The following is a 341,629-nucleotide window of genomic DNA, read 5'->3' on the forward strand; positions in this document are numbered from 1 at the left end:
AACGGTATGTACTCGACGATGATGATCCCCCGGGGTGAAATTAACGAAGATGTCATCCGTGTCTATAAGTCGGGGCAGTGCCTGGCTTTTGCTCAGGCTATGGCCGAACTGACAGACATGCCTGTGGTCTGGGCCTTCTCCAGCACCCAAGGGAATCACTCCCCTGAATGGGCTGCAGAGTGGGATGGTCGGACGGTTGCTGAATGGCGAGCGCACCACCAGTCTAAAACCGGAACACCTGGAAACTGGGCACTCGGTTTCATCCACGCCATGGTGGAAGCGCCCAACGGCTATCTGGTCGACATCAGCAGCTGTGGAACTCCTCAAAAGTGGCACGATTACTGGAACGACTATGGACTAGGTCCGATCGCTTTCCTGAAGGCATCCGCCGAGGACATGGAAAACTTACAGTACGAAAGCACGAAGGCAGTTGCCCCGCAGGTTATAGAGTTGGCCCATGGGTACGCCGAGATCAGGGAACGGAACGCTAAGCGAGCTGCCCAAGATGCTCGATAGTTAACTTACACTCAGCTCCTGACTAGGCGACAACGACCGACCTTTATTCCTTCGAAAGGATTGAAGGTCGGTCGCCGCTTTATTAACCTTTTTCTACAACTCCACATGGATTGTTTCATAATTATATAAAACCCCCTCTTTGCTTTATCAGAAAAAGAGGATTTCTCTGTAAAACGATAATTTCTTGAATATATTCTCCCTACGATATTCAGGAGAAACAAGGCTTTTTCCTCTATTCCCTATTCATTCTAAATATTAGCCCCACATAAGACCACCCATCTAAACACACAAGATATTTTTTATGAGTTTCACTAGTTAATCCTTATACATATATCACTTTTTTCGACTAGAAAGTATTTTCTTGTCTCCCTTCATTCTGTGGTATGCTACTGGTGGAAAGTTTTTAAGAAAGGACGCCTGCTATGTTGTACAAATCGCTTCGTAAATTTCTCTTTCGTATGAATGCAGAACAAGCTCATACACTAACCATTAATGGTTTGCAAATCATGCAAAACACACCGAGTGTCAGCAAATTTTTGCAAAAAAAATATACCGTGATAGATAATCGGCTAAAAAGTACAGTCTGTGGTCTTACCTTTCCTAATCCTGTGGGACTTGCAGCTGGATTTGATAAACACGCCAATGTCTACCCAGGACTTGCTGCTTTTGGATTTGGCTTTGTGGAAGTAGGTACCTTGACTCCACGTCCCCAAGTAGGTAATCCAAAACCTCGTCTTTTTCGCTTGGTGGAAGACGAAGCAGTCATTAACCGCATGGGTTTTAACAATCACGGATTGGAAGAGGCTAAAAACTCTTTCCAAACACTAAAAAGACCAAACATTCCTATTGGGATTAACTTAGGAAAAAACAAAGATACTCCCAACGAACAAGCAAGTAGTGATTACCGTCAAGGATTGATGAGTCTCTATGATTATGCGGATTACTTCGTCCTAAATGTAAGTTCTCCAAATACAGAAGGATTACGGGATCTACAGCATGTGGATGCCCTGCAAAAATTACTCACCTCTGTTTTGTCTACTCGTGATGAGTTATTAAAAGAGACAAGCTCCTATCGTCCCGTTCTCTTGAAAATAGCACCAGATCTGACACTTGAGCAAATGAATGATATCGTCCATACCGCAATCAAATCAGGAATTGATGGCATTATTGCTACAAACACCACTATTTCCCGGGAAAACTTACATCCTTCTCCTTATATGCAAGAAACTGGCGGTCTAAGTGGACGACCACTTTCCCAAAAATCAACGGACTTTATTCGCCATATTTATCAAATCACAGCAGGAAACATACCCATTATTGGAGTTGGTGGTATATTTACTGGAACGGATGCATATGAAAAGATATGTGCTGGCGCGAATCTAATTCAAGTGTATACAGGGATGATCTATGAAGGTCCAACGATTGCTCATCAAATAAATACGGAATTAGTCTCCATCTTAGAAAAAAAGGGAGTCCATTCTCTAAATGAAATAGTCGGCTCGAAAGCAGTTGACAACTAACTTGTAAATTCGATATTGTATGGAACATAGCTATATCTCGGTAAGCGTTGATGGAGTGATGTACGTCTGATTCGAAGTGTTTAGAGAGTAGGATTCTTGGCTGGAAAATCCTATCACTTCCCAGACGGAGCCCGCCTCCAGAGCTACTCGTGAAAAGCGAGTCGGTGTGAACCGATACAATCTTGTTGAGTGGATTTTATATGTTCTTATATAAAATCAATGAAGGTGGTACCACGAGCCCATTCGTCCTTCTATGGATGAGTGGGTTTTTTATTTGATAGATGTTTTACTTCCCAACCTAGTTGCATGTGCAGGGTAAGAGAAAATCTATCCCATATTTGCTAGAAAGGAGGAATCCTTCTGAAAAGGATTGTGGTAAAGGTAGGCTCCAGTAGTTTAGTAGACGAATCTGGCGCACTAAGTCCAACGAAAGTAGATTCGCTAGTACAACAACTCGCAGCTCTCCAACAAGCGAAATACCAACTGATTCTTGTTACATCTGGTGCAGTTGCTGCTGGAGTTGGAGCTTTGGGTTGGAATCGTACAACTTTGACCATGCCTGAAAAACAAGCAGCGGCGGCAGTAGGTCAATCTATCTTAATCCAACACTACCAAGCTAGTTTTGCAAATCAAGGCATCCCTGTAGCCCAATTGTTACTCACTCGATCTGATATTGAAGATCGAAAACGGTTTATTCATATTCGCAACACCATAGAACCCCTTTTGCATCATGGAATTATCCCTATTGTCAATGAAAATGACACAGTAGCTGTCGATGAGATTCGCTTTGGAGATAATGATACGCTTGGTGCACTAGTTTCCTTAGTTGCAGCAGCCAATCTCTATGTGATGCTATCCGACATCGACGGCCTGTACACTGCAAATCCCAGAACAAACAGAGAAGCAAAACTACTCCAAGAAATTAAACTTATTACACCAGAGCTTTGGGAAATAGCAGGTGGAAATGGTACTTCTGTTGGTACAGGTGGAATGAAAACCAAGTTACAAGCAGCTCAGATCGCAACCCAATCTGGTGTTGATGTGCGAATTGCAAATAGCAGTCATCCAGATATCTTGCAACACATCATCACTGGTAAATCAATTGGAACACACTTCATTGCTGATACTCCGTTGAAAAAGAAAAAACCATGGATTGCCTATGGGACAAGAGCGGAAGGAAGTGTAATCGTGGATACTGGTGCATATGTAGCATTGACACAAGGAAACTCAAGCTTATTATTGGCAGGAATTATTTCTACAACAGGTGAATTTTTGGAAGGCTCCGTCGTGAAGATCCAGCACAAGGAAACGACCATCGGCAAAGGCATTATCCATCTTTCCAAACGTGATATTGACAAACTTTTATACAAAAGGCACGAAGGAGAACCTCTCCCCTTATTACCAGAAGTGATTCACCGTGATCAACTCGTTTTATTACCTAACTAAAGGAGTGTATCCACTTGCTCGAACAGCTAACTAGACAAGCAAAAATAGCATCCCGACAACTCGTCCATCTATCTAGTGATGACAAAAACAAAGCCATTCGCCATATTGGCAGTGTATTATGGCAACAGAGAAAAGAAATATTGAGTGCAAATGAAAAGGATTTGGAAGCGAGTAGGAAACAAGGTTTAACAGAGTCAAAATTAGACCGATTACGTTTAGATGAAGCACGTATTCAGGGCATGATAACGGGTTTAGAACAGATAGCAGAACTACAAGACCCAGTAGGGGAAACCATCCAAACTGTCACCCGTCCCAATGGATTACAAATAGAACAAGTACGTGTTCCTTTTGGTGTCATTGGTATCATTTATGAGTCACGTCCCAATGTAACAGTTGATGCTGCTGGTCTAACCTTAAAGACTGGCAACGCCGTCATCTTACGGGGTGGGAAAGAAGCAATAAATACCAATATCGCACTGGTAAAAGCTCTTCGTGATGGACTAAGTCAAGCAAACGTACCAGAGGATGCGATCCAAATTATCCAACAAACCGAGAGGCAGACGATCGAACATCTCATACGAAGTAAAAATGATGTAGACTTGATCATTCCTCGTGGTGGTGCTGGATTGATCCAATATGTTTTGGAACATTCCCTTGTTCCTGTGATTGAAACAGGTGTAGGCAACTGCCATGTATATGTGGACGAAGATGCCGACCTCCAGATGGCACTGGATATCGCAATAAATGCAAAAGTACAACGTCCATCCGTATGTAATGCTATCGAATCCCTACTCGTACATGAAAAAATAGCGTCGAACTTTTTAGCTGCCCTTATCCCTGTTTTAAAAGAAAATGGTGTGACGATCCGTGGTTGTGAACAAACAAAAGCTCTTTTTCCAGACGATGAAATTGAAACAGCAAGTCACGAAGATTTTGATACCGAATTTCTCGATCTTATCCTCGCAATAAAAGTAGTGAAAGATACTGCAGCAGCCATCGAACATATTGACCGCTATGGAACCAAACACTCAGAAGCAATCATTACCACCAACGAATCTACTGCAAAACAATTTCTCACAGAAGTAGATGCTGCAGCTGTTTATCACAATGCTTCTACTCGATTTACGGATGGATTTGAATTTGGCTTCGGTGCAGAGATCGGCATCTCCACCCAAAAGCTGCATGCAAGAGGACCAATGGGATTAATAGAAATGACCAGCTACAAATATTTGATTCATGGAGATGGACAGATAAGAGAATAAGACGTATCCAGCTGGATACGTCTTTTTTATGTGATCGTGCATTTTATCCTTCGGCCCCACTTGGACAAGCGGGACCTTTGTTCTCAGGGACGTTGGATGAGGAAGGATTACTTCTTCATCCTAGCGAACTTCTCCCGAAGCTCCTGCAGCTTCTTCTCCTTGTAGAAAGAACCTGCATAGAACGAGATGACACTCTGCTTCTTGCTCGGGTCCTTACTGTCCGTCGCCTTCCGCTGAAGGGCAAGCTCCTGCGAATTCAGATTGTTGGGGTCAGCCGCGATCAGCGCAGCGACGACCTGCTCAGCCAGCTTCTGCTTGTCCGCCATGAGAACCTCCGTGTAGTTGGAAAGTAGCGGTTGCCACTTATGATTATATTAACATAAAATACTTTTCTAAATAATATGTCTTCCTGATAAAAGCTGTATTTCCTCAATGGGAGCAGCGATATTACTTTTCTTCTTTGGAATGAACAATTCGAACAATAAATAAAATCTACTCTCTGATCACCCTCATAGGGTTACCTGCTACAAAACTGTGAGCAGCTACATCTTTCGATACGATGGAACCTGCACCCACTACTGCACCATCTCCGATAGAAACACCAGGTAGGATCGTCGTATTCGCCCCGATCATCACGTTATCTCCAATGCAAACTTCTCCAATGCGATATTCATCTATTAAATACTCATGCGTTAAAATGGTAGTATTGTATCCGATTATTGTATTTTTCCCTATCTTTATTTTCTCTGGATAAAGCAAATCAAACATGACAAAAAAAGCAATCGCTGTTTGCGACCCGACTGAAACCCCTAGCAGCCTTCGATAAAGGCTATTTTTCAACCGAAAAAAGGGAAGATAACGGGCAACCCAACATACAAGGGTATTCCGTAATACCTTCCAAAAAGAAATAGTGCGATACATTTGCCACAGAGAATTACTACCAGTGACAGGGAATCGTTTTGTTTTTCTAGTTATTGGACTTCACCTCAGTAGCAACCGTCTGGGAATTTATATGTTTTGAGGTTGTATCTTCCGCTTTTTTCGTTCTTCGCCAAATGACAACCCCAACAGCTACCAATACCGTAACCATACTTATCAATTGGGCGATTCGAATATCTCCACCAGTCAATTGACCTGCGGGGAACAAAAGCCCCATCGGAGTCCATAGCAACTGGAGAAAGGATGATAACCAGTCTGGTCCGTTAAATGCAAGACTATCCGTACGCAACCCTTCAATAAAGAAACGACCTAACGAATACCAGATCAAATAGCTAAATAATATCTCTCCGCGTTTTGGAATTACCACGTAACGAAGGAGTAATAACAGACCGAATCCTACTAGATTCCAGAGCGATTCATATAGAAAAGTGGGATGATACGTAACTCCACCAATGGTCATTTGGCTAATGAGCCAGTCAGGCAGATGGAGACTATGTAAGAACGCTGTGTTTACTGGTCCTCCGTGTGCTTCTTGATTGATAAAGTTACCCCAACGGCCTATCGCTTGTGCCAATAAAATACTAGGTGCAACAATATCTGCTAACTGCAAAAATGAGAGCTTGTGCTTGCGAATATAGAAATAACCTACTAAAAATGCTGCTATCAACCCACCATGAATAGCTAGTCCGCCTTGCCAAACTGCCAAAATATCTTCTGGATGAGTAGCATAGTATTCCCACTCAAAAAGGACATAGTAAAGCCTTGCGCCAATAATTGCAGATGGCAAAACCCAAATCATCATATCCAAAAGCTTATCTGTGTCAATACCTTGTCGTTTTCCCTCCAAAACCGCAAGGTACAAACCAAGCAAAGCTGCTGTACCCATTATAATCCCATACCAATGGACTTGGAGTGGTCCAAAGGAAAATGCTACAGGATCTATCACCAACATACGATCCATCCTTTCAACACATAACTCACTGTGATTATTGTACAGGAATTGGGCTGTAAATGAAAATCAGAGAAAGAAATACCAAGTATTCCGATATCATACATAAAAAAGATATTATTTATCAATATAGACAAATCCTATGCTGCAACAATAGGTTACAATGTAAAAGGAGGGTGATTATCATGTTAAACATAGAAAATTATTCAAAAATAAATGATAATGAAAAAAAAGGTTATGACTGTTTGGAGTGTGGTCATAAAACTTCTGTCTTAGCAACTGATGGAATCGGAACCTGCCAAACACCTGGTTGCCTATACGAAAATCCAATTCAATTCGTCTACTATCCAAACTGGCAAGAACCAAAAATTAGTCGCGCAGGCAGAATCATTTTATTCATGTAAACCCTATTCTTTCTCCTCAAGGGAATTTTCCAAACGAGTAACAAACTGTTCTGCTGCATGGTACCCCAATATTTTGGAACGAAAATTCATTGCAGCTACTTCGATCAGTACAGCAACATTTCGTCCTGGTCTTACTGGTATAGTCAATTTTGGAAGCTCGGTATCCATGATACGGATCGTTTCCTCTGTCAATCCCAAACGATCATAAGGATAATTTTCACGCCATGTCTCCAAACGAACAACCAATGAGATATTCTTCTTATTGCGCACCGCACCAGCCCCAAATAAAATCATCACATCCATAATTCCTAAGCCGCGAATTTCTAATAAATGTTTGATAATGTTTGGAGCAGTTCCTGATAGTTCTCCTTCTGTTACTTGTGTTATTTGCACAGCATCATCAGCTACTAACATATGACCTCTTTTAATTAGTTCCAAAGCAGCTTCGCTCTTACCAATTCCACTCTCACCTGTGATTAAAACACCAATCCCATAGACATCAACTAACACACCATGTAAAGTTGATACAGGTGCAAGACGATGCTCCAAATAATCCGTAACCTTCCCGGCAAACTTGGTTGTTGCAGTCAATGTCCGAAGCAATGGAACCCCTACTTCATTTGCGGCATTAACTAGATCATTTGGCGCGAAAAGTCCGCGTGTGATGCAAATCGCAGGTACTTCTGGATGACAAATCTTTCTCATTCTCTCTTCACGCACATCTGGTGATAAGCTATCGATAAAGGAGAGTTCTGTTTTCCCCAAAAGCTGTAATCTATCCACTGGATAGTAGGTAAAAAAACCGGCTAATTCCAAGCCTGGCCGATATAGATCACTAGTTTGGATCACTTTGTCTAGAGGTAAATCTTTGTTTATTTGTTCTAAATTAAATTCTGCTTGCAATTCATCGATCTTTACGCCTATACTCATCCAATCCTCGCTCCATTCAGCTACATCATCAGATATACATTTTGATTCATATATGAGAATATGTTATATGACGATAAACTAGAGTGTAATAGGTATCTTATCACATATTGGACAAATATATCGACTGACATGCCGAAACAAGGCTAACTTTGGGGTTTTTAGACCCAGTTTACATCTGAAAAAAACAAAGTAACACGTGTCTATTGTGTTACACAGAAGGAATTATTATATAAAATCACAAAACCTATTTAGATAAAGTATATTATTCGTGGTTTTTCTACATCAAAAGGAGTGTTCCCCTTGATTCGGAAATTCGCTTGGGTCATTATTATTATCGGTTTATTTCTCATCTTATTTAATGGTTTTCAATGGTGGGATCAATTGAGGAGATCTGTTTATGATCCAATTGCCTCCAAAAAAGTAGCATCGAACTGGGATGATCGCAAAGCCCAAGCTGCTTTAACAGAAGGTGTTCCTACTAAAAATGCCAATTTAAAAGTAAGTGGGCAGATGGGTGAACTGGTAATCCCTCGAATGGGAGCTATACTTCCTATCGTTCATGGAACAGACGATAATTCCCTAAAAAAAGGCATCGGTCACTATATCGGCTACGGTACTGTTAACCCAGGAGAAACTGGGCATGTAGTGTTATCCGGGCACCGAGATACTGTACTACGAGGCGCAGGTAAACTAAAACTCGGAGACCGTTTATATGTGAAATTCGAAGGAAATATATACACCTACCAGATTCGGAAAACATGGGTTACAAAAGCCGATGACCGCACTGTTATTGTCCCGATCGCAAAACCCGTCCTGACACTAACAACTTGTTATCCGTTTGATTTCATTGGAAGCGCACCAGATCGGTACATTATTCGAGCAGAATTAATCGAAGTGAAGAAAGATAATGGAGAAGTTTAATTTTATTCCTATAACAAACAAAAAATAAAGTTAGTCTACCTATTGTGCCATATCATGAAGGCCACCGTACATGCCCATCAAGCTAAGAAAGCAAGATAAATATCCCCATAACAAAAACAACAACTTCTTATTTTTTGTGTTTAGTCGTTTGCCAACTGCTTAGCTTGATGGCTATGGAGGTCACCTTACCAGGGCATGACCTACCTGTACGTTTATTACTGTATTATCTTTTAAATTGACTTTGAATTTGACAAACCATCTCAGACAAGATCTATTGTACACATGAATCTACGAAATGGATGTGAAAATGCTGTACAGTTCTTTAAAAGCAAAATGAATCCTGTCAGCAATTTATATGAAAAAAATTAATATTATTGCTATCATAGTATTCATTGGTATGCTTCTGACAACATGTAGTATTCCTGGTCTGTATGGTAGATGGTCTTTGGAGTCCTATCAATCCGGTTGTCCTCAAGAGATTATCATAAGTAAAGAACGGTATAACTCAGGTATAACAATGGCAGAACGTATGAATGCGACTCTGACCACCTTTGATGCAAACCGACAAGTGATAGATTCTCCTACATATAGTATGGAACACTTAGATGGGGATTTATACGGTTTTAACCCAGGTTCTTATAGCAGTATCACTGGATTCGTTCCAAAGTATATGAAAGTAAACTTGACATTTGAAGGTCGTAAACTCCTATTCAAAAAAGTGGATGATAAAAAAGAATGTAAATATAAGTTGGAAGCTGATTATCAGCTTATCGGAAAAGAGTTATTTGGGGATTTATATTAAGCGAAAAGAAACAGCTGACTCTATTTTATCCATTCATTTTCCTATACCATTCTAAAGCTTGTCGTTCTATTACCTTTACCAGTGGATCTTTATGTTTCCCATAAGACTTGCTATCAAAAGGAAAAGAACGGGATAACCTCTCTTTAAAATCCCCATACATTTTTGCTATATCTCCATGCGTACGCAAATAATCTCGAAATGCGAGATGACGCACTATATCTGGACTACCTATTTCAAATATATGGACGTGGTGTGTTCGATTGTCTCCACCTTTTTGAAAATAACGGCGCTTATCTATCCCGTTTTCTCCTTTTGGTTTATACCCTATAGCGATCATCTGAGCATGATACGTAATAATTAGATTGATATCATGAACTTCAATCATCATATCAATAATAGGTTTTGCCTGTAGTCCTTTTACAGCAGTACTGCCAATATGGTGAATCTTTTGAATCTGTGAACCAAAAACATTTTGAAGCTGAACAGCTTCTTCTTCAAACTTCGTAATCCATTGATCGTTGTATGGTTGTACCTCAACTTTCCTCACTCTTTTACTCCCTTATCTATTAGCTAGGTTCCACATGAATATGAACATCATATATGTCATATGTTTCAATCAATTCATTTTCTACTTCTGTTGATATATCATGAGCATCATGAATAGCTAAATTGCCATTTACACAAAGTACGATATCAACAACCGCGTTATTTCCATAGTTTCTAGCCTTTATTTCCTTGACATCTGTTACACCATCTACGTTTAAAATGGTTGCTTTATACTCTTCTATAAGTGTTTCATCATAACCATCCATCAGATGATGGCTTGTTTCTCGGAAAATACTCCAAGCTGTTTTACAAATCAATGCACCTACTCCAATTGCTGTAACTGTATCTAACCATGGTAAGTGAAATTGAGAACATACAATTCCAATAACTGTTCCTACACTCACATACGCATCCGATAAATTATCTTTTGCCGCTGCCATCACAGCTTGACTTTTTGTCTTATCTGCCAAACTTTTGTTATAGCGATAGACAACATACATTACTACAGCACAAAATATCCCCACCCATGCTGCTAATAAACTAGGCGCTGTTTCTTTCCCGTCTATTATAGAACTTACACCTGTATACAATACTTGAACTCCAACTGACATCATGATGAAAGATGCCATCAAAGAAGAAACTGTTTCTGCTTTCCAATGTCCATATGGATGGTCGTCATCTGCCGGTTTTTGTGATAAGCGAAGTCCAATTAATACTGCTACCGACGCGATAATATCTGTTGCATTATTTAGACCGTCTGCTCGAAGAGCTTCGGAATTTGCCAAATAGCCAACACTCCATTTAAAGGCAGATAAAAAAAGATAAGCGATAATACTGATAATTGCGCCCTTTTCACTTTTTTTCAAATCATCGTAGCGCTTTTGCTCCATCTTACCATCTCCCTCTCTCACCCAAATGCTATCCCATTCTAACAGCCAACTCTTGTGTGAGTCTAGAGAAACGTTTTTTTCTAGATCATAAAAAATGAAAAAGAGTAAAAAGTGTTGGTCAAGGAAAAGAAAAGGTACCTTCCCCAAATGAAAAAGATACAACATCAAGAAAAGGAAAACTTAGTAATCTATGAGGTGAAATTTTTAGTATCTGATTATTGAACGAATTGATTCAAAAGATAGATAGATATCCTCTCTGCTTTGACAACTCTACACGGCTAAAGCCGTGGGATTCTTGGGTAATCCTCGGTACTCCAAGGAAGTCTACCAAGCTTAAACCGTGAGTCCCACGGCAAGTAATCTTCTACCTTCTTGCAAAATGTTCTTGGCAGCATTGCTATCTCGGTCATGGTGCTCGTTGCAATTGGGGCATGTCCATGCACGCAACTGTAGCTGTTTCACTTCTTTGTTTTGATGACCACAATACGAACAAAGCTGGCTGGAGGGAAAGGATTTTCCTACTTTCACCAATTTTCTTCCATATTCTTTCGCTTTGTATTCCAACATCGAAACAAACTCCGACCAAGAAGCATCGGTGATTGATTTCGCCAGCTTCTGATTTTTCACCATGTTCTTCACCTGCAAACTTTCGATATGGATGACTTGGTTTTCGCACACCAGTTTCGTCGATAGTTTATGCAAAAAATCGTGGCGGGCATGGGTGATTTTTTCATGGAGGCGTGCAACTTGGATACGGGCTTTGTGCCAGTTGGAGCCGTCTTTTTTTCTTCGTGCCATCGTTTGTTGCAGTTTTGCTAGCTTTCGTTCGTATTGGCGAAAAAATCGGTTCGGCTTCGTTTTCGTTCCATCATCGAAAATGGCAAAATCTTTTAGCCCTAAATCGATGCCAATGGCTTCTTTTCTGGCGGGCATGGATCGCAAGTAGCATCCCTCACAAAGAATGGATATGCTGTATTTTCCCGATGAGGTACGACGAATGGTGACGGACAGGATACGACCACTTATTGCTCGCGATGGGACAAACTTTACCCAGCCTAATTTGGGCAATTTGATTTTGTTTCTATCTATTTCAATGGTCGGTCTGCTATTTTTGGAGTAGCTGCACTGACTGGTATACGCTTGTACCTGATTTTTCCTGCTTTTGAAACGCGGAGCATCGTTTTGCTTTTGAAAAAAGCGCTGAAATGCATCCGCCAGATGTTTCCGTGTGTTTTGCAGGGAAGTGGAATCCACTTCTTTCAGCCACACAAACTCCCGCTTTTTCTCGGTCAGGGCGCGGGAGCAGGTGGAATAGGTCAGCCCTTTCCCCGTTTCTTGATACATGTTGTTCCATTCACCAAGAAAATGATTGAAGACAAAACGGCTACAGCCGATGGATTTGTGAATCAGCATTGCCTGTGCTTTGGTTGGTCGAAGACGGTAGGAAAAGGCTTTATGCATGAAATCACCTCCTTGTTGGAATTTTGCGAATATTATAGATCGTATGTTTGCTACTTGTCAAGTATATCCAAAAATTATCCTACCAGCTTGCTTTCATCCCACGATTTAAACCGTGGGTTTTCTCGCTCGCAATGATATAATCTAAAATTCATTCCTTTGACAAAGGAGTAGAAAGCATGTTTCAAATCGGGGCTTTCTCCAAACTATCAAATGTCTCTATTAAAACATTGCGTTACTATGATCAACGGGATATTTTAAAACCTAGTTTTACAGACGAAGCATCCGGTTATCGATTTTACACTGCTTCCCAACTGCTTACTATTCGTAGAATACAAGCATGGAAAGAACAAGGATTTACATTGGAACAGATTAAGTTTTTGTTGCAAGAAGATATCACAGCAGAAAAAGTAGTAGCATCTCTAAAAAACAAACAACAAGAACTGCAAACAGCCCTTCTAGAAATGCAACAGCAACTAACAGAAGTAAGCACACGGATTGATCGTGTGGAGCAATTAGAAAAGGAAACCATTCATTCCGAGCCTCTTATCAAACAAGCTGATTCGCACTTGGTGGCATCTATTCGAGAGGTTGTACCTCGAAACCACTTATGTTTACTGCTTGATGAGTTAAAACAATACGTTCATCTGCATGGAGAAGATGCAAACAACCAGCTTATCATTCAATGGCATAACGATATTTCTATTGAAACAGAGAATGTAGATTTAGAAGTGATGATACCTGTTTCCAAAAACATACCTGCCTCTAATAGAGTAAAAGTATATTACTTACCCATGGAAAAAAAAGTAATTTCCTTAAAACATGAGTGCAACCCTTATCAAACTCATTGTGAGGCATGGACAAGATTGAAAACATATCTAAAAGATCATCATATTCAAATCGATCCTCATCAACCAATCCGTGAACATTATCTTTCAGGAGATAAAGAAGTATATGGATCAAAACGCAAGGCAGAATTATCTATTCCTATCCGATAAAATCTTTCTCATTTTAGGGAGAGAGATTTTTTATTTTCCTCCTTGACTCTCCCGTTAGGAGGAGAGTGTAAAGTAAACCTATCAGAATAACAAGGAGTGAAAAACTTGAAACGACTAGAAGGTAAAACTGCATTGGTAACAGGGGCAAGCAGAGGAATCGGAAGTGGAATTGCACTACGTTTAGCAAGTGAGGGTGCCTTGGTTGCCGTACACTATGGATCAAAAAAAGCTACTGCTGAACAGGTAGTACAACAAATCAAAGAAAATGGTGGAAAATCTTTCTCTATTGGTGCAGATTTACGTACTTTAGCTGGTGTAAACAAATTAACTGAGACTTTTGCAGAGGAAATAAAACAGCGAACGGGCAGTCGAAAATTTGATATTCTGGTCAATAACGCAGGTATTGGAACTTCTCAAACTTTAGAAGAAACAACAGAAGAAGCTTTTGATGAGATCTTTGCTATAAATGTGAAAGCACCGTTTTTCCTTGTCCAACAGCTGCTCTCCACCCTGCGTGATGGCGGACGTATTATTAATATTTCATCTGGTGTAACTCGGATTCCTTTTCCTCATATCATGTCGTATAACATGACCAAAGGAGCACTTAACACTTTTACCATGCATTTGGCACATCTACTTGGACCACGAAACATTACAGTTAATGCTGTTTTACCAGGTATCATTGATACGGATGTGAATGCATCTTGGTTACATACACCAGAAGGACAAGCAACAGCCAAAAGTATAGCGGCTTTAGGACGGGCTGGAGACATATCTGACATTGCCGATGTTGTTGCTTTCCTTGCCTCTAATGATTCCCGGTTTGTTACTGGGGATACTATCGACGCAACAGGCGGCGGGCATTAATAAAGATAATATAGAATTCTTTTATCGTTTCATTATTTTTATGTTGAAATGATAGGTAAAGTGCCAGTGCCCCTCTCCCGCGAATCGCAAGAGAGAGGCACTTCATTCCTAAAGCATCACTCAGCCACGATTGAGACGAATGTAATCACGCTCCAGAAGTTCAACCAGATTAGGCCACAGCTTCCAGTTACTCTTGCTAAGCTCCTCCATACCTCGGTTCGTCTGTGAGACGAAAACGAGGCAGCGAGTTTCTTCGTGCTGCTTTGGACCAAATCCCGAAATCACCTTGGAAATGGTAAGAGAAGAATCACCATCACCGCACCAAACCCAGTTCACATCGCCCATGTCACCTTCGAACGATGCGAACTGAATAGAACCAGTGACCTGATCAGGACGAATCCCAGTCTCCTCCCAAAGCTCAGCTTCGCCATTTGCATCCAGAGGAGTCTTCGCCTGTGCATGCTCACCATCCAAGACACCGCCAGGGATGGTAAGCAGATTGTCTCGTCCTCTGATCTCAAGGACCCAGTATCGGGTATCAGGACCACCAGCACCGAAATGAAGATGATCCTGCCAGTTGTCCACCATCCCCCGCTTTACTCCAACCAGCCGTGGCTCATTGGTGAACTGGGCGACAGGAAGCCCATACTGTCCACGGTACTTCTTCAGCAAGTAACAGGCACTCTGAAGCTGACCTGTAATCTTGCCATCGCGAACCACGATACGCTTCCGCGAGACCTCTGTATCGAAGGTCACTGGAGTAACTACGCCGTTCGTGCCCTTGAAACGGTTCTCCAGTTCGATTAGCGTAAGCTTCTGAGAGTAGGTGATCGGATACTCGATGAGCCTCTTTCCCCCATCAATGACAACCTTCTTTCCCTTAGGGAGCGGAACAATCCGCTGATTACGCTTAGGCTTGATAACGATGTCGGACATCAAAGCTCCTTAGAAGTGTGGGAAATCTTACAATTATGATAACATCGATCATTTCGTCTTTCTATCCATTTTTCCATTATCAACCCCAAAAACTAGTTAACAAGAAAAAAGGAGTATATGAAAATTCATATACTCACAATCAGTTTAACAAATAACATCGAAACATATTATTTTTTTAAGATATAAACCAACCGAGCTAAGATGATGATCAGTTGGAACAAAGAAAATATACTCAACCAAATTAAAACACTAGGCATCATCAGATAAATTCCTTGCCAAATCACAACACGCCCTCCACCAATAAAAGCTAGAAGCTGTGGGAAAAGTAGCAATAACACAAGTGGGATTAACCGTAAACACATGTAGGTGTATGTTCTCCATTTCGCACGTCCATTACGTTTCTCATCCCAATACCCTAGTTGAAGAAGAGCTCGAACTCCTAATACAATCGTGACAACAATTACGATCACCATCATGATTTCTATCCATTGATTGCTAAAGAATGACTCCTCCAGCGGTTGGTCTGTCAAGATATTCGCGATTCCACGTGTAAAAGATGTATAGTCAACAAAGGAATTTAAACCACTGTTAAAGAGTACAACAATACCATAGCCCTCGTCTGGTAACAAAACTTCTTCTGCTTTATATGTCCATAATATCCCACCGTGCTGAATTTGTTTCTTTCCCTGTTCTGTCTCTGTAATATTCCAACCCATCCCATATTTCACATTTGGATCAACAGAAGTATGTGTTTGTTCCATCCCTTTTGTACTTAATATTTGTTTATTCTTATACTTTCCATCGTTTCCTTGCATTACTAACCATCTCGCCATATCATTTGCTGTGGAAACCATTCCGGCTGGTCCATTTACAAACCAATCAGGTTCTTCTATTTTGACGGGATGGCCGAATAAATGGTAATGTCCTGTTGAGAAATTGGTTATCTTTTTCAATAGGCTAGTGAAAGCAACATTTGTCGTACTTTTCATTTCTAGTGGTTGAAAAATGTGTTGTTGTAAATAATCTGCAAACTTCTCTTTGCTAACTATTTCTACTAAATAAGCCAAAATGACATAGTTTGGGTTATGGTAGTTATATTTCTCTCCTGGGTTCGTTGCTAAGGTAACGTTGTTTAAATTATGGATCGCTTCTTTGAATGATTTTGGCTGTGGATCTTGGGTCATATCATCATTTACCATATCTGTTAATCCACTTGTGTGTTGAAGTAAGTGCCGAACGGTAATTTTAGTCCCTCTTGGATCAGCTAGTTTGAAGTTAGGAATATAAGAAGCAATTGGATTATCTAACTTTATTTTTCCTGCTTCTACTAATTGCATCACTGCAATCGCTGTGAAAGCTTTACTTAAGGAAGCAACAGCAAATGGAGTATCAGATGTGACAGGTTTTTTATCGCTTGTATGACCATATCCTTTGGTATAAATAACTTTATCGTGATGAGTAATGGCTACAGATAAGCCAGGTATTTTATTTTTATTCATACTATTCTGAATAAATTGGTCGATCTCCTTCAGAGAAGTTGTTGCTTGTGCATCTGCTTTATTCACCTGAAAGATCGATAAAAAACAGCAACTCATGACAAGCATCCAGACAACTATTCTTTTTTTATTTTTCACATTTCGTCCCTCCAGTTATTGTATATCTGATTTTTCTATTTTTCGAATGCTCATATAAGCTAATACGATTCCAAGTACTACCCACCCAATGCTGATCCATACTATTTCCGATAACGAACCACCATAATAAAAATCACTGCTGACGACCGTAATCAAAAAGGGAGGAATAATCGTAGCTGGAACCGATTTCCGCAACATACCAATATAATAAGAAACCAAACAGATTCCCACAGTAGCCATTGCAAATAACAGCGTACGAATAACTTCTTCCATGAGTAGGGAATTTGTCCACGAATCAGCAATGGTATGAAGGTTTTCGACAACAAAGACCGTCCCAATTACACCACTGCTTACAATGGTGGAAACAAATACAAACGTGCTGATAAAAATTAACTTCGCAATCATCAGCCTTCTGCGTGAGTGAGGATAAGTAAATAAAATGCTAATGGTTTTACTTCGATACTCTTCTAACACGATTTTAGAAATAAAAACTGCCGCAATAATAGCAAATGTGGTACTCACAAAATAATGGATATCTGCAAAAGCGTTCTCATAATGATCATATCCATCTGGATGCCCACTCTTGTTGTACACACACCAGTAAATCAAAATCGGTATAGCAAGGATGGAAGAAATAATCAAAGCTTTCAGCTGTGCTTTTCTATATTCCAACTTGATGAGTTTAAGCATGTGTATCCCCTCTGTGGATGGTTTCCAGAAAAAATTCCTCTAAAGATAATTCCTTTTTTATCAACGCTTCCAGTCCGATATCATTTTCAATAAGTGTTCTGGATACATCTACAGGAGTAACATCAGACTGATAAATCCGAATTGTTCTTCCATCCATTACTTTGAAATTGGTAATCATCATCTTGTTCTCTAACACAAATACAGCTTTCTTACTATTTGTCACTACCACTTCTATATAATCACTTGGTTGTGATCGAACTTGGGTCATAGAAACTTCTTTTATCAACTTTCCATTTTGTATCACACCAATCGTATCAGCCAGGTACTCGATTTCCTGTAAGATGTGACTAGAAATAAATAAGGTTATCCCATATTCTCGATTTAGCATACGAAACAACTCGCGTTGCTCTTGTATACCAATTGGATCTAAACCATTCACTGGTTCATCGAGAATTAATAATTCTGGCTTTGTACAAATAGCTCTCGCCAGTCCTAAACGTTGTTTCATCCCTATAGAAAAATGCTTTACCAATTTTCCTTTTGTGTCTGTCAAACCAGTTAATTCAAGTGCATCTCTTATCGCTTTTTTATCATGAAAACCCATGTATTCACAATGAATCTCTAAGTTTGCAAGTGCTGTGAGATTTTCATATAAAATGGGATATTCGATCAAACTACCAATTCGTTTCCGAATATCATAAGAGGTTGGTGTTAGAAGCTGTCCAAAAAGCTCTATCTTTCCACTAGTCGGCTGAATCAAATTGGCAATCATTCGCATGGTTGTCGTTTTCCCTGCACCATTTGGACCTAAGAAACCATATATTTCTCCTTGGTTCACATTCATATTAAGATCAGAAATAATCTCATGTCCATTTGTTACTTTGCTCACTTGCCTCATTTGGATGATTTTAGTCATATATACCACTCCTTTCCTGATCATTTAAAGCTGGACAAAGTCGCTTGATGTGTGTTTTGAACTAGATAATGCAACTAGGCTCTAGTTAACAAGTTTCACTGAAATAAATATAACAAGAACTATTTTCGTTTTCCCTTCGCAAACCTTAAGAAAATCTTTCGAAAAAATGAGGTTGTTTCATAAATCACTCTTAATTCTGGACAAAAGTCGCTTATGAGGAATACCAGCAAACGTGTTATTACCAGCAAAATAGATCCATTTTCTGAAAATCATTTATGTATGTACCGATAAAAGAGTGATCCTTTATTCCGTATAACAGCAATAACGAGTCGCGGCTAAGGATAAATTCCTTAGCCGCTTTTTTGCACGAAAAGACTTCAGTTTCGCTATTTTAGGTGAAACGAGTCGCCGGTAATCTTATCACCGGCGCTTGTTGACGACCACAGTAGTGTTCGAGATGTGAGGCGCCTGAACACCCACAACTCCACCCACGTTGACGTTGACCACGGAACCGCTGGAGTTTCGTCCGCTCCCCTTCACATACTCCATGTGAAGACGCTTGTCTTCCTTGAGAATTCGGATTTGATTAATACCCTTCGAGCCAGTCAGGGTCCAGGTGTTCCTGCCCTTCCGTCGGAGTTCCATTGTCCCAAACGGGAGCGCCGAGCCCCGAGCCATCTTGGTGAGCAGCTCATGACTCAGTTCCCTCCGTCCATGATACTTGATGGTGGCGGCGATGATCTCGCGGAAGTTGTCGCCGTAGATCTTCACCTCCTTGGAGGTGACAATCTTTCGGAAGTTGTCTCCGAGAACCTCGACGTCTTCGGTGGTGGTGATGTTCTCGAGGTTGTCATCCTCAATCAGCATTTTCGTACGCCTTTCATTCTCGAGGAAAAAGCCCTTTGCCTTCTCTACTCTATTGAATCTATTATACATATAAAATTATCCATATCCAAAACAGTATTCGGAACAATAATAAAAAAGACTGGAAGGTACATATGTACTACCTCCAGTTCTTTTTGTATAGATGGTCTAAAATCGATGCTCGCTCCCTCTACCTCATTTTGTTAGGTTGCAGCACATTCAGATTCAGATGCTACATTTTGATAAGGTATCCGAACAAATCGGAAGAGAGCAATCAAATAAAGTTTATAGATGTCTTATAAGAACTGTCTTTGAAATGAGTGTGGGGTATCTGTTGTCATAACCAGATACCCCAACTGCTTGCGCTTCTTGCGAGGATCAACCCAACAAAAAACGCAAGCGAGAGTGAATACTAAATCTTCACGCCCGCCTTCTTCAAAGCGTCGCGAAGAATCTTACCGTGGTCAAAGGCAAGGGTCTGGTTCAGTGCTTCGGAGACCAGAACCCACTCGGCCTTACGAGCGTCGTCGCCAGCCTTCGGCTTTGGCATGCCATTAAGCACCACCACGTAGGCGTCGCTGACGACATGCCCCCTTGGGTCACGCCCACGTTCACCGTAGGTACCGACAAACGTAATGGGAACCTCCACCGTCAGGCTCACCTCTTCGAGTGTCTCACGCTTCGCTGCTTCCTCGGAGTTCTCGCCCTCATCAAGGTATCCGCCGGGCAAAGCCAACTTCCCCTTAAACGGATCATCACCTCGCTCGATGAGCAACACATGCCAAGTACTGTCAACTTCGGTCAACATAATCATGTCGGCCGTGTCTGCCTTACGCATTTCTTCTCCTTTGCCTCAATCACGAATGGACAATATTCATTATATCATTGCGAGCGAGAAAATCCACGGTAGGGGTAATGGGATAAAAGCAAGCTGGTAGGATAATTTTTGGATACACTTGACAAGTAGCAAACGTATGACCTGTGGTATTCGCAAAATTCCAACGAAGGCGTGATTCCATGCATAAAGCCTTTTCCTACCGTCTTCGACCGATCAAAGCACAGGCAATGCTGATTCACAAATCCATCGGCTGTAGCCGTTTTGTGTTCAATCATTTTCTTGGTGAATGGAACAACATGTATCAAGAAACGGGGAAAGGGCTGACCTATTCCACCTGCTCCCGTGTCCTAACCGAAAAAAAGCGGGAGTTCGTGTGGTTGAAAGAAGTGGATTCCACTTCCCTGCAAAACACACGGAAACATCTGGCGGATGCATTTCAGCGCTTTTTTCAAAAGCAAAACGATGCTCCGCGTTTCAAAAGCAGGAAAAATCAGGTACAAGCGTATACCAGTCAGTGCAGCTACTCCAAAAATAGCAGACCGACCATTGAAATAGATAGAAACAAAATCAAATTGCCCAAATTAGGCTGGGTAAAGTTTGTCCCATCAGGTCGTATTCTGTCCACCACGATCCGTCGTACCTCATCGGGGAAATACAGCATATCTATTCTTTGTGAGGGATGCTACTTGCGATCCATCCCCGCAAGAAAAGAAGCCATCGGCATCGTTTTAAGGACTGAAATATTTTTCCATTTTCGATGATGGAACGAAAACGAAACCGGACTGTTTTTTTCGCCAATACGAACGAAAGCTAGCCAAACTGCAACAAACGATGGCACGAAGAAAAAGGCTGCTCCAATGGAACAAAGCCCGAATCATGCAATATAATTAAGAGTTAATATTTGCACGGTCAAACTTGATTGTAAAAATAGTTTTGTCAAACGGCTTACTCGTCAGTGAGATTTTACCTTTTATTTTCTCTACCAGTCGTTTCGTTATCGTTAACCCTAGTCCGCTCCCTTGGTACAACTGATTTCGACTATCCTCTAACGTATACAATCGTTCGAAAACAAGCTTTTGATCTCTTTCACTTATCCCTTTTCCTTGATCCCAAATATCAATCCATACATGCTGTTCATCATATCGCAAACGAATACCGATTACTTGTCCATCTGCTCCATATCGAATCGCATTGGATAATAAATTATTTAAGATTCGATTCAGTGCTGTCTCATTGCTATTGGCATACAATGTCACCTCAGGTATTTCCACATCCACTTTTAACCCTTTGTCTGTTATCTGTTCATAAAAAAAGAGAATATTATTTTTACAGACTTCATTGAGATTGATGTTGGTTATTGGTAAATCTAAGTCACCGGACTCCAGTTTGGCCAAATCAAAAAATTTATTCATCAAACTCAGTATGTGTTGTGCTTTTTCATAGATATTAGCGATTAAGTTATTTCGTTCATTCTCTGATAGCTTTTGATCTAACATGAAACTTTCGGAAAGACCAAGGATCACGGTGAGCGGAGTTTTTAGATCGTGGGACATATTGGTGTGCATTCTACGAATCGATTGCTCCAACTGCGTATAGGTGAGGACAGTTTTATTTTTTTGAGCCAATAAACGGTTTAAAACGATCAAGAGTTTTTTTATCTCTGGATCGTTTGTGAATACTTGAATATTTTCGGCTGTCGCTTCCTCTAAGATCGTGTTTAATTTTTCATGAATATATAGAAGATCTCGGTGTTGTTTTCGTCTGGAAAATAGGAGATATAAATTGCTGCAACCTAGTAATAAAGCAATCCCAACCCATAAGAAAATCATCAAAAATCCCCCATCCGATACCCTATTCCCCAAACTGTTTTGATGTATTTTGGCGAGGAGGCCTCTTCTTCTATCTTTTCTCTAAGTCTGCTTATATGTACTTGAATCGCATTTTCATCAGCAAAAAAATCTTCGTTCCAAATGCTGCGGTAGATTTGTTCTTTTGAGAATGCCCTTTTTGGCTCTGTCATAAATAATTTTAGTATCTGAAATTCTTTTGAGGTGAGTTGTATTTCTTTTTTCTTTTTAAATACTCGCAGCGTCTCTAAATCAAGTGTAAGTTCATGAATTTTTATCTGTTTTGTTTCTTCTTTTGTGGTTGTTTTATAGGTGTACTGAGTAGCACGTCGCAGAGATGCTTTTATCCGAGCAGAAAGTTCGACTAAAGAGAACGGTTTTGCGAGGTAATCATCCGCCCCAAAACCAAGTCCCAACGCTTTATCGATATCACTATCTTTTGCAGACAAGATCAAAACCGGAACAAAACTTTTCTCCCTTATCTTCTTTAATAATTCTATCCCATCTATACCTGGCAGCATCAAGTCCAGAAGGATGATATCGTATTTTTCCGAGCTAATGAATTTACTTGCTATTATCCCATCTGTAATATGCTGTACCTGCATACCATCTTTGCGCAAATGATTTACTACCATTTCCGCGATTGCAGGATCATCTTCTACCAAAAGTATTTTTTCATTCAACGGTATCACCTTTCTTTCGTTGTTCCAAACATTATCATAAACTTGTCTTCCATTGATTCTTTCTATCCACAAAAAATCGATGCGTGCTTGGAATCGTACCCAAGCACGCAACAATTGGAGTAAGATGATTACACCTACTTGATGCGAAAACCAGCACGCTTCAAGAAAAGCGGGGCATATTCTTTTGCCAGTTCCACGTTCAAAAAAGGCTGTCGGACACCTCGATCACTCTCCATATCCAACACGTCTTTCTTCGTCACGATCAACATAGCACAGGATCCATATGCTTTTTTGTGAATTTCGAAAGAATGAATCCCTTGAATATCATAAAACCTCTTATCTGGGGTTTGAACAAGCGTATGGCGCCAGCCCCATGACCATCCCTTAGGCTGCTTCTCTCGCCACGCTTTAACCGTTTTTCCATGCCACTGTTCATCCCATTCTTCTGGGCGACCAGCGCTTTCTGCTGAGAAGAGTGCAACCATCGGCCACTTCATAAGTTCATGAATAGCTAGAGCAAGTGCAGCGCACTGTCCATTGCCGTATGCGTAGATCACATCCTTATGATCTATCTCGCCAAGTGGAATTTCTATCGACACGATCTTTCGATCCCGAATGACTTCCACACGAGCCAACTTATCAGACATAGCTTTTGCCTTTTCTCTTGATTCCAACTGTATCGGCTTACATTGTATCATATTATAATTTCCACTTATTGAAATGGAACTATTCCGTTTCCTAATTGATTGCATCCTTCGAATCGCCTCTTCAGCCAACACATGAATGAAAAAATTTTAAATCCATATAAAAACCCTCTTTTCATACGAAAAGAGGGAAGGAAATCTATTTTCTGGTGATAAAACGTACAATGGTAGCTTCCAAGGTTAAGATAAGACCTCCATATAGTGCCGGCACAAAACCATCAATGTCAAAACCATCCACAACTAAACTAAGGAGACCAAACAGAGACACGTTCACGATAAGACCAAATAAGCCGAGTGTAATCAAAGATAACAACCATTTAATCGGCCAAATAAGAATATTGATAACCGCTAGTAAAAGAGCAACCAACAGCGCTGTTGTCCAATCGTCCACATGTACGCCTGGTAAATAATTTGCAATGAGATAGACAGTCACCGCATTTAAGATAATCCCTATTATCCAACGCATCGTCATTTCTCCTCTCTATACAAAAAGTATATCGATGATTTTTATTTCCCTCAAGTTTGGAATATCAAGATGCAAAGAACTTCGCCTTTCTCTGTTATTCTCTCTGCTCTTTTTCCTCCTATAACAACCTTTTTCCTTTAAATAAAGATGCTTCCCTCCATCCGTTGTAAAGATCCTATATTTCAAACACAAAAAAGGACCACACGAGAAAATAGTGCAGTCCTAGAATATATAGCTAACTACCAACTGGTACAGCTTGCTTCAATCTTTGTTGATCTCTTTTTAAAATAGGAGCAAGGTATTCTCCTGTGTAAGAACCTTTTTTCTTTGCCACTTGTTCTGGTGTACCAGTAGCAACGATCATTCCTCCACCTTTTCCACCTTCTGGTCCTAAGTCAACAATATAGTCCGCTGTTTTGATTACATCTAAATTGTGCTCAATGACCAGTACCGTATCTCCATTGTCCGCTAAACGCTGGAGTACAGTTAGGAGTCGAGCTATATCATGGACATGAAGGCCTGTGGTTGGTTCATCTAAAACATAACAGGTTCTACCGGTACTGCGTTTATGAAGTTCAGATGCCAATTTCACCCGTTGAGCTTCTCCGCCAGACAGGGTAGTCGCAGGCTGTCCTAACTGAACATACCCTAATCCTACATCTAACAGTGTTTGCAACTTGCGTTTGATTTTCGGGATATTAGCAAAAAATTCTACTCCATCTTCTATCGTCATGCTGAGCACATCTGCTACGCTCTTGCCTTTGTACTTGATCTCGAGTGTGTCACGATTGTACCGCTGTCCTTTGCATTCTTCACACGGGACATACACATCTGGCAAGAAATGCATCTCAATCTTGATGATGCCATCCCCGCGGCATGCCTCACAACGTCCACCTTTGACATTGAAACTAAAACGCCCTTTGAGGTAGCCACGTACTTTTGCCTCCGTAGTAGAAGCAAATACATCACGAATATCATCAAATACACCTGTATATGTAGCTGGGTTGCTGCGAGGTGTTCGCCCAATCGGGGATTGGTCAATGCTGATCACTTTGTCCAAATGATCGATGCCTTCGATTTTTTTATGTTTCCCTGGGACTGCCTTCGCTCGGTTTAGTTGTTTGGATAATGATTTTAATAAGATCTCATTGATCAACGTACTTTTTCCAGAACCAGAAACTCCTGTGATACAAGTAAGAAGTCCGATAGGGAAAGAAGCAGATACATCCTGCAAATTATTTTCGGATGCTCCTACAATTTTTAACCACTTCTCACCAGGTTCCCTTCTTTTCTCTGGCAAAGCGATGTATTTTCGTCCGCTCAAATAGTCACCTGTAAGAGATGCTTCGTCTTCGATGATTTCTTTTGGAGTACCTGCCGAAATAACTTGTCCCCCATGTACACCAGCACCAGGACCTATATCCAAGATATAATCCGCAGCCATCATCGTATCTTCATCATGTTCTACTACGATCAGTGTGTTTCCAAGATTCCGCATGTGCTCCAATGTGGTGATCAAACGGCTATTATCGCGTTGGTGCAGCCCTATACTCGGTTCATCTAAAATATAAAGAACGCCCATCAAACTAGAACCGATCTGCGTTGCCAAACGAATACGTTGTGCTTCGCCACCAGACAAAGTTCCCGCAGAGCGGCTTAAAGTAAGATAGTCCAAGCCAACATTGGATAAAAAACCTAATCTGCTTTCAATCTCTTTTAATACAAGTCTCGCAATCTGTCTTTCTTTTTCAGATAATTCAAGGGATTGGAAGAATGAAAGTGCCTCGGCAATAGTAAGTCTTGTGACATAATCAATATTTTGCTCTCCCACACGAACATAGAGCATCTCTTCTTTCACACGTGCACCTTTACAAGTTGGACAAACTTTGGTGCTCATATAACTCTCCAGCTGCTCGCGAACCATATCGGAGGCAGTCTCGCGGTGACGACGTGCTAAGTTATTTATCACGCCTTCAAAGGTAGTATGCGTATCCCGAGAAAAACCCATATCGTTGGTGTATTGAAACCGAAAGCGTTCTTTAGAACCATAAAGGATTAACTGCTGCTGATCTTCTGGTAATTTTTCAAAAGCTTTGTTTTTGTTAATGCCAAAATGCTTACACACAGCATCGAGTAATTGATTGTAGTAGTTACTCGTAGAACTAGACCATGGTTCAATAACACCTTTGTTAATAGATAGTTTAGGATTAGGAATGACTAAGGAAGGATCCATCTCCATCCGATTTCCCAATCCATCACATGTTGGACATGCTCCAAAAGGACTATTAAAAGAGAACATTCGAGGAGTAAGTTCTGGAATGCTATAGCCACATTCTGGACATGCGAGATTTTGACTAAAAAGCATTTCCTCTCCATCAATCACATCAACCAATACTTCTCCCTCAGATAGACGCAATGCCATCTCAACAGAGTCTGTCAATCGAGAAGTTATTCCTTCTTTGATCACGATACGATCGACGATTACTTCAATCGTATGTTTTTTATTTTTTTCCAGCTTTTCTACTTCGCTTATCTCTTGAATCTCACCATCGATTCGAACCCGTACAAAACCTTGTTTTTGGATGTCTGCTAAAATCTTTTCATGCTCGCCTTTCTTGCCTTTGATAATAGGAGCGAGAATTTGTATCCGTGTTTTCTCTGGCAAAGCTAAGATGTGATCTACCATTTGAGGTGTGGTCTGTGATGTAATTTCAATTCCATGTTGGGGACAAAAAGCATGTCCTATTCTCGCAAAGAGCAGACGGACATAATCATAGATTTCCGTTACCGTTCCTACGGTTGATCGAGGATTACGGCTTGTCGTCTTTTGGTCGATCGAGATCGCTGGTGACAAACCTTCGATGCTATCTACATCAGGTTTATCCATCTGCCCAAGAAATTGACGCGCATAGGCAGAGAGAGATTCTACATATCTCCTCTGCCCTTCCGCATAAATCGTATCAAATGCAAGAGATGACTTACCAGATCCGCTTAATCCAGTAATCACCACCAACTTATCCCGAGGGATCGTAACATCTATATCTTTTAAATTGTGAACTCGTGCTCCACGAATTTCAATATTTTCAATCGCCAACCGTTAAACCCCGCTTTCTGCTTGTAACTCCAAGAGTATATCTCGCAACTCCGCAGCACGCTCAAATTGCAAATCTTTGGCTGCTTGTTTCATTTCTTTTTCCATTTTCTCTAACAACAAACGACGCTCTTTTTTGGTCATCTTCTTCCGTTCTGTCTCATACGCAGCCTTCTCTTCTGCTACTTTTGTTGTTGCCTCAATCACTTGGCGAACCTTCTTCTGAATCGTCATAGGGGTAATTCCATGCTTTTCATTGTGGGCTATTTGAATCGTACGTCTTCTTTCTGTCTCGTCTATCGCTTTTTGCATGGAATTTGTTATCTTATCTGCATACATGATAACTTCCCCATTGGAATTACGTGCTGCTCGTCCAATGGTTTGAATCAAAGATCGTTCTGCACGTAAAAAACCTTCCTTATCCGCATCGAGAATAGCTACCAAAGAAACTTCTGGAAGGTCAAGTCCTTCCCGTAAAAGGTTAATCCCAACAAGTACGTCAAATTCACCCAAACGAAGATCGCGTAAAATTTCCATCCGTTCAATCGTTTTAATATCTGCATGCAAATAACGAACACGAATACCGATCTCCTTAAAGTAATCGGTCAAATCCTCAGCCATTTTCTTTGTCAATGTCGTAACTAACACACGTTCATCTCGTTCAACACGCTTGTTGATCTCTCCAATCAAGTGGTCAATCTGACCCTTAATCGGTTGAATATGAATTTGCGGATCTAACAACCCTGTTGGTCGAATGATCTGTTCTACCATTTCAGGTGTTTTCTCCAGTTCATAAGGACCCGGTGTAGCAGATACAAACAAAATCTGATTAATTTTCTCTTCAAATTCTTCAAATTTAAGCGGGCGATTATCTCTGGCAGAAGGCAGACGAAAACCATGTTCCACTAACATGTTTTTTCTTGCCTGATCTCCATTAAACATGGCACCAATCTGCGGAATCGAAACATGCGATTCATCGACTACCATCAGAAAATCATCTGGAAAATAATCAATCAAAGTATAAGGAGGCTGCCCCGGCTCCATCCCAATTAAATGACGAGAGTAATTTTCAATTCCTGAACAGAATCCAATCTCTCGCATCATTTCCATGTCATAACGAGTGCGCTGCTCGAGACGTTGAGCCTCTAGTAGTTTCCCTTCTTCTTTAAAAACAGCTAATTGTTCTTGTAGCTCTGCTTCGATCGTCTGGAGTGCTTTTTCCATCACAGCGCCACGGGTAACATAGTGAGATGCCGGAAAAATAGCAACATGTTCGCGCTCGCCGATGATCTCTCCTGTTACAACATCTATCTCGCGGATGCGTTCGATCTCATCACCAAAAAACTCCACTCGAACTGCTTGTTCACTTCGTGAAATGGGAAATATCTCGATAACATCTCCACGCACACGAAATGTACCACGTGTGAAATTGATATCATTTCGTTGATATTGAATATCTACCAATTTGCGTAATATCTCATTTCTTTCTTTTTCCATACCTACACGCAGGGATAAAACAAGGTCTCGATACTCAATCGGAGAGCCAAGCCCATAAATACAAGAGACACTAGCAACAATAATCACATCTTTTCGTTCGATCAATGCACTTGTCGCTGAGTGTCGCAGTTTATCTATTTCATCATTGATAGATGAATCTTTTTCGATAAAAGTATCAGATTGTGGGATATATGCTTCTGGTTGATAGTAATCATAGTAACTAACAAAATACTCAACCGCATTGTTTGGAAAGAATTCTTTTAGCTCCCCACATAACTGTGCTGCCAGAGTTTTGTTATGCGCTATCACCAAGGTTGGCTTGTTTACTTTTGCGATCGTAGATGCAATCGTAAATGTTTTCCCTGTTCCTGTAGCCCCTAGCAATGTCTGGTGCTTTTTCCCTTCAAAGATACCTTTTGTTAACGCTTCGATCGCCTTTGGCTGATCTCCGTTTGGTTCAAACTCAGAAACCATATGAAATAACTGTTCCATTTCTTATCACCGTCCATCTTGCCTGAATGATCTATATAAAATAACGACTGTTCTCTCTTATTAACATCCAACATTATACCACACTTTTGTTCTCCGTATAAAACATTCGTTCTTCTCTTTGTGAAGTATTCTAGATTCCAAAAAACTAAATACTCCGCAGTAGAATAAAAATAAGAGTCCATATAAAATGAATGAAACAGACAAAATGAATTGATATCAACACACACTGGAGGAGAAAACATGGATTATCGTGTTCAATTTGACTTCGAAGTAGAGTTTACCAATGGCGGCGGAATCCAAGGACAAGATTTTCGTTTAGATATTGAGGGAAAAGATATTCCCGATCATGTTTTAGCAGATTATATCGTTCAAGATATGCGCTTATTGATGGTTGGAAAGGTCAACATCTTAAATAAAGTTATCATTCAAGAAAAACATAAGAGGAATCCAATAAACGATATGTCCACAGGCACAAAGCTTATTGACCTTAGTCATACGATTTTTGACGGTTTAATAACCCATAAAGGACTTCCTGCACCATTAATTTGTGATTATCTCAGCAGGGAAGAATCTCAAAAATCATATGCAGAAGACACAACCTTCCAAATCGGAAAAATCGAAATGATCACTAATACAGGAACCTATTTAGACTGCCCCTTTCACCGATACGAAGATGGAAAAGATTTATCAGAAATACAACTTGAAAAATTAGTAGATCTCCAAGGAATTGTGATTCGAGCTGATTACCGGGATGCAAAAGCAATTCATGCTGATTACTTTCGCAATAAAGAGCTAAGAGGGAGAGCAATTCTTGTACATACGGGATGGGATGAACATTGGAACACAGAAGAGTACATTCAGCATCACCCCTACCTGACTGAAGATGCTGCTCAGTATCTGGCTGATTGTGGGGTGAAATTGGTTGGAATTGACTCCATGAATATAGATGATACAAGCGAAAAAAACACACGTCCCGTACATTCCATTTTGCTGCATTCAGAAATCTTGATCGTAGAACATCTCTGCAATCTCCAGATGCTTCCTGATGAAGGTTTTACTTTTTCTGCAGTACCTCCAAAATGGAGAGGAGTAGGTACTTTTCCAGTCCGAGCAATGGCAAAAATCGTTTAACAAAGACAACAGTCTGCTCTCTATTGGCTAGAGAGCAGACTGTTGAACTTAAAAAGTTTATACCATCGAACGTTTCATTACCCGCAAGGTAAATACCGTTCTCTAATTATTATACTTTTGATGTAAATCAAATAGCGGCTGATATGAAAGACGGATTGTTCTCCACTCATATCCGCCGAAGTAGGACTAGTAGAGATTATGTCACATCAACTATCAAAAAAAGTTTTCATGGTATAGGTACCATTGTGGTATCTATTTGTGATCTCATCGATCCGTTTGTGAACATTCCCTTCGTACTTGCCACCATGATAGCAGAAGACAGTTTCGATTGGGAAAGTTTTAAATTTCTGTAATGAGTCAATCGCAGTCTCCAAATCGGGAGTAACCCCCGGATCAGGAACCGGTCCTTTCAGCTCACCATTAACCACTGCCATTGCATCCCCAGCAATCAGGGTTTTACTACGTTTGTGGTAGAGGCTCACGTGTCCAGGTGTGTGCCCAGGAGTATGAATGACGATTAAACCGCCAGCGATAGGGAGATGATCACCATCTTTTATTACATGTGTGACGTTTGCTGATGGTTTTGCCAAATAAAAGGATTCAAGAAGGTTACGGCGGTTCTCTGGCAGCATTTGGATGAATGTTTCGGGCCATTTGATAAGCTGCTTGTGACCATTAATATAAGGTTTGTCTATTTCATGTGCGTAAACATTGACCGAATGTTTTTCTATAAACTCTGGTAGACTGCCTATGTGATCAACATCTTGGTGGGTGAGAATGATATCTGAAAGTCTTGATGCTGGCAGTCCTAATTTTTCAAATTGTTCTAGGATTTCTTCGTATTGACCAGGCATGCCAGTGTCAACAAGGACATACGAATTGGAGTTTTCATTGTAGAGTACAGTTAGATGATACATCCATTTCTTTTCAAATGGTAAGTTAAGCATGTGAATTGTTTTTGTCACTTTTTGATCAGAGCTATTTACTTTGATCCACCTCCTCCTTTGTGATTTGTCTATTTGACGTAGTAAGTCCAACTCTAATTTCTCATTCGTCTCCTTTTATTTCATCTAATGCATTCATAGTCATCTTTTTTACCTTTTGGACTAAGTCATCCGCTTCTGCTGATGTTAAGCCGGCTGAAATCGTTTGAGTCCAATACATCAGTTTGGTTTTAATAAAATTGCGCATCTCTAATCCTTTAGTAGTTAGAGTGACCAAATACGCTCTGCTGTCATTTGGATCTCGGGTTCTTTTTACATAATCAAGCTTTTCAAGTCGTGCAATTGCACGGGCTGTAGCAGCCTTGTTAATAAATAGATTAGTGGACAATTGCTCTTGTGAAATACCATCTTTTTCATACAGATTAACCAAAAAGATGTATTCAGATGAATTAATATCATAATCTTTTAACTCTCTGTTCAAATAAATTTGAAATTGACGATGTAACACGGAAATCCATCTAGCAATGCTTTCTGTTTCCATAAGTATCCTTCCTACTAACCTTTTGGAATACTAGTCAACCACATAAAGAATATATCAAAATCAGGTTGATTAGTCAACTAAATATAAATTTCCTATGATCAATTATATACCTCATCATTAAGTTTTGATGCAATAGTTCATCATTATTCGAATGAAGATAGTAATGGTCAACAACCCCGACCTACGTTGAAACTAGGATATGGGGGTCTTATCTGTCAAGTCATGCGAGATTTGATAAAATTTCTGACTCAGTGGGACGATAAATCTGGGCAGGCACAGATCCAATCCAACATCATTCATGCTGATATTGGCCTTGAAATCAGGTACTGCTGTATGGAAACCAGAACACAAGAGTTTTCAAATTATTATTGACAATACATTTTCATGTTCGATATATTTAATATATGAATACATGATCATATATCTAATATTAAGGGATGATTTTCATGAGTTCTTCTGAGTTGCCATGCAAAGAATGCTGCGATGTAACCATTATTCACGATGAGATAGTATCAGATGTACAAGCAAAACAATTACCTTTGGAAAAAGGAAACGAGCTCGCTTTGCTATTTCAAGCTCTCAGTGATCCAACAAGACTTCGCATCATCCATACACTGATTCAAGCAGAAGTATGTGTATGTGATTTAGCAGCCATTTTAGAGATGAGCCAATCTTCTATCTCCCATCAACTACGAAACCTTAGAGCACTCCGGTTAGTAAAGCATCGAAAAGTGGGGAGAATGGTTTATTACAGTATTGATGATGAACATGTATTAAGTTTGATGGAAATAGGATTACAACACATATCCCATTCTTAAAAGTATCAGGGAAAAGAGGTGAACACCTGTATGCATGCACACCATCATCACCACAGCCACAGTCACTCCCATGATCATGGAAGAAACAGCAATAAAAAAGGGCTAACAATCGCTTTAATCATTACAGCAGGTATCATGATACTCGAATTTATTGGTGGATTATTTACCAACAGCCTAGCGCTATTATCAGATTCTGGACATATGCTCAGCGATGTCAGTGCGCTTGCTCTTAGTCTGCTGGCAATGTGGTTTGCCATTCGTCCACCATCCCCTCGAAAAACATATGGATATTATCGTTTCGAAATTTTAGCTGCTTTGTTTAATGGAGTTGCTTTGTTTGTGATTGCAGGTTTCATTAGTTGGGAAGCTTACTTGCGTATCCTAGATCCTCCAAAAGTAGCAAGTGGCTCCATGATACTGATTTCAATCATTGGATTATTTGCTAACTTATTAAGTGCATGGATTTTGATGCGCAATAGCGATGTAAAAGAAAATATAAACGTTCGCAGTGCCTATCTTCATGTGATTGGGGATGCACTTGGATCAGTTGGTGCTATCATCGCTGGTATTCTCATGCAAGTGTTTGCTTGGTATACGGCAGATCCTATCATAAGTATCGTAGTAGCTGTCCTGATTCTCAAAAGTGCATGGGGAGTCGTCTCCCATTCCATTCATATCTTGATGGAAGGAACACCTATAACCATTGATAAGAAAAAAGTAGAGGAAATATTATTGCAGATCCCAGATGTACAAAATGTCCATGATTTACATATTTGGACGATCACTTCAGGTTTTGACACTTTGTCCTGTCACTTGCTCATCAAGGAAAAAGCAAATAGTCAATCTGTTTTACAACAGTCTATAAGAAAGATAAAAGAACAGTTCCATATCCAACATACTACGATCCAAATTGAGACGGTTGATTTTCAACATGATAATTGCACGAATTGTAAAGATGTTTTAGTCAAATAGGGAGAGATTAATGGAATGAATAAAACAAAACAGTTTCTACAAATAGGAATTTTAGGATTCATTTTGACACTTGGGCTAGTAGGATGTCAGGCACAAGATACCAAAACAGTTCATCCACAATCTCACTTTGATAATCAAGGAGATTTGCATGAAACGACTAAAAATACAAATTCACTTCCGACTTTTGTGAAAAATTTAGATTCTCAAATTGGAGAGATTTATAAATTGGCTGCACAAAATCAACAACTTCTTCAATCGATTCCTTGTTATTGTGGATGTGGCGAAAGTGTCGATCATCGCAGTAGTAAAGATTGTTTTGTGAAAGAAATGAAGCAAAATGGGCAAGTAACATGGGATTCACACGGTACGAAATGTGGAACTTGTTTAGAAATAGCTGCCGAATCCGTTTCTTTACAAAAACAAGGGAAAACTGTTAAAGAAATCCGAGAATATATCGATAATAAATACAAAGATGACTTTGCGAAACCAACACCTACCCCAAAGCCAATGTAAGTCATAACTGTAATATAGTAAGATGAAATTGTGTCAGGCTTAAATCACGTTTATCCTGAAAAGGAGAATCATGACCGGCCCACGGACAGAATCCGAAACTCGCGTCTCTCGTATGGTTGGTAGAAATGTCTACTTCCTTCGAGAATATCGTGGATTTTCTCGAGTTCAGCTTGTAAAAAAAACAGGCTACAGTCAACTTGGCTTTATCGAGAAGGGGAAAAAGAATGGTCATGGAAGTCTACCTTCTGTTTCCGCAGATCAACTAGTAACTTTCGCAAAGGAACTGGAAACAACACCTCAATGGTTGCTGACAGAGCATAAAAATCCGATTCATTTCCTTCCATGCGACATGGGAGTCTTCGATTTTACAACACTTTGTCCAGATACAAAAAACTTTTATGCTAGTGTAGTCGGCAAGAAAGTTCGACAATGGAGGGAAGAGAGACGGTGGACATTGGATAGACTCGTTGACGAAATGAGAGCAAGAGGAGCACGGATTGACAAAAGTGGTCTTGCACAATTCGAGAGACACTACAAAAACCATGGTGTTTCCGTAGATCATTTCATGATCTACGTTGAAATTATGGAAACAACTCCTCACAAACTGCTCCTGAGACAAAGCTAGACAACTGAATAGGGATAAACGGACCTCTAAGATTAGGTTATAGCCATTCTCTTAGAGGTCCTAATTTATGGATTAAACAATCCCGCCAACTACTTCGTTGAGGTGGAGGATTCTTGGGTAAACCCATCTAAAAACGCATTCTCCTGATGATTATCAAGAGAATGCTCAGTTCACTTTTCCTATAAAGGCTCAGCCCCCACAATCCCCAAATGCTTAGGGTCTTTCTCATAAATTGCTCGTTGGAGAAAGTGGCTGTCGTGCTGTTCATCCAACACTTCTAATTTACAAAATGACGAAAGGGAAACTGCATGTTCTAGATCTTCTGCTGTTTGAATCCGCACACCATTTAATCGATGGATAATGTCTCCTGTCTTGATTCCTAAATTTGCCGCAGGAGTTTGCGGGAGTACAGCTAAAACTTTCAAACCCTTTTCATCTGAGACAAAAAGTGGTGCTTTCCGTCTCTCCATAAATCGGCTCCAGAGGTACATGATCTCATGTCCAAACAAAGCGAAGATTGCTCCCATCCATACCCAGTGACTATACATAGTCGCAAGCCATAATAGGAGAGATAAGACACCTGCATAAACAAGCGTAAGTGTTGAGATGAGCCTCTTCTTTTGTTTTAGCGGTTTGGAACAATTTTTACTGGCAAAGCTAATCACGATAGGCAACGGAAGCCATCCAGCCGAAGTACATACAACCAAAGATATGGGCCAAGATTTGGCTAAAAGGTAGCCAGGAACGCTTTTTCCAGATATATGAGGAAGTCTTACTGGCGTACTAGATACAGATCCTTCCAAACGGATGAGAATCCATTCCAGATAGTGAGCAAATGCAACGATATAGAGCCAGTTTAAAACAGAAAAATGCTCTACAACGTGATACCACTTCACTAACCCAATCGGTAAGACGGTAATATGCATGTAAGGTAAGAGCAAATGCAACAAAGCCAAAAAACCAACTGAATAAGAAATGCACGCAAATCTACGCCGAAAGATAGCAAAACTGATGGTACAAATCCATACTAAGAGCAGCTCTTCCTTCGTAACGGTATACAAAGAGAAAGACAGAGCAAAGGATAGGAAAAAACCTGCCAATAAGCCATAAAAACATGTTCGCAGGATCGTTGGAATCGGTGATTCTAAAATGTTTCCAAAATGCTTCCGCTCTAAGAGGTTCGTATAGATCGTAAAGATGATTGGTAGTAGCAATGCGACAATCCACAGTGGTTCTGTCCAAAGAGATATCCAAGTTTTAATAAACTCCAGATGCAAGTGAAACCCCCTCCAGTGCAAACATCACTAAGTGGGAGTTTCGACATAAGTACCAATTATTCCTTTAAGTTCATTGTTTATTCACTAATATGTTCCAAAAATTGGATAGCAGTTTGCAATTGCTTATCATTTTTAGGATCGCGGAGCACATTTTGATAAGCCGTCGCTAAAGCGTTAGCAGTCTTTGGATCTAACTGACCATTCACAGGAATGTTATTGGACTTTTGGAAGTTCTTTAATGCAGACTCTGTCTGTACATCAAAATAACCATCCGTTCTCCCAGGTTTTAGACCTAGTGCGTCTAGTATCAACTGCATGTTTTTCACATCTGTCCCATTGCTATCTTGTTTCCATGTTTTCTTTCCTTCTGGCAAATTCGCCTGTGTAAAGGTAAATGGCTGTACTTCAATGTTTGGTGATAGTCCCTTTGTTCCTCCATGTTGATCAATCCAAGTACCATTAGGAGTTAACCATTTTGCAATCGTTAATTTGATATTACTACCATCTGAAAATTCAACACTGGATTGAACACTACCTTTGCCATATGTTTTTTGACCAATAACGGTGTAGCCTCCTGATTGTTGGAAAGCCGCTGCCATTATTTCTGCTGCACTTGCACTGCTATTATCTACAAGCAAGGTAATAGGATAAGATTTTACTTTGGTTGCTTTGGCTCGATATACGGATTTATTGCCTGCTTTGTCTTGTGTAGAAACAATCAGTTTTCCTTCCGGTAATAACTGTTCACACATTTTTACAACCACAGAGAGAAGACCTCCTGGGTTACCGCGCAGATCAATAACAAGACCTTTCATATTCTGTTTTTCCAACTGCGCAATGGACGTGAAAAATTCTTTGTCTGTGGTTTGGGAAAATTGAGAGATTCCAATATAACCAATATGGTTATCCATCATTTTATTACTCACTGTTTTTTGCGGAATTTCTTTTCTCACAGCTGTAACAGCAAAAGGTGCTCCGCCATTGCGAACTACTTCCAAAGTGACTTTTGAACCTTTTGGCCCTCTTATTTTGGCGACTGCTTCATTCAAGGTAAGCCCTACAATACTTTTTCCATCTACTTTTCTGATTTGGTCATTCACTTGTAAACCTGCATGTTCTGCTGGAGAATCTTTAACGATCGATTCAATCGTTACTTGTCCCTCTTTTAGAACAACGCCTGCTCCTATCCCAGAAAAAGAAGAATTCATAATAGAGGAGAGAAATTGTTTTGCTTCTTGGGGATTCATGTATTCCGAATGCGGGTCACCAAGTGCTGCTATCATCCCACGGAGAGCTCCATCCATAAGTGCTTGATCCGTAATGTTCCGAACATAATTTTGACGAATAGTATCAAATGTTTTCTTTAATTTCTCTTCATAGTTCTTGTAAGCTTGGGATTCACTTGTAACTTGACTTGGTGCTTTTTCTGTCTCATCATTCATAAAGAACAAAGCAGTTAGCAAACTGCCTAGAGCCATTCCGGCAATTACCATCAGTGCAACTGTTCTACTGCGAAAAGTCATATCTTTCGTCCTTTCTTTTCAGCACCATTATGATCTATTTTAGGTAAACCTAAAACGGAAACATGCAAGATAACCCGTCCATTTTGGTTCTACTCTAACATATTCCTATCGTTTGAGAAATAGAAGGAGGACATCTTTCACGCTATCAAGCGCAATAGATGTCCTGTGCTTCTTCTTCTATACAAAAAGCCTATTAACCGCCAAAGTATCCCATAGGATCTTTTGCAGGCGGTTTTGCTCCATGACCAATACGCACTTCAAAATGAAGGTGAGGTCCAGTAGAGTGACCATTGTTCCCAATAGCAGAGATCACGTCTCCCTTGCTTACTTCTTGTCCTACTTTTACTTTTACTTGATTTGGATAACTATGCGCATACCTAGTGTAGAAAGGCAGTCCATTATATTCACCATGATAGATAGTAATTAACCATCCATATCCCGAAGAGGCCCTGCTTTCCACTACCACACCGTCGGCTGCAGCCTTATATGGAATTCCTACTTTACCCTGTGTTCCAAAATCGATCCCCTCATGTTGTCTCCCCCAACGGAATTTAAATCCAGAGGTAATAGGATAAGCAAGAGGTTTTTGGAGCGGCCCAGTATATGCAAATTTTAATTTCCCACTGTTAATTAAGTCTTTATTGATTTCAATTAACTCTGACTCATTTGCTTCTTCAATGCTTTTTAGTTCTGCTAATTTATCCTTATCTTTCTTAATGATTCCCATCATCTTATTAAAAGCTACTTTCGATTTATCCACTTCTTTTTGTTGGACTGCAATGAGTTTATTTAAGCTATCGATTTTTTTCTGAACAAGTGCCGTAGCAGCTTTTCGTTGAGCCAATAAAGAGTAATCTTGCTGTGCCATCAAGCGTACATATTCGAATCGAAGCAAAAACTCATTAAAAGAACCTGCTTGCAACAAGAGAGACATATATCCCATTTCGCCATTTTCATACAATTCACGGAGTCGTGTGTTGAATTTCTTTTGATAGATAACTTCGTACTCTTCTGCTTTTTTCTTTTCTACAGATACTGTTTCGACTTGTTCTTGGATACCATCAATCTTCTTCTGGCTATCTTGCATTTGTTTACTATATTTTTGTAATGTCGTATTACCTTCAGCAATCGAGTCCAATACTTTATTCTTTTGCTCCCGAATCTCCAATAACTCTTCTCGTTTTGTTTTAGCATCTACTTCCGTGCCACCGATAATTGTACTTGCACTAACTAAGAGTGCAATCGTAGCAGAGAGTATGCGTTTTGTATTTTTCAACTCCACGTCCTCCCAGAATGTAGCCAATTACGTTATGTATGGCATTGGATTAACTGCTTTCCCATTGAGATGCACTTCAAAATGAAGGTGTGAACCAGTTGAACGTCCGTTATTTCCGATGTCAGCGATCCACTGACCTTTTCTTACACGATCCCCTACAGAAACGCGGACGGTACTCCGGTACATATGTCCATATAATGTAGATAAACCATCAGAATGTTTGATAACAATGTAATATCCATAACCCTCTGGATCAGATTTAGCTAGAATGACAACACCAGAATCAGCAGCAACAATTTTTTTGCCTTTATCATCATCCATATCAATACCTTTGTGTTGTCGACCCCAACGATAACCATACCCTGAAGTGATCGTTCCTGCTGCTGGTTTCATTAATCTACCAGTACCATAATTTCCAGTATATTGTTGAGATGCTATTCTTTCCAATCTCTCTTGTTCTTTGATAGCAGCTTCTGTCACTTGTTCATCGTGTTTAATGTTTGCAAGTTCCTTGTCAAGCGCCTTTGTTTTCTTTTCAATTTCCTCTACTTTTGCTTTTGATTGGGCAAACAAAGGCTGTAATTTAGCGCGTAATTGTTCTGTTGATTTTTTTGATTTTTGTATTGCTTCCGCTGTTGCATTAAGCTCTTGTAACAAAACACTATCCGTCTTCACAATAAGGCGAATACCTTCTATTCGAGCCAAAAACTCAGAAAATGATTTTGCTGACACTAATTGACTCATATATCCCATCTCACCAGTTTTGTAGAGATGGACAACCCGTTTATTTAGCTGCGCTTTTTGTTGTTGCAGTAATTTCTCATTCTCTATGATATCTTTGTTGTTTTGCTCCAATTGAGCATCATACTCTGCCATTTTTTTCTCAATCGGAGCAATTTCTTTCTTTAACTTGTTTAGCTCAATTTGCGCTTTACCAAGTTCAGTATGCTTCGTTTTCTCGTTTTTTTGCAATTCTTTTAATTTTTCTTGTTGTTTTGATTTTGTGGTTTCTGCGCCAGCATCTGCTACCCCTATACTCCATGCTAGCACTATAGCAAGGCCTGCAGTGAATACTCGCTTCATAAAACCCCTCCCAAGTTCGTTGATGAATCGATCTATATTTTGAGGAACTTTCGAACAGAGAGTACACTACCAAAAATCCCAATAATGGCACCTAAAATAAATGTACTGACAGCTAGGTAAGATCCTAATGAGGTAACTGGCATCATTTGAATCACCGTGTATGCTGCACCGGAATTAATGGTATTGTAAAACGCTTGGTACAAGATGAGTAAGATACCAATTGGAAGTATAGCTCCTGTTATCCCGATAAAAGCCCCTTCAATGAAGAACGGCCAACGAATAAACCAGTTACTAGCACCTACCAAGCGCATTACTTCAATCTCTTTTCTTCTAGCAATAATGGTCAATTTAATTGTATTGGAGATCAAAAATGCAGCTAAGACAGATAGAGCTAAACCAAAAATAAGAATAACATTTCGTACCACACCTGAAAAACCGAGGAGAGTTTGTGTTACTCCACCACCAGAGTCAGCAGCAACAATTCCTGAAATTTTCTTCGCTTCTGCTTCTAACTGTTTTACCTTCTTTGGGTCCTTTGGTTCCAAACGAATAATATCTGGTAATGGGTTTTGATCGCCTGACTTCAGACCCTCAATAAAGTTAGCATCGCCCCAACTTTTCTTCATCTCTTCCAGACCTTTGTCTTTTGGAACGAGATCAGCTGTTTTTACCAATGGATTTTGTTTTAATTTATTGAGTATTTCTACTTGCTTTGCAGCAGGTGTTCCATCTTGAAGGGAAGCACGCACAGCAAGCTGCTTGTCCAACTCTTTCGTCAGATAGTTAATATTAAACGCAAAAATAAGGAACACTCCAAAGATCAAGAGTGTCACTGCTACCGTACCCATTGCCGCAAAGCTCATCCATGAGTTCTTCATGATTCCGCGATACGCTTCGCGAAAATGGCGACCTGTGGTTTCAATCTTCATAACCGTATTCGCCCTCCAATTCGTCTCGCACAATCACGCCTTGTTCGATTGCAATAACACGTTGGCGCATCGTATTTACGATTTCTTTGTTGTGTGTAGCCATAACGACAGTGGTTCCCCGAGCATTAATCTCTTCGAGGAGATACATAATATCCCAAGAGTTTTCTGGATCTAAGTTACCAGTAGGCTCGTCCGCAATAATGAATGTCGGATTGTTTACGATTGCCCTAGCAATGGATACCCTCTGCTGCTCTCCACCAGACAACTGAGATGGCAGAGCCTTCATCCGATCACCTAACCCCACTAACTCTAGAACTTCTTGCACGCGAGGTCTCATTTCGCGTTTTGGTGTTTCTACTGCTTCCATAGCAAAGGCCACGTTCTCATAAGCCGATAAGTGCGGCAACAACTTATAGTCTTGAAACACAACGCCAATCCGCCGGCGTACATAAGGAATTTTCCAATCTCGGACACGTTTTACGTTTACTCCATTGATTAAAACTACACCATGAGTTGGCTTTTCTTCTCGGTACATCAGCTTGATAAAAGAACTTTTACCAGCACCACTGGGCCCTACTATATAGACAAATTCACCTTGGTCTACTTTCACATCAATCCCACGAAGAGCTTCAATTCCATTGGGATAGACTTTCCATACATCATGCATTTCTATCATAAAATCACCTTCCGTTTTTGCACAGCGTTTGTCGTTAGCGATTTTTCCTATCACAAGGGATAGGTAGTCAGGTATTTCTCGAAAGCTTTCCAAGTTTCCTCTTTTAATAGAGATATTGAGATCGTCATAAAGAATATTATGCTAATGAATCATAAATTGGCAATCCAAAAATAGGAAATACCAAGTTACTCTTCCTATCCATGTTTGTTTTCAGGTCTAAATTTCCTTTTCCGCTAAAAACCTGTTTCCTATTATAGCATCATTCTTAACGTTTCCTAGACTAATATTTTTCAAAATGATGATATATTCAAACTTGACAGCAAAAAATCTCCAGTATAGACAATCCCTACTGGAGACTCATTATAACATGATCTGCTCTTTTTCTATGTTGGCAAGAAAAACCAAATAGTTAGAATGCGATGAGTTCTTGCGTAGCCTGGACAGTCTTTAACCATTTTTTTATGTTATCTACATACTCGGCCCGCTGTTTGATCTGTTTTTCTACTTGGATCTTAGCTGTTCCGCCTTCACTCTTTCTTGCTTCCACTACTTGCTCTTCTGCTAAAAATTCATAAAGGTCCTCTTGTACAATCGGAGAAAACTGTTGATATTCTTCCAAAGACAACTCTAGTAAGTATTTTTGCTGCGAAATCGCATAAAGAACTGTTTTACCAGTTATTTCATGAGCTTCGCGAAAAGGAATACCTTTTGCAGCGAGATAATCCGCTAAGTCCGTTGCATTGGAATAACTCTGTTGTATATTTTTCAACATATTTTCTTTTTTCACCGTCATTGTTTCGATCACATCACGCATTAAAACAAGACAGTTTTCCGACGTCTCCACTGCATCAAACAAAGCCTCTTTGTCCTCTTGCATATCTTTGTTAAAACTCAATGGCAATGCTTTTAACATCGTAAGCAATCCTACTAAACTGCCAAATACCCTACCACTTTTTCCTCTCACCAGCTCAGGAATATCTGGGTTTTTCTTTTGCGGCATCATGCTGCTGCCTGTGCAGTAAGCATCATCTAGCTCCACATATTGAAACTCTTCGCTCGACCAGAGAATGAGCTCCTCAGCTAAACGAGAAAGATGTACCATAATCAAAGAGAGAGCAGAGATTAACTCAACGATATAATCGCGGTCACTCACTGCATCCATGCTATTTTCATAGATATTAGCAAAGTGCAGACGTTTCTGAACATACTGCCGATCGATTGGGAACGTAGTACCTGCAATCGCCCCAGCACCAAGCGGACACGTATCTGTTCGTTTATAACTATCTACGAGACGACCCATATCTCTTTCCAACATACTTGCATATGCTAGCAAGTGATGAGCAAACCGCACAGGTTGAGCACGTTGCAAGTGAGTATATCCAGGGAGAAGCGTGTCCACATTATTTTCTGCTTGTTTGATAATCGCTTCTGATAGAGCTACAACAGATTCTACTAGCTCAGCTGTCTTTCTTCGCGTGTAGAGGTGAACATCTAAAGCACTCTGATCATTTCTGCTTCTGCCAGTATGTAATTTTCCTCCAACTGGTCCAACCAGATCAATCAACATTTTCTCGATATTCATATGAATATCTTCATGTTCTACTGTATAGATTAATTCACCAGATTTTGCTTTCTCCAACAGCATTATCAATCCATCGCGGATCGTCTTTGTTTCTTCCTCTGTCAAAATTTCTTGTGCCCCTAGCATCTCGACATGAACAATACTCCCTACAATATCTTCGATTACTAGTTTTTGGTCAAAAGAGATGGATGCTTGGAATTCAAGCGCTAGTTGATCCGTCGACTTGGTAAAGCGCCCGCCCCAAAGTTTCATCTGCTTTCACCTCATCTTCATGTATAGTTGCATAAATATGCGTAGGTAATCCCCATAATTTGATAAAACCAACTGCTGCTTGATGATCAAATGTATCATCTGTAGAATATGTTGCTAATTGTTCATTATATAAGGAGTGCTCTGATTCTCTACCTGTAACAACAACCGTTCCTTTGTATAATTTCACCCGAACATTTCCTGTTACAAATTTTTGTGTTTCATCAACAAACGCGTCCAAAGCTAATTTTAACGGAGAGAACCAAAGACCATCATATGCTAATTCTGCCCATTTCTGTTCGATTGCAGGTTTGAAACGTGCGACATCTCGTGTTAAAGTCAGATGCTCTAATTCTCTATGCGCAGTGATCAAAGTGATAGCTGCTGGACATTCATATACTTCACGGGACTTGATTCCCACCAGACGATTTTCTACATGATCAATTCTTCCTACTCCATGCGAACCTGCTATCTGATTTAGGTTGGTAATTAATTGGTGCAAAGGAAGCTCGATTCCATCTAAAGCAGTTGGAATTCCTTTTTCAAATGTGATCACTACTTCTGTTGCTTCATCTGGTGTTGCATCTATGGGATTGGTTAGCTCATAAGCACCTTCTGGTGGAGCTGTCCACGGATTTTCTAATACACCACATTCACAACTGCGGCCCCATAAATTTTGGTCCACACTGTAAGGGTTATCTAGATCAATCGGGATTGGAATATGGTGTTCCTGTGCATATTTGATCTCTTCATCACGAGACATTGCCCACTCTCGAACAGGTGCGATCACTTTGAGGTTTGGATTCAATGCTTGCACAGATAGATCAAACCGCACTTGGTCATTACCTTTTCCTGTACAGCCATGAGCTACCGCCACTGCTCCTTCTGCTTCTGCAACTTGAACGAGAATTTGAGAAATAAGAGGACGGGATAATGCCGACACAAGCGGATACTTGCCCTCATACATCGCATTTGCTTTTAATGCTGAAGCGAGGAAGTGATTGGCATAATATTCTTTCGCATCGACCACGATTGATTTTACCGCACCAACTTTCAAAGCTTTCTCTTTTACAAAATCTAAATCTTTTCCTTCTCCAACATCAAGTGCCACTGCAATCACATCATAGCCATAATTTTCGGTTAACCAACGAATTGCAACAGAAGTATCTAAACCGCCTGAATAGGCGAGGACAATTTTATCTTTACTCACTATCATCCGCTCCTTTGTTAAATAAAAATTCATCTCAATGAGTTATTATACATGATTGCGTATAAAAAAGAACAGAAAAAAATTTTTCCTGCATGTGAATCCCTGATATAAAATAAGAGAGATAGTGCATTTCAGCTCTCCCTATAGAGAAAAAGGAGACAAGATGGCTAAGCGTGCAACTTCTGCTACGGAAGCAACTGTATGCTTCTGGGAAGAGAAGGTCCAGCAGGTACTAAAGCCCAAGCTGAATTCTAACCAGCTTAAGCAGTTCAAGCAGCAAATCTCGAAAATAGTAGACGAAGGCATCCGTAACTTTGGGTTCTGTCGCTTGGACTGGACCCACGAGTCAACTGGTGCGATCAACTGTGTCCTCTATGAAATGGGAGTAAATCAAACTCCAAAGCATCCAGTGCTTACAGAGTCTACTCTTAACCTCGTCCGGATAGAGGGTGTACAGAAGCCCGTTTGGCAGCAGTAAGTTGCTACCCCGCAGGTTCAGATGACAAAAGTCTTCTGAACCTGCACCACTTTAGCCTAATGTTTGATAAGATAGATTTGTTAACAATTCCGCTTTGATCTTCCAAAGGACAGAAATATGACAAAGTCGTCCACTTCCGATAATTCCGTTGACGCTACTATTGCTTACTGGGTAGAAAAGCTTAAACTGAACAGTGACCAGGCTTACCAGTTCAAGCAGTCCATCGAGAATTACATTCATAATGAGTTGAACAGTGGTCGCACCTGTGTTCTTCATCTTCGGACAGGAATTATTCGTAATTTCTTCCTCGAAGCTGACCTCACGGTACAAGGTCTTTCTTGGATTGAAACGCATACTACCTCATCTTCCGTAGATGAAAAGTGTGTCGGTTCGCCTGCTTATGCGACCGTTTGGCAAAAGCGGCGGTAATTGTTAAAAACCAGACTCAGGGACTACTGTCTCTGGGTCTGGTCTGGTTTTATCGATACAAATGAGGCGGCGGTAGCCGCTCCTCTGGATTGAGGAGTGCTACCGCCGTTTGGCTCAGTTGTTCTCGTCGCCCTCGCAGGCCGAAGTGGGTACGCCACCCGTGGTGCCGCCGGAGTTCTCACCGGAGTAGTCCTCGCCCGAGGTCTCCTCCTGAGGGATCTCCTCCTCCAAGTCGAAGTCGTCGTGCTTCGGCTTGGCGGGCTTCGCCGGCTTGGCGGGCTTCGCCGGCTTGGCGGGCTTCACCGGTTCGGCGGGCTTCGCCGGGGCCGGAGCAGGCTTCGCCGGGGCCGGAGCGGGCTTCGCCGGGGCCGGAGCCGGAGCGGGCTTGGCGCCACCACCTGAGGGGCCACCGTACTTGGCAGCGTAACCGACCGGGTCCATCTCGATGTTCGAGTTGCTCATCGCGGAGTTGGTCGGGCAGTCCTTCGGCTTGTCCTCGTCCTTGTTGACGCCACAGGCGCCGACGCCGATGAGCGACACGACAGCTGCAGAGGCAATGAGCGCGCGCTTGCTACGCATGGTGTGTCCTTCCTGAACACGTTAACTGATCCTTATTTCTAGTCTATAATCTTTTTATAATTCATACAAGCATTTTTATTTTGTAGATAAAAATATTCCTATTGCTTTTTTGGAGATACTAAGAATAACTCTTTTCCAATATGAACGAAACTTATCTCTAAATATTCCTAAGTTGCCCTTTTCCTTGTATAAAACGTATATTTATCGACAATTAACAAATAACAATACCTTTTACATTCACCTATAGTTGTACTCACAAATTGTTCCGTCTAAAATGGATACTAAGTTTATATAGAAGGAGTATCTCTTGACCATGATTCGAATATTAGCATATAGCAAATCAGGAGAATTACACGAAGATCTTCCATTAAATGAGATAAAACAAAAAAGATCCGAATTAGCATGGTATTGGGTCGACTTCAACAAACCGACGAAAAAAGAAGCAGAAGAACTTTATCAAATGGGTTTTCATGAATTAGCTATCCAAGATTGCCTGCATTTGCAACAACGCACAAAATTAGATGACTATGAAGACTATCATTTTTTTGTACTAAATGCGATTGATCAAAAAAATTTAAGACCAAAAGAAATAGATATCTTTCAACATCAGCAATATGTCGTAACGTTTCACTATAAAGAACAACCTGAAATTGATGCTGTATGGGACTGTATGAAGAAAGACTCCAACGCGCAATCGCTTGGATCTCGTTATATCTGTTATAAGATCATGGATAAAGTAGCCGATTCTTTCTTTCCTTTGGCTGAAAAGCTAGAAGATCGTATAACAGCAATTGGTGTCCGACCAGAAGTCACCGGGCGCATGCAGAAACAGATGAATGAACTATTTCACATTCGTCGCAGTCTGCTTCGCCTCCGTCATGTTATCTGGCCATTTCGAGATCTGGTTTTCCGGATTACCCAGTCCGAACACCTCTCTGGAAAAGGGGAAGAACGTCGGTACTACATGGATGTCTATGACTATTTATTAAAACTTAGTACAATGATTGATTCTAGCCGCGACATGACTTCCGATATCCGGGATAATCATATCTCCCTCAACTCCAACCGGATGAATTCGATTATGATGACCTTAACGGTTATCACGACGATCTTTATGCCGCTGACTTTCATTGCCGGAATATATGGAATGAATTTTGAATATATGCCGGAATTAAAATGGCATTATGGGTATTTTTTTGTGCTAGGATGTATGTTTGCTATCAGCATAGGGATGTTTCTCTGGTTTAAACACAAAGGATGGTTTTTTAAAGAATGAAGAGAATCTTATTTACATTGGGCACATTCGCACTCTTAACTGGCTGCTCTTTGTCAGTAGAACCCAAACTTTCGTCAATCCAACCAGCATCAACAAAACAAATAACCATAAACACAACTTCCACACTGCCAACCGAAGCTCAAGAAATAAAGCTTTACCAGGACAGTAAACCAAAAGAGTGGGGAGAGAAGGTAACGGGTGTGATTCAAAAACTCCCTACAGAGGAAAAAGTGATCGCACTGACCTTTGATGCATGTGGGGGTGAACATGGTAGTGGATACGATGAAGCTATTATTCAATATTTGACAAAACAACAAATCCCAGCAACTTTATTTATTAATTCGAGATGGATTGATGCAAATCCGACCATATTTCAAAAACTAGCGAACAATCCTTTGTTTGAAATAGAAAACCATGGCACCGAACACCGTCCCCTGTCTGTTAATGGACGCAGTATATATGGAATAAGTGGCACAAAAAATATTGCTGATGCGTATGCAGAAGTGTATGGAAATCACCAGAAAATAAAACAACTTACCGGAAAAGCACCAAAATTTTTCCGCTCTGGAACAGCTTACTATGATGACGTAGCAGTTAAAATAGCAGAGGATCTTGGGGAAATACCAGTTAACTTTGATATTATCGGGGATGCTGGTGCAACCTATAATGCTTTTCAGGTGGATCAATCGATGCAAAAGGCGAAGGCTGGTTCGATTATTATTTTGCATATGAATCAACCAAATAGTGGTACAGCAGAAGGAATTCAAAAGGCTATACCTCGATTGATAGAAAAAGGCTATCGGTTTGTGAAGTTGGAGACGTATTTGGACAATCCATAACAAACAAAAACCTCCTATTTTGGAGGTTTTATTATCTATTTCAATTTTTTTATTATGTGCGCTGGGTGTGTATTCTTTTCTTTTTGTGAATGACACACCCTGTTCATGGGCTTCTAGATAAAACCAGAAGCCCATGAACAATGACATTGACTACGACATACGCCGCTTCTCCGGCGGCTCAGGTAGCGGGGGGACCCACCGCGTATTGTCGTGATCAGTTACGAGGGCTACAAGGTGCGCATTTTCACTGGGAGAAACCTTCTTACCCTCAATCTCGATACTGTCAATACCGAAAGGATCATCGTACGGCTTGATACGGTTGGAAGTATAACCAACACGTACAGTTACAACTCCGATGTCTTTCACGTTGAGTGAACCAGTATGCTTTGTCACCTTTGGATCAGGCATTTCTCCTCCTAAGTCGGAAAACAGATCTTACGTTTTTATTATCCCACATTGACAAATTTATAGAAACTATTTTTAAAATAATTTATTATCTTTCTACAATCAAAAATGGCTTTAACATGCTCTTGATAAAGAACAAAAAACGACTTCTTATAAAAAGAAGTCGTTTTCATGCTGCTTACTTAACTGCCAGCGGCAAGAAATAAGATAAATCTTGGGTAATATCTTAGCCATCCCCGCAGAAGGTTCTCCCCCTTAGAAAGAAAACAAATAGTAGTTTTCGACACCTACTGTCTTTACCCTTAAATCCACTCTCTTTTCGATAAACAATCAATTAATGCCTTATATAAACATTAGATTTCTATTTTTGGTGAGGGTACTCTCTTGTTACGAAGAGTACCCTCAAACTGATGAAAACTTACTTCATCAGCCGAGCGTAGGCCGCCTTGCGACCATTGAACCAACTCACACGCTCCAAAACATGCTCATGCGACAGACCAGGCACTGCCAGAAAGTCATGAAATTGATGCAACTGCGTGAGCGCATATTCCAGATTCCCAACGTCCCAAGGAGGCAGACCATCACGGCGACGGCGAAGATACTCCTCCACATTCGGAATCAGTTCAGCGGCTTCCGCCTTGCAGTCAGCCATCTTCTTGTCCAGACGCTGGCGAGTCTCGTCAACCGACATATCTCTATCTTTCTGTAGTAGAGGAATTACGAAAGGATGATTTATCCTTATACCTATCATACAATACCTTCTTAAAAACTCAATCTACTCCATTGACAAACATAAACTCTTACATATACTTTTATGTAAAAAAACGACTTCTTATAAAAAGAAGTCGTTTTCATACTGCTTACTTAACTGCCAGCGGCAAAAAATAAGATAAATCTTGGGTAATATCTTGTCCAACCCTTCCTAAAATCGCAGAAGGTTGTCCACCGATGAGAAACGAGCCAAAAAGTAGTTTTCCTGTATAAGGACCACCTGCTGTCTCCACCGTTAACGTTGGTAAATCCACTCGTTCTTGGTAAACCATCGGTTGATCCCAGTAATGCTTTGCTTGATCCGAAGTTTCCATTTCACCATCAGCTCGAAATAAGGAGACTGCTCCACCTTCTCGACCGAAGTAGGGCTTTCTTACATAAGGTAACTTCTTATGAAATTGGTTTTCCAAATAAGTAGGAAGGCAGTATGCTTCCACTATTTCCCGTTCTTCTGGTGTAAAAAATATTTCTGATTCATATAAGTTCCAGATAAGTGCTTGCAGTGCTTTTGTTTGCGTGATAAAAGCTGTTGGTGGATTGATAAAGGCAATTCTTTTTTTAGCTGCTAGTTCTAATAGCTTAGCACCAATCGGAAAGCCTTTGCTTGTCCGATCCTTTGCAATAATTTCAAGCGCATGGAGACGATATAAAACATCGATTGGTTGAAAATCACCATTTGGCATTCTCGCGGTCAATCGTTCTTTCGATGGGTCATAAGCCAATTCTGAAAGAGGAGAATAAAACCCTGGTAAATTTGATTTTTGTAATAAATATTTTGTTGTTCCACGATCTTCATCATCGTTTGAATCACAACAAAATGCAATATGTTCGGTAGCAAATCCATTTGCTCGATAATTTTCAAGCAGATCATGGAACATGTGTTTAAAGTCCAAATCTGTTCCTTCGTTCATATTCTCTACTTGATAATACTTGCAAACTTCTCCATTGACAAAGAAAGCTTCCACAATACTTGTTGGTGTATCACTATTAAACTCAAGCATTTTCAACCCTTGTGGAGTATAAGCAAAATCAAATCTACCGATAGCAGTTACCGCTTTATAGTTGGTAGTTAGCTGAATTGCTGACCATGTTTCGGCAGGAAATCCGAGTTCACTCCAGAGTTCTTTGGAACCCAGTCGTACTACTTCAGCTACCCGATCAAATAAAGTTCCTAATAGTTTGGTAGCGTGCCTAATCTCTGCAAATATAGATCGATCAACAGATGCAAATGATGCAAGGGCGTATTCCTTACCTTCCCAATGATCCCATGAAAAAATATTTCTTATTGGTTCATAAATGCGTTTGTGATGTTGATGATATTCACCCGCCACTACTGGATGAGGTGTCGCTATCATAAACGATATATGCCTCCCGCTTGCCATCAATTACAACATAGGAATCTGGGTCAATGAGTTCGGATGTGTCATCATCACAATATTGATCATTATCATTATCATAGCAAAGAGTATAATCATCCAAATCATTCTTATCACCACAACCGGCTAAAAGAAGCATACTTGAAGCGAATAAAGTTACGACGTATTTGCTTTTCATCCATTTCCTCCCATTGTATGAGTCATATTTTGTTTCTTTTGCTTACGTGTCCAACCAGCAAGCAATACTAACACTACTAATATTATATTGACTACATACTGAATCCAAGGAAATTCTGCAATAAACTTATGAATTATTGGTTCTTCCGCAATCATTCCTCCCGCTGTCCAAGCAAGTACTGCAGAACCGATATATAAAATCATTGGATATTTATCTACCAATTTGATAAAGAGTGTACTTCCCCATACTACAAGTGGAACACTGATCAAAAGTCCAATTACTACCAATAAAACACTACCATGTGCAGCTCCACCTACTGCTAATACATTATCCAGACTCATAATCGTATCTGCTAATATCACGGTGCGAAGTGCAGACCAAAAATTGTTACCTGCTTTCACGTCTTCATGATTATCGTTATCTGCTAGTAAATTATAAGAGATCCAAAGAAGTACTAGACCTCCTACTAAAAGCAACCCAGGTATCTTTAATAGATAAACAATGGTTACCGTTGCAATCACTCGAAGCGTAATTGCACCCACTGTCCCCCATACAATTACTTTTTTCCTTTGATCTACTGGTAACTTTCGAGCTGCTAAACCAATTACAATCGCGTTATCACCAGCAAGTACGAGGTCAATAACCAGAATGGTTAGTAGACTTGACAAAAACTGTAGTGAAAATATCTCCATTTCCATTTTTACCCTTCCTTTCTTGAGCATAATAAAGACCTTTACTGCTAGCATCAACAAAAAAATTGCTAGAAGTAAAGGTCTCGCAAACAACATTTTCGTTGCCAACAAAGCCGGAGATTGCTCCCGTAATGACGACTTTATTGTGTCAGCTACTCCCCTTTATCTTATAAAGGCGATATTTTTATCATCTCCATCATACTTGACCCTAGGAAAAACTGTCAAGCGCATTCAAAATTTTACCAACCTATTGTTATTTTAAATTTATTTTGCATTTTGCAATATCTTGATGATTTCCTTGTTTTTACTCTCATTTGCTAACTGTAAAGCTGTTTTCCCTTGGCTATTTTTCTTTTTACGATCTACTTTTTTAGTAGATAAGAGAGCTAAAACAGCAGACTTTTTCTGTTTGGAAACTGCCTCCATCAATGGTGTTGTTCCATACTCATCCACACTATTTACATCAGCACCACGTGCGATTAATAATTCGATTGTATACAGATTTCCTCTTCTGACAGCAGTTTGAATAGCAGATTCCTTGTACTTATTTTTTATATTAGGGTTTGCTCCCTTGTCTAATAATGCTTTGATAGCAGGATATTGACTTGAATCGATCGCTTCTATTAATAATGCATCTTGTTCGCTAGTGGCAAAGTTAGGATTCAGACCATTTGCAAGCAACACTTGAAACTGATCTGTTTTGCGTAATGAACGATATGCTAGGCTCTCTTTATCTGAATTAATTACGTCTACTTTTAATCCTTTAGAGACCAAAAATTTGACTGTTTCATTTATATTTGCTCTTATTTCTTGAAACATTACAGTTTCACCTTTGAAATTGGTTGCTTTTATATTTGCTCCTCTTTGGATTAAAGCTTCTATCATCTCAATATTTCCTGTTTCCACTGCTTTCCATAGTACTGTTTCTCCATCTTTATTCGTATAATTCACCTTCGCCCCTAACGTTAAAAGCGTTTCAACCATAGAGATATCTTCTTTCTCGACTGCTATTTCTAATAAAGAGGTTCCGTTCTCATCCGTTTTATTTACGTTCGCCTTATAACTAGCTAATAGATTGACAATGTCTATGTTTCCATGCTCTACCGCAATTTGCAGAGGAGCATAGTCATCTTCATTAACCCCATTTGGATTTGCACCTTTTTGGAGCATAGCTTCGATAACGGCGTAATTATCGTCACGAATTGCATCGATCACAGCTTCCATATCTTTTGGATCAACTTCATTTTTTGTTTCGGTACGATTATCATCTCCTGTTATCTGACCAATTCCATATAAAACGGCAGCGATCACTCCTGCAAACAAGAAAAGAACAATAATAATATCTCTCGCTTTCATCCCTAACCCTCTTTCCTATAGTCTGCTTTCATTATTACTTGTTTGGAGCATAAAAAAAACCACCATTTAATAGGCGGCTTAAAACATTCTTTTGGAACGTCGATTTGGAAATCGAGGTGTATTATTATCTTCTGTATTTGCTGTATTATCTGCATCTTTACGCAGTGATGGGTAAGCAGCTTTATTTCCTGCTGTCCGTCGAATAGGATTACGCGTATTATTTACAGTAGTACTGGATGTATTAGTAGTAGAGTTCAGCGGAGTTCTTCTCGAAAATGAGGAACGTTTGTTTAACGCACTATTTTCTGTTAGGGATGTGTTTCGGGATGTAAGAAGATTGGATTTAAATTGTTGTCTATTCATTTGTCGTTCAGAGACATCTGAATCTTGTACAACAGGAAGGCTGAGATCCTCCTCTTCTTGCAAATAATCCTTTGTATCTTCTCCCTCTTTTTGAACTACTTCTACATATTCTTGCTTCTCCAGTTCAAGCACATCTTCTCGAGGTTGACGACGAGGTAGATGCTGAGACGCTTGTTTCCGTTGTTGGCGCGCTAAAGTAGAGCGCCTCACTTTCTCGACGGAAATCCGGTTCGAGCTATCTACTTCCCCATCTGGAAAATATGTACTCAACTCATCTACTTCTTTGCTACGCTTACTACTTATTAGTGCAGATAAAACAATAATAGCAACAACTACAAGTACTACGCCAATCCAAAAGATTGGACTCATCACTAAACTCATCATGTTGTATCCTCCATTCCCCGGGAAATGTTACTCTCCCCGAAAAGTTGGTTTCCTCTTCTCTAGAAATGCGTCCATCCCTTCCAACCGATCCGCTGTTTGAAAGGTAAGTCCAAAGTAAGTAGCCTCCAGTTGTAATGCTTTATCCAAAGGTATCTCTAAACCATTATGAATGGATTTTTTCACATATTGAAGTGCAATTGGTGCCAGTTTTGCTAATTTTTTTGCAAACGCTTTTGCTTCTGGTAATAATTGATCGTTTGGAAGTACTTTTTGAATAAGCCCTAATCTCCATGCTTCTTCACTTGAAAACAATTCTCCAGAGAAAAGATAGTATTTTGCATTTTTCTCACCAATGGCGCGGGATAATCGCTGGGTTCCACCATACCCTGGTATAGTTCCAAGATTTATCTCTGGCTGACCAAACTTCGCCGACTCAGCTGCAAAGATAACATCACCAGCAAGTGCTAATTCACAACCTCCACCAAGAGCAAAACCATTCACTGCCATTATAACAGGGATCGGCATATTCTCAAGCCTATCAAATACCGTCTGCCCAAGTAAAGCCTGTTTTTCAGCATCGATTGCATTTTCTATCAATCTTAGCTCTGATATATCAGCTCCAGCTGCAAATGCCTTCTGACCAGCCCCTGTCACAATAAGAACTTTTATTTCTTCAAGGGACTCCACATGATGCAATGCTTCTGTTAACTCTGTCAACATTTGTTGGTTTAATGCATTTAATACTTTTGTACGTGATAGAGTGAGTATGCCAATAGATTGTTCTACTTCCAGGGTAATACAGTTCCAACTTGTCATTTGCACCGCCCCTATTGAGAATATTCCCCATTTTATCATAAGAAAGCGAGCCCTCCAAATGATAGAGAGTTCGCTTTCTTGTTAGTGCTTGTTTTCCACTTGTTTTTTGAGGAAAGCTTCCATAAATACATGAATGCTTCCATCCATTACTGCTTGAACATTGCCATTTTCAACCGAAGTACGATGATCTTTTACGAGACTGTAAGGGTGAAAAACATAAGAACGAATCTGATTACCCCAGCCGATCTCTGTCTGTTCCCCTTTGATCTCATTTAATTTCTTCTCTTGTTCTTCCAATTTTTGTTCATAAAGACGCGCTTTTAAAACCTTCATTGCCTTATCTCGGTTTTTGATCTGAGATCGCTCTGATTGACAAGTAACCACCACGCCAGTTGGTATATGTGTTATACGTACAGCAGAGTCGGTTGTGTTGATATGCTGTCCGCCAGCACCGCTCGCGCGATACGTGTCTACTTTGATATCTTCAGTCCGGATTTCGACTTCGACATCATCATCTAGCTCTGGAACCACATTTACAGATGCAAAAGAAGTATGCCTGCGTCCAGATGCATCAAAAGGGGAGATACGAACTAAGCGATGGACACCCTTTTCTGTTCGAAGATACCCATAAGCATTTACTCCTTTTACGAGTAAGGTAACGCTTTTTAATCCGGCTTCATCCCCAGGCAGATAGTCAATCATCTCAATCTTAAATCCATTCTTTTCTGCCCAACGTGTATACATCCGGAGCAACATCTCTGCCCAATCTTGGGATTCTGTTCCACCAGCTCCAGGATGAAGCTCCAAAATAGCTGAATTCCGATCATATGGCCCGCTTAAAAGTTGTTGTAGTTCAAATGCATTTACTTGCTGTTGAAATGTTTTTAAGCTTGCTTGACACTCACTTAACAGGGATGGATCTTCTTCCTCTTGGAGCAGCTCCAATAATATTTGTAAATCATCTTTTTGTGTGGTGAGTGCTTGAACCTGATCGATAATTTCTTTTACCTCACGAAGCTCTGCGATTTTTTGCTGAGCCTGCTGCTGGTCATTCCAAAACGATTCATCAGCCATTTCAGCTTCCAGAGTTGTAAGTTTCGCCTGTCTATCCTCTAAGTCAAAGAGACCCCCTAAGATCAGCGAAACGTTTTGCTGTAATTTGAAACTCTTGTTTTAATGCTTGTAAATCCAAGTCAGTCAACCCCTCGTGTTATTTCTTATAATGACAGTTTTTGTATTTCTTCCCACTTCCACATGGACATGGATCGTTTCTGCCTACTTTGTCAGAACGACGAAGAGGTACTACTTTTGGTCTTTCTTCTCCCGTGTCTCCACCTGAAATCGGAGTTACATTAGTCGCAACATCTTCTCGTGTCAGTGTTTCTTCCTCTTGTACAACTGCTTTCATTACATATTTCACAACTTCTTCTTGAATTTCTTGGACCATAGCCTCAAACATCGCAAATCCTTCAAACTGATAAGAACGCAGTGGGTTGTCTTGTCCATATGCACGTAAGTGAATCCCTTGACGAAGCTGTTCCATTGCATCGATATGATCCATCCATTTGCGGTCAACGGTACGCAGAACAACCACTTTGGAGAATTCATTCATTCGCTCTTCCCCAAGCTCTACTCTACGTTCTTCATAATATGTTTTTGCTGCTTCATAAAGATATTCTTTTAATTGATCTGGGTCCATCTCTTCTAGGTCATCTTCATCAATCCGGCCTTCAGGTATGACATTGCCCTCCATATAATCTTGAATAGCTTCTAACTCCCATTCTTCTTCATCACTACCAGAAGTATGGACTTCCACAATTCGCTCTATCTCTGCTTTTATCATCGGAAGAACAACATCATCCATCTTTTCGCTAGTCAGCACTTGACGTCTTTGTTTATAGATGATTTCCCTTTGCTGATTGAGAACATCATCATATTGCAAGACCCATCGTCTAGCATCGAAGTTATTATTCTCCACTTGTTTTTGTGCATTCGCAATCGATCTCGTAAATATATTTCCTTCCAATGGCTCCCCATCACCCATAGCACGACTGATCATCGATTTCATTCGATCAGGAACAAATCGCCGCATCAAATCATCTTCAAAGGAAAGATAGAACTGGGTAGAACCAGGATCACCCTGACGTCCTGCACGTCCACGTAACTGATTATCGATCCGTCTGCTCTCATGGCGTTCGGTACCAATCACATGTAGCCCGCCAAGGTCTGCAACTTTTTCACCCAGCATAATATCTGTACCACGACCAGCCATGTTGGTAGCAATGGTCACCGCACCATACTGACCTGCTGCTGAGATAATTTCTGCTTCTTTCTCGTGGTTTTTCGCATTTAAAACTTGGTGTGGAATACCTTTTCGTTTTAGTAAAAGCGATAATTTTTCTGAGTTCTCAATAGATACAGTACCTACTAGTACAGGTCTTCCTACCGAGTGAAGTTGTTCAATCTGTTCGATAACAGCTTGAAACTTTTCTTTTACCGTTTTGTACAAAACGTCAGACATGTCTTGACGGATCATCGGTTGATTAGTTGGTACGATCACCACATCCATGTTATAAATACGGCGGAACTCTTCTTCCTCTGTCTTAGCAGTACCTGTCATACCAGATAGCTTTTCATAAAGACGGAAATAATTTTGCAAGGTAACCGTAGCAAGTGTCATGCTTTCATGCTGCACTTGGATATTTTCTTTTGCTTCAATTGCTTGATGCAACCCGTCACTATAGCGGCGACCATGCATCAAACGTCCTGTAAATTCATCAACAATGACTACACCGTGTTCGGCATCAACTACATAATCTTGATCTCGATGCATCGTTACATGCGCTTTTAAAGCTTGCAGGACATGGTGGTTCAAAGTGATATTTTTCATGTCATACAGGTTATCTATTTTAAGGGCATTCTCTACTTTCTTTACCCCTTCATCCGTTAAAGCAATTTGTTTTGTTTTCACGTCAAGCGAGTAGTCTTCTTCTGCTTTCAAACGACTCACTACACGATCAGCTGTATAATAAAGATCTGTCGCTTTATTCGCCTGTCCACTAATGATAAGGGGAGTTCTGGCTTCATCGATCAAAATACTATCCACTTCGTCGACAATAGCAAAATGAAGCTCTTTTTGAGTCAGCTGTTCTTGATAAGCTACCATGTTATCTCGCAAATAATCAAAGCCAAACTCATTGTTGGTACCATATGTGATATCAGCCTGATATGCTGCCCTTTTTTCTTCAGGGGACATAAATGGAACATTCAACCCAACGGTAAGTCCTAGAAACTCAAAAATTTGTCCCATCCACTCTTTATCTCGTCGAGCAAGATAATCGTTGACAGTAACAATATGAACACCCTTGCCGGTCAGTGCATTCAGATAGGCTGGTAAAGTGGAAACAAGGGTTTTCCCTTCCCCTGTGCGCATCTCGGCAATATCCCCATTGTGAAGCACCATGCCCCCAACCAACTGAACTCGGAAGTGCCGCATACCAAGAACCCTCTTGGATGCTTCACGAGTTACGGCAAATGCTTCTGGCAGGAGATCATCTAACGATTCTCCTTTACTGAGACGTTCTTTAAATTCTGCTGTCTTTCCACGAAGTTCATCATCAGATAAGCTGGCAATAGAATCTTCCATGCCATCGATCTGATCCGCAATTTGAAAATACTTTTTTACTTGACGCTCATTTGGGTCAAGTAAGCGTTTTAGCGTTTTTAACATCCAAATTTCCTCCTGCACAATCTATCTATAACCAATCGCTTTTCCTGTAAGTAAACATACTATCTACTAGTGTAACAAAAAAAAGTTAATTTTTCACTTCATCCCGTTAACATTCCGTTTCAACGGTAAAAGACCTAGTTTCGAGTCATGAAACTAGGTTTAATTCGACAATCTTATCATACTACGAGCTCGTAGACTGCTCTAATCTCATACTGATATACTTATATACGGTACAGCAAAGCTGCCAAACAATAGGAGGCCCTGTAGAGACCATTCAAATTTGTTATTCTGACTGTGTAAAGGCTGGTCAAAAGGGAAAAAACATCGAGAAAAAGAATGGAAATCGCCGTCATATCCTGGATCTAGGATATGACTATAATGATACCAACAAGGTTCTTTACAGTCCGACTAGCAGTCCAATCGGCGAAATCATCGATTCCCTCGAAACCGAAGAAGATTCCACATGGACAAGTCCTTGCGGGTTGTTTCAAGTAATTTACGAAGCAAAGTAACCACCTGGTAAGTAGAGTTGGTTAAAGCGGGGTAACCATTACTTAAAATGATTACCCCGCCGTATTTGTCCAATCTATCGATCATCATGAAGTTAATTCCTAACAAACATGTAAATTCCCATCGTTCAAAACCGGGTTCAATTAATTTATTTTTTCGTTACTAATTCTTTTAATATCCCAAAAAACTTCTTTGCCAACTTCTGGCGATCGCCTTCTCGATCAATAAATTCCCTACCATTTGCTTTGATTTCTGTTAAGCGATCAGGAGTATATTGGCTCATCTGCATGATTGCCTCTGCTAAACCTTTTGGGTTCTCTGCACCACTGAAAACACCTACTCGATTTTGCTCCACAATTTGCCGGACTTCGCCATCTACCGTGGTAATGATTGGTTTTCCTAGGAAAGTATAATCAAAGAGTTTATTTGGTCTTGCTCCTCTAAATACTTCATTGTCCGCTAATGAGATAATCCCAAAATCAGCAGCATTGGTATAATCAAATATCTCTGCTTTTGGCACCGGATCTAGCAGATGAACATTTTTCAAACCGAGCTCTGCTACCCGTTTTTGTAACCGTTCTTTATCAGGACCATCGCCAATAAGTACGATTGAGTATCCTTTTTCTGGTAGATACTGTCCCGCTTGAACAACATACTCCAGAGCATTTGCTGGTCCATGGGCCCCTGTATAAATTGCCACAAAGTCATCTTGTGGAACTCCAAGTTTCTCACGATATTCTGCTCTTTTTTGTTCATCTGGCTGCCAAGAACCGACTACTACACCATTAGGGATGAGATCTATTTTTTCAAGAGGTATCCCTTTTTCAGAAATATACTGGCGTTGGTGCTCCGTCAAAACAATGATTTGATCTGATTTTTTATAGAGTTGGCTTTCCATCCATGTCAACGCATTCAGTACTGCTCCCTTTTTCACACCGCCCATTTTCACAAGTGAATCAGGCCACAGATCTCTCACTTCAAACACAAAAGGAATACGTTTGATTCGTGCTACCAGCAATCCTGCATACGCAAGAAAGAGATGTGGAGAGGAAGCGATAAAAACATCTGGTTTCCGACGAAAAAGGGTAGCAAAGAAAAAGACAAATGCAAAACTGATCATATTGATGATCCGGCGAAAATCATTGACTTTGTGCGGAAAAGACCAAAGCCATGCTAACTTCAAGCCATCTACTTGTTCGATTTGAGCCTTCTCTTCAGCAGTAATAAAAGTTCGGCGTGGATGTACAAATTTGGATAGAAATAAGGTAACTTCTGCATCTTCTTCTTTTGCCCATTCTCTTGCCAATTCAAAATGGCGTGTAATGCCTGCAATATTTGGTGGTACAGCATAGTGATTTGCTAACCAAATTTTAAACCGTTTCATGTTATAAACCCCGTTTGATAATCTCTACCAGTTTTTCTGCTGTACGTCCATCTCCGAATACACTAGGAATGTTGGAGAAATCCACTTTAAACTCAGATACTGCTTGCAAAATGAGGTCTGTGTTTGCACCGACTAATTTATTTGCACCATAGGAAACAGTTTCCGTCCACTCTGTCTCATCTCGCATGGTGATACAAGGGACTTGTGCAAAAAATGCTTCTTTCTGAACTCCGCCAGAATCCGTTAAGATCAGTTTCGCTTGGAACTCCAATTGGATCATATCCAAATAACCGACAGGATTGATGACATGTACATTATCATTGGTGATACTAAGTCCACTTTCTTTCAGCTTGCTGACTGTTCGTGGATGAAGTGGTAAAATAGCTGGAATTGGCAGTTGATTAATAGCGTTTACAATTGCTTTTAGTCGATTTGGATCATCTGTATTCTCTGCACGATGAAGCGTAATGAGTACATAAGACTTTGCTTGGACTGGCAAATCACGAAGAACATGAGCTTTACCTTCTGCCAGTTGTGTGTTGTAGTTAAAAGCATCCAACATCACATCACCAACCACATGCACACCATCCGTAATACCTTCTTTAGCGAGATGGTTTACAGCAGTTCCTGTTGGGCAAAAAAGCCATTTCGAAATATGGTCTGTCATTACCCGGTTTACTTCTTCTGGCATTCTGCGGTTAAAACTTCTGAGTCCTGCTTCTACGTGTGCAACAGGTATATGTAATTTAGCAGCGGCTAGTGCTCCCGCAATAGTGGAGTTGGTGTCACCATATACCAAAAGTGCATCTGGCTTTTCAGCAAGCAATACTTCTTCCACTTTTCTTAACATTTCTCCTGTCTGTGCCCCGTGTGACAGGGAACCTACATGCAGATGATATTCTGGAATAGGTATCTCTAACTCTTCAAAGAAAACATCAGACATGGATTTATCGTAATGTTGACCAGTATGTACTAAAATCTCTTTTCCTTCGGCACGTAAAGCACGAGACACAGGAGCTGCTTTGATAAATTGTGGACGAGCTCCAACAACTGTTACTACTTTCATCTGAGAAAACCTCCCTTAAATGCAAAAACAACTGACACTATGATAACACAAGAGAATGCTTGAAAAATTGTATAAATCAAAAACTCCCCACTTTAGCGTGGGGAGTTTGCTAATTTCTTATTTTTTTTCAACGTTGGAAGCTTGTGGCCCACGGGAACCATCTACAATATCAAATTCTACCGTTTGACCTTCTTCAAGGGATTTAAATCCTTCTGATTGAATTGCAGAGTAGTGAACGAATACATCGTCACCATCTTCGCGTTCGATGAAACCATAACCTTTTTCTGCGTTAAACCATTTTACTTTGCCTTGCATGAAACAAACATTCCCTTCTCTTCTCAAAACTGTTATCTTAGCACAAGAACTATTCTTATGTAATTTCAATATAACATTTGGAAAAAATTAATGTCAAGCAACCAACATTTGCCTAGATTTTTTTAGATGTTTGTAGTTGTTATGCACAAGTTATCCATATATTCCACAAATACAGAGAAAAAATTGGCAAATTTATAACTATCTTTCCCAAATGAAATCGTATTATTCGATAGTTCTTCTTAAGATATTACTATAATTTTATAAAAAATGGATGGTTCTAATTTCTATTCAGAAATAGATACCATCCATTTGTTTTATGAATTAACTGCTTCTTTGAGTTGCTTTCCTGGTTTAAAAGAAGGAACACGGCTAGCTTCGATTTGAATTTCTTCACCTGTTTGTGGATTACGTCCAGTTCTAGCAGCACGCTCACGAACCTCAAAGTTTCCAAAACCAATGAGCGTAACTTTATCTCCATCTTGAAGAGCACCTGAAATACAACTCAAAACTGCATCTACAACTTGTCCAGCATCCTTTTTGGTTTTTCCAGTAGACTCTGCTACTTTTTCAACTAATTCTGTTTTATTCATGTTTCTTTTCCCCCTAAAGTAGGTAAATTCAGACAGCCTCCCATATATTTAGGGACTTCTTGGGATAACAGCCTAACGCTATTTTATAACCAAGCAAGCTCCGTCTGTCAAACGGTCCAAAGAATAACCGCTATCTCTGGTGTTGCCCAGGATTAGCTTTTCCATACCTGACCCCATATGCAATTACCTTGCAAAGGTAGTCGAGTAGATCGTTTTCGCCCCTGCACTGCGGAGAGTTTTTGCACACTCACGAATCGTACTACCGGTCGTGTACACATCATCCACAAGCAGAATAGTGTGAGGCCTAAGATCTAGTTGCTGTGCCTCCTCAGAGATTTGAAAAGAATTCTGTAATGAACGAATCCTATCTGCTCTGCCAAGACTAGCCTGTGGTGGGGAGGGCTTATTTCGTTCTAATAGATTTAAGGTGGGTATGCCTATGCTTTTTCCAATTTGTTCTGCTAGTAACTGAGATTGATTAAAACCCCGTTCTGTTAAACGTTTATGGTGAAGAGGTACACTAGTGATCACAGAGAATGGAATTCCCCTATAATGGACTTCTACCACATCCCTCATCATAGCTCCAATATATTTTGCATAGCGCTCATCACCAAGATATTTAAATCTGGATATTACCTTTTTGGCTTTGCTTGTATAGGCAACTGCACTGACATTCTGAACCCTATCTTCTATTGCCACCATCAAACAATCACAGCATATACCTGAATCATCTGCCAGTGATCGAAAGCAAACATGACATGTTGGATTTTGAATAGGAGATAGAAGACCTAAACAATCTTCACATATGTTCGACCATGAACTAGAAAGAAATGTTTGTACCTTCGATTGATTACAGAACCAGCAATTGGGATGAATTGGAAAAAGAAAAGACCACCACCTCATACCGTATTACGCCCTCTCATTCAAATATCCTTCTTTTTTTGCTAACTCATTTAAGTAAATGTGTTCTTTTTTTGTCTGAACGATCGTATTTGTGTTCTCTTCGCCGACAAACCATACTTCACAACATGGAAAATAAGCATGAATACCAACGAGTTGGCTCATCTCTACCAGTCTTTTCCTTTCGATTGATGAATGTTCCGCAAATAAGACACAAAGATGTAAATTTGCTATTCGAATGGATTTAAGCAAATAATGAGGAATGATTAAAAAAGTAAATTTTTGTTCAGAAAATAAAATTCTTAACTCTTCTGCATTTTCATTTTCTTCTCCTATCATTCTGGATTTATCTTTTATCACCGGCATTACTTTCTCTATCCAATCCATCACCATTTTACCATCCTTTTTGGATGGTACTACGATCCATGCTTGTCCATTTAAGCTTTGTATTTCCTCTATGAATAATCGAAGAGGCTCAATCGGTTTGTTGAGCTGCAAACCTCTTCTCAATCCTCGATAATGGATGAATTTTGGAATTGGCAATGGATATTGATGCAACCTTACAGGGTGCACTACTAGGGATGTCTGTTGATTTCTTGGAAAAGGTAAACCAATTTGTACCTGCTGCCCCTCTTTTGCTAGTGCACCATTCGAAAAAAAGGGAGGTACTTCTACTCCATCTAATAACAGGACATCGAATTGTTGATGATACGAAAGCAGATCCCATTTCGTTCCCACTACAAAACTCTGATCCAAACATTGCTTCACTAAGTTTGGCATTAGGAGTTTCATCTGATTAAGGTTTTGTTCGACTTCTTTTTCTGGTAAACACCAAAAGATATGTTTTTGCTCACTGAGAAGTTGTTGAAACAAAGCCGCAAGGATGGAAATCTTTCCTGCACCAGCGACCATAACTACATATATCGATCGTGATTGACCATGTAGTAACTTCTGTATGTCTACGAGTGTTTTTTGCTGAGCAGGCCGCAATGGATAGCTGGGTTCAGAATGAAAATCAATAGATTGCGACATCGGTTGAAAAGAGTAGATAAAACTACAACTCTTTGCTCTTCCCCGATGCAAACATTTGGTGCAATAAACACATGATCGCTCTTTGCAGATTGCACAGCTGCTTTTTTCCAAATAGAGAGATCCTGCTCCACATCGGTTGCATTTTTTTCGAATGGCCCAAAAAGAAGTCTGGATCGAGGGCTCTTTTGTTACATACCCTTGCTCCTCTAATACCTCTAAAGCTGTCTGCAATTGCTTCTCATCTATTTTCTCCAAGCTTTTCATGATTTCACTCCACAAAAGACGTCTGCCAGTAAACCTTCTATACAAGAACAAAGGGTCACTCTTCATGATTTGCCCTCCAAAAAAAAATCAGCCACTCCAAGGTGACTGATAAACAAGTAATCCTCTATTAGGCTGTTTCTTTGTCTTCATCAATATCTCTTAAATCAAGCACAACCACTTTTTCTTTCTGTTGCTCAGCTTTAAGCCACTGTGTTAACTCTTCTTCGGAAGAGAGTTTGTGAGAAAAAACATCTAGATGGTCATACTTTTGTTTCAATCGCTCGATGATGGAAATCGTATCATCTGACGAGCCCATATCGAGGCAAGTAATTCTCCCTTTTTTCAATCCACCAGCTCGCAGGTGGTTTGCCATGTGATACGAACGGATCAGCCATTCAATCGACTGTTGGCTGTTGTTCGTGATGATCACAAGGTGGGATGCTTTATGGTGATATAACCCTTTTCCAAAAGTGAGCAACCTCCTGTATAGGAACACGAAAGCGACGACGAGAACTGCCCCAATCAGTAGGTACCAGTAACCCATACGCCCATCCTCCTTAAAAAAATGCAATTAAGTTTTGGTTACTTCTCAGATCAGAGTTTTACATGTAGTGTATGCCGGATTTCCATGAAAGGTCTAATGGTTCTTTCGAAAATGTAATACTATTTTCATTTTACCACTTTTACACGATAAAGGAAACGGTTAAGTTGAATGCATCAAGTAACGCTTTTTGTCGTGTTGCCTTTGAATAGTTTTTAATAGCCTAATCCATTTTTTGTATTACAAATTCTAATTTCTTTTTTGCATGCCTCTTTTTGAGTGTAATCAAAAAAGACGGATTTAGTCTAGCAAACTGTCGGGAACATTTCTTTGCTTGGGAGCAGATCGTCTGTTTGAAAATTATTTATTTCTGAGTTGAGCTATTGCTAGTGAATAGAAAGCACTATGAGTGTTCTCTCATCTCTTTCATCCTTTTGGACTCATCAGCATGTACAACGCATACATGGAGAGATAAGAGATGGCGGGCGCTCGCAGCTGAATGCCACGAGCGCCCAGTGTATCTCCTCTTTTTCTGTAGTAGTTTCTGTCAGTTGTCGCTTCGCTCGGTGGCGTCGATGTTGACGCCGCCCGAAGCTTCTGCCAGCTTTGCGAGACCCTCGACGAGTCTGGGACCGACCTGCACAGCGTTGAGCTTCGTGCCGTTCAGATCGGTTACGTCGGGGATCTGCGCCGCTCCATCCGTGACCATCACGATCTCCGGGAAACGGAACTTACCTTCACGAACGAGGTCGTTGACCCGTTCGCTTGCGGTACGCAGCGGCTCGATGAATCTCGTCCAGCTACCCTGGTAGTTCTCAGGGTCCGTCACCACTTGCAGGAGCTCGCGTGCGGCTTCCGGTGTGTCGGCGTGGTACTCCTGTTCACGGAGCTCGCCATCGAAGAACCGGAGGTAAACCTCCGCTTCTCCCTTGATCACGCGCTCGAGCGCGTTGATCGCGACACCGACAGCTCGGCTGACAGGGTCACCTTCCATCGATCCTGTGCCGTCAACCAGCATGTACAAGAGCTGCTTCTTGTCGTGCCGGGTGACCGGATCGCGAACATCCAAGTCACCCGTGAACGCCTTGTACATCAGCAGAGAGTCCGGAAGACCCCATGACTGCTGGCTGATGCGAGGGAGCTCACTCATTTCCTTGATGGATCGGACCCTGATGTCCTCGCCATTCGGGTCAGGAGTGAGTTCCCCTTGCGGGGACTGGAACGCGTCCGTCTCGTCGAGCTGACGGGCGATCTCCAGCATCTTCTTCAGGTCGATCCCCTGCGAAGCAGCGATCTCCATCGCCATCTGGGTCTGATTGTCCTCTCCATCCTCATCGCCGCCGGCGAGACGAAGGAGAAGCGCCATACCCTGGGCATCGATCGGAGGCAGCTCCATGAGACCGATCAAGTACACCACGATGTCGAGGTAGTAGCGCTCGTAGACCTCGATGTAGTGCTTCGCGGCCTTGTACAGCTTCAGCGCGCGAACCGCCTTCATCATGTTGCTGCGACCGGGTACCCGGTCGAGCGGGAAACGCTCGATGAAATCGGCGATCTCCCGCTCCCGCTCCTTCAAGAAGATGGAGGTCTTCGCACCACTGGCGAAAGCCAGGGTGTCCAGCACGAAGTCGATGTCGTGCTGGTCGAGGCCCTTCATGCCGATGTAGCGCCCGGCACGACGGATCTTGGACTCGGACGGCTCCAAGAGCCACTTCGGCGGAGTCATCACTCGCATGATTGATTACCTGTTCCAGCCGTTGTTGGAGTTCTTGAACTGACGGATACGATTGTCCGCGAAGCTCTCGAGGGAACTCATGCCCTGGAGGGCACCCTTAGCACGGGTCGACAGCCAACCGTTCGAAGACTGCGTGTAGTTACGCAGCTCGTCCAGCAGTTCGACGACCTCCTGCTTGACCTTCTCTGCGTCGTCCCTGCTCCTGGCCTTCTTGACCCGGTTCTGCAGGTCGTTGCGACGCCTCTCGATCTGGGGGATACGCACCTGCGCTTTCTTCAGCTCTTCCACCTGACGCAACGGGGCGATCTTCTCCTCGATCTCGTAGTTGAGATCCGCCACCTTGGCGTTGAGATCGCGGTAGGTTGCGATCAGCTCCAGATCGGCATCCGAACTGGGCTTGTTCGAATCCAGCCGAATCTCGATGTTCTGGAGGTCCTTCTGGCATCCCTCCAGCTCCGCGATCGTGGTCGCGGCATCGATCATGACCTCGACCATCCCGACCTCGATCTGGAGGCCGCTGATGATCTCGGCGACCATCAGCTCGGCCTTCTTCTCCTCGATCATCTTGCAAATCGCCTCGAAGAATTCCTGACAGCCGGGCAGGTACTTCATCACCCGGATGTCCTCGGGAACAGCCACGTTACGACCGTTGATGACGGCAGCAGCCTTCACCAGCTGCAGCGTCTTCTTGGCGGTACGCGGGCTGATGGTGACCTTCTCCGTGCGGAGCTCGGCGCAGACGTGTCCGAGGATCTGCTTGACCATCGATCCGACCTTGACAGTCTCGGTCTTCTCCTGCATCTCCGCGATCTCCGCCCACGTGATGCTGGGCTTGTCGTCGGGCTCCTCCATGCTGAACAGCTGGACGAAGTCGGCCTCGGTGTAGCTCGGCCACTTCACTTCCCACTGGAGCGGGAAACGCTCGATGAGCGCCGCCACGGAACGGTTCGCCGAGGCGATCTCCGTCGGCGACATATTCGTCGCCGCCGCGAGCACCTTGTTGACGAGCTTGACTCGCTGGTCGCCGTTGCGCAGCTCCTTCGCGGTCAGCACGTCCTTGAGGAACATCAGCACCCTTTCGGGCGCGTCAAACATCTCCTCGAAGACGGCAACTTCGTGCACCATGAAACTCCGCTCGGTGGCGAAGTCCATGACGCGTTCGGCATCGAACTTCTTGAAGTCGATCCCGCCGAACAGCTCCTCTGGGGTCGTACCCTGACCGAGGGACTTGACGAACGGGTCGATGTCCTTGATCGTCGCGAAGACGGAGTTCAGGAACTCGCTCTTGCCGTGTCCGCCGGGACCCGAGAAGACGAAGTTCTCACCGGCGGCCAGCGCCAGCGAGACAACCTCACGCATCTCCTCGGCGTACATGAAACCCGCCGTGGCTGCCGCGACCCAACGAAGGGTCAGGGTGTGCGCATTGGTCTTCGTCGTCGCAGCGGTCGTGGACTCAGCGCCGGTGGTGACAGTCATGACTGTGAACCTCTTCTGTGAGTGGTATAGACAGGCCTACTACAGATGAAAAGATACCTGTTATACCTTTCCGGTATGTGCAAATATTATAACATATTATAGGCAAGGGAGGAGTGTTTTTACCCGCCTCATAAGCCTGACAGTTTTTGAAAAAAGATCTTTACAAACGCTCATTCGCATGGTGATATGCACCATGAACAGCGATAACCAAGCTGCTTAAGGGATTAATGGAACATCTAAACCGTGGGGCTCACGGGGTTAGCTTGGTAATGAAGTGGTCACGAGACTACTGTCCCAAGAATCCCCCCTATTCATCGTGGGGAGTGGTCAAAACATATTATTTTTAAACATTTTTATAGACAATTCTACTTTTCTTTACATTGTAAAAATACTATTCCAACGCCACAAAAAAACACCTCACTCTGTTATGAGCGAGGTGTTTAATATTGAAATCAAGCTTCTGAACGTAAAATCTCAGCTTTATCTGTCTTTTCCCAAGGGAGTTCAATATCCGTACGGCCAAAGTGTCCATAAGCAGCTGTCTGTTTGTAGATAGGACGACGTAAATCAAGCGAACGAATAATCCCTGCTGGACGCAAATCGAAATGTTTTTCTACTAATTCCACAAGACGATCCTCTGAGACAGTTCCTGTTCCAAACGTGTCCACACGCACAGACACAGGACGCGCCACACCAATCGCATAAGCTAGTTGGACTTCGCATTTTTCTGCAAGACCAGCTGCTACGATATTTTTCGCTACATAACGTGCAGCATAAGCAGCAGAACGATCCACTTTTGTTGGATCTTTTCCAGAGAATGCTCCTCCACCGTGACGCGCATAGCCACCATAGGTATCTACGATAATTTTTCGACCAGTCAGTCCAGCGTCACCAAGAGGTCCGCCAATAACAAAACGTCCAGTTGGGTTGATGAAATATTTGGTTTGGTCATCGAGCATATCTTTTGGTACGATAGGTTCAATCACATGACGATGAATATCTTCTTTGATTTGCCCAATTGTTGCATCTTCTGCATGTTGCGTGGAACATACAATGGTATCGATTCGGACAGGCTTGTTACCATCGTATTCAACCGTTACTTGGATCTTTCCATCTGGACGAAGGTAACCTAGGGTTCCGTCAATCCTAACTTCGTGCAAACGACGAGCTAATTTATGTGCTAGTGAGATCGGCAGCGGCATTAATTCAGGTGTCTCATTCACTGCGAAACCGAACATTAAACCTTGGTCACCAGCACCGATCGCTTCTATCTGCTCTTCACTCATCGTTCCTTCTTTTGCTTCAAGCGCTTCGTCCACACCTTGAGCGATGTCAGCAGACTGTTCGTCAATAGAAGTTAATACGGCACAAGTTTCAGCATCAAAGCCATATTTTGCGCGATCGTACCCAATCTCCTTAATAGTAGAACGAACTAGCTTTGGAATATCAACATAGCAATTGGTACTTATTTCTCCAGCAACTAAGATTAAACCAGTAGTGACAGATGTCTCACAAGCCACACGAGCATTTGGATCTTTGGATAGAATAGCATCTAAAATAGCATCTGATACTTGGTCACAGATCTTATCTGGATGTCCAGCTGTAACAGATTCAGATGAAAATAGAGTACGACTCATTTGTTATCCCCCTTTTCTTTTTACAGAAAAAATATTTTCCGTCCTTTTCGGCACAATAATCATAGATTAACGTATCAATTAGAGAAAAACAATAACGAATCGAAAAGATATTTATCCATATCCATAAATGCCAAAAAAAGTCGTCAACATTGTGTTTTTTTACCTTTATTCTTGAAAAGAACCATCATTACATTGTAGTATGTTCTATAGTGCATAATTATTATCTTTTATAAGGAAGGAAATGGACAGATGATGGAACGCGTGGACCAAAGCCGGAAAAAACGGGTTAACCATAAAAAACGAAAAAAATGGGTTCTACGAGTATCCCTGTTCTCTTTAGTGGCCATTTTGATCGTAGGAATTTATTTTGTTGGCACCTTATGGGGGGCTCTTACGCAAGGGCACGATACCGACCAAGAAAAATCCAAATTCCGTAACCAAGAAGTTGATATAAATAAAGATCCTTTTACTGTATTGTTTATTGGTACAGACCAATTTGATTCAAAAGCGGAAAAAGAAACATATCGTACGGACGTGTTGATGGTAGCTGCTGTTAATCCTCAGAAGAAGACAATCAAGCTGGTGAATATACCACGGGATACGTATGCAACGATTGCGAATACAGATGGGTTTAAAACCAAAATTAATTCTGCTGCGTTTTGGGGAAAGAAAAAAGGAAAGAATCCGATTCAAAATACACGTGAAACGGTAGAAACACTCTTGTATGGTGTCCCTATAGACTACTATGTGAAAATCAATTTCAAAGGGTTTATTGATATTGTAAACGCTGTAGGTGGGATTGATGTAAATGTACCGATGACATTCCGGATAAGTACCTTTGACCGTGTGGTACAATTCAACAAAGGACCTATGCATCTAAGCGGAGAAGAAGCTCTCCCCTATGTAAGAATGAGAAAAGAAGACCCTATGGGAGACCATGGTCGTAACAAACGCCAACAAGAAGTAGTTAATAAGGTGTTGGATAAGATTGTTAGTTTTAATTCCGTCAGTAACTTTACACAAATAACAAGTGCGGTTGGAAATAACTTAAGTTACAGTATTGATCCTAGTGAATTTTTAAGCTTGGCTCAAATTTACAAAAATACGCCAAAACAAAATCTCGAGACATTGACTGCAAAAGTGGAAGATAAAAAAGTAGATGGTGTTTGGTATAGTTTCATGCAGGAAGAAGAGCGAAAACGTATTAGTAAGTTATTGAAAGAAACTCTCGGACTTCCTACAACAGACAATGGTGAAGTTGACCCAGATACAAATAATAATGGTTCAAGTGATAGCTCGGATAACTCAAGTAACTATTAAATCTGACAAGAAGAACGGTCTCGTACCGTTCTTCTTTTGGTGGTGTATAAGCATGAGCAAAACAATCGGCATATGTGGGAAAACAGAGATTGTCATTCAAAAATCTCGTTTTATTTGCCAAGCTAAGCGAGTCGAAACCGAGGAAGAGGCAACCCAATTTCTGGTGGATGTCAGGAAAGAACACTGGAATGCAACACATAACTGCTATGCATATGTCATCACAAGCCAAATCCAAAAATCATCGGATGACGGAGAACCGGCAGGAACGGCTGGACGGCCTATACTGGAGATGATCCATACAAAAGAACTTACACATACGGCTATTATCATTACGCGCTACTATGGCGGGATAAAACTAGGTACTGGTGGATTAGTTCGGGCTTATAGCCAAGGTGCATCAGCTGCAATTGAAGCAGCAGGTACAGCAGAAAGACTGTTGTATCAACAACTTGTACTGTCTTTTGACTATACTTTTTTAGGGCGCATCGAGCATGAGCTTCGCTCCACTCCCCTTATTCTTGATCAACCAAAATATGGAGAAAACATAACTTGGTCTATCTGGATTCCACTAACAGAAGTAGAGCAGTATACTTCGGCACTCGCGGATTGGACAGGTGGGCAAATTCATATTTTGCAAGGAAATAAAGAAGAAAAAATAATAAAATAAACTCCTTACAGTAATGTGTAAGGAGTTTATTTTATTAGGAAGGTAATAACAATCCCCAGTACACTGCCCATACTGTAAAAAGAGTGCCTGCTACCAGTAGAAGTACAATGCGAACGTAATCTAGTTTTTGTAAAGAACCATGAAATCCTCTGAAAGCCAAGACGAATGTCAAGAAGGTTGTGAGAAGACTAAAGCCTTGAATGATTAACCAAATAATTGGTCTTTCATATAGAACAGGACCTAATACCTTACCTCCATTTGACCAAATCATAACGAAGTAACTTGCGAAACCAATTGTAGCCAGCAGTCCTGACGCTATGGTCCATCCAGCGTATCTTTTTAACGCTGAATCCATTTTTCGATTCCGAATGGAGCTGATCATCGCGGCAACATAACAAACCAAAAGAGTACCAATAATACCTAACACAACTCCCAAAGAATCATACCATTGTACATCTTTTATCAGGTTTTGATATACATGTACATCTTGACTCGGAACTTGTCCGATTACTTGAGAGTTAGGTGGATTTCCCTTCACTACTTCATCCAACCAGTTTAGTACCTCTGTTTCATAACCGGCTGCAAAAGCTGGGAATCTCTCAAATCCAGTCTGATCGGTTTGATGTGCAGCGTGTTCAGCATTTGCAACAAATAGAATGGAACCCTTTTTGTTTCCATTAGACTTCCAGATTTGCTGCAATCGATTAGCACCCTCAGCAGCAGGAGTCAATCGATCTTTTGCTCCCCAAACAGCCAGAACTGGTTGTTTTACTTTTTGTAAATAGGAAACAGCATCGTGATCGGCTTCAGGAAGCAGATTGCTTTGATAGACAAATCGTGACCCTTTGACTGTGATCGCATCCGTGACATTTTTAGAAGTAATCCTGTTTTGAAATAAACGATTTTGAATATGGTAAGTTTGCTGTTGTATCGGTGTAACGACAGGAGTACCCAATAAGACAACAAAAGCAATATCTTTTGATTGAGAGGCAGCAATTGGTGCAACCCAAGCTCCTTCACTAAAACCCCAAATACCTACCTTACGAGGATCAACTCCAGACTGAGCTTGTAAAGTATGTACCGCTGCTAGAGCATCATTCGCTAATACTGGCATGGTTCGACTTTTTGATTTCTCTCTTTTATCGTAGATAAAAGTTGCAAAACCAGCTTTCACAAACATCTGGGCATCTTGTCTTAGTTTTTCACGATCTTTCTGTCCTGAACCATGTACGAGCACAATACCTGGATGTTTTCCTTTTCCATTTGGCATCAATACTGTACCCTGCATTTTTGTGTTATTACTTGTGAAAGAAACATCCTTTTCTTGCCACTTATCAGGAGACGCTGCATTTGCATATGAATAAAATATGATGAAAAATAAACTTAGCAAAACAGATAAAATGGATATTTTCATAGCTTTAGATAGCAATTTCCTATTACCTAAATGTAGACTCATCTTTTTTTAATTCCTCTCTCGTTTTTCCTTTATTTTACCGAGAGAGGCATCAGATCAAAACGACCGCTAGAATGATTTACCTTTGGGACTATGGTCCTAATAATACCTAATACTTTTGGTGCTACTTGAACTTCGAATTATGTATTGTACTTTCTGTTACCTTTACTCCGTTTACTGGAAATAACTCCAAATTGTTTACGCCCCCAAGAGATAACTTGGGGGCGTATTGCTTATTCTATTCGATTTTATGTATCTCTATTTATCTTTACTGATCAAGTACACGGAGCAGAAACTCGATCATCGTCTCCATCCCAAATGGGATAGCGATCTCATTGAACTCTGCGTTCCGACTATGCAGACTTGTGATCGGACGATCAGGAAATCCTACTCCCTGACGAACAATCAGCATTCGACTATACAGCTTTGCATAAGCAAAGTCCTCTCCACCATTGGACAGTGGTGCTTCTTCGCACATTTCGCCACCATAGCGATCTGTAACGACTGTCGAGAACAGATCCACCAAGTGCTCATCGCAATAACTAGCGGGGTATCCTTCCTCGATTGTCACGCGCACTTGGTAACTAGGGTAGTGTGTAAGGAACTTGGACGGAAGCTCACGAACGAGCATGTGAAGAACATCACGAACAGCAGGATCGTGACACCTGATACTACCATTAAAAATAGCATGATCAGAAATCACATTCACTGCGGTATGATGATCTGGATTTTCCACATCCACTTCTCCACAGAGCGACTTGGTGATCACTGCGCAAAACTTGGATGCAGTAAGACCAAGTGACTCTACCCATGTATACAGATCAGGGTAGATGTCCTTCCAATAGGGACGAAGTCCACCATTGAAAATCTGATGGAACATCAACTGAAGCTCAGCTGAGATAGGAAGCGGATTCCTTGCCTTGTCCGGGTGACCAGAATGCCCGCTCTTTCCAATAACACGTACACGGAAGGTGTCAAAGCTAGCTGTGATCGGTCCCTTTCTTACAGCAAACTTACCTGCAGGAAGATCGGGATACACATGATACATCACAGCTGCATCATAACGATCACCAAGATCGTTGACCATGTAGGCCATCATATCCTTACAGCCGCCTGGCGGCAGTTCCTCTGCCGGCTGGAACATCACTGTCACGGTTCCATGGAACTTATCTCTATTCTGATGGAACCAGAGCATGATCACAAATGCCTGTGCTGTGTGAATGTGGTGACCACAACCGTGAAAAGCGTTGCGGAATTCCTCATCCACATCGACATCTTCCCTAGGGCGAATAGGCAGAGCATCCATGTCTCCGCGGAACAAAACGGAAACTCCAGGCTTATCCTTACCTTCCTTTTCTCCAACTATCTGGACCCTTAGGCCATATGTACGGCCATTCTCTACAGGAATTCGAGTAAACGGAATTCCGCGTTCCTCGAGAAGTCCCTCTAGAAATGGAAGCGTCCACTTCTTCTCGTCAAACGACTTACAAGGATGACGATACATCTCGTGACTAATGTATTCTGCCAAAGCTATATCACTCGGCGAAATATAGGAAATCATTTTTTCTCCTGAGAGGTAGAAATGAAACAGAACAAACAATATTATAATCTTATTTTTCCCTATTTTCAAATAAATGAGAGACAGAAAATTGGGTAGTTTTTTCAACCACCCTATTTCTTCGACTAAAATGCTGGTACTACTGAACCCTTATATTTATCCTGAATAAATTTTTTCACGTCAGGAGAGTTTAACACTTTTGCTAGTTTTTGAACCCGTTCATCTTTTTCTTTGCCTTTTTTCGTTGCAAGTACATTTACATAAGGAGATTTAGAATCCTCAATAAAGACAGCATCTTTTGTAGGGTTTAATTTTGCTTGCAAGGCATAGTTTGTATTGATGATAGCAAGATCAACTTGATCCAAAACTCTTGGTAACATCGCAGCTTCTAGTGGCTTGATCTCAATCTTTTTAGGGTTGGAAACAATATTTTTCGCTGTTTTTTCTCCTTCCCGATTGTCTAGTTTTATCACACCATTTGCATCAAGCAACAATAAGGAACGGGTAATTTCTGATGTTGCATTCGGAACTGCGACTGTTGCCCCATTTTTGATTTGGGATTTGTCTTTGATTTTTTGGGAATACGCACCCATTGGTTCAATGTGAACTCCCGTTACTTTTACCAAATGGAATCCATTTTCTTTGTTGGTTGTTTCCATCCAAGGGATGTGTTGAAAGAAGTTAGCATCGATTTGTCCTTCTTCAACAGAACGATTGGGAAGTACATAATCTTGAAATACTTGTACTTGAAGGTCAACTCCCTGTTTTAGCAAAAGCGGCTTTACATAATTTAAAATTTCAGCGTGAGGCACTTGTGTAGCTCCTACTTTTAAAACCTGTGATCCTGTTTCTTTGCTAATATCATTATTTCCACATGCCGATAATACAAATGCGAATAGTAAAGATAAACCAAGCAATAAACCTTTTTTCATCCAATATTCACCTCTTATGATTGTAAGTTACGTTTATCTAAGCGACGGGCAATAAAATCCCCGATCCATTGAACACCTTGCACGAGTACAACAAGTAGTATTCCACAAACAAACATCATCTTTTCATCAAACATTTGGAACCCGTAACGAAGTGCCAAGTCACCAAGTCCACCGCCGCCAACCATACCCGCCATCGCAGAGTAGCTGATCAAACTGACACAGGATACGGTTAACCCAGAGACGATAGCAGGCATCGCTTCTGGTAAATAAACCCGCCATACAATCGTTAATGGACTTGCCCCCATCGCTTCGGCTGCTTCTACTACCCCACGATCAATCTCACGAATAGCAGTCTCCACCATCCGGGCAAAAAATGGTGCAGCACCTGCAATCAAGGGAATGGTAGCAGCTGTTGTGCCAAGCGATGTACCTAAAATCCATTTGGTAACGGGAAAGAGAAATAAAATAAGGACAATAAATGGTACTGCACGGAAAATATTAATGATAAAACCAAGAATTTTTTGCAACCAAGTGACTTCCCAAAATTGTCCACGATCCGTGATAACTAATAAGATACCTAATGGTACTCCAATGAGTGCAGAAAAAAATGTAGCAATAGCCACCATCAATAATGTTTCTTGTGTTCCCTGTAAAATCAAGGCCCAATCCAAACTAGGAGACAATGCGGTTCCCTCCTTCGCTGCTTGTTAATCCCAAAAATGACTTGGTAACAGGATGCCCTGGATGAGCAAAAACTTCAGCAACATCGCCAGTCTCTACAATCTGGCCAGCCTCCAGTACCGCAACTTGTGAGCAAACTTTTTTCACCACAGACATTTCGTGCGTGATAAAGACAAAGGTAATACCAGTTTCTCGATTAATCTCTTGGATTAGATGAAGGATGGAATCCGTTGTCGCTGGGTCCAGTGCAGATGTCGCTTCATCACAAAGTACAATCTCAGGATGATTTGCAAGCGCTCTGGCAATCCCAACTCTTTGTTTTTGACCGCCACTGAGTTGAGAAGGATAGGAATTTCGCTTCTCTGTCAAGCCAACACGTTCCAACAACTCTTCTACACGCATTTTGATTTCTGCATTCTTTTTTCCTACGATTTGCAGTGGAAAAGCAATGTTCTCATACACGGTTCGAGAGGTAAGCAGGTTAAAATGCTGAAAAATCATCCCGATTTTACTTCGAAGTTTCCGAAGCTCAATCTTACTCAGATGAGCTAAGTCCTTTCCTTTGATGAAAACTTCGCCTTCTGTTGGTTGTTCCAAACCATTTATCATTCGAAGCAGTGTACTTTTTCCTGCTCCGCTATGACCGATAATCCCAAGCATTTCTCCTGTCTGTACAGTGACAGACACACGATCTAAGGCTGTTACTTCAGCAAATCGTTTGGAGACGTTTTGCAACTGGATTAAACTCAATTTCAAAGCACCTCCTAAAATAATAAAAACCCTTTCTGCACACTGATGCAAAAAGGGATATATTTTCATATCGCCTTCTCTCATCTGTCAGAACCAAAAAATTCTGTAGGAATTGGCACCTTTCCTCATTTGGATGGTTGCCGAGGTATCGTAGGGCCTGTCCCTCCACCTCTCTGGATAAGAGAACTACATATCAAGTTAATGATATTATACTTTATAAAAATATAAATATCAACATGGAAATTCATATATGAAATTATTTATTTCTTCGGTAGTCATTTGGTCGTTTTTGACAATCACCTAATAACGTATAGTAAAAATATACATTTCGAATACTCTCCTACGATGCAAAAAACCATAACCAATAAAACTTCAGTATACTCCCTTTTATCTCGATTTTAGAGATGTTGCAATAAAACAATAAATATACTGGCATCATAAATCTCACACCAATCAATTAAATGTACGATATATCAAGTTTAATGGAGAATGTGATTACTGTACAAAAATTGCTGAAGTTCCTGATTAGTACTTTTCTATCAATCTCTCCGAAAGAATACTCCCACTTCAAGCATGAGCTAAGTGGGTGGTGAATGCCGTTCGGCGTTAGCCAAAAAAAATGTTCAGAATTTTCCTTCTCCTTTGATTGTATTATCGATTAATTGCCGTAGGGACTACTGTATGAGCTTGGTTCATTTCCTTGGATACCGACCCAAGATATTCCCCGCCTCTTGCGTTAGCATAGGTGGAGGGAGGGTTCAATTCTGCATATGAGTGAAACAGTTGAAGTAAAACCGAGTTCATTTATTGGGATTCTATAAAGTAAATATTCAAAAATATAGTGTAAGTATCATATGCCAAAGTGAAGTAGAGATGAAAAATCTATCAAGCATGCCGATACGGCAAGGATTGGATATATCTATATATACAACAGCTTGTCCTCCACTATTTTTTGTAAAGGACAAGCTGTTTGCTTATGCGCGAAGGGAACTATGCCAGTTCTTCAAATCAACTCCATAAGCCCAATGTTCTGTCAATGTCTTTATTACCATTCCCATCATTTGTCCATTAAAACCAAATTTCATAGGCTGGACAGCAAGAACTTCATGCGCTGCATCCATGGCAACCTCTGACAGCTTTTTCTGGGAATCCATCCGCTCTTCGATCAAATTAGCCCACTGCGCAGCAAAATCAACAATAATCGTACCTAGCATGGCTCTTTCCTAGCTGCTTCCTTGAGATCATGCCACTTCTTCGGATCGAGCAGAAGCATTACAAGCTCCCTTTATCTTTGACAGAACTTTATTATTTTATGGATAATCCATATTTATTTCAACTGTATCGGTGCTAAAGAGTTATGCCTCAGTCAATTAAACGATCTATTGAATATATACTCAATCAAAATTGGACTTATTCGACGAGTGGCTCCGTGACCACCATGAATTGGTCGTTCCAGCAAATCACCACGTGATCTAAACCGAAGTAAACCTCACCCATAGACAAGCTCTTTCCAGAACCGGCGGAAGCCGATCATGCACTGCTTCTTTCCCTGCTGCTGGCACAGCTTCCCGAACCGGATCTGGACCGGAGCCTCTATGCTGCATCTTGGCCATTGTAACCTTCTTCCTTTATGGTAGCATCAACTGTAACTTTACGATAACACTATGCCAAAAAACTTGTGGATTTTGAAATAATCAATCGTTAGTTTGTAACAATGCTAAAGGATATTACCCCAACATTACAGTTCATTTACATTTCCCTCCAATTCCTTTAAAACGGCTTCTTTTTGATTATAATAAAGACATCAAATCAAAACGGAGGTGTCTTTGATGCAATACACAGTGGTAGGTAAGTTTTTCTGGTTAGGAGTTATGAACGCAGTGTTGTTTAGTATTCCGATGTGGGGTCTTATCTACTTGGCGCTAAAAAGCATATTTTAGACCCTGTGTAAAAAATCGAGACACATAAGAAGAGCACCCATATAACGGTGCTCTTCTTATTCTTTGCCGGAGAGAAAAATTAATTTCAGATCACATCCACCGAGGTACTGAATTCCAATAAGCATCCAAAATGGTACTCTCCAAAATTCTTTCGTTTTTTATTTTTATATGAATGATAGGCATCCATATGCCTAATTTAATCTTCCCCCTGTCTCTGGAAATATATTTCCAAAGACAGGAGTTCAAATAAGAGCAGCGATCAGACGTGAGTCATTAGCTCTTGAGAAGCCCTGCTATCTTGTCCTCCGTGATCAGAAGATAGCCCGCATTTCCCAGGTCGCCAGCGAGCACCCTTTCACGGATATGATTTAACCCCTGCGCTTCAGCATCCGCTTTCGACATATTCTTCAGCTTGTCAAGAGCCTTCTCGAAATCCTTTTCCGTGTACACCTGCTTATCCTGACTCATGCTCGATCCTCTCTATTTAAGATGATAGCAATTTACTATCATACTATTTAAAATTCTACTAATAAAAGCAGTCGAATTCAAGAAAAACAAAATAAGATAAAAATTATAGTACATATTACTCTTTTCTATCCAAAAAAAAGCGGAGCCATTCAGCTCCACTTATTTATCTTGCTCCATCACCAGTAAATACTACTTTAATGGTACGGAAAAAGATCTTGGTATCTAATTTAAAAGACTGTTTTTGAATGTAGTACATGTCCAAATCTAATTTCTCAGCTGGGGTCATTTCATAGCCACCGTTTACTTGTGCCCAACCTGTAAGACCAGGTTTTACCAATAGACGATTTTTAAAACCAGGGATTTCTTTGTCAAATTGCTCAGTGAATACAGGACGTTCTGGACGAGGACCGATAAGGCTCATCTGTCCACTCAAAACATTAAACAGTTGAGGCAACTCGTCAATCCGCGTTTTGCGAATAAAACTTCCTACTTGAGTGACACGTGCATCATTCTTTGAAGCCCACTGCGGACCGTTCTTCTCAGCATCATTACGCATTGATCTTAATTTCCATACATTAAATAGTTTACCGTTTTTCCCAACTCGTTCTTGTTTATAGAAGATCGAACCAGGTGACTCAAGTTTAATCGCAATCGCAGTGACGAGAAGCACTGGCAATGTGACAACCAATAGCAAAAGGGAAAACATAAGTTCAAAGGATCGTTTCATTATAGGGTAAACGACCCCTTTGGCACTCATATTTCCAAATAACATTTGGGATTGGTTATTCACCATTACTTTGGAACGCATCTCTTCACCACTCCTACTTTATATATATGTCCAATTTCATCTCTTTTCATTACGAAAGTAACACGAATGTTACAGGAATGTTTCATGACTTGTAACTTAGTATAAGTCAGATGTAATAAAAGCACAAGAGGTTATTTGTTACAATATTTTTGTGGAATGTTGTCCAAGGTAATAGTGATATGTTTTCTGCAATCCATCTGCCAATGAGATGATGGGAGCCCAGTTTAATCCGGTCTTTGCTTTCTCTACCGTAAAATAACTATGCTTGATATCCCCAAGTCTTTCCGATTCATAAATAGTCTCTAATGAATAGCCACTTATTTGTTGCAGCTTCTCAACTAGCTGATTTAGCGTTGTATGTATACCTGTTCCAATATTAAACACTTCATTATCCCCTGCTTCTAAAGCGGCAACATTTGCCTTGGCTACATCTTCCACATATATATAATCTCTTGTTTGTTCTCCATCACCAAAAATGAGAAATGCATTCTGGTCAATTGCCTTATCAATAAAAATAGAGATAACTCCGCCCTCACCTTTTGGATCTTGGCGAATTCCGTATACATTTGCATAGCGCAAAATCGTGTATTTCAATCCATATAACTCTTCATACACACGTAAATATTGCTCTGGTGTATACTTGGAGATGCCATACCCAGAGAGAGGTCCAACCGGGTGTTTTTCATCTATTGGAACATATTGTGGATCACCGTAAACAGCAGCAGAAGAAGCGTAAATAAATTTCTTTACTCCATGAAGCCGTGCCGCCTCTAGCAAGTTAATCGTACCTAAAATATTCATATGAGCATCATAAACTGGTTCCAAAACAGAAGTTTGCACAACAGTTTGAGCGGCCTGGTGAATGACAATATCTGGTTTCTCTTGTTCAAATACATCTCGGATCTTGGCATTTTCCATATCTATACGATAAAATGCTGCCTCTGGATGTAGATTAGTCTCTTTTCCAGTAGACATGTTATCAACAATTACCACTTGATGACCCTTAGCAAATAATTGATCTACTATATGAGAACCAATAAATCCAGCTCCACCTGTAACGAGTACCTTCATCTCTATCACTCCTCTCTTATAAAAATGGGAACAAGTCATTTGTCTTGTTCCCTTCACTTGTATTACCCTTGGTTTTCCAATTTTTCTCTGTCTGGTACTTCACGCAAGGTACGCGCAGGAACACCAACATATACTTTTGCTGCTTCTGTATCTTTGTTAACCAATGCACCTGCGGCAATAAAGCTCTCTTCCTCAATGGTGATTCCTGGCAATAAGATAGAGGCTCCTCCAACTCGCGCACCTTTTTTAATTAGTGGACCACGAACCAATTTAAATCGTTCTTTGGTACGACCCATAAAATTGTCATTTGTTGTGGTTACAGTAGGTGCTATAAATACTCGTTCTTCAATGGTTGTATAAGCAGTGATATATGCGTTGGTTTGAATCTTGGTGTAAGAACCGATCTCTACCTGATTCTCCACTGCAACACCACGCCCTACGACAACATTGTTTCCAATCGTAACTTTTTCTCGAATGGATGCTTGATCCCCGACCATTACTTCTTTGCCAAGGGTACTTCCTCGATACAATACCGTATTAGCTCCAAGTGTTGTCCCCTCACCGATCTGTAGTGCTGGTAAGCTAGCCTCCACCTTTACAGTTGAAGCCTTAGCTGGTCTAGGCCAACGCCCTACTACGCAATTGTCGGAAATAAAAACATGAGAGCCGATAACCGTATCTGCATGAATGGTAACATTGTTTCCAATTGTGACATTGTCCCCAATAACAGCACCTTCTTCGATAACTGAGAAGTAACCGATCGTGACATTTTGCCCCAATTTTACTGTGTCATGAATGTAATGTTTCATCGGACACCTACTTTTACAGTTTTTCGTAATACGCTTTGATGCTCTTTATATCTTTCATTGCATTTCTCGTATCAAAAATAACAGAAGACATATCCCCTATTTGTTGATAGTCAAACGCAGAATGATCCGTTGTAATCAATACCAAATCTGCTTCTTTCAGTTTTTCTTCTGTTAAAGCAACCGTTTCATAATTTTTATTGTCTAAACGGAAAGAAGAAATATGTGGATCTACCAACTCAAAGTTTGCTTCATAGCTTTCTAACAACTTAATAATTTCCATCACAGGTGATTCACGATAGTCATCGATATCTTTCTTGTAAGCAACACCGAGTACCAACACTTTTGCACCGCTGAGTGATTTTTGGTAACGATTTAAAATCTTCATTGTGCGGTCTACAACAAAGTTTGGCATTTCGTTATTAATCTCACCAGCCACTTCGATCAGGCGGGTATGGTAGTTATATTCACGAGCTTTCCAAGTGAGATAAAAAGGATCGATCGGAATACAGTGACCCCCTAAACCTGGACCAGGATAAAACGCCATAAAACCATAAGGTTTTGTTTTTGCTGCTTCGATAACTTCCCACAAATCAATTCCCATCTTGTTACAAAGAATTGCCATTTCGTTCGCAAGCCCGATGTTAATATTACGGAAAGTATTTTCTAAGATCTTCTCCATCTCCGCAATTTTAGGGCTGGAAACTTCGTGAACATCTCCTTCCAAAACGCTGCGGTACATGGCAGCAGCTACTTTGGTACAGGTTGGAGATACTCCGCCTACTACTTTTGGAGTGTTTTTCGTGTTAAATGTTTTGTTACCTGGATCTACACGCTCAGGTGAATAAGCTAAGTAAAAATCTTCTCCTACTTTTAATCCAGTACCTTCAAGAATAGGTTGCAAAACTTCTTCTGTTGTTCCTGGATAGGTGGTACTTTCTAGAACAACAAGCATATTTGGATGAAGAAACTTGGCAATTTCCTTACCTGATGCTTCCACATAAGTGGTATCAGGTTGTTGATATTTATCAAGTGGTGTAGGCACACAAATGGCAACTGCATCTACTTCGGCAATTTTGGAGTAATCGACCGTAGCGCTCAGTTGACCAGATTGAATAATCTGTTTCAACTCTTCATCTACGACATCCCCAATATAGTTAATTCCATCATTAACCATATCTACTCGTTTTTGTTGAACATCAAAACCAATTACTTTATATCCAGCTTTTGCTTTTTCGACAGCGAGGGGAAGACCCACATAACCGAGTCCTACAACCCCAATCACTGCATTTTTTGACTCAATTTTCTCGAGCAAACTACCCACGAGCGATCATTCCTTTACTCAAAATAATTACGTACAACCGCAACAATGTGATCGATGGTTTCTTCTGACAACTCTGGATAAAGAGGGAGTGCAAATATTTTCTGGGAAATAGTTTCAGCGTTTGGCATATCTCCCTTTTTGTACCCTAAATCTTTATAGACTTCTTGTAAGTGAAGTGGTAATGGATAATAAATACCGGATGCAATGCCATTCTCTTTCAAATGAGCCATCAAGCCCTCACGGTCTTCTGTTTGCACATTGTACAAATGATAAATATGTTTCCGGTCCTCTGCATGAAAAGGAGTTACTACTGGGAGTTCCGCAAGCTTTTTATTGTAATAAGCTGCTTTTTCTGCGCGAGCATTATTCCAATCGTCCAAATGACGCAATTTAATTCGGAGAGCTGCAGCTTGAATTTCATCCAAGCGACTATTATAACCAATCATGCTGTGATAATATTTCGGGCTACTTCCATGTACACGTAAAATACGCAGTTTTGCTGCCAGTTCATCATCATTGGTAACGATCATTCCGCCATCCCCATACCCACCAAGGTTTTTGGTCGGGAAGAAGGAAAATGTCGCTGCATGTCCCCAAGAACCGATTCTTTTTCCTTTGTACTCAGAACCAATAGCTTGAGCTGCATCTTCCAACACAAAGATATCATGCTGATCTGCAAGTTCCATAATTTCATCCATCTGAGCTGGTTGCCCAAAAATATGAACAGGGATAATTGCTTTGGTTTTTGGTGTAATAGCCTTTTTCAGTTGTTCTACATCGAGGTTATATGTTTTTGGATCAATGTCTACAAATACTGGTGTGGCTTTTAACTGTGAAACAACTTCAGCAGATGCAAAGAAGGTAAAAGGTGTAGTAATTACTTCATCTCCTGCTTTCACACCAGCAGCATCCAATGCCAATTGAAGTGCATCTGTACCATTACCAACTCCAATTGCATGTTTTACACCACAATACTCAGCTATTTCAGCTTCTAATGCTTTTGTTTCTGGTCCTAAAATGTAATGTCCACTTTCTAACACACGATCTATTGCATCACGTACTTCGTTTCGAATACCTTTATATTGTTGGGTTAGATCAAGTAAAGGAATTTTATTCATTTATCTAGTAGCTCCTTCATGGGATTTTAGTAAATCATCCATACGCACAGGTTTCCCTGTTTCTGCCGATTGTTGACAAGCTATAACAAATGCCAATGCTTCTCTACCTTCTTTTCCAGAGACAACAGGAATGTAATCTTGAGCGATAGCATTCGTCATATCTTGGATAATACATTCATGTCCTGGAATCCCAAATGGATCTTGCGCAATTTGCTCAATTGTTTGTTGTTTTTCTTCTTCTGTAAGCCCAGCGAAATCCCAAGTTTTTATCCAGTTTGCATTAGGGCCGCTAATCGTGGCAGTTCCCGTTTCTCCAAAAATAGAGAGGGACTCTTCTAGGTTTTTGGGATAAATGGTGACAGCTGCTTCTAACACTCCCAATGCTCCACTTTTAAAGCGAATAACAGATAAAGATGTGTCCTCAGCTTCAATATCTCGAATACGTGTTGCATTGTAAGAACTTACTTCTTCAATATCCCCCATCATCCAAAGCATGAGGTCCATATTATGAATTGCTTGATTCATCAATACTCCGCCATCCATCGCTTTGGTTCCACGCCATGGAGCCTGATCATAGTAAGCCTGATTTCGGTTCCATCGTACCGTAGCATTAGCATGTCCAATTTTCCCAAAGGAGCCTTTATCTAACTGCTTTCTAAGCTCAATAATTGCGGGTCGGAATCGATTCGGATGGATAACTGCCATTTTTACATTGTTTTTTTCGCATGCTTCTATCATTGCATTTGCGTCTTCGAGTGTAAGTGCCATTGGCTTTTCCACTACAACATGTTTTTTTGCTTCTGCAACTTGAATAGTTAGTACTTTATGTAGTCCACTTGGGGTACAAATGGAAACAACATCTACTAGGTCAGCTTGTAACATATCTTGTAAATCCAAAAAACCTTGGACGCCGTCTGTAACAAATTCCTGTAAACGTTCTTCATTGGTATCGCACACAGCAGTCAATACCGCTCCATCCACGTTCGCAATCGCTTGCACGTGTTTTTTAGCAATGTGACCGCAACCTACTATTCCATAGCGGATCAATTTATTTCCCTCTTTCCAAGCAGCATTAATATTACAACAACATTACAACCAATGTAACATAAATGAAATGTTTTTGGTATAGTTGCAAAAAAAAGACACACTTATTTTTGTGATTTCCTATGTATTACGAATTTGTATTAGTATCTCCGTCCATGATGGCAAACATGATTTCTCCATCAGCGACTACCTTATCGCCTACGCGGGCAACTGCATTTCCTTTACCCATTTTCCCACGAAGGCGAGTCATTTCAACTTCTAAGTGAAGAACATCACCAGGTTTTACTTGGCCACGAAAACGCACTCGGTCAATGCCTGCAAAAAAGGCTATTTTCCCTTTATACTCTTCTAGTACCAGAATAGAGCAAGCTCCCACTTGAGCCAATGCTTCCACAATTAAAACACCTGGCATTACAGGGTACTCAGGAAAATGACCTTGAAAAAAGGACTCGTTCATCGTAACATTTTTGATTCCAACAGCTTTTTTCGCTGGAATTACCTCTATGATTTTATCAATCAATAAAAAAGGGTAGCGATGAGGTATTACCTCTTGAATCTTGTTAATATCCCATTCCATTAAAATACCACTCCTATCTTTCTCCAATCACACTCCGCTACAGTTTAGCACACGTAACCAAGCATGACGAGCTAGGGCCATTATGGAGAATCATTTTTATTTGCCGATCGAATTAGTACAAAGTAAATGAGTGTTGTTAAGTAGGACAGACCAATGACAAACCAAAGGAATGTTTGTGCACCAGTAACAGAGAAAAGCAATGCAAACAGAGCCACATAAAAAAGAACGGTGGTCAATTTGCCCATTACATTGGCAGGGATTGTTTTCTTCCCTTTTAAGTGGAATAAAGTGGAATAGAGAATCATGGAAATATCACGCAAAAAGACAGCGAATGCTGCCCATAAACTAATTTTATGTGTAATCAGAAGTGACAAAAATACTGCGATAATCATTAATTTATCCGCTAAGGGATCAAGAAGACTTCCTATTTCTGTTATCAAATTATAACGCCTAGCTAAGTATCCATCCACCACATCCGTTATCCCTGCAAGTAAAATGATCGCTACAGACCAATACAATTTACTTGGTGCATCAGAAAAATACACGATTAGATAGGTAGGGACTAAGAAAAAGCGAAAAATAGTAAGGATATTTGGCACGTTTATCATCTAAGACCCTCCAGCCTACCACAAAGAATCCCGTCTTTGTGGCAATTCACACAGACGGGTTTTTTTAGCTATAAATTAAATTATAAACATGAATCCACATACTTATATCGAATATATCGCCCACCGGCTGACCGCCAACTACCGCGTGACCAATAATCAAACTAACAAATAAAACAATAACCAAGAGTGCAGGTAATCCAACAATCCAAATCGTTCGCTTTAGCCATCTATTATTAGAACGATCTTCTAATTCATCATTTTCTTCATCGTCCACTTCATCTTCAAATTTGTTATATGGCCGATGACTGTGCTCCTGCTGAGAAATAGTGTGGAGTTCTTCTTCTAGCTTTTGCGGATTTAACGCATTCAATTCCTGTTCGATAGCTTTTAATTGTTCTGCATCAAATTCATATGTTTTAAAATCGATTGGGGTAAGTGTATCCTCTATGTTTGCTAGTGGGTCTTTTTTCTTGTCTTTCTGGTTTTCTTTTTCATCATGAGAGGAGATGTGTGACTCCTGTTCTTTTTCTACTTCTAACAATGTAGCAGATATTTCCGAGTGAACACTATTTTTTTCAGAAGTGTTTTCCTTGTTATCCTTTTTTTCGTTACTATCTTTATCGGTTAGTTCTTTTTCTTTCTCTTGCTGTTCTTTCTCTTGCTGTTCTCTCTCTTGCTGTTCCTTACTCCACTTTAGTTCCCCTACTGGTAAACGAGTTTCCTCTTGCTCTTCTTTTACTTCCGTTTTCTTTATATCCTTTTTATCTTCTGATTGACTCATCTGATATACCTCTCCAATTTACAAATAAGCTTGTCCATGATATTTACCTAACAAAAATATAACAAAGCATCCCTTCATTCGTCTACTAACACCCGTGAATATTGTATTATATATTCTACTTACAATGTCTTCCAAAAACTTTTCCAACCTCTGCTCCGTTGGATGCTTATAGTGGGTTGTCAAATATTTTACCATATAATTAGAAGGTCGGAGAGAAGATGATTATGTAAATTTTGAATACAACCGACCTTCTTAATTGTGAATATATTATTTATATAGATATGCGGGCAACTTCTTTGTTTCCAGCTTTTCTTTTATACTTTATTTTGGTTGCTTCTCCACCACGTAAGTGTCTTATTGATTTATGATATTCTAAAATTTCTTTCACTTCATTTGCTAAATCGGCATTTATCTCTGGCAATCTCTCTGTTAAATCTTTATGAACAGTACTTTTGGAAACTCCAAATTCTTTTGCTATAACCCTAACTGTACTCTTGGTCTCTACAAAATATTGACCAATTTTTATGGTTCGCTCTTTTATATAGTCGTGCAACTCCCCTCTCCTCCTTTCTGCTTGTTTGATACATTATATGAAGCGTACAACCGGTTATGCTGGTACAAGCAGGAAAGAAAAGCTCAAGCTTTCACGTAACGTCTGAACTTGGCGGTAGGACATGAAAAAACGCCCTTTGCTGCAAGGGCGTTTTCCTATTTTACGTAATCATTTGGGTTTAAAGCTTGATTATTTTTTCGAACTTCAAAATGTAAATGGATACCTTCATTTTTTTCAAATTGATTTTGTCCAGCTTCTGCAATCACATCACCTTTCACCACTGCTTGGTTTAGGCTCACTCTTACATTGGAGAGACTTTGGTAGACAGTTGTCAATCCATTTTCGTGTTTTATTTCCACTACTTGACCCAAAACTGGATTCTTTTCCACACGAACAACTTTTCCAGAAGCACTAGCGACTACATCAAATGGCTTTCCATTTTTTCTTGCAAAATCAATACCTGTATGAGGCCAGTACGTATCCGCGTATTTTACTAATGCACTCTCTTTTGCTGCATCAGTAGCATTTGCATCGTAGAAATCCATTACTTTGGCAACTGTGGGATCACTGGTTATGGGTAGAGAAATCTGTTTTAAATTATCAGTTGGTACTTCTTCTACAGGTAAAACCGTATCCACATCAGGATTGGACGTACGTGTTACATCTTGTTGTTTCGTAGATTGATACCACCATGCCATCCCTAAAACACACACTGCAACTGTCATATAAATTGCAGGAAAAAACCATTTTTTATCTAGTAGTTGATTTGATTTGTTTGATTTTTGGTTTTTGTTATCATCCAGAAAAGAAACTTTGTTTTTTGGTTCTTCTGGTTTCATAATCTGATCACCTCTTAGTGACCAGTGTCGACGCTTCTCGTTCGCTTTATACCTGAATTGGTAAATTTTGTACAACATTTGGTATTTTTTTTAGAGCGATATTGCTTCGTTTTGGAAAAAAGTCTATGATGAATTTACATAGTGTCTCCAACCGGATGGAGCACTGTCTCCATCCAGAAAGCAGGTCCTAAATGGCTGTCAAGATTGCCAAGCCCAAGCCTTCGGCTTCGGCTTCTGTGGTCAACGGCAAGGTTCAGATCACCGCCAGCGTTTACGGGAAGAGTAACACCCAGAGCTTCCCGGCGAAGAGTGACCGCTACCCTGTCCCGGTCGGTGACTACTACGTGTACGTCACTGTCGAGGTCAGCGGCAGTAAGGCCACGGTCACGAAGACTGAGTTCTGAGCCTCGATGACCTCGTCTTTCTGAGGTGGAGCCCTGCTGTAGGTTTTTCTCAACTACAGCAGGGCCAACGATCAACAATTCAATAAAAAATAGATGCATGAAAAACAAAAACTAGTTTCCGATATGGGAACTAGTTTTTTTATGTACCCGATGGTATGGAAAAATTTATATATACTTCTCTACTATCCTAGAGGGAACCATAATGGCAAACATACACAGGAGTAGACACATGAAACCCTTTCAACCGGACTTGGTTTACTTTGAACCAGCAGCTTTGGATTACCCCCTTGGAAAAGAGCTGTACGAAAAATACAAACACACAAGTATCCCTGTGGAGATGACTACCTCACACAATCGAATTACGAGTTTACCTGGAGATACCGAACTTGAAAAATATCGAATTGCAAAGCGTACGCTAGTTGTTGGAATTCGCAAAACACTCACTTTTGATACTTCTAAACCATCTGCTGAATATGCGATCCCACTAGCCACTGGCTGCATGGGACACTGTCACTACTGCTACTTGCAAACAACGATGGGCGCACGTCCTTATGTACGTGCTTATGTCAATTTAGATGATATTTTTCAAGCAACCGACAAATATATCGCAGAAAGATCTCCTGAGGTAACGAGATTTGAAGCAGCTTGTACTTCCGATCCAGTAGGGATTGAACATATCACTGGGTCACTGAAAAAAGCCATTGAATTTATGGGAGAACGAGAGCTGGGCAGACTGCGTTTTGTAACCAAATATGCCAATGTCGACAGCTTACTTGATGCCAAACATAATGGACATACGAGATTTCGTTTTAGTGTAAATGCCGATTACGTTGTCAAAAACTTTGAACCAGCGACATCTCCCTTAGCAGATCGGATCGAAGCTGCTGGTAAAGTAGCTAGAGCTGGATATCCATTGGGTTTTATCATTGCACCTATCATGATTTTTGACGGTTGGGAAGATCAATATGCAGATCTCATTCATAAACTCCATGACACCTTACCTCATGTTGATGACCTTACGTTTGAGCTGATCACCCATCGATTTACCAAAACAGCAAAAAACATTATCGAGAAACGCTATCCAAAAACAAAGTTAGAAATGAACGAAGAAGAACGGAAGAAAAAGTGGGGGCGTTATGGTCGGACCAAATATGTTTATCAAGATGTACATATGGAGGCCATTCGCGTACATATGAAGACATTAGTGGAACAGTACTTTCCACAAGCTGAGATCAGTTATTTAACTTAGAAAATATAAGTGGGGGACTGCCACAGCTCTTTGCCATGACAGTCCCTTTTCCAACAAGAGATAGAACCTTAAGCTATTCGAAGATCGTCCCGGCTCTTCATCTGCTCATTTTCTACTAGCTTCTCTACAGTCCGCATTACATCTTCTGCTACATAGAGGATAGTATCTTTTTGTTCATCTGGGAGACGGTGAACTACACCATCCCTAGCATAAGCAGGCATCGGTGTCTGCGGGATCTCGTTGCCATCCTTATCGTGGAGGATCTTCTCTGTTGTATTCAGTTCCTTAACCATGAGGCCTTCTTTTCTAGTTATCTCGGATAAATTCTTTCTGATTATAGAAGAAATATAAATCTATTTCAACTAATTCTTTATATTTTTAATTTGCACTTTCTGGTAATAGTGAGCAATTATCTCCTCTGCTGTTTTCCCCTGTTTTGCCAACAAATTAGCTCCCCATTGACTCATACCCACCCCATGGCCAAACCCATATGTAGTAAACGTAATTCGACTGCCTCTTTGCTTCCAAGAAAAATCAGAGGATGCCAATCCTAGAGCTTCTCTTACTTGTCTACCTGTGAAAACACGATCCCCTATTTTGATTTGTAAAATACGTTTTCCAATAGTTTTATTAATAATTTTTATACTCCCTGATTTGGATAAAGCAGTTGCAGACAATTTTTGACCTGTATACTTTTCCAGCTTGTTTACGATCGAGACGATTGATAACGTCTTTGTCTTGATAAATTTAGGGGATTGTTTATCCCATGCGGAAGAAACACTGCGTAAATAGGGATAAGGTTGTTTAAAATAATCCTCGGAATTTTCTGTATAGCCATTGCTAGTAGAGAAAAAAGCAGCATAGATTGGCTTATTCTGATATGTGATGATTTTTCCATTTGTCGATCTTACCGCTGTATTTACTTTGGCTAAATTTTGTTGGTATTGTATTCCCCACTTCTTTTTCAGCATCTCGTCTGTGGCATAGACTTGATCTTTTACTGTCCCTGTTACGGTGGCTTGATTGTTTTTTACACGACTATAAATATAGGTACGAGCAGCCATTGCTTGAGCCCGAAGGGATTCCAATTCAAAGTCAGCAGGCATTTCTGCAGCCACTACTCCTCGAACATACGCTTCCAAAGGGACAGTAATAGTTGTCTGCTGGTTTGAAAACGCGACTCTTACTTTTATATTGGATTGTTCTGTAGCATCTTTTTTATTACGTGAAGACAATGCATCTACGAACACGCCTGAATTCTGAAAGTCTACTAACACTACTGGGATTAACACAATGCAAAGGGGAAGCACCAAAAAAAGAGTGCAAAGCAGTCCAAGCTTTCTACAATTCTGTGACAAACAAAAACCTCCTAATAAAGGAATCGTTCTCTCATTCTATTAGGAGCATTAGTAGATTAGAACTATTAGCTGATTAGAGACAACATATAGAAAAACCGCCTATATCGTGATAATATAAGGCGGTTTTGTACCAACTAATAAATTATAAGATAGATAGCATGAATCTGGTTTATGCGAAAGAATGCTGCGTCGCAGAAACTTCTTCATCTGACGTAATTCGTTCGATTTTTGCCCCAAGAGCTTGTAGTTTTCCAACGATATTTACATAGCCGCGATCCACATGATGCAAACCAGAAACTTCTGTTACACCATCAGCAACTAACCCAGCTAAAATCAATGCTGCTCCAGCTCTAAGATCAGTAGACGTTACTTGTGCACCTGATAATGGATGACCACCTTCGATAACAGCTGTTCTGCCATCAATCTTAATATGTGCACTCATTCGTTTTAGCTCTTCTACATGCATAAATCGATTCTCAAAAACAGTTTCAGACATTAAGCTAGTACCATTTGCGGTTAACTGTAGTGCCATAACCTGTGATTGCAAGTCAGTTGGAAATCCAGGATAAGGGAGTGTTTTGACATCGATTGGTTTTAGTTCTCCTTCTGCACGAACTAAAATACCATCTTCACTCACCATAACTTGAACACCCATTTCCCGGAGTTTCGCAATAAGTGGGGTAAGGTGATCAGCTATCGCCCCTTCTACAAACACTTCACCTCGAGTGATTGCCGCAGCAGCCATGTAAGTCCCGGCTTCAATTCTGTCTGTAATGACGGTGTACTCTGTACCATGTAAGAAATCTACTCCATCAATGCGAATCTCATCCGTACCAGCTCCACGCACATTGGCCCCCATTGCATTAAGGAAATTAGCCAAGTCCACTATTTCTGGCTCACATGCTGCATTCTCAATCACAGTACGACCCGTCGCCAAACTAGCTGCCATCATAATATTTTGCGTAGCACCTACACTTGGGAAATCGAGATAGATACTTGCACCGTGTAAACGATCAGCTACACGACCTTCAATATGCCCGGCTTCAATCTCAAACTGAACACCCATTGCCTCTAAACCTTTCAGATGCTGGTCAATTGGACGGCTACCAATCGCACACCCACCTGGTAATGGAATTCGTGCATGTTTTTTTCTTGCCAAAAGTGGACCCATGATCAAGAACGAAGCTCTCATTTTTCGCACTAAATCATAAGGAGCTTGTGTCGTTTGGAAAGTTTGGGCATCAATGTGAACACGATCCTCACCTAGTTCTGCTTTAATCCCTAAACTAACTAACATCTCCGTAATCGTCTTCACATCGTCTAACATTGGTACTTCCAAAATCGTAATACTGCCTCTTGCTGGTAAAATAGATGCAGCTATTAATGGAAGTACCGCATTTTTAGCCCCATGTAACTTCACCTTTCCCTGCAAACGGTTTCCACCTTGTACAATAATTTTTTCCACATGTATTCCCCCCAGATGATCTAATATTCTACGGTAATGATTGGAGAACCAATCGTGACTACCAGCTTCCCAGAACGCATATCGCGATGAGTAGCTACTTGGAGGTTCATCGTCCCTCCTCGAGTTTGGATGCTTTCAGAAAACATTGGTGAGTATGCTGATATACTCACAGTTTGATCCGTTTCCATTCCTTCTATTTCTTTGGCATGTAATTGTTTTACTATGTTATGTGCTATCTTTAATGTATCAGTAGAATGTTCTATATTTCCTTGTATCGAATAATGCAAATGTGTAGGAATTTCTTGTTGGTAAAGGAATTTTTGGATTCGTTCCGCCGATTTTGGCCAATCACCTTTTGGTCGTCCATGACCTGTTACTTGTATCGCTACATATGGTTCTGAAACTTTCGCATTTGGCTGGTCGATGATCATATAGAAGGAGACCTCTAAGTTTCCCCATTTGCCTGATGCGTCGTAGCGGATACCATCTTGATCCATTTTCTTTTCCATTTTGGCAAGCGAAAGCTCATTCACCCATTGTCGCATTTTTTGTTCTGCTTGTGAAGGCGTAAACAGGTTCCTTGTTCTCCCACTATGATGAACGACATATGTTGTTGGGTTTATTTCCATGTCGTTTACAACAGTAAGGAGTCTTTGTGGTACAACTGATTCTACTTGACTGCTGCCCATTAGAAATATACTACTCAGGAGCAAAATTCCGATCCAACGCAACATAGAAAACTCTCCCTATAACCATTTTTATCCATTTTGTACGTGTCAGAGAGAGTTTATACAAATGTTGTTGTCAAAAAAGGTATTGGCTAATCATTCGCGACCAATCGAGATAATTGATAAAAAAAAGCGCTAACTGATGACCAATGATGATCGATAATATCATCATGACAATAAATGCAAACCAAGGCTCTTTTATTTTTAAAATCTCTTCGATCCGAACACGGAGTAGCACCCACCATGTAAAGGCAATCAATGTAAGAGAGAAAATGATGTTTGTGAGTGAGGAAACACCAAGTTCTGTTGCTTGCTCCATGATATGCACCCCTTATGTTCACGGTTAATACACAACATGTCTATCGTACAGTAAACAGATGAACACCGCAAAACATTTTTTGAGAGTATTCGAGAAATAGGTTAGAAATGCTAGTTATTACCATTTTACTATCAAAAAGGAGACGATGATGTTAACACCATTCCAAAAATCCAAAATAAGGAACGTTTTCCCATTCCTAAGCGTATTAGAAAAAAAAGAATGGGCAAGAGCTGAGCCTGTCATACAAGTATCTCCACCTAAAACCTGCTTTTTTACACAAAGAGACAGCAACATATATAGTATGTTTTTGCTAGGGGGTACAGCTCAGATTACGTTCATAGCAGACAATGGAAATGAAACAGTATTCCATACACTTTCGGAAGGTGAAGTTTGTGGATTACTAACATTAAGCGGACTAAGTGGAAGGGATTATCCAGGATCTATTGTTTCAGTGACAGAAGTAGAAGCATTATTCGTACGAAAACAAAGCTTTCTAAATTGGATACTTCATCACGAATCCATCCGTCATACCTTTTTTAGTGGGATATTAAATGGAATGATGAATATGAGTGATCAACTACAAAAACGTCAATTGGAGTCCATCGATATACGTTTGGTGAAAACCCTACTTCAAAGAAGCACCATCCAAGAGCCTACCATCTACCTGACTCATCACGAATTAGCTAGTGAAATAGGGACAGCTCGCGAAGTGATCAGTCGCACTTTGCAGAAGTATCGAAAAAAAGAATGGATTGAAACCGGTAGAGGTTGGGTGAGAATCAAAAAAAGAAACTCTCTAAAAAACTGTTTGGTGACTAAGTCACAGAACAATCTTGTCAAACCTCCTATTATGTAATTACAAAATAATTTTGACGTAGGAGGAACAATTCATGACAATCAAACGAAACATAGGAGAAATAGCACCCTCGTTTCAGAAGCAGGATCAATATGGAAAAACCATTCATTTGAAAAACTACCTCGGCAAAAAAGTACTAATAGCTTTCTTTCGTAATGCTGCATGTGCTCTATGTAACTTGCAAGTACGTCAACTCATCAACCGTTATCCCTTTTGGAATGAAAAAGGATTGGAGATTATAGCTTTTTTTGAATCTCCCATAGAAAACGTACAGGCACATGTTGGCACACAACAATCCCCTTTTGCCTTAGTCGCTGATCCAAAAGCTGAAATATATGATTTGTATGGAGTAGAAACTTCAGAAGAAAAAGTACAAGGATTACTCGCTGACAAACAAACAATGAGTAGTTTAACTGCAAAAGTAGAAGCAGCTGGATTGCAACTTACCCATGAAGAAGGTTCCAATTTCCATCGTATACCTGCTGAGTTTTTAATTAATGAGAAGGGCATCATCAAAGTCGCCCATTATAATCAATCCGTCCATGATCATTTGCCTTTGAAAATAATCGATCAATTTGTAGAAAGGAATTAATAAACTCTATATGAGTAAATATAGATACAGAAAATTTCAAATGAAGATATACACGTCTTTTGTCGCTCTTTACAACAGACTCAAAAGACGTGTATAGCAAGCGGATTTGAAAAAAATGTTAGTAAATTTGCTCAACTAAAGTGACAAATAGAAAATTTCTCTCACTACTTAGTTGAAAAAAAGGAAAATTAGATATATAATAAATTTAATTATAATACGTGTCGGCCTCATTGGAGTCGAAAGTATGCGAGAGCATAGTTAGCCGACCTAAGGTCGGCACGGGACTAAACACACTCCCATTCTTGGTATTGGGACGGTAGGCTTGTAATTCGAGTCGCGAATCGAATTACAATTTGTCTACCGCCACCTTTATCGGGATGGTGTCTACCCAAGTGTTGTCCAACTTTTTCAGTTTTCTAAGGCATGCTGCTCGGCCGGCAGTCTTCCCTTACGGAGATTGAGAGAGATTGGTGCAGTGTTCGCTGAATGCTGCGCCCGTGCGAATAATGAACGACCATATAAAAAATCCTCTCCCACAAAACGGCGAGAGGATTTTGTTTTTCTGGATCCCCAATGGGCTTCACTTTTTGTAAAATTAGTTAAACCTGCATCTTTATAAACTGCTCTAATTCCTTCGTACTTGGATAGGAGATCTGTGTACCTCGTTTTGTAACACTTAACGTTGCAAAGGCTGTAGCTTTTTTTATCGCATGAAGAACATCGCCATTTTGTACAAAAAAATGAGCAAAGCACCCAATAAATGCGTCACCAGCGCCCGTTGTATCGATAGCCGCCACTTTATGTGAAGAAACAGTCTGGGATGCCTCTCTCGTTACCCACATCACTCCTTGGCTGCCCATTGTTACTATCACGTTTTTTAAACCTCTTTTAATCAGAGATAATGCAGACTCTTGGATTTGTTCTGCATTATCCACAGGCCTACCTGTTAGTATCTCTAGTTCGGATTCATTCGGAATAAAAAAATCACATTTGCATACATAGTCAAAATCTAAGTCTTTTGTCGCAGGTGCTGGGTTTAAAATAACAGGAATGCCATGTTCATTACCAAAATCAATCGCATGATAAATAGTTTGGAGTGGAATTTCCATCTGCAGCACAATAAGTGAACAAATTTTCAGTTTCTCTGCTGCTTGATCAATATCCTCAGGCAGAAGATACTGATTTGCTCCTTTAATAATCAAGATACGGTTTCTTGACTCTGGATCCACAAAAATCGGGGCAACACCACTTGATGTTCTAGGAACTTTAGTTGTAAACTCTGTATCAATTCCATAGCTTTCCAGATTTTGAATGGTATTATCTGCAAAGAGGTCATCACCAACCTTCGTTATCATCATAACTTTTGATCCCATTTTGGCAGCTGCTACAGCTTGGTTTGCCCCCTTGCCTCCACAACCTATCTCGAAATCTGGTGCCTCAAGCGTTTCTCCTTCTTTTGGCATGTGATCAATGTATGAAATGAGATCCACCATGTTAGAACCAATTACCGCTATATCCATATTTATTCCTCCCTACTTCTTTCCGGTTACAACTGTAAATGATCTTTCTTCCCCTGAACGGAGCTTGATTAGTGTTCCTGCTCTTTTCGCAGCGAGAAACCCTTCGGGGCGACATGTGGCTGGCAGTACAAACGCTCCTACTTGCTGATCACTATTATGCAATAACCACCGAGTCGCATAATTCAATTCTGCAGTTGGAAATTTAGTAAAGAAAGTAACTCCATCTGGTGAAACCATTTCAAACTCAGCTTCCTCCTGATAACGATCTAACTCATCTGCAAAAAATACGATTTCAGGATCATACAAATCTGACTGATTTAATACAGCGATTGTTTCCTCTCCACTAAATAACTTCTTATTATAATCTATCCATTTCTCAGTCGGCTTCACATGATTTGGAATCGACTCTCTAAGCATGAAAATACTCTCTGGAAAGTTTTGCTTCATTACCCCATTTTCCAGATAAGCATAGTTTGTATGGCACATATATTGAAGTGGCATCTCCATGCCAGAAAGATTTTTCACCGTCATATTCAATTGAATAAAGGATTGACTGCTAAACATTTCAACACTTGGACAAGCGAGATAATGATGTCCGAATCCCTTTATATACTCTGTCTCGCCGCAAACTCTTATGCCCTCATTGGTTATTTCAAGCCAAGCCCTGTCCATCTTGGCACATGGCATTTCTCCGTGCAACCCATGTTTATCCTCAGGTCCTGGGCATCCACCCGAGATCAATCCTGAATGAAAAGCAAAACATCCATAGGTATCTATGATTTCATCTGCCCTTTTCGGCTCTGAAAACATGTTCTTCATTTTAAGATCTACACCATCAAATTCCAAATCCCAAATCATTTGGCCCATATAAGGAAGAACAACCATTTTGCCGCGTGAGTTTATGAGCTCCAGCGCTTCTATCCCTGATGAATACCGGAATACGCTTACTGCAAATGCATTGTTTCGAAAGATGACTTTGCTGTTTTCCTTAAAAAATTCCCGTTGCAGTTCTATTATCCCTGTCATATTTGTCATCCCCTTCGCTGTTTCAAACAATCAGGCAGCCGATGCTGGCTGCCCTTACCCAAGTCAATTTCTTATTAAACTGATTCTTCTTCAACATTCTCCAATGTTTTCTGTTTCTTCATTTCTCCAAAGAAATAGAAACCAACGTAGATAAAACATGCCATCGGTACAAGAAAAGCGGTTTGCATGGAACCTAATAAATCAGATATATATCCTTGTACTGCTGGTACAACAGCTCCTCCGACAATAGACATAACGAGAACTGCTCCAGCAATCTCTGTATATCTCTTCTCTTTTACAACTCCAAGTGTTTGCGTATAGATCGTCGGCCAACATGGTCCAAACAACATGCTTACCACAACAGCTGCATACACAGCTGTCATATTTGGCACCAATACTACATAAGCAAGCAGGACGGAGCCAATAATAGAATAGCTGAACAATACCTTAGATGGTGAAAAACGAGTCATCAGGAAATTGGCGATAAACTTTCCTACAAAAAAGGCAATAAAGCTATATACCATGAACGTTGAAGCTGTACGTTCGTTGATTTCAGGATTAAGGTTGAGTGCAAGCCGAATCGTAAATGACCAGACTGTTACCTGCATTCCTACATATAAAAATTGAGCCATGATCCCTTTGCGAAAACGCCCATTTCCACCTAAATATTTCAGGGTCTGTATAATACCAGGTGATTCTTTTGAATTTTTTGTACTTTGCACCACTGGTTTACAAGCAGGGTATTTTGTAAGAATGAACAGCACCAGAATACCGATAAGGACGAAAATAATATATTTATATGGCTCAAGTGTATGTTGTAACATTTTCAGACCAAATGCATGTGCCTCTACTGGAGACATTTTTGCCATCTGCGCCTCAAGACTTGCCCCCTCTTGAAACACAAGATATTTCCCTAGCAAAATCCCTGCAATGGCACCAATCGGATAAAACGTTTGGCTGATGTTCAATCGAAGAGTAGCATACTTACGTGGTCCAATCATGGAACTGTACGTATTTGCAGCAGTCTCGAGAAAACCCAATCCAATAGCAATGGAGAAAATCGCGAACAAAAACATGGTATAGGTAGCCATATGGGAAGCTGGATAAAATAACGAGCAACCTGCAATATAGAAAAGTAATCCCGTAATAATTGCAAACTTATAATTCGTTTTCTTAATTACTATAGAAGCTGGTATGGCGATGAGAAAATATCCACCGTAAAATGCACTCTGTACTAAAGCGCTTGCAAAATCACTTAGTTCAAAAACGTGCTTAAACTGGGCGATCAAAATATCATTCAAACTTGCTGCCACCGCCCATAGCGGGAACAATAGAGACAATAAAATAAATTGAAAAACAGGGGTGCGATTCAAATATCCGTCTGGCAATTGAATGATGTTGTTGCTTTGCATTTGTAACATCCCCTTGTTGTGTGTTTTCATTTTTTAAAATGATTAGTACTGACCCTCAGCAGCTTGACCATTCATAATCTTTACCCCAGAGCTTGCACCGATGCGATTTGCACCTGCTTCTAACATGGATTTCAAATCATTCCAATCACGAATTCCACCTGATGCCTTTACACCTAATTTGTTCCCAACAACTTTGCGCATTAGTAACACATCCTTCACTGTTGCACCACCTGATCCAAATCCTGTTGACGTTTTTACAAAATCCGCACTAGCGCGCATAGAAATCTCGCAGGCTCGTACCTTCTCTTCCTCTGTGAGTAGAGATGTTTCGATAATCACCTTTACAAGCGCCTTACCGCGGGCGGCTTCTACAACTGAGCGAATATCAGCTTCTACCACTTCATCTTCGCCAGACTTTAGTAATCCAATATTCATTACCATATCTACTTCTTCTGCACCATTCTTGATTGCATCTTCTGTTTCAAAACGTTTGACAGCAGTAGTTGAGGCCCCAAGTGGAAAGCCAATAACGGTACAAACTTTCACATTACTCCCTTTCAGCTCTTCTGCTGCAACTTTTACCCAAACCGGATTTACACATACAGAAGCAAATCCGTATTCTCTTGCCTCTGCACATAGTTTTATAATCTCTTCCTGTGTTGCCTCTGGTTTTAACAGGGTGTGATCAATCATTTTTGCTGTGTCCATTTGGATATTCCTTCTTTCTTAAGGAAATGCATGGAATGAAAGCGCTATTATTTTTTTAAAAAACGGGCACTTTGATAGATATCGCCCATTAGTTCTCTTTTAACAAATAACATTCCATGTTCATCATTTAAAAAGTCTTCTTTCCTAATCGGCAAGATCCCCTGATGATTAGCTCAGGAGATAATAAATACTCCCGTTTCTGAAGCGATTCTTTAAAACAAATTCGATCATACAAAAGCTGAAACGCGACCTCTCCAATCGCATTCATTGGTCTTGAAACAACACTAAGTTTTGGTTTTAAAAATGTTGCAATATCAATATCATCAAAACCTATAAATGATACCTCTGTGCCAAGCTCCCAATTCAAGTCATTCAATGCTTTCATACAACCAATTGACATCAAGTTATTCGAAGAAAATATTGCAGTAGGCTTATCCTCAAGGGAATAAAGTTCATGGGTTACCTGGTAACCACTTTGTTCGCCGAAGTCTCCTTGAATCACATAGCGCTCATCAAAAAGAATATTATAATTCTCCAGCGCCTTCTTATAACCCAAAAATCTCTCATGTCCAGGCGTCGTATTTTGCGGACCACAAATAATCGCAATTTTCTCATGCCCCTGAAGTATCAAGTGCTGAACTGCTTGATAGGATCCCTTCACGTTATCGACTAAAACTGTATCTACTTCGAATCTTTTGATGTTGCGGTCAACCGCTACAATAGGAATCTTTTGATCATGAAGCAGCTTCAGATGATCACCATTCTCATTTGCTGTGGTGATAATGACACCATCCACGCCTCGCTCAATAAAATTCTTCACAATCTTTTCTTCTATTATTGGTGACTCATTTGTACTGCTTAACATCGTGAAGTAGTGTTTCTCACGAGCTCTTTGCTCAATTCCAGCCATCACAAGCGGAAAGAAGGGATTTTTAATGTCAGGAACAATTACACCGATCGTATTGGTTTCTTTCCGCTTTATTGTTCTAGCTGCTGCATTACGGATATATCCTAGTTCATCAATAGCCTTTTGTATTCTCTCCTCTGTTGCTCTATGAACACCTCCTTGGTTATTAATCACCCGAGAAACAGTTGCAATGGATACATTGGCTAGCTTAGCCACATCCTGAATATTAGGTTTAGAAGGCATTTTCAAAACTCCCAAAATGTAAACGTTTAGATTTTCCATTAAAAAAATAGATAAAATAAACATCCATTCAAATTAACTTTTTATTCTTTCATGTAAACGTTTAGATTTTTGTCCTTGCATGTACAATAACATCAAAAAAATAAAAAAGCAAGATATTTTGTATGCGCTTTCAAAGATACTTTTTAACTCTTACATTCATTTTTTTAGTGTCATCCAATAAATGCTTAACTTGTCCTTTTATCCATACTCCATATACCGATCACTTTTCTATTATCTACCTCATGCACCTAAGGAAGAGGCACAAGTCTCTCTAATCTCCTAGTCTCGAATTGATGGGTATAGCGTCCTTTGTGTTTTTTCAACAACTGACGTGTAAAACATACAACAAGCTACTTTGTCCATCATTCAAATTATTTATGCAACAACCTCAAATAAATAATTTCGTTTTATATTTGTTCCACAAATTTAGTTGATTATCCTGACTTTGGATATTCGAAATCGATAAACCTCTCCCATCCCAACATGAAGAGAGGTTTCCCGTTTAAAAGAGCCAATATGCTAATCCAAACCCAAAAATGAATAAGAGTAATAAAATAATAACAACGCCAATCAATAACCCAGCTACCCAAATCCCCAGTCCTGGAATCGAGATTTTCTGTGTGCGGTATGTTCTCTTTAACCCTACATATAACAAGTGCCCGAATAAATATGCTAAAATTGGCAAAATAAAAAGGGAAAATTTTAAGAAAATCATTTCCTTTCCTACCTCTATCCTGTCTTATATAGAAGACTCATAAGGATAATCCTCTATCCTCTATTTTACATGGAAAGAAGTGCTAAGATAATAACTTATTTTTTTATTCTTATAAAAAGGAAAATGATACCCTCCATTGGAAAATATAAAAGAATGTTTTTCAACACTCTTTTCATTTTATAGGGGAATGTACTATTTCTATTGGTTTCCTAATATATTAAAAATGCAGTATGTATGTCTATAAAGACCCTGTTCAAGTAAATACTGTTCTTGTTCACGAATTTTTTCAAGTTCAAATGCAAAAACATGGAATTCAACAAAAATACCCTTGATTAGATAACTGAAGGATTAGCTTAAGTAGGGTTAGCTGTTGAGTGACTACAAAGGGATATTGCAGTGATATAAGTACCGATGTTCTTGTGGAAGAATCTCTTATACAAGATTAAAAACCTTTCGAGAAGGTGGAAGGTGTAAATTTTGTGATGGCGAAAAGAGAAGAGAAACGATGGAAAAATTGCAGCAAGCTTTTCCAGACTGATATTGGCATGTAAAGAGTGATCATCCGATTACTCTCTTTTTAACCATTCGATCTACACTACAAAAAATAACTCACCAGTTATTATATGACATCGGCCAGGATGGGCGAGTGTTAGCAAGAATCGTTTGTTGTAAGTTGCGAAGGTAATGGGCGGATTGTACATTTTATTTGGATTGGTATGCTCAAATGACAAAAAGGTCGGGGCTTCTGGCCCAGGGAATTCCTATGCTAGCAGCCCATTTGTCACACGATCAAGTCGAGCGAGATGTTGTTTCCTCAGGGACTGCACCCACCGCTTCTTTCACCTGTTCTTTCGGCAGTTACACTCTTCCATCCTAGCGAATCTTCGGGTTAACGTATCACCCCTACTCATCATACCCACGATTCAGTAGTTCAACTACTGGACCGTTTCGGGTGTTCTGATCAGTCGATCGTGGATCGTGTGTTTTCGAAGATAAGGATTTCTTCCTTCCAGACGATCTCCCACTGGCCGTTGCTCCAACGAGTGTGTAGCCAGTACTTGCGCTGCTGAAAGGTATTGTTCTGGAGAGGGATCTTCTTCCCTGAACCAGCGTGATAGTGTGATGGTATCCATCCTCCTCCCACGACATCTTAGAAATAGAAGTGTACGGTTGTTCGTATCCCTCGGCATTCCATTGGTCGAAGACCTGCTTCAACGGCTCGTCGGAACCGATCATCCACGACGACTTGATATTGTTGACATGGAGGAAGTCTATCTCTCTGAAGACTGGGTCAAACCACCTGAGATTGTAGTGTGTCGTATCCATGTACTTGCCATGCATACAGTGGAAATTGACTTCATTGACTCTCCACTTGTAGTCGCAAAGGGTACGGGTGTATGTTGACTCATCAGGAAGGGTTACGAGGGAGATACCCTTAAGGAAGCTAACCGCGATCTGCAACTTCGGGCAGATCCCCACGAAGTAGTAGCAGGTGTCCTTAGTCTTACGCAAGCGTCGAGTTTTATAGACGGTCTGCACCGGTTGGGTGAGGGACCACTCGATCAAGCGAAGATCCGGCACCATATGTACCGAAAAAGGGAATGGTTTGTGGATGGTAGCGAACATGGCTCTCCTAGGATTGTCTAACAAAATGTACTTTTATTTTAGTCGTTTTTCATGTTATGGCAATTTAAACTCCCTCTCTTTGTTTATTCGCTATTTTGAGGAAAACTTGAAATTAACTTCGAAAATTAATTTTTTGGAAACGCAACTGCTTTCATGTAAGCAAATCTGTTATCAAATAATTTAAAAATTAGATAATTTAGCTAAATAAACGTATAATAGTAAAAACATGTGCTGTGGCTGAGCTTAACCTAAATCTCTATTTACACATGAGGATAGTTTGATACTTGTCTCGATATATCATCCGTAATTTCACCTTCTACATTACAGATTAGCGATGGTTTATAACCCTTTAAAAAAGAAGTCAATGGTATTAATTCTTGATTCATTAAATGCACCTCTTCCTCTCCTAACCCTTCCTCATGCTGCTTAAAGATGTAATGCATCGTATCTATTATTTCTTTAGTGTCCAATTCTAAGGTTCTGGCTAGATCCCAGACTCGATGTCATTTATTGTGTGACTGGATAAATTATGGAGATCCTTCTTTACCAGAAACCATATCTAAACCTTGCTCTTCCATGATTTGAACAATCTTTTTCGATTTGCTGCATTCTGCCTCCCAAACACTAAAATCTATGACTTGCCAAGGGAATCTCTTGTATCTCTCGAGATTTTCCTGATAATTGCGTAAATATGGATAAAACTTTCAGTTCGCTTATCTACATCTGTAAGATAGAGTCGGCTAAATCATAAGACAACGACTAATCTATTTGAATTAATTCAGACATAACAATTGCCTCCTGTAGATTAGTGAGAAATCAAAAATATTTTCTATCAAGTATCACAGATTTAACCCCTAAATCTCCTGAACTTTATTATCAGTTAGGACTCGCTCTTGGTTTTCTCGAAAAGGCTGCTCGTTTTTTTAGAGATCGTGAAACAGATGATTCTTTAACATAGTCCAGGTTAAGTGTAGAATATTACAGTATCGAATTTGTCTGTAATTATGATGATTTAATAGAAGTAGTTCACGATTTCATTCTTCTAACACTCGATTATTTCTTTCAGCTAATAATTCCCAAATCACAATCGAATTCTTATGTTACAATAGTAGTAATCCAAATATGTTTGGGGGTATACAAAATTTATACAGATTTCATACCTATCAAGCGTTTTTCGGGAGAATTACTGATCTCTCAGGTGAAATATCCTTATCGATATACATTGACTAATAAAGAATTTATTTTTCAAAAACCAAACATGACCTACCATGTGCTGCTGGCAGATGTAATTGGGATGATTCCTTACACCTCCCCATCCACAGAGCCACTTGATTCAACCATGAATTATTATAAAATACGTACGAAAGTAATCCATGTTCTCAATCGCAGCGGGACATATGAAAAAGAAGATGCTGATTTGATATTGCCACTACATCCGCGGATGGTTCGGGCACTCGTGAACACAGAAGATTTTTTAAAAATATAATTTAGATAAAAAACAAACAACTCAGTAGTTTTTATTCTAAGTTGTTTGTTTTTTTACGATATCCTATTATAATTTCTGGTATGGGTTGAGGATCATTCCTCGATCCACACCCATGTCATTTTCTTACTGTCACAACAATTTTTTGATAGAGGTTGTTGCATAAATACAGTTTAAACATGTAATGAAGTCGCTTGATGATTGCGTTTTCCGCGTCTGCAGCCCCTAACCGACAAAGGACGCTCCATCCGCGGGCATCTTCGCTTTTATTTCGCTTTTATATGGAATCATGCAACAAGCTCTGATATATAAAAAAACGGACTTTGATGAAGCACCATCAAAGTCCGTTTTTTTCTTTATACTAGTTCCAACCAAACTACATGAACCAACTTCCTATGCCCTGTAACAGAATCTGCGGCATGATTCCAAATAAAAATGTACCAATCAGGGTTAATGCGATCACAAAACCCGCAGACCATGATACTCTTTCCTTCTCTGCCTTCTCATCTTCCTGCCAATACATCTGACGAATAAGCCGAAAGTAATAATAGTAGGATATCACTGTTGTGAGTAACATTATTCCAGCTACCCAAAACAAACTATTGCCAAATGCACCTACCAAAATAGTAAGTTTACCAATAAATCCGGCTGTAAATGGTATACCAGCTAAGGATAATAAAAATACGGAGAGGCAAAATGCAAGCAAGGGGGATCGCTTATGTAATCCACTCAGCACTCTTCTGTCTGGGCTTTTATCCTGTGCTACTACTTGTAGTATAGCAAATGTACCTGTGCTAGCTAGTAAATACGCTACAAAGTAATAATACAAGCTAGAATATGCGACGGATTCGCCACCCAATAAAATAGTAATGATGGCTATGATCATATAACCAGCATGACCGATACTCGAATATGCCAGCATTCTTTTCAAATGGAATTGTTTTAAGGCGATAACATTTCCAACTATCATCGATAAAATCGAAAGGACCAATAAAGCTGGAATAACCACACCATGTAGAACAGACTGTATCCCTTGTGTTCCAAATAAACTTCCTAAGAAACGAAGCATAAAGGCAAACCCAGCAATCTTCGAAACTACAGCCAGAAAGGTAGTTATCGTAGTTGGTGCACCTTGGTATATATCTGGAGCCCACATATGAAAAGGTACCGCAGCGATTTTAAAGCCAATACCTACCAATATGAGAAAAAACCCCAAATACAATAACATCTCATTGTTATTGGTAAAGGCAACTGCCAAATTTCCGGACATCTCTGTTAAAGAAGTGGTGCCTGTAAGACCATAGAAAAAAGACATTCCATATAAAAGAAAAGCAGAGGATGCTCCACCATACACAACATACTTCCATGCAGCTTCACTAGAGGCAAGCCTTTCTTGATGCATTCCTACCAGTACATACGCGGAGAGGCTAAGAAGTTCTAAACTAACAAACAGCATAACAAGCTCAGCTGCACTAACTAATGTCATCGCCCCAAGTAGAGCTGACAGAAGAAGCAGATAATATTCCCCTTTTGCAGCAAGCTTTTCAGAAAATGAGAGAATCACAACGAGCAGAGTACCTACAATCAACAATAATTTTATCGATCGAATCAGAGGATCGCTCACGTAACTATCTGAAAATAGACTGATAACTTCCTTTCCCTGGAGAATTACAAACAAGCCAGAGGCAGTCACCGTAAGACCAGCTATCAACCCTAAAATAAAACGCGAACTGTTTTCTCGTAACAAAATTTCTCCGATTAAAATGAGTGCAATCCCTACTAACAAAATCCACTCAGGAGAAAGGTCCATCGCCATTTGCTTCATCCTTATCCCCTCCAATCTGAAACAATGGTTTCTAATGTATGATTTAAGGTACTGCTGATGAGATCCGGGTAGACACCAATACCGACAATGGTTACGACCAAGAAAAACATCGGCAACCATTCTTTCCATGCAATATCTTGATGAGAAATAGATTTCTTTTGTTCTCCAAAACTGACAGAAAGGAGAGCACGTAAAGTATAAACTGCTGCTAAGATTAATCCCAGAGTGCCAACTGAAGCGTAGATAGGATGTCTTTCAAACAATCCCAGCAAGGAGAAAAATTCACTTACAAACCCGGATAACCCTGGTAAACCGAGCAAACCAAGGCTTGCCACCATTAAGATCCCTGAGTAGATTGGCATCGATTTAGCCAATCCTCCAAGGTTTTCTAATTGGGTAGATTTTGTTCGTTCATAAAGTGCCCCAACCAAGAAGAAGAATAGTGCAGATAATAAACCGTGGGAAATCGACTGAAGTACAGCACCTTGTAAGCCTACTTGATTGGCGGCTGCTATTCCCAATAGAATGATCCCCATATGACTTATACTGGAATATGCTAGTACGCTTTTCAACTCCTGCTGTGCAAATGCTAAGATCGCACCATACAACAAATTGATCAACCCAAACACCGCAAGTAGCGTAGAAATATACTCCATATAATCCGGAAACAGACTTACACCAAAACGGAGCATTCCATAGGCTCCCATTTTCAATAGGATTCCGGCATGAATCATCACTACAGAAGGAGGTGCTTGCACATGAACAAGAAGCATCCAGCGATGAAAAGGGAAAATAGGCAACTTGATCGCAAATGCGACGAGCAATAGAGTAAGCAAAGTCCACGTAAATGGATTAAAACTACTAATAGGTATCACTTTCATCAATGAATCATAATCAACTGATCCAAAATAAACATAGATTCCCACAATACCTATCAGCAAAAAAGCAGAACCTAGCCCATTGTAAATGAGAAACTGATAAGCAGCTCGCTCTTTTTTGGAATAACCCCAAATGCCAATTAAGAAAAACATGGTGATTAAGGTTAGTTCGAAGAAAAAGAAAAATAAAACGAGGTTTGTTGCGAGAAAAACCCCAATTGTCCCTACTTCCAACAATAAAAATAGAGAATAATACTGTTTGGTACGTTCCTTGATATAGATCGAAGCGATTGACCCAATAAAACTGACCAATGTTGTCAACATTAACAATGGCAGAGAAAGACCATCTAATCCAATGCTATATGAAATGGGTTCAAATGAACCGAATGTAAACCAAGAAACTTTTTCTACAAACTGCATTTCCTGTCCTGTTTGAAACGGAAAATAAAGATAAATAGTCAAAATAAGGGTAACAAAGGTAGTCAGATTGGCAATGACACGATGAGCTGAAAACTTCCTTTTTGGAAAGAACTGGAGTACCAAAACACCAACTAACGGTACACAAAGTAAAATGGATAAAATCCCCATCAGCCAATTAACCTCCCTGCTGTGATGGATAGAAGAAGAATGAGAGTACCGAAGATACTGATAAGGAGATATCTTTGTACTTGACCATTTTGAAGAAAGGAACCAATCTCTCCCAACTGTCTAGGTAACAATTTGATAAACTGTGCAACGCCTCCGAGAATAAATCTATCCCATCCCATCAATATCCAGCCTAATCCTTTTAAAGTCCACACAAAAACCGCTTGGTAGCATTCATCGACATAAAATTTGCGATAAGATAGTCGGTAACCAAATCCGCTATATTTTGCAATTTTAGCAGCAGACACCCATCTTCTTTGGTAAATCGCATAAGCCAAAAATACACCTAACAATGCGATCAGAGTCACTGCAACAGGAATCCACCATAGTGTCGAACTCTCTGTTACACCAATCCATTCTCCTAATATATGACTTGGAAATTGGACGAAGCCTGCAAATATAGAAAAGAACGCTAAAATCCAAATCGGTACTTGAAAATGCCAAGATAAAGATTTTGTCTTCTCTCCCGGTTCTTTTCCAGTAAAAACAAGAAAATACACCCGGAACATATAAAAAGCAGTACAAAAAGCGGCTAAAAGTGCTGCAACAAACAATGTATATCTCCCACTGTGATACACAGCTAAAAAGATCTCATCTTTGGAGAAAAAACCGGAAAAGGGCGGAATACCAGCGATACTTAAGCTACCGATTAAAAACATTACTGCCAGCCATTTTTGTTGTTTCCACAAACCACCCATTTTTCTGATGTCTTGTTCATGGCGAAATGCTACAATCACAGCTCCTGCTACTAGGAAAAGCAATGCTTTAAAAAATGCGTGAGTCAAAAGATGAAAAAAACCTGCTCCATAACCAAGTGAACCAAGCCCTAGCATCATATAGCCAAGTTGACTGATTGTCGAATAGGCTAGCACTCGTTTGATATTAGTTTGAGTCAATGCAATAACTGCTGCAAATAGTGCCGTAAAAGCCCCAATGTAAGCAACAACTGTCAGAGCTGTAGGAGATGCTTCAAATAACCAATACGTTTCTGCAATCAAAAATACACCAGCCGCTACCATTGTTGCCGCATGAATCAAAGCACTTACAGGCGTTGGGCCTTCCATTGCATCTGGTAACCAGGTATGCAATGGAAATTGCCCTGATTTCCCTACTGCACCCACAAATATCAAGATTGCAATGAGCGTGAGCATTCCTGCGGAAAGTTGATTCGTATCCACTGCTTGCTTCACAACAGCAAAATCAAAACTTCCCACTTGCCAATAAAGTAAACAAATCGCGATAAATAAACCAACATCACCAATACGTGTCACGATAAACGCTTTCTTTGCCGCTTGTTTTGCTGACTCTCTGTCAAAGTAGAAACCAACTAATAGAAAAGAGCAAACACCGACGAGCTCCCAAAAGAAATAAAGTTCTAAAAAATTAGGGGAGATGACTAACCCTAGCATGGAAAAAGTAAACAAGGACAGGTAAGCAAAAAAGGTATTGCTCCTCCCATCATCTTTCATATATCCCATGGAATAGAGTTGAACCAAACAACTAACCAAAGAAACAATAAACAGCATGGCTATCTGAATCGGTGTAAAACTAGCACCAACTGTTATGACATTGGATCCAATATGTAACCAATCTACTTTCCAATCTGTTATAGCCCTATTCCATACAAAACTTTGCAATAGTAAAAAAACTGCATAGAGAAAAGCTAGAAAAGTGGAAATTACTCCAATCCAAGAGACCCATAATTTTTTACCTTTTGTACGCAAAGTTAACTGTATCAAAAAGGCAAGGAGTGGGAGCAATGGAATTGTCCATGCAAAATTTATCATTTTGATCACCATCCTTATCCTTTCAGTGAGTTATATTGATCTGCTTCTGCCGTTTCTTTTTTCCGGTACAAAGCGATTAAGATTGCTAAGCCTACAGCGGCTTCAGCGGCTGCGACAGTAATCGTGAAAAACGTAAATATTTGTCCTTCTATATTTGGAAAGAAACCCAACCGAGAAAAAGCAACCAAATTCAAGTTAACAGCATTAAGCATTAATTCCACACTAAATAGGAGCATAACAGCATTACGCTTGGTCAGCACACCATACAACCCAATACAAAATAAAATAGCTGCAAGTGCTAGATAAGAAGTTAGGTACATTTATTTCTGCTCCTTTCGTGCCAATACAATCGCGCCAATGAGAGCAACCAGTAACAAAATAGATGCAAGTTCAAATGGAATGGCATAGTCCTTAAACAATGTAGTCCCAATACTTTGCACACTAGGGCTGTAAACTTTTACTGTTGGGGCAAAGATCGGATTTTGATAAATAATTAGCATGATAACAAGGAAAAATCCCGTGACAACAATGAGACTTAACCATTGATGAAGTTGAAATGACTTGCTTGCTCCACTTTCTTCTGGTTTCGTAAGCATAATTCCAAATATCATCAAAATGGAGATCCCACCTGCATAAACCAACACTTGTACTACGGCAAGGAACTCAGCCTGCAACAAGAGGTAGATGCCAGCAAGGCTGAAAAATGTAAATGCAAGCGACAATGCCATATGCATAACTCGTATCGCATTTAAGAAAAACACAGCCCCTCCAATCGCAAAAACCGAAAAGAGCGAAAAAGCAAAGAACTCTGCGTTCATGAGGGAGTCCCTCCTGTAGGCTTTTTAACCGGAATCGGGTTGAGTGTATTTTCAGAGCGGATATTTTCATCATTGGCAAACAACCACTCGCTATTTTTAAATAATTCATCACGAGAATACGTAGACAGCTCAAAGTTATTGGTCATTACAACAGCTTCTGTCGGACAAACCTCTGTACATAAATCGCATAAAATGCAAATTTCAAAGTTGATATTATATGTCTCAATTACTTTTCCTTTTTGGTTTGGATCAGGGTTTTTCTTTCCTGTAAGCGAAATGCAGTCCGTGGGACATACTCGAACACACTGATTACAAACAATGCATTTATCTGGATCAAAATATTGAATACCTCGGAAGCGATCTGGCATTTCTAAAGGCTCTTGTGGATAATTATAAGTTACTTTTGGTTTCACCATATTTTTTAGCGTAACATTTAACCCTTTGATTAGCCCAAGCATTTTTAGAACCTCCCTTTTTTAATAATAGTGAGTCAAAAATGGCACTTCTTTTAACAACGTGGTGAGAATGATATTAGCAAGTGCAACAGGAAGTAACACTTTCCATGCAAATTGCATGAGTTGATCAACGCGAATCCTTGGCATTGTAGCACGTACCCAGTATAAGAAAAACACTACGACACTAAATTTTATGATAAACCAAACGATTCCTGGTAAAAAAGTAAAACCGAAAGGCGCATTCCATCCACCAAGAAACAAAACAGTAGTAAGGGAAGACATGGCAAAAATGTATACATATTCGGCCAACATGAAAAACGCAAATCGAAATCCACTATATTCTACATGGTAACCTGCAACCAACTCTGATTCTGCTTCTGGCAAATCAAATGGAGTTCGATTTAACTCGGATACAGATGAAATAATAAATACGACAAATCCAATAATCTGAGGAAAAATAAACCATGTTTTCTGTTGAGCTTCTACTATATCGTTCAGATTGAGTGAACCGACTGTCAGTACAATCCCTACCACCGACATTACAAGCGGAATTTCATAACTTATCATCTGGGCAGCTGAGCGCATACCTCCAAGTAGTGCATATTTATTATTAGATGCCCATCCGCCTATCAAAATGCCAATCGTTGTTATACTAGAAATAGCCATGTAATAGAGAAGGCCGACTCCAATGTCCGTGAACTGAATTTGAGAGCTAAAAGGCATCACGGCTAGAACGACAAAAGCTGGAACAAAGGCAATGATAGGGGATAATTTAAATAGAGTTTTATCTGCGTTTTTTGGGATCGTATCTTCTTTGATAAGTAGCTTTACGATATCAGCAACTGTTTGCAACAATCCCCAAGGCCCTACTTGGTTTGGGCCTATCCTGCCTTGGATCCAACCGATCACCTTGCGCTCTGCCAAAATAGCATACGTAACAAACCCAAGAACGATCAGCAACAATATAACTGGCCCCAAATACAAAAGGAGCGTATTCATCAACCATCTACCTCCCCTAATACGATATCGATACCACCAAGGATAGCAACCAAGTTAGAGAGATTCTCATCCTTGAGTAAAGTCGGGAGAATTTGTAGATTATAAAAAGATGGTCGTCTGAATTTGATTCGCCAAGGTTTGTCTTTCCCTTTGCTTACAATATGACAACCAAGTTCTCCACGAGGGGACTCGATCCCAACATACACCTCTCCCTCCGGTACACGAAGTACGCGTGGGACTTTCCCCATAATTTTTCCTTCTGATGGGAAATTTGCTACTGCTTGTGCAACAATTTTTAATGATTCATCAATTTCTTTCATTCTACAAAGATATTTTTGATAAAGATCTCCCACTTCTCCTACTGGAACATCAAACGTGAACTGCTCATAGATCGAATAAGGAGCGTCCTTTCGCAAATCCCAATTTAAACCAGTCACACGTAAGTTAGCCCCCGATAAGGCAAAGTTAATAGCTGTTTCTTGATCGTAGACTCCAATTCCCTTGGTACGTTGGATAAAGATCTCATTACCAGTCACCAACTGGTGATATTCTTTCATTTGCTTTTGCATATACGAGACGAAATGATCTACTTTGCCAATCCAATCTTTTGGTGCATCCCATTTTACTCCACCGACACGCATGTAGTTATATGTCAATCTCGCCCCACATAGCTCATTAAACAAATCTAAGATCTGCTCTCTGTCACGAAAAGCGTACAGAAATGGACTCATTGCACCGATATCGAGTAAATATGTACCCATCCAAACTAAGTGACTAGCTACCCGATTGAGTTCCATCACGATCACACGCAAAAATTCTGCTCGCTCTGGAATTTCTAATCCCATTAACTTCTCTGTTGCATGCACGACCGCATAATTGTTAGTCATTGCAGACAGATAATCCATCCGGTCTGTATAGGGGATGATTTGTGTATAAGTTAAATCCTCTGCTAATTTTTCTGTCCCTCGATGCAGGTAGCCGATTACTGGCTCTGTTTCCACAATCCGTTCTCCATCCACTTTCACTAACAAGCGGAGTACTCCATGTGTACTAGGATGTTGCGGTCCCACATTTAAGAGCATCTCTTCTGTACGTATCATGCTAAACCCCCTCATCAAACGCTTCATAATCTTTGCGAAGCGGATGACCTACCCAATCATCTGGCAGTAGAATTCGTTTCAGCTCAGGATGATCAGTAAATTGAATCCCCATTAAGTCATACATTTCCCGTTCGTTCCAGTTAGCCGCTGCAAAAAGACTCGATGCACTAGGAAGTACAGCATGTTCCCGATCTAGTTTTACCTTTACTGCAATTCGTTCTTTACGATTTAAATCATGCAGGTGATAAACTACCTCCAGATGTGTTTCATAGTCGATCGCTGATGCATTTTGCAAATAGGTAAAATGCAAGGACTCTTCATTTCTCAAAAAGGTCAAAATCTCTAACCACTTTTCCCGGGAAATAAGGATAGTAGGAAGATGATCGTTTGGTTGATTGATATACCCTTCTACAATTGCTGACTCACCAAAATTCCGCCGTAATAAAGCGACTAATTCATCTACGACAGGCTGCTTGGGAGAAGGAGGTAATGGTTTTTGTTCTACTTTTTTTGCTGCTGGTTTTGGACGAACAGGCGGTTTTTTTTGTTCTTCACTCATTGGCTCGTCACCCGCTTTCCTGTTTTGGCTTCGTAGCGGATTTTCTCTTGTAACTTGTGAATCCCATAAATCAATGCTGCTGGATTTGGTGGACATCCTGGAATATAAACATCAACGGGCACAATTTGATCAACCCCTTTAACGACGGAATATGATTTCACATAAGGTCCGCCAGCAGTAGCACACGATCCCATCGCTATAACCCATTTTGGTTCCGGCATTTGATCATAGAGTCGACGAAGCAATGGAGCCATCTTTTTTGTCACTGTACCTGCAACAATCATTAAGTCAGATTGCCTAGGTGATGCCCGGAAAATGACACCAAATCGATCCAAATCATAATGTGAGCCGCCTGTTCCCATCATCTCTATCGCACAGCATGCTAGTCCAAAGGTTAAGGGCCACATGGAATTACTTCTTGCCCATGCTTTTACCTGATCCAAACTCGTGGTAAGGACATTTCGTTCCATTGATTGACGTGTCAAAGGATCTATTGATTCAAAATTCACTTCCACTCTAACACCTTCTTTTTCCATGCATAGATAAGTCCTAAAATTAAAAACCCAAGAAACAAGCCCATTTCCAATAAAATCCCTAATCCTATTTCAGAGCGCAATACATCATACGATGCTGCCCATGGGAAGAGATAGATAGCTTCTACATCAAAAATAACAAATAATAGTGCGTATAAATAATAGCGCACATGAAATTGAACCCAACTTCCACCTATTGGATTTACGCCACTTTCATAAGTAGTAGCTTTTTCTTCACTAGGCTTTGACGCTCGTAAAAAACGCCCCAATGTTAAAGCTGCAATCGGTAGTAATACAGCAACTAGAAAAAAGATACCAATGATGAGAAAAGATTTGCTTATTGGCATGTATGAAACTCCTTTGCATCCATCTTCTTTCAAAATAAAACGCTTTCAGATTTTTAGACAAAAAAAGAAACCACTCTCTTGTGAATCTCAGTTAAAAAAAGCTACAACTGCAGAAAGGAAACCAAATAAGATGGCACTTGTACATTCCTATTCCAAATAGCGAATCATCTTGCACGCAATTTAAAGCGAAATTTTATAAAAACAACCAATCTTTTGAACTGATTATAGCAAAAAAAGAAGAGTTGTGTCTAATTATGCACAAAGCATAGAATTCTTTTTCACATATATATGGTGAAAAATGATCATTTTGTTTATATTTGGTTTATCGTCTATCCTTCCACCGCCAATCTACAGCATTTCTCTCTTTATTAATGAAGTAGATATGTTTAATTCGAATGATTCTCTACTTCTAGCAAAAAGCAAAATATGTATTTTTTATGTCTGAAATTAAGTCTATATTTAGAATATAAATACATCCCTAAAGGATAACTTTGGTTTTATATATAATTCCTGAGGAGGAGGTGTTTTTCTTGAGTAAAACTAGTTCCATTATCTTATCTCTTGCGCTTCTGTTGAGTAGTTTTTCTATCTTCCTCGCAAATCCAGATGTCAGTTTGGCTGCACCACATTTTCAAATACCTTTTCCTTGTGGGCAAACTTGGGTGGGGGAGACGCGTACCAATCACAATCCAAAGTTATCGATCGACTTTAGACGCACCAATGCATCTGGCGATACAATCGTAGCATCATCATCTGGAAAAATTAAAAAAATAGGAAACCTTGGTAACAAGAGCTATGGCAAATATGTCTATATCGACCATGGAAATGGTTGGGAAACAAGGTATGCACACCTGAGTAAAATCACAGTAAAAAAAGGTCAAATCGTGAACGCAGGGCAGAAAATTGGAAATGTCGGCAGTACAGGAAAATCTACTGGACCTCACCTGCATTTTGAACAAAAATATAACGGAGTCGTAAAACCTATTTATTTTGGATTTATCAAAGCATCCTATTATCGCGCTAAAATATATAAAAGCTTAAATGGTTGTTCAACGATACATTACACAGGATTCATTAAAACCAATTCAGGAAAGTTACCTGTCTACGAAAAACCAACTGCCTCTTCCAAAGTCGTTCAATCATTAGCAAATAAATCGAAAGTAACCATCTATTGTCAAGTGAAAGGTAAAGCAGTAAAAGGTCCATATGGTACCAGTAAATGGTGGAACCAAATTGGAAAAGGGAAATACGTCCCGGATTCGTTTGTATATACAGGTTCTGATGACCAAATCGCCCCAACTTGCAAGTAAAACTTACTGAATAAACTAAACAAACAGTTTATTGGTATTCCAGCTGTAGAACAGTCAGATCAATAAGTCGATTGTTTCGTTACTAGTAACACTTTTTATTCAATGAACCCCCTTCATGGAAATAGAAGGGGGTTCTCTATATACTTTGGATCATTACTTTCTATTCAGCTGAATATCATATTAGATATCCAGCTGAACACCTAGATTTGTATTTCCCTATTTCTTGATTTTATTTCCCACTCGGCCTCTCCTTCACTACATATCCGTTATTCTTCCATTCTTTCTTTTTCTTTTCTGCAATGGCTTCTGCAGTTTCCTTTTTAGTATAATGGCAGGAAGAATAATTATCAGGAAATGCGATAACTTTATCACCCATATCCTGAATGACAAGCCATCCTTCAAAGGGGTGGAGACCACATCGCTGGATTCCAATTTTTACGTTCTTTCGAGGCATCAGGTACTTCTTTCATCTAGGTGATTAACAATTTTAGTTATTATAGCAGAAATAATTATATAAATTAAAACAAATAAACCTCTTTACAATATCTTAATGAAGTATGGAAATTACAATTCCACCTGCTAGAGCCCAATCATTATAGGATACATATCCAGTGTTTTACACTTGATTTTGCAAATCATTCATATACTTTTCGTGGTCAATAAATTTAAACAGAAGTTTGATTCATCTTGGCCTGGTAAGATTCTTTATTTTCGGCATTTCGAATTGAATTGCCCGGCAAATCTATTAGCAACTCTTTTTTGATTAGAAAACCATATTACAAAGATCAAAAAAATTTCAAACAGTACCTTGCAATGTACAATAGCGCATGTTATTATCCTATCAGCAAGTACAATGCATTGCACAGTACCTTAAGATAATTGGATGTGATCAGATGAATGTACAATTTAAAAAAGGTGTACTGACTTTATGTGTGCTAGTGCTAACACTAAAAAAAGATAGATATGGTTATGAATTAGTTCATACGATATCGGAAAAATTTCTTATTGCAGAAGGAACTATCTACCCTCTTCTCAGGAGACTGACCAAGGAAGGATACTTTACTACTTACTTAGTAGAATCAACCGAAGGTCCCCCAAGAAAATACTATCAGCTGACAGAAGTGGGTCAAAAGTATGCAGATGAGTTGATCGAAGAATGGAAAGAATTTTCAGCTGCAGTAAATCTGTTGATTGAGGAAGGGATTTTAAATGAACAAAAATGAGTTTTTTTCGCAACTGAAAATACATCTACAAAAACTACCCAAGGATGAACAGGAAGCAGCTATTGCAGATTATGAAGAACACTTTGAGCATGGATTATTTAAAGGTCGGACAGAAGAAGAGATTGCACACAGCCTCGGAAATCCGAAGAAAATTGCTCGGGAGTTAGTAACAGAATATCACTTAGAGCATGCAGAGCAAAACAGCTCTTACACGAGTATCACTCGAGCGGTATTAACTTCATTAGGTTTAGGATTTCTTAATTTGGTATTTGTTCTTGCACCCTTTATCGCAATCGTAGTCGTAATTATATCCTTGTATGCTGTGTCACTCGCATTTGTTCTTTCTCCTTTATCCATTATCGTTACATTATTTAGTGGTGACAGTTGGCAATCTGTCTTGTTACTTGGTTTTATCACCTTGATCCTCTTAGGAATTGGATTAGTTCTTGGAGCATGGAACACTTATTTTTCAAAAAAATTCATCAATTGGTTTGCCCGTTATTTAAAGTCCAATCAACGAATCATCAGAGGTGAAAGAAAATGAAGAAAGTCATCATTACAGGAATCATTATTTTTATTGTTGGATTAGTCGGTGCATCTTTTATGGTATATAACCGTATGGGATTAGAGGAAGAAACGCCTTTTAAACATGAAAAAATGCAGAATGGATCAGCAATTCATAATGTGAAGGTAGTAAGTAACTCGGTCGATATGGAAATTTACCCGAGCACAAACAACCAAATTAAAGCTTCTTTTAAAGGAACAAAACAAGAAAATGTAACAACAGACCTCCAATTAACCACGAATGGCGATACAGTCGAAATACAAGCAATACGAAATGAAACAAGCTATCGCAACTGGATTCATTTTGATATAGGTGCTATCAAACAACCAACAAAAGTCGCCGTGTACTTACCTAAGAAACAATACAACTCACTTATGCTCCAAACGAATAACGCAGACATCCAGTTAAGCGATTATTCTGGAAAAACAGCCACTGCAAACACAAAAAGTGGCGACATTAAGCTACAAAATACAGATGCTTCCCTATCCGTTCAAACAGGTCATGGAGATATTCATTTGACTGGAGCAATTAATTTGAAAGCAAACAATACGATAACAACAAGTTCAGGAGATATTCATATGGAATTCAGCAACATTCAAGACCCAACTAAGCCATTAGGAGAGAGTCAGCTTAGTCTGAAATCTACTCAAGGTGATATATCCTTAAGTGGGTACCAAGGAAAAAAACTAGAGGCGAATACCACAAATGGAGATGTCACACTTCAAAATATAAATACGAATTTCTCTGTTAGTTCTAGTAATGGTGATATTCACATGCAATCCATAAACAACTTTCACGGTCAAAATCAAGTCAATACAAGCAATGGAGATATCAATGTCGCCGTTGGCCATGATCCCAAAACGCTAAATGTAAATTTCGAGGGAAGCAATGTTCAATCTGATTTTCCCATACAGGGGAATGCCACCTCAACCAATAACGAAGATAATCGTGAACTAAAAGGAACGATTGGGACAGATTCACCTAATCCACCTACGTTAATGATGAAGACAAGCTTCGGGGATGTATCCTTTAGCAGATAATTATTTAAAAGGGGATATGAAATGGATATACCAAAAGAAGCACAGCAAGCATATACATTTTGGATACTAGCTATTGTAGCAGGGATGGCGGAAACAATATTTTTCGTAATTGATTCGTTACTAAAAAATGCCACCTCTATTCAAGGGTTAGTTATGGGAATTCTTATCCGTGGAATCATTTACACGATCTTTATCTTCGTTACCATTCAGATGAGAAAACGAAAAAACTGGGCACGAATCACCTTAGCAATTGGTTTAGGGATCGTGGGCACATTAACACTAATAATCGACCCTATTTCTTGGCTGATGGAAGGTCATGCAATCAGCGAAGCATTTGTAGGTCTAAATGTCTGGTCTATATTATTCACCTTAAGTCGAATCATTCATATCATCTGTGTTTTTGCTGCACTATTTTGGATGTTCCGGCCAAATGCAAACCAATATTTTCGGGCTGCTAAATACACCTCTGTAAATAATTAACCAAAGATTGTTCCATATTTGATAAATTTGGTGAATCGCTATAGGAACTCACAAGTGCTTTATTATCGAGCATTCGTGGGTTCTTCTTTATACATTTTTGTTATTCTTTGTGCTTGACCTTCACGTATACGTGATACGACATAATAACAACTACGAGGTGATTTAATGTTCAGCACAGGAGAACTAGCCAAAAAAGCAAACATTAGCAGACGAGCGCTTCATTACTATGATGAAATAGGTCTGTTAAAACCAACAAAAACAGATGATAAACATTACCGTTATTATGATCAACATGCGCTTGTACAACTTCAAGAAATACTACTATTAAAATCAATTGGTTTTACCTTAGATCAAATCAAACAATTTCAATATCGATCTAAACGCATCACGTATAAGGAAAACATCGTGCATTCTATTCAAGAACAAATCGATCAAGTACAAAACGAAAAGGAAAGATTAGAACGAAAACTTTATTACTTGCGAACAACTCTTCATACCATTCAATTAAAAGGAGGACAGGTTGATCCAAAAGATATATTTGATCTCATTCAATTACTAGAAGATCGAAAGATGGAAAATGGTGTAGTGTCAGCTACTTTTCATGATGATTATTTCACGGAAGAGGAAAAGACTATTTTGAAACAATTACCTGTTGTAGGCAGCGATAACCCAACTGTTACTGTAATGATAGAGCTAGCTGAGCAAATCCGTAAAAATTTACATTTATCTCCTCAATCTACTCACATGCAACAAATTGCCAAACAACTTCATGAAATTAATCTACAGCTATTTCAAAACGATACATCATTGGCAGAAAAGTATTGGGAGCGGATTAAACCAGATAAAGGACAATCACCATATGTTTATGGTTTAGATCAAACATTAATGGACTATATAGATGAAATGTATACTTACTTCATTCAACAACAGGAGCGTGCACAAGATGAAAGATAATCAATCTATCCTTTACCCAACATGGAGTTGGATCGTTGGAATCATTAGTTTAACTATTTTCTTACTATCAGCTAGTTGGCTGTTATGGGCTGGAAATTCTGCTATACGGTATACTGCAGATCACACAGGGACGATCTCCATTTGGGTAATCTGGATACCATCATTTGTGGGGATACTCCTTACTCGACTTATTCCTTTGCATTTAAATAAATACAACCCCCTCAATAAGCTAGATGAAGGAGTAATTAGTTTACAAACTTGGATCTTTGTACTGGGCGCTGTGTTATTCCCTGCTATTCTTTTACTTGTAAAAGGAACAGGGGAAGAATTTCAACTTTGGTATATGATATTAAAACTAGGCTTTTTATTAGTAATTCCTTGGATGTTTATCTTCATTTTCAAATGGCGTGATGCAAGTTACGTAAAGACAAAATCACCATCTACTTCATATAGATGCGATTGGATTGCACCATTGATTATTACATGCATATGGATATACTTGCGCTACTTCTCCATATTGTCTCCGCCACATGTACCAAGTAAAATTACAGATTCAACGATACTGCTCATTACGCTATTAGTTGGTTTCCTTATCAATAGTTTGCTAGAAGAGATTTTTTATCGGGTGTGGCTACAAACTCGTTTAGAGAGGTTGATCGGTCCATGGTCAGCTATCCTTCTTACATCCATTCTTTGGGCCATTTGGCATGTTTCTATACAGAGCATCGGCCAATGGGATCTTGATCTGGCAACTGTTATTTCCAATCAAGGTGTAACAGGTTTATTTTTAGGATACTTTTGGGCTAAATATCGAAATGTTTGGGTATTAATTATCATTCATGGTGTTATGAATGCTTCTCCACAGCATCTATTGGAACTTTTCAATATGTAAAGATAAACACTAGTATTGAGTTCTCAAATATCAATAAAATACTCTAAACAGTTGGGGGATTGTGCTTTCTTCTTAATCATAGAAAAACCGTTGATATTACATTAAAAATCAACGGTTTTTCTCTACTTTATCATATACTATAATAGTAAAAATTCTGGATTTGGTTTGATATTCAATTACTTTTTCATTTGCTGTTATAGATTGATAGCAAATGAGTTAAAAATTATAGTACTCACAAAAGTTATTTATTTCTTTGATACGTAAGACCAACTACACCTGAATCAAATACTCTTGAATCAACTAATCTTAAATCCATTTTATGGGGAATATCTTTAAATAATGGCTTTTCACTCCCTAAAATAACCGGATTCACCGTTAAACGATATTCATCAATCAAATCCAGTTGCATCAAAGATTGAGCCAAGACAGGACTGCCTATAATAATCATATCTTTCCCTGACTGTTGTTTAAGTTTCATAATCTCTTCCGCAATATTTTCTTTTACTAGACGGGAATTTTTCCAATCCACCTTTTCTAATGTCTTGGAAAAAGCTATTTTTGTTGTATTTTCTAACCATTTAGAATGGTTGATTTCATGCTCGGAACTCCCTGGATTATCAGGCACCGATGTCCAATATTGCTGCATCCCCAAAAAGGTAGTGCGTCCCCATAAAACGGTATCTACGTTACTCAAAACTTCCTCCGCATATTTCTCTAATTCATGATTATAAGAAATCCAACTGATATCCCATGGGCTTGATCCTTCTACACAACCATCCAGCGAAGTATGCATATATAAAACGACTTTTCTCATCATTTGTCACTCCAATCATTTATGTTTATATTCCTATTTTAGGATCTTACATATCTTTTAACCATATATGGCAGAGCTCCAGTTACGAAGGATCTATAACGGTTGTAATTTGCCAAGTGACTCCAAATTTATCTTTTACTTGACCATATAACGGACTCCAAAACGTTTCTTCTAAAGCCATGAGAACTTGACCTTCTTCTTGCAGTTTGGTAAACACTTCTCTTGTTTTATCAATGTCATTAGTAGCCAATGAAATAGTGACTTGGTCTCCTATGGGCAGTGTTTGACCTGTAAATGTATCAGAAATCATTAGATCCGTATCTCCCACTTTTAAATGAGCATTGATTATACGCTGTTTCATCTCATCTGGTATTGGGAAATCTGAATTTGCTGGCATATCTCCAAATGTTTGGATTTGCATGACTTGCGCATCTATTGCTTCTTGGTAAAATTCCACTGCCTCTCTCCCATCACCGTCTGTTAGAATATAAGGATGAATTCCTAGTATCATCGTACATATCCCCTTTTTATTTGTATTTGGTGACTACAAAACTACCTTTTTCTCTGAGAGTTCTTGTAGTGTTCTTTTCATGTTTTCATTCTAGCAACTATCTTTTACTAAGATTTCTTATCGATTGCGGAAATGTCTTTTAAGAGAAACTACTTAAAACAAATGAAGTTCTTCTTCTCGGGTAAATAGATTCACAGAAAAAACGCCATCCTTTCTTTTTTCCATTCCTATAGAAAGAATAGCGTGTTTTTTGTTTTGAGGAACCATTTTGTTTTTAGCTTTATGCGCTTGTACGGCGACCCCTAGATTTTCAATGACTCTAAACTCCAAATTGTTTTAAGTGATAGTCTAAGTGCTTGTAAATTCCTTTTCCCCATTGTTCAGAAGTAAGTTTGCCGAAAAAAGGATGTGGATGAGTGGTACACTTTTCTGGCCCATTATTTTGGAATGCTATAATTTTTTGTTTCAGTTTTTCTCTTTCTGTTTCAAATTCTTTTTCATCTGCAACCAAAATGGTCGGAATAGTGGACATATTGCGGGATAATGGCTTGTTATTATAAAAAATTGGTTTCACAAACTTTCCAATTAATATCCCTAACCAACCTCTTGGAGGAAAAGAATTTCCCATGGCAATGTCTTGGAACAATGAGCAGTGAGCTAGCATTTGGGCAACATCCATTTTTCCCCATTGCGGTTGTGAAGTTGGGCTCAATTTGTCGATACGATTTAAAATTTCCTCTGTATCTAAATGATTAAAAATATTTTTCATTAGTGCAAATCCCCTTGCTTCCATTTCTTAATTCCTAAAGAAAAAATAGCGCTTTTTTTCGATTTCGGAGATTTTTTCTTAACTTGATGACATGAGAACGAAGGGAGAATTGTTAAGCGATTAGGGAAATAGTACCCAATAATCGTTGTCTGCTGTTCGGATATTTCATCCCAATCACAATCGTGGTCAAAAAGGTATTTTTAGTACTTGGAGTACCTCTTGGCGAACGCATATCAAATTTTAGTTTAATTAGAATAAGAGAGAATAGCGACTCCTGTATCCGTTGTCTGTGTGTTTATCAATTTAAAGGATTTTTGATCTATTCCTTCTTTAAAGAGTCGCTCTCCTTTCCCAACCACAACAGGATTAACGATAAAATGGTATTCATCAATGAGATCATGTTGCATCAGGCTCCGAATGAGCTCACCGCTTCCATAGATTAAGAGATTTTGGCTGGACTCTTGTTTTAGCCTTTTTATTTCTTCTATTACGTTACCTTTGATAAAATTTGCATTCCATTCTGCATCTTCTAAAGTTGTAGTAGGAACAAACTTTGGAACACTATTCATTCTATCAGCAAAACCATCTTCATCTTTCATTGCAGGCCAAGCAGCAGCCATTCCTTGATACGTTTTTCTTCCTAACAAAAGTGCTTCACTTGCAAACAGAAGATCATGTTGAAATTTCCCTACTTCGTGATTAAAATATGGTGCAGTCCAAGCGGGTTCTTCCATTACTCCATCCAATGACAAGTATAAAGATACGATGACTTTTTTCATAATAGTATTCCCCTTTAGTGTATTTATAAATTAAATAATTATCATATATATTAAAATTCAAATACAGATGGTTGTGCACAAAATAATTTATACATTTAAATCTAAATTTTCTCCAATTTCCCTAATCATTTTATTCTTTTAAGAAAAGTTAGCACGATCTTACTTTAATTCATTTTTTGCTTTTAAAAATGGTTTGTAGTTTTCCATGTACGCCACAAGAAGATATACATTTAGCAGAACAACGACTAGCGCAGGTAGGATCGTTTTCATATCTAGAAACAGATGAAATAATATGATGTTTACTGAAATAGGCGTATATAGTACTAATGCTAAAGGAACAAAACGGTTTATGATTAATAATATACCTGCGACAAATCCTAACACACTAACAATGCCTGGAATATATTGAGCATTATTGATCCCTGTTATAAATTGATTAGCAACAGGATTCGAATATTGAACTGGAGGTGCAAATTGAATGAAAATATTTAGTACACCAATAGTACCAAATGCTACTAAAAGAATACCAAGACCAATGCGTGCAATCAGAGGCAGTTTTTTTGTCATATCATTCACTCCTATTTATTTGTGTTTTTTTCTTTGTTACGGTAATCCAATCTACTGAATCGAAAAATCTCGAATCAATCAATTTTAGACTCCTTGATGAATCCCTAGTATCATCGTACATATCCCCTTTTTATTTGTATTTGTGATCTACAATACTACCTTTTTCTCTGAAAGTTCTTGTAGTATTCTTTTCATGTTTTCATTCTAGCATCTATCTTTTACCTAGATTTCTTATCGATTGCGGTAATGTCTTTTAAAAAAATTCGCATTAATAATGGGAGAGAAACTAAAATAGGCGGATCATCAAGCAAAGGAGGACGGAGGGTAACTTGTTGAAAAGGAACCGAAAAGCAGTCTTTCACAATGATAGGTTGATGGGAGCGAAAGCGGAGTGTCTTTTCTGGCAGCAAAACATCACTTGACTCCATTTCCCATGAAACTGATGTTGCCATCAAATAGTACATCCCAGGGTTCACATTTTTAAAACAAAATGATCCTTCAGAAGAAAGTAAAGTTCCATATAAAGGAAGACCTTCTGGAACTGGTTTTGCAAATAATCCAATGAAGATCACTCCTTCAATAGGCACTTCCGATTCCACGATACCTTCTATTCTATTATCTATTGAATTTGGCAACTTACTAAGAGACCATTGATTCATCTGTTTTAAGGAAGGAAAGTCCTCATTAACCATCTGAGTTGACTTTCTAAATGCAGAAGGGGTCATTCCAACACGTTTTGTAAATTGGGTAGTAAACGTCCCCAAGCTTTGTTGACCAATATTTAATCCTATATCACGTACAGGAAAGTTGGTATCCAATAACATCTTTTTTGCCTGTTGCATTCGAAGCGAAGAAATATAATAAAATGGAGAAACCCCTATTTTTTCTTTGAAAATCCGAGTAAAGTGATAAGGACTATAGCCTGCATAATTAGCAATTTCAGATAGAGACAGAGGTCGATCTAAATGATATTGGATATAAGAAACAACACCTTCTAATTCCTTTTCATATCGATATAACTTCATCACGTTTACTCCTGACTAAATTTTTTCAGTTTACATTAAAAATTCATATTAAAAATCATAGCATCTAACTTGTAATCTTGATGGAACAATATAAAACATATGCCACGAATTATATAATATTATACTATATGTAAATTATTTGTATAGAAATTAAAATCAACGAAATGAAATTTTCTCCTTTTTTTGTTTTATTTTACCAATTATTAATAGTAATAGTGCAGGCACCAGAGCAAAGAAAAAATCAAGAAAAGGTTTATATCTGTCTAAACTAAATAAGTAGCTGGTATCCGTTGCAACTAATTTCGCTAACAATACAAGTAATATTCCGAGCGGAAGAATAAAGGAACGCGAGTTTTTTATTTTAAACAACTGAACCAGACCAACATGTGAACAATAAAAACATATGACCATTCGACAATAAAGATCAAAAAAAGATAACATATTAATGGCAATTTGTATTTTTTGGAAAAAATCACCCAATTGCACTCTCATTCCTAATTTCCATCCTGGATAGAGTATAGTGGAAGTAATATTTACTCCTAGCACAAGAATAGTCATTGCTGTAAATGAAATGACAAACAATCCACCCATAATAGTCCCAATCACCCAAGATTTCTTTACTTTTTCCTGCGGGTAAACAAAAGGAACAATCATAAGAAAAAAAACAATTCCACAAAAGGTAAACTTATAAAGGTTATAGAGCCACGCATAATTTTTTGAAATCCACCTTCAAAAAAAACTGGTTCTAAATTTCGGATATCTGCAACAGAAATAAATGAAATTGTAAGAATAATTATAGCTAGAAGGATAAAAATATATAGTAACTCAAAACTCCTTGCTATCGTTTCAAAGCCTAAACTCACTCCCATAACAATAACCACTGCGAATAATATATATATAGCGATAGAAGGAGTTCGCGGTAATATTTGAGATGTTACAAAATCCCCAGTATACCTCATAGAAAGAGCAGCGTAGTAAAATGAGTAGAGAACAAACAAAAAGATTACTATTTTCCCTGCCCATTTCCCTAATATTTGCTCACTATATTCTACAAAGGTTTTCTGAGGATAGATTCTACTTAATGGATAGTAAACAAAAAGAATAATACACAGCCCTACCAATAAACTTATAAGACCCACTATCCATCCATTTTGCTTGGCATCTACAGCTTGAATCAGAGGTATGATTGCAATTTCATCACCAACTATAAATACAAATAATAAAACGATTAGTTGGAAAGCAGAGATCTGTGCTCTATCGTTCATATTACTCACCTTCTTTCCTTTATTCTAGCGAACCATATACCATATCCTTAAGGGGTTTAAAAAAATAGATGACTCCATCTGAAATTATCGGTAAATCCACATGAAGTGCTAGAGAAATACTCAGCACTATATCAATCGAGATTAAGCAAATGTATAAAATAATCTCTTTTTTTTGTCCTTCTTTCCAAATACTTGGTAATTGCCATAAAACAGTAGCAAGAAATAAGATAGCTATAATGGCAATATTCATTCCTTTTACTCCTTAATCTTTTTTAGATTAGAATTATTAATTATACCAGTAAAAGTAACATTGACCTTACTTTGTATGTTTGAGGGAATGTTTCCAAAAAGTTGCTGATTCCACTTTTCCTTATTTTCCATCCAATAATCTGGATCATCTCGATAAACTGCTCGGCCGAATTCCAGTACATCTGTTTTGTATTTTTTCTGAGCAGCGAAAATAACAGACTTGATTATTCTTGTAATTTCTTTCTGAGCAAGTACATTCAATGTTCTTATCGTCTGTGGATTATCTATCTGTAAGTTTTCACATTGAACTTCATTTATATTTATCTCTGTCTGTACCTTAATCTGAATAAGAGGATGAGAATTTTGCCTCTTACTCTTCACAGATGTTTTCGTATGTAATACTTCTAACATAATCCTTTTTTGAGAATGACCAGGACAAAAAATTCTTATATATGTTTTTTCTATCTTATTTAAAATAAAATTTAGTCCTATGCTCTCTTTTTCACTAAGCCAACCTACCAGCTTATCCCGGTGAAAAACACCAATGTTACTTATTTTTAAAAATGTTTCGGGTGCTATTTTTTTCACATTTTCTTCTACTTCTCCTTTTTCTTTTGACTCGATCAATTCAATTGCCGTTAACTTAGCTTCTTCTCCTTCATTGGATAAATTGGAAATCAGATCATCCATCATGCTTCCCATAACGGCACCTTTTGTTTTTATTTGAGTTTTGATAGAAGCATAAATCAAATCTGCCGGATTCTGTGTAAACGGTGTCATCACTTCTAAAATATTCTCTGCAGTATTTCCTCTTGCAATACATATATAGAAAATTGGTTCTGTCCCTCTACTTCGAGAAAAATAATCCAATATATCTTTTAATCCTTCTCGAGCTAGATTTTCTCCTATAACAAGAACCTTCATTTGTGAGGTATAGTTTTCTCTATCACTCAAGGTGGTTCGTTTTTGCATTGCTTCCGATATAGATTTTCCTTTTGTTTTATAGGTAACAACGGGAGACTGATTTCCTCCACCTTTTTGGGAAGCAATCGTAGCCGGATTTACAACCTGTGTGGTTACTACATATTGATCCTTTATCTTATCAATTCCCAAGGAAGTAATTAATGCTAAATCGTCGAGTTCTCTAGAATCCCAACAAGCCGTACAGATCATACATAAACAAACAAAGACTAAAAAAAAGATATTTTTTGTCACTCTTTAAACTCCTTGTTCGTAGGTGTGAGCGGTAGACGAATAAAAGCATCTTTTTGTCCTGCCTTAATGAATGGAGAAAATGGAGTCATGTATGGAACTCCAAAGGAACGCAAACTACACAAATGAAGTACAAGAGCAATGACTCCAATCATGACACCAATGAGACCAAAAATTCCAGATAACAGCATAAATATAACTCGTAAAATACGAATGGCTATCTCCATATTACTTGAAGGAATTATAAAACTAGATATCGCTGTTCCAGAAATCACGATCACGACAGCAGCAGTTACTATTCCTGCTTCCACAGCTGCTTGACCAATAACAACTGCTCCTACAATCGATACTGCCTGTCCCACTACTCTAGGCATTCTTATGCCAGCTTCTCTTAGTATTTCAAACATCAAAAGCATAAGTAGCGCCTCACCAAGAGTAGGTAAAGGGACCCCTTCATGCTGACGGGCTAAATTGAGCAACAATGGATATGGAATCAGTTCTGAGTGAAAAGTAGTTATCGCGACATAAATCGCAGGACCAAATAAAGCTAATAAAAGTCCGATATATCGCATGAAACGAATTATTGATCCTATATCAAAACGCTGATAATAGTCTTCGGGAGACTGCATAAATTGAGAGAAAATTGCTGGAACTAAAAGAACAAAAGGAGTACCGTCCACTAAAATTGCTACTCGCCCTTCTAACAATCCTGCAGCAATTACATCTGGACGCTCTGAGTTATACATAGTGGGAAATGGGGTAAACTTCTTATCTTGTATAGATTCTTCTATCATCCCCCCTTCCAAAACACCTGACAAATCAATTTTTTTTATACGGTTTCGAATTTCTTGAATGAGATTCTCTTCTACCAATCCTCGAATATATATAATTGCTAAACTTATATTTGTTACTTTCCCTGCCGATTGATTTTCTACTTGAAGTCTCGAATCCTTTATTTTCTTCCTTATCAAAACGATATTGGTTGCAATCGATTCAGAAAAAACTTCCTTAGGTCCCCGTACTACAGTTTGGGTAGTTGGTTCACTCACAGCACGTTCTTTCGACTCATTTAATCCAAACGCTAAACCCACTGCGCTCTGATCGATTAATAAAATAGCGTACCCAGATAATAGATGCTCAAATAACTCGTTAAGATTCCCTATATCCTGGATATCTCCTGCCGTAAGTATTGATTCTTTTAAGAGTTGAAGAGGATTATTCTCAAGACTAATTAATTCTTCAAGTTCTGTTCCTTTGATCTCTAGCATCAATGGGTCTAGGATATTTTGTTGAATTGATTTTTTATCTGCCAATCCATCTATATAAACAATAGCTGCTCTTAGTGATCTATTTTTGCCAAAACGAATCTGGCGAATTATGACATCACTACTAACTCCTATTCTTTCTTTTAATTGTTCTAAATTGTTATCTAAAAATAAAGGTTTATTATCATCCTCATCTTGATTCGTAGGTTGGTCCATTTTCCCTTTATTCATTCGCTCAAAGATACTCATTGTACTCACCTTTATTCATAACTCGTGTTTGATTTGTAGTGTTTGTTAATTCTACATTTTTTAACAGGATTCTAGGTAATAAAAAAAAGCACTTCCTATAAGTTAAGGAAGTGCTTTCCAATTTACTCTATTTCCATTTTGCCACATCTAAGCGATTTACTGCGCGTCTCAATGCTAACTCAGCACGTGCTAAATCTCCATCGTGTTCGGAGATACGCCCTTTTGCTCGGCTAGCCGCAGCTTCCGCACGAGCTACATCAATATCACTAGATAATTCTGCTGTTTCCGCAAGGATTGTCACACCACTAGGACGGACTTCCAAAAAACCACCACTGATTGCAATGCGCTCTTCTTTTCCTTCATCTTTTACCCTTAGAACCGTAACGGATAGAGGACTCACAAGTGGAGCATGATGAGGAAGAATACCAATATCCCCATTTGCTGCACGAGTGATAACCATTTCTACTTCTTTGGAGTATACTTTACGCTCTGGAGTTACTATATCCAAATGCATTTTACTCATGTGATATCACTCCCTCTAGACTGTTACGCCAAGGGATTTTGCTTTTTCAATGGCTTCATCAATATTACCAACCATATAAAAAGCATCTTCAGGAAGATGGTCATGCTTACCTTCCAAGATTTCTTTAAAGCCACGTACAGTTTCTTTAACTGGAACATATACTCCAGGCTGTCCGGTAAACTGCTCCGCAACGTGCATGTTTTGAGAAAGGAATTTTTCAATTTTACGAGCACGAGCTACCAATTGTTTATCGTCTTCAGATAATTCATCAAATCCAAGAATCGCAATGATGTCTTGTAGTTCATTATAACGTTGTAAAATCTGCTGCACACCACGTGCAACATTATAATGCTCTTCTCCAACAATCGCTGGACTTAAAATACGAGAAGAAGATGCAAGAGGATCAACCGCTGGGAAAATACCTTTTTGAGTCAGGCGACGTTCCAAGTTGGTGGTTGCATCCAGGTGAGCAAACGCAGTTGCTGGTGCTGGGTCCGTGTAATCATCCGCAGGAACATAAATAGCTTGGATGGAAGTTACAGAACCAGATTTGGTTGAGGTAATACGCTCTTGCAGCTGACCCATTTCCGTAGCTAGGGTTGGTTGGTAACCTACCGCGGATGGCAGACGACCGAGAAGTGCGGATACCTCAGAACCTGCTTGGGTAAAACGGAAGATGTTATCCACGAAGAACAACACGTCTTGTCCTTCTGTATCGCGGAAGTACTCAGCCATAGTAAGACCAGTTAGTGCAACACGCATACGTGCACCTGGCGGCTCATTCATCTGACCAAATACCATCGCGGTTTTGCTGATAACGCCAGAATCTTTCATTTCATGGTAGAGGTCATTACCTTCACGTGTACGTTCCCCGACACCAGAGAATACAGATAGACCACCATGTTCTTGAGCAATATTGTTAATCAATTCCTGAATCAAGACGGTTTTTCCAACACCTGCACCACCAAATAATCCGATCTTACCACCTTTGGAATAAGGTGCAAGCAAGTCTACTACTTTGATTCCGGTTTCTAGCATTTCTTGTTCGGTTGATTGCTCTTCAAAACTTGGAGCAGAACGGTGAATTGGTAGTTTTTCAGTAGCTTCAACAGGACCTGCTTCATCAATAGGCTCACCCAATACGTTAAAAATCCGACCAAGTGATGGGCGTCCTACTGGCACAGAAATTGGAGCACCTGTATCTTCTACATCCATTCCACGTACCAAACCATCTGTAGATGACATAGCGATAGTTCGTACGTTGTTGTCTCCAAGGTGAAGAGCCGTTTCAAGAGTTAGCGAAGTTCCATCGCTTTTCTTAACAACTAGTGCATTATTAATCTCAGGTAGTTGTCCACGTCCAAACTCAACGTCAACGATAGGACCCATTACCTGTAAAATACGTCCAAGACTCATCTTATTTCCCTCCTTAACAAAAAACTATAAAGCTGCTGCTCCACCAACGATCTCTGCGATCTCTTGGGTAATCGCTGCTTGTCGTGCACGGTTAAATTCAAGTGTTAACTTACCAATGATCTCATTTGCATTTTCCGTAGCATTTTCCATTGCGTTCATCTGCGCTGCATGTTCACTTGCTTTTCCTTCTAGAAGCGCATTATAGATCAATGTTTCTGCATATCGAGGCAATAACTCCGCAAGTACTCCTTCTTCCGATGGCTCATATTCATAAGCAGTACTGCTTGTTTTTGTTTCATCTTGTACTAACTCATCACCCGCAAGTGGCAGTAAACGTTTTTCCACAGGACGCTGGACAACAGGATTCACAAACTCGTTATACAGCAAATATAGCTCATCGAAACTGCCATCAGCATAGTTGCTAACCGCTTCTTTTGCGATATTTACCACTTCTGCATACTGAGGAATTGCTGAAATACCTGTTGTTTGTCCAATGATGGGAACCTCACGCTTTTGAAGGACTTCCAATCCTTTTCGACCAATAACAAATACTACATATTCATCTTTGGATTTATGGCGTTGTCCTAACTTTTCCATGAGTAAACGAATTAGATTACTATTGTATCCACCTACAAGTCCACGGTCAGAGGTAACAATCAAATAACCGGTCTTCGATACAGGACGTGATTCTAACATCGGGTGTTTCACACCTGATGAACCTTGTGAGAGGTTTATGATAACGTCTTTTAATTTATCTGCGTAAGGACGAGATGATTCCGCTTGTTCTTGTGCTTTACGCAGGTAGGAAGCAGCTACCATTTTCATTGCTTTGGTAATCTGCTTGGTCTTCTCAAAAGAATTTATCTTAATTTTAATATCACGCATTGTTGCCATCGTTGATTCACCGCCTTTCCTTTCAGGCTAGTTCAGTCTTTATGCTGTTACAGAAAAACCTTTTTTAAAGCTAGCAATCGCAGCTTTTAATTTTTCATCGTTTTCATCTTCCATTTTTTTGTGCTCACGGATACTAGCCAAAATATCTTCATGACTTGCATCTAAGAAAGAATGGAATTCTTTTTCAAAACGACGGATATCTGCAACAGGAATATCATCCAAATGGCCTTTGGTAACCAAGTAAATGGAGATAACTTGCTTTTCTACAGGCATTGGTTCATTTTCATCTTGTTTGAGAATCTCCATTACGCGCTCACCACGAGATAATTTAGCGCTTGTGAGTGGATCTAGGTCGGAACCAAATTGTGCAAAAGCAGCTAGTTCATTGTACTGAGAAAGGTCTAATTTCAAACTCCCTGCTACTTTGCTCATTGCTTTGATTTGCGCAGAACCACCTACACGAGATACAGAGAAACCTACGTTTACAGCTGGACGAACTCCAGAGTAGAACAGGCTTGTTTCCAAGAAGATCTGACCATCGGTGATTGAAATCACGTTGGTTGGAATATAAGCAGAAATGTCCCCTGCTTGAGTCTCGATGAATGGTAACGCTGTAAGAGAACCGCCTCCACGTTCATCGGATAATTTAGCTGCACGTTCTAGTAACCGTGAGTGCAGGTAGAATACATCCCCTGGAAATGCTTCACGACCTGGAGGACGACGAAGAAGCAGAGATAATTCACGATAAGCTGCTGCTTGTTTGGAAAGATCATCATATACACAGAGTACGTGACCACCGTTGTACATGAAAAATTCACCCATCGAACATCCAGCATATGGAGCCAAGTATAACAATGGAGCTGGGTCTGATGCGCTAGCAGCTACGATAATCGTATATTCTAAAGCTCCATGGCGACGTAGTTTTTCTACTACTTGTGCAATGGTAGACTGTTTTTGACCGATCGCAACATACACACAAACAACATTTTTGCCTTTTTGGTTGATGATGGTGTCAATCGCAATAGTGGTTTTACCTGTTTGACGGTCACCAATAATCAATTCACGCTGTCCACGGCCAATTGGAACCATGGAGTCAATCGCTTTGATACCTGTTTGCATTGGTTCATGAACTGATTTCCGATCAATAACACCAGGAGCTGGAGATTCAACTGCGCGAAATTCGGTTGTGTTGATTGGACCTTTTCCATCCAAAGGTTGACCAAGAGGGTTAACTACACGACCAAGAAGTGCCTCTCCGACTGGTACTTCCATCAGACGACCAGTACGTTTTACTTGGTCTCCTTCACGGATATCGCTATAAGGACCAAGAATAATAACCCCAACGTGATTTTCTTCTAAGTTTAAAACCATTCCCATAATGCCGCCGTTAAACTCTAAGAGTTCACCAGCCATCGCATTTTGGAGACCATGAACACGGGCAATACCGTCTCCTACTTGGATAACGGTACCCACATCGCTAACTTCAAGGTCCGCTTGATAATTTTCGATCCGTTCCTTAATCAGCGAACTGATCTCTTCTGCACGAATGCTCATACCGATTTTCACCCCTATGCTCTAAGCATTTAGACGTTCTTGAAAGCGGAGGAGCTTGGTTTTGAGGCTGCCATCGTAAAGACGATCGCCTACTTGCACAACCACTCCACCTAATATATTTGAATCTACTTGTTCTTGAATAACTAGTTTTTTACCAATCATTTCAGCAAACGTCTGAACTAACTCTGCTTTCTCATTGTTTTGCATTGGAGAAGCAGTGGTAACAATCGCTTCAGCCATACCAGAAGCTTCTAAAGCTAATCTACGGTATTCAGAGGCAATACCAGTTAATTCATTTTCCCGTCCTTCATCTACCAATAAAAACAAAAAGTTTTTTGTAATGGTTTGGATAGATGGAAAGTTTTGCGTAATAATAGCCTTTTTTGATTCAGCTAATGTAGCAGGATGTGACAACCAATTTGCAATATCTTTGTTCGCTAGCGATTCTGATACAAGCTGTAAATCTGCTCCTACTTGTGGAAGCAAACTATGTCCTTGGGCGACTTCAAACAAAGCTTTTCCATATCGTTTCGCTACCAATGTTACATTCATTGTATTCTGCCTACCTGTTCAAGATAGCGGTGTACCAATTTCGATTGGTTCGCTTGGTCCAATTCTTGACCGAGCAGCTTTGTAGCGAGCTGAACACTGAGCTCTCCTACTTCTAAGCGAAGAGCAGCAAGTGCTTTCTCTTTTTCACGGTTAATCTCATTCGTCGCCTCTTCCATTAACCGTCCAGCTCTTTCATTGGCCAAACGAATGATTTCTTCAGCTTCACGTTCTTTTTGGACTTTCGCGCGTTCTACGATTTCCTTTGCTTCTTCGCGAGCCTGTTGCAAAGCAGCTTTTTGGTCTTCTACAAATTTTTCTGCTTCTAAACGATGCTGTTCAGCTGATTTGATCTGATCGTCGATGTGATCTTGTCTCGTACGCATTGTAGCTAACAACGGACGAAGTGCAAACCGGGAAACCAATAACATCAGAATAAGAAAGATTACCAACTGAGCTAACATTGTACCCAAATTTAAGCTTAACAAAGGAGGTCACTCCTTTCGGTTTTATTAGAAAAACTTAGTTTGCCGCTCATACCTTAACAGTAAAACCATAGCTTTTCTTCTATTTTCATCGATAAGAATCTGTTCGTTTCTTAAGGAGAAATAATAGCGGGAGAATACGTGCCCCCGCCCCATTTGCCTAGATCCCGCAAAATTATTTGTGGGTGGATTCACACATGAACCGATTTAGATAACTCCAAACAGAAGAAGGATACCAAGTGCAACACCGATAATTGGTAGAGCCTCGATCAAACCGAATAAGATCATTGTTTGACCAAATAGTTTACTTTGGCTTTCTGGTTGACGTGCGATACCTTCGATATATTTAGCGAAAAGGTTACTGTTACCAATAGCTGCTCCGAGTGCTGCGAAAGCGATCATAATTGCACCTGCAAGAATATTCAAATCCATTTATATGTTCCTCCTAAAAAGTTTAATGATCTGATGACATTTTTTGTGCGATATACACATTGGCTAGAACGGTAAAAATATATGCTTGAATTGCTCCGACGAAGACCGAGAATCCCATCCAAGCCAACATGGGAAGTCCAGTTAAGTAAATCGGGCCTTTTGTTAGCATGATAACGATTAAAACTTCTCCAGCAAAAATGTTTGCCCATAAACGCATAGCATGTGTCGCTGGTTTCGAAAACTCTTCAATCACATGGAGAACTCCAAGTGGGCTTAAGAAGTGTTTGAAATAACCTTTTACACTTTTACGTAATCCCATGTAGTTAGCAAACAATGCAACCGCAACTGCCATGGAAATCGTTACGTTCAGGTCAGCAGTAGGAGATTTTAACCAAGAGATTTCATGAGACTGTTTTAAAAGTTCTTCTGTTATACCTAGTGAAGGAATCGCATGATGTGCTTCTGCGGATACCATCATAATGACCCCGAGTTGGTTTGCGATCAAGATAAACAAAAAGAGTGAAAAGGTGAAACCAAGATATTTCTCTGCTGTACGGTCATCATAACTCATGCGAGCTATCCCACGGCTAAAATCGATAACCATCTCCACTAAATTTTGTAGTTTACCTGGTCTCATTTTACGTCCACGAGTAGCGAGTATAGTAACAATGAGTACGATAGCAGCAGATAAAAGTGAACCGAATATGACAGCTAAATCAAATGTTAAACCGAGAAAAGTTACCTTAGGTGTTAATTCCATTCTGTGTAGTCACCCCCTTTGTGCTTTAGGAGTAGTAAAGTAGGAGAAGATAGATAGGATATAGCATAGTGGTAGCCCTACAAGTACACCTCTGACATCCAGTGTATCTGGAAATCTAGCAGCTATTATCATAGCAAAAACTACCACCAAGAAACGATTGACCATTCCTGTTCCTCTAACTCTATTGCCTGTTTGCACACTTTCTACAACTAACTTCAGTTTCCAAAATAAATAGAGATAGTTGTACAGACTAACAGATGTCCCCAAGAGGAGTCCGCAAAAAAAAGCACGGTATGGGGTTAGAAAAACCATGATCAGAAACACGATGAGGAGTCCAGTAGTGAGGACCATCACGCGACGGCGAGTGGTTAATTTTGATTTCATGAGGGAAGTCATTCCTTTAAAAAAGCTTTTAACGTGAAGGCAGCACTGACAAAACCGATCAAAAGACCTACAACTAGGCCCATAAGAAGCCATAAAGGCTTGGTATGCCAAGTATCGTCTGCCAGTTTCCCTAACCAAGCGCCACCAACAGCGAGGATAATCACTTCCGTACCCATAGAACCAACCATCGCTACCAGACGTAACGTACTTTTATCTCGATTCACACGGAAAACCCCCTAGATAAAGGTATTTAATGGGGTATTGGTGAAAAAATTGTTGGTTCAAGGGTATCAGTCTCAATAAGTCGTTTCCCCTGCTAATACTACCGGATGCCTTCTTTCATTGTCAACGCTTTCGTACGCCAGAATGTGAATAATTCGTCACACATTCGCAATATGATTGAATAAACCGTGTAAAATCAATGTAAATTTAGTGAAAAAAATTACTTAGTCCCATACAGCCTATCCCCTGCATCTCCCAAACCTGGTACAATATAGCTTTTATGGTTTAATTTTTCATCCACTGCTGCTACAAAAATGTCTACATCTGGATGATCTTCCTGTAACCTCGCAATTCCTTCTGGTGCTGCAATCAAACACATAAATTTCATACTAGTCGCACCGATTTTTTTCAACTCGTTGATCGCTACAGATGCAGAACTGCCTGTTGCCAGCATAGGATCGATGACAATTAAATCACGTTCTCCAATATCAGACGGCATTTTCGCATAGTATTGAACAGCCTCTAGCGTTGCCGGATCACGATACAGACCAATATGACCTACTTTTGCCGCTGGAATCAGTTTTAATACCCCATCTACCATCCCTAATCCTGCACGCAAGATAGGCACCAATCCTATTTTCTTTCCTTCAATCATTTTACACGTCGTAGTGGTCACAGGTGTCTCGATTTCCACTTCTTTTAGTGGTAAGTCCCGTGTAATCTCATAAGCCATCAGCGTAGCTACTTCATCTACCAACTCTCGAAATTCCTTGGTCCCTGTATTTTTATCCCGAATATACGTCAATTTGTGCTGAATCAATGGGTGATCAAAAACGTATACATTGCTCATTTTCTCATTCCTCTTTTCTTGTATCCATTATCGACGATGTACTTTTTTCCATACCTAAAAAAAGCCCCTTAATGAATATAGGACTTTTGAAAGAAAATTACTAGCTTCGACTAACTTCCTATCTATTAAAAAATATTAGAATGTTGCGTCTCATTTATTCCAAATATAACACTTTTAGATTAATATGAATTTAAATGGAGGAACACTCTCCTGATGCACGATTCTATAAAAGAAATATTCCAACTACAGATAAGGGATACAGTGGTTCAGAATTCGCGAACATACCAGATGCTGCAAACAGCTGGATGGGCTGGTGCAGGACAGCTCTCGAAAACAGTAACAGGTTTTATCAACATGTTGCTTGTCGCTCATCTGGGCATCCAAACTATTCTGATTGTTACATGTACCTTTATGGTAACACTCATCTTCTTGGCAATCGATCAGCAACTTCGTGCTGTAACCACGCCCCTGATTAGTCAGTGCACAAGCGAGAAGAAAGAGAATCTACCAAAAAGCTTGGTTGTCTTGAAAGCGCAATGCAAACAGACAGATAAACAGACAGTGCTCGTACAGACGATCACAGTTCAAGCATTGTTGTTTTCTATGGTTTTTGGATTTCTAGTAAGTGGACTTGCACTTGTCTTCCCAAGCGAAATCCTTCAGCTAACGGGAGCGAGTGATTCAGTAGCACTTGAAGGTGCTCTTTACTGCCAACTGATGATTGGATCAATCTGGCTGCTCTCCCTCTCCGGCACAATGGAAGGAACATTGCAGGGAATCGGTCATGCCAATTGGTCTTCTCAAGCCGGGATCATCCGAAATGGATCGCACCTGTTGCTCAGTTATGGAGGAATCTATTTTCTAGACACTGGAGTAGTGGGTGTTGCGTGGGCATCGATCCTTGGAGAGATCGTAGGGCTCATTTATATGACCTATTTTCTTCGGAAAACGGCATTTCAAAAAAATCTCACCTCCCTTCGCCCTAATTGGGCTGTTCAAAAAGATGTCATTCGTAACGCGATTCCTCTGATGGCTGACATGGTGTTCTATCAAATGAATGCAGCGTTGCTGTGGTACATTTTGCGAAGTTACGGAGATATAGTCTTTGCTTCGCAGCGAATTGCGGCGGAAATTATGTCGGTTCCTTCTGCAATTTTTTGGGGATTTTATGTGTCCGTAAGTCGATTTGTCCCCCACGTCTACGGTGACAGCGAGTACAACAGAGTCAAGCAGTACACTACGAGTATGCTGAAAGCAGGCATTCTTACTGCTTGTGTCACCCTCAGCGGAGTTTTTCTCTTCGGAAAACAGATTGCAAGGCTTTTTACTGATGATCAGCGAATGATCACAACCACACACCAATGGATCTTCGTCTATGTATTGGTTGGTGTAGCGGGGGTCATTTACAATGTGGCCGCTCGTGCACTAAAAGGAATCCAAGAAAATAAAATCATCATGTTGAGTAGTTTCATCAGTAATCTCATCTGGTGTATTTCCATGATCCTTGCCTGGAAATATATGTCTCTGTGGGCAGTTGCCGCAACATATATCCTGTACCAATCGCTGGAAGCAGCTATTGTGGGATGGTACTTTTACTCAGACAGGTGGATTGCTCATTCTAAACAACCCATATAGAAAAAGTTTCATTTCCAAAAACGCCCCTCTTGTTCTACGAGAGGGGCGCAGTCATTTGTCATTAAAAAATGGATTAAAAAACTACAACAATGAAAATTCCCTCTTGTTGCGTCAAGAAAGTTCTGTTATATTCCCAATTGTAAACCAATAAAAAAAATAGGTTTACAATTGGGGTGTGAGACTTGGAAAAATATGAGGCATTATTACAAAAGAACCAACAATACCTATGGAATCCTTTTACACAAATGAAGGAATATTTGCGAGAAAAACCATTGATCATAGAGCGAGGAAAGGGCGTAAAACTTATTGATGTTCAAGGCAAAGAGTATTATGACGGGAATTCGTCATTATGGCTGAACGTATTTGGACACAACCGCAAAGAATTAAATAATGCACTCTTAGAGCAATTGAGCCAGATCGCCCATTCGACTTTACTAGGCATGGCCAATGTACCAGCAATTTTATTAGCTGAACGTCTAGTACAGATAACTCCTCATCGTGTACAAAAAGTATTTTTTTCAGATAGTGGAGCAGAAGCTGTAGAAATTGCTTTGAAAATGGCCTTTCTCTACTGGAAACACAGAGGAAAACCAGAGAAACAAGTTTTTCTCAGTATGATTAATGGATATCACGGAGATACCGTCGGCGCCGTGAGTGTTGGTGGAATTTCTGCTTTTCATCATGCGTTTGATCGGTTATTATTTCAAACTGAAAAAGTTCCTTATCCATATCCTTATCGGTTTCCTGGCACCGAACAGCAATGCATAGAAACATGTTTAGCTGAACTTCGGAAAAAGTTAGAAGAGAAGGCTGACCAAATTACGGGGTTAATTGTAGAGCCAATGGTCCAAGGAGCAAGCGGCATTATCACAGCCCCAAAAGGATTTTTGACAGAAGTAGAAAAGCTTTGCCGTAAGTACGATATTTTGTTAATGGTGGATGAAGTGGCTACTGGGTTTGGAAGAACAGGGAAAATGTTCGCTTGTGAACATGAAGCGATAGAACCTGACATTTTGACTGTAGGAAAGAAACTAACAGGAGGTTATTTACCTGTAGCAGCTACTCTAACCTCTGATGAAATCTATCATGCTTTCTATGCAGATTATAGAGAGCAAAAAACGTTTTATCATGGGCATTCCTATACAGGCAACCAATTAGGATGTGCGGTTGCATTAGCAAACTTAAATCTATATGAACAGGAAAATATTATCGAACATATACAAAATACAAGTGAACAGGTTGCACAATGGTTAAAAGAATTTTATCAACTCTCTCATGTCGGAGAAGTACGCCAGTTAGGTTTGATGATTGGCATCGAATTAGTGAAAGAAAAAGAAAGCAAAAAGCCATATCTTTTGCAGGAAATAATCGGACAACGAGTATGCAATCGAGCAAAAGAACTAGGTTTAATCATACGTCCCTTAGATTCTGTGATAACTTTTCTTCCTCCCCTTATCGCTACGAAAAAAGAACTTCGCGAAATGCTATATATTCTCTATCAAGCAATTCAAGAGGTAACAGAAGGTGAGTAAAGGCATTTTTATTACTGCCACCGGAACGGAGATTGGTAAAACGGTTATCACAGCTGGGCTAGCCTTGGCTCTTAAAGAATATGGTTATCACGTAGGAGTAATGAAGCCTGTTCAAAGCGGTCACCTGCTTCATGAAAAAGAAAGTGATGGAATGCGTCTAAAACATTGGACGCAAGTAGATGACCCAATTGAACAGATTGTAACGTATAGCTTTCCTGAGCCTGTCGCACCACAATTAGCAGCAGAAATCCACCAAGTACATATTGACGAGTATTTCATTTTAGATCAATGGAAACAGTTAGTGACTAAATATGATGTGGTACTAATAGAGGGAGCAGGCGGTCTGATGACACCCTTAAGCCAACGATACTGTATAGCTGACTTAGCATGTGATATTGGTTTTCCCCTCATGGTTGTATCTCCACCGCTATTGGGAACAATAAACCATTCTGCCTTAACTGCTTTCGTTGCTCACCAGTCCGGATTATCTCTAGCAGGCTTTATTTTAAATGGATTAAAACAAACAGAAATAGACCCAAGTGTTCCACACAATGCTCGGTTTATTGAACAGATAACACGTTCTCCTGTACTAGGAACTGTACCTTGGTTAGGAGATTGCTTTACACCTGAGACATTACAACAAGCCATTCAAACACATGTAGACATTCCAAAACTTATTTCCCGTCTAGGCTGGGGGGCTTAAAAATGATGATAAAAACTAACACCAAAAACTGGGAAACATATGCCGACAAAGCGTTAAAAGGTGATGTATTAACGACTGCGGAAGCCATGTCTGTATTAGAAGCGGATGATAATGAACTCCTGTCATTGCTGCAAGCTGCTTTTCGAGTTCGACATCATTACTTTGGAAAAAAAGTAAAACTGAATATGATTATCAATGCAAAAAGCGGTTACTGTCCAGAAGATTGTGGTTACTGCTCACAGTCTATCATCTCAAAAGCACCTATTGAGAAATATACCATGTTAAAAAAAGAGATAATTGTTGCCGGAGCTAGAGAGGCTTTGAATCGGAAAGCGGGAACATATTGTATCGTGGCAAGTGGTTATGGTCCTACAGCCTCTGAACTAGAAGAAGTAGTCGAAGCGGTAAAAGAGATTAAAAAAGAACTAAAAATGAAGATCTGTGCTTGTTTAGGGATCTTACGTGATGACCAAGCTATCAGATTAAAAGAAGCTGGTGTAGATCGATACAACCACAATTTAAATACAAGTGCGGATCACTTTGCCAATATTACCACTACTCATACTTATGATCAGCGCATACAAACAGTAGAAATGGCTAAAGAAGCCGGGATTTCTCCATGTTCTGGATGTATTGTAGGAATGGGTGAAACGAAGAAACAAGTTATCCAAATCGCCACTGCATTGCGTGAGCTAAATGCAGATTCAATTCCAGTTAATTTTTTAAATCCAATCAAAGGTACACCATTAGAACATAAAAAAGAGCTAAACCCTCGTTATTGCCTAAAAGTTCTAGCTTTAATGCGATTTTTGAATCCTAATAAAGAAATTCGTGTTTCTGGTGGAAGAGAAGTAAACCTAGGTCAATTGCAGCCTCTATCCCTATATCCCGCTAATGCTATATTTGTAGGGGATTACTTGACAACAGAAGGTCAAGAAGCAAATCTAGACCATCAAATGATTGAAGATCTTGGGTTTGAAATCGAGCTTTGTGCATTATGAGAAATTGGCAACTGGGATTAAGAAACGAATTAAATCAGCTAGCGGATAAGAACCTAATACGGGAGTTAAAATCCACTGCTCATGGAACCAACCCTGTCTGTGTACGAGAAGGAAAAACATTGCTAAACTTCTCTTCCAACAATTACTTGGGATTGGCAGGACATCCTCTGCTGATCCAAGCTATGCAAAATACTGTAGAAGCAGGTTCGCCTTCATCACGGCTATTAGTAGGTAATGAAGCTAAGACACAACATCTAGAAGAAGAACTAGCACAATGGCAGGAGACAGAATCCGCTCTTGTATTTAGTAATGGGTATATGGCTAATCTCGGAGTATTATCTAGTTTTTTAGACAGAAAAGATGCTGTTTTTAGTGATCAACTCAATCATGCTAGTATTGTCGATGGTATTCGATTGAGCGGTGCAACATCCTTTCGATATCGGCATGGCAATATGAATCATCTAGAAAATCTATTAAAGAAAGCAGCGAAAAAAGGTTTTAGGAGAAAACTGATTGTTACAGATGCTGTTTTTAGTATGGATGGTGACATCGCTCCACTACGTGATCTTGTATCATTGAAAGAAAAATATGATACAGCTTTATTTGTCGATGAAGCACACAGTGTTGGAACGATAGGACCACAAGGGAAAGGTTTAGCACATCATCTTGGAATCTCCGATCAGATAGAGATACACATGGGTACTTTTAGCAAAGCGTTTGGTGTGTATGGGGCATATGTAGCTGGCAAAAAAGATTGGATTCATTACCTAATCAACCATTCTCGAAGTTTTATTTATACCACTGCCCTACCGCCAAGCATCATATCAGCCATTCTTCAATCATTAAAGTTGATCCAACAAAGTGATAGGTCTCGTCATCTATTGAAACGCAAAAGTATGAAATTCCGTGATGAGCTTAGCAAATATGGATTCAATATCGCAAATTCTTCTACCCAGATCGTTCCTGTTGTCATCGGAGATAGTTCAAAATCGTTAGCCTTTAGTCAAAAACTTATTGCAAACGGAATACTGTCTGTAGCCATTCGTCCACCCACTGTACCAGCAGGCAGTGCTAGACTTCGCTTCTCTCTGATGGCTGATCATCGAGATGATGATATACAAAATGTCATAGAGTCCATTACGGAAATTGGATACGAATGTGGTGTAATTCTATGATGAAAAAGCGTCATTCTTTTTTGTGGATTTCAGGGTGGTCTGTATCCTCGGATATTTGGAAACCTTTTATGAGTCAGTGGCCTAATGCACATCATTACAGCCTCTCCTTTGAAAATTGTGAAACAGTAGAACAAATCAATAAGCATGCGATCCAAACTTTTCAACAAGTGGAACATAAACCAGTAAACATCATAGGATGGTCACTGGGAGCAATGATAGCTCTTCAACTGGCTGTTCGATTTGCTAAAGATATAAACCACCTGTTTTTAATTGCTGGTGTCTCGTCATTCATGCGAACAAAACAAAATAAAACGGGATGGAACGAATTAGTGATCAAACGAATGAAAAAACAGCTAGAGAACGATGTTCAACAAGTCATTCGAATATTTGATCAAAAAATGTTCACTGACCATGAAAAACTCAATGGCGATAAAAAAAAATGGGACAAGTTCATCCGAAAAAGTGTTCCTTCTGTATGGTCACTCCAAGCTGGTTTGGATTTTTTAGAGAAATTTTCTATTGATGAATACATCAAATTCATTCATACCCCTGTTTCATTGCTATCAGGAGAAGAGGATAAGATTTGCGCTCTTGAATCAACAAGAGTTTTAGCCGATCAGCTTCACTCCTGTACTCATTCTAGATGGGATGAAACGGGACATGCTTGTTTTTGGACAAATCAAGAGAAATTTCATCAGTGGATCAAGGAGGGAGTGAATCATGAAGATCAATAAATCCTTAGTTGCACGTAGATTTGATCGATCATCCTCCACTTATGATCAACATGCTGTCATTCAAAAGCAAATGGCACAGCGACTACTCCAGACTTTGAATAGATTTGAGCAACCGATAAAACGCATTTGTGAAATAGGTTGTGGCACGGGATACTTGACAAATCTACTTATTCAAAGGTATTCAAAGGTAGAATTAACAGCTATTGACATAGCACCAAAAATGATAGAAACAGCCAGAAGAAAAATCCCAAATCCAAATATCCATTGGTACATAAGTGACGCAGAAGATGTTGATTCTTACTTAACAGGTAAATACGACTTAATTATTTCAAATGCAACGATCCAATGGCTATCGAATCCAAAAGAGACAGTAGGATATTGGGAAGAAGCACTCCGGCCAAATGGTTTACTCATGGCATCAACATTTGGAATTGATACCTTTCAAGAGTTGACTGCTGTTTTTCAAAAACAAGAAAAGCAGCATAGTCTGCAACCTGACCAACACCATTTAAGCATGCATCCTTCTTCCTATTGGAAACAGCTTTTAGAGTTTTCTGGGCTTACCTCTGTAGATGTACAAGAAAACTGGAAAAAAGTTTTTTATCCTAGTTGTCGATCTTTCTTACAAGGAATCAAGTCGACTGGAGCGAACTATTCAACATCGCACTCTCCTTATTTAACAAATTATCAGCTGTTAAAAAATGTTATGGAAGAATACGATCGTTTGTATCGAGAAGGAACAGGAGTATACGCTACTTATCATGTCATACAATTACAGGCTCAAAAAACGGCTACATAGACAGATGAAAAACGAAAAAAGTACTCGTTTACCCTTTTTTTGATCCGTAGAACATATTAAAATAAAGTATGATTAACAAAATAATCCGAATTTTGTTATTACCATAAAGGAGCTGAATCTATTGAAAAAAGGCTTAGGAGCTTTATTTGCTTTCATCTTGATGTTTGCTATTCCAGCTAATGTGACTCATGCTGCTACAACATATTGGTCTGGTTATGCACACTTTAGCACCAGTTTCACCACGGAAACCTTTTATTTACCTAGTAAAGACCTAATACTCGATTTACAAAAATATGCAAGTCCAAATGATGGTTCCTTCCGAATTGAAATACGTAAAAAAAGTACAAACAAAGTTGTAGACACCTGTGTGGGTGATGCCTATGCAGACAAAAAAGGCTATGATGCAACCTGCTATTTTTATCAAAAAAGAGCTTCTGGTAACTATTATTTGAAATTCGTCAATCTAACCGAAGGTACCACTATCCATATTCCAAGCTATACACTGCATGATTAGATAATTGAATTACGAAAGAAAGACGGCATTCTATAAAAGGAGTGCCGTCTTTGTGTTTATTATTACTCAAGTTGAGCAAATTTACATACATTTTATTCTAGATTCGAACACTGTGGCTTAGCGAGCTTTGTGACTGTGTCGAAGATACAAATCTCTCTAATATGATTTGTATCTATTTTTGCTCAAGTAGAGTTATTGTTCACTAAGTTATTCAAGATCGTAATGACTGTAATTGCTGTCATTCCCCTTTTTATAATAATTTTATTTATAATCAATAAACATATATACATGCACTTCTACTTATGAAATACTGAAAAAACAAACAAAACTATCAAAAGTATCGAAATGGAGGGTATTTAAGTTAATTTGGATCATAATGATTATAAGCTTATTTCATCTGTTGAAAAAAGAACCTGGAATTGGAAACATATCGTTCAAAATGTGATAGCTGCTGAGTTAGTCATCGGAATATTTATTGTATTTTGGTATCTTGTAACCTATTATCACTATCGATCGATTATGGACTGGTATCAAGCCCCTAATATCTATATTGAGATCACAGTTGAGAAGATGATGCAGCCCGGACTAATTGGACGAGCATTGCTAATCATTTTAGCAGGAATTATTATTCTAGTACTTTTGTATTTTACATATCTCGGGATTATTCGGGTTGCAAGAAGGATGTTTCGTCTACAATCGAATAAATCAAAGAATGCAAAAACACAGCGGATTATCCTTATCGTTATAATTGTATTAATCGTCGGAGTCGTCATCGTTTCAATGAATCAACTAGCTAATATTTTTGGAGAAACACAGAGTAAACTAGCTTTAAAAGAAGCAGAATATCATACTATGCTTTATAAAAACGGCAAACTTGAAGGGGTTATCTTGGACACCTTTCGTGATTTTTATATTGTTGGTCCAATCCAAAATAACACGGTCATCCCAATATATGAACTAGTTCCGATGAAAATAGAATCCAATCCTTCTTCTTTACAGATAGTCGATGGAGTGGTTCAAAACGTATCAGAAGAACCGGCTACTCTTCAAGTGAGGCTCTTATATACTGGCAAAATCCATGTGGAAGATAACTATGGTCAATAATCTTTGCTACTCTCAATCCAAGAAGTAATTCAAATGTTCTAACATCATTTAATTCAAACCAATATCGTAGAATTATATCATCTGCCCACTCTATCAGAGCTACCTATTACCTTGCTGCTTGCTGTTGTTTTTGGATTGATCTCATTTAGCTTCATCAAGCTTAATAGATTGTATTTTAAAATATCTACTGAAAAATATCGCAAATCAACCCTAAAAAGAAGTTAATTCTGAATTTTGCAATCCCATCCAGAAAACACTAAAAGAAACAAGATCCGAAACGAATTACTCTTTAATTTACTAATCCAGATGGTGACTAAAACTATACCATTAATAAAGAAGATAAAAAGAGTCAAGGATCATTTCTCCATGTCCTTGACTTCTTCATATCAATAATTATTTTCCATACTTACGCGTATAGAGGATATTGACTGGTCAACTTCGCAACGCGTGAACGTGCTTCTTCAACGGTTGAAACTTCTTCACGATTTTTCAAAGTGAAAGCAATAATAGATGCGATTTCTGTCATTGCTTCTTCATCCATACCACGGCTGGTAACAGCAGGCGTTCCAATGCGGATACCACTTGTGACAAATGGGCTTTCTGGATCAAATGGAATGGCATTTTTGTTGGTTGTAATTCCTACTTGGTCGAGGAGATGTTCTGCTTCTTTACCAGTGAGTCCAAGATTACGCACATCGATGAGCAATAAATGATTGTCTGTCCCTCCGGAAATTAAATCTAAGCCTTGCTTTACCAACTCATCTCCGAGTTGTTTTGCGTTTTTCACCACTTGTGCACCATACGTTTGGAAAGAATCACTTAGTGCTTCTCCAAGTGCTACTGCTTTCGCAGCGATCACATGCATCAACGGTCCGCCTTGAATACCTGGGAAAATTGCTTTATCAATTGCTTTTGCATATTTTTCTTTGCAAAGAATCATCCCGCCACGAGGCCCACGAAGGGTTTTATGTGTGGTAGTAGTTACAAAATCAGCAAAAGGAACAGGATTTTGATGTTGACCTGTAGCGACAAGCCCAGCAATATGCGCCATATCGACCATAAATAATGCACCTGCTTCATCCGCAATCTCTTTCATTTTGGCGAAGTCAAATTCACGTGGATATGCACTAGCACCTGCTACCAATAATTTTGGTTTGTGTTCCAAAGCGAGCTCGCGAACTTCTTCATAATTGATGGTGTGTGTCTCTGCATCTACTCCATACGCCACAAAATTATACAGGATACCAGAGAAGTTAACTGGGCTACCATGGGTCAAGTGTCCGCCATGCGCAAGATTCATGCCAAGTACCGTATCTCCTGGTTCCAAAAATGCATGGTAAACTGCCATATTTGCTTGTGCACCAGAGTGTGGTTGGACATTGACATGTTCAGCACCAAATAATTGTTTCGCACGATCACGAGCTAAATTTTCTACAATATCTACATGCTCACAGCCACCATAATATCTCTTTCCTGGATAACCTTCTGCATATTTATTGGTAAGTACGGAACCTTGTGCTTCCATTACTGCTGGACTTACGAAGTTTTCAGAGGCGATTAGTTCAATATTGTTTTGTTGTCTTTTGAGTTCTAGTTCAATTGCATCAAAAACTTGGGAATCTTGATCTTTTAACATGGGTTATCCCCCTAATTCCGAATATTTATCCCTAATATCATAACAAATGTTAATCTTTTTTGCTACTATTTCCGATTGATATGGAAAACAATATTATACCGTTCATCTAGTATCTCATTTTACTAATACTTATAGCGATGCCGACGTCATTCATATGGTACAAAGGACATCCTTATACGTTGTTAAAATATCAACTGATACAATTTCATATTTACTCTGTTATACTGAAGCTAACCATTTCTCCCTACAGATAGGCTACGAATATGAGCTTCGTCCATATCCACATCGCCGGCTCAAAACTTACTTTCCGAGATGTGATTCCATGTGTGCTTAATCCTAATGTACGCCTTCGACTGGTGAGCAAAAAGGACTTCGCGCCGTTGTTTCGGATTATTGGCTCTGATCCAGAAGGTTGGAGAGAGTTTTCTGGAGGACTCACTGTAAAAAATGCAAGAGATCTAGAAGATCTCCTTTCTTTCTACCGAGAGGAGGACAAGATTCTTCCTTATGTAGTCGAGACTAGCGATGATAACAAGCGATACACCATCGTCGGCCTGACATCTTTCGATTTCTGGTATAAGAAGGATTTCGAGCAGAGAAGCGAAATCTACACAAGCTACCTGCTGGCCAAACGTTCTCGAGGAACAGGCATGCTACAAGTCATCACCCATACTCTCCTGAAGACACTGCTTGATATGGGGTTGACACCTGCCCGTTCTGTAGGTACTCACAATACTCCGTCTTGGAAAGCCTGTGAGCATACAGGTCGATTGGATCGGAAGCTGACAGAAGGCGGACAGACGCGTGGGATCTTTGTCGTTACGAAGACGGAATGGACGATAGTCGAAAAGAAGTTGCAGGATCTTTACGCACAGAAGCATGCTCGTTGAGACTAGACGGTAGGTAAGAAATGAGACCGGGCTCATCTTATGAGGAGTCCGGTCCCTACTTTAAACGATGTTGCGAAACAAATCATGTTTCCACCACATAAACGGCACGACTCCCGCCGATTAGCTTGGGTCTTGTCATCGCCATAGTAACGTGTGCTTTTCCGATAAAAGGGCTTTGGGCTCTAACAGGTACAGCCACTGGTTTGAGATGCATTCCGATCAGGGTACTGCCTATATCAATGCCTGCATCAGCCACAACTGATTCTACTAGTATAGGATCTTGCAGATGCCGATATGCATAGGAAGCCATTGCCCCTCCAGCATGACGGACAGGCACAGCAGCTACTTCTGTCAATTGGAAATAATCTGCGGTTTGCCGGGTAACGACTAGAGATCGATTTAAGTGCTCACAACATTGAAATGCGACCATAAAAGCATGTTTACGTTGAAAATCACAGATGGTTTCAAAAATAGCTTCTGCTACTTGTTCACTGCCATTGGTCCCGATGTGCTCTCCTAAAACTTCACTTGTACTAACCCCTAATACGAGTAACTTCTTCTCATGAAGAGGAAAGGAAGCATGCAAATCCACTAACACAGCTGCAGTTTCCTTACGTATATATTCCATTTAACGTAATTCCTCAAGTTTTGCGATCTTTTCAATACGTCTTTCATGTCGATTTCCTTGAAAAGTAGCTTCCAGCCATGCATCAATGATCGATAAAGCTAAATCTCTTCCAACCACACGCTCCCCCAAACAGAGGATATTAGCATTATTATGTTCACGGCTCATTCTTGCAGAAAACTCATCGGAAACCACCGCTGCACGGATTCCTCTGATTTTATTGGCTGCTATAGACATGCCAATGCCTGTCCCACAGACGAGTATCCCAAGGTCTACTTCTTTATTTACTACTTTTTCTCCCACTGGAGATGCATAGTCAGGATAATCAACAGACTCTTCGATGAAAGCCCCACAATCTTCATATGCTATTCCTTTGGACTCGAAGTAAGCAACTATTTCTTTTTTTAAATGAATACCACCATGATCTGAACCAACTGCTATTTTCATTTTCAAACTACTCCTTTGACCACTTTTCCATCAAGGTTTCCAAATGTTGATAAATTTCTTCTGCACAACGACGGTACACTTCTACAGAAGAACCATATGGATCCATGATATCAAATGCATCATCTGTTATATATTCCGTCAGTGTATAAACTTTTTTGTTTAAGGTGGGCGACTCCAATAAAACTGCATTTTTATGCTGTTTGGTCATGGTGAGAATTACATCTGCCCACTCCAATAATTCCTCACTTAACCGCTGAGCGCAATGATCGGTTTGGATTCCTTCTGTGGAGAGAACCTCTTTGGCTTGTGGACTTATGTTGTCTCCAGGTACAGCATAAATTCCCGCTGAACGGACTTGTAGCGGGAATTGTTTTTGCTTTGCCATATGGGTAAGGATTGCTTCTGCCATTGGGCTTCGACACGTATTACCCGTACAAACAAATAAAACGCGTTTCAACTCATTTCCCACCTTTCCTCATTCCTCTTCAATGGGTAATATGCTAAAAATGCCCACAATTCATGTATAACACATTTGCAAAGTGTTTGACAAATTCTCACCAAATGAATTGTATACCAAGAGAAATTAGCACAATCCCACCAAGTACTTCTCCATATTTCCCGATCCAATTCCCCATTAAACGACCAAAGGATAGACCTATCCAAGACATGAGACCTCCAGCTAATCCACAAAGAATAACCGTAATAATGGGGTCAGTGGCAAAAAAACCAAGGCTAAGTCCTGCTGATAAAGAGTCCAAACTTACACTAAAAGCGATTAAAATAAGTCCAAATACTGTTCTATCACTAAAAGGCAATGCATTCTCTTTGTCTTGTATACTAGACCAAAACATCTGCAAACCTAAAAGACAAAGCAGAGCACCACCTACAATTACAGCAATGTGATGAAAATATATACTTAAAAATTGTCCAATCCAAATACCAACTAAAGGCATAAAAACATGAAAGATTGCGATAAAACTGCTGATTAACACTGTACGATTACGGGAAGGTTTACGCATACCGAGACCCAAGCCAAGTGAAAAAGCGTCCATTCCTAAAGCAATTGCTATAATGCTGAGTGTGATCAACTGCCCCCATGCAAATGTGTTGATATCCATGGAGAACCCCCTTGTCCTTGGTTCATAAGACAAGGTTATGCAGATAAAAAGCAAATAGAAGCTGATTTGCAAACAATAGACGTTGTGTTTTTCTACTAGATCGAACCCTAGTAAATAGCATGGTTGTAAACAAAGATCTCTCCATCTACCCTTCAGCTTAAAATATAGTTATGGGATTTATTATTAAAATGATTTCCATTCCTATAAATATTGGAAATATGAGTAATGTAACTACTCTTGATATACGAAATATGCTATTATTTCGAATAAATACCCTAATATTTTTTGATTATCCAAGATATATTGGTAATTAGTAATTTTTAATTCATTTTCCAATTTTCATGTATGAGTTATTAGGAAAGGATGATCGAATTTGGAATTTCACGATAAAGTCGTCATGATTACCGGAGCAGCAGGTACAATTGGGAGAGTATTGAGCAAACGTTTTCAAGAAGAAGGAGCTACTCTAGTTCTCATTGATAATAATAAAGAAAGATTAGATGAATTAGAATCCAGTTATTTATCAAAAAAAACAGAAGCTCTATTTTTTCATGCTGACTGTTCAAATGAAGAAGAAGTAAAACAATATGTTGACAAAACGGTCGAATTATTTGGTGGTATTGATGCCTTTGTCCATTGTGTTGGAATTACAGGCGATATTATACCAGCAACAGATTTATCTACTGTACATATGTTCGATATTTACCAATCAAATGTTGTAACAGCATTTTTAAGTTATAAATATGTTTTTCCGGTAATGAAAAGACAACGTAATGGATCTATTTTATTCATCTCTGCTGTTTTTGGGGTTCGTGGGTTACCTCATTTCGCTGCATACTCAACAGCTAGTCATGCTCTACTCGGTTTTATGAAATCAGTTGCACTGGAATCGGCACTCACAGGCGTTCGGGTAAATGCTGTTATCCCAGCTCCTACCAATTCCCCTGTGATGGAAGAAGTAGAGAGGGCGCTCTTTCCTAGTGATCCGAAAATTGGCAGAGCACAAATTTTAGGATTCCTTCCATATGGCAGATACGTAGAACCAGAAGAAATTGCAGAAGCAGTATTATACATGTCTTCCTCAAAAACGAAATATATTAACGGCACTTCACATATTATCGATGGTGGAATGTTAGCAAAATAGTACATATAAGACTAACAGTTATTTTAAAGGTGACTTTCCTATAGGACAAATCAACCTAATGGGTGCCCCATTTCATACAAGTAAAATCGTTAAATTTCCAACGTCGTTTGTTCCTGTCGTCCAATTCAATGGATGACTATTTTATCTTTTCCTTATCTAATATTGTTGATTAGATATCCTTTCTAAAAAAATTAGTATGCTTACAACTCAGATGAATTTGAGCTTATACCATTTAAAATTCTTCTAACCTATAAGCAAAAAAATTACTTACAATATAATTAGAAATAAGCCAAATTCGTCTATTTAAATGTTTAAATTCTATTCCATTAAATTTAAAGAGATAGAAGATTTACCATTATCCAACTTGAGAATAAAATACTTTTAAGGGATGATTAGAATTGGAATTTTAAGATAAGGTTGTTATGATCACAGGAGCTGCAGGAGCTATTGGAAAACGTTATGCAAAAGGTTTCATGAAGAAGGAGCACTTTTGGTTCTTGTTGATTGTAATAAAAAACAACTAGATAAATTGAAATCGGATTATTTACCACATGATTCTGAGGCTTTATATTTCCATGCTGACTGTGCCAATGAAGAGGAAGTTCAAAAGTATGTAGAAAAAACGATAGACTTTTTTGGAGGGGTCGATGTATTTGTTCATTGCGCAGGTATAGTTGGATCTATAAAAGAAGCTGACAATTGGTCAGCAGGAGAAATAATGGTTGCATTCCAAACAAACATTATGTCTGTATTTTTAAATTCCAAAGATGTGTTACCTATTATGAAAAAACAACAGAACGGATCAATATTACTCCTTGCCTCTGTCTATGCTCTTCGTGGAGTACCTTATCATTCTCTATATGCTATGACCTCTCATGCAATATTGGGGTTTATGAAAACAGCAGCCTTAGAACGTGCACATTCTGGGGTAAGAATAAATGCAATAGCCCCAGCACCAACCACTTCTCCTTTTATGGAAGAAGTAGAAAAAGCCCTTTTCCCAAGTAACCCACAATTGGGAAGGGAACAGATCCATAGCTATCTACCATTTGAAAGATATGCGGAACCAGAGGAAATAGCAGAAAGCGTCTTATTCGTGTCCTCCCATCGAGCAAAATATATCCATGGTACTTCCCATATTATAGATGATGGTTTTTTAGCCAAGTAAAAGCACGTAATCAGAAAACTTTTAATTTATCCGCATTTCATAATATAATTGTATGTAAATATACGTATTAGGTATAATCCTATAGCGAGCGAGCATCATCAAAAGTCAAAGTAATGACAATCACGGGTACATATATTTCTTATTCTTACTTCTGACACTACAAAACAGGTAAAGAAGGGAAGTTCAAACATGGAATTCCAAGATAAGGTTGTTATGATTACTGGTGCTGCGGGAGTACTTGGAACAGCATTAAGTAAGCGATTTCAAAAAGAAGGGGCACTTCTAGTCCTCATTGATAAGGATAAAGAAAAGTTGGATCAGTTAGCAAAACAATTGCCAAATGGATCAGATTCCATTTTTATTCCTGCAGATTGTAGAGATGATGAACAAGTAAAACTTTATGTTGATAAAACAGTAGACTTGCTAGGCACTATCGATGTCCTAATTAATTGTGTAGGTATTTATGGTCCCATTACCCAAGCTTCTGATATTTCATCTCATTATATGATGGATGTATATGAAACAAATGTCGTCACTTCTTTTTTGAACTACAAATATGCAGTACCTGTCATGCAAAAACGACGTAGCGGTTGTATCCTTTTTGTCTCAGCTGTTTTTGGGTTGCGAGGGCTACCATTCTTTTCTGCATATTCTACAGTATCCCATGCACTCCTTGGCTTTATGAAATCAGCTGCATTGGATTGTGTGACTTCAGGAGTCAGAGTAAACGCTGTTGTTCCTGCACCTATGAAATCAACGATGATGGAAGAAGTGGAGGAAATCCTCTATCCAGATAACCCCATAAGAGGTCGGGAACAGATCTTAGGGTTACTTCCGATGGGACGTTACTTAGAGGCAGATGAAGTAACAGAAAGTGTCTTATTTTTAGCTTCCGACAGGGCGAGATATATCACTGGAACATCGCATATTATTGACGGCGGGATGACTGCAAAATAAGCAAAAACAGAACATCTTCAAGAAATATTTTTTACATATATAACTATTCCAGTCAGGCATCCGAAACTTCACTTATCACCCACGTTCACGATAAAAAGTGGGTGACTCCTGTTTGATCGATATAAAATACAGTCAATGATAACGGAGGACTTATCATAAACTGTTCTAATTTCTGAAAACCCAAAGACTGATACAAGTTTATGGCTGGTGTATTAGCAGAAGCTGTTTGTACTTTACATCCTTTTACCTGATTTTTATATTTATCTAATAAATACTGAATCATTGTTCTTCCAATTCCTCTGCGAAAATAACTGGGATGAACGACAACTCGATGAATATCTAACACCTCTTTCATAACTCGAAAACTAATCACACCAACAAGTATCTCACTCTCATAATATCCCAAAAAATCTTCTTTAGAGCTTTGTAAACTATCCACTGTATCTTTTAATGGCGGTATTTCGTCCAACCCTACTATTTGCGCCTCTACTTGATATGCTGGAATTTGTACTTGTAAGACTTGATTAGCTATGTGTCGATCAGTAATATCCAGATGCTTTATCATACCATTCACCTTCTAGCGGATTTTTTTTCCTTCTGCTGCTTTATTCAGTCGATTCATGACTGATAAGTATAAGCCATGCTCTGGAAATGTTTCCGATAGAATAAAGTCCACTTCCATCTCGTCAAATTTGCGCAAAGCATCATATAAACCATGAGCTACCGATGACGGCTTCATCCTACTGCCACAAGCGATAGTAGTAATTCCTTTGTACATGCCTTTATTTTCTGATGTTGTCAATACACCTACACGATATCCTTTTGCAACTTTTTCCCGGGAAATAAGTTGGATTTTCTCCACCATACCATCACCAGTAACAAGCCACATCTCCCCTTTAGGTGCATAATGCCGATATTTCATTCCTGGAGAACGAGGTTTCTCCGTAAGTCCAGCATCCATCAAAACTCCCCCCACAACTGCTTCTAATTGTTCTAACGTGACTCCACCGGGGCGCAATAAAAGTGGAATCTCGCCAGTTACATCAACAACAGTCGATTCTACTCCAACTGAACTACTTCCCCCATCTAGAATCATATCCACTCGACCAAACAAATCTTCAGCTACATGATTAGCAGTGGTGGGGCTTGGGCGACCAGAACGATTTGCACTTGGAGCAGCAACTGGAACATCTGCGAGTTCCAATAAAGCTAAAGCCAATGGATGCTCAGGGATCCGAATCCCAACTGTGGACAACCCTGCTGTTACATTTGAAGCAAAACCACCTTGATGATTCATTACGTATGTGATGGGACCAGGAGAAAAATGCTTGATTAACTGCTCTGCAAGAGGCGGTATTTCGCTAATCCACTTCTTGATTTGATCAATCTTGGATAAATGGACGATCAAAGGATTATCACTTGGTCTGCCTTTGGCTTGAAAGATGTTCCCAACAGCTGTTTTATTGGTCGCATCAGCACCTAATCCATAAACTGTTTCGGTAGGAAATACAACTAAGCCGCCTGTTTGAAGAAGATGGGCGGCTTTTCTCATTTCTGAATGCTGAAGATAAAAGTCAAAATCTTTATCTTGTGGAAATTTGATTACAGTTGTCACTTTTGATACCCCTTGTTTACTTAGTATCTAAAAGGTATCGAATTGTAGATAGAAATGCAAATCATGAGTTTAGTTGATAACTGAGTAATATCCCATTTGGAGCTACTTGCTGATAGTGGGAGGATTCTTTTACACTTGCAGGCACCTCATCAAGTTTCACAAAACCTAAATCTAGCATCCATTCCGATGTTGGTGGAACAACGAGACAGAGCTGTTCTTTACCTTGTTTCTGGCAATATATCAACAAGTGGTCCAGTAACCCACCCAATTGTTCTATAGATGGTGCCCCATTTGTAAATCGCATCGAATGCAAATATGCAATTTTCTCATGCAGCTCCACAGCCAACATCCCTATTGGCTTTTGTTCTATCATGGAATCTAAAATAAAATAATCTTCAATCCTGTCAGTTTGTTCTCCAGAAACACCTAGATTACAAGTGTTAATCCACTTTCGATCCTCTTCTACTGCCCTACGTAAAAAGAACATCTCAAAAACTCCCTTTGCTCATAGTCTTGTTTCTAAATCTATGAAAAGAGGAAGTATTTAGACCTAATTTTCTAGAACCAACTGCATTAATCAAACCAAGCACAATCTTCCGTTATACAACCAATTGAATCACCTTTTTCAAATGAAAAAAGGAATCCCAAAATCCCAACCATACCCCCTGAGAATAATAGAAGAAATAAAACAGTAAACCAGCTTAAAAAATTACGTCTCCTACGAATTTGCAAAATACCAAAAAAGAGAAGTATCAAAAATAGTATGACACCTGAAAAAAATAAACCCGATATAGAGTGAAACAAATGAATGCCAATCTCCAATCCTTGCCAAATGGGTAAATAGAAAAACAATATCGCTACTAGACATACCGCCAAGAAGCTTGCTGTTAAAAAACGTTTCAATTTCTCCCTCCCCTTTTCTCCTTACATCTAAAAACAATCTTATACAAAATCAATTTGAGAGTGAATTCAATATCTTCAAATAAAGTTTGCATAACTATATCAGATAGAGTAATATAATAATAAATTACTCTATCTGATATAATAAAAACAAAATAAACATTGTCATTAACGGGGTTATACTACTATATGAAAAATAGTAATAAGTATATCATCTACTCTATTTGAAGGAGCAATGCAATTGCTAACTTTACAACGAGAGGTGAAACAACATGTCGCAATTAAAAAATTTTCCATGTAAACAATTCATAAAAAGTATCTTACGTCAGGAAAAAGGACTTGTATGGACGGGATTTGTGGGTATTATGATATCCTTTGCATGTGGGATTTATTTTTTTATCCATGGAAGTAACGATATACCTCCTGAGGGAAAGTTTTCGAATCTGATTTCATTTGATCTAGCTATTGCTGTTTATGTTCTGACGACAGCCGCGCTCTTGACTGTTTTACAGTTATCTACTTCCTTTCGAAAAAAAATACTTGTATATCCTCTGGTTGTTACCTCTTTGGTAGCTTATATTAGTGAAACTGTTCAAAATTTACGCGGGATTAACGCTCGCTTCACCCAGACTGATCTTCCATTCTCTTTTTTAAATGATTTGATTACGACAGTTGCTGCGATGTTAACTTTGTTGTTTATGATTTTTACAGTGATTATTTTCGGAACAAAAGACAAAAAAAATCAATTACTCTTACTTTCTGTTAAATACAGTTGCTTTGCAGTCTTTTTAGGGGGAATTTTATCTGGGCTATGGATGAGCATGGAGCAAGGAAGATGGATTGGAGATGAAGGAAATATTATGATCATACACTTTACCGGTTTTCATAGCCTTCAAACTATTCCGATCATCGGCTGGCTACTTGATCATTCCAGCGTACGTCACCTTAAAGCAAAAAAAATCATACATGTTACAGGAATCACTTGGATTATGATGATCCTTTTGTTATTTATCCAGACTGCCATCGGAAAATCAATTTATGATATTAGTATTTACCTAGTATTTATTGTTCTATTCCTTCTTATTTGGATGATTAGCTTTTTATGGAGCTTCAAACAGACTGTTTCCACAACAAATGAATCATGACCACCCATTTGACGGGTGGTTTTTTCAGTCATATAAAGGCTTGTTACCGTCTAGCGTCTAAAGGCGCTAGTTCAGTATTGCCTTTGCCTCCTTTGCTGTCCCTAAAGGGATATTTGTCTAAGCTACTCTTAAAGGGGTCTTCATCTTCCTTTACACTTAACTTATTGAGTGCTATATCATGCTTCTCCTGTTCTTGAATGTACTTTTTATGGTTGCTTCATTTAAGTCAATTGTACTTAAATAGGTAACATTCTAACTAAAAATGACGATTTCCGGATTTATATTTTAAATTTGCACGGTTATCAAACATCATCAATGCGATCTTCCCCTTTAAATACCCAGTGAAACTCGACACACTCATTTGGGTGGAATACTTAAAAGAAGATGCATATGATCTGTCATCATATGTCCTTCTACTATTTCTATCCCCTTTAAATGCACATAATTGTTTAATGATCTCCCGTAAACTCTTACGATATGTATATCATTTTCGTCTATACTTGGGAGAAAACACTGGGATACTCACACAACCAATTTGTGTCAGAGAAGTGGTTTGCTTTGTTTGCCATTCCCCCTCTTTCTTTCGTTATAATATAGCCTGAACAACTACATTCTAACTATGGAAGAGAATTTTGGTATAACAAGTTGTCATCCACCTGCATAGATGGGCATGGCCTCCCCTCTGCAAATGTCACAATACTTCGATACATTTCCAGAGAGGAATTGAGATTTTAATGTCATCCCAAACCTTCATCCTTTTAATATCCTTAAAATTATATATCCTGTGCCGCTTGTTGCAAAAGTTTCCCTAATAAATCATAATCAAATTCTTTATCCTTGCGAATTTTTATCGCTTTTCGTTCAGGTTTTGCACCCTTTTCAAAAAATCCAGTTGGAGCTTCTAAATTTACAGCATGAAAGATCGTCATATTTACCCAGTTTTTTGCTGGAAAGAAAACACATATTTGTTCTCCATTTAAGGTATAAAATGCTTGTTTATATTTGATTTGCTCTTCCATTTCTGGGATTGCTTTATGAATCACTTGTCGAATTTGATTGCAAACCTCTACTTGCCATGCTTCCTCTATGTCATGGATATATTCTGTCACTGCCTGATTCAGTTGAATTCCTCCATTTTAAATTTATCTTTTTTGATATCTCAAATGTACAACACCAGTAGAGAAGGATGTAGAACTCATTAATTTTAATGGCAATATTTTAGCAGAATCTGAAAAAATCGTTTTTCCTGCTCCTAATATTACAGGATGTATAAACAAATGAAGGTTCGTCAATCAACCCAAGTTCCAAAAAAGATTTGGCTAGACTTGAACCGCCAGATACATGTATATTTTTACCATCCTGTTGTTTCAACTTGTTGATCTCATTGGTTGGATCATCTGTAGCCAATCTTGAATTTTGCCATTCTACTTTATTTAAATTTTTGGAAAATAAAATTTTGTTCAGATTATTCATTGCACTTGCCAAATCGCTGGCCTCATTGGAAAATGCTGCTTCTTGCTCCAAATAAGTGTTCCGACCAAGTATCATGGTGTCAACTGAGCTGGTCAATTGACCGATTACTGCCATTTGTTCTGGTGTTACATTTGGAAACATCCAATCAAGTTCTCCATTTGGTCCCGCTACAATCCAATGAAATATTCATTCCTAAAATTACTTTTCTCAATTACATTGCCTCCATTTATAATTTTCATGTGTTCTTCTGTTTAGGAGACCCAAAATAGGATAGCAATTTGACTCTCAACCTAAACATCTCAAGAGGCTTCAACTCGTAATCGGTTGGCAAGAGCCGAAACCCATCCAAATGCAACAATTCCAGAGCAACCCATGATCACTCCAACCCAACTACTAAACACCATACCCAAAATAATCAGCAATGGAGCGATGATAGCCGTCGCAATACAATAAGCTCTCCATCTATGCTCACCTAAGGAAGAAAATCTACTTGCGAAAACAATGGTTGCTGCAATCAAACAGAGAAAAGCCAGAAAGAAAGCGACAGAATGTAATGCTGCATGTACACTCATGGATTTTGGCATACCTTCGGGAGCACCAGAAGGAAAACCAAGACCGGGATCTGGTGGAAATAGACCTGCCATCATCATTCCAACTCCATAAATTCCGATGAGCAATGCACCCCATGTTCCCCCTTTGCTTCCTTTTAATAAGCCTCTTACTCCAATAGCCGCGAACACTGCAAGCAATCCCGTAACAATGAAATTAGTACTCTGAATCCATCCCAAATCACCTAATTCTAAGCTGCTGATAGCATGTCGTCTGATATCAAACCCTGTGCGTGTAAACACTTGAGCTATGACTATTAGGTAGAACAGTGGAGCAGAAATGACTCCACCGATCAAAAATAACCTTCTTATATTCGTTTTCTTATTCATCCTATTCCATCCCTTCTGTTCCTAAAGTTAATATTTTATTTGTGCAGAACTACAAATCTTAGATAGAACATTTGAGTTAGGAAGGAGTTACAAAGTAGTAATTTGCCATGTGACTCCGAATTGGTCTTTTACTTGACCGTATAACGAGCTCCAAAACGTTGCTTCCAATTCACAGATGACTTGACCTTCTACTTTCAGTTTATTAAACACTTCTCTTGTTTTCTCTACATTATTGGTAGCTATGGAAATAGTAACTTGATCTCCTATGAGAAGAGGTTGACCTGTAAACGTATCAGAAATCATAAGGTCAGTGTCTCCTACTTTTAAATGAGCATTGATAACACGATTTTTCATCTCATCTGGTGTAGGAAAATCTGGATTTGCTGGCACATCTCCAAATGTTTGCACTTGAAGCACTTGTGCATCCACTGCTTTTTGATAAAATTCAACTGCCTCTTTTCCACGACCATCTGTCACAATATAAGGATGAATCCTTAGTATCATTGTACGTATCCCCTTTTTTCCTTTGCTATTTTTCTTTAGTAGTTTTGTAGTTTCGCTTTGATATTTTCATTCTAACTTATTTCATTTCTTAAGGTTTCTTATCAATTGCGGTATTATTTCTTCCCTTTCTTCTTTAATTTTTATTTACCGAAATAATAAAACCTATCAAAAATCTATATTTAATATAGCAATATAACTTTTATAATGCAAGTATATCTGAATAGTTAGATTTTTGTTGCTCTTATTATGCAAATTTGATATATTTTTTTTATGAAACGTAATGACATTAAATCCCATTGTCCCATTAATTTCTCTTTAGAATCATTTGGGGATCCTTGGTCCTTACTGATTGTTCGAGACATTGTTTACTACGGAAAAAAAACATATGCAGAATTTCTATCTTCTGAAGAAAAAATTTCATCGAATATACTTGCCAATCGCCTTCTACAACTCCAACAAAAAGGGATACTCGTAAAAAAAACACATCCATTCTTGAAAAGAAAAGAAGTTTATGAGTTAACCGAAAAAGGACTGGATCTCATCCCTATCATCCTTACCCTAGCTGGATGGGGAGCAAAGCATGATCCTGAAACCATTACACCACAGACAGATGCATCAGAAATTTGGTTTAGTGCCTTGCGTACAGATCGGGAAAAGGTGTATAAACTGATTCATGAAACAGTGAAGAATGGAGGATCGATTTTTTCTGGTTCTAACAGTGTTATAAGTCAACTAAATTCTCATGACAAAATCTAGCCACTGCTAACAACATCGAACTGATTTTGAGTATTCTCTTATTATCCAAAAACAGAAAAAGTACTGGTACATAAAAATGATCATCCTAAAGGGATATCGCCCAACATTTTGTAAAAATTCTACGCTAAGAAAAAGCCAATTTCCTCTTCGCCAGAATGAAAGGAAAATTGACTTTTTCTTGTGTTATATATCTTTATTTTTATTATTTGATGTGCACGACTCAACGGATCAGTGGTTCAGGATATCTAATTCATGGATAGATCAGCTAAGATTGTTATCCTTCACAACCAATTAACTTCTTGTAATAATTGGTAAAATAATAGCAGAAGGATGTTCTTTATTATGCAGGATTGTTTGCTGAGCAACGATAAGATTCTTCTCTTGATCCTCCCCAAAATCATGACCTGTATTCGGGTTTCGATCCCAACGAATGAGGTTACTACTTGTGATATCCAAGCGAAACCAACTAACCAAACAAGATATGCAATTAATTTCCAGATTGAACCCGCATTTCTCATCGGTTCCATCTGGTTGTATGGAATAATGCAACAAGCTCTCATAATCTAGAATAGCTTTTTTACTTTATCTAACAGTAGAAAACGTACTTCCAAATGATTCGCTTTTGTTTCTTTTTGTTGTTTACTTGGGTCTGCATATACTTTACGCTGTGGTTCTATTTTTGTTGATAAGACAGCACCTTTATCTTCTTTCGGAAATGCTTCTGACTTCCCCATATCAACAAAACAAAGGGGAGGAAACAAGACACACCACCAATTACCACCTTGTCCCGAACCAATCGTTACGAGTAAAGCTTCATAATTTCCAGCAGCATATACTTGATTGCCATATAGCTTTGTTGGAAAAGGAACTTTTCCAAATTGCACATGAACAGAATAAGAATAGCCATATTTTCTAATTGTTTCTTTGGCTAATTGTTGAAATTCAGGAAGATGCTTTTGAATCATTTTCCGAGCTTCGATAATGGATTTTGGCTTATGTACCCATGTGCCCATTTCATTTACGATTTCATTTCGAACTTGACGTTTCAACCACTGATCTTGTACCGAATCGCTATTAGCGAGAATACGAAGTCTCACAGCTTCATCTGGAATACTTGGAATACTCATTCCTTCAGTATGTTGACTAGATACCATCCAAATAGATAAGAAAAATGTTATGAGTGCAACCAACCTTTTCATGTCTTTCCCTCCTCCCTATTCAGTATGGACAAGTGAAAGAAAGTTTAGTCGTGTTATGATTCGGAAAATTTTGTTATACTTTCGTTATCTGCCTATCAAGGAGGAAAATTGCTATGAAATATTCTTTACTGCTTGCTATCTTTGTTGCAAGCACAACACTTGTTGGTTGCTCGGATGCAGCTAAATCGAAAGAAGCAGTTGCACAAATGATGGATTCTAAAGGAATGAACGTTGGGACGATACAACTAACTGAAAGCCAAGACGGAGTACATATGAAAATGAATGTGAAAAATTTACCAGTTGGTGCTCATGCTTTTCATATCCACACTGTTGGAAAATGTACTGCCCCAGATTTTAAATCAGCAGGTCCACATTTCAACCCAACTGATAAAGAACATGGACATCTTAACCCAAAAGGGAGTCATGCAGGTGACTTAGGAAATATCACAGTAAAATCGGATGGAACGTTCACTTTAACGAAAACTATTGCTGGTGTAACACTGGAAAAAGGACAGAAAAACTCCCTTTTCCAAACAGGTGGTACAGCGTTTGTTATCCATGAGAAACCAGATGATGAGAAATCAAATCCAGCTGGTAACGCAGGAAGTAGAATAGTATGTGGTGTTGTAAAATAACTAAAAACAAAACCAAACGACTCCCTCTGATTGTTTATAATCAGGGAGTTATTTGGTTTGATCTCTTCTATCAAACATGGTACTCTTGCCCAAAAAACAGCTGTGAGGAAAGATTATGATACATATTCTCATCGTAGAAGATGATTTGCATATTCGTAAAATGATTGCTTTCTACTTAAAAAAGAAAGGCTTTGAAGTAGTGGAGTCTGATAATGGCAATCACGCTCTAACCATCGTCAACTCCCAATCGATAGATCTAGTGGTATTAGATATTATGCTGCCGGAGAAAGATGGTTGGGAAATATGCAGGGAAATTCGAAAACATCGAGATACACCAATTTTGATGGTCACCGCTAAACGGGAAACAGATCAAAGGATCAAAGGCTTGGAAATCGGAGCAGATGACTATATCACCAAACCCTTTGATCCATTAGAATTAGCAGCACGAGTAAAAGCATTGCTTCGCCGTGCCCGTATGACATCAAGCAACTTGGTGCAATTTGGCGATACTACTATTGATGCGAATAGTTATACCGTAAGTATAGAAAACGAAACAATAAAACTACCTCCAAAAGAATTTGAACTCCTTTTCCAACTTGCTAGTTACCCAGCACAAATTTTTACAAGAACGCAATTAATCGAGCGAATTTGGGGACTCGATTTTGCTGGTGACGAACGAACAGTCGATGTCCATATTAAGCGTCTGCGAAAACGATTTGATACTCAGACAAATGCCTTTCAAATCACAACTGTCCGAGGTATTGGCTATAGATTGGACGTGTCAAAATGATTCGCACCTTATATTTTCGTTTGGTTATCACGTTTATTGGCATAGTGCTTATCAGTCTTATTATCTCTTTATTCATTAATACTCTCCTGTACCGCGAAGAAGTAGAAACACAAATTCAGCAAGCCCTAATCCAGCAGGGGAAAGAAATTATCACACTGTATCAACAAAATCCTAGTACGAATATGGATTCATATTTAAAAAGCATTTCACGGCTCAATTACAACTTTTGGTTATTTACGGAAAAGGGAAAAGAAAAGTTTTTTGGTTCTAAATCAAAAGTAGATAAACCGTTTACAAAAAACACCATCAATCACGTAATAAAAGGAGGAACTCACCTTGAAAAAAACAAAGTCCGATCTTCTCAAATGGTAGGACTTCCCTTTCAAATCAACGGCCAACATTATGCACTTTTTTTAACCTTTCGGGGTGCTCCCTTTCTGGAAAAATTAGATGAAATTATTAATACTGTGCTCACTATGTCATTTATCATTGGGAGTATATTGATCTTAATCGCATCTCGTTATTTAGTCAGACCTTTGCAGGTAATGACATCGGCAACCAAAAAATTATCCCAAGGAAACTTTGATATCCATTTGAACGTAAAACGAAAGGATGAGCTAGGCATTTTAGCAGATAGTTTTAACTTGATGGCAAAAGAATTAAGTGAGTTAGAACAAATGCGCAAAGACTTTGTATCCAATGTATCCCATGAAATCCAATCGCCACTTACTTCCATTCGCGGATACTCCGAGATGTTAAAGGACAAAGCTATATCATCTGAAGAGCGAAATACATTTCTAGATATCATTCAGCAAGAGACAGAACGTCTATCTCGTTTAAGTGAAAACTTATTAAAATTGGCTTCTCTTGAATCTAACCATCATCCCTTTCATCCAGAATCTTATCGATTAGATGAGCAAATTCGAAAATTGGTTGCCTTTTTAGAACCACAATGGTCCAAAAAACGACTAAAGATGAACGTAAGACTAGAAAAAATAAATATTGTTGCTGATCAAGATCAACTAAATCAAGTATGGTTAAACCTCTTGAGTAACAGTATTAAATTCACACCTGAAGAAGGAAGTATACAGGTAAAGCTCACTGAGCAAGACCAAAAAGTGATCGTGGATATTACCGATACAGGTATCGGAATCTCAAAAGAAGCACAACAACATATCTTTGACCGTTTTTATACGGGAGACCCTGCACGAAATCGAATAAAATCTGGAAATGGTCTGGGCTTATCGATTGCTAAAAAGATAGTGGAATTACACGATGGGCAGATAAGAGTAGCTAGTGAAGTAGAAAAAACAACGACATTTACTGTGGCCATACCAAAAAAGTAGGTACTACAAATTTGTATTTGTATAAAAAAACATTGCATTATAAAAGGTTGTTTTTACCATTCACTATTTTGTCGAAAATATAGCGCTTTGTTCATACTGTGTTCATGTTGGGCGATTACCTTTATAGCAGCAAAATAAAGGAGGAGCCCTCGCGTGACAAAATGGAGTTTGAAAAACAGCATTGTGATCATCCTGCTCGCCATTATTGTGATTGTATCAGGCGTGCTGGTTACAGGAAATCTGAAACTAGAAACGATTCCAGATGTAAGTGCTCCTGTACTTACGGTACAAGCGAATCAGCCAGGGGCTAGTGCCGAAGATATAGAGAAAAAGTTAACAAAACCATTGGAAGATACTATCAAGCAACAGAATGATTATGAAACTCTTACAAGCACATCAAGTGATAATATAACAAGTATTCAAATCTTGTATCCTTTTGGAACAGATCTGGATAAAAAAGAACAAGAGCTAAATAATAATTTCTCCAAACTTAAATTACCAGAGAAAGCAGAGTTCCAAATCAAGCGTATCAATCTAGATGATTTGCCGATTTATTCTGCCTCTCTTTCCACAAAATACGAAGCGGATTTACAAAAAGAACTAGAGGATAAGATCATCCCTGAGTTAGAAAAAACAAAAGGCATCAATGAAGTAACAGTAAAAGGAACCAAAACTTCGACTGTCGAAATCTCAGTAAATCTTAAGGAAGCTCAAGCAAAAGGGTTAAATCTCAGTACGATTCAACAATCCATCCAAAACCAAGAGTATGCTTTACCTGCTGGTTCTGCAGAAACAAAAGACAATACGATTGCTGTTCGATTAGTTGGAGACATTCAAAAAGTAGCAGATTTAAAAAATATTCCTATTATCAATTCGGCAATAGGAGCAAATCCACAATTAGCTGCATCCATATCTCCTGTCAAACTTGGTGATATTGCCGAAATTAAAACCATCTCCGAACAAACAGAAATCAGCAAAGTGAATGGAGAAAGTGCCTTTCAAATCGAAGTTACAAAAGACCAAGATGCAAACACAACAGATGTCTCTAAATCAACACGAGATGTACTAGAAAAGTACCAGCAAAATGTCGCCTTTAAAATCCATCCGATTGCGGATCAAGGCGAAGAAACAGAAAAATCGATCAACAGTTTGATTAAAGAAGCACTATATGGAGCTATCTTTGTTGTACTGATTATCGCGCTCTTTTTACGCAATATCCGAGCAACCATCATTGCTCTTGTCTCCATCCCGATCTCCATCCTAGTTACGCTAACTCTTATGGAACCAATGGGATATACATTGAACATCATGACCCTTGGCGGAATGGCAGTAGCCGTTGGGCGGATTGTCGATGACAGCATCGTTGTAATTGAAAATATTTTCCGTTGGAAGCAACAAAAAGGTGATACCTTATCACATAAGCAAATTATCATACACGCAACCAAAGAAGTTGGAACTGCTGTCGCATCTTCGACTTTTGTTACAATAGCAGTCTTTCTTCCACTCGTTTTTGTCACGGGCATGATCGGAGAAATTTTCCGTCCATTCGCCTTGACAGTAGCTATTTCGATCCTAGTATCTTTGTTGGTTGCGATTACCTTGATTCCACTACTTGGAGCTTCGTTCTTTAAAAAAGTTCCCCATCATTCAGAGGATACTAGACTTTCTCGTCTCTATGGAAAATTGCTAAATGGGGCGCTTCGCCAAAAAATGTTGGTTATCATTGCCTCTCTTTTCCTATTGGTCGGTTCTCTTGCGATGATTCCGCGTTTAGGATTTTCATTCTTACCAGCAGGAGATGCTGATATCATTACAACTGAGGTGACCTTGCCTGCCGGCACTACCCTTGAAGCCACAGAAGAACTCTCGAAGAAGCTAGAAAACAAATTAAAAGAAATGAATCTTTTTGACAAAAGACAAGTTACCATTGGAATATCCAATATGCTGCAAATCGTAGAAACAAATCAACAAAAGATAAGCTTCTCTCTCGAACTGAAAGAAGACATATCCAGCGATGATGCTCTGTCAAAAGTAGAAAAAGAGATGACGAAAATCAGTCATGATCAGTATCCAAAAGCAAAAGTAAAAGTATCCGAACAAGAAGTACAGGCTGGTCCTGGATCAGGTAACGATGTCAACATTAAATTGTATGGAGAAAATCTAAAAAATCTAGCAACAGCAGCGAATCAAGTAGAAGATCTACTAAATCAAAACAAGGACTTAAAAAACATCTCCAATAACAGCCAAGAGACACTTAAAGCATGGGATATCACCTTAAATCAAAAAGGAAAAGAATTAGGTGTAACTCCTGGGCAAATGATGCAAACAGTCCATGAACATCTCCAACCTTTAGAGGTAGGAACCTATGAATTAGACGGATTAGATCAAAGCCTTGTGCTTGAATATAACGATAAAGTTTCAACTGAAGCGAAATTAAAGGCAATTAAAATCCAAACAGCTAAGGGTGAAAAAACATTAGCTGAGATCGCAACTGTAAAATCAAATAATGTCCCCGCATCCATTCTTCATGAAAATGGAGAGACTTACACCACAGTCAGTGCTCTCGTCAAAGGGGATAATACATTAGAAGTAACAGATGAAATCAAGCAAGATATTGATGCATTGTCGCTTCCAAGCGGAATCACTGTACAAATAGGTGGAGGAAATGAAGATATTACGGAAGGGCTTACTAGTTTAGGTATTTCCATCGTCATTGCCATCGGATTGGTATTTGTCATCTTGAGTCTCACCTATGGCGGCTTACTCACACCATTAGTCATCTTATCCTCTCTCTTATTCGTTCCGATCGGAGCGATTGCAGGATTATTGATTACCGGACAAGCGGTATCGATGAGTGTGATGATAGGACTACTGATGTTAGTTGGAATTGTGGTTACCAATGCAATTGTGCTGTTGGACCGAGTAGAGACTAAACGGAAATCAGGTTTGGAATTAAACCAAGCCCTCCTCGATGCTGCAAAAACACGTCTGCGTCCAATCTTAATGACAGCACTGGCTACCATTTTTGCACTGGTACCGTTAGCCTTATCTACTGATTCTAGTTTACTTATTTCACAAGGTTTAGCGATCACTGTCATCGGTGGATTGACAACTTCAACACTTCTTACCCTGTTCTTCGTACCAGTACTTTATTCACTTGTAGGAAAGTATCGAAAGATCGAGCCTGTTGATTCAGTAACAGATCGGAAGGAAGAGAAGGAGGATGATCCGAAGAAAAAAGAAAGAGAATTGGTAGAAGTCTAACCAAAATAAACAAACACCTTCCTCGATACAAAAGCTGAGGAGGGTGTTTTTATAAACTCTCGTATTATTATTTGTATTTTTGGAACCCTTCAATCTCCATACTTTCGGAAAGATTCTTTTTATTTCGTTAAACAAACCCATAATCATTAAGGTGAATAAACTTAAATGAATCTATTCATATAAAGATATGAATTTACATCGATTTACTTATAAGGTAATTTGGTATATAATAAAATATTATGTTATTCATTATTTTTCTATTAGCATGGCATTATATTATGAAAGACATGGTGATACGATGAAACGTTTAGGAATTGTTCTTTCTCTTTTCGCACTTGTTCTTATATTTACCACAGCATGTACTAAATCCAATACTAATACCGAAACAAAAAACACCTCCAAACAAACTCAGACAGAACAAACATTCCAGCAAGAGGAAGAAGTGACCCCCCTACAGCTTTTAAAAGAAACACAAAAGAAAATATCCGCCATTTCAGGGTACAAATTTTCGCGAATTACGATTGAAAAAAATAATACTACCACCAATAACAACACCGAAACCGGTGAAGAACAACTGAACCCTCAAGTTGCCCACTTTACTAATTCAAAAAATAATGAATATTATTATGATAAACAAAGCATATATATGAAAAAAGATGGTCAATGGGTAAAAGGCGCTAACAAAGATGGAAAAGTATTGGTAAGTGTTTTATTTACAAACAATGTAGCATTTTTCCTAGAAAATCTCGGTACAAAAGAAGAGTTACCAGGAATTACAGTTACCAAAAAAGACTATGTATATGTTCTTACAATTGATTATTTAATCTTTAAAGACCCTAAAATGACAGAATCTGAATTTATCGCATCAAAAAAACAAATCAAAACACGAAAAACGGAGTTAACGGTTGATGCAAATACATTTGAACCAAAAAAATACACTTTTCATTATGAGTCATTAGATGGCAAAAGAATCAGATCTGTTGATTTGGATTTAGTCCCTTACAGTGCTCCCATAACGATACCAATCGAAGTTATATCACAAGCAAAAACTCCTGTCTCTCAATAAATGAATAGGAGACAAGGAAAAAGTGAAAAACACCTTTTTCAATGATTGAGGAAGGTGTTTGTTTTATAAATAAAAGTCTCGCTAAACATTTTGCAAAATCATAAACTGAGCGTCTTCCCGACTTTTCGTCTCCGTTTTCGGCAGGAACAAAGCTCCTATATAGAATTTCAAAAATTCTCAATTATAGTCTCTTCATAACTAACTCCAGATTCAAAAAGCTTTCCATTTATAGATAATTCCGTTCAACGTTTGTCTTCTATCGACTTCGGGATGTCCTCTTCCATTTTTGAGTTTTAGGAGATGTCCTTGATTTTTTCCCATGACGATCTTCATGCGTGTCTACTCATATCTTTTAGTGTAACCAAAGTACTATTTTTCGAAATACTTTTGTAATTCATAAATATTTATATTTATGAATTACAAAATATCTTTCTAGCTAAGTTTGTTTTTTAGATATGTAATGCTTTCCTTTTTATGTTCTTCATTGTCATACTCATAACTTATGAGTTTGTCATTTGAATAGTCATCTAATACCGATCCATGACTATCATTTTTGTTGTATTTCTTTTTTGCATTATCTGAATAAATCCGGGCAGTTTGACCAGTATAGAAAAATATGTCTCCACCTGATTCTTGTAGTGCTGTTTGCATCATTCCTCCAATTTCTCGGGAGGCCAATACTTCATTCATGATTTCCTGTGTTTCAAAATGTGCTTCAATTATATACTGGATTTTACCCAATTCCCCTTCCATTACAGAAGATACAGAAGTTACATCAGTACAAATGAAACCAGGCAAGTTGTAGAATAAAGGTAGAAGCTCTTCTAGATATAGTTTTCTGAATTTCTCTTCTTCGATGTTTCTAAAAAAAGTGATCGTCTTATACATAGCATTCATTTCCTTTCCATGGGACTGATGTCCCTCGTTATGGGTTGATAAGAAAGATTCTTGTTGTCTTACCTACTCTAATTTCAACAAAACCTATTCTTGCCTTCAAGCTAACCAATCTTTAAGCTTCTTAACTAGGAATCAATGAATTTATTTGCTATCTACGTATGTAAGTATGTTGTTAGTAGAGGTTTCGATTGTTTTATGAATACAATTTATTAACTTATTATAACGAAAGAATTCATATAATTCAATTAAACAATATACTATATTCATAAATTCTTCCATAAAAAGTTTATTTTCTAGCTATGTTTGATTCTACTTTGAAAACTCCACACGGCTAAAATCGTCCTTGGTACTCCAAGGAAGTTTACCAAGCTTAAACCGTGAGACCCACGGCAAGTAATCTTCTACCTTCTTGCAAAAAATGTTCTTGGCTGCGTTGATATCTCGGTCATGGTGTTCCCTGAAATTGGGCATGTCCATACTCGCAGCTGTAGCTGTTTCACTTCTTTGTTTGGATGACCACAACCCGAACAAAGCTGACTGGAGGGAAAGGATTTTCCTACTTTCACCAATTTCCTTCCATACTCTTTCGCTTTGTATTCCAACATCGAAACAAACTCGACCCAGAAACATCTGTGATCGATTTTGCTAGGTTATGATTTTTGACCATGTTTTTTTACTTGTAAGTCTTCGGTATGTATGACTTAGTTTTCGCATACCTGTCAACCTAAGCCGTGTGGTTACTCACGCCCTACAAACTAAGAAACTTTTTTCGGAGTGTGTTGGGTAGGTCAAGTTCCTCACGGAACCACCTCTACCTGTTTTGGGATAAGAACAAGGGATATGGAAATAAGAAACATGTCTTATTCTTCTTATTCCAGAATTATTTCAAAGGATTGTTCCTGTAAGGAAAGAGCGGACATTTTCCGAAGCAAGCAAAAACCACATTGTGCTAAGACGAAACAACGGTGTTTATGAAGGGATTGACTAACCTACTACATGGAGAGCAGACCCGTCCCCTTGTTGCATATTAATCTTTTAGAGTCAATTGATTTTTATGATACAAATCTTCAACATACGCTCTTGTTTTTTCAAACGCTTCAACAGGATCATCAACTACTTCTGCAATGTATGCTTCATCCGGTAACTGATCATCTACACCAGGGATTTTAACGCGATCGCCATAGCTGTTAATCGCTCCGTGTTCACGCAGGTGATCGATAAGACGAAACAGCGGTTCCCAATACTGCTGGTGCACAAAAATTGCTTTCACTCGATGTTTGCGCAAATGATTGGTTTGAATCTTTGATAACGTCTCAAACACTTCCCAAACTGTTCCAAACCCGCCCGGCCAAAACAAAATAACATGAGAATAGTTGATGAGCACACTCTCTCGAATGGAAAAATTGTTCAATCGCAATCGCTGATTGGAATGGACGGAGTATGTATCCTTTAGATTAAAAAAATTATCTACTCCAAACTGGCAATCAATCCCAATAACATGGGCATTTTCTTCTCTTGCACCTTGTGCTGCAGCCTGCATAATCCCTGGTCCACCGCCCGTACATAGAGGAATATAGCAACCTCCAAGCTCCTTCTCCTGTTCATTTGCAGAATAGTGCCCCCACAAACGACCAAACTCTAAGGCAGAATCCCAATATTTTGCACTTCTTTCGATAATCTTTTGATGACGATCCATTCGCAGTTTTGTTTTATGCAGACGATCTTGTAGCAGCTTTTTGGAAAACGGATCATTTTCCTCCACTATCGCTGACTTCACTTCATCTATATGCGTACCTAGTATACCTAATTTTTCCTCAGCAAGATCACTGCAAGAAATCGTTCCAGAACCCATTGCTGTCACTACTCCGTATTTTGCTTCGTAGTTAAATAGCAATTCTGCTGCATAAATATCTGCTACACTTTCTTGCGCATGAAGGTTTCGATCGTTAGGCACAAAGCAGACTTTGTTCCCTACAACGCGAAAAGAAGCAATACAAGTATCCTCTGTATAATTGCTCCATTCTAAAATAAACCCATTTTCATTCACTTGATACGTGTGCAGCATTCCATTTTGATTCATATTGCTGGTAGACAGATTATAACTCTTCGTTTTAGAAGGTTGACGAGGATCAAATGTGATCGGCTCCTCAAATGCGATTTTCACTTTATTTTTGTCCGTTTTTTCAATCCACCAACCTGTACCAGAGCCTGCCCACCGATTGGTACTTGGATCAAAAAAAAGTGTTCCATATAACTCTATTTCATTCATCCCAAACAACCCTCCATATGACTGTTGAACTATTACGAGATAAAGTTCACCTTTTATTCTCCGGTTTTTTATCCCACTTTTATGCATTTTCATTTTAGTTCAACCATATTAGAGGTTGTTTAGGGGGAAAATTAGCAAGACCTCATGAAAGATAAAAAGCTAATGATTTTTCAGCTAATCTAGTAAATAGCATTAAAAAATCATCAGGATTCCGTGTATCATCATACTTTTGCAATGCTTCATAGTAGGTAACTCGTTCCTCAACAGGTAAAATCACAGGAGGATAGCCCTGTTTCATTAACTCGAAGTTGATAATCAATCTAGCTATTCATCCATTTCCATCAATGAATGGGTGAATACGTACAAAATCACAATGCAGGTAAGCAGCTTTTGTGAGAGGATGAAGGACATTCCACTCTCCTTGATATTTTTGTATGAGTTGTTCCATTTGTATTGGAACTTCCCATGGCTGTGGTGGTATATGGTCGCCAACAATAACGGGTACACTACGGTAACGCCTTGCATCTGTCGGGCGAATACGCCCAAGTACGATGGCATGAATATGTTTGATATTCGTCTCACTTAATTTTACTTCTGTTTGTGCAAGTTGTTCCAGATACAGGATAGCTTCTTTATGATCTTATTGCTTCTAGGTGATCTTTGAGTGGTTTTCCACTAACTGTCATCCCGCTTTCTAATACTACTCTTGTCTCCATCTACGAAAAACTATTTCCCTCTATCGCATTTGAATGATAAGTCCAATCTACGATAAACTTTTCCCGGATGCTACTTTCACCGGATGGATTTGATTTTTTTGTCGTAACGCTTGTAACTGATCCCTCATCAAGTCGACTTTGGTAAACATGTTTTTAACCCCTTTTGCTCCCTGATTTCCGTGACTATGAAGGTAATTCACATCTGTCTTTCTATTTCTTACACTTAATCAAACTCCATCAAACCCACTACATAACGGTCCCGATCATTCATATCTTGACGAACCTCTACCCAACTGCAAGCTGGTATCTGTTTCACTAGATCAGCAACCTCTTTCCCTTGCTCTTCTCCAATTTCAAATGCAATCAACCTTTTCAAAACAGGTGGCAGACTTGCGATTTGTTTCGTTATTTCCCGATAAGGAGTCAGGCCATCTTTGCCTCCATCCAATGCTAGATGGGGCTCATATTTTTTAACCTCATCATCCAAATGAAGAACGGCCTCAGATGGTATATAGGGAGGATTGGAAACAATAACTTGTACAGCTTGCTGTCGTACTGGCTCCAAATAAGATCCTTGATGAAAGGAAATTTTATCTGCGACTTTATGGGAAGCTGCATTTTGTTTGGCAATAGCGAGCGCATCTGCAGATAGGTCAATGGTGGAGATCGACCAATCACTTCGTTCCAATTGGAAGGTAATCGGAATACAACCACTCCCAGTGCCCACATCCACTAATTTAATAGGTTTTTTCTCAAACAAATCGTCTGCTAAATGAATAACTTGTTCAATCAAGAGCTCTGTCTCTGGACGCGGGATTAGAACATCTGGTGTAACCCGAAAAGAGCGACCATAAAACTCTGCCTTACCAAAAATATGTTGCAATGGCTCATGAGCAGCTCTTCGATTTACCCATTTTTCATATTTGCCTATTTGCTCCTCCGTCAATCGCTCGTCCCACATCAGAAAGAAAGAGGTTCGATCAACTGCGAGTAGCTCTCGCAGCATCCACTCCGCTTCAAATAATGTGTCTTCAATTCCATTTTGTTTTAAAAAAGAGGAAGCCTGTTGAAAGGCTTCCCGGATGGTTTTATTGTGCATGTTTTAATTGCTCCGTTTGCTCATGTAAAATCAAAGCATCAATGACTTCTTCCAGATCACCATCTAAAATCATGTCTAGTTTGTGGAGAGTAAGTCCGATCCGATGGTCAGTCACGCGACTTTGCGGGAAGTTGTAGGTACGAATCCGTTCACTACGATCTCCTGTACCGACGGCAGATTTTCTTGCATCTGCATATTTGGCCATCTCTTCTTGTTGCTTCATATCATAAAGACGAGCACGCAATACACGCATCGCTTTATCTTTGTTGCTGATCTGAGATTTTTCGTCTTGGCAAGATACTACAATACCTGTTGGCATATGCGTAATACGAACTGCAGATTTGGTTGTATTTACACTCTGTCCACCAGGTCCACTTGAACAAAATGTATCAATACGCAAATCTTTTTCATGAATTTCGATCTCTACATCTTCTGCTTCTGGAAGAACGGCAACAGTTGCCGTTGAGGTGTGAATACGACCGCCAGATTCTGTTGAGGGGACACGTTGCACTCGATGTGCGCCGCTTTCGTATTTTAAACGACTATATGCTCCCTGCCCTTGGATGGAAAACACGACTTCCTTCATCCCACCTAAACCAGTGGAATTAGCTTCTAAAACCTCAATCTTCCAGCCATGGCGCTCTGCATAACGCCCATACATCCTATATAAAGAAGCTGCAAAAAGAGCAGCCTCATCTCCACCCGCTGCACCACGAACTTCCACAATTACGTTTTTGTCATCGTTTGGATCTTTCGGCAACAATAAAATTTTAATTTCTTCTTCTAATTGCTCTTTTCGCTCGGATAATTCATCTAGTTCTGCTTTCACCAGTTCTCGCATTTCATCATCAAGCTTTTCTTCTAACATAGACTTCGCTTCTTGCAGCCCTTCGATTACTTGTTTATACTCCAAGTAGGCGTTATTTTGATCTTCTAAGCTACGCTGTTCTTTGGAATAGGTACGCAATTTATCTGGGTTATTTATCACATCTGGATCACATAATAATGTACTCAGTTCTTCATATCGTTGATGAATGGACTGGAGTCGATCTAGCATATTTCTCACTCCCATTTTTTAACCATAAGTCAATTGATTGTAACATATCTATAACAGAGAAGAAAGGATGTACAAATCTACCTTTGAAGGAGACATCTTCGTGTTTGAAATCATATTGCAACTTGCTCCATTTTTGCTTCTTTTCCTTTTCCTTCAGTTTGGAGTGAAGCACAGAACAAATCATCCGATCCTTTATGAGTGGATCATAAGGATAATTTATACAATTATTATCATAGGTTACGCATTTGTAGCTATTTACAATTTCCCAGCTTTTTTGGTAATAGATCAATTTGGAGAGAAAGAAACCCTCCAATCTGTTGCACTGGCGATTGTATCGATTGCTGCGCTACTGATCTTCATCCCACCAATACGGAGGTTGATCAGCCGCTCGATCTCGATAGATCCTGATAACTCTGTACATACTGTATCCCTCAGTCTCACTTTTTTAGTGTTTCATGTCTATATTTTAACGGCTTTCTCCCTAGAAGAGCTGATCGAAGAAGCAAGTCAAGGTACAACGATCTCTACTCTATGGACACAAGACATATTACTTGCATTAATTGCGCTTGCTGGTGTTGGGTGGTTACAAAAAAGGAACACCAAAGAAACATTCGCACGACTTGGTCTAGTTCGCCCTACCGCTCGCCTATTCATTACAGGTATCGCTATTGCGATGGGATTTGTAGTGATAAATGTGATATTGGAGCAATTAGCATCCATTATTGGGATTGGGATTGATCCCAATGTGGATAAGGTAACAGATCAAGAATTAGGCCCCTTGTTTAGCACGATCCCGGGCATTTTAACATTGGGTTTAGCAGCCGCATTGGGTGAAGAGCTGATTTTCCGAGGAGCGATCCTCCCACGGTTTGGGCTCATTTACACGAGTATTCTATTTACCCTTGTACATGCCAACTATGGACTAAGTGTTGCGACGCTAATCGTATTTGTCCTTGCGATTTCTTTAGGAATCCTTCGTCAACGATATAGTACTACTTTAACGATGATCACTCACGCAAGTTATAACATCATATTAGGTCTATTGGCTTTGATCGGTTCTCAATTCACTTAAAAAGTTGCTCTGCCAAGAGCAACTTTTTTATCAATATTATTTATAAAAAACGCTGGCGTACTTCTGGTGTTGGAATCATACAACTTTCTTGTTGACCAAACCACCGATAACGATTTTTTGCAAACCAGCGATAAAGGCTATCACGTATAAATTTCGGGACAATCTGGAACACCGATAATAATTTCCACATCCCTGTCAACTTTTTAAAGATTTGCAAGATTGCTGTTGATTCAGTATAGACTTTTCCATCTTGAAGTAACACAATAGAGTCAAGTGTGACTTTTTGTTCATGGGCTTGTAATAGTAATTGAGCTTCTTCGGATTGGAGAGAAGCAAATCGAAACTGAGCTTTTGGATCTCTCTTAATGATAAACTGAACCCAGTAGTTACATACATTGCAAACACCATCAAATAAAACATATGTACCAGAAGTATCTATTTTGGTATCGGTTGACATGACTGTCATCCCCTTTGTTTTTCTACATTAGTTGTTTTCCCGCTTTATCATGTTTTAAACCTTATCGATTACCTATACTTGTCATCTCATTTTACTACTTACCTTAGCTCTTTTGTGTTATTTTTATAGTACTCTATTTTTTAAGAAAAGGGAGAGAGAACTCCTTGTCACGAAAAATACTCGTTTTTACGACAAGCTCGATACTGTCTATTGTTCTACTTGTTCACTTTGGATTTACCTTTATCTATTTGTCACCTGCAAACCCATTGAAAAGCAAACAGTGGGAAACCATCTTTCATTACATGAACCCTTTATTCACACAAAATTGGAAACTATTCGCTCCAAATCCAGCGAATCAACAACTGAACCTCGATATGCGAGTGCAGTATGTGGATAATGCGGGAGCCACTCGACAAACAAATTGGAAAAGCATTACGTTGCCAGTCATAAAAGAATTACAATCCAATCATTTCAGTACAAATGCAAGAATATCTGAATTCCAAAGCTCCTTGATCAGTAACTATGTATGGGGTGATAAAGAAGAAAAAGAACAATCCTTTCAATCTATGCAGAGATATGTGAATTACATCTTAGATAATAAGAAGTTTGAAGTGCCTGGAAAAATCATTAAGATACAGCTTCGCGCTGTCGTCAATCGTTTTCCAAATTACGCAAATAAGGACAAGCCTGATTCCGCGGGTAAAATTAGTTATTACATAACCAATTGGTGGAATCCTTCCAGTGGGCAAGCAGGAGGTGAGAAAGCATGATCAATAGACTTGTAAACTTTTTAACTACACAACAATCTTTGATCGGATTAAGTCTTGTTCGGATTATGTTTGGTATTGCTATGCTATATGAGTTGGCATTGAATATTCCCACTCGTTTTCTACTTTGGGGTCCAGATGGCATTGTATCTTATGAAGCTTATAAAAGTATAACAGAGTCCAATAACATACATACTTTGTTCGACTTTGGTCCTGATTTATGGGTGGTGAACTTAGTCGTTTTCGGTGGGATTGTCGTTTCGATCCTCTACACTATCGGTTTTCAAACAAGAATCATGGGGATTATCATGGCAATACTCATGTTTTCCATCTATACCAGAGATTACAGCATCACTCATGGTGGAGACAATATTCTTCGGATTCTTTTCATCTATCTCATCTTTGCAAATGTCGGCGCTTACTTTTCTGTAGATGCTTGGTTGAAGAAAAGACGTAAACGCAAATGGTTTGCTAAAATTCGTGATAATCAAGGCATACGAGATTTTGTTGCTATCATTCACAACTTTGCCTTGCTAACTTGTGTCATTCAATTGGTATTCATGTATTTTTCATCTGGTAGTTATAAAATCATGGGGGCACTCTGGCAAAATGGTACAGCACTCTACTATGCCAGCCGTGTACAAGAGTTTTATACACCTGGACTGAATGAATTATTATGGAAATACGAACCGCTTCTTATTCTTGCAACATATGCATCCACCCTCTTCCAAGTAGCATTTCCATTTCTTCTTTTCAGCCGATATACGAAGTATTTTGCTGTTTTTTCTGCTTGTTTGCTCCATATTGGGATTGCAGTTTCGATGGGGCTTGTAGACTTCTCTTGGGTGATGATCGGTTGTGAGTGTATGCTGCTGTTTGACAAAGATTATCGCCAGTTAGCATCATGGTGGAAAAGAATCTTTAGCAAAAAGGAAAAGAAGTTGGATGTACCAGACCAAAAAACGGTTGTTACAACATAAAAGAAACCACCAGCTCCAATTGTTAGGCATATCAACAATTGGAGCTGGTGGTTTTCTCTTTCATTAAATATAAATAGTTTATCTGAACGGATACTCAGCATATTTTATATCATGCGCTTACAGATAGCCATTTCGACTCATCTGTACGAGACACTATCAGAAAAGGGCGCTCCTTCCAGGACCTGTCGGATGAGGCTTAGGTGTCGTCGGCCTAGGCTAAGAAGGATGTGTGCTCTTCATCATTTTCTCCTGATGTAAGGAATGATATCAATTTCTATTCTTCCCTTTAAAAACATCGAATTACTAAGTATCCAATTAATTGGGAACGGAGTAGTAAAATTACATTATTATGTAGGACCATCTGGCTATTGGCCAACTCCATATATCTAAGAAAAAAGTAGTTATTTTACGCATTCTGCAATAGGATAACGAACAATGCTGTTTTATTATTGTTTTTAGGATTTTCTCGCTCGATAAACACAAGACAAAGAGTAATGAATCTACTAAAATGAAAATACAGTCATAAATGAGAAACAGAAAAGGAACAGGATGTCCAGTTTCAGTGTAAAGGCTACGATCAAGTCTCTTCTCGAAAAGGGAATGGAAGTAGACCTTCGTGAACTCTCACCAGATGGGGAACTCGTTAACTCAGAGGAACTTGCCCAGCGAATGAACGAAGTCGCAAACTTTTGCGTTCCATCACAACTGGAAGAGATGCCTGATTCTGTCGTAGCGATCCCCGCATACATTTCACACCCCGATATGAATGCGGTTCTAGAAACGAACGGTCTCTATTTTTATGACATGCAAGACGTAGGCGACAGGCAAATCGTCTGGGTAGAAGACTGGAAGGCGGTCATCGCCCAGCGATTTGGGAAGCGGTTTTACGTTGTATCCGAAGAGGCATATCACTTGCCGTCGGAAACAAAGGTACAGCGTGCCTACAAAGACTACAAGAGTCGCAGGGGGCATCTTCCCAAGCCGCAGATGAGAAGTGAAGTTGCCAAGTTGGAGGCTTGGGGATTTCGCTGGTACGACGAGGGTGTTTGCGGGGAAGCAAAAGGGATTCTTCCTAAGGGATGGAGTCAGGGAAAGTATGTTCCGAGGAACAAGTATACGACCTCGGTTACATTTTACCATCCTGATGGTCGAAAAGTCGTTTTGTCTTATGGGCGAGACGATAAGTACCGTGGTCCTAAGGAACTCCAACTCTACTGTTTCCTCGAAGAGATGAGTGAAGAGTCTCCTGAATCATAACAGGTGAATTTTCTGTACTCATTTGTGATTCCCGTTATTCGTCTCAAAAAGTGGAATAACGGGATCCATCCTTTTTTATAAATATCATCCTTTTTCATCTATATTTTCCTGTCCTCATTCATCACATCAAAAAGAGAAATCAATGTTTTCTCTTTTTCGGTTAGCGAATACTCCACTTTTTGCGGCATAACATTGTACTGTTTCCGATTTCCCGTTATTTTGCAGTTCTTTCAATTGTTGACTTAAATGTTTTATGGACAACAACGATATATAATTGATGTGCACAATGAAATAAGCAAAAAGCATTTTTTTTAAGATCGATTTCTTTCATTCCTTTGGGTTTAAGAATAAAAAGTCTAAAGATGAAGAGGGAATCATTGATGAACAAAAAAATATCGGCAGCAGAACAATTTGCAAAAAATGCTGAACAATATCGCGATGAAGCTGTCTTTGCAAAGGGAAAAGATTTGGATTGGATGCGGGAGGCAGTCCAATTACCTCGAATACAGACTCTTTTGGATATTGGATCAGGCGCTGGTCACACAGCAATTGCTTTTTCCGATCTCGCAGAACAATGCATAGGTATTGATGTTACTCCGCAAATGGTGGATGTTGCCAATCAATTTTCCGCTGGGCAAGGCATAAGTAATGTACAGTTTCAAGTAGGAGATGTTGAAAATCTACCATTTGCAGATGAGTCATTTTGTGTAGTTACATGCCGCCTCGCTGCACACCATTTTCCTGATGTCGAGCAAGCCATGAAAGAAATCAAGCGAGTATTAAAGCCAGAAGGTGTGTTTTTGCTAGTGGATCATTATGCTCCTGAAGAAAAAGCATTGGATGAATTTATTAATTTGATCGATCAGACACGTGATCCATCTCATATAAGAGAATATTCTTTAACAGAATGGCATGCCTTCTTTACCAAAAATGAATTAAGTTATGAGGAAATAAAAAAATGGGATTTGACGATCCCATTTGATAATTGGGTCTCCCGATCAAATACGCCAGAAGAAAGGAAAAATCAACTTCAACAGTACTTTCAAACAGCTTCTCCCGTTGCCAAGGATACTTTTCACATAAAGTATAAAGAGGATGGGGTTGTTGAATCGTTTTGTTTGAAATCCATTTTAGTTTGCGGAAGGAGGAAAAAGGAAAAACGCTAGGGACTATCAGTCCTTAACGTTTCTATTGATATCATTTATAATATTGTTAGAATTCACATCCTTGCAAGATTCTGCACCCTCATCGGAAAGGAATATCATGTTTGAAGGTTTCGGTCGGAAGCCCGAGTATCTGTTCGAGGATGAAGATGGTACACGCATCTGTTTCCTTTATGAAAGCCGTCCTGGTAGCAGTAAACTGTTCATGGGTAAAGGAAACCACCTGACTGACGAGATTCCGGTAGAAGTGGACACATGCCGTTGTCCCTGTGCAAAAATCTGGGTGACGGTGAAGCTGAAGAGTGGAAATACAGAGCTTTTCATCGACAGTGAGATCATCGAGGAATCAGATCCCTTTGACTTCATGCCTGGAGTCATCCACGAGGATCCTGAGCCGGAGGTAGTGCTTGTTGCTACATGGAATGGGCGACGGCTGACGGTACTCGATCCGAAACGAATTCAGAAAACATCCGATGGAGTGCGAATCACCTAAGATAAAGGAATGTGAACCCCCCTGCACTTCGGTGCGGGGGCTGTATTGTTTTGCTCGACTTGAGGAATACAACTTAGCTCATACAAAAAAATTCAATACTATTTAGTTAAAATCCGTCATGAATTGATGGATCGGTCAAATCCTTTGTTTTGCAGCGCAGTTCACAACGCTGGAAGAAATGATTTCATGTTTGAATATTTTGAACCTTTTCTTGTGGTAAAGATCTGATTCAAGTGCTATCCTATTTGGTACGACATGTTCTAAAAGGAAAGTCTTAAATTCAACATTCGATATATGCGTTTATGTGTTAGCGTATTTGCTCATCTAGAAGTTACTAATCAATGTGGAAGGGGTTGTACATATTCTGCAACAGAACCATCTGGATGTTTGACAAACATAATCCAGTTACCAGATGTTTGTTTGGGTTCCGTTAATAAAACAGCTCCATTTTGTTGGAGAAAATATTTTGCCTCTTCCAAAGAATCGACTATTAAAGTAGCTATAGCAATTTCCAGTTCTTTTCTGACTTTTTCATCGCCTGCCAATAATGAGTACATGAGAAATCATTGCTAATTCAAGTTCTGGATTGTCTTAAGAGACGCGAGCTTTACAGGTCTCTTGATATAGGGCTTCATAAAATTTAATGGTATTATCCATCTCCTCCTTGTCAACATACACACGTATCATGGTGTCTAGTATTCTCATCACAAACATCCTTTCGATTTATGGTTTTAGTTAGTATGCTAGATCAATAAGGATAATCAATTCCGTTTTTATCCATTCGATTTCCCACACGCTGGAAGCTTCCCAACTAAAATCGGAGGTTTTTGATCTGGCGCATAGAAGCATTTTCACTCCAATAGAGTTATGAAATATTTGCTTTTTTCTCTTGTTGATACAACATCCAACTCACGATCAACATGTATACTACTGTAGTGATATGAATCCATGATGGTGTTTTATCTGCTGCATTTTGCAATACTAAAATTGCATCTACTACAGGCATACCTGTTGCAGATAATAAAAATACCATGGATGCTTTTCTCATCCGAAGTACCATTAAAGCTAGTAAAAATACTCCAATGAATAAATCACGGTCCGCTTTAATCCAAACAATGGATTTGTCCGCAGCATCTTGCAACGGCAGACCAAAACCTTGTATTGCTGCTTCTGGTTGAAGAAACCCGTTTACTCCTATATACAACATCAATAGGGTAACAACACCTACAAGCCAAAATGTCACAGACTTTGGTCCCCAATACGTATTATTCATGGTTTTGTAGCTCCTTTTCTATATTATTTAATTGACTTCATACTAAACCAGTCATAGAATTCTGTTAAGAACGCACTTTTAAGTAATGCACTAACTTAAAAGTAAGGGGTTGATGAACACAATGATTCATACTCGTGAATGTCCGATCGAAACAGTGATCAATGTGCTAGGTGGCAAATGGAAACCAATGATCTACTGGCACCTGATCGAATCTACCAAACGATTTAGTGATTTGGAAAGGCTCATTCCAGCTGTCTCCCAAAAAATGCTCACACAACACTTACGTGATTTGGAAAAAGAAGGTTTAATTGTACGAACCATACACCCTGTTGTCCCTCCAAAAGTGGAATACGCTCTTAGTGATTATGGAAAAACACTCATACCTGTCTTAGAAGTGATGTGCGCTTGGGGAGAAAATCATAACGAACGAAAATCGGAAGAATCAGCCTCTTAAAACTAAAATATGGCCCCCATCTGAGTTGAGTGATGCCTCCTAGGTAGATAATGCTTTTACTTTGTTTGGTGAGGTTGCGAAAAGAAAACTACGAAGTTTGATACAGGACTAGAACAGTAATAGCAAAATCACTGTTCCTTTTTTATTTTCAGAGAAGCTTATTCCAGTTGCCTGTTTGACTGCTCCTATCTTATTTTATAGTAGTTACAGGAAGATAAATTTAAATATTATGTAATTATTAAATAGTGCTATCATCCAACTCTAGATATATTTATTAATTGACCAATTCTTATATTTTAATATAAAATAAACATGTTAGAGTTCTTCCGATCTATCATGGAGGAAAAACATGGCTCTGTCGCGTAGGCGGCCTCGTAACAACCGAGTTCGTCCAGTTCGCTCTTCTCCCAATGGGCCCATCACCCATTACGTGGACTCCTCAGGGACGCAGTTCGATGTGTCTGTCATCCAGGAGCTCCTCAACAACGGAGGCGTCTCGGTCGATAACTCTGGTGGCGGTGACTCCGGCGGGGGCGGCTACTCCGGTGGCGGTGACTTCTAGCCACAACTGTAGTGACTTCTAGTGACGATTGAGTCAAAAAGGCTGGGTGCTCTTGCAGCACCCAGCCCCAACTTTATTATTGCTTCATCTCGAGTTTGACTTCTATCCAACCTCGTACACTATTCACCAACCAAATCGAACTAGCTCGATCAATATCTTCCTTATAAACGATTTGCTCTTCCACTTCCCCTGTTTCTAACAGTTTTGCCCGCATCGTTCCTGCCAGTAACCCCGAATCAATAGGTGGTGTCACTCGTTTCCCATCTATCTCCAATACTACATTTCCGATCGTAAACTCGGTGATTTCCCCTCGTTCATTCCACAACAAAGTATCAAAATATCCCTTTGTTCGGTGCTGCTCATATATCTTTCTCTCCGTTGTCTTGTGATAGAGAAATATATTTTTGCTATCAATAGGGTTCAGGGCTAATGCTGCTAAAACAGGTTGTGTGATTTCTTTTGTTTCTTGGGCATCTATTTTGATTCTTCCATCAGAGGATAAGCGCAGACGCACTTTGTAAACCCCAGATGGGAACTTATTTGCTAATTGTTGTAGTTGCAGCTTTATCTCATCCTGTGGAAAAAGATAATCGAAGTAGTCTGCGCTCTCTTTCATCCTAGTCAGATGTTTTTCTAGTAATGTATAAGCTCCCTCTTCCAAACGAATGCTCTCCAGCAGTTGATGGGCATAAGGTTTCATTTCTAAAATTTTCGCTTTTGTTATCACCTCTTCATACTCTCCACTGCTAGTCGAATCCCATGTTATGCCGCCGCCAACTCCATATGTAGCTCTGCCTAGTTTCTTATCTACTATTACCGTACGAATCGCAACATTGAATACTGCTTCCCCACCTGGTTTTAAGTAACCGATCGTACCGCAGTATGCTTCCCTTGGAGATTGTTCGAGAGAGCTGATTAAGTCCATTGTTTTTTGTTTTGGTGCACCTGTGATAGATCCACAAGGAAATAGAGCAGTGAAAACTTCCGTTAAGGTGGTAGTTGGACGGGTGGTCGCCTGTATGGTAGAGGTCATCTGCCAAACAGTAGGATAACGTTCGATCTCAAATACAGAAGGAACTTGAACCGAACCGGGAATTGCAATTTTCCCCAGATCATTGCGCAATAAATCGACTATCATCAAATTCTCTGCGCGATCTTTGACCGAATGCTTCAACTGCTGTGCACGAAGCATGTCTTCGTGTAAGGTCTTTCCACGCTTTGCAGTTCCTTTCATCGGTCGGGTGATCAATGTATCTTGTTCCCAATGGAAAAAAAGCTCTGGAGAAACCGATAAGATCTGAAACTGACCAATATCTAGAAAAGCATTATATCCAGACTGAAGGCTAGTCAAATGCTGATAATAAGCTCCTGCATCACCTTTAAAATCAGCATGTAGCCGAATGGTGTGATTTACTTGGTAGGTATCTCCTTTTGCGATTGCATGATGAATCGCTTGTATGGCTTCTTCGTATGTCTCTTTTAAACAATCCGATTTCCATTTGGATACAGCATAATCCTCTTTGGGAATCTCATTTTGATCTTTTTCTATATCAGGAGCTTGAAACACAGCAAACCATGCTAGTGGTAAATGATTATTTGGATTCACTTTTAGTTTCGCATCAAAAGCAGGACTAGCCTCATAAGAAACGAAACCTGCTACATAATACCCTTGATTCCATAGCGCTTCTACTTTCTTTATTAAACCTTGTACTTGATTTAAACTTTCGGCGACTAGTATTCGATCAGGTTTATTTACTTTTAGGTGGGTGTCTTTAAAATCGATGACAATCATGCTGGCGAACTCCCTGTTTGTTTTTCACTAGTATTTACACAAAAAAAAGACAAGCAGTTTTTGCTTGCCCGAAATTAATCGATTTTGTATTTCTTTTTGAAACGGTCTACACGTCCACCTGCGTTTACCATTCTTTGTTTACCAGTATAGAATGGATGACACTTGGAGCAAACGTCAACTTTTAGCTCTTCAGCTGTTGAACCAGTTTCAAAAGTAGTTCCACATGACATACATGTTACTGTCGCTGTTTTGTAATTTGGGTGTATCGCTGCTTTCATCTATTGTCACCTCTTTCGTTCCATCCGTATAAATCCACTGGAGTATTATAGCATGTTAAACTTGCACCTGCAAGAACTCGCCAACTAGGGAGCAAATCCTTCCATTATTTTCATGATAAGATAACTAAACAACTCCATGTAGAAATTCCCAAAAATCGGAAACGGATACTTTTATATTTATTTCTAAATTGTTTCAATGGCGATAAAACACCTTAACAAGGTTACGTTACATTTCATAATATTTTTCTATTCTTATCTTGAAAAGAATTAAAGGTGAAAATTACAATGAAGATATAGTATATAAAAGTGATAGTAAGGAGAATCAATCATTCAAACATCTCAAAAAGGTCCATTTCCAATGAAAATAACAGCAAAAAAAAACTTCCGGTCCTTCCTTAATGTAACCAACTATTTGGAGATCGCTGTATATGTTTTTATCGCTGGCAGTTTTTTGGTTTGTTTAATAGATCATCTCGGTTAACTATCTGTTACATCCCGAGTTTCTTTCAACTCAACTCTATACTATTATCAAATCCCCTCAGTAGACGATTCAAACCGTCTTATCAAACCTGAGGGGATTTATCTTATAAAAAAATATCAAGTTCCCTACCTACTTCATTCATCAAAACTCTTTCTAACATGTGGAAAGAAGAGTTTTTTTCTCTACACAATTCCAGGAATCTCTACTCTAGCCATCTCTACGCGTGCAGTTCCTTCATAAAGTGTTTCCAAAGTAGCGTCTGCAGTAGCAATGTATAAATCGCGGCCATCAGCCCCACCAAGTGTACAGGAAACTACTAAATGCCCTTCTGTAGCAGTTTTCACAATATCCGTAACAGTACCATCTGGAGCAACGCGGCGAACTTCGCTTCGATATGGCATTGTTGCCCATATTCCGCCTTCTGCATCCAAGACAATACCATCTAGAACATCTAATTCATTTTCATATTGGACAACTACTCTTCTATTTGATAATCTTCCGTCTTCCTTTACGTCAAAGGCATTCAAACGCAGTCCAAACAGTTCTGATACAATCAATGTCTTTCCATCTGCTGTGAGCTGCACTCCATTCGGGAAGATTAGATCTTCTTCATCTGTTTCCACAGTTCCATCTGGATGAACAATAATCAGATGGGATGCTACAGGAGGACCCCCTTTAAATAAATCATAACCAAACTGAGTTATGTATGCTCTTCCTTCTGGGCTAACCCACATATCATTTGCTTCATATGCTTTATCTTTAAAACTAGCTATAATCTCTGTATTTCCATTTGGAAGAATGCGACGTAATGTACAATCATCCATTCCTACTACTAATGGATTGTTATTGCGTGGGAAACCAAGACCAGAAGGTTTTACATCAAGAGAGGAAGCAACTTCTAGTTTATCACCATCTGAACTCATCCGATAAACTTTTTTAGCAGCGAAGTCAGAAAACCAAACTTCATTTTCATACCAACGAAAACCTTCTAAATAGCCAAAGCCTTCACGGATAATTTCTGCATTTGTTATCTTTGCCATGTCGACTCTCCTTCTGTACTTTTTAAATGATTATATTAATTATAATATTTATCTCCTTTATTATATAGATGGCATCGAAATATTTTTTATTAATTGAAGTAGAATCAGAAGGTTTTTTTTCGATACTTTCAATTGACATAAAATTGAAGCAGCTATACGATAAATCCAAGTCTACAATGACTGATTCCATCTCACACAGAAAGGCCCACTATGGCCATCGACATGTTCAAGGGACAGACTGTCAACCTCAGCAAGCCGAAGAACGTGCCCGACGGCGACATCACGATCCACACCGTCTGGGATCGGAAGAAGCCCGAACGACGTGGTCTGTTCCGCTCTCAGAAGCAGGAGTTGGACGTCGATCTGGCTGTGCTCTACGAGCTGAAGGACGGCACCGTGGGTGTCGTGCAGGCACTGGGTGAACTCTTCGGCAGCCTCGATGCGTTTCCGTGGATCATGCTCAACCGAGACGACCGAACCGGTGCGACCACTGGTGAGACTCTCCGTACACACTACAGTATCGCTGTGGAGAAGTTCAAGCGACTAGGTGTCCTGGTCTATGTCTACGATGGTGCTTCCACGCTCTCCGAAGCGGAGAACGCAGTCACCACCATCCGTGTACCGGGTCTGAACCCGTATGTGATCCGGCACGAGGGGGACGCGCACAGCAGCAAGTCCTGTGCCGTCGCGCTCTTCACGAATAACGGCACCGGCTTCAACGTGCGAATGGATGTGCAGCCGATCAACGGCGATCAGCGACAGGTCGATGCGTACTGGGGTTGGGGTATCAATTGGAGCTATGGCTCCAAGTAACCCATGAGTGATGGGTGAGATGGTCCTCCCTGTGGCACAAGCTACAGGGAGGATCTGTTTATATCGCATATTTAGAAAAATATTAATGTAAAGAGTTTCATAATTGTTTATTTTGGTGATAAATCATTCAAAATGAAAATAATGAAAAGACTTATACCCGTACTGTACCTACTTATGGTCCTATTTGTATTTCTCATATAATTACGATTGATTTCTTATACTCTACAGTTTCATCAATAACATAAGACATCTTTTCCATAGCGTAAGTTCTTGTAGAAAGAAAGTAAAAAGTAAATTGATCCATCAACTCATCAAATATTCTATTTCTTTTCCATATTTGACACCTACATACGAACGACTAATACCAAATATAATTTTATTAATTCTGCTGATAGTGTGTAACATTCATTCTATTAACGATCCCTCATCATAAAGAAAAAAGACCATACTCTGCATATAACTGCTTCGATGGTCTCTTTTTACTATTTTAGCGAAGAACTCGAAGGGGATTTATCACTTCCCCGTTTCTATGTACCTCAAAGTGAAGATGATATCCAGTCGCATTCCCTGTTTGCCCCATGTACCCTAATCGTTGACCTGTTCCAACATGTTCTCCTGTACTGACTAAAATCCGGCTAAGGTGTGCGTAGAGTGTGACCCAGCCGCCACCGTGATCCACCAGAACCATGTTTCCATATCCTCCATGATAACCAGCTTTGATAACTTTTCCGCTTAAGGAAGCATCAATCACTTGTTTTGCTTTTTTAGAACTCCAAATATCAAGTCCTTTGTGCATCCTGCCATGACGCCAACCGAAATTGCTTGTGATCATCCCAGATACTGGCCACTGGAACTGAAATCCTCCAACAGATACTTTATCACGCTTGCTCACAACCACTACTCTATGTTTGTTTTTTAGTTTAGGCTCTTTTTTGACAACCTTCTCTTTCTTGACAATCAATACCTTTTGCCCTGCTTCCAGCGGTTGAAGTAAATTCACCTTCGGATTTAATTTGAAAAACAATTGCAAGGACATCTTATGCTTTTTACAAAGCTGATAAACCATTTCATTGCCTTTTGAGACATATTGCTTAACTGCTAATGGGATCTTTAATTTTGTACCTGCGGTTAACTTATTTGGATTTGCAATGTTGTTTAGTTGAGCCAGCTCTTGGTAATGAACTCCATAACGAAGTCCAATTGCATACAACGTATCCCCTTTGCTCACTTCATAAGTGAGCTTATTTCCTATGGAGATGGTCAGTTGCTTTCCTGATTGATAAAGAGTCTCCTTCGCATCAAGTGCAGCTATCTTCCCTTCCGACTTATTTTTCGTGAGTAATTGTGCCACAATCGGATGGGAATCCGTGCTTCCAGCCCAAGCCACAGCTGTAGCAGCCGAAGCTGTACATACACCGATACTTGAGGCTAGGAGCGTCTTCTTACCAGACATCACAACACCTCATATCCATGATATTGGGTACCCATGACTCAATTTATGCGCTATACCCACAACATATGAAAATTTTTAGTAGAAATATCTATATTCGATATTAAAAATGCTAAAAAAAGACGGCGTTGGCCCTTTCCTTCTCGGATTTTCAACATAATTAGGCTCTTGTCCAAACAACCAAATATGCATCTGCATAACTAGTTAAAGAGTATTTGCTGATGGTTAAGCCTTTAGGCGAAACCAGAGGCTAAGTTGCTCTTATGAGATAAGGTCCATTCTTATCTAACATCAAAGGGGGAGTATTATTAATGAGTTACTTGGATGATTACTTGAACGATTTTGACAATGAGTTTGACGATGATGATTTTGATGACTATGAAGATGAACAAGATTTTTATGCGTATGACTACCCATTTCACCCAGACTTAGCCCAACGAGATCGAGATCGACGTGACCGAGACCGACATGATCGAGACCACGACGATCGCAGAAGAAGGCGTGTACGTTGTTGTGTCTATCGCCACCGCCGCTCAGGAAGAATAAGAAAAGTATGTCAAAGCCGAGATCGTCGCTGTGCCAATCGTCTTGGTCGTGAATGGACGCTAATTGATTCTTTTTCAGCAAGAAATTGTAATCGCTGTTTATAAATAACAAAACCCCTTGTTCTATTTTCCTTATCGGCAGAAGAACAGGGGTAATGTTATTCATTAATGGGCTTTTTTTCGTTCGGCAGGACGGGATTCTAGTGAGGCTAGAAATTCTTGATTGTTTTTGCTATTTTTTAGCTTACGTAGAAAAACGTCAGTAACATCGTGGTTATCACTTAATCCATTTCGAATAGACCATAATTTATCTAGCTCGTCTTTCGATAAGAGTAGTTCTTCACGTCTTGTTCCAGATTTGCGAATATCGATAGCAGGATATATTCTACGTTCCGCCAGTTTTCGATCTAGATGAAGCTCTAAGTTACCAGTTCCTTTAAATTCCTCGTAGATAACATCATCCATTCGTGAGCCTGTATCCACTAATGCGGTAGCGAGAATGGTTAGGCTGCCGCCTTCTTCAATATTACGTGCGGCACCAAAGAATCGTTTTGGACGGTGGAATGCAGCAGGGTCAATACCACCAGATAATGTTCTACCACTTGGAGGAATCACCAAATTGTAGGCACGTGCTAAACGAGTAATACTGTCTAATAAAATGACAACATCCCGTTTATGCTCAACCAATCGTTGTGCGCGCTCTAACACCAATTCAGCAACTTTAATATGATTTTCTGGCAATTCATCAAAAGTAGAGCTTACCACTTCACCTTTAACAGAGCGTTGCATATCCGTTACTTCCTCAGGACGCTCATCGATCAGTAACACAAACAATTCAATATCAGGTCGATTCTCCGAAATGCTGTTGGCAATCTCTTTTAGCAGCATCGTTTTACCAGCCTTTGGCTGTGCAACAATCAAACCACGTTGTCCTAATCCTACGGGTGCTATTAAGTCCATGATTCGAGTGGATGTTTTGTGTGGTGCAGTTTCTAGTAGTAATCGCTCTTGTGGATAGAGTGGGGTTAGTCCAGCAAAGTGAAGTCTTTCACCGGCTGTTTCGGGATCGGCACCATTTACAGCTTCTACATGTAACAATCCATAGTAACGCTCGTTTTCCTTTGGAGGTCTTACTTTACCAGATACTAAATCACCTGCACGCAAATCAAATCGTCTAATCTGTGATGCAGAGATGTAAATATCTTCAGAGGAAGGTAAGAAATTAATCGGCCGAAGGAAACCATAACCTTCTGATAAAATATCTAACACACCTTCCATGAAGAAAAATCCATCTTTTTCTGCATGTGCTTTGAGAATAGAGAAAATGAGTTCTTTCTTTTTCATTTGGCCATAGTAAGGTATTTGATAATGTTTGGCCAATTTGTAGAGCTCTGTGAGCTTACGGTTTTCCAGTTCACTTATCGTGTAATCCAATTATTTTCACCACTTTTTCGCAGCTTAAGTCCCTAAGACCAAATTCGGTTTCTTTTCTAATCGATGAGTTCCATCAATAAATCTTACTGTACCAGTTTTTGCGCGCATAACCAAGGATTGTGTAGTGGCAATATTTCCTTTATAGCGAACACCTTTTAGTAGTTCACCATCTGTTACACCTGTAGCGGCAAAAATTGCATCGTCACCTTTTACCAAATCATCCATGCGTAAAATACGAGAGGGATCTTCGATTCCCATCTGCAAACAGCGCTGTCTTTGGGCTTCATCTTCAGGTAATAACCTGCCTTGGAAATCACCACCGAGACATTTGAGTGCAACTGCAGCTAAAACACCCTCCGGTGCTCCACCAGAACCAAATAAAATATCAACACCAGTATCTGGAAATCCTGTATTAATAGCTGCTGCAACATCACCGTCTGAAATTAATTTGATTCTAGCTCCTGCTTTACGGATATCTTCGATCAATTTAGCATGACGAGGGCGATTTAATAATGCAGCCACCAGATCTTCTACATCTTTGCCATTGGCTCTTGCTACTGCTTTTAGATTATCTTCTACAGGAGCATCCAGATCTACAAGACCGACAGATTTTGGACCTACTGCGATCTTATCCATATACATATCCGGGGCATGCAGGAGACATCCTTCATCTGCAATGGCGATAATTGCTAGTGCATTCCATGCACCACTTGCCACGATGTTCGTTCCTTCCAATGGATCAACAGCCACATCCACTTTTGGAGCAAGTCCAGTTCCAAGTGTTTCCCCAATATACAACATGGGAGCTTCGTCCATTTCTCCTTCACCAATCACAACTGTTCCATGCATATGAATGGTATCAAACACTTTTCTCATGGCAGAAGTAGCTGCATCATCTGCTTCCATCTTCTTACCAAAGCCCATCCATCTACCAGAAGCAATGGCAGCTGCCTCTGTTACACGTACAAGCTCAATCGATAAACTACGTTCCAATTGCTCCAACTCCTTCTCTTCTCTGTAAGGTAACATATGCTGAGTCAATTTGGAATGATTGACTTCATAAATTCTTGGAAAACCTCACTTTTTTCTGTCAGCTTTGCAAAAAGAATCGGCTTGGCACCTTTTTGTACCAAGCCATTTGAATTTATTTGCGGTTATTCCAGTCTGCTTCAAACTTAGCAATACCTTGTGCTGTCAGTGGGTGTTCTACTAATGTTTTCACCACACTGTAAGGCATAGTAGCAATATGAGCACCTGCAAGAGCTGCTTGTGTCACATGCATAGGATGACGAATACTAGCTGCGATGATTTCAGTAGGGAGACTATGTGTGCGGAACAGTGATGCAACTTGCTCAATCAAATAGATTCCTTCTTCTCCTATGTCATCCAAACGACCGACAAACGGGCTCACATATGTAGCACCTGCACGAGCTGCAATAAGGGCTTGGTTAACAGAAAAAATAAGCGTTACGTTTGTTTTTATCCCTTTTTGAGAAAAGTGATGAACAGCTTGTAATCCATCCCAAGTCATTGGAACTTTAATGGTGATCTGTGGAGCGATCTCAGCTAACTTCTCTCCTTCTTCAATCATACCTTCTGCATTTGGGCTCATCACCTCAGCACTAATAGAACCGTCCACCATAGTGGTCAGCTCTTTTAAAACGTCTTCAAATACACGACCTGATTTTGCAATAAGTGATGGATTGGTGGTCACACCCGCAACAATACCAAGTGGTACCACTTTTTTTACATCATCTACATGTGCAGTATCCAAGAAAATTTTCATGGTTAATATGTCCTTTCTCTGCCTGATTTACGCTTTGTTGGAGCTTCCAAAAAGACGCATTTTTCCTCGAACAACTTCTTTAATTGCATCGCGAGCTGGTCCAAGATATTTACGTGGATCGATGAGATCAGCTTTAGAGGTCAACAACTCACGTACTACCTGAGCACTTGCTACCTGATTTTCGGTATTGACATTAATTTTTGCAGCACCAAAAGAAATCGCTTTTTGAATCGATTCATCAGGCACACCAGAACCACCGTGTAATACGATAGGTGCTTCGATTGCTTTGCTTACTTCATCAATGATATCATAATGAATTTTTGGTTCTCCTTTGTACATACCATGAGCGGTACCAACAGCAATAGCCATTGCATCTACCCGAGTTTCTTGCCAGAAACGAATAGCTTCCGCAGCATTTGCAATCGATGCGTCTTCCTCTGCAACATCGAGGTCATCTTCTACCCCACCGATGGTTCCGAGCTCACCTTCCACGGAAATACCAACAGCATGTGCCGCAGCAACAACCTGTTTCGTTAGACGAATATTTTCTTCAAGTGGATAATGAGAACCATCGAACATGACGGAAGAAAAACCTTCACGAATACATTGCATAACGACTTCAAAACTACTTCCATGGTCGAGATGAAGAGCTACTGGTACTCCTGATTCTTCCGCTGCTATACGAGCCAAAGCAACTACATTTTTAATACCCATATATCGAATCGCACCTTCACTTGCGCCAAAAATAAATGGAGATTGCTCTTCTTTCGCCGCTTGTGCGATTGCTTGGACGAATTCCAAGTTATTCATGTTAAACTGACCAACTGCAAATTTTTCTCGTTTTGCTCTAGGCAGAAACTCATTCATGGAGACAAGTGGCATTCTCATTACCCCTTTATTATATGTAATCACCAAAAAGCCAACCCCCATCGGTTGGCAAGGATTTAACCTATTTTATTATAATTTGTAGCCTCAGGTCAAAGTTTAAGCATTGTTCTCGCTTCACCACTGGTAGAAATTGGTCGATCTAACTCTTCTGCTATTCTCACCACACGTTGAATTAACGCTTTATTTGTAGCCAATTCTCCTTTTCGGTAGTAAATATTATCTTCTAAACCTACTCGAACATGACCACCCAATAAAATTCCAAAAGTTGCCATTCTCAATTGATTTGCTCCAATGCCGGCTACACTCCAAGAAGCAGAAACCGGTAGTTGCCGAATAAGGAAAAGCAAATGATCCGCTGTCGCTGGAATTGCCCCAGGAACACCCAAAACAAAATCAAAATGCAGATGTCCGGTTATATAACCTTTTTTCACCAAATACATGGCATTGGCGATCATTCCTGCATCAAAAATTTCAAACTCTGGACACACTCCATATTTTTGCATTTCCGTTGCAAATCGGATCAATTGCTTAGGTGTGTTTAAAAACACATCTTTACCAAAATTAACAGTTCCCGTTGTCAACGTCGCCATTTCAGGAGAAAGCGAAATAGGTTGAAGGCGTTCTTCATCACTCATCCCTACAGCTCCACCTGTAGAAACTTGAATGATGATATCACAACGTTGTTTAATTAAATGAATAGTCTCAGCGTATATTTCTTTATCTTGAGAAGGCATTCCATCTTTATCACGTACATGTAGGTGTACGATGGATGCGCCAGCATCGTACACCTGTTTGGCTTGATCTGCGATCTCTTCTGGTGTTATAGGTAGATAAGGTGTATCAGCTCTCATCACTTCGGCTCCAACGATTGCCGCTGTTATGATTAACTTATCCATATTACTTACTTCCCTGCCGAGGTATCACACAAGTACCAGAAGCATTAGCTACAACTACGGGGGGTGCTAAAACGTGGGCTTTTGAGGGCTGAGATAGGTCCCGGCTCGCCTCAATCACTTTTATTGCTTGAAAGGAAAATTTGCGCGATCGATTTCCCTTTCGCTCTAAAGTTGCTGACACTTCTAAGAAATCACCTGCGTAAACGGGAGCTAGAAACACAACCTCATCATACGCAACAAATAGACCTTCGTCCCCATCCTGTCGAATGAGAACCTCTGTAGCAGCATCTCCGAATAATCCGAGAATTTGAGCCCCAGAGACAAGACCTCCACCGTAATGAGCATCGTGCTGACTAATACGAACACGAATGATCGCTTTGATAGCTTTCGTCCCCCTTAGGAAACAAGTTGGCGTATTACTTCTGATCGTAACTCCTCAATATCAAAAGGTTTTGTAAAATGAGCAAGTGCACCCAACTTTGTCGCCTCGTCCAACATATCCAGTTCTCCATAAGCAGTCATCATGATCACTTTTGAGCGACAAGAGACAAGTTGCAATCTTCGCAATAATTCCAGTCCGTCCATACCTGGCATCTTCATATCTAGTAAAATGAGATCAGGGTCCTCCAAAGAGATGATATCCAAAGCTTGATTTCCATTAGCTGCTTGAAAGACTACTAAATTGTCTTTTGAAAAAACTTCCTTAATTAAAATACGTATACCAAATTGATCATCCACTACAAGTATCTTTTTAGGACTCATCTTTGTCCGTCCCTCCTTCAACACAACTATACCGATTCCCATCTACTCATCATTTTTTATTTTTCCTTATAACTATATATTTTTCCTTCTTTTTTGTGAAAAGTGATATTTTGTATGAATTGGTCACACTTTGAATAATACCTAATAAAGTAATATAATCATTTAAAAAGTATCAGTTTGCATATCTTTTTGAAAGAAGGAATGAAAAAGTTTCGTTTATTAAAATAAAATGATGGCAACATATCCAACTTGTGTAAAATAAAAGTGATAAAGTAGAGAGATTGAGGTGATAAGATGCGTGTTCTAGTAGTCGGAGCAGGTGCAGTTGGCGGTTACTTTGGAGGTCGGTTGGCACAGAAAGGTGCAGATGTTACTTTTTTAGTAAGAGAACGCAGGCAAAAGCAGTTACAATCAAATGGTTTAATCATACATAGTGTCAAAGGTGATACCCAACTGCCAGTTAAGACAATCGTAGCTGGAGATACCAGTGGTCCATATGATCTAGTTATCTTAACCACAAAAGCATATCATCTGAATGAAGTACTTCCTACTATTACTCCTTATATAGGAGAAAATAGTACTGTCTTACCTCTGCTCAATGGCATCGCACATTTTGACATGTTAAAAGAATACTACGGAGAAGAACGAATTCTTGGTGGACTTTGTTTTATTGAATCTACGCTCAACCCCAAAGGTGAAATCGAACACTATAGTACCCATCACCGTGTAATATATGGTGAATTTAACGGTTTAAAAAGTGAACGGATCGAACAGATAGAAAATTTATTTTCCGATGCGAATCTTGATGCAGTTGCTAGCGAAAACATCAAAAACGATATCTGGAAAAAATACATCTTTATCAGCGCCATGGCAGGTATGACGTGTCTAATGAGAAGCAGTATCGGTCCTATTCTACAATCTCCTAGTGGACCAGAACTATATGAGCGACTCTTGCATGAGATTTGTTCCATTGGCAAATACCAAGAAAAAACAATGGATGAAGATGTTTGGGAGCAAACCATGGATCGTGTAAACTCACTTTCTCATGGCATGAAATCTTCTATGCTTCGCGACATGGAAAAGGGGCTGCCAATCGAAACAGAGCACTTTCATGGGACACTGCTGCGATTAGCACCAAAAGACTTAGATACTCCACTTTTGCAAACGATTTACAGTACGTTATCCATCTACCAAGCAGCTCAAAAATCATAAACTATCTCATGTAACAAAAAATGAATTTATTCTGTTATAATCAAAATCAGAGGGAAGTACCTTCTGCTTTCCTAAAGAGATAGGATCATAAATGGCCAAGAAGTACGAGACTGTAGAGAGCTTTGTTAAGGCCGTCAAGGCTATTGACTTCGGTAACAGCAACGCGTTTGATCAGTTGCAGGCTCTCCTCTCCGATACCAGCATTGAGGTTCGGAGGTGGGTCGATCATACCGAAAAGGGCTCGCTTATGGGGAAGATCGAAAGCGCCCTTCGCGAGGGACACATTACCTCTGCCAAGGAGTACCAGAAAAATCTGATGGCCTGAATTAGCCTCTAACACAGGAGACAGATAACATCTGTCTCCTGTGCTGATTTTGAAGAACATCACATCAATATGATCCCCACTACAGATATCACACCAATAAACAAACCTAAAACGATAAATATAATAGGCATTATATTGCCTTTTTCATCTAAATGCATAAAAGTATACAACTGTAAAAAAACTTGAATTACCGCAGCACCAAGTATGATCCAAAAAGTTGTTGTAAAGGTGAAGTGAGGGTATGCTACTAAATAAAACGAAAGTGCGGTAAACAAAACCATCCACATAAAAGACCAGAGAAAACGCGATGTAGATCGTGTTTTTTTGACATTTACTTGGGATTGCTTATTTAACGATGGTTCCACTTTCTATCCCCTCCCTAAATAAATTGGAAGCGCTTACCTTTATTATAATCGAATTCCCAATCTTAAAAAAGATGGATATTATTTTTCTTTTTGTTGTATAATACTTTTTGGCATTACCACGCTAAAGAGAGGAAACGACATGTCTCCTGAGGAACTGGATGAACTGGTAGAGAGGGTAAAACAGAAGACAAAGGTCGTACTCAAGGTCAGGTCTGATCCAATGCGTCCAGCCAATCTCCCTATCGAAGATGATACGTCATCAGAAGAGAGCCAGTAACTAGTTCGTCATGGCTCGTAGCATCTCTTATAGGCAGTCCATTCTCCAGAATGGGCTGCCACCTAACATTGACAACAATAATGCAGAATTTATAATAAGTACGTATAATGACTTGAATAATTCCACCAACATACCCCGTAAATAGGGGTTATTTTAATTGGTGGATCAGAATTTCATAAAGAAATGAACAGGAGTACCATAATGGCATCTGAAACAAAAGAAATATCTACTACAGAGAATGCTCCAGTCCATTGGTGGCTGCAAGAACAGAAAGGTTATGCGATCTTCCTAGCTATTTTTATCACTATTATCTCCCTGTGTATGAGTGGATTGGTACGAGGTTCCTTTCCGTTTGGTGATATTACCCGCAGTGTGAACGATCTTGGTAATCAATTTGTGCCAATACATACTTATTACTGGGATATGCTTCATGGTAAAGCGGAAGGTGATTTATTTTTTAACTGGCGAAGTGCTTTTGGAACCGGTTTCTATGCCGATTTTGTTACTTACTTAAGCAGTCCATTTGAGTTATTGATCTATTTCTTCCCTCGTGCCCATGTAAACCTTGCGGTGTATGTGATTACGGTTTTGAAACTGGCTACAGCAGGAGCTGTGATGGCTCTCTACTTATCAACTTGGAAACGCGGCTCATGGCTATTTGCTGGTTTACTTGGAGCATCTTATGCCCTCTGCGGTTGGGCAATCGATGACAGCGCTTTTGTGACGATGTGGTTGGATGGTTTGATCGCATTTCCCCTTATTTGTTTGGTTGGACATTGGGTACTGCATGGAAAACGCATCTACCTTGGGACTCTTCTCGTCGCACTCGCTTGGATTTCTAACTTTTATACTGCTTATATGGCAACACTTGGCGCTGCCATTGTGATCTTGATTCGCATGGTTACAATGAACTCGACTGCAAAAAAAAGAGGAGTGGCAATACTACGTGGGATAGGGATGGTAGGGCTTGGAGTAGGAATAGCAATGCCGTTTATTTATCCTATCTTAAAAGCAACCAGTATCGCTCAGCCTACATTGACAAAGCCATTCGTTGCGGTTCCTTGGACCCATCTTTTCTCTCGATTGTTCCCGATCACGGAAGGAATCGGACTTAGCCCTAGTATCTTTGTTGGCACACCAGCATCATTGCTCGCATTTTCTCTCTTGTTTCAAAAATCAGTTGCTCTTCGCATCCGTATCATCTGGATAACCATAACAACACTGGTACTGCTCTCTTTCCAGTGGAACCCGACTCAATTGTTATGGCATGCCTTTGCACCTCCAAATGGCAGTTCTTTTCGTGAGGCTTTTGTCTTCTGTGGGATGCTTACCATGCTTGCTTGGCTTAGCATTGCTGATCTGAAGAAAATAAAACCATTGCCTTTTATCGGTGCAGCCATTATGTATGGTTTACTGATGGTGATCACTCGAAATAGCCCACTAGTGACCGATATCACTTTTCCTATCATCGGAGGAGTCTCCATCCTAACAGTTGGTGCATTGATTCTCATCTACTTCATCAGTCAAAAACAAAAATTCATCTGGGCAGGTGGATTTGCTGGACTCCTGATCATTGCTGCTTTTGTTGGAGAATCAATTGTTTCCTCTGTCATGATCGATCAAATACGGTATGCCCGTTTTACCTCTAGCCTAGAATGGGGAAAATGGCATGACCAAGTGAGGTCTGAGATTGTAAAAAATGATAAATGGCCATCTTATCGTACGGAAACAGGAACCAATTTTATTACCAAAAATGATCCTTGGTTATTAGGTGGTCAAGGCGCAGTATATTACAGCAGCTTAACGATGGAAAACACTACAAAAATGCTTACCGATTTAGGTTTTGGTTGGGATCGGTGGGGCAGAGGGCTATTAAGTCTTGATAATGAAGTGACCGACGCGATCTTTTCCATAGGTACGAGAATTTCTGCTATACCCAATAAAAATGGGTCTATGATTGTGCAAACCAAGAAACAAATCGTTCCACCACTTGTCACCGTGCGTCCAAGCATCAAAAAATCGAACAAAAAAACAAATGTCTTTTCCAATCAGGAACAATTATTAGGGAGCAAGGTCTATGATATTCCAACACCAAAAATAAGCACTGCTCAAGGAACTACACCATTGGAAATATCAAATACAGCCTACAATATACCACTACAAGCACGTAAAAAAATAGGAACCTACTATCTGCAAACAAAATGTAAACCTGGATCAACTGTCTATCTATACACACCGTATTTATATGGAACTGCAAATTTAGCAGGTCAACGAAAACATAAAATATTAGGCTCTCATAAAGCTTACTTAGCTCCCATAATGAAACTAGGAAAAACACCGGCTTCTGGTAATGTTTCTGTTCGGATTCTAACGGATAAAGTTGGAGATTTCTCGAAGCAACCTATCGCTTGTTTAGATCCAGTAAAACTAAAACGAGCAATCACAAACCTACAAAAAACTGGAGCTACTAACGTTGAAACAACTGGGCATACTCTAACAGCAGTATTGTCAAAAGGAAGTACTGGTACAGCTATTCTTTCTATCCCCCATGCACCTGGGTGGGTTTGCTCAACGAATAAACAAAAGGCTTCTGTACCCGATCATTTTATGGGATTGATCAGTATTCCATTGAAAAAGGATATAAAATTCGTCTCTTGTCAATATCAGCCACCTGGGTTTTTGGTAGGTATAGTTCTTGGAGTGTTTTCTGTTTGTATGCTTCTTTTATTAGGAAGATGGTATAACCATCGTTCTCAATAGAAAAACAATGAAATCAAAAGCCGACTACTTCACTCAGTCGTCGGTTTTTGATTTCAAATTTGTTCGCATATGTTGACAAACTTACCTTTTGTAATATACTAATAATATATAAACTTCATATGGTATCCTTCGGGGCAGGGTGAAAATCCCGACCGGCGGTGATGGTTCATCAGAACCTCAGTCCGTGACCCGAGTTGGCACATGCCAAAGCGGTGGATTCGGTGTGATTCCGAAGCCGACAGTATAGTCTGGATGGGAGAAGGATAAGGAGACTAAGCAAGAAAAAAGAAATCTTTTATCTTGCTTCTGTTTCGGTGTGCTTTTTTATAAAGGAAAAAGCCTATTTATCATGACTACAAACCCCCGAAAGCTAAGACTTTTGGGGGTTTTTTATGTCCCGAAAGACCAGCTAAGAAGAAAAAAGGAGATGTTTATGGTGAGTTATTCTTCCTCACAAACACGCAAGCTGGTCCTATTATCTGTTTTGACTGCAATTGCACTACTCATGCAGTATTTGAATTTTCCACTGCCACTATTTCCATCGTTTCTAAAGATTGATTTTAGTGAAATACCAGCTTTGATTGGCGCGTTTCTCTTTGGCCCGATCTCTGGTGTCGTCATCGAACTACTCAAAAATGTGTTGCACTTTCTCTTATCAGGCAGTGAAACGGGAGCTATTCCACTTGGACAAATAGCAAACTTTATAGCAGGTAGTTTATTTGTAGTTACATCTGTATGGATCAGCCGAAAAATAAATGGCATAAAAGGCATGATTATCGGTACAGCGATCGCAACAATTCTCATGACTGTCTTACTAACAATTGCAAACTATTATGTGATCTTCCCACTCTACAGTTATTTGATCAATTGGACTGTTACAGGGGAAGCCAAAGATGCACTCATCTTTTATGGGGTAGCTCCGTTTAACTTATTAAAAGGAGTTTTACTAGGATTATTGTTTATTCCCCTTTATCAAAAATTATTCCCCATTCTTTCGATGCAGGTAAAGCGATAACTTGAAATGATTTATGACCTAATCGCTAGTACATTCATGTGAATCGTGCTAGAAGATGAGATAGGAAAAGGGTATGATAGTAAGCAGAATTGCTAGGTAACCCATCTTACGTACGGAGTTCAAAATGGACTTTTTTGAAGACCAACAAATCCCACCAGCGACACTGATTCGACTTCGATTGGATGAACCAAGCTTTGTCGTTTACAAGGCTGTTTATCCTCGTGTTGAAAAGATAAGTGGACAGTTGATGTCCATTGTATCGTCACTCGTGGAAACATGTCAGCATAAGCTGGAACAGGAAACAGCGTCCCTTCGTCACGAGGTAATGCAACTGGTGTCGAAGGCGAATGCCAGGCTTCAGTACACCAAGTATCTTCGTAAGCAAGCCCATGCTCTGTTGGAAGGATATTATCCTTCAGAGGTGATCCCGACCATCAAGATTATGGTGAGGGGAATTTTCAAACAAATTGAATATGAGTTCACAGAAGCAGAAAACATACTAGCTGCTGCAAAACAGCTACTCGATGAGTTTATTTAGCAATTTCCAGACAGCAGATCTTCTGCTGTCTGGGCTAATAAGAGACACGTAATGCGGTTGGAATAAAGCACTTTGCAATTATCAAATTAGTCGGAAAAAGGAACATGATTTATCATGATCCTTTTTTAATCTAGATAACTGATAAAAAACGGAAATTTAAAAAATATTATTTTCATTCCCTATAAGTTTTTTGTATAATATATATATCTACCACCTGAACTATTTTAGGGAGCCAGCCATGGCACGTACCTCCCAGCCCACCAAGCCCACCCTCCGCGTCATCATCAACAAGATGGAGTCGGTTCAGGTGATGGGCCCGACCGGCAAGCTCACGATGAAGTACCGTCTCGTCGTGGAGGAGTCCAAGCCGATCGGAGACACCGATCTGGTGCTCTCGGCTCTCACGGAGGCACTGAAGCTCTTCCGTGACGAGGAATCGAAGCACATCCAGCTGATCCACGGCAAGCCGACCAACAAGGAGATCGTCAAGCAGGCGATCTCCTCCCTGGAGAAGGCCAAGCGCGACGCGCAGGACATCATCGATCAGGCGTGGGAGGAGTACCTCAAGGCGGCCTGAGGTGGAACCTCCGGTTTTGGTAAGTCAGTCGACTCATGGAGTTGACTCCTGCTAAAACCGGAGCACCGAAAATAAATTATTTTTCCATATAGAAAACCAAGACCAATTGGTCTTGGTTTTTCAAATGAAAAAAAGTCGTCCAATACACAAACAAGCAAGTGTGGATAACAACTTGCTCACTCTTGTAAATGGCTTAAATTCATTTTCAGTCTCGTATTCTTCACAAAAGTGGTCATACCGAATATTTATTTGATCTAACTATTTATTATATGAAGAGCAGTGTATGTCGGTCCCAGGAGGGAGCTCTATGCAATAGCATGGCTCACAATCCTGGGTAGAAGAAGGAACTCAGGAGTTGAATCAGAAGTTCACCACCTAACCACCAACGGCCGACCCGTGGAGGCATCCACCGTCTCGCCGAGACGATCCTCTCGTATGGCTGCCTCGAGCTCCGTCTCCAGCCTTTGCCAAGAAGCCCGATTTGTTGCGTTGTCAGCGGCACGTGAAAGGGATTCCATCCGACGTTCGAAGTACTCTTCCAACGTGATGTAGGCCATTTGTACCTTCCCTAGGTGTATTACTATTACTACTAGTTATTTTAATCTAAAATCTTTGCTATGTAAATTTACTTAGGATAGATAAATAATTACAATGGAAAGAAACCTGTTATCAATAAATAAAATCTAAAATGGCAGAATAGAATACGTACTTTGTCTCTTAGGAAATTTTGCCATAGAGCTTCTCAAACATTCCCCTACATAAAGTCCACTTGCAGCTGCCTGTGACAAAGAATGTGTTACCCCTGAACAATCACCGATCGCATATAATCCAGAGATTTCCGTTTGCATAACCCTATCTGTTTTCACAATAGGTGCATAAAATTTCGCATCCACTCCATAGAGCAAGGTATCCGGGTGAATGGGTTCCTTGATGAACAGCTCTAATCTTGTAAAAAACTTTTGAAGTATATCCACATATTCTAGCGGAATCTCATCCGTAAGATTTCCATGATCAGCATATAACGTTGGTTGCACTTGGTTTCCTTCCATCTGCTGCAGAGAAGTTGGGGTATCTTGAAGCAAATCTCCCCACCGCTGTACTACAATTCGATCACTGTCTTGATTGATTCCTTTTATGACAGTATATGCATAATTATCTGCTGCTTGGTGTGTAGGGAAATATTTCGGGACAAACAATGTAAAATTCAAATTGGATGTTCCAATGTCTCCTTGTTCCCGATAATTTTGACCATCTGGCATTACCAATCCATCTTGGTACTTTCGAACAATCCTCCCATGAGGATTCATACAATACGTAGTTGCTATTTCATTCCCGTCTTGGTAAACGAGCTTCGTCTCAAACGTATCTTGTAAAATAGATCGAAATTGTTCTGCTTTCATTTCTACACGAATGCCTAAATCAAGGCGAGTTTGGCTTGCTTTTAAGCCTAAGGAATCCCATATTTCCTTTAACCAGTCTGCTCCTGATCTTCCAGTAGCAATTACTGCTTTTCTTGATTGTATGGCTTCTCGATCGGTTTGAATGGTAAACCTATCATGATGTCGTTCGATTGCCGTGATGTCCGTATGAAATCTCATTTCTATCTTTTTGTGTAGGTAATCATAGATTTTTTGCAAGATCTCGATCGATAAAACAGTACCAAGATGTCTTACCTCCGTTGAAATCATTTTTAACCCAGCCTCTTCTGCTCGATGAGAAAGAGTAGGGTTAATAGTAGAGTATTTGGTTACTCTATCCCCGCCAAACCGGCACAAAATATCATCTACTTCTTGCATAAGTTGTTGAAATGTTTCTTCTCCCACTTTGTTTTCCAGTTCTCCACCAAAACCATTGGTGTAGTTAAATTTCCCCTCTGATCTGCCCAATCCCCCAAAACCATAATAAGTATCACAAGCGTCACAATCACATGTATCTGCTTTTTCTAGTGGACAGAAACGCTCTTGTAGTGCTTTTCCTTTATCCAATAATAATATTTTCTGTCCACTAGATGCCAATTTATATGCTAAAAAAATACCGCTTATCCCAGCACCAATAATGGTAATATCATACAATTTTTCCACCCACCTATACGTGCAGTAACTTCCTATTTTGGAGGTATAAGAAATGTCTCATCAGAAGTTTAATTTCATACAAGTACCAGTTAATCCTATCAACTTCAAAATGGATACCTCCACCAAGCAGTTCATTCATTTTTTTGTTTAGATAAAGTTAAGATGATTACATCATAGTCATCTTTCATTACTCGATTTTTACAGTAAAGAAGAGACATAAAATAAATGGACATTAGATTTAAATATTTACAATATTTTGTCCCTATTGCTAAGGTGAATATACAAATGGTTCCTGACGCAAGGCAAAACTGGAAGAGAGAAAACCATGAGCGATGAGTACGTGATCCAAAAAGAGGCACACAAGCTGTTTACTCAGGGACTGGAGTACCTGAAGACCAACCGGCTGAACCCTGACTTCCCCAAGGAAGGGAAGATCATCGAGGACGACCAGCTGAAGATTGCCCAGTACCGTGTGCTGATCATCCCAGCTGAGAAGACGAACTCACAGATGAACTTCGCGACGTTGCAGAACCTCGCCTACTCCAACAGGCTGCAGGACCAGCACATGCACCCTGTCGTGCATGAAATACTGGAAAAGGTCAAAGACCCAAGCTGGACGGGTGGCTTCTTCAAGTCCAGCAGTCTGGGCAAGGATGTCCAGAGAAGGGCAGTCTTCTACTTCCGGTCACTCCTGCCTCGTCGGTAATCTCACTCCAACTGCTGAGGCAGGGGGAATGGTGAGAGTTGCTGGATGTCTATGACATACCGACAGCTCGCTGTCCATTATGTTTCATGTAAATGCATTTGTAACTTTTATATTTCTAAAAATAACTTCCCCATTTAACCAGTCTCCATCTCTTTAACCATAACTCTCCTTCTTATTCTCAGTATTCTTCTTCTATGATTTAACCATCTCATCATCTTATTTTGTAAATCATTTTCTTTTTAAATAGATGCACGAAAAAACCACCTATCACATAGACAGATGGCTACTTTCTTCCTTACTTGCTCTGAATCATCTCTTTTGCACCAAGCTTGCATTTTAATGCTGCTGCTACAAAATCACGGAATAATGGCTGTGGACGATTTGGACGTGATATGAATTCTGGATGAAACTGTGATGCTACAAACCATGGATGGTTTTTGAATTCCACGATCTCCACAAGACGTCCGTCTGGTGAAGTACCTGAGAAGATATAACCAGCTTGTTCCATTTGTTCACGGAACTGGTTGTTAAATTCATAACGGTGGCGGTGACGCTCGTAAATAAGATCCTCGTCATAAGCAGCAGCAGCTAATGTATGAGGGATTACTTTACATGGGTACAGACCAAGACGCATCGTTCCGCCCAGATCTTCGATATCCTTTTGTTCTGGCAAGAGATCAATAATCGGATACGCTGTTTCTGGATCAATCTCTGAGCTATGTGCACCTGTGAGATTTAATACATTACGCGCACCTTCAATACACATAAGCTGCATACCTAAACAAATACCGAGGAAAGGAATTTGTTTTTCTCTTGCATAGCGTGTTGCAATGATTTTTCCATCGATTCCACGATCACCAAAACCACCTGGAACCAAAATACCATCCACATCTCCAAGTAACTCAGCTACATTTTCGTTCGTAACATCTTCTGAATTTACCCACTTGATGGATATATCGCTATTGCTTTCAAAACCTGCATGACGAAGTGCTTCGGCAACACTTAAATAAGCGTCAGGCAGTGAAACATATTTTCCTACAATAGCAATTTTTGTTTCATGTTTCAGGTTTTTCACCTTCTGGACGAGCGCTTTCCAATCTGTCATATCAGCAGGCCCAGCTTCTAAACCCAAATAGCGAATTACAATCTCATCTAACTTTTCTTCCTGTAACATTAATGGAACTTCATACAGAGTATCTGCATCCAATGCTTCCACTACTGCTTCACGATCTATATCACAAAACAAGGCGATTTTCTGCTTCATCTCTTCAGATAGAGAATGCTCAGAACGGCAAACAATCACATTTGGCTGAATGCCGATGCTACGCAATTCTTTCACACTATGTTGTGTAGGTTTTGTTTTTAACTCCCCGCTGGCACGTAGCATAGGAACCAAAGTACAGTGGATATACATGACATGTTCGCGGCCAACATCACTTTTGATTTGACGAATTGCTTCTAGAAAAGGAAGGCTTTCAATATCGCCAACCGTTCCTCCAATTTCTGTAATCAATACATCTGCTCCAGATTCTTTAGCAGCACGAAAAGCGCGTTCTTTAATTGCATTCGTTATGTGTGGAATCACTTGAACAGTAGCACCTAAGTAGTCACCACGACGTTCCTTATTAATTACGCTTGAATATATTTTTCCAGTTGTCACATTACTATTTTTACTCAAATTAATATCAATAAAACGCTCATAATGGCCTAAATCAAGATCTGTTTCAGCCCCATCATCGGTAACAAATACTTCTCCGTGTTGATATGGACTCATCGTTCCGGGGTCTACATTTAAATATGGATCAAACTTCTGAATAGTAACGTTTAAGCCGCGATTTTTAAGTAAACGTCCTAATGAAGATGCTGTTATACCTTTTCCCAAGGAAGAAGCTACTCCACCAGTTACAAAAATATACTTGGTCATGTTTTTTATCCTCCCATTTATCTATGATTCCCAATAAAATAGAAAAAACGCCCTCCAAATAGAGAGGCGTTTCGTATTTCCACAGTTTATCGTTCTTGTGGAGCCCAACAAGTATTTTATAGAAGGAAATATACTTTGTCAATAAATCATTTATGTCTATGTTCTAATAATCTTCGTCTTCATCCTCTTCTTCATCCGCGTCTTCCCCAGCAAATTCATTCGAATCATCATCCTCATGGTCATCATCGTCATCAAAGTCATTGCTGCTCTCTAGTTCATCAATTTCATCAGTAAAATCATCATCTGAACCAAACAGATCATCATCGTCCAAGTCAGCATCATAATCGTCTTTCACATTTGCCACAATAGCTGAATCCGTTGATGTTTCGATTGGATACCAATGTTTTAATCCCCATAAACTTCTACCTACACAAACAAAACGTCCATCAATATTGATTTCTGTATAAAGTTGAGCAATGTATCGCTCTACATCATCTTTGGTAAATCCTTTTTGTTTTGCGATCGTATTCAAGATGTCACGATATAACATTGGTTCACCAGATGATTTGAGTTGATCATATGCTAAGTCGACCATTGCCGTCTCACGAATTTTTTCCGTCACTTTCGCTTTTGCCATTTCCCCGCTCATCCCCTCTAAATAAAGCTCGTACCACCTATTGTAACCAAATTAAGAACCAAGTCAAACCAGTTGCAGCAAAAAAAGAACTTCATACAAAGAATGTATAAAAAGAATGATGCGAATTATTGACATACTTTTCGGGTTATTATATATTTTAGCTAAGAAGATGTGAGAGTTATTCATGTCCGAAGTTCTTCCTGTTTGGCAACCAGTCAACAGGCAGAGACTCCGTGTCTGTACGACACGGAGGGGTTCTCACCAAGCTTTTCCTTTAAAGCTTGTATCCCCCAACCCCCATACGTTCCCAGCGCGCTTAAGGTATCGAACCTCTGAGGGCGTGGAACACCCTTGGAGATAGATAGCGTGCTGAGTTAAACCTCACGGAATCGTTCTCAATCAGGGGTGACCTGGTAGATTTCGTGGGGGGGGGGCCGACCCGAAAGGGGTGAGCAGATTAGGACCGGATCCCTTTCACAAAGGATCTGCTGCCTAACGGTGAGAACGCGTCGACATTTGCACTCCAAACCAGGAGACAATTGCCGACGAGCCGTATATAATGAATGACCATATAAATGTTTCATAAAATCCCAATTACCCTTTTAGAGGTGATTGGGATTTTCGTTTTCCGATGATAGTTAGAATGATTATTTTTTGCTATAGTAAATGTTGTATGTAATCCACATACTCCCCTACAGATAGGACAAATACATGCATTCTCGGAAAAGATCTGATCAACTTCACTACGTCATTACTTATCGAAACCGAACTACTGGAAACACATCCAAGCGATGTGTCAACAAATCTCCTAAAGCTCTAGAAGAGAGAAAAAAGGATTCGAGAAGGGGTACATTGGCAGAAGAAATTGTAGAAGTCAATGAAACAGTGGAAGATGGTCAGACATGCCCCAATTGTAAGAAGGTGATCAAGTCTGAGATCATCTTCAAGCGAAAAGCAGGACGTCCACCAACGTCTAAGTAGGAGGCAATGGCTATGAGACAACGCAATTTGTGTTTCTCATAGCCAGTTAAAACCTTCTTTTAAGCTATCATGAATACGAAATATCAACCTGATTCGAAATAAGCTGCTCCATCCCGATAAAAGATTTAGAAGGTCCATATTCCATGAGATCATTTTGAATTTCCTTCAGCTCTAAAAGGGAATTTGTTTGAATTTTGAGTAAAAAATTATATTCTCCACTAATACGATATAAATCTGTAATCCACTTTGACTTTCTGCACAGTTCTATAAAACGCTGACATTTTTCCGTTTTTAACATTACAAAAGTCGTCATCCCTCTATCTAATTTATCCAAATCAAATGTTGCTCGATATCCTGTAATAATCCCTTTTTCCTCTAATTTTGTAATTCGTTCTTTCACAGAGGGAGAAGACATGGAAATAAGTTGGCTAATTTTTGCTAACGGCATTCGTGCATCTTGCTGAAGCAGCTTCATGATCTTCTGATCTGTTTTGTCTATAAGATCTTTTCCCATCTGCCTTTCTCCTCTTCCTTTTTTTATTAGGTTTAACACTTCAAAAAACTAATTTATGTTTGGTATTTTATCATGTTCTCCATTGATTTGTTATTTATTGCGATAACCGTATTTTTTTATAATAAAACCATTCTTTCATGGGGAGTGGTGGCAAATGAGCAGTAAAGGAATTGCCCATATCGCTATTCAAGCTGTAGATTATAGGAAAACAATTGATTTTTATACAAAAGTATTCGATTTTAAGGTAGGACATTTTTGGAGTTTACCAGAATTCCAGATTCACGAGGCATCTATGTTAGTTTCTCCCGATGGGAGAACGTGTATAGAAGTTTTTGATAATGAGGCGGTAATAGCTGCACAAGGAAAGAAAGCCGAATCTCCAGAACAGGTAGCTTTTGGAGCACTATTGCATTTTGCATTTTACGTGGAAGATGTTGACTTGACTTTCCAAAAAGCTCTTGAGTATGGAGCAACTAAATGTATCGAACCTGCTACCTTGCAACTAGGTGACCCTGTTATTACGGTAAGAAATGCTTTGATTTATAGTCCCAATGGAGAGGTTATTGAATTGATCGAAGAAGTAAATTTTGACCTTTCCTCCCAAGGATAATCAAAATGATAAAAGCCAACCGCATCCATCATTCGGTTGGCTTTCCTTTACAGCAATTGTCGGATGAAAGACGACGTTGCTCAAAGCCCCCCAAAAAAAGGGGTTGCAAGAGCAACAAATATTTTATATATCAGAACGCATGATCGGTGATCATCCTACTGGTAGTAGGTTTGTTCTTTGAAAATGTAATGGTATAGGGTTTCGGTGGAAAATGGATACGTCTTCCACCGAGTAAAACCATTAGAGGCAAGAGGCAGAGAAGAACTAGAACGCTGGTAACAGGCGTTCCGCCCATGGGGGTACATTTCTAACTGCATGGGATGGGCTGATGAGACAGCCCTGAACTTAAGAGTTGCACAAAACAGAGATGGATTGCGTGCGTTAACTACCTAAGAATCCCACGACTTCTAGTCGTGTAGAGTCTCAATACGCTACATATTACGTCGGTACTGACCCCCAACTTCATACAGGGCAGCTGTAATCTGTCCAAGGCTTGCTACTTTTACTGTTTCCATCAACTCTGCAAAAATATTGCCGTTTTCTTGTGCTACTTTCTTTAACCTTTGTAATGCGTCGGCCGCTTGATCTCTATGCTTCGCTTGAAACGCAAGAACATGTTTGATCTGAGATTGTTTTTCTTCGTCTGTTGCTCTAGATAATTCCATCTGTTGCTCATCTTGTGTTTGATTGTTTGGATTCTCAAATGTATTTACTCCGATGATAGGAAGTTCTCCTGTATGTTTTTTCATCTCATAGAGCATAGATTCTTCTTGAATTTTGCTGCGTTGGTATTGTGTTTCCATCGCCCCCAATACTCCTCCACGGTCACTAATTCGCTCAAATTCTTTTAATACGGCTTCTTCTACCAAATCCGTAAGTTCTTCTATGATAAAAGAGCCTTGCAGGGGATTTTCGTTTTTTGCTGTCCCAAGCTCTTTGGTTATAATCAATTGAATCGCCATTGCTCTGCGAACGGATTCCTCTGTAGGAGTTGTGATTGCTTCGTCATATGCATTCGTATGCAGGGAGTTACATTGATCGTATAAGGCTAATAATGCTTGCAGACTAGTACGAATATCATTGAAATCTATCTCCTGCGCATGTAGTGATCTTCCAGAAGTTTGGATGTGATACTTTAGTTTTTGGCTTCTCTCATTTGCTCCATAGAGACGTTTCATTGCAATCGCCCATATACGACGGGCTACTCTTCCGATCACTGCATACTCCGCATCCAAACCATTGCTAAAGAAAAAAGAGAGATTTGGAGCGAAATCATCCACTTTCATACCTCTACTCAAATAATACTCTACATAGGTGAAAGCATTAGACAACGTAAAAGCTAATTGAGTAATAGGGTTTGCTCCTGCTTCTGCGATATGGTAACCACTAATGCTTACAGAGTAATAATTACGAATACGCTTTTGAATAAAATATTGTTGCATATCGCCCATCATTCGCAAGGCAAATTCAGTAGAGAAAATACAAGTATTTTGTCCCTGATCTTCTTTTAAGATGTCTGCTTGCACCGTTCCCCGAACAGACTGAAGGGTAGTAGAGAAGATATTGTCCGCTTCTGTTTGGCTAGGCTCACGGTGGTGCTCATTGATAAATTGAACGACTTGTTGATCAATGGCTGCATTTAAATACATCGCTAAAATAATTGGTGCTGGACCATTTATGGTCATGGACACACTTGTATGGGGAGCACACAGATCAAATCCAGCAAATAATTGTTTCATGTTATCAATCGTACATATACTAACACCAGACTCGCCTACTTTTCCATAAATATCGGGTCGCTCATGAGGATCTTCACCATAGAGCGTCACACTATCAAACGCAGTAGACAGACGCTTTGCCTCATCATTTTGGGATAAGTAATGAAAACGACGATTGGTTCTAGCTGGTGTCCCTTCCCCTGCGAATTGCCGTTTTGGGTCTTCATCTTGGCGTTTTAATGGGAAAACCCCTGCTGTAAATGGAAAATAACCTGGTACATTTTCTTTATACAACCATCGCAAGCGTTCCCCTAAATCTTGATAAGTTGGTAATGCTATCTTTGGAATCTTGCTTCCCGATAAGGTTTCTGTATACAAAGGAGTCACAACCTGTTTACTTCTGATACGAGAAACTAACTTGTCTTTTTGATATATTTGTTTCATCGAGTCCCAATTAGCAAGCAATTTTTGATTTGCAACAGACAGCTGATTTTGTAATTCCTCTTTTTTCTCCGCTAACACTTCCAAGTCAGGAAGTAGTGATTGAACGCCTTCTAATTGATAGATTTTCGTAGCTATTTGTGCTTGCTCGTTACCTTCTTGGTGATACTGGCGTATTGAATTTGCGATTTCTCTTAAATAGTGGGATCGTTCAGGTGGGATGATGGAAGGCTTCTTATCTGCTTCTTTTGTTACGACAACATTGGAAGAAAAACTGTTTTTTTGCAACCGATTGATCTGATTCAGAAGTGCCAAATAGAATCGATTTACCCCGTGATCATGAAAGTGACTTGCCATCGTAGCAAAAACTGGCATTTCTTCTATTGGTAAATGAAACTGCTCACGGTTTCGCTGCACTTGTTTTTTTACATCTCGAACTGCATCCTCTGAACCTTTGCGATCACTTTTATTAATCGCAATCAGGTCTGCAAAATCAAGCATTTCAATCTTTTCTAATTGCGAAGGTGAACCATATTCGGCGGTCATCACATAGATAGAGATATCACTGATTGATACGATATCAGCGTTCCCTTGCCCTATTCCACTCGTTTCTACCAAAATGAGATCAAATAAAGCATGCTGCAAAACTTCAATTGCACTTTCAATTGCATCACTCAGTTCGGAACGGGCTCGCCGGGTAGCTAAACTCCTCACAAAAACATTTGGGTGATAAATCGAATTCATCCGAATCCGATCTCCGAGCAGTGCACCACCTGTTTTCTGTTTAGAGGGATCAATCGATAAAATGCCGATTTTCTTTTGGGGGAAATCAGCTAAAAAACGACGAACAAGCTCATCTGTTAAAGAACTTTTTCCTGCGCCGCCAGTCCCTGTGATCCCGATGACAGGCGCTTGTTTAGACGCTCTTGGTAAAGTTCCCCCCTGTTCAACATATGTTATTGCCTGGGAAATAGCATGATCGTTTCGCAAATGATGATCTGTCCAATCATTGCCCCTGACAATCGGAAAATCTGTTTGTTCGATCATCTGGTTGATCATGCCTTGCAAACCGAATTTTCGTCCATCTTGCGGGGAAAATATTTTTGTAACTCCATATGATTCTAGGTAGGCGATCTCAGAGGGGATGATCACACCACCTCCACCGCCAAAAACGCGAATATGTGCTGCATTATGTTCTCGAAGCAAATCCATTAGATAGCAAAAAAAAGATACATGACCTCCTTGATAAGAAGATAGTGCGATTCCTTGGACATCTTCTTGAATCGCTGTGGTAACGATCTCATTCACGGAGCGATTATGCCCCAAATGGATGACTTCTACACCTGATGCCTGTAGAAGCCGACGAAATAGATTGATAGATGCATCATGACCATCAAATAGACTTGCAGCAGTAACAAAACGGATTGCATGCTTGGGAAATCGTCTGACTTGTTCCATTTGCCCAGCCACTTCCTTTTCATTTCTTTGCAAATATCTTTTTCGCCAGTTCTATTGCTATCTCTTGTGATGTCTTCTGTCCTTTTGATGATAACAGCAATTGCTTAGTGGATTCTTCATTCCATAATGCTTGGCATTTCTGTTCAAAAATAGCTTGTAATTCATCTTTCACTTCTTGCAATCGTTGCACAGAACGTTGTTTTTCCCAGCTCCCAGTCTGTTTTAAAAATTGATGATGTTTTTGAAAAGATTTCCATATATCGCTTGTTCCTTGATGATGCTGCGCACTTGCCGCTATCACAGGCGGGAGCCAATCTTCTTTACCGCCTGTTAATTCCAGCATGTCTTCTATTTCCGCAAGAAGCCTTGTAGCACCTGTTAGATCTGCTTTATTAACAACATATATATCTGCTATCTCCATTACTCCAGCTTTGGTTACTTGAATCATATCACCAGCTCCAGGATGCAAAACCACACAAACCGTATCTGCTAAGTGCATGATCGATAATTCGGATTGTCCTACTCCAACTGTTTCGATCAAGATGATATCAAATCCAGCAGCATCTAAAACTCGCAACGCATTTCTCGTATGTTTGGAGATTCCACCAACATTCCCGCGATTTGCCATGCTTCTGAGGAAGACTCCCTCATCCGTCGCATGTCGATTCATGCGAACTCGATCTCCTAAGATGGCACCGCCAGAGAAGGGGCTTGTAGGATCAACAGCCAACACACCCACTGTAAGTCCTTGTTCAAGTAAGTAAGAGAGGAGAGAAGAAATCAGTGTACTCTTTCCTGCTCCAGGAGGACCGGTAATGCCAATCACATGAGCTCTTCCTACATAAGGGAGGATCTCTGGAAGCAATGATCGTCCATCTTCATCTTGATTTTCTAGTTTGGTAATGATCTGTGCTATTGTTCGTTTATCTTTTTGGCGCAAAAGCGTTACCCAGTTCTTCAACTTGTTCCACTCCTATTGCTTCGTCCAATCATTTCATCAAATATTTTGCGATAACAATGCGTTGAATTTCATTGGTTCCTTCATAAATTTGTGTTATCTTAGCATCTCGCATCATGCGTTCAACGGGGTAATCACGTGTGTAGCCATATCCGCCAAATATTTGAACTGCTTCTGTTGTCACTTGCATTGCGGTATCCCCAGCAAATAGCTTTGCCATTGCAGATGCTTTCCCATAAGCTTGACCGTTGCTTTCTAACCACGCTGCTTGATAAGTTAATAATCTTGCAGCTTCTATTTGTGTTGCCATATCGGCTAATTTAAATTGAATCGCTTGCTGATCAAACAGGGCCTTGCCAAATTGCCTTCTCTCTCTGGCATAAGCCAATGCTGCATCAAGTGCTCCCTGAGCAATACCTACTGCTTGCGCTGCAATACCATTTCTCCCTCCATCGAGTGTTTTCATAGCAATAGTAAAGCCCTCTCCTTCCTCTCCAAGCCTTTGATTTACAGGAATTCGGCAATCTTCCATTATGATTTCTACAGTAGGAGATGAGCGGATACCCATTTTTTTCTCTTTCTTCCCAAAAGAAAAACCAGTTGTCCCTTTCTCCACGATAAAGGCGCTAATTCCTTTATGCTTTTGAGAAGGATCTGTAGCAGCAAAGACAATATAAACTTCCGCTTCCCCTCCATTGGTAATAAAAATCTTATTGCCATTTAACACATAATGATCACCATCTCTTTTGGCTGTAGTCTTCATGTTTGCAGCATCCGAACCTGAAGCTGGTTCCGTTAAACCATATGCACCTAGTTTTTTTCCTTCTGCAAGCGGACGAAGAAAACGTTCTTTTTGCTCAGCAGATCCATAGGCATAAAGCGGCCAACTAGCTAAAGATATATGAGCGGATAAAGTAACCCCCATCGAGGCGCATACACGGGAGAGTTCCTCTACGGCAATCACATAACTCAAAAAATCTGTTCCAGCTCCTCCAATATCCTCGCTCCATGGAATACCTGTCAGACCTAATTCACCCATCTGATCAAAAAGTTCGCGGTCAAATCGTTCTTCTTCATCCCGCAGGCTAGCTGTTGGTTGTATCTGTTCCTCAGCAAACTCCCGAACCATTTTTCTCATCATCTCATGCTCTTCGTCCCATTTAAAATTCACTTTGGTTGCTCCCTTCCTATGTCAATGTGCCCGCCACGACCAACCGTTGAATTTCATTTGTCCCTTCATAAATTTGCGTCACTTTTGCATCGCGAAATAAACGTTCCATTGGATAATCACGAAGATAGCCATTCTCACCAAAAATTTGGATTGCTTCTGTTGTCACTTTCATCGCCACATCAGATGCAAACATCTTTGCCATAGAAGCTTCTTGCCTGCATGCTTTTCCTTCTTGTTTGTATGATGCTGCTCGGTAAACCAACAGTCTTGCAGCTTCCACCATTGTTGCCATATCTGCTAGCTTCATTTGGACTGCCTGCATATTGGCCAATGGTTTTCCAAATTGTTGACGGTGTTTCACATATTGAACACTATGCTCCAGCGCACTTTTCGCAATTCCAAGGGCTTGTGCACCTATGCCAATCCTACCTCCAGCAAGGTGAGCAAGAGCAATTTCATATCCTTGGTCTTCTTTACCGAGTAACTGACTAACTGGGATTTTTGCTTGGTCAAAGATTAATTCTCCGGTACTAGAGCCATTTAAACCCATCTTCTTTTCTTTTTTGCCAAATGTAAATCCTGGTGTATCTTTCTCTACAATAAATGCACTAATTCCTCGTGTACCCATACTCGGATCAGTCACTGCAAATACGATATAAACTTCTGCAACTTCTGAATTAGTAATAAATACTTTGTTCCCCGTTAACACATATCTATCTTTTTCCCTCACGGCTCTCGTTTGAATCTTACTTACATCTGAACCAGCCTGTGGTTCTGTCAAAGCAAATGCACCGATTTTTCTTCCCCTGCACAGATCATTCACATATTTTATTTTCTGTTTCTCATTCCCATAATTCAAAATAGGCATCGTTGCGACGGAAGTATGGACAGCAAGAATAACCCCAACCGTAGCACTGACTCGAGAAATCTCCTCCAAAGCAATGATATAGGAAATAAAATCTGCACCAACGCCACCCAAATTAGTTGGAATAGGGATGCCCATAAATCCCAACTTTGACATTTCCTCCATCAGTTCCAATGGAAATGTCTCTGTCTCTTCCATATTGGAAATATGCGGCTGAATATGTTTTTCGGCAAACTGACGAACCAGCTTTTGCATCATTTTTTGTTTCGTCGTCCATGTTAACTCCATCTGTTCCCACTCCTGTAATCATAAAATCCACGATTACTTTTTCTTCCTAACCAACCAGCTGATACGTATTTTTTTAACAATGGACAAGGACGATACTTACTATCAGCAAATCCCTCATAGAGGGTTTCCATGATGGAAAGGCATGTATCTAACCCAATAAAATCAGCTAATTCCAATGGACCCATCGGATGGTTCATTCCTAATTTCATCACATCATCAATCGCCTCTGCATTAGCTACACCTTCATAAACAGCATAAATCGCTTCATTTATCATCGGCATTAAGATACGGTTGGAGATAAATCCAGGAAAATCATTGACTTCTACTGATTTTTTTCCTAATTTTTTCGAAACTTCTAATACAGTTTGGTATGTTTCGTCGCTGGTACCTAATCCACGAATCACTTCTACTAACTTCATCACAGGTACAGGGTTCATAAAGTGCATACCGATCACTCGATCCGCTCGATTGGTTACAGCTGCCAATGCTGTTATCGGGAGAGAAGAGGTGTTACTCGCTAAAATAGTTGCAGAAGGAGCTAATGCATCCAGTCGTGCAAATAGCTCCTCTTTTATCTGTTTGCTTTCTACCACCGCTTCGATCACCAGATCAACATCACACACTGCTTCTAATGTTGTTGTCGTTATCAGATTGGCAAGCTTTGTTGATTTCTCTTGTTCTGTTATTCTGCCTTTACTGATTAGTTTGTTCCAATTGTGCTCGATTTTTGCTACGCCTCGATCCAGCATATCTTTTGACTGATCCATTAAATATACAGAATATCCCGCACTTAGCGATACTTCTGCGATCCCATTACCCATTTGTCCAGCACCGATCACAGCTATTTGCTTGATATCCGCCAACTTTCCCACCTCCTATTTTCTATCTTATATCTTCCCATTAGACTTCCAGCAAGACGGCGTCACCTTGCCCTGCGCCACTACAAATAGCAGCTACGCCGACTCCTCCACCACGACGTCGGAGTTCATAAGCAAGTGCAAGTAGAATACGAGCACCACTGGCACCGATTGGATGACCAAATGCGACCGCGCCGCCATTTACATTTACTTTTGCTTCATCCCAGCCAATTATTTTACCGGTAGCAAGGATCACAGCGGCAAATGCTTCGTTTACTTCGAAAAGATCGATATCAGAGACATCTAACTGCTGCTCCTTTAATAACTTTTGAATCGCATAAGCTGGTGTGATTGGAAATTTTTCTGGTTCCATCGCGACAGATGCATGCCCGATAATGGTTGCAAGCGGAGAAATACCTAACTCCTTTGCTTTGCTTTGAGAACTGAGTATCATTGCAGCAGCACCATCATTCACACCAGGAGCATTTCCAGCAGTAATGGTTCCATCAACTGCAAATGCAGGTCTCAAAGCAGCTAACTTATCGATAGTACTGTCAGTCCGCACCGATTCATCTCTATCTACTAAAATGGATGACTTCCGATTCTTCACGTTAACAGAAGCAATTTCTTCTTTAATAATCCCTGCTTCCATAGCTTTAGCAGCCAATTGATGACTACGTACAGCCCATTTATCCTGCTCTTCTCTGCTTATTTTGTATTCTTCTGCAATTGCATTACCATGGATGATCATATGAACATCTTGAAAGGCACACCAAAGACCATCATGTATCATCAGGTCAACAGCTTCTCCATGACCCAACCGCATTCCAAAACGGGCATTTGGCAAAATATAAGGAGCATTACTCATGCTCTCCATTCCACCTGCAACAATCAGCTGACTTCCTCCTGATCGAATAATTTGTTCAGCTAACGTCACACTTCGAATACCAGAAGCACATACTTTGTTGATCGTCTCTGTTGGGACATGCCAAGGTATACCTGCAAGATGGGCTGCTTGCCGAGATGGGATCTGACCAGCTCCACCTTGGAGAACCATTCCCATCAATACCTCTTCCATCTGATCGGCAGAAATACCCGCTCGAATCAGTGCTTCTTTGATTGCTATAGCACCTAATTGGGCTGCAGAAACAGTATGTAACGCACCACCCAATTTCCCTACGGGTGTCCTTGCTCCTTCTAGAATGACTACTTCTCTCATCACTCTCACCTCCAAGGACATAAAAAGAAATAAGTTATTATTCGCAAATGAAAACGCTCTCACTAATAAGAATACCTTATCAGATTGACTTTTACAAATGGACGGAAAGGTGTGAAAAACGGAATAAATACAATTCTAATTTATTTTTATTATATGTATTTTTGGTTTCTGCTAGCCCCTAAAGTGATAGCTAATCATAATTTCTTTTATGTCTTAAGGATGTTTTTAATATGGAGAAATTTCACATGCATTTTTTCAATACAAAACAAACAAATAAGTGTGTTATTCATCTAAAATGACAGTAACAACTGAATATAGAGGAAGGAAAGAATAAATAAATTGGAAAAATTCATTTTGCATCCACTTGGATTTATTACTGCTATTCTTATCATCACTTTATTATGGGGAAGTCCTGCACCGCTGATCAAACTAAGCTATGGTTGGTTAGCAATCGACCAGCATGATTTTAGCAAAGAACTATTGTTTGCTGGCTATCGGTTCCTGTTATCTGCTATCATTTTGTATTTTATTCTTCGACTCACAAGCAAAAAAAAGATTTTTCAAAAGACAGCATTTCGTTCTTTGAGTAAAGTAGGTTTTGTGCAAAACTTTTTGCAATATGTTTTCTTCTATATCGGAGTTAATTTAGCATCTAGCATGGTAACGGTAATCCTCACAGGTACTGCCTCCTTGTTTCAAATCTTGATCGCTCATTTCATCGACCAAGATGATCGTTTAACACTGCGAAAGACCGCAGGTATCCTTATTGGTTTCTTAGGGATATTTGTGGTGAGTCTGCATTCTGTAACGACTGGTGTAAGCTTTGGCATTGGTGAAATACTTTTGCTCATTTCCAATCTTGCAGCTGCAGCTGGTAACTTAATGGCGCGGGGGCAATCAGCGAAGTTTGATATAGGTATCATTACTTTTTATCAATTATTTATCGGCTCTATCTGTCTGATTAGTGTGGGTGTATGGAAAGCAGGATTATTTCCATTTTCATTTGATATTCAATCGGGGATAACGTTTGTCTATTTAGCTTTAGTTGCCTTGATTGGCACTTTTGGTTGGAATACCTTACTTCGTTATCATCCAGTTAGCAAAGCATCCATTTTTCTCTTTCTTATACCGGTCTTTGGAGTATTTTATTCTGCTATCTTTTTAGCAGAAAAATTAACTCTGTTTACTTTCCTAGGACTAGTGCTCGTCTGCATTGGGATCGTGGTAGTAAACGTGAACATAAAGCTGAGAAAGAAACAAATCGCACCTGAAATTTGAATCCAGCATGTTTATGCCTTTCAACAATATGGAGCCGCCTATCCTTGAATGGACAGCGGCTCACACACTTGAATAAGGACTACCAATTACGCTGTTTGCGAAGTGTTGTTATGTGTGCCACATGGTGCTCACTATGCCACGCATACAGAGCTGTTGTCACATCAAGGGACAAAGGCCCAAGCTCAGGATGAATAAATGTCTTCTTCCACTCTTTCTCAGAAAAAGAGCGAAGTAACATCGTCCAGCGGTGGTGCAATCCATCAATAATTGAGAGAGAAGAAAAAATAGGAGAGTATTTTGCATCCTCGAGCTCCGCCCAATTTTGCTCACTATACGTTTTTATCGTTGGAGAATCTTCTGTTAAGGCAAGTCGAAAACGAGTATAGCTATTGAGGTGGCTATCTGCTATATGGTGTACCACTTGACGTACTGTCCATCCACTCTCTCGATACGGGGTGTTCAGTTGTTCGTCATCCAATCCCTCGACTGCATGACGTAAAAGCTCTGGTAGCTGTTCGATTGTTTGAATATATTGTTGAAGCAGTTCATTCGTAAAAGTCGCAGGTTTTTGAAACTTACCTATCGGATAACGAGAATCCCTCATGTTTGCACCTCCAAGATTTGCTAAGTTAAGGATAATCCATAACTACTATTTTTGCTATGTCTATATATTTGAGCTATATCAAGGTCCATTTAAGTCTAAACAAAACAGCCCTTTTAAAAGAGCAGTTTTTCCTATTTTTGTACTATTTTAACTAGCAGATTCTGTTTCCGTGAAATCTATCGACTGTACTAATAACTCTGCGATATCATAAGTCTGCACTTGCTCCTCTACTTCTTTTGCTTTTGTACCATCGGATAACATCGTCAGACAATAAGGACAAGCACTACTGATAATCGTCGGAGATACTTCCAGTGCCTGCTCGGTTCGTGCTAGATTTACCCGTTTCCCTTCTGTCTCCTCTAGCCACATCATCCCGCCACCTGCACCACAGCACATCGCATTTTCGCGATTTCGTTTCATTTCTACTAACTCAACCCCTGGTATTTGTTGCAAAATATAACGTGGAGCTTCGTATTCCTCATTGTATCTGCCTAAATAACATGAATCATGATAAGTAATACGCTCTTTTAATGGTTTACTAGGAACAAGTTTCTTTTCTTTCACTAGGTCAGCGAGTAGCTGGGTATGGTGTACCACTTCTCCTTCCCATCCCAGATCTGCATACTCATTTTTAAAAAGGTTAAATGCATGTGGATCGATAGTGATGATTTTCTTTACTTTATGTTTGGTAAACTGAGCGATATTTGCTTCTGCTTGCTGTTGAAATAAAAACTCATTTCCCAAGCGACGAGGAGTATCCCCTGAATTCTTTTCTTTGTTACCTAGTATCGCAAAGGAAATACCAGCGTACGCGAGTAATTGAACTACTGCTTCTGTCACTCTTTTCGTCCTCGTATCATAAGAACCCATCGACCCAACAAAAAAGAGATAGTCGAAACTGGGGTTTTCTTTCACAGTAGGCACTGTTACTTTGCTCTCTTCCCGCCAATTCGCTCGTTCTTTCTTACTAAGTCCCCAAGGATTTCCTTGTCGTTCGATATTGTTTAGGGTTCTGGATGCCTCTGGACGAATATTCCCCTCTGTCAATACCAAATATCTGCGCATATCGATAATCTTATCTACGTGTTCATTCATCACTGGACAAGCGTCCTCACAGTTCCGACAAGTGGTACAAGCCCATAGTTCTTGTGTAGTGATTACATCTCCAACAAGGGCTTGCTCTTGTGCTTGGCTCGTAGCGGCTGCCTCTGTTGCAAAAGCAAAGGAAGGCATCCACGGAGAGGTAGATGTGATCGCTGCTCCTTTAGCAGTCAGGTGATTGCGCATGTTTACGATCAAGTCCATCGGAGAAAGCATCTTTCCTGTACCCGATGCGGGACAAACAGAGGTACAACGCCCACACTCTACACATGCATATAAGTCGATTAGTTGCTTCTGCTCAAAATCTTCTATTTTTCCTGCACCATATGTCTCTAGTGTTTCATCTTCAAAATTGATAGAAGACAGCCGCGGCTGTTTTCGGCGTAACACCACATTGAGCGGGGCAACGAATAGGTGAAAATGCTTAGATTGTGGAACATAGAGTAAAAAACTAAATAAGATAATGGCATGCATCCACCATCCAATATAAAACAGTGTTTCACCAACCTCTGGTGACATCCATCCCATAAAAAAGAATGCAAGGAGCGAAGAAAGTGGAGTAGACCAAGTGAGATCTTCTTGCAGCCAGATCTTCTCAAAAGAAGAAGACCAGATGATAGAAAAGAGGAGGGAAGTTAAAAACAAAATCACCAAACCAGAACGAAAACTTCTTTTTAGGCGGGGTAACTTCTCGATATACCTTCTATAGTAAGCATATCCTGTTGCGAAAAATACGAAGAGAATTGTTATTTCTTGCAATACTAAAAATCCTGCGTAAAAAGGGACGGGCAAATGATTGCCAGGAAATAAACCTTTGATAAACAAATCGATCGCACCAAATTGAATCAGAATAAATCCATAAAACATCACCACATGCATCCAGCCGCTTTTTTTATCCTTTAACAATTTTTTTTGACCAAATATATAACCCCATGTCCCAGCAAGATTCCATCCCCACTCGGTTTTCTTTCCTAAACGAATATAACGATAGCGAGTATAAATAATTCTCCCAAATAAGGCAAGAGAAGCTGCTGTTAACAACAAAAACAACGAAATATGAATCACATAAAGGGTATGCATGTGAGTTGCTCCTTTTCTTAGGATAGGTATCAAAAAGGGTTGGCATCAAACCAACCCTTTGCGCCTAGCAAGCTCTTGCGAAAAATACGAAGCTACTTCTGGGGCTAGTGTTCCCGGGCCAAACCCAGCATCAAAGCCCAGTTCCAACGCCAATTCATGATGGATGCGAGGTCCACCACAAATCAAGATAAACCGATCTCTCATCCCTTCTGCTTCCAACAACTCTACTAACTCAGTTAGATTGGTAACATGCACTTCTTTTTGGGTTACAATTTGTGAGACGAGTAGTACATCAGCTCGATAAGCGATTGCTTTTTCAATTAGATCCTCGTTATCAACTTGACTGCCTAAGTTGTAAGCATCAATTTCTGGATATCTTTCTAATCCGTACTCCCCATGGTAACCTTTCATATTCATGATCGCATCAATACCCACTGTATGTGCATCTGTTCCTGTACATGCACCTAATACAATAATTTTTCGTTTAATATGTTTACGAATATATTGATTGATCTCCTCAAATCCCATTATAGGAGCTTCTACTTTTGGAACATGAATTTTGCTAAAATCAACTGAATGTGTACAGTTCGCATATAAAATAAAGTAAGTATATCCTTCACCTAGATCTTTCATATGGTAAACTTGAGACTCAATCAATCCCATTTTCCCAACCAATTGCTTCGCTGCTTCTCTCGCTTCTTCTCCATAAGGAACAGGCAGTGAAAAGCTCAATTGCATAGCTCCATCATCTAAGGTGTCTCCATATGGACGAATCCTCGACCAATCAATGGTCATCCTTCCTCACCTCTTATCGATAACTGGAGACGCTCTCGAAGACCACATTCAAATGGATTCCAATAATCAACCGAGCGTTTGATCACACCAGACAACCCTTTGCCTCCTGCCCTTGATCGCTTCACATCTGCAAAAATGCCTTCTTCTAGTGCGGTGAATAGCGATTTCTTTTTCACTTCTCGCAAAAGGTAAACAGCTTTTGTCAAGACCGTGTGCGCTCTACGTTGGATTCGTCCATCTGGCCGGAATAAAATTTCGTCTTGCAGATGACGTGCATTTCGAAAAATGTACTGTGCGTTTTCAATCGATAATTGGCGATCATGCATGTGGGGAGTATGCATTGCTTCAGTCATCATTCCTAATAATTGAATTCCCTGTCCTGTAACAATACTAACCAAATTAAATAAAGCATCTTGAATATGACCGAGGAAAATATTTCCCGTCATATGCTTGGTAGGAGGCATATATTTGAGCGGGGCATTTGGGAAGATCTCTCTTGCCATTTGAGCTTGTGCAATCTCTAGCAGCAGGCCATCTTCTAATTCTGGATTCATCTCAAAAGCATGACCTAGACCCATCTGTGTTTCAGGAAGACCTGACAACAAAGCAAATTGCTCATTGATAAATTGAGAAGCCAATACGGTATGAGCAGACTCGACTGCATCTGCTGTTGTCAAGTAGTTATCTTCCCCTGTGTTGATGATAATCCCAGCATAACTATTGATCATCCTTGAGAATGCTTGGTCGATCAACGTACGCTGCATATTGATATCCCGAAATAAGATGCCATACAAAGCGTCGTTTAACATCACATCAAGCCGTTCCATTGCTCCCATCGCTGCGATCTCCGGCATACATAAGCCCGAACAATAATTGCAAAGCCGGATGTATCTCCCTACTTCTTCCCCTACTTCGTCCAGAGCAGCTCGCATGATTCGAAAGTTTTCTTGCGTTGCATAGGTACCACCGTATCCTTCGCGAGTAGCTCCATATGGGACAAAATCGAACAAACTTTGCCCTGTACTGCGGATAACAGCGATAATATCGGCTCCTAGACGAGCAGCCGATCGAGCCTGAGTAACATCTTCATAAATATCTCCTGTAGCTACGATCAAGTAAAGGTAAGGCTTTCTCCCTTCGCTAAGTTTTTTGATATAATGATCTCTGAGCTTTCGATGGGAAAAAATCTTATCCAACATTGCATCTTGCAAACGTTCCCCTGTTCGATAAACTGCTTCTTCTGAAGTGACAGGCAGATCAACCAGAGAAAGCTCCTTTTTTGCAACTAACTCCGCAACCTCTTGAGGAGTCTTGCCTGTCTGAACGATTGCATTACACAGCCAAAATGCCACACCACGGTGCAAAACACCAGCATCTAAGAGCCCGTCCACGACGATATTGGGCAATGGGATATCATCATGGACACCATCAACTCCAAACAAGCGAAGTACCGTTCTCTCAATGGAAACCGTGGATCGAGCGGAAATAAAATGATCCACTTCTTCTGCGATTTCTTTCGCAATAACCCTCGCCTCTTCAACCGAACGGTGGTCTAGATTTAATTTCCCAGACATATTACACTCCCCTATCTGGAACTCCTATTTCTTAAATTCCCAAACGGGGATATTTCTTGCTGCTTGTTTGATCCCACTGATTAATTTATCCCCATCCAATCGTTTACCCACAGGTGTAGTCGGATTGACCGCAACACCTTTTACTTGTATGGATTGAAGAAATTCTATGCTACCACCTTTACGCAAAAAGGTTCTCAACACAAAATCAGAGACAAAAAGATGTGTCATATCGGAAAGTATCAAAATAGGGTACCACTGGTGATCCATAAAAAAACGGAGCATTTTATCTGTGAGGGCTCCAGGTAGACCAAGTACTTCCCAACTCCGTAGCTCTTCGAAAGAAGAGAAGAGGGATGGAAAAGGAAAACGACCAGACTTCCCATTTCGTATCCCCCATATATGATTTTCTCGCTTTGCTTGACAGAACATTTCTACATAATAAGATTCGATACAAACGGGAAGATCTGCTTGCTGGAGCCAGTGATTTGCCTTTCGGATAATCTCATGTTCATCTCTACCCGCTGTTCCACCTATGACCAAAATCATTGCCTCTATTAAGGTGGGACGAGCAAATGATTTTCGATCATATGCGCCATCCACAAGTGCAAATAACTGCTTATTTTGAAACAATTGCAGCACTCGCTCCAAATCATGTAGTGTACCTACTCCAGCAAGCTTTGCCTCTATATCTGCTGTCGTATGGGCAACAACTAATTCTCCCATGAGTGTATAGGAACCCAAACCTTCTACATAATCCCAACACTCTTCTTCCCACTGGATCAAACTACGAGAGGTAGCAAGCCAGCTGCCTGCTGGTATCGTAACAGCCGGCTTAGGTAATCCACTCCAGGCATCCCGGTCTTCTCCATCAATCCCGAGACTGACAAAACCAAGCTGTCTTTTTGCCTTTTCGTGTTTGGAAATCTGATTGATCAGCGTCGTCTTCCCTACATTTTTCGCGATACCGACAACTGCTAACGAACCTATCTCATCCAACACTATAGGGATCATGGTTGTGTGACACGACGCTCCTCTCGAATCAGTTTTTTTGGCTCTAGATTTGGTCTTGCATTTCCGATTAGACCCGCTACTCCCTCTGGAGCAGGTGCAGCTTGGCAATAAGAGCAGTTTTGTGCATCGTGTTCTCGATACTGATCAGGCTCTGGATAGCTGGTAATGACACCTTCAAAATTACGCAAAATCGTTTTTTGCGAGCTTTGTGAGATCAGATAATTGGGTCCAACTGGGATCTTCCCACCACCACTTGGAGCATCTACGACAAAGGTAGGAATCGCATATCCTGATGTATGTCCCCGAAGGTACTCGATGATCTCAATCCCTTTACTGACAGGTGCTCGAAAATGTCCGATTCCCTCTGAGAGATCGCATTGATAAATATAATACGGACGAACCCTTGCCTTCACTAACTCATGCATAAGTGATTTCATAATATGAGGACAATCGTTGATACCTGCCAAGATTACCGACTGGTTACCAACTGGAACACCTGCATCTGCAAGCATCAGGCAAGCACGTTTTGCTTCGGGAGTCAGTTCTTTTGGATGATTAAAATGGGTATTGAGCCAAATAGGATGATATTTTTTTAAAATCGTGCAAAGATTTTCTGTGATTCGTTGAGGAAAAACAACTGGGGCACGTGTCCCAATCCGAATAATCTCCACATGTGGTATATTTCTTAGTTCTCGTAGCAAGTACTCTAGGATGCGATCATTGATTAAGAGACCATCTCCACCAGACAGTAAGACATCTCTGACTTGTGGCGTGTTGCGGATATAATCCAAACAAGCTTCCATCTGTTTTTTTGGTACACCCATCCCGATTTGCCCGGAAAATCTACGACGGGTACAGTAACGGCAATACATGGAACATTGATTAGTCACCAAAAAAAGTACACGATCTGGATAACGATGTGTTAATCCTTTGACGGGCGAATCCGTATCTTCCAATAGTGGATCAGCAAGATCGTAAGGAGTGCGGTCAAGCTCAGAGGAGATAGGAACCGATTGCATCCGAATAGGGTCAGTTGCATCATCTGGATCCATGAGTAGCGCATAATAAGGGGTTATATTTAGTGGAATGGTTTGTTTGGAAATCCCTACACCGGTAACCTCGGTCTCTTCTAGGTGGATAACTTCTTTTAATTCATCCACTGTTCGAATCGTATTAGTCAATTGCCAGAGCCAATCATTCCATTGTTCTTCTGTTACATCCTCCCATAATGATACATGCCGCCAATCCCGCATAACGCCCACTCCTCTCTTAATGACTACTCATGTAGAGAAGCTTCGTGTTGGAGTCGTGATCGAACATCAAGAACCATAACGACGAGTAAAAAGTTCCATTAAGCTAGGTGAGTTCCTTAATAATTCTAGTGTATGATTCGCATGACCTGGTGCATAACCGTTGCCGATCATTAATTTTACATCTTTTCCGATCCCTTCCGCCCCAAGTGCCGCAGACGTAAATTGAACAGCCATACTAAAGAAATAAACGATCCCTTCATCTCTTGTTGCTACGATTGAAGAAAGCTCTGTTCCGGGAACATTGACACAATTAAATGTTATATCTGCCAGCTCACTATCAGTAAGATCAGATACAGCCTCTAATACTGCAACAGGATTTGTCGCATCTACACAACAAACATGATGAGCTAAAGATAATGCCTCTACTTCTTTACACATGTTTTTACTGTGTTCCATAGCAATCACAATTCCCGATTGATCGACTTTTCGACGTGCTTCTGCAAGTGTCAACAACCCTGATTTCCCCCCTGCTCCAAGCACGACGACAACATGATGCGGTTCGATGAATCTAGCAGCTTGCGCAGGTGCGCCGCACACATCCAACACAGCAAGTGCAACCCGCTGATTCATATCCTTTGGCAAAACGGCAAATGGACTACTAGAAAACAAAATTGCATGCCCATCAATCTCTATCTGTCCCGTAACCATATCAATTGATTTTATTTTGGTGAGTGAAAGTGGGGTGAGAGTCAACGAAACAAGCGAAGCGATCATTTGACCGGAACGAATCGATGGATCGGCAAATTGTTCCCCCACTTCCTTTACTCGTCCGATGAACATACCTCCAGAACCGGTTACGGGATTATGCATTTTTCCACGGTCCAAAATAATATTTTTTATTTTAGATGTGAGTAAATCTAAGGAACCATTTGCTTCTTGTTTTAATTGGGTAAAAGAGGCGGAATCAATGTGTAGGGCTTCGATATCTACTAAGAGTTCCGTTGGATGGATGGGTAAACTAGGGTCAAGAGACCATGCGGGCTGAGGAAAAACTCCAGCAGGAGATAAGGTACGATGAAGGCCATAATAATGGGATAACAATACCAATCACCTCCATTATTTGGTGATAACGATATGAAACCATATGTGATGTACTTAGATGGTAAAAACCATTACTTCACTAAATATATTCTATATAGTAAATATTTTTCCTCTTATTTCAAATTTGATCTTCTATATGAAAACCGTGATTGAATACCATTAAAAATGAAAACTAAACTATCATACCTAACCGATTTTTTAGTTTCTTATCATCTGCTCAATATATGGAACAGGAGAGCTTGTTCCTACATGGATGCCACATGATCTCATTGACGAATACCACTTTATTGTTAATCCTATTGTGGTACGAAAAGAAAAACGACTCTTCCAAGAGGAGCTAGATAAAATAGCTCCCAAGGATTGATTTTATGTCCGGTTAAACATGAAAAGACTTGAGTCACCTAAGTGGCATCTCAAGTCATTTTCTATTCACTGTTTCATACCCACTTTACAATATCATCAAAAGATTTCCTGCTTTTAGGTGGAGCTTCGGCAGCCCGATAGCCAAAAGCTGCTAATACAGAAATTCCAAAACTACCGTTTTCTAACAGTCCTTCCTTCTCTAATAATTCATTCATTTTATCTATATTAAAGCCTTCAATCGGACAAGAATCTATACCAATTTGGGCAGCAGCCGTCATCATATTGCCAAGTGCTATATAGGTTTGTTTAGACGCCCAGTCGAAAAGGAAGCGATCATCGTCGAGTAATTTAAAATCTTCCCTTTGAAATTCTTCCACTCTTTCAAGAAACTTTGGCATATATCCTTCTGGGAGATAGCTAAAATGTTCTTTGATGTAGTCAGAGTCATACTTTGTGTCTTGTTTTGTTCTTGCGAGTAATAGGACAAAATGGCTGGCGTCTGGAAGCTTTCCGTAGGCTCCCCATGCAATATTTTTGATTTTCTCACGGAGTTCAGAACTTTCAACAACGACAAATTTCCAAGGTTCAAGTCCAAGCGAACTTGGTGATAATCTTCCAGTTTCTAAAATAAAGCGGAAGTCATCATCTGATATTTTTTTGTTTGGATCAAATGACTTTGTAGCATGTCTAAAATGAAATGCATCTAGAATTTGTTGTTTCCATGTTTCTTTATTACTCATTTTCAATTCTTCCTTTAGTATATATAATTCATAATATTTAATTTATTTATGGTCTAAACCGACTATACAACTAGCTCCCATGAAATTAATCTGATAAAATTTGGACACCAAATTGCTGGAAGCGCGCGATGGCTTTTTCTGGGAATAGAAGTGTTTCAGGCAAGTGGATCCCTCCATCAGCAGGTGGATCTCCATCTAAACCAAGAATACGTTCCATGATAACTAGCACTCCAAGTGCTGTTAAATGTGCTTGACCATTTGGGTCTGATATTATTGTTCGTTGTTTTATTTGTTCGCCTGATTGAAGAGTTCCTTCCAGATCGATATATACATCATGAGATGCCTTGTTTTCAGCTATGGTACCCATTGATTCACCTTGAACTAAATCAAAGCGAATATTTGAGGCTTGTGTAATCGAAGCAATACTTGGAAGATCAAGCGAAGCCATTGGCTTTCCTTGCATGACGTGTTCATTATCCTTGTGAATGAATCTTGTATGCTTTTCGGCATCGACCCACTTCCACTTCCCTTCTTCACGTATGTAACCTCGATTCATCCATGATTCAGCATTGCTAAGTTCATTTACAACCATTGGACCGATTGGATCGCGCACATCGTAAAGAGCAGTTAATTCGACTTTGTCGATATGGTTAAATTGTTCCGCTACCTTTTGTAGTATGGTTAATATAGTCCCTGCTTGCCAATGACCAAGTAATACAATGGGGCGTTTTGGTTGGGATTGAAGACCTGCAAAAAGAATGGGTGCAACTTGATCAGTTATTTTAGAGATTCCAATATGCGCTATATGATGGTTCATAGCTGCATGAATGAGTGTATCTGCTGGGTCTGCTACTGCCGAAACAATGAGATCAAATTGTTTCCAGTCAAATTGGTTTATTAATTTTGTATCTTCTAAATCTAAATAAATAGTTCCAGCATGTTCTAACTCTTGTACGAGTGCCATCCCCTTCTCAGGATTCCTCCCCGCAAGGATAATCTCAACATCTCTACTTATTGCTCTGATGTGTTTTGCAATGGTGCTTCCTACTAGACCATATCCTCCAGCAATTAATATTCTTGATTTCATTTCGTTTTTCTCCTTAAAATGTGATGATTAAATCGATTGTTTAGCGTAGTTCAATCCATATTGATAAGCTTGATCTAGTAGTGTTTCTATATGTTTGGGGTCCTCTTTTAAAGTTTCATAGAGATATTCGATTTGAGAATTTTGGATACCAACATAGTTGGCTAAACCAACATTGAGTTGGTGAGCGATCATTTTGTCATAATCACGCTTCGCCAGATCTTTAGGAGATGCAGCAGCCAAGATTAACCACAATATATGTTGGTGTGAAAGACGACTTGAACCATAGGCAACACCATAATTCCATACTCGCTCAATATATCCTTTTAACATAGCTGGCATACTGTACCACCAGAGTGGAAAAACGTATGCTAGCGCATTGTATCGAAGCATTCGATCAATTTCTCGCTCAACCTCAGCTGAATATTTGGGTCGGCTTATGGACCAATCAGGCTCATCGTTTTCCCCTAGTACGGGATTAAAACCTATTCGATGTAAATCCAATAGATCTGCTTCATGTCCAGCTTCTTTTTTAAACCTTGTACAAATCGATTGGCAGCAGCAAACGTAAGGGAATCCACTCTTGGATGACTCACAACTGTTAAGACTTTCATTTTCAAAGCTTCTTTTATTTTTCTGGTTGTATGATAACCATTTATTTTTGATAAAACCAACCCAACTGAAAGCAAGCTATATTTGTTATTATAAATACTATAGGATCATTAGAGAAGTACATACTTTAAAGCCCCCTAGTGTCATTTATGACACCATAGACTTTTACTGCTTTTACCTAGTTTGGAGGAAAATCATGATTGCAGAAAAAATCCAGCCGGTATCGAAATGGAGTGGAAGTAACCTTAGATATAATCGGAGGTAAATGGAAAAGTGTCATTTTATATCATCTGATCACAGGAAAAAAAAGAAATAATGAATTGCTTCGCTTAATTCCTGTGATCACGCAAAAGATGTTAACTAGGCAATTACGCGAACTTGAAAGTGATGGAATTATTAACCGAATTGTTTACCATCAAATTCCACCGAAAGTAGAGTATGAGTTGAGTGAGTATGGATGGAGTTTAAAAAATATATTGGATCAGTTTTGTTGGTGGGGTGAAAATCACGTAGAGAAAAATTACGAAGATAAGTCTTTAATACTAGAGTGCTATTCGGAAGAGCATAAGAGTTAAAACAACAAGCTATTCGGGGTTCCTAAATTTGACATGTTCCATTCAAAGTACAGTAAGCATTTCCCAAGTGGATCAAATTGGAAAAACCCAAGAATAATTAGGATATAATAACAAGTTTTCTAAATTAGACTCACATTGGAGACCTTGTTTATTTTGCTTACTCTACACATATTTAGGAAATCGTATTGATATTGATAGATTTTTCATTCAAAATGGAATTAATACGCTTGTCACTACTTACCATCACACATAGTAGGACGGCAAAGATGATATGAGAAACTCCATTGAATCCTACCAACACTTTGGTTCATTTTGGGCTGCTATCAGCATATAAATGGCTAATCCGATTTCCACCACAACCACACCTAGTTGCATGCTCCCATACAAAACAGTGATGAAAGGTAAAACCATTAAGAAACTTTTGATTTGATAATTTTGTAAGAGTTGTGGAATGTTCCCCTATCATTCAGCTTCCGTTATGGTGTGCAAAATGAAGAGGTTGAAATAATAAAAGCTGTTCTTTCCAAATAAACTGGATAGAACAGCAATTTTTATACGCTATGCTTATGCCACTTTTTTTTGTTCATTTTCTTTAAAAGCTTCTATGATATTCTTTTATTTTGGTGTTCATAAATGTATTTCCTCAATACAGCCCATTCACTTGATTTTCTTTCATGAAATACTACTCGATGTACTCAGGTAAATTCACTTGATCTAGAAACAAAACTCCATCATACTGCTCTCTTAAAACCAGCTGTTCCTCCCAACCGCCCCAATCCAAAACGGCACGTTTGGTAAACATCCAAGCTGTTTCTTCTCGGGATGGGCGAATGAAATCAAGCGAGCGAGATAGATGCGCTAAATCAAATAACCTATAGGGTTGAGCGAGATCGATAAAGAAATTTTTATATCCTGCCTTCCCAAAGATGGATTCTATCGTCCCTTTGGGATGACGATGCCTCACAGGTAAAGGAGTACGGTCGTTCTTGTTCGATGTCCCACTGTTCATATATAGTCCCAAGACATAAGATTGCTCTTTGATCTTTGCTGGTAACAACTGACCAAGGGTTACGATGGGGCTTCGATTAGGATTTACTGTTTTGGTGTTGGCTTTACGAATATGCAGGTTATGTGCCCAGACGATAATTTTTTGCTTAGGATAAAGTACTTCTGTAAGCCAGACCATATGTTTTGCCATTGCTTGATCCCTGGCAATATTATATTGGTCATATGCTTTAGTCGCATGTGTTCCATCTTTCTCTTGAACGTAGTGATTATAGGAAACATAATGAGGAACCACATCTTTGACAGTATGGATGCGATCTTGCAAAACATATTGGGTTACTTTCACCATATTTGGCGAATTCGGGTATATCCCAGCTAATGCTCTGACTTGTTTTTGGGTAAAATCGTATAGTTCTTGATATGCTTCGATCATCTTCTGCTGATCTTTTTGAAAAGCCTCTGTATCTGACTGAAGCAGAGACGTTGAAAATTTTTCCTCCGTTTGTTTTGCTTTCTCTCCCATTTTCGGATCAATCTTTTGAAACCAACTCTCTAAAAACTTTCCATAAGAACCAACAGGCTGCATATCGATCCCTGCCAATTGCAGTGGCTGACGAGAATTACTTTTTTGCTTGATATATTCAAAAAGCGGTAACACTTCTTTGGTTTGCCAAATCGGATACATGCTATCTTTCAGTGATTGTGTTGACGATTGTTGGTTGATTTGGGCATCAACAGCAAATAATTCACCTAATCCAGATTCAAAGGCCAGTACGTTATACCCTAACTTTTCATGTAAGTATTTCACCAGACGCACTTTAGATGTACTAAATTGTGCGGCTCCATGCGAACTCTCTCCTAAAAAGACGATTTGCTTGTTTTCCAGTACTTTTTTAAAAAAATTTAGATCCTTATAGGTATCTCCTTTATCTGATTCTATCTTTTCAATCGGCTGGGCATTGTTTTGCAACCATTGATGCCACTTCGGATTTTCCACACTTGCTGCTTGTGTACTTGAAATAGCAAAAAATGGAGATAAGCTCATACAAATAAGCACCATCCATAGCAACCAACGATAAATTATGTCAATAGATTTTCTTTTAGATGAAATCAAATGATGCCCTCCAAACTCTAGTTGTTCCTATTTTTATATATACAGGAATAGATCATTTAAGTGCAATTATATATTTACTTTTATAAAAATTCCCTATTAAGAAGAGAAAAGGAAAGAAACATTTAAAAAAAGGGTTGCAATGCTTAGTAGTGAATCTGTTTTTAGGTAAATGAAATAGCCCTTCACTTGGAATAACACAATTTTGAAGTGAAGGGAATATGTGAGGCATTTATGATACTCAGTAGCCACCTTTTCATTAGTTCTGACTATTTTATTAATATTTACTATTTAAATTGTTAGTAATAATATGTAATTATAGTTTTCCTAAATAATATGTTGAGGTGATGCGTTTGAAACATTCATTTTCTAATCCTTTTCCTTGGTATAATCATATGTTGAAACAAAACCCTGTAACTTATGATGAAGACTTTTTGCATTATTTCGGCGCAAAAGGTACATGGCATATATTTCGTTATGATGATGTACAAAAAGTTTTCCAAGATCATGAGACGTTTTCTAACGAGTACTTCCCTAAAATAGCAGAAAGTCCAGTGTCAATAGCAATGTCAGTAACAGACCCACCACGTCATAAACAACTTCGTTTGCTCATCTCAAAAGCTTTTACTCCAAAAGCAATTGAAGATATGAAACCTTGGATTGAGCAAATTACTCATGAACTGTTAGATCAAGTGGAGGACAAGGGTGAAATGGATGTTACCAGAGATTTAGCTGTTCCCATTCCGATCCAAGTAATTGCAAAACTATTAGGAATTTCGCATAAAGATCAAGATAAATTTAAAAAATGGTCGATTATGTTTGCAAAACAACCTTCAGAAGTAGACGGTGGTGCCGAAGGTTATTTTCAAGCTCAGAAAGAGATGAGTGAATATTTTCTGAGAATGATTAAATTTCGTAAACAGGAGCCTGAGGATGATTTAATCTCGCAATTGCTACAAGCAGAAGTCGATGGAGAAAAACTATCTGCCAATGACGTATTGGCTTTTTGCATTCTCTTATTAATAGCAGGCAACGAAACGACTACCAATCTGATTAATAACGCCATCTTTACTTTCATTGAACATCCAGAAGTACAAGAACATCTCATTGACCATCCCGAAGATATCACGAAAGCGATTGAAGAAGTTCTTCGATACCGATCACCCCTGCAGTATATCAACCGAATTGCAGCCAAAGATACCGAATTAAGAGGTAAACGAATCAAAAAAGGTGACTTTATCAATTTATGGATGGGTTCTGCCAACCGGGATGAATCAGTATTTGCTAACCCAAATGAATTTGATATTCATCGAACCAATTTGAAGCATACTGCTTTTGGGCATGGTATTCATTATTGCATGGGAGCACCTTTAGCTCGTCTGGAGGCGAACATAGCACTTCGAGTATTATTGGGACGATTGCATCAATTTCAACTGAAGGATCACAAACAACCTGTTATGAATCAAAGCGCTGTGACATATTCGATTAAAGAGTTTCCTGTAACTTTTCAAAAACGATAATACACTTCATACTTCCTAAGGAAAAAAGCAGAAGAGTTCGAAGTGATAAAGGTAACAGAACAAAATGACACCTCAATCGAAACTCATTTATCCAATACACAGCCACATGAAACTCGCTTAGCTCAAAGAACATTTGCCCCCATCTGGAGTTCCATCAAAAAGAGGAAGACCTATTAGTCGGTTTAACGAATTGGTTGCATATCAAACTTACCATCGTCATGCATTTGGTAGTTTTTTTCAAAAAAGAGATCAAGTTGTTTTGCTTGGATAGACCACAATCGAAAATTAGTTGTCCAATATCAACGTCAAGGTCAACACTATCAAGCATTCTATTTGATTTCTCAAAGTCAATCGACTTTTGAAATAGATTCTACTCGAAGTCCATCACACATGGTATGATAGAAAAAAAAGAGATGTTTTGGGAGGAAGAAAAGTTGTTTGAAACCGTACTTGCATCCATGGGGATGGGAGCAGCAAAAATTGATTTACGCTTGGACAAAGATGTAGTAATAACAGGCAAAGAAGCTACAGGACAAATTGTTGTTACAGGTGGCAGCGCTGAACAAAAAGTAGAGGGATTGTCTGTATATTTCATACTGCAATCTACACATGCAAGAACTAACAATAGTTTGATAGAGCGGGTTGCTATGATTGATATTACACATGATCTATTTACAATCCAGCCAAATGAAAGCATCACCTTTCCGTTTTCCTTTACTTGCCCAGTCAGCATACCATCGTCATCGGTGAACACCAAATACTATTTTATTACCAACCTAGAGATCAAAAATGCAATTGACTCACATGACCGTGATTATATTACGGTGTTACCAAATGAACGTGTAGCTCAATTTTTGAATGGATTTAAACAACTTGGATTTAAGCAAGATTGGGATGGACTTGTTACGGATGAACAAGGCTGGTCCCAACTGATCCAATATCATCCAACTACTTATTTTTATGGCGTATGTAATGAGATCGCAGTATATTTCCACTATAATGCCGAACAGGATACGATCGATGGAGTACTCCAAGTAGGTGAGCAACATACGACTAATTACTCCGCCCTCATCGATATGTTTCATATGGATGAAAAAGTTCGCCGCTTTGAAATAACAGCTTCCGAATTGAATACAGAGGAAAAAGCAAAAACCAGATTGGAACTACTTGTAAAACAGTTGTTGAAAAAATGACGATTTAAAAGCAATCTCATCGCGAGATTGCTTTTTCTTTTATCTGTAAAAACGTTACAGGTATTAGTATCTAAATTTCATGTCAAAATCAACGATATTTCCATAGAAATATGGCAACATCCCTGAAGTAATTCCTGTAACTTCAGTCTTCTTCTTTGGATACGGGGATTTTGCAGCAGAATAAGAGATCCCTAAGGGGTAGTTTTGGAAAAGATGTACACTATTATTTAAATACAGAAGATAAGCTATGATTTTTATACGAACTTGGAAACTCCCCAGATATAGAAACTCCCACCAGATATATACACCATATATCTTCCTGAAAAAGCGGATTTGCAACGTTAAGATGTTTACAATCTAAAGATCCCCATTTCTCCATTTTAATGCTGAGAAATGGGGATCATTTTATCACTCTAGAAAATCGCCGTTTACCGATGAAAGCCATTTTTATTTATTGTGTTTGTATAGTCTACTCTTCCTTTGGATTGATATGATATATAATAGCTTTGTATAAAAAGTCGGCTAAGTCTTCATTGCTAAATTGATTGATATAATTTTTGTATCGATTAACAAATTTATACGTATTTGCAATACATACTAATATCTCAGAGTCACAAACCATAACTTGTTCTAAATTACTTTTCCATTCTATAATTAATTGCTGTACTTCATCAGAAGAAGGAGATTGATTCATACAGGCTGCCATTCTTCTAAATACACTTTCCATGTTTTGCTCAAACATAGAGAATAAGTTTGCTCTTTCACTAGGAGAGAGTTTTGCCAGTTTCCTCTCAAACTCTTTGTATTTTTCTGTTTCTCCATAGAAGAATCTCGCTTCATGAGCATACTGTTCTTGTAATGGTAAAATGGTTGAATCATGAAAAATACGTAGGTTGTAGATATCTTTTCCAGATACATACTCGTCCAATGCAGTAATGATTGTTTCCAACCGTTGTTTTTTTATCAATAAAGTTTGGCTATGATTTTTTAATAATTGTTTCTGTTCTTCCTTGGAAAGTTCCAAAATGTCCTTAATCTCTTGTAGAGAAAAATCCATTTCCTTTAAAAATAAAATGGTTTGTAGTTTTTCTAAACTATTTCTATCATAGAGTCGATAACCATTTTCCGTAAGATGAGTTGGCTTCAATAAATTTATCTTATCGTAATAATGTAACGTTCTTTTTGTTATGCCTGTAATTTGAACAATATCTTTTACAGCTAATAATTGTCTCTTCATCCCAAAATCCTTTGACTTCGTCTAATATGACATTCGCAGGAGTAATAGTAGCTTCATAGATAGTTTTGCCTGTTTTTTCTAAATAGTATTTGATTAAATAATATCCACAGGCATAACCGGCACTATAAGGCATGTTGACTGGTGTTAAGTTTTGGAGTTTTGCTATTTCGTCACCGTAAAGATATGGTGACAAATTCTGAAAGCCCGCTAGTTGTAATTTTTCCTTGAGCACTGGTTTAATACGCTTATTAAGAGTTTCCTTATCTGTTTTTGTTACCCAAGGCCCGAGCAGCTCCTGCCCAAAAATAGAAGTAGCATAGTTTTCTGCTAACCCTTCACTCACAATTAATTCACCTAATGTAACAGCAAAATGATCCCATTCAATAAATTGATAGCGAACATTATGATTACATTCATGAGCTAAAGCAGCCTTCATTCGAGGTATGGTATATTCATTTGGCACAAGTGTACCAAAAATATAGCCAGGGATACCCCCATCGCCACTATATCCTTCATTTATCCTTAATAAAGGGCTATTTGGATTCCCTAATAGAATAGTGAATAAATAATCAGATACACGAAGATTCACGCCGTGCTCTGTAAATAAATGAAGGCTTTTCTTCACTGCTTCTTCACACTCATCCCAAAAGGAATCGGACGAAATTAAATCTAATTCGGTTGAAATCTCATTGGTGATCTGAGCAGGTGAGAGGTGCGTCATATTGTTCATCATAATAACATCAAAACCACCTGGCTCCGTAGCTTTAAAAGGAACATGCTGGATTTCCCATTTTTTCATAAATGGGGCGAACATTTTTTGTCTGAGTAATTCAACCTTTTCTTCTTGTGGCGCTTGTAAAACGTTGCGATATATTTTATCTGAGCGTAATGCTTTGATATTCACTTTTTCCACCTCTTTCTTCCTTGATCGTCATTATAAACTATGACGTAACGTTATAGTCAAGGGATTTAATAGCCATCAAATATAAAGATGATCGTGAACAACAATGGACAACCAGAAAAGAGAACAGTGGCTTCGTTACTATAAACATAAAAACTAGACTCTTTTGAAATTATATTCTTTACAGCAATTTTTATTTTTTAGATCTCCTTTTTATTGTGACAAGGTTGATATCAAGAAATATTTTCACTCTCTGCATTAACGAGTATACAAACCAAAACAAAAGTCCATGCTGCCAAAGGTGAATGGGAGTAAATGGCAGGTAGATAGAGAACCAGATAGTTCTTACTAGGGAAATCTGTGTGATAAGCCATGCTTCTAGTAACCCTTTCTGCAAGGGAAAGTTTAATTCTCATAAGTCAGCAGAAGTCATAGTACCAAAGTAAGATATACCTGAAATGTGAAGGGATGAACATTGAAAATTTCTCAAAAAATTCCGTCTTTATCTATCAAACCGTTTTTGGCTTTTCTCAAACGAGCCTAGTATTTCCCTTCTTTTACTGATCTGCGTTATATTTATATTAAATTTATATTAATTTATTATAAATAATATATTTTTCATATTAAGACTGGGATTTTATAATAAAAGTATCATTTTTAAAAGGAGGCAACCAAAATGGAATATAGTAAATTGGGCAATAGTGGATTAACTATAAGCAGAATTGCATATGGGAACTGGATAAATCATGGAGGTAAAGTAGATGAAGATACAGCAAATGACTGTGTCAAAGCTGCATTAGATGTTGGTATTACGACATTCGATACGGCTGATGTTTATTCAGACACTAAAGCTGAAGAAGTACTCGGTCGGTCTTTGCAAGGTGTACGGCGGGAAAGTATTGAACTATGTACAAAGGTGTACCACCCGACTGGAACTGGGCAAAACGATAAAAGTTTATCACGAAAACACATTCTAGAAAATTGCCATGCATCTTTGCGCCGATTACAGACTGACTACATTGATGTCTATTACGCACATAGATTTGACTCAGCTACTCCTCTTGAAGAAACGATGTTAGCTTTCGCTGATTTGGTAAGACAGGGTAAAGTGCTTTATGTTGGTGTAAGCGAATGGACGGCAGAACAAATCACACGTGGTGCAGCACTTGCACGAGAATTGAATATTCCGCTTATCGCCAGCCAACCTCAGTACTCCATGTTGTGGCGAGTTATCGAAAAGGATGTGATACCAACCTGCCAGCGTGAGGGACTGGGACAAGTAGTATGGTCCCCAGTTGCACAAGGTGTTCTCACAGGAAAATATCAGCCTGGTAAACCAGTTCCAACTCAATCACGTGCTAATTCTTCCGCTGGTAAACCGTTTTTTCAAAATCTTGCGCAGCGATGGATGAGTGACAATGTCCTTACTGCTATTCAGAATCTTAGACCCATCGCACAACAGGTTGACCTTACCCTTTCACAACTTGCAGTAGCTTGGGTACTTCAAAACCAGAACGTTTCTTCAGCAATTATCGGTGCCTCAAGTCCGAAACAGATAAGAGAGAATGCCCTCGCTTCTGCTGTCAAACTTGAACCTGAAGTAATGAATCAGATTGATGAAATTCTAAAAGGTTTCGTTGAGTACGATCCTAGTAAAACAGGTTAAGGTTTAAAAAAAATCAGTGCTTCCGCACTGATTTTTTATTTGTTGGAATCTTGGACTATAGTTGAACCACTAAGAATGTGTATTCGAATATACTTCCCTTACAACGGTTAGAAAATGATCTAATACCGTAGATTTTTCATCTTGCCTCCATCCAACATACAGATTGACTTTCGGTGTAGGTTCTTGAATTTTTTTATAGACAACTCCTGCGCGTTTCAAACTTTCTACTGATGATGGAACTACAGAGACTCCCATTCCTGTTGCAACTAGATTAACAATCGTTTGCATTTGTACAGCTTCTTGAACTACATTTAAATTTACACCATAATATTGAAAACAGCTAATAATAATCATAAAAACTTGAAACCAAAATGGCGTGGAAACAAAATAAATGGTTCATCCATTAGTGATTGGATTGAAATTTCGGGTAATGAGGCTAAAGGATGGTTTTCATGTAAAACCAATCTTAAAGATTCTTCAGAACAAATTTCAGAATTCAGCACTTTGTTACTCTGTTTAGAACGAAAAAATCCAATTTGTATTTGTTTCTCATAGAGCGCTTTCAGTTGCTGTTCCGTTGTCATTTCACGTAATACAAGATGAATGTTAGGAAACCGTTCCCGAAATTTTTTTAGAATGTCTATAACAATTTCTGTAGAATCGACAAAACCGATTTTTAGGAGTCCTATTTTTCCCTCATATGTAAGTTGTGTCATTTTTATAGTTCTATCTACTTGTAATAGAGTACATCGAGCCTCTTCTAAAAAAATCTTTCCGGCATCTGAAAGTTCAACCACTCTTTTGGTACGATGAAAAAGTTGAACACCTAATTCTTCTTCTAATTTACGAATTTCTTGACTTAAAGGAGGCTGTGACATTTTAAGGCGTTCTGCTGCGCGGCTAAAACTCAGTTCTTCTGCCACCATTATAAAATAACGCATTTGCCGGAGATCCATCTTTCTCTTTCCTTTCCAACAAGAACAATATATTTCTAAATCCATTCCTCGTAATGTCTATATGAATCCGAATCATTCGAGATGAATAATTTTAACGATTATGACTTGTAGTGATACTAAGATGTTATCTTATCAGGAAATGCCCGTGAAATTACGGCTAATATTCTATTGAAAAGATTTGGATTGCCTTTACCAGATTATATATTAGATGGTATTTGAAAAGTCAATTGACGCATAAAAGTATGAAAGAAATCAGATAGCATCCATTATAGTGATAGATAAGAAACAAAGTCTATTTTACATCCCCCATGCCGTATGTCAACAAAAGCGAAATATAACAGTATATTGTTGTATTCAGTTCGTGAATTATTGATCACATGTGAATATAAAAATAAAATATTTTTATATTCACATAATCCTGATATTGTATATAATAGATTAAGAGAAAGAGGGGATTTGAAATGGCACGTGGTTTTACGATGCAAGAGAAGGAAATGATCCGTTTCAAACTAATCACGGAAGGTAAAAGATTATTTGGTAAATATGGACTACAAAAAACAAATATTGCTCAACTAACAAGAGAAGCGGATATTTCGCCTGCAACATTTTATAAGTTCTTTGATTCCAAAGAAGAACTTTACTTCTATATTTTCGAAGAAGAAATGCATAACACCCAATCCATGCTTCTAGAAAAAGTCATGACTCATGACGAAGATTCAGAGTCTTCAGCTATTCAAAGTATGTTAATGACGGGAATAGAGTTGAGTAAAAAAGATCCATTCTTAGAACAGTTATTTTCAGGGCATAACTTAAGCCAAATGCTACAAACACGATCGAAGGATGAAATCGAAGCGCATATTTTAAACGACTATAAGCAATTTGCACCTGTAATAGAGCATTTACAAAAGAGTGGAAAAGTTATTTCGGTAGATCCCAAAGTATTAACTATCATTATTCAGTTGTTTTTTTTATTACAAGAACACCGTAGCAAATTTGACTCCGAAATATTTGATCAGGCGATGCAGCTTTTAGCCAATTGGATCTCTCAAGGCATTACCCAAGAAAATAATTAGATAGTAAAGATAAGGGAGTAGCAATCACATGGATAAACAACAACTCATTATGATGGTGACAGGGGCTATTCTGGTATAGGGAAAGCAACAGCACTTTTATTAGCTAAAAAAAATATAAGAGTTGTCATGGTATGCCGAAATCGCCAAAGAGGGGAAGCTGCACAAAAGGAAATAATCAGAAAAAGCGGAAATTCGAACGTAGAACTATACATTTGTGATTTTTCCGAGCTTGGTGATATCCGGCGTTTTGTAAATTTGTTCAAAGAAAATTTCGATCATTTGGATGTTTTGATTAATAATGCAGCAGTGATTCCACAACATCATCAAGAAACAAAAGATGGTTATGAGCTGCAGTTCGGCGTAAATCATCTTGCTCCATTTTTGTTGACCAACCTATTACTAGAGAAAATAAAAAAGAGTAACATAGCGCGTATTGTTACAGTAGCCTCTGTTGGTCATAGATTTGGAAAAATACACTTTGACGATCTCCAATTTGCCCAAAAACCTTACAATAAATTAGTTGTGTACACGCAATCAAAACTAGCTAATATATTATTTACCTATGAATTAGCACGAAGGTTACAAGATACGAAGGTCACAGTAAATTGTCTTGATCCTGGACACGTCAAGAGCGATATTGGAGTGTATAAAGATGGTGGATTTGTGCAGTTTGTGTTTCGTAACCTCCTTCGCCCTATTCACAAAACACCTGAAGAAGGAGCAGACACTTCTGTCTATCTTGCAACTGCCCCAGAAGTCGAAGGTATCACAGGTAAATATTTTGCGAACCGTAAACTAAAAAAACATCTCCCATCTCTTATGATATAGATATAGCAACACGCCTATGGACTATTAGTGCTGAAATGGTTGGAATTTGACAACTCCACACGGCTAAAGCCGTGGGATTCTTGGGTAATTCTCAGTACTCCAAGGGAAGTTTACCAAGCTTAAACCGTAAGCCCCCCGCCAAGTAATCTTTTACCTTCTTGCAAAATGTTCTTGGCTGCATGGTATCTCGGTCATGGTGCTCGTTGCAATTGGGGCATGTCCATGCTCGCAACTGTAGCTGTTTCACTTCTTTGTTTGGATGACCACAACCCGACATGAGGTCACGAATATAAGACTGCACCTCTGTTCCTTCATATGCAGTATTCTATTACTATTCTTGCAATTCACTCTCCTTCATTTAAAATACAAATAGAAACATAGTGAGATTAAGTTTGCCGCAATATAACAACAGAGGGGCACAAAAAATGGGAAAGAAATTTCGATTTTATTGGATCAGCATTTCTTTAGGACTTATTTTTTCTATTGTCTCCCTTCCTCCACTCTTTCTACTCTCTATGGAAATGATGTATCGAACTCATATGAACAATCGCTATCAAATCGGAAATGATTATCTACAAAGGATTGAAGGCGAAGGTTTCGATGACCCTTATCAAGCTGATTTGCCTGTCCCATATACGTTTGAAAAAAACGTAATCGATGCAATGATTGTACCGAAGAAAAAATATTCTCCTACTATTTTCGCTGGAGATGTAGATCTTTATCTAAATGGCAAGTTTTTGGGTATCATCTGGAACCGTGTGTTGGAAAGTGATTATCCTGTTACCAAAGAGCAACCCGCTTCATTTGATCTAAGTAATACCACCGATATATCGATTTACACCTTAAAGGATAACGATACCAATCAGGAGGACATTATTATTTTCGCAGACATAACGGCATATCGAATAAAAGCAGGAGAGGAATATCTACTCAATCGATACTATCCAAAAAATATGGAAGAGATGACTCAATTTCAATATTGGCGGATACATAAAGATGGATCTTATGATAAGGAAGTTTTTCGACAAAAGTCAGATAGGACTGATTTGCAAACCTTTCTCGCCTTAAATAGCGGTGCGAATGTCGGATATTTCACCACTTGGCTAAATGCTTACCCAGCTTTTTACTTTCCATTGCCTTATCCTCTGTTCTCTGGTTTCTTAGGTATATTTCTTTTATTCCACGGAGTAGTAAGTAGAAAAATAAAGCGCAAAGGTTTGGTTTAAATATATTTTTTCATGTAGAAACAACATTTTTTCATAGCTGATGGTGTTGTTTTTGTCCATATAATGCGAATATCTGGATAAAATCCTCTTACAAAATAAGAAAGAGACCCCTAGATTAAATAGGAGTCTCTTCAAACACTTGTCTACACCACAGCTTCTTTTGAAGGTGGCTGTGGGGCCGGCCGTACTTGGGTTTTTACTACTGTATTATCTGGAATTTTCTTGATCAGCATTGCTTCCCCTTGTCGGAGGTTTTTGAGGACGTTTGGATGGATGACGAGTTCTTCATCTTCCCGAACGGTACCCATCATCTTTGACATATTTCCGATCAATTTTTCTTCGGTCATCGTTGTTTTCACGAGTATCTTATGTGTACCTACGACATTAGACAAATACTCGGCAGAGTCTGGAACGTCTTGTCGGTGAACAATCTTCACGTTGGTATTACCAATAACCTGACCAACAAGCTCTTCTCCACCAGCGGCGGACAAGTCAGCTAACTCCTGTGTAGCGATGAAACAACAGAAACCAGCCGCACGACTTTTGTTGATCATGTTTACCACTTGTTCTCCCGCAAATAGGTTAAACTCATCGAGTATCACATAGATATAATCTTCCCGACCGCTTTCTACGAGAGCAGAAGCAACACTTTTCAAATCCTCTACAATCATTGCCCCAAGAGCTGGTGTAAAGGAAGAATAACTAAGTCCAGAAAGAGATAACATCGCAACTCGTTTTGCTTTCACAGCTTCTAACAAGTCAATCGTTTTAGCTCCTTCACGGTCTTTGAACAGCTCTCCAACATCACTTTCCGTGAGCAATGCCAATCGGTCTTTTAGACCATCGATCGCATCTTTGTGACCTTTGTCCAAGCCATTGATATACTCTTTGATCGTATCTGCTTCTTCTTTTTCTATGTTTTTCAATTTTTTCACGAGGTTCATTAAATTTTTCTGAATCAGCATGCTTTGCACCACATGTAAGTCTACTTGCATATTGGCTAGCTGCAAGACACGGAATACCAATTGTAGGTAACGTTCAGCAGCACGTTTGTAGTATGGCTCGGACCATTCTTCCATCGCCATCATTTTATCTTTTAACTCCGTTGGGCGACCATGGCGGAAAGGATTGTAGTGAGTATCACCACTATAAGAAAAACCTTGGAACTCTCTGCCATATGCTTCGGACATCTCTTTCATCTCTTCTAAAAAGCTGATGTCCCCTTTTCCATCAACAATAATAACAGGTTTTCCCCTTCTGATAGCACTTTCTAAGATAACAGTCAGTGTATTCGTTTTCCCTGCTCCTGTCGCTCCACTGACGAATACGTGCATATTTACTTCTTTATCATACAGCGGTACAGGTTTTCCTTCATCATCCAAACCAAGTACTACACCATCATCAATCGTAGGTAGGCTGGTGAGTTTGCTCATGCTGTGAACAACAGGCTTTTCCTCTTTTGGTGGTTTTACAGGAATCGGTAACAACTCTGGGCGATATTTGATAAACCACAGGAATAGCCCTGTGATAAGCACACTTGTTGCAACCGAAACGGGAGTCATTTTCCATAGATCTGCTGGAAAAGCGCTCCAAAAATACTCACTTGCTTTGTCCAACTTATAACCAGCGATATATTGTCCACCTAAGTGCATAAGTCCTTTAAAATAAGTCATAAACAGACCAAATGGAATACATAAGGTGGTGAGGATTAGCCCACTCCATACAAACCATGATGGCTTCCAAGCTTGTCTGACTCCAATGATCGTCAGTATAAGACTGACCACAAATGGAATAAACAGAAAAACGATCAGTACGAGAGCTCCCAGAAATTCCATGGCGAGAACTCCACCTTGTTGCTTTCTTTGGTACTCTCTAAACTGCGTTAAATCCAAATCATCATTCCCAAACATGCTGTCACTCCTCTCTAGGAAGGGAAAGCCCCTGTCTTGGACAGAGGCTTTTTAAAACCAGGCCTTCATGATGCCTCGGATTAAAGCAAATATACCAATGATTAACCCAGCTAAAAGGGTAATCAACGATGTCTTATTCGATAAAATAGGATCTATCCAAAGTCTAAACCCTTTCCGAATTTCCAACCAAACCTCAGACAACCTTTCTCTAGACGGACGGTCGAAATTCTCCTCTTCTTGATCTAAATCTGAATTTTTTTGTTCATCATTCATTTAGGAGGCCTCCTTTTCCGTCTATTTTGGGGTAGGTGGTTTGATGGATTTCATACCATCACCAAGCAAGTTGGTTAGTTTCTCTAGTCTTTTAATTTGCTCCTCTATTGTTCCAGTGAAATCTCCGGATTTCATATTCAGCATTACTTCCACTTTTTGAATTATTTCCTTATTATCTAAACTTGATAACTCTGGATTAGATCGAGTTAAGCGACTAAAACCTTTGTAATCATCCATATTTTTTCCACTACGCAGGTGAGAAATGGCTCTTTCCATTTCATTTTTAAAACCAGATAACACCTTGCTGAGCTCATCTGTTGTGTTACTGCTGGAGAATGATCTTGCAAAATTCATTACCTCAGCAGTTTGCATCATATTTACTGCAATTGGATTACTTTTAGCATAATTTGCTTGGAGTTGAGCGATTGGAATCTTAATATCTCTTCTGCGATTTCTAGAATCTTTGAGCTCCACTTTCAGATTTTCTTTTAGACCCCTTGTAGTACCTTCCATGATTCTTTGAATATCACCTGAAAGTTGTTGACGAATGGAATCTGCAATCTCTTTTGTATTGATATTGATTCCACTGTTACCCCCTAATGAAGCTGTAATAGCGTTCTGTACGGAAGTTTGTACATAGTTCGGTAGAGCTCCACCGGCTTTACCTAAAGGTATTTGCTGCACTGGAACTTTGTAACTAGAATTAGCTGCCTTCATTCCAAGATTGTTTTCAAAACTTCTCACTATATTAGCATCTGTATTGCCAAATCGAGATTGACCAGCAAAATTCTTTGGCTGCACACGTTCTTTTAATGGTCGTTGGCGGTTTATTCGCTTGAATTCCCTTTGTTGCACGCGTGCTTCTGTCCATGAATCCAGTACTTGTTCTCCATATTGCTCCACATATTTTCCATATTCCTGCGTATTTTTTGGTGGAAGCTTTTTCGGAAGTTTTCGTGCCACGCGCTTCGGATTATTGTAGTATTTTTCAAGTTTTTGCACTTGATCTGCCTGATCTGCATGCTTATTCATATATTGTATTCGATCAGCATGTTTGGATAGATCCAAGCCATCTATTTGTCTTGCATCCTTTATAAGCTGTTTGTCACCACGAGTCAGACGATCATCCACCAGGGTTCGTATACCACGCCAACCAGCCTTATTGAGTGGTTTATTTATCTTTTCGATTCCTTTGTTCACTAGCCCTTTGGCTCTATCAACTACTTTACCAGATGTTTCTTTCACTTTACCTTTCAGTAAAGCGTCATCGACCCAGTTGGCACCTTTTCCAGCCAATTTACCAGAACCTTTCACCACGGCCAATGCACCTTTACCTGCTGCCCCAGTTACGGTTTTACGAACGCCGGACATGACATTTCCAACTTTGGAAACAGCCCCTAGGCCTGCTGATTTAAACACATTACCCATGCCACCTTGTTGTAAGGCAAGACCGGCTCCAACTAATGCACCTGTACCAGTAACTGCACCTGCGGCCATAACAGCTGCACCGGCAACTTTGTTCCCCATTTCTTCCCCATCTTTGGTAGCACCTTCTAAGCTCTTACCACCGCCGAGTGGGATAGCAGTCATGGTTTGGCGAAGTTCTTTCATAGCGTGGTTAAGTCCTAGGAACAGAAGGAAGGCGATTAACCAGACACTCAGCATCCCAATGTTATCTTCTTCCATATGTGTTGCTAGTTTTATGACAAGATTGAGATATACTACTAATTGTAGTGTATACCACAATCTCATCCCTTCAGCTTGGATGACCCTCCACATGTGTTGCAGAGCTAACTCTAGACCCCATTCCGGCCAGAGAGACAACAAGAAGTAAATCGCTGTTAGCAATCCTCGTCCAAGTGCTATTAATTGCCACATGATGACATAAAAAGCCATCATCACAAAACAGAGGAGGCAGGCTAGGCTAGCAAAGAAAGTAAGGGCAGCAAAGGAAAGTCTTGTTCCAACCTTTTCCTTGGTAAACCATGCATATTTTTCTTTTGAAGCATCATCTTTCTCTGCTTTAAAGAATTCGATTACCTTATCTTGACGCTTTCCATATGAATCCTGACTAACCACTGACTCCCAAAATCTCATATCTTGCCCATCGATTGTTTTTTGCGAGAGAGGAACAGAACCAAAATTGACCATTTTGTAAGGAATGACGATCGCAAAGTTAAACAGGTCGTCCTTCATTAGATCAACAGCTTCACTACCTTCATTTTGGTTTGCTGTAGGGTCATCTTCTTGATCCTCACTTAGACCACTCATGATTAATGCAGATACATCTGTGAAAGTTGTACTCAATGATTGTATAAAATTTGGTAGATTACTCAGTATCGTACCTGACAGTGCAATAATGAGCAGAGAGTTAATGAAGGTTGACCATAGACGTGTTGTTTTATTGGTGATCCAGTAATAAACCATCCATGCCACTGCTACAGACCACATTAAATATTTAAATGGTTCCCATAATGTGTTTTGTATGCCCTGTAAGGTTTCAGAATAGGCAGTAAACATGTAGTCTAAAACTTGCATGGTGAATCCCCAGCTAACAACCGTAATCAACCATTTGGCAATTACTAAGTACAACCACCAGATACCATCTGTGATAAGAAAGAAGGCTTTAAATGCAAGGTTTGCTGCATCAGTTGCCGCATTTCCAGCCTTACAGCCTACTTCCCAAAAGCTACAATCTTCCTTACCTGAATCTCCACCCAGATCCTCTGGATTATCGATATATACTAGTTCATAGTTTCCCACTGGATATCTATTAAATAGTCTATTACTTTGTTTATCTGTCTTTTCTTCTGGATATAACCCAGTATTTAGATCTCCCTCTGTTATATCAGATGATCCTCCCCCTCCACCATCTGCATTCTCAGCGAAGGTAGGGTTCGCCATGGCGACAGTGAAAAAGAGTACTGCCAAAAAGGCAATGATGACTGATCGAAACTTCTTCATTCCATTCACTCCCCTCCTAGACTCCTCCTTCGGAGACTATCTTCGATGCTTCGCTAGCTTCTGGTTTTGTATTAAACAGCTCCACTAGTTCTTCTTCAGGAGTGAGGAATTGAATAAAACCAGATCGACCTTCTAAGTCTTTCATATAGCCATATCCCGACATCGCTTTGCTTCGTCTGGCTTGAAGGATATTACGCAGCCCTTCATCGCTAGTGTCTAGGTTTAAGGCTTCGATAGCCAGAGTGGTTTCTGTCTCATCACTTGTACCTAAACATACGTAGACACTTACGTTATTCAAAATTTCGGTATCGATATCAGATGGGTTCTGGGTTGCAAACCAGATACCGGCATTAGCAGAACGACCAGCACGCTCTAGACGGTTTGCAAGTTGTTTTCCTTGGTCTGTACGAAGCCAAATCCAAGCCTCATCAAGAGCCGCTACACGGAATCCGCCTGTTCCCCTCAATACAAACTGCTCCGCTAAGATCGCGGTCATGGACATTACTGCAACAGATGCTTCTTGCCTTAATCCATTTGGTTTTTGCTTCTCAGCCGGGAGTTCCAATCCTTCTAATTGAAGTAAGATAATACCAGTGTCAGGAACCTTTACTCCGTCCCCTTCTCCAAAGACCAATTTTCCAAGCGGCAGGCGAGCAATACGCATCAAATACTCTGCTAAGTCTCGTCCCATATCATCTTTATGCAACTCTGCCACCATCTTAGCCATACTCGGGCTGCCAGTCTTTAAGGCTCGTTCAGCCGCGGATAATAACATGTTTTTATCTCCGCGGGTCAAGTTCCCTTCAAACTGAGAAATAACAGAAACCGCAATTTCACTTGCAAACTCAGGGTCGTGACCAAGTAACTGAAACGGATCAAGTGCACCAGGATTTTGTCGGCCATCTAATTTTAAAACGTGTACTCGATCTTCAAGACCAGGTAATCGTCCTACCCAATGACTTCGCTCTCCTTTTGGGTCAACAACAAAGATTCTTGCATCCCAAAATAGCGCTGTCTTATGGATTAAGTTATTTAAGGTGTGCGACTTACCAGAACCAAGTGTACCAGTGATTACCATAGATGCATTTTGGTTAATCTGTGGGCCACGCTCTGGATTGATCTTCACAACCGAACCGCGACGCGTCAGACCAACAGGCACACCATTTGGATCTCCTAAAATTTCCGACGCACCAGGCATTACAATCGAAGCTGCAACTTCTGGAAGCATTTTCTTCACATATCCACGGGCGGGATACTGATCAGATGGTAACCAAGCACTAAATAAATTTCGTTGTTCTCCTGTCGGTCTTGCTGCTACAAATCCTTTTCGGTCGAAGAAATTGATAACCTGTTCCGTACGGCTGTTCACTTCTTCTTGGTCTTCACCATCTACCACAAAAATCATTCGGCTATCCAAAATAGGGGGACGATTTTTCTTCAACTCAAACTCAAGGCCTTCTGCCAATTGTTCTTGTTGTTGGAGATCAAGAGGTATTTGGTCTACCATACCAATATGGGAAGTAGCATCTTTAATATCTTTTCGTTTTCTAGTGACCAGACCAGTTGCTTGTTTGTTCGCGATCATTTTCCAACGGAAGGAAGCTTCAACCGGAAAATCAAATTCACTAGACAGCTGGTGGAATATTTCCGTTCCAGGCGTATAAATTTCATCTGGAAATGATCCAACGGAAATAAAACTTACAAAACGCTCGTCCTCTTCTTGATCACAAAGTACATATCGGTATCCATAAGCACGTCTACCTTCTGCAAGCCATGCATAATCTTGAGGTCCTTTTGGCCAAACACTGCGTAATGTTTGTGGCAGTGGCTTTAATGGCATTCCTCTATAAAAGTGATGCCGGTAAAAATCCGCTATCTCGTGTTCCACAAGAGGATCTAAGCGACTAAGAGAACCTGCTCTTTCTTCAAATGCCCGCTTAGACCAAGCAAAATCATAAGATTTGTTAAATGCTTCTTCCTTTTCTTCTTTGAAAACTCTCTTTCTTAGTCCAAGGAGGGATTCCAGTGTACGCATTGGAATCCCGAATGTTTGCGTAATCCATTTGTAATTTTGTGGTATTGGTAAAGGAAGCTCAAAAGCAATAATAAAATCATAATCGGGTAAGGTACCTTGTTCAATCAAGTGTAACCAACGATCCATCGAGTCTTTTGCCTTTTCTCTGCGTTCTTTTGGAACGGTTTTCACCAAGCGGTCTAAGTAATCAAGCCAGTTAAAACGGCGGCGAACCATCCAAATTTGGGCAACTAAACCCGGCTCTTGAATCTGACGGAAAAATTGTGTTGCATTCATCCATTCATTCTTTTTTCCATCAACTGACAAAGGAGAATATGAAAAGGGGACAACCCGATAAAAAGCCCAAGGTCGTCCATCTATAAAGGCAACATTTTTTTCAATCTGTGTCGGTATCGGTAGCATAATGTTTTATCCCTCCAACCATCTTGGTCAGATGGTATGTTGCTTCTTCCGTAATATCAGGAATCGGAACACCTCTTGACCAAAGTTTGTGCGACAACATATGTGTAAGAGAACTCCAAAAATATTGGTATGGAGGTCGCCCCTCCAAGTCCACGCGCGAAAGTAGCCAAGCAGCACCAAAAGGTATAATCGCAAAACGAAAAACCGGTGGGATAACACTCATAAAGGCAAATTTATTGGACAAAAAGATGAAGATAGCTTCTAATATAACAACAATTAGTAACTCCGATAAACTAACTGGAATGGGGAGACGAAAGCGTTCGATATGGTAAAAAACTTTCTTCAGTCCCCATACCGCATCAAATGTGACAATCCGCTCGGGTCTCATCTATATGTCCCCCTCAGCTAAAGATATTTTGGATAGCTGTTGATAACTGTTTCAATAAGCCTCCACTTGGGTCGGATGTAAAGAGATATAAAATACCAGCTACTACAATCCCACCAAACAGTGCCATCAAACGACCATTCATCCATGCTTGTAAACCCAAAATAACCAATGCAGCAAGAATAACAAACCCGGCCTGTTGCAATACCCATTCAGAAGCCTTTTGGAATAGATTCTCATCTACAGCTAAATAGATCGGTATATGATGTAAAATCGATAACAACATGATGATTCCTCCTTATATCTAGTCAATGGAAACAATGTTCCATGAACCATTTTTTTGTTCCAATGTCATATAGTAATCCAAGAGCATTTTGACATTATTTGAATCTTTAATCATGATAACAACTTTAACTTTTAATGGGTTTTCGCTGAGAGGTGTAATAGTTTGCACTTTTTCATAAGTAGCCCCTAACTCCTCTAGCCAGTTGGTAGTTGGAATTGCTTTTCTATCTACCATATAACGTGAAATAGCCTCTGAGTTGCCACCTAGCCAATCTTGGAAGAAACTATCCAATACTTTTTTAATTGCTTCTTCTTCGTTTGTAATATCAATACTTGGGATTTCATCTGGTTTGTCTGATCCTTGTGGTTCCGCTACTAGAGCAGGAAGTGAGGAAACTTGCCATGTGCTTCCCGATTTTACTACAGGTATAGAAAGAAACAATGTCTTATCTTCAGAAGTGAGCATTCTAGCAACGATTTTAGCCTTCCCAGCTTTTTGATCTGTCCAAGTAGCCTCCCAGACTTCCACTTCTTTTGCACTTACTCCTTTAAAATCTGAGGTATTTTGTGTATTTGAGTTAGGAGTTGTTGTGTTCGTTGCTGATTGATTTGGACCCACTGCGTTATCAATGCTCAAATCGCTGACACTGTTGATATAATCTAACATACTCACTGTCATTAAAGGCTCTAATCGGTTAATCCTGTCTTCGTCCTTTTGACCCGTGCCAACAGTATACCAATTTTCTAAAAATAATTTCGCAACACTTTTTGCCGTTACTGGCACTTCATTTGATGTAACCGTCTGTTTTGGAACTACAGGAGCATCTGCTCCTGTTACTTGTTTCACAACATCCAGTACATTACGTATTAAAAAGATTACCAGTACAATGTAGACTAAAATTCTACCAGTTGATTTTAACCGTTCAAGTAGTGTTGGGTTCAAGGTAATCTCCTCCCACCTTAACCAATATCCAATAATGAATCATAAGGTCTTTACAATATTTTATAACATCAAATAAGAGTTGACTATATGATTCAAAAAAAGAAGTAAGTTATATGGATTGATAATTGTGGAAATATAGGGTAATTGCCAAAACAACATATTATTTCTCTTTAATTAAGGATATTAAATTTTTAAGTAATTCACTTGAAACAAACTTTTCTCTACCCTTCACATGAAATCCACACTTATCCCAGATAACTCCCCATCCTATGACGATTGAATACCTCGAAACAAATGGTTAATTATGGCAAATTCCTTTTTATTTTGTGTAGTATCATTGTTTGTAGTATAAGGGAATTCATAAGTCTTTGTCTATCTAAAAGAAAAAACCAATGTTTAGATTTTTTAAATCAAAAATCAAAAAAGGAACTTTTAGATTAAGTTTGTCTAATTTGTTAAATTTATGAAATCGCTTACACAACCCATGCAATGTCTAATTGGTATTCTCCTAATATAACATCACCTTGTTCTAACTGGAATTGACATATGATTTTCCTCATTGGGTTAAATTGATAAAAATGGGTTAAAACCCGCATTTCAACTGTCCCCATAGGCATTTTCATGTTGCACAAGGTCGTATCATTTGGTTGGTATTCTTGTTGATAGGATATAGGTCCTCTGCGCGATATGATCATGTGATTTTTAAAAGCAAATATTTTTACATCAGATCGCTCTACACCATCTTCCTCTTGATAAGAAATCAAGGTATGATCTTCCAACTGCAACATATCAGCTTGTACTTGTTGTTCCACAACCTCGGCTTCTTCACTACCTGATGTGTGGATCGTTGATTTGATATACAAAGGAATTTGCATTCCCTTAACACCTCCTAGATATTTCGCTTCCTTTTATAGAAGAAAAATAGGGCTTGTCGGAAGCCCTATTTAATAAAACCTAGTAACATTTCACGGATAATCTTAGCAGCAGTAATAGGTGTTTTTTCAGTGGGATCATATGCTGGTGCAATTTCTACCAAATCAGCTCCCACGACTTCGACATCAGATTTTGCTATAGCATGAATAGAACTCAGTAATTCACGTGTCGTGATACCCCCAGGTTCTGGAGTACCTGTCCCTGGTGCATGCGCTGGATCTAATACATCAATATCAATAGTTATATAGACAGGTCTACCTGCGAGTGTTGGTAATACTTGTTGCAAAGGGTCCAAAACGTCGAATGGAAAGAAGTGGATACCAGCGGTTTTGGTATATGCTACTTCCTCTTTGGTCATAGAACGAATACCAAACTGATATACATTTTCTCCACCGATTAGTTGTGAGATTTTATATAGAGGTGTCGCATGAGAATATATCTCGCCTTCATAATCCGTCCGTAAGTCAGCATGACCATCAAAATGAAGGACAGCCAAATCAGGATATTTTTTTGCTACTTGTTCGACCACCGGCCAAGTAACAAGGTGCTCCCCACCCATACCGATCGGGACCTTCTCGAGAGCGAGGATTTGACTTACAAAATCACCAATCTGCTGAATACTCTTTTCCGGATTTCCAAATGCAAGCGGGATATCTCCAGCATCGTAGTACTTTATTTCTGTCAACTCACGTTCTAGATAATGGCTGTATTCTTCATGTACTAAAGAAGACTCTCGAATTCTAGCAGGACCAAAACGTGCCCCAGGACGGAAACTTACAGTCCAATCCATTGGCATTCCATATAAAACCGCTGCCGATTCCTCTAAGTTATTCGAGGCTCCAATAAAGACGTTTCCTGCATATGTTTCATCAAACCTCATGCACATTTACTCCTTATTTTCTGTCAGCTCTTGTACGAAAACAGGTAATTGGAAAAGCGCTTTATGCATTCCTGGATGATAGTATTTGGTATCTATTTGTTCCATTATTGCTTCCTCTACTTCTAATGGATCATACTGTTTGGAGCCTAAGGTGAAACTCCATAAACCACTTGGATAGGTAGGAATACTGGCAGTATATAAGCGTGTAATCGAAAAAGTACTGGAAATATCCGCGAATACTTGCCGGATAAGATCTTGATTAAACCAAGGAGATTCTGTTTGTGCAACCATGATCCCATCTGATTTTAATGCTTCATATACCTTTTGATAGAAAGGTTTTTGAAAAAGTCCAACGGCTGGACCAACAGGTTCGGTTGAATCAATCAACACTACATCATAAGTATCTGGATTTTCCTCAATATGACGAATACCATCTACTACTTGAATATCTACCTTGGGATCAGATAAACCAGCTGCAATAGCAGGAAAATATTCTTTTGAAGCCTCGATAACTCTCCCATCTATCTCTGCCAACACGACACGTTCTACAGATGGGTGCTTTAACACTTCGCGTACCACGCCGCCATCCCCACCACCAACAATCAATACTTGTTTTGGATTGGGATGTGTATGTAGAGCAACATGGGAAATCATCTCATGATAAACAAATTCATCTTTATCAGTGGTCATCACCATTCCATCTAATACAAGTAAATTTCCAAATTGATGCGTTTCCACGACATCCAGAGTTTGAAATGGCGTCACTTCCGAATGCAATGTACGTTTTATCTTCGTTGTAATTCCATGATTTTTTGTCTGTTTCTCTGTATACCAGAGTTCCATATCCATCATTCATTCTCCCTTCGAAACTAAGGCTTCCTATCCTTATCCTAACCAATATGGAAAAAACTTGCCATTTTTCGGATAGTTTGAGCTTACAGCTTCGCCTATATCATTCGTTAAAATTTTTTATACCCTTCTCACTACCAAAAGATGAATGAAAACCCTCTTTTTCCCACAAACTATGCTTGTTGTTTTATGAGAATGGTTTGTGAAAAGAGGCTAACAGCATGAAGAGTGATTCATACTCCATCGACAATTTGAGTTGGTGGAGACGTCTAAGGCAAATCAAATATTTGTTTCGTCTAATTCTCGTTTTTGGAGTATTTTGCTCTGCGTTTTTACTTGTGCTTGTCCTTTATCTGAAATCCAAACCACTGCCACCTCCAGATATAGGAGCTTCCAGTATGATTTATGATGATCAGGATAAGCTGATGGATCGGATAGATAATGGCGAATTACGAGAACCTGTCCATTTGAGTAAAATACCCACCGCCCTGATCCAAGCAACATTGGCAGTGGAAGACAAAAATTTTTATCATCACTTTGGCTTCTCTATCAAGGGAATCCTTCGTGCCTCATTGGCAAATCTAAAAGCAGGACGCGTTACACAAGGAGCAAGTACTATTACACAACAATTAGCAAGAAATCTCTACCTCACCCATGATCGCACATGGAGCAGAAAAATAAAAGAAGCATTACTCACCGTACAACTAGAACTGCATTACAGCAAAGCCGAAATACTGGAGATGTATCTAAATAAAATTTATTACGGCAATGGTGCTTATGGTATAAATAGAGCTGCTCAAGTGTACTTTCATCAACCTGTTGAAAAATTATCACTCGCCCAATGTGCTTTTTTAGTAGGAATACCTAGAGGGCCAGCATACTATTCTCCATATGAACATTTTCACCGGGCCAAAGAAAGACAACAAATTATTCTTCGTTTAATGGCTGAAAATCATATGATCACTAAGCAATCCGCAAAGCAAGCCATACAAGCCAAACTAGCAATCGTCAGCCCAACCAAACTAGAGAGCCAGAAAGGTAATTACTTCAGGGACTATGTTATTCGTACAGCAGTAAATCAATATGGATTAGATGAGAGTTGGGTGCGCAGTGGAGGCTTAAAGATATATACAACACTCAATCAAGAGATGCAGAAAGATGCAGAAAAAGCAGTAAGCACCTCTTTGAAAAATCATCCTGATCTACAAAGCTCTCTTTTATCCGTTGATCCAAAGACTGGTCATATCAAGGCAATGGTCGGCGGAAGAAAGTATCAATCCTCTCCCTACAATCGAGTATTCGCGCAACGACAACCGGGATCTTCCTTTAAACCAATCTTGTACTTGAGTGCCCTAGAGCATGGGTTTACGCCGATTACTAAGATAATGAGTCAACCAACTACGTTTACATATGGAAATAATGTATATCAACCAAAAAACTATCAACAAAACTATGCCAATCGCCCTATCACATTACGAGAAGCAATTGCCAAGTCTGATAATATATATGCAGTGACAACTCAATTCCAAATTGGAATGGATAAAGAATTAGAAATGGCAAAACGACTTGGAATCACAAGTGACTTATCAGCAACTCCATCTCTGGCACTAGGCAGTTATCCTGTCACACCATTTGAAATGACGGGTGCATATACTGCTTTTGCAGCAAACGGAAAGAGACAAGCCCTCTTTGGTATACGAAAAATTGTTACCTCAGATGGAGTAACCATCGTTTCCAATGAACCAAAGTCAACACCTGTCACCACACCAGCCAATGCTTTTTTGTTAACAAATTTATTATCAAGCGTTTTTCAATCTGGTGGTACAGGGCATCGTGTCAAGCAAATGTTTTCTGGGGCAATTGCAGGGAAAACGGGCACGACAAATCGAGATGGATGGTTAATAGGTTACAATCCAAACTTATTAACAACCGTATGGGTAGGATATGATAAAGGACGTGCTCTTCCACATGATGAAGCTAAACTATCACAGTACATATGGGGTAGATATATGCGTAACGTATCCTCTTATCATCCACTTGGAATGTTCAGTATACCCGCAGGAGTAAAAGCTGTTTATATTGATGAACAATCTGGTTATGTTGCGAATGAAAATTGTCCTCAAAAGACGATGGAGTATTTTGTTGATGGGACTGAACCTACTATTCCTTGTCCATCACAAAATCCAATCGATCAGCCATCACCCTCTCCATCCATTGTGAAACAAATAGCAAGATGGTTAGGCTTTTAGCAAAAAATATTGGGATATACAGAAATTTTTATCCATCAAAAAAGGCGGATGTCCACCCATTGGGTTGAAGGTCCGCCTCTTTTGTGTCCTAGTAAGGTTCCAAACATTGTAATCCTATCATATTCACATTAACTTACAATAGATTCTGTCAGTTGTTCATTATTTTGTCACTTTTAGAAATAGCTGATCTATCTTCTTGTGTTATTTACTCGCTTCTAATAATTGCTTTAGTTCGTCTGAACTATTTTCCCACATCGCTACATCATGTTTCATCAAGAAACTTTTTAGTTGTTCGCGTTCTTGTGGTTCCATATCATCAAGGCGAATCTTCCGTTTTAAAGCATCATCCATACGGTTTACATGGAGAGCGAGATTTTTCCAGCCGCGTCGTGTTTCTTTATTCACTACCATCGGACAAGCAGCTACACCAGCGTAATAAGGACCTTGTTCATTTCGATCTACCGCAATCCATACGACCCAGTATAAATCTCCCTCGACTTCATCTCGATTGGCAGTAAACTTTACACCGCGCTCCAGTGCGCTCTTTGCATGTATCAGACCAAGATCTATTTTGGCTTGCTCCTTGTTCACCCACAATGCAGAGAGATTACTTAGATTGAGTACACCTGTATGATACGCACCATGTGTAGTAGACTTACCTGTTACAATCTGAAATTGGGGTTTTTGTGTTTTTCCATCCATCTGACTTTCCTCCTAATGCCTTAGCTACTAATCTCTAGATTAGCCTCTAAATCGGTTTCCATACAAGAGGAATCTTCTAACACACGAGGAATATGAATATGGAAAGTAGTACCTCTGCCTGGCAAACTGGTCATATGAATCTGCCCACCATGATCCATAATGATCCGATGGCATATGGACAATCCCATTCCCGTTCCCTCATCTTTCGTTGTAAAAAATGGATCGAAGATTCGGTTCATATTCTCGGGTTTAATTCCTTCCCCACTGTCATGAATATGAATACAAATTCTATCCCGCATCTCTTTCCAACTGAGCTCCACTCTACCTTTTACGACAAGAGCATCCAATCCGTTTTGAATCAAATTAATCAAAACTTGTTTTAGTTGTTCGCTATCTGCTTCCATGTTTACAGGGGTTTTAGGGGGAACACAAGTAAGTTCATGTCCCATCAAAATAGCTTTTGGCTCCATGAGACTAAATACATCATTCATCAACTGATCCAATGTAAAAGTAGAATGCTTTGTTGGTCTTATTTCACTTAAATTGAGAAATTGTTTTAATAAGTCATTTATTCGATCGATCTCTGGAAGGATAATGGACTCCCATTTTCTCACTTCTTTTGATTCTTTTGCAGAGATTTGTACAAACCCTCTAATGGAAGTAAGTGGATTGCGTATTTCGTGGGCAAGACCTGCAGCTAACTGACCAACTGCGGATAGCTTTTCTAAATGGCGTCTTTTTTCCTCTTCGTTGTGTCGAACTCGTCTTTGCTCGATTGCAAGTCTTTCTTCTGCTCTGCGGATTAATTCATCTGAGTTTTTTGCATCTTCTGGGTAAGTAGCCGTACCAATACAATAACGGAGATATGGCAGCTGATTGCGAAGTTCTTCCATTACAATATCAATTGATTGTAAAACATTCCGTAAATCCTTATTATCTGCAAGCAACCCAATGGCAAATTGATCACCATCATAACGGGCTAAGTGAACATACGGAGGCAAATACTTCTTCAGCAAAGATCCTAAACGTATGAGTAATTGATCACCAAACTCAATACCTTCACGCATATTGACACGCTTAAAATCAGTAAGATCAATACTAATAACATGATAAGCTTCATGATTACAGCATTTTTCCAAGCCTCGATGAACCTGCTCTTGAAAACCACCTAAATTATAGAGTCCTGTCAAATAATCTCGGCGATAAGTCTCTTCAATCTCATCGTTATAGTCCCAAAGACGATGTTGTGCTTCTTTTAGTTTATTAACCAAATGAAGATTTTTGCCTCGAATCATTTTTAATTCAACAAAAGATTGGCGTACTCTACTACCAATCCAACTGACTAACACAAACGTAATAAACTTGGAAGCCATATCATAATTTTGGCTCGAGTACCAAGAAGTTGACATTTTCAGTCCCAAATAGACACCTGCAAACATTAATGTCATAATACTGATGCGTTCGCGGTCTGAGCGAACCAATACAATTCCAAATACGATCAGATAAATGGGGAAAATAGATAACTTCATAGACATCGTATCGATCAGTGCCACCATAAAGACTACACAAAACATATACGAGTATCTAGGCATTTTTGCTATTACTTGATTACTCATTAACAACAAAAAAGCTAATAAGATGATGGCCGAAGCTAAAATAAAACTATATAAAAGAGGATGGCTAATAAATAACGGATCAAAGATGTGATAGAGGTAACGAGTATAAAAACGTTGGCAATCTTCGCGCAAGTGCGATCCTCCTATTCTCTCTATACCATCTGCATTGTCAAACACATACAATTGGTGTATTTTTTACCCATAACTAGTCTTTCAACTTGTTTCCACTTTTTCTTCTAAGAATCCTCCTATTAATGGTTTTTTCGACAAAACCTATCAAAATTCGATATATTACAAAATTATAACAAAAAAATGAATAGTTCATTGCTGTTTCCACACTCTATAGAAGGATAATTTGTAAACAATTGCTGTTATCTTTTTAGGACAAAAAAAATACTTTTCCTCAAAATGGGAAAAGCACGTAAGCTGTACATATTTCCTTAACCCATGTAATTTACTAGATGTGTGAAACCTTTTTCATCACGAACCTCTTTTTTTTCGGCTTCTGGTTGGTTCGCTACTTTCTCCCACATTGGGTACGCTTCTTCTACTGCAATTTGATCTCTTTTTAGCAATGTCAATTTTTGTGCGTCATCACCAAATGCATACATTGCTTGCGGTTCATTTACATATGCTGCTTGTCCGACATGACGAGGAACAAATAGTTGTTGATCTTGTAACAATGTGTGAACCACTGTTTCCTTCAGAATATTTTTGATTTCCTCACTACGGTAACCGCTTTCTAGATTTTTAATCCATTGATAAACAGGACCATCGTCAGGTGTAAACGTAACATTCCGTTGTGTAGGTACATAATCACTTTTTGTTTGAATTTGCTCTTTTAGCATGCGTGGATCACAAATGGATTGTAATGGAAAATAGTTATTACGAAGGTACGATTGAATACAATATTTTACCAACATTGGAAATTGACCTTTTGGAAGGATTTCGTACCAATAACGAACGAGACGATCCTTTTTCCCTAGATATACCCCAACTGTAATAGATGACATTTGCAAACACCCTTTATCCAAAATTTTGTTCTTAATCTAATTTAACAAACTTAAATGCTAAACAATTAAATTTGTTAAATTACTTTGAATTAATAATTATGGTAGCAGTATCCAATAGTCTCCGTCAACAGAATACTTTGTCGAATAAGCTCGTATATGCTCGGAAACGAAAAAAACATGCTATTCGCATGTTAATTTTCTGTTACAACAGCAAAGATTAGGGATTTTAACACCCATAAATGGTAATTTTCAACCAATTATACAATCATCCTTCGGTTTTTTCTTATTTTGTAATACATTTGCAAATTATTTAGTTTACGGAACATTCCATACGTAGGTCTAGTGTTCACTTCAAAAATCCAAATTTTGCCGTTATTATCCATCCCTGCATCTATCCCTAATTCCCTCAATCCCTTAAACTTTTTGGACAGAACATTTGCTACTCGGTATGCCAGCTTCTTCAGCTCTTTCATCTTCTGAGGAGTTTCAGATAGTCCACAAACTTGGCGTACTGCATCACTGGCTTTATAAGGTTGACCGCCTTTACAATAGTTGGTCACTATTTTTCCTGGTGCTGCTATTTTAGCTGCGATGCCAGTTAACTCCCATTCCTTTGTTGTTCGTTGTAGCATCAAACGTATATCGAAAGGGCGATCTTTCACTTTCGCAAGTGGTATTCCTTGTTGAATAAGGTATAGTTTGTCTGGGTTCAAAGAAGATTGAAGAAGTTTATTTAACTCGTTTATTGGTATGATTTTATGATGTTTTAAGCTTTTACACTCTACAAGTCCACCTGTCAGGTTTTGTATACGTATAATTCCTACTCCACCGCCACCCTTATCTGGTTTAATAAAAACCGTCCCATATGTTTTTAGCATAGTATGCAAAACATCTTCTCGATACCAAACCGTCTTAGGAATGTATGGTTTTATCTGTGTATCACGTTTTAAAATGATGGTTTTTAACCCTTTGCTGGCGATTTGTTGGAATCTTTTCGTTTTCGTGATCATACACTCTCCTCCTCTAAAGAACATACTATTCGTGAAATACATAGGTAGCTAGCCCATTTTCATTAAGGTATAGGGACAAACATTTCTCATATCACATAAGTTGTTTTCTGCCTTCCAACTATGCGAAAATAGCTTTATCTGTGGAAACGGGAGTTGGGTATTTTGAATGCAAAGATTTTAGTAGTCGAAGATGAGAAACCGATCGCGGATATCATAAAATTCAACCTTGAAAAAGAGGGGTATCAAGTAGAGTGTGTTCATGATGGGGATGAAGCTATTCAGTCTGCTCTAGCAAATCCTCCTGATTTAATGCTACTTGATTTGATGCTCCCAGGTTCAGACGGCATCGAAGTATGCCGTAGAGTTAGACAAGTGTCTGAGCTTCCTATTATTATGCTCACTGCAAAAGATTCGGAAGTTGATAAAGTAATCGGGCTCGAAATGGGAGCAGATGATTATGTAACCAAACCATTTAGCAACCGAGAGCTACTTGCCCGCGTCAAAGCAAACTTGAGGAGAAGCAAGCAATCAAATGAGAAAACAGTTGCACAAGCTCCAGAAAAACATATTTTGTCTATTGGTGAATTAGCAATTGATGGTGCTAGTTTTGTTGTCAAAAAACGTGATAAAACCATTGATCTTACACATCGTGAATTTGAGTTACTCCTCTATTTGTCTAAACATCTAAATCAAGTGTTAACAAGAGAGCATTTGCTACAATCCGTTTGGGGTTATGATTATTTTGGAGATGTCCGTACAGTGGATGTGACCATTCGTAGATTGCGAGAGAAGATTGAGGATGATCCTGGAGCACCAGCTTACATCATAACAAGACGTGGAATCGGTTATACGATGCGAAATCCACAGTCGGAGCATTAGAAAAGCATGCCTCAGGTATTTAAAAACCTACAATGGAAACTAGTTGTCATTTTCTCTTTACTCATCCTTATATCTGTGCAATTAATCGGGGTTACATTTATTAATTTCCTACAGAATTTTTATACCGATGATTTTATTGCAAGCTTGCGATCACAGGCAAATTTACTATCTTCTCCAATGGCTCAAGCATTAGAAGAAAATAAATCGGAAAATGAAACAAAAAAGAATTTAGACAATCTTTTAAAACAATTGCTCTATCTCAATACCAAAAATGGAACGACTACTACGGTCGAGATAGAGATATTAGATGAATTGGGATATGTTTTAAGTTCCAGCACAGAAAAATCAAAAAATGTAGGAAAGAAAAATCTACGAGCACAAAATGCAACGGGGAAATTAGATTCGACTTTTATCCGTCGTGATCGTGCAACTGGAAAAGATTATCAAATATATGTGAAACAGTTGGAAAATGCAAATCATCAACGTGTAGGTACGATATATATAGAAGCTTCCCTTGATCCAATCTATACAAAAATACGTGAGATCGGAAAGCTTCTTATTAAATCTTCATCCGTAACATTGGTTGCAACTGCTATCTTAATCATCCTTTTATCACGAACCATCACTTCGCCGTTAAAAGAAATTACGAAACAAGCAACAGCGATGGCCGCAGGCGACTTTAATCAGCAGGTAGCAGTAAAAAGCGATGATGAAATTGGGAGGTTAGCCCGTTCATTCAACTATTTAGCCGCTCATTTAAGACGTGCTCTCTCTCAAAATGAAGAAGAACGAGAGAAACTCGAAACTGTCCTCGCTAATATGAGCGATGGAGTTCTTGCTACTGATCACAAAGGCAATATTATTGTGAAAAACAAATGGGTTGAAAAAATGCTTGGCTATAATATCTCCCTTGGTGATCGGTTAAAAGATGTATTGCCAATGGAAGAAAATGTTACTTTTCCTTTTGAACATGTGCACGAAGAATATATCGAGCTTCATCCCAATAACCCAAATGCATTTATGATGATCAAAGCTACTTTTACTCCCATTAAACGAGGTGAAAAAGAACTAGTTGGTTTAATTGCAGTACTAAGCGATGTCACAGAAGAAGAAAAACTTGATCGACAACGAAAAGATTTTGTTGCAAATGTGTCCCATGAATTGCGCACACCACTAACAACCATCAAAAGTTACTTAGAAGCACTTAAAGATGGGGCCATCAACGAACCTGACATCGCAACACATTTTTTAAATGTAGCGGACACAGAGGCAGAGCGCATGGCTCGCTTAATCAGTGATCTGCTGCAATTATCTCGACTAGATGCGAGAGAATCTTATTTTGAAAAACAACCTATTTCATTAGAACATTTACTAAAACCCGTTTATGAGCGTTTCTCTATGACCTGTAAACAAAAGGAAATAGTGTTAACACTTTCGATAGAAGAGGACCTGCCTATTGTTGTGGTAGATAGAGATAAATTAGATCAAGTTCTTGATAATGTAATATCCAATGCTGTGAAATATACACCTGAAGCTGGCTCTATCAAGATAAAAGCAGAGCAACATGGTGAAAAGCATGTACAAGTCTCCATCGAAGACACAGGGCTTGGAATTCCCAAACAAGACTTAGGTCGCTTATTTGAGAGATTTTATCGGGTAGATAAAGCGAGATCTAGAACCCTTGGAGGAACTGGATTGGGTCTCTCTATTGCCCAGGAAATAATCCACTCTCACGGTGGCGATATTTGGATTGATAGCGAATATACAAAGGGGACAACTGTCTTCTTTACTCTACCTGTAAGGAGTGAGGCTAGTGGAATGGATTAATCGACTAAAAACCATTAGTCTAGCTATACTAGTCATTTCTAGTGTCGTCTTAACTGCTGTCTTGTGGTACAGTACACCTTCCTATGATGAGCAAAATGTCGATTATATTCCACCCGCTTATGTAGCGAAGGATAATTATGTACCTAAAAATCTGCATCAACTAACTGCACCACCATATCTTATATCACATACAAATGGACAACACCAATTGATCACCCAGCAACAAAGCCCTCTGTTCTCACTACTAATTCGGGATGTATATGGTATAAAAATGGATGACTTTGAGTTGAAAACTCCTACTACAGATGATTGGAACCTATTATTTTTACAATCCGATGGGTTAGAGCTATCTTATCTGCAAGATATGCCAGTGGATCAACTGGATGTTTTCTTTTACCATTACCTAAAAAATGAGTCTCTCTTTCAAAACCTATCTTCCATCAGTAGGGTTTGGATCTTCGAACATCCAACAAGTAAAAAAACAACGATATGGTTTATTTCGGATCAAGATGGCAAAGTAATTCAAGCGAATGCAAGTTTCATAGGAAGCGATTGGTTAACAAATCTTGATACACTAAAACGAACACCGAACCTGATAAAAGTAGAAGCTGTTCCAACCAATAATAAAAATCCTTGGGATAAAATGAATCAAAACGTACCTTTTTCCCGTATTTTATATATGCCTACCCAAGGAATTCCTATCAACCAGCCTACTTACAAAAAACAAACAATCAGTATTGATAGTATGAAGGAATGGCTGTTAGAAGCCGACGAAATTGAACCAATCGACTTGTCAAAAAATGAATCAGTTTTTATGAATAACAACCAAATCTTAACCTTTTACAAACAACAATCATATATGGTATATGTAGACAACGCAAAAACAGATGCAACTGTTGCTGATCCTGTTAGTAAGGAAATTGATACAATCAATACAAAATTCATGTTGAAACACCATGGCTGGACTGGGAATTTTGTACTTGAAAAAATGGAAAAGCAGGACAACTCCCACCTGTATACTTTCCGTTTGATCAATCAGGCATTACCTGTATATTGGGAAGGTGATAACACAAAAAGTCAACATCTCGATACGATTCAACTTCAAGCAGGGGCAAGTATCAATGCTGTTTCTAAATACATCCGATCGTTAAATTATTTATCAGAAAAACCAACGAAACAAACGACTGTTACCTTACCAGGAAAAGACGATATTCTGTTAGAATTAGTGAAGAAAAAGATTCCCCTTTCATCTATTAAACGTATCTATCCGATTTATCAAGCATCCAATTCTGGACGTGGAGCCGTGCTTTTGACTCCTAGTTGGCAAGTAGAAAAAACCAATGGAGAAACGATTCAGATAGGAGGAGGGTCTTAATGGATTGGCAGCGAGCCCAAACTTATCTGATTACAGCTTTTGTATTGGTTAATATTTTTCTGTTGTACCAAATTCAGCAGACAATGGAGCAGAAAAATGCTTCTTTGGATTATGATAAAATCAGCAATACGCAAATCAAAAGTTTGTTAGAAGATAATCAGATTGATCTGGATGTTCCAAGACCAAAAGATGTAGATGAACTAAAGATTTGGCAAGGAACACCGTCCACAATCGAAGGTTGGCAAAAACTAGAGCATGGTTATTCGAAAAGATTTTCAACAGGACTAGCTGTTCATAGTGCTGAGCAATTAAAAAAATTATTGGCGAAAGAAGTGCCTTATTTCTCTGAGTATCAACTTCTGTCTAAACCTGCCAAGTTGACAGGAAAATGGGTTTTTGTACAGCATATCGATCAGCGACCTCTCTATGACGGAAGAGTGGAAATCGAAGTCTCAAACAACCAAATCAAATCTCTTTATATGACGCATTACGACTTACAAGAAACATCCAATGTCGTGGCAGTCACAGATTTCAATACAGCTCTATACAACCTGATCAATTCAACAGCTAGCAACAAAACACAACACATACAAAAGATACAATTGGGGTATCAATCACAATTCTATAATAATCAGACATATCTCTTTATACCTGTATGGCGTTTTCAATTGGACAAAAAAGAGTATGATGTGCATGCCGTTAGTTTTGGTACTGTCAAAAGTGTTGAGGCTGTGAATTGAATTTACCTTATCTCTTACATTCATTTACTTTTTAAAAAAAATGGAAATCATAGATAGGAGTACTTATTGTGAAGTTTAGCGTGTTAGCAAGTGGTAGCTCAGGCAATGCTCTTTACATAGAAACTGAAAATACACGTTTGCTCGTCGATGCTGGACTTAGCGGAAAGCAGCTAAATGGAAGATTGTCTCAAATTGGAGTAAATCCAGAGAGTCTCGATGCTATTCTCGTCTCCCATGAGCATATCGATCATGTAAAGGGGCTTGGTGTGATGGCACGGAGATACCAGCTACCGATCTATCTAAACGAAGCTACCTACCAGCATCTCCCCTCAAGTGTTGGAGATATTCCATCTTCTTTGCTTCAATTCTTAGAGACTGGAGCTTCCTTTTCTATTGAAGATGTTGGTATTGATTCTATTGCTATTTCTCATGATGCAGCTGACCCTATTGGATTCCGTTTTTTTGAAAAAGATGAATCACTCGCTATTGTTACCGATCTTGGATATGTGAATGAGAAAATTATTCGTTCATTAGATGGTATTGACAGTTTGGTATGGGAAAGCAATCATGATGTCAACATGTTACGTATGGGGACATATCCTTGGAATGTAAAACGTAGAATATTAGGCGATACCGGCCATTTGTCAAATGAAGATTCAGCCGCTGCCCTTTTGGAAATCGTACGTGGTGTTGGAGAACAAATCTATCTTGCGCACTTGAGTCAAGACAATAATTTACTTGAATTAGCACACCTCACTGTAAAAAATGTATTAGAGGAATCAGGATTAGCGATCGGAACAGAAATCAAACTTCGAGAGACATACCCTGACCGAGCTACTCCCTTGCAGGAAGTAAAAGTACAAGCAGTGATGACAAGTGCTTAAATTGCATATTATATCATGTAGTTTCAAATACTTTGTAGGTAGATGATCTCACCAGGGGGAATTCCGTATGGGTTATTATAGCCATAACGATAACTATTACAATAATAGACGACCTAGCCGTCGCTCCTTTGTTTTTCTTTGTATTGTTTCTGCCGTTATCGGTGGACTCATTACCCTTCTATTTGTTCCATTGTTAAATAGATTGGGCTATTTTCAACAAAATAATGAGGAACAGCAGCAAGCATCCCAACAATTCTCCAATAGCAAGACAACGAGTGTAAAAGTAAACTCGCAGATCACCGAGGCTGTAAACAAGGTTCGCTCCGCTGTCGTTGGAGTCGAAAATATCGGAAGTTCAGATGACCCTTTTAGCAATGAAAATGTGAAACAGGGAACAGGTTCCGGGATTATTTTCCAAAAAAACAACGACAAAGCACTCGTTGTAACCAATTATCATGTTATTGAAGGTAATAAAAAGGTACAAGTCGTCATCCCATTGAGCAATGATAAATCCAAGACTGTCCAAGCAAAGGTATTAGGCTATGATCGAATCACTGATTTAGCAGTGTTAGAAATTGCATCAGCTGGAGTAACAGAAGTAGCTCAATTTGGAAACTCGGATTCGCTGCAAGCAGGTGAACCAGCAATCGCCATTGGTAACCCACTTGGTCCGCAGTTCTCTCAGTCTGTTACAGTAGGGGTTATCAGTTCTCCAAAACGTACGATAGATGTTACAGAAACCAATGCGACAGATGTTATTCAGACAGATGCGGCGATTAATCCAGGTAATAGCGGTGGAGCATTGGTCAATGTTGCCGGTCAAGTAATTGGGATCAATAGCCTGAAAATTGCTGAAAGCGGAGTAGAAGGGCTTGGTTTTGCCATCCCAGTTAACGATGCGCAACCTATTATCGAGCAATTGATCAACCAAGGACATGTTCCAAGACCATATTTAGGAGTACAGCTTTATGATCTCCAAGAAATGCTGCCATCTGCTTGGAACGAATTAAAATTACCTACTTCTGTACAAAATGGTGTTTTGATTAAAACAGTAGATGCCAATACACCTGCCGCTCAAGCTGGTGTCAAATCACGAGATGTCATCGTTGCGATGAATGGTCAGTCTGTTGCTAATAGCTCTGAACTAAGAAAATACTTGTACAAACAGAAGATCGGCAGTAAAGTTACACTTACCCTATATCGAGAAGGTAAGAAAACGACCGCAACAGTTACACTCGCTGAAGGTCCTCAATCTTAACTGGACGATTTCCGAAAAAAGTTTTAAGATAAATGCTTCGCATTCGATGCGAAGCATTTTTACTATAGGAGGAAAAAGAATGTACGCTTGTGAGGAACACATCGATTTCGTTATGGAAGATTTTATTGATCAATATAATGCAGCACCGACCCTAGAGCTCATCAAAGCAACAGAGGACAAACCATGTGTATGGTGCAAACAACATGCTGTCTACTCCCTTACTCTTGAGGAAGAGATGGAGGAGACCCCTGTTGCAGATTAATATTCTAACTGTAGGGAATCTAAAAGAGAAGTATCTTCGTGACGCTTGTGCAGAATACCTAAAAAGATTACAAGCATATGCCAAATTCACCGTGACAGAAGTAGAAGAAGAAAAAAAAGGCACTGCCATTATTCGCAAACAAAAAGAAGGAGAACGCATCCTGAAAAAATTGGCGAGTGATACCTATGTAATTGTCCTGGCTATCGAGGGTAAGGATTTCTCTTCTGATCAATTTGCAGCAAAAATTAATCAATTAGGGACATATGGAAATAGCCACCTAACCTTTGTTATTGGTGGTTCCGATGGCTTATCTCCTGAAGTCATCCAAAAAGCAGACCTAAAACTCTCTTTTTCCAAAATGACCTTTCCGCATCAATTGATGCGCGTCTTTTTATTGGAGCAGATTTATCGGGGATTTAAAATTATCCGTGGGGAAAATTATCATAAATGATTAAAATTAATTTAAACCCGTTTTTGTTTTAGCATATGTGATAATTTTCTCTTGCTTTGTATTTTTCGCAAACTCCATTGCTTCTTGATGACGTCCTTGATTTACAAAAGCACGAATAACTACTTTTCCCCGTCGTAAATCAATCGGTACTTGTTGATACAATTGTAAAACAGTTTTGTACTTTCTTGTATATGCTGCTTGTTCAAATTGTATGGTGACAGAGTTGCTCTTGATCGACAAAAGCTTTTTTAATTGATCCTTTTCTACTAAGTATTGAACAACGCTGTCTGCATAGGTAGGATCTAAATCCAATGCTTTTTGAATCTGACCAGCATTGACATATGTATACAAAACAACGTTCTTATTTTCTGGAGATAGGGCAGAAAAATTTAATTGCTTCAACATTTTTACTGCTTCTTCATACTTTCCCATAGCAGCAAGCCGGATACCATTTTGCAGCAAATCAGCTTGTTGTTGCTGTTTAGAAACAGGGTCTGCATGGTTGATTTTTTGATCAGGCAACAAATACGGAGTGAGTAATGCCAGTACCCCAAGAGAAATGGCAATCCACTTTGGACGGAAGCCTATTTTCTTTCTGCTGTTTCCTTTGGGGGCAAGCAGAGGGGTTGATACATCTCGTTTCGGTTTAGGCAAAGAAAAGCTCCACTGCTTTTTAGATTGCTTCTGTTCTACGATTGGCGTGTGACTAGTAAAATCGATATGTTCTAGTTCTGACCATGTAGTTGCCCGAGATAACTTTTTACCAATATGGGAATACGCTGGATGAATTTTTGTCCATACCTCTTTTCCCATTCGTTTTATTTCACCAAATGAAACGTTATCTGTCAGCAAATAAAAAATTAACTGTTTCACTGATTCCAATATCACATCAGGTTTTCGTTCTGGAAATAATCCGTGAACCCCTCGAAACAAAACTTTCACATCACTGCTTGGACCAATCATGATATTTATCGGCTGATAAAACGTATAGATATGAGGTTGTCTTTCAAAATATTGCCCGAGAAATAATAAATCCAAAATAATATCGGAAACTGTACTCGATAAGCGAAATTTCTCTAATGGCATATAGCCGGGATCAATTTCAAAAAAGATCCGAAATACTCCTTCTTGCATATCACTTTCAAACGTAAAAGGCACAGCGCAATCCACTGTTGGCACAGCTTCACTATATTCTTCATAGCTGTGTATGCTTACTTTTGATACTGGTAACTCATAGCGTACTTGGTTACCGTCTAAGACAAATGTTCCATCTTCACACTGTATTCGTTTCATGCATGACCTCCTCTGGTCTGCCATCTCGAAAATTCTGCGTAATGTTTTTTCCTATAAAGACTCCTTCTTAAAATCACTTAATCTGTATGGTTATGTTTCATATTCATAAAAAACTCCCGTAATAAATCAAACTTTTGCTCGGTATAATCAGGAGCTGTTGGTGTTAATTTTGCTAATAAATCATCTAATTCTTTTTCTAAGGCTGTTGTTAAATTGGAACGAAGACGACTTTCCAATCTCTCAACTGCCTGATCAAGATAATTAACCAAATTTTGCTCGTGTTGCTCATTTTCTGGTTCTTCGTCTACTTGCTCTGCTAACACTTCTTGCATATCTTCTAATTCCAAAGACATCGGCGCTTGATAGGCAAAACGGCTGGATCTATTTTGATCATGTAAAATTCCTTTGAAAAATTCCCATTGGTATGTTTTTCGCAGTTTTACGGGAAACATTCCAGATATTAATAAAATTCCCTCGTTCCGACCCATACGCGTTAACTCATCGGGCGTGATAAGTAATCGTTCTCCATACTGTTTGGATAGAGAACTATTTTCCTCTTTGCCTTTTGTGAATGAGGTAGACCTTGTTTGAATGGTTGTTTTCCCAATGAGCTCGGAAAAATAATCCGCAGTCATTTTATCGGATACTCCAAGCAAATAGCGCAAACTACAGTTTCCGATAATTCCTTCTGCCCTTTCTTTTGTATACAGGTCTACTAACTGACCCATCGATTGCACAATCGTACTGATACTGATGCCATAGCTTCGGCATGTAGCTAAAACTTGTTCAAATCTCGGGATTTTTCCGATATTTACAAATTCATCCAGCAAAAAATTCACTTTAACAGGTAACTTGTTATAATGGTGATCAGCTACATAGTAAAGCCGTTGGAACAATTGAGTGAAAAAGGTAGAAGTTAACTGCTCCCAAGTAGCATCTGCAATCGGTAAAATACAATAAACGATCATTTTCTTCTTGCCAATATCATCAAGAGAAAAATCGCTCTTCTCTGTAAATTTACGAACATCTGATGCATCAAACTTCGATAAAGTAATCCCCAAGGAGATAAAAATACTAGCCCTTGTGCGGTCTTCCGCCATACGGACGATTTGGTAGGATTGATATGCTGGATGATCCGTTGGCAGATTTCCAAAAAATTGATCCATTTTTTTAGGAGTACGTCCTTGCACCGTAAGTATTTCTTTTACTTTCGCAAGGTTAGCCTCCTGGGGGCATTCATAACGAACATAAAGGAGCAGCGTTTTTAATAGTGCAATCTCTGATCTTGTCCAAAAATCATTTTCAGAATTACTCTTTTCCCCAGAATTTGCGACGATCGTGGTAGCTACTTGCTCAGCCTCCGTCTCTTTCGTCACGTAATCAAGCGGATTATATCGATCACTGATGTTCATTTCTAAGAAATTAACCAAACGCACTTCATAACCTTGCTCTTCTTTTAATTTCGCAGTCGTCTCATAAATTTCGCCTTTTGGATCAGTCACGACGATAGAACGCTCTTGTTCATGAATCAAATTTGTTAGCAAATAAGACTGGGTTTTCCCCGATCCTGGTGAACCGACAAGAAAAATATTTCGGTTTGGGATTGTTGTCTCTTCCGGTAAAATAAGCGGTTTATTTCCTAACAGTCCAAAGATAATGCCAGATGGATTTCGTAAGTTTTCCTGTGCACTCTTTTTCCATGTGCGTCTTGCAAAGTGACTGCCGTTCATCAACTCCGATTTTTTGGCAAAGCGAGAAGTACCATGAGCTCCATAGGAAGCTGCTTGTTTATATGTGCGTCCAGCCAAAAACAAAAACACTCGCCGTGCAACCACTCCAGAGAGGACAATGATCACCAGTTGCATTTGTATAAACAGACCAATACCCATCGCTTGCTGGATCACATCAGGCAACTGACTCCATTCAAACTGCGAGATACCTGCTGGCACTGCGACAAGTATTATCGCCAGTACAACTTCCAACACCAGCACAGCCCCAACTGCCATAAGAAGCGCCCCAATAATGGGGCGTTGATAGTGACTGATAAGCCATACTCCTTTCTATACAATTACTAGTCCTACTGATGATTGTTAAGATGGGAAAAAATTCATCTTTGATAATTTCCCATTACATTCTTCGTTCTATCTTCCTTGCTTCTTCTACATGGCTATTGATAAATTGTAAATTACTTTAGATTAGGTTGCTTTGGGTGAAGTTTTTTTGTATCTAATTCTGCCATTGTAGTTTTTCTGCCTTTAGCCAATCTAGCAGCATAATTAGCATAATTAGCAGCAGATTTCACCACATCTCCAGCCGAACCGGAAATAGAACTAGCTTTGAACCACTCATTAACCATTTTAGGGGCACGCATCGTCAATGCTAAGAAACCAATAGTCAGAAAAATGTTTGTTAATGCACCATTAGCAATCATCTCAATGGAGAGCACAAAAAGTATTGGCTGGATCGACTGAGTTACAATAATTGCTAACAAATTTCTCCACCAGATAGAGAACAAATTCATTTCTTTATTGACCAGCGTCACAATTGCAACTGGACCGATAATTACTAAAAAAGCAAACTCTGCGGAACGAATTCCTATCTGGATAAGAATAATAATACAGAATATAGCTATAAGCACTAGTAAAATAAGGAAATAGCCAAAATAACCCGTAATGCCAACAACTACTACATCTAGTAACACTTGAATACTGGCTTGTACTTTCGTTAGATGATCTAAAGCATAATCGGTGAAAGCATTACCTAAGTAAAATAATTGGTCGCAAATCCACGTCAAGGACGAAATTAACCAAGCCGCAATAACAGTCTTACGAATCAGAGGTTTTATCTCGGAATAATCTTCTTGTAAAATCATTAATGAGAGAATTTTTACCAACTGGTAGACCAAAAACAACAACAAAAACGACCATGATAAGCTACTAAATCCTGTCTTTAAGGACTTTACTATTGGGTCATTGGATATATTATCTAAGTTAAGCACAGCCTTTAATATATCAATAACAGCTAGTAAAATTCCTTTTGCTTGATCATAAATCCAACTATTCGCATAGCACCCCAATTCCCATGCATTACAATTTGAATAGGGATCTTCTGCCGCTGCTTTATCAGCTGCTTCTTGTGCTTTTTCTACTGCCTCTGTTGCTCTATCTGCTGCTGTTTGTGCTGCATCGGCTGCTGCTTGTGCTTCATCAGCTGCTTTTACTGCCTCATCTTGTAATTTATTGATGTCGGGAGAATCAATCAAGGTCCAAGTATTTGTCCTTCTTGTTTCTTCAGCTGCTCTATCTGCTGCTGTTTGTGCCACTTTCGCTTGGTCTATCGCTATTTTTTTTTTCTGCTGTGCTTCTTTCAATTTTTTTTCTGCATTTGTCTTTTCTTTTGCCTTCATTGCCGCATCTTTTGCATTCTTCATTCGCTTCCATGAATCTATGGATATAACTCGTGCATCATCTGTTTCTTTCTCAGCTTTTTCTGCGTTTTTTTGTGCTTCTTGTGCTTTAACTTTTTGATCTTCTATTCTTTTTTTTACTGCTTTTATCCTTTTCATCTCTAGATCTTCGGATTGCTTTTGATCACCTGTAGTCTTATTTTCCGTTGTCCCCGTTGGTGCTGCCAAAGCAACATTGCCAACCAGATTAAACAATAGAACAAAACATATCACGATTTTTGCCCACATACTCTACACCCCATATTTTCGCTCATACCAAGCATAATCCCATAGTTTTAGCTCAGCTGGGGTGAGTTCGACTTGGAGATGGACTTTTTTACTGCCGACAACATAGATGCCTTTTCCCGCATTTTGGTGTTTATCCGCATCTTGAATAACGAGCAGCCGCTCTTCTTCTTCGGAGAAGCTCTCGGATGTCCGCTCGCGGATGCTGTTCATCTCTTCTTGAACCATTGGTAAATATAACTTAGTAACAGAATTTAGTATCACAGCTTCTCCATAGTTGCGCGAGCCTTCAACTGCACTTAAAAAATCCCCTACTTGCTGCGTAGCTGATGTGACACCGCCGGAAAACGAGCGGATCAGCTTGTACATCGAGGCTAGAAATTCCATCGCTAGCGGGTTTTTGGGGTCAGAGAGAATATGAGCTTCATCCACAAATATCTGATGGACTTTTTTCTTGTCCATCGTGACATCGTCCCATAAAAACGTAAGAATATTATACATCGCTACTTGCTGGAGATCGCCTTCGTTGCGCAGATCAAATAGATCAAACACAATCAAATCGTTTGATAAATCTACATTGGTAATTCCATTAAACGCTTTGGAATAGGAACCTTCTACATATGGATATAGAACTTGGTAAAATCCAGCTAATGGTGTATATTGCTCTTCTGTATGCATTAATAGATCTATCTTTCCATATAGATCTTTCATGATCGGATAATCAGAACTCTGCTTACTTTTAAAGTTGGTATCCCATGTAATCCCTTTATCCCGATAAACTTCGACGAGTACTTTTTCCAATAGAGCCATTGCTACCTGTTGTTCTTTTAAGTCTTTATACATCAGGGTAAACATTGTCTTTAATCTTGAAATCTTTTGATGCAGTAAGGAAGCCTCTAGCGGCAGGCCGGCCTCATCTGTTGCAATCGTCGCATTCATGATCTCAAATGGATTGATCACATTGTCATTCATCGGTGATATTTTGATCCATTCGCCACCAAGTTTTCGAGCTTTCTCCCCAAATTCTCCTTTTGGGTCCACGATTCGAATCGTGGTGCCCTGCATCCACCGACGCATGATATCCCCAAAGAGATAGGTAGATTTTCCTCCACCACTTGTTGCAATCACAACTTCATTTCGATTTAATAGTTCATCATGATCAACCAATACAATACTATTTGTTTTTAAATTTTTCCCTTTGATAATCCCTTTCTCACTGACAATTTCACATTCATCAAATGGAAATAACGAAGAGATAGATTCACTGTCAAAGTTTCGATAAGTCATCTCTGGAATTTTATGTGAGCGAACAGGCAAAACACTCTGAAATGCTTCTAACATTCGAAAATGTGGCGTAAGTAACTTAATCGATTTACTCATTTGGGTTTTGATTTGATGGGTGATCGAATTTAACTTATCTAAACTGTCTGCTTGAATATGCACGAGCATATGCTCGACAAACATTTCACTAGAGCCGTCTATTAAATTTTGCAGTAATATTTCGGCATCTTGCAGATCATTTTCTAGTTTTATTTGATCAACAGGTCTTAGTCTGGGCTCTTGCAGGCGTGTTTTGTATTCGATAACAGCACGATTTAATGCTTTCACCATTTCATGGGAAGGGGTAGGTTCAATATGGTGAATAACGGATACATTCGAAGACATCGTATGCAATTTCTCCAAAAAACCTGCTTCTACTTGATTGGAGAAATGGGAAACGGCTAATGTTCGGACATAGTTTCCACCTAATCGCAAATAATTGGCACCTTCTTCGATACTGTCAGGTGAAAAAATATCTAGAAGAAAACTTTCATCTGTTACGGAGTTTTCAATATCAGGCTCTTCTATTGGTTTTGCCTTTTGAAAAAAACGGCCAAGCAATATCATGACCCCTCTCGGCTTCTATACTGATCCACAGCCTTCATCAAGTTACCTTGTCCAATAATATATGGATATTCTTTTTGATAATTTCCTGCGGATAATTGTGCATTCTCATAATCAAAAAACATATGGATATATTTTGCCAATTCGTGATTCATTAATTCCCGTACCTGTAATTTATGTCGGTATAGCATATCTTCAATGGCTAATGTTATATCACGTGTTTTCTGTTTTAATTTTGCTATCGCATCTTCTTTCACATGTTCACTAGAAAAAGGCTCATCCAAAATAACATATCGACTGCGGCGGATCATATCCCGATCTTCTTGCAATGTTTTGGTATAGTTGATATAACTTGACAACATTTCTTTTTTATAAGGGTTTTGCAGCTGTTTTAGTTTCTCTTTCAGTTGCAAAATATACTCTTCTAAATCCATCGGTTCTGCTACTCTGGCAATTTGCACCGGATATCTTAACCCGCGCAAAAATGCCTCATAACCTTCTAATACTTCCTTTTCTTCCGAATAAGACATGAGATGAGTATTTACGGCACTAACCGATAAAACTTTTATCAAACGTTTATCTGTAGTCTCTATCATTTCATTGTATATCCCTTTGATAGGGATTAATGATTGTGCATTCTGCAAGGAACGATTAACTCCTTTTATCTTCTTTTCGAAAATAGATAGATTCGTTGACGTCGATTAAAGCGTATTCGCCATAGAAGTTGTTGATACAGTGCTATATTCTTCCGTTCTGGAATTGGGCGCACAAAAATCATTGCCCCACCAAGTGTTGCAGGCAATAGCGCCAAAAATAGTTTATAGGACAATTCCCAAGCAGAAGGGATGATATATTGGTAGCATACATAGCCAATTAGTCCAAGCGGGAGCAGTATTAATCCATCACGAAGCGTTATACCTCGCCAAATATGAAAGGCTTTTGTGATCTGGTTAGGGATAAGAAATCGTTTTCTTTCAGCTAACATATCTAACTCCTTCTAAAATGCACCTTCTAGCCATTTAACAATATTTTGTGCCATAAAGCACAATGCAGCTGCTCCACCAACCCACCACATGCCAGATTTTAATTTAGCTCTTGACTGCTCATCTGAAGCCAGCATAGAAGCGATACCCAATCCAATAAAAGCAAGTATAGCTACAGGAGTCGCAATACCTAAAAGTCCTTCCACTACTGTATTGGTAAGAAACTTAGAAATCTCCGTAAATGGGTTTTTTGCTTCAGCTTCAAGAAATAAAGTTTGCCATTTCATTACATTTTTCAGTCCTTTTTATTCAAGATAATCACGTCTTCTATTATAAAATACTTCTTTCCCTTTTTTACTAAATTGTTATTATTTTTCATAAATTGTCCCTCTTTACAATTGCACCACCTCTATCTCTCTTGATTAAAATAGTTTATAATCAAATATTTCTCTTACTTCCAGAGAAAAAATGGGACAAAAAACAATATACTATATTTTCACAAAATAAAAAACCTGCTCATTGGCAGGATTAATCTTCTATTTTCGATTTAAGAAGTAAAACCTCATCTATCGCTTGTTTGGATACATGCCTGTATTCCATCAATCTCATAACTTCATCCCAACATCTAATGTAATCATTTCTTTTTTGGGTAGACCATCTTTGGGTTCTTGCTTTCACAATAGCTTCTTTCGCATTTTCCGTAGTCATCTTTATGTGTTGGGAGTTATCATACAATACCTCTTTCTCACGATTTAAAACTTGTAAAGTATCAAACATCTGATCTTTCTCTATTTTTTCGATTGTTTGGAGCAGACCATGATATGCATCCTGGTGTGACAGGAGTGGGGTCATTCTCCCATAACCAATTTGTGCTTTTTGGGCTTCATATCTTTCGTGAATTCCTAAAATACTGTCTTTTTCACTTACAGCCATGACTTGAATCGTTATTTTGTAGCCTCTATGGAATAAATCCTCGATTGTACGGCAAATTTGATCCGTCCGCATCGTGCCTTCAAAAATAATATTTCGTTTGGTTTCCATGGCATGGGTAAATAATCTGCTTGTCCAATCTCGTACGACAACATCTGTTAATGTGGCATAATGCTGTTCATTTTGTTTTAAGATTTGAGAGCTGTGAGGATGCTCTTTTCGAAGTTCATCACCATTTAAGATAAAAACATTGCCATCTGGAAATCGTTCTTTGGAAAGAGAAATGAGTCCTCCTTTGCCACAACCCGGTTGTCCGCCTAATATCACGATCTCTGGATTTCCCACTGGCTTCGTATATGCTTCCATTTCCTCTATAAGTTCAGCGTAGATTTCTTCTTGTATCGGTTGCGGAATTGGTGGGATACCGCCATTTGCATCCATAAACGCTTTCTCGTCTTCCAATTCACGTCGGACGATAAGTCCATACTCACAAATAATTTTTCTGATGACCTCTTTATTCCCAAAATACATCTCTAGTCGTTCTTTTCTCAACACATCTAATCTTTTTTTCTGTTCTTTTATGAATGTCTTATTTTGATTTTCCTTCGCTGATCTTAGTTGCTGTCTTGTAGTAGAGATCATTTCAGCAATGATCTCAATCGCAACATCTAATCGTACCCAGTCTGGAATCGATTCGTATGTTTGATAAATTGGCATGCACCCCTTCCTTTATCATTATAAGGAAGCTCACTGAAATAAATCAACGAATCGCCCAAAAGATGAAGGTTTATAGCGTAAAAATAAATCAGGTTCTATCACTTCTACTTCCATCAGTTTTACTATTCCTTGCTCATCTTGGATAAAATCGACTCTTGCATACTTTGGTTTATTTGGTAAAACTGTTAACACTAAATCCGTGAATTCAACCATTTTCTTTTCTGGTCCTGCTAATGTTTCAGAGCCTCCATACTGAGATTGAACACGGTACTCCCCTTTCCTTGGTAACTTGTGAATGATGTGTTGAAGGATACCATCCAGATAAACTGCTGAGTATTCGCCTTTTGTGACAATCGAAGGCTCATAATGCTGTACCAGCAAAGGCTCTTGAGTTAAATTTTCTCGTTCGATTATTTGATGGAGTTCTGTTTGATTGTGGCACAACCAATTTCCCCGTCCACCTGCAGATACTAATTTTTTTATGACTACTGGTTTGATCAAGAGATCTTTTTGTGCGAAAAGATCTGATCCTGTCTCAACGAAAGAGGTATGAGGCAAAGTAACTCCTTTTGCTTGTAAATCAAGCAGATACCTTTTATCCATATTCCAGAGAATAAGTTCCGTCGGGTTAAGGAAAGAAAGATAGGCATCAAGCTCTTTGATCCAATCACGAAATTCATCTACGTGTAAAATATAATCCCATGTTGTATGGAGGAAAACGATATCATACTGTTCCCAGTTAACTTGCTGATCATTCCACATCACTAACTCAGCTTGGCAACCCATTCGATGAAAGGTAGCTAATAACGTTTTGGTGTCCTTCCCTCCATCTGGGAAAAGGACAGATGTAGCGATAGCGATTTTCTTTTCCATTTTCTCACGCTCCTCGTTTCAAATTACTTGATGATTAATGAAAAACCAAAGGCTGTACATTCAATTATAGAAAACCGCAATACTTTTGATACATTCTTAGGACTAGATTTCGACTTGGATCTCTAGTGGTCAAATTGTTTATCATATCCAATGTAAATCAGACCACAGAGGGCGAAGATGATCTGAACGGAGTGTTCTTCAGGGTATGGAGGCAGGTAGCCTGTTTCTGTTTCTATGCCTGTTAACAGACAGGTCACCATCTTCTCCGTAACACCTGTTGGGAAGGCGGAAGCTAAAACTGATCCACACCCGTCTCGATAAGTATCGCAGAACGGATGATCACTTTTATCAATTTAGCTGATATCTACATTACTATTTCCATTTGCGCATACATAAAAGATCCCCCGATTTTCATCAGAGGATCTGATCCAAATGTCTTATACATATACAGGTCTTACTTGGATGGTCTGGTCACGATCTGGTCCGACAGAGAAAATGGTTAATGGAATTCCTGTCAGCTGAGTTATTCTTTCCACGTAATGTTGGGTTGCTAATGGCAGTTCATGCAAAGAACGTGCACCTGTGATATCTTCGTTCCAGCCGGGTAGTTCTTCAAATATAGGTTCGCATTCTGCTAATAAACTGAGATCAGCAGGATAGTTTTCCAAGATTTCGTTTTTGTAGCGGTACGCTGTACAAATTTTAACAGTTGGTAATCCAGTTAAAACATCTAAGGAATTGAGGGATAGACCTGTTATTCCACTCACACGTCTAGCATGACGTACGACAACGGAGTCAAACCAACCTACACGACGCGGTCTTCCTGTTGTTGTACCATACTCCCTACCAACTTCACGAATTTGGTTTCCGATTTCATCGTTTAATTCAGTAGGAAATGGACCATCGCCTACACGTGATGTGTATGATTTTGCAACTCCGATAACCTGATGGATTTTCGTTGGTCCTACACCAGAACCGATACAAACACCGCCAGCTACAGGGTTAGAAGAAGTCACAAAAGGATAAGTCCCTTGGTCAATATCCAACATAACCCCTTGAGCACCTTCAAACAACACACGTCTTCCTTGATCGATCGCATCGTTTAAAAAGACGGATGTATCTGTGACATATGGACGAATACGATCTACAATTGCCATATAGGTGTCATAGATCTCTTGGTACTGCAAACCTTCTGTATCATAAAGTTGTTCCAACAAACGATTTTTTTGTTCCAGATTGCGGCGCAATTTATCAGCAAAAACTTCAGGTGTTAGTAAATCAGCCACCCTGATTCCAACACGTGCAGCTTTGTCCATATAAGCTGGCCCAATGCCTTTTCCTGTCGTTCCAATCTTGTCTGTTCCTTTTTGTGCTTCTTCTGCTAAATCTAACTTGATGTGATAAGGCATGATCAAATGCGCACGATCGGAAATCTTTAGGTTATTCAGGTTTACTCCATGCCCCTCAAGGTAGTCCAACTCTTCTACCAATGCAAGCGGATGAATAACCATCCCATTTCCTAGTACACATTTTTTATCCCCATAGAATATCCCTGAGGGAATCAAATGCAATTTATAACGTGTCCCACCGAACACAATGGTATGACCTGCATTATTACCGCCTTGATATCTTGCTACAGTTTCTGCTTTCTCAGCTAAAAAATCAGTTATTTTGCCTTTTCCTTCGTCTCCCCACTGGGTTCCAACAACGACTGCGGTAGACATGCTAATCCCTCCAGGGTGCTATTTCATTTCAAACCATGTACATTTTATAGTGATAAGTGGAACATGTCAAATAAAAAACGAACATTCACCCAAAAAAATTGGTTGTATATTCGTTATTTTTGCGGTCGAATCTCCAGTGATAAGAATTTGTTATAGTTTTTCAAGAAAAGCAATTCAACTCTACCTACTGGTCCATTCCGCTGTTTTCCGATGATAATCTCCGCTATATTTTTTTTCTCTGATTCTTCGTTATAATAATCATCTCGATATAAAAAGGCTACCATATCTGCATCTTGCTCGATTGAACCTGATTCACGCAAATCAGACAGCATCGGGCGTTTATCTTGCCGTTGTTCTACGGCACGAGACAACTGAGATAAGGCAATGATGGGTACATTAAATTCTCTTGCCATCAGTTTAAGAGAACGAGAGATTTCCGATATTTCTTGTTGTCGACTGTCTATTCCTCGCCCAGAAATAAGTTGAAGGTAATCGATCATCACCAAGCCAAGCCCATGCTCTGCTTGCAGTCTTCTTAATTTTGCTCGAATATCAAAAATAGTTATACCTGGTGTATCATCAATAAAAATGGATGCTTCGCTCAACGTACCGATTGACATCGTCAATTTTTCCCAGTCTTCTTCGTTTAAGTTACCAGTCCGAAAAGCCTGTGCATCAATATTTCCTTCTGAAGCGATCATCCTCATTACCAATTGAGCGGAAGACATCTCAAGACTGAAAATAGCTACTGTTTCACCAGTTCGTAGAGCAACATTTTGAGCCACGTTTAGAGCAAAAGCTGTTTTCCCCATACTAGGACGAGCTGCAACAATAATCAAATCAGATTTCTGAAAACCAGATGTCATTTTATCCAAATCGATAAATCCAGTAGATAATCCTTTTAGTCCGCCTTTGTTATAATGCAAGGATTCGATCTGTTCATAGGACTCCACTAGCACATCCTTAATAGCAGCAAAGGAACCTTTGATTCTTCGTTTTGCGATATCCAATATTCTTTTTTCCGCTGATTCCATAATTCCAGATATGTCTTCTTCACTTGTATATGCATCACTTATAATCTCAGAGGCTGTGCGAATAAGATTACGCTGCATGGATTTTGTTTCCACGATTCTCGCATAATAATCAACATTAGAAATAGCGGGGACAAGTGCAGCAATTTCAGTTAAATAGCTGACCCCTCCCACTTCTTCCAACAGATTTTTATCTTGAAGCAATGCAGTTAGTGTCACTAGATCTATTGGTTCCCGCTTCTCTGCCAGTTCATTCATCACTTGATAGAGACGTTGATGTCCCTGCCGATAAAAATCTTCCGCACGTATACGTTCATTTACGTTCGTAAGCACATCTGGATTTAATAGTATCGCTCCAAGTACAGCTTGCTCTGCCTCCATATTTTGAGGTGGTAAACGATCTGTTAATAACTCACTCATCTTTAAGTACCCCTTAAGATACCCCTCATTATTTTCCTTCCACTACGATTACTTGGACTGTTAGGGTAGTAGTTACTTTTGGATGTAATTTAACAGGGATTTTCACAAAACCTGCTTGTTTGATTGGCTCTTTTAAGGTTATTTTTTTCTTGTCGATCTCTATTTGAAAAGTGTTTCGAAACGCTTGACTGATCTGCTTAGATGTTATTGCCCCAAACAATCTGCCATCTTTCCCTGCTTTTGCTTCGATTTGCAATACTTTCGCTTCAATTTTTTCACCGAGTGCAGTCGCTTCTGCTAATTCTTGTTTTTTTCGTTCTGCGTCTAACCGTTGCTGCTCTTTTAAAGAATTCATATTTCCACCAGAAGCTTCTACAGCCATTTTTCTTGGAAGAAGGTAATTACGTCCATATCCCTCTGCTACTTCTTTAATATCTCCCTTTTTCCCAGTACCTTTTACATCTTGTAATAAGATCACTTTCATCTTAAGTCTCCCCCTCGTTGTCTAGCATCTCTTCAAGAAGAGATAGCAGTGTTTTCTCTGCTTGTTCTACGGTAACACCCTTTAATTGACATGCTGCATTCGTAAGATGACCTCCGCCACCCATTTCTTCCATAATGACTTGAACATTTAATTTTCCTGCTGATCTTGCACTGATCGAAACCATTTTATCTTCTCTTTGTGCGATAACGAAAGATGCTTCTATTCCATGTATATTTACAAGTGCATCTGCAGTTTGTGCAATGGTTATTTGATCGTAGTGATGATCATTATCTCCAACTACTATTGCATATCGATCATAAATCGTTCTTGCTTTTTGCAGCAACTCTGATCGATGCATCAAAGCTGGTAAATCTTCCCGTAATAGTGATTGTACTAAAAATAAGTCAGCGCCATGTCTCCTCAAAAAGGAAGCGGCTTCAAATGTCCTTGAACCTGCTCGAGCTGTGAAGTTTTTCGTATCTACTACTATACCTGCTAACAAAGCAGTAGATTCTAGCGGGTCCAAGGTAAGGTCATCTTGGTACTGCAAGAGCTCTGTTACGAGTTCACAAGTAGATGATGCATATGGCTCAATATATGTAATGACAGCATCCTCTACATAATCTTCTCCCCGACGGTGATGATCAATTACTACCATCTTCTCTGCTCGATTGATGACTTCAGGTTCAACAACAAACGAAGGCTTGTTGGTATCAACAATAATAAGTAATGTCCCAGGCTCTTCAATTATTTCTATAGCTTTGGAAGAAGAAACCAATTTATCGCCAAGAGCATGCTCTTTCAACTCTTTCATCAATCGTTGTGTTGTCATATCTGGTCGATCAACCACCATGAAGGAGGGACGTTCATGCAAGGATGCAAAATGCATCATTCCAATTGCAGCACCTAAAGCGTCCATGTCGGGATCTCGATGCCCCATCACCAATACTTGTTTACTGTCATCAATCATTTTACCAAGAGAACCAGATATAACGCGAGCACGTACTCTCGTTCTTTTTTCCATGGCATTTGTCTTACCGCCAAAAAACTTTACTCTCTCTTTTCCTTGTACTGCAGCCTGGTCTCCACCCCTCGCGAGTGCTACTTGTAATGCAGCTTGTGCGTGGTTTGAACGCTCTATCATATTGGAACCGACATTGGTAATACCAATACTAAGCGTAATTGGTATTTTATGTTGCCTCGTCTGCTCACGAACCGTATCCAAAATATCAAAACGATTTTGGATCAATTGCTCCAACGTTTGCTGATTTGTAACCACAAACATCTTATCTGTATCTACACGCTTCAAAGCCATATCATATTTCTTCGCCCATGTTGTTATCGTATTTAAAATATTAGCTTGTAATTCAGCTTCTTCCTGATCTGACAAGCCTTGTCCAGCCTCATCATAATTATCTAACTGCAGGAAGCCTAGAACTGTTCTTTCAAGTTCTATTCTCTTATGTAGTGTAGCAAGAGGCGTTACATCTTGTATCATGTATAAATGATATTCAGGGTAATGTGTAAATTGATAAGATCTTTCCCCCATAATTAATGAGAATGAGCCTCCATCATGTGACTCAGGTGTCGGGAAAATATCTGTAACGGCTTGATCCACTAATTTTCTATCACCAAACATATCTTGAATAAATGAATTATGCCAAACTATTTTATGATCGTGATCATATAAAAACACACCAATCGGTAACTTTGTCAAAGTGAGTCTACTGGCTGTGTTCAATTGATCGACTAAATCATTGGTGTAGGAACGAAATTGCTTTTGAAATATTGATTCCAAAAATCCAATTCCTACTAAAAGCACAACAAAACTAATCGCAACAAAAACCATTGGAAGCCATTTGTCTGACCACCATAAATATCCAGTCCAAACTATCCACAATAGGGCACAAACCAAAACGAATCCGCGCCATCTAGCTAATACAAATTTCGGCATCACATTTCCCTCACCAGCGGATAAATGAGTTATCCATCGAACTATATATGTATATTCTACCCCAGATATACGTCCGATCAACTATTGCCGAAAAACTTTATGTGTTAGCGCTTGGTCAAATAATCATCTAATGCAGATAAATCCCCATACCACTTCTCCAATTGATGTCCTTCTGCCTCATGTTCTCTGAGCTTTGTCGTCACTGCTTGATCCAACTCACGAAATGGAAGACCCATCCGCCTTGCTAAAACATATATAGTAACAAGTAAACTAGACAAACTATCTATAATCATATTTTGATTTGCATGATGTAATCCTTTAAATAGGTTGGATATCTGATCCAATATTTCTGTTTTCAACCAATCAATCACACGAATATTTTTTGCAAACTGCATACCCCGTTCTGGTCGAGACACTTCGATCCCTCCTATCTAGGAGAAGTTTCCACAAAAGAGTTGGAAATTCCTTCCTGAACAAATGATTCCTCTACTTTATCTCACATTATTTTGTTATTTTGATCAAAGGATTGAAATCAGGAGGAGACATGACCAAGCATGTTCGAATAACTGATTGAGCTAGAGAGACCGAAAAGGATCTCTAGGAAATGGCTACTGCCCTTAGTGATCCATATAAGAAATCCACCATACAATAATTGATTTTTAACTGCTTGTTATATACAAATAGTTTCTGCTGTGTAAGTATATTTAAATTTATAGCATCACTTGTTTTGGGAAGTAAACAATATGTATTGGGATAAATAACCCTGATCATAAGCATCTTTTCCACAACTAAATCAGGAGAACAATGAAGACATTTAACAAACTCCTTAAGAAGACAGCGGGATTGCCCAAAAATATGAGGAGTTGGATATTCTTATTGAATTTATTCTGATCTCTAGCGATGAGGATATTGAAATATAAATGCCTGCTATGGCAGCAATCACAGATCAACGGATATGTTATAGACAAAATTGGTGGACACTGCGAGTTGAATCATAGTTGGACAGGCAACCGAGCATAGTGACCATTTTACCGTGTCCACAAAGCTTTCTGACCGTCTAAAAATAAGTAGCTTTTTACATTTATCCCTTATATCCGTTCAAAAAAGCTGTAATCGAAATAGAAAGATATTTGACACCATAAGAATTGAATTGTTGAGTCCCAAAATGCGGACAAGCAATCGGTTAGTTGAGATCATCAATCAGAGGCACGTATTATGTTGATAATAACTGATTCTAGATCCTTAGTTACCAAGAGACTTCCTGCCAAATGAACCTAATAGTAATGCGGTTTGCCTCTCGGCTCCAAAGTAATTGGTATATCATCTATCTGTACCTATTAAGTAAGAATACTAACGATCTCATAAAACAAAACTTCATGAGATCGTGGTCATGTTATTTTCCTATTGAGTATTAACGTAAATCATTATGGATAGAAAAAACTGCTGACCAATTGGCCGGCAGTTTTCTGTTTTCTAGTCGTTTGTATATGGAAGCAATGCCATTTGACGTGCACGTTTGATTGCATGTGTCAATTGACGTTGATATTTGGAGCTAGTACCAGTTACACGACGAGGTAAAATCTTTCCTCGTTCGCTTACAAACTTACGAAGCAAGTCTACATCTTTGTAGTCGATGTAAGAAATTTTATTCACCGTAAAGAAACAAACTTTACGACGTTTATGCCCACGACGACGAGCCATCTTTGGTCCCTCCTTTTATTTTATTTCCGTTTTTTATTAAAAAGGAAGATCATCATCAGACAAATCGATTGGTTTACCTACACTTTGAAAGGGGTCTTGGCTTGACTGTTTTTTCTGTTGGTTCTGGTTGTTGTAGCCCATGTTGTTTTCACCAAAATTATTATCACTGTTTTGACTGTTACGTGAATCCAAGAACTTAACGCTATCTGCAACTACTTCTGTCGTCCAGACTTTACGTCCTTCTTGGTTATCATAGCTACTAACTTGTATACGGCCCTCTAGTGCAACCAAAGAACCCTTACGTGTATACTTTGCACAATTTTCGGCAAGACCTCGCCAAACGGAAATGAAAATAAAATCGGTCTCACGTTCACCTTGTTGGTTGGTATAATTGCGGTCTACTGCAAGTGTAAATTTTGCTACAGCTGCACCATTAGCAGTATACCGAAGTTCAGGATCACGTGTCAGTCGACCAACTAAAACGACCCTATTAAGCACTGGCAACCTCTCCCTTTTGCACGATGATCGTCACTTTTTTCTCTATTTTTGATCCAAGTTAATGGTCAGATATCTCATTACTTTGTCATTGATATTGAGTACACGTTCAACCTCTTGTACTGCATCAGCATTTGATTGGAAAGTCGTTACAGTATAGAAACCTTCACGATGGTTATCAATCAAATAAGCTAAACGACGTTTTCCCATGTCTTTCACTTCTTCTACCTGTCCACCCATATCGGTAACAATGGATTGTACTCTTTCACGAGTAGAGGTAAGAGCAGCTTCATCCACATCTGGACTAACAATAAACATCAGCTCATACTTTGACATATTTACACCTCCCTTTGGACTAACGGCCCTGTGAATACACAGAGCAAGGAGTGAGCTATACTCACACAATAACCTATTCTAGCAAAACAATCTAGTAAAAGCAAGGATCGAGCAAAAAGAAAGGAACAACATGTCCGTTGTCCCTCTGGAACCAATTGATACAAAAAAACGATATGTTAGTTAATCTCTTATTTTCCATCCCGGTGATGGCACATGTTTATACAAGTAGCTTTTGACTTTTGGGAAACTTTATCGAAATTAAACTTAGTGATGCTCTTCCTCATCTTCTGGAAAACTCATTTGCAGTAGATTTAGAAACTGTATCGCTTCGATTTCTTTTAAATTTAAATGATGCATCGCAGCTCGAGCTGCTGCTTTTCTATCTCCTAAAGTTTGGGCCAATGTCATCAAATAAAAGTTACTACCTTGTAGAAGGCCTTTGATTTGAACCAGTTGTCGATAAATGATAAACAGTAGTACAGCAAATATCACAACAATTATGATGACAGCCAAGAAGAAGCCTGCCAATAGTCCACTCAATGCCCCTGTCATATCACCCATGTTGGTTTACCTCATTACACATTAAATCGGAAGGTAATAATATCTCCATCTTGAACCACATACTCCTTCCCCTCTAAACGCATCAAACCTTTTTCTTTCGCTCCAACAAAACCACCTGAAGAAATCATTGCGTCATATCCCACGATCTCTGCTCGAATAAATCCTCTTTCAAAGTCCGTATGAATAACAGCTCCAGCTTGTGGTGCTTTCGTTCCTCTGCGGATCGTCCATGCGCGAACTTCTTTCTCTCCAGCTGTAAAGAAAGTGATCAGACCCAGTAGACGGTATGCTTCGTTTATGAGCCTGTCTAAACCAGATGACTGTAGACCCAACTCTTCGAGAAACATCTCGCGCTCTTCTCCATCTAACTCTGCAATTTCCGCCTCTACTTGTGCACTAATAGTAACAACACCAGCACCTTCCGTTTTGGCGATTTCCTTCACTTGCTGTACATAAGGATTTTCATCAGCAGATGCAACTTCATCTTCACTTACATTCGCTACATACAAGACATCTTTCATCGTTAACAAATTATATGTTTTTAGTTGAAGGAACTCATCATCGGATACTTCTGTCATTCGAGCTGGCTTTTCATCTTGTAGTGTTGTCAAAACTTTGGAAAGCAAAGCATGTTCTTGAACTGCTGCTTTCTCTCCTGTCTTCGCTTGACGAGATACCCGATCCAAACGCTTTTCAACTGTCTCCATATCCGATAAGATCAGCTCTAATTGAATGGTTGCCATATCGCTTGCTGGGTCTACTTTCCCAGATACATGTGTAATATTATCATCCTCAAAACACCGGACCACATGCAAAATCGCATCTACTTCACGGATATGAGATAAAAATTTATTCCCCAAACCTTCCCCTTGGCTAGCACCTTTTACTAATCCTGCGATATCTACAAATTGACACGCTGTTGGGATTACTTTCTGAGGATTAATTAAATTTGCTAATTTGGTTAAGCGCTCATCAGGAACATCTACAACACCTACATTTGGTTCGATCGTACAAAATGGATAATTTGCGGATTCTGCTCCTGCTTTTGTTATTGCATTAAATAAAGTTGATTTTCCTACGTTAGGTAATCCTACGATTCCTGTTGTTAATGCCACTACTTTTACCCCTTTACTTATTAACTAACTCTGTCTTCTTCTATCACTCTTGACTCTCGACTTTTTTTGCTGAGATCAATACTTTCTTGAGGCGCTGTTCAAAACGAGTTCTAGGGAGTAATACACTATGATCGCATCCTGTACACTTCATTCGGATATCCATTCCCATCCGTATTACCTTCCATGCATTGGTTCCACAAGGATGTCCTTTTTTCATTTGGACTACATCGCCTAAGCCAAACTCTTTTCTTTGCACTATTTACCACCCACTAATAGTGTTTTCTCTTTTCAGGATAGGAACAAACCAAAAGAAGTGTTTTTCAACTCTTTTAATCTAGTAATAGAAATGATAGGACACGTATAAATTGGCATCTGCTTCCGTATACTGTTAAGGAGTTTGAGAGCAATGGAGGGAGTATCATGAACCAAACGAATTCTTATAGTATTTCCCATACCAACCCGGAAGCGAAACTAGATGTAACCAATTCAATTATCTCTGTATTGCAAGAGTTTTCCTACCAAAAAATAGTCTGTGTCTGTATCGGCACTGATCGATCTACAGGTGACTCATTGGGACCACTTGTAGGTACATTCCTCTCTCAACATGAATCAGAACATTTCGCCGTACTCGGAACATTAGAAGAACCTGTCCATGCTTTAAATTTACCAGAAAAAATATCCTATCTTCAACGATTTCATCCACAATCATTAATTATTGCTATTGATGCATGTCTTGGCAAATTAAATAGTGTTGGTTCCATTCAGGTGGGTATTGGTCCTATTAGGCCTGGAGCTGGCGTTAACAAACAACTTCCAGAAGTAGGACAAATACATGTCACTGGAATTGTAAATGTTGCTGGGTTCATGGAATATATGGTACTACAAAATACTCGTTTAAGCACGGTTATGCGGATGGCGCAAATGATTGCAGACTCCATAGTGAACGCCACACAATTACAGACTGTTCAAGGTAAATGGCCTCAAGAGATATAAATTTTTCATGGTAAACAGTAAAGAAAACTTGCCATTCGGCAAGCCCTTTTACATATAGATTAACTTCAAAAACAGGGAGAGCATTTCCCCGCCTTACGAAAAAAGTTATTGGATCAAATGATCTTGGTGTATCAGTTCAATAAGCCGCTCTAATTCCCTGTCAGAATAATACTCGATTTCTATTCTTCCTTTTTTACGACCTTGTTTAATTTTCACAGGAGTGCTGAACACTTGTTGCAACATATCTTCATACCGTTTAATGGTCGGTTCCAAACGTTTTGGTACTTCTTTTGATTTTTGAGGCTGTTGTTGATGCAAACGTTGAATCCATTCTTCTAATTGACGTACACTAGCTCTCTCTTTAATTGCTTTAGTTGCTAACTGGATTTGTACTTGCTCATCTTTGACTCCTAAAATAGCACGTGCATGTCCCATCGATAATGTTCCACGTGAAACATCGGATTGTATCTCCATTGGCAATTGCAACAAACGTAGAAAATTCGTTACATGCGGACGACTTTTCCCTACACGCTCCGATAATTCTTCTTGTGTAAGGGTTAAACGATCCATCAATTTGTGATAAGCAGTAGCAATTTCCATTGGATTTAAATCTTCTCGTTGCAGGTTCTCGACAAGGGCTATTTCCATCATCTGTTCATCGGTAAACTCACGAATTACGATGGGTACTTTTTCTAGGAGTGCTAATTTTGCTGCTCGCAAGCGTCTTTCTCCAGCGATAACCTCATATCCTCGAATGCTTTTGCGAACGATTAATGGTTGAACGACACCATGTTGTTTTATCGAATCCGATAACTCTTGAATCCCTTGGTCATCGAAATGTTTCCGTGGCTGATATGGATTAGGACGAAGTTCTTCCACATTTGCTTCACTGATCACGTCTTCTTTTTCAACATCCACCTTTGTAAACAGTGCATCCAAACCTCTACCCAGACCTTTAGCCATTCGCCACTACCTCCTTCGCCAAACTCACATAACATTCTGCTCCGCGTGATTTCGCATCATATGCAAGAATGGGAACCCCATGGCTTGGTGCTTCACTCAAACGCACATTCCTTGGAATTACAGTATCATATACTTTGCTCTGAAAATATTTTTTTACTTCCTCCATAACTTGCATGGATAAATTCGTTCTACCATCAAACATGGTAAGCAAGACACCTTCTACTTCTAATCGTTTATTTAGATGTTTTTGCACAATGCGGATGGTATTTAATAATTGCCCGAGCCCTTCAAGTGCATAAAACTCACATTGTATAGGGATAAGTACCGATTCTACTGCAGTTAATGCATTAAGGGTAATAATACCTAAGGAAGGAGGACAATCAATAAAAATATAATCAAACTGATCTTTCACTTGTTGGATAGCCCATTTTAAACGTAACTCTCTTGAAATAGCTTGGCTAAGTTCAATTTCAGCTCCCGCTAATTGAATGGTAGCAGGTAATAACCACAAACCATCCACACTAGTAGGAATGATTACTTCAGCAGGGTTTTGTTCATTCATCAATACATCATAGACACATTCGTTAACATCGGCTTTGTTAATTCCTAAGCCACTAGTCGTATTTCCTTGGGGATCTATGTCTACCAACAATACTTTCTTTTTCATTGCTGCAACACTAGCTGATAGGTTGATCGATGTCGTCGTTTTGCCGACGCCCCCTTTTTGATTTGCAATTGCAATTACTCTGCCCACGATGCCACCTACTCACTTTTAACATTTTTCTCTATTATTCTATAGGAAAATCAATTTATCTATCAATCCCTTGTTGCTTTTGGAATACGAATCATCAATTCATAAAACTGTTCTGATTCTTCCTCAGAAGCGATCACTTCCATCCCAGTCTGTTTAATCATATCCAAAGATTGCCGAATGGTATTGACTGCAAGTCGAAAATCACGCGAAGGCCTTGCAGTTTTTTTAGGAGTTTGCTTTGTCTCCAACAATTTGCGAATTCTTTCTTCTGTCTGCTTTACATTCCACTCTTTTTCTATAATTTCGGTTAAGCATTTGTACTGTTTCTCTTCATCTTTTAAGGAAAGAAGTGCACGAGCATGTCTTTCTGTTATCGATCGATCGAGCAAAGCATCTTGAACAAAAGATGGAAGTTGTAACAGCCTTAATTTATTAGCAATAGTAGATTGACTCTTCCCCAGTCTTTGAGCTAACCCATCTTGTGTTAAATGATGAACTTCTAAAAGCTGCTCTAACGCTTTTGCTTCTTCAATAGATGTTAATTCTTCTCTTTGTAAATTTTCAATCAATGCAGCAGATGCTGCCTGTGAATCACTTAATTCGCGTATAATTGCTGGGATTGTAGGAAAGTTCAACTTCTTTACGGCACGAAGTCTTCTTTCTCCCGCAATTAATTCATAGTGTTTGCCCTTTTGACGAACCACAACAGGTTGAATAACTCCGTGGAGTCGGATTGTTTGGCACAACTCTTCTAGCCGATCATCTAAGAAAACTACACGTGGTTGATAGGGACTAGGTTTGATGAGGCTTACAGGGACTTGTTTTACCTGCTCCACTTGCTGTTTCTCTGCTAAGCCAAATAACCGACTAAACGGTTCTTTCATACCACTCCACCGCCGTTCACCATATTCTAATTGCCAAAGCAAGTGTTGTATAATTGCATAAACCTGCTTTTATTCTTTATCATTTCGCTATGAAATCGTTACCACCTGCTAAATAAGTTAAATTTTGGGCGTTCCACGTGGAACATTTTCATATGTAGTTATTCCTTTGTCATTTAGATATTACTATTTACATTAGATTTAGTTGTCCTTTTTAAATTGGGTGTTTCTGAATAGAAAATCCTTGATCCTATTACTTGTAATTGGTAGAATCGTTGAGAGGGAAAATAGAAAACTACGCGATTGATCCTAGGAGGAAATCGAAATGAGTACACCTGTCTACATAGGTAATGACCAAGGTTACTATGGTACAAAGGTAGTTAGCCGTGCTAATGGTAAATTCTATAAAATGTTTATCCGCAATATGGTTGTCCCTAACCGCGTTGGCGAAATCACTTACAATAATGACCCCCATAACATCATGTATCGCGAAGCGGATGGAGATCGTGAATGGTTCTGTGGAAAGCTTGCCGTAGAACAATCCGGAGATGATGAATTATTCGATTCTCACAAACGACGCCTTTTTAGCCCAACATGGTTCCGCGAGCAAGAATACCTCATTATGTTTCGTGTAAGTACTGGTTTGATGCTGCAAGGAAACAATGAACCTGTTGTATCCGTAGCACTTCCAACTGATAGTTACATCGACTACAAAGACGAATTAAAAAGACGCCTCATTGGAAAACACACTTTCGAAGTAAAACAAGGTAATTTGCCTTATCGCAAAATCGAATTTGAAATCAAAAAAGAAAATCTATTTGTTATCAGTCAGCCAATGGCAACTTTATTCCACATTGCTCTTGACCGTGATGGAAAACTATTAAATGAAGATCTCTTTATCCAAAAGGTAAGTATTAACGACCTTGGTTTTGGTACTTCGGACATTGAGACCCTACATGGTGAAACAATTATTAAACGTCAAAGCTTTACATCTCGACATGCAATGCTAAATGTCTACAATTTACTATCGAAACGCTTACTTGAGTTCACTCGTACTGCTGATGCGGAAAACAATGGGAAAGAATATCCGATTTGGAGTCTTCCTCGCATCGTAAACTCAGGAGAAATCAGTTTTAAAGGAAAAACACATGATGTAAGCGCGATCGTACAAGAATGTGTTCGCGAAGTTGGGTCTAATCTCGTGGAAGAAGTATGGCAACGACTTGATTTTGGTGATGATATTACCTATATCATCTTAACAGGTGGTGCATCCATTCCATTTAAACCATTCTACCGTGAGCGTTTTGGAGATAAATTGATTTTCGCAGAAGATTACGGAATTGAAGCTCAATTTGCAAATGGTTTTGGACTTTGTAAATTCTCCCAATCGAAATCAAAAGCTGTACCAGTTAAAGACCTATTAGAAGCAGCTGCGACCATTCAACAAGAATTTACTGTTCCAGATGCATTAAGCGAAGCCATGAACAAAAAACAACAAACGCCACAACAAAAAATCAAAAATAAGTAAGTATTCCTGTGTAAGGTCTAGCTTATTGAGAGAATCCCCCAAAATATTGGGGGATTCTGCTATATTCTTCCCTATTTTACGTGTTAACATATCGAAAAAGGAACTAGCCTTCTGTTGAAAAAAAAGAGATAATAGGATGGAAGAAATGGGCGATCAATATTTTATTAAGAAATAAAAAGGAGGGATACGAGATGAATGAAAAAGTGCAGGAGTTTGATACAGTTGTTTTAGGTTTTGATGAGAAATCAAAAGCAACCGTTGAAGCACTTCAAGAACAGGGGAAAAATGTCCTATATATATCAATAGATCCTCAAACTATGATAAGCCTAATAGCGCAAAAACAAGTCCATACAGCGGAATCGGATAAGGCGATATCACATTTACAGATACAAAAACATCACATGGAAACTCCTATTCAACATTCAACTACATATCTATTACAACCTATTGTACAAATAGAAACTACCACATCTGATCAAGTCATAGATCAGACTGCCAAAGAAACAGAAGAGATTGAGTTACAGATCCCTTCTCCAAACGATAACGTTTCGGATGTTGTATTACATGAAGAAGTAGAACCACAAAAGGTTGCATTTTCATTTGAAGAAGTGTCCAATGATCTACCACGCTCCAATGAGGACAAGGAAGCAGATGTCGTCGTCCAAGCTACTGGAGTAGAACATGGAACTAAAAAAATGGATGAAGAACAATCGGCAGAAAAAATTGCTATAGATATGAAAACAGAACCTGTAGATGATAGGGCACAAGAACAATCTTCAGATGAATCCATAGAAGATACAGAAGAAAAAATAGCAAATGAAGCGACCGTGGAACAGGAAGAGGAACAAGAACAACAACCTGATGAAGACAAAGAAGAAAAAACATCGAAGGAAGTCTCTGCTGAAGAATCAGAAGAATTCTCTTTCCCTATTATTACGCCGCTCACAAAAGAGAGCTCTTTAATTGACAATCGTATGCTAGGAATACGCGGAAGCAAGTATCGTGGACTACAGCGCAGTAACAAGCCTGGTGCTGGTTCTATGCTCTCTTCCTATCATTTGTTTAATCCAATTCGTATAGAGGGAGAAGAAGATACAGAAGCCTTGCCTTTCACAGCAGAGCAAGACACAACAGTTCCATTAGAAAATGAATCAAATATAGAAACCTCCGAACAAGATGAGATAAAGCAAAATGATTCCATGGAAAAATTGTCGTTTATGGACAAAAACTTTATTTTTCATGGTCCACAACTGTCACCAGACGACACTACTATCTCTCCCCAACTGAATTCCGAATCAGATGAGGTTGAAGATAATGAACAGCAAGATGAATACCTAAAATCATCAGACACACAATTAGAGTTTGTTGAAGACCAGGATGAGTGGGATGATCCAGATCTCATGGACCAAGAAAACCATCCTAACACTAATCAAAAAAAGAAAATGTTACCCGACTTTGACGATCTCATTTTACAATCCCATTTAGAAGAAGATGTTTCTTTAGAGGATGACAACAGTGTTATGAATGAAACGAGCAATTCAGATGTAGACGACGAAAACAACATAGAAAAAGATTCTACTACGAAAGATGAACAAATCGAATCAGAAGAGGAGCATACGAATCCTCCTACACTGGTATTGGATCGAGACATTCGACTACGGAAAAAGTTTTCATTCCATCAACTGCATCAAGAAACAAAACCGGAGCAAACCCTCGACTCTGTAAATCGAGAAAAAACAGTTAAAAATAATGAAGAAGAACAAACAACGAAAAAACCTGATATTTTCCCACTTGAACCATTTTCATCGCGGCGAAGAAATAAAAAAAGTCGACTCTTTTCAACCTTAGAATCAACAATACCGAATCCGATTGTTCAACCATCTACAACACCGAAACAAGAAAAATCTTTTTCTAACTTGATTCAAGACTCCATCATACATCATGAAATAGAAGAAAAACCTGCTAAAACGATAAATCCAGAATCTATGGAGATGGAAGATTTTCTAGATCAAACCGAAGAAGACAATGAGAACGTAGAAACTAATTCAGACAATAACTTAAAGATCGATAACATCGAATTTGAAGAACCTTATGGTTACAATAGTTTTGAGGATTTCTTCCCATCATTTTCAAATAGTAATGATCGTAAACGACAAGAGATGGATAAGATTGAAAAACGAAAGATCGCCCTAAGAGGTCTTCACAATCTAATCAATAACTTAGGTTAGTCATGAGCACCTGTCAAATGGTGCCTTGCTCAGGCCTATAAGATCTATTACTGGCTAGCGTCTAAAGGCGCTAGCTTTCATTTTGTTCAGCCTATATATTACTTTTTCCACTTTTGCTTTTCCTAAAGAGACGTTTGTATTACTCAGCAGTCTTCCCATCTACTTAACTTAACTAGTGCGGTATCATGCTATTTCTTTTTTATCATTTACGCTCAAATGAACTGGGGGTAGTATCTTTTATGTCAACAACCCACCTTCTACAGAAATTAATCGTGTATTGACTGGAAAGAACCAGAGGTGGGTAATCTATGTAGATGAATAGAGTAACACGGAAAATAGAGATAATCCAAAAAACAGCAAGCCTAGTTTAAAATTTATGTTTGAACATTTTTTCGCGTTATGATCTTGGAGAGTTCTAAAAAAGAAAAACCGAAATCCTTCTGGTTTTTGCTTTTTGTTTGTTATTCATGCAACCCAAATCATTGCTAATATATTTGTATTAAAGTATGATCTACTTGTATCCTACACCATCTCATCTTGGAGGTTGTTGTGGCTCTTTCAAAGTCTCAGATTCTGAGTGAACTCAATAAGGCTCGAATTCAGATGAATAATGATTTCAATAATACTTATCCGACTCGCAGGGATTATCCTAGGCATCAGGAGGATCTTCGGTATTATGACGAGCTGGAGAGGCTAGTGAATGAGGCCGCTCCTGGTAAGCAGCTGTCCTCGAAAAACAAGACCGCACAGAAGTTTTTGGATGAGGTTTACGCAGGAAAGCGCTACAGTAAAATGGATGATCCTTGGAATGACATCGCTGAGTACTTGAGGGCCAACAAGTAGGGCAACAGGTGTAATGCTTGCTGATCTAATCAGTGGCATTGCACCGCTGATTAGAAACACAGTAAAAGAAATATTTTCGAGTCCCATCTGTTACAACGCCGAGCGGTTTCGCAAAAATAGACTAATTTTAATGATAAAAAATAATAAGAACATATAGCAAATAAGTAAAGGGCTACGCTAAGTTGGCGTAGCCCTTTTAGTCTAATGCTGTTGGTCAAATACCATCGATTATCACCATTACTCCCCCAGACAACACTGAGCTGATTGGCAAATTCTATCGCAATCATGACTAATGGATTTCTTTTCGCTTAGTCCCCGTCCATCTCAAAAAGTTGGTAGAACGCCCAACCCACGGTGTCCACCACAGAATATTTTAAAGGAAGATAACAGAACAGAGTGATCCCATAAAGGAAATACCAAACAACGACGCCGCCATTCCTCTCGATCTATTGGAGATCGGAAAGGAATGGCAGCTAAATGAAGAACTCGTTTAACGGAGGGCTTCGCGTACAACAGTAACTACTTCACTCAGGTCCTCTCGCTTCATGCTCTGTCCTCTTGGCGAACCAGCGATACCAGGCTTTCCACCAGCAGTCAGGTCCCCAGACTTTTTTCACACTGCCTCGCAGTTGACCTGATTTCCCTCACAAGAAACCACAATTGTACGACGTGAAGTATTGAACGTCACGATAACTGGAACAATAGTCCCATTAGGCTTATCGTAACCGCATTGCAGAAAACTTGAGAGATAATAAAAACGCGTACATGCCTATCTTCTTCTATTAGGCATGCCTCAATCTTATTTCTATGCTGTTGATCCCAATGCTTTCCTTTTTCAATCAACTCTTTGTTCCTGAAGAACAAGACTTGTTCGAGAAAGTCAAGGTGTTCTTTCACAAGAGATGTCACATCCCCGTGGAGTTGCTTGGACCAAATAGTCTCCGCAAAAGCCCAGGATGCGAGAAGATGGGATCGAGTTTTTCGATCCAACTCCTGATATGATGAGATCCTACACAGGAAATGTAGAGTGCAGAATCCCAGAAGGGGTTCTAACTAATGGGATTTCCCATAAGTGCATACAACCACTTCAGCGTTCCCAAGTCAATATGGGAAACACCTGCTGTGTAGAAAGATCGCACAAGGTGTACTTCCAACCCGGTACTGTGGTCTCTCCATACGTTGATTCTACAGTCGCTACTCGATCCCTTACTTCGGAGTTTTCTCGCTCACAAAGATATAACAATTAAAAACCTCTTTCGAGGTTTTTTAAAGGGGTGATTTTTTCATTATTCCTGCTTTTCGTGGGTATTTCTTTGGAGTTGCCTGATTTTTTTTCATCACTACCAAATTCCTCTGTCCCATTTGCTCTGGTAAGGTGAGTGGATGTACTTCCTTACTCGCTCTTCCTAAAATATATAAAGACTGCTTAGCAGACAGTACCTCCTGCTCCACCTCTGCACCTTTCATCGCTACAAAATCGCCGCCGATTCGGACAAATGGGAAACAATACTCCGCTAAAATATTTAATTTCGCAACTGCCCGAGAAGTGACGAGATCATAGTTTTCTCGATGAGCTGATAACAGAGCAATATCTTCTGCTCTTCCATGGATATAGTCTACATCCTTAAACCCCAATGAATCTCCAACTTCTTGTAAAAAATAGATTCGTTTTAAAAGAGAATCCAGCAGAGTAAGTTTGAGATGTGGAAACGCTATTTTTAACGGAATCCCAGGAAAGCCAGCTCCCGTTCCAACATCTAAAAGCTTCTGTGTATCTGTTAAGTCTATTACCCGGGAAATAGTCAAGGAATCATAAAAATGTTTGATAAAAACTTCTTGCTCCTCTGTGATCGCTGTCAAGTTCATCACTTTGTTTTTTTCAATCAGCAATCGATAATAGAGTTCAAATTGATCCAATTGCTCTTTGCTCAGATGATACTCATCTTGAAGATAACTTCTCATGCAGTTCGTCCGCCTTGTTCAATGTAAATCATAAGAATGGAAATATCTGCAGGATTCACTCCTGAGATCCGTGATGCTTGTCCCAAAGAAACTGGTTGCACTTGTTGTAATTTTTCTCTGGCTTCTGATGAAAGACCAGATATAGCGGTATAATCTACCCATTGAGGGATACGTTTTCCTTCCATCCGCTTCATTTTGTCTACTTGTTGCAAAGATTTTTGGATATACCCCTCGTACTTTAACTGAATTTCTACTTGCTCCATCTCTTCATCGCTCAATTCATTTGGCGATGGAGATAACTTCGTAATATCCTGATAAGAAAGTTCTGGACGTTTAATTAAATTGGCCAGTTCCATCACATTATTTAAATCCGGTGTTCCTAATTCAGCCAACTGAGCTTGTATTTCTGCATTTGGAGTTAACTTGGTACGACGCAATCTCTCGATTTCTGTTTCTATCGCTTCCCGCTTTGCGATAAACCGTTGGTATCGATCCTCTTTTATTAGTCCGATTGCATATCCTTTGTCTGTCAATCGCAAGTCTGCATTATCATGACGAAGCAACAATCGATATTCCGCTCGTGATGTTAACAAACGATATGGCTCATTGGTTCCTTTCGTAACTAAATCGTCAATAAGTACGCCAATATACGCTTCTGAGCGATCTAAAATAACAGGTTCCTGCTCTTGTACTTTTCTTGCTGCGTTTATACCAGCCATAATTCCTTGTGCTGCTGCCTCTTCATATCCAGATGTTCCATTTATTTGACCTGCTGTAAACAATCCAGGAACCAATTTTGTTTCTAAACTAGGCCATAGTTGGGTTGGGACAATCGCATCATATTCGATTGCATAGCCAGTACGAACCATCTGAGCTTTTTCCAATCCATCAATCGTCCGGAGAATGTCTTGCTGTACATCTTCTGGAAGGCTTGTGGATAAACCCTGAACATACATTTCCAGAGTCTCGCGTCCCTCTGGCTCGATAAAAATCTGATGACGATTTTTATCAGCAAAACGGACAATTTTATCTTCGATAGATGGGCAATATCTAGGACCTCTTCCCTCTATTTTTCCGGAATACATGGGTGCTCGATGCAAATTATCTTGGATATATTGATGGGTCTTTTCATTAGTGTAGGTTAACCAACATGGTAGTTGATCCGTGATATACTCTTTTGTCTCAAAAGAGAAAGCTCTTGGCTCTTCGTCCCCTGGTTGAATTTCCATTTTCGTTGTATCAATTGTTCTGCTATTAATTCTCGGTGGAGTACCTGTTTTAAATCGAACCATATCAAACCCGAGTTCTTGAAGATGATGTGCTAAATGAATGGATGGCTGTTGATTATTTGGTCCACTCTCATATTGGAGATCCCCGATGATGATTTTGCCGCGCAGATATGTTCCGGTTGTTAGAACTACTGTTTTGGAAAGATATTTAGCTCCTGTACGGGTAATAACTCCTTTACAAACACCATCTTCTATGATTAGTTGCTCGACCATATTTTGATGGAGAGTGAGGTTGGGCTCCTCTTCCAGTACCTTTTTCATTTCTCTTTGATACAGAACTTTATCTGCTTGTGCTCGCAAAGCATAAACAGCTGGCCCTTTACCTGTATTTAACATGCGCATTTGGATATGGGTTTTATCTATATTTTTTCCCATTTCTCCACCAAGAGCATCTATTTCACGAACAACATGACCTTTTGCTGGACCACCAATAGAAGGGTTACAAGGCATGTAGGCAATGGTATCCAAACTTAAGGTTAAAAGAAGCGTTTTGCATCCCATACGCGCTGCTGCTAGAGCAGACTCACAACCAGCATGTCCTGCTCCAATCACAATGACATCAAATGAACTTGCTTGGTAACTCACTTATTTCACAACCTCTCTTATTTAGTATTGCCACATAAGTAGACAACTTTTACTTTCCTAAACAAAACTGCGAAAAAATTTGATCAATCAAATCCTCTGCCACTGCTTCGCCAATTACTTCTCCTAATGCCTGCCAAGCATTTTTCATATCAATCTCAGCCATATCAAGGGGAACACCCTGTTCTACACCTGACATGACATCCAAAATGTTTTGTTTTGCCTGTTCCAAAAGTTGAATATGCCTAGCATTACTCACATAAGTTTGATCATTCATGTCTACCTGACCTGCAAAGAACATAACTTTAATAGCCTCTTCTAGCAAACTTAAACCTTCTTCTGTCTTCACAGAAAGAGGAATGATTTGTTTGCCCCCACTTCTCTGCCTGATTTCTTCATAATCGATACGTTTTGGCAAGTCCAGTTTATTGATTACAATAATAGTTGGAAATCCCTTTATCTTCTCAAGCAATCGAATATCTTCTGTTTGCAATTTTTCGGAGTGATTTAACATCAACAATACCAAATCAGCACTACGTAGTGCCTCTTCTGAACGCTGTACTCCAATCTGTTCCACAATATCTTCTGTTTCTCTTATTCCTGCTGTATCAAGAAGTTTCAATGGAATACCACGAACGTTGACATACTCCTCGATAACATCACGTGTCGTTCCTGGTATATCCGTTACGATCGCTTTATTTTCTTGGGTCAATGCATTCATCAAAGAGGACTTTCCTACGTTAGGACGACCAATAATTGCAGTAGCTATCCCTTCACGTAAAATTTTCCCTTGACGTGCTGTAAGCAGCAACCGTTCCAGTTCTTGATTGATTGCTTGGCATCGTTCTACTACATATTGGCTTGTTAATATATCTGCATCATACTCTGGATAATCTACATTTACAGCAAGATGAGCTAATGTCTCGACAATATCATTTCTTAGAGCACGAATATGTGTGGACAACTTACCTTCTGACTGACGAATGGCCACTTTAGCAGCTTTATCGGTCTTTGCACGAATCAAATCAATCACAGCTTCTGCTTGAGAAAGGTCAATCCGACCGTTAAGAAAAGCACGTTTCGTAAATTCCCCTGGTTCTGCAAGACGGACTCCTGTTTTTAGCAAAGCTCCAAGCGTTTGCTCAACTGCAATCAAGCCTCCGTGACAACTTATTTCGACAACATTTTCTCGTGTAAAGGTACGAGGAGCCAACATCACCGTGACCAATACTTCATCAATCTTCTCTTTGGTGTCTGGATCTAAAATATGCCCATAATGAACTGTATGAGAAAGAACTGTCGTAAGTTTATTTTTCCCTTGATATATATGATCGACACAAGTTAGTGCATCTGATCCACTAACTCGGATGATTGCAATACTACTTTCCCCCATTGCAGTAGCAATGGCAGCAATTGTATCGTTTTCCACAACATTCACCTCACAACTAATATCTAATCTTAACACAAATATACGAAAAAAAACTCCCAACTGGGAGTTGTTAGATCCTATATTATTTGGCTTCTGCCGGCTTCTTAAGCATCGGTTTTAAAATCAATTGATACTGTAAGATCGTAAAGATGTTACCATACACCCAATACAATGCCATTGCAGCTGGGAAGTTAAATGCTAGAACAAAAATCATGATAGGAAAAATCCAGACCATTATGCGCATTTGTGGATTATCCCCACTACCAGAAGCAACAAATTGTATGTAAGTAGTTATCGCAGCCAACAATGGTAGTAGATAGTAAGGATCAGGTTGTCCTAATTGCAAGTAGAGGAAAGATGACTCTGCGATATTTGCATCTCGAACAATTGCCTGGTAAAAGGCAAGTAAAATCGGCATTTGAATCAAAATTGGTAAACAGCCTGCCATTGGATTCACGTTATGCTCTTGATACAATTTCATGGTCTCTTGCTGCATTTTCTGTGGATCTTTTTTATATTTATCACGTATTTTCAACATTTGAGGCTGTATTTTTTGCATCTCTTGCATACTTTTTTGTTGACGATATGTTAATGGAAAAATAACTAGCCTGACGAGAAAAGTTACGACTAAAATCGACAATCCATAATTTCCAAGTAGTCCTGCAAACCAATCCATTAGCTGAGCTAAAGGAATAACAAAATATTTGTCCCAAAATCCCGCAGTAGCTGGGTCTAACTTCGCGTAATGAGCATCGGTCGGTGAACAACCGCTTAACAACAAAACGGCAAAGAGGGCGATGAATGCAAACATAAGATATTTTCGCCGCTTACTCAACAATAATTCCTCCTTAAGGATGAAACAAAGTTCTTATCTAAAGTTCTTATCTCTAGGGGACATGATCAATCCCACCAGGATGAAATGGATGACACTTGCAAATTCGCTTTACTGTATAGTAACCACCGCGCCAAAAGCCATGTCGTTCTATTGCTGTTAAGCCATATTGAGAACAGGTAGGGTAAAAACGACAACTGGGAGGTAACAGCGGTGAGATAAATTTCCGGTAAAAGCGGATAAAGAGAATTGCCAAACGTTTCAACGTTGATCACTCCTCTTTGTCACCTTAGGTACTTCTTTAAATACATTTGCTCGCTTCATCACATGACGAAGGCATGATTCTGTCTCTTTATAATCTAAACCTACAACTGGATTACGAACGATTAGAATGATGTCCATGTGAGGATGGATTTGATCCATCCAATGTCTTACGATTTCTTTCACTAATCTTTTAATCCGATTTCGCACCACAGCTTTTCCTATTTTGCGACTTATAGAGATTCCCACACGAGAAACACCCTCATCCATTCGCTTGAAGCTATATAAAACAAACTGGCGGTTTGCTACAGATGTACCTGCGCGAAAAACTCTGCGAAAATCGTTACGTCTCTTTAAGCGAAAAGCTCGTTGCACAAAATAGGCTCCCTTTCTCCAGCGTAGGATGAACTCTATATTGAAAAAAAGACCACAGATAGTAAGTGGTCCTAGAATTAAGCAGATAGCACTTTTCTTCCTTTGCGACGACGTGCAGCTAGCACTTTGCGTCCATTTTTTGTAGCCATTCTCGCACGGAAACCATGTACATTTTTTCGTCTGCGGTTACTTGGTTGATAAGTTCTCTTCATTTATGTTCACCTTGAAATGAAATCAAGGTTACCTCCCTTCTCTTCCAAAAGTAGTCGAATTTGTCGACAATCCTCCATATTATAGCTATCCAGTGGGCATAGTGTCAAGGAATGAGGGTACTGATATCTGATATATCCTTATAGTGGATTACCATTTTACATTGGGAAGTAAAAAAGTGTAATTTTATTAGGAAATAACAAAGAAGATGAAGGATACACACTCCTATTAAAAACAATAATGAAAATACTTCCATCATTATGAAACAAACAATGTGATTAAAATAGTAAAATCTACTATTTTGTTTCCCGGGGTGGGGGGTCGATTGTGATCGCGTGCTATCTTAGTACGCAATCTATAAGGAAGGATTAAAAGATGACTGGATAACGATTTGATATACCAACCAGCATATTAGTAAAGCACTATCGACAAACATGAAGAAGCAAAAATAAGGATAAATCTGTACATTGAAGTTACAAAATTAGTTGACTCTCATATAGGATAGGGCGATGATCTGCACCAAACACTTTGTCTTTTTCTCCAAGATCATATCTTTTACTGTGATGCATAGCTTAGGAAGAAAAGAAAGAAGGGAAACTGCTCCACTATATCATTTGAAACAGATATCTTAAAACAGATTTGTTCCTATATATAATATGTTACCTTCCTATCATTATCGATAGCAATTTTCTCATCTTTTATCTTCATAGAAAACAACTTTATAGATATTAAACTCTATAACCCTTATGTAATAAGCTATTAACTAACTTATCCACTTGTTATCAACAACTTATGCACAGGTTATAAACAATTTTTCCACAAGTTATCCACAGAAATTGAAAAAATATCGTTCCAAAGTTCGTTGCTTCATTTAAAAAATTTTCCTTACAACGAGAAGAGTTATCTTTTTGATACCAATCCACTTGTTATTCTTTATTATTATAGAAAAACATTCTATAAATCTTTAATTCACTATACCCTTTTGTTTATATGGATTTTGCTGTGTTATCCACTTATTTTCCACAAGTTATTAACAGGTTATCAACAGGTTTCCCACAGGTTATCCACAGAATTTAGTTAATTCACTTCCAAATAGGGCTTATTTGTGACAGTTTAAAGGATTGTGGACAACTAATTTTGGAGTTATCCACAACTTATCCACTCATTATACACAGAAATTCAGCCTGTGGATAAGTAGTTATCCACAGGCTGTGGGTAAGTGGATAACTATTGAAAAGTCCTTGTCATATATAGCCCAATTTGATATTCTTATTTTGTTTTCTCCGTGGATAAGTTTGAACAAAACTTAAGTTTTCCACAGATTGTGGATAAGTCAGGATGCTTTTACCTTTTGCTTATCAACTCAAAGTTATCCACAATCTGTGGATAATGTGGATAACTCTGTGGAGTACTTTCATTTAGACTTCTTGTTTTGTGGATAACCACTCACGACATATCAAAGAGAGGAGGACATATTTCATGTATTCTGCTGATGAGCTATGGCTTCATGCCTTAAAAACAGCTTGTTCTGATGAATCTGCAGATGTAGAACAATTATTAATTCAGACTAAAGTTGTGGAGAGTAGACCAAATTTCTTACTTATAGCAGTACCAGATTTTTTTACACGGGATTGGCTTATACACCGTGCCAAAAACAAAATATTACTTGCTCTAAAAGAAATTTCAGGCATCTCCATGGAAGTAGACTTTGTTCTACATTCATTGGATGAGACAGAAGTGGAAGTAGAGCCAAATGTGGAGACCAATAACAAACCTGCACAATTAGACCAATCATTGCCAGAGGTTTCAGCACAGATGGAAGAAGTACCATCATCTTCTCAGTTAAATCCGAAATATACCTTTCAAACATTTGTCATCGGACCAGGCAATCGATTTGCCCATGCGGCATCACTGGCAGTAGCTGCACAACCTGCAAACACCTACAATCCACTTTTTATCTATGGAGGTGTTGGATTGGGAAAAACCCATCTTATGCATGCGATAGGACATTATGTAAAAGAACAAAATCCTGAAAGTAGAATCTGTTACATATCTTCTGAGAAATTTACAAATGAATTTATTAACGGAATTGTCAGCGGGAACGTGGAACCCTTTCGTAATCGATATCGCTCAGTTGATGTGTTATTAATTGACGATATTCAGTTCCTTGCCAAAAAAGAAGGGACACAAGAGGAGTTTTTCCATACTTTTAACGCTTTGCATGAATTGCACAAGCAAATCATTATCTCAAGTGATCGACCACCTAAAGAAATTCCATTTCTAGAAGACCGACTTCGATCTCGATTCGAATGGGGTCTTATCACTGATGTTCAGCCGCCTGATTTGGAAACTAGGATCGCTATTCTCCGCAAAAAAGCGATCGCGGACAACTTGGATGTTACCAATGAGGTGCTTTACTATATAGCGGATCAAGTAGCAAATAATATTCGGGAATTAGAAGGTGCACTTATACGCGTAGTTGCTTATTCTACCATGCTTAATCAGCCTATAACGATTGATCTAGCCCTTGAAGCATTAAAAAATCTAGTAGCACCCAATCAACCAAAAGTAATTGGTATTCCAGATATCCAACAAGTAGTAGGAAATTATTATCAACTTCGTATCGAAGATTTAAAAAGCAAAAAACGTACCAAAACCATCGCATATCCTAGACAGATCGCTATGTATCTCTCCCGAGAACTAACGGATAGCTCACTTCCAAAAATCGGAGAAGATTTTGGAGGACGAGATCATACTACAGTTATTCATGCTCATGAAAAAATAAGTCGCATGTTGAATAATGACCAAGAACTCGAACAAGTAATCATGGAACTAAAAAATCGTCTCAGTCGAAACAGTTAATCACAGGCTGATGTGAATACTGTGGAAAACTCACCTTGCCTATACACAGCTTATCCACAACGTGTATAGGCTTTGTTGCTTGGCTCATCCTACTTATCCACAGTATCCACAGGTACTATTACTACTACTACTAATCTTTATTAAAAAATAAATAAATAAGTAGTAGGATAAAAAAGAAATTTTCGGATGTAAAAAGTTAAAATCATTCCTACAGAAATGTCGAGGGGATAATATGAAATTACGAATCTTGCAAAGTGTATTGGTTGATGCTGTATCCCAAGTAACAAAAGCAGTATCTACAAGAACTACCATACCGATCTTAACGGGAATTAAAGTAACTGCAGAAGAAGATCAACTTATTCTTACAGGCAGTAATTCTGATATGACAATCGAAACCAAAATTCCTAGAGTAAAAGATGAAAAAGAACAGCTATTTGTGGAAAAAATAGGTAGTGTAGTTGTCCCTGGAAAAATTTTTGCAGAAATTGTTCGCAAACTTCCCGGGAATGAGGTAGAGTGGATTGTTGGTGAACGAAATGGAATTACCATTCGTTCTGGAAAAGCTGAGTTTCAATTACATGGGTTACCAAGTGAAGAATATCCATCATTACCTCAGCTATATGAAGAGCAAGTGTTCTCCCTGTCTGCGGATCTGCTTCGTACGCTTGTACGTAAAACTAGTTTTGCTGTTGCGGTCAATGAAGCTCGTGGCGTGTTTACTGGTGTTCTTTTTCAGCTGGAAGAAGGCTTACTCACTTGTGTAGCAACAGATAGTCATCGTTTATCCCGTCAAAAAACACAAGTAGAAAGCCTTCCTGATTTACAGTTGAATAATGTAATTATTCCAGGTAAAAGCATGAGCGAATTGGCGAAGACCTTTGCAGACGAAACAGAATTAGTAGATCTGGTAGTTGCTGGAAACCAACTGCTTGCTCGAACAAAACATCTGTCTTTTTATACCAGATTATTGGAAGGAAGTTACCCAGATACCAATCGCGTTATTCCACAAACAGGAGACGTGGAAGTTACCACGAAAACAAAAGAATTGTTACAATCTGTTGAGCGTGCATCTCTTATTAGCAGGGATGGCCGGGATAATGTGATAAAATGGACTGTGAGCGATAATCAGGTGCAAATCACCTCAGCTTCTCAAGAAATAGGAAGTGTTGTTGAAGAGATTCAAGCGGATGTAAAAGGTCCATCTTTAACCATTTCTTTCAATGCTAGATACATGATAGAGGCCCTACGCACTATTGACAGCGAGGAAATCCACATTCAATTTACAGGATCTATGACACCTTTTCTCATGCAACCCACTGATAGAAACGATTCACTTCACCTCATCGTGCCCATTCGGACTCGCTAAGGTAGAAAGGAACGAACATGAAAAAAATTGCAATTCAAGGTGAATACATGACACTAGGGCAGTTACTAAAATCAGTTGATTTGATTGCTAGTGGTGGGGAAGCAAAGATTTTTCTACAGACATACCAAGTTTTGATAAATGGAGAACCTGATGATCGACGAGGACGCAAACTATATCCACAGGATAAAATTGGAATCGAAGGATATGGTGAGATATATCTGGTTTAGTGGAGGGATCATGAATTGCATGTAACGTCGTTACAACTACAACAATTTCGCAATATCCCAGAACTAGACTTGAGTTGTCCGGAAGATCTACATCTGTTTGTAGGTGCAAATGCACAAGGAAAGACAAATTTATTGGAATCTTTATACATGATATCTTTAGGGAAATCGCATCGCGCACGTTCTTTGCAAGAATGCATACGGTTTGGTGAACAAACTGCTATGATTCGAACCAGAACAGAAGCAAGATCGAAAAAAAACAGATTGGAGTTAAAACTCCTTCCTAAAGGCAGAAAAATAAAGAAGAATGGTTTGGAAGTTGCCAAGCTCAGTCAATATATCGGAACTTTACCAGTTGTCTTATTTGCCCCTGAAGATTTACAACTAGTAAAAGGCGGACCACAAGTTAGAAGAAAATTTTTGGATGTCGAAATAGGTCAAATAAGTCCTGCTTATGTCCATCACTTGACGCAGCTTAAAAATTTGTTGAAAGAGCGAAATCAACTTTTAAAAAATTTGTCAAAAAATAATACATTCCCACTCACTTTTTTAGATGTGCTAGATGAGCAGTTAATCGAACTCTCTGTTTCTATTTGGAGAAAAAGGATAGAATCATTAGCTAGGTTGCAAGAATGGGCAGAAGAAATTCACCTTTCTATCACAAAAGGAGAAGAGAGGCTTCGAATAGAATATATTCCATCTGTTCCTATCCATGCCCAAATGTCTGAACAAGATATGAAACATGTCATGCTGAAATCACTTGAAAAAGTGAGAAAAAAAGAAATCATACTCGGAAATACATTACTTGGTCCTCACCGTGATGATTTTTCTCTCCAACAAAATAAGTTGGATTACCATACATTTGGATCACAAGGGCAGCAACGAACTGCTGCTCTATCCTTAAAATTAGCAGAATTGCAACTTGTCAAAGAAGCCAAAGGCAATTTCCCAGTGTTATTATTGGATGATGTACTATCCGAGTTAGATGATTCGCGTAAGACACATCTATTAGAGTCTATACGTGGACGAGTACAAACATTTGTAACCGCCACAGGTCTTGATGGAATTGATTTACAAACACAAAAACAAGCAGTTGTGTACCATGTAAAAAATGGTCATGTTACTCGCGCGTGATGAGGTGATGGTTATTTGTTTATTCACCTTGGTGGAAACCAGATGATAAGATTGAGTGATGTAGTTGCTATAGTTGATGCAGTTGGTGCGGTAAAATCTTCATCCAGCATTCCTTTTCCTACTTCTTCGGTCGAAGAAGTAAAATCTTTTATTATTACCACAAAGCACATTTATACATCACCTATCTCTTCCAACACATTGCTTAAACGATCTCAATCAGGATTAAAGGTGGTGAGTATGTTATGACAACGGGATACGATGAAACACAGATACAGGTATTAGAAGGATTAGAACCTGTCAGAAAGAGACCAGGAATGTATATTGGGTCTACTTCCAGTAGAGGATTACATCATTTGGTGTGGGAAGTAGTCGATAATAGTATCGATGAAGCATTAGCCGGGCGTTGTGATACGATTAAAGTAACAATCAATCCTGGCAACAGTGTTACTGTTGTGGATAATGGTAGTGGTATCCCAGTAGGTATCCAGCCAAAAGTAGGAAGACCTGCTGTAGAAGTAGTAATGACAGTACTCCATGCGGGTGGAAAATTTGATGGTGAAGGCTATCAGTTTTCAGGCGGTTTGCATGGTGTAGGTGTATCTGTTGTGAATGCGTTATCTAGTGAATTGGAAGTCATCGTCAAACGAGATGGGAAAATTCATCAGCAAGAATACTCTCGAGGAGTTCCGAAAACGGATTTGGAGGTAATTGGTACAACGAAAGACACAGGTACCACCATAACATTTCAACCAGATCCAGAGATTTTTACGGAGACAATCGAGTATGACTACGATATTTTGCGAAATCGTTTACGTGAGTTGGCATTTCTCAATCGTGGAGTAACGATTACGCTAAGTGACCAACGAGAAGAAGAAAAGAAAGAAGAAACTTTTCAATTTGAAGGCGGTATTGCATCTTTTGTGGAGTATCTCAATCGCAATCGGGAGGCATTGCATGAGCCGATTTACATCGAAGGCGAACGAGAGAGCATTCAAGTTCAAGTAGCGATGCAATACAACGATTCATACTCCTCCAATCTTTATAGTTATGCGAATAACATCCACACACATGAGGGTGGAACACACGAATCCGGTTTTAAAGCAGGGCTTACCCGTGTGATCAATGATTATGCGCGTCGTAATAATTTACTAAAAGATAACGAAAGTAATTTAACTGGAGACGATGTGCGAGAAGGTTTGACCGCTATTATCAGCGTGAAGATACCTGACCCACAGTTTGAAGGTCAAACGAAAACGAAGTTAGGAAATAGTGAAGCACGTTCTGCTACAGAGCAATTGTTTGTGGATTACTTGCAGGCATATCTGGATGAAAATCCAGGTGTAGGTAAGAAGATTATCAACAAATCTGTTACTGCTGCTCGTGCTAGAGAAGCTGCTCGAAAAGCTCGTGAGTTAACAAGAAGAAAAAATGCTCTAGAAGTAAGTGCATTGCCCGGGAAATTAGCTGATTGTACGACAAAAGATGCCTCGATCAGTGAATTGTTTATTGTTGAGGGAGACTCAGCGGGCGGTACTGCGAAACAGGGCCGTGATCGAATGTTCCAAGCTATCCTCCCACTCCGTGGGAAAATCCTCAATGTGGAAAAAGCACGTTTGGATAAGGCTTTGTCCAATGAAGAGATACGGACGATTATTACAGCACTTGGTACAGGGATTGCAGATGATTTTCAGATTGATAAAGCTCGTTACCACAAAGTTGTTATCATGACAGATGCAGATGTTGATGGAGCTCATATTCGTACCTTGTTACTTACTTTTTTCTTTCGCTATATGCGTTCCTTGATCGAAGAGGGATATGTGTACATCGCACAGCCTCCTTTGTACAAGGTGTCTCAAGGAAAAATTATCCGCTATGCCTATTCCGATGCTATGAAAAATCAAGTGGTGAAAGAACTGGAAGGAAAAGGAAAAGTGGAGATCCAGCGTTACAAAGGTTTGGGTGAGATGAATGCCACACAGCTTTGGGAAACCACAATGGACCCAGACAGCAGAACGCTCCGTCAAGTTTCTTTCCAAGATGCCATGGATGCGGATCAAGTACTTGAAATGTTGATGGGAGATCGCGTAGAACCCAGACGCGAATTTATTCAAGAATATGCCAACCAGGCAACATTAGATATCTAAAATTTAAAATCAAAAAGATAAACGAATCAGGAATAAATCATGTCCGTTAGTTGGAGTTGATGAAACGGATGGCAAATATAGGTCGTGTAGAAGAAGTGAATATTAGTCAAGAGATGAAATCCTCTTTTCTTGACTATGCAATGAGTGTTATCGTTAGCCGAGCATTGCCGGATGTTCGTGATGGACTAAAACCAGTACACCGACGTATTCTATATACCATGTATGAACTGGGTATGACACCTGATAAACAATACAAGAAGTCATCCAGGACTGTAGGAAACGTAACGGCTCAGTATCACCCTCACGGGGATGTAGCGGTGTATGAAGCAATGGTGCGTATGGCACAAAATTTCTCTTATCGCTACATGCTTGTAGATGGTCATGGTAACTTTGGTTCAGTAGATGGTGACCCCCCTGCTGCAATGCGTTATACGGAGTCCAAAATGGCTCCTATTACGTTGGAATTACTGCGAGATATCCAAAAAGATACGATTGATTTTGGTCCAAACTATGATGGTCAACAAATGGAGCCGCTTGTTTTGCCCGCAAGATTCCCAAACTTGTTGGTGAATGGTGCTTCTGGAATTGCAGTGGGAATGGCAACCAATATTCCACCACATAATCTACGTGAGATTATTGATGGTCTGCTGCTTATCATTGATCAGCCAGAGACGACGGTTGAAGATCTATTGCCGATCGTAAAAGGACCTGACTTCCCAACTGGTGGAATTATTTTAGGTTATGAGGGAATTCGCAAAGCGTTTCGTACTGGTAGAGGTAGTGTTCAAATCAGAGCGAAAACACGCATCGAAGAAGCACAGAATGGCAAAATGCGAATTATTGTGGAAGAGCTCCCTTATCAGGTCAATAAAGCAAAATTAGTAGAAAAGATTGCAGAATTGGTTCGAGATAAAAAAATCGATGGAATTACCGATTTACGCGATGAATCTGACCGAAATGGTATGCGAGTAGTGATAGAGCTCCGACGTGATGTAAACCCTCGTATCATTTTGAACAATCTTTACAAACATACTACATTGCAGACCAGTTTTGGCGTAAATACACTTGCACTAGTAAATGGACAGCCTCGTGTACTAAATCTGCATCAAGCGCTTGTACATTACTTGGATCACCAAATCGAAGTGATACGCAGAAGAACGCAGTTTGATTTAAACAAAGCAGAAGAACGAGCGCATATTTTAGAGGGGTTGCGCATTGCGCTTGATCAAATTGATAAGGTCATTGCACTGATCCGTGGGTCCAAAACTACTGCTGAGGCAAGAAGTGGACTTATGGAGCAATTTGGATTGAGTGACAAGCAAGCACAAGCTATTCTTGATATGCGATTGCAACGTCTGACGGGTCTTGAGCGTGATAAAATCGAAAGTGAATACCAAGAGTTGCAAATTACAATCAAAGAATTACGATCCATACTTGCAGATGAGAGTAAAATTCGCGCTGTTGTTCGTCAAGAATTGGTAGAAGTAAAAGAGAAGTTCGGCGATGATAGAAGAACATCGATTATGATCAATGTCGATAGCATTGTGGAAGAAGATTTGATTCCCGAAGAAGAGGTTGCTGTCCTACTGACACATAAAGGCTATGTGAAACGTATGCCATTATCCACCTATCGTGCCCAAAAACGAGGTGGGAAAGGTGTAACTGGGATGGGAACACGGGATGATGATTTTATTCAAACCCTATTTGTTACCAGTACACATAACCATATTTTATTTTTCTCCAACAAGGGGAAAGTATATCGCTTAAAAGCATATGAGATTCCTGAATTAGGAAGATCTGCTAAAGGTACACCTATCATTAACTTGATTCAGATCGAGCAAAATGAGCGTATTCAAGCGGTTATTCCTGTCAAACAATTTACCGATGATTATAATCTCTTCTTTGCAACCTCAGCAGGTGTAGTGAAGAAGACAAAACTGTCTGAGTTTGAGAATATCCGGAAAAATGGTTTATTTGCGATTAACTTACGTGAAGGCGATGAGTTGGTAGGTGTGAGATTAACAGATGGTGAACAAGAAGTAATCATGGGAACAAGCCTTGGCATGTCCATTCGTTTCCCAGAGTTTGATGTGAGAGAGATGGGAAGATCAGCAACTGGTGTAAAAGGAATTACACTAGCTGATAATGATTACGTTATCGATATGGATATTGTTATGCCAGGTAAAGACGTGATGATTGTAACCAAAAAAGGTTACGGCAAGCGTACCCCGATTGGTGAATACCGCTCTCAATCACGAGGCGGAAAAGGGATCAAAACACTTAATATTACCAAGAAGAATGGACCTGTTGTGGGACATACAATGGTCTCAGAAGAAGAAGATCTCATGATCGTTACTCAAGCCGGAGTTGTGATTCGGATGAACATAGCTGGCATCTCATCACTTGGTCGATATGCCCAAGGTGTTCGACTGATTAAGATGGCAAAAGATGAGGAAGTAGCCACTGTTGCTCGTGTCCAAATCTCTGATGAAGAAGAAGATCAGTAAAAAAACTCCTACCCCGAAGAGGTAGGAGTTTTTTTTATTTTAGCTAACATACTTATATTCGATTATAAAAAAGAAATATTTTTGCGGGCAGTGATATAGTATCTTACTGCCCGCAGAATTTCGTCAGGACATCATGCTTGCCTTATAAGCAGCAAGGGCAGCCTGAGCCAGCCGGAATTCCTCATACATGCTTTTTGGCGGGAATTGCCCCTTGTATGAAGAAGGAAGCTCTCGATTTGGGGGAAGAGGTACATCTTCCGGTCGAAGGAACCACCCAAAGCTTTTGTGCTGTTCCGTCAGCACGACTTCTCTGCTCTTTGCCAAGCCGAGATAAACCTTTATCGTTGGATTGATCACTAGGATCGGTTCAGTGAGGAGTGTAACCTCAAGCCCCGTTTCCTCTTTTACCTCACGGTATCCAGTTTGGAGATCACTTTCGTTCTCCTCTGCATGTCCTCCAGGGTATTCCTGAGGGTCCCTCACTCTCTCTGACGGTTTGGTTTCGAGAAGGAGGATTTCCTCTGTCTCTGGATCAATCACCATTACAATGACAATTCGACTTTTCCGTGCCATAGCAAGTCTCCCTTGAATCTAAAAACGGAACGGAGATACATATATTTTAACACATGATAGGATAAGTAGATGGATAGAGAATCGATATAAATCGTTTCAGATCCTATTTAATAGACAAAAGACAAAATAATAAATAAAATAGAGTTGACACTTCAATCACCAATATCCAATAATTGGAGAAGTAAACTGGGAAATTTCTGACTTGCTAGTATCATGGATTCCTGAATGATAAGTTGCTCAGTCTCTATATCATTGTATAACTCTCGCCATACAGGAGGTTCATATCTACAGAGCATACTGAGTGAAAATAGTAAGGCATAATAAGTCAAAATTTCGGGTAATGGTTTTACATTTGCTACATTCCATTTCCAAAGCAATAATTCTCCCTGACTGTTTTGAAAAAAATATGGATGTTGTAAAATGTCTGGATCATAATTTAATGCAATCCTATTATCTGTGAGCTGGTATAATGTTAGTTGGATAGTTGGTTTAATTTGATTTAGATGATTAATGAAAGAGTGAATGGAAATACAAAGTTCATCCAAAATACTTTCTGCTATAATTAACTTATCCTGTTGAATGGATGCAATCCAGAAAAAAGTTTGATGGTCAAGTTTTTGAAGTATCGCTTGAAGATCAGGTAGAAATGAACATAATTCTTCCATTTTGAAACGTTCCCCTGTGGGCACCGGATGATCGAGCAAACGACAAAGATAGGGAAAAAAACCATCTTTTTGGACCCTTACTTCATCTCGATAAAAACGGTAAGGCTCTTTTTTTCGTTTTGGACTTGTGAGTCCGTGTTGTAGGACTAGTGTACTTTTTGGATAATGTGCATCTTTACTCAAAGCGAATGCTTTTAGTAAACTCATCATTCCATAGTATAGAAGCAAAGGTTTAGACCAAAAATCACTATTATCAGCAGTTTGAAATAAGGCCAGCCCCTGTTTTATATAGGATGTAAAAGCATGTACATTCCGATAAGCTAATGTTTTCGCTTCTTCAATCGGGTATTTTTTTATTAAATAATTTCGTGCTACAGTTTCATTTTTTAATAGCTCGTATGCAGAAAAATCCATATTTCCTCCGAAAAAAATGACTTATCCGTGACTTATCCACAATTATTCACAAGTTATACACAGATAAACTGTGGATAACCTTAAAAAAACAATATTTTATTTCAACAACAGCGATTTTCTTGATTCGCTTTTTTTATTTTGATACACTTGCAAAAAACTGGAGACCAACGATAAGGGGCGATACGCCGTGTGGGAAGAGAAGTTTAGTAAAACAGGCCTTACTTTTGACGATGTGTTATTGTTACCAGCTCGATCTGAAATATTACCTCGTGATGTTAGTGTTGCCACTTCGCTAACAAAAAAAATAAAGTTAAATATTCCGTTAATCAGTGCAGGAATGGATACCGTCACAGAATCTTCTTTGGCAATTGCGCTGGCGAGACAAGGCGGTATCGGAGTTATTCATAAAAACATGAAGATCGAAGAGCAGGCTGAGGAAGTAGATCGTGTAAAAAGATCAGAAAGTGGCGTTATAACGAATCCATTTTATCTACACCCAGGTCATCAGGTTCATGATGCCGAGGCATTAATGGGTAAATACCGTATTTCTGGTGTCCCGATTGTGGACAAGGAAAGACGCTTGGTCGGGATTATTACGAATAGAGATATGCGTTTTATTCACAACTACAGCACTCCTATCTCTGAAGTGATGACAAAGGAAAATCTTGTGACTGCTCCAGTTGGTACAACGATGAAAGAAGCAGAACACATTTTACAACTTCACAAGATAGAGAAGCTGCCATTAGTGGATGACAATGGTGTACTAAAAGGGCTGATCACCATCAAAGATATCGAGAAAGCAACTCAATTCCCAAACTCTGCAAAAGATGAGCAAGGGCGTTTATTGGTAGCAGCTGCAGTTGGTGTGTCAAAAGATACCGAACAACGTATCGCAGCCTTAGTAGAAGCAGAAGTAGACATGGTAGTAATTGATACAGCACACGGGCATTCTCTAGGTGTTTTGGAGACCGTTGCGAAGGTTCGGAAAAATTATCCTGAACTTACCATTGTAGCTGGGAATGTAGCTACTGCGGAAGGGACAAGAGACCTTATTGAAGCTGGAGCTAGTATCGTAAAAGTTGGTATTGGACCTGGTTCGATTTGTACGACACGGGTTGTAGCTGGTATTGGTGTCCCTCAAATCACAGCAATTTACGATGCAGCCAGTGTAGCTCGGGCTTATGGTGTTCCTATTATTGCAGATGGGGGTATACGTTTCTCAGGTGACATTGTAAAAGCATTGGCAGCTGGTGCTGACGCGGTTATGCTTGGTGGATTGTTTGCAGGCACAGAAGAAGCTCCTGGTGAATCGGAAATATATCAAGGGCGTCGATTTAAAGTTTATCGGGGTATGGGGTCTATCGGAGCCATGCAGGCTGGAAGTAAAGATCGTTACTTCCAAGAAAACGAACAAAAGTTGGTTCCAGAAGGGATTGAGGGTCGTGTCCCTTATAAAGGTCCTATCGCTGACATCGTGTATCAATTAGTTGGTGGAATTCGTTCTGGAATGGGTTATACCGGTTCTAAAACACTTTTGGATCTAAAAGATAACTCCCAATTTGTAAGAATTACTTCCGCATCTCTACGCGAAAGTCATCCGCATGATGTTCAGATAACGAAAGAAGCTCCAAACTATCAACTAGGTGGTTAATTAGAAGGTTAATTGGAACAACGCCCTTTCGCAGGACGTTGTTTTTCTGTTTTTAAAACATAAAAAGCTTGTGTTGTTGATTTAGTAATGTGAAAATGAGTAGGATTGAATGAATAGAGGAGCAAATAGAGATGCGTCGATATGTCGTTTTTTTATTCTGTATTATCAGTATATTTTTTGTTACAACTCCCACCTTTGCAGCAGAACTGCAAGAGGTAAATGCTAAATCTTATTTTTTGGTAGATACTATTTCTGGGGAAATATTAGCTGAGAAAAATGCTGACGACCCAAGACCACCTGCGAGTATGACAAAGATGGTGAGCGCGATCGTTATTTATGATGAGATAAAAAAGGGAAATCTCCATTGGGATGATGTGATTACCGTAAGTAAACGTGCTGCTGCGATCAATGAGGCAGAAATACGTCTGGTAGCTGGCGAAAAGCTAACAGTGAAAGAATTATTTACTGCATTATTTGTTCAATCAGCAAATGATGCTACCGTTGCATTAGCAGAGCATATTGGTGGTTCGGAAGAAGGATTTGTGGAGAAAATGAATGAAAAGGCTGATGAGCTAGGGCTAAAAAATACTCATTTTCAAAATGCTACTGGACTTAACACCGAATCTTATCCCGACCCCCCAGATACTGTTAAGGTTGGGGAACATGAAATGTCAGCACGCGATACCTCTATCGTTGCTCGTCACCTCTTAAAAACATATCCAGAAGTATTACAATATACAACCATTTCAACATATACTTTCCATCAGAATCAACCAAATCAACAAACGGTTAACAACTGGAATCAAATGTTACCAACACTTAAATATTATTTCGAAGGTGTAGATGGGCTAAAAACAGGTCATACCAATGCTGCTGGTTATTGTTTTACGGGAACCGCAAATCGCAATGGTTTGCGTGTGGTATCAGTGGTAATGGGGACGAACTCAGAATCTGCACGTTTTTTGGAGACTGAAAAATTATTAGCTTATACGTATGACAACTTTGAGTTAGTAACTGCAGTAACAGAAGGGAAATCTATTCCAGGTCATCTAAACTATCATTTGCCCAATGGAGTTCAAAGAACAGTTCCTATGATAGCAGAAAAATCCCTTACACTACCAGAGTTCAAAGAGGACAAACAAGCCTATACATACAAGGTTACCTTGAAAAAAGGGCTAAAAGCTCCATTAGCAAAAGGAACTGTTGTAGGAGAAGTTTCTATACGATATCAAGGAAAGCCTATTCCTGGTGTTAGTTCTGTTCCATTAGTAGCTCAGAAACCAGTAGAAGAAGGTAGCTTTTTTCGATTATTTTTTCGTAACATGTGGGATACAGTAAATTCTTGGATAAGCTAAGAGTATGATTCGCTTCCTTGTAAATTTACAACTATTCCATTACAATGTTATTGGCTATAGGACTAAATGACATTCGTACGTTTTCTAGGAGGATATAGGATGACACAGACAGGAACAGATCGTGTAAAACGCGGAATGGCAGAAATGCAAAAAGGTGGCGTCATCATGGACGTCGTAAATGCAGAACAAGCAAAAATTGCAGAAGAAGCTGGTGCAGTTGCAGTAATGGCTCTGGAACGAGTTCCTTCTGATATCCGTGCTGCAGGTGGAGTTGCTAGAATGGCTGATCTCACCATTGTAGAAGAGGTATTGAAGGCTGTTTCCATCCCTGTGATGGCAAAAGCAAGAATCGGTCATTTTATAGAAGCGCGTTTATTGGAATCAATGGGCGTAGACTATATTGATGAGAGCGAAGTTTTGACACCAGCTGATGAAGTGTACCATATCGATAAATCTACTTTTACCGTTCCATTTGTCTGTGGTGCTCGTAACTTGGGAGAGGCACTGCGTCGTGTAGGTGAAGGTGCATCCATGATCCGAACAAAAGGTGAACCAGGTACAGGTAACATTGTAGAAGCTGTTCGTCACATGCGTATGATGCAAAGTCAAATTCGAAAAGTGACTGGGATGTCACGTGATGAATTGATGACAGAAGCAAAAGAATTAGGAGCACCATTTGAGCTACTTCTTCAGATACATGAAACTGGTAAACTACCAGTTGTAAATTTTGCAGCAGGTGGAGTTGCTACACCAGCCGATGCAGCTTTAATGATGCATCTAGGTTCTGATGGTGTATTTGTAGGCTCTGGTATCTTCAAATCTTCCAATCCAGCAAAGTTCGCGAAAGCAATCGTAGAAGCTACTACACATTATGAAGATTTTGCATTGATTGCTGAGCTATCAAAAGATTTGGGTAGCCCAATGACTGGAATTGAAATTTCCAAATTAGAAGCACATGAACGGATGCAGGAACGTGGCTGGTAAAGAAAAAATCGGTGTTCTCGCACTCCAAGGAGCTGTAAGAGAACATCTGAATCTGTTTCATAAACTAGGTGTAGAAGCGATTGCAGTAAAACGTAGAGAACAACTTGATGAAATGGATGGTTTAGTAATTCCAGGTGGAGAATCAACAGCTATAGGTAAATTAATTCGTCAATACGATTTAAGAAATCCCATTATGGATTTCTATGCAAAAGGAAAACCTGTATTTGGAACTTGTGCTGGTTTGATTCTTATTGCAAAACACATTGCTGAGAACGATGAGGCACACCTTCCGCTTTTAGATGTCACCGTTCAACGAAATGCGTTTGGTAGACAGGTAGATAGCTTTGAAGCTGATTTACCTATTAAAGGAGTAGCAGAAGATTTTCGTGCTGTATTTATTCGAGCGCCATTGATTACATCAGTTGGAGATGATGTGGATGTGCTGTCCACCGTTCGCGATCAAGTTGTAGCGGTACAGCAAGGCAATCTTTTGGGGATCTCTTTTCATCCTGAACTAACAGATGATACACGTCTTCATGCATATTTTTTGAGTATGGTGCAAAAAGCGATTGAAAAGCTGAGCTAAGCTTTGTATAATGAGCGATAACAAAGATGGATTGCGATGAAGAGAATAGTATCAAAACGATTCTTTTAAGAGAGACGATGGTTGGTGCAAATCGTTAAGATTCGTAATGAGAATCCACCTCTGAGCTAATCACGGTTGCGTTCCGTTATTTACGCACAGAGTGGACTGTTTTGTTTTTAACAGTTAACAAGGGTGGCAACGCGGAACTTCCGTCCCTTAGGGGCGGGGTTCCTATTTTATTTGAGGAGGATTTTCTATGCTGGATATCAAATTGTTGCGAAGTAATTTTGCGGAAGTAAAAGAAAAACTTGCTTCACGCAACGAAGATATCAGTGGATTGGATTCGTTTGAACAAATAGATAATAGACGTCGTGAAGCGATCACAAGAACAGAGAAATTAAAGAGTGAGCGCAACCAAGTAAGCCAAGAAGTGGCAAAGAAAAAGAAAGCAAAAGAGGATGCAGAAACCCTCATCATAAACATGCGGCAGGTAGGGGAGCAGATTAAAGAGCTAGATGAAGAGATTCGTCATCTAGATGAACAGCTGCAACAAATCTTATTATCTTTACCCAATATCCCACATGTGTCAACCCCGATTGGATTGACAGAAGAGGAAAATGTACCAATACGACATTGGGGGGATGTACCAACTTTTTCTTTTGAGCCATTGCCCCATTGGGATCTAGCACAAAATCTGAAGCTGTTAGATTTTGAAAGAGCTAGTAAAGTAACAGGATCACGCTTTGTTTTTTACACTGGTTTAGGTGCACGATTAGAACGTGCGCTCATGAATTTTATGTTAGATTTGCACACGACTGAACATGGTTATCGAGAGATGATTCCACCGTATATAGTTAACAGCCAGAGCATGACTGGAACGGGACAGTTGCCAAAGTTTGCCGAGGACGCCTTTGCTCTTGCGAATACAAATGGGTATTACCTCATCCCCACATCAGAAGTGTCCGTGACCAATTTTCATCAGGGAGAAATCCTTACTGATCAAGAATTACCTATTTATTATGCAGCATATAGTGCCTGTTTTCGTTCCGAGGCAGGGTCGGCCGGCCGCGATACGAGAGGTTTAATTCGGCAACATCAGTTTAATAAAGTAGAGTTAGTAAAATTTGTGAGACCTGAAAATTCTTATGATGAGCTAGAAAAACTTGTACAAAATGCAGAAAAAGTTTTACAGCTTTTGGAGTTACCTTACCGTGTTCTTTCCATGTGTACCGGAGACCTTGGTTTTACCGCAGCAAAGAAATATGATTTAGAAGTTTGGCTGCCCAGCTCCAATGCATATCGAGAAATTTCTTCTTGTAGTAACTTTGAAGACTTTCAAGCAAGACGTGCAAACATTCGTTTCCGACGTAGCGCCAAAGATAAACCAGAGTTTGTTCATACTCTAAATGGATCTGGTTTGGCGATTGGGAGAACAGTAGCAGCTATTTTGGAAAACGGCCAACAAGCAGATGGGAGTATTCGAATCCCAAAAGCTTTAGTTCCTTACATGGGTTCGGAAACATTACAAAAATAAGTGGTAAGCAAATCCTTTGGTTCTTACTAGAATGCAAAGGATTTATTTTTATATTATAAAAATATAGTATGTATAAATAATTACCCCTATTAAGAAAATGTGGTAATATGTTTACAGAGTCAAATACTATTTACATACTTAAGGGGGTACTATCATTGAGTGACAAATTTTTGATTGTAATCCAAGCAGGACCGCAAGATGTAGGTAGAGCATTTCATGGGTTGACTTATGGACAGGAGCTTCATGACGAAGGATATGAAGTTAAAATTTACTTTGATGGAATGGGAACGCAGTGGATAAAAGAGTTTGATAATCCATCTCACATTTTTCATTCCATATTCAAAGAAGTTCAAAAACTAGGAATTATAAAAGGCGCTTGTGGTTATTGCACTAATTTTTTTGATATAGAAGAAGAAGTAAATGGAGCAGGTGTCTTTGTAGTAGGTGGAGCTAAAGATGGGCATTTTAGCTTCGTAGAACATATTAAAGAAGGATATACTCCTATAATTATGTAATATTATTATAAAGATTATGAATGTAAATCCCTGTCATTGGTGCATAGATGAAGAATTCGTATATTACGTTAATCCATTCACTTATTTTATATAAAAGAATGGATTTTTTGTTTGGCCGTGATATGCTACTTGACTTAAAAGCTAAATAAAAGTATAATCTACTTTGTCTCATTTTCTACTTATGGAGAGGTGGTCGAGTGGTTGAAGGCAACGGTCTTGAAAACCGTCGTAGTCGTGAGGCTACCGTGGGTTCGAATCCCACCCTCTCTGCCAAATGTTTTAAACGAAAACCCAAAAGACATATAGTAAATTTGTGAAAAACACTTGTCTAAACCGTTGGAATAAACGGAAAAAGGCAGGTGTTTTCTTTTGCGTAGATAAGGTAAGAACCAAATTCGAGATAAACATAAAGTTACCTCCAAGTATATCCCCAAGCTTCCCATTCCCGAAGCTCTAGAACTCTTTGTCAATGTGAAGAAAGAAGAAGGAATAAGAGTCATACAGACTGGTTTAGAAGATTTTTAGCCAGTGAATACTCCTAAGTTCAAGAGTTAACCCCAGATGTAATTAGAGACTATATCAAACTACATGATAACAACTAAGGAATTGGCCCCAAACACAATTAATATACATTGGGAGTCATGTGTAGGTTCTGGGCAGAAGAACGGTATATCCATAGTAATCCCATGATTTTAACTAAGCAGTTGAAAATTGACAGTATAGACAACCTGAGAGGATACTACCGACAAGCTTAAAAGGTTTTTTCTTTTTGGATGTACAGACAAATACAGTGGCTTTAGGGACAAGGCGGTTATGTCTCTATTCTTAGACTCCCATTCCCCCGGTGGAAGGAAATTCGTTCGAAGTCTGGGTCCTCAGCTCCATCCCACCTATGTGTATTTTTCTAAAATCTCGGAAAGTATTTGCTTCATACAATCTATTAATTCTGGTGGATCATACACTGTCACTTCATTTGCCAAACTAATGAAATACTTTGCGAAAAACGGAATGTCACTCTTAGGAAGATCTCCATCTAACCAAGCCGTACCATCCTTGCGAAAATGTAATCTTGAGTGTAGCCATAATTCAGATTCACACCTCTGGGCACCTTCTCTGCTCAATTCCACATGAAGACGAATGTATTCTCGCTTGGTTTGAAACAACACATATTTATTCTCTAGGTGGATATGCTGAATATCTAAAGGTTCAGGTGCGGGTGTTGAATCAACAACAGAATGAATTCTATCACACCGAAACAATCGATACTCCTCACGAAAAAAGCAATAGGCTGGACAGTACCAGAAGCCATCTCTTGCATAGATCCCTATTGGTTGTATCTCTCGTTTTGATTTTTTTTCCTGTGATTCATAATCAATAAGGAGAACTCTTTGATGAATGGCTCCATCAAGCAAGGCAGGCAAAAAAGGAGATAGTGCTCTCCTTGTCGGCGCTTCAAAATCAACACGGTTTTTCATTTGTTCAATCCGGTGTCGGATATCCTCAGGCATATAATAATAAAACTTATTCAATGCTGTAGAAAACTCTGTCTCAAAAGGAAGAGATGAAAAGTGACGCAAAGAATGAATTGCAAAAAATATAGCAACAGCTTCTTCCGTGCTAAAGGCAATGGGAGGCAAAACTCTTTCCTTTAACACCCGGTATCCACCATGGGGTCCTACTTCTGAATATAAGGGAACTCCTAACTCACTTAATTCTTGTAAATCTCGAGAGATTGTTCTCGATGAAACTTGAAATTCGTGAGCAAGCTCCTTTATAGTAAACTGCCTCTTACGGTTGACAGCCAGCATCAATTCCATGAGCCTTTTTGATTTATGCATAAAGAGACCTCTTTTTTTTTTAATGATGACATTACTTGTCAATATTATACGCTACAATTGCCAATAAGCACAGCTGATTTAAAGCTGATGACAATGAGAATACAAGGAGTTGTTATATCATGACAGTGTTAGTTAACCCTTATATCATGTTGAATGGAAATGCAAAGAAGGCTATCGAATTTTATGCAGAATCATTAGATGCAAAAGTACTCTTCCAACAAACTTTTGGGGAGGCTATTGAAGATCCTGAACGTCCATTACCAGAAGAATTTAAAGAGCGTGTAGCACATTCTGTATTAAAAATTGGTGAGATGGAACTGCTTGTTGCTGATTCAGAACCTGGTCAGCAAACTCATACAGGAGATCGAGTAACCATCTGTATGACGACAAACGAAGTAGAAAAAGCGCAGCAAATGTATACCTTGTTACAGCAAGGCGGTAAAGTAAATATTCCGTTGACTGAAACTTATTTTAGCCCTGCATATGGAGTGGTAACAGATCAATTCGGCGTTACATTCCAAATATTCACGAGAAAATAACTTTACTCCAGAGGAGAATAAAATGATTAGTGAAGAAAACCCGCCTTTTGGGTATTTGACCAGAGAAGTGGGGCAAATACTGATGAAAGTTATGGAACCTGTCTTAAAAAAGCATCACCTATCAAAAGAACATTGGCAAGTCTTGAACTCGATACCTGTTTCAGAAAATACAAAGGTAGAGGAAATTCATCAACTATTTTCCGACAGAGGATGGATTGATCCAAGCAATCTTTACGAATCAGAAACAAATAAACTGAAACTCACAAATGCAGGATCAGCAGCACAACAAACTATATTTAATGAAATTCATGCGAGAAGAAAACTTTTATTCAGAGATGTAACGAATGAAAATTTTCAGATTGCAACACAGGTCATGAAACAAATTATTGCAAATGAAAAAGAAATTGACTAGGTGAGAAAAGTATCAGGAGCATCAAATTTTGGGATTGGTTTAAGAAATAATCACAAAGAGTGTACTGATGAATGGAGGATCTCACGTTAAGTCCTCGTGAGATCCTTCACTAATCAAATGATCCATTTGCATAATAAAAGTAGAACATGGAGCCTCCTATTATTGCTACTAAGAGGGCAACTGCAGTTATCTTGACTATACCAGTAATTGTGAATGATACGAATAACATCAGAAGTATGCTGCTTATAACCCAAATCATACAGATCATAGCGAATAACAGGATCAAATTGGCAGGCAGCTGCTTTTGTTTTGATGCCAAAATCCAAAGAATGCAGGAAAGATTGATCCTATACCAATAATTCGAATAGTTGTGATGGCTTCTACACCTGCTAATTTTCCTGTAATATTTGCAAAAAATATTAACATCAAAGCAATCCATTGAGCATCTGTGAAGTGAAAAATGTCCAATAAATGACCAAAACAACAACACTAACGTTGCGATTGTGGCAATAATACCCATAATCTTCTTCAAATTTAACTACTCTTTCTAATCTAAAGTTAGTTAGTAGAAAAAATGCTGTACATCTTTTCCGTAAGATGATGATTCATCTAGGTCATGCCTTATCATTGCTTAATTTTTACTGCCATAACTATACATCTCACTGCAAACAGTGCCGATGTGCCATATGAGTTATATTAATTGAATATTGGGACATTTATGAACGACCCTCCTTGTTGATAGGTAGTTAAGAAGCTCCATTATCGTCATGCAAGGCTATTCGTGATATTCAGTATGGTTTTGACGAATTAAGCTGAAATGGTTTTTGATTACTTGACGGAATTTTTGAGTTGCGTTAGAAAAGTAGCGATTTTTGTGATGATATAGTCCGATTTCCCTTTTGCATTTGGGATTTTTCATTTGTAGAAAGGTCATATCTGCTGCTAATCCGGAACGTAGAGCAGATTCAGGTACAAAAAGCAATCCCCAAATCAGCTTGAACCATTGCAGTCAGTGTTGCAGGTTCATCTCCTTCATATGTGATATTCGGGGTGAAGCCAGCCATTTCACAATAATGATCAGTTAGATCACGAATTCCATATCCTTTCTTTAAACTGACGAATCTTTCCTTGTTAAGATCAGTCCAGCTAATATCATTTTTATTTGCAAATTGGTGTGTTTTCGGGACAATAATGTAAATGTTTTCAGTTAACACAATATCGCATTCGATTTCATGTCCTCGAATTGGGGGAGATGACAAACAAAAATCTAATTCTCCTTTTACTAGATGTGTTTCCATTTCTTTTGTATCTAATTGTTGTACATAAAACTGTACATGTGGTTGATTTTTTCGAAACTGGTGGAGAATTTCAGGGAGAAAATTAGCGGTATTCACTGCCAATGCAAGTGAACCAGTTTCTGTATTGCTTAAATCGATAAGTTCACGTTTTCCTTCTTCCAATTCAAATAATGCGCACTCTACTCGCTTGAGAAATAAACGTCCAAAATCATTCAATTGTAACTTGCGTTTGGTTCGATCAAAAAGTGGAACTCCTAAATCTTCCTCTAGACGTTGAATTGTTTTGCTTAATGAAGATTGGGTAACATGTAAAAACTTTGCCGCATTTGTCAAGTGTTGCATGCGTGCTACTGTACGAAAGTACTCCAGCTGAAGAAGTTCCAACAGATTCACCTCATATTCCTTTTAATCCATCCTACGACAGACTAAAATACATTTTTTTGTGTACAAAATATTCCATATAATAAATATGAAAAGTATATTACAAAATATAAAAGGTGGGTATTCGTTATGTGTGGGATTGCTGGATGGATTGATTGGTCAGTTAATATGATTGGACAACATGAAATTCTACAAGCAATGGCTGATGCCTTGGAAGCTCGAGGTCCTGACGGAGAGGGGATATGGCATTCATCAAATGCCGCTTTTGTTCATCGGAGATTAGCAATCATCGATATTGAAGGTGGACGTCAACCCATGATTGCGAAAGATCAAGAGAATAATTATGTGATTACGTACAGTGGCGAAATATACAATTTTATCGAATTAAGAAAAGAGTTGCGGTTGCGTGGACATCGTTTTCAAACGAGTTCTGATACAGAGGTAATCTTACGTGGATATATAGAATGGGGGCAATCGTGTGTTGAACATTTAAATGGGATCTTTGCTTTCGGTATCTGGGATGAAAGCAAACAAGAGTTATTCTTAGCTAGAGACCGGTTAGGAGTGAAGCCGTTATTTTACTCAGAACAGCAGGGTGCATTAATATTTGGGTCAGAATTAAAAGCCTTATTAGCGAATCCACGGATGAAGCCAGAAGTTGATGTGGAAGGATTGTCTGAGCTATTTGCGCTATATCCAACCCGTACAACCTGGTCATGGCATTTTAAAAGGAGTAAAAGAACTTCGTCCAGGTTATACCCTTCGTTTAAATCGAACTGGAAAAATGCTCACCCAGTATTGGAAACTAGAAAGTCGTCCTCATGTAGATGATGTTGAAACAACTATTTTTAAAACGCGTGAATTATTATATGACACAATCCAGCGCCAATTGATTTCTGATGTCCCAATCAGCACACTCTTATCAGGTGGTTTAGATTCCAGCGGTGTATCTGCAATATCTGCGGAAGTTTTTCGGCAGCAAAATAAAGGAATTAAGACGTTTTCAATAGATTTTAAAGAAAGCGCAGAACATTTTCAAGCCACTGCTGCTCATCCGGGTTTAGATGCTCCATGGGTTGAGAAAGTGGTCAAGCATATTGGAACGGAACATCATCGTATTTTATTAGATACCTCGGATTTAGTAGATCATTTTCTAAATCCGTTGCAGGCGAGAGACCTGCCTTCGATGGGAGATATCGATGTTTCTTTGTATCTGTTATTTGCAGAACTAAAAAAATTTGCAACTGTAGCGCTTTCAGGTGAATCAGCGGATGAAGTTTTCGGCGGATATCCATGGTTTTATTCAGAAACAGCTATGTCTTCTGCTACATTTCCGTGGAATTTATTTGCGCAATCGAAAGATTTTAATATGGAGAGTATACTCCATCCAGAATGGGCTGATAAAATCCGTCCACAATCATACTTAGCGGAACGTTATCGAGAAGCATTAGCAGAAGTTCCTCCATTGCCAGGAGAAAATGATCAAGAAAAACGAATCCGTGAGATTTTTTATCTGACATTGACTCGTTGGTTACCTACCTTATTAGAGCGAAAAGATCGTATAAGTATGGCAGTTGGCTTGGAAGTACGTGTTCCATTTTGTGATCATCGCTTAGTAGAATATGTATGGAACGTTCCTTGGGAATTAAAAAATATCGGCGGGCAAGAAAAAGGTCTTTTGCGTCAAGCATTTGTAGGTTTATTGCCTGATGATGTACTTCGTCGCAAGAAAAGTGCATATCCTACAACCCAAAATCCAGCCTATACACATGCCATGGTAAACTGGATCACACAGATTATCCAAAATCCTGAATCCCCCATATTGCAGCTGATCGACAAGGATAAAATACTTTCCATCACCCAAAGGCAATCAAAGAACTTAACTTCCTTTAACGGTATTACTTATTTACTTGGATATTTAATACAAATAAACGAATGGATGGGAAAATACAAGATCAAAATTGTTTAGCATTTTGGCAACCTGAACTATTAATATCACAAGTGTATTACGCTTTAATCCTAAAACTCTTAATGATTTGAGAGATAACAAATGATTAATTCGAAAAAGAATGGATTTTCTATAAAGAAAAGAAAAACAATGTGAACAGGAGCAAATAAGTTCCTGATGTTTACGGTTCTGGTCATACTGCAATAGATTTTGAAATGATTAGATTGAAATCGAAGAAATAAGTGTTCGAATTTCCACTTACAGGGAGTAAGGAAAACAATAAGAGGATAGAAAGCCAATCATTTTTTGGAAATATAGTTAAATTAATTATAGGAGCCAGATGTTATAGCTTATGGCTCTTAAGCTTGTAATAAATCATAGTAAATTCTAAAAGATTTGTAATTTCAATCTGATTAAATTTGCTTGATTTAAAAGAGAAAGCTTTGTTTGAACAGATTTAAAGAACAATTCTACTACTTCAGATAAACGTATATATTATAACCCTTTTAAGCTTATCTTGGTTTGAGGGGTAAATATAGGTAATGCAACGGAATATATGAACAATAATATGAGAGACTACTGTAACCATTTATAGGAAGCTTTTTACTTTTTGTATTAGAAAGGAAATGGTTGACAGAAGGAAAATTAACTTAGAAAGAAATCTTGTTTTCAACGCTCCTATGAACCACGGGCGGTAAAGAAAGGGTCACAGCTGCTAATCGTTATATTGCTAGAAGGAAGTTGTTCATGTTTCGAACAACTTTTTTTCCTATTTAGGAAGACATGTGAGGCTCATTCTATCGTGAGATTTTTGTATGTTCATTGGAATGTTAGCGATTGGGAGTATACCGTTTGAGCTATTTTCAGGAAGGCTTGTACAGCTGGAGAAGATGTTGAATGTAATGACGATGCCAAAGCAACAGTTCGCCAGTTAGTGATAGTAAGTTCTCCTATTTTAATATTTTGGTGCATCTTTAGAGACAATTCAGGTCCGATGGTAATTCCGAGTCCTTCTTGTACCATATTAGCAATCGTATTACAGTCAAATACTTCAAATCGAACAAGAGGTTTTATATTTGCTTGATTGAAAATTTCATTTACATGCGTTTGATACATTCCTTTTGGCATGATAAAAGGTTCATTTTTTAATTCTTGGATGCTGATTGTTTTTTTGCCTTCAAATTTGTGATCTACTGGAAAGGCAACAACCATTTTATCTTTGATCAATGGAACTTTATTCAAATTTCTTTTTTTGTCTTGTTGTACAACAAATCCTATGTCTATAACTCCTGTTTCTAACCATTCAACGATTTCTTCATAAGTTCCTTCGAAAAAAGTGAACTCAATATGTGGGTGTTTTTTTTGAAATTTACAAAGTATTTTTGGCAAAAGGCAAGATGATGCACTGGAAAAAGTCCCAATACGAATATTACCGACTTCTAAATTCATAGCTAATGCGATTTCCTGATTGATTTTATCCATTCTATTTAATATTTCCCGCATGTGAATAAGTGTTTTTTGCCCAACCTCGGAAAGTGCAATTCCTTTTTTTCTATCACGAATTAAAAGCGTTACACCCCATTCGGATTCAAGGCTATTAATTGCATGACTCACTGCAGATTGCGTCATGTTCAACACTTCTGAGGCTTTTGTAAAACTTTTTAGATCAACAACTTTTGTTAGGATATCAAATCGATTAATTGTCATGAGATATTTCTCATCTCCGATATTAAAAATATGAATTTTACTCATATTAACATGCGTTATAGACTAGAGCAAGACGAAAACATAAAAGGAGATGAGAGGATGAATCGATTAGCGATTTATTTATTAGCTTTTGGTTCTTTTTTAATGGGAACAGCAGAATTCGTGGTTGCTGGCATCTTAGATACGATTTCGAAAGATCTGGATATATCTATCTCTCTAGCAGGACAATTAGTTACAGTATATTCTCTATCTTTTGCATTTGGCTCCTTCGCTTTGGTTTTATTTACTTCAAAATTTGATCGGAAAAAAGTTTTATTATCCACTATTATTGTTTTTTTAATGGGCAATATGATTGCATTTTTCAGTTATCATTTCGAACTTCTTATGTTGTCGCGTATCGTTCTTGCGGTGAGTGGAGGCTTATATACAGTTGTCGCAACTAACTTTGCTGCTAAGATCACTTCTCCTGAACAGAAAGGTAGTGCAATTGCTACTGTTATTACGGGATTCAGTGTCTCACTTGTCTTAGGTGTGCCGATTGGAACATTAATTGCTGCTTATATGGACTGGCGTTACATCTTTATGATTATTGCTATAGTCACTTTCCTCTTATTGATCTCCATTTATAATGTTATTCCGCAAATGAAAGGAACCGCTCAAATTTCGATCATACATCAGTTGCAAATTATTAAAGATAAACGAGTGATCAGTGCTTTACTGACTACTTTATTTTGGATACTTGGATATACCATGTTATTTACTTATATTTCTTCTCTGCTACAGAAGTTTGCAGGATTTTCAATTGAGTTAGTTAGCTTATGCCTGCTAATTCTTGGCGTATTTGCTTTTCTTGGTTCTCGTTTTGGAGGATACGCTGTAGATAAATGGGGATCTGTTCGTACGATCTCGATTAGCTTGATTATTCATGCCACAGCCTTGTTTCTTATTACAAATGTGTTATCTACATTTGCGCTTTTGCTAGCAGTGATAATGATTTGGGGTGCTGCTGCGTGGACAACTACTCCTGCTAATCAGTTCTATTTAATATTATTGCAACCCAAGTTCTCGGAAACAGTACTTAGTTTTAATACCACGATTATGAATATTGGAATGACATTAGGAGCTGGTTTGGGGGGCTTGGTGATTGAATATAAATCTATTTTACATCTGGGATGGATTGGTGGATTGATGGTAATGACTGCTTTCATTACTACAATTTATTCATTTTTATTAAACAAGAAGAAAGAGCTAGTAGTAGAAATACAAATCTAGTTAGTGACTTTATAAAATAGTTAATCTAATACAAAAGAATTTTTAATATTATTAAACAGATGAACGCTAAAATAATGTAAAAGATAGCCAGTGAAAGATCTTCTGGCTATCTTATGCAAAAACGTTTTTTCTCTATGAAAAAAAGGAAAAACAGAAGAATAGAACCAATAAAATAAAGTGCTGATCCAATCACAGATGTAGTTTTTGCTAAAAATTGCAATCTTCGTAAACGTGGAGAAGCAAACAAGGGATTCACCTCTTTCGATGACATGCTGATGTAGTGTATGCTGTAGCGATATAAGGAGTGACAGGGTGACAAATTACAAGTAGTTAGCCTTGCCGAATACATAACCAAGTGCTGCTAATAAAATCCCTAAAAAATAAGTGAGGAGAATATAGTAAATCATTTTATGTGTTTGTTGTGATTGTTTTAATTGAAATATTTCCCAATTAAGGGTGGAGAATGTAGTGAAACTACCACAAAAGCCAGTTCCTAAAAAAAACATCCACATTTCTTGAACATGATGTCCTACCAACCATCCCAATAAAAATGTACCAATCAAATTGATAGAAAAAGTATTGAAAGGAAAACGATCACTAGATTTTTGAAAAAGTTTACTGATAAAATAACGGCACAAAGCCCCGATTGAGCCTCCAATAGCAATGAACCATAAACTCATCTTATTTTCCCCTCTTTTTTGCAAGGTGATATCCAGTTAGACAGGAGATGTAACCACCTCCCATGCTTAAAAATAGATAGGTTACAGCAAAGGAGATCTTATTTTTTTCTACTAACTGTATGATCTCTATGTTAAAAGTAGAAAAGGTAGTAAAGGAACCGATAAAACCTGTAGTGATTGCAGGGATAAACCAATTTGGAAAGTAATCATGTTCAGCAACCCATGTAAAAAACCAACTTAAAAAGAAACACCCCAAAAGATTGATACATAATGTATGGACAGGAAAACCCATATAAGAAGTGGAAGGGATTATAAGCCCTATCCCATAACGAAGCAAAGCTCCAATAGCACCAGCGATACCAATAAAGGTATATATCAGACTCATCACCTCATATGGATAAAATAGTTAAATACGACTCGAGTCGTAGGTTTATTTCCTTCTCATGTTTCTGTTTCTTTTGGTCATACTTGTGTATGCTGTAGATATAGATTGAATAGGGAGAGGCTTTATATGAAAAAAATAGCAGGAATCATCCTTGTTATTTTAGCAGTTATTTTATTTACTCACTCCATTTGGTGGAGTCCAATTAATTTCTTTGTCCCCCATACTCCAAATATAGATAGAAGTTTTGCAGTAGATAATGGAGATACAATAGAATTCGATGTTACAAGTGAAAATCTTACCATTTTACCAACGGAAGATGAAGAGCTGAAAATCGAAGTTACAGGTCGGGACTTGAATAGAGTAAACTTTCAGGTGGATCAAGAGCATCGAGAGTTGAAGATTAATTTGAATCCGAAATGGTATTCTTTTTCGAATGCAAATGATTTAAAGTTGATGGTATATGTTCCACGTACAAAGTTAATAAATCTTGATGTTAAAGCCAATACTCGAGTGGTTCAAGTGGGTCACAATCAAGGTGCGAAATGGAATATTGCTTTTTTGAATACTGAAATAAAGAATGGTACTAGTTATTTTAAGAATGTAAAAGTTAATCATTTTATTTATGATGGGACATCTACAGATGTAATGGTCGATCGAGTAGAATCAAAAAATACGAATATAGGTACATTTTCAGGTAATATCAATATAAGTCATTATGTAGGTCCACTACACTTATCTTCTACCAGCGGAAACATACGTATGCAACTGGATAAGCTAGTAGGGGATATAAGAACAGAAGTGTTATCAGGAAAAGTTGACATGTTTTTACCAAAATCAGCTTCATTCCAGTTAAATACGAATCTTCAGTCGGGTCAGTTGATTTCAACTTATCCACTTCAAAATAAAAAAACAACAACTCCCCAAACAACAGCATCAGCAGGAACTGGTAAATTTAAGATTAATATAGAAATAGTGAATGGAGATCTCATCATTCATTGATAGGTGGTGAAACGATGCGTCGTGCAGGCGGGATTATATTTATTATCATTGGCGTTATTCTACTTTTTATTGCTTTGGGTTTAAATGATTTATTAGTAAGCCCTGTAATCCTTATTTTTGTAAGTTTTCTGTGCTGGCGGTTTTATTACCGTCGAACTGCTATATTCTTTCTCATTATGGGTGCTCTTGCTCTGATTGATGTAAAGTTATGGACTTTGCTCTTCTCATTTTTACTTTTCTATATGAGTTATAAGTTGCTATGGACAAAAGATAAAAGGCTTCTCCATGAAATTCATACAAGGAAAGAGGATCAGAATCTGAATTGGGAAAAAACATTTTCCATCCAAAATCAATCATTTATCCGGAAATTACGTTTAGGTGACATGCAATATGAATTATTTGACATTCATGCGACCAATGAAATACAGAATATTCATCTTGATTTATCCAAAGCTATCATTCCAGAGGGGGAGACAAACCTTATACTCAATGGGATAGCTGGTCGTGTTCATCTTTATTTACCGCCTGATTTGGATGTATCGATATCTTCCTCTGTTACATTGGGAGAGTGTGAAGTGTTGGGGAAGAAGCGACAAGGCATCCGCAATCAATTACAAGCGACCTCCAATACCTATGACGAGGCAAATCGGAAAGTACAGATTTCCATTTCTTTTCTAATAGCGGAAATACAGGTGAGGTACCTTTAATGAAGCAGGCGACAAAAACTAACTCCGTCAAATGGAACGCAGCATGGTATTCTCTTTTTCTTACTTTATTTTTGTTGATCATCATAGTCACTATCATCTTGGCTCATTATGAATTAAAAGTTAGCATTCTGATGGCACTGGGATGGGCAGTCTTGCCTGTTTTGGCAGTGCTTATTGTCTCGAGTATAATAGGATATTTTTATGGTGCAAAAATAGTTCAACGTCTTTCTCCTATAAAAGAATCACTTATTCAATTGGAAAGAGGTAATTTTTCTCACCGAATTCGAGAAATGGGTCATGATGAAATTGGTAGGATGGCTAAGCATGTAAATCAAATGGCACTACGAGTAGAACAACAAGTTGCTTCCTTGCAAAAGTTATCGACCGAAAGAACAGAATGGCAGACAGAGATGAAGCAAGAAGTAATAACAGAAGAAAGAGGCCGTTTGGCAAGAGAACTACACGATACGATTAGTCAACAGTTATTTGCAATTTCAATGATGTCATCTGCAATTACCGCTAGTAATTTGCAAGATACGATAGAGATAGCAAAGAAAATAGGGTTTATTGAGAAATTAGCAGTCGAAGCGCAACAAGAGATGCGTGCTTTGTTGATGCATTTAAGACCTGTGACATTAGAAGGGAAGGATCTAAAGACAGGATTAGAAGATTTATTGGTAGAGTTACAGGAAAAACAATCTTTGCAGGTTACATGGGAATTAGAAGATATGCCTGATTTAGCTCGTGGAATCGAAGATCATTTATTTCGAATTGTCCAAGAGGCTCTATCCAATGTTTTGCGACATTCCAAAGCGAATAAGGTGCATATTCGATTAGTTGCACGAGGGCAAAATCTGCATTTGAAAATTATTGATGATGGTATTGGGTTTGAAGAATCTCAGATGAAAATGTCTAGTTACGGTCTAAAATCAATATCAGAACGTGCGAGTGAAATCGGAGGAATCGGTGAGGTTCTTTCTCTTCCTGGAAAGGGAACACAAATAAATGTGAAAGTTCCCATCCTGTAATTGGAGGTAAGTAGATGATACGAGTAATTTTAATTGACGATCATGAGATGGTACGTATGGGTTTATCTGCTTATCTATCTACACAACCCGATATAGAAGTTGTCGGAGAAGCATCAGATGGAAAAGCTGGTGTTCAGCTGGCCATCGATACTCAGCCAGACGTTATTTTGATGGATTTACTCATGGAGGGGATGGATGGCATAGCAGCAACGAGAGAGATTATCAAAGTTATCGAACAGCCAAAAATTATAGTGCTAACAAGCTTCCTCGATGATGACAAGGTTTATCCTGCATTGGAAGCAGGTGCGCTCAGTTATCTTTTAAAAACATCGAGAGCAGATAAGATTGCTGCTGCGATTCGCAGTGCTGCAAATGGTGAATCGGTACTGGAAGCACAAGTAACGAGTAAAGTTATATCTAAAATGCGAAGTTCCGATCAAGGAAGAAAACCACATGAATCATTAACAGCGCGAGAAATGGAAGTGCTACAGCTGATTGCAGATGGCAACACCAACCAAGAGATCGCGGACAAATTATATATTACTGTCAAAACGGTAAAAACACATATTACAAATCTGTTATCCAAACTAGAATTGGATGATCGTACTCAAGCAGCAATATATGCATACCGCAACCATTTAGTGAAGTAGAAAAATTGATTTGGTTTGATGGAAGAGGAGGCATACACTTGGCAAAATGAAGTCCAAAATATTTGATGTTAGTCAAATCGGTTATAGGGAGTAAGAATGTGCAAAAACACCAAAAATATTTTATTATATTCAAAAATCAAAAAGAGCCTATTTTGTAGTGAACCCAAAAAGTTAGACACGAAAATTAGGCAGCTTGCTGCCGGGCATGAGTTCGGTATTGTACTGGACTCATGCCTTTTAATTTTG

General features: G+C 39.2%; 340 protein-coding genes, 1 tRNA gene, 9 pseudogenes, 2 riboswitches and 2 other annotated features (1 of these 354 cut by a window edge). Of the genes and pseudogenes, 115 read left to right on the forward strand and 235 right to left on the reverse strand.

Going from position 1 to position 341,629, the window contains the following annotated elements:
* The 4 genes from GSM42_RS03305 to GSM42_RS03320 form a co-directional block, all read left to right on the forward strand.
* Positions 1–516, forward strand: partial view of a hypothetical protein gene (locus GSM42_RS03305; RefSeq protein ID WP_160800005.1) — the 3' portion only. 36 nt of this gene lie to the left of the window's left edge; 516 of the gene's 552 nt are visible here — the last part of the coding sequence; the start codon falls outside the window, past its left edge; the stop codon is at positions 514–516.
* A gap of 425 nt (positions 517–941) precedes the next feature.
* Positions 942–2,036 (forward strand): quinone-dependent dihydroorotate dehydrogenase, encoded by a 1,095-nt coding sequence (locus GSM42_RS03310; protein ID WP_160800450.1) that lies wholly within the window; start codon positions 942–944, stop codon positions 2,034–2,036.
* Between the two features lie 38 nt (positions 2,037–2,074).
* Positions 2,075–2,290, forward strand: a binding site (T-box leader).
* A gap of 118 nt (positions 2,291–2,408) precedes the next feature.
* Complete coding sequence (proB, locus tag GSM42_RS03315) at positions 2,409–3,482, forward strand: glutamate 5-kinase (protein ID WP_338055224.1); 1,074 nt, start codon at positions 2,409–2,411, stop codon at positions 3,480–3,482.
* A gap of 14 nt (positions 3,483–3,496) precedes the next feature.
* Complete coding sequence (locus tag GSM42_RS03320) at positions 3,497–4,744, forward strand: glutamate-5-semialdehyde dehydrogenase (RefSeq protein WP_202404760.1); 1,248 nt, start codon at positions 3,497–3,499, stop codon at positions 4,742–4,744.
* 107 nt (positions 4,745–4,851) lie between these two features.
* On the opposite strand, the gene GSM42_RS03325 is transcribed toward GSM42_RS03320, so the two are convergent.
* From GSM42_RS03325 to lgt, 3 genes are all read right to left on the reverse strand, one after another.
* Positions 4,852–5,070 carry a hypothetical protein gene (locus GSM42_RS03325; protein WP_160800008.1) on the reverse strand — a complete coding sequence of 73 codons (219 nt, stop codon included), beginning with the start codon at positions 5,068–5,070 and terminating at the stop codon, positions 4,852–4,854.
* A gap of 166 nt (positions 5,071–5,236) precedes the next feature.
* The gene (locus GSM42_RS03330) at positions 5,237–5,665 is read right to left on the reverse strand and encodes an acyltransferase (protein WP_160800011.1); all 429 of its coding nucleotides are present in this window, start codon (positions 5,663–5,665) and stop codon (positions 5,237–5,239) included.
* A 46-nt stretch (positions 5,666–5,711) separates the two neighbouring features.
* Positions 5,712–6,635 (reverse strand): prolipoprotein diacylglyceryl transferase, encoded by a 924-nt coding sequence (gene lgt / locus GSM42_RS03335; protein ID WP_160800013.1) that lies wholly within the window; start codon positions 6,633–6,635, stop codon positions 5,712–5,714.
* Positions 6,636–6,817: 182 nt separating this feature from the next.
* Here lgt and GSM42_RS03340 point away from each other — a divergent pair, with 182 nt between their 5' ends.
* Complete coding sequence (locus tag GSM42_RS03340; protein WP_160800016.1) at positions 6,818–7,036, forward strand: hypothetical protein; 219 nt, start codon at positions 6,818–6,820, stop codon at positions 7,034–7,036.
* Between the two features lie 3 nt (positions 7,037–7,039).
* Here the strand turns inward: GSM42_RS03340 and hprK are convergent, their stop codons facing one another.
* Entirely contained in the window at positions 7,040–7,966 is a 927-nt protein-coding gene (hprK, locus tag GSM42_RS03345) for an HPr(Ser) kinase/phosphatase (protein ID WP_160800018.1), read from the reverse strand.
* A gap of 300 nt (positions 7,967–8,266) precedes the next feature.
* On the opposite strand from hprK, the gene GSM42_RS03350 reads away from it, so the two are divergent.
* Positions 8,267–8,887, forward strand: a complete 621-nt coding sequence (locus tag GSM42_RS03350) for a class D sortase (protein WP_237446455.1) — start codon at positions 8,267–8,269, stop codon at positions 8,885–8,887.
* A 355-nt stretch (positions 8,888–9,242) separates the two neighbouring features.
* Positions 9,243–9,689: a hypothetical protein gene (locus GSM42_RS03355; protein ID WP_160800021.1), complete on the forward strand. Its 447-nt coding sequence runs from the start codon at positions 9,243–9,245 to the stop codon at positions 9,687–9,689.
* 25 nt (positions 9,690–9,714) lie between these two features.
* Here the strand turns inward: GSM42_RS03355 and GSM42_RS03360 are convergent, their stop codons facing one another.
* The 3 genes from GSM42_RS03360 to tnpB all read right to left on the reverse strand — a co-directional run bounded on the left by GSM42_RS03360 (position 9,715) and on the right by tnpB (position 12,586).
* Complete coding sequence (locus tag GSM42_RS03360) at positions 9,715–10,236, reverse strand: GrpB family protein (protein ID WP_160800023.1); 522 nt, start codon at positions 10,234–10,236, stop codon at positions 9,715–9,717.
* A 19-nt stretch (positions 10,237–10,255) separates the two neighbouring features.
* On the reverse strand, positions 10,256–11,125 hold the full coding sequence (locus tag GSM42_RS03365) for a cation diffusion facilitator family transporter (protein WP_160800026.1): 870 nt from the start codon (positions 11,123–11,125) through the stop codon (positions 10,256–10,258).
* Positions 11,126–11,458: 333 nt separating this feature from the next.
* Positions 11,459–12,586: an IS200/IS605 family element RNA-guided endonuclease TnpB gene (gene tnpB, locus GSM42_RS03370; RefSeq protein WP_160800028.1), complete on the reverse strand. Its 1,128-nt coding sequence runs from the start codon at positions 12,584–12,586 to the stop codon at positions 11,459–11,461.
* 176 nt (positions 12,587–12,762) lie between these two features.
* Between tnpB and GSM42_RS03375 the strand changes: the two genes are divergently transcribed.
* Positions 12,763–13,581, forward strand: a complete 819-nt coding sequence (locus GSM42_RS03375; RefSeq protein ID WP_160800031.1) for a MerR family transcriptional regulator — start codon at positions 12,763–12,765, stop codon at positions 13,579–13,581.
* 105 nt (positions 13,582–13,686) lie between these two features.
* Positions 13,687–14,448 carry an SDR family oxidoreductase gene (locus tag GSM42_RS03380; RefSeq protein WP_160800033.1) on the forward strand — a complete coding sequence of 254 codons (762 nt, stop codon included), beginning with the start codon at positions 13,687–13,689 and terminating at the stop codon, positions 14,446–14,448.
* A 120-nt stretch (positions 14,449–14,568) separates the two neighbouring features.
* Here the strand turns inward: GSM42_RS03380 and GSM42_RS03385 are convergent, their stop codons facing one another.
* The 6 genes from GSM42_RS03385 to GSM42_RS03410 all read right to left on the reverse strand — a co-directional run bounded on the left by GSM42_RS03385 (position 14,569) and on the right by GSM42_RS03410 (position 20,326).
* Complete coding sequence (locus tag GSM42_RS03385) at positions 14,569–15,384, reverse strand: NUDIX hydrolase (RefSeq protein WP_160800034.1); 816 nt, start codon at positions 15,382–15,384, stop codon at positions 14,569–14,571.
* Positions 15,385–15,551: 167 nt separating this feature from the next.
* Positions 15,552–17,018 (reverse strand): serine hydrolase, encoded by a 1,467-nt coding sequence (locus GSM42_RS03390; RefSeq protein WP_160800036.1) that lies wholly within the window; start codon positions 17,016–17,018, stop codon positions 15,552–15,554.
* 15 nt (positions 17,019–17,033) lie between these two features.
* Positions 17,034–17,708, reverse strand: coding sequence for an ABC transporter permease (locus GSM42_RS03395; RefSeq protein WP_160800038.1), 675 nt, complete (start codon positions 17,706–17,708; stop codon positions 17,034–17,036).
* A complete protein-coding gene (locus tag GSM42_RS03400) occupies positions 17,701–18,624 on the reverse strand; it encodes an ATP-binding cassette domain-containing protein (protein WP_160800040.1) in 924 nt (307 codons plus the stop codon). The genes GSM42_RS03395 and GSM42_RS03400 overlap by 8 nt, the downstream gene beginning before the upstream one ends.
* A gap of 420 nt (positions 18,625–19,044) precedes the next feature.
* Positions 19,045–19,560, reverse strand: a complete 516-nt coding sequence (locus GSM42_RS03405; protein WP_160800042.1) for a hypothetical protein — start codon at positions 19,558–19,560, stop codon at positions 19,045–19,047.
* A gap of 340 nt (positions 19,561–19,900) precedes the next feature.
* Positions 19,901–20,326, reverse strand: a complete 426-nt coding sequence (locus GSM42_RS03410; RefSeq protein WP_160800044.1) for an NUDIX domain-containing protein — start codon at positions 20,324–20,326, stop codon at positions 19,901–19,903.
* Positions 20,327–20,505: 179 nt separating this feature from the next.
* Between GSM42_RS03410 and GSM42_RS03415 the strand changes: the two genes are divergently transcribed.
* Positions 20,506–21,087 (forward strand): RNA-guided endonuclease TnpB family protein, encoded by a 582-nt coding sequence (locus tag GSM42_RS03415; RefSeq protein ID WP_160800046.1) that lies wholly within the window; start codon positions 20,506–20,508, stop codon positions 21,085–21,087.
* A 126-nt stretch (positions 21,088–21,213) separates the two neighbouring features.
* Here the strand turns inward: GSM42_RS03415 and GSM42_RS03420 are convergent, their stop codons facing one another.
* The 6 genes from GSM42_RS03420 to uvrB form a co-directional block, all read right to left on the reverse strand.
* Positions 21,214–22,155 (reverse strand): sensor histidine kinase, encoded by a 942-nt coding sequence (locus GSM42_RS03420; RefSeq protein ID WP_160800049.1) that lies wholly within the window; start codon positions 22,153–22,155, stop codon positions 21,214–21,216.
* Positions 22,155–22,856, reverse strand: a complete 702-nt coding sequence (locus GSM42_RS03425) for a response regulator transcription factor (RefSeq protein ID WP_160800051.1) — start codon at positions 22,854–22,856, stop codon at positions 22,155–22,157. The genes GSM42_RS03420 and GSM42_RS03425 overlap by 1 nt, the downstream gene beginning before the upstream one ends.
* 134 nt (positions 22,857–22,990) lie before the next feature.
* Positions 22,991–23,554, reverse strand: a complete 564-nt coding sequence (locus GSM42_RS03430; protein ID WP_160800054.1) for a hypothetical protein — start codon at positions 23,552–23,554, stop codon at positions 22,991–22,993.
* 145 nt (positions 23,555–23,699) lie between these two features.
* Positions 23,700–24,026 carry a phage holin family protein gene (locus GSM42_RS03435; RefSeq protein WP_160800057.1) on the reverse strand — a complete coding sequence of 109 codons (327 nt, stop codon included), beginning with the start codon at positions 24,024–24,026 and terminating at the stop codon, positions 23,700–23,702.
* 235 nt (positions 24,027–24,261) lie between these two features.
* Positions 24,262–27,120: an excinuclease ABC subunit UvrA gene (uvrA, locus tag GSM42_RS03440; RefSeq protein WP_160800059.1), complete on the reverse strand. Its 2,859-nt coding sequence runs from the start codon at positions 27,118–27,120 to the stop codon at positions 24,262–24,264.
* Between the two features lie 3 nt (positions 27,121–27,123).
* Positions 27,124–29,106: an excinuclease ABC subunit UvrB gene (uvrB, locus tag GSM42_RS03445; protein ID WP_160800062.1), complete on the reverse strand. Its 1,983-nt coding sequence runs from the start codon at positions 29,104–29,106 to the stop codon at positions 27,124–27,126.
* Between the two features lie 240 nt (positions 29,107–29,346).
* Between uvrB and GSM42_RS21115 the strand changes: the two are divergent.
* Together GSM42_RS21115 and GSM42_RS03450 are read left to right on the forward strand one after the other, a co-directional pair.
* A pseudogene (locus GSM42_RS21115) lies at positions 29,347–29,565 on the forward strand (cyclase); the annotation flags it as partial.
* The gene (locus GSM42_RS03450) at positions 29,566–30,237 is read left to right on the forward strand and encodes a cyclase family protein (RefSeq protein ID WP_202404783.1); all 672 of its coding nucleotides are present in this window, start codon (positions 29,566–29,568) and stop codon (positions 30,235–30,237) included. It begins immediately after the preceding pseudogene.
* A 206-nt stretch (positions 30,238–30,443) separates the two neighbouring features.
* On the opposite strand, the gene GSM42_RS03455 is transcribed toward GSM42_RS03450, so the two are convergent.
* Both GSM42_RS03455 and GSM42_RS03460 read right to left on the reverse strand, forming a co-directional pair.
* A complete protein-coding gene (locus tag GSM42_RS03455) occupies positions 30,444–31,274 on the reverse strand; it encodes an MBL fold metallo-hydrolase (protein ID WP_338055226.1) in 831 nt (276 codons plus the stop codon).
* 10 nt (positions 31,275–31,284) lie between these two features.
* On the reverse strand, positions 31,285–31,722 hold the full coding sequence (locus GSM42_RS03460; RefSeq protein WP_202404761.1) for a MarR family winged helix-turn-helix transcriptional regulator: 438 nt from the start codon (positions 31,720–31,722) through the stop codon (positions 31,285–31,287).
* Positions 31,723–32,168: 446 nt separating this feature from the next.
* Between GSM42_RS03460 and GSM42_RS03465 the strand changes: the two genes are divergently transcribed.
* The 4 genes from GSM42_RS03465 to GSM42_RS03480 all read left to right on the forward strand — a co-directional run bounded on the left by GSM42_RS03465 (position 32,169) and on the right by GSM42_RS03480 (position 34,650).
* Positions 32,169–32,540 carry an ArsR/SmtB family transcription factor gene (locus GSM42_RS03465; RefSeq protein WP_160800068.1) on the forward strand — a complete coding sequence of 124 codons (372 nt, stop codon included), beginning with the start codon at positions 32,169–32,171 and terminating at the stop codon, positions 32,538–32,540.
* Positions 32,541–32,570: 30 nt separating this feature from the next.
* Complete coding sequence (locus GSM42_RS03470) at positions 32,571–33,512, forward strand: cation diffusion facilitator family transporter (RefSeq protein ID WP_160800071.1); 942 nt, start codon at positions 32,571–32,573, stop codon at positions 33,510–33,512.
* 15 nt (positions 33,513–33,527) lie between these two features.
* Positions 33,528–34,025 carry a PCYCGC motif-containing (lipo)protein gene (locus GSM42_RS03475; protein WP_160800073.1) on the forward strand — a complete coding sequence of 166 codons (498 nt, stop codon included), beginning with the start codon at positions 33,528–33,530 and terminating at the stop codon, positions 34,023–34,025.
* Positions 34,026–34,095: 70 nt separating this feature from the next.
* Entirely contained in the window at positions 34,096–34,650 is a 555-nt protein-coding gene (locus tag GSM42_RS03480; RefSeq protein WP_160800076.1) for a helix-turn-helix domain-containing protein, read from the forward strand.
* Positions 34,651–34,829: 179 nt separating this feature from the next.
* Here the strand turns inward: GSM42_RS03480 and GSM42_RS03485 are convergent, their stop codons facing one another.
* The 8 genes from GSM42_RS03485 to GSM42_RS03520 all read right to left on the reverse strand — a co-directional run bounded on the left by GSM42_RS03485 (position 34,830) and on the right by GSM42_RS03520 (position 44,455).
* Positions 34,830–35,927, reverse strand: a complete 1,098-nt coding sequence (locus GSM42_RS03485) for a PDZ domain-containing protein (RefSeq protein ID WP_160800079.1) — start codon at positions 35,925–35,927, stop codon at positions 34,830–34,832.
* A gap of 77 nt (positions 35,928–36,004) precedes the next feature.
* The gene (locus GSM42_RS03490) at positions 36,005–37,450 is read right to left on the reverse strand and encodes a S41 family peptidase (protein ID WP_160800082.1); all 1,446 of its coding nucleotides are present in this window, start codon (positions 37,448–37,450) and stop codon (positions 36,005–36,007) included.
* A gap of 193 nt (positions 37,451–37,643) precedes the next feature.
* Positions 37,644–38,726 carry a murein hydrolase activator EnvC family protein gene (locus GSM42_RS03495; RefSeq protein WP_160800083.1) on the reverse strand — a complete coding sequence of 361 codons (1,083 nt, stop codon included), beginning with the start codon at positions 38,724–38,726 and terminating at the stop codon, positions 37,644–37,646.
* A 27-nt stretch (positions 38,727–38,753) separates the two neighbouring features.
* Positions 38,754–39,809: a murein hydrolase activator EnvC family protein gene (locus GSM42_RS03500; RefSeq protein ID WP_160800086.1), complete on the reverse strand. Its 1,056-nt coding sequence runs from the start codon at positions 39,807–39,809 to the stop codon at positions 38,754–38,756.
* Between the two features lie 32 nt (positions 39,810–39,841).
* Positions 39,842–40,738, reverse strand: a complete 897-nt coding sequence (gene ftsX, locus GSM42_RS03505) for a permease-like cell division protein FtsX (RefSeq protein WP_160800088.1) — start codon at positions 40,736–40,738, stop codon at positions 39,842–39,844.
* Positions 40,728–41,414, reverse strand: coding sequence for a cell division ATP-binding protein FtsE (gene ftsE / locus GSM42_RS03510; protein WP_160800456.1), 687 nt, complete (start codon positions 41,412–41,414; stop codon positions 40,728–40,730). The genes ftsX and ftsE overlap by 11 nt, the downstream gene beginning before the upstream one ends.
* A 409-nt stretch (positions 41,415–41,823) precedes the next feature.
* Complete coding sequence (gene argH / locus GSM42_RS03515; RefSeq protein ID WP_160800091.1) at positions 41,824–43,248, reverse strand: argininosuccinate lyase; 1,425 nt, start codon at positions 43,246–43,248, stop codon at positions 41,824–41,826.
* Complete coding sequence (locus GSM42_RS03520; protein ID WP_160800094.1) at positions 43,196–44,455, reverse strand: argininosuccinate synthase; 1,260 nt, start codon at positions 44,453–44,455, stop codon at positions 43,196–43,198. Before GSM42_RS03520 ends, argH begins: the two co-directional genes overlap by 53 nt.
* A 163-nt stretch (positions 44,456–44,618) precedes the next feature.
* Here GSM42_RS03520 and GSM42_RS03525 point away from each other — a divergent pair, with 163 nt between their 5' ends.
* The gene (locus tag GSM42_RS03525; protein ID WP_160800096.1) at positions 44,619–44,933 is read left to right on the forward strand and encodes a hypothetical protein; all 315 of its coding nucleotides are present in this window, start codon (positions 44,619–44,621) and stop codon (positions 44,931–44,933) included.
* A 51-nt stretch (positions 44,934–44,984) separates the two neighbouring features.
* Here the strand turns inward: GSM42_RS03525 and GSM42_RS03530 are convergent, their stop codons facing one another.
* Positions 44,985–45,287: a hypothetical protein gene (locus tag GSM42_RS03530; protein WP_160800099.1), complete on the reverse strand. Its 303-nt coding sequence runs from the start codon at positions 45,285–45,287 to the stop codon at positions 44,985–44,987.
* Between the two features lie 189 nt (positions 45,288–45,476).
* Positions 45,477–45,941 (reverse strand): hypothetical protein, encoded by a 465-nt coding sequence (locus GSM42_RS20340; protein WP_202404765.1) that lies wholly within the window; start codon positions 45,939–45,941, stop codon positions 45,477–45,479.
* Between the two features lie 313 nt (positions 45,942–46,254).
* Here GSM42_RS20340 and corA point away from each other — a divergent pair, with 313 nt between their 5' ends.
* Complete coding sequence (corA, locus tag GSM42_RS03540; RefSeq protein ID WP_160800102.1) at positions 46,255–47,217, forward strand: magnesium/cobalt transporter CorA; 963 nt, start codon at positions 46,255–46,257, stop codon at positions 47,215–47,217.
* Positions 47,214–48,056, forward strand: coding sequence for a polysaccharide deacetylase family protein (locus GSM42_RS03545; protein ID WP_160800105.1), 843 nt, complete (start codon positions 47,214–47,216; stop codon positions 48,054–48,056). Before corA ends, GSM42_RS03545 begins: the two co-directional genes overlap by 4 nt.
* A gap of 150 nt (positions 48,057–48,206) precedes the next feature.
* Here the strand turns inward: GSM42_RS03545 and GSM42_RS03550 are convergent, their stop codons facing one another.
* The 21 genes from GSM42_RS03550 to metK all read right to left on the reverse strand — a co-directional run bounded on the left by GSM42_RS03550 (position 48,207) and on the right by metK (position 69,577).
* A complete protein-coding gene (locus GSM42_RS03550) occupies positions 48,207–48,464 on the reverse strand; it encodes a hypothetical protein (RefSeq protein ID WP_160800108.1) in 258 nt (85 codons plus the stop codon).
* 415 nt (positions 48,465–48,879) lie between these two features.
* Entirely contained in the window at positions 48,880–49,152 is a 273-nt protein-coding gene (locus GSM42_RS03555) for a hypothetical protein (protein WP_160800111.1), read from the reverse strand.
* A gap of 169 nt (positions 49,153–49,321) precedes the next feature.
* Positions 49,322–50,587: a glutathionylspermidine synthase family protein gene (locus GSM42_RS03560; protein WP_160800113.1), complete on the reverse strand. Its 1,266-nt coding sequence runs from the start codon at positions 50,585–50,587 to the stop codon at positions 49,322–49,324.
* Positions 50,553–50,786 (reverse strand): hypothetical protein, encoded by a 234-nt coding sequence (locus GSM42_RS03565; protein ID WP_160800116.1) that lies wholly within the window; start codon positions 50,784–50,786, stop codon positions 50,553–50,555. The genes GSM42_RS03560 and GSM42_RS03565 overlap by 35 nt, the downstream gene beginning before the upstream one ends.
* The gene (locus tag GSM42_RS03570) at positions 50,783–51,478 is read right to left on the reverse strand and encodes a TerC family protein (protein ID WP_160800457.1); all 696 of its coding nucleotides are present in this window, start codon (positions 51,476–51,478) and stop codon (positions 50,783–50,785) included. The genes GSM42_RS03565 and GSM42_RS03570 overlap by 4 nt, the downstream gene beginning before the upstream one ends.
* 264 nt (positions 51,479–51,742) lie before the next feature.
* Positions 51,743–52,834: an ankyrin repeat domain-containing protein gene (locus tag GSM42_RS03575; protein ID WP_160800118.1), complete on the reverse strand. Its 1,092-nt coding sequence runs from the start codon at positions 52,832–52,834 to the stop codon at positions 51,743–51,745.
* A 78-nt stretch (positions 52,835–52,912) separates the two neighbouring features.
* Entirely contained in the window at positions 52,913–53,581 is a 669-nt protein-coding gene (locus tag GSM42_RS03580) for a hypothetical protein (RefSeq protein WP_160800121.1), read from the reverse strand.
* A gap of 27 nt (positions 53,582–53,608) precedes the next feature.
* Positions 53,609–54,397: an enoyl-CoA hydratase/isomerase family protein gene (locus GSM42_RS03585; protein WP_160800124.1), complete on the reverse strand. Its 789-nt coding sequence runs from the start codon at positions 54,395–54,397 to the stop codon at positions 53,609–53,611.
* An 81-nt stretch (positions 54,398–54,478) separates the two neighbouring features.
* Positions 54,479–55,589 (reverse strand): peptide chain release factor 2 gene (gene prfB, locus GSM42_RS03590; protein ID WP_202404766.1). Its coding sequence is split into 2 segments (ribosomal slippage): positions 54,479–55,516 and positions 55,518–55,589, totalling 1,110 coding nucleotides; the frame shifts between segments, so codons are not numbered across the junction.
* A gap of 18 nt (positions 55,590–55,607) precedes the next feature.
* A complete protein-coding gene (gene secA / locus GSM42_RS03595) occupies positions 55,608–58,127 on the reverse strand; it encodes a preprotein translocase subunit SecA (protein WP_160800126.1) in 2,520 nt (839 codons plus the stop codon).
* A gap of 429 nt (positions 58,128–58,556) precedes the next feature.
* Positions 58,557–58,727, reverse strand: a complete 171-nt coding sequence (locus tag GSM42_RS03600) for a hypothetical protein (protein WP_160800128.1) — start codon at positions 58,725–58,727, stop codon at positions 58,557–58,559.
* Positions 58,728–58,785: 58 nt separating this feature from the next.
* Positions 58,786–60,021, reverse strand: a complete 1,236-nt coding sequence (locus GSM42_RS03605) for a glycosyltransferase family 4 protein (RefSeq protein WP_160800130.1) — start codon at positions 60,019–60,021, stop codon at positions 58,786–58,788.
* A gap of 1 nt (position 60,022) precedes the next feature.
* On the reverse strand, positions 60,023–61,087 hold the full coding sequence (gene wecB, locus GSM42_RS03610) for a non-hydrolyzing UDP-N-acetylglucosamine 2-epimerase (protein WP_160800132.1): 1,065 nt from the start codon (positions 61,085–61,087) through the stop codon (positions 60,023–60,025).
* A 117-nt stretch (positions 61,088–61,204) separates the two neighbouring features.
* Entirely contained in the window at positions 61,205–61,402 is a 198-nt protein-coding gene (locus tag GSM42_RS03615; RefSeq protein ID WP_160800134.1) for a cold shock domain-containing protein, read from the reverse strand.
* Between the two features lie 314 nt (positions 61,403–61,716).
* The gene (locus GSM42_RS03620) at positions 61,717–61,992 is read right to left on the reverse strand and encodes an HU family DNA-binding protein (RefSeq protein WP_160800135.1); all 276 of its coding nucleotides are present in this window, start codon (positions 61,990–61,992) and stop codon (positions 61,717–61,719) included.
* Positions 61,993–62,175: 183 nt separating this feature from the next.
* Positions 62,176–62,694: a ComF family protein gene (locus tag GSM42_RS03625; protein ID WP_160800137.1), complete on the reverse strand. Its 519-nt coding sequence runs from the start codon at positions 62,692–62,694 to the stop codon at positions 62,176–62,178.
* A gap of 207 nt (positions 62,695–62,901) precedes the next feature.
* Positions 62,902–64,254: a DEAD/DEAH box helicase family protein gene (locus GSM42_RS03630; protein WP_160800139.1), complete on the reverse strand. Its 1,353-nt coding sequence runs from the start codon at positions 64,252–64,254 to the stop codon at positions 62,902–62,904.
* A gap of 61 nt (positions 64,255–64,315) precedes the next feature.
* Entirely contained in the window at positions 64,316–64,732 is a 417-nt protein-coding gene (locus GSM42_RS03635) for a hypothetical protein (protein WP_160800141.1), read from the reverse strand.
* 544 nt (positions 64,733–65,276) lie between these two features.
* Entirely contained in the window at positions 65,277–66,464 is a 1,188-nt protein-coding gene (locus GSM42_RS03640) for a hypothetical protein (RefSeq protein WP_237446456.1), read from the reverse strand.
* Between the two features lie 6 nt (positions 66,465–66,470).
* Entirely contained in the window at positions 66,471–67,940 is a 1,470-nt protein-coding gene (locus GSM42_RS03645; protein ID WP_160800144.1) for an AAA family ATPase, read from the reverse strand.
* A gap of 452 nt (positions 67,941–68,392) precedes the next feature.
* On the reverse strand, positions 68,393–69,577 hold the full coding sequence (metK, locus tag GSM42_RS03650; RefSeq protein ID WP_160800146.1) for a methionine adenosyltransferase: 1,185 nt from the start codon (positions 69,575–69,577) through the stop codon (positions 68,393–68,395).
* A 249-nt stretch (positions 69,578–69,826) separates the two neighbouring features.
* On the opposite strand from metK, the gene GSM42_RS03655 reads away from it, so the two are divergent.
* Both GSM42_RS03655 and GSM42_RS03660 read left to right on the forward strand, forming a co-directional pair.
* Positions 69,827–70,897, forward strand: coding sequence for an LCP family protein (locus GSM42_RS03655; protein WP_160800148.1), 1,071 nt, complete (start codon positions 69,827–69,829; stop codon positions 70,895–70,897).
* Between the two features lie 52 nt (positions 70,898–70,949).
* On the forward strand, positions 70,950–71,564 hold the full coding sequence (locus GSM42_RS03660; protein WP_160800150.1) for a YigZ family protein: 615 nt from the start codon (positions 70,950–70,952) through the stop codon (positions 71,562–71,564).
* Positions 71,565–71,598: 34 nt separating this feature from the next.
* Here GSM42_RS03660 and GSM42_RS03665 read toward each other — a convergent pair whose 3' ends face one another.
* The 19 genes and pseudogenes from GSM42_RS03665 to GSM42_RS03755 all read right to left on the reverse strand — a co-directional run bounded on the left by GSM42_RS03665 (position 71,599) and on the right by GSM42_RS03755 (position 88,875).
* Positions 71,599–73,020 (reverse strand): alpha/beta hydrolase family protein, encoded by a 1,422-nt coding sequence (locus GSM42_RS03665; protein ID WP_160800152.1) that lies wholly within the window; start codon positions 73,018–73,020, stop codon positions 71,599–71,601.
* A 265-nt stretch (positions 73,021–73,285) separates the two neighbouring features.
* On the reverse strand, positions 73,286–74,578 hold the full coding sequence (locus tag GSM42_RS03670; protein WP_160800153.1) for a M20 metallopeptidase family protein: 1,293 nt from the start codon (positions 74,576–74,578) through the stop codon (positions 73,286–73,288).
* A gap of 122 nt (positions 74,579–74,700) precedes the next feature.
* The gene (locus tag GSM42_RS03675; protein ID WP_160800155.1) at positions 74,701–75,507 is read right to left on the reverse strand and encodes a MetQ/NlpA family ABC transporter substrate-binding protein; all 807 of its coding nucleotides are present in this window, start codon (positions 75,505–75,507) and stop codon (positions 74,701–74,703) included.
* Positions 75,508–75,521: 14 nt separating this feature from the next.
* Positions 75,522–76,133 (reverse strand): methionine ABC transporter permease, encoded by a 612-nt coding sequence (locus tag GSM42_RS03680; protein WP_202404785.1) that lies wholly within the window; start codon positions 76,131–76,133, stop codon positions 75,522–75,524.
* 88 nt (positions 76,134–76,221) lie between these two features.
* Positions 76,222–76,938 (reverse strand): annotated as a pseudogene (locus GSM42_RS03685) (methionine ABC transporter ATP-binding protein); the annotation flags it as partial.
* A gap of 77 nt (positions 76,939–77,015) precedes the next feature.
* A riboswitch (SAM riboswitch) is annotated at positions 77,016–77,122 on the reverse strand.
* 790 nt (positions 77,123–77,912) lie between these two features.
* The gene (locus tag GSM42_RS03690) at positions 77,913–78,152 is read right to left on the reverse strand and encodes a hypothetical protein (protein WP_160800161.1); all 240 of its coding nucleotides are present in this window, start codon (positions 78,150–78,152) and stop codon (positions 77,913–77,915) included.
* Positions 78,153–78,410: 258 nt separating this feature from the next.
* Entirely contained in the window at positions 78,411–78,551 is a 141-nt protein-coding gene (locus tag GSM42_RS03695; RefSeq protein ID WP_160800163.1) for a hypothetical protein, read from the reverse strand.
* Positions 78,552–79,151: 600 nt separating this feature from the next.
* A complete protein-coding gene (locus tag GSM42_RS03700; protein ID WP_160800164.1) occupies positions 79,152–79,346 on the reverse strand; it encodes a hypothetical protein in 195 nt (64 codons plus the stop codon).
* 163 nt (positions 79,347–79,509) lie between these two features.
* Entirely contained in the window at positions 79,510–80,154 is a 645-nt protein-coding gene (locus tag GSM42_RS03705; protein WP_160800166.1) for an exopolysaccharide biosynthesis polyprenyl glycosylphosphotransferase, read from the reverse strand.
* Positions 80,155–80,292: 138 nt separating this feature from the next.
* On the reverse strand, positions 80,293–81,225 hold the full coding sequence (locus GSM42_RS03710) for an NAD-dependent epimerase/dehydratase family protein (RefSeq protein ID WP_160800168.1): 933 nt from the start codon (positions 81,223–81,225) through the stop codon (positions 80,293–80,295).
* A 62-nt stretch (positions 81,226–81,287) separates the two neighbouring features.
* Positions 81,288–82,034, reverse strand: a complete 747-nt coding sequence (locus tag GSM42_RS03715) for an acyltransferase (RefSeq protein ID WP_160800170.1) — start codon at positions 82,032–82,034, stop codon at positions 81,288–81,290.
* A 13-nt stretch (positions 82,035–82,047) separates the two neighbouring features.
* Entirely contained in the window at positions 82,048–83,355 is a 1,308-nt protein-coding gene (locus GSM42_RS03720) for a nucleotide sugar dehydrogenase (RefSeq protein WP_160800172.1), read from the reverse strand.
* Between the two features lie 14 nt (positions 83,356–83,369).
* Positions 83,370–84,473 (reverse strand): DegT/DnrJ/EryC1/StrS family aminotransferase, encoded by a 1,104-nt coding sequence (locus tag GSM42_RS03725; RefSeq protein ID WP_160800174.1) that lies wholly within the window; start codon positions 84,471–84,473, stop codon positions 83,370–83,372.
* Complete coding sequence (locus GSM42_RS03730; protein WP_160800175.1) at positions 84,474–85,520, reverse strand: Gfo/Idh/MocA family protein; 1,047 nt, start codon at positions 85,518–85,520, stop codon at positions 84,474–84,476.
* A 124-nt stretch (positions 85,521–85,644) separates the two neighbouring features.
* A complete protein-coding gene (fabZ, locus tag GSM42_RS03735) occupies positions 85,645–86,094 on the reverse strand; it encodes a 3-hydroxyacyl-ACP dehydratase FabZ (protein ID WP_160800177.1) in 450 nt (149 codons plus the stop codon).
* A gap of 80 nt (positions 86,095–86,174) precedes the next feature.
* Complete coding sequence (gene pgsA, locus GSM42_RS03740) at positions 86,175–86,702, reverse strand: CDP-diacylglycerol--glycerol-3-phosphate 3-phosphatidyltransferase (protein WP_160800179.1); 528 nt, start codon at positions 86,700–86,702, stop codon at positions 86,175–86,177.
* A 64-nt stretch (positions 86,703–86,766) separates the two neighbouring features.
* A complete protein-coding gene (locus GSM42_RS03745; RefSeq protein ID WP_160800180.1) occupies positions 86,767–87,483 on the reverse strand; it encodes a DNA-directed RNA polymerase subunit beta in 717 nt (238 codons plus the stop codon).
* A 271-nt stretch (positions 87,484–87,754) separates the two neighbouring features.
* Complete coding sequence (gene spoIIID, locus GSM42_RS03750; RefSeq protein WP_160800182.1) at positions 87,755–88,036, reverse strand: sporulation transcriptional regulator SpoIIID; 282 nt, start codon at positions 88,034–88,036, stop codon at positions 87,755–87,757.
* A 155-nt stretch (positions 88,037–88,191) separates the two neighbouring features.
* Positions 88,192–88,875 carry a M23 family metallopeptidase gene (locus GSM42_RS03755; protein ID WP_160800184.1) on the reverse strand — a complete coding sequence of 228 codons (684 nt, stop codon included), beginning with the start codon at positions 88,873–88,875 and terminating at the stop codon, positions 88,192–88,194.
* A gap of 191 nt (positions 88,876–89,066) precedes the next feature.
* Between GSM42_RS03755 and GSM42_RS03760 the strand changes: the two genes are divergently transcribed.
* Positions 89,067–89,279, forward strand: coding sequence for a hypothetical protein (locus GSM42_RS03760; protein ID WP_160800186.1), 213 nt, complete (start codon positions 89,067–89,069; stop codon positions 89,277–89,279).
* 229 nt (positions 89,280–89,508) lie between these two features.
* Positions 89,509–90,528: a spore photoproduct lyase gene (gene splB, locus GSM42_RS03765; RefSeq protein WP_420820961.1), complete on the forward strand. Its 1,020-nt coding sequence runs from the start codon at positions 89,509–89,511 to the stop codon at positions 90,526–90,528.
* A gap of 68 nt (positions 90,529–90,596) precedes the next feature.
* Here the strand turns inward: splB and GSM42_RS03770 are convergent, their stop codons facing one another.
* From GSM42_RS03770 to GSM42_RS03790, 5 genes are all read right to left on the reverse strand, one after another.
* Positions 90,597–90,821, reverse strand: a complete 225-nt coding sequence (locus GSM42_RS03770; protein ID WP_160800190.1) for a hypothetical protein — start codon at positions 90,819–90,821, stop codon at positions 90,597–90,599.
* A 69-nt stretch (positions 90,822–90,890) separates the two neighbouring features.
* The gene (gene spoIID / locus GSM42_RS03775; protein ID WP_160800192.1) at positions 90,891–91,886 is read right to left on the reverse strand and encodes a stage II sporulation protein D; all 996 of its coding nucleotides are present in this window, start codon (positions 91,884–91,886) and stop codon (positions 90,891–90,893) included.
* Positions 91,887–92,055: 169 nt separating this feature from the next.
* Positions 92,056–93,351, reverse strand: a complete 1,296-nt coding sequence (gene murA / locus GSM42_RS03780; protein WP_160800194.1) for a UDP-N-acetylglucosamine 1-carboxyvinyltransferase — start codon at positions 93,349–93,351, stop codon at positions 92,056–92,058.
* 20 nt (positions 93,352–93,371) lie between these two features.
* Positions 93,372–94,085 (reverse strand): YwmB family TATA-box binding protein, encoded by a 714-nt coding sequence (locus GSM42_RS03785; protein WP_160800196.1) that lies wholly within the window; start codon positions 94,083–94,085, stop codon positions 93,372–93,374.
* Between the two features lie 70 nt (positions 94,086–94,155).
* A complete protein-coding gene (locus tag GSM42_RS03790; RefSeq protein ID WP_160800198.1) occupies positions 94,156–94,398 on the reverse strand; it encodes a DUF1146 family protein in 243 nt (80 codons plus the stop codon).
* Positions 94,399–94,543: 145 nt separating this feature from the next.
* Here GSM42_RS03790 and GSM42_RS03795 point away from each other — a divergent pair, with 145 nt between their 5' ends.
* Both GSM42_RS03795 and GSM42_RS03800 read left to right on the forward strand, forming a co-directional pair.
* Positions 94,544–95,254 (forward strand): Crp/Fnr family transcriptional regulator, encoded by a 711-nt coding sequence (locus GSM42_RS03795; RefSeq protein WP_160800200.1) that lies wholly within the window; start codon positions 94,544–94,546, stop codon positions 95,252–95,254.
* 34 nt (positions 95,255–95,288) lie between these two features.
* Complete coding sequence (locus GSM42_RS03800) at positions 95,289–95,846, forward strand: redoxin domain-containing protein (RefSeq protein ID WP_160800202.1); 558 nt, start codon at positions 95,289–95,291, stop codon at positions 95,844–95,846.
* A gap of 599 nt (positions 95,847–96,445) precedes the next feature.
* Here GSM42_RS03800 and rbsK read toward each other — a convergent pair.
* The 7 genes from rbsK to GSM42_RS03835 all read right to left on the reverse strand — a co-directional run bounded on the left by rbsK (position 96,446) and on the right by GSM42_RS03835 (position 103,549).
* The gene (rbsK, locus tag GSM42_RS03805) at positions 96,446–97,366 is read right to left on the reverse strand and encodes a ribokinase (RefSeq protein WP_160800204.1); all 921 of its coding nucleotides are present in this window, start codon (positions 97,364–97,366) and stop codon (positions 96,446–96,448) included.
* A 12-nt stretch (positions 97,367–97,378) separates the two neighbouring features.
* Entirely contained in the window at positions 97,379–98,392 is a 1,014-nt protein-coding gene (locus GSM42_RS03810) for an aldose 1-epimerase family protein (RefSeq protein WP_160800206.1), read from the reverse strand.
* A 74-nt stretch (positions 98,393–98,466) separates the two neighbouring features.
* Entirely contained in the window at positions 98,467–99,804 is a 1,338-nt protein-coding gene (fucP, locus tag GSM42_RS03815) for an L-fucose:H+ symporter permease (RefSeq protein WP_160800208.1), read from the reverse strand.
* Positions 99,805–99,846: 42 nt separating this feature from the next.
* Positions 99,847–100,512: a deoxyribose-phosphate aldolase gene (gene deoC / locus GSM42_RS03820; RefSeq protein ID WP_202404767.1), complete on the reverse strand. Its 666-nt coding sequence runs from the start codon at positions 100,510–100,512 to the stop codon at positions 99,847–99,849.
* Between the two features lie 127 nt (positions 100,513–100,639).
* The gene (locus GSM42_RS03825; RefSeq protein ID WP_160800210.1) at positions 100,640–101,662 is read right to left on the reverse strand and encodes a LacI family DNA-binding transcriptional regulator; all 1,023 of its coding nucleotides are present in this window, start codon (positions 101,660–101,662) and stop codon (positions 100,640–100,642) included.
* Between the two features lie 541 nt (positions 101,663–102,203).
* Complete coding sequence (locus tag GSM42_RS03830; RefSeq protein WP_160800212.1) at positions 102,204–102,416, reverse strand: hypothetical protein; 213 nt, start codon at positions 102,414–102,416, stop codon at positions 102,204–102,206.
* Between the two features lie 935 nt (positions 102,417–103,351).
* On the reverse strand, positions 103,352–103,549 hold the full coding sequence (locus GSM42_RS03835) for a hypothetical protein (protein ID WP_160800214.1): 198 nt from the start codon (positions 103,547–103,549) through the stop codon (positions 103,352–103,354).
* Positions 103,550–103,586: 37 nt separating this feature from the next.
* Between GSM42_RS03835 and GSM42_RS03840 the strand changes: the two genes are divergently transcribed.
* Entirely contained in the window at positions 103,587–103,820 is a 234-nt protein-coding gene (locus GSM42_RS03840; RefSeq protein WP_160800216.1) for a hypothetical protein, read from the forward strand.
* 482 nt (positions 103,821–104,302) lie between these two features.
* Here the strand turns inward: GSM42_RS03840 and GSM42_RS20930 are convergent, their stop codons facing one another.
* A complete protein-coding gene (locus tag GSM42_RS20930) occupies positions 104,303–104,437 on the reverse strand; it encodes a hypothetical protein (protein ID WP_275402117.1) in 135 nt (44 codons plus the stop codon).
* A 731-nt stretch (positions 104,438–105,168) separates the two neighbouring features.
* On the opposite strand from GSM42_RS20930, the gene GSM42_RS03845 reads away from it, so the two are divergent.
* The gene (locus GSM42_RS03845) at positions 105,169–105,528 is read left to right on the forward strand and encodes a hypothetical protein (protein WP_160800218.1); all 360 of its coding nucleotides are present in this window, start codon (positions 105,169–105,171) and stop codon (positions 105,526–105,528) included.
* Between the two features lie 373 nt (positions 105,529–105,901).
* Here GSM42_RS03845 and GSM42_RS03850 read toward each other — a convergent pair whose 3' ends face one another.
* Genes GSM42_RS03850 through ndhC form a run of 11 tightly spaced genes read right to left on the reverse strand, consistent with a single transcriptional unit; the run spans position 105,902 to position 115,471 of the window.
* Positions 105,902–107,350, reverse strand: a complete 1,449-nt coding sequence (locus tag GSM42_RS03850) for an NADH-quinone oxidoreductase subunit N (protein ID WP_160800219.1) — start codon at positions 107,348–107,350, stop codon at positions 105,902–105,904.
* Positions 107,351–107,352: 2 nt separating this feature from the next.
* The gene (locus GSM42_RS03855; protein WP_160800221.1) at positions 107,353–108,816 is read right to left on the reverse strand and encodes a complex I subunit 4 family protein; all 1,464 of its coding nucleotides are present in this window, start codon (positions 108,814–108,816) and stop codon (positions 107,353–107,355) included.
* Positions 108,816–110,660 (reverse strand): NADH-quinone oxidoreductase subunit L, encoded by a 1,845-nt coding sequence (gene nuoL / locus GSM42_RS03860; RefSeq protein ID WP_202404768.1) that lies wholly within the window; start codon positions 110,658–110,660, stop codon positions 108,816–108,818. The genes GSM42_RS03855 and nuoL overlap by 1 nt, the downstream gene beginning before the upstream one ends.
* Before the next feature lie 14 nt (positions 110,661–110,674).
* Complete coding sequence (gene nuoK / locus GSM42_RS03865; protein ID WP_160800223.1) at positions 110,675–110,980, reverse strand: NADH-quinone oxidoreductase subunit NuoK; 306 nt, start codon at positions 110,978–110,980, stop codon at positions 110,675–110,677.
* Positions 110,981–111,478, reverse strand: a complete 498-nt coding sequence (locus tag GSM42_RS03870) for an NADH-quinone oxidoreductase subunit J (RefSeq protein ID WP_160800224.1) — start codon at positions 111,476–111,478, stop codon at positions 110,981–110,983.
* Positions 111,475–111,936 carry an NADH-quinone oxidoreductase subunit NuoI gene (gene nuoI, locus GSM42_RS03875; RefSeq protein ID WP_160800226.1) on the reverse strand — a complete coding sequence of 154 codons (462 nt, stop codon included), beginning with the start codon at positions 111,934–111,936 and terminating at the stop codon, positions 111,475–111,477. Before nuoI ends, GSM42_RS03870 begins: the two co-directional genes overlap by 4 nt.
* Before the next feature lie 18 nt (positions 111,937–111,954).
* On the reverse strand, positions 111,955–112,932 hold the full coding sequence (gene nuoH, locus GSM42_RS03880) for an NADH-quinone oxidoreductase subunit NuoH (RefSeq protein WP_160800228.1): 978 nt from the start codon (positions 112,930–112,932) through the stop codon (positions 111,955–111,957).
* Positions 112,932–114,032 carry an NADH-quinone oxidoreductase subunit D gene (locus GSM42_RS03885; protein ID WP_160800230.1) on the reverse strand — a complete coding sequence of 367 codons (1,101 nt, stop codon included), beginning with the start codon at positions 114,030–114,032 and terminating at the stop codon, positions 112,932–112,934. Before GSM42_RS03885 ends, nuoH begins: the two co-directional genes overlap by 1 nt.
* A 1-nt stretch (position 114,033) precedes the next feature.
* A complete protein-coding gene (locus GSM42_RS03890) occupies positions 114,034–114,591 on the reverse strand; it encodes an NADH-quinone oxidoreductase subunit C (RefSeq protein ID WP_160800231.1) in 558 nt (185 codons plus the stop codon).
* Positions 114,588–115,061, reverse strand: a complete 474-nt coding sequence (locus GSM42_RS03895) for a NuoB/complex I 20 kDa subunit family protein (protein WP_237446470.1) — start codon at positions 115,059–115,061, stop codon at positions 114,588–114,590. The genes GSM42_RS03890 and GSM42_RS03895 overlap by 4 nt, the downstream gene beginning before the upstream one ends.
* A gap of 35 nt (positions 115,062–115,096) precedes the next feature.
* Complete coding sequence (gene ndhC / locus GSM42_RS03900; protein ID WP_160800233.1) at positions 115,097–115,471, reverse strand: NADH-quinone oxidoreductase subunit A; 375 nt, start codon at positions 115,469–115,471, stop codon at positions 115,097–115,099.
* Positions 115,472–116,001: 530 nt separating this feature from the next.
* Here ndhC and GSM42_RS20935 point away from each other — a divergent pair.
* Positions 116,002–116,781, forward strand: a complete 780-nt coding sequence (locus GSM42_RS20935) for a M23 family metallopeptidase (protein ID WP_275402118.1) — start codon at positions 116,002–116,004, stop codon at positions 116,779–116,781.
* A gap of 229 nt (positions 116,782–117,010) precedes the next feature.
* Here the strand turns inward: GSM42_RS20935 and GSM42_RS03910 are convergent, their stop codons facing one another.
* Positions 117,011–117,235 carry a hypothetical protein gene (locus GSM42_RS03910; protein WP_160800234.1) on the reverse strand — a complete coding sequence of 75 codons (225 nt, stop codon included), beginning with the start codon at positions 117,233–117,235 and terminating at the stop codon, positions 117,011–117,013.
* A 439-nt stretch (positions 117,236–117,674) separates the two neighbouring features.
* Here GSM42_RS03910 and GSM42_RS03915 point away from each other — a divergent pair, with 439 nt between their 5' ends.
* From GSM42_RS03915 to GSM42_RS03940, 6 genes are all read left to right on the forward strand, one after another.
* Positions 117,675–118,004, forward strand: coding sequence for a PadR family transcriptional regulator (locus tag GSM42_RS03915; RefSeq protein ID WP_160800235.1), 330 nt, complete (start codon positions 117,675–117,677; stop codon positions 118,002–118,004).
* Positions 117,991–118,548 carry a DUF1700 domain-containing protein gene (locus GSM42_RS03920; protein ID WP_160800236.1) on the forward strand — a complete coding sequence of 186 codons (558 nt, stop codon included), beginning with the start codon at positions 117,991–117,993 and terminating at the stop codon, positions 118,546–118,548. Before GSM42_RS03915 ends, GSM42_RS03920 begins: the two co-directional genes overlap by 14 nt.
* Positions 118,545–119,609 (forward strand): DUF4097 family beta strand repeat-containing protein, encoded by a 1,065-nt coding sequence (locus tag GSM42_RS03925; protein WP_160800237.1) that lies wholly within the window; start codon positions 118,545–118,547, stop codon positions 119,607–119,609. Before GSM42_RS03920 ends, GSM42_RS03925 begins: the two co-directional genes overlap by 4 nt.
* 21 nt (positions 119,610–119,630) lie before the next feature.
* The gene (locus tag GSM42_RS03930; RefSeq protein WP_160800238.1) at positions 119,631–120,089 is read left to right on the forward strand and encodes a hypothetical protein; all 459 of its coding nucleotides are present in this window, start codon (positions 119,631–119,633) and stop codon (positions 120,087–120,089) included.
* A gap of 165 nt (positions 120,090–120,254) precedes the next feature.
* A complete protein-coding gene (locus GSM42_RS03935; RefSeq protein ID WP_160800239.1) occupies positions 120,255–121,043 on the forward strand; it encodes a MerR family transcriptional regulator in 789 nt (262 codons plus the stop codon).
* Positions 121,033–121,935, forward strand: a complete 903-nt coding sequence (locus GSM42_RS03940; RefSeq protein ID WP_160800240.1) for a CPBP family intramembrane glutamic endopeptidase — start codon at positions 121,033–121,035, stop codon at positions 121,933–121,935. Before GSM42_RS03935 ends, GSM42_RS03940 begins: the two co-directional genes overlap by 11 nt.
* 241 nt (positions 121,936–122,176) lie before the next feature.
* On the opposite strand, the gene GSM42_RS03945 is transcribed toward GSM42_RS03940, so the two are convergent.
* The 21 genes and pseudogenes from GSM42_RS03945 to upp form a co-directional block, all read right to left on the reverse strand.
* On the reverse strand, positions 122,177–122,749 hold the full coding sequence (locus tag GSM42_RS03945) for a dihydrofolate reductase family protein (protein WP_160800462.1): 573 nt from the start codon (positions 122,747–122,749) through the stop codon (positions 122,177–122,179).
* 82 nt (positions 122,750–122,831) lie between these two features.
* Positions 122,832–123,260 carry a VOC family protein gene (locus GSM42_RS03950; RefSeq protein ID WP_160800241.1) on the reverse strand — a complete coding sequence of 143 codons (429 nt, stop codon included), beginning with the start codon at positions 123,258–123,260 and terminating at the stop codon, positions 122,832–122,834.
* A 319-nt stretch (positions 123,261–123,579) separates the two neighbouring features.
* Positions 123,580–124,029 carry a DUF1569 domain-containing protein gene (locus GSM42_RS03955; protein WP_160800242.1) on the reverse strand — a complete coding sequence of 150 codons (450 nt, stop codon included), beginning with the start codon at positions 124,027–124,029 and terminating at the stop codon, positions 123,580–123,582.
* A gap of 245 nt (positions 124,030–124,274) precedes the next feature.
* Positions 124,275–124,808 carry a dihydrofolate reductase family protein gene (locus tag GSM42_RS03960; protein WP_160800243.1) on the reverse strand — a complete coding sequence of 178 codons (534 nt, stop codon included), beginning with the start codon at positions 124,806–124,808 and terminating at the stop codon, positions 124,275–124,277.
* Between the two features lie 159 nt (positions 124,809–124,967).
* Complete coding sequence (locus tag GSM42_RS03965; protein WP_160800244.1) at positions 124,968–125,375, reverse strand: DoxX protein; 408 nt, start codon at positions 125,373–125,375, stop codon at positions 124,968–124,970.
* 218 nt (positions 125,376–125,593) lie between these two features.
* A complete protein-coding gene (locus tag GSM42_RS03970; protein ID WP_160800245.1) occupies positions 125,594–126,400 on the reverse strand; it encodes a helix-turn-helix transcriptional regulator in 807 nt (268 codons plus the stop codon).
* 156 nt (positions 126,401–126,556) lie between these two features.
* A pseudogene (locus tag GSM42_RS21290) lies at positions 126,557–127,665 on the reverse strand (GerAB/ArcD/ProY family transporter).
* 19 nt (positions 127,666–127,684) lie between these two features.
* A complete protein-coding gene (locus tag GSM42_RS03985; RefSeq protein WP_160800248.1) occupies positions 127,685–127,915 on the reverse strand; it encodes a hypothetical protein in 231 nt (76 codons plus the stop codon).
* A gap of 5 nt (positions 127,916–127,920) precedes the next feature.
* Positions 127,921–129,129 (reverse strand): Ger(x)C family spore germination protein, encoded by a 1,209-nt coding sequence (locus GSM42_RS03990; protein ID WP_160800249.1) that lies wholly within the window; start codon positions 129,127–129,129, stop codon positions 127,921–127,923.
* Entirely contained in the window at positions 129,126–130,640 is a 1,515-nt protein-coding gene (locus GSM42_RS03995) for a spore germination protein (protein WP_160800250.1), read from the reverse strand. Before GSM42_RS03995 ends, GSM42_RS03990 begins: the two co-directional genes overlap by 4 nt.
* Positions 130,641–130,767: 127 nt before the next feature.
* Positions 130,768–131,163 (reverse strand): F0F1 ATP synthase subunit epsilon, encoded by a 396-nt coding sequence (locus GSM42_RS04000; protein ID WP_160800251.1) that lies wholly within the window; start codon positions 131,161–131,163, stop codon positions 130,768–130,770.
* 15 nt (positions 131,164–131,178) lie between these two features.
* Positions 131,179–132,579 carry a F0F1 ATP synthase subunit beta gene (gene atpD / locus GSM42_RS04005; RefSeq protein WP_160800252.1) on the reverse strand — a complete coding sequence of 467 codons (1,401 nt, stop codon included), beginning with the start codon at positions 132,577–132,579 and terminating at the stop codon, positions 131,179–131,181.
* A 24-nt stretch (positions 132,580–132,603) separates the two neighbouring features.
* Positions 132,604–133,473: an ATP synthase F1 subunit gamma gene (gene atpG, locus GSM42_RS04010; protein ID WP_160800253.1), complete on the reverse strand. Its 870-nt coding sequence runs from the start codon at positions 133,471–133,473 to the stop codon at positions 132,604–132,606.
* Between the two features lie 39 nt (positions 133,474–133,512).
* A complete protein-coding gene (gene atpA / locus GSM42_RS04015) occupies positions 133,513–135,027 on the reverse strand; it encodes a F0F1 ATP synthase subunit alpha (protein ID WP_160800254.1) in 1,515 nt (504 codons plus the stop codon).
* A gap of 21 nt (positions 135,028–135,048) precedes the next feature.
* Positions 135,049–135,579, reverse strand: a complete 531-nt coding sequence (locus tag GSM42_RS04020; RefSeq protein ID WP_160800255.1) for a F0F1 ATP synthase subunit delta — start codon at positions 135,577–135,579, stop codon at positions 135,049–135,051.
* Positions 135,576–136,064: a F0F1 ATP synthase subunit B gene (gene atpF, locus GSM42_RS04025; RefSeq protein WP_237446457.1), complete on the reverse strand. Its 489-nt coding sequence runs from the start codon at positions 136,062–136,064 to the stop codon at positions 135,576–135,578. The genes GSM42_RS04020 and atpF overlap by 4 nt, the downstream gene beginning before the upstream one ends.
* A gap of 204 nt (positions 136,065–136,268) precedes the next feature.
* Positions 136,269–136,493, reverse strand: a complete 225-nt coding sequence (atpE, locus tag GSM42_RS04030) for a F0F1 ATP synthase subunit C (protein WP_160800256.1) — start codon at positions 136,491–136,493, stop codon at positions 136,269–136,271.
* A 22-nt stretch (positions 136,494–136,515) separates the two neighbouring features.
* The gene (atpB, locus tag GSM42_RS04035; RefSeq protein ID WP_160800257.1) at positions 136,516–137,253 is read right to left on the reverse strand and encodes a F0F1 ATP synthase subunit A; all 738 of its coding nucleotides are present in this window, start codon (positions 137,251–137,253) and stop codon (positions 136,516–136,518) included.
* Between the two features lie 9 nt (positions 137,254–137,262).
* Positions 137,263–137,637 (reverse strand): ATP synthase subunit I, encoded by a 375-nt coding sequence (locus tag GSM42_RS04040; RefSeq protein ID WP_160800258.1) that lies wholly within the window; start codon positions 137,635–137,637, stop codon positions 137,263–137,265.
* An 8-nt stretch (positions 137,638–137,645) separates the two neighbouring features.
* The gene (locus GSM42_RS04045; protein WP_160800259.1) at positions 137,646–137,861 is read right to left on the reverse strand and encodes an AtpZ/AtpI family protein; all 216 of its coding nucleotides are present in this window, start codon (positions 137,859–137,861) and stop codon (positions 137,646–137,648) included.
* Positions 137,862–138,079: 218 nt separating this feature from the next.
* Complete coding sequence (upp, locus tag GSM42_RS04050; protein WP_160800260.1) at positions 138,080–138,709, reverse strand: uracil phosphoribosyltransferase; 630 nt, start codon at positions 138,707–138,709, stop codon at positions 138,080–138,082.
* A 213-nt stretch (positions 138,710–138,922) separates the two neighbouring features.
* Here upp and GSM42_RS04055 point away from each other — a divergent pair, with 213 nt between their 5' ends.
* The 9 genes from GSM42_RS04055 (at position 138,923) to GSM42_RS04095 (ending at position 147,906) form a co-directional block, all read left to right on the forward strand.
* Complete coding sequence (locus GSM42_RS04055) at positions 138,923–140,344, forward strand: MATE family efflux transporter (RefSeq protein ID WP_160800261.1); 1,422 nt, start codon at positions 138,923–138,925, stop codon at positions 140,342–140,344.
* A 182-nt stretch (positions 140,345–140,526) separates the two neighbouring features.
* Positions 140,527–141,876, forward strand: coding sequence for an adenosylmethionine--8-amino-7-oxononanoate transaminase (bioA, locus tag GSM42_RS04060; protein WP_160800262.1), 1,350 nt, complete (start codon positions 140,527–140,529; stop codon positions 141,874–141,876).
* Positions 141,869–142,579: a dethiobiotin synthase gene (gene bioD / locus GSM42_RS04065; RefSeq protein ID WP_160800263.1), complete on the forward strand. Its 711-nt coding sequence runs from the start codon at positions 141,869–141,871 to the stop codon at positions 142,577–142,579. Before bioA ends, bioD begins: the two co-directional genes overlap by 8 nt.
* Positions 142,580–142,584: 5 nt before the next feature.
* On the forward strand, positions 142,585–143,580 hold the full coding sequence (bioB, locus tag GSM42_RS04070) for a biotin synthase BioB (RefSeq protein WP_160800464.1): 996 nt from the start codon (positions 142,585–142,587) through the stop codon (positions 143,578–143,580).
* Positions 143,577–144,755 carry an 8-amino-7-oxononanoate synthase gene (gene bioF / locus GSM42_RS04075; RefSeq protein WP_160800264.1) on the forward strand — a complete coding sequence of 393 codons (1,179 nt, stop codon included), beginning with the start codon at positions 143,577–143,579 and terminating at the stop codon, positions 144,753–144,755. Before bioB ends, bioF begins: the two co-directional genes overlap by 4 nt.
* A complete protein-coding gene (locus GSM42_RS04080; protein WP_160800265.1) occupies positions 144,752–145,489 on the forward strand; it encodes an alpha/beta fold hydrolase in 738 nt (245 codons plus the stop codon). Before bioF ends, GSM42_RS04080 begins: the two co-directional genes overlap by 4 nt.
* Positions 145,476–146,288 (forward strand): malonyl-ACP O-methyltransferase BioC, encoded by an 813-nt coding sequence (gene bioC / locus GSM42_RS04085; protein WP_160800266.1) that lies wholly within the window; start codon positions 145,476–145,478, stop codon positions 146,286–146,288. The genes GSM42_RS04080 and bioC overlap by 14 nt, the downstream gene beginning before the upstream one ends.
* A 121-nt stretch (positions 146,289–146,409) precedes the next feature.
* The gene (locus tag GSM42_RS04090; RefSeq protein WP_160800267.1) at positions 146,410–146,802 is read left to right on the forward strand and encodes a hypothetical protein; all 393 of its coding nucleotides are present in this window, start codon (positions 146,410–146,412) and stop codon (positions 146,800–146,802) included.
* Positions 146,803–147,168: 366 nt separating this feature from the next.
* Positions 147,169–147,906, forward strand: coding sequence for a hypothetical protein (locus GSM42_RS04095; protein WP_160800268.1), 738 nt, complete (start codon positions 147,169–147,171; stop codon positions 147,904–147,906).
* A 406-nt stretch (positions 147,907–148,312) separates the two neighbouring features.
* On the opposite strand, the gene GSM42_RS04100 is transcribed toward GSM42_RS04095, so the two are convergent.
* Positions 148,313–149,542, reverse strand: coding sequence for a serine hydroxymethyltransferase (locus GSM42_RS04100; protein ID WP_160800269.1), 1,230 nt, complete (start codon positions 149,540–149,542; stop codon positions 148,313–148,315).
* Positions 149,543–149,805: 263 nt separating this feature from the next.
* On the opposite strand from GSM42_RS04100, the gene GSM42_RS04105 reads away from it, so the two are divergent.
* Positions 149,806–150,432 carry a GNAT family protein gene (locus GSM42_RS04105; protein WP_160800270.1) on the forward strand — a complete coding sequence of 209 codons (627 nt, stop codon included), beginning with the start codon at positions 149,806–149,808 and terminating at the stop codon, positions 150,430–150,432.
* Between the two features lie 82 nt (positions 150,433–150,514).
* On the opposite strand, the gene GSM42_RS04110 is transcribed toward GSM42_RS04105, so the two are convergent.
* The 4 genes from GSM42_RS04110 to GSM42_RS04125 all read right to left on the reverse strand — a co-directional run bounded on the left by GSM42_RS04110 (position 150,515) and on the right by GSM42_RS04125 (position 152,622).
* The gene (locus GSM42_RS04110; RefSeq protein WP_160800271.1) at positions 150,515–151,060 is read right to left on the reverse strand and encodes a TIGR01440 family protein; all 546 of its coding nucleotides are present in this window, start codon (positions 151,058–151,060) and stop codon (positions 150,515–150,517) included.
* Positions 151,061–151,504, reverse strand: coding sequence for a ribose 5-phosphate isomerase B (gene rpiB / locus GSM42_RS04115; RefSeq protein WP_160800272.1), 444 nt, complete (start codon positions 151,502–151,504; stop codon positions 151,061–151,063).
* A gap of 7 nt (positions 151,505–151,511) precedes the next feature.
* The gene (locus GSM42_RS04120; protein ID WP_160800273.1) at positions 151,512–151,961 is read right to left on the reverse strand and encodes a low molecular weight protein arginine phosphatase; all 450 of its coding nucleotides are present in this window, start codon (positions 151,959–151,961) and stop codon (positions 151,512–151,514) included.
* A gap of 97 nt (positions 151,962–152,058) precedes the next feature.
* A complete protein-coding gene (locus GSM42_RS04125) occupies positions 152,059–152,622 on the reverse strand; it encodes a manganese efflux pump MntP (RefSeq protein ID WP_160800274.1) in 564 nt (187 codons plus the stop codon).
* Between the two features lie 373 nt (positions 152,623–152,995).
* Here GSM42_RS04125 and GSM42_RS04130 point away from each other — a divergent pair, with 373 nt between their 5' ends.
* The 3 genes and pseudogenes from GSM42_RS04130 to GSM42_RS04140 all read left to right on the forward strand — a co-directional run bounded on the left by GSM42_RS04130 (position 152,996) and on the right by GSM42_RS04140 (position 155,891).
* A complete protein-coding gene (locus GSM42_RS04130) occupies positions 152,996–153,766 on the forward strand; it encodes an SDR family NAD(P)-dependent oxidoreductase (RefSeq protein WP_160800275.1) in 771 nt (256 codons plus the stop codon).
* A gap of 466 nt (positions 153,767–154,232) precedes the next feature.
* Positions 154,233–154,934: pseudogene (locus GSM42_RS04135) on the forward strand (SDR family NAD(P)-dependent oxidoreductase); the annotation flags it as partial.
* A gap of 189 nt (positions 154,935–155,123) precedes the next feature.
* The gene (locus GSM42_RS04140; RefSeq protein WP_160800277.1) at positions 155,124–155,891 is read left to right on the forward strand and encodes an SDR family NAD(P)-dependent oxidoreductase; all 768 of its coding nucleotides are present in this window, start codon (positions 155,124–155,126) and stop codon (positions 155,889–155,891) included.
* An 85-nt stretch (positions 155,892–155,976) separates the two neighbouring features.
* On the opposite strand, the gene GSM42_RS04145 is transcribed toward GSM42_RS04140, so the two are convergent.
* The 4 genes from GSM42_RS04145 to GSM42_RS04160 form a co-directional block, all read right to left on the reverse strand.
* Positions 155,977–156,456 (reverse strand): GNAT family N-acetyltransferase, encoded by a 480-nt coding sequence (locus GSM42_RS04145; protein WP_160800278.1) that lies wholly within the window; start codon positions 156,454–156,456, stop codon positions 155,977–155,979.
* Positions 156,457–156,468: 12 nt separating this feature from the next.
* Entirely contained in the window at positions 156,469–157,443 is a 975-nt protein-coding gene (locus tag GSM42_RS04150) for an L-threonylcarbamoyladenylate synthase (protein ID WP_160800465.1), read from the reverse strand.
* Between the two features lie 124 nt (positions 157,444–157,567).
* Positions 157,568–157,993: a GNAT family N-acetyltransferase gene (locus GSM42_RS04155; RefSeq protein ID WP_160800279.1), complete on the reverse strand. Its 426-nt coding sequence runs from the start codon at positions 157,991–157,993 to the stop codon at positions 157,568–157,570.
* An 86-nt stretch (positions 157,994–158,079) separates the two neighbouring features.
* Complete coding sequence (locus GSM42_RS04160; protein WP_160800280.1) at positions 158,080–158,409, reverse strand: hypothetical protein; 330 nt, start codon at positions 158,407–158,409, stop codon at positions 158,080–158,082.
* A 269-nt stretch (positions 158,410–158,678) separates the two neighbouring features.
* Here GSM42_RS04160 and GSM42_RS04165 point away from each other — a divergent pair, with 269 nt between their 5' ends.
* On the forward strand, positions 158,679–159,551 hold the full coding sequence (locus GSM42_RS04165) for a hypothetical protein (RefSeq protein ID WP_160800281.1): 873 nt from the start codon (positions 158,679–158,681) through the stop codon (positions 159,549–159,551).
* Between the two features lie 124 nt (positions 159,552–159,675).
* Here the strand turns inward: GSM42_RS04165 and tnpA are convergent.
* The 6 genes and pseudogenes from tnpA to GSM42_RS04195 form a co-directional block, all read right to left on the reverse strand.
* Positions 159,676–160,120: pseudogene (gene tnpA / locus GSM42_RS04170) on the reverse strand (IS200/IS605 family transposase); the annotation flags it as partial.
* A gap of 204 nt (positions 160,121–160,324) precedes the next feature.
* Positions 160,325–160,660, reverse strand: a complete 336-nt coding sequence (locus tag GSM42_RS04175) for a DUF1801 domain-containing protein (protein ID WP_160800282.1) — start codon at positions 160,658–160,660, stop codon at positions 160,325–160,327.
* A gap of 33 nt (positions 160,661–160,693) precedes the next feature.
* Positions 160,694–160,828 carry a dihydrofolate reductase family protein gene (locus tag GSM42_RS21295; protein WP_160800283.1) on the reverse strand — a complete coding sequence of 45 codons (135 nt, stop codon included), beginning with the start codon at positions 160,826–160,828 and terminating at the stop codon, positions 160,694–160,696.
* Entirely contained in the window at positions 160,770–161,210 is a 441-nt protein-coding gene (locus GSM42_RS04185) for a dihydrofolate reductase family protein (protein WP_338055245.1), read from the reverse strand. Before GSM42_RS04185 ends, GSM42_RS21295 begins: the two co-directional genes overlap by 59 nt.
* 113 nt (positions 161,211–161,323) lie before the next feature.
* Positions 161,324–161,962 carry a DUF998 domain-containing protein gene (locus GSM42_RS04190; RefSeq protein WP_160800285.1) on the reverse strand — a complete coding sequence of 213 codons (639 nt, stop codon included), beginning with the start codon at positions 161,960–161,962 and terminating at the stop codon, positions 161,324–161,326.
* An 87-nt stretch (positions 161,963–162,049) separates the two neighbouring features.
* Positions 162,050–162,466: a VOC family protein gene (locus GSM42_RS04195; protein ID WP_160800286.1), complete on the reverse strand. Its 417-nt coding sequence runs from the start codon at positions 162,464–162,466 to the stop codon at positions 162,050–162,052.
* Positions 162,467–162,736: 270 nt separating this feature from the next.
* Between GSM42_RS04195 and GSM42_RS04200 the strand changes: the two genes are divergently transcribed.
* Positions 162,737–163,222 carry a winged helix-turn-helix transcriptional regulator gene (locus GSM42_RS04200; protein ID WP_160800287.1) on the forward strand — a complete coding sequence of 162 codons (486 nt, stop codon included), beginning with the start codon at positions 162,737–162,739 and terminating at the stop codon, positions 163,220–163,222.
* Between the two features lie 291 nt (positions 163,223–163,513).
* Here the strand turns inward: GSM42_RS04200 and GSM42_RS04205 are convergent, their stop codons facing one another.
* Complete coding sequence (locus GSM42_RS04205; RefSeq protein WP_160800288.1) at positions 163,514–163,771, reverse strand: hypothetical protein; 258 nt, start codon at positions 163,769–163,771, stop codon at positions 163,514–163,516.
* Positions 163,772–163,785: 14 nt separating this feature from the next.
* Positions 163,786–164,421 carry a stage II sporulation protein R gene (gene spoIIR / locus GSM42_RS04210; protein ID WP_160800289.1) on the reverse strand — a complete coding sequence of 212 codons (636 nt, stop codon included), beginning with the start codon at positions 164,419–164,421 and terminating at the stop codon, positions 163,786–163,788.
* 113 nt (positions 164,422–164,534) lie between these two features.
* On the opposite strand from spoIIR, the gene GSM42_RS04215 reads away from it, so the two are divergent.
* The 5 genes from GSM42_RS04215 to GSM42_RS04235 all read left to right on the forward strand — a co-directional run bounded on the left by GSM42_RS04215 (position 164,535) and on the right by GSM42_RS04235 (position 171,522).
* The gene (locus GSM42_RS04215) at positions 164,535–165,056 is read left to right on the forward strand and encodes a superoxide dismutase family protein (RefSeq protein WP_160800290.1); all 522 of its coding nucleotides are present in this window, start codon (positions 164,535–164,537) and stop codon (positions 165,054–165,056) included.
* Between the two features lie 115 nt (positions 165,057–165,171).
* A complete protein-coding gene (locus GSM42_RS04220; RefSeq protein WP_160800291.1) occupies positions 165,172–165,846 on the forward strand; it encodes a response regulator transcription factor in 675 nt (224 codons plus the stop codon).
* Entirely contained in the window at positions 165,843–167,192 is a 1,350-nt protein-coding gene (locus tag GSM42_RS04225; protein WP_160800292.1) for a sensor histidine kinase, read from the forward strand. Before GSM42_RS04220 ends, GSM42_RS04225 begins: the two co-directional genes overlap by 4 nt.
* A gap of 153 nt (positions 167,193–167,345) precedes the next feature.
* A complete protein-coding gene (locus GSM42_RS04230; protein ID WP_160800293.1) occupies positions 167,346–170,456 on the forward strand; it encodes an efflux RND transporter permease subunit in 3,111 nt (1,036 codons plus the stop codon).
* 298 nt (positions 170,457–170,754) lie between these two features.
* A complete protein-coding gene (locus GSM42_RS04235; protein ID WP_160800294.1) occupies positions 170,755–171,522 on the forward strand; it encodes a hypothetical protein in 768 nt (255 codons plus the stop codon).
* 432 nt (positions 171,523–171,954) lie between these two features.
* Here GSM42_RS04235 and GSM42_RS04240 read toward each other — a convergent pair whose 3' ends face one another.
* The 7 genes from GSM42_RS04240 to prfA form a co-directional block, all read right to left on the reverse strand.
* Positions 171,955–172,410 (reverse strand): hypothetical protein, encoded by a 456-nt coding sequence (locus tag GSM42_RS04240; protein WP_160800295.1) that lies wholly within the window; start codon positions 172,408–172,410, stop codon positions 171,955–171,957.
* A 410-nt stretch (positions 172,411–172,820) separates the two neighbouring features.
* Entirely contained in the window at positions 172,821–173,024 is a 204-nt protein-coding gene (locus tag GSM42_RS04245; RefSeq protein WP_160800296.1) for a zinc ribbon domain-containing protein, read from the reverse strand.
* Between the two features lie 422 nt (positions 173,025–173,446).
* A complete protein-coding gene (locus GSM42_RS04250; protein ID WP_160800297.1) occupies positions 173,447–174,688 on the reverse strand; it encodes an LOG family protein in 1,242 nt (413 codons plus the stop codon).
* 142 nt (positions 174,689–174,830) lie between these two features.
* Complete coding sequence (locus GSM42_RS04255) at positions 174,831–175,007, reverse strand: hypothetical protein (protein ID WP_160800298.1); 177 nt, start codon at positions 175,005–175,007, stop codon at positions 174,831–174,833.
* A gap of 9 nt (positions 175,008–175,016) precedes the next feature.
* Positions 175,017–175,313, reverse strand: a complete 297-nt coding sequence (locus GSM42_RS04260) for a Fic family protein (protein WP_160800466.1) — start codon at positions 175,311–175,313, stop codon at positions 175,017–175,019.
* A 314-nt stretch (positions 175,314–175,627) separates the two neighbouring features.
* Complete coding sequence (gene prmC / locus GSM42_RS04265; protein ID WP_160800299.1) at positions 175,628–176,503, reverse strand: peptide chain release factor N(5)-glutamine methyltransferase; 876 nt, start codon at positions 176,501–176,503, stop codon at positions 175,628–175,630.
* Complete coding sequence (prfA, locus tag GSM42_RS04270; RefSeq protein WP_160800300.1) at positions 176,493–177,560, reverse strand: peptide chain release factor 1; 1,068 nt, start codon at positions 177,558–177,560, stop codon at positions 176,493–176,495. The genes prmC and prfA overlap by 11 nt, the downstream gene beginning before the upstream one ends.
* 100 nt (positions 177,561–177,660) lie before the next feature.
* On the opposite strand from prfA, the gene GSM42_RS21120 reads away from it, so the two are divergent.
* The gene (locus GSM42_RS21120) at positions 177,661–178,632 is read left to right on the forward strand and encodes a CPBP family glutamic-type intramembrane protease (protein ID WP_160800301.1); all 972 of its coding nucleotides are present in this window, start codon (positions 177,661–177,663) and stop codon (positions 178,630–178,632) included.
* Between the two features lie 40 nt (positions 178,633–178,672).
* Here the strand turns inward: GSM42_RS21120 and GSM42_RS04280 are convergent, their stop codons facing one another.
* A complete protein-coding gene (locus tag GSM42_RS04280) occupies positions 178,673–179,089 on the reverse strand; it encodes a thiol-disulfide oxidoreductase DCC family protein (protein WP_160800302.1) in 417 nt (138 codons plus the stop codon).
* A 164-nt stretch (positions 179,090–179,253) separates the two neighbouring features.
* Between GSM42_RS04280 and GSM42_RS04285 the strand changes: the two genes are divergently transcribed.
* From GSM42_RS04285 to GSM42_RS04295, 3 genes are all read left to right on the forward strand, one after another.
* Positions 179,254–179,859 (forward strand): DUF5819 family protein, encoded by a 606-nt coding sequence (locus GSM42_RS04285; protein ID WP_160800303.1) that lies wholly within the window; start codon positions 179,254–179,256, stop codon positions 179,857–179,859.
* Entirely contained in the window at positions 179,856–180,836 is a 981-nt protein-coding gene (locus GSM42_RS04290) for an HTTM domain-containing protein (RefSeq protein WP_160800304.1), read from the forward strand. Before GSM42_RS04285 ends, GSM42_RS04290 begins: the two co-directional genes overlap by 4 nt.
* A gap of 549 nt (positions 180,837–181,385) precedes the next feature.
* The gene (locus tag GSM42_RS04295; protein WP_160800305.1) at positions 181,386–182,093 is read left to right on the forward strand and encodes a hypothetical protein; all 708 of its coding nucleotides are present in this window, start codon (positions 181,386–181,388) and stop codon (positions 182,091–182,093) included.
* Positions 182,094–182,191: 98 nt separating this feature from the next.
* Here GSM42_RS04295 and GSM42_RS21300 read toward each other — a convergent pair whose 3' ends face one another.
* Positions 182,192–182,281 (reverse strand): hypothetical protein, encoded by a 90-nt coding sequence (locus GSM42_RS21300; protein WP_202404771.1) that lies wholly within the window; start codon positions 182,279–182,281, stop codon positions 182,192–182,194.
* Positions 182,282–182,485: 204 nt separating this feature from the next.
* Between GSM42_RS21300 and GSM42_RS04305 the strand changes: the two genes are divergently transcribed.
* Positions 182,486–183,259 carry a class I SAM-dependent methyltransferase gene (locus GSM42_RS04305; RefSeq protein WP_420820967.1) on the forward strand — a complete coding sequence of 258 codons (774 nt, stop codon included), beginning with the start codon at positions 182,486–182,488 and terminating at the stop codon, positions 183,257–183,259.
* A gap of 97 nt (positions 183,260–183,356) precedes the next feature.
* Complete coding sequence (locus tag GSM42_RS04310) at positions 183,357–183,749, forward strand: hypothetical protein (protein ID WP_160800307.1); 393 nt, start codon at positions 183,357–183,359, stop codon at positions 183,747–183,749.
* Positions 183,750–184,087: 338 nt separating this feature from the next.
* Here the strand turns inward: GSM42_RS04310 and GSM42_RS20510 are convergent, their stop codons facing one another.
* Together GSM42_RS20510 and GSM42_RS04320 are read right to left on the reverse strand one after the other, a co-directional pair.
* Positions 184,088–184,306 (reverse strand): VOC family protein, encoded by a 219-nt coding sequence (locus GSM42_RS20510; protein WP_237446458.1) that lies wholly within the window; start codon positions 184,304–184,306, stop codon positions 184,088–184,090.
* A 308-nt stretch (positions 184,307–184,614) separates the two neighbouring features.
* On the reverse strand, positions 184,615–185,022 hold the full coding sequence (locus GSM42_RS04320; RefSeq protein WP_160800308.1) for a DUF4267 domain-containing protein: 408 nt from the start codon (positions 185,020–185,022) through the stop codon (positions 184,615–184,617).
* Between the two features lie 121 nt (positions 185,023–185,143).
* Here GSM42_RS04320 and GSM42_RS04325 point away from each other — a divergent pair, with 121 nt between their 5' ends.
* The gene (locus GSM42_RS04325; protein WP_160800467.1) at positions 185,144–185,476 is read left to right on the forward strand and encodes a winged helix-turn-helix transcriptional regulator; all 333 of its coding nucleotides are present in this window, start codon (positions 185,144–185,146) and stop codon (positions 185,474–185,476) included.
* Positions 185,477–186,114: 638 nt separating this feature from the next.
* Here the strand turns inward: GSM42_RS04325 and pabB are convergent.
* The 3 genes from pabB to GSM42_RS04340 form a co-directional block, all read right to left on the reverse strand.
* The gene (pabB, locus tag GSM42_RS04330) at positions 186,115–187,830 is read right to left on the reverse strand and encodes an aminodeoxychorismate synthase component I (protein ID WP_160800309.1); all 1,716 of its coding nucleotides are present in this window, start codon (positions 187,828–187,830) and stop codon (positions 186,115–186,117) included.
* A 74-nt stretch (positions 187,831–187,904) separates the two neighbouring features.
* Positions 187,905–188,108: a 50S ribosomal protein L31 gene (rpmE, locus tag GSM42_RS04335; protein ID WP_160800310.1), complete on the reverse strand. Its 204-nt coding sequence runs from the start codon at positions 188,106–188,108 to the stop codon at positions 187,905–187,907.
* Positions 188,109–188,771: 663 nt separating this feature from the next.
* Complete coding sequence (locus GSM42_RS04340; protein WP_160800311.1) at positions 188,772–189,629, reverse strand: SMP-30/gluconolactonase/LRE family protein; 858 nt, start codon at positions 189,627–189,629, stop codon at positions 188,772–188,774.
* Between the two features lie 210 nt (positions 189,630–189,839).
* On the opposite strand from GSM42_RS04340, the gene GSM42_RS04345 reads away from it, so the two are divergent.
* Positions 189,840–190,442 (forward strand): hypothetical protein, encoded by a 603-nt coding sequence (locus GSM42_RS04345; RefSeq protein ID WP_160800312.1) that lies wholly within the window; start codon positions 189,840–189,842, stop codon positions 190,440–190,442.
* A 487-nt stretch (positions 190,443–190,929) separates the two neighbouring features.
* Here GSM42_RS04345 and GSM42_RS04350 read toward each other — a convergent pair whose 3' ends face one another.
* Positions 190,930–191,895, reverse strand: a complete 966-nt coding sequence (locus GSM42_RS04350; RefSeq protein ID WP_160800313.1) for a peptidoglycan DD-metalloendopeptidase family protein — start codon at positions 191,893–191,895, stop codon at positions 190,930–190,932.
* A 308-nt stretch (positions 191,896–192,203) separates the two neighbouring features.
* Here GSM42_RS04350 and GSM42_RS04355 point away from each other — a divergent pair, with 308 nt between their 5' ends.
* Positions 192,204–192,542, forward strand: coding sequence for a hypothetical protein (locus tag GSM42_RS04355; protein WP_160800314.1), 339 nt, complete (start codon positions 192,204–192,206; stop codon positions 192,540–192,542).
* A gap of 60 nt (positions 192,543–192,602) precedes the next feature.
* On the opposite strand, the gene rho is transcribed toward GSM42_RS04355, so the two are convergent.
* From rho to GSM42_RS04390, 7 genes are all read right to left on the reverse strand, one after another.
* Positions 192,603–193,871: a transcription termination factor Rho gene (gene rho, locus GSM42_RS04360; protein ID WP_160800315.1), complete on the reverse strand. Its 1,269-nt coding sequence runs from the start codon at positions 193,869–193,871 to the stop codon at positions 192,603–192,605.
* 24 nt (positions 193,872–193,895) lie between these two features.
* Positions 193,896–194,864, reverse strand: a complete 969-nt coding sequence (gene glpX, locus GSM42_RS04365) for a class II fructose-bisphosphatase (protein ID WP_160800316.1) — start codon at positions 194,862–194,864, stop codon at positions 193,896–193,898.
* A gap of 151 nt (positions 194,865–195,015) precedes the next feature.
* Positions 195,016–195,657: a fructose-6-phosphate aldolase gene (fsa, locus tag GSM42_RS04370; RefSeq protein WP_160800317.1), complete on the reverse strand. Its 642-nt coding sequence runs from the start codon at positions 195,655–195,657 to the stop codon at positions 195,016–195,018.
* A 27-nt stretch (positions 195,658–195,684) separates the two neighbouring features.
* A complete protein-coding gene (gene fba, locus GSM42_RS04375) occupies positions 195,685–196,539 on the reverse strand; it encodes a class II fructose-1,6-bisphosphate aldolase (RefSeq protein ID WP_160800468.1) in 855 nt (284 codons plus the stop codon).
* 95 nt (positions 196,540–196,634) lie between these two features.
* Positions 196,635–197,441: a 3-keto-5-aminohexanoate cleavage enzyme gene (kce, locus tag GSM42_RS04380; protein WP_160800318.1), complete on the reverse strand. Its 807-nt coding sequence runs from the start codon at positions 197,439–197,441 to the stop codon at positions 196,635–196,637.
* 1 nt (position 197,442) lies between these two features.
* Complete coding sequence (gene kal / locus GSM42_RS04385; RefSeq protein WP_338055246.1) at positions 197,443–197,868, reverse strand: 3-aminobutyryl-CoA ammonia lyase; 426 nt, start codon at positions 197,866–197,868, stop codon at positions 197,443–197,445.
* On the reverse strand, positions 197,838–198,203 hold the full coding sequence (locus GSM42_RS04390) for a response regulator (protein WP_160800319.1): 366 nt from the start codon (positions 198,201–198,203) through the stop codon (positions 197,838–197,840). Before GSM42_RS04390 ends, kal begins: the two co-directional genes overlap by 31 nt.
* 294 nt (positions 198,204–198,497) lie before the next feature.
* On the opposite strand from GSM42_RS04390, the gene GSM42_RS04395 reads away from it, so the two are divergent.
* Together GSM42_RS04395 and GSM42_RS04400 are read left to right on the forward strand one after the other, a co-directional pair.
* A complete protein-coding gene (locus GSM42_RS04395; protein WP_160800320.1) occupies positions 198,498–199,415 on the forward strand; it encodes a ketopantoate reductase family protein in 918 nt (305 codons plus the stop codon).
* Positions 199,416–199,506: 91 nt separating this feature from the next.
* Positions 199,507–199,740: a hypothetical protein gene (locus GSM42_RS04400; protein WP_160800321.1), complete on the forward strand. Its 234-nt coding sequence runs from the start codon at positions 199,507–199,509 to the stop codon at positions 199,738–199,740.
* 59 nt (positions 199,741–199,799) lie between these two features.
* On the opposite strand, the gene GSM42_RS04405 is transcribed toward GSM42_RS04400, so the two are convergent.
* Positions 199,800–200,105 carry a cytochrome C oxidase subunit IV family protein gene (locus GSM42_RS04405; protein WP_160800322.1) on the reverse strand — a complete coding sequence of 102 codons (306 nt, stop codon included), beginning with the start codon at positions 200,103–200,105 and terminating at the stop codon, positions 199,800–199,802.
* Between the two features lie 478 nt (positions 200,106–200,583).
* Here GSM42_RS04405 and GSM42_RS04410 point away from each other — a divergent pair, with 478 nt between their 5' ends.
* The 4 genes from GSM42_RS04410 to GSM42_RS04425 all read left to right on the forward strand — a co-directional run bounded on the left by GSM42_RS04410 (position 200,584) and on the right by GSM42_RS04425 (position 205,272).
* A complete protein-coding gene (locus tag GSM42_RS04410) occupies positions 200,584–203,142 on the forward strand; it encodes a YfhO family protein (RefSeq protein WP_160800323.1) in 2,559 nt (852 codons plus the stop codon).
* Positions 203,143–203,263: 121 nt separating this feature from the next.
* Positions 203,264–203,410: riboswitch (FMN riboswitch) on the forward strand.
* Positions 203,411–203,575: 165 nt separating this feature from the next.
* Positions 203,576–204,157, forward strand: coding sequence for an ECF transporter S component (locus tag GSM42_RS04415; protein ID WP_160800324.1), 582 nt, complete (start codon positions 203,576–203,578; stop codon positions 204,155–204,157).
* Positions 204,158–204,281: 124 nt separating this feature from the next.
* Positions 204,282–204,695 (forward strand): hypothetical protein, encoded by a 414-nt coding sequence (locus GSM42_RS04420; protein ID WP_160800325.1) that lies wholly within the window; start codon positions 204,282–204,284, stop codon positions 204,693–204,695.
* A gap of 238 nt (positions 204,696–204,933) precedes the next feature.
* Entirely contained in the window at positions 204,934–205,272 is a 339-nt protein-coding gene (locus tag GSM42_RS04425) for a hypothetical protein (RefSeq protein ID WP_160800326.1), read from the forward strand.
* Positions 205,273–205,955: 683 nt separating this feature from the next.
* On the opposite strand, the gene GSM42_RS04430 is transcribed toward GSM42_RS04425, so the two are convergent.
* Entirely contained in the window at positions 205,956–207,344 is a 1,389-nt protein-coding gene (locus GSM42_RS04430; protein ID WP_160800470.1) for an NAD(P)/FAD-dependent oxidoreductase, read from the reverse strand.
* A 325-nt stretch (positions 207,345–207,669) separates the two neighbouring features.
* On the opposite strand from GSM42_RS04430, the gene GSM42_RS04435 reads away from it, so the two are divergent.
* Entirely contained in the window at positions 207,670–208,050 is a 381-nt protein-coding gene (locus tag GSM42_RS04435; protein ID WP_160800327.1) for a hypothetical protein, read from the forward strand.
* Between the two features lie 295 nt (positions 208,051–208,345).
* Here GSM42_RS04435 and GSM42_RS04440 read toward each other — a convergent pair whose 3' ends face one another.
* Together GSM42_RS04440 and rpoE are read right to left on the reverse strand one after the other, a co-directional pair.
* Complete coding sequence (locus GSM42_RS04440) at positions 208,346–209,974, reverse strand: CTP synthase (RefSeq protein WP_160800328.1); 1,629 nt, start codon at positions 209,972–209,974, stop codon at positions 208,346–208,348.
* A gap of 163 nt (positions 209,975–210,137) precedes the next feature.
* Positions 210,138–210,611 (reverse strand): DNA-directed RNA polymerase subunit delta, encoded by a 474-nt coding sequence (rpoE, locus tag GSM42_RS04445; RefSeq protein WP_237446459.1) that lies wholly within the window; start codon positions 210,609–210,611, stop codon positions 210,138–210,140.
* A gap of 711 nt (positions 210,612–211,322) precedes the next feature.
* On the opposite strand from rpoE, the gene GSM42_RS04450 reads away from it, so the two are divergent.
* Positions 211,323–211,592: a hypothetical protein gene (locus GSM42_RS04450; protein ID WP_160800330.1), complete on the forward strand. Its 270-nt coding sequence runs from the start codon at positions 211,323–211,325 to the stop codon at positions 211,590–211,592.
* Between the two features lie 67 nt (positions 211,593–211,659).
* Here GSM42_RS04450 and GSM42_RS04455 read toward each other — a convergent pair whose 3' ends face one another.
* Positions 211,660–212,106: an Lrp/AsnC family transcriptional regulator gene (locus tag GSM42_RS04455; protein WP_160800331.1), complete on the reverse strand. Its 447-nt coding sequence runs from the start codon at positions 212,104–212,106 to the stop codon at positions 211,660–211,662.
* Positions 212,107–212,260: 154 nt separating this feature from the next.
* Between GSM42_RS04455 and GSM42_RS04460 the strand changes: the two genes are divergently transcribed.
* Positions 212,261–212,716 carry a VOC family protein gene (locus GSM42_RS04460; RefSeq protein WP_160800332.1) on the forward strand — a complete coding sequence of 152 codons (456 nt, stop codon included), beginning with the start codon at positions 212,261–212,263 and terminating at the stop codon, positions 212,714–212,716.
* A 431-nt stretch (positions 212,717–213,147) separates the two neighbouring features.
* Here GSM42_RS04460 and icmF read toward each other — a convergent pair whose 3' ends face one another.
* The 6 genes from icmF to GSM42_RS04490 are packed head-to-tail and all read right to left on the reverse strand — an operon-like array spanning position 213,148 to position 221,691.
* Positions 213,148–216,333 (reverse strand): fused isobutyryl-CoA mutase/GTPase IcmF, encoded by a 3,186-nt coding sequence (gene icmF / locus GSM42_RS04465; protein WP_160800333.1) that lies wholly within the window; start codon positions 216,331–216,333, stop codon positions 213,148–213,150.
* A 19-nt stretch (positions 216,334–216,352) separates the two neighbouring features.
* Positions 216,353–217,294: a methylmalonyl Co-A mutase-associated GTPase MeaB gene (meaB, locus tag GSM42_RS04470; RefSeq protein WP_160800334.1), complete on the reverse strand. Its 942-nt coding sequence runs from the start codon at positions 217,292–217,294 to the stop codon at positions 216,353–216,355.
* A 28-nt stretch (positions 217,295–217,322) separates the two neighbouring features.
* Positions 217,323–218,462 (reverse strand): acyl-CoA dehydrogenase family protein, encoded by a 1,140-nt coding sequence (locus tag GSM42_RS04475; protein WP_160800335.1) that lies wholly within the window; start codon positions 218,460–218,462, stop codon positions 217,323–217,325.
* Positions 218,463–218,478: 16 nt separating this feature from the next.
* Positions 218,479–219,615 carry an acyl-CoA dehydrogenase gene (locus tag GSM42_RS04480; protein WP_160800336.1) on the reverse strand — a complete coding sequence of 379 codons (1,137 nt, stop codon included), beginning with the start codon at positions 219,613–219,615 and terminating at the stop codon, positions 218,479–218,481.
* Positions 219,606–220,478, reverse strand: a complete 873-nt coding sequence (locus GSM42_RS04485) for a 3-hydroxybutyryl-CoA dehydrogenase (RefSeq protein ID WP_160800337.1) — start codon at positions 220,476–220,478, stop codon at positions 219,606–219,608. The genes GSM42_RS04480 and GSM42_RS04485 overlap by 10 nt, the downstream gene beginning before the upstream one ends.
* A 37-nt stretch (positions 220,479–220,515) precedes the next feature.
* Positions 220,516–221,691 carry an acetyl-CoA C-acetyltransferase gene (locus GSM42_RS04490; RefSeq protein WP_160800338.1) on the reverse strand — a complete coding sequence of 392 codons (1,176 nt, stop codon included), beginning with the start codon at positions 221,689–221,691 and terminating at the stop codon, positions 220,516–220,518.
* Between the two features lie 339 nt (positions 221,692–222,030).
* On the opposite strand from GSM42_RS04490, the gene GSM42_RS04495 reads away from it, so the two are divergent.
* Positions 222,031–222,969 carry a DMT family transporter gene (locus GSM42_RS04495; protein ID WP_160800339.1) on the forward strand — a complete coding sequence of 313 codons (939 nt, stop codon included), beginning with the start codon at positions 222,031–222,033 and terminating at the stop codon, positions 222,967–222,969.
* Between the two features lie 79 nt (positions 222,970–223,048).
* Here the strand turns inward: GSM42_RS04495 and GSM42_RS04500 are convergent, their stop codons facing one another.
* The 10 genes and pseudogenes from GSM42_RS04500 to GSM42_RS04545 all read right to left on the reverse strand — a co-directional run bounded on the left by GSM42_RS04500 (position 223,049) and on the right by GSM42_RS04545 (position 234,289).
* A complete protein-coding gene (locus tag GSM42_RS04500; protein ID WP_160800340.1) occupies positions 223,049–223,573 on the reverse strand; it encodes a YfiT family bacillithiol transferase in 525 nt (174 codons plus the stop codon).
* A 147-nt stretch (positions 223,574–223,720) separates the two neighbouring features.
* Positions 223,721–225,754 (reverse strand): heterodisulfide reductase-related iron-sulfur binding cluster, encoded by a 2,034-nt coding sequence (locus GSM42_RS04505; RefSeq protein WP_160800341.1) that lies wholly within the window; start codon positions 225,752–225,754, stop codon positions 223,721–223,723.
* Between the two features lie 45 nt (positions 225,755–225,799).
* The gene (gene kamE, locus GSM42_RS04510; protein WP_160800342.1) at positions 225,800–226,549 is read right to left on the reverse strand and encodes a lysine 5,6-aminomutase subunit beta; all 750 of its coding nucleotides are present in this window, start codon (positions 226,547–226,549) and stop codon (positions 225,800–225,802) included.
* Complete coding sequence (gene kamD, locus GSM42_RS04515) at positions 226,546–228,123, reverse strand: lysine 5,6-aminomutase subunit alpha (RefSeq protein ID WP_160800343.1); 1,578 nt, start codon at positions 228,121–228,123, stop codon at positions 226,546–226,548. Before kamD ends, kamE begins: the two co-directional genes overlap by 4 nt.
* A gap of 24 nt (positions 228,124–228,147) precedes the next feature.
* The gene (gene kamB / locus GSM42_RS04520; protein WP_160800344.1) at positions 228,148–229,134 is read right to left on the reverse strand and encodes a lysine 5,6-aminomutase reactivase subunit KamB; all 987 of its coding nucleotides are present in this window, start codon (positions 229,132–229,134) and stop codon (positions 228,148–228,150) included.
* Complete coding sequence (gene kamA, locus GSM42_RS04525) at positions 229,131–230,387, reverse strand: lysine 2,3-aminomutase (protein ID WP_160800345.1); 1,257 nt, start codon at positions 230,385–230,387, stop codon at positions 229,131–229,133. The genes kamB and kamA overlap by 4 nt, the downstream gene beginning before the upstream one ends.
* A gap of 66 nt (positions 230,388–230,453) precedes the next feature.
* A complete protein-coding gene (gene kdd, locus GSM42_RS04530) occupies positions 230,454–231,488 on the reverse strand; it encodes an L-erythro-3,5-diaminohexanoate dehydrogenase (RefSeq protein WP_160800346.1) in 1,035 nt (344 codons plus the stop codon).
* A gap of 437 nt (positions 231,489–231,925) precedes the next feature.
* Positions 231,926–232,591 carry an NAD(P)H-dependent oxidoreductase gene (locus GSM42_RS04535; RefSeq protein WP_160800347.1) on the reverse strand — a complete coding sequence of 222 codons (666 nt, stop codon included), beginning with the start codon at positions 232,589–232,591 and terminating at the stop codon, positions 231,926–231,928.
* Between the two features lie 85 nt (positions 232,592–232,676).
* On the reverse strand, positions 232,677–233,678 hold the full coding sequence (locus GSM42_RS04540) for an SDR family oxidoreductase (protein ID WP_160800348.1): 1,002 nt from the start codon (positions 233,676–233,678) through the stop codon (positions 232,677–232,679).
* A gap of 27 nt (positions 233,679–233,705) precedes the next feature.
* Positions 233,706–234,289, reverse strand: a pseudogene (locus tag GSM42_RS04545) (NAD(P)H oxidoreductase).
* Positions 234,290–234,487: 198 nt separating this feature from the next.
* Here GSM42_RS04545 and GSM42_RS04550 point away from each other — a divergent pair.
* Positions 234,488–234,862: a winged helix-turn-helix transcriptional regulator gene (locus tag GSM42_RS04550; RefSeq protein ID WP_160800349.1), complete on the forward strand. Its 375-nt coding sequence runs from the start codon at positions 234,488–234,490 to the stop codon at positions 234,860–234,862.
* Between the two features lie 682 nt (positions 234,863–235,544).
* Here the strand turns inward: GSM42_RS04550 and GSM42_RS04555 are convergent.
* Complete coding sequence (locus GSM42_RS04555; protein ID WP_160800350.1) at positions 235,545–236,981, reverse strand: erythromycin esterase family protein; 1,437 nt, start codon at positions 236,979–236,981, stop codon at positions 235,545–235,547.
* Positions 236,982–237,331: 350 nt separating this feature from the next.
* On the opposite strand from GSM42_RS04555, the gene GSM42_RS04560 reads away from it, so the two are divergent.
* Positions 237,332–238,498, forward strand: a complete 1,167-nt coding sequence (locus GSM42_RS04560; RefSeq protein WP_160800351.1) for a cytochrome P450 — start codon at positions 237,332–237,334, stop codon at positions 238,496–238,498.
* A 434-nt stretch (positions 238,499–238,932) separates the two neighbouring features.
* Positions 238,933–239,691, forward strand: a complete 759-nt coding sequence (locus tag GSM42_RS04565) for a sporulation protein (RefSeq protein WP_160800352.1) — start codon at positions 238,933–238,935, stop codon at positions 239,689–239,691.
* A 469-nt stretch (positions 239,692–240,160) separates the two neighbouring features.
* On the opposite strand, the gene GSM42_RS04570 is transcribed toward GSM42_RS04565, so the two are convergent.
* Together GSM42_RS04570 and GSM42_RS04575 are read right to left on the reverse strand one after the other, a co-directional pair.
* Positions 240,161–240,928 (reverse strand): MerR family transcriptional regulator, encoded by a 768-nt coding sequence (locus GSM42_RS04570; protein WP_160800353.1) that lies wholly within the window; start codon positions 240,926–240,928, stop codon positions 240,161–240,163.
* Positions 240,849–241,832, reverse strand: a complete 984-nt coding sequence (locus tag GSM42_RS04575; protein ID WP_160800354.1) for a DUF2268 domain-containing putative Zn-dependent protease — start codon at positions 241,830–241,832, stop codon at positions 240,849–240,851. The genes GSM42_RS04570 and GSM42_RS04575 overlap by 80 nt, the downstream gene beginning before the upstream one ends.
* Before the next feature lie 673 nt (positions 241,833–242,505).
* On the opposite strand from GSM42_RS04575, the gene GSM42_RS04580 reads away from it, so the two are divergent.
* The gene (locus GSM42_RS04580) at positions 242,506–243,495 is read left to right on the forward strand and encodes an aldo/keto reductase family protein (protein ID WP_160800355.1); all 990 of its coding nucleotides are present in this window, start codon (positions 242,506–242,508) and stop codon (positions 243,493–243,495) included.
* A gap of 69 nt (positions 243,496–243,564) precedes the next feature.
* On the opposite strand, the pseudogene GSM42_RS04585 reads toward GSM42_RS04580, so the two are convergent.
* Positions 243,565–244,451: pseudogene (locus GSM42_RS04585) on the reverse strand (LysR substrate-binding domain-containing protein).
* A gap of 461 nt (positions 244,452–244,912) precedes the next feature.
* On the opposite strand from GSM42_RS04585, the gene GSM42_RS04590 reads away from it, so the two are divergent.
* Positions 244,913–245,524: a TetR/AcrR family transcriptional regulator gene (locus tag GSM42_RS04590; RefSeq protein WP_160800356.1), complete on the forward strand. Its 612-nt coding sequence runs from the start codon at positions 244,913–244,915 to the stop codon at positions 245,522–245,524.
* Positions 245,525–245,599: 75 nt separating this feature from the next.
* Positions 245,600–246,352, forward strand: coding sequence for an SDR family oxidoreductase (locus GSM42_RS04595; RefSeq protein WP_420820968.1), 753 nt, complete (start codon positions 245,600–245,602; stop codon positions 246,350–246,352).
* 91 nt (positions 246,353–246,443) lie between these two features.
* On the opposite strand, the gene GSM42_RS20515 is transcribed toward GSM42_RS04595, so the two are convergent.
* Positions 246,444–246,653, reverse strand: a complete 210-nt coding sequence (locus GSM42_RS20515; RefSeq protein ID WP_338055237.1) for a zinc ribbon domain-containing protein — start codon at positions 246,651–246,653, stop codon at positions 246,444–246,446.
* Between the two features lie 124 nt (positions 246,654–246,777).
* Between GSM42_RS20515 and GSM42_RS04605 the strand changes: the two genes are divergently transcribed.
* Positions 246,778–247,578 carry a hypothetical protein gene (locus tag GSM42_RS04605; protein ID WP_160800357.1) on the forward strand — a complete coding sequence of 267 codons (801 nt, stop codon included), beginning with the start codon at positions 246,778–246,780 and terminating at the stop codon, positions 247,576–247,578.
* A 143-nt stretch (positions 247,579–247,721) separates the two neighbouring features.
* On the opposite strand, the gene GSM42_RS04610 is transcribed toward GSM42_RS04605, so the two are convergent.
* The 10 genes from GSM42_RS04610 to speE form a co-directional block, all read right to left on the reverse strand.
* Positions 247,722–249,488 carry a type IV secretory system conjugative DNA transfer family protein gene (locus GSM42_RS04610; RefSeq protein WP_160800358.1) on the reverse strand — a complete coding sequence of 589 codons (1,767 nt, stop codon included), beginning with the start codon at positions 249,486–249,488 and terminating at the stop codon, positions 247,722–247,724.
* 51 nt (positions 249,489–249,539) lie between these two features.
* Positions 249,540–249,761 (reverse strand): hypothetical protein, encoded by a 222-nt coding sequence (locus tag GSM42_RS04615; protein ID WP_160800359.1) that lies wholly within the window; start codon positions 249,759–249,761, stop codon positions 249,540–249,542.
* Between the two features lie 21 nt (positions 249,762–249,782).
* The gene (locus GSM42_RS04620) at positions 249,783–252,725 is read right to left on the reverse strand and encodes a hypothetical protein (protein WP_160800360.1); all 2,943 of its coding nucleotides are present in this window, start codon (positions 252,723–252,725) and stop codon (positions 249,783–249,785) included.
* Between the two features lie 16 nt (positions 252,726–252,741).
* Positions 252,742–255,162, reverse strand: coding sequence for a VirB4 family type IV secretion system protein (locus tag GSM42_RS04625; RefSeq protein ID WP_160800361.1), 2,421 nt, complete (start codon positions 255,160–255,162; stop codon positions 252,742–252,744).
* Entirely contained in the window at positions 255,137–255,550 is a 414-nt protein-coding gene (locus GSM42_RS04630) for a TcpE family conjugal transfer membrane protein (protein WP_160800362.1), read from the reverse strand. The genes GSM42_RS04625 and GSM42_RS04630 overlap by 26 nt, the downstream gene beginning before the upstream one ends.
* A 13-nt stretch (positions 255,551–255,563) precedes the next feature.
* On the reverse strand, positions 255,564–255,833 hold the full coding sequence (locus GSM42_RS04635; RefSeq protein WP_160800363.1) for a TcpD family membrane protein: 270 nt from the start codon (positions 255,831–255,833) through the stop codon (positions 255,564–255,566).
* An 18-nt stretch (positions 255,834–255,851) separates the two neighbouring features.
* On the reverse strand, positions 255,852–256,775 hold the full coding sequence (locus GSM42_RS04640; RefSeq protein ID WP_160800364.1) for a conjugal transfer protein: 924 nt from the start codon (positions 256,773–256,775) through the stop codon (positions 255,852–255,854).
* A 473-nt stretch (positions 256,776–257,248) separates the two neighbouring features.
* Positions 257,249–257,650: a DUF1934 family protein gene (locus tag GSM42_RS04645; protein WP_160800365.1), complete on the reverse strand. Its 402-nt coding sequence runs from the start codon at positions 257,648–257,650 to the stop codon at positions 257,249–257,251.
* A 65-nt stretch (positions 257,651–257,715) separates the two neighbouring features.
* The gene (gene speB / locus GSM42_RS04650) at positions 257,716–258,588 is read right to left on the reverse strand and encodes an agmatinase (protein ID WP_160800366.1); all 873 of its coding nucleotides are present in this window, start codon (positions 258,586–258,588) and stop codon (positions 257,716–257,718) included.
* 6 nt (positions 258,589–258,594) lie between these two features.
* Positions 258,595–259,431, reverse strand: coding sequence for a polyamine aminopropyltransferase (gene speE / locus GSM42_RS04655; RefSeq protein WP_160800471.1), 837 nt, complete (start codon positions 259,429–259,431; stop codon positions 258,595–258,597).
* Between the two features lie 227 nt (positions 259,432–259,658).
* On the opposite strand from speE, the gene GSM42_RS04660 reads away from it, so the two are divergent.
* Entirely contained in the window at positions 259,659–261,686 is a 2,028-nt protein-coding gene (locus GSM42_RS04660; RefSeq protein ID WP_160800367.1) for a transglycosylase domain-containing protein, read from the forward strand.
* A 201-nt stretch (positions 261,687–261,887) separates the two neighbouring features.
* Here GSM42_RS04660 and GSM42_RS04665 read toward each other — a convergent pair whose 3' ends face one another.
* The 4 genes from GSM42_RS04665 to GSM42_RS04680 form a co-directional block, all read right to left on the reverse strand.
* Entirely contained in the window at positions 261,888–262,388 is a 501-nt protein-coding gene (locus GSM42_RS04665) for a YwhD family protein (protein WP_160800368.1), read from the reverse strand.
* Positions 262,389–262,408: 20 nt separating this feature from the next.
* Complete coding sequence (locus GSM42_RS04670) at positions 262,409–264,136, reverse strand: ATP-binding protein (protein ID WP_160800369.1); 1,728 nt, start codon at positions 264,134–264,136, stop codon at positions 262,409–262,411.
* Positions 264,137–264,444: 308 nt separating this feature from the next.
* Positions 264,445–265,017, reverse strand: coding sequence for a hypothetical protein (locus GSM42_RS04675; RefSeq protein WP_160800370.1), 573 nt, complete (start codon positions 265,015–265,017; stop codon positions 264,445–264,447).
* Between the two features lie 257 nt (positions 265,018–265,274).
* The gene (locus tag GSM42_RS04680; protein ID WP_160800371.1) at positions 265,275–266,027 is read right to left on the reverse strand and encodes a YheC/YheD family protein; all 753 of its coding nucleotides are present in this window, start codon (positions 266,025–266,027) and stop codon (positions 265,275–265,277) included.
* Positions 266,028–266,186: 159 nt separating this feature from the next.
* Between GSM42_RS04680 and yycF the strand changes: the two genes are divergently transcribed.
* The 8 genes from yycF to rlmH all read left to right on the forward strand — a co-directional run bounded on the left by yycF (position 266,187) and on the right by rlmH (position 273,703).
* On the forward strand, positions 266,187–266,906 hold the full coding sequence (gene yycF / locus GSM42_RS04685; RefSeq protein WP_338055247.1) for a response regulator YycF: 720 nt from the start codon (positions 266,187–266,189) through the stop codon (positions 266,904–266,906).
* 6 nt (positions 266,907–266,912) lie between these two features.
* Positions 266,913–268,733 carry an ATP-binding protein gene (locus tag GSM42_RS04690; protein WP_160800373.1) on the forward strand — a complete coding sequence of 607 codons (1,821 nt, stop codon included), beginning with the start codon at positions 266,913–266,915 and terminating at the stop codon, positions 268,731–268,733.
* Positions 268,720–270,108 (forward strand): two-component system activity regulator YycH, encoded by a 1,389-nt coding sequence (yycH, locus tag GSM42_RS04695; protein ID WP_160800374.1) that lies wholly within the window; start codon positions 268,720–268,722, stop codon positions 270,106–270,108. The genes GSM42_RS04690 and yycH overlap by 14 nt, the downstream gene beginning before the upstream one ends.
* Positions 270,108–270,848, forward strand: a complete 741-nt coding sequence (gene yycI, locus GSM42_RS04700; protein WP_160800375.1) for a two-component system regulatory protein YycI — start codon at positions 270,108–270,110, stop codon at positions 270,846–270,848. The genes yycH and yycI overlap by 1 nt, the downstream gene beginning before the upstream one ends.
* Positions 270,849–270,916: 68 nt before the next feature.
* Positions 270,917–271,732, forward strand: a complete 816-nt coding sequence (locus GSM42_RS04705) for an MBL fold metallo-hydrolase (protein WP_160800376.1) — start codon at positions 270,917–270,919, stop codon at positions 271,730–271,732.
* A gap of 67 nt (positions 271,733–271,799) precedes the next feature.
* Positions 271,800–272,990, forward strand: a complete 1,191-nt coding sequence (locus GSM42_RS04710; protein WP_160800377.1) for a S1C family serine protease — start codon at positions 271,800–271,802, stop codon at positions 272,988–272,990.
* A gap of 79 nt (positions 272,991–273,069) precedes the next feature.
* Positions 273,070–273,252 (forward strand): CxxH/CxxC protein, encoded by a 183-nt coding sequence (locus GSM42_RS04715; RefSeq protein ID WP_160800378.1) that lies wholly within the window; start codon positions 273,070–273,072, stop codon positions 273,250–273,252.
* Positions 273,242–273,703 carry a 23S rRNA (pseudouridine(1915)-N(3))-methyltransferase RlmH gene (gene rlmH / locus GSM42_RS04720; RefSeq protein WP_160800379.1) on the forward strand — a complete coding sequence of 154 codons (462 nt, stop codon included), beginning with the start codon at positions 273,242–273,244 and terminating at the stop codon, positions 273,701–273,703. Before GSM42_RS04715 ends, rlmH begins: the two co-directional genes overlap by 11 nt.
* 6 nt (positions 273,704–273,709) lie before the next feature.
* Here rlmH and GSM42_RS04725 read toward each other — a convergent pair whose 3' ends face one another.
* From GSM42_RS04725 to GSM42_RS04825, 21 genes are all read right to left on the reverse strand, one after another.
* Positions 273,710–274,996 (reverse strand): hypothetical protein, encoded by a 1,287-nt coding sequence (locus GSM42_RS04725; RefSeq protein ID WP_160800380.1) that lies wholly within the window; start codon positions 274,994–274,996, stop codon positions 273,710–273,712.
* 77 nt (positions 274,997–275,073) lie between these two features.
* Complete coding sequence (locus tag GSM42_RS04730) at positions 275,074–277,002, reverse strand: VirD4-like conjugal transfer protein, CD1115 family (RefSeq protein WP_160800381.1); 1,929 nt, start codon at positions 277,000–277,002, stop codon at positions 275,074–275,076.
* Positions 277,003–277,181: 179 nt separating this feature from the next.
* Positions 277,182–278,690 carry a conjugal transfer protein TrbL family protein gene (locus tag GSM42_RS04735; protein ID WP_160800382.1) on the reverse strand — a complete coding sequence of 503 codons (1,509 nt, stop codon included), beginning with the start codon at positions 278,688–278,690 and terminating at the stop codon, positions 277,182–277,184.
* 3 nt (positions 278,691–278,693) lie between these two features.
* Complete coding sequence (locus GSM42_RS04740; protein ID WP_160800383.1) at positions 278,694–280,574, reverse strand: VirB4 family type IV secretion system protein; 1,881 nt, start codon at positions 280,572–280,574, stop codon at positions 278,694–278,696.
* Positions 280,571–281,215 (reverse strand): TraC-like domain-containing protein, encoded by a 645-nt coding sequence (locus tag GSM42_RS04745; protein ID WP_160800384.1) that lies wholly within the window; start codon positions 281,213–281,215, stop codon positions 280,571–280,573. The genes GSM42_RS04740 and GSM42_RS04745 overlap by 4 nt, the downstream gene beginning before the upstream one ends.
* A 17-nt stretch (positions 281,216–281,232) precedes the next feature.
* Positions 281,233–281,556, reverse strand: a complete 324-nt coding sequence (locus GSM42_RS04750) for a hypothetical protein (RefSeq protein ID WP_160800385.1) — start codon at positions 281,554–281,556, stop codon at positions 281,233–281,235.
* 12 nt (positions 281,557–281,568) lie between these two features.
* The gene (locus GSM42_RS04755; RefSeq protein ID WP_160800386.1) at positions 281,569–281,841 is read right to left on the reverse strand and encodes a TrbC/VirB2 family protein; all 273 of its coding nucleotides are present in this window, start codon (positions 281,839–281,841) and stop codon (positions 281,569–281,571) included.
* Between the two features lie 241 nt (positions 281,842–282,082).
* Entirely contained in the window at positions 282,083–283,201 is a 1,119-nt protein-coding gene (locus tag GSM42_RS04760; protein WP_160800387.1) for a zeta toxin family protein, read from the reverse strand.
* Between the two features lie 30 nt (positions 283,202–283,231).
* Entirely contained in the window at positions 283,232–284,074 is an 843-nt protein-coding gene (locus GSM42_RS04765; protein WP_160800388.1) for an ATP-grasp domain-containing protein, read from the reverse strand.
* A 122-nt stretch (positions 284,075–284,196) separates the two neighbouring features.
* Positions 284,197–284,334 carry a hypothetical protein gene (locus tag GSM42_RS04770; protein WP_160800389.1) on the reverse strand — a complete coding sequence of 46 codons (138 nt, stop codon included), beginning with the start codon at positions 284,332–284,334 and terminating at the stop codon, positions 284,197–284,199.
* A 177-nt stretch (positions 284,335–284,511) separates the two neighbouring features.
* On the reverse strand, positions 284,512–285,798 hold the full coding sequence (locus GSM42_RS04775; protein WP_160800390.1) for an adenylosuccinate synthase: 1,287 nt from the start codon (positions 285,796–285,798) through the stop codon (positions 284,512–284,514).
* Between the two features lie 113 nt (positions 285,799–285,911).
* The gene (gene dnaB, locus GSM42_RS04780) at positions 285,912–287,249 is read right to left on the reverse strand and encodes a replicative DNA helicase (protein ID WP_160800391.1); all 1,338 of its coding nucleotides are present in this window, start codon (positions 287,247–287,249) and stop codon (positions 285,912–285,914) included.
* Between the two features lie 28 nt (positions 287,250–287,277).
* A complete protein-coding gene (gene rplI / locus GSM42_RS04785) occupies positions 287,278–287,733 on the reverse strand; it encodes a 50S ribosomal protein L9 (RefSeq protein ID WP_160800392.1) in 456 nt (151 codons plus the stop codon).
* Position 287,734: 1 nt separating this feature from the next.
* The gene (locus tag GSM42_RS04790) at positions 287,735–289,687 is read right to left on the reverse strand and encodes a DHH family phosphoesterase (RefSeq protein WP_160800393.1); all 1,953 of its coding nucleotides are present in this window, start codon (positions 289,685–289,687) and stop codon (positions 287,735–287,737) included.
* A gap of 104 nt (positions 289,688–289,791) precedes the next feature.
* Entirely contained in the window at positions 289,792–290,103 is a 312-nt protein-coding gene (locus GSM42_RS04795) for a MazG-like family protein (protein WP_160800394.1), read from the reverse strand.
* A gap of 1,057 nt (positions 290,104–291,160) precedes the next feature.
* Complete coding sequence (gene rpsR, locus GSM42_RS04800; RefSeq protein ID WP_160800395.1) at positions 291,161–291,388, reverse strand: 30S ribosomal protein S18; 228 nt, start codon at positions 291,386–291,388, stop codon at positions 291,161–291,163.
* Between the two features lie 36 nt (positions 291,389–291,424).
* Positions 291,425–291,886 carry a single-stranded DNA-binding protein gene (locus GSM42_RS04805; protein ID WP_160800396.1) on the reverse strand — a complete coding sequence of 154 codons (462 nt, stop codon included), beginning with the start codon at positions 291,884–291,886 and terminating at the stop codon, positions 291,425–291,427.
* 42 nt (positions 291,887–291,928) lie between these two features.
* Positions 291,929–292,219: a 30S ribosomal protein S6 gene (rpsF, locus tag GSM42_RS04810; protein WP_160800397.1), complete on the reverse strand. Its 291-nt coding sequence runs from the start codon at positions 292,217–292,219 to the stop codon at positions 291,929–291,931.
* A 264-nt stretch (positions 292,220–292,483) separates the two neighbouring features.
* Positions 292,484–292,780, reverse strand: a complete 297-nt coding sequence (locus tag GSM42_RS04815; protein ID WP_160800398.1) for a hypothetical protein — start codon at positions 292,778–292,780, stop codon at positions 292,484–292,486.
* Between the two features lie 14 nt (positions 292,781–292,794).
* Positions 292,795–293,895: a redox-regulated ATPase YchF gene (ychF, locus tag GSM42_RS04820; RefSeq protein ID WP_160800399.1), complete on the reverse strand. Its 1,101-nt coding sequence runs from the start codon at positions 293,893–293,895 to the stop codon at positions 292,795–292,797.
* A 43-nt stretch (positions 293,896–293,938) separates the two neighbouring features.
* The gene (locus GSM42_RS04825; RefSeq protein WP_160800400.1) at positions 293,939–294,151 is read right to left on the reverse strand and encodes a DUF951 family protein; all 213 of its coding nucleotides are present in this window, start codon (positions 294,149–294,151) and stop codon (positions 293,939–293,941) included.
* 164 nt (positions 294,152–294,315) lie between these two features.
* Here GSM42_RS04825 and yyaC point away from each other — a divergent pair, with 164 nt between their 5' ends.
* A complete protein-coding gene (yyaC, locus tag GSM42_RS04830; RefSeq protein WP_160800401.1) occupies positions 294,316–294,888 on the forward strand; it encodes a spore protease YyaC in 573 nt (190 codons plus the stop codon).
* Positions 294,889–294,993: 105 nt separating this feature from the next.
* Here yyaC and GSM42_RS04835 read toward each other — a convergent pair whose 3' ends face one another.
* The 3 genes from GSM42_RS04835 to noc form a co-directional block, all read right to left on the reverse strand.
* Positions 294,994–295,851 carry a ParB/RepB/Spo0J family partition protein gene (locus GSM42_RS04835; protein WP_160800402.1) on the reverse strand — a complete coding sequence of 286 codons (858 nt, stop codon included), beginning with the start codon at positions 295,849–295,851 and terminating at the stop codon, positions 294,994–294,996.
* Positions 295,844–296,605, reverse strand: a complete 762-nt coding sequence (locus GSM42_RS04840; RefSeq protein ID WP_160800403.1) for an AAA family ATPase — start codon at positions 296,603–296,605, stop codon at positions 295,844–295,846. Before GSM42_RS04840 ends, GSM42_RS04835 begins: the two co-directional genes overlap by 8 nt.
* Positions 296,606–296,667: 62 nt before the next feature.
* Positions 296,668–297,489, reverse strand: a complete 822-nt coding sequence (gene noc / locus GSM42_RS04845) for a nucleoid occlusion protein (protein ID WP_160800404.1) — start codon at positions 297,487–297,489, stop codon at positions 296,668–296,670.
* A gap of 322 nt (positions 297,490–297,811) precedes the next feature.
* Here noc and GSM42_RS04850 point away from each other — a divergent pair, with 322 nt between their 5' ends.
* From GSM42_RS04850 to GSM42_RS04860, 3 genes are all read left to right on the forward strand, one after another.
* Positions 297,812–299,014, forward strand: a complete 1,203-nt coding sequence (locus tag GSM42_RS04850; protein WP_160800405.1) for a ParM/StbA family protein — start codon at positions 297,812–297,814, stop codon at positions 299,012–299,014.
* A 191-nt stretch (positions 299,015–299,205) separates the two neighbouring features.
* Positions 299,206–301,242, forward strand: a complete 2,037-nt coding sequence (locus GSM42_RS04855) for a hypothetical protein (RefSeq protein ID WP_160800406.1) — start codon at positions 299,206–299,208, stop codon at positions 301,240–301,242.
* 549 nt (positions 301,243–301,791) lie between these two features.
* Positions 301,792–302,085 carry a hypothetical protein gene (locus GSM42_RS04860; RefSeq protein WP_160800407.1) on the forward strand — a complete coding sequence of 98 codons (294 nt, stop codon included), beginning with the start codon at positions 301,792–301,794 and terminating at the stop codon, positions 302,083–302,085.
* Positions 302,086–303,351: 1,266 nt separating this feature from the next.
* Here GSM42_RS04860 and rsmG read toward each other — a convergent pair.
* From rsmG to rpmH, 7 genes are all read right to left on the reverse strand, one after another.
* The gene (gene rsmG / locus GSM42_RS04865; RefSeq protein WP_160800408.1) at positions 303,352–304,047 is read right to left on the reverse strand and encodes a 16S rRNA (guanine(527)-N(7))-methyltransferase RsmG; all 696 of its coding nucleotides are present in this window, start codon (positions 304,045–304,047) and stop codon (positions 303,352–303,354) included.
* Positions 304,044–305,921, reverse strand: coding sequence for a tRNA uridine-5-carboxymethylaminomethyl(34) synthesis enzyme MnmG (mnmG, locus tag GSM42_RS04870; protein WP_160800409.1), 1,878 nt, complete (start codon positions 305,919–305,921; stop codon positions 304,044–304,046). The genes rsmG and mnmG overlap by 4 nt, the downstream gene beginning before the upstream one ends.
* 49 nt (positions 305,922–305,970) lie before the next feature.
* Positions 305,971–307,347, reverse strand: coding sequence for a tRNA uridine-5-carboxymethylaminomethyl(34) synthesis GTPase MnmE (mnmE, locus tag GSM42_RS04875; protein WP_160800410.1), 1,377 nt, complete (start codon positions 307,345–307,347; stop codon positions 305,971–305,973).
* Positions 307,348–307,429: 82 nt separating this feature from the next.
* A complete protein-coding gene (gene yidC / locus GSM42_RS04880; RefSeq protein ID WP_160800472.1) occupies positions 307,430–308,158 on the reverse strand; it encodes a membrane protein insertase YidC in 729 nt (242 codons plus the stop codon).
* Positions 308,159–308,234: 76 nt separating this feature from the next.
* Positions 308,235–308,444: a membrane protein insertion efficiency factor YidD gene (gene yidD / locus GSM42_RS04885; protein WP_160800411.1), complete on the reverse strand. Its 210-nt coding sequence runs from the start codon at positions 308,442–308,444 to the stop codon at positions 308,235–308,237.
* Positions 308,441–308,815: a ribonuclease P protein component gene (gene rnpA / locus GSM42_RS04890; RefSeq protein WP_338055240.1), complete on the reverse strand. Its 375-nt coding sequence runs from the start codon at positions 308,813–308,815 to the stop codon at positions 308,441–308,443. Before rnpA ends, yidD begins: the two co-directional genes overlap by 4 nt.
* A gap of 77 nt (positions 308,816–308,892) precedes the next feature.
* Positions 308,893–309,027, reverse strand: a complete 135-nt coding sequence (gene rpmH / locus GSM42_RS04895; protein WP_028778273.1) for a 50S ribosomal protein L34 — start codon at positions 309,025–309,027, stop codon at positions 308,893–308,895.
* A 1,477-nt stretch (positions 309,028–310,504) separates the two neighbouring features.
* Between rpmH and dnaA the strand changes: the two genes are divergently transcribed.
* The 7 genes from dnaA (at position 310,505) to gyrA (ending at position 319,262) form a co-directional block, all read left to right on the forward strand.
* A complete protein-coding gene (gene dnaA / locus GSM42_RS04900) occupies positions 310,505–311,887 on the forward strand; it encodes a chromosomal replication initiator protein DnaA (RefSeq protein ID WP_160800412.1) in 1,383 nt (460 codons plus the stop codon).
* Positions 311,888–312,119: 232 nt separating this feature from the next.
* On the forward strand, positions 312,120–313,253 hold the full coding sequence (gene dnaN, locus GSM42_RS04905) for a DNA polymerase III subunit beta (protein ID WP_160800413.1): 1,134 nt from the start codon (positions 312,120–312,122) through the stop codon (positions 313,251–313,253).
* Positions 313,254–313,270: 17 nt separating this feature from the next.
* On the forward strand, positions 313,271–313,480 hold the full coding sequence (gene yaaA, locus GSM42_RS04910; protein WP_160800414.1) for a S4 domain-containing protein YaaA: 210 nt from the start codon (positions 313,271–313,273) through the stop codon (positions 313,478–313,480).
* A gap of 15 nt (positions 313,481–313,495) precedes the next feature.
* On the forward strand, positions 313,496–314,611 hold the full coding sequence (recF, locus tag GSM42_RS04915; RefSeq protein ID WP_160800415.1) for a DNA replication/repair protein RecF: 1,116 nt from the start codon (positions 313,496–313,498) through the stop codon (positions 314,609–314,611).
* Between the two features lie 15 nt (positions 314,612–314,626).
* On the forward strand, positions 314,627–314,857 hold the full coding sequence (gene remB / locus GSM42_RS04920; protein ID WP_420820966.1) for an extracellular matrix regulator RemB: 231 nt from the start codon (positions 314,627–314,629) through the stop codon (positions 314,855–314,857).
* Positions 314,854–316,755: a DNA topoisomerase (ATP-hydrolyzing) subunit B gene (gyrB, locus tag GSM42_RS04925; protein WP_160800417.1), complete on the forward strand. Its 1,902-nt coding sequence runs from the start codon at positions 314,854–314,856 to the stop codon at positions 316,753–316,755. The genes remB and gyrB overlap by 4 nt, the downstream gene beginning before the upstream one ends.
* A 68-nt stretch (positions 316,756–316,823) precedes the next feature.
* On the forward strand, positions 316,824–319,262 hold the full coding sequence (gene gyrA, locus GSM42_RS04930; protein ID WP_160800418.1) for a DNA gyrase subunit A: 2,439 nt from the start codon (positions 316,824–316,826) through the stop codon (positions 319,260–319,262).
* 123 nt (positions 319,263–319,385) lie between these two features.
* On the opposite strand, the gene GSM42_RS04935 is transcribed toward gyrA, so the two are convergent.
* Together GSM42_RS04935 and GSM42_RS04940 are read right to left on the reverse strand one after the other, a co-directional pair.
* The gene (locus tag GSM42_RS04935; protein WP_202404773.1) at positions 319,386–319,835 is read right to left on the reverse strand and encodes an NUDIX domain-containing protein; all 450 of its coding nucleotides are present in this window, start codon (positions 319,833–319,835) and stop codon (positions 319,386–319,388) included.
* 152 nt (positions 319,836–319,987) lie between these two features.
* A complete protein-coding gene (locus GSM42_RS04940) occupies positions 319,988–320,914 on the reverse strand; it encodes a YaaC family protein (protein WP_160800419.1) in 927 nt (308 codons plus the stop codon).
* Between the two features lie 187 nt (positions 320,915–321,101).
* Here GSM42_RS04940 and guaB point away from each other — a divergent pair, with 187 nt between their 5' ends.
* From guaB to GSM42_RS04975, 7 genes are all read left to right on the forward strand, one after another.
* Positions 321,102–322,565: an IMP dehydrogenase gene (guaB, locus tag GSM42_RS04945; protein WP_160800420.1), complete on the forward strand. Its 1,464-nt coding sequence runs from the start codon at positions 321,102–321,104 to the stop codon at positions 322,563–322,565.
* Positions 322,566–322,696: 131 nt separating this feature from the next.
* Positions 322,697–323,920, forward strand: a complete 1,224-nt coding sequence (locus tag GSM42_RS04950; RefSeq protein ID WP_160800421.1) for a D-alanyl-D-alanine carboxypeptidase family protein — start codon at positions 322,697–322,699, stop codon at positions 323,918–323,920.
* Positions 323,921–324,019: 99 nt separating this feature from the next.
* A complete protein-coding gene (gene pdxS, locus GSM42_RS04955; RefSeq protein ID WP_160800422.1) occupies positions 324,020–324,904 on the forward strand; it encodes a pyridoxal 5'-phosphate synthase lyase subunit PdxS in 885 nt (294 codons plus the stop codon).
* Entirely contained in the window at positions 324,894–325,490 is a 597-nt protein-coding gene (pdxT, locus tag GSM42_RS04960) for a pyridoxal 5'-phosphate synthase glutaminase subunit PdxT (RefSeq protein WP_338055242.1), read from the forward strand. The genes pdxS and pdxT overlap by 11 nt, the downstream gene beginning before the upstream one ends.
* Positions 325,491–325,517: 27 nt before the next feature.
* Positions 325,518–325,710, forward strand: a binding site (T-box leader).
* A gap of 36 nt (positions 325,711–325,746) precedes the next feature.
* A complete protein-coding gene (serS, locus tag GSM42_RS04965) occupies positions 325,747–327,024 on the forward strand; it encodes a serine--tRNA ligase (RefSeq protein WP_160800424.1) in 1,278 nt (425 codons plus the stop codon).
* Between the two features lie 155 nt (positions 327,025–327,179).
* Entirely contained in the window at positions 327,180–327,539 is a 360-nt protein-coding gene (locus GSM42_RS04970; protein ID WP_237446462.1) for a DsrE family protein, read from the forward strand.
* Between the two features lie 183 nt (positions 327,540–327,722).
* Positions 327,723–327,812 (forward strand) — tRNA-Ser (locus tag GSM42_RS04975).
* Between the two features lie 617 nt (positions 327,813–328,429).
* On the opposite strand, the gene GSM42_RS04980 is transcribed toward GSM42_RS04975, so the two are convergent.
* On the reverse strand, positions 328,430–329,377 hold the full coding sequence (locus GSM42_RS04980) for a helix-turn-helix transcriptional regulator (RefSeq protein WP_160800426.1): 948 nt from the start codon (positions 329,375–329,377) through the stop codon (positions 328,430–328,432).
* A 119-nt stretch (positions 329,378–329,496) separates the two neighbouring features.
* Between GSM42_RS04980 and GSM42_RS04985 the strand changes: the two genes are divergently transcribed.
* Together GSM42_RS04985 and GSM42_RS04990 are read left to right on the forward strand one after the other, a co-directional pair.
* Positions 329,497–329,916 carry a VOC family protein gene (locus GSM42_RS04985; RefSeq protein WP_160800427.1) on the forward strand — a complete coding sequence of 140 codons (420 nt, stop codon included), beginning with the start codon at positions 329,497–329,499 and terminating at the stop codon, positions 329,914–329,916.
* A 22-nt stretch (positions 329,917–329,938) separates the two neighbouring features.
* Positions 329,939–330,328, forward strand: a complete 390-nt coding sequence (locus GSM42_RS04990; RefSeq protein ID WP_160800428.1) for a hypothetical protein — start codon at positions 329,939–329,941, stop codon at positions 330,326–330,328.
* Positions 330,329–330,610: 282 nt separating this feature from the next.
* Here the strand turns inward: GSM42_RS04990 and GSM42_RS04995 are convergent, their stop codons facing one another.
* Together GSM42_RS04995 and GSM42_RS05000 are read right to left on the reverse strand one after the other, a co-directional pair.
* On the reverse strand, positions 330,611–330,754 hold the full coding sequence (locus GSM42_RS04995) for a hypothetical protein (protein ID WP_160800429.1): 144 nt from the start codon (positions 330,752–330,754) through the stop codon (positions 330,611–330,613).
* Between the two features lie 349 nt (positions 330,755–331,103).
* A pseudogene (locus tag GSM42_RS05000) lies at positions 331,104–332,010 on the reverse strand (LysR family transcriptional regulator).
* 126 nt (positions 332,011–332,136) lie between these two features.
* On the opposite strand from GSM42_RS05000, the pseudogene asnB reads away from it, so the two are divergent.
* Positions 332,137–333,976 (forward strand): annotated as a pseudogene (gene asnB, locus GSM42_RS05005) (asparagine synthase (glutamine-hydrolyzing)).
* 798 nt (positions 333,977–334,774) lie between these two features.
* Here asnB and GSM42_RS05010 read toward each other — a convergent pair.
* Positions 334,775–335,662, reverse strand: a complete 888-nt coding sequence (locus GSM42_RS05010; protein ID WP_160800430.1) for a LysR family transcriptional regulator — start codon at positions 335,660–335,662, stop codon at positions 334,775–334,777.
* A gap of 99 nt (positions 335,663–335,761) precedes the next feature.
* Here GSM42_RS05010 and GSM42_RS05015 point away from each other — a divergent pair, with 99 nt between their 5' ends.
* Positions 335,762–336,934: an MFS transporter gene (locus GSM42_RS05015; protein WP_160800431.1), complete on the forward strand. Its 1,173-nt coding sequence runs from the start codon at positions 335,762–335,764 to the stop codon at positions 336,932–336,934.
* Positions 336,935–337,254: 320 nt separating this feature from the next.
* Here the strand turns inward: GSM42_RS05015 and crcB (GSM42_RS05020) are convergent, their stop codons facing one another.
* Both crcB (GSM42_RS05020) and crcB (GSM42_RS05025) read right to left on the reverse strand, forming a co-directional pair.
* A complete protein-coding gene (gene crcB, locus GSM42_RS05020) occupies positions 337,255–337,614 on the reverse strand; it encodes a fluoride efflux transporter CrcB (protein WP_160800432.1) in 360 nt (119 codons plus the stop codon).
* A gap of 1 nt (position 337,615) precedes the next feature.
* On the reverse strand, positions 337,616–337,999 hold the full coding sequence (gene crcB, locus GSM42_RS05025; RefSeq protein ID WP_160800433.1) for a fluoride efflux transporter CrcB: 384 nt from the start codon (positions 337,997–337,999) through the stop codon (positions 337,616–337,618).
* Positions 338,000–338,125: 126 nt separating this feature from the next.
* Between crcB (GSM42_RS05025) and GSM42_RS05030 the strand changes: the two genes are divergently transcribed.
* Genes GSM42_RS05030 through GSM42_RS05045 form a run of 4 tightly spaced genes read left to right on the forward strand, consistent with a single transcriptional unit; the run spans position 338,126 to position 341,383 of the window.
* A complete protein-coding gene (locus GSM42_RS05030) occupies positions 338,126–338,998 on the forward strand; it encodes a DUF4097 family beta strand repeat-containing protein (protein WP_160800434.1) in 873 nt (290 codons plus the stop codon).
* Between the two features lie 14 nt (positions 338,999–339,012).
* Positions 339,013–339,705, forward strand: a complete 693-nt coding sequence (liaF, locus tag GSM42_RS05035; protein ID WP_160800435.1) for a cell wall-active antibiotics response protein LiaF — start codon at positions 339,013–339,015, stop codon at positions 339,703–339,705.
* Complete coding sequence (locus tag GSM42_RS05040) at positions 339,705–340,733, forward strand: sensor histidine kinase (RefSeq protein WP_160800436.1); 1,029 nt, start codon at positions 339,705–339,707, stop codon at positions 340,731–340,733. Before liaF ends, GSM42_RS05040 begins: the two co-directional genes overlap by 1 nt.
* 14 nt (positions 340,734–340,747) lie before the next feature.
* The gene (locus GSM42_RS05045; protein WP_160800437.1) at positions 340,748–341,383 is read left to right on the forward strand and encodes a response regulator; all 636 of its coding nucleotides are present in this window, start codon (positions 340,748–340,750) and stop codon (positions 341,381–341,383) included.
* Positions 341,384–341,629: the final 246 nt, after the last annotated feature.

This window comes from Shimazuella alba (assembly GCF_009831235.1).
In the GTDB taxonomy this organism is placed as follows: domain Bacteria; phylum Bacillota; class Bacilli; order Thermoactinomycetales; family Thermoactinomycetaceae; genus Shimazuella; species Shimazuella alba.

What these genes read in the sequence shown, in the direction of transcription:
- GSM42_RS03325 (WP_160800008.1), bottom strand. Translation starts at nt 5,070, where the DNA reads ATGGCGGACAAGCAGAAGCTGGCTGAGCAGGTCGTCGCTGCGCTGATC.
- GSM42_RS03330 (WP_160800011.1), bottom strand. Translation starts at nt 5,665, where the DNA reads ATGTATCGCACTATTTCTTTTTGGAAGGTATTACGGAATACCCTTGTA.
- lgt (WP_160800013.1), bottom strand. Translation starts at nt 6,635, where the DNA reads ATGTTGGTGATAGATCCTGTAGCATTTTCCTTTGGACCACTCCAAGTC.
- GSM42_RS03340 (WP_160800016.1), top strand. Translation starts at nt 6,818, where the DNA reads ATGTTAAACATAGAAAATTATTCAAAAATAAATGATAATGAAAAAAAA.
- hprK (WP_160800018.1), bottom strand. Translation starts at nt 7,966, where the DNA reads ATGAGTATAGGCGTAAAGATCGATGAATTGCAAGCAGAATTTAATTTA.
- GSM42_RS03355 (WP_160800021.1), top strand. Translation starts at nt 9,243, where the DNA reads ATGAAAAAAATTAATATTATTGCTATCATAGTATTCATTGGTATGCTT.
- GSM42_RS03365 (WP_160800026.1), bottom strand. Translation starts at nt 11,125, where the DNA reads ATGGAGCAAAAGCGCTACGATGATTTGAAAAAAAGTGAAAAGGGCGCA.
- tnpB (WP_160800028.1), bottom strand. Translation starts at nt 12,586, where the DNA reads ATGCATAAAGCCTTTTCCTACCGTCTTCGACCAACCAAAGCACAGGCA.
- GSM42_RS03375 (WP_160800031.1), top strand. Translation starts at nt 12,763, where the DNA reads ATGTTTCAAATCGGGGCTTTCTCCAAACTATCAAATGTCTCTATTAAA.
- GSM42_RS03385 (WP_160800034.1), bottom strand. Translation starts at nt 15,384, where the DNA reads ATGTCCGACATCGTTATCAAGCCTAAGCGTAATCAGCGGATTGTTCCG.
- GSM42_RS03395 (WP_160800038.1), bottom strand. Translation starts at nt 17,708, where the DNA reads ATGCTTAAACTCATCAAGTTGGAATATAGAAAAGCACAGCTGAAAGCT.
- GSM42_RS03400 (WP_160800040.1), bottom strand. Translation starts at nt 18,624, where the DNA reads ATGACTAAAATCATCCAAATGAGGCAAGTGAGCAAAGTAACAAATGGA.
- GSM42_RS03405 (WP_160800042.1), bottom strand. Translation starts at nt 19,560, where the DNA reads ATGTATAATAGATTCAATAGAGTAGAGAAGGCAAAGGGCTTTTTCCTC.
- GSM42_RS03410 (WP_160800044.1), bottom strand. Translation starts at nt 20,326, where the DNA reads ATGCGTAAGGCAGACACGGCCGACATGATTATGTTGACCGAAGTTGAC.
- GSM42_RS03415 (WP_160800046.1), top strand. Translation starts at nt 20,506, where the DNA reads ATGCATAAAGCCTTTTCCTACCGTCTTCGACCGATCAAAGCACAGGCA.
- GSM42_RS03420 (WP_160800049.1), bottom strand. Translation starts at nt 22,155, where the DNA reads ATGATTTTCTTATGGGTTGGGATTGCTTTATTACTAGGTTGCAGCAAT.
- GSM42_RS03430 (WP_160800054.1), bottom strand. Translation starts at nt 23,554, where the DNA reads ATGATACAATGTAAGCCGATACAGTTGGAATCAAGAGAAAAGGCAAAA.
- GSM42_RS03435 (WP_160800057.1), bottom strand. Translation starts at nt 24,026, where the DNA reads ATGCGTTGGATAATAGGGATTATCTTAAATGCGGTGACTGTCTATCTC.
- uvrB (WP_160800062.1), bottom strand. Translation starts at nt 29,106, where the DNA reads ATGGAACAGTTATTTCATATGGTTTCTGAGTTTGAACCAAACGGAGAT.
- GSM42_RS03450 (WP_202404783.1), top strand. Translation starts at nt 29,566, where the DNA reads ATGTCCACAGGCACAAAGCTTATTGACCTTAGTCATACGATTTTTGAC.
- GSM42_RS03460 (WP_202404761.1), bottom strand. Translation starts at nt 31,722, where the DNA reads ATGGAAACAGAAAGCATTGCTAGATGGATTTCCGTGTTACATCGTCAA.
- GSM42_RS03465 (WP_160800068.1), top strand. Translation starts at nt 32,169, where the DNA reads ATGAGTTCTTCTGAGTTGCCATGCAAAGAATGCTGCGATGTAACCATT.
- GSM42_RS03470 (WP_160800071.1), top strand. Translation starts at nt 32,571, where the DNA reads ATGCATGCACACCATCATCACCACAGCCACAGTCACTCCCATGATCAT.
- GSM42_RS03475 (WP_160800073.1), top strand. Translation starts at nt 33,528, where the DNA reads ATGAATAAAACAAAACAGTTTCTACAAATAGGAATTTTAGGATTCATT.
- GSM42_RS03480 (WP_160800076.1), top strand. Translation starts at nt 34,096, where the DNA reads ATGACCGGCCCACGGACAGAATCCGAAACTCGCGTCTCTCGTATGGTT.
- GSM42_RS03490 (WP_160800082.1), bottom strand. Translation starts at nt 37,450, where the DNA reads ATGACTTTTCGCAGTAGAACAGTTGCACTGATGGTAATTGCCGGAATG.
- GSM42_RS03500 (WP_160800086.1), bottom strand. Translation starts at nt 39,809, where the DNA reads ATGAAGCGAGTATTCACTGCAGGCCTTGCTATAGTGCTAGCATGGAGT.
- ftsX (WP_160800088.1), bottom strand. Translation starts at nt 40,738, where the DNA reads ATGAAGATTGAAACCACAGGTCGCCATTTTCGCGAAGCGTATCGCGGA.
- ftsE (WP_160800456.1), bottom strand. Translation starts at nt 41,414, where the DNA reads ATGATAGAAATGCATGATGTATGGAAAGTCTATCCCAATGGAATTGAA.
- argH (WP_160800091.1), bottom strand. Translation starts at nt 43,248, where the DNA reads ATGAAACTTTGGGGCGGGCGCTTTACCAAGTCGACGGATCAACTAGCG.
- GSM42_RS03525 (WP_160800096.1), top strand. Translation starts at nt 44,619, where the DNA reads ATGGCTAAGCGTGCAACTTCTGCTACGGAAGCAACTGTATGCTTCTGG.
- GSM42_RS03530 (WP_160800099.1), bottom strand. Translation starts at nt 45,287, where the DNA reads ATGCGTTTCAATCCAAGAAAGACCTTGTACCGTGAGGTCAGCTTCGAG.
- GSM42_RS20340 (WP_202404765.1), bottom strand. Translation starts at nt 45,941, where the DNA reads ATGCGTAGCAAGCGCGCGCTCATTGCCTCTGCAGCTGTCGTGTCGCTC.
- corA (WP_160800102.1), top strand. Translation starts at nt 46,255, where the DNA reads ATGATTCGAATATTAGCATATAGCAAATCAGGAGAATTACACGAAGAT.
- GSM42_RS03545 (WP_160800105.1), top strand. Translation starts at nt 47,214, where the DNA reads ATGAAGAGAATCTTATTTACATTGGGCACATTCGCACTCTTAACTGGC.
- GSM42_RS03550 (WP_160800108.1), bottom strand. Translation starts at nt 48,464, where the DNA reads ATGCCTGATCCAAAGGTGACAAAGCATACTGGTTCACTCAACGTGAAA.
- GSM42_RS03555 (WP_160800111.1), bottom strand. Translation starts at nt 49,152, where the DNA reads ATGTCGGTTGACGAGACTCGCCAGCGTCTGGACAAGAAGATGGCTGAC.
- GSM42_RS03560 (WP_160800113.1), bottom strand. Translation starts at nt 50,587, where the DNA reads ATGATAGCGACACCTCATCCAGTAGTGGCGGGTGAATATCATCAACAT.
- GSM42_RS03565 (WP_160800116.1), bottom strand. Translation starts at nt 50,786, where the DNA reads ATGAAAAGCAAATACGTCGTAACTTTATTCGCTTCAAGTATGCTTCTT.
- GSM42_RS03570 (WP_160800457.1), bottom strand. Translation starts at nt 51,478, where the DNA reads ATGGAGATATTTTCACTACAGTTTTTGTCAAGTCTACTAACCATTCTG.
- GSM42_RS03575 (WP_160800118.1), bottom strand. Translation starts at nt 52,834, where the DNA reads ATGAAAGCGAGAGATATTATTATTGTTCTTTTCTTGTTTGCAGGAGTG.
- GSM42_RS03580 (WP_160800121.1), bottom strand. Translation starts at nt 53,581, where the DNA reads ATGATGAGTTTAGTGATGAGTCCAATCTTTTGGATTGGCGTAGTACTT.
- GSM42_RS03585 (WP_160800124.1), bottom strand. Translation starts at nt 54,397, where the DNA reads ATGACAAGTTGGAACTGTATTACCCTGGAAGTAGAACAATCTATTGGC.
- secA (WP_160800126.1), bottom strand. Translation starts at nt 58,127, where the DNA reads ATGTTAAAAACGCTAAAACGCTTACTTGACCCAAATGAGCGTCAAGTA.
- GSM42_RS03600 (WP_160800128.1), bottom strand. Translation starts at nt 58,727, where the DNA reads ATGATGATCGATAGATTGGACAAATACGGCGGGGTAATCATTTTAAGT.
- GSM42_RS03605 (WP_160800130.1), bottom strand. Translation starts at nt 60,021, where the DNA reads ATGAAACGGTTTAAAATTTGGTTAGCAAATCACTATGCTGTACCACCA.
- wecB (WP_160800132.1), bottom strand. Translation starts at nt 61,087, where the DNA reads ATGAAAGTAGTAACAGTTGTTGGAGCTCGTCCACAATTTATCAAAGCA.
- GSM42_RS03615 (WP_160800134.1), bottom strand. Translation starts at nt 61,402, where the DNA reads ATGCAAGGCAAAGTAAAATGGTTTAACGCAGAAAAAGGTTATGGTTTC.
- GSM42_RS03620 (WP_160800135.1), bottom strand. Translation starts at nt 61,992, where the DNA reads ATGAATAAAACAGAATTAGTTGAAAAAGTAGCAGAGTCTACTGGAAAA.
- GSM42_RS03625 (WP_160800137.1), bottom strand. Translation starts at nt 62,694, where the DNA reads ATGGTGGCAATAGAAGATAGGGTTCAGAATGTCAGTGCAGTTGCCTAT.
- GSM42_RS03630 (WP_160800139.1), bottom strand. Translation starts at nt 64,254, where the DNA reads ATGAAGAGTGACCCTTTGTTCTTGTATAGAAGGTTTACTGGCAGACGT.
- GSM42_RS03635 (WP_160800141.1), bottom strand. Translation starts at nt 64,732, where the DNA reads ATGGGTTACTGGTACCTACTGATTGGGGCAGTTCTCGTCGTCGCTTTC.
- GSM42_RS03640 (WP_237446456.1), bottom strand. Translation starts at nt 66,464, where the DNA reads ATGCGAGTGATGACTCCGCCGAAGTGGCTCTTGGAGCCGTCCGAGTCC.
- GSM42_RS03645 (WP_160800144.1), bottom strand. Translation starts at nt 67,940, where the DNA reads ATGACTGTCACCACCGGCGCTGAGTCCACGACCGCTGCGACGACGAAG.
- metK (WP_160800146.1), bottom strand. Translation starts at nt 69,577, where the DNA reads ATGAGTCGTACTCTATTTTCATCTGAATCTGTTACAGCTGGACATCCA.
- GSM42_RS03655 (WP_160800148.1), top strand. Translation starts at nt 69,827, where the DNA reads ATGATGGAACGCGTGGACCAAAGCCGGAAAAAACGGGTTAACCATAAA.
- GSM42_RS03660 (WP_160800150.1), top strand. Translation starts at nt 70,950, where the DNA reads ATGAGCAAAACAATCGGCATATGTGGGAAAACAGAGATTGTCATTCAA.
- GSM42_RS03665 (WP_160800152.1), bottom strand. Translation starts at nt 73,020, where the DNA reads ATGAGTCTACATTTAGGTAATAGGAAATTGCTATCTAAAGCTATGAAA.
- GSM42_RS03670 (WP_160800153.1), bottom strand. Translation starts at nt 74,578, where the DNA reads ATGATTTCCTATATTTCGCCGAGTGATATAGCTTTGGCAGAATACATT.
- GSM42_RS03675 (WP_160800155.1), bottom strand. Translation starts at nt 75,507, where the DNA reads ATGAAAAAAGGTTTATTGCTTGGTTTATCTTTACTATTCGCATTTGTA.
- GSM42_RS03680 (WP_202404785.1), bottom strand. Translation starts at nt 76,133, where the DNA reads ATGGTGGCTATTGCTACATTTTTTTCTGCACTCATTGGAGTACCATTA.
- GSM42_RS03690 (WP_160800161.1), bottom strand. Translation starts at nt 78,152, where the DNA reads ATGCTAGGTACGATTATTGTTGATTTTGCTGCGCAGTGGGCTAATTTG.
- GSM42_RS03695 (WP_160800163.1), bottom strand. Translation starts at nt 78,551, where the DNA reads ATGGCCAAGATGCAGCATAGAGGCTCCGGTCCAGATCCGGTTCGGGAA.
- GSM42_RS03700 (WP_160800164.1), bottom strand. Translation starts at nt 79,346, where the DNA reads ATGAGTCAGGATAAGCAGGTGTACACGGAAAAGGATTTCGAGAAGGCT.
- GSM42_RS03705 (WP_160800166.1), bottom strand. Translation starts at nt 80,154, where the DNA reads ATGCGTTCCAAAGTAATGGTGAATAACCAATCCCAAATGTTATTTGGA.
- GSM42_RS03710 (WP_160800168.1), bottom strand. Translation starts at nt 81,225, where the DNA reads ATGAAGGTACTCGTTACAGGTGGAGCTGGATTTATTGGTTCTCATATA.
- GSM42_RS03715 (WP_160800170.1), bottom strand. Translation starts at nt 82,034, where the DNA reads ATGAAACATTACATTCATGACACAGTAAAATTGGGGCAAAATGTCACG.
- GSM42_RS03725 (WP_160800174.1), bottom strand. Translation starts at nt 84,473, where the DNA reads ATGAATAAAATTCCTTTACTTGATCTAACCCAACAATATAAAGGTATT.
- fabZ (WP_160800177.1), bottom strand. Translation starts at nt 86,094, where the DNA reads ATGGAATGGGATATTAACAAGATTCAAGAGGTAATACCTCATCGCTAC.
- pgsA (WP_160800179.1), bottom strand. Translation starts at nt 86,702, where the DNA reads ATGATAAACGTGCCAAATATCCTTACTATTTTTCGCTTTTTCTTAGTC.
- GSM42_RS03745 (WP_160800180.1), bottom strand. Translation starts at nt 87,483, where the DNA reads ATGAGTCAATCAGAAGATAAAAAGGATATAAAGAAAACGGAAGTAAAA.
- GSM42_RS03755 (WP_160800184.1), bottom strand. Translation starts at nt 88,875, where the DNA reads ATGAAACCAGAAGAACCAAAAAACAAAGTTTCTTTTCTGGATGATAAC.
- GSM42_RS03760 (WP_160800186.1), top strand. Translation starts at nt 89,067, where the DNA reads ATGGCTGTCAAGATTGCCAAGCCCAAGCCTTCGGCTTCGGCTTCTGTG.
- splB (WP_420820961.1), top strand. Translation starts at nt 89,509, where the DNA reads ATGAAACCCTTTCAACCGGACTTGGTTTACTTTGAACCAGCAGCTTTG.
- GSM42_RS03770 (WP_160800190.1), bottom strand. Translation starts at nt 90,821, where the DNA reads ATGGTTAAGGAACTGAATACAACAGAGAAGATCCTCCACGATAAGGAT.
- GSM42_RS03785 (WP_160800196.1), bottom strand. Translation starts at nt 94,085, where the DNA reads ATGTTGCGTTGGATCGGAATTTTGCTCCTGAGTAGTATATTTCTAATG.
- GSM42_RS03790 (WP_160800198.1), bottom strand. Translation starts at nt 94,398, where the DNA reads ATGGAGCAAGCAACAGAACTTGGTGTTTCCTCACTCACAAACATCATT.
- GSM42_RS03795 (WP_160800200.1), top strand. Translation starts at nt 94,544, where the DNA reads ATGATGTTAACACCATTCCAAAAATCCAAAATAAGGAACGTTTTCCCA.
- GSM42_RS03800 (WP_160800202.1), top strand. Translation starts at nt 95,289, where the DNA reads ATGACAATCAAACGAAACATAGGAGAAATAGCACCCTCGTTTCAGAAG.
- rbsK (WP_160800204.1), bottom strand. Translation starts at nt 97,366, where the DNA reads ATGGATATAGCGGTAATTGGTTCTAACATGGTGGATCTCATTTCATAC.
- GSM42_RS03810 (WP_160800206.1), bottom strand. Translation starts at nt 98,392, where the DNA reads ATGACAGGGATAATAGAACTGCAACGGGAATTTTTTAAGGAAAACAGC.
- fucP (WP_160800208.1), bottom strand. Translation starts at nt 99,804, where the DNA reads ATGCAAAGCAACAACATCATTCAATTGCCAGACGGATATTTGAATCGC.
- deoC (WP_202404767.1), bottom strand. Translation starts at nt 100,512, where the DNA reads ATGGACACAGCAAAAATGATTGATCACACCCTGTTAAAACCAGAGGCA.
- GSM42_RS03825 (WP_160800210.1), bottom strand. Translation starts at nt 101,662, where the DNA reads ATGCCTTCTAAACCTAATATTCAGGATGTGGCTAAGCTAGCCAATGTA.
- GSM42_RS03830 (WP_160800212.1), bottom strand. Translation starts at nt 102,416, where the DNA reads ATGATTTTCTTAAAATTTTCCCTTTTTATTTTGCCAATTTTAGCATAT.
- GSM42_RS03835 (WP_160800214.1), bottom strand. Translation starts at nt 103,549, where the DNA reads ATGGATACCATCACACTATCACGCTGGTTCAGGGAAGAAGATCCCTCT.
- GSM42_RS03850 (WP_160800219.1), bottom strand. Translation starts at nt 107,350, where the DNA reads ATGAAGCAAATGGCGATGGACCTTTCTCCTGAGTGGATTTTGTTAGTA.
- GSM42_RS03855 (WP_160800221.1), bottom strand. Translation starts at nt 108,816, where the DNA reads ATGGGGATTTTATCCATTTTACTTTGTGTACCGTTAGTTGGTGTTTTG.
- nuoL (WP_202404768.1), bottom strand. Translation starts at nt 110,660, where the DNA reads ATGATAAATTTTGCATGGACAATTCCATTGCTCCCACTCCTTGCCTTT.
- nuoK (WP_160800223.1), bottom strand. Translation starts at nt 110,980, where the DNA reads ATGTACCTAACTTCTTATCTAGCACTTGCAGCTATTTTATTTTGTATT.
- GSM42_RS03870 (WP_160800224.1), bottom strand. Translation starts at nt 111,478, where the DNA reads ATGAACGCAGAGTTCTTTGCTTTTTCGCTCTTTTCGGTTTTTGCGATT.
- nuoI (WP_160800226.1), bottom strand. Translation starts at nt 111,936, where the DNA reads ATGCTTGGGCTAATCAAAGGGTTAAATGTTACGCTAAAAAATATGGTG.
- nuoH (WP_160800228.1), bottom strand. Translation starts at nt 112,932, where the DNA reads ATGAATACGCTCCTTTTGTATTTGGGGCCAGTTATATTGTTGCTGATC.
- GSM42_RS03885 (WP_160800230.1), bottom strand. Translation starts at nt 114,032, where the DNA reads ATGATACGTACAGAAGAGATGCTCTTAAATGTGGGACCGCAACATCCT.
- GSM42_RS03890 (WP_160800231.1), bottom strand. Translation starts at nt 114,591, where the DNA reads ATGAGTGAAGAACAAAAAAAACCGCCTGTTCGTCCAAAACCAGCAGCA.
- GSM42_RS03895 (WP_237446470.1), bottom strand. Translation starts at nt 115,061, where the DNA reads ATGGAACGAAATGTCCTTACCACGAGTTTGGATCAGGTAAAAGCATGG.
- ndhC (WP_160800233.1), bottom strand. Translation starts at nt 115,471, where the DNA reads ATGCCAATAAGCAAATCTTTTCTCATCATTGGTATCTTTTTTCTAGTT.
- GSM42_RS03910 (WP_160800234.1), bottom strand. Translation starts at nt 117,235, where the DNA reads ATGCCTCGAAAGAACGTAAAAATTGGAATCCAGCGATGTGGTCTCCAC.
- GSM42_RS03915 (WP_160800235.1), top strand. Translation starts at nt 117,675, where the DNA reads ATGAATGTACAATTTAAAAAAGGTGTACTGACTTTATGTGTGCTAGTG.
- GSM42_RS03920 (WP_160800236.1), top strand. Translation starts at nt 117,991, where the DNA reads ATGAACAAAAATGAGTTTTTTTCGCAACTGAAAATACATCTACAAAAA.
- GSM42_RS03925 (WP_160800237.1), top strand. Translation starts at nt 118,545, where the DNA reads ATGAAGAAAGTCATCATTACAGGAATCATTATTTTTATTGTTGGATTA.
- GSM42_RS03930 (WP_160800238.1), top strand. Translation starts at nt 119,631, where the DNA reads ATGGATATACCAAAAGAAGCACAGCAAGCATATACATTTTGGATACTA.
- GSM42_RS03935 (WP_160800239.1), top strand. Translation starts at nt 120,255, where the DNA reads ATGTTCAGCACAGGAGAACTAGCCAAAAAAGCAAACATTAGCAGACGA.
- GSM42_RS03940 (WP_160800240.1), top strand. Translation starts at nt 121,033, where the DNA reads ATGAAAGATAATCAATCTATCCTTTACCCAACATGGAGTTGGATCGTT.
- GSM42_RS03945 (WP_160800462.1), bottom strand. Translation starts at nt 122,749, where the DNA reads ATGAGAAAAGTCGTTTTATATATGCATACTTCGCTGGATGGTTGTGTA.
- GSM42_RS03950 (WP_160800241.1), bottom strand. Translation starts at nt 123,260, where the DNA reads ATGATACTAGGAATTCATCCTTATATTCTAACAGACGGTGATGGGAGA.
- GSM42_RS03955 (WP_160800242.1), bottom strand. Translation starts at nt 124,029, where the DNA reads ATGAAAAATATTTTTAATCATTTAGATACAGAGGAAATTTTAAATCGT.
- GSM42_RS03960 (WP_160800243.1), bottom strand. Translation starts at nt 124,808, where the DNA reads ATGAAAAAAGTCATCGTATCTTTATACTTGTCATTGGATGGAGTAATG.
- GSM42_RS03965 (WP_160800244.1), bottom strand. Translation starts at nt 125,375, where the DNA reads ATGACAAAAAAACTGCCTCTGATTGCACGCATTGGTCTTGGTATTCTT.
- GSM42_RS03970 (WP_160800245.1), bottom strand. Translation starts at nt 126,400, where the DNA reads ATGAAGTTATATCGATATGAAAAGGAATTAGAAGGTGTTGTTTCTTAT.
- GSM42_RS03985 (WP_160800248.1), bottom strand. Translation starts at nt 127,915, where the DNA reads ATGAATATTGCCATTATAGCTATCTTATTTCTTGCTACTGTTTTATGG.
- GSM42_RS03995 (WP_160800250.1), bottom strand. Translation starts at nt 130,640, where the DNA reads ATGAGTATCTTTGAGCGAATGAATAAAGGGAAAATGGACCAACCTACG.
- GSM42_RS04000 (WP_160800251.1), bottom strand. Translation starts at nt 131,163, where the DNA reads ATGAGTAAAATGCATTTGGATATAGTAACTCCAGAGCGTAAAGTATAC.
- atpD (WP_160800252.1), bottom strand. Translation starts at nt 132,579, where the DNA reads ATGAGTCTTGGACGTATTTTACAGGTAATGGGTCCTATCGTTGACGTT.
- atpG (WP_160800253.1), bottom strand. Translation starts at nt 133,473, where the DNA reads ATGGCAACAATGCGTGATATTAAAATTAAGATAAATTCTTTTGAGAAG.
- atpA (WP_160800254.1), bottom strand. Translation starts at nt 135,027, where the DNA reads ATGAGCATTCGTGCAGAAGAGATCAGTTCGCTGATTAAGGAACGGATC.
- GSM42_RS04020 (WP_160800255.1), bottom strand. Translation starts at nt 135,579, where the DNA reads ATGAATGTAACATTGGTAGCGAAACGATATGGAAAAGCTTTGTTTGAA.
- atpE (WP_160800256.1), bottom strand. Translation starts at nt 136,493, where the DNA reads ATGGATTTGAATATTCTTGCAGGTGCAATTATGATCGCTTTCGCAGCA.
- atpB (WP_160800257.1), bottom strand. Translation starts at nt 137,253, where the DNA reads ATGGAATTAACACCTAAGGTAACTTTTCTCGGTTTAACATTTGATTTA.
- GSM42_RS04040 (WP_160800258.1), bottom strand. Translation starts at nt 137,637, where the DNA reads ATGAAATCAAAATTAACCACTCGCCGTCGCGTGATGGTCCTCACTACT.
- upp (WP_160800260.1), bottom strand. Translation starts at nt 138,709, where the DNA reads ATGAGCAATGTATACGTTTTTGATCACCCATTGATTCAGCACAAATTG.
- GSM42_RS04055 (WP_160800261.1), top strand. Translation starts at nt 138,923, where the DNA reads ATGCACGATTCTATAAAAGAAATATTCCAACTACAGATAAGGGATACA.
- bioB (WP_160800464.1), top strand. Translation starts at nt 142,585, where the DNA reads ATGATAAAAACTAACACCAAAAACTGGGAAACATATGCCGACAAAGCG.
- bioF (WP_160800264.1), top strand. Translation starts at nt 143,577, where the DNA reads ATGAGAAATTGGCAACTGGGATTAAGAAACGAATTAAATCAGCTAGCG.
- GSM42_RS04080 (WP_160800265.1), top strand. Translation starts at nt 144,752, where the DNA reads ATGATGAAAAAGCGTCATTCTTTTTTGTGGATTTCAGGGTGGTCTGTA.
- bioC (WP_160800266.1), top strand. Translation starts at nt 145,476, where the DNA reads ATGAAGATCAATAAATCCTTAGTTGCACGTAGATTTGATCGATCATCC.
- GSM42_RS04100 (WP_160800269.1), bottom strand. Translation starts at nt 149,542, where the DNA reads ATGTTAAAAGATCAAGATTCCCAAGTTTTTGATGCAATTGAACTAGAA.
- GSM42_RS04105 (WP_160800270.1), top strand. Translation starts at nt 149,806, where the DNA reads ATGAGCTTCGTCCATATCCACATCGCCGGCTCAAAACTTACTTTCCGA.
- GSM42_RS04110 (WP_160800271.1), bottom strand. Translation starts at nt 151,060, where the DNA reads ATGGAATATATACGTAAGGAAACTGCAGCTGTGTTAGTGGATTTGCAT.
- rpiB (WP_160800272.1), bottom strand. Translation starts at nt 151,504, where the DNA reads ATGAAAATAGCAGTTGGTTCAGATCATGGTGGTATTCATTTAAAAAAA.
- GSM42_RS04125 (WP_160800274.1), bottom strand. Translation starts at nt 152,622, where the DNA reads ATGGATATCAACACATTTGCATGGGGGCAGTTGATCACACTCAGCATT.
- GSM42_RS04140 (WP_160800277.1), top strand. Translation starts at nt 155,124, where the DNA reads ATGGAATTCCAAGATAAGGTTGTTATGATTACTGGTGCTGCGGGAGTA.
- GSM42_RS04145 (WP_160800278.1), bottom strand. Translation starts at nt 156,456, where the DNA reads ATGATAAAGCATCTGGATATTACTGATCGACACATAGCTAATCAAGTC.
- GSM42_RS04150 (WP_160800465.1), bottom strand. Translation starts at nt 157,443, where the DNA reads ATGAGAAAAGCCGCCCATCTTCTTCAAACAGGCGGCTTAGTTGTATTT.
- GSM42_RS04155 (WP_160800279.1), bottom strand. Translation starts at nt 157,993, where the DNA reads ATGTTCTTTTTACGTAGGGCAGTAGAAGAGGATCGAAAGTGGATTAAC.
- GSM42_RS04165 (WP_160800281.1), top strand. Translation starts at nt 158,679, where the DNA reads ATGTCGCAATTAAAAAATTTTCCATGTAAACAATTCATAAAAAGTATC.
- GSM42_RS04190 (WP_160800285.1), bottom strand. Translation starts at nt 161,962, where the DNA reads ATGAATAAGAAAACGAATATAAGAAGGTTATTTTTGATCGGTGGAGTC.
- GSM42_RS04195 (WP_160800286.1), bottom strand. Translation starts at nt 162,466, where the DNA reads ATGATACTAAGGATTCATCCTTATATTGTGACAGATGGTCGTGGAAAA.
- GSM42_RS04200 (WP_160800287.1), top strand. Translation starts at nt 162,737, where the DNA reads ATGAAACGTAATGACATTAAATCCCATTGTCCCATTAATTTCTCTTTA.
- spoIIR (WP_160800289.1), bottom strand. Translation starts at nt 164,421, where the DNA reads ATGAAAAGGTTGGTTGCACTCATAACATTTTTCTTATCTATTTGGATG.
- GSM42_RS04215 (WP_160800290.1), top strand. Translation starts at nt 164,535, where the DNA reads ATGAAATATTCTTTACTGCTTGCTATCTTTGTTGCAAGCACAACACTT.
- GSM42_RS04220 (WP_160800291.1), top strand. Translation starts at nt 165,172, where the DNA reads ATGATACATATTCTCATCGTAGAAGATGATTTGCATATTCGTAAAATG.
- GSM42_RS04225 (WP_160800292.1), top strand. Translation starts at nt 165,843, where the DNA reads ATGATTCGCACCTTATATTTTCGTTTGGTTATCACGTTTATTGGCATA.
- GSM42_RS04235 (WP_160800294.1), top strand. Translation starts at nt 170,755, where the DNA reads ATGAAACGTTTAGGAATTGTTCTTTCTCTTTTCGCACTTGTTCTTATA.
- GSM42_RS04240 (WP_160800295.1), bottom strand. Translation starts at nt 172,410, where the DNA reads ATGTATAAGACGATCACTTTTTTTAGAAACATCGAAGAAGAGAAATTC.
- GSM42_RS04245 (WP_160800296.1), bottom strand. Translation starts at nt 173,024, where the DNA reads ATGTTGGAATACAAAGCGAAAGAGTATGGAAGGAAATTGGTGAAAGTA.
- GSM42_RS04250 (WP_160800297.1), bottom strand. Translation starts at nt 174,688, where the DNA reads ATGAATGAAATAGAGTTATATGGAACACTTTTTTTTGATCCAAGTACC.
- prmC (WP_160800299.1), bottom strand. Translation starts at nt 176,503, where the DNA reads ATGCACAATAAAACCATCCGGGAAGCCTTTCAACAGGCTTCCTCTTTT.
- prfA (WP_160800300.1), bottom strand. Translation starts at nt 177,560, where the DNA reads ATGCTAGATCGACTCCAGTCCATTCATCAACGATATGAAGAACTGAGT.
- GSM42_RS04280 (WP_160800302.1), bottom strand. Translation starts at nt 179,089, where the DNA reads ATGTCAACCGATACCAAAATAGATACTTCTGGTACATATGTTTTATTT.
- GSM42_RS04290 (WP_160800304.1), top strand. Translation starts at nt 179,856, where the DNA reads ATGATCAATAGACTTGTAAACTTTTTAACTACACAACAATCTTTGATC.
- GSM42_RS04295 (WP_160800305.1), top strand. Translation starts at nt 181,386, where the DNA reads ATGTCCAGTTTCAGTGTAAAGGCTACGATCAAGTCTCTTCTCGAAAAG.
- GSM42_RS21300 (WP_202404771.1), bottom strand. Translation starts at nt 182,281, where the DNA reads ATGCCGCAAAAAGTGGAGTATTCGCTAACCGAAAAAGAGAAAACATTG.
- GSM42_RS04310 (WP_160800307.1), top strand. Translation starts at nt 183,357, where the DNA reads ATGTTTGAAGGTTTCGGTCGGAAGCCCGAGTATCTGTTCGAGGATGAA.
- GSM42_RS20510 (WP_237446458.1), bottom strand. Translation starts at nt 184,306, where the DNA reads ATGTACTCATTATTGGCAGGCGATGAAAAAGTCAGAAAAGAACTGGAA.
- GSM42_RS04320 (WP_160800308.1), bottom strand. Translation starts at nt 185,022, where the DNA reads ATGAATAATACGTATTGGGGACCAAAGTCTGTGACATTTTGGCTTGTA.
- GSM42_RS04325 (WP_160800467.1), top strand. Translation starts at nt 185,144, where the DNA reads ATGATTCATACTCGTGAATGTCCGATCGAAACAGTGATCAATGTGCTA.
- pabB (WP_160800309.1), bottom strand. Translation starts at nt 187,830, where the DNA reads ATGATTGTCATCGATTTTAAAGACACCCACCTAAAAGTAAATAAACCT.
- rpmE (WP_160800310.1), bottom strand. Translation starts at nt 188,108, where the DNA reads ATGAAAGCAGCGATACACCCAAATTACAAAACAGCGACAGTAACATGT.
- GSM42_RS04340 (WP_160800311.1), bottom strand. Translation starts at nt 189,629, where the DNA reads ATGGCAAAGATAACAAATGCAGAAATTATCCGTGAAGGCTTTGGCTAT.
- GSM42_RS04345 (WP_160800312.1), top strand. Translation starts at nt 189,840, where the DNA reads ATGGCCATCGACATGTTCAAGGGACAGACTGTCAACCTCAGCAAGCCG.
- GSM42_RS04350 (WP_160800313.1), bottom strand. Translation starts at nt 191,895, where the DNA reads ATGTCTGGTAAGAAGACGCTCCTAGCCTCAAGTATCGGTGTATGTACA.
- GSM42_RS04355 (WP_160800314.1), top strand. Translation starts at nt 192,204, where the DNA reads ATGAGTTACTTGGATGATTACTTGAACGATTTTGACAATGAGTTTGAC.
- fsa (WP_160800317.1), bottom strand. Translation starts at nt 195,657, where the DNA reads ATGAAAATTTTCTTGGATACTGCACATGTAGATGATGTAAAAAAAGTG.
- fba (WP_160800468.1), bottom strand. Translation starts at nt 196,539, where the DNA reads ATGCCACTTGTCTCCATGAATGAGTTTCTGCCTAGAGCAAAACGAGAA.
- kce (WP_160800318.1), bottom strand. Translation starts at nt 197,441, where the DNA reads ATGGATAAGTTAATCATAACAGCGGCAATCGTTGGAGCCGAAGTGATG.
- GSM42_RS04390 (WP_160800319.1), bottom strand. Translation starts at nt 198,203, where the DNA reads ATGAGTCCTAAAAAGATACTTGTAGTGGATGATCAATTTGGTATACGT.
- GSM42_RS04395 (WP_160800320.1), top strand. Translation starts at nt 198,498, where the DNA reads ATGCGTGTTCTAGTAGTCGGAGCAGGTGCAGTTGGCGGTTACTTTGGA.
- GSM42_RS04400 (WP_160800321.1), top strand. Translation starts at nt 199,507, where the DNA reads ATGGCCAAGAAGTACGAGACTGTAGAGAGCTTTGTTAAGGCCGTCAAG.
- GSM42_RS04410 (WP_160800323.1), top strand. Translation starts at nt 200,584, where the DNA reads ATGGCATCTGAAACAAAAGAAATATCTACTACAGAGAATGCTCCAGTC.
- GSM42_RS04415 (WP_160800324.1), top strand. Translation starts at nt 203,576, where the DNA reads ATGGTGAGTTATTCTTCCTCACAAACACGCAAGCTGGTCCTATTATCT.
- GSM42_RS04420 (WP_160800325.1), top strand. Translation starts at nt 204,282, where the DNA reads ATGGACTTTTTTGAAGACCAACAAATCCCACCAGCGACACTGATTCGA.
- GSM42_RS04425 (WP_160800326.1), top strand. Translation starts at nt 204,934, where the DNA reads ATGGCACGTACCTCCCAGCCCACCAAGCCCACCCTCCGCGTCATCATC.
- GSM42_RS04435 (WP_160800327.1), top strand. Translation starts at nt 207,670, where the DNA reads ATGAGCGATGAGTACGTGATCCAAAAAGAGGCACACAAGCTGTTTACT.
- GSM42_RS04440 (WP_160800328.1), bottom strand. Translation starts at nt 209,974, where the DNA reads ATGACCAAGTATATTTTTGTAACTGGTGGAGTAGCTTCTTCCTTGGGA.
- rpoE (WP_237446459.1), bottom strand. Translation starts at nt 210,611, where the DNA reads ATGGCAAAAGCGAAAGTGACGGAAAAAATTCGTGAGACGGCAATGGTC.
- GSM42_RS04450 (WP_160800330.1), top strand. Translation starts at nt 211,323, where the DNA reads ATGCATTCTCGGAAAAGATCTGATCAACTTCACTACGTCATTACTTAT.
- GSM42_RS04455 (WP_160800331.1), bottom strand. Translation starts at nt 212,106, where the DNA reads ATGGGAAAAGATCTTATAGACAAAACAGATCAGAAGATCATGAAGCTG.
- GSM42_RS04460 (WP_160800332.1), top strand. Translation starts at nt 212,261, where the DNA reads ATGAGCAGTAAAGGAATTGCCCATATCGCTATTCAAGCTGTAGATTAT.
- icmF (WP_160800333.1), bottom strand. Translation starts at nt 216,333, where the DNA reads ATGGAACAAGTCAGACGATTTCCCAAGCATGCAATCCGTTTTGTTACT.
- GSM42_RS04480 (WP_160800336.1), bottom strand. Translation starts at nt 219,615, where the DNA reads ATGGAGTTAACATGGACGACGAAACAAAAAATGATGCAAAAGCTGGTT.
- GSM42_RS04490 (WP_160800338.1), bottom strand. Translation starts at nt 221,691, where the DNA reads ATGAGAGAAGTAGTCATTCTAGAAGGAGCAAGGACACCCGTAGGGAAA.
- GSM42_RS04500 (WP_160800340.1), bottom strand. Translation starts at nt 223,573, where the DNA reads ATGAGGGATTCTCGTTATCCGATAGGTAAGTTTCAAAAACCTGCGACT.
- GSM42_RS04505 (WP_160800341.1), bottom strand. Translation starts at nt 225,754, where the DNA reads ATGCATACCCTTTATGTGATTCATATTTCGTTGTTTTTGTTGTTAACA.
- kamE (WP_160800342.1), bottom strand. Translation starts at nt 226,549, where the DNA reads ATGACCATTGATTGGTCGAGGATTCGTCCATATGGAGACACCTTAGAT.
- kamD (WP_160800343.1), bottom strand. Translation starts at nt 228,123, where the DNA reads ATGTCTGGGAAATTAAATCTAGACCACCGTTCGGTTGAAGAGGCGAGG.
- kamB (WP_160800344.1), bottom strand. Translation starts at nt 229,134, where the DNA reads ATGATCCCTATAGTGTTGGATGAGATAGGTTCGTTAGCAGTTGTCGGT.
- kamA (WP_160800345.1), bottom strand. Translation starts at nt 230,387, where the DNA reads ATGCGGGATTGGCGGCATGTATCATTATGGGAGGATGTAACAGAAGAA.
- GSM42_RS04535 (WP_160800347.1), bottom strand. Translation starts at nt 232,591, where the DNA reads ATGAGTAATAAAGAAACATGGAAACAACAAATTCTAGATGCATTTCAT.
- GSM42_RS04540 (WP_160800348.1), bottom strand. Translation starts at nt 233,678, where the DNA reads ATGAAATCAAGAATATTAATTGCTGGAGGATATGGTCTAGTAGGAAGC.
- GSM42_RS04570 (WP_160800353.1), bottom strand. Translation starts at nt 240,928, where the DNA reads ATGAAGAGACAATTATTAGCTGTAAAAGATATTGTTCAAATTACAGGC.
- GSM42_RS04580 (WP_160800355.1), top strand. Translation starts at nt 242,506, where the DNA reads ATGGAATATAGTAAATTGGGCAATAGTGGATTAACTATAAGCAGAATT.
- GSM42_RS04590 (WP_160800356.1), top strand. Translation starts at nt 244,913, where the DNA reads ATGGCACGTGGTTTTACGATGCAAGAGAAGGAAATGATCCGTTTCAAA.
- GSM42_RS04605 (WP_160800357.1), top strand. Translation starts at nt 246,778, where the DNA reads ATGGGAAAGAAATTTCGATTTTATTGGATCAGCATTTCTTTAGGACTT.
- GSM42_RS04610 (WP_160800358.1), bottom strand. Translation starts at nt 249,488, where the DNA reads ATGTTTGGGAATGATGATTTGGATTTAACGCAGTTTAGAGAGTACCAA.
- GSM42_RS04615 (WP_160800359.1), bottom strand. Translation starts at nt 249,761, where the DNA reads ATGAATGATGAACAAAAAAATTCAGATTTAGATCAAGAAGAGGAGAAT.
- GSM42_RS04620 (WP_160800360.1), bottom strand. Translation starts at nt 252,725, where the DNA reads ATGAAGAAGTTTCGATCAGTCATCATTGCCTTTTTGGCAGTACTCTTT.
- GSM42_RS04625 (WP_160800361.1), bottom strand. Translation starts at nt 255,162, where the DNA reads ATGCTACCGATACCGACACAGATTGAAAAAAATGTTGCCTTTATAGAT.
- GSM42_RS04630 (WP_160800362.1), bottom strand. Translation starts at nt 255,550, where the DNA reads ATGAGACCCGAGCGGATTGTCACATTTGATGCGGTATGGGGACTGAAG.
- GSM42_RS04635 (WP_160800363.1), bottom strand. Translation starts at nt 255,833, where the DNA reads ATGTTGTTATCGATTTTACATCATATACCGATCTATTTAGCTGTAGAT.
- GSM42_RS04645 (WP_160800365.1), bottom strand. Translation starts at nt 257,650, where the DNA reads ATGCAAATTCCTTTGTATATCAAATCAACGATCCACACATCAGGTAGT.
- speB (WP_160800366.1), bottom strand. Translation starts at nt 258,588, where the DNA reads ATGAGGTTTGATGAAACATATGCAGGAAACGTCTTTATTGGAGCCTCG.
- speE (WP_160800471.1), bottom strand. Translation starts at nt 259,431, where the DNA reads ATGGAACTCTGGTATACAGAGAAACAGACAAAAAATCATGGAATTACA.
- GSM42_RS04660 (WP_160800367.1), top strand. Translation starts at nt 259,659, where the DNA reads ATGAAGAGTGATTCATACTCCATCGACAATTTGAGTTGGTGGAGACGT.
- GSM42_RS04665 (WP_160800368.1), bottom strand. Translation starts at nt 262,388, where the DNA reads ATGGATGGAAAAACACAAAAACCCCAATTTCAGATTGTAACAGGTAAG.
- GSM42_RS04675 (WP_160800370.1), bottom strand. Translation starts at nt 265,017, where the DNA reads ATGTCATCTATTACAGTTGGGGTATATCTAGGGAAAAAGGATCGTCTC.
- GSM42_RS04680 (WP_160800371.1), bottom strand. Translation starts at nt 266,027, where the DNA reads ATGATCACGAAAACGAAAAGATTCCAACAAATCGCCAGCAAAGGGTTA.
- GSM42_RS04690 (WP_160800373.1), top strand. Translation starts at nt 266,913, where the DNA reads ATGCCTCAGGTATTTAAAAACCTACAATGGAAACTAGTTGTCATTTTC.
- yycI (WP_160800375.1), top strand. Translation starts at nt 270,108, where the DNA reads ATGGATTGGCAGCGAGCCCAAACTTATCTGATTACAGCTTTTGTATTG.
- GSM42_RS04710 (WP_160800377.1), top strand. Translation starts at nt 271,800, where the DNA reads ATGGGTTATTATAGCCATAACGATAACTATTACAATAATAGACGACCT.
- GSM42_RS04715 (WP_160800378.1), top strand. Translation starts at nt 273,070, where the DNA reads ATGTACGCTTGTGAGGAACACATCGATTTCGTTATGGAAGATTTTATT.
- GSM42_RS04725 (WP_160800380.1), bottom strand. Translation starts at nt 274,996, where the DNA reads ATGAAACGAATACAGTGTGAAGATGGAACATTTGTCTTAGACGGTAAC.
- GSM42_RS04730 (WP_160800381.1), bottom strand. Translation starts at nt 277,002, where the DNA reads ATGGCAGTTGGGGCTGTGCTGGTGTTGGAAGTTGTACTGGCGATAATA.
- GSM42_RS04735 (WP_160800382.1), bottom strand. Translation starts at nt 278,690, where the DNA reads ATGTGGGCAAAAATCGTGATATGTTTTGTTCTATTGTTTAATCTGGTT.
- GSM42_RS04740 (WP_160800383.1), bottom strand. Translation starts at nt 280,574, where the DNA reads ATGATATTGCTTGGCCGTTTTTTTCAAAAGGCAAAACCAATAGAAGAG.
- GSM42_RS04750 (WP_160800385.1), bottom strand. Translation starts at nt 281,556, where the DNA reads ATGTTAGCTGAAAGAAAACGATTTCTTATCCCTAACCAGATCACAAAA.
- GSM42_RS04755 (WP_160800386.1), bottom strand. Translation starts at nt 281,841, where the DNA reads ATGAAATGGCAAACTTTATTTCTTGAAGCTGAAGCAAAAAACCCATTT.
- GSM42_RS04760 (WP_160800387.1), bottom strand. Translation starts at nt 283,201, where the DNA reads ATGCCAATTTATCAAACATACGAATCGATTCCAGACTGGGTACGATTA.
- GSM42_RS04765 (WP_160800388.1), bottom strand. Translation starts at nt 284,074, where the DNA reads ATGGAAAAGAAAATCGCTATCGCTACATCTGTCCTTTTCCCAGATGGA.
- GSM42_RS04770 (WP_160800389.1), bottom strand. Translation starts at nt 284,334, where the DNA reads ATGGTGACCTGTCTGTTAACAGGCATAGAAACAGAAACAGGCTACCTG.
- GSM42_RS04775 (WP_160800390.1), bottom strand. Translation starts at nt 285,798, where the DNA reads ATGTCTACCGCAGTCGTTGTTGGAACCCAGTGGGGAGACGAAGGAAAA.
- dnaB (WP_160800391.1), bottom strand. Translation starts at nt 287,249, where the DNA reads ATGAGTGAGTTATTAACAGATCGTTTACCACCTCAAAATATGGAGGCA.
- rplI (WP_160800392.1), bottom strand. Translation starts at nt 287,733, where the DNA reads ATGAAAGTGATCTTATTACAAGATGTAAAAGGTACTGGGAAAAAGGGA.
- GSM42_RS04790 (WP_160800393.1), bottom strand. Translation starts at nt 289,687, where the DNA reads ATGCCGAAATTTGTATTAGCTAGATGGCGCGGATTCGTTTTGGTTTGT.
- rpsR (WP_160800395.1), bottom strand. Translation starts at nt 291,388, where the DNA reads ATGGCTCGTCGTCGTGGGCATAAACGTCGTAAAGTTTGTTTCTTTACG.
- rpsF (WP_160800397.1), bottom strand. Translation starts at nt 292,219, where the DNA reads ATGTCAAAGTATGAGCTGATGTTTATTGTTAGTCCAGATGTGGATGAA.
- GSM42_RS04815 (WP_160800398.1), bottom strand. Translation starts at nt 292,780, where the DNA reads ATGGGTGATATGACAGGGGCATTGAGTGGACTATTGGCAGGCTTCTTC.
- yyaC (WP_160800401.1), top strand. Translation starts at nt 294,316, where the DNA reads ATGAACCAAACGAATTCTTATAGTATTTCCCATACCAACCCGGAAGCG.
- GSM42_RS04835 (WP_160800402.1), bottom strand. Translation starts at nt 295,851, where the DNA reads ATGGCTAAAGGTCTGGGTAGAGGTTTGGATGCACTGTTTACAAAGGTG.
- noc (WP_160800404.1), bottom strand. Translation starts at nt 297,489, where the DNA reads ATGAAAGAACCGTTTAGTCGGTTATTTGGCTTAGCAGAGAAACAGCAA.
- GSM42_RS04850 (WP_160800405.1), top strand. Translation starts at nt 297,812, where the DNA reads ATGAGTACACCTGTCTACATAGGTAATGACCAAGGTTACTATGGTACA.
- GSM42_RS04855 (WP_160800406.1), top strand. Translation starts at nt 299,206, where the DNA reads ATGAATGAAAAAGTGCAGGAGTTTGATACAGTTGTTTTAGGTTTTGAT.
- rsmG (WP_160800408.1), bottom strand. Translation starts at nt 304,047, where the DNA reads ATGAGAAGTTATCTTCAAGATGAGTATCATCTGAGCAAAGAGCAATTG.
- yidC (WP_160800472.1), bottom strand. Translation starts at nt 308,158, where the DNA reads ATGTTTGCATTCATCGCCCTCTTTGCCGTTTTGTTGTTAAGCGGTTGT.
- rpmH (WP_028778273.1), bottom strand. Translation starts at nt 309,027, where the DNA reads ATGAAGAGAACTTATCAACCAAGTAACCGCAGACGAAAAAATGTACAT.
- dnaA (WP_160800412.1), top strand. Translation starts at nt 310,505, where the DNA reads ATGTATTCTGCTGATGAGCTATGGCTTCATGCCTTAAAAACAGCTTGT.
- dnaN (WP_160800413.1), top strand. Translation starts at nt 312,120, where the DNA reads ATGAAATTACGAATCTTGCAAAGTGTATTGGTTGATGCTGTATCCCAA.
- yaaA (WP_160800414.1), top strand. Translation starts at nt 313,271, where the DNA reads ATGAAAAAAATTGCAATTCAAGGTGAATACATGACACTAGGGCAGTTA.
- gyrB (WP_160800417.1), top strand. Translation starts at nt 314,854, where the DNA reads ATGACAACGGGATACGATGAAACACAGATACAGGTATTAGAAGGATTA.
- gyrA (WP_160800418.1), top strand. Translation starts at nt 316,824, where the DNA reads ATGGCAAATATAGGTCGTGTAGAAGAAGTGAATATTAGTCAAGAGATG.
- GSM42_RS04935 (WP_202404773.1), bottom strand. Translation starts at nt 319,835, where the DNA reads ATGGCACGGAAAAGTCGAATTGTCATTGTAATGGTGATTGATCCAGAG.
- GSM42_RS04940 (WP_160800419.1), bottom strand. Translation starts at nt 320,914, where the DNA reads ATGGATTTTTCTGCATACGAGCTATTAAAAAATGAAACTGTAGCACGA.
- GSM42_RS04950 (WP_160800421.1), top strand. Translation starts at nt 322,697, where the DNA reads ATGCGTCGATATGTCGTTTTTTTATTCTGTATTATCAGTATATTTTTT.
- pdxS (WP_160800422.1), top strand. Translation starts at nt 324,020, where the DNA reads ATGACACAGACAGGAACAGATCGTGTAAAACGCGGAATGGCAGAAATG.
- serS (WP_160800424.1), top strand. Translation starts at nt 325,747, where the DNA reads ATGCTGGATATCAAATTGTTGCGAAGTAATTTTGCGGAAGTAAAAGAA.
- GSM42_RS04980 (WP_160800426.1), bottom strand. Translation starts at nt 329,377, where the DNA reads ATGCATAAATCAAAAAGGCTCATGGAATTGATGCTGGCTGTCAACCGT.
- GSM42_RS04985 (WP_160800427.1), top strand. Translation starts at nt 329,497, where the DNA reads ATGACAGTGTTAGTTAACCCTTATATCATGTTGAATGGAAATGCAAAG.
- GSM42_RS04990 (WP_160800428.1), top strand. Translation starts at nt 329,939, where the DNA reads ATGATTAGTGAAGAAAACCCGCCTTTTGGGTATTTGACCAGAGAAGTG.
- GSM42_RS04995 (WP_160800429.1), bottom strand. Translation starts at nt 330,754, where the DNA reads ATGTTAATATTTTTTGCAAATATTACAGGAAAATTAGCAGGTGTAGAA.
- GSM42_RS05010 (WP_160800430.1), bottom strand. Translation starts at nt 335,662, where the DNA reads ATGACAATTAATCGATTTGATATCCTAACAAAAGTTGTTGATCTAAAA.
- GSM42_RS05015 (WP_160800431.1), top strand. Translation starts at nt 335,762, where the DNA reads ATGAATCGATTAGCGATTTATTTATTAGCTTTTGGTTCTTTTTTAATG.
- crcB (WP_160800432.1), bottom strand. Translation starts at nt 337,614, where the DNA reads ATGAGTTTATGGTTCATTGCTATTGGAGGCTCAATCGGGGCTTTGTGC.
- crcB (WP_160800433.1), bottom strand. Translation starts at nt 337,999, where the DNA reads ATGAGTCTGATATATACCTTTATTGGTATCGCTGGTGCTATTGGAGCT.
- GSM42_RS05030 (WP_160800434.1), top strand. Translation starts at nt 338,126, where the DNA reads ATGAAAAAAATAGCAGGAATCATCCTTGTTATTTTAGCAGTTATTTTA.
- liaF (WP_160800435.1), top strand. Translation starts at nt 339,013, where the DNA reads ATGCGTCGTGCAGGCGGGATTATATTTATTATCATTGGCGTTATTCTA.
- GSM42_RS05040 (WP_160800436.1), top strand. Translation starts at nt 339,705, where the DNA reads ATGAAGCAGGCGACAAAAACTAACTCCGTCAAATGGAACGCAGCATGG.
- GSM42_RS05045 (WP_160800437.1), top strand. Translation starts at nt 340,748, where the DNA reads ATGATACGAGTAATTTTAATTGACGATCATGAGATGGTACGTATGGGT.